Here is a 441115-nt window from a genome sequence, read left to right on the forward strand (position 1 = left end):
CGTCTCGACCAGCGTGGCCAGCGCCGGGAAGGTGGCGCCGCCCAGGCCCGGCAGTCCCGCGCCCCAGGCCGGGGCGCGGCATTCGCCGATCTTCAGCGTGGTCAGGCGAAGCATTCCGCCACCCCCTCCTGGAAGCCGACCCGCGGCCGATAGCCCAGATCCCGCCGCGCGGCCGAGATGTCCAGCGTCAGGCTGCTGCCCAGGGACGCCACGGCCTGCAAGGTCAGCCGCGGCTCGGCCCCGCCGCGCATCCGGGCCACGGCCTCGGAGGCACCGGCCAGCCAGCGCGCCAGCCCCTGCGGCAGCGGCATGCCGCGCAGGCGCAGCCCGGCGCGATGCGCGATGATCTCGGCCAGGTCGCAGAACCGGAAAGCCTCGCCCGAGGTGATGTTCCACACGCCCCCGCGCGGACCCGAGGCGGGCAGGATCATCCCCCGCGCCGCATCGTGCCGATGCGTCAGGTCGATCAGCGCCCGCCCGCCCCGGATCATCGGCAGCCGGCCGCGCCGCATCGCCTCGATCACCCGCGGCAGCAACGCCCGGTCGTGGCGGCCGTAGATGGCACGCGGGCGGATCGCCGTGCAGCCCATGGCCCCGGCATGGCCCAGCACCATCCGCTCGGCCATAAGCTTGCTTTCGGCATAGAGCGACAGCGGGCGCGCCGGCAGCGGCGCATCCTCGGCCACGTCCAGCCTGTCGGTGCCGTCGGCATAGATGCTGGGCGATGAGGCAAGGACGAAGCGCTTGACCCCTGCCCGCTCGGCCGCGTCCAGCAATCGCTGGGTCGCCAGCACGTTGTCGGCATGGAACTCGGCCCGCGTGCCCCAGGCCGAGCTGCGCGCGGCGCAATGGAACACCACGTCGATGCCGTCGAGCAGCGGGCCCAGATCGGCGCTGACCAGATCGGCGGCGCGAAAGCCGGGCAGCGCCGCGGGCTGGCGCGCGGTGGTGCTGACGTCCCAGCCATGCATCGCCAGCTGCTCGACCAAGGCACGGCCCAGGCAGCCGCTGGCCCCTGTCACCAGCGCGCGCATCAGAACCGCACCATCGTGCCGCCGAGCGAGATGCCGGCCGAGGTGCCCATCAGCAGCGCCGTATCCCCGCGCATCAGCCGCCCCGAGCGCACCGCATGATCCAGCGCCGTCGGGATCGAGGCCGCGATCTGGTTGCCGGCATGGGCAAAGATGTCGATCACCCGCTCGGGCGGCAGCCACAGATTGCGGGTCGCGTGCTGCAGGGCCTGGGCGCTGGCCTGGTGCGGGATGACGCAGGCGATGCCGTTCAGCCCCACCTCGGCCTTTTTCAGCAGCCTTTGCAGAAAGCGCGGCAGATAGCGCGAGGCGACCTTGAACGCCTTGCCCCCGTCCATGTGAAAGCGGTCCTGGCCCGGCGCGATGCCGCGGGCCGGATTGACCCGCGTGCCGCCCGCCGCCAGCACGCAGGCGTCATGGCCATGGGCATAGGTCTGGAAATCATGCGCCAGCACCGCGCCCTTGCCGCCCGCCTCGACCACCACGGCCGCGGCGCCGTCGCCAAAGATCGCGGCAGCCTCGGGCCGGTTCCAGTCCAGTCCGACCGAGGCGATGTCCGAGGAAAACACCAGCGCCCGCCGCACCCGGCCGCATTGGACATACATCGCCGCAAGGTCCAGCGCCTGCAGGAAGCTGAGGCAGGTCGCGTTCACGTCGAAGGCCGGAATGCCGGACCGGCCCAGCCCCAGCCGTTCCTGCACCAGCGTCGCGGTCGAGGGGATCGGCTGTTCCATCACCCCGCAGGCGCCCAGGATCATGTCCAGATCCTCGGGCTTGCAACCCGCCATCTCCATGGCGCGCCGCGCCGCCTCGGCGCCCATGAACGAGGTGGTTTCCTCGGGCATGGCGACATGGCGCGAGGCGATGCCGAAGCGCGCCTGGCATTCGCCCTGCGCCCATCCCATGCGGTCGTCGATATCGGTCGAAGGCAGGACCGTGGCGGGCAGGTAGCTGCCGGTCCCGGTGATTGTGAGATTGATCGGAGACATGTGAGGCACCATTATTGAACGATGTTCATTAACATTGACAATCGCCCCGATTCCTGTCAAGCATATTTTTGAACATAGTTCAGGAACACCATGGCCAGACCCAGACGATATGATCACGACGCCCTGCGGACCCGCACGATCGAGGCGGCGAAGCTGCTTTTGGAGGAAGGCGGGCCGGCGGCGCTGACCGCCCGCGCGCTGGCCAGTGCGGTCAAGACGACGCCCGGCACCATCTACAACCTCTTCGACAGCATGAGCGCGGTGCTGCAAGAGGTGAACCGGCAGGCGCTGGTCGATCTGGCGATCGCCGTGGATGCGGTGCGCGAGACCGAGCCGCGCGAACGCCTGCTGGCGCTGGCCGAGGTCTATGTGACCTTCATGCTGGATCGCCGCGCGGTCTGGCGGGCGCTGTTCGAGGGGCCGCGCATCTCGAACAATTTTCCCGACTGGTATCTGGCGCAGATCGACGGGCTGATCGGCCGCATCACCCAGCCGGTGGCGGCGCTGAAGCCCAAGGGCGACCCGCGCCTGCTGGCCGAGCAGCTGCTGCTGTCGGTGCATGGCATCGTCGCCCTGGCGGCCATCGACCGGCTGGACCTGATCACCAGGCAAAAGCCCATGGACCTGGCGCATGCCGCGGTCGAGCGCATGATCGCCGCCATCCGTGCCGGGGCCGAATGATGCCCCGGACGAGGTTGCAGAACCGGCCATGCGCGGGGCGCTGATCCTGGGCTCCGCCCGCTGCGGCTCGACGCTGGTGTCGCAGATCCTGAACGCGCATCCGGCCGTCCTGTCGGTTTCCGAGCTTTTCGCCGCCGCCGGGCATAACGCCTTTCGCCCGCGGCATCTGGACGGCGCGCGGTTCTGGGCGCATATGGCCCGGCCCTCGCGCGCCATGGCGCAGGTGGCGAACCCCGATGCCGCGCCCTCCGAGTTCCTTTACGGCCGCGTCCCGCACCCCGCGCATGACCCGTGGCATTGCCCGCCGATCCTGGCGGTCACGCTGCCGCATCTGAGCGAAAACCCCGATGCCCTGTTCGATGCGCTGGCCGGGCAGATGCGCGCGCGGGCCCCGGCCCCGCTGGCCGCGCATTACCGCGCGCTTTTCCAGGCGATGGCCCGGCAGATCGGCGGGCGCGAGATCTGGGTGGAACGGTCAGGCGGGTCGCTGGTGGCCGCGGCGACGCTGCGCGAGATGTTTCCCGATGCAGCGCTGGTGCTGCTGGCGCGCAACGGGCCGGACACGGTGCTGTCGATGCGCGACTATCCCGCCGCGCGGCTGGCGATCTGGTGCTGGCGCAGGCTCGGGCCGCTGGGCCTCGACCTGCTGCACCCGCGCCGGCATTTCGGGCGCGGCGCCCTCTGGCCGCTGGTCGCCGCGATCAGCGGGCCGTCCGGCGTCCGGCGCATCGTTGCCCGCCGTCCCGGCCTTGCCGAAACCGGGGCCTTCTGGTCGACCCTGACCATCCGCGGCCTGCAAGGGCTGCGCGGCGCCCGGCCGATGCTCCTGCGCCACGAGGATCTGTGCCGCGACCCCCGCACCTGGATCGAAAGGCTGGGCGCACATCTGCAGGCCGGCGCCCCCGCCGCATGGCTCGACCGGGCCGCCGCCATGCCGCAGCTGCGCCCGTCGCGCCTGGCCGCGCTTTCCCCCGCCGAGCGCGAGGCGCTGGAACGCGCCTGCGCCCCCGGCGAGGCGGCGCTTGCCGCCTTCTGCTCCGGCGCGGGTGCTGAAGCGGCTTCGCCCTCGTCCTAGCCGGGAAAGCCAAGGGCGGCCGCCTTTGCGGCGGCAAGAATGGTTCGCCGCCTGTGGGCGCCCGCCCGGCATATCGGCAAGGCCGGATGCTCGACCGGCCTAGGTTTGCGGCCCGTGCGGTGGCCGCCCCGTCACCTTCCGCCAATATTCATCGGCCCGCTTCTCGAAGGTCGCGGCGTCGCGGGCGTCGCTTTGGTAAAGCGTGCCGGGCGGGATCGGGGAATAGTCCTGCTCGACCCAGCCGCGCGGGTCGTCATGGGGCAGGACATAGCCGGTGTGGCCAAGCGCCTCGGCCCCCCTGTAATGCGCGTCGCGCAGGTGCAGCGGCACCGGGGCGGGCGGGGTCGAGGCGACCAGTTGCAGCGCCGCCATGATGCCGCGGCAGGCCGAGGCCGATTTCGGCGCCCGCGCCACATGCAGCGCGGCATGGGCCAGCACGATCTGCGCCTCGGGATAGCCGATCTTCTCGACCGCCTGCGCCGCGGCCACCGCCGTCTGCAGGGCGGTGTTGTCGGCCAGCCCGACATCCTCGGACGCATGGATCATGATGCGCCGGGCGATGAAGCGCGGATCCTCGCCGCCATGGATCAGCCGCGCCAGCCAGTAAAGCGTCGCGTCCGGGTCCGAGCCGCGCATCGACTTGATGAAGGCCGAGACCACGTCGTAATGCGCATCGCCCGAGCGGTCGTGGTTGATCGGCGCTGCCGCATAGGCTTCCTCGATCATCGCCTCCGTGACCGGCCCGTCATGGCCAAGCGCCAGGCTTTCCAGCGTGGTCAGCGCGCGCCGCGCATCGCCGCCCGAGCGGCCGGCGACCAGGCGGATCTGCTCGGGCGTCATCGCCACGCCGGGCAGGTGATCCAGCCCGCGCCGCACCACCTGTTCCATGTCCTCGATGGAGAGCGGCTCCAGCTTCAGGATGGTCGAGCGCGAGACCAGCGCCGGGGTCAGCACGTGATAGGGGTTGCCGGTGGTCGCGCCGATGAAATCGGCCGTGCCATCCTCGCAGATCGCCAGCAGGTCGTCGGTCTGGGTCGCGGAAAAGCGCTGCACCTCGTCGACGAAGATCAGCAGCGGGGTCATCCGCGCCTCGTCCGCCAGGCGGCGGATGTCGGCGACCCCGGCGCGGGTGGCGTTCAGCGGCCGGAAGCTCTTGCCCAGCATGGCACCCACCGCCCGCGCGATCGAGGTCTTGCCGATCCCCGGCGGCCCGTAGAGGATGACGCTGCCCAGCGCCCCGGCCGCGATGCGGCGGCGCAGGATCGAGCCGGGCGCGGTCAGCGCCTGCTGCCCGATGACCTCGTCCAGCGTGGCCGGGCGCAGCGCCGCCGCCAGCGGCAGCCGGCCCTGGCGCGGGGCGGCGTCGAAAAGATCGCTCATGCGGATTCCACCATGTGCGTGTTTTGTTCCGGGTAACAGGAAGGCCAAGCGCTGGCAATGAAGCTTGCCCCTCGCCCTGCGGCTTCGGCCGAGGCCACCCTGGACCCGGCCGCGGACGATCCCGAGGGGAAAGCCCATGGCCGCATGATCCGCAGACATCCTCGGCCCATTCCCGGCGCATGCGGGCCGAACGCCCGGAAAGCCTGTCAGGCCCGGCTCAGCTTTCCTCGGTCAGGGCGGCCACCGGATCGGCACCCTCCCTGCGCTGCTCGGCCCATATCTGCCGATGCTCGATGATCCGGCTCACCGTCAGGCGGCAGGCCTGGTCGGAGGCATGCAGCGGCCGCGCCGCCCGTATCTTCAACGAGGCCATCGCCCCGCCGGCCGGCAAGACCTGCCGCTTGTGGGCGGCGACAAAGCCGATGGGCCGGTTCTCAAGCAGGAATATCTCGAGCCAGGCGCCGTTATACGCATTCTCGAAGCCGATGACCGCGCGGTCGGCGCCAAGGGGATAGACTGCGATCGCATCCCCCTGACCCGTCTGCGCCGCTGTCGTCGCAGAGACCAGCGCATCCGCGATCTCATAACGCCCGAGCAGCCAGCGCATGACCAGTTCCGGCTCGGCCCGCAGGGCGGCGGGCAGATCCTCGGCCCTGCCCGACCGGAACGCGGGAAGCAGCGCGGTGTCGAGGCAACGCCATTGACCGGTCGCCTCGCAATGGAATGTCAGCAGAAAACGCATCGTCAGCATGCCCTTTGTTCTGTTTTCGCTGCCGGCGGGTCACGGGCAGGACTTAGGCACGGGGACCGGCGCCCGCAAGGGGGCGGCCGCGCCGTTGCGACATCCCGCCCGAAATCGGGTCGGACAGCGGCGGCGGATGCGGCACCCGGCGACGAACACGTCGGACAAGGCGGCCGACGATAGCGCGACGGGGGGACAAGCGGCTTTCCCCGTGATAGTCACGCCTTCCAAGGAGCAAGGCGGAATGCAGGACAGCACAGCGGAAAGCCCCGACCAGATCCCGGCGGTCATGGCCGCGCTGAAGGACGTGTGCGGAGAGGCGCTGCTGGCGCTTTACCTGCACGGATCGGCGGTGTCGGGCGGGCTTCGCCCGCAAAGCGACATCGACCTGCTCGCCATCGTCGCCCAGGGCCTGGCCGAGGATCGGCGGGCCAGGCTGCTGGCGGCCCTGCTGCGGATTTCCGCCCGCCATCCCGCCAGGCCCGGCGGGCCGCGTTGCATCGAGCTGCTGGTGGTCCGCGCCCCGGACCTTGCCCATGGCTTTCCGGCCAGGGCCGAGTTCCTCTATGGCGAATGGCTGCGGGGGGATTTCGAGGCGGGCGAAAGCCCCCTGCCCAGCCGCGATCCCGAATACACGCTGCTGCTGGCGCAGGCGCAACGGCAGGCCAGGCCGCTTTTCGGCCCGCCCGCAGCCGAAATGCTGCCCGAAATCCCCCTGGGCCATATCCGCCGGGCCATGCGCGATGCGCTGCCGGCGCTGCTGGCGGGACTGCCGGGGGACGGGCGCAACGTGCTGCTGACGCTGGCCCGCATGTGGCACACCGCCAGCACCGGGGCCTTCGTCGCCAAGGACGCGGCCGCGGCATGGGCGATGCCGCAGATCCCCGACCCGCAGGATGCCGCGGTGCTGGATCATGCCCGGCGGGCCTATCTGGGCGAGGCCGCGGAGGAATGCCGCCTTCGCGGCAACGAAGCGCGGCGGCTGGCGCAGCACCTGCGGGATCGCATCCTCGCATTGCTGTGATCGCCGGCGACCCGTCCCGCGGCCCCCGAGATGCGGCCTTGCCCGGTTTCGGGGTTGACCGGCGGCCTCGGCCGCGGAAATCCTGCGCGGGTGAACCAGTCGCCGCTTGCAGGAATCCCCATGACCAATTGCCGCCCCATCTTGCTGTCGGACGATCACGTCGCCCGCGTCGCCTCGGCCCAGGGGCCGCTGCACGATCCGCGCTGGCGCATGCTCGAGGATGCCGATCTGGACCTGCTGGCCGACCGGCTTACGCAGGACCGGCCGCGACCGATCCCGGTCTTTGCCTATGGCTCGCTGATCTGGAACCCCGGCTTTGCCGTCGGCGCCCGGCGCCGCGCCACCGCCATTGGCTGGCATCGCCGCTTCTCGATCTCGCTCGAGCATTTCCGCGGCACGCCCGAGCGGCCGGGGCTGATGCTGGCGCTGGCCTCGGGCGGCAGTTGCGAGGGGCTGGTCCTCGACATCGCCCAGGGGACCGAGGCGCAGTCGCTGCGCGCCATCCTGCGGCGCGAGCTTGTCGCCCATGAACTCTCGGCCAACGCCTGCTGGATCGAGGTCGAGACCGCCCGCGGCCGGGAAGAGGCGCTGACCTTCTATGCCGACCCGATCGGCACCCAGCTTGCCGAGCTGACGGTCGAGGATCAGGCGCGGCGGCTGGCCCGCGCATCGGGGGCCGCGGGATCGGGCGCGGAATACCTGCTGCGCACCGTCCGCGGGCTGGCGGAACACGGCATCCATGACGACTATATCTGGACGCTCCAGCAGCTCGTGGCCGAAGAGATCGAGGCCGGGGCGGATGGCGCGGACGAATGACCGCCGGGCGCTGGCGGCGAACCCGCGCGCGACGGGCGGCCGCGGTCAGCGCAGCAGCCGCCGCTGGAACGCCGGGTCCGGCAAGGCGCACATGTCCGCCCTGCCGAACAGGCGATAACGGTTGCGCGCAAAGCGCCGATAAAGCCAGTTGCGCAGCCCGCGCGGCAGGATCCGCAGCGGCGCGGCCAGCCTGCCGGGCCCGCCAAGCCGCCGCCCGGCATAGAGGACCGCATCGCAATCGGCATGGGCGATGCCGTCCTCGATGAAAAGCCAGCTTGCGGGGTCTTCTGCCTCCAGCCCGTAATGGCGCAGGAGCGCCGCGCCAAGCGGGGTCTGGACCGGGCATATCCGCACCCTGCCCGAACGGTCGAGCCGGTGGATCATCCGCGCGCCCCAGCTGCAAAGCGCGCATTCCGCATCCATCACGGCCAGGGGCGCGGAATCGTCGAAACGCGGCACCAAGGGATCGTCGCGAAAGGAATAGGGCGCGGTCATGCCGCCAGCATCGGCCAGGGACGGCGGCCGGGCAAGCCCCTTCGTGCCCGCCGGTCGTCCAGCCGCGGAGGGATGCCCAGGGGGCCGGACCATGGCCCTGCCGGCGGGCATGAAAAAACCCCGCGGCAAAGCGGGGTTCGTTCATCGATGGCGATGGCTTCAGGCGCCGCGGGCGATCCGCTCGATATCGCCGCGGGTCAGGCCGATATCGCTCAGTTCGCGGTCGGTCAGCCGGGCCAGTTCGCGGCGGGTGATGCGGGCGTTGTTCCAGGCGGCGATCATTGCGGTCGCGCGGGCAAAGACCTGGCCCAGGCCACCGGCAGCATGGTTATGGCTCATTTCGACAGCGGACATCTCGGCACCTTTTTCATCTTGCCCATCCAGCGGGCATGTTGCGGACAAGGCGGATATAGGCTGGGCAAATCGCGGAAAGTAGCCGTGATCCCGGCAAAGCCGCTATGCATTCTGCGCCGCAGCATGAGCACCCAGCGCAGGGCCATGACCCCTGCCGAAGGCGCGACCCCGCCGCAGCCCAAGCCGCAGCCGGATCGCGGGCGGCGCTACTGCGCCGCGCCCTTCAACCTGGCCGCGAAGAACGGCGCCAGCACCGAGATCGCCTCACCGACGTATTCCCGGCCGTCATAGAGATCCATGTGGTTGGCGCCCTCGACCACGTGGAAGGCCTTGTCGGCGCTGGCGGCGCGGTCGAAAAGATCCTCGCTCATCCATTTGCTGCCGGCCTTGCTGCCCGCCACGATCTGCATCGGCTGGGTCAGGTAGATGTCGGCCATGTGATAGGCGTCATAGGTGATGATCTGGTTCAGGCTGCGCAGGGTGGCGAAGCCCGGCGCGGTCGGGCATTGCGCGCGCGGGGTGTGATGGTATTCCCAGGCCTGGCGCAGTTCCTCGGTCGGCGCATCCGCTTCCTTCAGGGGCGCCAGCGGCATCGTGGCGCTGCCGCCCGCGGCGTCCGAGGTCCGGGCGTTCGAGCCCGCCTCGATCAGCGGCAGCGCGTCGCTGGATCGGACGTCGTTGTCCCAGCCGTTGCGGAACATCGCGCCGATATTGACCGCGCTGACCGTGCCGATCGCCTTGATGCGGCGGTCCTGGATCGCGGCATTGGCGGTATAGCCCGCGCCCGCGCAGATCCCCATCGCGCCGATCCGCGCCCGGTCCACATAGGGCAGCGTCACCAGGTAGTCGATGACGGCGCTGATGTCCTCGGTGCGGATATGCGGGTTTTCCAGCTGGCGCGAGGTGCCGCCGCTTTCGCCCTGGTAACTGGCGTCATAGGCGATGGTGATGAAGCCCCTCTCGGCCAGCCGGGCGGCATAAGTGCCCGCCGCCTGCTCCTTCACCCCGCCGCCGGGATGCGACACGACGATGGCAGGCCATGTCCTGGCCGCGTCGAAGCCTTGGGGAAAGTGGACGACCGCCGCCATGGTGATCGCCGGGTTGTTGCTGTTGGTGAAGCTGATCCTGGTCATTGTCCGGTTCCTTTCACGGTCGAGATCACCCTCGATTACGGCCTGGCCGATGTGGTGGCGGATCGCTTCGACGCAGGCGTCCGGCTGGGCGGCGAGATCGCCAGGGACATGATCGCGGTGCGGATCGGGCCGGACATTCCCATGGCCATCGTAGGGTCGCCCGACTACTTTCGCCAGCACGCGCCCCCGACCGCTGCGGCGCAGCTGGTGGACCACCGGGCGATCAACCTGCGGCTGCCGACCAGCGGCACGCTGAACGGCTGGCGGCGGCCGGGAAACCCGCGTCCGGGTCGAGGGCCCGCTGGTCCTGACCAGCATCGACCTGATCCGCGATGCGGCATTGGACGGCCACGGCCTGGCCTATCTGCCGCTGGACCAAGTTCGGCAGGATCTGGACGACGGCCGCCTGCGGCGCGTCCTGGCCCGGCTGACGCCCGACCTGCCGGGCTATCACCTGTATTATCCCCGCCGCCGCCATGCCTCGTCGGCCTTCACCCTGCTGGTCGAAACCCTGCGCTGGCGCGGGTGATGGCGTATCGACGCCCCGAAAGCCGCACGCCGGACGATCCGGGCCCATGCCGTTGCCACAGGCAGCAGGCCCGTCACGGCCCCTGATCCCCGGCCGCTTCGTTTAGCAGGCAATCGGCCACCTCCGGCGAGAAATACCGGCGGCGGCCTTCCAGAAGCAGCGCGTCCGGCGTCGCGGGATCGCGGCCGAAGGGCGCCATTCCATGCCGGGCCAGCACCCTTGCGCAGCCAATCCAGTCGCCCTCCGGCACGGGCCGGTTCAAGGATGCCCAGCCCAGGGTGCCGGACACATCGTCGCCGAACCCCTGCCCGGCCCGCCAGGACGCGCCATGCTGCAGAAGGAATTCGGCAAGGGCGCTATCGCCGCGGAAGACGGCGTGGTTCAGCGCGCTTGCGCCCCAATCCCCGCCGCGCGCCTCGATGGGCCAACCCAGCTCGACCATCAGCCGGACGGCATCGCGGGCGCCCTCGGCCGCCAGATCCGGCAAAAGCCGCAGCCGGGCCGGGTCCAGGCGGGCGACCAGTCCGGGGTCTTGCGACAGCATCCGCCGGGCCTTGGCCGCATCGGCGCTTGTGCAGGCGGCGATGAAGCGCTCTTCGGGCGACAGCGCGTCCGGCCGGCCCAGCAGGGACGCGACCTCGGGCAGGCCATAGCGCAGGGCCAGCGCGGCCGCATCGGTGCCATCCCCGGTCCGCGCGCCGGGATCGACGCCTGCCGCAAGCAGCACCCGGACATGCGCGGGCGAGCGGCGCCGGCGGATGGCATGGAACAGCAGGGCGCCGCCGCGCAGCTCGGGCGCGGCGCCGGCATGATCCAGCAACAGCCGAAGCCGCGCAATATCGTCGAAATCGAGACAGCGGAACAGCGCATTGGTGCCGGTGACGACCGCCCCCGCCGCCAGCAGCAGATCGGTGCAGCCGAGGCCCTCGAGCGAATGGTAAAGCGACTCGCCGTCATTCGGATCGGCGCCGGCCTCCAGCAGCAGGCGCGCAAGCTCGGCGTCGTGATTGCGCCCCACGGCGCCGTAAAGCGCGGAAAGCGGCACGCCGGCGTCCGGTTCCCGGACCGAGGCGGGCGGCCAGCGGCTGCCGACCCGCTGGTCGGGGTCGGCGCCGGCGGACAGAAGCTGCCCGACCACAGCGTGGATGCGCGGGCGGAATGCCGGCAGCTGCAACAGCCCCGAATGGGTCGCGGCGACCAGAGGCGGCAAGGACAGCGGCCCCGCCGGCCGATGCACCCAGCCCGCATCGGCAAGGATCGCGCGGCGCACCGCGGCGACATCCCCCGCGGCACAGGCGATGATCGGGAAATCCAGCGGCAGCCGGGGCTGGTCCTGCAGCAGCCGCACCGCCAGTTCCGGGCGCGCATTGCCGGTGCCGCCGGCAATATCCCCGGCATAGGCGAAGCGCGCGAAAGCCTCGGCAAGCACGCCGGGCTGCAAACCGCGCGGCCGCGCCGCCTCGACGAAGGCCTTCAGCGCCGCCCAGGACGCGAAGCCATGTTCCCGCGCGATGCAGGATTGCGCATCATGCAGCCGGCAGCCTGCCGCCGCGACCTGCGCGTCGCCGCGCCCCCTTGCCGCAGGCAAGCCGCGGCGCAGGCGGTCAAGCGCGCCGCCATCGCCCGCGCGGCAAAGCCGCAAAAGCTCCTTAGCCTGCCGTTTCAGTTGATCAAGATCGGGTCGTTCGGGAAGAACGCTCATGGAACCCTCAGTGCATCCGATGCCGACGACCCGCAATCCGGCAGCACAAAGGTTCGTTCGACGATCAGGCGTCGGGTCAAGTGGGCTCGGCCCTTTCCGCGGGTCTGGAAGCGGCTTGGACCGCTGGCCGCAGATTAGGTCGCGCAGGCGGGGCTGTCAAACGGCGGGAAATCCGCCGCACCCCCCTGCGACGGCGCGCGGACTGGCATCCCGCGGGAAATCGGGCTAGAGCGGAAGGCGTGCGGCAGGCAGCTTCCGGCCCCTGGACCCAAGGGCAAGGCCACCACCCGGATGCAAGGAAAGGGCGGCGGCCCGATCCGCAAGACTCCCGGAAAAACGGAAGGAGACCTCATGCGACATTCATCCCTGCGACTGGCCACCGCCCTGGCCGCATCGCTGCTTTGCGGCCTTGCCGCCCATGCCGAACAGGCGGCCCCGGCGCCGCAAGCCGATCCGGCCGCGGTCCGGCAGGACAGCCGGATCAGGACCGCCGCCCTGGCGCAAGGGCTTTACGAACTGGTGCATTCACCCCGCCAGGGCGCGCTGTTCGCGGCCTCGGCCGGCGGCTTCGGCGAGAATGCGGCGCCTTCGCGCATCCTGCGCCTCGACCCCGAGACCCTGGCCGTCCAGGCCGAGATCCCGCTGGACCGGAAGGGCTTCGGCCTTGCCATCGACGACGCGGCCGGTCGGCTTTACGTCGGCGCCGGGCTGGACGCCGCCGTCATCGTCATCGACACGGCCGCGAACAAGGTCGTCGGCACCATCCAGCTGGCCGAGAAGATCAAGGACGAAAAAGGTGAGGACGCCTATCCCCACCATTTCCGCGAACTGGCGCTGGACCCCGAGAGCCATCGCCTCTATGCGCCGGGCCTGCACCCCACGGGCTCCAGCCTCTATGTCGTCGATACCGAGGCGATGAAGGTGGAAAAGGTCGTGCCGGGCTTTGGCTACAACGCCACCGGCATCGCCATCGACCCCGCGGCGGGCCGGGTCCATGTCTCGAACCTGCAAGGCCAGCTCTTCGCCGTCGATACCGGGACGCTGGAGATCGTCAGCACGGTCGAGACCGGCGCGGACCAGTTGCTGAACCTGGCGCTGGACGCCGAGGGCGGGCGGCTTTTCGCCATCGACCAGGGCCATCCGCGTGTCACCAAATACCGCGCCGAGGCGCTTCCCGACTACCAGCCCAGGGGCGAGGGCAACCAGGTCTTCGTCTTCAGCACCAGGGACGGCAGCGAGATCAGGCGCATGGCCAGCGGCGAAGGACCGGTCGCCCTGCGCTTCGACGGCGAGCACCGGCGGCTTTACGTCACCAACCGGGCCGAGGGCAGCATCAGCGTCTTCGACACCGACAGCTACGACTTGCTGGAAAAGCTGGAGACGGGCGCGCATCCGAACAGCCTGGCCTTCGACGCCGGCCGCAACGCGCTGTTCGCGACGGTGAAATCCGCCGAGGGCGCGCCCAAGAACAGCGACGAGAGCGTGGCGCGCATCGACCTGTGACCGCCCGCGCGAAGGGCATCGGGGGCCGGATCATCCCGGCCCCTTTCCATTGGGGCCTGGCCGGCACGAGATCCTGGAACCTTGCGCGCAGGGTCAGCCTGCGCAGACCCCGCCGTCCCGAAGAACGCCTCGCGCGATGCGCGTCAGGCCGGCGGAGCCCGCAAGATCGCCAGGGCATTTTCCGACGGAAACCTTCGAAATCGACGCCAAAGAACCACAGTCCGGGAAAGGATGGGGCGCAGGATCGCCCCACCGTTCAGCGGGGATCTGCGTCGATGGCCGCCAGCACCGCATCCGCGCTTTTGCTGTTCACGGCCAGGCGCACATCGTAAAGAATCGCCAGCCGCAGCAGCGATTTCACGTCCACGTCATGGGGCAAGGCGGACAGCGGGTCGATGAAGAAGATCAGGTTCTTCAGCCGCCCTTCGGAAATCATCGCCCCCAGTTGCGCGTCGCCCCCCAGCGGGCCGCTGAGAAGCCGGGTCACATCAAGCCCCGTCGCCGCATGGATCCGCGCTCCGGTGGTGCCGGTGGCGACCAGCGACAGCGGCCGCAGCCGCAGCCGCAGCCGCAGCCGGTCGATCCGCTCTTCGACCCAGGCAATCAGGTCGTCCTTCTTGCCGTCATGCGCGACAAGGGCCAGGTCGGCGTGAATATCCATGCAGGCTCCGCAAGATAGCTGTTGTTAGCGCAATCATATTGGTTTGCCCGCCGCAAGTCGAGTTAATGATGGCAAGCACTTTCAGGGGCGAGCGGTGATGCAGATCTTCCTCGGCGACAGCCATGCCTATCCGGGATGCCGCGCGACATTGCCGGGCGATCTGCCCGCGGCCGGGACCGATGTCGTCATATGCCTTGCCGACGGGATCGAGGTGCCGGGCCGCCTGTCGCCTTGCCCCGAAGGATTCCGGCTGGAAATCGCCAGCCATCGCACCGCGGCAGGAACCTCCATCGCGCGCAAGTCCTGGCTGCTGGGGCGGGACGATGCCGGCTGGAAGATCAAGGCAAGGCTCGCGGACCCCGCATGATCGCCGCGCCGGCGCAGGGATGCGGGATCGGCGTGACGCCGGTCGCCGTCCAGCCCGGCCGGCGGCGACCGGGGGTAGTGGAGAGCCGTGGGCGATAAGGCCCGCGCCGAGGCCACCTCGCCGAGATCGTCCCGAAAATCGTGGCGCGGGCCGGGCCGCGTTGCGTGCTGGACGCGGGCTCGGCACGCTGGATCAGCGGGTCGCGCTGAAAACTCCCGCCGCGGCATCCGGCATCTGCCAGCCCGGTTCGTCCCGGCGGCGGAGAGCTTGTCGAAGGCCGGGCAAGCCGATCCGTGCCCGGCGGTGTCGAAATCCGCCTGGACAGGACGCCCGGAAAAGACCCTTCCCTGCCCGGCCCTTTCACCCTCGGCTGCGGCGGACCGGATGTCCTGCCGGCGCCGTCACCAGCCGCCCCTTGCGCCGGCAAGGGAGGGGCGGCTGGTCGTCTCTTGCTGAATGAGGCGCTCAGCTCAGGTGCTTGCCCTTGGTTTCCGGCGCCCACATGATCGACAGGACCAGGCCCAGCAGCGGGAAGCCCGCCATCATCGTCAGCGTGGCCGAGAAGCCGAAGGTCTGCATCAGCCAGGGCAGCAGGAAGGTCACGCCCGCCGCGGAAATGCGCGAGAAGGCGGCCGAGAAGCCGACGCCGGTGGCCCGGACATGGGTGTCGAAGATCTCGGGCGGATAGACATACTGGATGTCGTTGGCGGCCGGGGCCACGAACATGTAGATGCCGAACAGGCCCAGCACGATCCAGGCGGGCGCTTGCGGGAACAGGCCCAGGCCCAGCAGCGTCAGCAGGATGATGGCAAACGTCCAGATGACGAAGCCGCGCCGGCTCATCCAGTGCAGCAGAAGGATGCCGGCGAACGCGCCCGCGATCTGGATGGCGTTCAGCCACATGTCGACCGAGCCCGATTCCTCGACGCCCAGGGATTGCAGCACCGGCATCATGAAGGTGAAGATGCCGAAGAACGGGCCGACCTGGCAGAACCAGAAAAGGCCCGAATACAGCGACTGCCGCCAGGTCCGGGCGGTGAACAGCTCGCGCGGCGAGGCGTGTTCCGCGCCCAGCTCGATTTCGGGGATGTAGAACTCATTGCCGAAATGGCGGTCGACGACGGCGCGCGCCTCGGCCTTGCGGCCCCTGGCTTGCAGCCACATCGGGGTTTCCGGCAGGGTCATCCGCAAGACGAAGGTGATGATCGCCGGCACGGCGCTGGTCGCCAGCAGCATGCGCCAGTTGTCGCCCTGGTAAAGCGCGCCCACGATGAAGGCGAGGGTGAAGCCCACCTGCCAGCCGATCGAGAAGCTGCCCAGCAGCATCCCCCGCCCCCTGCGGCGCGAGAACTCGGCCAGCACCGACGAGCCGACCGCATATTCGACGCCGACGGCCAGGCCCAGCGCCAGCCGCAGCGCCACCAGTTGCCAGACGTCCTGGACGAACAGTTGCATCAGCGACAGCAGGATGAAGGCGGCAAGGTTCCAGCCGAACACCGGCCGGCGGCCGAAGCGGTCGGCCAGGTTGCCAAAAAACAGCCCGCCCACGAAGATGCCGATCAGCGCGCTCGATGCGATCAGGCCCTGGGCCAGCGCGGAAAGCTGCATCTCGTTTCCGGCCAGCGACAGGGCCGGGCCGACGATGCCCAGGACATAGCCGTCCAGCACCGCGCCGCCCAGAACGGCGGCGGCGGCCAGGATGTGAATGGTTTTCAGCGGCGCCTCGTCGACAGGCAGGCGCCCCTGGGCGTCCCGCACCGCCGGCCCGCCCGACAGTATTGCAATGGCCATCTATCCTCCTCGTTCCGTTCAAGCCCGAGGCTTCCGCTGAAGAGCGGCGGAACCTCGCAAATCCGCATGATCCATGGCTTGCCCACGATGTGGCTCCTCCGCAGGCCATGAAGGCGGTGGCTGGCGCATGGCTTGCCGGCGAATGCCTGGCACCTGGCCGCCAAGGCCATCCCGGCGCCGCTTTCGACGCGCGTCGCCGGCTGCATCACCATGGCGCACAGGCCGCCCAGCCAGGGTCTTTTCAGCGGATCGGGCGCGAAACCCGCAAGCAATCCAGCTCAAATTTGCCGCGGTTCTTTCGCATCCGTTCTGTCGGATTTGCGCGGTTCGGCGGCAAGCCTGCCGGCCGCCGATGGGCATGCCGCCTGCGCCGGATGGGACGCGCCACCCGATGGCCGGCCGCCTTATGCAAGAGCGTTACGCCTTTCGGTTCAACCGCCCATCCCGGCGCGAAAGGGGGCAGAGCGTCGGCCTTGGGGATCATGCCATCCGGGATGCGGGCGATGGCGTGGGGCGCGCTTGCCTGAAGCCCGTCGGGAAGGGTATCGCGCAAGCGCAGGCAACCCGCGCCGCCAAGGCGCCTTCGCGTGCCGTTGCCGCCAAGCGTTGCTCAATGCGCAAGTAGCGGCGCAGCCATCCTCTGTTGGCCTTGGAAGGCCCGAAAATGCGGGCCTGGTGTCGAAAGTCAAGCAATATGCAAGGCCATGGTTACCCGATCCCCCGGACCTCTGGGGGCGGCGCGGCCCTGCCATGACGTTGAGGTAGTAGATCTGGAAGCCATGAGGTGCGTCGCAGGGATGGTGGCCGCGCGGGACCAGAGTCACGTCGCCGTCCTTCACCGCCATCAACTCGTCAAGGGTGCCGTCGTCGGTATCCGCACGGTTATTCGGCGGCGCTGCTGGAGATTTCGTCGCTTCTGGGCATCCTTATCCTGCCTCGATCACCTTGATCCTCTTCGCCGTCTCGCCCGGCGACCGGCTGGAAAAAGCCATGCGCCGCAAAATGCAGGATGCGGCAGCCGCCGGAGGCCGCGCGGACCCCCGCCTCGCCGGCATCAGTGCCGCGCCGATCAGCGGCTGGCCTTCGCCATCCAGCAACCCGTCGAATGGGATCAGATGCGTCACCCCGTCCGGCCGCGGCCGTCGCCCCGTCGCCGATCCCCGCCGCCCCGGCGATTGCAGGAAGACCAACCGCCGGCAGCCGGGCGCTTGGCACGGCTGCCGGCGGGCGGGGAAACTCACGCAGATGCGGAGGTGGGCGCTGGCCCATGAGGCCGGCTGACCCGGTTCGGAGAACTCGCAATGGGGCGGAATGGAATAGGGCAATGCGGCTGTATTCTTTCGAAACGCATTGCGTGCGGACAAGGGGATACGCCTTCCCCGCTGCAAATACCTACACGATCGCCCCGGACAGCTCGACCGCAATCGCTGTGCTGCTACGCATAATCAGTTCCAATTCAATCTTGCTATGAACCATGTAATTGGGGTCGGGCGCTCCAATCATCGCAAGAATCTCTCGCCCCGCCGTGGCCCCCAATTTCTGCGCGGGGATGCGCACTGTGGTGAGCGCCGGTTCCATCTGCGCCGAGCCGGCAAAGTCGCCGATGCCGATCACCGACAAGGTGGTGGGAATGGCGATCCCCAGCCGCGCCGCCGCATAGATCGCCCCCTGCGCGATCACGTCATTGGCGCAAAGCAAGGCGCTCGGCCGGTCCTGTCCCGCCAGTAATTCCAGGCAAGCGGCCTTGGCCTGGGCGATGCTGTAGGGCACCTCGACCTGCCAGCGATCCTGCAACACGATGCCGGCATCGCGGAAAACAGCCGTCGCCGCCGTCTTGCGGTCACGTGCCCGGTCGTTGTCGAAGGTGGCGGGAAAGACCATGCCGATGCGGCGATGCCCCAGCGCGATCAAATGCTCGGCGGCCATCCGCCCCGCCTCGCGGTTGTCCACCCCGATGCAGGGCAGCGCCGAATCCGGCAGGTAGTTCCAGAGCGCCAGCAATGGCACGCGCTGTTCGGCGATCAGACGGAAGGTGCCGGCGCTGTGATCCAGCCCGACCACCGCCAGCGCATCGACGCGATGCTCCAGCAATTTGCGAACCAGCCGATATTCGGTCTCCAGATCGTAGCCATGCGAGGCCAGGAGCAGGGTGAAGCCCTGCTCGCTGACCGTGTCGTTAAAAGCCTGGACCACCTCGGCGAAGATGGTGTTGGCGACGGTCGGCACCACCAGACCGATGGTGGCGCTGCGCTTGCCATGCATGGCCTGCGCGGCGCGGTTGCGGATATAGCCGGATTTCTCGATCGCCAGTTCGACCTTCTTGCGCGTCGCCGGATGCACCAGATCCGGGTGATTCATCACCCGCGACACCGTCGCCGGTGAAACGCCTGCAAGATTGGCTACGAAAACAATATCTGGCTTAATCATCAGATTTTCCATATATATTTTTATGAATCATAAAATTTAATGAAAACAGTTGCAAGACTGTTTTCATGGCCTAGGGTCGAAAACCACGGCAAGAGGAGGCCGTGCCAGACCAACATTGCAGACAGGGCGAGCCCCGGTTTTTCCGGGCTGCTGACCTATTCACCTTCCCGGCGGGCGGACTGCCGGGAGCAGGAGCAAATGACAGGTATGAACATCTCGAACGATATTCTTTCGGTCGACGCGGCGATGGTGCGGGCGCGCAGCGCCCAGGCCGGATACGAGGCGGGGGGCAGCCAGAGCCGCTATGATCGGGCTGCCCTTGCCGTCGGCTGGGCCATCATGCAGCCCGAACGCAACCGGCAACTGGCGGAACTGGCGGTCCGCAGCACCGGGCTGGGCAATGTCGCCGACAAGATCGTCAAGAACCATCGCAAGACGCTGGGGCTTCTGCGCGACATCCGTGGCGTGGCCACGCATGGCATCCTGTCCGACGACCCCGAAACCGGCATCGCCGAGATAGCGCGGCCCATCGGCGTGATCGGCGCGGTGGTGCCCTCGACCAACCCGGCCGCGACGCCGGCGAACAACATCATCAACGCGCTGAAATGCGGCAATGCCATCGTTCTGTCGCCCTCGCCCAAGGGGGTGGCCTGCTGCGAGATGCTGCTGGGGTTCATCCATGCCGAGTTCGACCGCATCGGCGAGGACCGCGACCTGGTGCAGATGCTTCCAGGGCAAGGCAGCAAGGCCAAGACCCAGCGCCTGCTGGAGACCGCCGACCTGGTGGTCGTGACCGGCAGCCAGGACAACGTACGGCGCGCCTATGAAAGCGGCACCCCCGCCATCGGCGTCGGCGCCGGCAATGTGGCGGTGATCGTGGACGAGACCGCCGACCTGGCCGATGCGGCGGGCAAGATCGCCGCCTCCAAGACCTTCGACAACGCCACCTCCTGTTCGTCCGAAAATGCGCTGATCGTGGTCGATGCGGTCTATGACGCCTTCGCCGCTGCACTTGCGGCCGAAGGGGGCGCGGTCCTGCCGCCGTCCGAGGCGCCGGGTATCGTGGCCCGGCTCTGGCAGGACGGGCATATGAACCGCGAGATCATCGCCAAGGATGCCGAGGTGATGATCGACCGGCTGGGGCTGGCCGGCAGGGTGCCGGCCGGCACCCGGCTGATCGCGGTCGAGACCGAGGGCATCGGTCCCGACCATCCGCTGTCGGGCGAAAAGCTCAGCCGCATCGCCGCGCTTTACCGCGCCCGGGATTTCGAGCATGCGGCGGAACTGGCGCGCCGCATCCTGAGCCATCAGGGCGCCGGCCATTCGGTCGGGCTGCATTCGCGCGACGCGGATCGCCCGCTGGCGCTTGGCCGCGACCTGCCGGTCTGCCGGGTCATCGTCAACCAGGCGCATTGCTTCGCGACCGGCGGAGCCTTCGACAACGGCCTGCCCTTTTCGCTGTCGATGGGGTGCGGCAGCTGGGGCGGCAACTCCATCGACGCCAATTTGAACTGGCGCCATTTCATGCAGCGCACCCGCGTCGTGCGGCCAATTCCCCCGCGCGAGCCGGCGCTTGACGAGATCTTCGGCAGCTATTGGCAGGAGGCGGGGAAATGAGGCTGGATCCGCTGAACCCGCCGCAGGGCACCACCCGCGACTGGCTGGACCATCGCGCCGCCGACCAGGGCCGGACGATCAGCCATGTCTTTCCCGAGGACGGCTCGGTCCTGACCTGGCGCGAATTGCGCGACGAGGCCGCCCGCATCGCCGGGCATCTGGCCGGGCTGGGCCTGGAGCGCGGCGAAAGCGTCGCGCTGATGATGCCCAATGGCCGCAATGCGGTGCTGGGCCTTTACGGCGCGCTTTACGGCGGCTTTCGGGCCACCATGATCAACCTGATCGCCGGCGCCGATGCCATCGGCTATGTGCTGTCGCATTCCGGCGCCCGCGCCCTGCTGGTCGATCCCGGCCAGCGCGCGCTGCTGGAGCCGGCGCTCGCCGCCCATCCTGCCGCGCCTGTGGTGATCGAGGCGGGTGCCGGCTTCGACTGGCCCGCCGGCTGCGCGCCGGCCGAGCCGCATCCGCATGGCGCCGCGGACGATGCGCTGCTGATGTATACCTCGGGCACCACCGGCCGGCCCAAGGGCGTGGTGCACAGCCATGCCAGCCTGCTGGCCGGCGGCTGGACCACGGCGTTGGCGCATGAGCTGCGGCCCGAGGACCGGGCCTTGTGCGTGCTGCCCATCTATCACATCAACGGGCTTTGCGTGACCATCCTTGGCCCGCTGCTCTCGGGCGGCTCGGTGGTGGTCTGCGACCGCTTTTCGGCCAGCCGGTTCTGGGGCCTGTGCGACCGGCACGAGGCCAGCTGGTTCTCGGTCGTGCCGACGATCATCTCGCATCTGCTGCATGGCGAGGGCGAGCCGTCGCCCGCGGCCCGGGCGCGGCTGCGCTTCGGCCGCTCGGCCTCGGCGGCGCTGGCGCCCGAGGTGCAGTCGGGCTTCGAGCGCCGCTTCGGCATTCCCATCGTCGAAACCATGGGCCTGACCGAGACCGCGGCGCAGATCCTGTCGAACCCGCTGCCGCCGGGCCTGCGCAAGATCGGCTCGCCCGGCCGGGCGGTGGGCAACCAGGTGGCGATCCTGTCGCCCGACCTGCGCCCGCTGCCGCCGGGCATCGAGGGCGAGATCGCCGTGCGCGGCGCCAATGTCATGCGCGGCTATCTGGGCGACCCGGCCGCCACCGGCGCCGCGCTGACCCCGGACGGCTGGCTGCGCACCGGCGACCTGGGCCAGATGGACGAGGAAGGCTACGTCTTCGTCACCGGCCGCCTGAAGGAGCTGATCATCAAGGGCGGCGAGAACATCGCCCCGCGCGAGATCGACGAGGCGCTCTATACCCATCCCGACGTGATCGAGGCCGCGGCCTTCGCCCGCCAATGCGCCCGCTACGGCGAGCGGGTCGAGGCGGCCGTCACCCTGCGCCCCGGCTCGCCGCTTGGCGCGCCCGAGCTGATCTCGATCTGCGAGGAGCGGCTGGGGAAGTTCAAGTCGCCCGAGGTGATCCACCTGATGGCCGAGCTGCCCAAGGGCCCCTCGGGCAAGATCCAGCGCCTGAAGCTGGCGCAACTGACACAATAGCGCCCAAGGGGCAGGAAGGAGGCGTCGTTTCCCAAGAACACGGCCCGCCGCCAGGAGCCCGAAGACCCGCCGGAGGAGGGCGGAGCTTCAACAGAGGACCGCGCAACGAGCCGCAAACGGACGTGCCAACACATCCAGCATAATCCAGGGAGGAGACATGCTAAGGCTTACCCGATTCAGGACGACGGACCGCGTTCTGTTCGTCATCTGCCTGATGTATCTGGTCACCTATATCGACCGGGTGAACATCAGCACCGCCGCCCCCGCCATGCAGGCCGAGCTGGGCCTGTCGAATTTCGAGTTGGGGCTGGCGTTTTCCGCTTTCGCCTATCCCTATGCGCTGTTCCAGATCCTCGGCGGCCGGCTGGGCGACCGGCTGGGACCGCACAAGACCCTGATCATCTGCGGCACCGTCTGGTCGGCCGCAACCGTGATGATCGGCTTCGTCGAGGGCGCGGTCTCGCTCATCATCGCGCGCGTGCTTCTGGGCATGGGCGAAGGCTCGGCCTTCCCGACCGCCACGCGGGCGCTGTCGAACTGGATGCCGGCCGAGAAGCGCGGCTTCGCGCAGGGCATCACCCATGCCTTCGCCCGTTTCGGCAATGCGCTGACCCCGCCGCTGATCGCCTTCCTGGTCATCGCGCTGTCCTGGCGGCATGCCTTCGTCATCGTCGGCCTGATCAGCTTCCTGTGGGTGGCGCTGTGGTGGTGGTATTTCCGCGACGATCCCCGCAGCCACAAGGGCATCACGCCCGAGGAACTGGAGGCCCTGCCGGACCAGAGGATCGTGGGCGAGCGCAAGACCCTGCCCTGGGGCCGGCTGCTCAAGCGGATGCTGCCGGTGACGATCACCGATTTCTGCTATGGCTGGACGCTGTGGCTGTTCCTGAACTGGATCCCGTCCTATTTCCTGCACCAGCACGAACTGGACCTGAAGAAATCCGCCATCTTCGCGGCCGGCGTCTTCCTGGCCGGGGTCGTGGGCGACCTGGCGGGCGGCTGGCTCAGCGACGGCATCCTGCGCCGCACCGGCAATGTCGCCCTGGCGCGGATCAGCGTGATCATCCTGGGCTTCCTGGGCGCCTTCGCCTGCATGTTGCCGGTAATGTTCTCGACCGATCTGGTGACGGTGGCGATCAGCCTCAGCGCGGCCTTCTTCTTCGCCGAGCTGATCGTGGCGCCGATCTGGGCCACGCCGATGGATATCGCGCCGCAATACTCCGGTACTGCCAGCGGTTTCATGAACTTCGGCTTTGGCCTGGCCGGGATGATCTCGCCTATCGTCTTCGGGCTGATCATCGACCTGACCGGACGCTGGGATCTGCCCTTTGCCGCCTCGCTGGTCTTGCTTCTGCTGGGCGCGGGCATGGCACTGTTCATCCGGCCTGACCGTCCGTTTCTCGACGATCCAGCGAACGAGGACGCGAACGAAGACAAGGATCTGGACTGCGATCCACAGATCGCCGGCGCAGTATCGAAATGAAGAAGGGACCTGCCCTGCCGGGCAGGTCCGATCCCCCCGCCAAACCAAGCCAAGCCAAGCCAAGCCAAATGGCATGCGAAGGATCACCCGGAGCAGTTCGATCGATGCCAGGGCCGATGCGAAATGTCTTTCCTTGGGATCGGCATGTTCCCGGTCTGGGCCGACAGCGAATTATGCGCGCCGCCATTGGATAATATACTGAAAATGCAAGGAAAATAAAATGAGAATGACCACTGAGGAGTCTTTTGTGAAAGTTCTCCAGCTTCACGGGATCGAGCATGCGTTCGGGATCATCGGCTCTGCGATGATGCCTGTGTCGGACCTGTTTCCCAGGGCTGGGATCACGTTCTGGGACTGCGCGCACGAGACGAACGCCGGGATGATGGCGGACGGGTTCACCCGCTCGACCGGCCGGATGTCGATGGCGATCGCGCAGAACGGCCCCGGCGTGACCGGCTTCGTCACGCCGGTCAAGACCGCCTACTGGAACCACACCCCGCTGCTCTTGGTCACGCCGCAGGCGGCGAACCGCACCATCGGCCAGGGCGGCTTCCAGGAGATGGAGCAGATGCGCATCTTCGCCGATTGCGTCTGCTACCAGGAAGAGGTGCGCGACGCCTCGCGCATCCCCGAGGTCTTGAACCGGGTGATCATGCAGGCCTGGCGCAACTCGGCCCCGGCGCAGATCAACATCCCGCGCGACTTCTGGACCCAGGTCATCGACGTGGAGCTGCCGCAGGTGGTCGCCTTCGAGCGGCCCGCGGGCGGCGAGCAGGCGGTGGCCGAGGCGGCAAAGCTGCTGTCCGGGGCCGAGTTCCCGGTGATCCTGTCGGGCGCCGGCGTGGTGCTGTCGGGCGCGATCCCGGAGCTGGCCAGGCTGGCCGAGCGGCTGGATGCGCCGGTCTGCTCGAACTACCAGCACAACGACAGCTTCCCCGGCTCGCACCCGCTGGCCATGGGCCCCTTGGGCTACAACGGCTCGAAGGCGGCGATGGAGATCATCGCCAGGGCCGACGTGGTGCTGGCGCTGGGCACGCGCTTGAACCCGTTCTCGACCCTGCCGGGCTATGGCATCGACTACTGGCCGAAGGACGCCAGGATCATCCAGGTCGACATCAACGCCGACCGCATCGGGCTGACCAAGAAGGTCACGGTCGGCATCCAGGGCGACGCGGCCAAGGTGGCGCGCGGCATCCTGGCGCAGCTTGCCCCCACCGCCGGCGATGCCGGCCGGGCGGAACGCAAGGCGCTGGTGGCGCAGACCAGGTCCCGCTGGGCGCAGGAACTGTCGAGCCTGGACCACGAGGAGGACGATCCCGGCACCGAATGGAACGAGGACGCGCGCAGGCGCGACGCCGGGCTGATGAGCCCGCGCCAGGCCTGGCGGGCGATCATGCAGGCGGTGCCGAAAGAGGCGATCGTCAGCTCGGACATCGGCAACAACTGCGCCATCGGCAATGCCTACCCGAGCTTCGAGGCCGGGCGGAAATACCTGGCGCCGGGGCTGTTCGGGCCCTGCGGCTACGGCTTCCCGGCGATCCTGGGCGCCAAGATCGGCAATCCGGACGTGCCGGTGATCGGCTTTGCCGGCGATGGCGCCTTCGGCATCTCGATGAACGAGATGACCGCCTGCGGCCGCGAGGACTGGCCGGCGATCACCATGGTGATCTTCCGCAACTACCAGTGGGGGGCGGAAAAGCGCAACACCACGCTGTGGTACGACAACAACTTCGTCGGCACCGAGCTGGACCGCGACACCTCCTATGCGAAGATCGCCCAGGCCTGCGGGCTCGTCGGCGTGCAGGTGAAGAGCCAGGAGGAACTGACCGCGGCGCTGCACGATGCGGTCGAGCGGCAGATGAAGAACCGCGAGACCACCTTCATCGAGGTGCTGCTGAACCAGGAACTGGGCGAGCCCTTCCGCCGCGACGCGATGAAGAAGCCGGTGGTGGTCGCCGGCATCGACCCGGCCGACATGCGCCCCCAGCAGGGCGCGGCCTGAGGCGGGACGGCGGCGGAAGGCCGGGGCGTCCCCTGCCTTTCTCCGTTTCCCAAATACCCCGGGGGGCGCTTGCGCGGCCCCATCGAGGGGCCGCGCAAGCGCGAGGGGGGCAGAGCCCCCCTCGGCGCCCCGCCCCGCCCGCGGCCCCCATGACACCCCCCGGCGCGCAGCAACAAGCGCCCCGGCCCATCCCCGCATCCCGGTGAGGACGATGATTTCCACCATGATCCCTTCGCGCGGCCTGATCGAGGAAGCCTTTCCGGGCTTCGCCGTCTCGGCGCTGGTCGCGGCCACGGCGCAGTTCCTGTCGGATCATTACGGCGCCCCCGCCATGCTGATGGCGCTGCTTTTGGGCCTGGCGCTGAACTTCCTGGCCGAGGAGGGCACCCGCACCGCCCCCGGCATCGCCTTTACCGCGCGCACCGTGCTGCGGCTGGGGGTGGCGCTTCTGGGCGCGCGCATCTCGGCCGGCATGCTGGCGGCGCTGGGGCCGGGCGCCATCGCGCTGGTGGCGGCGGGCGTGGTGCTGACCATCCTGTTCGCCCTTGCCGCCAGCCGGCTGGCCGGCCGCGGCTGGCGCTTTGCGCTGCTGACCGGCGGCTCGGTGGCGATCTGCGGCGCCTCGGCGGCCATGGCCATCGCCGCCGTCCTGCCCCGGCACGAGAAATCCGAGCGCGACCTGGTCTTCACCGTGCTCTCCGTCACCGTGCTTTCGACCGTGGCCATGGTGCTCTACCCGATGCTGGCCGGGCTTTTCGGCTTCACCGCCCGCGATTCCGGCGTCTTCCTGGGCGGCACCATCCATGACGTCGCCCAGGTGGTCGGCGCCGGCTTCTCGATCGGCCCCGAGGCGGGCGAGACCGCGACCCTGGTCAAGCTGATCCGCGTCGCCATGCTGGCGCCGGTGGTGCTGTGCTTTTCCCTGGCGATCCGGGCGCGCGGGCTTTCGGACCGCCGGGGCGGCAAGGCGCCGCCGCTGCTGCCGGGCTTCGTCATCGGCTTTCTCGCGCTCGCCACGCTCAACAGCCTGGGGCTGGTGCCGCCGGCGGTCTCGGACTTCGCCGGGCAGCTGTCCCGCTGGGCATTGCTGATCGCCATCGCCGCGGTCGGCATCAAGACCTCGCTCGGCAAGATGCTCGAGGTCGGCGCCGGCGCCATCGGGCTGATCGTGGCCGAGACCGTGTTCCTGGGCGTCTTCGTCGTCGCCGGCCTGCATTTCCTGGGGTAAGAGATGAAACCGCTCGAGCGCATCCACCAGACCGCCAAGGCGCTGGACCGCCACATCATCCTGTCCGAGGGCGACGACCCGCGCGTGGCCGAGGCCGCCCGCCGGCTGCTGGCCGAGGGGCTGGCGCGCGTCACCCTGATGGGCGGGCCCGAGATCCCCGGCGCCCGCCGCATCGACCCGGCCGGCGCGCCCGACCTGGCGGAACTGGCCGACCATTGGCACCGCATGCGCGCGGCCAGGGGCATGACCGGCGAACGCGCGCTGGCCGAGATGCGCGACCCGATCCGCCAGGCGGCGATGCGGGTGCGGCTGGGCCAGGCCGACGGCACGCTGGGCGGCGCCGTCGCCACCACCGCCGACACCGTCCGCGCCGCATTGCAGATCATCGGCCGGGCCCCCGATGCCGGCATCGTGTCGAGCTTTTTCCTGATGCTGTCCTGCGGGCCGGGCGCGCCGATCAGGGGCGGCATGATCTTTGCCGATTGCGGGCTGGTGATCCAGCCCGACGCGCAGGAGCTCGCCGCCATCGCGCTTTCGGCCGCCGAAAGCTGCCGCCGGCTGCTGGCCGAGGAGCCGCGGGTGGCGCTGCTGTCCTTCTCGACCGCGGGCTCGGCCGACCACCCGAGCCTCGGCCGGCTGCGCGAGGCGCTGGCGCTGATCCGCGCCGCGGCCCCGGATCTCGAGGTGGATGGCGAGATGCAGTTCGACGCCGCGCTGGACGAGGCGATCCGGGCGAGGAAGGCGCCGGCCAGCCGGCTGTCGGGGCGGCCGAACGTCTTCGTCTTTCCCGACCTCGCCGCGGGCAATATCGGCTACAAGATCGCCGAGCGCCTGGGCGGCCTCACCGCCATCGGGCCCATCCTGCAGGGACTGGCAAAACCCGCAAACGACCTCTCGCGAGGATGCTCCGTCAAAGACATCGTCGACGCAGCAGCCGTAACAGCCGTCCAGACAGCAGAGGCAGGGCAATGTCGTTTTTCAGCCATGTAGGATAAGAAACCAAATGGGAGGTGGCCTGGTGAAGATCGGCGGATTGAAGGAGATTTTTGAGGGGGAGGCTCGGGTCGCCATCACTCCGTCCTCTGCGGGGCATCTGCGCAAGCTGGGGCATGACGTGCATGTCGAGACGGGCGCGGGGGTTCGTGCGGGGTTTTCGGATGCGGCCTACGAGGCGGCAGGCGTCACCGTGCATCCCGATGCCGCGGCGCTGGTCGGGGCGGTGGAGGTGGTGGTCAAGGTCCGGCCGCCGAGCGAGGCCGAGCTGCGGCAGATGCGGCGCGGGCAGACCCTGATCTCGCATTTCTACCCGGCGCAGAACCCCGACCTCCTGGAGCTGGCGCGCGAGCAGGGCGTCACCGCCATCGCCATGGACATGGTGCCGCGCATCTCGCGCGCGCAGAAGATGGATGCGCTGTCCTCGATGGCCAATATCGCCGGCTACCGGGCGGTGATCGAGGCGGCGAACAACTTCGGCCGCTTCTTCACCGGCCAGGTCACCGCGGCGGGCAAGGTGCCGCCGGCCAAGGTGCTGGTGGTGGGCGCCGGCGTCGCCGGGCTTGCCGCCATCGGCGCGGCGGTCAGCCTGGGCGCGCAGGTCCATGCCTTCGACGTGCGCCCCGAGGTGGCCGAGCAGATCGAATCGATGGGCGCGGAATTCGTCTACCTGGACTTCCAGGACCAGGTGCAGGACGGGGCCGCGACCGGCGGCTATGCCGCGCCCTCGAGCCCCGAGTTCCGGGAAAAGCAGCTCGAGAAGTTCCGCGAACTGGCGCCCGGGATGGACATCGTCATCACCACGGCGCTGATCCCCGGCCGCGATGCGCCCAAGCTCTGGACCCGCGACATGGTCGCGGCGATGAAGACCGGCTCGGTCATCGTCGACCTGGCGGCCGAGCGCGGCGGCAATTGCGAGCTGACCGTGCCGGACGAGCGCATCGTCACGGAAAACGGCGTGGTCATCATCGGCTATACCGACTTCCCGTCGAGGATGGGCGCGCAAGCCTCGGAGCTTTATGGCAACAACATCCGCCACATGCTCTCGGACCTGACGCCGGGCAAGGACGGCGTCATCGTGCAGAACATGGAGGACGACGTGATCCGCGGCGCCACCGTCGCCCATGACGGCGACGTGACCTGGCCGCCGCCGCCGCCCAGGGTCGCGGCCATCGCCGCCCAGAAGCCGCGCGAGAAGCCCAGGGAGCCGACCCCCGAGGAACGGCGCGCGCAGGAGATCGCCGCCTTCCGCGCCCAGACCCGCAGCCAGGTCACGCTGCTCGGCGCGGGCGCGGCGGCGATGCTGCTGGTGGGGCTGTTCGCGCCCGCGAGCTTCCTGTCGCATTTCATCGTCTTCGTGCTGGCGGTCTTCGTCGGCTTCCAGGTGATCTGGAACGTCAGCCATTCGCTGCACACGCCCCTGATGGCGATCACCAACGCGATCTCGTCGATCATCATCGTCGGCGCGCTTCTGCAGATCGGCTCGGGCGGCTGGCTGGTGGTGTTGCTGGCGGCGCTGTCGGTGCTGATGGCGGGCGTCAACATCTTCGGCGGCTTCCTGGTCACGCGCCGGATGCTCGCCATGTTCCAGAAGTCGTAAGGGGAGAGGGCGCATGGAATACGGATTCACCACCGCCGCCTATGTGGTCGCGGCCGTGCTGTTCATCCTGTCCCTGGGCGGGCTTTCCGGCCAGGAAAGCGCCAAGCGCGCGGTCTGGTACGGCATCGCGGCCATGGCGCTGGCGGTGGTCGCGACGCTGATCGGGCCGGGCTACGGCAACTGGGGGCTGACGCTGGTCATGCTGGCCATCGGCGGCGCCATCGGCTGGGTCGTGGCCAAGCGGGTGCAGATGACCGAGATGCCGCAGCTGGTCGCGGCCATGCACAGCCTGGTCGGCCTGGCCGCGGTGCTGATCGGCTTCAACGCCCAGTTCGAGCTCTCGCGGGTGCTGCGCGCCCGCGCCGCCGACGCGGCGGCCGAGTTCCACGGCTTCGCCGCGGTGCTGGCGCACAAGACCCCGGCCGAGATCGCCATGCTCAAGGTCGAGGTGGCGCTGGGGATCTTCATCGGCGCGGTGACCTTCACCGGCTCGATCGTGGCCTTCGGCAAGCTCGCCGGCAAGATCGACGGCAAGCCCCGGAAGCTGCCGGGCGGGCACATGCTGAACGCGGGGGCGGCGGCGCTGTCGCTCTTGTCGGTGATCCTTTACTGCACCGCCGGGGCGCCGGTGCTGTGGCTGGTGCTGATCACGCTTCTGGCCTTCTTCATCGGCTATCACCTGATCATGGGCATCGGCGGCGCCGACATGCCGGTGGTGGTGTCGATGCTGAACAGCTATTCCGGCTGGGCGGCGGCGGCGATCGGCTTCACCCTGGGCAACGACCTCCTGATCGTGGTCGGCGCGCTGGTCGGCTCGTCCGGTGCGATCCTGAGCTACATCATGTGCAAGGCGATGAACCGCAACTTCGTCAGCGTGATCCTGGGCGGCTTCGGCGGCGAGGCGGGCCCGGCGATGGAGATCGAGGGCGAGCAGGTGGCCATCGACGCCGACGGCGTGGCGGCGGCGCTGAACGAGGCGGACGAGATCGTCATCGTGCCGGGCTACGGCATGGCGGTGGCGCAGGCGCAGCAATCGGTCAGCGAGCTGACGCGCAAGCTGCGGGCGCGCGGCAAGAACGTGCGCTTTGCCATCCACCCGGTGGCGGGGCGCCTGCCGGGGCACATGAACGTGCTTCTGGCCGAGGCCAAGGTGCCCTACGACATCGTGCTGGAGATGGACGAGATCAACGAGGATTTCCCCTCGACCGACGTGGCGATCGTGATCGGCTCGAACGACATCGTGAACCCGGCGGCGCAGGAGGACCCGAACTCGCCGATCGCGGGCATGCCGGTGCTGGAGGTGTGGAAGGCCAAGCAGGTGTTCGTCTCCAAGCGCGGCCAGGGCACCGGCTATTCCGGCATCGAGAACCCGCTGTTCTACAAGGAAAACACCCGCATGTTCTACGGCGACGCCAAGAAGTCCATCGACCAGCTCCTGCCCATGATCGAGTGAGCGGGCGATCTCGCTGTTGGTGGCGGCGATGCAGCTCGATGCCCTCAGGCGTCTCCGATATATCCTAATAAACACAACGAGTTGCTGTTGTTATAGCTTTGCCGGTGGGCAATGCTTTCCCGAAATGAAGTTGCAAGGCGCGTCCTGGAGGAGGGCCTTGCGGACAGCCGGTTGCGCGCAAAGCGCACCAAGCCACGGAGGAAACCCATGTCCGATAGAACCGATTCCACCTCGATCCCGCAGGATGCCGAGGCCCCGAGCGGATCGCGGCGACGCTTTCTGAAAACGACGGGGCTGTCCGCGCTTGGCGCCATGCTGGGCATGGCCGTCCCGTTCGAGCGCAACCTGCCCGCGGGCTTCGTGCCCGCCGCCCTGGCCCAGGATACCGGCCTGGACCTGATGGCCGGCAAGCAGGGGCTCATCGTGCTGGGCGACCGGCCGCTGAACGCGGAGACCCCGGCGCATCTGCTGGACGACGACGTCACCCCCTATGAGCGGCTGTTCATCCGCATGAACGGCCTCGTGCCGCAGACGGCGCTGGACCAGGACGCCGAGGGCTGGGTGCTGACCGTGGACGGCGAGGTCGAGACCCCGCTGGAGCTGACCATCGACGATCTGAAGTCGCGCTTCGAGACCGTCACCCGCCGGCTGGTGATCGAATGCGGCGGCAACGGCCGGGCCTTCTTCCAGCCCGGAACCTCGGGCAACCAATGGACCGTCGGCGCGGTCGGCTGCCCGGAATGGACCGGCGTGCGGCTGGCTGACGTGCTGAAGGCGGCGGGCGTCAAGGAAAGCGCCGTCTATACCGGGCATTACGGCAACGACGTGCATCTGAGCGGCGACGAGGAGAAGGAGGTGATCTCGCGCGGGGTGCCGATCGAAAAGGCGCTGGAGGAGGACGCGGTCATCGCCTGGGCGATGAACGGCGAACCCTTGCCGGCGCTGCACGGCTTTCCGCTGCGGCTGGTGGTGCCGGGCTATCCGGCCTCGGCCTCGCAGAAATACCTCAACCGCATCTGGATCCGCGACAGGGAACATGACGGCGCCAAGATGACCGGCGATTCCTATCGCATCCCGGCCTATCCGGTCGCCCCCGGCACCGAGGTGCCCGAGGAGGACATGGTGGTGCTGACCGAGATGCCGGTGAAGTCCATCGTCACCTTCCCGCAGACCGGCGCCGAGGTGAAGGCGGGCGAGGCGGTCGAGGTCCGCGGCCATGCCTGGTGCGGCAAGGGCGACGTGGCCGCGGTGCATGTCTCGCTGGATTTCGGCCAGACCTGGCAGGAGGCCGGGCTGGAGCCGGCGCCGAACCGCTTTGCCTGGCAGCGCTGGCGCGCGACGCTGACCCTGCCGCAGCATGGCTATTACGAGGTCTGGGCGCGGGCCACCGACCAGGACGGCATCGGCCAGCCGCCGCTGTCGCCGGTCTGGAACCCGCGCGGCTATGCCAACAACATCCAGCACCGCATCGCGCTGGTCGCGGTCGGGTGAGGGGTGATGGCGATGCGCATTATTCTGACGACCGTGGCTGCGACCCTGGCCGTGCTGGTGCTTGGCGCCGGGCTGGCCGTGGCCGAGGCCAGGCTTGACCCGATGCAGGCGCTGGCGGGCCGGCCCGCCGGCGCGAACCCGCTCGACCCGATGACGGCGATCCGTGCCAAGGCGGATGCGGGCGAGGCGCGGGCGGGGAACGAGGAATTCGGCGGCCTGCCCGACGGCGCGGGCGCCGAGGAGACCTATTACCAATGCGTCGCCTGCCATTCGACCGAGATCATCAAGCAGCAGCGCGTCACCGACCACCGCTGGGACGAGCTGTGGCGCTGGATGGTCGAGGCGCAGGGCATGGTCGAGCCCGAACCGGAAACCAAGGCGCTGATCCTGGCCTATCTCAAGGCGAACTTCTCATCCGAGAGATAGGAAGAGGGGGGCGGACGCTTAAAGGCCGCTGCCATCGCCTGCAGGCTGATCAAAACGGCCAAGCTGAACGCCACAGTCGATCCCCAGGCCTAGGGTCAGGACAGGCTCTCGGGTCAGGTCCAGAAGATCATGGTCGCGAAGGCTAGGGCGGAGAGGGAGACCTTCGGGCAGCGGTCATAACGGGTGACGACCCGTCGCCCGTCCTCGAGTCTGCCGAAACGGGATCTCTCGATCCTGTTTCGGCGTCTGCAGCGTCGCTTATCGGGTTTGACGGACTTGCCGCCAGCCTCCCGGCCCGAGATGCAGGTGTCGCCAGAGCGTTTCCAGGCGGTGTGTAAGCCGGCATGGCCAACTGCCCCCGTAACGGGGGTGATCGGCTTCCCAAACAGCCCCCCCTTTACACTGATGGTCATGATGCCCCCGTGGTCATCGGGGGCACAGTGCGGGATGCTGGTTGTGGAGAGAGTTGCGAAGATCCGTCGGGCGGATTTCCAGGAGCAGAAGACGATCAAGCAGATCTGCCGGGAGTCTTCTTCGGGGCTGCGCTCGTGGGATCTACGACAACATGAAGACGGCGGTGGATACGATCTTCGTCGGCCGCGACCGCGCCTGCAATCGCGTTCGCCTGTTCCCTCGAACCACTGGCGTTCACAGGCTCACTCCGGCAGATGTGCGGGCACTATCTGGTCGAGCCGCCGTCCCTTGGGCTTGAACCAATGGCGCCTCAATGAACGGCCCTGCACCCCGGCCTCTGGCTGGGACTGCGCCTGCGTGGCGCCATCGGTTCGAGCCCGCTGGCGCAGGGACAGGTCGAGAACCAGGTCGGCGTTGTCCGGCGGCGGTTCTTCGTGCCTCGACCGAAGTCCAAGAGCTACGCCGAACTCAATGCCTGGCGCGAGGATCGCTGTGTTGCATGGGCCAGGTCGCATCCGCACCCGGAGCTTCGCGATCGCACGATCTGGGAGGTTCATTTGGGCCATCACGCTGCAGGAGGAATTCTTGTCGATCGAAACCGCCTTGCGCTCTTCAAGCCCGGTTTCGTCGGGCCGCGCTGTGAAGTCGCCGAGAACCACCATCTTCAGAGGCAGTTCAGCCTCTGCTTGCCGATCGCCGGCTCCGGGGACGAACTTGGCGTTGATTCGCTCCTTGGGAGCGACCGACACGCCCTTTAACCATTACACATCTCCTCGGAACCCATGCATGCGCATAACGATAGTTAACGCGCCAGCAAGTCGGCCTTGAGTTGCACGAAGCCCGACTTTCCTGTTGATCCGCACCCATCCGCTCGCATGGGCAGATCGAAGGAAACGCTACATATTGTCGTCATACTGAAGATAACTGCATGAATATACCACACATATGGCATACGATGGCATGCAGCCAGTTGCCCGCCCCTGCGCGCTTGCACCGCATCTTCCCATGGGCAGGACGCCTTCCGACGCTGCCGGCGATCATGTCGCCGACTCAGCTTCGATAGCGATGAACCGGATCACCTCGCCTGCTTCGTCAGGCGCAGGAAGTCCGACCCGCGGCAGCCGTAGCCCTCGCGCTTGCGCTCCTCGGCACGCACCAGCGCGAAGAGACAAGCCTCGGCATCCTCATGCTATCGGAACAGGAAGGCTCGAATCTTCCGGTCGTGGCCGCCGATATGGTCGTAATGCCCGGTCAGCGTGCCGGCCATGACCTCGCCGAACAGTCCGCCCCGCATGATCGAGGGCAGTCAGGAGGGATAGGTCGCGTGAGCCTCGTCGGCGTCGGGATGGGGTCGATCCCCATCTGCTCATGGAAGAAGGCGCGCATCGGCAGGGGCGGATTCGAGATAGCCAACGAGATCAGCTATCAGCGCGTCGTCGCGGTCGCAGCGCTGCTCCAGCAGGAGATGGCCGTGATTTCGGACATCGCTCGGGAGTGCTCGAACCAGCGTTTCAGCGCATCCGGCGGGCGCGGACGAATATGCACGGTCAACGCGAAACTCCCCAGCACCTGTTTGGGAAAGTCGCCCACCCGCATAAAATGCTGATGCATCCGAGAAGCACGCCCGCCATCCCGCGCCCCAGGCCCCCCGCTGCAAAGGGTCCATGCTGCGAAGGGCGCGGACGTTCGGGCGGACGGATCAAAGCCCCAGGCACCAGCGCATGACGGCCTTTTGCGCATGCAGCCGGTTCTCGGCCTCGTCGAAGATGACCGAGTTCGGGCCGTCCATCACCGCGCTCGTCGCCTCGTCGTCGCGATGCGCGGGCAGGCAATGCATGAACAGCGCATCGGGCTTGGCGCACGCCATCAGCGCCTCGTTCACCTGGTAGGGACGCAACTGGTTGTGCCGCCGCTCGCGCGCCGATTGCGGGTCGTGCATCGACACCCAGGTATCCGTCACCACCAGGTCGGCGCCCTCGACCGCCTTGGCCGGGTCGCGCTCGATCACCGCCTGCACGCCCTGGGCGCGGGCGAAGTCCAGCGCCTCGCGCTCGGGGTCCAGCGTCGGCGGGCCGGTAAAGGTGAAGTCATAGCCGAACTGGCCGGCGGCATGGATCAGCGAGCAGCAGACATTGTTGCCGTCGCCCGACCAGACCACTTTCCTGCCGGCGATGGGGCCGCGATGTTCCTCGAAGGTCATCACGTCGGCCATGATCTGGCAGGGATGGGTGCGGTTCGTCAGCCCGTTGATCACCGGGACGCTGGCATATTCCGCCATCTCCAGCAGCGTCGCCTCTTCGAAGGTGCGGATCATGATCAGGTCCACATAGCGCGACAGCACCCGCGCGGTGTCGGCGATGGTCTCGCCGTGGCCCAGCTGCATCTCGCTGCCGGAGAGGACCATGGTCTGCCCGCCCATCTGCCGCACGCCCAGGTCGAAGCTGACGCGGGTCCGGGTCGAGGGCTTTTCGAAGATCAGCGCCACCATGCGGTTCCTGAGCGGCAAATCGGCGTCGGGCGCACCCTTGGGCTGGCCGTTGCGCGCATCCTTCATCCGGCGCGCAGCGTCGATCATGCCGCGCAGGTCTGCCTTGTCGGTGGTATGGATGTCGAGGAAACTGTTCATTTGTGACTGTCTTTCGGATTGATCTGGCAAGCAAGCCGCTTTGCCTAGGGGAGGTCAAGGCCAAAGGCCCCGCGTCGTGGCGGAAATCGACCTCTCCTCATCGGTGCCGCGTCATGATGCGCGCCAGGGTTCCGTCTTCCGAAGGGCGCAGTTCCTCGCCGCGGAAGCCGGCCTTTTCATAGGCGCGGATCGCGCGCAGGTTGTCGGGCTCGGGGTCGATGACCAGGACCGGCGCCTCGGCCAGCAATGCATCGGACAGGGCGCGCAGCCAAAGCCCGCCGTGGCCGAACCCCTGGGGGCCGGAAAAGCAGTCGATCGCCAGCGCATCGCCGGGCAGGCCGGCGAAATGCGGCGCGCCCCAGTGATGCGCCGGGTAATACTGGGCATAGGCGATGGGCGCGCCGTCGCAAAGCGCGATGACCTGCCGCATCGCCGGCTCGTCCAGATCCTCAGCGATCCCGGCCAGCTCCGCCTCGGCCCCGCGCCACCAGCGCGCGACCTCGGGCTGGCGCAGCCAATCCGCCAGCATGGGCAGGTCGGCGCGCGTGACCGGCCGGAAGCCGAACCTATCCATCCAGCCTGCCGGCGGCCCGGTCCAGCCGGGCGACCGCCTCGGCGATCTCCGCATCGCTGATGGTCAGCGGCGGCAGCAGGCGCAGGGTGTTGTCGGCCGCGGCCACGGTCAGGATGCGCTCGGCATAGCCGGCATTGACCAGATCGCCCGGCGCGACCTTGCATTTCAGGCCCAGCATCAGCCCCTGGCCGCGCACCGTTTCGAAGACCTCGGGATGCGCCGCCACCAGCCCCTCCAGCTTCTGCCGGAAAAGCGCGGCCTTGCGGTTCACCTCGGCCAGGAATTCGGGCTGGGCGATGATCTCCATCACCTTGGCGCCCACCGCGCAGGCCAGGGGGTTGCCGCCATAGGTCGAGCCATGCGTGCCCGCCACCATGCCGGCAGCCGCCTTTTCGGTCGCGACCACCGCACCCAGCGGGAAGCCGCCGCCGATGCCCTTGGCGATCATCATGATGTCGGGGGTGATGCCGGCATATTCATGCGCGAACAGCTTGCCGGTGCGGCCCATGCCCGATTGCACCTCGTCCAGCACCAGCAGCGCGCCGGTCTGGTCGCAAAGCGCGCGGATCGCTGCCAGGTCGGCGTCGGGCAGCGGGCGGATGCCGCCCTCGCCCTGCACCGGCTCCAGCATGACGGCGGCGGTGCGGTCCGAGATGGCGGCCTTCAGCGCCTCCATGTCGCCCCAGGGCAATTGCCGGAAACCGGGCATCAGCGGGCCGAAGCCCTTGACCATCTTTTCCGACCCCGCCGCCGCGATGGCGCCGGTGGAGCGGCCGTGGAAAGCGCCCTCGAAGGTCAGGATCTCGTAGCGGTCGGGATCGCCCTGCTCGCTCCAATACTTGCGCACCATCTTGATCGCCAGTTCCGCGGCCTCGGTGCCGGAGTTGGTGATGAAGGCGGTGTCGGCAAAGGTATGCCCGACCAGCAGGTCGGCGAGCCTTTCCTGCTCGGGGATCTGGTAGAGGTTCGAGACATGCCAGATCCGGCCCGCCTGTTCGGTCAGCGCGGCGACCAGGTCGGGATTGGCATGGCCCAGCGCATTCACCGCGATGCCCGCGCCCAGGTCCAGGTATCGCGTCCCGTCCGTCGCGATGGCCCAGGAGCCCTCGCCCCGCTCGAAGGCGATGGGGGCACGGTTATAGGTCGGCAGGACATGCGAAATCATGGAGTTACCCTCTCTGGGAACGGCCGCGCGGCGGCACCATGGCTGACGGAAAGGCAGGCGGGATCGGACGTCGAAAGCGTCAACGTCGGGGACGGGCGATATGGGCGGTCCGAGCGATCATGCCCGTTCGCATAGCGCGGAAGCGGCCCCCGTGCAACGGGGATTTCAGGGCTTCATGCGATAGCCCGAGGCCAGCCAGCGCCAGGCGGTGAACAGCACCAGCGCCACGGCCAGCCCGCAGACCGCCAGCCCGCGCAGCACCGGCGCGTCGGAAACCCCGGCGATGCCGTAGCGCGCGCCGTCGATCAGGTAGAAGATCGGGTTCCAATGCGCCAGCGCCCGGAACGGCTGGGGCAGCGCCTCGACCGAATAGAAGGTGCCCGACAGGAACGACAGCGGCGTGACGATGAAATTGGTGATGACCGCCATCTGGTCGAATTTCTGCGCCACGATCGCGGCCAGCAGCCCCAGCCCGCCCATCAGCAGCGCGCCCAGCACCACGAAGGCCAGCGCCCAGAAGGGATGCGCCACCCCCTGCCCCAAGACCAGCGCCATGCCGGTGGCGATGGCGGCGGCGACGATCAGCGCCCGCGTCACCGCCCCGGTCAGGTAGCCTGCCAGGATCTCGCCCGCCGACAGGGGCGGCATCAGCGTATCGACGATATTGCCCTGCATCTTGGCCGAGATGATGCTGGAGGAGGTATTGGCGAAGGCGTTCTGGATCACCGTCATCATCAGGATGCCGGGCCCCAGGAAGGCCAGGTAGGGCAGGCCCATCACCTCGCCCCGGTTTTGCCCCAGCGCCAGCGCAAAGACGATCACGAACAGCGCCGAGGTCATCAGCGGCGCGAAGATGGTCTGCTGCCAGACGCTGAGGAAGCGCATGATCTCGCGCCGGCTGAGCGTGTATAGGCCCAGCCAGTTCACCCGGCCAAAGCGGCGCACGCCCATCTGGCGAAATCCGGGGCGGGACTGGATCGGCTGCATCGGGGCTCCTTGAATTTGCGGGCTCGGATGGGTAAATCTGGCTATCCCCGGATTTAAGGCCGGGTCTTGCGGAATTGAAGCCACTAGCACGAAGAGCGCCGGGACGCATCCCGGTGCAGGAAAGGCAAGCCATGTCCTGGACCGACGAGCGCGTCGAGACGTTGAAACGCATGTGGGCCGAAGGCCAGTCGGCCAGCCAGATCGCCAAGGAGCTGGGCGGCGTGACCCGCAACGCGGTGATCGGCAAGGTCCACCGCCTGGGCCTGTCGAATCGCGCCGAAGAGGGCGCGGACCCGGCGCCCGAACCCGTTGCCGCCAAGCCCGCCGTCGCGGCCGCCCCCGCGCCTGAACCCAGGCCCGCCGCGCCCGAGCCGGCACCGGCGCCCCAGCCCAAGCCCGCCGCGGCGGCCGCCCCCGCGCCCGAGCCGGCACCCGAACCCGCGCCGCAGCCGGCCAGCTTCAACCGCCGGCCCATCGTGCCGGCCGGCCAGCCGCTGCCGCCGCAACCCTCGGCCAACGAGATCAGCCCCGAGGCGCTGGCCTCGGTCCGCGAGGTCGAGAAGCGCGCCCGCAAGCTGACACTGATGGAGCTGACCGAGCGCACCTGCAAATGGCCGATCGGCGACCCGGCGACCGACAAGTTCTGGTTCTGCGGCCTGCCCTCGATGCCCGGCAAGCCCTATTGCGAGGCGCATGTCGGCGTGGCCTTCCAGCCGATGAGCTCGCGCCGCGACCGTCGTCGCTGAGGTGCCCGATTTCCCCCGGCTCGCCGCGCTGGCCGTCACGCTGGACGGCTGCGGCGACGCGGCCCGCGCGCTGCTGGTGCGCCGCCGCAACCCGCCCGACGCCGGGCTCTGGGGCTTTCCCGGCGGCCATGTCGAGCCAGGCGAGACCGCGCTTGACGCCGCCGTGCGCGAGCTGGCCGAGGAAACCGGCGTCACCGGCCGGCCGCGTGCCTATCTGGACAATATCGACGTGATCGAGCGCGGCGCGGATGGCGCGCTGCGCTTTCACTTCCTGCTGGCGGCGGTGCTGTGCGACCATGTCGCGGGCGAGCCGGTGGCGGCGGACGATGCGCTGGACGCGCGCTGGGTGGCGGTGGGCGACATCCTGGCCGGCCGCCTGCCGCTCAGCGCCAGCGTGCCCGATGTCATCCGCAAGGCGCTGGCCTACCGGGACGCCTCCTGCTGACCCCGCGCGGCCCGGCCCGCGGCGAAAACCGTGCGAACCGCTGGCCTTCGCCGCCGGTGCTGGATAAAGAAGCGCCAGTGAACAACAGGACCGGATCATGGCGCGGCATCTCATCACCTCGGCGATCCCTTACATCAACGGGATCAAGCACCTCGGCAATCTCGTCGGCTCGCAGCTTCCGGCGGATCTCTATGCCCGCTACCTGCGGGGCCGCGACCACGAGGTGATGTTCATCTGCGCCACCGACGAACACGGCACCCCGGCCGAACTTGCCGCCGCCAAGGCCGGCAAGCCCGTCGCCGTCTATTGCGCCGAGATGCACGAGATCCAGGCGGAAATCGCGCGCAACTTCGGCCTGTCCTTCGACCATTTCGGCCGCTCGTCCTCGGAACGCAACCACGTGCTGACCCAGCATTTCGCCGGCAAGCTGGACGAGAACGGCTATATCGCCGAGGTCGAGGAGCGGCAGGTCTATTCCATCGACGACGGCCGCTTCCTGCCCGACCGCTATATCGAGGGCACCTGCCCCAACTGCGGCTATGACAAGGCCCGCGGCGACCAGTGCGAGAACTGCACCAAGCAGCTGGACCCGACCGACCTGATCGAGCCGCGCTCGGCCATTTCCGGCTCGACCAACCTGGAGGTGCGGGCGACCAAGCACCTCTACCTGCGCCAGCGCGCGCTGAAGGACCAGATCGCGACCTGGATCGACAGCAAGACCGACTGGCCGATCCTGACCACCTCGATCGCCAAGAAATGGCTGAACGACGGCGACGGCCTGCAGGACCGCGGCATCACCCGCGACCTCGACTGGGGCATCCCGGTGAAAAAGGGCGACAAGCCCTGGCCGGGGATGGAGGGCAAGGTCTTCTACGTCTGGTTCGACGCGCCCATCGAATACATCGCCGCCACCGCCGAGGGCGCCGACAAGCGCGGCCAGCCCGACAGCGCCTGGCGCCGCTGGTGGCGCCTGGACGAGGGCGCCGGGGACGTGACCTATACCCAGTTCATGGGCAAGGACAACGTGCCCTTCCACACCCTGTCCTTCCCGGCCACGATCATCGGCTCGGGCGAGCCCTGGAAGCTGGTCGATTACATCAAAAGCTTCAACTACCTGACCTATGACGGCGGCCAGTTCAGCACCTCGCAGGGGCGCGGCGTGTTCATGGACCAGGCGCTGTCGATCCTGCCCGCCGACTACTGGCGCTGGTGGCTTCTGTCCCACGCCCCCGAATCGGGCGACAGCGAGTTCACCTGGGAGAATTTCCAGCAGTCGGTGAACAAGGATCTGGCCGACGTGCTGGGCAATTTCGTCAGCCGCATCACCAAGTTCTGCCGCTCGAAATTCGGCGAGACCATCCCCGAAGGCGGCAGCTACGGCCCCGAGGAAGAGGCGCTGGTCGAGGCGCTGACCGCCCGCGTCCGCGCCTATGAAGGCTTCATGGACCATGTCGAGGTCCGCAAGTCGGCGGCCGAGCTGCGGACGATCTGGGTTCTGGGCAACGAATACCTGCAATCGGCGGCGCCCTGGTCGACCTTCAAGACCGACCCCGACCGCGCGGCGATGCAGGTGCGGCTGGGGCTGAACCTGATCCGGCTTTACGCGGTGCTGTCGGCGCCCTTCATCCCCTTTGCGGCCGATGCGATGCTGGCGGCGATGCGGACCCAGGACCGCACCTGGCCGGACGATGTCCGCGCCGCGCTCGAGGCCCTGCCCGCCGGCCACGCCTTCACCGTGCCCGAGGTGCTGTTCGCCAAGATCAGCGACGAAAGCCGCGACGAATGGCAGGACCGCTTCAAGGGCATCCGCGGCTGAAATCACCCCGACAGCCTGCGACAAAATGCCGTAGGCTTGTTGCATTCATGCCACAAACCTTTCCACGGGCGGGCTGACGTCTTGTCCCGTGGTATGGCGGCTAGTTAATCGCCCGCAGTTACCCAGGTCATGGCGATCCCCCTTGCCCTCTCGGCCCAGGCAAAAAACCGTTCCTGTTGTCGAGAGGTGACGATGCCGTCCTATCAAACGAACTCCCCTGCCCGCGTGTGCGATAACCGCAACATTCGCGCGGCCTTGCCCCCGACTGGACGGCTCGCCGGCCTGCTGATTGGCCTGACCGCACTCACCGCCCCCGCAATCGCGGTGGCACAGGCAGAGACCGAGGAAGTTGTTCTGGACACCGTGGTCCTCGTGACTTCGGCCTCGTCGATCGCGACCTCGATCCAGGATGCCCCCGCCTCCATCACCGTCATCGACCAAAGCGACATCCAGGCCAAGGGCGCGCGCGATCTCAAGGACGTGCTGCGTACCGTTCCCGGCCTTAACCTGACCCGAGGCAACGACGGCAATTCCCAGGTGTCGTTCCGCGGCCTGTCCTCCAGCCGCACGCTGACCCTGATCGACGGCAAGCGCATCAGCAGCCGCAACACCTTTGCGCGTCATTATCAGGGCGACCTCCAAATCGTGCCGCTGGATGCGATCGAGCGCATCGAGGTGGTGCGCGGCCCCATGTCCACCCTTTATGGTTCGGACGCGATGGGCGGCGTTATCAATATCATCACGAAGAAGGCGACCGATACCTGGTCGGGCTCGCTGACCACCGATTTCGCTTTCGCGGACGAAAACAGCACCGCCGACAGCCGCTCGGTCACGGGCTTCATTTCGGGTCCGCTGGGCCAAAACCTCAACCTCTCGGCCTGGGGGAAGCTGGCGGAAATCGAAGCGCCGGACGAGCCTTATGGATATTCCGTAGGTCGCGACAACGTGCTTACTCCGCTTTATACTTCAAACGGAACCCGTACGAAAACACTTGGCGCACGGCTGACGTGGCTTCCGCAAGAAGGAGTGGAATGGGGCGCAGAAACCCAAGCTTCGGTTGACAACTACCTGGGCGATGCGGGAGCACATGACACCAACAAGGTAACCAAGAAAAGCATCGGCCTGACCAACGAATGGCAGCTGGGCCAAGGACATCTTTCCAGCTACCTTCGCTACGAAACATCGGGCAACGAGTCCTGGAACTCGACGAGCGGGTCGTGGAACGACGCTATTGATTATGACACGACCATCCTGGAAAGCCGCTATACCTCGCAGACCAGCCTGACTGGCCGGCAACTCGACTATACCATCGGCGGTCTGGTTGCACATGAAAAGCTGAGCGACCCGCAGACATCGGCTTCTTTGATCGAAGGCTCGGTCAATACTGCGGCGCTTTATGCCGAAGCCCGTCTGCAAGCGACCAACGCACTTAGCCTGACCACCGGCATGCGCGTGGACCATCACGAGCGCTTTGGCACCCATATCACGCCGCGCATCTATGCAAATTACGATTTTGGTAACGGGCTGATGCTGAAAGGTGGCTATTCACAGGCTTTCGTTGCCCCAGACCTCCGCAACCTGAATCCCAATTATGAAATGGGTTCGAACGGAAATGGCTGCAAACCCTATCGCGGGCCTTGCACGATCATCGGCAACCCCAACCTTCAGCCCGAAACCTCGGACAACTTCGAGATCGGGCTGAATTATCAGGGCGAGCGCAGCAGCTGGGAAATCACGGCCTTCTACAACGACGTGGAAGACATGATCAGCGCCCGCAGAATCCGCGCAGACGATCCCAATGATCCGACCGACAGAGCTCTGTTTCAGCGCGACAACTTCGACTACGGCAAGACCGCCGGGGTCGAGTTCGGCCTAGATTACGACATTACCAACGACCTGACCTGGATCACTTCGGGCACCTATATCGCCAAGTCCGAGTTCAAATATGGCGATTTCGACACGGCCTATCCAATGGCCACCACGCCTAAGTGGAACATCACCACGGGCCTGGCCTGGCAGGCGAACGACCGCCTCAATCTGTCGGGTGAAGTGACCTATGTCGGCAAGCAAGCTGGTTATGTCGTCGAGGAAGGTCTTGTGGTCGGCTCGGGCGAGCAGGCTTCGGTCCCGGCAGGCCAGAACAGCAAGGCCTATTATCTGGTCAACGTGGCTGCGGCCTATGACCTCAACGATATGGCCACGCTGAATGTCGGCATCGACAACCTGTTCAATGACCAACCCGAAACGGACGTGTCCTATCGCGAAAACGGACGTCTGTTCACGCTGGGCATCACCACTCGCTTCTGATCCGATAGACTGCACAAAAACCCAAGGCCGCCCCGGAAAGGGCGGCCTTTTCTTTCCGACGATATGGAACCTTGGGCCGTGGCAACGCATGATGCCTCTGCAACCCAGCCTAGCGGAGAGAAGCATGACCCATTGCATCCTGATCGGCGCCCCGGTGGACGAGGGGCAGCGGCGGCCCGGCTGCCTGATGGGCCCGGCCGCCTATCGCGTAGCGGGGCTGGCCTCGACGCTTGCCGAGCTGGGCCATACGGTCGAGGATCGCGGCGACCTTTTTCCCGCCGCCGGCCGCGGCCAGACCTGCGCCAATCCCGCCGTGCATCACCTGCCCGAGATCGTCGCCTGGACCGAGGCGCTGCGCGCCGCCGGCTGCGCCGCGATGGAAGAGGGGATGCCGATCTTCCTGGGCGGCGACCACGCGCTGGCCCTTGGCACGCTCGCCGGGGTGGCGGCCCATGCCCGCGCGGCGGGGAGGCCGCAATTCGTGCTGTGGCTGGACGCGCATAGCGATTTCCATACCATCGAGACCACGGGCTCGGGCAACCTGCACGGCACGCCGCTGGCCTATGCCTCGGGGCGGCCGGGATTCGAACCCTTCCCCGCCTTTCCCGCGCCGATCCCAGGCCGCAACATCTGCATGTTCGGCATCCGCAGCGTGGACGGCCCCGAGCTGGCCGCGCTGCGCGAGACCGAGATCGTCGTGAACGACATGCGCGTGCTGGACGAACGCGGCATCATTGCGCCCCTGCGCGAATTCCTGGACCGGGTCCGGGCCGAAAACGGCATGCTGCATGTCAGCCTGGACGTGGATTTCCTCGACCCCTCGATCGCGCCGGCCGTTGGCACCACCGTCCCCGGCGGCGCCACCTTCCGCGAGGCGCATCTGGTCTGCGAACTGCTGCACGAAAGCGGGCTGATGACCTCGCTCGACCTGGTCGAGTTGAACCCGTTCCTGGACGAGCGCGGCCGCACCGCCAAGCTGATGGTGGACCTGGTCGGCTCGCTGATGGGGCGCAAGGTCTTCGACCGGCCGACCCGCAGCTTCTGAGCCCGCAACCTGCGGCCCCCGCCGCGCCCCCGCCGCGACGGAGGCTTGCCAATCCCCCGCCCGCCCGCTAGCCAATTCCCCGGCGCGGGCGTGGCGGAATGGTAGACGCATGGGACTTAAACTCCCTGGGGCGCAAGCCTGTGCGGGTTCGAGTCCCGCCGCCCGCACCATATTCCCGCATATCCTTCCCCCCATGGTCCGGCAGCCTATAACCTGATCCGCACCACCAATCCCTTCCGGCCCCTGCCGGTGGCATATCCTTTGCCAGCACCAGCCGCCGCCTGGCCCTCGAAAAGGGGCAAGGAAAAGCGCACCGGTTCGCCTTTCCCTGCCGCCCGAAAGGCCCTTACCACCACGCTCGGGCCTGTCCGGGGGTGCCGCTTGCACCGCATGCCATCCCTACCCCGGCGGCCCTTTCGCGGCAAACGCCAACCGCGCGCGATTTTAAACAAATCGCCTTGGTTCCCCCGCCCGGCTCGGCTAGGTTCGCGCCGGAATCCGAACCCAGGAGAACATGATGGCACAGCGCCTCCACCTCGTTTTCGGTGGTGAACTTGTCGATCCCACCCGCACCGAGTTCCGCGACACCAGGGACATCCATATCGTCGGCATCTTCCCGGACTACGCCCAGGCCCATGCCGCCTGGAAGGCCGAGGCGCAACGCACCGTAGACAGCGCCCATACCCGCTATTTCATCGCCCACCTGCACCGGCTGCGCGACGAAGAGCGCGAGGTCAGCCCGACCGAGGAACTGGGCAGCTAGGCCCCCGCGAATCGCGATGCTTCCCGCCGATGCAACCGCGTCCCTGGCGCTTTGGCTGCACCTGCGCCGCCGCGCGGCGCTGGCCGGCGGCCCGGTCGAACTCCCCGAGGCCCCGCCGGGCGAGGGGCCGCTGGTCATGGTGCATCTGGCGGAACAGGCCGAAGAGCCGCCGCAGCCGGGCGCGCTGGTCAGGGCGCTGCTGGCCCGGCGGCCGGGGCTGCGCTTCGCCTTCCTCGGCGCGCCCTTGGCCCCGGACACCCTGCCTGCCGGGCTGCGCGCCGTGACCCTGCCCCGGCCGCAGGATCCGGCCGCGGTGCGCGAGGTGATCCGGGCGCTGCAGCCGCGGGCGCTGCTGGTCCTGGGCGACCAGCTTCCGGCCGCGCTGATCTCGGGCGCGGCCGAGCAGAACCTGCCGGTCATCCTGTGCGAGGCGCGGCTCGTGGCCCATGCCCGGCGCGGATCGTGGCGCGGCGCGGTCAATCGCGGGCTGATGGGCAAGATCGCCCGCATCCTCGCCCCCGACCCGACCGCCGCCGCCGCCGCCCGGCAATTGGGCGCCCCGCCCGGCCGGATCGAGCTGACCGGCCCGATCACCGAGACACGGCCGCCCTTGGCCGCCAACGAGGCAGAGCGGCGCGCACTGGCCCAGATCCTGGCCGGCCGCCACATCTGGCTGGCGGCCTGTCCCACGCTGCCCGAGGCGAAGGCGGCGCTGGCCGCGCACCAGGCCGCGCTGCACCACAACCACCGCGCCTTGCTGATCCTGGCCGGGCTGCCGGCCGAGACGATCCCCCAGGTCCGGGCCGAGGTCGAGGCGCTTGGCCTGGCCGCCGTGCTGCGCTCGGACGACGAAGACCCCTCGCCCGACGATCACGTGCTGATCGCCGAGGACACGCAGGAGATGGGCCTGTGGTATCGGCTGGCGCCGGTCTGCTTCATGGGCGGCACGCTTCTGCCCGGTCCGGGCCTGGCGCCGCGCCACCCGTTCGAGCCGGCGGCGCTTGGCTCGGCCATCATCCACGGCCCGCTTACCGAGGCGCATGGCCCGGAATGGACGCAGCTCGACGGGGCCTCGGCCGCGCGGCTGGTGACCGAGGCGGCCGGGCTGACGCGCGCGGTCGCAGATCTCTCGGCGCCGGATCAGGCGGCGATGCTGGCCGGCAACGCCTGGTCGGTCAGCACCGGCGGCGCCGCCGTCCTGGGCCGCATCGCCGATACCGTCCTCGAGGCCATGGAGAACCCGCAATGAGCCGCCGCGCCCCCGATTTCTGGTTCCGGCCGCCGGGGCTCAAGGCGCGGCTGCTGGCGCCGCTGGGCGCGCTTTACGCCGCGGCCACCGCCCGCCGCCTGGCGCGGGGGCCACGCACGCGGCCGGGGGTGCCGGTGATCTGCATCGGCAACCTGAACGCCGGCGGCACCGGCAAGACGCCCACCGCCATCATGCTGGCCCAGCTCTTGCAGGACCGCGGCGTTGCCGTGCATGTGGTCTCGCGCGGCTATGGCGGCAGCGAAAAGGGACCGCTGCGGGTCGAGGAATCGGGCCACAAGGCGGCCGAGGTCGGCGACGAGCCGCTGCTGATGGCCGCCTTCGCCCCGGTCTGGGTCGCGGACGACCGGCAGGCGGGCGCAAGGGCGGCGGTCGAGGCCGGGGCGCAGGCGATCCTGCTCGACGACGGCTTCCAGGACCCGGCGCTGGCCCATGACCTGGCGCTGGTGGTGGTCGATGCGGCCAAGGGCTTCGGCAACGGGCTTTGCCTGCCCGCGGGGCCGCTGCGCGAGCCGGTGGAACGCGGCCTCGCCCGCGCCGACCTGCTGCTTTCGATCGGCGAGGCCCCGGCCCAGGCGCAATTCGCCGCGGCCTGGGGGACGCATCTGTCCCTGCCGCACCTGACCGGCCGGCTTGCGCCCCTGCAGACCGGCATGGACTGGCAGGGCCAGCGCGTGCTGGCCTTTGCCGGCATCGGCCATCCCGAGAAATTCTTCGCCACCTTGCGCGACTTGGGCGCCGAGGTGGCCCGCGCCGAGGCGCTGGAGGACCACCAGCCCTTCACGCCGCAGCTGCTGACCCGGCTGGAAACCGAATCGCGGCTGATCGGCGCGCAGCTGGTAACGACGGAAAAGGACGCGGTGCGGCTGCCGCGCAGCTTCCGGCCCAAGGTGCTGGCCCTGCCGGTGCGGCTGCAACTGGACGACCCGGCGCCGCTTGCCGACCGGCTGGCCGCGCTGGGATTGTGAAAGGCCCCGAAACGGGTCAGGGGCCTTCCGCTTTCTCCGTTCTCCAAATACTCCCGCGGCCGCGCCGCCCGGAGATCGCTCAGCCTTTCTCGGCCAGCTTGGCGTCGATGATCTTCTTCAGCTCTTCCCAGGGCTGGTTCTGCACCTTTTCGCCGGCGATGATGAAGGTCGGCGTGCCCTCGACCTGGTCGGCGGTGGCATGGGTCTGGAAGGTGGTGACCAGGTCCGCGACCTTCTGCTTGTCGTTCCAGCAGGCATCCATCTGCTCGGTCGTCATCCCGGCCTTGGCGCCGATCTTGCGCAGGTTCGCCGCGATCTCGTCGCCCGATTTCGCGTTCAGCCAGTTCTTCTGGTCGTCGAAGATCAGGTCCGAGACGGCATAGTATTTCTCGTCCCCGCCGCAGCGGGCAAGGATGCCGGCCCAAAGCCCGACCGCATCGAAATAGACGTCGCGCTGGATGAAGCGCACCTTGCCGGTATCGACATATTCCGCCTTCAGCCTGGGCAGGTTCTCGTCATGAAAGACCGCGCAATGGCTGCAGGTGAAGCTGGCATATTCGATGATCGTGACCGGGGCGTCGGCCTGGCCCAGCGCGATGTCGGGCAGAACCTTGCCCTCGGGCGCCGGCTCGGCGGCATTCTCGGCGGGTTTCGCCTCTTGCGCCATCGCGGGCAGCGCGGAAAGGGTCAGCGCGGCCGTGGCGGCGGCGATCAGGGAGCGGCGAAGCAGCATCATGGATTGGCCTTTCGGTCGTTGGCGTCCCGGCGGGACAGGATGTTCAGCGCCAGCCGCCGCATGGCGGCGGACAGCGCGGGATTGTCGAAGCCCGAGGCGATGGCCTCGGCCTGGGCGAGGTCTTGCGGACCCGGCGCAGCCGCGCGGCGCGGCGCGGCAAGGAACGCGGCCTGCCCCTCGGCAAAGCCTTCCGCGCCTTGGGCATCGGCCCCTTCGGCAAAGCCGACGGGCGCGGTCTGGGTCAGCACGATGCGCGAGACGGCGTTGAAGCCGTAGCAGGCGTTCACCCGCGCGCGGATCTGTTCCAGCTGCATGCCGATCAGCGGCGCCTGCGCCCCCGGCACCAGCAGCGTCAGCGTGGCGCCCATGGACTTGCCATGGCTGATCCTGACCGGGCGGGTATGGGCGGCAAGCTCGGGGCCGACCACCTCGGGCCAATGGGTCAGCAGCCGGGTCGCGGCAAAGCCCCGGCCCTCGCCCACCACCTTGACCCGATGCGCGACCAGCTGGGCCGCGGCCTCGAAGCCGCGCATCCGGCGGCGGGGCTGGGTTTCGGGTTTCTTCTGGGCCATCGGGCGACCATATGGTTTATCTGGCGCGCAGTCTGGACCGCGGCGCGCCCGGATACCAGAGAGACGAGGCTGAAAATTGCGTGACCCCAGGGTGATCCCGACCGAGCTGCTGGCATGGTACGACCGCCACGCCCGCGTGCTGCCATGGCGCATGCCGCCAGGCGGCGGCGGGGCCGACCCCTATCGCGTCTGGCTGTCCGAGGTCATGCTGCAACAGACCACCGTCGCCGCGGTAAAGTCCTATTTCCAGCGGTTCACCAGCCTCTGGCCCACGGTCCACGACCTTGCCGCGGCCGAGGATGCGCAGGTCATGGCGGAATGGGCCGGGCTTGGCTATTACGCCCGCGCCCGCAACCTGGTCGCCTGCGCCCGCGCGGTCGCGGCCATGGGCGGATTCCCCGATACGCGCGAGGGGCTGGCGGCCCTGCCCGGCATCGGCGCCTATACTTCGGCCGCCATCGCCGCCATCGCCTTCGACCGCCCCGAGACGGTGGTGGACGGCAATGTCGAGCGCGTGGTCGCACGGCTTTTCGCGGTCGAAACCCCGCTGCCCGCCGCCAAGCCGGAACTGGTCGCGCTGGCCACCCGCCTGACCCCGCCCCGGCGGCCGGGCGATTTCGCCCAGGCCATGATGGACCTGGGCGCGACCATCTGCACGCCCCGCAGCCCGGCCTGCGGCATCTGCCCGATCATCCCCCATTGCGCGGCCCGCGCGCAGGGCATCGCCGCGGACCTGCCGCGCAAGGCGCCGAAGAAGGCCAAGCCCCTGCGCCGCGGCATCGTATGGATCGGCTTTGCCGAGGGCGCGGTCCTGGTCGAGACCCGGCCGGACAAGGGCCTGCTGGGCGGCACGCTGGCCTTTCCCTCGACGGGCTGGGACGGCTCGGACCTGCCGCCCCCGGCGCCCGCGGACTGGCAGGAGATCGGGCTCGTCCGCCATGTCTTCACCCATTTCGCGCTGGACCTGACGGTGATGTCCGCCCCCTTGACCGCGGCGCCGCAGCGCGGCAGTCTGGCACCGTTCAGCGAGTTCAGACCTTCCGCCCTGCCAGGGCTGATGCGCAAGGCCTGGGCGCTTGCCCGCCCCGAAACCGCAACCGGGTCTGCGACAACCGGTCGCCGTGGCAAGCCATGGCGAAACCCGCCACAGTCCCCCGCGTGACACGCATTTCTCCCGGCTGCTCAAGCCCCGTATCAAGACCGATTATTTCGTTGCCCCCATGCAAACCGCTTTTCGTTCCCGTCTGATCGACGCCCTGCCCTTCTGGCTTTCGCTGGGCATGGTTCCCCTTTTCCTCATCGCCGCATATTTCGGCGGCTGGTGGTTCCTGCTGATGCCGCTCTACGCCTGGTATCTGATGACCATGTTGGACGCGATCCTGGGCCTGAACGAGGAAAATCCCGACACCGAAACACCCGAGGCGCAGCTGTTCTGGTATCGCGCCATCACCGTGATCTGGTTCCCGATCCAGGCGGCGATGATCTTCGGCGCGATCTGGTATTCCGCCCGCAGCGGCCTGACCGGCTGGGAAAGGCTCGGCCTGTTCTTCGGCATCGGCGTGGCCTCGGGCACCATCGGCATCGTCTATTCCCATGAATTGCTGCACCAGAAGAACTGGCTGGAGCGCTGGATGGGCGACCTGCTTCTGGCCTCGACGCTTTATTCGCATTTCCGCACCGAGCACCTGCTGGTGCATCATTCCTGGGTGGCTACGCCGCGCGACGCGGTTTCGGCCCGCTACAACGAAGGGTTCTTCCGCTTCTTCCTGCGCGTGCTGGCCGAATGCCCGAAAAGCGCCTGGCAGGCCGAGGCGCGGTGGCTGACCCGTGCCGGCCGGTCGAAATTCGACCGCCGCAACCCGTTCTGGCGCTATGGCGCGCTGCAACTGGCGATGCTGGCCCTGGCGGCGGCGCTTGGCGGCTGGCAGGGGATCTTGCTGTTCCTCTGGCAGGCCTTCGTCGCCGTCTGGCAGCTGGAACTGACCAATTACGTCGAACATTACGGGCTGACCCGCAAGCATCTGGGCGAGGGCCGCTATGAACATGTGCTGCCGCGCCACAGCTGGAACAGCGCGCACACGGCGACGAACTGGCTGCTCATCAACCTGCAACGCCATTCCGACCATCACTACAAGCCCGACCGCCGCTTTCCGCTGCTGCAAAACTATAGCGAGGAAGAGGCGCCGCAATTGCCGATGGGCTATCCGGCCATGACCTTCCTGGCCATGGTCCCGCCCCTGTGGCGGCGGCGGATGAACCCCCGCGTCCGGGCCTGGCGGCGGCAATTCTATCCCGAGATCATCGATTGGCAGCCCTATAACCGCGGCAAGCTGCCGATGCCGCGCGGCGCGCTCTAGCGCCGCCGGCGCAGGCCGCCCCGCCGGTTCCGGCAAAGCTGAAAAGGCCCCGCCCGGCGGCATGCCGCAGGACGGGGCAAGGCGGTCCCGGCCGCACCAGAGCTTGCGGAGCCTCGGGACTTGGCGAAAGCGGAAAACTCAGTGGGCGCGGCCTTCCTCGGCCTCCATCTCGGCGCGGATCTGCTGGCGCAGGATGTCGATGGGCACCATCCGCCCCTCGCGCCGGAAATGCCAATAGGTCCAGCCGTTGCAACTGGGCGCCCCTTCCAGCGCCGCGCCGACCTGGTGGATCGAGCCCTTCACGTCATTGCCGATCAGGCTGCCATCGGCGCGCACCTTGGCCTTGTGGCGGTTGTTGAGCGAATAAAGCTCCTCGCCCGGCCGCAGCATCCCGCGCTCGACCACCTGGCCGAAGGGCACGCGCGGCTCGGCGCGCTTGGGCTTGATGGTGGCGATGGCCTCGCTGTCGAACTTGCGGATGCGGGCAAGGCGCTTTTCGGCCACCTCGCGATAGGCCTGCTCGCGCTCGATGCCGATGAAGTCGCGGCCCAGCATCTTGGCCACGGCGCCGGTGGTGCCGGTGCCGAAGAACGGGTCCAGCACCACGTCGCCGGGGTTCGTGGACCCGACCAGGATGCGGTGCAGCAGCGCCTCGGGCTTCTGGGTCGGATGCGCCTTGGCGCCCTCCGCGTCCTTCAGCCGCTCGCCGCCGGTGCAGATCGGCAGCACCCAGTCGGAACGCATCTGCACGCCCTCGTTCAGCGACTTCAGCGCCTCGTAGTTGAAGGTGTATTTCGCGCCCTCGGACTTGCTGGCCCAGATCATCGTCTCATGCGCATTGGTCAGCCGCTTGCCGCGGAAATTCGGCATCGGGTTGGCCTTGCGCCAGACCACGTCGTTCAGGATCCAGAAGCCCTGGTTCTGCAATTCGGCCCCGACGCGGAAGATGTTGTGATACGAGCCGATGACCCAGATCGCCCCGTCGGGCTTGAGGATACGCCGCGCCGCCGCCAGCCAGTCGCGGGTAAAGCGGTCATAGGCGGCGAAACCGGAAAACTGGTCCCAATGGTCGTCCACCGCATCGACGCGGGAATTGTCCGGCCGGTGCAGCTCGCCCTTCAGCTGCAGGTTATAGGGCGGGTCGGCAAAGATCAGGTCGACGCTGGCCTCGGGCAGCGCGTTCATGATCTCGATGCAATCGCCGGCGAGAATCTGGTTAAGCGGAAGCGTTCGCGCCGCAGCGCGGGATTTGGTGTCAAGCTTGGTCATCACTGCCTCGGGTTTCGGCTATTGGTTTGCCGATTTGCTGGGGCCGATAATGAGTCACAGCCGATTCGCCGTCAAATTCTTTTTCGAATCAACAGCTTGCAGTTTCTTCTTTACACAATATCTTGTGGACCGGGGCAAAGCTGCGCCTATGATATGGGGTCACGCCCAGATCTAGCAGCGCCTGGCGATGCGCCGGGGTCGGATAACCGGCATTCGCCTCCCAGCCGTATCCGGGATGCTGTTGCGCCAAATCCACCATGATGCGATCGCGCAACAGTTTGGCCAGGATCGAGGCCGCCGCGATCGACAGGCAACGCGCATCGCCGCCGACCACGGCCTGCCCCGGCAGGTCCAGCTCGCGCGGCAGCATGTTGCCGTCGACCAGCACCAGGCAGGGCCGCCGGCGCAGCCCGGCGATGGCCCGGCACATCGCCAGGTGCGAGGCGCGCAGGATGTTCAGCCGGTCGATCTCCTCGACGCTGGCATGGCCGACGGCCCAGTCGCAGCGCGCCATGATCAGCTCGGCCAGCACTTCGCGGCGCTTCGCCGTCAGCTTCTTGGAATCGTTGAGCCCCTCGGGAATGCAGGCGACATCCAGGATCACCGCCGCCGCCGTCACCGGCCCCGCCAGGGGTCCGCGCCCGACCTCGTCGACGCCGGCGACGAACCGCGCGCCCTCGCGCAGCGCGGCCTCCTCCAGGGCATAGTCGGGCAGGCTCATGCCTCGACGGTGACGGGGGCGATCGCGACCTCCTCCAGGTTCACCCCCCCGCCCTCGCGATCCACGACCAGAAAATCGGCCGGCCGGTCCAGCGGCGTCAGCACGCCGTGCCAGACCCCGGCGCGCAGATTCACCCCCATGCCCGCCGGCACCAGGAAGGCGATGGGCGCGCCCGGCCGCCCGCCCTCGTCCGGGGCGACGATCGACAGCCAGGGATCGGGCCCCAGCGGCACGAAGGCCTGCGAGCCCAAGGGATGCCGCTCCAGCAGCGCGCAGTCATAGGGCAGGCTCACCGGCTCGGACCGGAAGATCGAGATGATCGCCTCACCCCCGCCGCGCTCGACCGTGGCCAGCGCGTGATGGCGCTCGCAGCGACCGGCGTTGATCATCTTGCTGGGTGCCTCGCGCGGGGTCAGCAACTCGCCGAAAGGGGCGAACTCATCGGCCGTGATCGGCCTTGCCTTGATCGTCGTCATGTTTCTTTCGTGCCCAAATATCCCGGGGGTCCGGGGGCAGCGCCCCCGGCCCGAACTCTACAACCGCCCCATCCGCGGCAGGAAGATGGTCAGCAGGCCCATCAGCGGCAGATAGGAACAGACCTGATAGACGAATTCGATCCCCCTGGCATCGGCGATCACCCCCAGCACCGCCGCGGCGATCCCGCCCATGCCAAAGGCGAAGCCGAAGAAGATGCCGGCGATCATCCCGGTCCGCCCCGGCACCAGCTCCTGGGCAAAGACCACGATGGCCGGAAAGGCCGAGGCCAGGATCACCCCGATCACCACGGTCAGAAGCCCGGTCGCGACCAGCCCGACATGCGGCAGCACCAGGGTAAAGGGCAGGATGCCCAGGATCGAGAACCAGATCACCTTCAAGGGCCCGACCCGGTCGCCGACCAGCCCGCCCAGCATGACGCCCGCCGCCATCCCGCCCAGGAACAGGAACAGCATCACCTGCGCATGCTGGGTGCTGAGCCCGAATTTCTCGATCAGGAAGAAGGTGTAATAGCTGGAAATGCTGGCGGTATAGATGTTCTTGGTGAATGTCAGCAGCGCCAGCACCACGATGGCCAGCGCCACCCGCTGGCGGGTGAATGGCAGGGCCTCGGCGGGACGCGCCGAGGCGGCCTTGCGCCGCCCGTCGGCCCAAGTGCCGATCCGCCACAGGATCGCCGATCCCGCCATGGCCGCGATCGAGAAGATCGCGACCGAGGGCCGGCCCAGCGGCACCACGATGAAGGCCGCCAGCAGCGGCCCCAGCGCCGCCCCGAAATTGCCGCCCAGCTGGAACAGCGACTGCGCCGTGCCGAATCGCCCGCCCGAGGCGATGCGGGCCACGCGCGAGCTTTCGGGATGGAACACCGCCGAGCCGATGCCGATCAGCATCGCCCCCGACAGGAGCACCCAATATTCATGCGCCAGCGCCAGCAGCAGCACCCCGACGAAGGTCGAGCCCATGCCGACGGCCAGCGAACGCGGCATCGGGTTGCGGTCCGTGACCATGCCCACCACCGGCTGCAAAAGCGAGGCCGTGACCTGGAAGGCAAAGGTCATCATGCCGATCTGCCAATAGGACAGCGCGAATTCCTCGCGCAGCAGCGGATAGATCGCGGCCAGCATGGACTGCATGATGTCGTTGATCATGTGGCACAGGCTGATCGCGACCAGAACCGTCCAGGCCGTGGCGGAAACGCCCTGGCCGCGGAACATCGAAGCTTCCGACACGGCAACACCTCTTGAGAATCGCCCGATTTGTCCCGTCCGGCCGGCAAAATGTCAACCGTGGCAGGCGGAACACGGCCGGCCGGCGCGATTGTCCTTGACCCTCACGGGAATTTGCTCTCAAAAACTAAACCAATAAGTTTACTTAAGCCTCTGGTCGGGCGAGACATGTGGCACGGCCTTGTTGCAGCCTCGGTGCCGCGAACCGTTTGATCCAGACGTATCGAGTTCTGCCGCCCCCTCGACGCAAAGACATATTCCAGAGATGATTGAACTTCCCCGCCACCTTGCCCAGGCACTTTCGGCCGAACAACAAGAGCGCAAGCGTCGGAACATGACCTGGCAGGCCGTCCAGGAAGAGGTTCTGACCCGGATCCACGACGGCCATTGGCCCGAGGGCGAACTGATCCCGACCGAGGCCGAGCTGGCGACCGAATTCGGCTGCGCCCGCGCCACCGTGAACCGCGCCCTGCAGACCCTGGCGCAAAGCGGCGTCCTGGAGCGCCGGCGCAAGGTCGGCACCCGCGTGGCGCAGCACCCGCGCGTGCAGATGGTGCGCTTCCTGCTGCGGCGCGAGATCGAGGCGGCGGGCAAGGCTTATGGCTATGCGCTGCTGGACTACCAGGAATGCCCGCCCCCGGCCGATGTGGCGCAGGCCATGCTGCTGCGCACCGACGACAGCCTCTTGCGCATCAAGGCCCGGTTCAGCGCCGACGAGGCGCCCTATTGCTGCGAGGAACGCTGGATCAACAGCTACGCCACCCCCGGCCTGACCCGCGAGGCGCTGTTGCAGATGAGCCCCTGCGAATGGCTGCTGGGCCATGTGCCGATCAACCGCGCCAGCATGGCGATCGGGGCCACGCTGGCCGGCTCGGGCTTCGTGGCCGAGGCGCTGGGACTGGCGCCGGGCGATCCGGTCCTGGTCACCGAACGGATCGACTGGCTGAACAACATGCCGGTTTCGCTGACGCGGCGCTATTTCCCGCAACACCACCGCTTCGCCGCCACGATCTGAGCCGGGCGTTCAACCCGAGTTGACCGGCTCTTGCTTGCCTTGCGCGGCACATTTGGCCAAATGTGCCCGACAAAAGCAAAAGACCACAGGCAAACAGAACGGTTCCGAGCATGTTCCCGACCCGACCCCGCACGGGCCTTTTTCCGCATCTCGCGCTGGCCGCGGCCGCCCTTGTGCTGCCGCTTTCCGCCGGCTGGGCGCAGACGGCAGCGCCCGCCTCCGGCACCTCGGCGCAGGTCGCGGCGCCCAAGCCCAGGGCCCTGGCCTCGATCACACCGGCCGAGATCGAGGCGGCCGTCTATGACGGCACCGACCTGCCCGCGGGCCAATCCGCGCTGACCGCCAAGGTGCAGATCCTGCTGGACCGCGCCGGCATCTCGCCCGGCGTGGTGGACGGCTGGCGCGGCGGCATGAGCGAAAGCGCCATCATGGCCTTCCAGCGCCGCTCGGGCCTGCCGATGACGGGGCGCATGGATCACGCGGTCTGGGATCTGCTCCAGGGCTATGCCGCCGCGCCGCTGACCATGGCCTATACCATCACCGAAGAGGACGCGACCGGCCTGGTGGACCGCATCCCCTCGGATTATGCCGAAAAGGCGGCGATGAGTTCGCAGGGCTATACCAGCGTGCTGGAAAAGCTGGCCGAACGCTTCCACATGGACGAGAAGTTCCTGGCCAAGCTGAACCCCGGCGCCCGCTTCCAGCCCGGCGAGACGATCCATGCCACCGTGCCCGCCAAGCCGATCCGCGCCAGCGTCACCCGCATCATCGTGGACAAGGAAACCCGCCGCGTCGCCGCCTATGACGCCAAGGGCAACATGGTCGCGGACTACCCGGCCACCGTCGGCTCGGCCGACACGCCCTCGCCCCATGGCAACCACGTGGTCGATGCGGTGGCGCTGAACCCGACCTATACCTACAACCCGCACCGCAACTTCAAGCAGGGCGAGAACGACCGGGTGCTGATCATCCCGCCGGGGCCGAACGCGCCGGTCGGCAATGTCTGGATCGACCTGTCCGAGCCGACCTATGGCATCCACGGAACCGCGACCCCGTCGCAGCTGTTCCTGAACCAGTCGCATGGCTGCGTGCGGCTGACCAACTGGGACGCATGGGAGCTGGCGCATATGGTCAAGCCCAAGGTGACGACGGTCGAATTCCTGCCCCCCGGCGTGCGGATCGCCGATGTGACCGGGATCTCGCCCGTGGCGGCGGCGACGCAGACGGCGGCGGTCGCGGCCATCGCCAGCACCCGCCCGCCGGCCCGCGGCGACCGGCTGCCGCCGGCCGCACCCGCGGCAGTCGCCATCCCCGCCGCCGCGACCATGGCCGAGGCCGCCGCAGCGACCGCCGCCGCCGTGGTCACGCCCGAGCCGCTGGTCATCACCCCCGACATCCCGGCCTCGAACGAGCCGCTGGTCCCCGAGGCGGCCCCCGCCCTGCCCGTCCAGGAAGAGCCGGAATATCCCTCGGACGCGGTGCTGCCGGAAAACCTGCCCGGACAGGCGCCGGGCAGCGTGACGCTGTATCCCCAGGCCGGGCAGCCCTGAGGATGCGCTGGCTGGCGCCGATTCTGGTGGCGATGGCCGCGCTGCTGACCGCCCCCGCATCGGCGCAGGATGCCCCCGCGCCGCGTCCCGACCACCCCGCCGCCGACCGCCCCGCGCCCCGCCCCGAGGCGGAGGCAGAGCCCCAGGCGGAGGCAGAGGCAGAGGCAGCGCCCGAGCCGCCCGCCGAGGCCGCCCCGGATCCCGAAACCCCGGAGAAAGCCGAGGCCGAGCCCCCGCCCGCAGCCCCCGTCCCGACCGGCCCGCCGGTTCATGCGACCCTGCGCGAAAGCGACTTCGACTATTCCGCCTGCCTGCTGGAGCTGACGCTGCTGGGCGCCGATTACAGCGAGACGCCGCCGATCCTCGACCCCGATCAGCGCGATTGCGGCATCGACCGGCCGGTCTTGCTGCGCCAGCCCCTGCCGGGGATCGAGATTCCGGGCGGCGCGCCCATGCGCTGCGACCTGGCGCGGCACCTGGCGCATTGGCTGCGCGATTTCGTCCGCCCCGCCGCGGCGCTGCTGCCGGGCCAGCCGCGGCTGGTGGCGCTGGAGCCGGGCTCGACCTATCAATGCCGGGCGACCGTCGGGACCGCGGGCGAGAACCTGTCCGAACATGCCTTCGGCAACGCCTTCGACATCGCCGCCTTTCGTTTCGAGGACGGCTCCCGCATCGAGATCGGCCCGCGCCAGGACAACGGCGACTTGCAGGAGGCCTTCCAGCGCGCGGCGCGCGGCACCGCCTGCCTGCATTTCACCACCGTCCTCGGCCCCGGCGCCAATGCGGCGCATGACGACCACCTGCATCTGGACATCAAGGCCCGGCGCGGCGGCTTCCGGCTGTGCCAATAGGGCCTAGCGCCGGGCCCGGCCCAGCTCCAGATATTCGGGATCGAACCGCGCCAGCCGCGCCAGCCTTTGCCAATCGAGAATCTCGACCTCGGCGCCGTTCCAGCGGATCAGCCCGTCCGCGCGCAGGTCGCGCACGGCGCGGTTCACATGGATCGGCGTATAGCCGAGGATGTCGGCCAGTTCCTTTTGCAGCAGCGGCAGCACGAAGCGGTGGTCCTGCGCCGCGCCCACGCTGGCCAGCCGCGTGTAAAGCTCGCACAAAAGATGGGCCAGATGCGCGCTGGAGCGCAGCGAGGCCGCCGCGACCAGCCATTGCCGGTGGATCGCCGCGTCGATCGCGGTGGACATCCACAAGAGCCGGGTCAGATGCGGAAAGTTCTGGGTGATCTGCCGCAGCTCGGCGTGATCGACGAATTCGACCTCGGATTCCCCGACCGAGATCACGTCATGTTCCAGCCCGGCCAGCACGAAGGCGTGCAGGTCCACGAAATCCCCCGGAACGTGCAGGGCGGTGATCACCCGCTCGCCCGGACGGCCGACCAGCTCGTGCTGGCGGGCCGACATGCCGCGCAGCATCATGCAGCTGCGCGTGGCCATCCGCCCGCGCGGCACGATCACCTCGCCGGGGCGAAAACAGGCATGCTGGGTCGGAATCGCGCGCAGGCAGGCAATATCGCATTCGGAAAGCAGGTCTCGTCTTTGCAAATATCGGACGAAATATTCGGTGATGGCCATGACGCTCCTCGGCTCGACCGCAGGAGATTGTCAACGCGCCGCGGGCTGCGCAATGACCTCGGGACTCCGGTTAACATTCATCAATCATGCCATAAACCCGCCGGATTCATAGACTTCTTTCGCGTTCAGCCCGGTTTCGGCGCCGCAACGCCCAAAGCCTCGGCCAAAAGCGCGAAGCTTTGCGTCGCATCGGCACCTTGCCGGGTGAAGAAGGCGTCCAGGGCCGGGTAAAGCCGCACCGCCTCGTCCAGCCTGGGGTCCGAGCCCGGCGCATAAAGCCCGGCGCGGATCATCAGCTCGGATTCGGCATAGGTGCCCAGCGTCGCCCGCGCCCGCGCGATCAGCGCGTTCTCGGCCACACTTGCCGCCTGCGGCAGCGACCGCGAGACCGAGCGCAGCACGTCCACCGCCGGAAACCGCCCGCGCTCGGCGATGGCGCGGTCCAGCACGACATGGCCGTCCAGCACCCCGCGCAGGATGTCGGCCACCGGCTCTTCCATGTCGGAACCGGCGACCAGCACGCTGAAGATCGCGGTGATGTCGCCCGCCCCCTCGGGGCCCGGCCCGGAACGCTCGGCCAGCGACATGATCAGATGCGAGGTCGAGGGCGGAAAGCCGCGATAGCTGGGGCTTTCCCCCGCCGCCAGCGCGATTTCCCGATGCGCCTCGGCAAAGCGGGTGATCGAATCGGCCAGGAACAGCACATGCCGGCCCTGGTCGCGGAAATGCTCGGCCACCGTCATCGCCGCCCAGGCGCAGCGCCGCCGCATCAGCGGCGACTGGTCCGAGGTCGCCGCGACCACGACCGCGCGCGCCATCCCTTCCTTGCCCAGCGTCTCCTCGACGAATTCGCGCAGCTCGCGCCCGCGCTCGCCGACCAGCGCGATCACCACCACATCGGCCGAAACCCCCTTGGACAAGGCCGAAAGCAGCGTGGACTTGCCCACGCCCGAGCCCGCAAACAGCCCCATCCGCTGGCCGCGCACCAGGGGCAGCAGCGTGTCGAAGACCGCAAGCCCGGTATCCAGCCGCCCGCCCAGCCGGTTGCGCAGCGCGGCCGGCGGCGGGGCGGGACGAAAGCCGCGCTCCTCGCCGCCCGCGACCAGGGGGCGGCCGTCGAGCGGCCTGCCGAAAGGGTCGATGATTCGCCCGATCCAGGCATTCGCCGGCGCCAGCATGGGCGCAAAGACCAGTTCGACCCGCGTGCCAATCGACAGCCCGTCCATCGGCCCCTCGGGCAGGATCGCCGCCTGGTCGGAATGCAGCGCAATGACCTCGCCGCGCAGGTTTTCGCCGGAACGCATTGAAAAGACAACGCGATCACCTAGGGACGCGTGGCTGTTCAACCCGGCCGCCAGAATCACCCCTGCCTGGATCGCGCTGACCTGGCCGAAATGCCGGGTCAGGCGGACCCGCCGTATCCGCGTCGCGATAGATTGCATTTTATCCATTTCGTCCTCGCTTTTTCCGGCCGGCGCCCCTGCCTCGAAAGGGTTTCTAAACCAGTCGAGGTTAAGACCGGGTTTATCGGAACCTGAGGAGAAGCCTCGATGTTTGACCGTATCGACACCCTGCGGATGGCCAGTTCGCTGACGGCCCATGCCGCCGAACGGCAGAAGCTGATCGCCCGGAACGTCGCCAATGCCGACACGCCCGGCTTCCGGTCACGCGATCTTGCCGGCTTTGCCGAGACCTATCGCAGCCAGGGGGCCATGGGGATGCGCGCCTCGCGGCCGGGCCATCTGTCGGGGGCCGGCTGGGGCGCAGGCTCCGCGCGCGTCGCCGATGCCGGCGGCGAGCCCGCGCCCAACGGCAACTCCGTCTCGCTCGAGGACGAGATGTTTCGCAGCGCGGCCGCCAAGCGCCAGTTCGACCTGTCGCTGGCGGTGACCAAATCCTCGCTTTCGCTGGTCCGCACCAGCCTTGGCCGCCGCAGCTGAGGGGGGCGATCATGACCCAGCCGCTTTCCGCCACCGAACTGGCCGTGTCGGGGATGAAATCCCAGGCCGTGCGCCTGCGCCATATTTCGGAAAACATCGCCAATGCCGACACGCCCGGCTATCGCCGCAAGCTGGTGGCGTTCCAGGAACAGGTCGATTTCGGCCGTCCGACCGGCGCGGTCAGCGCGGGGCCGACCCGGCTGGACCGGCGCGAATTGCCGCGCGTCTACGACCCCGCGCATCCGATGGCCGACGACGAAGGCTATTACGCGGGCTCCAACGTGGACCTGATCGTCGAAATTGCCGACGCCAAAGAGGCCAGCCGCAGCTACGAGGCCAATCTGCGCGTCTTTGAACAATCCCGCCAGATGGGCAGTTCGCTGCTGGATCTGATCCGCCGCTAAGGGGCAATGCCATGATTTCACCGACAATCGCCGCAACCGCCTATGACCGCGCCCGCCATGCCGTCGCCCCGGCCGAGGGGCTGCCGCAGGGCGTGACCAGCGCCGCGGCGGATTTCGCCCGCGTGATGGAGCAGGTCGACCTGGCCGCCACCGGCGCCATGACCGGCAAGACCGAGACGCATGACCTGGTCCACAGCATCGCCCAGGCCGAGATCGCGCTCGAGACCGTGGTGGCCATCCGCGACAAGGTGGTCGAGGCCTACCAGGAAATCCTGCGCATGCCGGTCTGAGGGGCAATCATGGACGAGAACCTGATCTTCGACCTGACCCGGCAGGCGCTGTGGATCGCGGTGCGCATGTCGGCGCCGCTTCTGATCGTGGCCCTGGTCGCCGGCGTCGTGATCGGCCTGTTCCAGGCGCTGACCTCGGTGCAGGAGATGACGCTGACCTTCGTGCCCAAGATCGGCCTGATGCTGGTGGTGTTCTGGGTCAGCATGAGCTTTATGACCGCGACGCTGACCAGTTTCTTCACCGACCAGATCCTGCCGCAGATCGCGGGGTCATAGGCCATGGACAACGCGATCTATGCCGCCCTGACCCGGCAATCCGGCCTGATGCGCGAAATGCGCACCGTCGCCAACAACATCGCCAACGCCAATACCGCCGGCTTCCGGCGCGAGGGCGTGGTGTTCTCGGAATACATGGTGCCGCTGGACGGGCGCGGCGAAACCCTTGCCATGGCCAATGGCCGCGGCCGCATGGTCGATCTTGCCCCCGGCGGCATGACCCAGACCAACGGCCAGTTCGACCTGGCCATCGACGGCGAGGGCTTCCTGATGGTCCAGACCCCGCAGGGCAACCGCCTGACCCGCGCCGGCGCCTTCATGACCAATGCCGAAGGCGAGCTGGTCAACCCCGACGGCTACCCGCTGCTCGACGACGGCGAGGCCCCGATCGTGATCCCGGCCGGGGCCGGCAGCATCGGGATCGGCATCGACGGCACCATCTCGGCCGACGGCAACCCGATCGGCCGGATCGGCGTCTTCGCCAGCCCCGACCCGGCAAGGCTGCGCCATACGGCCGGCACGCTCTTCGACCCTGGCGGCGCGGTCGAACCGCTGGACCAGGCGGTGCTGCGCCAGGGCTTCCTGGAGGAATCCAACGTGGATCCGGTGCTGGAGGTCGCCCGCATGATCGAGGTCCAGCGCGCCTATCAGCTGGGCCAGAGCTTCCTTGACCAGGAAGACCAGCGCATCCGCCAGACCATCTCCTCGCTGACCCGGTGAAAGGACAAGCCATGAGGGCACTTCAAATCGCGGCATCGGGCATGAGCGCGCAACAGATGCGCGTCGATGTCATCTCGAACAACCTCGCGAACATGTCCACCACGGGCTACAACGCCCGGCGGGCAGAGTTCGCCGACCTGCAATACCAGCAGGCCACCCGGCCCGGCACGCTGACCGCCGCCACCGGCACCATGGTCCCGGCGGGCGTGCAGCTTGGCCTGGGCGTGCGCCCGGCCAGCGTGGCGGTCATGCTGGCGCAGGGCACCCCGGTCCAGACCAACGGCGACCTCGACATCGCCATCGACGGCAACGGCTACCTGGAGGTCACGATGCCGTCGGGCATCTCGGCCTATACCCGCGACGGCAGCCTGAAACGCTCGGCCGAGGGGCAGGTCGTCACCTCGGAAGGCTATCCGCTGGTTCCCGACATCACCATCCCCGAGGACGCCCGCAGCATCGCGATCAATGCCGACGGCCAGATCTTCGCCTATTTCGACGACCGGGTCGAGCCCGAGAACCTGGGCCAGATCACGCTGGCCAATTTCGTCAACGCCAAGGGGCTCGAGGCGATCGGCTCGAACATGTTCCTGGAAACCCCGGCCTCGGGCGCACCCCAGGTCGCCACGCCGGGGCAAGAGGGGCTGGGCACGATCCGCGCCGGCTTCCTCGAGGAAAGCTCGGTCGATCCGGTGCGCGAGATCGCCGAGCTGATCAAGGCGCAGCGCGGCTACGAGCTGAACTCCAAGGTGATCACCGCCGCGGACCAGATGCTCGGCACCACGGTGCAGGTGCGCTGATGCGCGGCCTCGTCCTTTTGCTGATGCTGCTGCCGCAAGGGGTGCTGGCCGGATCGGTGGTGGCCAACCGTACGCTGCCTGCCGGCACGGTGATCGCGGCCGGCGACGTCACGCTGGTCCCGGACCAGCAGGGCGGCATCGAGGATCTCGCGCCGGTCCTGGGCCAGCAGTTGCGCGTCATGGTCTACCAGGGCCGCCGCATCGACCCCTCGGCCCTGACCGCGCCAACCCTGGTCGGGCGCAACCAGATCGTCACCATCGCCTATGAAAAGGCCGCCCTGCGGATCGAGGCCGAGGGCCGCGCGCTTTCGGCCGGCAGCGCCGGGCAGGTCATCCGCGTCATGAACAACGCCTCGCGCGTGACCGTCTCGGGGCGCGTGGCCCCCGACGGGACGGTCATCGTCCGGCAAAACTGAAAGGCAGCCCATGCCCAAGCACATGTTCCCCCGCCCCGCCCCGCTGATCGGCGCCCTGGCCCTTGCCCTGTCGCTTTCCGCCTGCGGCCGGGTCACGCAGATCGGGCAGGTGCCCGACATGACCGCCCCCGAAAGCAGCGTCGAATTCCAGGCCATGACCTCGTCGGGCCATGGCGTGCAGGAACTGCCCTACAGGGCCGACAGCACGGCCTCGCTCTGGCGCGTGTCGCAGAATTCGCTGGTGGCGGACCGGCGTGCCTCGGACCGCGGCGACATCCTGACCGTGGTGATCGAGATCGACGACAGCGCCGAAATCCAGAACAGTTCGGGGCGCAGCCGCAGTTCGGCCGACAAGGTCGGCATCCCCTCGCTGGCGGGCCTGCCGCAGCGCATCGACCGCATCCTGCCCGAAGGCGCCAGCATGGAGGAACTGGCCGAGGCCAAGGCATCCTCGAGCTACAAGGGCAGTGGCAATATCTCGCGCCGCGACAAGCTGACCCTGCGCGTCGCGGCGACCGTGGTGGACCGGCTGGCCAACGGCGTGCTGCGCATCCAGGGCACGCAGGAGGTGCGGGTGAACTACGAGGTGCGCGAACTGACCGTCAGCGGCTTCGTGCGCCCCTCGGACATCGGGCGGCGCAACGAGATCGCCTATGACCGCATCGCGGGCGCGCGCATTTCCTATGGCGGCCGCGGCCAGATCAGCGATGTCCAGCAGCCGCGCTATGGCCAGCAGCTTGCCGACATCCTCCTGCCTTACTGAAAGGGGGTCGCGGTGAAAAAGCTCCTGCTTATCCTGGTCCCCCTGCTGGCCTTCTTGGGCGGCGCGGTCGGGGGCGACATGCTGGGCGGCTCGAAACCGGCCGAGCCTGCCCAGGGCTATGCCGCCACGGCGGCCGAGCCGGGCGTGGCGGAGACCGGCGATCCCGCCCCAGACCACGGCAGCGAGGACGGCGGCGGCGAGGGCGGCGGCGGCGAGGCGGCCGACACCGGGGCCAGCCTCGACTGGTTCGCCTTCCCCAACCAGTTCTTCGTGCCGATCCTGCGCAACGGCACGCCCTCGGCCATCATGATCCTGTCGCTGAGCGTCGAGATGCCCGCCTCGGCCCGCGCAGAGATCGAGGCGCAGGAACATCGGCTGCGGGACGCCTTGCTGAACGCGCTGATGATCGAGGCGAATACCGGCGGCTTCGACGGCAATTTCACCGCCGAACCGGCCATGCAACGCCTGCGCGCAGCCCTGCTTGCGGCAGGCCGGAAAGCCGCGGGGCCGAATGTCAGGCGCATCCTGATCGAGGACATCGGCCAGCAGATCCAGTAAGGCTCGGCAATCCGGGCCGGCAGCCATGGCCGAACCGTATCACGCGGGCGCCCAGCCGGCAGCCTGTTTTCGCCTCTTCTGGCCCCCCCTGCACTCGGGCAATGCCTTCCACCACGGCCGGGGCAATGCATTTTTCGGCCGCCAAGTGGTCCCGCAACGGCACGGGATCCGCCAAGCCGGGGCCGGAGAGCGGCTTCGGATAGCCGAGCGGCTCAGCGCTCGTCGCCGGCGGCGGCCGGGCCGGTGCCGGCGCCATTGGCCGGTGCGGCGGCCGTTCCGGCACCATTGGCCAGGGCCATGATCTGGGCATGGCTTCGCGCCAGCTCGCCGCGAAAGGCGTCCCGCACCGCCAGGCGAATCAGCCGACGGCAGATGCGCCGCTCGGCCGGGGGCAGCAGGCGGCCCTTGCGCAACCATTTCAGCAACATCAGCGCCATCAGCGGCGGAAAGAACAGCCGCCCCGCGACCCGGCGATAGACGAACCAGGCGTTGCGATGCAGGTAATACACCTTCCACAGCGGCCGGGGCATCGCCCCCGCCGTCTGCGTCGCGCAATCATGCTCGAACTCCAGGTCCGGGGCGAAAAGCAGCCGCCCGCCGGCCTGGGTCAGCCCCAGCGAATACAGAACGTCGTCGCCATAGATGAACAGCCGGCCATCGGGATAGCCGGCGCGGGCCACCCCGGCGCGGGACACGAAGAAGCCGACGAAGGAGGTGCCGTCCAGGGGCCGCGGCGCCTGCGCATCGTAGTCGCTGTCAGGAATGTGAAACGCCGCCCGGCCGCCCCCTGCCAGCACGCGCAGGAAAACCGGCAGGTCGCCGAAGGGGTTGACCCAGGGCCGGTTCATCTCGCAGATCCGGCCGCCGGGAAAGCGCACCGCCGCCGCCAGCGCCTCGGCGCCGGGCCAGCGGCCCTCGGCCAAGCCTTGCCGGAGCCGGACGATGGCGCCGGTCGCCGGGCGGGCGTCGTCGTCCATCAGCACCATCCAGTCGGGGTCCAGCCTGCGGCCGGTCTCGCGCATTCCGACCTCGAACCCCAGCGCACCGCCGCCGTTCTGCGGCATCTCGATGACGAGCAGCCGCGGGTCGTCCTGGCCGGCCAGCCATTCCCGCGTGCCGTCGGTCGAGCCGTTCTCGACCACCACGACGTGATCGAGCGGTTCGGCCAGCAGGCGGGTCAAGGTCTTTTCCAGATGCGCCAGCCGGTTGAAGGTGACGACGACCGCCGCGACGACCGGAGGGGAAGGATCAGGCTGGATCAAGACGGGCTCACGGGTTGGCTGGCGGAAGGGGCGCAGAACCGGGGCTTCTTAGCAAGAGACGCGGCGGGGATAAAGCAGCGGCCTGGGCGGCAGGCGGCCGATCCGCGGCAAGCCGCGCAACGATCCGAACGCCGCGGCAGGCGGCCTGCCCGGCAAGCTTTGCCCCGGACAGGCGCCGTCGGGATCGCGGGCCAGCTACTCCGCCTCGCCCAGCAGGCGCAACAGATAGCGGCCATAGGCATTCTTGGCGCATTGCCCGGCCCTGGCCCGCAGCTCATCGGCGGAAATCCAGCCGGCCTGGAAGGCGATCTCCTCGGGGCAGCCGGTCTGCAGGCCTTGGCGGTTTTCCAGCGTGCGCACAAAATTCCCCGCATCCAGCAGGCTGGCATGGGTGCCGGTATCCAGCCAGGCAAAACCGCGGCCCATCTTCTCGACGCTCAGCTGGCCGTCGTGCAGATAGCTTTCCAGAAGCGTGGTGATCTCCAGCTCGCCCCGGTCCGAGGGACGGACCTCGGCCGCGCGCCGCGGCGCCGTGCCGTCCAGGAAATAAAGCCCGGTGACGGCGAAATTCGACGGCGGCTGGGCCGGTTTCTCGACGATGGCGCGCGCCCGGCCCGCCTGGTCGAAATCGACCACGCCATAGCGCTCGGGGTCGGAAACCTGGTATCCGAAGACCGTGCCGCCCGTGTCCCGCCGGTCCGCCGCCTCCAGCAGCAAGGGCAGGCCGTGGCCGAAGAAGATATTGTCGCCCAGCACCATGGCCGAGGGCGCGCCTGCCAGGAAATCCTCGGCCAGAAGATAGGCCTGCGCCAGCCCGTCGGGCGAAGGCTGCACCAGGTAGTCGAAGCTGAGCCCCCATTGGCTGCCGTCGCCCAGCAGGCGGCGGAACTGGTCCTGGTCCTCGGGCGTGGTGATGATGGCGATCTCGCGGATGCCCGACAGCATCAGCACGGTGATCGGGTAATAGACCATCGGCTTGTCATAGATCGGCAGCAGCTGCTTGGACACGCCCATGGTGATCGGATAAAGCCGGGTGCCCGAGCCGCCGGCCAGGACGATGCCCTTGCGGCGGCTGGGTGGAGTCTGGGGTTGGGTCATGGTTTCAGCTCCTGCAAGACCTTGGCGAGACCGGCGCGCCAGTCGGGGCGACTGATGCCGAAATCCCGCTGAATGGCGGCGCAGTTCAGGCGCGAATTGGCCGGGCGCCGGGCGGGGGTGGGATAATCCGCCGTTGAAATGTCGCTGACGCGGCAGGACAGGCCCGCCTGCGCCATGATCTCGCGCGCAAAGCCGGCCCAGCTGGTGTCGGGACTGCCGGCGAAGTGATAGATCCCCCCGCGCGAGGCGTCGCCGCGCATCGCCCCCAGCATGGCCAGGCAGGCGGCCGCGATGTCGGCGGCCGGGGTCGGGCCGCCCTGCTGGTCGGCGACGACGCGCAATTCCTCGCGCTCGGCGCCCAGCCGCAACATGGTTTTGACGAAGTTCGCCCCATGGGCCGAAAAGACCCAGGAGGTGCGCAGCACCGCCCATTGCCCGCCGGCGGCGGCGATGCCCTGCTCTCCAGCCCGCTTGCTGGCGCCATAGACGCCCAGCGGGCCGGTCGGGTCGGTTTCGACCCAAGGCCGCTCGCCCGAGCCGTCGAAGACGTAATCGGTCGAGATATGCAGGAAGGGCAGGCCCAGTTCCGCTGCCGCCCGCGCCATGGCGGCCGGCGCATCGGCATTGACGGCGCGGGCCAGGTCGGGTTCGGATTCGGCGCGGTCCACGGCGGTATGGGCGGCCGCGTTCAGCACCGCCGCGCAGCCCGAGGCGCGGATCGCCGCGGCGCAGGCCGCGGGATCGGCCAGGTCGGCCCGATCGCGGCCCAGGAAGCGCGCGTCGGGCGCCAGCCGCGCAAGCTCGGTCGCGACCTGCCCGCTGCGGCCAAAGACCAGCAGGCCCTTCATGCCCTGCCGAGCCTTTCGCCGACACCCTGACGGGACAGAAGCGGCCGCCACCAGTCCTCGTTTTCCAGATACCATTCGACGGTGCGTGCCAGCCCCTCCTCGACCGTGACCGAGGGGCGCCAGCCCAGTTCCTCGCGGATGCGGGTCGGGTCGATGGCATAGCGCCGGTCGTGGCCCGGCCGGTCGGCGACGAAGGTGATCAGCCGGTCATGCGGCGCGGCATCCGGGCGCAGCCGGTCCATATGCGCGCAGATCGTGCGCACCAGGTCGATGTTCTTCGCCTCGTTCTCGCCGCCGATATTGTAGCTGCGGCCGATGACGCCCTTTTCCAAGACCAGCAGCAGCGCGTCGGCATGATCCTCGACGTAAAGCCAGTCGCGGATATTGCCACCGTCGCCGTAGACCGGGATCGGCCGGCCGTGCAGCGCGTTCAGGATCACCACCGGCACCAGCTTTTCCGGGAAGTGGAACGGCCCGTAATTGTTGGAACAATTGGTCAGCACCACCGGCAGGCCATAGGTCTCGTGCCAGGCGCGGACCAGGTGGTCCGAGGCGGCTTTCGAGGCCGAATAGGGGCTGCGCGGGTCATAGGGCGTGGCTTCGGTGAACTGCCCGGCCTCGCCCAGCGAGCCGAAGACCTCGTCGGTCGAGATATGGTGGAAACGGAAGCCCTCGGGCCGGCCCTGCGCGGTCCACCAGGCGCGCGCCGCCTCGAGCAGGTTGTAGGTGCCGGTCACGTTGGTCTCGATGAAGGCGCCCGGCCCGTCGATCGAGCGGTCCACATGGCTTTCGGCGGCCAGGTGCATGATGGCGTCGGGCCGGTGCGCGGCCAGGATGCGGTCCAGCGCGGCACGGTCGCGGATGTCGGCCCGTTCGAAGGCATAGAGCGGGCTGCCGGCAACCGAGGCCACGTTTTCGGGATTGGCGGCATAGGTCAGCGAATCGAGGTTCACCACCGAATGTCCCCGCGCCACCGCCAGCCGCACCACCGCCGAACCGATGAAGCCCGCGCCGCCGGTAACCAGAATCTTCATAATCTCGCCTCGTAATCAAAAGGCCCTTCATAGGTGAAAGGGCTGTCGAACTCGTTCAAAGACGGGGCGGCGGCGTCCTTGGCCGACAGGATCGGCCGGCCGGCGATGCCCCAGTCGATGCCGATACTGTCCCAGACCACCGATCCGTCGCAATCCGGCGCATAATAATCAGTACATTTATACAGGATTTCCGTGTCCGGCTCGCGGGTGACGAAGCCGTGCAGGAAGCCCGCCGGTATCCACAGCTGCCGGCCGTTTTCAAAGGACAGCTCGCAGCCGGTCCATTGGCCATAGGTCGGGCTGCCCTTGCGGATATCGACCGCCACGTCGAAAAGCCGCCCGCGCCCGCAGCGCACCAGCTTGCCCTGGGCATGGGGCGGAGCCTGGAAATGCAGCCCCCGCAAGGTGCCCGCCGCCGCCGACAGCGAGTGGTTGTCCTGCACGAATTCCGGCAGGTCCAGCCCCGCTTCGTGCAGGGTCTTGCGGCTCCAGCTTTCGCAAAAGAACCCGCGATCATCGCCGAACCGCCGCGGAACAAGGACCAGGACGCCCGGAAGCGAGGTCTTTTGGATCTGCATCTGTCTCTACCAGATTTGCCTTGCGCAGGATGCGTATGGAGGAACTCCCAAAGGCGCGCAAGCGGCGCGCTGGCGCCGAACCTATGCCTGCGGAGATTAAAATGCACGGGGAATTGCGCGTGACTTCGCAGGCCGGTTCGGCACCTTGTCGGGACAGGAACCAGACCCGCCACCAACGAAGCCCGCGATGCGATACCGTCACGTTGCCACCTATATCGGCCCCCAGGCCCCCTTCGTGACCAACATCACGAATCTGCGGAGTTTTTCCGGGCCGGACGGGCATGCGCTCTACAGCATCACCCATGTCGGCGGCGGCATCGCGGCCTATCGCGTCACCGCGGCCGACCTGCCGATCGAGATGATCGGCGCCCAGCCCCATGCCGCCTCGCTGGGCTACGGCGGCACCCCGGACGCCAGCATCGTCACGCTGAAGGACGGGCCGGTGCTGTTCGGCACCGGGCTGCGCGATGCGCTGGGCGCCGGCATCCGGCTGGACGACCAGGGCGGGTTTCGCGCCGAGGCGCCGCTGGCCGGGCCGGCCGGCCTGCCCGGCGACGTGATCCGGCTGGGCCAGTTCCAGACGACGCAGGGCGATTTCCTGTATTCGGCCCGCGACGGGCAGACCGCCTTCGACATCTGGCGGCAGGCCGCGGACGGCACCATCGCCCATGTCACCCAGGCGGCGCTGCCGCTCGGCTCGGGCGTGCAGGGGACCGAGATCGACGACATGCTGGTGGCCACCCTGGCCGACCGCAGCTTCCTCATCTCGGCCTCGGCCACGGGCAATTACGTCGCGGTGCAGATGATCCATGCCGACGGCTCGGTCGGCACGGCGCATATGCTGTGGTCCTGGCACGGCCTTGGCATGGACCAGCCCAGCCACCTGGCCACGGTCGCGGTCGGCGGCGTGACCTATCTGGTGGTCGCGGCGGCGCAAAGCTCGTCCCTGACCACCATGCGCCTGACCTACGAGGGCGAGCTTCTGCCGGCCGATCACGTCATCGACGAACGCAGCACCCGCTTTGCCGGCGCCACCGCGCTTGCGACCGCGACCCTGGACGGCCGCGCCTTCGTCTTCGTGGGCGGCGGCGACGACGGCCTCAGCGTCTTCACCGTCCTGCCCGAGGGGCGGCTGATGCATCTGGCCACGCTGGTCGATACCGACGACCGGGCGCTGGCCGATGTCTCGGCGCTTTCGGCGCTGGTGATCGAGGGCAAGATCGCGCTTTTCGCCTCGTCGCGGCGGGAAAGCGGCATCACGCAATTCGTCTTCGAGCCGGGCGGGATCGGCCTGACGCGGGTGGTCGGCGCAGGCTGGCAATCGGGAACCGAGGGCAACGACATGATGCAGGCCAGCGCCGAGACGCGCGGCCTGGACGGCGGCGCCGGCGACGACATCCTGATCGCCGGCGGCGGCCCGGTGCAGATGACCGGCGGCGCCGGCGCGGACATCTTCGTGGCGGCCGAGGTCAACGGCAAGATCACCATCACCGATTTCGAGCCGGGGGTGGATCGGCTGGACCTGTCCTTCCTGGGCATGGTCCGCAATGTCGGGCAGCTGGGGTTCCGGCCGGAAAGCTATGGAATCAGGATATTTTACGGAAATTCGGTTCTCTGGGTCATGACACGGGACAACACGATGCTGCAGGCGAGCGCCTTTGACAATTCGCTTTTCCCCATCGCGCACTACGCGGCCCCCGACATGCGCACGACGGTGGCCGGCACGGCGGGCAACGACACGCTGAACGCGAGCCACAACGGCTCGGACGTCTTCGGCCATGCCGGCAACGACCTGCTTCTGGGCGGACCGGGGGACGACAACCTCCAGGGCGGGGCGGGCAACGACACGCTGCGCGGCAATGGGAAGGATGACACGCTGGTCGGCCACGACGGCAATGACCAGCTGTTCGGCGGCGACGGAAACGACCTGCTCTACGGCGGAAGCGGCAACGACAACCTCGCCGCGGGGGCCGGCGCGGATGCGCTTTATGGCGACGCTGGCCATGACACGCTTGCCGGACATGACGGCAATGACCGGCTCTTCGGCGGCGACGGAAACGACCTGCTCCACGGTGGCAACGGCAATGACAACCTGGCCGGGGGCCCCGGCGCGGATGCGCTTTATGGCGAGGCCGGGCATGACACGCTGGCCGGATATGACGGCGATGACCGGCTCTTCGGCGGCGACGGAAACGACCTGCTTTATGGTGGAAACGGCAATGACAACCTGGCCGGGGGCCCCGGCGCGGATGCGCTTTATGGCGAGGCCGGGCATGACACGCTGGCCGGATATGACGGCGATGACCGGCTCTTCGGCGGCGACGGAAACAACCTGCTCTACGGCGGCAATGGCAATGACATGCTGCTAGGCGAAGATGGCGATGATCTGCTCCATGGAGACGGGGGGGACGATCTTCTGGAGGGCGGTTTGGGCAATGACACCCTTTTCGGCGGCGAGGGATATGACCTGCTGCGAGGAGGAGACGGCAATGACACGCTCAACGGCGGTGCCGGTCATGACACGCTTTACGGCGATGCCGGGGCGGACGTGCTTCATGGCGACGAAGGCCACGACCTGATCCATGGCGGCGACGGAGACGATACGCTGTTTGGCGGGGCGGACCATGACAGCCTGTTCGGCGATCTCGGCGACGACCTGCTCGACGGCGGCCCAGGCAACGACGACGTTTTCGGCGGCGAGGGCAACGACACCCTGATCGGCGGGGCCGGCCATGACAGTCTGTTCGGTGGGGCGGGCGACGACCTGCTTCAGGGCGGCGACGGCAGCGACACGCTTGCTGGCGGGGCGGGCTCCGACACGCTGGTCGGTGGGCTTGGGGCCGATGTGTTCGTGTTCTCGGCCGCCGAGGATCTGGACGGCAGCATCGATGTCATCCTGGATTTCCAGTCGAACGAGGACAGGATCGACCTTTCTGGCCTGTGGCTGACCTTCATCGGCACCGATGATTTTTCCGGTCTGGGGCAGGTTCGCGCCGACTGGTCGCAGGCGGGCGCGCATCGGCTGCTGGTCGACCTGGACGGTGATGGCACGGCCGAGTTGACGATCGCGCTGGGCGGGCTGGAGCAGTTGAACGCCTCGGACCTGCTTCTCTAGCGGTCGGGGGGCGCAGCGCATTGCCCCGTGATCGGCGCAGGGGCTGGAGCCTGCGGGTTCAGGCCTGGGCATGGCCGGATGCAGAGGCGCTGTCGGTGCCGGAGGGCGGGGGGACGGCGGCCGAGATACTCCCGATGCTCTGCCGTGCCGGCGGGCCTGGGGCCGATGGGTTCGTGCTCTCGGCGGGGCCGATGCCTGCGCGCCTGCCTGGTGCGCCTTCCGATCCGGCCCTGGGCGGCGAGGGCACGGCACAGGACATGGCGTGCGTCACGGCCCGGATCATGGAAGGCGGGGGGCCGGGGCGACGCCGCCCCCGCGCATCATCTTTCGAGGAGTTTCTGGTGGTTTCTCTCGAGCAGGGCGAGGCCGGCGAGCAGGAAGACCAGGGCGATGGCGACCACATAGGCCTGGCTGATATAGCTGGCCTCGTAGGTGGCGTAAAAGCCGCGGCGCATCAGCCCGGTGCAATGGATCAGCGGGTTGTACCACAGCAGGTCCTGCGCCCGGACCGGCATCATGTCGTAAAGGAAGATCACCCCCGAGATCAGGAACAGCGGCCGGGTCAGGATGTGCCAGATCCGCTCCCAGACCGGGAAGGCGTTCATCAGGTAGCAGTTCAGCGTCCCCACCCCGGTGCCCAGCAGCGCCACCAGCAGCAGCGCCTCGAAGACCCCGGCCATGTCCACCGGCCCCGGCAGCTGGTAGGCCAGGAAGATGCCGCCGATCACGATGGCGATCACCGCGACATGGGTCAGCGCGTTCAGCACCACCCGCGCCAGCAGCGCATCGAGGAAGGTCACGCTGGGATAGGCCAGGAAGGGCCGCGAGAAGCGGATCGAGGCGGCGGTCTTGTTGGCCAGGTCGGTGAACATGGCAAAGGGCAGGTAGCCGGTGGCATAGAACAGCGGGAAGTTCGAGCCCAGGCCCGGGCTGCGCAGCGCCATGCTGAACAGCACCGACAAAAGCGCCACGCCCAGCACCGGCTCGAGCACCGCCCAGACATAGCCGCCGGCCGAGCGGCCGTAGCTGGTGGCCATCTCGCGCAGCATCAGGGCCACCACGGTGCGCGGCATGCGAAAGCGCGGCCCGTTGCGCGACGGGCGCTGCGGCCGGCGGGTCGGGCCCGCATGGGCTGCGCCGGCATGGCTTTCGTCGGGTGGGCTTTCGCCGGCTGGGCTTTCGCCGGCACGGGCCTGGCCGGCACGGGTCTGGCCGGCTGGGCCTTGGGGGTGGCGGATTTCCGGGGCGGTATCGGACATGTGAACGCAAACACTGGTCTGGACGGGCGGCAATATGTAACAACTGCGCCCGAAAGGTAAACCAGCGAAAGCGCACCTGCCCGTGACCACCCCCTCCACACCGGCCGGCGGCAAGGCCGGCCAGCCAGCCGAGCCCGCCACCCGGCAGCCGGGCGCCGCCCTGCCGCGGCAGGCCGAGGCCGAGGCTGTCGCGCCCCGGCCGGCCGCGCCCGCATCGCAATCCGTATCCCAGGCCGCATCCCAGGCCGCAACCCAGCCTGCATCCCGGACCGCCGCCGAGGCGCCCGCCGCGGGCGCCCGGACCCAGCCTGGCCCGACCCCCCGCCCCTTCCAGGGCCAGCAGGGCCTGGGCACCCGGCCGCAAAAGCCGCAGGCCCCGGCGCGGGACACGGCCCAGGCCGCCCGCCCCGAGCCGCAGGCCCCAGAGGCCCGGCCAGGACAGCAGCCGCAGGCGGCAACGCCAGGAACGCAGGGGCAGCAGCCTTCCGCGCCGGCCGGTGCGCAGCCGGGGCAGCCGCAGAATCAGGCCCAGGATCGGCCGCAGGGCCGGCAGCAGCCGGGACAAGGCCGGCCGGCGGCGCAGGAATCGCCGCAGGATCGGCCGGCCGCGGCCGCCCCGGCCAAGCCCCAGGCACCGGCCAAGCCGCAGTCCCAGCCGCAGTCCCAGGCCAAGCCGCCGGCGCTGCGCCCGCAGGGCCAGCCGATCCCGGTCCGGCCCATGCCGCCGGCCCAGCCCGCCGCCCAGCCTGCCGCCCAGCCGCCCGCACCCCGGCCGGCGGCCCCCGTCCCCGCTCCGGCCCCCGCTCCGGCCCCCACCGCGGCCCAGTCGCTGCGCCCGCCCGCCCGCCTGGCCGAGCCGCAGCGCCGGCACTGGCTGATCCTGGGCTCGTTCCTGGCGCTGGTGGTGCTGCCGAGCCTCCTCTGGGCCGGCTATCTCTGGCTGCGCGCCGAGGACCAGTATGTCTCGACCGTCGGCTTCTCGGTGCGCAAGGAACAATCCACCCCCGCCATCGATCTCCTGGGCGGGCTGGCGCCGCTGGCCGGCGCCGGCGGCAGCGCCTCGGACACCGACATCCTCTACGAATACATCCGCAGCCAGGACATCGTCGAAAGGATCGACGCCCGGCTCGACCTGCGCGCCCGCTACGCGCGCGCCTGGCCGCATGACTTCGTCTTCGCCTTCGACCCCGAAGGCCATGTCGAGGACCTGACCGACTACTGGCAGCGCCAGGTCAAGGTGCTCTACGACAGCACCACCCAGCTCATCACGCTCAAGGTCAGCGCCTTCACCGCCCAGGACGCGCAGGAGATCGCCGCCGCGGTGTTCCAGGAAAGCTCGGACAAGATCAACGCGCTCTCGACCATCGCCCAGGACGACGCCACCCGCCTGGCCAAGGCCGAGCTGGACAAGGCCCGCGCCGAGCTGACCGAGACCCGCCAGGCGATGACCGCCTTCCGCATGCGCTCGCAGATCGTCGACCCCGAGGCCGACCTCGCCGGGCAGATGGGGGTGCTGAGCGGGCTGCAGGCGCAGCTGGCCGAGGCGCTGGTCGCCCACGACCTGCTTCTGGACAATGCCCAGCCCACCGACCACCGCGTCACCCAGTCCCAGCAGAAGATCGACGCGCTGCGCCGGCTGATCGAGGCCGAGCGAGCCAAGTTCGGCGCCGAGGGCCAGGGCCCGGCCGGCGAAAGCTATGCCCAGCTGATGGCGGAATACGAAAAGCTGGCCGTGGACCGCGAATTCGCCGAGGGCGCCTATCGCTCGGCCCGCATCGCCCATGAGACGGCGCTGGCCGAGGCGCAGCGCCAGGCCCGCTACCTGGCCGCCCATATCGAGCCCAAGGTGGCGCAAAGCGCGACCGAGCCGAACCGGCCCTGGCTCTGGGCGATGATCACCGGCATGCTGCTGGCCGGCTGGTCGATCCTGGTGCTGGTCTATTACAGCGTCCGCGACCGCCGCTAGCGCGATGATCCGGCTCGAGAACCTGACCAAGATCTACCGGCTCAAGGGCCGCGAGACGCTGGTGGCGGACAACCTGAACGCCGAGTTCCCGACCGGGGCCTCGGTGGCGCTGCTGGGCCGCAACGGCGCCGGCAAGTCGACGCTCTTGCGGATCATCGCCGGCACCGTGCTGCCCACCGCGGGCCGGGTGCTGTCGGACGGCACGATTTCCTGGCCGGTGGGGTTTTCGGGCAGTTTCCACCCCGAGCTGACCGGGGCGCAGAACGTGCGCTTCGTGGCGCGGATCTACGGCGTGGACACCGACGAGCTGGTCGATTACGTCGCCGATTTCGCCGAGCTGGGCCAGCATTACCACCAGCCCTTCGGCAGCTATTCCTCGGGGATGCGCTCGCGGCTGGCGATGGGCACCTCGATGGGCATCCATTTCGACACCTATCTGGTGGACGAGGTCACCAGCGTCGGCGACGCCAATTTCCGCGCCAAGTCCCAGCGCGTCTTCGCCGAGCGCATGGCCCGCTCCTCGGCCATCGTCGTCAGCCATTCCATGCCGATGATCCGCTCCATGTGCTCCATGGGCGCCGTCCTGCACAACGCAGGCCTCATCCTCTTCGAAAACATCGAGGACGCAATCAAAACGCACGAGGAAATCCTGAGACTCCCACAAGCAAGGTGAAAAGGGGGGGCCATCTCCGCCAAAGGGCGGAGGTGACGACAGGCACCCGGCGCGCTAGAGGGGGACCAAAGAAGGAGACCGCCATGGATACCAAGGCCCTGATCGCCGCCTATTACGACGCCTTCAACGCCGGCCGCACCGACGAGATGCTGGGCTATCTGCATGACGAGGTCGAGCATCACGTCAACGAGGGCGGCATCCGCCGCGGCAAGGCCGCCTTCGCCGCGTTCAACGCCCACATGACCCGCAGCTATCGCGAGGAACTGACCGACATGGTGATCTTCGCCAACGAGGCGGGCGACCGGGCGGCGGCGGAATTCGTGGTCAACGGCACCTATCTGGCGACCGACGAGGGCCTGCCCGAGGCGCAGGGCCAGACATACGTCCTGCCCGCCGGCGCCTTCTTCACCATCCGCGACGGCCGGATCGCGCGGGTGACGACCTATTACAACCTCGCCGACTGGACGCGCCAGGTTTCGGGGGAGGTTTCGGGGCAGGTCTCGGCGTGATCCGCACCGAATCCCTGACCGGAGAGGCGGTCGCCGCCGCGCTGGACGACCTGGCGCGGCTGCGCATCGCGGTGTTCCGCGACTGGCCCTATCTCTACGACGGCGACCTGGATTATGAACGCGACTACCTGCGCGCCTATCAGTCGCCCGGCGCGGTGGTGGTCGCGGCCTGGGACGGCGACCGCATGGTCGGCGCCGCGACCGGCGCGCCGATGGAGGACCATGCCGGCGATTTCGCCACCGCCTTCGCCAACCGGCCCGAGCGGCTGGACGAGATCTTCTATTGCGCCGAGTCGGTGCTGCTGCCCGAATATCGCGGCCATGGCCTGGGCCACGCCTTCTTCGACGGGCGCGAGGCGCAGGGCCGGGCGCTTGGCCGCCGCTACAGCGCCTTTTGCAGCGTGATCCGCCCCGAGGACCACCCACTGCGGCCCCAGGGCTATCGCCCGCTGGACGGGTTCTGGCTGAAGCGCGGCTATGCGCCCTTGCCGGGCGTGGTCGCCGGCTTCGAATGGAAGGACATCGGCGAGGCCGAACCCTCCCGCAAACCCCTGCAATTCTGGATGAAAACCCTGTGAGCCGGATCGTGAAAATCGCCGCCGCCGCCTATCCCTTCGACTGGCTGGCGGATCTGGACGCCTATCGCGCCAAGATCTCGGCCTGGGTCGAGCAGGCCGCCGATTGCGACCTGCTGGTCTTTCCCGAATATGGCGCGATGGAGCTGGCCTCGCTGGGCGGGCCGCTGGTCGCGGGCGACCTGGAAGCCTCGCTGCACGAGGTCGCCCGGCACGAGGCCGCGCGCGACGCGCTGCATGCGGACCTGGCGGCGCGGCATGGGGTGCATATCCTGGCCGCCTCGGGGCCCTGTTTCGACGGGCCGCGCCCGGTCAACCGTGCGGTGCTGTTCGGGCCGCGGGGGCGGATCGGCCATCAGGACAAGCAGGTCATGACCCGGTTCGAGCGCGAGGACTGGGACGTGGTCGGCGCCCCCGGCCTGCGGGTCTTTGACACCGAGGTCGGGCGGCTGGGCGTGCTGATCTGCTATGACAGCGAGTTTCCGCTGCTGGGCCGCGTGCTGGCCGAGGCGGGGGTCGAGGTGGTGCTGGTGCCCTCTTGCACGGACACGGTGGCGGGGTTCAACCGGGTCCGCATCGGCGCCATGGCCCGCGCGCTGGAAAGCCAATGCGTCGTGGTGCAGGCGCCGACCGTGGGCGATGTGGACTGGAACCCCGCCATCGACGAGAACCGCGGCGCCGCGGCGATCTATGCGCCCCCGGACGGGCTGTGGCCCGAAAGCGGTGTCCTGGCCGAGGGGCTGATGGACGTGCCCGGATGGGTCAAGGCCGAGGTGGACCTGGACCTCGTGGCCGAAAGCCGCCGCAACGGGCGGGTGCTGCCCTTCGCGCATTGGGGCGAGAGTGCAGCGATGCGGCTGGTGGATTAGAACGGGCCGCAACGCCCGCACCATTAACCGAATCTTGGCAGTTTCTGTTGGAGTATCCCCGGCGACACGGGGGTTCTCTGGCATGAACATGATCTATACGGAAGCGTATCGGACGGCGTTCGATGCTTATCTGCGCAAGGGCATTCCGATTCGGCTGACCCTGAAGCACAGGCTGGGCCGGCAGACCAATACGTCTGGCGCTGCCGGAACGACGATCGGGTGCGGACGACCCGTCGCGCGAACGACGGCCGGGTGTTTTCATGGGACGACCCGCCTGACACCGGCCATCCGGGCGAGGATTACAACTGCCGCTGCGAGGCCGTGCCCTATATGCCCGGCGAGACAGAGTTCGCGTCTCACGAGTTCACGTCCGGTTTCCCGCGCAGTTCCGTTCGGTAGGTAGACCTGGATTTCGTGTTCCACTACTATTTTGGCGGCGGCCGCGCCGTGACCCTCGATGAGATCGGGTATTTGCGCGGGATTGTCGAGCAGTATGCGTATCGCGATGGCGCAGAAGGGGCTTTTCCCAGACTTTCGGGGCAGATTGCTGATGCCGCCAGAAAGCAGGGAACCGGACCAGTTGCTTACGATTTCCGGTTTACTTACGATTTTGGTAGTGTCGCGTTTTCCCATGGCGACGGGACCGTCAAAGAATTGTTCATAGGATGGGCCGAGGATTATGGTGAGATCTTCCGTATTTCCGGCGACATCAGTTTCGAATTCACTGACGATTTCGTCGATCCGCTGGATATGAATTTCGAACCTGGGGGCACGCCCTATCACATCAGCGGAAGGTGGCGCACGAGTTTCTCGGCAGAAGTGCTCAAGGACCGCAAGCGCAGCATTTACTTTGATCCCAAGGAATCGCGATAATGCTGCGCAAGTTTGGCCGCCACCTGCTTTTGCTTCCGGTCTTTCTTTTCCTGCTGTGGGCGCTGGTCGCCGGTGTGCAATGGGTCAGACACGCGCCCAAAAGCGTGACGTTGCCAAATGGAATGATGTTCAAGCTGGAATACTACTTTCCCGGAGCGCCTATCGCATTGTTCGCAACCGATGGCAGAAAGATTCTGGCGCGCGAGATCGAGTTCGTTTGCTTCGACGATCGCTATGTCAGCATCACATCCTACAAACTCGGTGATTCTGGCATTTACGATGCCCAGACCAACGCCAAGGTTCGAGAGGAAGAACAGGACTCCGTGGAATATCTCCTGATGCACGCGCGCCGCAAAGCGTGCAACGGCTATTACACCGGCCTCCTTGGTGCTGTTTTTCTGCTCGATGGCCAGAAATACTCGTCGCTCCTGCCGCCCTGCGAATGGCGAAATCTCGACAATCCGGCGCTGAAGAACCGTGCCTGGTTCGACCGGCCCTGCGATGACAGATCATGGCGGGAGCCGCCCGCCTCATCCAACGCGAACAAGGCGAAGGCGGACGGCCGCCCCGAACCCTAGCCTATTCTGCCACGGCCGGCTCGGCCGGCACCGCCCCTTCGGGCGTCTCGGCGCCCTCGGGCACTGTCGCGCCCTCGGCGGGCACGGCCAGCCGGTTGTCTTCCCACTCGCCCGAGGCGACCTGGCCGGTGGCATAGCGCATCACGCCCGCGCCCTGGCGCTTGCCCATGACGAAATGGCCGGTATAGACGTCACCGTTGGCATAGGTCGCCACCCCTTCGCCGTCGATCTCGCCCTGCTTCCAGCTGCCTTCGTAGCGGAAGCCGTCCGGCGCGATCAGCCGGCCCTTGCCGTGGCGCAGCCCGTCCACGAACGAGCCGTCATAGGTGGTGCCGTCGGGATAGGTCGCCTGCCCCTGCCCGTGCCGCTGCCCGTCGCGCCAGGCACCGTTATAGACATAGCCGTCGGGATAGGTCATCCGGCCCTGCCCCTCGTTGCGGCCGCGCTTGAAGCCGCCCTCGTAGACCAGGCCGTTGGCGTATTTGGCGACGCCCTGCCCCTCGATCACGCCCGCGACCCATTCGCCGTCATAGCTGGCGCCGTCCGGATAGGTGATCAGGCCGCGGCCATGCGGCAGGTCGGCCATCAGCGCACCCTCATAGACTGAGCCGTCGGGATAGGTGATGCGGCCCAGCCCCTCCATCCGCCCCTCGACCCAGTCGCCGGTATAGACATAGCCGTCGGTGCCGGTGAAGGTGCCGACGCCCCAGCGCTTGTCGGCGCGGAAATCGCCCTCGTAGCGGTCGCCGTTGGCATAGGTGGCGACGCCCTTGCCCTCGCGCTTGCCATTGGCAAAGCGCCCCTCGTAGCCGTCGCCCGAGGGCTGGGTCAGCTTGCCCTGCCCGGCCATCTGCCCCGCCGACCAGCCGCCCTCGTAGACCAGCCCGTCCGGCATGGTCAGCTTGCCCTGGCCGGAACGCTGGTTCGCCCGCATCTCGCCTTCGTAGCTGGCGCCATCGGGATAGGTGATCTTGCCGAAGCCTTCCTTGACGCCCTGCTTCCAGTCGCCCTCGTAGCGATAGCCGTTGGGCTGGGTCAGCACGCCCTTGCCGTCATGCAGCGCGTTCAGGAAGCCGCCTTCGTAGACCGAGCCGTTGGCATAGCGCGCCACCCCCTGCCCGACGATCTGGCCGTCCTGCCAGTCGCCCTCGTAGCTGCCGCCGTCGGCATAGGTGATCTTGCCCTTGCCATGCGGCTTGCCGCCGGCGAAAGCGCCCTCGTAGACCGAGCCGTTGGGGAATTTCGCCACGCCCTGGCCCAGGATCTCGCCCTCGACCCAGTCGCCGGTATATTCATAGCCCGAGGGCAGCCTGTAGGTGCCGCGCCCGTGCTGCTTGCCGTTGCGGAAGGTGCCCTCGTAGACGCCGCCGTCGTCATATTGCTTGGTGATGACCGCTTGCGCGCCGGCCATGCTCGCGCCGGCCAGGATCACCGCGCAGGCGACAAGGGCTGCCTTCATGGGTGCTGCACTCCGCCTCGTTGCTGCTTTTGCCATCGGTTTATCGCAAGGGGCGCGCCGGCGCAAAGCCCGACTTTTCCTTTGCCGCGCCGTCGCCTATCAACGGGGGCAAGATCCGGTAAGGAAGCGCCATGACCGACACGTTCCGCATCACCCTTGGACAGCTGAACCCGACCGTGGGCGACCTGCCCGGCAATGCCGCCAAGGCGCGCGAGGCATGGGCCAGGGCGCGCGAGGCCGGCGCCAACCTGCTGGCCCTGCCCGAGATGTTCATCACCGGCTACCAGACCCAGGACCTGGTGCTGAAGCCCGGCTTCACGCAAGAGGCCATGGCGCATATCGTCGATCTGGCGCGGGATTGCGTCGACGGCCCCGCCATCGGCATCGGCGGCCCCTATGCCGAGGAGGACCGGCTCTACAACGCCTATTGGATCCTCAGGGGCGGCCGGGTGGCGGCGCGGGTGCTCAAGCACGAATTGCCGCACAAGCAGCTGTTCGACGAATGGCGGCTGTTCAACGTCGGCCCGATCTGCGGCCCCTATAGCCTGGACGGCCTGCGCATCGGCAGCCCGATCTGCGAGGACGCCTGGTGGCCCGAAGTGGCCGAGACCCTGGCCGAGACCGGGGCCGAGATGCTGCTGGTCCCGAACGGCAGCCCCTATCACCGCAACAAGCTGGACCTGCGCATGGGCCATATGGTCGCCCGCGTGGTCGAGACCGGGCTGCCGCTGATCTACCTGAACTCGGTCGGCGGGCAGGACGACCAGGTCTATGATGGTGGCAGCTTCGTGCTGAACCCCGGCGAGGACGGCGGCGCGGTCAAGGTCATGCAGCTGGCCCCCTTCGACGAGATGCTGGCCCATGTCGATTTCGCCCGCACGCCCGCCGGTTGGCGCGCGGTGCCCGGGCGCATGGACCACCAGCCCGACGAATGGGAACAGGATTATCGCGCCATGACGCTGGGCCTCAGCGACTACATGCGCAAGTCCGGTTTCCGCAAGGTGGTGCTGGGGCTGTCGGGCGGCATCGACTCGGCGCTGGTCGCCACCATCGCCGCCGACGCCATCGGCCCGGAAAACGTCCGCTGCGTCATGCTGCCCAGCGAATACACCTCGCAGGCCAGCCTGGACGATGCCGCCGATTGCGCGGCCCGGCTGGGCACGCGGCTGGACACGGTGCATATCGAGGGCGCCCGCGACGCGGTGGGCGACGCGCTGGCGCATCTGATGGCGGGCACACAGCCCGACGCGACCGAGGAAAACATCCAGTCCCGCCTGCGCGGCGTGATGCTGATGGCGCTGTCGAACAAGTTCGGCGAGCTGCTGCTGACCACCGGCAACAAGTCCGAGGTCGCGGTGGGCTATGCCACGATCTATGGCGACATGGCCGGCGGCTACAACCCGATCAAGGATCTCTACAAGACCCGCGTCTTTCAGACCTGCCGCTGGCGCAATGAAAACCACCGCGACTGGATGCTGGGCCGCACGGGCGAGGTGATCCCACCGCAGATCATCTCGAAGCCCCCCTCGGCCGAGCTGCGCCCGAACCAGAAGGACCAGGACAGCCTGCCGCCCTATGAGGTGCTGGACGCGATCCTGGAAGGGCTGGTCGAGAAGGACCTGGCGCTCAGGGATCTGGTCGCGCAGGGCTTCGAGCCCGAGACGGTCAAGAAGGTCGAGACCCTGCTTTATGGCAGCGAGTGGAAGCGTTACCAGGCCGCGCCGGGGCCGCGCATCTCGACCAAGGCCTTCTGGCTCGACCGCCGCTATCCGCTGGTGAACCGCTGGCGAGACCGGCTTTAGCGCGGCGCGACCGCCCTGCCCCAGCCGCCGAAACCGGGGGCTGGCGCCGCTGGCGCGCGATTAGCCGGGTCTTGCTGCAAGACGACGGTGAGGACGGCGCGATCTCGTTCGACGGCCATCCGGCGCCTCGGGCAAGGAATATGCGACGGCAGCGGCAAGGCACCGACCGAGCCGGCGGATCAGACCACCACCGCCATGCGCTGCTGCTGGCCGACGCCGAAGACGCGCTTGTAGCGCTCGATCTCGTCCTGCGGGCCGGTGGCCTTTTCGGGATTGTCGGACAGCTTGACGGTCGGGCGTCCCTCGGCCGCGACCGCCTTGCAGACCAGCGAGAACGGCGCCAGCCCGTCGCCCGGCACCAGCCCGCGGAAATCGTTGGTCAGAAGCGTGCCCCAGCCGAAGCTGATCTTGGCCCGGCCGTGGAAGCGTTGGAACAGATCCCGGATCTTGTCCACGTCCAGCCCGTCCGAAAAGATGATCAGCTTGTCGCGCGGATCCTCGCCGCGGTCCTGCCACCAGCGGATCGCGGTCTCGGCGCCCTCGGCCGGGTCGCCGCTGTCGACGCGGATGCCGGTCCAGCCGGCCAGCCAGTCCGGCGCATGGTCCAGGAACCCCTTGGTGCCATAGGTGTCGGGCAGGATGATGCGCAGCATCCCGTCATGCTCCTCGTGCCAGTCGGCCAGCACGCGATAGGGCGCCTGGCGCAATTCCGCGTCGCTGTCGGCCAGCGCGGCATAGACCATGGGCAGTTCATGGGCATTGGTGCCAATGGCCTCGATGTCGCGGCGCATGGCGATCAGGCAGTTCGAGGTGCCGATGAAACGCTGGTCGCCCAGGCCCTCGACCATGGCCTGCACGCACCAGTCCTGCCACAGGAAGCTGTGCCGCCGCCGCGTGCCGAAATCGGCGATGCGCAGGTCGGGGCCGAGCTTGCGCAATTCCTCGATCTTTTCCCAAAGCCGGGCCATGGCGCGGGCATAAAGCACCTGCAATTCGAACCGGCCCATGTCCTTGAGGACGGCGCGGCTTCGCAGTTCCATGATGATCGCCAGGGCCGGGATCTCCCACAGCATGACCTCGGGCCAGCGGCCCTCGAAGATCAGCTCGTACTGGCCGTCGCGCTTTTCCAGGTGATAGGCCGGCAGGCGCAGGTTCTCCAGGAACTCCATGAAATCGGGGCGGAACATCTGCCGCTTGCCGTAGAAGGTATTGCCGCGCAGCCAGGTGCTTTCGCCCCGCGTCAGCGTCAGGCCGCGCACATGGTCCAGCTGCTCGCGCAGCTCGCCCTCGTCGATCAGCTCGGCCAGGCGGATGCGGCTGGTGCGGTTGATCAGGCTGAAGGTGACTTGCGTGTCGGGCCGGTTGCGAAACACCGACTGGCACATCAGCAGCTTGTAGAAATCGTCGTCGATCAGCGAGCGCACGATCGGGTCGATCTTCCACTTGTGGTTATAGACGCGGGTGGCGATGTCGACGGTCGGGATCATCATGCCAGCACCACCCCCGCCTTGCGCATGTCCTCGCGCGCCGCCTCGCGCGAGCCGTTCAGGTCGATGGCGCGGGTGGCATCCTCGATCACGGTGGCGCGGAAACCCAGCTTGGCCGCGTCGATGGCCGACCAGGCGACGCAGAAGTCATGCGCCAGCCCGACGAAGGCCAGATCCTCCATGCCGCGGTCGCGCAGGTATCCGGCAAGGCCGGTGGGCGTGCGGTGGTCGTTCTCGTAGAAGGCCGAATAGCTGTCGATCTGCGGCCGGAACCCCTTGCGGATCACCAGGTCGGCGCAATCGGCGGCCAGCGCCGGGTGAAAGCCCGCGCCCTCGGTCCCGATCACGCAATGCGCAGGCCACAGCACCTGCGGGCCATAAGCCATGTCCACGACCGAAAAGGCCGCCGCGCCGGGATGGTTGTCGGCAAAGCTGGCATGGTCGTGGGGGTGCCAGTCCTGGGTCAGCACCACGGCGTCGAAATCGGCCATCAGGTCGTTGATCGGCGCCACGATCTCGTCCCCGCCGGCGACGGCCAGCCGGCCGCCGGGACAGAAATCCAGCTGCATGTCGATGACGATCAGGGCCTTTGCCATGGCGCCTCTCCTGTTATCCCAGGAAAATTGGTAGGCGCAGGCGGCGGGGGCGTCAATGCGGCAACTTGATTGCACCCCCGCGCGGCGCTATGGCCAGCCCATGCTGATCGTCGCCGCGCTTTACCATTTCACCCGCTTTCCCGACCCGCAGGCGCTGAAGCCGCCGCTGGCGAAATGCGCCTGCGCGAACGGGGTCAGGGGCACGCTGCTGCTGGCGCCCGAGGGGATCAACGGCACCATCGCCGGCACGCGCGAAGGCATCGACGCGGTTCTGGCCCATATCCGCGCCCTGCCCGGCTGCGCGGGCCTGGAATGGAAGGAAAGCACGGCCGAGGCCATGCCCTTCGGCCGCATGAAGGTGCGGCTGAAGCGCGAGATCGTCACCATGGGCCAGCCCGACGTGGACCCCACCGCCGCCGTCGGCCGCTATGTCGCGCCGCAGGACTGGAACGCGCTGATCAGCGCGCCGGACGTGGCGGTGATCGACACCCGCAACGACTACGAGGTCGAGATCGGCACCTTCGCCGGCGCCGTCGATCCGGGCACCCGCAGCTTTCGCGACTTTCCCGCCTGGTGGCGCGAGAATGCGCATCGCTTCCACAACAAGCGCATCGCCATGTTCTGCACCGGCGGCATCCGCTGCGAGAAATCCACCAATTTCCTGCTGGGCGAAGGCGTGCCCGAGGTCTTTCACCTGAAAGGCGGCATCCTGAAATACCTCGAGGAAGTGCCGGAACAGGACAGCCTGTGGCGCGGCGAATGCTTCGTCTTCGACAAGCGGGTCAGCCTGGGCCACGGGCTGCGGCAGGGCCGCCACGAGCTTTGCCATGCCTGCCGCCGGCCGCTCGCGCCCGAGGATCGCGCCCGCCCGGAATACGAGCCCGGCGTCTGCTGCCACCGCTGCGCGGGCGAATATACCGAGGCCGACCGCGCCCGTTTCCGGGAACGCCAGCGCCAGGCCGAGCGCGGCGAGTGCTTTGGCGACACCGTCGAAACGGAAAGCTGAAAAATAATCATTATCAGTGCGTTAGGGAATATCTCCGTTCCCGCATCACGCCCCATCACGCCGGCTTGAGCGCGAAGCCCCTGTATCGGCGGGCTTTTTCCCGCGCCCCGCATCCCTGCGGCTAACGGGCCGTCACTTGTCCGTGCCGCGACGCCGGCAAGCCTTCCAATCCGGGCGCCGGGTGGTAGGCAGGCGGTCCGAGTTAAATGGAGAACTCACCATGAAGAAAGTCGGATACGCAGCTTTGGTTTCGCTGGTCGCCGGTGGTGCCTATGCGGGTGGCTATGTCCCCCCCGTGGTCGAGCAGCCGGTCGCGGTGCCGCCGCCCGTGACGACCGTTTCGGACAGCGACTGGACGGGCTTCTATGCCGGTCTGCAATACGGCAAGGGCAGCGGCGATCTTGGCAATCGCGGCGCGCTGGCCGATTTCGGCGATTACGACGGCTATGGTCTGCATGCGGGCTATCAGCGCGACCTGGGCCGCTTCGTCCTGGGCGGCGAACTGGACTACAACAAGATCTCGCCCGACGAGAACTATGACGACGGCGACCTGACCCGGCTGCGGCTGCGCGCGGGCGCCGACATGGGCCGCTTCCTGCCCTATGTCACGCTGGGCGCGGCCAAGATCTCGGTCGACGATTTCTCGGAAACCGGGCTGACCTATGGCCTCGGCGCCGATTTCAAGGTCACCGAGCGCTTCACCGTCGGCGCGGAATACAGCCGCAGCGACTTCAAGGACGTGCTGGAAGACGAAACCGGCATCAGCGGCCGCGACCTGGACACCGACCTGGTGCAGCTGCGCGCCTCGTATCGGTTCTGATCCTGCCGCAAGAAGCAAGGCGCCCCCGCTTCGGGGGCGCCTTTCGTTTAGCCGGGCGGGTTATTTCACCTGCCCCAGCCGGCCCGCGGCGATGGCGGCCATGTTCAGGATGTCGTTCACCGTCGAGCCGGTCGAACAGATCTGGATCGGCAGCGGCACGCCGGTCAGGATCGGGCCGATCACCGTCGCCCCCGCCATTTCCTGCAGCAGCTTGACCGAGATCGAGGCCGAGTGCCGCGCCGGCACCACCAGCACGTTGGCCGGCCCCTTGAGCCGCGAGAACGGGTATTTCGCCGCCTGCGACGGGTTCAGCGCCACGTCCACGGTCATCTCGCCCTCATATTCGAAATCGACGCGGCGCGCGTCCAGCACCTCGGTCGCATGGGCCATCTTCACCGCCCGCTCGCTGATCGGATAGCCGAAGTTGGAAAACGACAGGAAGGCCACCCGCGGCTCCAGCCCCAGCCCGCGCGCGACATGGGCGCCGCGGGTGGCGATGTCGGCCAGATCCTCGGCCTCGGGCCATTCATGGACCAGCGTGTCGCCCATCAGGATGACGCGGCCATTGTGCAGGACCGCGGTGATGCCCACGGCGCCGTCGGCCGGGGTCACGTCGAAAACCGTGCCGATCTGGGCCAGCACATGCGCGTTCTTGCGCGTGGCCCCCGTCACCAGACCGTCGCCATGGCCATGCGCCAGCATCAGCGAGGCAAAGACATGGCGGTCGCGATTGGCCAGCTTGACCGCATCCTCGCGGTCATAGCCCTTGCGCTGCAGGCGGGCATAGAGCGTCTCGTGATATTGCTCCAGGTGGCGGGAATTGCCGGCATTGACCACGGCGACCTCGCGCGCGGCTTCGCCCAGGCCCGCCGCCTCCAGCTTTTCGCGCACGTCGCTTTCGCGCCCGACGACGATGGCCTGGCCCATGCCGCCGCGCTGCCAGGCCACGGCGGCGCGCAGCACGCGCAGGTCGTCCCCCTCGGCAAAGATCATCCGGGCCTGGGCCTGGCGGGCGCGGGCATGGATGCCTTGCAGGATGGCCGCGGTCGGGTCCATGCGCGCCTTGAGCGACTGGACATAGCCCTCCATGTCGATGATCGGGCGGCGGGCGACGCCGGTATCCATCCCCGCGCGCGCCACCGCCGGCGGCACGACATGGATCAGCCGCGGGTCGAAGGGCGTCGGGATGATGTAGTCGCGGCCGAATTGCAGCTTGCGGCCGTAAGCCACAGCAACCTCGTCCGGCACGTCCTCGCGCGCCAGTTCCGCCAGCGCGCGGGCGCAGGCGATCTTCATCTCGTCATTGATGGCGCGGGCATGGATGTCCAGCGCGCCGCGGAACAGATAGGGAAAGCCCAGGACGTTGTTGACCTGGTTCGGATAGTCCGAGCGGCCGGTGGCGACGATGGCGTCGGGGCGGACGGCATGGGCCTCTTCCGGGGTGATCTCGGGGTCCGGGTTGGCCATGGCGAAGATGACCGGGTTCTCGGCCATGCCCCGCACCATCTCCTGCGTCACCGCGCCCTTGGCCGAGACGCCCAGGAACACGTCGGCGCCCTTCATCGCCTCTTCCAGCGTGCGGGCCTCGGTCACGACGGCATGGGCGGATTTCCACTGGTTCATGCCCTCGGTGCGACCCTGCCAGATCACGCCCTTGGTGTCGCACATGATGCAGTTTTCATGCCGCGCGCCCATGGATTTCAGCAGCTCCAGGCAGGCGATGCCGGCGGCGCCGGCGCCGTTCAGCACGATGCGCACATCCTCGATCCGCTTGCCCGACAGCTCCAGCGCGTTGATCAGCCCCGCCGCGCAGATCACCGCCGTGCCGTGCTGGTCGTCATGGAAGACCGGAATGTCCATGACCTCTTTCAGCCGCTGCTCGATGATGAAGCATTCCGGCGCCTTGATGTCCTCGAGGTTGATGCCGCCGAAGGTCGGGCCCATCAGCCGGACCGCATCGATGATCGCCTCGGGGTCTTCGGTGTCCAGCTCGATGTCGATGGCGTTCACGTCGGCAAAGCGCTTGAACAGCACCGCCTTGCCCTCCATCACCGGCTTCGAGGCCAGCGCACCCAGGTTCCCCAGCCCCAGGATCGCCGTGCCGTTCGAGATCACCGCGACCATATTGCCCTTGACGGTATAGTCATAGGCGGTCTCGGGCCGTTCGGCGATGGCCTCGACCGGGACCGCCACGCCGGGGGAATAGGCCAGCGACAGGTCGCGCTGCGTCGCCATCGGGGTCGAGGCCACGATGTCGTATTTGCCCGGACGGGGTTCCAGGTGATAGGCCAGAGCCTCTTCCCGCGTGATGCGGGACTTGCGCGGGGTGTTGTCGTCGCTCATCCGGTGCCTCCTCCTCGTGACGTTCCGGCAGCAATAGCGCCAGCCCAAGCGGAACCGGAAGGGGTAAAATGCCCGGCGGCGCGGCTCAGGGTATCATGGCGGCCAGCACCGCGTCGCGATGGCCGTTCAGCGCCGTCGCCGCCGCGACGATGGCAAGCGTGGCGGCGACCAGGTCGTGGCGCGGATCCCAGCAGCCATGCCGCCGCGCCAGCCAGACCGTCGCCGGATAGCACAGCACCTGCGCCAGCGCCTGCCCGATCAGCAGCCCCGGCAGGCCGTAAAGCACCGCGCCCCCGGCGACCAGCGCGGAATAGATCGCCGCGCGGGTGGATTGCACGACGAAGAAGCCGCGCGAATCCCCCGCCGCCAGCGCCGCGGATTCATAGCTCAGCGGAATGACCTGCAGCATCTGGATGCAGGCGATGGCGACCAGGATGCCACCCGCCGCGGCATAGCGCGGGTCATAGAGCAGCTCGACCAGCGGCGGCCCGGCCCAGGCCAGAATCACCGCCACTGCCAGCAGCAAGGCCGTCAGCCCGGCGCGGGTGCGGGCCAGGATGCGGGTGTTCTCGGCGCTTTCGGCCGGCGGGTGCTGGCGATACATCGGGATGAACAGCCGCCCGGCAATGGAGGATCCCAGCATGGCCGGCACCGTCGCCAGGAACAGGCCGATATTGTAGATGCCCAGCTGGTTCAGCGTCAGCACCCGGCCCAGGATGATCCGGTCGCCCTGGAACAGCAAGAAGCCGCAGATGGTGCTGAAAAAGATCCACTTGCCGAATTTCATCACCTCGGCGCGGGCCTCGGGCTCCATCCGCAGCCGGTTGCGGTGTCCGGGCAGGAACAGCCGGAACATCAGCAGCTGGACCAGGGCGCCCAGCACATTGCCCCAGACCAGCGCCCAGACCGATTGCAGGACCAGCGCCGCGGCGATGGTCAGCAGGATGCCGATCAGCTGGTTGCCAAGCTCGATCACCGTCAGCCGGCCCAGTTGCAGGTGGCGCGCGGCGGTGTCGATCCGGGTGGGAAGGAAGCCGCCCACGATCATCGAGCAGGCCGCCGCCGGGAACACCCAGCCGAACAGCGGCGCGTCGTAGAACAGCGCCAGCGGCCAGGCCATGACCATGGCCGCGCCGAAGATCATGAAGCCGCGGATGATCTTGAGCGTCCAGATCGTGTCGAGGAAATCCGGCTCGTCCCCGCGCTTGCTTTGCATGATCGAGGGGCCGAATCCCATGTCGCTGAACATGGTCAGCCCGATCAGGAAGCTTGTCACCAGCGCCATCAGGCCGAAATCGTCGGGGCTGAGGATGCGGGTCAGGATCAGGTTCGAGCCGAGCCGCATGATCTGGCCCAGGCCGAAATTGGCCATGGACCATGCGCCGCTGCCCAGGGCCCGCGAGGCAAAGCTGCGACCCGGCGCGGCGGCGGCGGCCTCGCTTCCGCCCTCCTGCCCGCTCATCAGCCCATCCCGTCGGTCGGCATCGGCACGACGCCGGGCGAGGGCAGGCCGGGAACCTTGCCGATCATCCACAGGGCGACCAGCACGCCCAGCACCAGAACCACGACCATGTAGAGGTTGCGCAGCCGGCGCCGGCGCAGGTCGGCCGCCGTCTGGCGATAGGGCAGCGAGATCACCGGCCGGGTGCCGGTGGCGCGGGCGAATTGCTCGCTGCGCCGCAGCACCGGATTCAGCAGCTCCAGCGCAAAGGCCGCGACCAGCGCCAGCCCGACGCTGACCCCCGCCCCCATCACCGCGCTCTTCTTGCGGTTCGACATGGCGGGATATTCCGGCGGCAGGGCGCGCTCCAGCATCACGAAACGCTCGGTCTGGTCGTTTTCCATCAGCATCTGCTGGGTTTCGACCTGGGCCAGCTGGCGCGAGATCTCGTTGTAGCGGTCCTGCAGGCGGCGCTGCTGGCGTGTCATCGCCTCAAGCTCGCGGCTGACTTCGGGGGCGCGGGCGCGGGCGCGGCCGATCTCGGTGCGGCGCAGCGCGATCCCGGCCTTCTGCTCGTTCAGCTTGGTCAGCTGGGCCTGGATCAGCTCGGTCTGGCGGCGGATCACGTCGGGCCCGCCGCTGCCGGTGCCGCTGTTCAGCAGCTTCAGGTTCTCTTCCAGCCGCCGGATCTCGGGATGGTCGGGCGCCAGCGTCCGGCGCGCCTGCGCCAGTTCGATCTCGGCGGTGCGGATCTGCTGCACCAGCGAGGCCGGGGGCCGCATCTCGGCCGCAAGCCCCCCCGCCTCCAGCGACAGCCGTTCGCGCTGCAGGGTCATGATGTCGCGGTCCAGCGCCGTCTCGGTCTCGGTCAGCTGGGCAAGCTGGGTTTGCAGGAACTCCTGCGAGCTGGGCAGCGCATCCTCGTTGCGGGCGCTGAACTCGACCAGCTTGCGTTCCTGTTCGGAAAGCTGCTCGTTCAGGCGGCGTTCCTCGCTGCGCAGGTATTCCTGCGCCTCCAGGATGCGCACCTGGCGATTCTCGCGGTCGCGGTTGACGACGCTGTTGGCGAAGTCGTTGGCGATGGCGGCCGCGGTCGCCGGCGTCTCGGCCTGGGCGGTGATGACGATGGCGGCCAGGGACATGCGGGAATCGACCGAAACGCCGGGGGCGGCGATGCTTTCGATCCGGGTCGAGCTGCGCAGCGCCACCAGCTTTTCCGACTCGCTCAGCGGGGTGTCGGCGAAAAGCCCCAGCCGCTCGATCACCTCGCGCAGGTTGGCGCGCGCCATCAGGCGCTGTTCGATCAGCTGCACCCGGCGCGAGGCGGGCAGCGAGCTGTCGGTGCCCTGGTCGATGGCGGCCGGCATGTCCAGCTGGATCACCGCCGACGCCTCATAGACGCGGGGCGAGGAAACGATCATGTAGAACGAGGTCAGCACGCCCAGGACCACGATCGTCAGCACCAGCGGCAGCCGCCGCCAGAGCATCGAGATCAGATCCTGCAAGGATTGAATCGGTCCCAAATCTTGAACCCTGTCTTTCGTTGTTCAGTCTTCCGACTTGTTCAGGACCACGCCCATCACCGGCGGCATGCCGACCAGCAGCCTTTCGCATTCCGCCATGTCCGAGGCGGTGCCGCTGCGCCCGTCGGCGACCAGCAGCAGCGCATCGGCCAGCGGCAGGGCGGCCAGCGCCGCATCCTCGCCCAAAAGGGCGGCGGTGTCGATGACCGCGATCCGGGCGGGGTGGCTGTCGTGCAGCTGCCGCATGGCCTGGGCCAGCGCCTCGTCCTGCAATAGCTCGGCCGCGTCCGGCTCGGCCCGGTCGGGGGCCAGGACCGACAGGTTCGGCGCCTCGTCCACGCGCGAGACCAGCGCGCCCAGGCCGCCGCCGCCCTCGCGCAGCGCGGCCGAGACCGCCGTGCAGCCCGGGATGCCCAGCTGGCCGGCCACGCTGGGCTTGCCCAGGTCCAGGTCGATCAGCGTCACCTGCGTATGCGGCTGGCGGGCCAGCGCCAGGGCCAGGTTCACCGCGACGAAGGTGCCGCCCGCGCCCGGCGTCACCGGCACCACGGCAAGCCTGCTCCAGCCGCGGCTGCGCATCTCGCGCAGGATGCGGGTGCGCAGCAGCGAGAAACGCTGCGCGCTGATCTTGGCATGTTTCGCGTCCATGGCGGCCAAGGCCGCCTCGCGCCGGATGAACTTGCTCGAGACATGGCCCTGCGCCGCATCGGGCGCAGCCTGTCCAACCGGCGTCCTGTCCGGGTCGTTCCCTGTCGCGGGCGTCAAACCTGTTGCCCCTCTGCCTCTGGTGAAACGGCGCCGCCCACGGGGGCGGCGGCCTGCCGGTGACTTTCCCGGCAGCGGCATGGTAGCGTCGGCGCCATGAACGCGACAACCCAAAACCGGCCCGATCCCGACAATGCCCCGCATTTCCCGGTGTCGCGGTGCCGTTTCCCCCCGTTCCGGCCGGCGACCGGCGCCGGCGCGCGATTCTCAGCCGCCGATTGCCCTGCCGCTCGATTCGGCGGCGGCCCGTCCAAAGGCCCGGTGCCGGCCCGATGACGCCCTGCACCATCATCCTGCCCGCGCATGACGAGGCCGGCTATATCGACGCCTGCCTCGACCATGTGCTGGCCCAGGACCATGCCGGCCCGGTCGCGCTGGTCCTGGTCGCCAACGGTTGCCACGACGACACCGCCGCCCGCGCCCGCGCCCATGCGCCGGCCTTTGCCGCGCGCGGCTGGCGGCTGCGGGTCGAGGAACTGGCGCAGGGCGGCAAGATCGGCGCGCTGAACCACGGCGACGCCTGCGCCGGGCCGGGCGTGCGGCTGTATCTGGACGCCGACATTCGCATGGGACCGCGGCTTCTGTCGGGGATCATGCGGGTGCTGGACGTGCCCCGGCCGCGCTATGCCGGCGGGCGGCTGGTGGTGGCGCCCGCCCGCAGCGCGGTGTCGCGCGCCTATGCCCGGTTCTGGCAGAAACTGCCCTTCGTGGCCCAGGGCGTCACCGGCGCCGGGCTTTTCGCGGTCAACGAGGCCGGGCGCGCGCGCTGGGGGGCCTTTCCGCAGGTCATCTCGGACGACACCTTCGCCCGGCTGCAATTCGCGCAGGACGAGCGTTTCCTGGTGGACGAGCCCTATGAATGGCCGCTGGTCGAGGGGTTCGGGCCGCTGGTCCGGGTCCGGCGGCGCCAGGACGCGGGCGTGGCCGAGATCGCCCGGCTGTTCCCCGACCTGCCCCCGCGACAGGGCCATGTCCGCCCCGGCAGGGCGGAACTCGCCCGCCTTGCCGCCGCCGATCCGCCGGGCTTTGCCGCCTATGCCGCCGTCGCGCTGGCGGTGCGGCTGGGCCGCAACAGCCAGGAATGGGCGCGCGGCCGCTAATCGGCGCCGAATTCCTGCACCACCTGCCAGGCAAGCTCCTGCAGCACGGCCGCCTGCTCCTGGGGCACCTGGGGATAGGGGCCGCCGCCGCCTGGGATCCGGTTGGTCAGCCCGACCGGGCTTTTGCCGGTCAGGGTCGCGTAATTGATCATGGCTATGTAATAGCACCCGCCCTTCTCGGTCGGGTGGATGTCGTCGAGGAAAAAGTCGCGGATCGAGGTCGCGCCGGGAACCTTGCCCGCTTCGGCGGCGTCATGCAGCCGCACCATGCCCAGCCCCACCGGGACCAGCCGCATCGGCTCGGCCCCCTCGGGCAGGTCGCGGTTCACATGGTCGGCGATCGCCTGCCACTGCGGCAGATCCGCCATGATGCGGTCGCGCCAAGCCCTGGTCGAGCCCGGCTCGATGTAATCCCAGGTCTGGTAGAGATAGGGCTTGACCCTGGGGTTCGACTGCCGCGCCAGTTCCACCCATTTCGCGGCATAGCCAAGGCTGTCGTGGTATTCCATCGCCGGGGCCAGCGGCACGCGCTCGGTGATGACCAGCGCCTCGACGGCATGGCCGGGCAGCCATTTGCGCCCGTTCACCCCTTGCGCGTGATGCGCCTCCTTCCACTGCCATTCCAGCGGGGCGCCGTTGAGGATCTGCATTTCCACCGGCTCTTCCAGCAGGCCCTGCATCATGCCGGGCACCGTCGTGCCCATCAGGCTGTGGCCGATGTAGAAAGCCGAGACGCTTTCAATTAAAAATTGCAGGACACCCGCCATATCGACAACCCTCGATTGTGAAATGCTTTTGCCCAGCATCGCATCCCGGCATCGCGAATTCCACCCAATTCAACCGACAGTTGCCAATATAACGCTGCGACAACCAATACGCCGCACGACCAGCAAAACTCTCGGGTTTCACCTAATATGTTTACCCTAGGTAAAGGCGGTTCCTCCCGGCCGAGAACCTGCTGTAAAGCATTGTTTTCAAATGAACCTATACTTTTCGTCAGTGTCCAAATTCGTTCTAGTTTTATTCAAATGCCCGGCTATACTGCGAGGGTAGTGATGAGGGCGGGTTTTCAAATGCGGCACACCACGGATTTCGATATCGAGACAATCGACTCGGTCCTGCAAACGGTCGCAAAAGGAAACACCAATCAGCCCCTGGGCGCCCGATCCCTTTACTCCCGCTTTATCAAGCGTCCGCTGGACATCACCGCCGTCCTTCTGGCGGTGCCGATCATCGTGCCGGTGGTGCTGATCCTGGCGCTCGTCATCCTGTGGCACGGCGAGAAGCCCTTCTACACCCAGCTGCGGGTCGGCCGTTCCGGCCGCAGCTTCCGGCTGTGGAAGCTGCGCACCATGGTCGAGGATGCCGACCGGCGGCTGGAGGAACACCTGGCCGCCAATCCCGAGGCCAGGGCGGAATGGGATCTGACGCAGAAGCTGAAGAACGATCCGCGCATCACCTCGACCGGCCGCTTCCTGCGCAAGACCTCGCTGGACGAACTGCCGCAGCTGTGGAACGTGCTGCGCGGCGACATGAGCATCGTCGGCCCGCGGCCGATGATGATCGAACAGGCCCCGCTTTATCCGGGGGCGGATTACTATCACCTGCGGCCGGGCGTCACCGGGCTGTGGCAGATCTCGGATCGCAACGACAGCACCTTCGCCGCCCGCGCGACCTTCGACGCGCGCTATGCAGCCGATCTGAGCTTCAGCGGCGATGTCGCCATCATCGCCAAGACCGTGGGCGTGGTGCTGCGCTGCACCGGCTACTGAATGGTGCGGCCGCGTCCGGCCCCTATTTCGGCCTGCATCTCGTGCCGCTCGATACACCGGAAACGCCGCCAGGCGACGAAAAGGGTGGCGGCCGTCCCGCTGACGATATAGATCAGCAGCGCGGCCCAGAACGACAGATCGAAGGCAGCAAACCCGATCAGCGCGCTGGCCAAGGCAATTGCGACACCAAGGGTCAGGATGCCAGTCAGAGGCTTTCTCCTCAAATGTACAAATCCTCAGAACAATAGTGCCAAAGAAACCGGAAATCGCTAGACAAACTTTGGTGCGTCTTGCGGTAATACGGCATATCCGCCCATTGTTCAGCAAAAATAGGCGCCAACCAGCCGAAATCTCGGGGCGATAACGGGGCGCAAGGGCTTTTCTTCATGGATTAGGGACCGTCAGCTTGCGAATCGGTTATTTGATCAATACCTACCCTCGCCCCTCGCACAGCTTCATCCGGCGGGAAATCGCGGCGCTTGAGAACGAGGGGCTCGAAATCCACCGATTCGCCATGCGCGGCGACGGCGGCGCGCTCAGCGATCCCGCCGACCTTGCCGAACATGCCCGCACCGAGCGGGTGCTGGAGGCCGGGGCCGCGCGGCTTCTGGCCGATCTGGCCGGACGCGGCGCGGCAAGCCCCGCGCAATTCGCCGCCGCCCTGCGGCTGGCGCGGCGCCGGGCGCGGGCCGGCGAAGGCAGCCTTGCCCGGCAGCTGATCTACCTGGCCGAGGGCGCGCGGGTGGCAGGCCGGGCACGGGCGCTGGGGCTTGCGCATGTTCACGCGCATTTCGGCACCAATTCGGCCAGGGTCGCCGCCTATGCGCGCCTGCTGGGCGGTCCGCGCTTCAGCTTCACCGTCCACGGCCCCGAGGAATTCGACAATCCCCAGGCGCTGGACCTGGGCGGCAAGCTGGCGCTGGCCGAGTTCTGCGTTGCCGTCAGCAGCTATGGCCGCTCGCAGCTTTGCCGCTGGGCCGCGCCCGGCGACTGGGACAAGGTCCATGTCGTGCATTGCGGCCTGGACCTGGCCCGCTGGGCCGAACCGCAGACCCTGCCGGCAGGCCCCTTCCACATGGTCGCCGTCGGCCGCTTTGCCGAGCAGAAGGGCTTCGGCCTGCTGATCCGCGCCTTCGCCCTGGCCTGGCGCCGCAACCCCGCCTTGCGCCTGTCGCTGGTCGGCGACGGCGAGCTGCGCCCGCAGGTCGAATCCCTGATCGCCGCCGAGAGCATGGGCAAGGCGGTCCGCCTGCTCGGCTGGCAGGACGAGGCCGGCGTGCGCGCCGCCATGGATGCCGCCCATGCCCTGGTCACGCCCAGCTTCGCCGAGGGCCTGCCGGTGGTCATCATGGAGGCCATGGCCTGCGCCCGCCCGGTGATCGCCACCTATATCGCCGGCATCCCCGAGCTGGTCCGTCCGGGCCTGGAAGGCTGGCTCGTCCCCGCCGGCGACGCCGCGGCGCTGGCCGATACGATGCTGCAAGCCGCCGAGGCTGCGCCCAACGCCCTGGCAGCCATGGGCGCCCGCGCCCGCGCCCGCGTCATGGAACGCCACGACATCCGCGAATCCGCCCGGCGGCTGGCAGCGCTGTTCAGCCGCGCCACAGGCTGAGCGCCAGCCAGCAGCCCGCCGCCTGCCCCCAGCGCCCGCCGATCAGCCGCTCGCCCATACAGGCGCGGAATCGCCGGGGTCCGACCACCGCCGGCACCGCGCGGAAATCCAGCATTTGGCCGGTCAGCGGATATTGCGCCTTGAACATCGCCTCCTTGGCGCAAAAGGCCAGCAGGGCATCCCCGGCGCCCTGCAGGCGAAAGGGCATGACCGTCTCGGCCAGGCCCTGCGGGACGGAGCGGTTGCAGGGTTCCAGATCGACGCCCACGCTGGCCCCGCCCGGCGGGGCGGCGATGGCGATGCAGTAATCGCCGCTATGCGACAGGCTGGCGCGCAGGCCCGGCGGCAAGTCCGGCTGGCGATCCGGCCGCGCCGCGATCGGCCGGCCGGCGGGCAGGTCGTGCCCCGCCTCGCGGATCGCCGCCCGCAGCGCCATGCGGCCCAGGGCGAACTCGCGCCGCCGCTTGGGAACGGCGCGGGCGATGGCCTCGGCCTCCTGGGGCAAAAGCGGCGCGGGCTCGACCGCCAGCGGCAGGACCGCGCAGCCGTAGCCCGCAGGCAGCAGGCGCCGGGCCAGCGCGTCGAGCGCGGCGGTCCCGCTCACCGCCCGCCGCGCAACTGCGCCCGCAGCGCCCGGCGCCGGGCCATGGCATCCTCGGCCGCCAGCACAGGCTCGGGCACCACCGCTGCCGGCGCCGGCGCGGGTGCGGGCGCCACCGGGGCGGCGACCGTGCCGAGCGGCGCCAGCGAAGCGACATGCTTCAGGAAATCCGCCATGACCGGGAAGCGGAAGATGTCCGTCACCCCCAGCCGCGGCAGCGCCAGCCGGTCGCGCATGGTCCGGTGCAGCTGGATCGCCAGCAGCGAATGCCCGCCGAGCGCAAAGAAATTGTCGCGCGGGCCGATCTGCTCGACGCCCAGCACCTCGGACCACAGCGCCTGCACCGCCTGCGCCAGATCCTCGGTCGGGGCGGCGCTTGCGGCGACAGCCGCAGCGGCGGTGGCGGCCTCGATGGCCGCCGCCGGCGCCGCCCCCGCCGGAGCCTGTGCGACGGCCCCCGGCACCGGCAGATGCTTGCGGTCGATCTTGCGGTTCGGCGTCAGCGGCATCTTCTCAAGCCGCAGGATCCGCCCCGGCACCATATGCGCCGGCAAATGCGCAAGCAGAGCCTCGCGCAGCGCCTTTTCGCACAGTTCGGCCGCGCCGGTGACATAGGCCACCAGCCGCTTGTCGCCGGGCACGTCCTCGCGCACCAGCGCCACCGCCTCGCGCACGCCGGGCAGGCTGGCCAACTGCGCCTCGATCTCGCCCAGCTCGATGCGGAAGCCGCGCAGCTTCACCTGGTGGTCGGCCCGGCCGATATAGTCCAGCCCGCCATCCTCGCGCCAGCGCACCAGGTCGCCGGTGCGATAGATGCGCGCGCCCCAAGGCGCGGCGCGATCCGCCGGCACGAAGGGATCGGGGCGAAAGGCCGCGGCGGTCAGATCCTCGCGCCGCCAATAGCCGCGGGTCACGCCATGACCGCCGATCCACAGCTCGCCCTGAGCGCCGGGGGGCACCGGCACGCCGTCGCCGTCCAGCACATAGACCTGGGTATTGGCGATCGGCCCGCCCAGCGTCACCGCGCCGCCGTCGCTCAGGTCGGCCACCGTGGACCAGATCGTCGTCTCGGTCGGGCCATACATGTTCAGCACCCGCGCCCGCGTCGCCGCCTTGATCTCGGCCAGCAGCGAGGGCGACAGCGCCTCGCCGCCCACCATCACGCATGTCAGCCCGGCCATGGCCGCCGCCACCTGCGGGTCCGAAACCAGGATGCGCGCCATGCTGGGCGTGCATTGCAGATGCGTCACCTTCCAGCGCCGGATCTGCGCCGCGATCGAGAAATCGCCCTCTTCGGGTTCGGCGCCATGCGGGTTCACCTCGGCCCGCAGCCGCGCCAGCAGCGGAAAGCCGGCCATCACCTGCTCGGGCGCGATGCCATAGTCGATCAGGCAGGCGATCTCGCCCACGCCGATGGCCTTCAGCTGCTCGACCCGCGCGATCCCGTCCTCGAGGGAACCGAACAGGCCCGAATCCTCGAAATAGCGCAGGAAGGCGAATTCCAGGATGCCGTCCAGCTCTTCCTCGGAGAGCGAGCCGAGGTCGATGGCCATCGGGTTGGTCATGCCAGCCGGGCGACGGAAGGCCGGGAAGTCCCAGGCATATTGCTTGACCAGCGCCGCGGCGCTCTTCAGGTAGTTCTTCATCGGCTCGCGGGCGATCTCGCGCGCGGTCTCGCGATCCTCGGCCAGGCAGGTATGCAGCATCAGCGTGACGGTGAAGCGCGCCGGATCATGGCCGGCCTCGCGCAGCGCGGCGTGGTAATCCTTGATGCGGCTTTCCACCGTGTCGATGCTTTGCCCCAGCAGGTGGGTCAGCACGTTCATGCCCAGCCGCCCGGCCTCGATCCAGGTTTCCGGGTTGCCGGCAACGGTCAACCACAGCGGCAGTTCCCTTTGCACTGGGCGCGGCTGCGTCACCACGCCGAACATGCTGCCGTCCTTGCGCGGGAACTCGACCGCCTCGCCGCGCCACAGCCGGCGCAACTGCTCGACGCCCTGGGCCAGCGCCGCCTTGTTGTTCGGCGGCGCGTTTTCCGGGCGCAGCACGAAATCGTCCGGCTGCCAGCCCGAGGCGATGGCCAGCCCCGCCCGCCCCGAGGTCAGGTTGTCGATCACCGCCCATTCCTCGGCCACGCGGGCCGGGTGGTGCAGCGGCAGCACGCAGCTGCCGGCGCGCACCGAGATGTTCTTCGTCACCGCCGCCACCGCCGCGCCCGAAACCGCCGGGTTCGGATAGGGACCGCCGAAGGCGTGGAAATGCCGTTCCGGCGTATAGACCGCGACGAAACCGTTCTGGTCGGCAAAGCGCGCGCCCTCCAGCAGCAGCTGGTATTTCTTCGGCCCCGGCCCGTCGTCGTTGCCCCAATAGAACAGGCTGAAATCCATGCCGCCCGAAACCTCGCGCCGCGGCTGGGCGGGGACCGAGGACACCGCCAGCCGCGATTCCTCGCCCGCGATCACCAGCCGAAGGCCGCGCGCCAGCGACCAGAAGATCTCCAGCACCGAGATGTCGAAGGACAGGCTCGTGACTGCCAGCCAGGCATCGCCCGGCCGGTGCGGGATCACCGCGTCCATGCCGGCGAAGAAATTGGCGACGTTGCGATGCTCGACCATCACCCCCTTGGGCCGGCCGGTCGAGCCCGAGGTATAGATCAGATAGGCCAGGTTCTGCGGCCCGACGGCGCTGACCGGCGCCGCCACCAGCCCATGCGGCAGGTCGGTCGGGATGCCCACCACCTGCGCGCCATGCGCCGGCAGCCGGTCGGCCAGCCCGTCCTGCACCAGCACCACCCCGGCCCCGCTGTCCTGGATGTAAAGCTCGATGCGGTCGGCGGGATAGTCCGGGTCCAGGGGCACATAGGCGCCGCCCGCCTTCCAGATCGCCAGCGCACCGATCACCAGCTCGGGCGAGCGGCGGGCGAACAGCCCGACCGGCTGGTCCGGGCCCACGCCCATCGCCACCAGCTTCGCCGCCAGCGCATTCGCGGCGCGGTCAAGCTGGCCGCGGGTCAGGGTGCGATCCTCGAAGGCCAGCGCCACGGCATCCGGGTCGGCCGCGGCCGTCTCGGCGATCAGCCCGTGGATGCAGGCCAGCCGCACCTCGGCCTGGGTGGCGTTGCGGGCGACCAGCAGCGCCTCGCGCTCATCCGCGTCCATCAGGGGGATGTCGCGCAGCGTGGTGGAGCCGGGCAGCGCCAGGCCGCCGTCCAGCGCGCGGGCCAGCCGCTGCGCCTGCGCGGGCGTGACGCGGGCCGGATCATGGTCCAGCCAGGCGCCGGTTTCGGTCAGGGTCACGCACAGCGCCGCATCCCGGACCGGGCCGCGGGCATCCAGGCTGATCGCCAGGTCCGGCGTGGCCATGTCGCGCAGTTCGGGCGCGCGGTGCAGCAGGTCGGCCATGAAGAAGCCGCGCCTGGCCTGTTCGGCGATCTGCCCGGCCAGCGCCTGTCCCAGATCGGCCAGCGTGCGCTCGCCCGGCGCCTCGACCGCCAGGGGCTGCCAGTCGGCGACGATCCCGGCCGCCTCGGGCTGGGCCGCGGGCCGCAGCGCCAGGTCGAAGGCGGCCTGCCCCGCCAGCCGCGCCATCAGCGAGGCGGCCAGCGCGATCCGCTCGGGCCCCGCGCCGGGCATCAGCTGCACGCGCTGGCTGGAACCGGAGCCCTCGCCCGGCAGCACCGCCGGGTTCATCCGCGCCAGCCGCGCCCGCCAGAAGCCGTCATGCTTCGCCGCCTGCCCGGCCAGGTCGGTCAGCCGCGCGGCCTCCTCGCTGGAAAGCGGCGGGATCACCGTGCCCACCGGGGGCAAGTCGCCGGCAAAGCGCAGCCGCACCGCCGCGTCCGCCGCCGCGATCAGCGCCGAGGCGCCGTCATGGGACAGCACCGTGCCGGGCGGGGCCACGGCGGGCTCGATGCCCTCGAAACCCGCGACCAGCAGCACGCGGTCGGCCAGCCGGACCTTGGGCATGGCCAGCGGGTTCCAGTAGCCGCCATGGTCAAGGCCGCGCACCAAGGCGCCAATGCGCGCCGCGGCAGCCGTGAAGTCCAGCACCGCCGCCGCCTCGGGGCGCTTGTCGCGGCCGACATAGGTCCGCTGCGACAGATCCTGGCGCTGCCGCTGCGGGCCGGCGCCCTCGAGCTGCGCGACCACATCGGCAAAGCTTTCGGCCCCGCGGGCAAAGCAGCGCGCGTTCAGCGTCAGCGCGGTGTCGTCCTCGCGGATCTCGAACAGGCGCTGGGTCAGGATGTCGCCCTCGTCCACGCCGCCCTCGATCATGTGCCAGGTGACGCCGTGCTGCGGCTCGGCACCGATGATCGCCCAGACCGGGGCGTTCAGCCCCGCCAGCCGCGGCAGCGGCCCGTCGTGGAAGTTGATCGCGCCCAACCGGCCGCGCGCCAGCATCTCGGGGCGCAGGATCGACAGGTTGGCGACGCTGAACAGCCAGTCGGCCGCGGGCGCATCGGCGGGCAGCGGCGCGTCCTGGTCCTCGACCGCCAGCCCGGCGCCCTGCGCCCAGTCGCGCAGGTCGGGATTGCGCGTCACCACGGCATTGATGCGATGCCCGCGCGCCAGCAGCGTTTCGGCCGCGTGGCGCAGCAAGGATTCGTTACCCACCAGAATCGCGGAAAATTGCGTCATGGCTTACCCTTTTCAACATGAACGGGCTTTGGTTGCGGGCGAAAGGCGTGGCGCGTCAGCTGCGCCAGATGGCCCGGCGGCCCATCCGGCTTGCGCCCCGACATAAGGCAGCGCAGGCGGAACACCCCCGCGCCCCCCAGATGGGCGACCGTGGCCCAAAGCGCACCCAGCCGCCCATGATGTTTCTCGAAATAGCGCCGCCGCGAATCGTACCAGTAATCCGGCGCGCGCTTCCATTCCTTCATGCCGGTGCTGACCGATCCGATATGCAGCACCAGGCTTTCGACGACGTAATGCGTCTGCCAGCCCGCCCGCGCCGCGCGGCGGCACAGGTCGGTTTCCTCGTAGTAGAGAAAGAACCCCTCGTCGAAGAGCCCGATGCGGTCCAGCACCGCCATGCGGATCATCATCGAGGCCCCCGCCGACCAGTCCACCCGTCCCGAGACCTGGGGCTGGGGCAGCGAGACAACCTTGCGGCTGAGCAGGCGCGAGATCGGCCCGGTGCGGCTCATCGATTCGAACTCGCCCAAGGCCGAGGGAAAGCGAAAGGCGGTGCTGTGCGGCATGTCGTCGGTGCCGCGCAGCCGCGAGCAGGCGATCCCGACCCGCGGATGCACGCCCAGGTAATCGACCAGCGCCCGGATCGCGCCGGGCTGCGGGATGGCGTCCGAATTGAGCAGATAGACCAGGTCGGCGCGGCGCCCGTCCGGCAGGCCCTGGCGGATGCCATGGTTGTTGCCGGCGCCAAAGCCGCCGTTCCAGCCCGATTGCACCACCGCGACGCGATCCGAAGGCCAGCCGCGCGCCTGCACGCCCGCCTGCATCCGTTCAAACGAACCGTCCCCGGAATCGTTGTCCACGATGATCAACCCGCCGTCGATGCCCTGCATTTCGCGCAATGCGGCCTCGGCGGCCTGCAAGGACATCTCTGGCGTGCGCCAGTTCAGCACGATGACATGAACGCTGGGCGGGGCTGCATCGGGGTCCATGGTCACTCTGCCGCCTTGATCCTTGCCGGGGCGTCCGCATCGGCATCGCGCAGGATCTCGCGCAGGACCGAGGCAAGGCGGCGCACGTTCGGCTCCAGCACCATGGAATCGTGGTCGCCCGGCACCTCGATCACCCGCAGGTCGGGCATCCAGGGCGTCCAGCCGTTGTCCTCGACCACATAGTCGCGGCCGGAATTGATCCAGCGCCCGCCCGTCACCTTCCAGCGCTTGTCGAGCGGCGGGCGGAACATCGCCACCGGCCCGTCCCAGACCGAAAGCCGCATCCGGGGCAGCGCCGCCAGGAAGGCCGCCTCGATGGCCAGGTCGTGGAAGGCGCCGGTCGCCTCGGCGCCGACCTCGGCCTCGACCGCCTTGGCCTTGCTGCGGCGCTGGAATTCATAGGCGACGCGGTCGCGCAGCCATTTCCAGACGAAGCCCGCGCCCCCCTCGCACAATTCGCCCAGGCGGATCATCAGCCGGTCCTTGCGGCCGACCGGCTCGCGCAGCGGCAGGGGCGTGTCGAGCATGACCAGCATCGCCACCTCCTCGCCCGCCGCGCGCAACTGCCGCGCCATCTCATAGGCGGTCAGCCCGCCGCCCGAGAAGCCGCCGATCAGATAGGGGCCGGTCGGCTGCACCTGGCGCAGTTCCGCGATATAGTCGCGGGCGGCCTCGGCGAAATCCTCATGCGGCTTGTCGTCGCCCAGCAGGCCGCGCGCCTGGATGCCCCAGAAGCGGCGATCCGGCCCCAGCCGCTGCGCCAGCTGGCGCAGGTTCATGATATTGCCGAACATGCCGGCGACCATGAAGAAGGGCGTGCCCTCGCCCCGCCCGCCCATGTCGACCAGGAAACGGAACCGCGGCCGGGCCGCGACCGGCAATTCGCGCACGTTGTCGGGCGAGACCAGCTCGCGCGGGCCGGTGCGTTCCTCGACCAGCGCGGCCAGCTGCGCGATGGTCGGCGCCTCGAACAGGGTCGAGATCGGCAGGTCGACGCCGAACGCCTTGCGCAGCTGCCCGAACATGCGCACCGCGATCAGCGAATGCCCGCCCAGGTCGAAGAAGCTGTCCGCCGCGCCGACCTGGGCAATGCCCAGCAGCCCGGACCAGATCGCCGCCAGTTCCGCCTGGATGCCCGGCGCCGGGGCGACGAAATCGCTGTCGAGGTCGGGACGCTCGAACCCGCCCTCGGCGGGCGCGGCATCCTCGACCACCCCCGCCTCGGCGATCAGAGCCGGCAGGTCCAGCGACGAGACATAGACCTGAGAAAGCCCGGTCGAGATCGCCCGGCTCAGCATCGCAGGCCCGATGGCGGCCGGGATGCCCTGGCTGATGTTGTGCTGCAAGCGGCGCTCGGCCGGGGACAGGCTGCGCGGCGGCTGGCTGCGCGCGGGCGTGGCGGCGATGGCCGCCGCCAGCTTGCGCAGGGCAAAGCCGCGGATCTCGGCGACGACCGTGCCGTCCAGCGCGGCCAGGGTGATGTCGAATTGCGCCATGCCCTGCGCATCGGTGTTTTCGCCCGCATTGCGGATGCGGCTGACCACCTGCGCCGGCAAGGGCGCGTAAAGCCGGATCGCGCCATAGCCCATCGGCACCCACAGGTTCTCGGGCGTCCAGCCCTTGATCAGCTGCATGGCCCAGCCGGTCGCGATGTCCATCAGCGCCGGATGCGCCAGCCATTCCCCGGCCTCGGCGGCGTATTCGGGCGCAAGCGACAGCTCCGCCACGCCCTCGTCGCCGGTGACGCGGAAGCGGCGCAGCACCTGCCAGCGCGGGCCGAACGCCATCCGGCCTTCCTGCGCCGAAGGCAGCGCCGCGCCCTGCCCGTCCCGGTCCCATGGCCCGCCGCCGGCCAGCGGCTCGGGCGCCGGTTCCTGCAAGCCCGCGACCAGGGCCGAGACATTCGGCTCGCCCTGCGGATCGTCCAGGATATCGATGCGCATGGCATCGCCCTCGGGCGAAACGCGGGTGCTGACCAGCGCGGTGTCGGAAACCAGCACCGGGCGGCGGAATTCCAGGTCGCGGATCGCCAGCGGCAGGCTCAGCCCGCATTCCAGCGCCGCCTCGGCCACCAGTTCGATCCAGCCGGTGCCGGGCATCAGCGCCTGGCCCTGGGCGGTCTTGTGGCCGCCGATGATCCAGTCCTGCATCTTCAGCGCGGTGCGGAACTCGCGCCCGCCCGGCATGGGCAGGCTTTCGTCCAGCAGCGGCCGCCCTTGCGGCACCGCCACGGCCGAGGCCGTGTCCAGCCCCATCGCCCGCGCCGCCATGCCGGCATCGGCCCAGACGCCCCAGTTGACCGCGACAACCCGGCCCAGCGCCTGCGGTGCCGAGCGCGCCACCGCGTTCAGGTATTCGTTGGCGGCGACGTAATCCGCCTGCCCCGCCGGCGCGATCGCCGAGGAGGTCGAGGAGAACAGCACCGTCAGCTTCGCGGGATTGTCCGCCAGCGCCTCGATCAGCGCGCGGGTGCCCAGCAGCTTCGGCGCCAGCACGTCCCAGGCCTCGTCGTCGGTCTTGGCCGCGATCAGGCTGTCGCGGATCACGCCCGCGGCGTGCAGCACCACGTCCAGGCTGCCGAAGCGCGCCCGCGTCTCGGCCACGGCGCGGGCCATGTCCTCGGGGCTGGTCACGTCGGCGCGGATCGCCAGCACCTCGGCGCCCAGCGATTCCAGTTGCCGGACCGAGGCCATGACGGCGGGCGAATCCACGCGGCCGCGCGTGGTCAGCGCCAGTTTCGCGCCGCCGCGCTGCGCCAGTTCGCGCGCGATGGCCTGGCCGATGCCGCCGAAGCCGCCGGTGATCAGGCAGGCCGCGCCCTGCGGGATGGCGGCCATGCCGTCATCCTCCAGCGCCACCCGCTCCAGGCTTTGTTCGAACCGCCGCCCGTCGCGCCATGCGGCGACGGCAGCGCCCGAGGGGGCCAGCGCCTCTTCCAGCAGGTTGGCGGCCAGCGCGTCCAGGCCCTTCGCCGGCAGGCGGATGTCCACCAGGCGGGCGCGGATATTCGGCATCTCATGCGGCATGACGCGGATCGGCCCGGCGGCGGTGGCCTTTTCCGGCACCGGGGCGGGTTCGTCCGCGACGCGCAGCGCGTCGTTGCAGATGGCGATCAGGTCCAGCTTTGCATCCGGCAGCTCGGCGCCGATGGCCTGGGCCAGGTGCAGCAGGCCGAAGAAACCGCGCTCCAGCTGGCTGTTGAGCAGGCTGGAGCCGGGGCGGAACTTAGCCCCCTGCGTCACCGACCACAGGTGCAGGATGCGGTCGGGCACCATGTCCTGCCCGGCCAGCGCGGCCAGCAGCATCTCATAGCCCTCGCGATCGGATTCGACCGGCAGCAGGAAACGGCCGTCGCCGCCCGCAACCGTCTTGTCGGCGAAGGTATCGCCCACCTCGACCACGGCGACGCGCTGGCCGCGGGCGCGCAGCGCCTCGGTCAGGCGCGCGGCAAGGCCCAGCTCGTCGGCAAAGACCAGCCAGGTCCGCGCGCCCTGCGCCACCGGCCCCTGCAGCCCGATCTCGATATTCGGCGAGGCGAGTTTCCACGCCGGACGCCAGCCCCAATCGGCGGGCGCGTCGATCCGGGCCAGTTCCGAGGCCGCCTCGGCCGCGGCATGGGTGGCGCGTTCGATGAAATAGCGCTTGCGCTGGAAGGCATAGCCCGGCAGCGACAGGCGCCGGCGCCGCGCGCCGCCCCAGACCTGGTCCCAGTCGATCTGCCCGCCGCAGGCCCAGAACCGCGCCAGGGCGCCCATGAAATAGCTGTCGTCGCTGGTCGCATGGTCGCGGTGGCGCAGCGTGGAAATCACCTGGTTGGCGGCGACCGCCGGATGCGCCTTGGCCATGGCCTGCATGGCGCGGCCCGGCCCGACCTCGACGAACACCCGCCCCGGCACCTGCGCCAGATGGGCGATGCCATCGGCAAAGCGCACCGTGCCGCGCAGATGTGCGACCCAATAGTCGGGGCTGGTCGCCTCGGCCGCGGTCAAGGGCTGGCCCGAGCGGTTCGAGATGATCGGGATCTGCGGCGCATTCAGCGGGATCGAGGCGAGATAGGCGCGGAATTCGGCCAGGATCCCGTCGAGCAGCCGCGAATGCGCGGCGATGGAGATGGCGATGCGCTGGCATTCCACCTCGCGCGCTGCCATGCGCGCGGCAAAGCGGTCCAGCGCGGCATCGGGACCCGAGACCACCGACAGGCCCGGCCCGTTCACCGCCGCCAGGTCCAGCCCCAGCTCGGCCAGCTCGGCCGCGAAATCCTCGGGGGCCAGCGGCACCGACAGCATGCCGCCCGCCGGCACCCGGTCGAACAGCAGGCCGCGCAGGCGCACCAGGCCGATGCAATCCTCGAAGGACATGACCCCGGCAATGCAGGCGGCGGTATTCTCGCCCATGGAATGGCCGATCAGCGCGGCGGGGGTCACGCCCCAGCTGATCCACAGCTGCGCCAGCGCATATTCGGTGATCATCAGCAGCGGCAGTTGCAGCGAGGGCTGCAGGAGCCGCCGGTCCGCCTCGGCCTCGGCCTCGGCCCCCGGCTCGGGCAGCCACAGCGCGCGCAGGTCGGCGCCATGCGCGGCCACCATGTGGTCGAGGCCGCGGTCCATCCATTCGCGGAACACCGGCTCGGTTTCGTAAAGCCCGCGCGCCATGCCGGCATATTGCGCACCGCCGCCGGGCAGCATGAACACCGCCTCGGCCGGGTCGCCGGCTTGCTGGTGGTCGAAGACCAGCAGCGGGTCGGGATCGGCCAGAAGCCGCGCCGCCTCGGCCGCATCATGCGCGACCAGCACGCGCCGGCGGTCGAACTGCCGCCGCCCTTGGGTCAGGGTAAAGGACAGGTCGGCCATGTCCACGGCCGAGTTGGCCGCCAGCCAGCCCGCCAGCGCGGCCGAATTGGCGTCCAGCGCCGCCTTGCTGCGGCCCGAGACGGCGATGATGTGGAACGGCCAGTCGGATTCCCCCGACGCCTCGGCCAAGGGCGGCTCTTGCACGATCACATGCGCATTGGTGCCGCCGACACCCAGCGAGTTCACCCCGGCGCGGCGCGGCCCCGGCACCGGCCAGTCCGACAGCCGGTCGTTGACCTGGAACGGCCCGCCCTCGAAATCGATGGCGGGGTTCGGCGCCTCGTAGCCCAGGCTGGCCGGGATCTGCCCGTGATGCACCGCCAGGGCCGACTTGATCAGCCCGGCGCTGCCGGCGGCGGTGTCGAGATGGCCGATATTGGTCTTGACCGAGCCGATGCGGCACGGCCCCTGCCGCGTGCCGTCCGAAACCCGCGCATAGGCCTGGTTCAGCGCCGCGACCTCGATCGGGTCGCCCAGCGCGGTGCCGGTGCCGTGGCATTCGACATAGCCGATGCTGTCCGAGGAAACCCCGGCCATGACCAGCGCCTCGGCCACCGCCTGCGCCTGGCCCTCGACGCTGGGGGCCAGGTAGCCGGCCTTGGCCGCGCCGTCGTTGTTGATGGCCGAGCCCTTGATGACCGCCCAGATATGGTCGCCATCGGCCAGCGCGTCGCGCAGCCGGCGCAGCGTCACCACCGCCGCGCCGCTGCCGAAGACGGTCCCCTGCGCGCGATGGTCGAAGGCATGGCAATGGCCGTCGGGCGACAGGATCTCGTTTTCCTTGTAGAGATAGCCAAGGCCATGCGGCAGCTCGATGGTCACGCCGCCGGCCAGCGCCATGTCGCATTCGCCCGAGTTGAGCGACTGGCAGGCCATGTGGATCGCCACCAGCGAACTGGAACAGGCGGTCTGCACGCTGATGCTGGGCCCCTTGAGGTCGAAGACATGGCTGACGCGGGTGGACAGGAAATCCTTGTCGTTGCCGGTATGGCGCAGCAGGAAATGGCCCACGCCATCGACCAGGTCGCGGTTCGAGCAGACGTTCCAGTAGTAATAGCTGCCCATGCCGCAGCCGGCCCAGACGCCGATATTGCCGGCGAAACGCTCGGGCGGATGCGCCGCATCCTCCAGCGCGTGCCAGCAGGTTTCCAGGAACTTGCGGTGCTGCGGGTCCATGATCGCCGCTTCCTTGGGCGAAAGCCCGAAGAACTCGGCGTCGAACTCGTCGAACTGCTCCAGCACGGCGGCCGAGGGGACGTAGTTCGGGTCCGCCAGCCGCGCCCGCGACTCGCCCCGCGCGATCAACTCGGCCTCGGGGATGCGGCGGATCGCCTCGACGCCCCGGCACAGGTTGTCCCAGTATTCGGCGATCCCCGCGGCCCCCGGCAACTGGGCGGCCATGCCGATGATAGCGATATCACCGTCTTCGACGGCGGGTTTGTCAAAGGCCATGCGGTGCCTCATTGAACTCGTGGAATGCCCCTGTGGGCAGCAATGACTTAACAACTGGCGCGCGTATCCGGCATAGCGAATCCCGCGCTTCGGACCAACCTATAAAACCGTCCGCAGGCCTGCCTTTTTAGGCAGAATCCGCTGGGCCGCCGGCAGATCGGCCGACTCGGCCGCGCCCTGCCGCAGCCGGCGGGCATTGCCCAGCAGCGCCCCGGCGGTCAGCCAGGTCAGCGGCGTCAGGGTCGCATTCGGGATCAGGTCCAGCATGTTCATCGCCAGCATCAGCGAGATCGCGCCAAGCACCACCATCTCGGCCTTGCGCGGCGGATGCCGGCCGCCCGGCATCGCCCGCAGCAGCGCCAGGATCGGCGTCAGCAGCAGCAGGAACTGCGCCAGGTAGCCGAAGATGCCCCGCGCCCCGATCAGGATCACCCATTGCCCGTCCGGGACCGAGGTCAGCCGGCCGTTATAGGGATCGTAGAACAGCGACCGCCCCCAGCCGCCCCAGCCGAAGGCCGGCCGCTCCATCGCGCGCTCCAGCAGCTCCTCTTCGTTCATCAGCCGGAACTCGAGCGAGCGCCCCCGCTCGGGCGAGATGGACATGGCCAGGTTGACGATGCCCTGCAGCGGCATCCACGGGGTGGTGCGCAGCGTCGGATAAGAGACGGCGGCGGTGGCCACCAGCGCCGCCACCAGCACCATCGTGCGCGGCCGCGCAAAGGCCACCAGCGGCGCCGCCATCAGCGATTGCACCAGCGCCCCCGCCGATTTGCACAGAAAGACGATGCAGGCCAGGTAGACCGCAATCAGGATGTTGCGCCGCGTCGGCTCGTTGCGGGCAAAGGCGATGGCGGCCAGGAAGGCGGTCATCGTCATCAGCGCCACCCACAGCGGATGCTCCAGGAAGACGATGGGGCGATAGCCGCCATAGCGGATGGTCTGGACGAAATCGTGCTGGAAATAGCCATAGACCCAAACGTTGATCTGCGGGCTCATCCGCAGTTCGATCAGCATGGGAACGGTATAGCACAGGACGCCCAGCAGCAGGCTGCGCGCCCATAGCTGGGCGCCCCTGGCATTCCACAACAGCTTGTAGCCCAGGAAGAAGGGCAGCAGCAGCAGCGTCTGCACGATCAGGTCGGCCACGCCCTGGCTGATCGACATGGCCGGCCGATAGTTGACGCCGTCGATCAGCGGATCGGGATTGGTCAGCGCCGACAGGATGGGCGCGGCGAAGTTCATCGCCAGAAGCAGCATCACCCAGGGCCCCATGGGCGGCGGCGCGGGCTCGTTGCGGGCGCGCTCCTTGGTGACGAAATAGACCATGATGGCAGCGGCCAGCGCCGGGACCATGTGTTTGTTCAGGCCGGGAAAGGCGGGCACGTCGATCTCGACCAGCTGCGGCAGCAGCAGGTAGCCGGCAAAGATCGACCAGATCATCGCCTGCGCCCGCTCCATGCGCTGGAACAGCACCGCCACCACCACCGGCCAGGTCACCAGCACCATGAAGGCCAATATGGGCATGGCCCGACTCCCGTCCCCGCCTTGTCGACCGGCGGTGCGAAGGACGTTGCAATCCCCTCGCCGCCAACACATCCTGCCGTCGATTCCGGCCGGACCCGAGGGCTTATCATGCATTTCAGCTTTCCCGACGGCAATGCCGTCCGCGTCAATTGTCGGGATTCTTCCGCGCTGCTGGCCGCGGTGCGGCAGCGGCTGGCCGAGGGGCGCGGCTTCGCCATCGCCACGATCAACGTGGACCACCTGCAAAGGCTGGGCGAGGACGCCCGCTTTCGCAGCGCCTACGGCGCGCATGACCTGGTCTGCGCCGACGGCAACCCCATCGTCTGGCTGTCGCGCATCGCCGGCCGGCCGGTGGCGCTGGCGCCCGGCTCGGACCTGGTGCTGCCCCTGGCCGCCGAGGCGGCGCGGGCCGGCCTGCCGGTGGCGCTGATCGGCAGCAACGACGAATCGCTGGCGCTGGCCGCGCGCAGCATGCAGGCGGCGGTGCCGGGGCTGCGCGTCGCGCTGACCCATGCGCCGGGCTTTCCCTTCGACCCGACGGGCGAGGAAGCGGCCCAGATCATCGCCCGCATTCGCGCCTCGGGCGCCCGGCTGTGCTTCCTGGCGCTCGGCGCCCCGCGGCAAGAGCTTTTCGCCATCCGCGCCCGCGACGCGCTTGGCGATGTGGGCTTCGCCTCGATCGGGGCCGGGCTCGACTTCCTGTCGGGCCACCAGCGCCGGGCGCCGCAATGGGTGCGGCGGATCAAGCTGGAATGGCTGTGGCGGATGCTGTCCAACCCGCGCCGGCTGTTCCTGCGCTATGCCAAGGGCTTCGCCATCCTGCCCGGCCACCTGCGCCGGGCGCTGGCCATCCGCGGCGAAAACCGGAAATAGGCCCGGCCCCTCAGCCCGGCAGGACCAGCCATCCGGCCTGCGCGGCCGCCAGGCGCACCTGCGCGCCGGGCTGGGGCAATGCCACCCCCGGTTCGTTGAAACGGTCCAGCACCACCTCGCGTCCCGCGGCCCGTGCCCGCAGCCGCTGGACCGAGCCCAGGAACTCGACGCCGGTGATCTCGGCCGGGATGCCCTCGGCGGCGATGCGCAGGCTTTCCGGCCGCGCCGCCAGGGTGATGCGGCCGGCGGGCAAGGGACGGTCCAGCGCGATCTCGGCCCCCTCGACGCGGACGAGGCCGCGGGCCGGGTCCAGCACCTCGGCCTCGAAACGGTTCAGCGTGCCGACGAAGCCGGCCACGAAATCGGTCGCGGGCTGGTTGTAGATCTGCGCCGGCGTGCCGGTCTGGTCGGCGATGCCCTGGTGCATGACCACGATGCGGTCCGAGATCGACAGCGCCTCTTCCTGGTCATGGGTGACGAAGATGGTGGTGATGGCCAGCTGCTGCTGGATCTCGCGGATCTGGTTGCGCAGGCTGACGCGGATCTTGGCGTCCAGCGCCGACAGCGGCTCGTCGAGCAGCAGCACGCGCGGGCGCGGCGCCAGCGCGCGGGCCAGCGCGACGCGCTGCTGCTGGCCGCCCGAAAGCTGCCAGGGATAGCGCCCGCCCAGGTCCGGCAGGCCGATCAGCGCCAGCATCTCGGCCACGCGGCCGGCGCGTTCGGCGCGCGGCACGCCCGCGGTGCGCAGGCCGAAGCCCACGTTCTCGGCCACGGTCAGGTTCGGAAACAGCGCATAGGACTGGAACACCATGCCGATCTGGCGCTGGTTCGGGCGCAGGCGCGTCACGTCCCGCCCGTCGATCACCACCCGGCCCGCCGTCGGCGTCTCGAACCCCGCGACCATGCGCAGCACCGTGGTCTTGCCGCAGCCCGAGGGGCCCAGGAAGGACACGAACTCGCCCTTCTCGACGCCCAGGTCGAAGTCGTGGACCACCTTGGTCACACCGAAGGATTTCTGCAGGTGGTCGAGGGTCAGGAAGGTCATTTCGCTTGCATCCGTGTGCCGAACAGGCGGGAGATCAGCTGCATCACCCCCATGCAGCCCCAGGTGACGGCAAAGGCGATCACCGCCAGCGCCGCCGGCTCATAGGCGCGGTTCGCGCCCAGAAGCTGCATGTAGGGGCCGAAGGCGGGACGGTTCAGCAGCGCCGCCATGGTGAATTCGCCGATGACGATGGCGAAGGACAGGAAGGCGCCGGACATCACCGCGCCCAGCACGTTGGGCAGGATCAGCCGGCCGATGATCCGCGCCCAGCCGGCGCCCAGCGATTGCGCCGCCTCGGTCAGCGAGCGCACGTCCAGCGTGGAAAGCCCGGTATCGACGGCGCGATACATATAGGGCAGCGCCAGCGTGGCATAGCCGCAAAGCAGCAGCAGGTTGGTGCCCGACGCGGTGCCGGTCAGCGGCAGGATCGAGCTGGTGTTGTAGAGCCGGATATAGCCGAAGACCACGACGATGGCCGGAATGACCAGCGGCAGCAGGGTGATGAACTCGATCACCGGGCGCAGCCGCGGCAGGCGCAGCCGCACCCAATAGGCGGTCGGCACCACGATCAGCACCCCCAGCAGGATGGTCAGAGCCGCCATGGCCACCGAATAGCTGAAGGTGGCGCGGAAATTCGGGTCCGACAGCACCGAACGATAGGCGTCCAGCGAATATTCCCCGCGCCGCATCCGCAGCGAGAACTCGATGGTGCCGATCAGCGGCAGCAGGAAATACAGCCCGCCGACGATCAGCGCCGCCCAGGACCAGACCCGCCTCATCGCATCCACCGCTCGGCGCGGGCGCGCATGACGACATAGGCGAGGTTCGCCAGCCCGGTGACGACGATCATGCCGAAGGCCATGGCATAGCCCAGGTGCGGGTCTTGCAGCACGTCGCCGCGGATCTGCGCGAACAGCATGATCGGCACGATGGACAGCGACGAGCCGGTCAGCGCATAGGCCGTCGCCACCGCGCCGAAGCTGTTGGCAAAGAGCAGCGCGAAGGTGCCCAGAAGCGACGGGAACAGGATCGGCAGCGCCACCATGCGCCAGTATTGGAAGGTGCTGGCGCCCAAGACCTCGGCCGCCTCGCGCCATTCGCGCTTGAGCCCCTCCAGCGCCGGGGTGATGATCAGGATCATCAGCGGGATCTGGAAGAACAGATAGGTCAGCGTCAGGCCCCAGAACGACAGCAGGTTGAAGCCCATGGCATAGATGTTGATGCCGAACCATTGCCGCAGCAGCGTCGTGACCAGCCCCACCCGCCCCAGCGTGGCGATGAAGGCAAAGGCCAGCGGCACGCCGGCGAAATTCGAGGCGACGCCGGAAAAGGTCATCAGCGGCCCCTTGATCCAGCCCGGCACGCCCCCCATCACCACCGCCGCCGCCATGGCAAAGCCGATCAGGCAACCCAGCAGCGCCGAGGCCAGCGAGATCTTGATCGAGATGGCAAAGCTCGACACGATCCGCGGCGAGGCGAGCCCAGCCAGGTTGGCCAGCGTGAACTCGCCCTGCGGGTTCTGGAAGGCGCCGATGACGATGTTCATCGTCGGCAGCACCAGAAACAGCAGCGCGAAGGCGAAAAAGGGCAGGACGCCCAGCCAGTTCCAGCCGATCTGTCTCATTCCGCCTCGCCCGTTCGGGGCGGCCCCGCCGGTGCGGGCGGGGCCGCCGCGCCTTATTCCTGGACCGCCGCGCCGACGGTGGCGTCCCAGCCCTCGGTCACGACCTTCTTGTTGGCCTCCTGCTGCTCCAGCGTCGGGAAGATCGCCTTTTCATAGGCGTCCGCCGGGGGCAGCGCGTCCAGCAGCTCCTGCGGCACCTTGCCGCCCGCAACCAGGTCGTTGAAGCGGATCGGGTGGCAATAGCCTTTCAGCCAGCCCAGCTGGCCCTCGTCCGAATACAGGTATTCCATCCACAGCTTGGCCGCGTTCGGATGCGGCGCATAGGCCGAGATCGCCTGGACATAGACGCCCGCGACCACGCCGTCCTCGGGGATGACGACCTCGACCGGCGGGTTGCCGTTCAGGCTGTCGCGCCAGGACAGCAGGTTGTAGTCCCAGGCGGTGACGATCGGCGTCGCGCCCTGGGCGATGGTCGCCGACTTGCCGATGACGGGGACGAAATTGCCGGCCTTGTTCACCTCGGCCATCAGTTCCATGCCCTTCTGGCCCGAGGCCTCGCCCGGCTCGCCGCCATTCGCGATGCCGGCCGCCATGACCGAGATGATCGCCTGGGCCGAGGCGCGCGGATCGCCCGCCAGCGCAAAGGCGTTGGCGTATTCCGGCTTGGTCAGGTCTTTCCAGCTTTTCGGCGCCGCGTCGATCAGGTCGCTGTTCACGCCAAAGGCCATCACGCCGTAATAATCGCCATACCAATAGCCCTCGGCGTCCTTGGCATCGTCCGGGATCGTGTCCCAGGTCGCGACCTTGTAGGGCTGGATCAGCCCCTCGGCCTTGGCCTGCGGGCCGAAGGACAGGCCCACGTCGATCACGTCGGGCGCCTGCGGGCCCTTGTTGTCCTTGTTGGCGCGGATCGCCTCCAGCTCGTCGGCCGAGCCCGCGTCGGGGTTCAGCTCGTTGACCTGGATCTCGGGGTATTTCGCCTTGAAGCCCTCGATCACGCCGCCATAGTTGCACCAGTCATGCGGCAGGGCGATGGTGGTCAGCATGCCCTCGGCCTTGGCGGCCTCTTCCAGCGCCGCCAGATCCTGCGCCGAGGCGACACCCGCACCCGCCAGCAGGCTCAGCGCGGCCAGCCCCGCCGCGGTCGATTGAATGGTCATTGGTCAACTCCGTTCCAGAACACGCCCCATAGGCGGCTGGATGCCACCTAGCGGCCCCCCGTGACAGTCTTGCGACGGAACTCCCCTGTTGGCAAAGGTTTTTTCCAGCCTGCCCTAGCCGCCCGGTCAGGGCACCAGCGCCAGCCCCACCTTCATGGCCCGGCCGCCGATGCGATATTCGGCCTCGATCCGGTGGCCGGGCCGGGCGGGATGCAGGCCGCCCAGCGAGCCCAGCGAGATCACCGAGCCCGGCTTCAGCTCATAGCCGCCCTGCTGGACCAGCCACAGCACCACGTCCAGCGGATGGCCCAGCAGCATCTCGCCCGAGCCGGTCGCGACGCTCTTGCCGTCGAGCTTCAGGTTCACCGTCAGCGCCGCCAGGTCGGCGACCGGATCGCGCAGATCCGAGATCGGGATGCCGCGGCCCAGCACGCCGCGCCAGGGCGTCACGCCATAGGCCACCATCAGGGGCCCGGTCGGCACCACGTCCTTTTGCAGCGCCAGGTCGGGCAGCTCGACAAAGGGCCGCACGTCCCGAAGCGCGGCCGCCACCTCTTCGCGGGTGCGGGCCTGCATGATGGCGGAACTGCCCACGGTCACGACCAGGTCGGCCTCGAAGAACGGCTCGCGGCTGCCCGCAAGGCTCAGCCGCGCCCCGTCCGGCAGCAGCATGGGCGCAAACAGCGCGCCCGCCACCGGCTCGGTCACGCCGAAGCGTTCCTGCACCGGCTTAGAGGTGAAGCCGACCTTCACCCCCACCGGCGCGCCCAGCTCGGCCTCCAGCACGCTGCGGAAGCTGGCATAGGCGCAGGCCCCCTCCTCGAGCGTGCGCACCAGGGGGTCGGGCAGGCGCTGGCCGGCGATCCAGCCGCGCGCGGCATTCTGCATCAACGAGACATCCGGGCAGGCCGCGACGGCCACGCCCGCCAATGGCAGCATGATTGCGCCCAGAATCAACGATTTCATCGCCTCGCCCCAAAGACTGTTTTCCGCCAGACGATGCCGCAACAAAAGGCGGCTGTCACCGGGATTCTTGCGTCACCGGCGCAACTTGCCCGCATCCTGTTTGCATCGGCCCGCGCATCCCCTAGAAGAACGGGACCGCAGGCGACAAGGCTGGACATGAGCGACCAACCCACCCCGATGATGGCGCAGTATCTTGCGATCCGCGATGCAAACCCCGGCGCGCTGCTGTTCTATCGCATGGGCGATTTCTACGAGATGTTCTTCGAGGACGCGGTGGCCGCTGCCGCCGCGCTCGACATCGCGCTGACCAAGCGCGGCACGCATCTGGGCGAGCCGATCCCGATGTGCGGCGTGCCGGTCCATGCCGCTGAGTCCTACCTGCTGACGCTGATCCGCAAGGGCTTCCGCGTCGCCATCGCCGAGCAGATGGAAGACCCGGCCGAGGCCAGGAAGCGCGGCTCGAAATCCGTGGTCGCCCGCGACGTGGTCCGCCTGGTCACCCCCGGCACCCTGACCGAGGAATCGCTGCTCGAGGCGCGGCGGCACAATTTCCTGGCCAGCTTCGCCACGGTGCGCGAGGAATCGGCGCTGGCCTGGGTCGATATTTCCACCGGCGCCTTCCGCGTCATGCCCTGCCCGCCGGCGCGGCTGGCCCCCGAACTCGCCCGCCATGCCCCGCGCGAGTTGCTGGCCGCCGAGGGTTCGCGGCTGGACGAGACCGCCGCCGAGGCGGGCGCGGCGCTGACCGAACTGCCGGCGATGAGCTTTGACAGCGCCGCCGGCACGCGCCGGCTCTGCGCGCTGTTCCAGGTCGAGACGCTGGACGGGTTCGGCCAGTTTTCCCGCGCCGAACTGGCCGCCATGGGCGCCATCGCCGACTACCTGGAGCTGACGCAAAAGGGCCGGATGCCGCTGATCCGCCCGCCGGTGCGCGAGGCGCTTGGCGGCTCCATGCAGATCGACGCCGCAACCCGCCGCAACCTGGAACTGACCCAGGCGCTGTCGGGCGGGCGCGAGGGGTCGCTGCTGGCCGCCATCGACCGCACGGTGACGGCGGGGGGCGCGCGGCTCTTGGAACGCCGCATCAGCGCACCGTCGCGCGACCTGGGCGAAATCCACGCCCGCCAGGCCGCGGTCGCGCATCTGGTGGACGACCCGCGCCTGACCGCCGACCTGCGCGAGGCGCTGTCGCGCGCCCCCGACATGGACCGGGCGCTGTCGCGGCTGGCGCTGGAGCGGGGCGGGCCGCGCGACCTGGCCGCGATCCGCGCCGGGCTGACGCAGGGCGCGGCCATCGCCGCCATGCTGGGCTGCGACCAGATTGCCGTGCTGGCCGAGGCGGCGCGCGACCTGACCGGCCATGACGCGCTGATCGACCTGCTCGACGAGGCGCTGGTGGCCGAGCCGCCCCTGCTCGCCCGCGACGGTGGCTTCGTTGCGCCGGACTATGACGACGACCTGGACGAGACCCGCCGCCTGCGCGACGAAGGCCGCGGCGTCATCGCCCGGATGCAGGCCGATTACATCGCCGAGACCGGCGTCCAGAGCCTCAAGATCAAGCACAACAACGTGCTGGGCTATTTCATCGAGACCACCTCGACCCATGCCGAGCGGATGCTGGCCCCGCCGCTGAACGGGCGCTTCATCCACCGCCAGACCACCGCGAACCAGATCCGCTTCACCACGGTCGAGCTGTCCGAGCTGGAAACCCGCATCCTCAACGCCCGCGACCGCGCGCTGGAGATCGAGCGCGAGATCTTCGCCCGCCTGGCCCGCGCCGTGCTGGACCAGGCCGGCCCCGTGGGACAAGCGGCCCGCGCCATGGCCGAGATCGACCTGACCGCCGGTTTCGCCGACCTCGCCTCGGGCGAGGGCTGGGTGCGCCCCGAGGTCGACGCCAGCCGCGCCTTCGTGATCGAGGGCGGCCGGCATCCGGTGGTGGAGCGTGCGCTCAAGCGCAAGGGCGAGGCTTTCGTCGCCAACGACTGCGCCCTGACCGAGGGCGAAACCCCGGCGATCTGGCTGCTCACCGGGCCGAACATGGCCGGCAAATCGACCTTCCTGCGCCAGAACGCGCTGATCGCCATCCTGGCGCAGGCCGGCGGCTTCGTGCCCGCCCGCCGCGCCCATATCGGGCTGGTCAGCCAGCTCTTCAGCCGGGTCGGTGCGGCGGACGACCTGGCGCGCGGGCGGTCCACCTTCATGGTCGAGATGGTCGAGACCGCGGCGATCCTGAACCAGGCCGACGACCACGCGCTGGTGATCCTGGACGAGATCGGTCGCGGCACCGCGACCTGGGACGGGCTTTCCATCGCCTGGGCGGTGATGGAGCATCTGCACGCCACCAACCGCTGCCGCGCGCTCTTCGCCACGCATTACCACGAGATGACCAGCCTGTCGGCCCGCCTGCCCGGCGTCGAGAACGCCACCGTCGCCGTGCGCGAATGGGAGGGCGAGGTGATCTTCCTGCACGAGGTCAGGAAGGGCGCCGCCGACCGCTCCTATGGCGTGCAGGTGGCGCGGCTGGCGGGGCTGCCGCCCGCGGTGGTCGAGCGCGCCCGCGACATCCTGCACCAGCTGGAAAGCGGCGAACGGCAGGGCACCGGCAAGCCCGCCGCGCTGCTCGACGACCTGCCGCTGTTCCGCGCCGCCCCGGCCCCGGCGCCCGCGGCCAAGGCCAAGCCCTCGGCGGTCGAGGACCGCCTGCGCGGCCTCAACCCCGACATGATCAGCGCGCGCGAAGCGCTGGACCTGGTCTATGAGCTGCGCGGGATGCTGGAGGGCGAGGCGTAAACGGCGGGGGCCGGACCGGCGGGCCCGATCCGCTTCCTCGGATTTTCCCGACCGGGCCGGTGCCGGTCGCAAGGATCATGAAAATGCGCCCTATTTTCGCGTCTTCCGGCGCGAAAATCCGTGCGACGCTTACCGGCCGGTAACGATTGCCGGTCTAGAACGGGGGCGAGCATACAGAAAACAGCGGAAGCCAGAATGCAACTGACATTGCTGCCCCAGCCCGACGGGCTGACGATCCGCGTCGATGAAAAACGCCTCGACGCCGCCATTGCCACCGCCTTCAAGGACCGCGTGCGCGGCATGATCGCCGGCGGCGGCGCGCAGGTGACGCTGGACCTGCGCGGGGTCGAGTTCATGGACAGTTCCGGCCTTGGCGCGGTAATCGCGATCTACAAGGCCATGCCCGCGGGGCGAAAGCTGACGCTGACCGGGCTGACCCCGAATGTCGAGCGGGTGTTCCACCTGACGCGGATGGACACCGTGCTGACAATCCGCAAGTCCGCCGAGATCCCCGCCGCGCGCCCCGAAGGCCCCGAAAGATGAGCGTTTCGCCCGAACCGGCCGGAAAGCGGCTCCGCCAGCCCCCGCCACCCCGCCAGCCGATGTTCCACCGCATCTTCCGCGCCGATCCCGCCACGGTGCGCGCCGCGCTGCTGTTCCTGCGCGAAAGGTTCGACGGCAGCGCCGGGGACGAGGTCATCGCCAAGCTGGAACTGGCGTTGGCCGAGGTGCTGAACAACATCTGCGAACACGGCACCCGATACGAGGCGCTGCGCCTGGGCGGCCGGCCGCATGCGCCGCTGATCCACCTTTGCGTCGCGCGCCATGTCGGCGGCATCGCCTGCGCGGTGACGGATGACGGCCGGCCGCTGCCCTCCTCCTGCCTCGACATGCACGACCTGCCCTGGACCGGCCCGCCGCCCCAGGATGCCGAGGCGATCCTGCTGCTGCCCGAGGGCGGCTTCGGCTGGTTCCTGATCCAGGAACTGACCGCCTCGCTGTGCTATTTCCGCGAGGGGCGGCGAAACTTCCTGGCCTTCGTCGTTCCGGTGGCCGATCCGGGGCCGCAAGCCGCGCCCGCCCCCCGGACGCCTGACCTCAATTCAGGCCGAATTGCAGCGGATAGCGGCCGTCCTGGAATTCGCCGAACATCTCCGTCACCTCGGGATGTTCCAGCGGCTCGCCGGAATGATCCGGCACCAGGTTCTGCTCGGAGACATAGGCGACGTAATAGGTCGCCTCGGTTTCGGCATAAAGGTGATAGAATGGCTGGTTGCGCGAGGGGCGCGATTCCTCGGGGATGGATTCGTACCATTCCTCGGTGTTGGAAAATTCCGGGTCCACGTCGAACACCACGCCGCGGAACGGATGTTCGCGATGGCGCACTACCTGGCCCAGACTGTATTTCGCGCTCTTGGACGGAATCCGCATCTCACCGTTCCTGTTTGGCGCGGCTCTTACAACCACCGGGCGCCGCTGTCCACCTGTGGGGCCGCAAACCACCTGCCCGCCCTGGCGTTGACGCGAGGGCCGGGACATTCCGCATCGGGACGGGGCCGCAGCGCCGGGCCACAGGGCCCGCCCTATCGACGGCCACGCTCGCGCTGCGGCTTGGCCCCCACCGGCCAGGCCCGCGCTGCGGGCTGCGGGCTGCGGGCTGCGGGCTGCGGGCTGCGGGCTGCGGGCTGCGGGCTGCGGGCTGCGGGCTGCGGGCTGCGGGCTGCGGGCTGCGGGCTGCGGGCTGCGGGCTGCGGGCTGCGGGCTGCGGGCTGCGGGCTGCGAATGCCGCAGTTTCACCGGGCCGGCAAGGCCTCGCCCGGCTCCAGCGCCACGGTCGAGATCGACATCTTGGCCGAGCCTTCCTTCACCTGATCGGCATGGGCAAGATAGACCAGCACCTGGTTTTCCTCGTCATAGATCCGCTTGACCCGCAGCGACTTGAAGATCAGCGAGCGCGAGGCGCTGAACACGTCCTCGCCCTTCGGCCCCCGGCGGATGTCGCCGATCGTGACCGGGCCGGTCCGGCTGCATTCGATGGCCGAGTTCGACGGATCCTCGAACCAGTTGCCCTGGCTCAGCCGGTCGATCACCGAACGGTCGAAATAGGCCAGGTGGCAGGTCACGCCCTGCACCTGGGGATCGGCGATGGCCTCGACGATGATGTCGTTGCCGACCCAATCCACGCCGACCTTGCCGACCACCTCGGCCGAAACGGGCGCGGCCATCAGCGCCAGGGCGACAATCCATGTCTTCATCTCGTTCTCCGGGGCAGCGAAACCGGACCAAGCATGGCAAGCCCGCACCGCCGCCGCAAGCCCCGCTGCCCGCGGCACCCCCCAGGCATGGGCCCGGCACCGCGGGCGAATCGCGCCAGCCGCGGCGCCCCGGCAAAGCGCGGCGCGAAAGCCGCCCGTCCCCTGCCGGCAGGATCGCCATGCCGGCCCCCGAGAACCGGCCCGCCCAAGACCGGGGCTGCCCCGTGCCGGCCGCGCGGGATCCCTGGACACACGCCGCGCAAGGGTTCAAAGGCCGCGCACCGAAACGCCCACCCCGCCGGATAAAGGTTTCCCGCGCTCGACCGATGCATCTCCACCACCCGGCACGGCGGGCCATCCAGCCGGTCCGGGCCGCGCGGCTCGCCGGACAGCAGCTCCCGCCAGGACCGCAACCCGCGATGCGCCCGCGAACGGTCCGGCGGCGTCAGCCCGATGGCTTCGCCCGATCCGGCCGTCAGCCCCGCTTGAGCCGGCTTTCGATCAGCAGGTCGGCCTCGTCCAGGATCGGATGCGCGACCGAGACGATATGCGCATTCACCCGCTTCAGGTCGCGCAGGATGTCCAGGTGCAGCGAAGAGGTCTGCTGGCTCTCCGCCCGCCCCTCGCGCAGCCGCATCAGGTGGCGCTGCGCCGACATGCGCTCCAGTCGGCGGATCTCGACCTTCTCCTCCATCAGCTGCCGCGCCAGGTCGCGGTCGCGGGTCATGAAGACGGTCTGGGCCAGCCGCAGGTTCTCGATGGTCATCAGGAACAGCCCGTCGAGTTCGCGATAGCCCTCGTCGGAAAAGCGCAGGGCCAGCGCCGCCTTCTTGCGGATCTCGGGGCCGAGCCCCTTGTCGATGATGTCGCCGACATGTTCCAGGTTGATGACATAATCCAGGATGGTGATGGCTTGGCGCCGCTGATCCTCGCCCGCCTCGCGGCCCAGGCGGGAGAGAAAGCTCTTCACCTCCTGCTGCATGCGATCCACCCGCTCTTCCAGCACGGAAACCTCGGCCAGCGGCGCGTCGTCGCCGCGGTCGAAGGCGGTGTGGGCTTGCTGCAGCATCCGTTCGACCACATCGCCGATGGCCAGCGCCGCGCGGCTGGCGCGGGCCAGCGCCACCGCCGGCGTGTCCAGCGCCTGCCCGTCGAGCAGCTGCGCCTCGATCGGCGGCGGCGCCTCATCCTCGTGCAGGATCAGCCCGGTCAGCCGCGTGACCAGCCCCGAGAAGGGCCAGATCGCCGCGGCCAACACCAGGTTGAAGGCCAGATGCGCCTCGACCGCCAGCCCGGTTTCCGGCAGGGGCACGGCGGTCAGCACCTGCGCCGCCTGGCCCGCCAAGGGCAACGCGACAAGGCAACCGACGGCGCGCACGACCAGGTTGCCCAGGGCGACGCGGCGGGCGGCGATGCCCTGCCCGGCCGTGGCCAGCACTGGCGGGATCGCCCCGCCCAGGTTGGCGCCCAGCACCAGCACCACGGTCAGCGCCGGCTCCATCCCCAGCGACAGCACCAGCATCACCACCGCCAGCGAGGACGAGCAGATCACCGCCAGCCCCGCCGCGATGGCCAGCGCCACCGGCCAGGCATTGCCCAGCATGGCCAGGAAGGCCGCCATGGCCGCGGATTCGCGCAGGGGCTCGGTCGCATGGCCCAGCAGGCCCAGCGACAGCAGCATCAGCGCGATGCCGATCAGCGCGAGCCCGCCGCCCGACCAGCCGCGCCGGGACTGGCGGCGCATGGCATAGCCGGCCAGCAGCAGCACCGGCACCAGCGCCTCGATCCCCGAGGCGACGATCCAGGCGGTCAGCGCCGTGCCCAGGTTGGCGCCCAGCAGCACGATCTGGGCCATGCGCGGCCGGATCATGCCGCGATCCACGAATGAGGCCGTCATCAGCGCCGTCGCGGTCGAGCTTTGCAGCCCCAGCGTCGCCACCAGCCCCGAGGCAAAAGCCCGCAGCCCGGTGCGCGTGCCCCGCCCCAGCGCCATCTTGAGCCTGACGCCGAAGGCGCGAACCATCCCGTCGCGGACCAGGCCAAGCCCGAAAAGCAGCAGCGCCACGGCCCCGGCGAGCTGGAAGATGACGGAAAGGGACTGCACGGCGCCTCACCTCCTGACACGCCACGCATGGCGCATAGGGCTGATATTTGGCCCCTCGTGCCAAGGGGTCAATGGATGCGTGGGATTTGAGACATTTCCCGCCGGTGCCCTGGCAAGCCTGCCACAGGGCCGGGCTCAGGGGCCGGGCTCAGGGGGCCGGGATCGGCTCGCGCCCCGCCTCGGTCAGCAGATGCAGCCCGGTTTCGTCGAAGACGACCACGCTCAGCGGCCCGCCATAGGCCGCGCCGGTGTCGATGGCCAGGCGGTTGCCGAAATGCGTCACCTGCTTGACCGGGCTGTGGCCATGCACCACCAGCAGGCCGTGATCGCTGGCATCGTCCAGGAAACCCTTGCGGATCCAGACCAGGTCGTGCTCGGTCTGCCGGGCCAGGTCGACGCCGGGGCGGATGCCGGCATGGACGAACAGCGCCTGCGGGACCAGGTGCCACAGCGGCAGCGCATCCAGCCAGCGCAGATGCGCCTCGGGCACGGCGCGCAGCACCTCGGCATGGGTGCGGGCGGGGTCGCGGATCTCGACGCCGTAGGAGGCCAGCGTCTCGGCCGCGCCCAGCGAGGGATGCTCGAGCCAGTGCCGCCCCGAGGCCAGTCCGGGGTCGATCCATTCCGGCTGCCAGGCAAAGCGCGGCAGGAAACGGTCGTGGTTGCCCTTGAGGACGATCCAGGGCAGCCCCTCGGCCTGGCCGCGCATCAGGTAATCGACCACGCCGCGCGAATCCGGGCCGCGGTCCTGCAGGTCGCCGACATGGACCAGCCTGCCGCCGCCACCATGCGCGGCATCGTCGCGCGCGATCAACTCATGCGCCGCGCGCAGCAGGTCGAGATGGCCGTGAATGTCGCCGATGGCATAGGTCCGCATGCAAGCCCCGCAAATGAAAACCCCCGGAGCCTAGTCCGGGGGTTCGCAAGGTTCAAACCTCGAATTGCAGCGGCCGCACCTGCAGGAACTTGCCGGTGGCGCGCAGCGCCTCCAGCGCCTCGGGCTTCAGCGTCTCGTCGAGATAGAGGATGGCGATGGCATCGTCCCCGGTCTTGGTCCGGCCCAGGGTGAAATTGGCGATGTTCACGCCCAGGTCGCCCAGGGTCATGCCCAGTGCGCCGATGACCCCCGGCACGTCGCGGTTGCGGGTGTAAAGCATATGCTCGCCGATCTCGGCATCGACATTGATGCCGCGGATCTGGATGAAGCGCGGCTTGCCGTCGCTGAACACGGTGCCGGCGATGGACCGCTCGCGCGTGTCGGTGACGACGGTGGCCTTGATATAGCCGTCGAAGACGCCCGACTTGGCCTGGGTGGTGGTCGCCACCTGCACCCCGCGCTCGGCCGCCATGACCGGGGCCGAGACCATGTTCACGTCCGGGTTCGTGGCCTTCATCACCCCGGCGATCACCGCGGCGTTCAGCGCCTTGAGGTTCATCTCCGAGGCGACGCCGTCGTAAAGCACGTTGATCGCCTTGATCGGCTCGTCGGTCATCTGGCCGATGAAGGCGCCCAGGTGCCCGGCCAGCTTCAGCCAGGGCCCCATCACCGCCGCTTCCTCGGCCGTGACCGAGGGCATGTTCAGCGCATTCTGCACCGCGCCGGTCAGCAGGTAGTCCGACATCTGCTCGGCGACCTGCAGGGCGACATTCTCCTGCGCCTCGGTGGTCGAGGCGCCCAGGTGCGGCGTCACCACCACGTTCGGCAGGCCGAACAGCGGGCTCTCGGTCGCGGGCTCGGTGGCGAACACGTCCAGCGCGGCGCCGGCGACATGGCCCGATTTCAACAGCGCGGCCAGCGCCTCCTCGTCGATCAGCCCGCCGCGGGCGGCATTGACGATGCGCACGCCCTTCCTGGTCTTCTCCAGGTTCTCGCGCGACAGGATGTTGCGGGTCTTCTCGGTCAGCGGCACGTGCAGGGTGATGAAATCGGCACGGGCCAGCAGCTCGTCCAGCTCGACCTTCTTCACGCCCAGCTCCTTGGCCCGCTCCTCGGACAGGAAGGGGTCATAGGCCAGCACCTTCATCTTCAGCCCCAGCGCCCGGTCGATGACGATGGAGCCGATGTTCCCCGCGCCGATGACGCCCAGGATCTTGTTGAAGACCTCGACCCCCATGAAGCGGTTCTTCTCCCACTTGCCCTCATGGGTCGAGACGCTGGCCTCGGGCAATTGCCGCGCCACGGCGAACATCAGCGCGATGGCGTGCTCCGCCGTCGTCACCGAGTTGCCGAAGGGCGTGTTCATCACGATGACGCCCTTCTTCGAGGCCGCCGGAATATCGACATTGTCCACCCCGATCCCGGCGCGGCCGATCACCTTCAGGTTGGTGGCGTTCTCCAGCAGCTTCGCCGTCACCTTGGTGGCCGAGCGGATGGCCAGCCCGTCGTACTGGCCGATGATCTCGGCGAGCTTTTCCTTGTCCTTGCCGACATCCGGCAGGTAGTCCACGTCGACGCCGCGGTCGCGAAAGATCTGGACGGCGGTTTCCGAAAGCTTGTCCGAAACAAGAACCTTGGGCATTTCTCTATCCTCTGGATATGCGGGGGCCGGCAGCGCGCCGCAGGCGCTGCAACTCGGCTTCTTTCGTGTCCAAATATCCCGGGGTCCGGGGCAGCGCCCCGGTCCGGCAGCGCGCTCAGGCGACTTCCGCCTGCGCCTCGATCTCGGCCTCGAAGGCATGTTCGATCCAGGGCATCAGCGCCGCGACATCGGCGGTCTCGACGGTCGAGCCGCACCAGATCCGCAAGCCGGGGGGCGCGTCGCGATAGGCGCCGGCATCCAGCGCCACGCCTTCCTTCTCCAGCCGCTTGGCGACGGCCTTGGCGAAGGCGGCGCCGTCCCGGATCCGCGGATCGGTGAACTTCAGGCAGACCGAGGTGGTCGAGGCCGTGGCCGGATCCTCGGCCAGGTCGGCGATCCAATCCTTGCCGGCGATGAAGTCGCGCACGGCCTTCGCATTGGCCTCGGCGCGGGCGACCAGCGCCTTGCGGCCGCCAAGGGATTGCGCCCATTTCAGCGCCACCAGGTAATCCTCGACACACAGCATCGAGGGCGTGTTGATGGTCTCGCCCTTGAAGATGCCCTCGATCAGCTTGCCGCCCTTGGTCATGCGAAAGATCTTCGGCAGCGGCCAGGCGGGGGTATGGCTCTCCAGCCGCTCGACGGCGCGCGGGCTCAGGATCAGCACGCCATGCGCGCCCTCGCCGCCCAGCACCTTCTGCCAGCTGAAAGTCACCACGTCGAGCTTGTCGAAAGGCAGCTCCATCGCGAAGGCGGCCGAGGTGGCGTCGCAGATGGTCAGCCCGGCGCGGTCCGCGGGGATCGCATCGCCATTCGGCACCCGCACGCCCGAGGTGGTGCCGTTCCAGGTAAAGACCACGTCGTTGTCGAAATCGACCTCGGCGAAATCCACGATCTTGCCGTAATCGGCCTTGCGGACCACCGCATCCAGCTTGAGCTGCTTCACGACATCCGTGACCCAGCCCTCGCCGAAGCTTTCCCAGGCCAGCATCTCGACCTTGCGCGCGCCCAGCAGCGACCACAGCGCCATCTCGACGGCGCCGGTGTCCGAGGCGGGAACGATGCCGATGCGGTAATCCGCCGGCACGCCCAGCACGTCGCGGGTCAGGTCGATGGCCTCGGCCAGCTTGGCCTTGCCCACGGCGGCCCGATGCGAGCGGCCCAGCGGCGCGTCGGCAAGCATGTCCAGCGAGAAATTGGGGATCTTGGCGCAGGGGCCCGAGGAAAAGCGCGGATTGGCCGGCCGCGCGGCCGGAGCAGTCTTGCCCATGATGTTAGCCTTCCAGCTATGAAGCGCCGCGTTGGGGCGGCGTGTCCCGCTGATGGCCTTAGCGCCGCCGAAGGATTCCCGCAAGAAAAAATTGCAAGCCATGCATGCGACAGTTTTTCGGCATGAATCCGACTGATTGATCCGCCGCGGCGCATTGGCTAGTGCTGCCGGAAACAACCGCCAAGGGGGCCAGCATGTTCACCGTCACCATCCTTGCCGCGCCCAGCCGCGCGGACCTGTCCGCCGCGCTGGTCGACGACCTGCGCCGCGCCTGGGATGGCGGGCATGTCATCTGGCTGGCCCAGGGCACCGCCGCCGAATTTCCCCTCGCCGCCGAGCCGGCGGATTTCTGGCAGACATGGGAACGGCTGCAGGCCGAGGGCTTCGACCTGGCGATCCAGCCCACCCGCGGCCGGCGCAAGGCGGTGCTGCTGGCCGACATGGATTCGACCATGATCCAGCAGGAATGCATCGACGAGCTGGCCGATGTCGCCGGCGTGGGCGAGCGCGTCGCCGCCATCACCGCCCGCGCCATGAACGGAGAGCTGAACTTCCACGAGGCCCTGCTGGCCCGCGTCGGCCTGCTGGCCGGCCTGCGCGAATCGGCCATCGCCGAGGTGCTGGACAATCGCATCACCCTGGCCCCCGGCGGCCGGCAGCTGGTGGCGACGATGCACGCGCAGGGCGCCTATGCCGCGCTGGTCTCGGGCGGGTTCACCGATTTCACCGGCCCCGTCGCCCGCGCGCTCGGCTTCGACGAGCATCGCGCCAACACGCTCCTGGCCGAGGAAGGCGTGCTGACCGGCCATGTCGCCCTGCCGATCCTGGGCCGCGAGGCCAAGGTCGAGGCGCTGCGCGACATCACCGCCGCCCGCGGCCTGGCCCCCGCCGACGTGCTGGCGGTGGGCGACGGCGCCAACGACCTCGACATGCTCAAGCTGGCCGGCATGGGCGTCGCGCTGCACGCCAAACCCGTGGTCGCAGCCCAGGTGGGCTTGCGAATCAACCACGGCGACCTGACCGCGCTGCTCTATCTGCAAGGCTATGCGGCCGAGGAATTCGCCGCATAGGACCGTCGGCCGCCCGCATCACCCCGCGGCAAAAGCGCAGGGCGCGGACCCGCACGAACTTGCGATCATGACCCATCGGTGACAGAAGCAGGGGATGAATCCGCGCCTCAAAGCCCTGACCGTCCACCTGCTGACCGCGACCGGAGCGGTGCTGTCCATGCTTGCCCTGCTGGCCGCCGTCCGGGGCGAATGGTCGCAGATGTTCTTCTGGCTGGTCATCGCGTTGATCGTGGACGGCGTCGACGGCCCGCTGGCGCGGCGCTATCACGTCAAGACCAACTGGCCGACCTATGACGGCGTGTTGATGGACCTGATCATCGACTACCTGACCTATGTCTTCATCCCGGCCTATGCGCTGTTCATGTCGGGGCTTTTGCCGGGCTGGACCGGCTGGATCGCGATCATCGCCATCACCTATGGCAGCGTGATCTATTTCGCCGACACCCGGATGAAGACCCGCGACAATTCCTTTGCCGGCTTCCCCGCCTGCTGGAACATGGTGGTGCTGGTGCTGTTCGCGATCAAGCCGGATTTCTGGCTGACGCTGGCCATCGTCGTGGCGCTGGCGATCGCCATGTTCACCAATCTCAAGTTCATCCACCCGATGCGCACCGAACGCTGGCGCCTGGTCTCGCTGCCCGTGACCGTGGCCTGGGTGGGGTTCTCGGTCTGGGCGGTGCTGGTCGATTTCCACCCCGAAAGCTTTGCCCGCTGGGGGCTGCTGCTCAGCTCGCTGTGGCTGATGTTCGCGGGCCTCGCCCAGCAGCTGACCGAGCGGCGGGCTTGATCGCCGGCCGTTTTGCCGGGAAGCTGCGCCCAGGGATCAGCCCAAGGGGGACGGGGATGCTTGCGAAACTGATGCAGACGGCCGCGCTGGCGGCCATTCTGGCCACGCCGGCGCTGGCGGCGCCGGATTCGATCACGCTGGCCATGGTGCTGGAGCCGCCGAACCTGGACCCGACCGGGGGCACCGCCGCCGCCATCGACGAGGTGGTCTATGCCAATGTCTTCGAGGGCCTGACCCGCATCGCCCCCGACGGCAGCGTCAAGCCCGGCCTGGCCGAAAGCTGGGACAGCGCCGACGGCCAGACCTACACCTTCCGCCTGCGCCCCGGCGTGACCTTCCACGACGGCGCCACCTTCGACGCGCGGGACGTGGTCTTCTCGCTCGACCGCGCCCGCGCGCCCGACAGCACCAACGCCCAGAAAACCCTGTTCGAGGGCATCGAGACCGTCGAGGCCCTGGACCCGCTGACCGTCCGCGTCACGCTCAAGGCGCCGGACGGCGGCTTTCCGTTCAAGATGGCCTGGGGCGACGCGGTGATGGTGGACGAGGCCAGCGTGGCCGGGATCGCCACCAGGCCCGTCGGCACCGGCCCGTTCCGCTTCGGCGAATGGCGGCAGGGCGACCATATCCGGCTCGACGCCTTCGAGGGCTACTGGGGCGAAAAGCCGGCGCTGAAAGCCGCCACCTTCCGCTTCATCGCCGATCCCAGCGCCGCCTTCGCGGCGATGATGGCGGGCGACATCGACGCCTTCCCGATCTATCCCGCCCCGGAAACCCTGGCGCAGCTGCAGGCCGATCCACGCTTCAAGGTGCTGGTCGGCACCACCGAGGGCGAGACGATCCTGGCCATGAACCACAAGCACCCGGCGCTGGCCCAGGCCAAAATACGCGAGGCCATCGCCCATGCCGTCAACCGCCAGGAAATCATCGACGGCGCCATGTTCGGCTATGGCACGCCCATCGGCACGCATTTCGCGCCGCACCATCCCGATTACGTCGACCTGACCGCGAAATCGCGATACGACCCCGAACTGGCGAAAACGCTGCTGGCCGAGTCGGGCACCCAGATCCCGACCCTGCGCCTCGCCCTGCCGCCGACGCCCTATGCCCGCCGCGGCGGCGAGATCGTGGCGGCCGAATTGCGCGCCGTGGGCATCCAGACCCAGATCACCAACATGGAATGGGCGCAATGGCTGGAACAGGTGTTCAAGAACGCCGATTACGACCTGACCATCATCAGCCATGTCGAGCCGATGGACATCGGCATCTACGCCCGCAAGGATTATTACTTCAACTACCGGAACCCGGCCTTCGACGAGACCATGGCCCGGCTCGACGCCGCCACCGACCCGGCGGAACGCTCGGCGCTGCTGAAACAGGCGCAGGAGATCATCGCCGGCGACCATGCCAACGCCTTCCTGTTCCAGCTGGCAAAGACCGGCGTCGCCAAGGCGGAAATCGAGGGGCTGTGGGAAAACGCCCCGATGCCCGCAAACGACCTGACCCAGGTGCACTGGACGCAATAGGGGCGTCGAGTCCGGCTTCTTCGTTCCCCAAATACCCAAGGAACGCCGCCACCCGCGCGGCGTTTCAGTTCTTCAGCACCAGGCACCGCCCGCCCAGGCCCCGCAGCCGGTTGCAGAAGGCATGGGCCTCGGACTTCGAGGAATAGCCGATCTGCGCGGTGAAAAGCTTCCTCGGCCCGCCCGAGATCTTGCGATGCACATAGCTCACGCGCTTGCCGCCCAGGATCGGCCGCAGCTGCCGGTTCAGCCGCGCGACCTGCGCGCTGGCCCCCGACTGGCTGGGATGGGTGGCGACGATCACGCCCCAGGGCCAGGGATGGTCGGGGGTCTGGAACTCGCGCAGCTTGCGCGCGCTGGCCAGGTCGATGCAGGCCTGGCGAAAGGGCCGCTCCTTGTCCAGCCGCACGTCCAGCCGCTGGGGCGGATCGTCGCGCCAGATCCAGGCGGTCTGGCCGGTGATCGCCTGGACATAGTCCTGCGTCTCCCAGGGCAGGCCGCCCCCCTGCGAGACGAAGCGCGCGGCGCGGTTCTCGCCGCCGTTATAGGCGACGGCGGCCAGGCCGACATTGCCGAAGCTCGCCGTCAGCGTCGCCAGGTAGCGCGCCGAGGCCTCGATGGCCTTGGCCGGGTTGAAGGGATCGTCCAGCCCGACCATCTCGGCGGTGCCGGGCATGAATTGCGCGATGCCCATGGCGCCGACCGGGCTGATCGCGCCCGGCTCGAACAGGCTTTCCTTCCACAGCAGCCGGGCGAGGAAATGCGGGTCGAGCCCGTTCTTCCCCGCCGCCCGCTCGATGGCCGAGCAGACATCGGGCACATAGGCGGCGACCGAAATGCAATAGGTGCCGTCATCCGTGCAGCGCAACTGGTCCGGGGGCGGCGGCGGGCCATGGACCGCGTCCTCCACCGCCTGGACGGGGAGGACAAGGAAAGCGGCGGAAACGGCGGCGGCAAGGGCCAGAACCGGACGGCGCATGGTGAACCCGGATGGAGTGGTCGGATGTCCAATAGCAGGCAAGGCACGGCTTGGGAACCGTGCCTGCGCGCTTACTGGGCCTTCTTGCCCTTGCCCTTGCCGCCCTGCCCGTTGCCCTTCCCGGCGGGTTTTCCGGCTTCCGCCGCCCTGGCCGATTTGCGCGCGGCGCGGGCGGCCTCTTTCTCGGCCGCCTTGGCCGCCTGTTTCGCGGCCTTGCGCTCGGCCTTCTCGGCCTCCTTCACCCGCTTCTTCTCGGCCCTCTCGGCCTCCTTGATGCGCTTCCTCTCGGCCTTGTCGGGCAGCGGCCGCACCGGGCGCGGGGACTTGGACGGCGCGGCAGAAGCGGGGGCGGCGGGCTCGGCAGCCACATCCGCGGCGGGCTCGGCCTGTTCGGCTCGGCGGCGCTTTTCGGCGGCGGCGCGGCGCATCGCCTGGGCCAGCGCCTTGCGCACCGCCTCGTCCTGTTCGCTTTGCTTCATCGCGCGCAGGTCGCGCTGCAAGGCGGCCAGCGCGGCCTGATCCAGCAGGCGCAGCGCCGCGGTCTGGGTCTGCTCGGCAATCGCATCCAGGTCGCGCGAGGCGGAGGCGGTCGGATCGGCGGGCTTGGCCATGGGCTCTCTCCTTTCAGGCTGGGCGGATCAGGGCGGAATCTGCCACGCCCGGCCGGCGCTGGCCAGAAAAAGAACGCCCCGGCCGTGGACGGACCGGGGCGGGCATGGAGTCGGAACCGGAAGGCGCGGTTATTGCGCGGCCTGAGCCTCGGCGGTCTGCACCTCGCCCGCGGGCGCCAGGTAGCCGTTGGGCAATTCGACCAGCGGCCCTTCCAGCGCCAGGCTTTCGGCGCGGGTGCGGACCTTGACCGCGGTGCCGCTGGGGATCTCGTCGAACAGGTCCATGATGTCCTGGTTGAACAGCCGGATGCAGCCGGCCGAGGTCGCCTTGCCGATCGAGGATGGGTCCATCGTGCCATGGATGCGATACATGGTGTCGCGGCCGCCCTTGTAGAGATAGAGCGCGCGCGAGCCCAGCGGGTTGTCCACCCCGCCGCGCAGCCCGCCCTTGAGCGGGCCGTAAAGCTCGGGCTGGGTGCGGACCATGTTGGCGGTGGGCGTCCAGCTGGGCCAGGCATGCTTGCGGCCGATGGTTGCGCTGCCCTGGAAGTTCTTGCCCGCCTGGCCGACCGCGACGCCATAGCGCATGGCCTCGCCACTGCCCAGCACGTGATAAAGGAAGCGCGCATAGGGATCGACGACGATGGTGCCGGCGCCTTCGGGGCCGTTGTAGGGCACGCGCTGGCGGCGGTTGCGCTCGGTCAGATAGGCGGGGCGGACGGCGTTGATCTCGATCGGCTCGCCATTGGGGCCGGTATCGGTCCGCGCGCCATAGACGCCGTGGTCGGGCGGCGGTTGGGTCGGGGTCTCGGCGGCGGGCGCACAGGCGGCAAGGCCAAGGCCCACCACCAGCAAAAGCGGAACAAGGCGCATCGTTTTTCCCTTCATAGCGCACCGCGCCCAGGGGCGCGGCGGTGGCAGCTGTGAGATTGCGTCGAATGACGCGCCCGACCCGAGCAGAGGGCGGGCAAGAGTTGCAACCCCTTATCAGCCCTTCCGGTTCTGCGGCGTCAAGCCTTGGACCCGCCGGACATGCGCAATCGTTACCGAACTGTTGCCCAAACGCGCGATTTTCCGCGCCTGCCGGGCCCGATCCGCGGGATTCGGAACCGGCGCGGGGCCAGCGACGTTGGCTTGCCGATCGGCCAAGCGCCGCAAACCCGCAAGGAAAGGAAGCTTTTCATGACCCTGACCGCCTTGCTCATCACGCTCATCATCGGGGCGATCGCCGGCTGGCTGGCCGGGCTGATCGTCAAGGGCCATGGCGAGGGGCTGCTGATGAACATCGTCATCGGCATCCTGGGCGCCGTGATCGCCGGCTGGCTGTTCCCGATGCTCGGCCTGGGCATGAGCGCCTCGGCCCCCATCCTCGGCACGATCATCTTCGCCACCCTGGGCGCGGTGATCCTGCTGGTGGTGCTGCGCCTCGTCAAGCGGGCCTGACACCGCGCCGGACGGCAAGAAAGGGGGCCTTTGGAAGGCCCCCTTTTTCCATGCTTGCCGCGATTTTCAGGCGCGGGCGGGTTGCAGCGCCGGACGGCCGGCTGCCTTGGCGCCGCGCAGGTAGCGGGCATAGCCCAGATCCTCGGCCGCGATGTCGGGCTTGCGCCCCGAGATCAGGTCGGCGATCAGCCGCCCCGAGCCCGCCGACATGGTCCAGCCCAGCGTGCCGTGCCCGGTGTTGAGGTACAGGTTCGGGATCGGCGTCGCGCCGACGATGGGCGTGCCGTCCGGCGTCATCGGCCGCAGCCCGGTCCAGAACAGCGCCTTTTCCGCATCGCCCGCGCCGCCGAACAGCTCGCCCACCGATTTCGCCAGCGTTTCCTTGCGCCGCGGATTCAGGCTCAGGTCGTAGCCGGCGATCTCGGCCAGCCCGCCGACGCGGATGCGGTCGCCCAGGCGGGTGATCGCGACCTTGTAGGTCTCGTCCATCACCGTCGAAACCGGGGCGCGGCTTTCGTCCTGGATGTCGATGGTCAGCGAATAGCCCTTGAGCGGATAGACCGGCAGCTTCAGGCCCAGGTGCCGCACCATGCGCGGCGAATAGGAGCCCAGCGCCAGAACATAGCGATCCGCGGTCAGCCGGCCCTTGTCGGTGCGCACGGCGCTGATGCGGCCGCCCTCGGCCTCCAGCGCCTCGATGCCGACGCCCCAGCGGAAGGTCACGCCCGCCGCCACGGCCATCTCGGCCAGGCGGTTGGTAAAGAGGAAGCAGTCCCCGGTCTCGTCCCCCGGCAGGCGCAGCCCGCCGACGATCCGCTCGGCCGAACCGGCCAGCCCCGGCTCGGCGGCGACGCAGCCGTCGCGGTCCAGAACCTCGAAGGGCACGCCATCGGTGCGCAGCACCTCGATGTCCTTGCCGGCCGCATCCAGCTGCTGCTGCTTGCGGAAGATCTGCAAGGTGCCCTGCGTGCGCTCGTCATAGCGGATGCCGGTTTCGGCCCGCAGCTCGCCCAGGCAGTCGCGGCTGTATTCGGCCAGCCGCACCATGCGGCTCTTGTTGACGGCATAGGCCGAAGAGGTGCAGTTCCCCAGCATCCGCGCCATCCAGGAAACCCGCTGCCAGTCCAGCCTGGGCTGGATCACCAGCGGCGCATGGCGCTGGAACATCCATTTCAGCGCCTTCAGCGGCACGCCCGGCGCCGCCCAGGGCGAGGAATAGCCGGGCGAGATCTCGCCGGCATTGGCAAAGCTCGTCTCCAGCGCCGGCCCGTCCTGCCGGTCGATCACCGTCACCTCATGCCCGGCCTTGGCCAGATACCAGGCCGACGTGACGCCCAGGACACCGGCCCCAAGAACGATGATCTTCATAGTCGCGCACCCCCCAAAATCCGAGTCGAGGGCAAGGATAGCAGCCGGCGCGGAAATGAAATCCCGATTCCGGCGGAAAATAGGCTTCATGCATCACATAATCGTCGTATATACGGTATTTTCTCGAATATTCTTCGATCATATTGCGGATAGACGAAAGATCGCCGCGATACGGCAAGAATCGGCCGGCCGGATTGCGGCCCGGCGGGGCTCTGCCTAAGCTTGGCCGGATTGTCCCAGGTTTTTCGGATCATGCCAGCAACAGCCCGCAAGAGCCCCTTTGCCCCGTTCCGCCACCGCGACTTCCGACTGCTGTGGTCGGCGACGCTGATCTCGAACTTCGGCGGGTTGGTGCAGGCGGTGGGCGCGGCCTGGATGATGACGCAGCTGACCGATTCGGCGACGCTGATCGCGCTGGTGCAGGCGTCGAACACGTTGCCGATCATGCTGTTCGCGCTGCTTTCGGGGGCGCTGGCCGACATCTTCGACCGCCGCACGCTGCTGCTGGGGGCGCAGGTCTTCATGGCCGCGGTCTCGGTGCTGCTGGCGGTGCTGACCTGGCAGGGCTGGATGACGCCCTTGCTGCTCTTGTCGCTGACCTTCCTGATCGGAGTCGGGCAGGCGATCTACAACCCGCCCTGGCAGGCCAGCATGCAGGACCTGGTGCCGCGCGACGACCTGCCGGCGGCGGTGTCGCTGAACTCGGTGGGCTTCAACCTGATGCGTTCGGTCGGGCCGGCGGTGGGCGGGATCATCACCGCCGCCTTCGGCGCGGCGGCGGCATTCGCGGTCAATGCGGCAAGCTATATCCCGCTGCTCGGCGCGCTGATCCGCTGGCATCCGGTGACGCCGCCCCGCACCACCACGCCCGAGCCCTTTGTCGCCGCCGTGGGCGCGGGCCTGCGCTATGTGGCGCTGTCGCCGAACCTGATGCGGGTGCTGTCGCGCGGGGCGCTGTTCGGCTTTTCGGCCATCGTGGTCATGGCGCTGCTGCCGCTGGTGGCCAAGCAGAACCCCGCCGGGGGCTCGCTGCTGTTCGGGCTGCTGCTGGGCTGCTTCGGGCTGGGCGCGATCGCCGGCGCGCTGATCAACCCGCTGGTGCGCGAGCGGCTGGACAACGAGAACGTGGTCCGCGTCGCCTTTGCCGCCTTCGGCGCCTCGGCGCTGATGCTGGCGCTGACCGAAAGCACCTGGCTGCACGCGCTGGCCATGCTGCCCGCCGGGGCCAGCTGGGTGCTGGCGCTGTCGCTGTTCAACGTCACCGTGCAGCTTTCGACGCCGCGCTGGGTGGTGGCGCGCGCGCTGGCGCTTTACCAGACCGCGGTCTTCGGCGGCATGGCGGCGGGGGCCTGGATCTGGGGCTCGGTCGCCAACAATTACGACGTGAACACGGCGCTGATCGCCGCCTCGGTGCCGCTGTTCCTGGGCGCGGTGCTGGGCCATTGGCTGCGCATCCCCGAATTCGGCACGCTGGACCTGGACCCGGTGAACCGCTTTCGCGAGCCCGAGCTGGCGCTGGACCTGCGCGGCCGCTCGGGGCCGATCATGGTGATGATCGACTATGAGATCGACCAGCTCGACGTGCCCGAGTTCCTGCGGCTGATGGCCTTGCGCCGCAACATCCGCCGCCGCGACGGCGCGCGCAACTGGGCGCTGTTGCGCGACCTGGAACATCCCGAGCGCTGGACCGAAAGCTATCACATCGCCACCTGGGACGAATACGTGCGCCACAACCTGCGCCGCACCAAGGCCGATTTCGAGACCTACCAGGACTTGAACAAGCTGCATCGCGGGACCGAACCGCCCATGGTCCACCGCATGATCGAGCGCCACACCGTCAGCCTGGACGACGACGTGCCGCTGATCGGCAAGCTGGAAGTGCCCTGAGCGCAAAGGCCGCTTTACCGCGCCCCGGCGCCGCACTAGCGTTTCCCCATGCTGCGCTATGTGATCCGCCGCCTGATCTCGCTTGGCCTGAGCCTGCTTTTGGCCTCGGCGCTGATCTTTTCGGTGGTCGAGCTGGTGCCGGGCGATCCGGCCAGCTTCATGCTGGGCACCGGCGCCCAGCCCGAGACGGTGACGGCGCTGCGCCAGCAGATGGGCTTGGACCTGCCCTTGCCGCTGCGCTACCTGCATTGGCTGGGGGGCTTGCTGGCGGGCGACCTGGGCCACAGCTTCACCTACAAGACGCCGGTGGCGGGGATGATCCTCGACCGGATGCAGGTCTCGCTGCCGCTGGCGCTGATGGCGCTGGCGCTGGCGGTGCTGATCGCCCTGCCCATCGGCATGTTCGCCGCCGCAAGGCGCGGCCGGGCGGGCGACACCGGGGTCATGGCGGCGACGCAGGTCGGCATCGCGCTGCCGAATTTCTGGTTCGCCATGCTGCTGGTGCTGCTGTTCGCGGTGAAGCTGCGCTGGCTGCCCGCCGGCGGCTTTCCCGGCTGGGACCATCCCGCCGCGGCGCTGAAATCGCTGCTGCTGCCCGCCGTGGCGCTGGCCCTGCCGCAGGCGGCGATCCTGGCGCGCGTGCTGCGCTCGGCCCTGGTCGAGACGCTGGGGCAGGACTACATCCGCACCGCCCGCGCCAAGGGGCTCAGCGCCGGGCAGGCGCTGTCGCGCCACGCTCTGCGCAATGCGCTGATCCCGGTGCTGACCATCATGGGGATGCAGTTTTCCTTCCTGCTGGCGGGGGCGATCATCATCGAGAACGTGTTCTACCTGCCCGGCCTTGGCCGGCTGATCTTCCAGGCCATCACCCAGCGCGACCTGATCGTGGTGCAGGGCGCGGTGCTGGTGCTGGTGGCGGCGGTGATCCTGGTCACGTTCCTGGTGGACCTGTCCTATGCGCTGGTCGACCCGAGGCTGCGCAGATGAGGGCATCGCTGATCCTGGGCGCGCTGCTTTCCGGGCTGGCGCTGGTCGCGGCGCTGGTCTCGTTCCTGTGGACGCCGGCCGACGTGACGCAGCTTGCCATCGCGCAAAAGCTGCTGCCGCCCTCGGGCCAGCATTGGCTGGGCACCGACCATTTCGGCCGCGACATGCTGTCGATGATCATGGTCGGCGCACGCACCTCGATCGCGGTGGCGCTGGTCGCGGTGGGCATCGGCATGGGATTCGGCGTGCCGCTGGGCCTGCTCGCCGCAGCGCGGGGCGGCTGGATCGACGAGGTGGTCATGCGCGGCAACGACCTGGTCTTTGCCTTCCCCAGCCTGGTCATCGCCATCCTGATCACCGCGGCGCTGGGGCCCTCGGCGCTGAACGCGATCATCGCCATCGGCATCTTCAACATCCCGGTCTTTGCCCGCGTCACCCGCGGAGGCGCGCTGCCGATCTGGACGCTCGACTATATCCGCGCGGCGCAGGTGGCCGGCAAGGGCGCCAGCCGCATCAGCATCCAGCACATCCTGCCCAATATCGCCAACCTCTTGATCGTGCAGGGCACCATCCAGTTCAGCCTGGGGATTTTGGCCGAGGCGGGGCTGTCCTATGTCGGCCTTGGCGCGCAGCCGCCGACGCCCAGCTGGGGCCGGATGCTGGCCGAGGCGCAGACCATGGTGGCGCTGGCCCCGCATGTCGCCGTCATCCCCGGCCTGGCCATCGTCGTGACCGTGCTGGGGCTGAACCTGCTGGGCGACGGGCTGCGCGACGCGCTGGACCCCAGATTGCGCAGGTCGCCATGATCAGGACCGGCAGGCTGGCCGTCGGCATCGGCGGGCATGACATCCTGCGCGGCATCGACCTGGCGCTGCCGCCCGGCCGGATCACCGGGCTGGTCGGCGAAAGCGGCTCGGGCAAGTCCATGGCGGCGCTGGCGATCATGGGCCTGCTGCCCCAGGGCATGGCTGCCGACGGCCGGGTGGAGCTGGACGGCCAGAACCTGCTGGAGCTGCCCGAGCGCGAGCTGTGCCGCATCCGCGGCAAGCGCATCGGCATGATCTTCCAGGAACCGATGACGGCGCTGAACCCGCTGATGACCATCGGCGATCAGGTGGCCGAGGTGCTGCGCATCCACCAGGGCCTGGACCGCAAGACGGCGCAGGAGCGTGCCCGCGACCGGCTGGACCGCGTCGGCCTGGCCGCGCCGCGCTTTCCGCTGACGCTTTACCCGCACGAGCTGTCGGGCGGCCAGCGCCAGCGCGTCGCCATCGCCCTGGCCATCGCGCTGCGTCCCGACCTGCTGATCGCCGACGAGCCGACGACGGCGCTGGACGTGACCACGCAGGCCCGCATCCTCGACCTGCTCAAGGGGCTGGTCCGGGACGAGGGGATGGCGCTGCTGCTGATCACCCACGACCTTGCGGTGGTCGCGGGCATCGCCGACCAGGTGGCGGTCATGCAGCGCGGCACCATCGTCGAGGAAGGCCCGACCGAGCAGGTGTTCCGCCAGCGCCGCCACGCCTATACCCGCGCGCTCTTCGCCGCCTCGACCCACCAGCCGCGGCTGGTGCTGCCCCCGGCGCAGCCGCGGCCGCTGCTGCAGGTCGAGGGGGCGGTGCGCGAATACCCCCTGCCCCGCCGCGGCCTGGCCGCATCGCGCGAAACCCTGCGGGCGGTGGACGGGGTCGGCTTTCGCCTCGACGCCGGGGAATCGGTCGGGCTGGTCGGCGAATCCGGCTGCGGGAAATCGACGCTGACGCGGGCGATCCTGGGGCTCGACCCGCTGCAGGGCGGCCGCATCCTGCTGGACGGGCAAGAGGTGCGCGCCGGCCGCGCCATGGCCGCGGAGCTGCGCGCCAGGATGCAGGTGGTGTTCCAGGATCCCTTCGGCAGCTTCGATCCGCGCTGGCGGGTCGAGCGGCTGGTGGCCGAGCCCTTTCACCTGACCGGCCTGCCCCGCGACTGGCGCGAGCAGGTGGCCGAGGCGCTTTACGAGGTCGGCATTACCGGCGACGCCATGCGCCGGCACATCCACGAATTTTCCGGCGGCCAGCGCCAGCGCATCGCCATCGCCCGCGCGCTGATCATCAAGCCGCGGCTGATCGTGCTGGACGAGGCGGTCAGCGCGCTGGACGTGCGGGTGCGGGCGCAGGTGCTGGACCTGCTGGCGCGGCTGCGGGGCAGCCACGGGCTGGCCTATCTGTTCATCAGCCACGACCTGTCGGTGGTGCGCCAGATCACCGACCGGGTGCTGGTGATGGAAAAGGGCCGCATCGTCGAGGCCGGCCCCACCCACCAGGTGCTCGGGCAGCCGCAGCATCCCTATACGCAAAGCCTGCTGGCGGCGACGCCCCGCATCCCGGCGGCGTGGCAGGCTCACATTCCGGTCAACGGCCTTGCGCTTTCGCCACCCGCTCCATAACTGCTGCGGACTTGTTCTAAGCGAGACGGGACATGACACGCGAAGATCACGGCAAGGGCCCCGCCGCCGGCCGCAGGAATCGCCCGGCTTCCGCGGGAAAGCCCGCCTTCCGTTCCCTGATGGGCAGCGGCCTGCCGGCCATGCCCGAATCACCGATTCCCGACTTGGCCCGGCGCAACCGCACGCCCGATCCGCTGCAGCCGCGCCCGGCCATGGACGGCGCGGAAAGCCGGACCCCTGCCGGCGCGGGGGGAACGCTGCGGCAACCGCATTGAATCTGCATGAAAATCGGCGAAATTCCAGCCGCGGGGCCTGAATGACAACAGGCCCCGCGCAGCCGCAGGGCCTGTTGCTCCTCCCCTGTCATGGCGGCCAGCCTCCCCGCGTAGCCGCCCAGGTATCTCTTGCCGATCAGGCTTCGATCAACTCTGCCTGACGCACGATCACTTGTGCCTGACGGATGGACGCTATGTCAACCAGTCTACCTTTGTATACCGTCGCGCCGGCGCCGGTCCGCTTGGCTTCCTCCATCGCGGCCAGGATCTCGCGCGCCTCGGTCACGGCCTTTTCGCTGGGCGAGAAGACCTCGTTGGCCAGCGCCACCTGCTTGGGATGGATCGCCCATTTCCCGACCATGCCCAGCGTGGCCGAGCGGCGGGCCTGCGCCCGGAAGCCCTCGTCGTCGCTGAAATCGCCGAAGGGGCCGTCCACCGGCAGCACGCCATGGGTGCGGCAGGCGGCGACGATGGCGGTCTGCGCCCAGTGCCAGGGGTCGGACCAGTATTTCGCGCCCTCATGCAGCATGTAGTAGTTTTCCTGGGTGCCGCCGATGCCGGTGGTGGCCATGCCCATGCTGGCGGCGAAATCCGCCGCACCCAGGCTCATCGCCTGCAGGCGGGGCGAGGATGCCGCGATCTCCTCGACATGGGCGATGCCGGCGGCGGATTCGATGATGACCTCCAGGCCGATGCGCTTCTGCCGGCCCTTGGCCGCCTCGATCGCCGTCACCAGCGCGTCCACCGCATAGATGTCGGCGGCATTGCCGACCTTGGGGATCATGATCTGGTCCAGCCGCTCGCCGGCCTGCTCCAGCAGGTCGACCACGTCGCGATACCACCAGGGCGTGTCCAGCCCGTTGATCCTGACCGACAGGGTCTTGGTCCCCCAGTCGATGTCGCCGACGGCCTGGATCACGTTGCGGCGCGCCTGCTCCTTGTCGTCGGGGGCGACCGAATCCTCCAGGTCCAGGTTGATGACATCGGCGGCCGAGCCGGCCATCTTTTCGAACAGCGCCGCGCGCGAGCCGGGGCCGAAAAGCTGGCAGCGGTTCAGGCGGGCGGGCGCGGGGGGTTGCGTGCGGAAGGACATGGCTTGCCTTTCGGGTAAGGATGTTTCAAACGGCGCTGCGAAACTGATAGATAATTGCTGCGGCTGCATCAAGCTGATTTTGCACCTGCGAAAACCCCCGCATCTTGACGCCCTGCCGCTTTCGGCGCAGGACCGCGCTAGCAGGCCCTGGGACAGGAGAAACGACATGACCCGCACCGTCTATCTGAATGGCGACTATCTGCCGGAAGCCGAAGCCAAGGTGTCGATCTTCGACCGCGGCTTCGTGATGGGCGACGGCGTCTACGAAGTGACCAGCGTGCTGGGGGGCAAGCTGCTGGACTTTGCCGGCCACATGACGCGGCTGACCCGTTCGCTGGCCGAACTCGGCATGGGCAATCCGCTGGGCGACGACGAATGGCTGGCCGCGCATCGCCAGCTGGTGGCGCTGAACGAGGTGGTCGAGGGCATGGTCTACCTGCAAGTCACCCGCGGCAATCCCGGCGACCGCGACTTCGCCTATCCGCCCGAGGACACGCCGCAGACCGTGGTCATGTTCACCCAGTCCAAGCCCGGCCTTGCCGACAATCCGCAGGCCAAGACCGGCATCCGGGTGATCTCGATCCCCGACCTGCGCTGGCACCGGCGCGACATCAAGACGGTGCAGCTGCTCTATCCCTCGATGGCCAAGATGGAGGCCAAGCACCAGGGCGTCGACGACGCCTGGTTCACCGAGGACGGCTTCGTGACCGAGGGCACCTCGAACAACACCTATATCGTCAAGGACGGCCGGATCGTCACCCGCCCGCTGTCCAACGACATCCTGCACGGCATCACCCGCGCCTCGCTGCTGCGCTATGCGGCCGAGGCGCAGATGCAGATCGAGGAACGCCCCTTCACCATCGCCGAGGCGCAGGCGGCGGACGAAGCCTTCTTCACCTCGGCCTCGGCCTTCGTGATGCCGGTGGTCGAGATCGACGGCGTGGCGCTGGGCAGCGGCCGGCCCGGCCCGGTGGCGACCCGCCTGCGCGAGATCTACCTCGAGGAATCGCGCAAGTCCGCGATCTGACCCCCTGGGCGCAGATAGTCGAAAAGGCGCACGGGCCGGCCCCGCGCGCCTTCTCCATGACCCCTGCCCCCGATCAGGTCTCCGCGCCCTTGCGTCCAGGGTGATCGTGCCGACGTCGCGAACCAGGGTATCGCGCAGGATGGCCACGTCGTCGCCGTCCAGCACCACGCGCATATCGTCGCCGTCCTGCACCAGCACATATTCCTCGGCGCCGGCATAGTCCTCGGCCAGGCTGATGGCGATCGTGTCTTCGCCGGCATAGGCGATGTCGGCCGCACCGCCCGCATCGCTGCGCAGCACGATCAGGTCGGCGCCATCGCCGCCCTCGATCAGATCGCCCGCCCCGGCATGGATCGCATCGTCGCCCGTGCCGCCCAGCAGCGTGTCGGGCCGCTCGGGGTCCGAGGCGTCGGGCGACAAGATCAGGTCGTTACCATGCTCGCCATCGATGAAGACCGCGCCGCCGTGATCCTCGATCCGGGCGCGGCCCGCACCGCCGATGATCGCGTGATTGCCCGAGCCGCCGTCGAGGGCGCCCAGGTCATGGGCGCCGTAAAGATCGTCGTCGCTCCCCAGGTCGATCTCGTCATTCCCGGCGCCGGCCCGCCCGCCTGGCATTCTTCCGTGGAGAAATATCCCGCAGGGGGAGTCCGCCGCGCCGGCGGCGGACGGGGGACGCGAAGTCCCCCGCGGCCGCGCCGCTTGCGCCGCTCAATGCCCCAGGATCTGGCTCAGGAACAGCTTGGTGCGTTCGGACCGCGGGTTGTTGAAGAACTCCTTCGGCGTGTTCTGCTCGACGATCTGGCCCTGGTCCATGAAGATCACCCGATGCGCCACCGCCTGCGCAAAGCCCATCTCATGGGTCACGCAAAGCATGGTCATGCCGTCCTCGGCCAGTTCGATCATCGTGTCCAGAACCTCCTTGATCATCTCGGGGTCCAGCGCCGAGGTCGGCTCGTCGAACAGCATGATCCGCGGGCGCATGCACAGCGCGCGGGCGATGGCCACGCGCTGCTGCTGGCCGCCCGACAGCTGGCCGGGGTATTTATGCGCCTGCTCGGGGATCTTGACCTTGGTCAGGAAATGCATGGCCGTCTCCTCGGCCTCGCGCTTGGGGATCTTGCGCACCCAGATCGGCGCCAGCGTGCAGTTCTCCAGGATGGTCAGGTGCGGGAACAGGTTGAAATGCTGGAACACCATGCCGACCTCGGAGCGCACCTTGTCGATGTTCTTCAGGTCGTGGGTCAGCTCGGTCCCGTCCACGATGATCTTGCCGGACTGGTGTTCCTCCAGCCGGTTGATGCAGCGGATCAGCGTGGACTTGCCCGAACCCGAGGGCCCGGCGATGACGATGCGCTCGCCCTTGCCGACGACCAGGTCGATGTCGCGCAGCACGTGGAAGGTGCCATACCATTTGTTCAGCTTGACGATCTCGATCGCGGCTTCGTCGCTTGCGGCGGGGATCGCGGTGGTTCGGGTGGTCATATGCGCCTCCTCAGCGGTGGTCGCGCTTCAGCCGGCGTTCCAGATACATGGAATAGCGCGACATGCCGAAGCAGAGGATGAAGAAGATCGCGCCGACGAAGATATAGGGCTCCCAATAGGCACCCTTCCATTCGAAGCTTGCGCGGATGGTGTCGGCCATGGCCTTCAAGGGGTCGAACAGCCCGACGAAGACGACCAGCGTCGTGTCCTTGAACATGCCGATGAAGGTCGAGACGATGCCGGGAATGCTGATCTTCAGCGCTTGCGGCAGCACGATCAGCCGCTGCGCCTTCCAGTAGTCCAGCCCCAGCGCGTCGGCGGCCTCGTATTGGCCCTTGGGCAGGGCGGCCAGGCCGCCGCGGATCACCTCGGCCATATAGGCGGCGGCAAACAGCGTCACCATGATGATGACCCGCAGGATGATGTCGAAATTCGTCCCCGGCGGCAGGAAATAGTTCAGCAGCAGCGAGGCCACGAACAACAGCGTGATCAGCGGCACGCCGCGGATGAACTCGATGAACATCACCGCCAGCAGCTTGATCACCGGCAGGTCCGAGCGCCGCGCCAAGGCCAGGATCACCCCCAGCGGCAGAGAGAGCGCGATGCCGGCGACGCCGATGGTGATCGACAGCACGAAGCCGCCGAACTGGTCCGAGGACACCGGACGCAGCCGCAAGGGCAGCACCCCGGCCAGCGCCGAGGCCAGCGGGCCGGCCAAGAGCAGCCACCAGGCCGCCGTCGCCACCACCGCCAGCGCAAAGGCCAGCAGCCCGAACCGCGCCGCCAGCAGCCGCCAGACCACGAACCCCAGGCAGAAGCCCGCCAGCACCATCGCCTCGCTCCAGAGCGAGCCGCCCCAGAGCAGCCAGACGGCGATGAAGGGATAGGCCAGGCTCGCCAGCAGCGACCAGCGCGGGCGCGTCTCGATCAGCGCGGCCCAGAGCAGCATCAGCACCGCCATGCCCAGCAGCGCGCCCATGGGCGCCCCGAGCAGCGCGGCAAAGACGAAGGTCAGCGCCAGCGACAAGCCCAGCACCATGCGCCGCGCCCTGGTGCTTTCGGAAAACAAGACCGGCGCCAGCGCCAGGAACAGCAGGCCGAAGGCCAGCACCGGCCGCCAGTAAAGCGCCTGCGGATAGAAGCCGAACAGGAACTGGTTCCAGCGATGCTTGATCAGGGCGAAGCAGGCGCCCGTCGCGCCTTCCCCCCAGGTCTGGGCGATGATCTGGCGGCACTCGGCCATGCTGCCGGCGTTCCAGACCGAATGCGACAGCCACGGCCCCACGGTGCTGACCACCAGCCAGACGATGCCCAGCCCGACGAAGGTCAGCGCGATGTTCAGCGGCCCGGAAAACAGGTTCTCGCGCAGCCATTTGATCGCGCCGGTCTCGGCCAGGGGCGGCGGCTCGGGCGGCAGCATCGTCTCGCGCACATAGGCGACGGTTTCGGAATGCGTCTCGCTCATCTCACCGCTCCTTCAGCTTGACGCGGGCGTTGAAGATGTTCATCCCGGCCGAGATGATGAGGCTGAGCGCCAGGTAGATGCCCATCATCAGCACCATCGCCTCCATCTCGCGCCCGGTCTGGTTCAGCGTGGTGCCGCCCAGCGTGCCGCGCAGGTCCATGTAGCCGACGGCGATGGCCAGCGAGCTGTTCTTGGTCAGGTTCAGGTATTGCGAGATCAGCGGCGGCACGATCACCCGCAGCGCCTGCGGCAGCACCACCAGCGACATGGTCCGGCGCGGCCGCAGGCCCAGGGCAAAGGCCGCCTCGGTCTGGCCCTTGCTGACGGCCAGGATGCCGGCGCGCACGATCTCGGCGATGAAGGCGCCGGTATAAAGCGTCAGCGCCAGCCACAGCACCACCAGGGCGTTGTCCAGGTTGATGCCGTCGGCAAAGTTGAAGCCGCGCAGCACCGGCGGGATCAGATGCAGGCCGAAATACCAGGTCAGGAACAGCACCGGCAGCGCGAACATCGCCAGGCTGATCCACCAGGTCGTCGGCCGCTTGCCGGTCCGGTCCTGGATGCGCTGCGCCCGGCTCCGCAGCAGCCGGCGCCCGACGAAGGCGGCGGCGATGACCACGACGAAGGCGACGAAGGCCCAGCTGATCCCCTCGCGCCCCAGCGAGATGGTGCCGGGCGGGTTGGTCATGCCGATCGAGGGGATGGCGGTATAACGGTTGGTCGGCGCGATGGTGTCGAACAGGATCATGCTCGCGGCCGGGTTCTCGCCGCGATAGGCGTTGGGCGGCGGCATCACCTCGGTAAAGATCGCAAGGCAGACCAGGATCCACAAAAGCAGGGGAATGTTGCGGAAGACCTCGACATAGACCGTCATCAGCCGCGCGATCAGCCAGTTCGAGGACAGCCGCAGCACGCCCACGATCACGCCCAGGACCGTCGCCGCGATGCAGCCCAGCACCGAGACGAGCAGCGTGTTCAGCAGCCCGATCACGGTCGCGCGCAGATGGGTGTCGTCGGAATTGTATGGGATCAGCTGCTGCGGGATGTCGTATCCGGCGCGCCGGAACAGGAAATCGAAGCTGAGCGTCTTGCCCATGGCGGACAGGTTGCGCAGCGTGTTGTCGATCAGCCAACTCGCCGCCAGCATCACCAGGATGAAGACGATGGCTTGCAGGGTCAGCGAGCGATAGCGCCGATCATAGATCAGCATCGACAACCGGAACGGCGGATTGTCCGCCCCCGTATAAGCGACCATGTAGTAACCCCCTGTGACCGGCGGAAATGTCGGGCCTTTGGCCTCTGGCTTGCCGGTTTTCGTTCGGGGGCGCGCGGAGGGCACGCGCCCCCGCACGCCCTTGTTCAGATGCGATTACCGGAAGGGCATCGCATACATCAGACCGCCCTGGGTCCATTGCGCGTTCAACCCGCGCGCCAGCCCGATCGGGGTCTGTTCGCCGATGGTGGCGGCGAAGATCTCGCCGTAGTTGCCGCCGGCCTTGATGGCGCGCCTGGCCCATTCGGCGTCAAGCCCGATCATCGTGCCCAGCTCGTCGGTGGTGCCCAGCAGGCGCTGGACCTCGGGGTTGTTCGAGCTTTTCGCCAGCTCGTCGATATTGGCCGAGGTGACGCCGTATTCCTCGGCCGCGATCAGGGCGTAAAGCGTCCAGCGCGTGATGTCGCCCCAGTTGTTGTCGCCATGGCGCACCGCCGGGCCCAGCGGCTCTTTCGAGATGATCTCGGGCAGGATGATGTGGTTTTCCGGGTCCGCGAAGCTGGCGCGGGTCGCGGCCAGGCCCGAGGCGTCGGTCGTATAGGCATCGCAGGCGCCGGCCATGTATTGCTGTTCGCCCTCGGCGTTGCTGTCGATGTTGACCGGCTGATAGTCCATGTTGTTGGCCTTGAAGTAATCGGCCAGGTTCAGTTCGGTCGTGGTGCCGGTCTGGATGCAGATCGTGGCCCCGTTCAGCTCCTTGGCCGAGGAAACGCCCAGATCCTTGCGCACCATGAAGCCCTGGCCGTCGTAGTAGTTGACGCCGATGAAATCCAGCTTGAGGTCGGTGTCGCGCTGGAAGGTCCAGGTGGAGTTGCGGGCCAGAAGGTCCACCTCGCCCGAGGAAAGCGCCGTGAAGCGGGTCTGGCCGGTGGTCGGCACGTATTTCACCTTGGTCGCGTCGCCCAGCACCGCCGCGGCCACGGCCTTGCAGAAGGCGACGTCGAAGCCCGACCAGTTGCCGTTCGCGTCAGGGGCGGCAAAGCCGATCAGGCCGGTGTTCACGCCGCAGTTCAGCACGCCGCGGGCCTTGACCTCTTTCAGCGTGTCGCCCTCTGCGGCCAAAGCACCCGAGGCCGCCAGCGCGACCGCCGTCACAGAGCCGAAGAATACAGATTTCTTCATTGATTTCCCCACTGTTGTTCCGGGTCTCGCCCAGGAATGCGCCGTCTATAGGGCCGTTGGCGAGCCCGTTTGAGCAAGGGGCATTCGTTACCCCCATAAGCGGCATTGTGCCGATGGAGGCGGATGCGTCAAGAAAGAACCAAAACGCGCCCGTCAGCCGCGGCTGAGAAGCCAGAACCGCTCAGAATCGCGCATCGCGGCCAGCCGGCCGGCGGCCGCCTCGTCGGCCTCGTCGTCGCGGCCCCAGCGTTGTGCCTGAAATTCCTCGTCAATCCGGGACAGGGCATGGGCGGCCTCGGCGTCGATGCGGCCGCGTATCACCGCCAGCCCCAGGACCAGCGAGCCGGGCAAGGTCACCAGATCGTGCAAGGCCGTCAGGCCGAAGGGATCGAGGGCTGCGACCTCTGCGCGCAGTTTCAGCAGCGCGACCGGATCCTGCGGCACCGGGATCACGCCATGGGTGATGCGCAGCGGCGCGCGAAGCTCGGTCGCCGCCCAGTCGATCAGCGGATCCCAGCCCTCGGCCTGGGCGCGCACCAGCGCCTCGGGCGCATCGGCGCGATAGGACAGCAGGTCGGTGCCGCCATATTCGCCCAGCATCGCCGCCACCGCGTCGAATTGCGGCATGACCTTTTCGATGGCGGAATTGGCCGCGCGGGTCAGCGGCATGGCGTTGGGGTCGATCACATCCCGCACCGCCTGCCATTCCTCGGCCACGGCCAGCGCCAGCGCCTCGGTCGGCAGGCGCAGCGGCTGCTTGCCGGGCGTGCGCAGGGGACGTTCGTCCAGAAGCACGCTCCAGCCGCCGTCCACTTCCTTGTGGATCGCGACGGATGCCCAGAAACGGCGCGCCTTCCATTCACTCATCGGCCCACTCCAGCAGCGCGCGGGTCAGCGCGGGATAGTCGGGCGCGACCAGATGCGCACCGGCGGCATGCAGTTCCTCGGCCGGGCAAAAGCCCCAGCCGACGCCGTAGCCGGCAACCCCGGCCGCCCGCGCCATTTCCATGTCGAAGGTGGAATCGCCCACCATGACCGCGCGCCCCGCCACCACGCCGGTTTCCGACAGCGCGCTTTCCAGCATCGCCGGATGCGGCTTGGATGGATGGCCGTCGGCCGATTGCCGGGTGATGAAGCGCCGGGTCAGCCCATGCGCGTCCAGGATCGCCGCCAGCCCGCGCGCCGGCTTGCCGGTGGCGATGCCCAACAGCATTTCATCGCGCGCGGCCAGCGCGTCCAGGCAGTCCAGCGCGCCCGGATAAAGCGGCGGCAGCGCCCCCGCCGCGCGCGAGGCGATGAAGGATTCGCGATAGCCGGCCACGACGCGCTCGTGCAGGTCGGGACCGGCGCCGGGCAAGAGCCGCGCCACCGCAACCGGCAGCGACAGGCCGACGATGGAGAGGATGCGCGCCGGCTCCATCTCGGGCAGGCCCGCGCCCTGCATGGCGCGGTTCATCGCCTGGGTGATCTCAAGCTGGCTGTCGACCAGCGTGCCGTCGATGTCGAAGATGACCAGTTTCATGCTGTCTCGGCAAAGGGGTCTTCGGGCACGTCGTTTTCCGACCAGCCCAGCGTCTTCCAGGTGCGGCTCATGTGATCGGGCAAGGGCGCGGTCACGGTGATCAGCTTCTTGGTGATCGGATGCTCGAAGCGGATCATGCGCGCATGCAGGTGCAGCTTGCGGCTGATCTCTCCGCCCAGCTGGGCGCCCCAGCCGTCGCCCAGGTTCTCTTGCCCCGAGCCGCCGTATTTGCCGTCGCCGACGATGGGATGGCCGATCTCGGCCATATGGGCGCGCAGCTGGTGGGTGCGGCCGGTGACGGGCACCATGGCAACCCAACTGACGCGCCCGCCGAGCGCATCCAGCACGGCATAGTCGGTATGGGCGCGCTTGGCACCCTCGGTCGTGGCGACGGCCGAGGGGTGGACGGCCATCATCTTCTCGCCCTCGCCGCCCCGGCCGCGGCCGGGCGCCTTGACCAGCCCGTATTTGATCGAGCCCATGCGCGGATGCGGCACCCCGGCCACGGCGGCCCAGTAGATCTTGCGGGTCAGCCGGTGGCGGAACGCCTCGGAAAGCGCCCGCGCGATCCGGTCGGTGCGCGCCAGCAGCAGCACCCCCGACGTGTCCTTGTCCAGCCGATGCACCAGCTTGGGCCGGTCCTTGTAGCCGAACATCAGCGCCGCGGTCAGCCCGTCCACATGCCGGTCGCCCTGCCCCGAGCCACCCTGCGAGGGCAGGCCCGGCGGCTTGTTCAGGGCGATGATATGCTCGTCGCGCCACAAGACGCAGGACTGGATCATCTCGGCATCGGACTGCTTCACCGACGCTTTCGGCTGGGCGGGCGGCGGCGCGCCCTCGGGCAGCGGCGGCACGCGCACCTCCTGCCCGGCCTCGATGCGGGTATTGGCCTTGACCCGGCCGCCGTCGACGCGCAGCTGGCCGGTGCGGCACCATTTCTCGACCGCGCCTTGGGTCAGCTGCGGGAATCGCTTCTTCAGCCAGCGGTCGATGCGCTGCTCGCCCTCGTCCGCGCCGACGCGGATGGTCTGCACGCCGCTCATGCGAAAAGCCCCCGGCCGATGGCCAGCCCGACGATCACCGCCGCCAGCGACAGCAGGACCGAGCCCAGCACATAGCCAAGCGCGGTGGCGGCGGCGCCGCGTTCCCACAGCGTCATCGTGTCCAGCGCGAAGGCGGAGAAGGTGGTGAAGCCGCCCAGCACCCCGGTCAGCAGAAAGGGCGCCAGATGCTGCCCGCCCCGATGCGCCAGCAAGGCCGCCAGCAGCCCCATGGCCAGGCAGCCGGCGATGTTCACGCTCAGCGTGCCCAGCGGAAAGCCGGGGGTCAGCCGCCCGGCCAGGATATTGACCCCATAGCGCGCCGCGGAGCCCAGGGCCCCACCCAGCGCGACCTGAAGGAAAGTGTGTTTCATGCTTTGTCCTCTGCCCGCCGCTTCTGACGCAGCCCGGCGAACCATTCAACGCGCTTTTTCAGCTCGCGCTCGAATCCCCGCTCGACGGGCAGGTAGAAGACCGGGCGCTTCATGCCGTCGGGGAAATAGTTCTGGCCCGAAAAGGCGTCCTCGGCATCGTGGTCATAGGCATAGCCGGCGCCATAGCCCTGTTCCGACATCAGCCCGGTCGGCGCGTTCAGGATATGCTTGGGCGGCATCTGGCTGCCCGAGCGCCGCGCCAGGGCGCGCGACGCCTTGTAGGCGGCATAGCCGGCATTCGACTTGGGCGCCAGCGCCAGGTAGATCGTGGCCTGGGCCAGCGCCAGTTCGCCCTCGGGGCTGCCCAGCCGCTCGTAAAGCGCCCAGGCGTCCAGGCAATGGCGCTGCGCGGCCGGATCGGCCAAGCCGATGTCCTCGATCGCCATGCGGGTCAGGCGGCGGGCGAGATAGCGCGGATCCTCGCCCCCCTCCAGCATCCGCGACAGCCAGTAGAGTGCCGCGTCTGGGTCGCTGCCGCGCACCGATTTGTGCAGGGCCGAGATCAGGTTGTAATGCTCGTCGCCCGACTTGTCGTATTTCGCCGCGCGCCGCATCAGCCGCTGCGCCAGCGCCTCGGGGTCGAGCTTGCCCTTGACCTTCCAGGCCATCACCTGCTCGATCAGGTTCAGCACCGCGCGGCCGTCGCCGTCGGCCATCTCCAGGAGCCGGTCGCGGGCCTCGCCGGTCAGCGGCAGGGCGCGGCCCAGTTCCTGCTCGGCGCGCTGCGCCAGGCGCTCGAGGTCCGCCAGGCCCAGCCGCTCCAGCACGATGACCTGGGCGCGGGACAGAAGCGCAGCGTTCAGTTCGAAACTGGGGTTTTCGGTGGTGGCACCGACCAGGGTGATGGTGCCGTCCTCCATATGCGGCAGGAAGCTGTCCTGCTGCGCCTTGTTGAAGCGGTGGATCTCGTCGACGAAAAGCAGGGTGCCGCGGCCCTGGCTCCGGCGCAGGCGGGCGGCGTCGAACACCTTGCGCAGCTCCGGCACGCCGGAAAAGATCGCCGAGATCTGCACGAAGGCCAGGTCCGTCTCTTGCGCCAGAAGGCGGGCGATGGTGGTCTTGCCGACCCCCGGCGGGCCCCAGAGGATCAGCGAGGACAGGCTGCCGGCGCCCAGCATGGCGCCCAGCGGGCCGTCGGGGCCAAGAACCTTGTCCTGGCCGATGACATCGGACAGCCTGGCCGGGCGGATCCGGTCGGCCAGGGGACGCGCCACCGGGCGCGCAGCTTCGCCCGAGGCGGGCGCGGTGTCGAATAGGTCTGCCATGCGGGCGACATGTTACGCCGCCCGCATCACGCGCGAAAGGCCCTCCACCCTGCGCGCCGCATCAGTGCATCTTGGCCGCCAGGTTGATCGAGACGCATTGGAAATAGCCGTCGTCGATCCAGACCACCGGGCCCATGGCCTGCGCGTCCAGCCCGCAGGGCACCAGCCAGCGCGGCCAGGTCGAGGCGACCAGGCACACCAGACGCGAGGCGCCCAGTTCGCGCGCCGAATTGGTCATCTCCTGCACCAGGTTGAAATGCACCCGGCGGCGTTCGCGCTGCGGGATGGTGTGGTCGACGAACAGCCGGCTGGCTTCCCAGGTGCCCGGCTCGACCGGCGCCTGTTCGTCCAGCAGGTTCTGCGGGATCGAGCCGCCGAGCAGGTCAAGCTGAGCATCGCGGATCATGTAGGAATACATGCCGCAGCGCGCCGTGGTGGGGGTCAGGCGCACGCCGGCCAGAACCCGGCCGTTTTCGTGGATCGCCACCCAGCGGCTCATCGGCGTGTCGTACTGGTCGAACTCCATGTCGTCGGTCTGGGGCAGGTTCCAGCGTTTCTGGACGATGAAGCTTTGCTTGCGGGCGCGGAAGATGTTGGCGAACAGCTCGCCGTGGTTGTGGAGGTTGGCGAAGGAAAGTGTGGTGGTCTGCATGGTCTTCTCCTGGGGTTCTTGGTGGTGGTGGCCCCCAGGTGTAAACCGCAACGGCGGACGAACCGTATTACAGCAAGCGGTAATCCTTGGCCCGTTGCAGCGCCTCGGCCGTCGTGCGCGCCATGAGTCGTTCGCGTGCCGAGATGAGACGTGCCTTGAATGCGCTTTCCGTTATACCAAGCTTGGCAGCCGCCGCTGCATGACGATCCCCCTCTGCGATACACCGAAGGGCCTCTTGCTGAGCCTTCGTCAGGCTCTCCGGCGGCTCCGTGATTTCGTGAAGCCGTCGTAGCGTTGCCGAGATCACATCGATCTCGTCATCCGTGAATTCCCGCTTGTCATGGGCGAAGGCCGCGATGGTGCGCGACTTGATCGGCCCATGCGCCACGACCAGACCATAGTGCAGCCCGTGATCGGCCGCGTCCTGGAGAATCGAAAACGGGTCTGGAATGGGCAGCACGCTCCACCGGCAGGCGCCGGTGGTCGAGAAGCCCCAGGCGATGGTGGGGTCGCGCAGGGCATAGGCCCGTTCGGAATAGCGCTGGGCCCATTCCTTGTTATAGGTCTGGAACTGCATCAACGGTGCAGCGAAACGAATGTGCAGCCCGATGAAATAGCCCGCCGGAGCAAGCTTTTTCAGCTTGGCGAGTGCTGCATTGATTTCCGCGCGAGACGACATGACTTTTTGGACAGATTGCGTTTTCTTCGGGTTACAACGAAAAATGGCACGGTTCTCAGTGTATTCAAGCAATACCGTGCTTGCGAGCGACGTTTTTCGGAATGCCGTCGGGTCAGCCCGTCGGCACGGCAAGGCATAGCCGTCTTTGCCCTCCGGGCGCAAGCCGTCGCGCTTGCTGCAATTCCCGTGCGTTTCCTGATGGACGGTGCAACTTTCGCACGAAAATGAACGGATTCGTTCCCCTTAGCCGCCGATCACATGAATCGTGGACTGTTGCAAAAAGCCCGCAGCCATGGCGATGGCTGCGGGCGTCAATGATCGCTTAACCCTAAGAAAGAGTTAAATTTCTTACGATTCGTCGGCAGCCGATTCGGCTTCCAGGCGGGCACGGTCGGCCGCGCCCTTGGCGCTGGTGTCGCGCTCGACGAATTCGATGATCGCCATCGGGGCCATGTCGCCATAGCGGAAGCCGGCCTTCATGATGCGGACATAGCCGCCCTGGCGGTCCTTGTAGCGGGCGCCAAGCACGTCGAACAGTTTCGCGACATGGGCGTCCTGCTTCAGCTGGGCGGCGGCCTGCCGGCGGGCGTGCAGATCGCCGCGCTTGGCCAGGGTGATCAGCTTCTCGACGATGGGGCGCAGTTCCTTGGCCTTGGGCAGGGTGGTCTTGATCTGCTCATGCTCGATCAGCGAGCCGGCCATGTTGGCGAAAAGCGCCTTGCGGTGCTCGTGGGTGCGGTTCAGGCGGCGATAGCCGCGGGCGTGACGCATGATGATCTCCTATGACGTCTTTTTGCTTTGTCCGGCGGCCCATGCGTGCGGGCCGCTCTCCTTGGGGCGGATGCCCGGTCTTGCGGGGGGCGTCGCCGCCCCCGGAACTCAGAACTGGTCGTCGAAACGCTTGGCCAGATCCTCGATGTTTTCCGGCGGCCAGTCCACGACATCCATGCCGAGGTGCAGGCCCATGCCGGACAGCACTTCCTTGATCTCGTTCAGCGACTTGCGGCCGAAGTTCGGGGTGCGCAGCATCTCGGCCTCGGTCTTCTGGATCAGGTCGCCGATATAGACGATGTTGTCGTTCTTCAGGCAGTTCGCCGAACGCACCGACAGTTCCAGCTCGTCGACCTTCTTCAGCAGGCGCGGATCGAACTCCAGCCCGTCCTCGGCATCCGAGCGGGTGGCCGTTTCCGGCTCGTCGAAGTTGACGAAGACCGACAGCTGGTCCTGGATGATGCGGGCGGCATAGGCCACGGCGTCTTCCGGGGTCAGCGAACCGTCGGTCTCGACCTTCATGGTCAGCTTGTCATAGTCCAGCACCTGGCCCTCGCGGGTGGGCGTGACTTCGTAGCTGACGCGCTTGACCGGCGAGAAGATGGCGTCGATCGGGATCAGGCCGATGGGCGCGTCCTCGGGGCGGTTCTTGTCGGCAGCGACATAGCCCTTGCCATTGGCGACGGTCAGTTCCATGTGCAGCTCCGCCCCCTCGTCGAGGTGGCAGATGACATGGTCGCGGTTCAGGATGGTGATGCCGGCGGTTTCCTGGATGTCGCCCGCCTTGACCTCGCCCGGACCCTTGGCAGAAAGCGTCAGGCGCTTGGGCGCGTCGACGTCCATCTTCAGCGTCACGCCCTTGAGGTTCAGCACGACATCGGTCACGTCCTCGCGCACGCCGGGGACGGACGAGAATTCGTGCAGCACGTTGTCGATCTGCACCGAGGTGATGGCCGCGCCCTGCAGGGACGACAGCAGCACCCGGCGCAGCGCATTGCCCAGCGTCAGGCCGAAGCCACGCTCCAGCGGTTCCGCGACCACGGTGGCCACGCGGGACGAATCGGCGCCCGGCTTGATTTCAAGCTGGGTGGGCTTGATGAGTTCGGCCCAGTTCTTGTGGATCATGCGTTTGCCTCCATACCAGTTCCCGCCCCATGACCGTGGCCGGAAACGCCCGAGGTGAAATGCGTAAAGCGCGCCCCGCACGGGACAGCCCCGCGCAGGACGCGTCAAAATCCCAAAGGATCAGACCCGGCGGCGCTTCGGCGGGCGGCAGCCGTTATGCGCGAGCGGGGTCACGTCACGGATCGCCGTGATGTTGAAGCCGACCGCGGCCAGCGCGCGCAGCGCCGATTCGCGACCCGAGCCAGGGCCCTGCACTTCGACTTCCAGCGTGCGGACGCCGTGTTCCTGCGCCTTCTTGCCGGCGTCTTCGGCGGCCATCTGCGCGGCGTAGGGGGTCGATTTGCGCGAGCCCTTGAAGCCCATGGTGCCGGCCGACGACCACGAGATCGCATTGCCCTGCACGTCCGAGATCAGGATCTTGGTGTTGTTGAAGGACGAGTTCACATGCGCCACGCCGGTGGCGATGTTCTTGCGTTCCTTGCGCTTGATACGGGTTTTATCGCGTGCCATGTCCGTTCCCCCTTACTTCTTCTTGCCGGCGATGGGCTTCGCCGGGCCCTTGCGGGTGCGGGCATTGGTGTGGGTGCGCTGGCCGCGGACCGGCAGGCCGCGACGGTGGCGCAGGCCACGATAGGAACCCAGGTCCATCAGGCGCTTGATGTTCATCTGCGTCTCGCGGCGCAGGTCGCCTTCGACGGTATAGTTGGCGTCGATGTATTCGCGGATCTTCAGGACTTCGGCATCCGACAGCTCGTTCACGCGGCGGGTCGGGTCGATGCCGACGGCGGTGACGATCTCGTCGGCGAATTTCGAGCCGATCCCGTGGATATAGGTCAGGGCGATCGGGACGCGTTTCCCGGTCGGAATGTTGACGCCAGCAATACGAGCCACGCGTGTTTCCTTTTCCATGTTGCGGTTCCGTAGCGCCGGAACCTTTTTTCACAACCAAAGACCCGAAAGCCAAGCCTCCGGGCCTTGAAGCGACACCCAGGACATCCGGGTGATTCTCTTGCGAGATGCTGCGAAATAAGGGATTCGCCGTCCGAGGTCAAGCCTAGGACGGGATCTTGTCCATCACCTTGGCGACCTGGGCGGCCACCTCGTCGATCTCGGCCAGGCCGTCGACCGGGTTCAGGTTGCCCTTGACATAGTAATAGCCGATCAGTGGCGAGGTCTTCTTGTAATATTCCATCAGCCGGGTCTTGAGGCTTTCCTCGTTGTCGTCGGCCCGGCGGCGCAGGTCGGTCGAGCCGCAGACGTCGCATTTGCCCGGCTCCTTGGTCGGCTTGGTCACGTCGTGATAGACCTCGCCGCAATTGCCGCAGGTGAAGCGGCCCGAGATGCGCGAGACCAGCGCCGCATCGTCCACCCGCATCTCGATCACGGCATCGATGCGCTGGTCCATCTCGGCCATCAGCGCCTGCAGCGCGTCGGCCTGCGCCAGGGTGCGCGGGAAGCCGTCGAAGATGAAGCCCTTGCCGCCCTGCCCCAGCTTTTCGCGGATCAGGCCGATGACGATCTCGTCCGTCACCAGCTCGCCGCGGTCCATCACCTCGGCCACGCGCTTGCCCATCTCGGTGCCCGAGTTGCGGGCCTCGCGCAGCATGTCGCCGGTCGAGAGCTGGACGAGCCCGCGCTCCTCGATCAGCCGCCGGGCCTGGGTGCCTTTGCCTGCGCCGGGCGGGCCCAGCAGAATGATGTTGATCGCCATGTCGTCGTCCCTCTCCTACCCTTTTTGGTGGGTTTACCCCTTAACGGCGCGCCGGCGCCTTGCGCGGCTTGGCCGCCGCCCCGGCCTTGCCGCGCTTGCCGCGCAGTTGCGATTTCTCGATCAAACCTTCGTATTGATGGGCGAGCAAGTGGCTTTGCACCTGGTTGATCGTATCCATGACGACGCTGACCACGATCAGCACCGAAGTCCCGCCGAAATAGAACGGGATCGCCAGCTGGTCGCGGATGATCTCGGGCAGAAGGCAGACGAAGGCCAGGTAGGCCGAGCCGATCACCAGCACCCGCGTCACCACATAGGTCAGGTAATCCTCGGTGCGCTTGCCGGGCCGGATGCCGGGGATGAAGCCGCCCTGGTTCTTCAGGTTCTCGGCCACGTCCTCGGTCTTGAAGCTGACGTTGAAGGTGTAGAAATAGGTGAAGAACACGATCATCGCCGCGAAGAACAGCAGGTAGAGCGGCTGGCCGGGGCCGAAATAGGCCAGGATCGTGGACATGATCGGGCCGGTCTGGTTGCCCGAGAAGGTCGAGATCGTCACCGGCAGCAGCAGAAGCGAGCTGGCAAAGATCGCCGGGATCACCCCCGCCGGGTTCACCTTGATCGGCAGGTGCGACGATTGGCCGTCATAGACCTTCATCCCGACCTGGCGGCGCGGATACTGGATGTGGATCTTGCGCAGCGCGCGCTCCATGAACACCACGAAGGCGATCACCGCGGCGACCATGAGGATCACGCCCAGAATCACCGGGGTCGAGACGGCGCCCGAACGGCCCTGGGCCAGGAACTGCGCCAGGCTGCCGGGGATCTCGGCCACGATGCCGACGAAGATGATCAGCGAGATGCCGTTGCCGATGCCGCGGGCGGTGATCTGCTCGCCCAGCCACATCAGGAACATGGTGCCGCCGACCAGGGTGATGACCACCGAGGCGCGGAAGAACATCCCCGGCTCATGCGCCAGGTTGCCGTGTTCCAGGCTGACGGCCAGGCCCCAGGCCTGGAACAGCGCCAGCGCCACCGTGCCGTAGCGGGTATACTGGTTGATCTTCTTGCGGCCCTGCTCGCCCTCTTTCTTCAGTTGCTCCAGCGCCGGCACCATCGAGGCCAGCAGCTGCACGATGATCGAGGCCGAGATATAGGGCATGATGCCGAGCGCGAAGACGCCCATCCGCCCCAAGGCACCGCCGGTGAACATCGACAGGATGCCGCCGATGCCGGCCTGGGCCTGCTCCATGAAGTTGCGCAGCGCGGCGCCGTCGATGCCAGGCACCGGGATATAGGTGCCGAGACGATAGATGATGAGAAGTCCGAGCGTGAACCAGATCCTCTGGCGCAACTCGGTCGCCTTGCCGAGCGCGCCCCAGGAAAGGTTCGCGGCCATCTGTTCTGCGGCTGACGCCATGCTTGTGCCCCTTCGTGGCAGCGCCGCCGGATCGTTTCCCGATCCCGCGGCGCCTGGAAAACTTGACAGCTATCTATGGGGCGCGGGCGCGCCCTTCAACAACTTATTCGGCCGCGGCTGCTTCTTTGGCCGGGCGGGTGACGGTGATCTTGCCGCCGGCCTTCTCGATGGCCTCGACCGCGGCTTTCGACGCACCGGCCACGGTCAGGTTCAGCGCGGCCTTGATCTCGCCCTTGGCCAGCACCCGCACGCCGTCCAGCTTGCGGCGGATGACGCCGGCGGCGACCAGCGCGTCCTCGGTCACGTCGGTTTTCGCATCCAGCTTGCCCGCTTCGACGAAGGCCTGCAGCTGGCCCAGGTTCACCACCGCGAATTCCAGGCGATTCGGCTTGCTGAAGCCGCGCTTGGGCAGGCGGCGATACAGCGGCATCTGGCCGCCTTCATAGCCGTTCAGCGCCACGCCCGAACGCGAGGTCTGGCCCTTGATACCACGGCCGGCGGTCTTGCCCTTGCCCGAGCCGGGGCCGCGCGCCACGCGCTTTTTCTTGCGGTTGGCGCCGGGATTGTCGTGCAGTTCATGCAGTTTCATGTCGCTTCTCCTTGGCCGGAAACGCCCCATGAAGCGAAAGGGGGCGAACGCGGCGTTTCTTGCTTGTTCGAGTCGTGATCCCAAGGGAACACCGGCGGCTTCTATCGGCTGTTCACGGCTGGGTCAAGTTGGCATGGCCGAAGCGCCCGCGCCCCGCCGCGCCGGCAAGCCCATCGCCCGCTCAGCGCCGCGGCCAGCCCGTTGCGCGGACCTGGGCCGTCTCAGAACTCCACCCACAGCCCCAGCCTGACCGCGCGCTCGCCCGGTCCCGACAGCGGCTCGACCAGGCCCAATTCCAGCTTCGCAGGCCCGAACAGGTCGCGCACCGCCGAGACCGCGAGCTTGGCGGAAAAGCCGGTGTCCTCGCGATCCTCCAGCCGCAGCTGATGGATCAGCATCAGCGCCTCGGTCATGTGCCACCCCACCGTCACCTCGGCCTTGGTCGTCGCCTCGGCCGTCAGATAGCTCAGCGCGCTGGCACCCCGAGCGGCCAGCGCAGCCATTTCCTCTTCATCCCTGAGCGCGCCCGCCAGCTTGTGGCGCAGCTCGGCCGATACCCAGCCCCCGCCCCGAACGCGCCGCAGCAAGGGCAGGTCGTCAAAAACCCTGCCCCAACCCAGCGCGGCCTGGGCCACCGGCATCGGCTGGCCGCGACGTTCCACCGCACCCAGACCCAACGAGGCGGCCCAGCGGTCCGGCCCCCTGCCCCGGTCCAGCGCGCGCTGCAGCCAGACCAGGCTGCTGGTCTCGCCGGCGCTGGAGCGGCCCAGTTCGACCCCGACCGTCAGCCGCGGCCGACGCCCCAGTTCAGCATAAAGCCCGGCATAGCTGTGCCCGGCGGCGTCGCGTTCGCCCGACAGCGCCAGGAACACGCCATTCACCGCCCGCGGCCAGGGACTGGCCGAGGCCGCACCGGCCAGCAGCAGGACGGCAAGCGCAAGGCAGAGCAGCGGGCGCGGCACATCTGGCTCCTTTCCTGCGGGCGCGGTCCTGGCGGCAGCCTAGGGACAAGCCGTTAGCAAAGGGTTAACAGGCCAAGAAAAAACGCCCCGGAGCAGCTCCGGGGCGCTTTCGATGCAATGCCTGGGAAGGGCGTGGCGGGATCAGCCGCGCTCTTCCACGATGGTCACCAGATGCGGGATCTTGGCGACCATGCCGCGCACGGCCGGGGTATCTTCCAGCTCGCGGGTGCGGTTCATCTTGTTCAGGCCCAGGCCCTTCAGCGTCTCGCGCTGGACGGCCGGGCGGCGGATCGGCGAGCCGATCTGCTTCACGACGATGGTTTTAGCCATATGCCTGTCTCCTTACGCTTCGACGGCGGCTTCGGCCGGCTTGTCGTTGGACGGCAGGATCTCGGCCACCTTCTTGCCGCGGCGCTGCGCGACGTTGCGGGGCGAAGCTTCCTTCTTGAGACCGTCGATGGTGGCGCGAATCATGTTGTAGGGGTTCTGCGACCCCAGCGACTTGGCCACGACGTCCTGGACGCCCAGCATCTCGAACACGGCGCGCATCGGGCCGCCGGCGATGATGCCGGTCCCCGGAACCGCGGTCCGCATCACCACCCGGCCGGCGCCATGACGGCCCTCGATGTCGTGATGCAGCGTGCGGCCATCGCGCAGCGGCACGCGAACCAGCGAGCGCTTGGCCTGCTCGGTCGCCTTGCGGATCGCCTCGGGCACTTCCTTGGCCTTGCCCTTGCCGAAGCCGACGCGGCCACGCTGGTCGCCGACGACCACCAGAGCAGCGAAGCCGAAGCGCTTGCCGCCTTTGACGGTTTTCGACACGCGGTTGATCGCGACCAGACGGTCGGCGAATTCCGGGGTTTCCTCGCGCTCTTCGCGGCGACCCCGACGGTTTTCACGTTCTGCCATAAGGCATTCCTCATACGCTGGCGCGCGTTCCGCGCCGTTGAAGCCAATCCTGGTGGGCCGCCGACGGATCGGACGGCCCCCGGATCATCGGGGTGGCGCTGCCGCCACCCGCATTCGTCAGAACTTCAGGCCGCCTTCGCGGGCCGCATCGGCAAGCGCCTTGATCTTGCCGTGGAACAGGAAGCCGCCACGGTCGAAGATCACCTCTTCGACACCGGCCTTCTTCGCGCGTTCCGCAATGGCGGCGCCGATCTTGGCCGCGGCCTCGACGTTGTTCTTGCCGACCACGCCCAGATCCTTCTCGAGCGACGAGGCGGCGGCCAGAGTGACCCCCTTCACGTCGTCGATCACCTGGACGCTGATGTTCTTGGAAGAACGGTGGACGGAAAGCCGCGGACGGCCGTCCGAGATCTTCCGCAGTTTGTTCCGCACGCGCAGGCGGCGCTTCAGGAACAGCTCTCTCTTGTTCAGTGCCATTTCTCGCGCCCCTTACTTCTTCTTGCCTTCCTTGCGGAAGACGACCTCGCCCTTGTAGCGGATGCCCTTGCCCTTGTAGGGCTCGGGGCGGCGCCACTCGCGGATGTTCGCGGCGACCTGGCCGACCAGCTGCTGGTCGATGCCTTCCACCACGATCTCGGTCTGCTTCGGCGAGGTGATCGTCACACCGTCCGGCGTTTCGAAGTTCACGTCATGCGAATAGCCCAGAGCCAGCTTCAGGGTCTTGCCCTGCATGGTGGCGCGATAACCCACGCCCTGGATCTCGAGCTCTTTCTTGAAGCCTTCCGACACGCCGACGGTCAGGTTCTCGACCATCGAGCGGGTCATGCCCCACTGCTGGCGGGCGCGCTTCGAGGTGCCGCGCGGCGTCACCTTGACCGAACCTTCTTCCACCGACAGGGTCACGTCGTCGGTCGCGGTGAACGTGCGGGCGCCTTTCGGCCCCTTCACCTCGATCGTCTGGCCCTTGATTTCGGCCGTCACGCCCTTGGGGAGGGCGACCGGTTTCTTACCAATCCGAGACATCTCTGCCCTCCTTAGAACACGGTGCAGAGGACTTCGCCGCCAACATTGGCGTTGCGAGCCGCTGCGTCCGACATGACGCCTTTCGGCGTCGAGACGATGGAAACGCCCAGGCCGTTGCGGACCATCGGGATTTCCTTGGCGCCGGCGTAAACGCGGCGGCCGGGTTTCGACACGCGGGCCAGTTCGCGGATGACCGGAGTGCCTTCGTAGTACTTCAGGCTGATTTCCAGTTCCTTGTGACCGGCTTCGGTCGTGGTTTCTTCATAGCCGCGGATGTAGCCTTCGGCTTTCAGCACGTCCAGGACCCAGGCGCGCAGCTTGGAGGCCGGAGTGCGGACGGTCGATTTGCCGCGCATCTGCGCGTTGCGGATGCGGGTCAGCATATCGCCGAGAGGATCGTTCATCGACATATTGCCCCCTTACCAGCTGGATTTGACCATGCCGGGGATCTGGCCGAACGAGCCAAGCTCGCGCAGCATGATCCGCGACAGTTTCAGTTTACGGTAATACGCATGCGGACGGCCGGTCAGTTGGCACCGGTTGTGCAGACGCGTGGCCGAGGAGTTGCGCGGCAGTTCGGCCAGTTTCAGGCTGGCCTTGAAGCGCTCTTCCATCGGACGGGACTGATCGTGGACGATCTCGTTCAGCGCGGCGCGCTTGGCGGCGTATTTCTGAACCAGACGCTCGCGCTTCTTCTCGCGCTCGACCATGGATTTCTTTGCCATATCTTCTTCCCTCCGCGATCAGCCGTTGAAAGGCATGTTGAATGCCTTCAGCAGCGACTTCGCTTCCGCGTCGGTCCGCGCGGTGGTGCAGATGATGATGTCCATCCCCAGAACTTCGTCGACCTTGTCGAAGTTGATTTCCGGGAACACGATATGCTCCTTCAGGCCCATGGCGTAGTTGCCGCGGCCGTCGAAAGCCGTGCCCTTGACGCCGCGGAAGTCGCGGACGCGGGGCAGCGCGATGTTGACCAGGCGATCCAGGAATTCATACATCCGGTCGCCGCGCAGCGTGACCTTGCAGCCCAGCGGCATCTCTTCCCGGACGCGGAAGCCGGCGATCGACTTCTTGGCCTTGGTGATGACGGCTTTCTGGCCTGCGATCAGCGACAGTTCCTCGGCGCCCTGCTTGACCTTCTTGGTGTCCTTGACGGCCTCGCCGATGCCCATGTTCAGGACGATCTTGTCCAGGCGCGGGATCTGCATGTCGTTCTTGTAGCCGAACTCTTCCTTGAGCGCGGCGCGGATCTGGTCCTTGTAGAGCGACTTGAGGCGCGGGGTGTAATTGGCTTGGTCCAGCATCAGATCACGTCTCCCGTGGTCTTGGCGAAACGGACCTTCTTGCCGTCTTCCACGCGGAAGCCGACGCGGGTCGCTTTGCCGTTCTTGTCCAGCAGCGCCAGGTTCGACAGGTCGATCGGCATGGCCTTGGCCACGCGGCCGCCCTGGCTCGTCTGGGTCTGGCGCTGGTGACGGATCGCGATGTTGACGCCGTCAACGACCGCCTTGTTCTCTTTCGGGAACACCGCGGCGATCTCGCCCTGCTTGCCCTTGTCCTTGCCGGTCAGCACGACGACCTTGTCGCCCTTCTTGAGCTTCGCAGCCATCACAGCACCTCCGGCGCAAGCGAGATGATCTTCATGAAGTTCTTGGCCCGCAGCTCGCGCACGACCGGCCCGAAGATACGGGTGCCGACCGGTTCGCCCTGGTTGTTCAGGATGACGGCGGCGTTGCGGTCGAAGCGGATCGAGGTGCCGTCCTCGCGCTTCACTTCTTTCGCGGTGCGCACGACGACGGCCTTGCGGACGTCGCCCTTCTTCACGCGGCCGCGCGGAATGGCTTCCTTGACGGAGACGACGATGATGTCGCCCACCGACGCATAGCGACGGTGCGAACCACCCAGAACCTTGATGCACTGCACCCGGCGTGCGCCGGAGTTGTCAGCGACATCCAGATTGGTCTGCATCTGGATCATTTGGTTACTCCCGACCTTTGGGGACCGGCACGACCTTGATCATGGGCCGGCCCCAGGGTATCGATTAAACTGGGCCTCAGGCCGAAACCTCGGTGGCTTCGGTCAGCACGGTCCAGCGCTTGGTCTTCGAGATCGGCGCGCATTCGACGATGCGAACGATGTCACCCACCTTGAACTGGTTCTGCGCGTCATGCGCGCGGTATTTCTTGGACGAACGCACGGTCTTGTGCAGCAGCGGATGCTTGAAGCGACGCTCGACCAGAACGGTGACGGTCTGTTCGTTCTTGTCGCTGACGACCTTGCCTTGCAGGATGCGTTTGGGCATGGACCGGGCTCCTTAGTTCGACGCCGCGGCTTCAGCCGCTTTCTGGTTCAGAATGGTTTTCACACGGGCCACGTCGCGGCGGACGGAGCGCATGCGGGCGGTCGATTCGAGCTGGCCGGTGGCCTGCTGGAAGCGCAGGTTGAACGCTTCCTTCTTCAGCGCGAGCAGCTGTTCCTTCAGCTGGTCAGGCGTCTTGTCTTTCAGTTCCTGCGCTTTCATGCGCCTTTTCCTTTCAACATCACCGGCGAGCCCCTGCCATGCAGGGCCACCCTGATTCCGGTGGAGTTTCATGATGAAGGCCTGCCCATACAGGCTCGGCCGGATTTTGGCAACCCCGATTGTCCCGAGGAGGCCGGAAATGCAGCGCCCCGCCACTGTCGCGGCGGGGCGCAATCTGGAAGCGATGGCGAATTACCAGTCTTCGCGCGCGACGATGCGGGTCAGCACCGGCAGCTTCTGCGCGCCCAGGCGCAGCGCCTCGCGGGCGATGACGTCGTTCACCCCGTCGATCTCGAACATGATCCGGCCGGGATGGACGCGGGCGGCCCAGTAATCCACCGAACCCTTGCCTTTACCCATCCGCACTTCGGTCGGCTTCGAGGAAACCGGCACATCCGGGAAGATGCGGATCCAGACCCGGCCCTGACGCTTCATGTGGCGGGTGATCGCGCGGCGGGCCGCCTCGATCTGGCGCGCGGTGACGCGCTCGGGCTCGATGGCCTTCAGCGCATAGGAGCCGAAGTTCAGGTTGAACCCGCCCTTGGCCTCACCGTGGATGCGGCCCTTGTGCTGTTTGCGGAACTTGGTCCGTTTCGGTTGCAGCATTGCTTCTTCTCCTTAGCGCGCGTCGCGGTCGCGATCACGGCGCGGGCCGCGGGGCGACGGACCGTCCTGCGCTTCGGTCGCGCGGCGGTCGCGGGCCTGCGGATCATGCTCCATGATCTCGCCCTTGAAGATCCAGACCTTCACCCCGATGATCCCGTAGGGGGTCGAGGCTTCCGACAGCGCATAGTCGATGTCGGCGCGCAGCGTGTGCAGCGGCACCCGGCCTTCGCGATACCATTCGGTCCGGGCGATCTCGGCGCCGCCCAGGCGGCCCGACACGTTCACCCGGATGCCCAGGGCGCCCATGCGCATGGCGTTCTGCACCGCGCGCTTCATGGCGCGGCGGAACGACACCCGGCGCTCGAGCTGCTGGGCGATCGACTCGGCCACCAGCTGGGCGTCCAGCTCGGGCTTGCGGACCTCGACGATGTTGAGGTGCAGTTCCGAGGCGGTGTAGTTCGCCAGCTTCTTGCGCAGGGTCTCGATGTCGGCGCCTTTCTTGCCGATGATGACACCCGGACGCGCGGCATAGATCGTCACGCGGCATTTCTTGTGCGGACGCTCGATCACCACGCGGCTGACGCCGGCCTGCTTGGCTTCCTTGTGGATGAAGTCGCGGATCTTCAGGTCTTCCAGCAGCAGATTGCCGTAATCCTTGTCATCCGCATACCAGCGGCTGTCCCAGGTGCGGTTGACCTGGAGACGCATCCCGATGGGGTTTACCTTCTGACCCATTACGCGCGCTCCCCGGCTTCGATGGCCTCGACCTGACGGACCTTGATGGTGATTTCCGAAAACGGCTTCATGATCTTGCCGTAACGACCACGGGCGCGCGGACGGCCACGCTTCATGACCAGGTTCTTGCCGACCCAGGCCTCGGCGACGATCAGGTTGTCGACGTCGAGGTTATGGTTGTTCTCGGCGTTGGCGATGGCCGATTGCAGGCATTTCTTGACATCGCCGGCAATGCGCTTGGACGAGAAGGTCAGGTCGGCCAGGGCCTTGTCCACCTTCTTGCCGCGGATCATCGCCGCAACCAAGTTCAGCTTCTGCGGCGAGGTGCGAAGCATCTTGGTCTTCGCAAACGCCTCGTTCTCCGCCACGCGGCGCGGATTTTGTTCCTTACCCATGACGCTTACTTCCTTTTCGCTTTCTTGTCGGCGGCGTGACCGTAATAGGTCCGCGTCGGCGAGTATTCACCGAACTTCTGGCCGATCATCTCTTCGGTCACCGAGACCGGGATGTGCTTCTGGCCGTTGTAGACGCCAAAGGTCAGGCCGACGAATTGCGGCAGAATGGTCGAACGACGCGACCAGATCTTGATGACGTCCGACTTGCCGGACTCGCGGGCTTTCTCGGCCTTGCGAAGCACATAAGCATCGACAAAGGGGCCCTTCCAAACAGAACGTGCCATGGATTAACGCCCCTTCTTCGCGTGACGCGACCGCAGGATATACTTGTCGGTCGATTTGTTCGTGCGGGTGCGGTTGCCCTTGGTGCCCTTGCCCCAGGGAGTAACCGGGTGACGACCGCCCGAAGTCCGGCCTTCACCACCACCATGCGGGTGGTCGATCGGGTTCATGGCCACGCCGCGCACGCTCGGGCGGATGCCCAGGTGCCGGTTGCGGCCGGCCTTGCCGAGGTTCTGGTTCGAATGGTCGGCATTCGACACGGCGCCGATGGTGGCCATGCATTCCTGGCGCACCAGGCGCAGCTCGCCCGAGGACAGGCGGATCTGGGCATAGCCGCCGTCGCGGCCGACGAACTGGGCATAGGTGCCAGCCGAGCGGGCGATCTGGCCGCCCTTGCCGGGCTTCAGCTCGACGTTGTGGACGATGGTGCCGATCGGCATGCCGCTGAAGGGCATGGCGTTGCCCGGCTTCACGTCCACCTTGGCGCCGGCCACCACCTTGTCGCCGACAGCCAGACGCTGGGGCGCGATGATATAGGCCTGCTCGCCGTCTTCATATTTGATCAGCGCGATGAAGGCGGTGCGGTTCGGGTCGTATTCGATCCGCTCGACGGTCGCCGGGACATCGAACTTGGTGCGCTTGAAATCGACGATGCGATAGAGACGCTTCGCCCCGCCGCCCTTGCGGCGCATCGTGATCCGTCCGGTGTTGTTCCGGCCGCCGTTCTTGGTCAGCCCCTCCGTGAGGGACTTGACCGGGCGCCCTTTCCAAAGCTCCGAACGGTCGATCAGAACCAGCCCACGCTGGCCAGGCGTCGTCGGCTTATACGACTTGAGTGCCATGCTTTCTGTCTTCCGTTGCTTTGGACCAAAGCTAGGTCCGTTTCAGTCAAATGGCGACGGCCCCGCTGCCGGGGCCGTCGATTCGCAGGCTTCTATCAGAGGCCGGTCGAGACGTCGATGCTGTTGCCAGCTTCCAGCGTCACATAGGCCTTCTTCACGTCCGAGCGGACGCCGGGGCGGCCGCGGAAACGCTTGGTCTTGCCCTTGGTGATGGTCGTGTTCACGGCCTTCACCTTGACGTTGAACAGGGCCTCGACGGCCTGCTTGATCGCCGGCTTGGTCGATTCCTTGGCCACTTGGAAGACATAGGCGTTCGCATCGCCCACCAGAGTGGCCTTTTCGGTGATGACCGGCTTGACGATCACGTCGTAATGTTCGGGTTTCACGCTCATTTCAGGCGAGCCTCCAGAGCTTCGACACCGGCGCGCGTCAGCACGAGCGTGTCGCGACGCAGGATGTCATAGACGTTGGCACCCATCGAGGGCAGCACATCGACGCCTTCCAGGTTGCGGGCGGCGCGGGCGAAATTCTCGTTCACCTCGGCCCCGTCGATCACCAGGACGCGCTTCCAGCCGTTTTCCTTGACCGCCTTGGCGACGGCCGCGGTCTTGGCTTCCGCGATGTTCAGGCTCTCCACGACGACCAGCTCACCCGCGGCGGCCTTGGCCGACAGCGCGTGCTTCAGGCCAAGCGCGCGGACCTTCTTGGGCAGGTCGAAGGCGTGGCTGCGCGGGGTCGGGCCCTTGTAGACGCCGCCGTGACGGAAGATCGGCGCCTTGCGGGAACCGTGGCGGGCGCCGCCGGTGCCCTTCTGGCGATAGATCTTCTTGGTCGAGTAGCTGACATCCGACTTGCCCAGCACCGAATGGGTGCCCGCCTGCGCCTTCGCACGCTGCCAGCGCACGACGCGGTGCAGCAGGTCCGCACGCGGTTCAAGCCCGAAGATGTCATCGCTCAGGTCGATGTCCCCGGCCTTGCCGGCATCGAGCGTGATAACGTCGAGTTTCATCAGTTGTCTCCTTCGGGCGCAGCGGCCTCGGCAGGGGCGGCAGCCTCGGCCTGGGCAGCTTTCGAACGGGTCGCGGCCGGGAAAACGGTGTTTTCGGCCAGCGGCTTCTTCACGGCGTCCTTGATCGTGACCCAGCCGCCCTTGGAACCCGGAACCGAGCCCTTGACCATGATCAGGCCACGTTCGGCATCGGTCTTGACGACCTGGAGGTTCTGGGTGGTGACGCGCACGGCACCCAGGTGGCCGGCCATCTTCTTGCCCTTGAACACCTTGCCCGGATCCTGGCACTGGCCGGTCGAGCCGTGCGAGCGGTGGCTGATCGACACGCCGTGCGAGGCGCGCAGACCGCGGAAATTGTGCCGCTTCATCGCACCGGCAAAGCCCTTGCCGATCGAGGTGCCGGCGATGTCGACATACTGGCCCTCGAAGTAATGGTCGGCGACGATCTCCTCGCCCACCTCGACCAGGTTCTCGGGCGAGACGCGGAATTCCGCGATCTTGCGCTTGGGCGCGACATTCGCCTTGGCGAAATGGCCGCGCAGCGCGGCGGTCGTGCGCTTGGCTTTCGCCTCGCCCGCGCCGAGCTGCAGCGCCACGTAGCCGTCTTTCTCGGCGGTGCGCTGAGCGATGACCTGCACGTTGTCCACGTGCAGCACGGTGACGGGCACCTGACGCCCGTCCTCCAGGAACAGCCGGGTCATGCCCAGCTTCTTGGCGATAACACCAGTCCGCAGCATGATGGCCTCCTTAAACCTTGATCTCGACATCCACGCCGGCGGCGAGGTCGAGCTTCATCAGGGCGTCAACGGTCTGCGGGGTCGGGTCGACGATGTCCAGCAGGCGCTTGTGCGTGCGGATTTCCCACTGGTCGCGGGATTTCTTGTCGATGTGCGGACCGCGCAGAACGGTGAATTTCTCGATCTTGTTGGGCAGCGGAATCGGGCCGCGGACCTGCGCGCCGGTGCGCTTGGCGGTGTTGACGATTTCCTGCGTGCTGGCATCCAGGACGCGATAATCGAACGCCTTCAACCGGATGCGGATATTCTGGCTTTGCATTCTCATCCCTCTTGCGGGGAGTTCAAGTTGAGAGGCTGACGACACACCACGCACCGCCAGCGTCGAACCGTATAAACAAGAGCAGGCCGCCTTGCGTGGCGGCCCGGCCCTGACAAGCCGATTCTTGGAAAACCGGCGATGATTGCGGGGATTTATCCGGTTCACGACCTGCGGTCAAGCTATCTTCACGCCGAACTCTGCCCTCATTGCGCGGGCTATCAAGGCGCTCTTGATCTGTCTCGGCACACAACGTGGCCATGCCGGAGAGCGTCTGCTGGTCGAAGCCATGTCGCGGGCGGGCGTCGCCATCCTGGATCCAGGAAAAGAAACACTGATGCGGCAAATGGCGCTCTACGCCGGCGCTCGGCTCCTGATCTTCGCCGAGGGATCGGCGATGCATGGGCGCCAGCTGTTGGGACGCGTCGACCAGAAGATCCTTGTCCTTCGGCGGCGCCCACAATCCCGGATGGCTTGGGCACAGTTGGAGCCGAGGTGCCGTAAGCTGAAATACGCGCTGATCATCAAGGCCTTTGCTATGCCCCTCCCCCCTCAGGGCGTCCCCGTCCATCCCTACGGTATTGCCTTTTATAACAAGGATCCGCTGCTTAATACGCTGCGACGCAACGGCATCGACATTACGCCATATTGGGGCGAGGAAGCCTATCGGCAGGCCATGAAGGTGGATGCTCATGCATGGTATCGGGGCGTCATGAGGCGGAGAATCATTCACCGCAAGAAGACCCTAGCGCATATCAGGACAGCATTCGATACGGCGGGCATCCCTGTTCCCTCCTGGCGCTTTGCGGCACCTTCGGCAGGGCCCCTCCAAGCGCCCGGCGCGGCGTGCGCTGCTTCTTTCGTGCCCCAATATCCCGGGGTCCGGGGCAGAGCCCCGGCAGCCGCGCCCGGCAAGCACCCCCGCGGCCACCACCCCCGCGGCAAGGAAAAAGGCCGCCCCCTGCGGAGCGGCCCCTCATCGCGATATCCCTCGCGGGATCACCCGATGCTCATCACCCGATGCTCCCGGAAGGGCCGCGGCTGGAAGCCGCCGCCCCAAAGGATCACTTCAGGATCTTCGACACCACGCCGGCGCCGACCGTGCGGCCGCCCTCGCGGATGGCGAAGCGCAGCTTCTCCTCCATCGCGATCGGCGCGATCAGCTCCACCGTGAACTTCAGGTTGTCGCCCGGCATCACCATCTCGGTGCCCTCGGGAAGCTTCACCGTCCCGGTCACGTCCGTCGTGCGGAAGTAGAACTGCGGACGGTAGTTCGCGAAGAACGGCGTGTGACGGCCACCCTCTTCCTTGGTCAGGATATAGGCCTCGGCCTCGAACTCGGTATGCGGCGTCACCGAGCCGGGCTTGGCCAGAACCTGGCCGCGCTCCACCCCGTCGCGCTCCACCCCGCGCAGGAGCGCGCCGATGTTGTCGCCGGCTTCCCCGCGGTCCAGCAGCTTGCGGAACATCTCGACACCGGTGCAGGTCGTCTTCTTGGTCGGGCGGATGCCGACGATCTCAAGCTCGTCGCCCACGTTCACCGCGCCGCGCTCGACACGGCCCGTCACCACCGTGCCCCGGCCCGAGATCGAGAACACGTCCTCGATCGGCATCAGGAACGGCAGGTCCACCGCGCGCTCGGGCGTCGGGATGTATTCGTCCACGGCGGCGATCAGCGCGCGGATCGAATCCTCGCCGATCTCCTTGTCGCGGCCTTCCAGCGCCGCCAGCGCCGAGCCCTTGATGATCGGGATGTCGTCGCCGGGATAGTCGTAGGACGACAGCAGCTCGCGCACCTCCATCTCGACCAGCTCCAGCAGTTCCGCGTCGTCGACCTGGTCCACCTTGTTCAGGTACACCACCATGTAGGGGATGCCCACCTGGCGGCCCAGCAGGATGTGCTCGCGCGTCTGCGGCATCGGGCCGTCGGCCGCGTTCACCACCAGGATCGCGCCGTCCATCTGCGCCGCGCCCGTGATCATGTTCTTCACGTAGTCCGCGTGGCCGGGGCAGTCCACATGCGCGTAGTGCCGGTTGGCCGATTCGTATTCCACATGCGCGGTCGAGATCGTGATCCCCCGGGCACGCTCCTCAGGAGCCCCGTCGATCTGGTCGTAGGCCTTGAATTCACCGAAATACTTCGTGATCGCAGCCGTCAGCGTCGTCTTGCCGTGGTCAACGTGACCAATCGTCCCGATGTTGACGTGCGGTTTCGTCCGTTCAAACTTTGCCTTTGCCATGGGCATGGCTCCTTATGTTGACGGTGCGTGCAGCCACGCACCCTACGGGGTTGGTAGGGTGCGCGGTTTCCCACGCACCGCCGGGATTACGCGTATTTCTTCTGGATCTCGTCCGAGATGTTCTGCGGCACGGCCTCGTAATGGTCGAACTGCATCGTGAACACCGCGCGGCCCGAGGACATCGAACGCAGGTTGTTGATATAGCCGAACATGTTGGCCAGCGGCACCATCGCGTCGATGACATTGGCGTTGCCGCGGGTGTCCTGGCCGCGGACCATGCCGCGACGGCTGGTCAGGTCACCGATGATCGAGCCGGTATATTCCTCCGGCGTGACCACTTCGACGCGCATGATCGGCTCGAGCAGCTTGGCGCCCGCCTTCTTCAACCCCTCGCGCATGGCGGCGCGGGCGGCGATCTCGAAGGCCAGGACCGAGGAGTCGACGTCATGGAAGGCACCGTCGATCAGCGCCACCTTGAAATCGATCACCGGGAAGCCGGCCAGCGGACCCGAATCCATCACCGACTTGATGCCCTTCTCGACGCCCGGAATGTATTCCTTGGGCACGGCACCGCCGACGATCTTCGACTCGAACGAGTAGCCCTCGCCCGGCTCGGTGGGCGTGATGACCAGCTTGACGCGCGCGAACTGGCCGGTACCGCCCGTCTGTTTCTTGTGCGTGTAGTCGATCTCGGCTTCGCGCGAGATGGTCTCGCGATAGGCCACCTGCGGGGCGCCGATATTCGCCTCGACCTTGAACTCGCGCTTCATGCGGTCCACCAGGATGTCGAGGTGAAGTTCGCCCATGCCCTTCATGATGGTCTGGCCCGATTCCAGGTCGGTCTCGACGCGGAAGGACGGATCTTCGGCGGCCAGGCGCTGCAGGGCAAGGCCCATCTTTTCCTGGTCGGCCTTGGACTTCGGCTCGACGGCGATCTCGATCACCGGCTCGGGGAAGGTCATGGTTTCCAGGACCACCGGTTTCGCCGGGTCGCACAGCGTGTCGCCCGTGGTGGTTTCCTTCAGGCCCGCCAGGGCGATGATGTCGCCGGCGAAGGCTTCGTCGATCTCTTCGCGGTTGATGGCGTGCATGACCATCATCCGGCCGACGCGCTCGCGCTTGCCCTTGGTCGAGTTCAGCATCTGGTCACCCTTCTTCAGGGCGCCGGAATAGATCCGCGTGAAGGTCAGCGAGCCGACGAAGGGGTCGTTCATGATCTTGAACGCCAGCGCCGAGAACGGGTCCGAATCCGCGGCGTGACGGGCGATGTTGCGCTCTTCCGTCTCGTCGCCGGGGGCGAAGCCCATGTAGGCGGGAACGTCGGTCGGCGCCGGCAGGAAGTCCACCACCGCGTTCAGAAGCGGCTGCACGCCCTTGTTCTTGAAGGCCGAGCCGGCCATGACCGGGAAGAAGGACAGCGACAGCGTGCCCTTGCGGATCAGCTTGCGCAGCGTCGCCTCGTCGGGCTCGTTGCCTTCCAGGTAGGCTTCCATCGCCTCGTCGTCCTGTTCGACGGCGAGTTCGATCATCTTGCCGCGCCATTCCTCGGCGACGTCCTGCAGATCCTCGCGGATCGGCTGGCGAATCCAGGAGGCGCCCAGATCCTCGCCCCTCCAGACCCATTCTTCCATCTTGATCAGGTCGACGATGCCTTCCAGCTTGTCCTCGGCGCCGATCGGCAGGGCGATCGGGCAGGGGGTGCCGCCGGTGCGGTCCTTGATCATGGCGACGCATTTGAAGAAATCGGCGCCGATCTTGTCCATCTTGTTGACGAAGACGATCCGCGGAACCTTGTAGCGGTCGGCCTGGCGCCACACCGTCTCGGTCTGCGGCTCGACGCCGGCGTTGCCGTCCAGCAGGCAGATCGCGCCGTCGAGCACGGCCAGCGAACGCTCGACCTCGATGGTGAAGTCGACGTGGCCGGGGGTGTCGATGATGTTGAAGCGGCAACGCTCCTTGTCATCGGGGGTGAAGTCCGCATCCTCGTGGCGCTGCCAGAAGGTGGTGGTCGCCGCCGAGGTGATGGTGATGCCGCGCTCGGCTTCCTGCTCCATCCAGTCCATGGTGGACGCACCTTCGTGCGTCTCGCCCATCTTGTGGTTCTTGCCGGTATAGAACAGGATGCGCTCGGTCGTCGTGGTCTTGCCCGCGTCGATGTGGGCCATGATCCCGAAGTTCCGGTAGCGCTCCAGCGGATATTCGCGTGCCATAAAGGGCCTTCCTTCCGGTTACCAGCGGTAGTGGCTGAACGCCTTGTTGGCGTCGGCCATCTTGTGCGTGTCCTCACGCTTCTTGACGGCGGTGCCGCGGCCGTTCACCGCGTCGGCCAGCTCGCCCGCGAGGCGCTCTTCCATGGTGTGTTCGTTGCGCTTTTTCGAAGCGTCGATCAGCCAGCGGATCGCCAGGGCCTCGCGGCGCGAGGGGCGAACCTCGACCGGAACCTGGTAGGTGGCGCCGCCGACCCGGCGCGAACGCACCTCGACCGAGGGCTTCACGTTGTCGAGCGCCTCGTGGAAGACCTCGATGGGCTCGCGCTTGAGCTTGCCCTGGACGCGGTCGAGGGCGCTGTAGACGATGCGTTCGGCAACCGATTTCTTGCCGTCGATCATCAGGTTGTTCATGAATTTGGTCAGCACGCGATCGCCATACTTGGCGTCGGGCAGGACTTCGCGCTTCTCAGCGGCGTGACGACGAGACATATGCGGATCTCCTTACTTCGGACGCTTGGCGCCGTATTTCGAACGACGCTGGCGACGGTCTTTGACGCCCTGGGTATCCAGCACACCGCGCAGGATGTGATAGCGGACACCCGGAAGGTCTTTCACCCGGCCGCCGCGGATCAGCACGACGCTGTGTTCCTGCAGGTTGTGCTTTTCGCCCGGAATGTAGGAGATGACTTCGAAACCATTGGTCAGGCGGACCTTGGCCACCTTACGCATGGCCGAGTTCGGCTTTTTCGGCGTCGTGGTATAGACGCGCGTGCATACGCCCCGCTTCTGCGGGCAGGATTGCAGGTGCTGCGACTTCGAGCGCTGCACCTTGGGCTGCCGCGGTTTGCGGATCAGCTGTTGGATCGTCGGCATTCGGTTCCCCGTCTTGCTTTCGTCAATACTCGCAGCCACCGGCTGCGCCACTTCTCGACGGCGAATCACGCCCATCGTGAAACGCCACAACCCATCCTGTCCCCGAAACCGGGGAGGACGGGCTGAATTACCAGAGGATCGGGGCATTCGGCCCGGATCATGACCACAGAGGTTCTGGGCCCCGATCAGATTCCTGACGGGTGAAGGCGCGTATATGGGCAAACCGGGGGTGAGTCAACAACCCCGCCGCCGCTCTTCACCCCAGCCACAGGCGCCGCGCGCCCTCGTCCAGTCCGGGCAGGTCGATGCGGAAACGGTCGGCCAGCAAGGCGGGCATCACGGCCCCCTGCCCCTCGACCGGATAGCCCGCGCCGACCGCGCCGGAATCGTTGTCACGGTGCAGCATCCGCGCATACATCACCTTGCCGGGCATGGTCACGCCGGGCATGGACATCGCCACCTTCCAATGCGGGAAATGCAGCGCGCAGCGCCCGGCATCGGGCGGCAGGTAGATGGTCAGCGCCGCGCTGGCATTGTGGATCATCCGCAGTTCCGCGCCGATCCCCCCTGCCCCCGCGCGCAGGACCACGCCGCGGGAATAGTCGCAGGACAGCCGGCGCCTTTGCCGCCAAAGCGGCTGCATCGCCGCGAAATCGCGGCGGGCGTCGCGGATATAGTCCACCGCCACCGCATCGTCGTCGTCATGGCGGAAATGGCCGACGACATCGGCCCCCGGCTCGACATGGGGGGCGACGGCGGCCATGCAGGCCTCCACATGCCGCTCCATCGGCGGAACCAGGGCCAGCCGCGCCTGCGGCATGATCCCGGCCAGTTCGCGCAGCCGCGACAGCCAGGGCTCGGGCAGGTCCGGCCCCGTCATCAGCACCAGGGTGAAATCCGGGTCGGTCTGGGCCAGCCAGCCCGGCAGCGCGACATGCTCGAACCAGAACCAGCGCCGCGCCAGCCGCGCGGGGTCATAGAGGAACGCCCGCCGCTCATCCAGCGACTCGTGTGCGACCTGGAAGCCGCGCCCGCCGAGATAGGAAAACCGGCACAGGCCCAGCATCTGCACCCGCATCAACCCCTCCCCTGCAGCCGCCGCTCGCGCAGGATGGTATAGATGCCCGCCCCCACCACCAGCGCCGAGCCGGCCCAGGTCCACAGGTCCGGCCATTCGCCGAAGATCGCCAGCCCCAGCACCACCGCCCAGACCAGCGAGGTATAGCGGAAGGGCGCGACGACCGAGATCTCGCCCACCCGCATGGTGGCGACGGCGGTGATATAGCCCACGGTCAGGAACCCCGCGGCCATCGCCAGCAGCGCGAACTCGGCCAGGGTGGGGATGCGCCAGCTTTCCGTCCAGCCCAGCACGAAGCCCGACAGCATCACCGCCAGCGCCGCGTAAAAGGCGATGGCCGAAGAGCCGACCCCGACCGAGAAGGTCCGCGTCACCAGGTCGCGCAGCACGATCAGCAGCATCGCCGCCAGCGCCACCGCCGACCACAGGTCGAAAGCCCCCGTGCCCGGCCGCAGGATCAGCAGCACGCCCAGAAAGCCGATGCCGACCGCCAGCAGCCGCCGCCAGCCCAGCCTTTCGTGAAAGAACAGCGCCGCCGCCAGCGTCACCGCCAGCGGCAGCGCCTGCATGATCGCCGAGATGTCGGCCAGCGCCATGCGCCGCAGCGCCAGCAGGTAGAACACCGTCGAGATCACGTCGGCCACCGTGCGCAGCGCCAGCGGCCAGACGTCGCCGCGCGGCACCCGCAGCCGGACGCCGCCCTGCGCCCGCGCGATCAGCACCATGGTCAGCAGCACCATGGCGCCGCGGATGGCGATGGATTCGTAAAGCGGCAGGCTTTGCGTCACCGCCTTCATCAGCGCGTCATTGCAGATAAAGGCCGCCATGCTGAGCATCATCAGCGCCGAGCCGCGCAGGTTGTCGGCGGCACTGGCCGAAAAGACCTGCGGCTCGGCGGGCGGCCGACCCTTTCGACCCGATGAAAGAAACGGCGTGCGCATGGCGATTCCCGGCGGTTTTCCAATGCTTAGGAAAGCCGCAGAAAGAAAGCCATAGCCTGTCAAGCGCGCCCGCAGCCGGTCGGCGGTTCCGCGGCCTTTTGGCCACGAACCGCCCTGGCGCCCCGGCCGCGAGCTGCTGTCCGGCCCATGGGAAACCGCGATCAGGCGTTGCGCCTGTACCACTGCTTCTTCCAGCCCGATCGGAATATCAGATAGCCGACCAGAACCAGAACGCCGCCGATGCCGCCATTCCTCAGCGCCCAGGAGAAGTTGGAGGTCAAGGCCAGCAAGGCGTCCAGCAGCATGGCCACGCCGAAAACCACCGCAAGCCCGCCGATGATGATCGGCCACAGGCTGCGCCGCAGGTTGGCCCCGCAGCCGGCGCAAACCGTAAAACCTTCCTTAACCTCCGAGCCGCAATGCCCACACAGCTGCATGGATGTTCCTCCTCGACAATCGTTACCCTGGCGTTACCCCGGCCGGCCGAAGCCCGGAAACGCAAGGGGCATCGGCAGGACGGCGGGCCGTTCACCGCAAGAAGGCGCCCAGTCAACCTTCGGCGGATAATGCCCGTGCCATGCAATCCCAGATTGCCGAAACGGAGGCAAGCCCGCGCCAGCAAAAAGGCCCGGCATCGCTGCCGGGCCTTTCCAGTTTCATCCGCGGGCGATCACTCGTCGCCGCCGACCTCGGCCGGGGTGTCTTCCGGCGCGATCAGCGCGGCGGCGGCTTCCGCCTCGGCGCGGCGCGCCTCGATCACCTCGTGGTCGCGATCGGTGGCGATGCGGCGCACGCGGGCCGTGGCCCCGCCGGTGCCGGCCGGGATCAGCCGGCCGACGATCACGTTCTCCTTGAGCCCGACCAGCTTGTCGCGCTTGCCCTGCACGGCGGCCTCGGTCAGCACGCGGGTCGTCTCCTGGAACGAGGCGGCCGAGATGAAGCTGCGGGTCTGCAGCGACGCCTTGGTGATGCCCAGCAGCACCGGCTCGCCGGTGGCCGGACGGCCGCCCTTGGCTTCGATCTTGGCGTTCTCTTCCTCGAACTCGTCGCGGTCGACATGCTCGCCCTTCAGCAGCGTGGTGTCGCCGCTGTCGAGGATCTCGATCTTCTGCAGCATCTGGCGGACGATCACCTCGATGTGCTTGTCGTTGATCTTCACGCCTTGCAGCCGGTAGACGTCCTGCACCTCGTCGATCAGGTAATCGGCCAGAGCCTCGATCCCCATGATGCGCAGGATGTCATGCGGCGCCGGGTTGCCGTCCATGATGTAGTCGCCCTTCTGCACGAAGTCGCCTTCCTGCACCGGGATGTGCTTGCCTTTCGGCACCATGTATTCGACCGGCTCCAGCGTGTCGTCGGCGGGCTGGATGGCGATGCGGCGCTTGTTCTTGTAGTCCTTGCCGAAGCGCACATAGCCGTCCAGTTCGGCAATGATCGCGTGATCCTTGGGACGACGAGCCTCGAACAGTTCCGCCACGCGGGGCAGACCCCCGGTGATGTCCTTGGTCTTGGCGCCCTCGCGCGGGATACGCGCCACCACGTCGCCGGCGCGGATCTCCTGGCCCTCCTCGACCGACAGGATCGCCTCGACCGACATCGGATAGGTGACCGGGTTGCCCTGCTCGTTGCGCACCGGCTCGCCATCCTGGTCGACGATGATGATCTCGGGCTTCAGCTCGTTGCCCTTGGGGGCCGAACGCCAGTCCGTCACGATCTTCTGCGTCATGCCCGTCGCGTCGTCGGTCTCGTCGCGGACCGAAATGCCGCTGATGAGGTCGACATATTTCGCGATACCCGCCTTCTCGGCGATGATCGGCAAGGTATAGGGATCCCATTCGAACATCTTCTGGCCGCGCGCCACGGCATCGCCTTCGCGCACGAACAGTTTCGAGCCGTAGAACAGCTTGTGGCTGGCCAGCGTGTCGCCCGTCGCGCCCTTGATGTGCAGCTGCATGTTGCGGCTCATCACGATCAGCTCGCCATTGGCGTTTTCCAGCGTGCTTTCGTTCTCGAAAGCCACCGTGCCCTCTTGCGCCGCGGCGATGAAGGACTGCTGGCCGCCCTGGGCGATGCCGCCGATGTGGAAGGTCCGCATCGTCAGCTGCGTGCCCGGCTCGCCGATGGACTGGGCGGCAATGATGCCGACCGCCTCGCCGATGTTGACCAGCGTGCCGCGGGCCAGGTCGCGGCCATAGCACAGCGCGCAGACCCCGTCGTCCGATTCGCAGGTCAGGGCCGAGCGGATGCGCACGTTCTGCACGCCCGCCACCTCGATCTCGTCGGCCTTGCGCTCGTCGATCAGCTCGTTCTTGCGCACGATGACCACGTCCTCGCCCGGCACCAGCACGTCCTCGGCCGCGACGCGGCCCAGCACGCGCTCGGAAAGCGGGCTGACGACTTCGCCGTCGTTGACCGCGGCCGAGGCGGTGATCGCCCGCTCGGTGCCGCAATCATGCTCGCGGATGATGCAGTCCTGCGCCACGTCCACCAGGCGGCGGGTCAGGTAGCCCGAGTTCGCCGTCTTCAACGCGGTGTCCGACAGGCCCTTGCGCGCGCCGTGGGTCGAGTTGAAGTATTCAAGAACGGTCAGCCCTTCCTTGAAGTTCGAGATGATCGGCGTCTCGATGATCTCGCCGTTCGGCTTGGCCATCAGGCCGCGCATGCCGCCCAGCTGCTTCATCTGGCTGACCGAGCCCCGCGCGCCCGAATGCGCCATCATGTAGACCGAGTTCGGCTCCAGCTCGGCGCCGTTCTCGTCCTTCTTGGTGGCCGAGATGGTCTTCATCATGGCGTCGGTGACGCGGTCGTTGCATTTCGACCAGGCATCGACGACCTTGTTGTATTTCTCGCCCTGGGTGATCAGGCCGTCCAGGTATTGCTGCTCGAACTGCTTGACCTGGTCCTGCGTCTCCTCGACCAGCTCCCATTTCGTCGGCGGCACGACCATGTCGTCCTTGCCGAAGGAAATGCCGGCGCGGAACGCCTCGCGGAAGCCCAGGCCCATGATCTGGTCGCAGAAGATCACCGATTCCTTCTGGCCGCAGTAGCGGTAGACGGTGTCGATGACGTTTTGGATGTCCTTCTTGCGCAGCAGGCGGTTGACCAGCTCGAAGGGCGCCTTGGCGTTCTTGGGCAGCAGCGCGCCCAGGCGGATGCGGCCGGGCGTGGTTTCGAAGCGCTTGATGACCTCGTTGCCGTTCTCGTCGATCTGCGGCAGGCGGGCGGTGATGCGGGCATGCAGATGCACCGCGCCGGAGGCCAGCGCGTGTTCCACTTCCTCGAGGTTGGCAAAGACCATGCCCTCGCCCTTCATGCCCTCGCGCTCCATGGTCGTGTAGTAGAGACCAAGGACCATGTCCTGCGACGGCACGATGATCGGCGCGCCGTTGGCGGGCGACAGCACGTTGTTCGTGGACATCATCAGCACGCGCGCTTCCAGCTGCGCCTCAAGCGACAGCGGGACGTGGACGGCCATCTGGTCGCCGTCGAAGTCGGCGTTGAAGGCCGAGCAGACCAGCGGGTGCAGCTGGATCGCCTTGCCTTCGATCAGGATCGGCTCGAAGGCCTGGATGCCCAGGCGGTGCAGCGTCGGCGCGCGGTTCAGCAGCACCGGATGTTCGCGGATCACCTCGTCCAGGATGTCCCAGACCTCGGGACGCTCTTTCTCGACCAGCTTCTTGGCCTGCTTGACGGTGCTGGAAAGCCCCTTGGCCTCAAGCCGCGAATAGATGAACGGCTTGAACAGTTCCAAGGCCATCTTCTTCGGCAGGCCGCATTGGTGCAGCTTCAACTCCGGCCCGGTCACGATGACCGAACGGCCCGAGAAGTCGACCCGTTTCCCCAGAAGGTTCTGGCGGAACCGGCCCTGCTTGCCCTTCAGCATGTCCGACAGCGATTTCAGCGGGCGCTTGTTGTTGCCGGTGATGACGCGGCCGCGGCGGCCGTTGTCGAACAGCGCATCGACCGATTCCTGCAGCATCCGCTTTTCGTTGCGCACGATGATGTCGGGCGCACGCAGCTCGATCAGCCGCTTCAGGCGGTTGTTGCGGTTGATGACCCGGCGATACAGGTCGTTCAGGTCGGACGTGGCAAAGCGGCCGCCGTCCAGCGGCACCAGCGGACGCAGTTCCGGCGGGATGACCGGAATAACGGTCAGCACCATCCACTCGGGACGGTTGCCCGACTCGAGGAACGATTCCACGATCTTCAGACGCTTGATGATCTTCTTCGGCTTCAGTTCGCCCGTCGCTTCCTTCAGCTCCTCGCGCAGCTGTTCGGCGGTGGCGGCCAGGTCGATGTTGGCCAGCATCTCGCGGATCGCCTCGGCGCCGATATTGGCGGTGAAGGCGTCGGCGCCATACTGGTCCTGCGCGTCGAGGAATTCCTCTTCGGTCAGCAGCTGGCCATAGCTCAGGTCGGTCAGGCCCGGCTCGATGACGACGTAGTTCTCGAAATAGAGGATGCGCTCAAGGTCGCGCAGCGTCATGTCCAGCATCAGGCCGATGCGCGAGGGCAGCGACTTCAGGAACCAGATATGCGCGACCGGGGCGGCCAGCTCGATATGGCCCATGCGCTCGCGCCGGACCTTTTGCAGCGTCACCTCGACGCCGCATTTCTCGCAGACCAGGCCGCGATACTTCATGCGCTTGTATTTGCCGCAGAGGCATTCGTAGTCCTTGATCGGGCCAAAGATACGTGCGCAGAACAGACCGTCACGCTCGGGCTTGAACGTGCGGTAGTTGATGGTCTCGGGCTTCTTCACCTCGCCATAGGACCAGGCGAGGATTTCCTCGGGCGAGGCCAGCGAGATCTTGATTTCGTCGAACTGCCGCGGCGCAGCCAGCGGGTTCAGGGGATTGGTGGCAAGTTCCTGGTTCATTTCATGTCCTTTTCAGGCGCGGGGCAGGCGAAATCCATCATCCAAGCTCCATGAAGCCCATAGGCTCCGGTATGCGGAATGGTTTCGCGGGCGTTGTGGTGAGGCAGCCGACAATGTCTTGCGGCTGCCTGGAGCATCCTGTTCGCAGGCACGGCGTCGTTGTTCGAGTAATCGAATGTCGTTGCGACAAACTCATACCCTTTTTCTCGACGCGAGTTGCCATCTGCGATCCGTTCGATCTGCACCCCACAGCCCGCAAGGGCGATGAGGGAAGGCAGCATTCCGAAGCGACAGATGGCAATGCTCATGCCTTACTCGTCCTCCTCCGCATCCAGGAGTTCCATGTTGAGGCCCAGACCCCGGACCTCCTTGACCAGGACGTTGAACGATTCCGGCACGCCGGCCTCGAAATTGTCCTCGCCTTTGACGATGCTCTCATAGACCTTGGTCCGGCCGGCCACGTCGTCCGACTTGACCGTCAGCATCTCTTGCAGGGTATAGGCGGCGCCATAGGCTTCCAGCGCCCAGACCTCCATCTCGCCCAGACGCTGGCCGCCGAACTGCGCCTTGCCGCCCAGCGGTTGCTGCGTGACAAGCGAGTAAGGCCCGGTCGAACGCGCGTGCATCTTGTCGTCGACAAGGTGGTGCAGCTTCAGGACGTATTTCATCCCAACAGTGACCGGACGCGCGAACTGCTCGCCGGTGCGGCCGTCGAAGACGATGGACTGGCCCGAGGTGTCGAAGCCCGCACGGCGCAGCGCGTCGTTCACGTCCGCCTCTTTCGCGCCGTCGAAGACGGGCGTCGAGATCGGAACGCCGCCGCGCACCGCATCGGCATGCTCCAGCAGGGTCTCGTCATCCATGCCTTCGAAGGTCTCGGCATAGAAGTCGTCGCCATAGCCGTTCCGCATCGCCTGGCGCACCGGGCTCATGTCGCCGTTGCGGCGATAGTCCTGCAGCGCCTCGTCGATCTTGATGCCCAGGCCGCGCGACGCCCAACCCATGTGGGTTTCCAGGATCTGGCCCACGTTCATCCGCGAGGGCACGCCCAGCGGGTTCAGCACCAGGTCGACCGGGGTGCCGTCGGACAGGAAGGGCATGTCCTCGATCGGCACGACCTTGGAGACGACGCCCTTGTTGCCGTGACGGCCGGCCATCTTGTCGCCCGCCTGCAGCTTGCGCTTCACCGCGACGAAGACCTTGACCATCTTCATCACGCCCGGAGGCAGGTCGTCGCCCTGGCGCACCTTTTCGACCTTGTCGTCGAAACGGTTGTCCAGCGCCCGCTTCTGCGCGTCGAATTGCTGGTTCAGCGCCTCGACTTCCTTGGCGGTGTCCTCGTCGGCGACGGCAAGCTGCCACCACTGGCCGCGGCTCAGCTGGCCCAGCAGGTCGTCGTCCACCACGGCGCCGGCGCGGATGCCTTTCGGCCCCTTGACGACTTCCTTGCCCATGATCAGCGATTTCAGGCGCGCATAGATGTTGCGCTCCAGGATCGCCAGCTCGTCGTCGCGGTCGCGGGCCAGGCGCTCGACTTCCTCGCGCTCGATCTGCAGCGCGCGCTCGTCCTTGTCGACGCCGTGGCGGTTGAACACCCGGACCTCGACGATGGTGCCATAGGCCCCCGGCGGCAGGCGCAGCGAGGTGTCGCGCACGTCCGACGCCTTTTCGCCGAAGATGGCGCGGAGCAGTTTCTCCTCCGGCGTCATCGGGCTTTCGCCTTTCGGGGTGATCTTGCCGACCAGGATGTCGCCCGGACCCACTTCGGCGCCGATATAGACGATGCCGGCCTCGTCGAGGTTGCGCAGCGCCTCTTCACCGACGTTCGGGATGTCGCGGGTGATCTCTTCCGGGCCCAGCTTGGTGTCGCGCGCCGCAACCTCGTATTCGTCGATATGGATCGAGGTGAACACGTCGTCGCGGTGGATCCGCTCGGAGATCAGGATCGAGTCCTCGTAGTTGTAGCCGTTCCAGGGCATGAAGGCCACGACCACGTTGCGGCCGATCGCCAGTTCGCCCTGGTCGGTCGAGGGACCGTCGGCCACGACCTGGCCCTTGACCACCCTGTCGCCCACCTTGACCAGCGGGCGCTGGTTGATGGTCGAGGACTGGTTCGAACGCTTGAACTTGCGCAGGCGATAGATGTCCACGCCCGCATCGCCCGCGCCCAGGTCCTCGGTGGCGCGGATAACGATACGCTGCGCATCGACCTGGTCGATGATGCCGCCGCGACGGGCCATGATGGCCGCCCCGGAATCGCGCGCCACGGTCGCTTCCATGCCGGTGCCGACGAAGGGCGCCTCGGCCCGCAGCAGCGGAACCGCCTGGCGCTGCATGTTCGAGCCCATCAGCGCGCGGTTGGCGTCGTCGTTTTCAAGGAAGGGGATCAGCGCCGCGGCGACCGAAACCAGCTGTTTCGGCGACACGTCGATCAGGTCCACCGCCTCGACCGGGTTCAGCATGAAGTCGCCGGCCTGGCGGGTCGAGACCAGCTCCTGCACGAAGCGGCCTTCGCCGTCCAGCTCGGCATTGGCCTGGGCGATGGTGTGGCGCATCTCCTCGGTGGCGGACATGTAGATCACGTCATCCGTCACCTGGCCCTCGACCACCTTGCGATAGGGGGTCTCGATGAAGCCGTATTTGTTCACGCGGGCAAAGGTCGCGAGGCTGTTGATCAGGCCGATGTTCTGACCTTCCGGCGTCTCGATCGGGCACATCCGGCCGTAATGGGTCGGGTGGACGTCGCGCACCTCGAAGCCGGCGCGCTCGCGGGTCAGGCCGCCCGGCCCAAGCGCCGACAGGCGCCGCTTGTGGGTGACTTCCGACAGCGGGTTGGTCTGGTCCATGAACTGCGACAGCTGCGAGGAGCCAAAGAACTCGCGCACCGCGGCCGCGGCCGGCTTGGCGTTGATCAGGTCCTGCGGCATCACCGTGTCGATCTCGACGCCCGACATGCGCTCGCGGATCGCGCGTTCCATGCGCAGCAGGCCGATGCGATACTGGTTCTCCATCAGCTCGCCGACCGAGCGCACCCGGCGGTTGCCCAGGTGGTCGATGTCGTCGATCTCGCCCTTGCCGTCGCGCAGTTCCACCAGCCCGCGGATACAGGCGATGATGTCCTCCTTGCGCAGGGTGCGCTGCGTGTCCGGCGCATCCAGGTCAAGGCGCATGTTCATCTTGACCCGGCCCACGGCGGACAGGTCATAGCGCTCGCTGTCGAAGAACAGGCTGCCGAACAGCGCCGAGGCGGCCTCGACGGTCGGCGGCTCGCCGGGACGCATGACGCGATAGATGTCCATCAGCGCGCCTTCGCGGCTCATGTTCTTGTCGGCCGCCATGGTGTTGCGGATATAGGGGCCGACGTTGACATGGTCGATGTCGAGGACCGGGATCTCCTCGATGCCGTTGTCCAGCAGCACCTTGAGCAACCCGCCCGAAATCTCGCCGTCGCGGTCGTATTCGACGGTGATCTCGTCGCCGGCCTCGGCATAGATCAGGCCGGTCTGTTCGTTGATGATGTCCTTGGCGACGAAGCGGCCGATGATCTTTTCGAACGGCAGCAGCAGGTTCACGTCGCCCTGTTCGATCAGCTGCTTGACCAGCCGCGGCGTCACCTTGTCGCCGGCCTTGGTGATGACCTCGCCGCTCTCGGCGTTCACCAGGTCATAGGTCGGGCGGGTGCCGCGCACGCGCTCGGGGAAGAACTTCGTGACCCAGCCCGCGGCCTGCCCCTTGCCGGCGCGCTGCAGCTTGTAGTCCACGGTATTGTAGAAGGCATCCATGATGCCCTCCTGGTCCATGCCGAGCGCATAGAGCAGCGTCGTCACCGGCAGCTTCCGGCGGCGGTCGATGCGCGCGAAGACCAGGTCCTTGGCGTCGAATTCGAAGTCCAGCCACGAGCCGCGATAGGGAATGATGCGGCAGGCGAACAGCAGCTTGCCCGAGGAATGGGTCTTGCCGCGGTCATGGTCGAAGAACACGCCGGGCGAGCGGTGCATCTGCGACACCACGACGCGCTCGGTCCCGTTCACGATGAACGTCCCGTTCTGCGTCATGAGCGGCATGTCGCCCATGTAGACGTCCTGTTCCTTGATGTCCTTGACCGATTTGGCGCCGGTCGCCTCGTCGACATCGAACACGATCAGACGCAGCGTCACCTTCAGCGGCGCGGCATAGGTCATGTCGCGGCTCTGGCACTCGTCCACGTCGTATTTCGGCTTTTCTAGCTCGTATTTCACGAATTCCAGCGTCGCCGTCTCGTTGAAGTCCTTGATCGGGAACACCGACTGGAAGACGCCCTGGATGCCTTCGCCGTCCTGGTGGCCCTCGGCGTCGCCGGAGCGCAGGAACAGGTCATAGGAGGATTTCTGAACCTCGATCAGGTTCGGCATCTCCAGAACTTCGCGGATATTGCCATAGTAACGCCGGATGCGTTTCTGGCCGACATAAGCTTGCGCCATAGAGGGTCTTACCTTTCGTCTTTCGCTTGCAGCGGCCGTCGGGGCCCGACCGGCGCAAGGCGGCGAATGAGGGGCGGGGTTCCATTCGTGCCGCGCGTCCCACCGCGAGGCTCCCGAACCCCGAACATGCCCTGAAGGAAGGTCTGGCGGACAAACCGCCCTTCAAGACAGGTTCGGCAGGGTCCGGGAAAACCCCGGACCCTGCCCATTTCTTGCAGTCAATCGGCCGAAACGGCCAATTACTTCAGCTCGACCTTGGCGCCAGCCGCTTCGAGCTTCTTCTTCATTTCCTCGGCGTCGGCTTTCGAGGCACCCTCTTTCACCTTGCCGCCGGCTTCGACCAGATCCTTGGCTTCTTTCAGGCCCAGGCCGGTGATGCCGCGCACTTCCTTGATCACGTTGATCTTGTTGGCGCCGGCGTCCAGCAGGACGACGTCGAATTCGGTCTTTTCCTCAGCGGCTTCGGCGGGGGCGCCGGCAGCCGGACCGGCCATCATGACCGCGCCGCCAGCGGCGGGCTCGATGCCGTATTCGTCTTTCAGGATGTTTTTCAGTTCCTGGGCTTCCAGCAGGGTCAGGCCCACGATTTCTTCGGCGAGTTTCTTCAGATCAGCCATTTTTCCGTTCTTTCCATTAAGTGTTCCAACGTCGGGGTTTCAACCCCACGACGGAATGGGGATTGCCTCAGGCGGCCTCGCGCTCTTCCAGAGTCGAGAGGATGCCCGCGATGTTGCTGGCAGGTGCGCCGATCGCGCCCGCGATGTTGGAAGCAGGGGCACCGATGCAGGCCACGATCGAAGCGATAAGCTCCTCGCGCGACGGCATCTGGGCCACGGCTTTCACACCGGCAGGGTCAAGCGCCGTGTCGCCCATGGCACCGCCCAGGATCACGAACTTGTCGTTCCCCTTGGCGTATTTATCCGCGACCTTGGCGGCAGCCACCGGGTCTTCGGAAAAGGCGAGCACGGTCATACCCGTCAGATAGTCGGCGATGCTTGCGCAAGGCTTCCCATCCAGGGCGATCTTGGCGAGCCTGTTCTTGGCAACGCGAACGGACCCGCCGGCTTCGCGCATCTGCGCGCGCAGGTCCTGCATCTGGGCAACCGTCATTCCCTCGTAGCGGGCAACCACCACGACGCCAGAGGCTTCAAAGATCTGGCCGAGTTCTTCGACCACCTGTTCTTTTTGCGCTCTATCCACGGTTTCACTCCAAGTTGGGGGTTTCCCCCCGGCTCTCACTTTCCAGCCGCCCGAACAGCGACTGGAGGGTCCGTGACGGTCCCAAGATCACCCGGAGCGAGGCCCGGAAAATGGTCTTGATCCCATCTCAGGAAGGACGATTAAGCGGCCCGGATCAATGATCGCGTCCCGCACCCTCCGTCTCGGACAGGACGGGGCATCGCTGCCCCGCCATCCGCCGGCGCCCTGTTGAAGGAAGCCGGCGAAATTCCTGCCGCGTCACTGCGCGGCGGTCGAAGCCAGGTCCAGCGACACGCCCGGACCCATGGTCGAGCTGATCGAGACCTTCTTGACATAGGTGCCCTTGGCGCCCGAGGGCTTGGCCCGGTTCACCGCATCCACGAAGGCGCGGATGTTCTCGGCCAGCTTCTCGGCGTCGAACGAGGCCTTGCCGACGCCGGCATGGACCACGCCCGCCTTCTCGGCCTTGAACTGGACCTCGCCGCCCTTGGCAGCCTCGACGGCACCCTTCACGTCCATTGTCACCGTGCCGACCTTGGGGTTCGGCATCAGGTTGCGCGGGCCCAGGATCTTGCCCAGACGACCGACCAGCGGCATCATGTCCGGGGTGGCGATGCAGCGATCGAACTCGATCTTGCCCGACTGGATCGTCTCCATCAGGTCTTCCGCACCGACGATCTCGGCACCGGCGGCCTTCGCCTCGTCAGCCTTGGGGCCGCGGGCGAAGACGGCGACGCGCACGTCCTTGCCGGTGCCGTTGGGCAGGGTCACGACGCCGCGGACCATCTGGTCGGCATGGCGGGGATCGACGCCCAGGTTCATCGCGATCTCGACGGTCTCGTCGAATTTCGCGCTGGCGTTCTCCTTGACCAGCTTGACGGCTTCCTCGACCGCGAGGTTGGCCTTGCCGGCAAAGGCGGCACGGGCGGCGGCTTGTTTTTTCGACAGTTTAGCCATGGCTTAGCCTTTCACCTCGATGCCGATCGAACGCGCCGAGCCCAGGATGATCTGCATCGCGGCTTCCACGTCGTTCGCGGACAGATCCTTCATCTTGGCTTCGGCGATCTCGCGGACCTGCTTGACGGTCACGGTGCCGGCGACCTGGCGGCCGGGCTTTTCCGAACCCTTGGCCCGGTTGCGCTTGCCCTGCGGCTTCAGGCCGGCGGCCTTCTTCAGCAGGAACGAGGCCGGGGGCGTCTTGGTCTCGAAGGTAAAGGACTTGTCGGCGTAATAGGTGATCACGACCGGAACAGGCGAGCCCTGCTCCATCTCCTGCGTACGGGCGTTGAACGCCTTGCAGAATTCCATGATGTTGATGCCGCGCTGACCCAGGGCCGGGCCGACGGGCGGGGACGGGTTCGCCTGGCCCGCCTTGATTTGCAGCTTGAGGCTGCCGACAACTTTCTTGGCCATCTGGCCCTCTCCTTATCATCACGCCCCGAAAAGGGGCCGACTTAGCGGTGCGGCTGGGCCCCGAAGGGCCGGCGCCTCCCGCAGACGATCACGCGGTCTTGGAGACCTGCGTGAATTCCAACTCGACCGGGGTCGGGCGGCCGAAGATGGACACCGTGACCTTGATGCGGTTCGCGGCCTCGTCCACTTCCTCGACCATGCCCGAGAAGCCCTCGAAGGGCCCGTCGGTCACGTTCACCTTTTCGCCCACGTCGAACCGGATCAGGTTGCGCGGCGCCACCTCGGCCCCGCCCTCGCCGGTGCGATGCAGGATCGCGTTCACCTCGTCGTCGCGCATCGGCATCGGCTTGCCCTGCGCGCCCAGGAAGCCGGTGACGCGGTTGATCGAGTTCACCAGGTGATAGGTCTTGTCCGACAGCTCCATGCGCACCAGCACATAGCCGGGCATGAAGCGACGCTCGGACGTGACCTTCTTGCCGCGGCGGATCTCGATCACTTCCTCGGTCGGGACCAGCACCTCGTCGATCTCGTCCTCGAGGCCCTTCTCGACCACGGCCTGGCGAATCGCCTCGGCGACCTTCTTTTCAAAGTTCGACAGGACGCTGACCGAATACCAACGCTTTGCCATGTCTCGATCGACCCCTGTTTCCTTCCGGGCGAGCCAAGGCCAACCCATTGAATTCCTTGTCCGCCCCGGCCTATTCCTTGGCAATCGCCGCAGGCGCCGGCCAAATTGAAATCGGCGCGCACGACCGAATCGATGCACGCCGTATCACGGGCAGGTCGGGCGGACATAACGCCCCCTGCCCTTCAATGCAAGCCCTCAGCTGCCGACCAGGTTGATGACGACCGAAAGGCCGGTCTTGATCAGCAGGTCGACGAGGAAGAAGAAGATCGAGGCCAGCGTCGCCATGATGAAGACCATGATCGTGGTCGTCACCACCTCGCGGCGGGTGGGCCAGGTGATCTTGCCAAGCTCGGCGCGGACCTGGCTGATGAACTGGACGGGATTGGCCATGGGTTTTCCTTCGGTCTTGCAGCGGGTCAGATAGCCTGCGCCGGCCGGCATTTCAAGCGCCGATCTGAGCGGCGGCGATCACGGCTCCAGGAACTCGACCCCCGGCATGGCGTGCAGGGCGGCGATGTCCTGCGCATAGTTGCGGGCCGAGCGGGCATGGGTCTCGTCATCCAGCAGGCGCAGCCGGGCATGGCCCGAGGCGGGCTGGAACCGCTCGCGCGCACGTCGCGCCAGGGTGCACTGGTCGATGCCCTCGCCCGATGCGGCGCGGCGCAGCAGCCAGTCATAGCCGGCCTGGGTCAGGCTGACGTTGGCGGGCGGCGGGTCGGGCACCTCGGCGGCAAGGCCGGCGGGCAGCAGCCGTTCAAGCAGCCGCAGACGCAGCGCGGGATAATCCTCGTAGCGCCACAGCACGATGCGCGAGACGCCCTCGACCGCCGCCAGCCGCCCGACCAGCCCCGCCCAGGCCGAGCGGGCCGGATCGCGGTCGCCCAGATAGGCGGCGATGTCGATTTCTTTGCCGCCGGCGACCTGGAGCGCAAAGGCCGAGACGATGAAGGAGGCCGGATCGCGCAGCGACAGATACACAACCGCAGGCCCGCCGCCCGCCAGCGCGATGACATGCCGCAGCCGCTGTGCCGCGCGGGGATAGATCTCGCCGCGCCGGGAAAACAGCCGGCTGCGATGGGTCATGCCCAGGATGTTCTCTTCCGAGATCAGCAGATCGCGGCAGCCCTGCCGCATGTCCAGCAGCATCTGCCGGGCGGATTCCTGGTCCCGGCCGCCGATGCCCTGGGCCAGGACCGCGGACAGCGACAGCGGCTGGCCGCGCAGCATGGCCGGATCGACATAGGCCAGCCCGGCGCAAAGCAGCCGGTCGCGCACCTGGCGCAGGGAAAATTGCAGATGGGTCGAGGCGGTCTTGTGCGCCCCCAGATGTATGCTCAGCGCCATGGGATCTCGGCAGGGATCGGAAGGCACGCGGCATGACACGGAAGGCGGCTGGCAGGGGTTGGGGGACTCGAACCCACGACCCTCGGTTTTGGAGACCGATGCTCTACCAACTGAGCTAAACCCCTAAGCCGCGCGTCTGATTACGGCAGGTGAGGGCGCGGTTCAAGAGGGAAGATCACTCGGCCTCAAGAAACCCGCCCGACTGCCGCGCCCAGAGGCCGGCATAGATGCCCCCGCGCGCCAGCAGCGCCTCATGCGTGCCCTGCTCGACGATGCGGCCCTGCTCCATCACCACCAGCCGGTCCATGCGCGCGATGGTGGACAGCCTATGCGCGATGGCGATCACCGTCTTGCCCTGCATCAGCATGTCGAGCTGCGACTGGATCGCCGCCTCGACCTCGCTGTCCAGCGCCGAGGTCGCCTCGTCCAGCACCAGGATCGGCGCGTCCTTCAGCAGCACCCGCGCGATGGCGATGCGCTGGCGCTGGCCGCCCGACAGCTTGACCCCGCGCTCGCCCACATGCGCCTCCAGCCCGCGCCTGCTCTGCGAATCGGTCAGGGTGGCGATGAAATCCGCCTCGGCCAGTTCGGCCGCGCGCAGGATCTCGGCCACGGAGGCATCCGGGCGGCCATAGGCGATATTGTCGCGGATCGAGCGGTGCAGCAGCGAGGTGTCCTGCGTCACCACGCCGATGGCCGCGCGCAGGGATTCCTGCGTGACCTGCGCGATGTCCTGACCGTCGATCAGGATACGGCCCGACTCCAGGTCGTGAAACCGCAGCATCAGGTTCACCAGCGTCGACTTGCCCGCGCCCGAGCGCCCGACCAGCCCGATCCGCTCGCCCGGCGCGATGGTCAGGCTCAGGTCGTCCAGCACCGCGCCGCGGCCGGGCCGCGCCACCTCGCCATAGCGGAAGGTGACGCGGTCGAATTCGACCCGGCCCTCGGGCACCGCCAGCGGCCGGGCGCCGCGCACATCCGTCACCATGCGCGGCAAGGACAGCGAGCCGATGCCGTCGCGCACCGTGCCGATATTCTCGAAGAGCGTCGCGAATTCCCACATGATCCAATGCGACATGTTGCCCAGCCGCAGCGCCAGCGGGATCGCGACGGCCACCGCGCCCACGTCGATCTGGCCATGGGTCCACAGCCACAGCCCCAGCGCCGTGACGGCAAAGACCAGGCCCGAGTTCAGCGTCGACAGCAGGATGTTCTGGATCGAGGCCAGCCGCATCTGCCCATGCACGGTCTGCAAAAAGCCGTCCATGCTTTCGCGGACATAGGCCTCCTCGCGCGAGGAATGCGAGAACAGCTTGACCGTCGAGATATTGGTATAGCTGTCCACCACCCGGCCGGTCATCACCGCGCGGGCATCGGCCTGCGCCTCGCTGATGCGGCCGATGCGCGGGATCAGCCACCACAGCAAGAGCCCGTAAAACACGCCCCAGCCGACGAAGGGCAGCGCCAGCCAGCCGTCGGTCGAGGCCGCCAGCACCAGCGCGCCGATGAAATAGACGCAGACATAGGTCAGCACGTCCATGAACTTCATGGCGACTTCGCGCACGGCCAGCGCGGTCTGCATCAGCTTGGTGGCGATGCGGCCGGCGAACTCGTCCTGGAAATAGCTCATCGACTGGCGCAGCAGATAGCGATGCGCCTGCCAGCGGATGCGCTGCGGGAAATTCCCCATCAGCGTCTGGTGCATGACCAGCGAGAAAAGAACCTGCAGCAACGGCAGGCCGATCACCAGGATCGCGCCCATCAGGATCAGGCGATTGCCCTCGAGCGCCCAGAAATTCTCGCGGTCGGCCGCGGCCAGCCGGTTCACCAGCTCGCCCAGGTAGCCGAACAGCACCACCTCGGCCACGGCGATCAGGGCCGAGCAGGCGGCCATCGACAGCATGTAGCCCTCGGCCCCGCGCGAGAAATGCAGGATGAACCGCCACAGCCCCTGCGGCGGCATCCGCGGCGGATCGGCGGGATAGGGATCAAGCCGGCGCTCGAACCAGCTGAACATGACAGACCTCATTCGTATCGGGCCGGGCCCTTGCCCGGTTCGTTTCGTCGCACCGCCTCAGGCGGCCAGTTCCTCAAGCGCCGCGACATCGGCACGGGCCAGCGCGGCGGTGGCGCGGGCGATCCGCGCCACGGGCCAGTGCCACCATTGCAACGCCATGAGCCGGGCGATGGTGGCATCGTCAAAGCGCATCCGCATGACACGGGCCGGGTTGCCCGCGACCACGGCGTAATCCGGCACCACGCCGCCGACCACGGCGCCTGCGCCGATGATGACGCCGCTGCCGATCCGCGCGCCGGGCAGGATGATGGCGCCGTCGCCGATCCAGACGTCATGGCCGATCACCGTATCCGGCAGGCCGCTGATCTGGTCGATATAGTCGCCCACCCGCGCGTGATCGAAGATCGCAAAGGGATAGGTCGAGATCCCGGCCATCGGATGATTGGCCGAGGCGGTGACGATCCGCACCCGGTCGGCGATCTGGCAGAACCGCCCGATCACCAGCCGCTCGGGCGCACCGGCATAGGTATAGGGCGCAAGCCGCGCCGCCCAGTCCTGCGGCGGGTCGAAGCTGCTGGCATAGGTGAAATCGCCGATCTCGATATTCGGATGGTCGATCACCCGGTTCAGATGCACCAGCCCCCGGTTCAGGGTGCCGTCTGGAAAGCGCATGGGATGGGGCAAAGCCGCATCAAGGAAGTCAGCCGTCATGGGAATCCTCTTCAATCCGTCCGTGAAAGGTCAGATCTGCGAGTTGTCCATGACACCGTTCTCCCCTGTTGCGGCGGGCACCATAGCCGGATTTCGCCGCCGAGGCAACCGGGGGTGCGCCGCCTGCGGTTGGGGGCTCTGCCCCCGCCCCTGCGGGGCTCCCCCGGAGTATTTGGAAAACGGAGAAGGCGCATGCGGCGCGCGACCTGCGGTCACAGGTGCCGCGTCTCGGGCGCGGGATTCCACCAGGCGTCATGCGCCCCGTCGGCATAGAACACCGGCGCGGCGATCAGCTCGGCCTCGGGCACGTCGTCCAGGGCGCCGACGCAGACCTGGACGAAGCGACCGCCCATCTCTTCCAGGTTGCCCTCGGTCCACAGCCGCGTGCCGCAGCGGGCGCAGAACATGTGGTGCATGTCGACCCCGTCCTGCTGCCGGCGCGGGGTCTCGGCCAGCATGCCGGCGCCATGGGTGATGCGGAAGCGCTCCGGGTCGGGCAGGCGCATCTCCCAATAGCGCATCTTGCGGCAGAAGCTGCAATTGCAGCGCATGGTGCCCTGCGACAGCTCGCCCTCGGCCTCAAAGCCGACGGCGCCGCAGAAGCAGGATCCGCGATAGAGGGTCATGCCGGTTCTCCATGGTGGACGGCCTCGACATTGTTGCCGTCGGGGTCGAGGACGAAGGCGCCGTAATAGCCCGGATGATATTCCGGCCGCAGCCCCGGCGCGCCGTTGTCCTGCCCGCCCGCGGCCAGCGCGGCAGCATGGAAGGCGTCGACCGTGGCGCGGTCGGGCGCGGCAAAGGCGACATGGGTGCCCGGACCCGCGGGCCGGCCGCTGCCGATCCAGAAGAACGGCTTGCCCGCGCGGCCATAGCCCAGATGCGCGCCATGGCCGCCGGTCATCTCCTCGGTCACCTCCATCAGCAGCTCGATCCCCAGGGGCGCCAGCGCCCGGTCGTAGAAGGCGCGCGAGCGGGCAAGGTCCGAGACGGGAAATCCGATATGGTCGATCATGCGAAATCTCCTTTCCCGGCAAGGATCGCCCCGCCCTGCTGACAATTCGCGTCAGGAGAGCTTTTCGGCAAAGAAGTCCAGCGTCCGCTGCCAGGCAAGCTCCGCCGCCGCCTCGTCGTAGCGCGGCGTGGTGTCGTTGTGGAAACCGTGCTGGGTGCCGGGATAGAAGAAGGCCTGGTATTCCTTGCCCTGCTCCTTCAGCGCCGCCTCGTAGGCGGGCCAGCCCGCGTTCACGCGCTCGTCGTTCCCGGCATAATGCAGCATCAGCGGCGCCTGGATCTGCGCCACCTCCTCGGGCCGGGGCTGGCGGCCGTAGAAGGGCACCGAGGCGGCCAGTTCGGGATAGGCCACCGCCAGCGCGTTGCAGACCCCGCCGCCATAGCAGAAGCCGACCGCGCCCACCTTGCCGGTCGAATCGGCATGGTCGCGCAGGAATTCGTGGGCGGCGAAGAAATCCTCCATCAGCTTCACCGAGTCGAGGCGGGCCTGCATCTCGCGCCCCTGGTCGTCATTGCCGGGATAGCCGCCAAGCGGGCTCAGCCCGTCCGGCCCGAAGGCCAGGTAGCCCGCCTTGCCGAGCCGGCGCACGACATCCTCGATATAGGGGTTCAGCCCACGGTTTTCATGCACCACCAGCACGGCGGGAAGCTTGCCCTGCGCCCCGGCCGGCCGCGCCATCAGCCCGCTGATGCGGCCATTGCCCGCGGGGCTGTCATAGCTCGCGGTCTGGGTCGCGATGGCGGGATCGTCGGGCGGCACCTGCTGGGCCAGGGCGTAATCCGGCCGCAGCGCCTCGAAGATCGCGGCGGCGCTCATCCCGGCGGTGGCGAATTGCGCCGCCTGCACCATGAAATCCCGCTTGCTGATTCGGCCATGCACGTAGCCGTCGAAGATCTCGAGGATGCGGGGATGGAAATCGGAAGCCTTCCTGCGTTCGGTCATCGTCCTCTTCCTTTGCCTGCTGGCGCAAGGATAGCATGAAACCCCCTCTCCGCTCTTTTTCCCGCGCCGCTCTCCCGCCCGGCGCGGCCTGCGCTGCTTCTTTCGTGCCCCAATATCCCGGGGTCCGGGGCAGAGCCCCGGCAGCCGCGCCCGGCAAGCACCCCCGCGGCCACCACCCCCGCGGCAAGGAAAAAGGCCGCCCCCTGCGGAGCGGCCCCTCATCGCGATATCCCTCGCGGGATCACCCGATGCTCATCACCCGATGCTCCCGGAAGGGCCGCGGCTGGAAGCCGCCGCCCCAAAGGATCACTTCAGGATCTTCGACACCACGCCGGCGCCGACCGTGCGGCCGCCCTCGCGGATGGCGAAGCGCAGCTTCTCCTCCATCGCGATCGGCGCGATCAGCTCCACCGTGAACTTCAGGTTGTCGCCCGGCATCACCATCTCGGTGCCCTCGGGAAGCTTCACCGTCCCGGTCACGTCCGTCGTGCGGAAGTAGAACTGCGGACGGTAGTTCGCGAAGAACGGCGTGTGACGGCCACCCTCTTCCTTGGTCAGGATATAGGCCTCGGCCTCGAACTCGGTATGCGGCGTCACCGAGCCGGGCTTGGCCAGAACCTGGCCGCGCTCCACCCCGTCGCGCTCCACCCCGCGCAGGAGCGCGCCGATGTTGTCGCCGGCTTCCCCGCGGTCCAGCAGCTTGCGGAACATCTCGACACCGGTGCAGGTCGTCTTCTTGGTCGGGCGGATGCCGACGATCTCAAGCTCGTCGCCCACGTTCACCGCGCCGCGCTCGACACGGCCCGTCACCACCGTGCCCCGGCCCGAGATCGAGAACACGTCCTCGATCGGCATCAGGAACGGCAGGTCCACCGCGCGCTCGGGCGTCGGGATGTATTCGTCCACGGCGGCGATCAGCGCGCGGATCGAATCCTCGCCGATCTCCTTGTCGCGGCCTTCCAGCGCCGCCAGCGCCGAGCCCTTGATGATCGGGATGTCGTCGCCGGGATAGTCGTAGGACGACAGCAGCTCGCGCACCTCCATCTCGACCAGTTCCAGCAGTTCCGCGTCGTCGACCTGGTCCACCTTGTTCAGGTACACCACCATGTAGGGGATGCCCACCTGGCGGCCCAGCAGGATGTGCTCGCGCGTCTGCGGCATCGGGCCGTCGGCCGCGTTCACCACCAGGATCGCGCCGTCCATCTGCGCCGCGCCCGTGATCATGTTCTTCACGTAGTCCGCGTGGCCGGGGCAGTCCACATGCGCGTAGTGCCGGTTGGCCGATTCGTATTCCACATGCGCGGTCGAGATCGTGATCCCCCGGGCACGCTCCTCAGGAGCCCCGTCGATCTGGTCGTAGGCCTTGAATTCACCGAAATACTTCGTGATCGCAGCCGTCAGCGTCGTCTTGCCGTGGTCAACGTGACCAATCGTCCCGATGTTGACGTGCGGTTTCGTCCGTTCAAACTTTGCCTTTGCCATCATGGCCTCCTATCGGGGGGGCCACCCGCGCGACAGCCCCCGTCGTGAAACATCCGCCGCGACTTATAATCGTGCCGGGGAAAAATCAAGGGCGGCCGGGCCTTTGCCGCCGGGGCTGTGGCGGTGGAACCGGAACCCGGCGAATACGTTGGAATTGCGCAACAAGGCTGCCCGGCCCGCGGCCCCGCAGCGCTTTCGGAGGACCAAGATGAGCCTGATGAAATCCCTCGCCCGCGTCGCGGCCGGCGTCATGCTGGCCAAGGGGATCGGAACCATGATGAAGAACGCCCAGAACCGGCCGCAATCGGGCGGCGGGCGCAGCCCCGGCGGGCTGCTCGACGAGTTGTTCGGCAACAACACCGGCCAAGCCGGCGACCGCCGCAGCGGCGCGGGCGGGCTGGGCGACATGCTGGGCCAGGTGCTGGGCGGGCGCTCGGGCGGCGGCACGGCTTATGGCGGGCCGAACTCGCCCCGCCACAGCGGCACGGCCCAGGGCGGGCTGGGCGGTCTGCTCGACCAGCTGACCGGCGGTCGCGGCGGCTCGGGCACGGGTTCGGGCGGGCTTGGCGGCGTGCTGGGCGGCGCGGCGGCGGGCGGCCTGGGCGGGATGCTGGGCGACCTGCTGGGCGGTCGCGGCGCGCAGCCGCAGGGCCAGCAGCCGCAGGGCCAGGCCCCGCAAGGCAGGGGCGGCTTGGCGCAAAAGGACGCGCAGCCGCAGAACGACGCCAGTTTCGGCGAACTCTTCAACGAGGCGCTGGCCAGCGGTGACGAGCCCTCGACCGCGCCCACGCCGGAACAGAACGCGCTGGCCGGGCTGATGCTGAAGGCGATGATCCAGGCCGCGAAATCCGACGGCGAGATCGACGAGGCGGAAAAGGCCAAGCTGATGGCCGAGTTCGGCGAGCTGGACGACGAGGAACGCGCCTTCATCCGCGAACAGATCGCCGCCCCGGTCGATGCCGCCGCCCTGGCGCGCGAGGTGCCGCAGGGCTTCGGCCCGCAGGTCTACCTGATGTCACTGATGGCGATCGAGTTCGACAACCGCAAGGAGGCCGAATACCTGCACACGCTGGCGCAGGGCCTCGGCCTCGACAAGGAAACCGTGAACGGCATCCACCAGAAGGTCGGGGTGATCAACCTTTACGCCTGATCGAACAGGCCCAGCTGGCGCGGCGGCTCGTCTTGCCGCGCCTCTTCCAGCCCCGACAGCGTGATGCCCAAGAGCCGTACCCCATGCGGATCGGCAAAGACCGGGGCCAGCAATTCGCAGGCCATCTCCAGCATCTCGTCGCGGCTTTCGACCGGACGCGGCAGCGAGCGCGCGCGGGTGATCTGGCGGAAATCGCCGTATTTCACCTTCAGCGTCACCGTGCGGCCCCGGCGCGCGGCCGAGGCGGCATGGCGCCAGACCTTGTCGGCCAGCACCGCCAGCGCCTCATGCGCCGCCGCGATCTGGCGCAGATCCTCGAAATAGGTGTTCTCGGCGCCGATGCTCTTGCGGATGCGGTCGGGCTTGACCTCGCGCGTGTCGATGCCGCGGGCGATGTTCCAGTAATAGCTGCCCGACTTGCCGAAGCGCGCGGTCAGGAACTCCAGGCTCTGCCGGGCCAGGTCGGCGCCGGTCAGGATGCCATGCGCCTCCATCCGCGCCGCCGTGGCCGGGCCGATGCCGTGGAAGCGGCCGATGGGCAGGCCCTGCACGAATTGCGCCCCGGCCTCGGGCGGGATCACGAAAAGCCCGTCGGGCTTGCGCTGGTCCGAGGCCAGCTTGGCCAGGAACTTGTTGTAGCTGACCCCGGCCGAGGCTGTCAGCCCCGTCGCCGCGCGGATGCGCGCCCGGATTTCCTGCGCGATGCGGGTGGCGGTGCGGCCGTCCAGGTGATCGGTCAGGTCCAGATAGGCCTCGTCCAGCGACAGCGGCTCGACGAGCGGGGTGTATTCGGCAAAGATCGCGCGGACCTGCTGGCTGACGGCGCGATAGACGTCGAAGCGCGGCTTCACGAAGACCAGGTCGGGGCACAGCCGCATCGCCCGCATCGAGGGCATGGCCGAGCGCACGCCATAGCGCCGCGCCTCATAGCTGGCCGCGGCGACCACGCCGCGCTGGATGCCGCCCACGGCGACCGGCCTGCCGCGCAGCGCCGGGTCGTCGCGCTGCTCGACCGAGGCATAGAAGGCATCCATGTCCACATGCACGATGCGGCGGACGCGCTCCTCGGCCGGGCCGGTCACGGGATGATGCGGGCATCCCCCGCCGTCAATCCCTCGCCCATGCGGTCGAAGCGCATATGGGCGATGGCGCGGCCGCCGGACTGGGTGAAAAGCGTGCCGGCCTCGCGCCCGTCCGCCATCAGGATCGGCGTGCCGACGGGGGCCGCGCCCTCGATCCCGACCGTCACCAGCCCCTTGCGCAATTCGGTCTTGTGCTTCATCCGCGCCGTGACCTCTTGCCCGACATAGCAGCCCTTGCGGAAATCGACGCCATGCAGGCGCTCGAACCCGGCTTCCAGGATGAAGGTCTCGTTCGGGATCAGCTCGACCAGGGTTTCGGGAATGCAATGCGCGACCCGGATGGCGCCCCAGTCGGTGCCGTCGTCCCCCTCGGCGCCGTAAAGCCGCCAGCCGAGCGCCGGGTGCCGCGGGTCGGCGATCGCCCCCGCCGGCGCCGGCCCGGTGCCGCGGGCGACGGCCAGATCCATCGGCTCGATCGCAACCTTCGAGCGCAGCCGATACATCGACAGCCGCCGCGCCAGGTCGTCCGCCAGCCGCGCGTCCACGTCGATCAGCAGCCGCTCGCCCTCGGGCACGACCAGGAAATCGGCCAGATACTTGCCCTGCGGCGTCAGCAACGCCGCCCAGCACGGCACCGGGCCGACCTTGTTCGTCACCAGCCCTTGCAGGAACTCGACCCGGTCCTCGCCCGAAACCGCCAGAATGCGCCGCATCAATCCTCTCCGAATTGCAACCGGACCAGCGCGGCATAGGCGCCGCCCTGGGCCATAAGCTGGTCGTGACTGCCCTCTTCGACAACCCTGCCGGCCTCGACCACCACGATCTTGTCGGCTTGCCGCACGGTCGAAAGCCGGTGCGCGATGACCAGCGTGGTGCGCCCGGCCGAAAGCTCGTCCAGCGCCTGCTGCACCACCCGCTCGCTTTGCGCGTCCAGCGCAGAGGTCGCCTCGTCCAGCAGCAGGATCGGCGCATTGCGCAGCACGGCGCGGGCGATGGCCACGCGCTGGCGCTGTCCGCCCGACAGGGCCGAGCCGCGCGGGCCCGCAGGCGTGTCCAGCCCCATCGGCAGGGCGTCGGTGAAATCGGCGACATGGGCGGCGACGACGGCGCGGCGCAGCGCCTCGTCGTCCTGGTCGTGGCCCAGCAGGATGTTCTCGCGCAGCGTCTCGTCGAACAGCGCCGCATCCTGGCTGACGGTCGAGAACTGGTCGCGCAGCACGCCCAGCTCATAGTCGCGCAAGGCCACGCCACCCAGGGTGATCTGCCCCGATTCCGGGTCGACCAGCCGGGTCAGCAGGTTGAAGACCGTGGATTTCCCCGCCCCCGAAGGCCCGACCAGCGCGGTGGTCCGGCCCGCCTCGGCGGTAAAGCTCAGCCCGTTCAGCACCGGGTGGTTGGCATAGGCCAGCCGCACGTCCTGAAAGCGGATCGTGGTGTCGGGCGGCGGCTCGCGCCGCGAGCCCGAGGTGATGGTCGGCCGCAGGTCCAGCACGGCATAGATGCGCTCCAGGCTCGCGGCGGCGACCTGCCAGGTGCCGGTCAGCGCCCCCAGCCGGCGCAGCGGCTGGAAGGCCAGCGCCATGGCGGTAAAGAAGGACATGAAATCGCCCACCGTGCGCTCGCCCCGCGTCACCTCGGCACCGCCAAGCGCCAGCACGCCGATGAAGCCCAGGCCGGTGACGACATCGACCAGCGCCGGCACGGTGGCGCCGATGCCGGACATCTTGACCTCGGCCTGGCGGATGCGGGTGACGATCTGGGCAAAGCGGCCGGCCTGGTAATCCTCCATCCGGTTCAGCTTGACGGCGTTGATGCCGTGCAGCACCTCGTCCAGCCGGGTGGCGCGCTGGCTGGCGTTGACGCGGTTCTGCCGCATCTTGCGCCGGATATAGCGCTGCACCACCAGCGTCGGCAGGATCAGAAGCGGCGCGCCCACCAGCGCCGCCATGGTCCACCAGGGATCGACGGCCAGCGCCACCCCGAACAGCGACACCAGCGAGACCATGTCCCGCCCCGCGCCCGAGATGAAAGTGGTCCAGACCCCCTGCACCGCCATGGTGTCGCCCTGCACCCGCTCGATCAGCGCGCCGGGGGGGTTCTGCTGGAAGAAGCCGCCGTCCAAGGTCATGATATGGCGCAAAAGGTCGGTCTGCATCGAGGTCGAGACCGCCAGCGAGACCGAGGTCATCAGGCTGCGGTTGACGACGAAGGTGGTGGCGCGGATCAGGAACAGGCCAAAGATCGCGCCGCCGACCCACCAGATCGCATCGGTGTCGCCACCGACGAAGACCCGGTCGAACAGCGGCTTCAGCATCCAGCTGAGCATGCCCAGGGTCGAGCCCTCGATGACCAGAAACAGCAGCGCCAGCAGGATGCGGCCCCAGTAGGGCCGCAGATAGTCGCGCCACATGCGGGCGAACAGATTGGCCGTCCTGTGAAGTCTGTCCGCCATCGCATCCCCGGTCCTCGGTCAGGGCAAGGGATAAGGCGCAAGCGGCGCGGGGGCAAGCCGCCCGCGGCGCAGTGCCCCGGCGGGCCCTGCCGAAGGCCCCGCCCGGCCCTTTCCGTTTCCCAAATGCCCATATCCCGCCCGTGCCACCCGCCCCGGCCTCGCCGCCCCAGGCCCAGCCCTTCTTCGTTGTCCAAATACCCATGCCCCGCACCTCGCCCGCCCCCGGTTGACCCGGCGCGGGGCCCGTCCTACGGATGACGGATCATCAGAAAGGCATTTCCCATGAGCTTCGCCCAAGGCGCCGCCGTCCTTGCCATTCCCGGCCCCTCGCCCGCGCCCGACCGCGTGCTGCGCGCCATGCACCGCGCCTCGCCCGACATCTACGGCGAGGCGCTGGCGGCCGAGAACCGGGCGATGATCGCCGGGCTCAAGCGGCTGGCCGGGACCGCGGGCCATGTCGTGCCCTATATCGGCAACGGCCATGCCGGCTGGGAGGCGGCGAACGTCAACCTGCTCGACCGGGGCGAGCGGGCGCTGGCGCTGGTCTCGGGCCATTTCGGCCGCGGCTGGGCCGCCACGGCCCGCGCGCTGGGGATCGAGGTCGAGGAGCTGGACTTCGGCCTCGCGCCCCCCGACCCGCAGCGGCTGGCCGACCGGCTGGCGCAGGACCGCGAGGGGCGGATCCGGGCGGTGCTGGTCTGCCAGGTCGATACCGCCAGTTCCGCCCGCGCCGACATTCCCGCCCTGCGCGCGGCCATAGGCGGCCATCCCGCCTTCCTGGCCGTCGATGCCATCGCCTCGCTGGGCTGCGAGCCCTTGCGGATGGACGAATGGGGCGTGGACCTGCTGGTCTCGGCCAGCCAGAAGGGGCTGATGGTGCCGCCGGGGCTGGCCTTCGTCTGGTTCTCGGACCGGGTGAAGGCGCGCGGGCGCAGCGGCCTTGCCACGCCCTATTGGGACTGGACCCCGCGGGCCGAGGCCGAAGCGCTGTGGCAGTTCTGGGGCGGCACGCCGCCCGTCCAGCACATCTTCGGCATGAACGAGGCGCTGCGGATGCTTCTGGACGAGGAAACCCTGCCCGCCGCCTGGGCCCGGCACAAGGGGCTGGCGCGAGCGACATGGGCGGCACTGGAGCGCTGGGGCGCGGGCCATCCCGGCATCGGCGCGCTGATCGCCGATCCCGCCGGCCGCGCCCGCTCGGTCACTGCGGCCCGGCTGCCGCAGGCCGGCGCCCTGCGCGAATGGACCGCCGCCCGCGCGGGGGTGACGCTGGGCATCGGCCTGGGCGCCGCCGATCCCGACAACGCGCTGCGCATCGCCCATATGGGCCATGCCAATGCGCATCAGCTGCTGGGCGTGCTGGCGGTGGTCGAGGCCGGGATGACGGCGCTGGCGATCCCGCATGGCAAGGGCGCGCTCGAGGCGGCGGCGGCCGAGATCGCGCGGCTCGCCTGAGCCCTTGCGGCAGGGCGCCGCAGACCCAACCTTTCCGGGGCAAGGCACGAAAGGCGACAGATGCGCATCACCCCCCTGCCCGAGTTCCAGTCCGAGGCCCTGCTGCCCGGCCAGGATTTCGCCCCGATCGAGCGGCTGATCCGCGACGAGGCCCAGGAACACGGGCTGGAGCTGCATACCGGCCATGGCCGCTCGATCTGGTGCCAGGTCGAGATGGGCGAGTTCGGCGCCAAGCGGCGCGGCGACGGCGTGCTGGTCTTTGCCCGCGCCCATCGCGCCGAATGGCTGGGCGCGATGCAGCAGGCGATTTCCGAACATCTTGGCCAGCACCTGCCGGCGGCGGCGGCAGCGCTGCGCTGGCCCTCGGCCGCCGATGCCGGCAAGCCGCCCGGCAATTTCAGCCTGGCCGAGGTCGTCGGGGTCGAGCCGCTCTGCCCGGATTTCCTGCGCGTGCGGCTGGCCGCGCCCAACCTGCACCGGCTTGCCACCGAGGATTCGCTGCATTTCCGGCTGGTCCTGCCGCAACCCGGCGACGACGCGCCGGAATGGCCGCGTCTCGGCGCCAACGGCCAGATCCTCTGGCCCAGGGGCGACAAGGCGCTGCACCGCCCGGTTTATACCGTGCGCCGCATCGACGCCGATGCCGGCTGGCTGGAACTGGACGTTTTCGACCATCCCGGCGGGCGGGCGGCGCATTGGGCGCAAAGTGCCCGGCCGGGCGCGCGCATCGGCCTGCTCGGCCCCAGCGGCGGCGGCATCCCGCAGGCCGCGCAGCTGATGCTTGCCGGGGACGAGACCGCCTGGCCCGCCATGGCCCGCATCCTCGAATCGCGCGCCGGCAGCGCGCGGGGCCAGGTCTTCCTGCTCGGCGCCCGGCCCGGCTATCCGCTGCCCCGGCCCGCGGGCTTCCGCATATGCCACCTGCCCGGCGGGACCGCGGCGCTTTGCGCCCTGCTGCGCGACGAGCCGCCCTTGCCCGGCAGCTATCTGTGGGCGGCAGCGGAAAAATCCGAGATTGCCGCGCTTCGCGCCCTGCTGCTGGAAACGCTGGGCCACGACAGGGCGCAAAGCCACTTGGCCGCCTATTGGTCGGCATAAAGCGCGGCAGCCCGTCCGCGGAATAGTTGACAATTTTACCTTGGTGATCGATACGAAGCCCAAACCGCGGCCAGAGGGTCGGCGGCATGCCAGTTTGCATGTGCCGCGCCCAGCAAGATGCGGACGGATCGAATGCCGGAACTATAAGGATCGCCATGACCCAGAAGTCACTGCCGCGCCGTAGCGCGGGGACCGCCGTTGCTTTGACCTGCCTGCTGCTCGCCACGCCGATCGCGGCGCAGGAAGCCGCCACGGGCGGCCAGACCAGCCCGGCGCCCGAGGTCCAGACCCAGCCGGCCGCCCCCGCCGGCGAAACCGCAGCCCCGCAACCCCAAGTCCCGCAGCCCGCGACGCCGGAAGCGGCGGCCCCCGGCACGGCAGCACCCGGAGCGGCAAGCACGACCCCCGCCCCGGCGGCCGAGACGACCCCGCCCGCAACCCCCGCGCCCGCGGCAACCGCACCGGAAGCCGCCCCGCAGGAAACCACCGCGCCGGAAACGACCGCGCCGGAAACAACCGCACCGGCCCCCGCCGCCGATGCGCCCGCGGCGGCGCCCGAAACCGCGCCCGCCACCGCCCAAGCCCCGGCGGCCTCCGAAACCCCGGCGGCACCGGAAGCCCCCGCCCCCTCCGCGCCCGAAGCGGCCGAGCCCGGCGGCTCCAGCATCCTGCCGCAGGCGGTGCAGGACGCGCTGTCGCCGATGCTGAACCCGCCGGAACGCGACCCGAACCTGCCGCACGACCTGTCGCCGATGGGCATGTTCGTTGCCGCCGACTGGGTGGTGAAGGCGGTGATGATCGGCCTGGCCTTCGCCTCGGTCGTGACCTGGACGGTGCTGGTCGCCAAGGTGCTGGAACTGCTGGGGGCCATGCAGCGCGCCCAATCCGGCATCCGCCGGGTCGAAGCGGCGGCGAACCTGCCCTCGGCGCTGGCTTCGGCCGGCAACCGCCGCGACCCGGTCTCGCGCATGATCCGCGCCGCGGCCGCCGAATACGACCGCTCGGCCCCGGCGCTGGACCAGGCCGGCGACGCGGGCGTCAAGGAGCGCGTCGATTCGCATCTGGACCGGATCGAGGCCATCGCCGGCCGCCGCATGAGCCGGGGCACCGGCGTTCTGGCCACCATCGGCTCGACCGCGCCCTTCGTCGGCCTGTTCGGCACCGTCTGGGGCATCATGAACAGCTTCATCGGCATCTCGCAGGCGCAGACCACCAACCTTGCCGTCGTGGCGCCGGGCATCGCCGAGGCGCTGCTGGCCACCGCCATCGGCCTGATCGCGGCCATCCCGGCCGTGGTGATCTACAACGTCTTCGCCCGCGCCATCACCGGCTACCGCCTGCGGCTCGCCAATGCCGCGGCCGGGGTCAAGCGCCTGGTCAGCCGCGACCTCGACTTCCGCGGCACCGTCTCGCGCACGGAGGTCTGAGCCATGGCCGGCGGCATCCGCGAAACCCAAGGCGACGATCTGGTCGAGAACCACGAGATCAACGTCACGCCCTTCATCGACGTGATGCTGGTGCTGCTGATCATCTTCATGGTGGCGGCGCCGCTGGCGACGGTGGATGTGAACGTGGACCTGCCGGTCTCGAACGCGACCCCGGCGCAGCGCCCCGACCAGCCGGTCTATATCACCGTCAAGCCCGACCTGACGCTTGCCCTGGGCAACGAGGACGTGCCGGCCGGCGGGCTGGCCACGGCGCTGGCCGCCGCGACCCAGAACAACCGCGAGGAGCGCATCTTCCTGCGCGCCGACAGGAAGGTGTCCTATGGCGACCTGATGGGCGTCATGAACACCCTGCGAGAAACCGGCTATCTCAAGATCGCCCTGGTCGGGCTTGAAACCACCGGCGGGGGGGTGGCGCCCGCCGCCCAGCCCGCCGATGCCGAGCTTGATGCGCCCGCGGCAGCACCTGCCCCCGCGGCAGCACCCGCCGCAGCGCCGGCCCAGCAAACCGCCTCGACCCCGTCAAGCGGAGGAGCCCCCACGCCATGAGTTGGAAGCCTTCCCCGGCCCTGCGCGACAGCGCGCTATGGGGCACCGCCGCAGCGGTGGCCCTGGCCGCGCATATGGGCGGCGCGCTGTGGATCCTGCAACGCGCCGAAGCCGCCGCGCCCCCCGGCCTGCCCGACCCGGTCTATGTCGAGCTGGCACCGATGCCCGAGGCGGCCGCCCCGCCGGACGAGGCCGAGACCCCGGAAATGACCGAGGCCGAACCGGAACCCGAGCCCGAACCGGAGCCGGAGCCCGAACCGGAACTCGCCATGCCGCCGCTTCAGGAACTGGAACCGCTGGCGGACATGAACTCGCTGTTCCCGCCGCCGCCCGATGCGGTGGTGCTGCAGAAATCCGAACGCCCGCCCGAGCGTCCCGACCCCGAGCCGGAGCCGGAGCGGAAGGTCGTCGAAAAGCAGCCCGAGCCCAAGAAGCGCGAGAAAAAGGAAAAGGCCCCGGAAGAGCAGCCGGCCCGCCAGGCCACGACCAGGGTCCGGGCGCCGCAATCCGACCGCACCGCCGCACCCCAGGCGCAGGCCGGCACGCCCAGCCCGCGGCAGGTGGCCAGCTGGCAGTCCAAGGTGCAGGCCGCGGTGGCGCGCCACATGCAGCGCACCCGCTTCAACGGGCGCGGCGACACCATGACCGTGACCGTGCGCTTCAGCGTCGATCCCAGCGGCCGCGTGGCCGGGGCGTCGCTGGCAAGCTCGACCGGGGATGCCAGGATCGATTCTGCGCTGAACCGCCAGGCCTCGCGGATGCCGCGCCTGCCGGCGCCGCCCTCGGGCAAGACCACCGCGCTGGTGCTGCCGGTCAAGATCGTGCTGCGCTGATCCTTTTGCGGGTCGGCGCATCGGGCGCCGGATCCGGCACCGGGCGGGGGATCGGCTCGACCCCCAGAACCGGGGCCAGATCGCGCACCACCTGGGCCAGGGCCCGCGCATCCGCCCCGGCCTCGGCATTGCGGCGCCAGACCACGGCCAGATCGCGCGAGGGCGCCGGCTCGGTAAAGGGCACGATGCGCAGCCGGCCGTCGCGGTTCTCGTCCGCCAGGGCCAGCCGCGGGATCAGCGTCATGCCCATGCCGCTGGCCACCATCCGCATCAGCGTCGTCATCGAGGCCGCTTCCAGGTTCAGCTTGCGCCGCGGGCTGCGCAGCCCGCAGACCTCCAGCGCCTGGTCGCGCAGGCAATGGCCGTCGGCCAGCAGCAGCAGGCGGTCCGCCTCGATGCTTTCGGGCCGGGCCGGGCCGGACAGCAGCGTGGTGTCGCTGCCCGACAACGCGACCAGGAAGGCGTCGCGCAAGACCGTCTCGGCCTCGATCCCCGGCTCGTTGACCGGCAGGGCCATGATCCCGGCATCGAAACGGTGGCTCAGCACGCCCGAGACCACCTCATCCGTCGCGATCTCGTGCAATTCCAGGTTCAGCATCGGATGGCTGGCGCGCAACGCCGGCACCAGGTGCGGGATCAGATAGGGGGCGACCGTGGGAATGATCGCCAGCCGCAGCCGCCCCGACAAGGGCAGCCGTCCTGCCCGCGCCAGCGCCTCCAGCCGCTTGGCGGTGTCCATCAGTTCCTGCGCCACCGGCAACAGCCGCTCACCCAGCGCGGTCAGCCGCACCGGCCCCGCGCCGGCGCCGCGTTCAAACAGCGCCCCGCCCAGCCGCGCCTCGAGCTGGGCGATCTGGCTGGACAGCCCCGGCTGCGAGACATGCACCGTCTCGGCCGCGCGGCCGAAATGGCCCAGCCGGGCGACGGCAAGGAAATAGGTGATCTGGCGCAGGGTGAAGTTCATAACCAAGCGTTATCAAACCCGCGGGAAATCACAAGCGTTCTTTCCCGCCCGCCGGCGCGGCCCTGCGGATCAGCCCGGCAGGCGCTGGACCAGCAGCTTGTCGATGCGGCGATGGTCCATGTCCACCACCTCGATGCGCCAGCCCTGCCAATCCACGCGATCCCCCGCCTGCGGCAGCCGGCCGGCCAGGTCCAGCACCAGCCCGGCCACGGTGGAATAGTCGCGATCCTCGTCCAGCGAGACCGAAAGCCGGTCGGCGAATTCGTCGACCGGCATCCAGCCTGCGACCAGCAGGCTGCCGTCGTCGCGCTCGACCAGCTTCGGCTCGTCGTCGTCGAGGCCGGCGAACTCGCCGGTGATCGCCTCCAGCACGTCCATCGGCGTCACCACGCCCTCGAAATGGCCGTATTCGTCATAGACCAGCAGCATCTGCCCCGGCGCGGCGCGCAGGCGCGCGATGACCTCGGGCGCGTCCATGGTCTCGGGGATGATCGGGGCGGGCTGCATCACCTGGCGCAGGTCCACCGCCTCGGCGCGGCTTTGCGACATCAGGTCCACGCTGGCGATCACGCCGATCAGGTTGTTCGGGTCGCCGTCGCTGACCGGCAGGCGGGTGCGGCGGCCGTCGCGGAACTTGCGCGCCATCTCTTCCCAGCTGTCACCCACATCCACCGCCTCGATCTCGCGCCGGGGCGTCATCAGCCCGCGGGCGCTGCGGTCGGCGATGCGCATGACGCCGGCGATCATCTCGGTCTCGGCGCGGTGCATGACGCCCGCGGTCTCGGCTTCCGAGATCACCAGCTTGATCTCTTCGTCGCTGATGGTCTGCCGGTCCTCGCCCGATTGCCCCAGCGCGGCCAGGACCAGCTTGCCCGAACGGTCCAGCAGCCAGACCAGCGGCGCCGCCCCGCGCGAGATGGCCAGCATCAGGGGCGCCATCCGAACGGCGACGCGCTCGGGCGCCTTCAGCGCCAGCTGCTTGGGCACCAGTTCGCCCACGATCAGCGACAGGTAGGTGATGGCCACGACCACGCCGCCCATGCCCAGGGGCTGCGCCAGCGAGGGCGGCACCCCCCAGCCCGGCAGCGCCGCCGCCAGCCGCGCCCCCAGCGTCGCGCCGGAAAAGGCGCCCGACAGGATGCCGACCAGCGTGATGCCGATCTGGACCGAGGACAGGAACCGCCCCGGCTCCTCCCCCAGCGCCAGCGCGGTGGCGGCGGCCCGGTCGCCGCGTTCGGCCAGGACTTTCAGCCGCGCCGGCCGGGCCGAGACGATGGCCAGTTCAGACATGGCCAGAAGCCCGTTGAGCAGGGTCAGGACAAGGACGACAAGGACTTCGATCCACATCAAAGGGGCTCGCTCGGGTCAGGGGGATGCCGGGAAGCAGCGGGGCGCAGCAGGCCGCGCCTGTCGGAAGGGTCGTCGATCATGCGCTTGTCGGCGGCTGGCTCCGGCTGTGTCATGCCCCAATATATCGGCTGGCGCGGCCGTGACAATCACCCAGGCGGAAATTGCGCAGGACGCAACGTCACTCGCGCTTTTTTACGCGATTTTTTGCGTTTTTTTCTTTCGTTTCCTGCGGCATTATGGAAATTTTCCATCCCCGGCCATGGCACGACGGGATCGAACCACAGGATTCGAGGGGGCAGATGAAGGACAGAACCGGGGAAGTTACCGAGAAGATCGTCTTCGTCCTCCAGGGCGGCGGCGCGCTGGGGGCGTTCCAGGCCGGCGCATATGAGGCACTTTGCCGCGCCGGGCAGGAACCGGAATGGCTGGCGGGCATCTCGATCGGATCGATCAATGCCGCGCTCATCGCCGGCAACCGCCCCGGCCAGCGGCTGGAGGCGCTGCGCCGCTTCTGGGAAGAGGTGACGGGCGCGCCCTGGCTGCTGGGCTCGTGCTTCGAGGGCGGGCCGCTGCACGAACAGATGCGCGCCGTCTGCAACGAAAGCCGCGCCACCATGTCCACCATGCTGGGCGCGCCCGGCTTTTTCCGCCCGCGCATCCCGGACCTGTTTTCCTTCCTGCCCGGCCTGATGCGGCAGACCAGCTGGTATGACACCTCGCCCCTGCGCGATACGCTGCTGGCCCTGGTGGATTTCGACTATCTCAACGCCCAGGGCCCGCGCCTGTCCGTCGGCGCGGTGGATGTCGAGACCGGCAACTTCACCTGTTTCGACAGCCGCGAGACGCGGATCACCGTCGATCACGTCATGGCCTCGGGCGCGCTGCCGCCGGGCTTTCCCGCGGTCGAGATCGAGGGGCGGCACTACTGGGACGGCGGGCTGGTCTCGAACTCGCCGCTGCAATTCGTGCTGGCCAAGCCCTGCGACCGGCCGCTGTGCATCTACCAGGTGGACCTCTACCCGTCGCGCGACATCCTGCCCCGCACCATGGCCCAGGTCGAGCAGCGCGAGCGCGAGATCCGCTTTTCCAGCCGCACCCGGCTGAACACCGACGAATTCCGCATCCGCCATGCGCTGGCCAGCGCGGCGCGGCGGCTGCACGCGCGGCTGCCGGCCCCGTTCCGCGACGACCCGGACCTGGCCATGCTGATCGAATCCGGCCCGGCCCATCCGGTCAGCCTGATGCACCTGATCTATCGCCATGCCGATTACGAAAGCGCGTCCAAGGACTACGAATTCTCGCGCCTGTCTATGCTGGACCATTGGCGCGACGGGCTGCAGGACGCGGAACGCTCGCTTGCCGATCCGCGCTGGACCCAGCGGCAGGTGCCCGAGGACGGGCTGATGATCTTCGACCTCCACGACCCGCACCGGCAAGAGGCGAAGGCGGTCTGAGCCCCCGCCGCCATGCCGGCGCCCGGCGCGGGCCGGCTATTTGCGGAACAGATCCCGCAGCCCCGAGGGCTGGCTGCGCCAGAACTGCGGCGGCGCCGAGACGCTGGCGCCCAGCCTGGCCGCCGCATGCCAGGGCCAGCGCGGATCGTAAAGCACCGTGCGGGCCAGCGCGACCATGTCGGCATCGCCGGTGGCGACGATGGCCTCGGCCTGCTCGGGCTCGGTAATCAGGCCGACGGCGATGACCGGGATGCCGACCGCCTGCCTGACCGCCCGCGCCAGGGGCACCTGGTAGCCGGGACCGACGGGGATCTGCTGGCGCCGGTCCAGCCCGCCGCTGCTGACATGGATCGCCGCGCAGCCCCGCGCCTCGAGCGCCTGGGAAAAGGCGATGCTGCCCTGGATGTCCCAGCCGCCCTCGACCCAATCGGTGCCCGAGATGCGCACCGTGACCGGATAGCCCGCCGGCACCGCGTCCCGCACCGCCTCGAAGACCTCCAGCGGAAAGCGCATGCGGTTTTCCAGGCTGCCGCCATAGTCGTCCTCGCGCCGGTTCGACAGCGGCGACAGGAACTGGTGCAGCAGATAGCCATGCGCGGCATGGATCTGGATCGCGTCGATCCCCAGGCGCACGGCGCGGCGCGCGGCCTGGGCAAAGGCGTCGCGCACCCGCGCCAGCCCGGCGCGGTCCAGCGCCAGCGGCGGGTTCTCGCCCTCGGCAAAGGCCAGGTCCGAGGCCGAGACGGTCTGCCAGCCATGCGGCGCATCCGGCGCGATCTGCGCCCCGCCCTCCCAGGGCTTCGCGGTCGAGGCCTTGCGCCCGGCATGGGCCAGCTGGATGGCGATGGGCATGTCCGACCAGGCGCGCACGCCCTTCAGCACCCGATCCATCGCCGCCTCGGTCGCATCGTCCCACAGGCCGACGTCGGCATAAGAGATGCGGCCCTCGGGCAGGACGGCGGTGGCCTCGATGGTCAGGATGGCCGCGCCGGAATGCGACAGCGCGCCCAGATGGATCAGGTGCCAGTCGGTCATCCGCCCGTCCTCGGCCGAATACATGCACATGGGCGCGACGACGATCCGGTTGGCAAGGGTCCGGCCGCCGATGGCGATCGGCTCGAAAAGCTTGGGTTGGGGCATGAGGGGCATCCTTGCTGCTACCCGTCTCAGATAAACCGCAACCGCCCAGCCGCAAGCCCCGGCCCGCGCGCTTCTTTCGTGTGCAAATATCCGGGGGGAACGCCGGGCCGGCCCCATCGAGGGGCCGGCCCGGCGTGGGGGCAAAGCCCCCCTCCCGCTCAGAAGCTGTTGCGTTCGTGATAGGTGCGCAGGAAGCCCTGGATGCGCGGATCCTCGGGGTGGTGCAGGATGCGGCCGGGGCTGTCCACGCCGACAAGCTCGCCCTTTTCCATGAAGGCGACCTGGTCGGCGACATGGGCGGCAAAGCCCATCTCATGCGTGACCACCACCATGGTCATGCCCTCGCCGGCCAGCGTCTTCATCACGTTCAGCACCTCGCCCACCAGTTCGGGGTCGAGCGCCGAGGTCGGCTCGTCGAAAAGCATCAGCCGCGGCTCCATGGCAATGGCGCGGGCGATGGCGACGCGCTGCTGCTGGCCGCCCGACAGGCGCGCGGGGTGGTTGCCCATCTTGTCGGCCAGCCCGACCTTGGCCAGCGCCTCGGCGGCGCGGGCCTGGGCCTCGGCTTTCGACAGGCCGCGCACCCGGACCAGCCCCTCGGCCACGTTGCCCAGCGCCGTCATGTGCGGCCACAGGTTGAACTGCTGGAACACCATGCCGATCGAGCGCCGCATCTCGCGCAGCTTGCGCCCCGACATCTTTCGCCCCGGCGCCTCGTAGCCGATCAGCTGCCCGTCGATGCGGATCTCGCCCGAATCGTATTCCTCGAGGAAGTTGATGCAGCGCAGCAGCGTGGACTTGCCCGAGCCCGAGGGCCCGATCAGGCAGGTCACCTTGCCCGGCGGGATCGCCAGGTCCACGTCCTTCAGCGCATGGAAGGGGCCGTAATACTTGTTGACCTTGCGAATATCGACGGCAGAAGCCTGCATCGGCTCAGGTCCTTTCGATCAGGTGTTTGGTGATGCGCGCCTCGAACCGGCGGCCGACGCGCGAGATGGTCTCGACCAGCGCCCAGAAGAACAGCGCCAGCACCAGGTTCGCCTCGAGATAGCGGAAGGTCTCGGTGGACATGCGGCTGACCTGGTACATCAGCTCGGGCACGGTGATGATGGACAGGATCACCGTCTCCTTGGTCAGGATGATCGAGAAATTGACCAGCGCCGGCAGCGCCGAGACCAGGCCCAGCGGCAGCAGGACGCGGCGCACGATGGTCGGCTCGGCCATGCCGATGGCGCGGGCGGCCTCGATCTGGCCATGCGGCACGGCGCGAAAGCCCGAGCGGAAGATTTCGGCGAAATAGGGGCTGCCATAGATGGTCAGGCCCAGAAGCCCCGCCGGCAGCGCGTCCAGCCGCAGCCCGACCAGCGGCCCGCCGTAATACAGCACGAACAGCTGCACCAGAAAGGGCGTGCCGCGGATCACCTCGATATAGGCCTGGATGATCCAGCCCAGCCAGCGCGGCCCGTAGCGCTGCATCAGCGCGATCACCAGACCCAGCGCCATGCCGAAGATGGTGCCCAGGATCCAGCACAGCACGGTGACGCCGAAGCCCCTCAGCAGGGCGGGGCCGTATTGTTCAAGGATGCTCCATTCCATCAGACGGCCGTCCTGTGTTCAAGGTAACGTCCCAGCGCCGCAAGGCACAGGTTGATCGCCAGGTAGATGCAGGCGGCGGCGATATAGACCTCCAGCGGGCGGAAGGTGGTCGCGGCCTGCGCCTGGCTGGCGCGGGTCAGTTCCAGGATGCCGACGACCGAGACCAGCGAGCTGGCCTTGACCAGCAGGATCAGCTCGTTGACCAGCGCCGGCAGCGACAGGGTGAAGGCCTGCGGCAGGATCACCCGCATCCAGACGTCGCGCGGGGTCATGCCGATGGCCACGGCGGCCTCGGCCTGGCCCCTGGGCAGCGCCGCGATGGCGCCGCGCCAGATCTCCGAGATATAGGCGCTGGCGCAGATGCCGACGGTAACGACCGCCGCGAAGATCGCCGGCACGTCGATGCCGATCACCGGCAGCGTGTAGTAGAACACCAGCAGCTGCACCAGCAGCGGCACCCCGCGCAGGAAGCTGACCCAGATCCCGCCGAGGCCGCGCAGGACCGGATAGGGCGACAGCCGCGCCGCGCAGACCAGCGTGCCGATCACCAGCCCCAGCGCGATGCCGAGCCCCGAGATCAGCAGCGTATAGCGGGCCGCCCAGAACAGCGGCTCGAAACTTTGAAGAAAGACCGGGATCGAAAACATGCGCGCCTCGCCTTGGCCCTTGGGGGAACGGGCGGGACCAGGCCCCGCCCGCCAGCGACTTAGTTCGCGGGGACTTCGCGGGGCAGTTCGGTATAGCTGCCCAGCCATTTCTCCTGGATCGCCTTGACGCGGCCGTCATCGGTCATCTTCAGCAGCGCGTCGTTGATGGCCTTGGCAAAGCTTTCGCTGCCTTCCTCCTTGCGCAGCACCCAGGCGAAATAGGTCGGCTGGCCGAACTGGGCCGGCTCGAACAGCGCGAAGGTCTCGGGGCGGTTCTTCACCAGATAGGTCAGGTTCGGCAGCGAGCCCGCCACCGCGTCCAGACGGCCCGCGGCCAGGTCGGCATAGGCTTCGTCCGTGGTGCCGTATTCCTTGACGTTCACGCCGCCCAGGCTTTCGCCATAGGCTTGCAGCTGGCGGAACTGCGCGGTGCCCTGCTGGACGCCGACGGTCTTGCCCTTGATGTCCTCGGGCTTGGCCAGCTCGGTGTTCGAGGCGGCGCGGACCAGCGAGACGGTGGCATCGGCGATCGGCAGGGTGAAGGTATAGCGCTCCAGCCGCTCGGGGGTGATCGTGACCGGCGCGATCACGATGTCGAACTTGCCGACCTCGAGGCCCGGCAGCTCGGCGGTCCAGGGGATGTCCTGATAGACCGGCTCGACGCCGATTTCCTTGCTGACCTCGTCGAACAGGTCCTTGGTCATCCCCTCGTAGGTGCCGTTGTTCAGCATGTCGAAGGGGGCATAGTGCATGTCGGTCGCGGTGACGATCTTGCCGGCGGCCTTGATGTCGTCAAGCTGGTCGGCCGAGGCCGCCGAGCCGAGCGCAAGCGCGGAAAGCCCGAAGAGCGCGGCCTTGAGGCTGGTGTGGAAGGTCATGTCTGTCTCCTTGTTGGACGGTAGGGGGCGCGGCCCGGTGCGTTGCGGCGCCGCGCCTATGGATCAGAGAATGGCGGGCAGATTCAACCCGTGCTCCCGCGCGCAGTCCAGCGCGATCTGATAGCCAGCGTCGGCATGACGCATGACGCCGGTGGCCGGGTCGTTCCACAGCACGCGGGCCAGGCGCGCATCGGCGTCCTCGCTGCCGTCGCAGCAGATCACCATGCCGGAATGCTGCGAAAAGCCCATGCCCACGCCGCCGCCATGGTGCAGCGACACCCAGGTCGCCCCCGAGGCGGTGTTCAGCAGCGCATTCAGCAGCGGCCAGTCGGAAACCGCGTCCGAGCCGTCCTGCATCGCCTCGGTCTCGCGGTTGGGCGAGGCGACCGAGCCCGAGTCGAGATGGTCGCGGCCGATGACGATGGGCGCCTTCAGCTCGCCGTTGCGGACCATCTCGTTGAAGGCCAGGCCCAGCTTGTGGCGGATGCCGAGGCCGACCCAGCAGATCCGCGCCGGCAGGCCCTGGAAGCTGATGCGCTCGCGCGCCATGTCCAGCCAGTTGTGCAGATGCGGGTCGTCCACCAGTTCCTTGACCTTCTGGTCGGTCTTGTAGATGTCCTCGGGATCGCCCGACAGCGCCGCCCAGCGGAACGGGCCGATGCCCTTGCAGAACAGCGGCCGGATATAGGCCGGCACGAAGCCGGGGAAGGCGAAGGCGCGCTCGAAACCCTCTTCCAGCGCCATCTGGCGGATGTTGTTGCCGTAATCGACGGTCGGGATGCCCTGGTCGTGGAAGGCCACCATCGCCTCGACCTGCTTGCGCATGGATGCGCGGGCAGCGCGTTCGACGGCCTTGGGGTCGGTTTCCTGGCGCGCGCGCCATTCGGCCACGGTCCAGCCCAGCGGCAGGTAGCCATGAACCGGGTCATGCGCGCTGGTCTGGTCGGTCACGATGTCGGGGCGCACGCCGCGCTTGACCAGTTCCGGGAACACATCGGCGGCATTGCCGATCAGCGCCACGGATTTCGCCTCGCCGGCCTTGGTCCAGCGGTCGATCATCTCCAGCGCTTCATCGAGCGAGTGGGTCTTTTCGTCGACATAGCGGGTGCGCAGGCGGAAATCGGCGCGGGTCTCGTCGCATTCGACGGCCAGGCAGCAGGCCCCGGCCATGACGGCGGCCAGCGGCTGGGCGCCGCCCATGCCGCCAAGCCCGGCGGTCAGGATCCACTTGCCCTTGAGGTTGCCGCCGTAATGCTGGCGCCCGGCCTCGACGAAGGTCTCGTAGGTGCCCTGCACGATGCCCTGCGACCCGATATAGATCCAGGAACCTGCGGTCATCTGGCCATACATGGCCAGGCCCTTCTTATCCAGCTCGTTGAAATGGTCCCAGTTCGCCCAATGGGGAACAAGGTTCGAGTTGGCGATCAGCACGCGGGGCGCGTCCTTGTGGGTCTTGAACACGCCCACGGGCTTGCCGGACTGCACCAGCAGGGTCTCGTCGGTTTCCAGCTTGCGCAGCGCGTCGACGATCAGGTCGAAATCCTTCCAGGTGCGGGCGGCGCGGCCGATGCCGCCATAGACCACCAGCTCATGCGGGTTCTCGGCCACGTCGGGATGCAGGTTGTTCATCAGCATCCGCATCGGCGCCTCGGTCAGCCAGCTTTTCGCGGTGATCTCGGTTCCGGTGGGCGGGAAGATGTCGCGGGTGTTGTGACGGGGATTGTCCATGTCTCTCTCCGTTCAGGCCAGCATGTTGCCGGAAATGATGATGCGTTGGATTTCCGAGGAGCCCTCGTAGATGCGCATGATGCGCAGGTCGCGGGCGATCCTCTCGATGGGGAAGTCGCGGGTGTAGCCATAGCCGCCATGCAGCTGCAGCGCGGTGTCGGCGATCCGGCCCGCCGCCTCGCTGGCGGCAAGCTTGGCCATGCTGGAGGCCAGCGAGAAGCGCCCGCCGTGGTCATGGGCGTGCTGGCGCTGCCGCGCGGCGTCCTGCGACAGCAGCAGGGCCGAGCGATAGGCCACACCCATGTCGGCGATCATCCAGCGGATACCCTGCCGGTCGGAAAGCCGCTCACCGCCGATCATGCGGTCCTTGGCATAGGCGATGGCGGCGTCCATCGCCGCTTTCGCCAGCCCCAGGCATTGCGCGGCGACCTCGATGCGGCCGTTGTCCAGGACCTGCATGGCGGTGCGGAAGCCCCTGCCCTCCTCGCCCAAGAGCGCGCCCTCGGGCAGGTGGCAGTCGAGGTTCAGGGTGAACACATGCCCGCCCTTCAGCCCCATCGTGCGCTCGGCCGCGCCCGGCTCCAGCCCCGGCGTGCCCTTGGGCAGGATGAAGGCCGAGATGCCCCTATGCGCCTTCTCGGGATCGGTCACGGCATAGACGACGATGAAATCCGCCACGCCGCCGTTCGAGATGAAGCATTTCGTGCCCTTCAGGTGCCAGCCGCTCTCGGTCCGGCGGGCACGGGTCTTCATGTCGGCGGGGTCGGAACCGGCGGTGGGCTCGGTCAGGGCGAAGGCCCCCAGCGCCTCGCCCGCCGCGGCTTTCGGCAGCCATTCCTGTTTCTGCGCCTCCGTCCCGCCCAGCAGGATCGAATCGGTCGCCAGGTAATGCGCCGTCAGCGCCGAGGCGGTCGAGCCGCAGGCCCCCGCCACGATCGCCACCGCCCGCAAAAGCGCCGGGGCCGAAATGCCGCTGCCGCCATGTTCCTCGGGCAGGTTCGCGCCCATCATCCCGGCCTCGCCCAGCACGGCAAGCTGGTCGTGGACGAAAGCCGAGGTCTCGTCGGTTTCCGCCGCCTTGGGCGCGATCCGCTCGGCGCAGATGCGCTCCAGCACGTCGCAGAACAGCCGTTCCTCCTCGGCCAGCATGCGCCAGTCGTCGCTCATGCGGTCTCCTCCAATCCGAATGCGCGCAGGATGGCGGCGCGGTCGCCGCCAAGGCGCGGGGCCGAGGTCTCGGCCACGGGTTTCTCTGCATCGAAGCGCACCGGCTGGCCGACGGTCGGCGCCAGCCCCAGCACCGGATGCGGCAGGCGGCTGACCAGCCCGCGCGTCAGCGCATGCTCGTTGCCCGCCGCCTGGGCGATATCCCAGATCGGCGCGGCGGGCAGGCCGGCGTCGGCCAGCGCGGCGACGGCTTCCTCGGTGGTCAGCCGGCGCGACCAGCTCTCGATCAGGCGCTTGAGGTCCGGCTCATGCGCGGTGCGGCTTTCGTCGCTGGCAAAGCGCGGGTCGCCGGCGGCCTCGGGCGCGCCGATCAGCGTGGCGAGCGTGGCGAACTGGCGCGGGTTCAGGACCGCGATCACCACCTGCCCGTCCTGCGTCGCAAAGCAACCGAAGGGGGTGGACAGGGGATGGCGGTTGCCCACCCGCTGCGGCAACTGGCCGGCATAGAGATGCAGCGCATGGCTGGTGGTCAGCATGGAAAACAGCGCGTCATACATGGCCACGTCCAGCGTGGCGCCCTGCCCGGTGGCGTTGCGGTTGACCAGCGCCGCCATGACCGCCCAGCTGCCGAACAGGCCGGCGATCAGGTCGGCCATGCTTTCGCCGGTCTTCAGCGGCGCGCCGCCTTCCTCGCCGGTGCCGGCCATCAGACCGGACATGGCCTGCACCACCAGGTCATAGGCCGGCAGGTCGCGGAACGGCCCCTGCTGGCCGAAGCCCGAGATCGAGCAATAGACCAGCCGCGGATTTTCCGCCCGCAGCGCCTCGGCCCCCAGGCCCAGCCGGGCGGCGACGCCGGGGCGGAAGTTCTCGACCACCACGTCGACGCGCGCGGCGATGGCCTTGGCCAGCGCCAGGTCGGCAGGATCCTTCAGGTCCAGGACCAGGCTCTGCTTGCCGCGGTTGTTCAGCGTGAAAAGCGCGCTTTCGCCGTCCTTGAACGGGCCGATATGGCGGTAGTCGTCGCCGGCGGGAGGCTCCAGCTTGATGACCTCGGCCCCCAGGTCGGCCAGAAGCGCGGTGCAATAGGGCCCCGCCAGCACGCGGGACAGGTCCAGCACCCTGATGCCTTGCAGCGGCTTCATGCCCGCAACTCCGGCGCCAGCGCGGCAAGGCGCTCCAGGATCGCCTTCAGCGTCGCGCGCAGGGTTTCGGCCTTGGCCTCGTCATAGGCAAAGGGCGGGGCCTCGGTCTCCAGATGCGTCGCCTGCGCCAGTTCCATCTGGATCGCGTGAACGCCCTGCCCCGGCTGGCCGTAATGCCGCGTCGTCCAGCCGCCCTTGAAGCGCCCGTTCAGAACATGGGTCCGGCCCGTCGCGGCTGCGACCTCCTGCGTGGCGGCCTCGATGGCCGGCGCGCAGGAGCGCCCGCCGTTGGTGCCGATGTTGAAATCCGGCAGCACGCCGTCGAACAGGAACGGGATCACCGAGCGGATCGAGTGGCAGTCGTAAAGGATCGCCACCCCGTGACGCGCCCGCACCCGTTCGATCTCGGCGGCCAGCGCCGCGTGATAGGGGGCGTGGAAACGCGCCTTGCGCTCGGCGATATCCTCGGCTGCGGGTGCGGTTTCCCAGATCGGCTCGCCGTCGAAATCGGTCAGCGGCACCAGCCCGGTGGTGTTCTGGCCGGGATAGAGGCTCGCGTCGTCCGGCCCGCGATTGGCGTCGATGACATAGCGGTGGAAGGTCGCGCGCACCGTGGTCGCGCCGGGCAGAAGCCCGTCATAGAGCCGATGAATATGCCAGTCGGTATCGGCCAGCACCTGCCCGCGCGGGTTCAGCCGGGCGCGGATGTCGTCGGGCAGCCAGGTTCCGGTATGCGGCAGGCCCAGGATGACCGGGCTGTCGCCCTGCGCGACTTCGACGGGGTTCACGGCCGCACCTCGTCCAGCAGGCTGGCGGGGACGGCGCCGACCAGCACGCCCTCGCGCACCAGCCGGGCGGATTCGGCCAGGTCGGGGGCAAGGTAGCGGTCCTGTTCCAGCGCCGGCACCGTCTGGCGCAGCGCGGCGATCACCGCCTGCAACGGGGCCGAGGTCGCCAGCGGCGCGCGGAACTCGACGCCCGCGCTGGCGCAAAGCGCCTCGATGCCCAGGATCTGCGCCAGGTTCGCGTTCATCCGCTTCAGCCGCCGCGCGCCATGCGCGGCCATGGAGACGTGATCCTCCTGGTTGGCCGAGGTCGGGGTCGAATCGGTGCTGCACGGCGTCGCCAGGTGCTTGTTCTCGCTCATCAGCGCCGCACTGGTCACTTCCGCGATCATCAGCCCCGAGTTCAGCCCCGGATCGGGGGTCAGGAAGGGCGGCAGGTCATGGCTCAGCGCCGGATCGACCATCAGCGCGATGCGGCGCTGGGAAATGGCGCCGATCTCGGCAATCGCCAGCGCGATCTGGTCGGCGGCGAAGGCCACCGGCTCGGCATGGAAATTCCCGCCCGAGACGATACGGTCGGCCCCGACCAGCACCAGCGGGTTGTCGGTCGCGGCGTTCGATTCGATCTCCAGCGTGCGCGCGGCCTGCCACAGCAGGTCGATGCAGGCCCCCGTCACCTGCGGCTGGCAGCGGATGCAATAGGGATCCTGGACGCGGGTATCGCCGATCCGGTGGCTCTCGCGGATCTCGGACCCCTCCATCAGCGCCCGGATGGCGCGGGCGGCGGCGATCTGGCCGCGATGGCCGCGCAGGGTGTGGATCTCGTCCAGGAAGGGCGCGGTCGAGCCCATGATGGCATCGGTCGAAAGCGAAGACGTGACCAGCGCCGCGCGGGCACTGGCAAAAGCCTCGAAAAGCCCCGCCAAGGCGAAGGCGGTCGAGACCTGGGTGCCGTTGATCAGCGCCAGCCCCTCCTTGGCGGCCAGCACCACGGGCGAAAGCCCCGCGGCCGCCAGCGCCTCGGCCGAGGGCATCTCGCGGCCCTCATAAACTGCCCGGCCCTCGCCCAGCATGGCGGCGGCCATATGCGCCAAGGGCGCCAGGTCGCCCGAGGCGCCGACCGATCCCTGCGCCGGGATCACCGGCAACACGCCGCGCGCCAGCATGTCCTCGATGAGTTGGGTCACCTCGGGACGCACGCCCGAGGCGCCGCGGCCCAGCGACAGAAGCTTCAGCACCATGATCAGGCGCACGGTTTCCGGCTCGACCGACTCGCCCACGCCGCAGCAATGCGACAGGATCAGGTTGCGTTGCAGCGTGGCGGTATCCCGCGCCGCGATCTTGATCGAGGCGAGCTTGCCGAAGCCGGTGTTCACGCCATAGACCGGCGCCTCGCCATTGGCGGCGGCGGCGATGCGGGCGGCGGATTCGGCGATGCCGGGACGGGCGCTGTCGGCCAGGCGCACGGCCAGCCCCTTGCGCCAGACCTGCTCAAGCTCGGCTAGGGTGGTTTCACCGGGGGTAAGGATCAGTTCAGACAAGTTCGCCTCCGACGATGCGGGCATGAAGGGGGTTGAAGCCGATGCGATAGGTCAGCTCGGCCGGGTGGCGGATGTCCCAGACCGCCAGGTCGGCGCGCATGCCGGGTGCCAGCCGGCCGCGATCCGCCAGGCCCAGCGCGCGGGCGGCGTGGCGCGTGACGCCGGCCAGGCATTCGGCCGGGGTCATGCGAAACAGCGTCGCGCCCATGTTCATGGTCAGAAGCAGCGAGGTCAGCGGCGAGGTACCGGGGTTGCAATCCGTGGCCAGCGCGATCGGCACGCCGGCCTCGCGCAGGGCCTGCATGGGCGGATATTGCGACTCGCGCAGCGTATAGAAGGCGCCGGGCAGCAGCACCGCCACGGTGCCCGCGGCCGCCATGGCCTCGATCCCGTCCTGGCCCAGATATTCCAGGTGATCCGCCGACAGCGCCCCGTGCCGCGCCGCCATGGCCGCGCCGCCCAGGTCGGAAAGCTGCTCGGCATGCAGCTTGACCGGCAGGCCCAGCCCGGCCGCATGGTCGAAGATGCCGGCCATTTCCTCGCGCGTGAACGCGATGCCTTCGCAGAACCCGTCCACCGCGTCGATCAGCCCCTCGGCATGGCCGCGCCGCATCCCGGCGACCACCACATCGCGGATATAGCCCGCGCGGTCGTCCTTGTATTCCGGCGGCAAGGCATGGGCGGCCAGCCAGGTCGTGCGCACCGTCACGGGACGCGCCTGCCCGATGCGGCGGGCGACGCGCAGCATCTTCAGCTCGCTGTCCACATCCAGCCCGTAGCCCGACTTGATCTCCAGCGTGGTCACGCCCTCGGCCAGCAGCGTATCGACGCGCGGCAGGGCGGATGCCAGCAGCGCCTCCTCATCCGCCTCGCGGGTGGCGCGGACGCTCGACAGGATGCCGCCGCCGGCGCGGGCGATTTCCTCATACGAGGCGCCTTCCAGCCGCATCTCGAACTCGCGGGCGCGGTCGCCGCCAAAGACGATATGGGTGTGGCAGTCGATCAGCCCCGGCGTCACCAGCCGCCCGCCCAGGTCATGCCGCGTCGCATCGGCATAATGCGCGGGCAGATCCGATTCGGCGCCGATCCAAGCGATTCGCCCGGCCTCGATCACCAGCGCCCCCTGCTCGATCAGGCCGTAACCACCTGATTCTTCGTCCATCGTGACAAGCTGGGCGTGGTGGAGAAGCTGCATCGGATCGCATCCCGGATTGATTTCTCGGTCGTTCTATGTCTAAACTTATTTCATCTCTATGTCTAAACTTATTTTGGCACAAAGAAGGGCGACGGGATGACGGTTATCTGGGCGGAGCGGGCCTTGTTGCCCGATGGATGGGCAGAAAATGTCCGGGTGACGGTCGAACAGGACCGAATCGCGGCGGTGGAAAAGGACGCCGCCCCGCAGGGCCATCGCACGGGCCTGCTGCTGCCGGCGCTTGCCAACCTGCACAGCCACGCCTTCCAGCGCGCCATGGCCGGCCTCAGCGAAGCGAAGGGCCCCGAGCCGCGCGACACCTTCTGGACCTGGCGCCAGATCATGTATCGCTTCCTCGACCACCTGACGCCCGAGGATGTCGAGGCGATCGCCGCGCTGGTGCAGATGGAGATGCTGGAGGCCGGCTATGCCACCAATGTCGAGTTCCATTACCTGCACCACCGCCCCGGCGGCGCGCATTACGACAATATCGCCGAGATGGGCGAACGCATCGCCGCCGCCGCCGGGCGCACCGGCATCGGCCTGACGCTCTTGCCGGTGCATTACCAGTTCGGCGGCGTGGACCGCCGGCCGCTCGCCCCCGGCCAGAACCGTTTCGGCACCACGCCCGAGGAGTTCCAGCGCCTGCTGGACGGTTGCGAGGCCGCGCTGCGCGCCCTGCCCGCCGATTCGGGCATCGGCGTCGCCCCGCATTCGCTGCGCGCGGTCAGCCCCGAGGGCCTGCAAGCCTGCGTCGCGCTGCGCCCCGGCCGGCCGCTGCACATGCACCTGGCCGAGCAGCTGCCCGAGATCGAGGAAATCAGCGCCGCCTATGGCCGCCGCCCGGTCGAATGGCTGCTGGACAACCACCAGCCCGAGCGGCGCTGGACGCTGATCCACCTGACCCACATGACCGAGGACGAGACCCGCCGCCTGGCCGCCACCGGCGCCGTGGCGGGGCTGTGCCCGATCACCGAATCGTCCTTGGGCGACGGCATCTTCAACGGCACCATCTGGGCCGAGGCGCAGGGCCGCATCGGCTTCGGCTCGGACAGCAACATCCGCATCTCTCTGGTCGAGGAACTGCGGACGCTGGAATACAGCCAGCGCCTGCGCGACCGCGGCCGGGCGATCCTGGCCCAGCCGGAACGCTCGACCGGGCGGGTGATCTACGAGGCCGGGCTCGACGGCGGCGCCACGGCGGCGGGGCGCGAGACGGGGGCGATCCGGCCCGGCCTCTGGGCCGACCTGATCGCGGTCGGGCTGGACAATCCGGTCATGGCCGGGCGCAAGGGCGACCAGCTGCTCGACAGCCTGGTCTTTGCCGGCCATGACGGGCTGGTGCGCGACGTCTGGTCGGCGGGCCGCCATGTCGTGCGGGACGGCAGGCATATGGACCGCGACCGCATCATCGCCGATTATCTGGCAACCATAGCCCGGCTTCAGGATCGCATGTGACCGAAAGAAACGCCTCCAAGGCGCAAGCCATCACTAGCGAGGTGCGCCGCCGCATCGTGGACCGCGAATGGCGGCAGGGCGACCGCATCCCGGACGAGGCCGAACTGGCCGTCGAATTCGGCGTCGCCCGCGCCACGGTGAACAAGGCGCTGCAAATGCTGGCCGAAGAGGGGCTTCTGGACCGCAAGCGCCGCGCCGGCACCCATGTGACGGTGAACCCGGCGCGCAAGGCCACGCTGACCATCCCCATCGTGCGCGAGCAGATCGAGCAGGCGGGGATGGAATACAGCCACCGCGTCGTCGCGCAGCGCCGCAGCCCGCTGCCGGCCGATGTCGCCGCCCGCATGGCCCTGCCCGAGGGGCGCGAGCTGATCCACCTGCGCACCGTGCATTACGGCGACGACAAGCCCTTCCAGGCCGAGGACCGCTGGATCAACCCCGCCGCCGCGCCGGGGGCCGAGGCGGTGGACTTCCAGCGCATCACCGCCAACGAATGGCTGGTCAGGAACTTTCCCTGGCTGCATGCCGACATGGCCTTCTCGGCCGAGAACGCCAGCGCCCGCGACGCCCGGCTGCTGGAGACGCGGCAGGGCACCGCGCTTCTGATCCTGCAGCGCACCACCTTCAACGACCTGGGCGCCATCACCTCGGTCCGGGTGGCCTTTCATCCCGGCTATGCCATGATCGCAACGCACTAGCGGCCGCGCCGGCTTCACTTTGCGCGGCCCTTCGCCTAATAGGCTGGCAATCCCAAAAAGGAAAAGCCATGGCCAGCGCCAATCTCAACATCATGATCAAGGCCGCGCGCAAGGCGGGCCGCAGCCTCGTCAAGGACTTCCGCGAGGTCGAGAACCTCCAGGTCTCGGTCAAGGGCGCGGGCGATTTCGTCAGCCGCGCCGACCGCGAAGCCGAGCGCATCATCAAGGAAGAGCTGCGCACCGCCCGCCCGAACTACGGCTGGATCGGCGAGGAAACCGGCGAGGAAGCCGGCGAAGACCCGACCCGGCGCTGGATCGTCGACCCGCTGGACGGCACCACCAACTTCCTGCACGGCCTGCCGCATTGGGCGGTCTCGATCGCGCTGGAGCATAAGGGCGAGATCGTCGCATCCGTGGTCTTCGACGCCGCCAAGGACGAGCTGTTCACCGCCGAGCGCGGCGACGGCGCCTTCCTGAACGACCGCCGCATCCGCGTCTCGGGCCGCCGGCAGATGATCGAATCGATCTTTGCCACCGGCGTGCCCTTTGCCGGGCGCGGCACCCTGCCCGCGACGCTGCGCGACCTGTCGCGGCTGATGCCGCTGACCGCGGGCGTCCGGCGCTGGGGCGCGGCCTCGCTGGACCTCGCCTATGTCGCGGCCGGCCGCTACGAGGGCTATTGGGAACGTGGCATCAAGTCCTGGGACGTGGCCGCCGGCATCCTGCTGGTGAAAGAGGCCGGCGGCTTCGTCGAATCGATCCGGCCCGAGCAGAGCGCGATCGAATCGGGCTCGATCGTCGCCGCCAACCCGCAGCTTTTCGACGAGTTCGCAGGATTGGTGCGTCAGCGCGACTGAGCCCGGCTTGACCTTTGCCGCGTGCAAGGGCATGGGCGAAACTCAAGACTGGGATATCCGCAATGCCCAACAACCGCCAGACGGGGCCGCTGATGGCCCCGGCAGCCAGCCCGCCTGCCGTCCCGCCGCCGCTTGCCGTGCCGCGCGCCGAACGGCAGGGCGCGGCGATCCTGATGATCTGTGCCTCGGCGCTGATCTTTGCGGCGCAGGACGGCATCTCGCGCTATCTGGGCGCCACCTATTCGCCGATCTTCGTCATCATGCTGCGCTTCTGGTTCTTCGCGGCCTTCGTGATCCTGCTTTGCGCACGGGCACCGGGCGGACTGGGCCGCGCCGTCCGTTCAAAACGGCCCTGGACGCAGATATTCCGCGGCGTGCTGCTGGTGGCGGAGGTCGTGGTCACGGTCGAGGCTTTCGTGCGGCTGGGCCTGATCAACACCCATGCGATCTTTGCCTGCTACCCGTTGCTGATCTCGGCGCTGTCCGGGCCGGTCCTGGGCGAAAAGGTCGGCTGGCGCCGCTGGGCGGCGGTCGCCGTGGGCTTCGTCGGCATCCTGATCGTGCTGAAACCGGGCAGCGGCGTCTTCAGCGCCGATGCGGTGCTGCCCTTCGTCGGCGCGGCCATGTTCGCGGTCTATGGCCTGCTGACCCGGATGGTCGGGCGCGACGATCCGGCCATGGTCAGCTTTTTCTGGACCGGCATCGCCGGGGCCGTCGCCATCACCCTGGTCGGCATCTGGCATTGGGAGCCCATCGCCGGGCGCGACATCCCCTGGCTCCTGCTGCTCTGCTTTGCGGCGGTGGTGGCGCATTTCATGCTCATCAAGGCCTATGAGCTGGCCGAGGCCTCGGCCTTGCAGCCGTTCTCCTATACCCAGCTCGTCTGGGTCAGCCTCTTTGGCGTGGTGATCTTTGGCGAGACGCTGGCGCCGAACGTCGCCCTCGGCGGCCTCATCGTCGTCGGCGCCGGCCTGTTCACCTGGTGGCGCGCTCGCCAGCGCGAGCGGGCCGGGCAGCGCTAAGCGGGGCGGCGCTGGCCTCCTCGACCGGCGCCGGGCCCAGCACCTCGGCCAGCACGCCGCCCGCGGCATAGGCCGCCAGCCGGCGCGCCGGCATCGACGGCCGGGACGAGGCGACCAGCCGGATCGGCGGCGGCGCCGGCGCGGGCTTCATGCCGCCCCCGGTCAGATCCCATGTCGGCACCAGCGGCACCGGCTGGCCCTTGATGCGGGCGCGATAGACCGGCAGCGCCTCGGCCACGCGCATGACGTAGTTGCGCGTCTCGTCGAAGGGGATCATCTCGACCCAATCGACCGGGTCCACCTGCCCGCGCAGGTCGCCGAACTCGTCCAGCCAGCGGGCCGAGCGCCCCGGCCCGGCATTGTAGCCCGCCGCGACCAGCGCGATCGAGGGACCGAAGCGGTCGCGCAGCCCCGCCAGATAGGCAGCGCCCAGCCGGGCGTTATAAGCGGCGTCGCGGGTCAGCCGCCCCTGTTCGAAGGGCTCGCCGACCTTGCGCGCCATGGAACGCGCGGTGTCGGGCATGACCTGCATCAGCCCCAGCGCCCCGGCATGCGACGAGACGGTATGGTTGAACTCGCTTTCGCGCCGGGCGATGGCCATGACCAGCTCGGGCGGCAGGCCCAGCTCGCTGTTCTCAAGGCCCGTCAGCGGGAAATAGGCGGCCGGGTAGACCGCGCCCTTGGCGGCGGCGGCCTTGGCCAGGCGCAGCGCGTGCCAGGGCTGCCGCATCTCCAGCATCATCCGCGCCATGCGGCCGATGTCCTCGGGCGCGGCGGTTTCGGCCAGGTGCAGGAAGAAGCGCGCGCCCTGGTCGGGCTCGCCCGCCGCGACCAGCCAAGTGCCGGCCTGCCAGACCGGGTTAGTGCGCAGCGGGCTGCCGCGCCAGTCGGGCAGGCTGGCCTCGCTGCGCCCGGCGACGGCCAGCGCGGGCTGCATCGGCAGGCCCAGCCTTTCGGCGGCCAGCTGGCCATACCAGGCGGATTGGTATGCGGCGGCACGGGCATAGGCCGCACCGGCGCCGGCCTCGTCGCCCCCGGCCTCCAGCGCCCGGCCCTGCCAGTAATGCGCGCGCGACAGCGAGATCGGGCTCGCCACCGCCCGCTCGAGCGTGCGGAAATGCTGGAGCGCCCGGTCCGCCGCGCCGCCGCGCAGCGCGGCATAGCCCGCCAGCCACTCCAGGTCGGAAAAGGCATCGCTGCCCGGCGGCAGGAAATGCCCGGCGGCCAGCCTTTCGGCCAGGGTCCAGTCGCCCTGCCGCAGCGCAAGGCGCGCGTAATCGGCGCGCTTGCCGGCCCAGGCCGCGGGATCGCGCAGCGCCTCGGCGCTGGTCGAGCGCTCCAGCATCAGGTCGCGCGCCAGTTCGGGCATCTTGGCCCAGACCCGCCAGCGGAAACGGTCGAGCGCCAGGCCCGCATCGTCCCGCTGCGCCTCGGGCAGGGCCAGGATCAGCGCATCCACCCCGGCCTGCCCCGATTGCAGCGCCAGCCGGGCGCGGCCCAGGGCTTGCGCCGGGACCGAGGCCATGGGCAGCACCACCTGCGCCGCCTGCCATTCGCCCAGATCCAGAAGCCGCATCAGCCGCGCATCGTGCAGCCCGGCAACCTCGGCGCCATGGGCGGCCAGAAAGGCGTCGGCCTCGGGCTTGGTCAGCGCCTGCTCGGTCCAGAACCGCGCGATCTCGGCCCTGGCGGCCGCGGGGTCGGTCGCCTGCAGGGCCACGATCAGGGCCGTGGCACCGTTCAGCGTGTCGGGCCGGCGGGTGCCGAACCACGCGATCACCTCGGCCGGAGGCAGGTCGGGGCGCAGCACCGCGTCGCCGCGCTTCCAGAACAGCGCCATGCCGGGCCAATCCGCATGGCGGCGGGCAAAGTCGCGATATTCCGGCCAGCCGCCCTGCCCGGCCCGCAGCCGCTGCCAGGCAATCAGGTCGCGGGCGATGGGCCCCGAGGCTTCGGCCGCGGCCGCGGCGCTGGTCCAGTCGCGCATCGCCGCCGCCGCCAGGGCGCGGGACAGATGCCCGGCATCCTCGGCCCCGGCCGGCAGGGCGAAGCTCAGCGCAAGGGCCAGTGCCGGCCCCAGGATCCTGTCGCGGAAAGGATACATCATGGCCCCATTTCTGCGAGGTTCCGCCGCGCGGCGCAACTCACATCCTTGGCAATCCGCGCATCCGCATGTAAGCCGCCATCAGAGGCAAATTCAGGATACCCACATGTTCAGAGGCTCGCTGCCCGCGCTGGTCACGCCCTTCACCCCGGACGGGGAGCTGGATCTCCCCGCGCTGGAAAAGCTTGTCGAGTGGCATGTCGACCAGGGCAGCCACGGGCTGGTGCCCGTCGGCACCACCGGCGAAAGCCCGACGCTGAGCCATGAGGAACACCGCAAGGTGATCGAAGAGGTCGTGCGCATGGCGGCCGGCCGCATCCCGGTCATCGCCGGCGCCGGCTCGAACTCGACGCGCGAGGGGATCGGGCTGGTGCAGCACGCGCAGGCGGCGGGCGCCGATGCGGCACTGGTGGTGACGCCCTATTACAACAAGCCGACCCAGGCCGGGCTGGTCGCGCATTACACCGCGCTGCACGACGCAAGCGACCTGCCGATCATCATCTACAACATCCCCGGCCGTTCGGTCATCGACATGGCGCCCGAGACCATGGGCGAACTGGCCCGGCTGCCGCGCATCATCGGCGTCAAGGACGCGACCGGCAAGCTCGAGCGCGTCTCGATGCAGCGCGCGGCCTGCGGCAAGGATTTCGTCCAGCTTTCGGGCGAGGACGCGACGGCGCTGGGGTTCAACGCCCATGGCGGCGTCGGCTGCATCTCGGTCACGGCGAACGTGGCGCCCCGGCTCTGCGCCGCGTTCCAGGAAGCGACGCTGGCGGGCGACTACGCCCGCGCGCTGGACTACCAGGACAAGCTGATGCCGCTGCATGTGGCGATCTTCCTGGAGCCGGGGGTGGCGGGCGCGAAATACGCCATGTCGCGGCTGGGCCTTTGCAGCGACGCCGTGCGCCTGCCGCTGGTCGGGCTGACCGATGCGACCAAGGCCCGCGTCGACGCGGCGCTGGCCCACGCCGGGCTGATCTGAACCGCGCATCAGGCCGGAACGAGAGGGGGCGGGCTTTCCGCCCCTTTTTCACGGCCGGTCCGGCGGGACCGGCGCAGCCGGGGGCTTTGCGCCCCCGGACCCCCGCAGGATATTTAAGCACAAAAGAAGCGGCCGCACCGGCTTTCCCGCCCCCCCCGCTTCTTTCGTGGATAAATATCCTGGGGGAGCGCGGAACGCGCGGGGGCAAAGCCCCCCAGCAAGCGTACCGCCTGGCTAGTCCCCCGGCTGCCGGTCGACCAGGCTTTCCTTGTCCGGGTCGCAGAAGGTCGCCCAGTCCTTGCCGGGCGCCGGGCGGGGCAGGTCGTCGCGGCTCCAGCCCAGGTGCATATGCGCCTTGGCGATGAAATAGCCCGTGACCGGCGCGGTCAGGAACAGGAACAGCGTGATCAGCAACTCGTGCCAGGTCAGCACCCCGTGCCGCGCCGGGAACCAGATCAGCGAGGCGACCAGCACCGCCCCGACGCCCAGCGTCGCCGATTTCGTCGGCGCGTGTAGCCGGGTCATCGGGTCGGGCAGCTTGACCAGCCCGTAGGAGCCGACGAGGCCGAAGAACCCGCCCAGCACCAGCAGGACCGAGACGATGATTTCCGCGATCATGCCCATCCCCTATTCGATGATGTCGCCGCGCAGGACGAATTTCGCATAGGCCACGGTCGAGATGAAGCCGACCATGGCGAACATCAGCGAGGCCTCGAAATACATCGTCGTGCCCTTGTCGATGCCGAACAGCGTCAGGAGCGCGATCATGTTGATCGCCATGGTGTCCAGCGCCAGCACCCGGTCCGACAGGCCCGGCGCGAAGACCACGCGGTAGAGGCAGAACAGCAGCGCCAGCGAAAAGCAGCCATAGGCGAAGAGCAGCGCGTATCCGATCATTCGAAGATCTCCTTCAGCCGGGCCTCGTAGCGGGTCTTGATCTCGTCCAGAACCGCATCCGGGTTGGGGGCGTGCATGGCATGGACCAGCAGGGCGCGCCCGTCCTCGGACAGGTCGCAGCTGACCGTGCCGGGGGTCAGGGTGATGGTCGCGGCCAGCGCCGTGATCGCCTCGGGGTGGCGCAGCTCCAGCGGCACGGCGATCCAGGCCGGCCGAAGCGCGCGGCGCGGCATGAACAGCACGATCTGCGCCACGGTGAAATTCGCCTTGGCGATGTCCCACAGGACCATGGCCAGATAGGCGGGGATCCTGGAGGGCGCGCGATAGCCGTTCGTGCCGGGCCAATAGGGTGCGGTGATCAGCGGCACCACCACGCCGATCATCGCGGCAAAGACCAGCGAGCCCACGGCCCAGCGATTGACCAGGGCCATCCAGACCAGCGCCAGGGTGAAGGACAGCCAGGGATGCGGGAACAGCCGGCGGATCATTTCGTGCCCTCCTGCCCTTCCAGCACGGCCGAGACATAGGCGTCGGGGTCGTGAAGCTGCGCCGCCGTCGCCTCGGCCAGGCGCATGGCGGGGCCGGCGAATGCAGTCAGCGCGACGATGCCCGACAGGAGCAGCACCACCGAGGCCACTGCCAGCCAGTTCGCCGGCGCATCGCCGAGATCCTGGACCGGCTCGTCCGGCTCCAGCTTGGGGCCAGCCGCGGCTGCCGCAGGCGGAACGGGGGCCAAGCCAAGCTCGAAGCTTTTCCAGAACAGGATGGTGCCGGCCCGCGACAGGGCATAGATCGCGACCAGCGAGGTGATCAGGATGATCGCCCAGATCCAGACCATCGCCGGCGCCCCCCCGGTCGCCTGCATCACCAAGAGCTTGCCGACGAAGCCCGAGAAGGGCGGCATCCCCACCACGGCGATGGCGGCGACGAAATACAGCGCCGCGACGAGCCCGTTGCCCGGCATCACCCGGTCCAGCCGCAGCCACAGGTCGCCCCGGCGCGCGCCGATCATGTCCATGACCAGGAACAGCGCGCCGGCCGCCAGCGTCGAATGGACCAGGTAATAGACCGCGGCCGAGGTGCCCTGCGGCGTGAATTGCGCCACCGCGATCATCAGCGTGCCGATCGAGCCGATGGCGGCGAAGGCGGCCAGCCGGCCCAGGTGGCGGGTGCCGAGGATGCCGACCTGGCCGATGGCCAGGGTGAACAGCGCCGCGGGCAGCAGCAGGTCCGCCACCACGCTTTGCGTGACCGCATCCTGCGGAAAGACCAGGGTGAAGAAGCGGATGATGCCATAGACCCCCACCTTGGTCATGATGGCGAACAGCGCCGCCACCGGCCCCGGCGCATTGGCATAGGTCGAGGGCAGCCAGAAATGCAGCGGCACCAGCGCCGCCTTGATCGCAAAGACCAGCATCAAGAGCACCGCGCCGACGCGCAAGAGCGCCGTGTCCTCGGCCGGCATCGCCGCCACGCGCAGCGCCATGTCGGCCATGTTCAGCGTGCCGGTGACGGAATAGAGCACCCCCAGCGCCGCCAGGAACAGGGTCGAGCCGGCGAGGTTGTAGGCGATGTATTGCACGCCGGCGCGCAGCCGCATCTCGCCCCCGCCGTGGATCATCAGCCCGTAGCTGGCGATCAGCAGGATCTCGAAGAACACGAACAGGTTGAAGGCGTCGCCGGTCAGAAAGGCGCCGCAGACCCCCATCAGCTGGAACTGCCAGAGCGCATGGAAATGCCGGCCCTTGCGGTCCCAGCCCGAGCCCATGGCGTAAAGCTGCACCGCCAGCGCCAGAAGCGCGGTCAGAAGCAGCATCAGCGCCGCCAGCCGGTCCAGCATCAAGACGATGCCGAAGGGCGCGGCCCAGTTGCCCAGGCGATAGACCTGCACCTCTCCGCCCGCCGCCAGCAGGTTGAGGTAAAGCGCCACCCCGGCCAGCGCCGCGGTCGCGGCGACCGAGAACACCCGCTGCAGCAGCAGGTCGTGGCGCATCCACAGGATGATGAGCGGCCCGATGACCGCGGGCAGGACGACGGGGGCGATGATCAGGTGGCTCATGCGTCACCATCCCCGGACATGCGATCGGCAGAAAGGGAATCGGCCGGCAGGCGGTCGGCGCGCGGCATGTCCACGCGGTCGTCGCCCCCTTCCAGGAAGGCCCCCAGCGCCATCATCACCACCACCGCGGTCATGCCGAAGGAAATCACGATGGCGGTCAGCACCAGCGCCTGCGGCAGCGGGTCGGTATAGCTCGCCGCCCCGTCCCGCAGCACCGGCGGCGCGTTCACCACCAGCCGCCCGGTCGAGAACAGGAACAGGTTGATGGCATAGCTGAGCATGGTCATGCCCAGCACCACCGCAAAGCTGCGCCGGCGCAGGATCAGATAGACCCCCGCCGCGGTCAGCATGCCGATCGCGCTTGACAGCAGCAGTTCCATCAGCGCCGCGCCTCCTTGCTGGGGTCGATGTCCATCGGGTGCAGGTTCACCGTCTCGCCCGCCGTCCGCGCGATGCGCGACAGCGAGTTCAGCGCCAGCATCACCGCCCCCACCACGCACAGGAACACGCCCAGGTCGAAGCCCATGGCCGAGGCCAGCTCGAACTCCTCGAGCCCCGGCAGCTTCACATAGCCATAGGTCGAGGTCAGGAAAGGCAGCCCCGCGAACCAGGCGCCGATGCCGGTCAGCCCGGCGGCGATGACGCCGGCGCCGATCAGCGCGTGATAGTTGATCTTTTGCCGCTCCTGCGCCCAGGCAAAGCCCGAGGCCATGTATTGCGACACCAGCGCCACCGAAACCACCAGCCCGGCGACGAAGCCGCCGCCCGGCATGTTGTGGCCGCGCAGGAAGATATAAAGCCCCACCACCAGCGCGATGGGCAGGACCAGCCGCGTCACCACCACCAGCATCAGCGGATGGCGGTCGCCGGCGCGGCGGCTGTCATGGACCCAGTTGCGCAGCCGCCGGCCGCTGGCGCCGGCCAGCAGCGTCTCGGTCAGGGCGAATATGGTCAACGCGGCGATGCCCAGCACGGTGATCTCGCCGAAGGTATCGTAGCCGCGGAAGTCCACCAGGATCACGTTGACCACGTTGTCGCCGCCGCCCAGCTTGTAGCTGTTGGCCAGCATGTATTCCGAGATCGGGGAAAAGGCGAAGTCGCTGCGCATGATGACATAGGCCAGCGCGCCAAAGCCCAGCCCGGTCAGCGTGGCGATGAAGGCGTCCAGGCCGCGCTTGCGGTCGGGGCTTTCGATCACGGTGAACTTGGGCAGGAAGTTCAGCGCCAGCAGCAGCAGGACCACCGTCACCACCTCGACCGAGATCTGCGTCAGCGCCAGGTCCGGGGCCGACAGGTAGATGAAGCTGACCGAGACCATCAGCCCGATGATGCCGACCAGCACCAGCGCCAGGATGCGGCGGCGGTGAAAGGCGACCATGCAGCAGGTCGCCACCATCAGCAGCACCCAGCCGACCAGCGGCACCGGCTGGATGGGCAGCATCGGCCGCGTCGCGCCCTGCCAGCCCCCGGTCGAGAAGGCCCAGAGCCCGCAAAGCACCACGGTCAGCGAAAAGGCGGCAAAGGCCCGCGCCATGGACCCGTTCGTCAGCCGGTCGGTCAGGAAGCCCGCCGCGCAGGTGACTGCGCGGGTGATGGCGTCGAAGATCGCCTTGGCCTCGGGCCATGCCATTGCCGCGCGCAGGGCCAGCAGCCGGCGGTTCAGCGCCAGCAATGCCACCCCGCCCGCCAGCGCGACGGCCGACAGCATCAGCGCCGGAGTCACGCCATGCCACAGCGCCAGATGCGGATGCTGCGCCGTGCCGGTGACGGCGCTGGCCGAGGCCGCGACCAGCCAGCCGGCCATTGGGTCGGGAAACAGCCCGATCAGCACCACCAGCACCGCCAGCAGCGCCGGGGCGGACCACAGGCCGAAGCCCGGATCATGCGGGCGGTGCGGGTAATCCTGGCGCTCGGGGCCCAGGAACACCTGCCAGACGAAGCGCAGCGAATAGCAGACCGAGAACAGCGCCCCCAGCGTGGCCATCGCCGCGACCAGGCCCGGATGGCCCTGCCACGCGGCATGGGTGGCCTGTTCCAGCATCAGCTCCTTGGACAGGAAGCCGTTGAGCGGCGGGATGCCGGCCATGGACAGTGCCGCCACGGTGCCGATGACGAAGGTGATCGGCATCAGCCGGCGCAACCCGCCCAGCCGGGCGATGGAGCGGGTGCCGGCCTCGTGGTCGATGATGCCGGCGGTCATGAACAGCGCCGCCTTGAAGGTGGCGTGGTTGACGATATGGAACACGGCCGCCACCGCCGCCGCCTCGGTGCCGAAGCCCAGGAGCATGGTGATGAGGCCCAGGTGCGAGACGGTGGAAAAGGCCAGCAGCGATTTCAGGTCGTCGCGGAAGATGGCGATCCAGGCCGCCAGCACCATGGTCACAAGCCCGGTGGTGGCGACGATATAGAACCATTCCGGCGTGCCCGACAGCACCGGCCACAGCCGCGCCATCAGGAACAGCCCCGCCTTCACCATGGTCGCCGAATGCAGATAGGCCGAAACCGGCGTCGGCGCCGCCATCGCGTGCGGCAGCCAGAAATGGAACGGGAACTGCGCCGATTTGGTGAATGCCCCCAGCAGGATCAGCAGCAGCGCGGGCAGGTAATACGGGCTGGCCTGCACCGCGTCCCGCGCGGCCAGGATGTCGCTGATGTCGAAGCTGCCGGCGATATTGCCCAGGATCAGCATGCCCGCGATCATCGCCAGCCCGCCCATGCCGGTCACGGTCAGCGCCATGCGCGCGCCCTGCCGCCCCTCGGGCAGGTGCTTCCAATAGCCGATCAGCAGGAACGAGGACAGCGAGGTGAGTTCCCAGAACACCAGCAGCAGCAGGATGTTGTCGGACAGCACGATGCCCAGCATCGCGCCCTGGAACAGCATCAGATAGGTATAGAACACGCCCGCCGGGTCGCGTCTCGACAGGTAGTGGCGCGCATAGGCGATGATCAGCAGGCCGATCCCCAGGATCAGGATGCCGAACAGAAGCGCCAGCCCGTCGATGCGGAAATGCACGTTCAACCCCAGCGAGGGCAGCCAGGCGAAGCGCGCGGTGATCACCTCGCCGGCCATGATCGCGGGGATGTGCATGCCAAGCCCCAAAAGCGCGACCGCCGTGGCCGCCGCGCAGGCCACAGCCGCGACATCGCGGCCCGAGCGGATCAGCAATCCGGGCAGCAGCGCGCCGATGAACGGAAGCGCGGCGATCAGTGCTGGCGACATTGTCCCTCGTCCTTCTTCGTTCCCCCCTGTTCGCGAGGGGGGGCGGCGATGTCAAGCAAATGACAAAGCAACTAGGCGATGTTCGCCTTTCGTGCTAACCCTTGGCCAAAACAAGGGAACAGGCATGAAGATCATCGGCATAGACCCCGGCCTGCGCAACATGGGCTGGGGCGTGATCGCGGTCGAGGGGCCGCGCCTGCGGCACCTGGACAACGGCATCGTCCATTCCGAGGCCGGCGAGCTGGGACCGCGGCTTGCTACGCTTTACCGCGGGCTTTGCGCGGTGATCGCCCGCCACGCCCCCGATGCCGCCGCCGTCGAGCAGACCTTCGTCAACAAGGATGCGCTTGGCACGTTGAAGCTGGGCCAGGCGCGCGGCATCGCCATGCTCGCCCCCGCCGAGGCGGGGCTGGAAATCGGCGAATATGCCCCCAACGCGGTCAAGAAGGCCGTGGTCGGCGTCGGCCATGCCGCCAAGGAACAGATCCAGCACATGGTCCGCTTCATGCTGCCCGGCGTCGAATTCGCCGGGGCTGATGCCGCCGACGCTCTGGCTGTGGCAATTTGTCACGCCCATCACTTGCAGGGCCGCGCCCTGCGCATCAAGGCCAGCGCATGAGGGTCGGGCAATGATCGGACGTATCGCCGGGGTGATCCTGCACCGGGCGCAGGACCATGTGCTGATCGACGTGCGCGGCGTGGGCTATATCGTCCATGTCAGCGAACGCACCGCCGCCAGCCTGCCCGCCGCCGGACAGGCAACGGCGCTTTATACCGAATTGCTGGTGCGCGAGGATCTGTTGCAGCTTTTCGGCTTTCCGACGCTGCTGGAAAAGGAATGGCACCGGCTCCTGACCTCGGTGCAGGGGGTGGGGGCCAAGGTGGCGCTGGCGATCCTGGGCACGCTGGGGCCGGACGGGCTGTCGCGGGCGCTGGCGCTTGGCGATTGGTCGGCGCTGCGCAAGGCCCCCGGCGTCGGCCCGAAACTGGCGCAGCGCGTGGTGATGGAACTGAAGGACAAGGCCCCGGCGGTGATGGCGCTTGGCGGCGCGCTGACCGTCGATCCCGGCCCCCTGCCCGAGGTCGAGCTGGTCGAAACCGCCGCCCCCGCGCCCGCCCCCGCGCATTCGGCCCCATCCTCGGCGCAGGCGACGGCGGATGCGCTCTCGGCGCTCGGCAATCTGGGTTATGCTCCGTCCGAGGCCGCCTCGGCGGTGGCCGAGGCCGCGGCACGGGAACCCGCCGCGCCGACCGCCGCGTTGATCCGCGCGGCCCTGCGGCTGCTGGCGCCCAAGGAGTAAGGACGATGACCGGAAACCTGCGCACCTTCATCCTGATGGCCGCCCTGACGGCGCTGGTCATGGGCATGGGCTGGCTGATCGGCGGCCAGGGCGGCGCGGTGATCGCGCTGCTGGTCGCCGGGGCGGGCAATGTCTTCGCCTGGTGGAACAGCGACAAGATGGTGCTGCGCCAGCAGGGCGCGCATCCGGTCACGCGCCAGCAGGCGCCGGAACTGGTCGACATGGTGGCGGCGCTGGCGCAGCGGGCCGGCCTGCCCATGCCCAAGGTCTATGTGCTGGAAACCGAACAGCCCAATGCCTTCGCCACCGGCCGCAACCCGGAAAACGCCGCCGTCGCGGTGACGCAGGGCATCATGCGGGTTCTGAACCGCGACGAGCTGGCCGGGGTGATCGCGCATGAGCTGGCGCATATCAAGCATCGCGACACGCTGGTCATGACGGTGACGGCCACCATGGCCGGCGCCATCGCCATGCTGGGCAACATGCTGATGTTTTCCAGCATGTTCGGCGGGCGCGACGACAATCGCGGCGGCGGGCTGGCGGCGATCCTGGCGATGATCTTCGCGCCCCTGGCGGCGGCGCTGGTGCAGATGGCGATCTCGCGCACCCGCGAATACGAGGCCGACCGCATCGGCGCCGAGATCTGCGGCCGGCCGATGGCGCTGGCCGGCGCGCTGGCCAAGATCTCGCGCGCCGCAGGCCAGGTGGTGAACATCCCGGCCGAGCGCAACCCGGCCGCGGCCAGCCTGTTCATCGTGAACCCGCTGCATGCGCTGCGCATGGACCGGCTCTTCGCCACCCATCCCCCGACCGAGGAGCGCATCGCCCGGCTGCAAGCCATGGCCGCGGGCGCGGGCACCGGCCCCTGGGGCGCAAGATGAGCCAGCCCGACCCGATGCTGCGCCCCGAACCGCTGGAAAGCGACGGCGAGGACCGTGCGCTGCGCCCGCAGCGGCTCGAGGATTTCGTCGGCCAGGCCGAGGCGCGGGCGAACCTGCGCGTCTTCATCGAAAGCGCGCGGATGCGCGGCAAGGCCATGGACCACACGCTGTTCCACGGCCCCCCCGGCCTCGGCAAGACCACGCTGGCGCAGATCATGGCGCGCGAGCTGGGGGTGAACTTCAAGATGACCTCCGGCCCGGTGCTGGCGCGGGCGGGCGACCTGGCCGCGATCCTGACCAACCTGGAAGCCCGCGACGTGCTGTTCATCGACGAGATCCACCGCATGAACCCGGCGGTCGAGGAGATCCTCTATCCGGCGATGGAGGATTTCGAGCTGGACCTGGTGATCGGCGAAGGCCCGGCGGCGCGAACGGTGCGGATCGAGCTGCAACCCTTCACCCTGGTCGGGGCCACCACCCGGCTGGGCCTGCTGACCACGCCCCTGCGCGACCGCTTCGGCATCCCGACCCGGCTGCAATTCTACACCATCGAGGAACTGGACCTGATCGTGACCCGCGGCGCCCGGCTGATGGGCATCCCCTCGGAACCCGAGGGCACGCGCGAGATCGCCCGCCGCGCCCGCGGCACGCCCCGCATCGCCGGCCGGCTCTTGCGCCGGGTGGTGGACTTCGCGCTGGTCGAGGGCGACGGCAGGCTGACCCGCCAGATCGCCGATTCCGCCCTGACCCGGCTTGGCGTCGATCACCTGGGCCTCGACATGGCCGACCGGCGCTACCTGACGCTGATGGCCGAACATTACGGCGGCGGCCCGGTCGGGGTCGAGACGCTTTCGGCCGCGCTGTCGGAAAGCCGCGATTCCATCGAGGAGGTGATCGAGCCCTACCTGATGCAGCAGGGCTTGGTCGCCCGCACGCCGCGCGGCCGCATGCTGGCGCGGCTGGGCTGGCGCCACCTGGGCCTCGACGCCCCCCGCACGCAGGAGAGCCTGTTCGATGAATGACCTGGAAAGCCGCATCCGCGCCAGTTTCGACCGCCAGAGCATGATGCGCACCCTGGGCGCGCGGCTGGAAAGCGTCGGGCCCGGCCAGGTCGCCATCGCCGCGCCGATCCTGCCCGGCTCGCTGCAGCAGCATGGCGCGGGCCATGCCGGCCTCGCCTTCTCGATCGGCGATTCGGCGGCAGGCTATGCCGCGCTGACGCTGATGCCGGAGGAGGCCGAGGTGATGACGGTCGAGATGAAGATCAACCTGATGTCCCCCGCGACCGGGGACCGGCTGGTGGCCGAGGGAAGGGTGATCCGCCCCGGCCGCCGCATCCTGGTGGTCGCCGCCGATGTCTGGGCCGAAACCGGGGACAGGCGCAAGCATGTCGCCATGCTCCAGGGCACGATGATCCCGGTCTGAGAATGCCCCCTTGTCCAGCCTGGGCAATGTCGCAGCCGGGGGCTTTGCGCCCCCGGACCCCCGCAGGATATTTTTCCACGAAAGAACGGGCCAATCGTCCCCCGGCTTCTTTCGTGGACAAATATCCTGGGGGAGCGCGGAACGCGCGGGGGCAAAGCCCCCGGCAAGCTTCATCACCGGCATAATGGGCATTCCCCGGACCCTTACGGCCCCGGTGAGTGTTGGCCGACGGCCCCGGCGGCCGTTTGGCGCGAAGTGGCAGAGGTGCTTGCAGCGGTTTTTGGGGGTTGGTCGTTACATCGCAAAGGCCCTGCCGCGCCACGATGGAGTGCAAGGGACAGCGGAATTCTATCGGCGGCTACGCAGATCTCGGGGCTGATCCGCCTTCGCAGCGCACCGGCTTGGCCCTTGGGTGCCCCCTCCGCTGGCGACCTGCTACCGCCCTGAGGCACCAGCATCATCGGCTAAATCCGGTTCAGGCGGCAGCCTAGTCGCGGCGGGGATCGGAAAGCACCCGGTCCTCCTGGGCGATGAAATGCTCCATCATCACCCGCCACAGCCGTTCCGCCAGGTCGGGATCCAGCCCCTGGCGCAGGGCAAGCCGGCGGGCATTGGCGGCGACCTCCTCGACGCGGCTGTCGATGCGGGCGGGCAGGTTCTCGCGCAGCTTGATCCGCGCCGCCTCGTCGATCAGCGCCGAGCGTTCCGCCAGCAGCGCCACCAGCCGCGCATCCAGCGCGTCGATGCGCGCGCGCAGTTCGGGCATGGCAGAGTTCGGCGGCAGTTCGGGTTCGGGGCGGCTCATATCCCGTCCCATGCCCTGCCCCGCCGTCCGGTGCAAGCCCCGGCTGTGTCGAAATTGCCGCAGGCGATAGGCGGATTTCCGCCGAAGCGGGAACGCCTTGGTCCGAATCGACGTTTTGCCGTCAACTGGGGAAAGGAGCCGCCCCGCTTTGGAAAGGATACCGGATGAAACCAGCAAGCCTTGTCATCAACCTGGGTTTCGGCCTGGGCCTCGCGCTGGGCGCGGTCGCGCTTTTGCTGTTCTGACCCGCCGCATCTTTCCCGGCCCTCGCAGGCTCCGCCAATGAAAAAGCCCCCGGAGCCGATCCGGGGGCTTTCCTGTTTCCGACCGGGGCGTCAGCCCTGCGGCTGGGGCGCGGCGTCCGGCGCGGGCTTGGCGGCGCCCGCCCGCGGAATCGCGCTGACCGAGGGGATCGAGGAGCCGGGCGCATCGTCGTCGCCGCCCAGTGGCTCGCCCCGGATCACCCGGCCGATGTCCTCGCCGGTCAGGGTTTCGTATTCCAGGAGCCCCTTGGCCAGGCGCTCGAACTCTTCCTGCTTCTCGTTCAGGATGCGATAGGCCTCGCGATAGCCTTCCTCGATCAGGTCATGGACCTCCTGCTCGATCAGCTCCTTGGTCGCGGCCGAGACCGAGAAGCCGCCGGTATTGCCGGAATAGCCCTCATGCGCCTCGGCATAGTCGATGTTGCCGACCTTGTCGGACATGCCCCAGCGCATCACCATGGCGCGGGCCAGCGCGCTCGCCTGCTGGATGTCGCCGGCCGGGCCGTTCGACACCCCTTCCTCGCCGTATTTTATGATCTCGGCGGCCTTGCCGGCCATGGTCATGGCCAGCTTCTGCTTGGCCTCGTCCTTGTGATAGTTCAGCCGGTCCATTTCCGGCAGGCTGACCACCATGCCGAGCGCGCCGCCGCGCGGGATGATCGTCGCCTTGTAGACCGGGTCGCATTTCGGCAGCGACAGGCCGACGATGGCGTGGCCGGCCTCGTGATAGGCGGTCTTTTCCTTCTGCTCGGGGGTCAGGACCATGCTGCGGCGCTCGACGCCCAGCATGACCTTGTCCTTGGCGTTCTCGAAATCCTCCATGGTCACGAAACGGCGGCCGATGCGCGCGGCCATCAGCGCGGCCTCGTTGACTAGGTTCATCAGGTCGGCGCCGGAAAAGCCCGGCGTGCCGCGGGCGATGATGCGCAGGTCCACGTCGGGGCCGACCGGCACCTTGCGCGAATGCACGCCGAGAATCTTTTCGCGGCCCTTGATGTCGGGGTTCGGCACATAGATCTGGCGGTCGAAGCGGCCGGGGCGCAGAAGCGCCGGGTCCAGCACGTCCTTGCGGTTGGTGGCGGCGATGATGATGACGCCTTCGTTGGCGTCGAAGCCGTCCATCTCGACCAGCAGCTGGTTCAGGGTCTGTTCGCGCTCATCGTTGCCGCCGCCGATGCCGACGCCGCGGGCGCGGCCGACCGCATCGATCTCGTCGATGAAGACGATGCAGGGGGCGGATTTCTTGGCCTGCTCGAACATGTCGCGGACGCGGCTGGCGCCGACGCCGACGAACATCTCGACGAAATCCGAACCCGAGATGGTGAAGAAGGGCACGCCAGCCTCGCCGGCGATGGCGCGGGCCAGCAGCGTCTTACCCGTGCCGGGCGGGCCGACCAGCAGCGCGCCTTTCGGGATCTTGCCGCCGAGGCGCGAGAATTTCTGCGGGTTGCGCAGGAATTCGACGATCTCTTCCAGCTCTTCCTTGGCCTCGTCGATGCCGGCCACGTCGTCGAAGGTCACGCGGCCGTGCTTTTCGGTCAGGAGCTTGGCGCGCGACTTGCCGAAGCCCATGGCCCCGCCCTTGCCGCCGCCCTGCATGCGGTTCATGAAGAAGATCCAGACGCCGATCAGCAGGATGAAGGGCAGCCAGACGCCCAGGAGCGACATGAAGCCCGATTGCTGCTGGCGCTCGACCTTGACCTCGACGCCCTTGCCGATCAGCCGGTCCGCGATTTCTTCGCCCTGCGGCCGCACGGTGGCATATTGCTTGCCGTCCTTGGCGATGATGCCGACGTTTTCGCCGTCGATGGTGACGGCCGTGATCTCATCCTTTTCCACCCGCTGGATGAAATCGGAATAGCTGATCTGGCGGCTGTTCATCTGGGCCGATCCGTCGCTGAACAGGTTGAACAGGGCCAGGATCATCAGAAACAGCACCACCCAGAAGGCGATATTGCGCGCGTTGCCCAAAGGCATGTCCTCCGCGGGTAAACAGGCTTCCGCCTGAAAATAGGGATTCCGGCGTCAGGTTCAATGCGTATAGAGCAGCGCGCCGAATTCCTCCATCCCGCGCAGCGGCTTTGCGCCGCAATCCGGCACCGGCCGCAGCACGGGCGCCGCGATCAGCCGCCCGCCCGCCCAGATGCCGGGGCTGGAGGCCGCCTCGTCCCGGGTCAGGCCGGCGCCGCGCCAGTCCAGCCCCGGCAGCGGGTCATGGCCAAGCGCGCGCACCTGCTGGCCCGCGCGCAGGCCGTCCACGCGCCAGCGCCGGTCCCAGACCGCATCGGCACCTTCGGCGGCGGGGCTGCGGGCGGCGGCGGCCGGTTCGCGGACCAGCCACAGGAACCCGTCCCGCGGCTCGGCGATGACGCCCTCCAGCGTCAGGCGCGTGCCGGTTTCCAGCGCCGCCAGCGCGTGCAGCACCGCCTCGCGCCGGGAGGGATAGGCGGCACCAGAGACGAAGCGCAGCCCTGCGACAAGAAGCCGCCGCCGGATCTCCAGCGGCGCGGCGCGAAAGGGGTCGAGCGGCAATGCCAGCGAGCCGGCGCGGCTTTGCGCGCCTTGGGCCACCTGCGCGGCGAAGGCGCAAAGCGCATCGCGCGCCATGGCGAGATTCGCCGCCGATTGCGCCAGCTGCCGCATCGGCAGGTCCAGCGCGGCGATGGTCTTGCGCACCCGCACCCGCTCGAAGCCCTCGTTCTCGTTCGAGGGATCGTCGGCCCAGCCGAGCCCGCGCGCCGCAAGCCATTGCCGCAGTTCGGCGCGGCCGACGTCGAGCAGGGGGCGCAGCCAGGTCACGCCAAAAGCCTCGCGCGCAGGGGCCATGGCGGAAAGCCCGTCCACGCCAGCACCCCGGTTCAGACGCATCAGCACGGTCTCGGCCTGGTCGTCCAGCGTATGGCCCAGAAGCACGGCGGACAGGCCGTGCCGCCCGGCCCAATCGGCCAGAAGGCCCAGCCGCGCCTCGCGCGCGGCGGCCATCAGGTTGCCGCCGTCCCGGCGGGTCCAGCGCAGGGTTTCATGGGGAATGCCCAGGGCCGCGGCCGCCAGACCGGCCTCTTGCGCCTCGGCGGCCGAGCCGGGGCGCAGCCCGTGATCGACGGTCGCCGCCAGCAGGCGCGCGCGGCCCCAGCCATGGGCCAGGTGCAGCAAGGCGGTGGAATCGCCGCCCCCCGACAGGGCGATGCCCAACGCGGGGCGGGTGCCGGCCAGATGGTCCAGCGCGGCATGGACCCGCACCGCGACCGGCTCAGCCGTCATCCGCCATGTCCGCGGCGGCCTCGGGGTCCAGATCCTCGTCCAGCGGCTCGGCCGGCGCGTCGCAGCCGGTCTCGGCGATGCGCCGCTCGGCCTCGGCCGCCTGCGGGGCGGCGGGGAAGCGGGCGATGATTTCCTGAAGATAGAAGCAGCCTTCCTGCGGGCCGGCCTTGGCGGACATGGCCCGCGACAGGCCCAGAAGCGCATCCGCCGCCTGCGACCCGTTCGGGTTGGCGGCAAAGCTTTCCAGCCAGGCCACGCCCGCGCCTTCCAGGTCGCCGGCGGAATCCAGCGCCGCCCCGCGCAGGAACAGCGCCTCGGCGGTCAGCGGGCCGCCAGCATGGGTTTCGGCAATGGCCGCGAAGAGTTCCGCAGCACGGTGAAAGTCACCTTGACCGAGCACCTCCCGAGCCCGGTCGAAATCGGCCTTTTCCGCCGCGGTCGCGGCAGCCCCGGCCGAGGGGGTCTTGGGTTGCGCCAGCGCGCCCTGCTGGTCCGAGGACGGCAGGGGCGCCGATCCGCCCTGCTCGCCCAGCGTCGGCGTGGTCAGGCTGCCCAGGTCGCAGCCCTCCTCCATCTCGCACAGGCGGAACTCGATGTCGCCGATGCGGGTGGTGCCGTCCCGGACGATGCGGTCGATGCGGTTCTGCAATTGCTCGGTCTGGCCGGTCAGCTGCGCCAGCCGCGCCTCCATCGCGTTCATGCGGTCGATGGCGCTGTCGCCGCCCGCCGCCGCGAAACCGGCAGGCCCCGAGGCGACAAGCTGCGCGCGCAGGCTTTGCAGGTCGGACGAAAGCTGGGACAGCTCGGCCCGGATGTCGGCCAGGGTCCGCGCATCCTGCGCCGCCGCGGGCCAGGCCGCCAGCGCGAAACCGGCGGCCAGCAGCAGCCCCCTGAAACCCCGGGCCGCCATCACATGCCCGCCCCTGGGCTGACCACGGTCACGGCGCGGCGGTTCTTGGTAAAGCATTCCTCGGTCGAGCAGATCGCCAGCGGGCGCTCCTTGCCATAGCTGACGGTGCGCAGCCGGCCCGGCGCGATGCCTTGCGAAATCAGGTATTCCTGCACCGAATTGGCGCGCCGGGCACCCAGGGCGAGGTTGTATTCGCGGGTGCCCTGCTCATCGGCATGGCCCTCGATCACGGCCGAGAAGCCCTGGTTCTGGTTCAGCCAGCCGGCCTGGTTGGCCAGGGTCATCCGCGCCTCGGCGGTCAGGGTGGACTGGTCCAGCGGAAACAGGATGGTATCGCCGACGCTGGCCTTGAAATATTCGGCCGTGCCCGGCAGCGCGGTCGCGCCCACCCCGCCCAGGCCGCCCGCCCCGGCATAGGGATCCTGGACCTGCATGTCCTGTGCCGGCCGGGCGCAGGCCGCCAGCGCGAGAACGGCGCCGATCGCGGCAATTTTCATGAAAGTTTTCATAATCCTGTCCATCTTACGCGCTTCAGGGCAGCAGCGGGCCCCAATCGGGGTCCGAGGCTGCACCGTTGATCTTGACCGGGCGCATGTTGCGCCCCGTGATGTCCACCGAATGCAGGCGCGGCTGGCCGTCGCCGCCCGGCGTCACCCGCGTGAACATCACGACGCGCCCATTGGGGGCCCAAGTCGGGCCCTCGTCAAGGAACGATTCCGTCAGCATTTTCTCTTCCGAACCATCGGTGCGCATGACGCCGATGTGGAACTTGCCGCCCACCTGCCGGGTAAAGGCGATCATGTCGCCGCGCGGCGACCAGACCGGGGTGCCATAGCGCCCCTCGCCAAAGCTGATCCGCCTGGGCTCGCCGCCGTTCGCGCCCATGACATAAAGCTGCGGCGTCCCCGAGCGGTCGCTTTCGAAGACGATCTGCTTGCCGTCCGGGCTGTAGCTGGGCGAGGTCTCGATCGAGGGCGCATTGGTCAGCGCCCGCTGCGCCCCGGTCGCGGCATCCATCTGGTAGATGTCGGTATTGCCGCTTTTCTCCAGCGAATAGACGATCCAGCGCCCGTCGGGCGAAAAGCGGGGCGAAAAGCTCATCGTGCCCTGCTGGCTCGCGCCCAGCTGGCGCACGCCCAGCGAGTTCACGTCCATCATCATCGCCTGCGGGAAGCCGGTGGCATAGCTGGTGTAAAGCAGCCGCGAGCCGTCGGGCGAAAAGCGCGGCTTCAGCACCAGCGTGGCATCGTCGGTCAGCCATTTCACGTTGGCGCCGTCGTAATCCATGATGCCGATACGCTTGCGGCGCGCGTCCTTGGGGCCGGTTTCCTGCACGAAGGCGACGCGGCTGTCGAAATAGGGCCCCTCGCCCGTCAGCCGCGAATAGACTTGGTCGGCCGCCTTGTGCGCGGCCCGGCGCCAGTTGCCGGTCGCGGCGTCGAACTGCATGCCGTCGCCCAGCGGCTGGCCGGCGAAGACGTCGAACAGGCGGAACTTGACCACGACCTTGCCGCCCTCGACCTTGACCGATCCGGTGATCAGCGCCTGGGCGTTGATCGCCTTCCAGTCCTCGTAGGAGACCGGCGCGTCGAAGCTTTCGGGCCGCGCGATATGGGCGCTGGCCGGGATCTCGCGGAACAGGCCGGTGCCGGTCAGGTCGGCGGCGATCAGGTTCTGCACCTGTGCCAGGTATTCGCCCGCGCCGCCCTCGTCGTGGAAGCGGGCGATGGCGAAGGGCATCGGCTCGATCACGCCGTCGGTGATCTCGATCCGCAAGGGCCCGTCCTGCGCCAGGACCGGCGCGGCAAGCCCAAGACCCGCAAGGGCCATGACGGAGGTCAGCAGGAATTTACGCAACATGTTTCGCCCTCTGGAGGTCTTGGTTGCAGGATAGAGTGTCGCACCGAGAGATGCCATGCGGGATGCCATGTCACTTGACCCGCGCGCCGCCGCTGGCGTTGAAGTCGATGATGACGTCCTTCCAGCGGTTGTATTTTTCCGGCGGCAGCTTGTAGCCGCCCTTTTCGCACATCAGGATCGCCCGGCGCGCGGCCTCGTAGGCCTGTTTCGCCGCCGCATCCGAGCCGCCGTCATGGCCGATCATGCGCAGCGAGCCCTTTTCCACCGTCCCGTCCGGCGCCATCGAGAACTGCACCGAAACCGTGGTCCGGCTGGCCTCGGTCGACAGCGAGCCGCGGTTCCAGCATTGCTCGACCGCCACGCGGAAGCCGTCCTTCTCGCCCTGGCTCAGCGGCGGCCCGTTCGCGGCGGCGCCACCACCGCCCGAACCGCCCGAGCCCTGGTCCTGCATCGCCTCGGCCAGCGCGGCCTGCTTGGCGGCCTCGGCGGCCTTGCGCTCGGCCTCGGCTTGCTCGCGGGCCTTGGCTTCGGCGGCAGCCTTCTCGGCCGCCTTCTTCTCGGCTGCGGCGCGTTCGGCGGCGGCCTGTTCCTCGGCCTCCTTGCGGGCCTTGGCCTCGGCGGCCTTTCTCTCGGCCTCGGCCTTTTCAGCGGCAGCCTTTTCAGCCGCAGCTTTCTCGGCAGCGGCTTTCTCGGCTGCCGCTTTTTCGGCGGCGGCCTTCTCGGCGGCGGTGCGGCGATCGGCCTCGGCCTTGCGCTCGGCGGCGCGTTTTTCGGCGGCACGTTTTTCGGCGGCGGCTTCCTCGGCGGCAGCCTTATCGGCGGCGGCAAGGCGGCGGGCGCGGGCCTCGGCTTCCTCGGCCTTGCGGGCGGCTTCCGCATCGGCCTGGGCCTGGGCCTCGCGGCGCTCTTCCCTGGCGCGTTCCTCGGCGGCGCGGCGGGCGGCGGCCTCCTCGGCCTTGGCGGCGGCAGTGCGTTCGGCAGCCGCCTCGGCTTCCTGCCAGGCCAGCAATTCCTCGCGCTGGCGCGCGGCCTCGGCGGCGGCGCGGCGGGCCTGCACGGCCTCGGCCAGCCCTTCGGGACGGCCGCGAGGGCGCGAGGATTCGACCGGGGCCAGCGCCGAACGCTGCGGGATCGGCGCCGGCGATTGCGGCTGGGCGGGATTGCGCGCCGGATCGGGGCGGTCCGACGCCTGCGGCAGCGCTGCCAGGTCCACGGTGTTCTGCGGCTCGGCGGGGCGCGGCGCATCGGTCGCCACGGCGACAGGCCGGTTCGGGGTCTGGAAATCCGACAGGTCCGGCCGCGCCTCGGGCCGCGAGGGGGGCGTGGACAGCTCTGCCGCCTGCGCATCGGGGGCGGGCGGGCTGACCGCCTCGACCTCGCCCAGCCGGTTCTCGTCGGCGGGCGGACGCGGCTGCGCCGGGGTGGTCGCGGCGGCATCGGATACCGGGCCGCGCCCGGCGGCCGCGGCGGCCAGCGACTGGAACTCGGCCTCGGACATGGTCGCGACCTCGGCCATGCGCACGGCCTCCAGCGGCTGCGGCCGGAACAGCGCGCCGCCGACCAGCGCCGCGCCCAACAGCCCGGCATGGGCGACGCCCGAAACCCAGAAGCCGATGCGTTCCGCCCGGTCCATGGCTCAGCCGTCCGATCCCGCGTCCATGCGCGGCCCGCCCGCCTCGGTCACGAGGACGATATTGTTGAAGCCGGCCGCGTTCAGCGCCCCCATGACCTCCATGATCCGGGCATAGGGGATGGCGCCGTCGGCACGCAGGTAGATCTTGTCGCTCTGCCGCTCGGCGGCGACGGCGCGCAGCCGGGTGACAAGCTCGTTTTCGGGGACTTCGGTGGTCATGACCAGGATCGGCCCCTCGGGCGTGACCGAGACGCTCAGCGGCTCCTCGGGCTCGGCGGGCACGGCCTGGGCGGCGGTCTTGGGCAGTTCCAAGGGCACGCCCACGGTCAGAAGCGGCGCCGCCACCATGAAGATGATCAGCAGCACCAGCATCACGTCCACGAAGGGCGTGACGTTGATTTCCGCCATCGGCTGGCTGCGGGCGCGGCCCTTGCCGTTGCGGCCCCGCTTGACGATCCCCGCGCCCATCTTATTCGTCGTCCAGCTGGCGCGAGAGAATGGTCGAGAACTCGTCGGCGAAGGTCTCGTATCCCCCGGTGATGCGGTCGGCATCCGAGCTGAGCTTGTTGTAGAAGATCACCGCCGGAATCGCCGCAAGCAGGCCAAGCGCGGTCGCCACCAGCGCCTCGGCAATGCCCGGCGCCACCACCGCAAGCGAGGTGTTCTGCGAGATCGCGATCTCCTCGAACGCGGTCTTGATGCCCCAGACCGTGCCGAACAGGCCGATGAAGGGCGCGGTCGAGCCCACCGTGGCCAGGAAGGGCAGGCCGCGGGTCAGGCGGTCGTTCTCGCGGTTGATGGTGACGTTCATGGCGCGATCGATGCGCGCGGTGACGCCGGCGATCAGGTTGCCGTCGTCGCGATGGCTGCGGCGCCATTCGGCCATGCCTGCGGAAAAGATGCGCTCGGCCGGGCCCGAGGGCGTCTCGCCGATGCGGTCGTAGAGGTCGTCCAGCGGCTGGCCCGACCAGAAGGCGCGGTCGAAGCGGTCCGCCTCGCGCCGGGCGGCGTTGAAGGCGACGAACTTCTGGATGATGATCGCCCAGGCCCAGAACGAGGCCAGGATCAGGATCACCATGACGATCTGCACCGTCAGCGAGGCGCGCGCGAACAGCGCGATAAGCGAGAAATCGACCGGCTGCCCGGCTCCGGCGAGTTGTTCCATGAAATTCGGCCTGTCCTTTGGGCCGCTGGGATGCGGCTTCTGCTGGGCCGGAGTTAGCAGAACCGCCCAGCGGAGCAACCCCGCGGCGCGTCAATTCTGCGTCAATTGCCCGCGAGATCGGGCCTGCCGCCGCACCCCCGCCTGGCGGAGGGGCAAGGGCGGCGATTCGGCCGCGGCGCATCGGAATGCAGGGCAAGGACCGGCGCGCCGCCATTGCAGGAAGGGGTTGCGGCCCCGAATATCGGCCGCAGGCCAAGGGCGATAACCGGCCTGCATGGGTGAATCTCCCGCCAAGGCCCGGCCGATGACCGGAAACGCGATCCCCTTCATGCGCTCTTGATCGACCGTTCATGGCGGGTGCAAAAGCCGGGCGCGACCCCCATGCGAAAGGGGCGAGGGCTTGATAGGGTTGCGAAGCAATGGAACAGTTCCGGCCGGGGCGTCACGGCCGCGACCAAGGCCGGCAGAAGCGAGGAAGCTTGGGATGCAGCTGAACCAACCCCTTCAAGATGGCCCTGCATTCACGCAGGCTTATCGCGTTTACTATGCGGATACGGATGCCGGCGGCATCGTCTATCATTCCAGATACCTTGAATTTGCCGAGCGAAGCCGCTCCGAATTGCTGAGGCATGTCGGATACCCGCTCGTCAGCCCGGACGGAGAGCAGTTCGTGGCGCGAAATGCCGATATTGCCTGGCAAAGGCCGGCCTGTCTCGACGACCTGATCGTTTGCGCGACGTCGGTGATTTCCATCAGGGGCGCTGGCGTGCGCATCCGGCATGTCTTTCGCAGGGAAAGCCAGGTGCTGGCGCGGATCGAGATAGAATTGGTGCATATCAACAAGTCCATGAAACCGGCGAGAATACCGCCCGCGCTGATCGCGGCCTTCTTGCCCTATCTGGAACCCGGCGACCCGGCCTGACGCCCCCGGTCAAGGTCCGGCCGGCGGCCACCCCCTGCCGGAAACAGATAAGGGGTATTTATCTATTAATCACATCACTTCACAAAACTTGACCGGAGGGGAGCGATTCCCCTGCCCCTTTTCGCAGGTTCATTGCAAAGGAGAGGAACCATGCTGGAGGCGGTCTCGGAATACCGGGTCATCCTGGGGGTGATCGGCGCCGATTGCCACGCGGTCGGCAACAAGATCATCGCGGCGGTGCTGGGCCGAAACGGCATCGCGGTGGTGAACCTGGGCGTCATGGTCAGCCAGGACGAGTTCATCCAGGCCGCCATCGAGGAAAGGGCCGACGCCATCCTGGTCTCGTCGATCTATGGCCATGGCGAGATCGACTGCCAGGGCCCGCGCGCCCGCTGCGCGGAGCGCGGACTGGGCGAGATCCTGCTTTACGTCGGCGGCAACCTGGTGATCGGCAAGCGCGCCTTCGCCGAGGTCGAGCAGCGCTTCCTCGAGATGGGCTATGACCGGGTGTTTCCGCCGACCGTGCGGCTCGAGGACGTGGTGGACCTGCTCAAGACCGACATCCGCAGCCGCCACCCGCTGGCCTATGGCCACAACTCGGCCGCCTTCGGCATCACCAAACGCCTGTCCGCCTGACCAAGCCCATGACCGAAACTCGGGCTAGGCGCAGCCGGCATCGCTTTTGGCCGCCAACTCCTCCCTTATCGCCGCTGCGACGCAGTCGCGCACCCGCCTGACCCGCTGGAGAGCGCCGGACTGGCCATGGGTCAGCAGCCAGAGTTCGGACTCCGGGCGGAACACGCCCGGCAATGCCGGCACCAAACCGGCGCGGCGGGCGGCGAAGTGGGACAGCACCGCCCAGCCGGCGCCCTTGCGCACCGCCTCGAACTGGGCGGCAAAGGAGGCCAGCCGCAAGCACGGGCGAAGCCCCGAACAACGGCTCTCCAACCAGTTTGCCATGGCCAGATAGGCCAGATCCTCGGTCCAGCCGATGACCGGGTGCCGGTGCAGATCCTCGGGCCTCTCGGGGGCGCCGTGCCGCCGCACATGGTCCGGCGCGGCATAAAGCCCGAAGCGGATCGCACCCAGCCTTCTCAGGCGATAGTTGCCCTGGCCCTCGATCGCGCATTGCACGGCGGATCGGGCGGAATACGAGGCGGCGGCCGGGCGGCTGTTCGCGGCCCTGCAGGAGGGGCGTCTCCGGGCCGCGGAACCCCGGACCTATCGGCTGGCGCAAGCGCCCTGGCCCAGGCCGAGGTCGAGGCCCGCAGGACCACAGGATCCGTCGTCCTGATCCCGTGACGCAGGGCCGTCACCGCGGCAGACGCGCCGCCAGCCGCAGCGCATGCGAGGGATCGGTCGCCGCGGGCGGCATTACCGGGTCATAGGCGGCCCGGATCAGCGCCGCCAGCTCCGGCGAGGGCGTGACGTCGCGGGCAAAGCTCAGCATGGCCCGCACGGCGACGGTTTCGGCAAGCTGGCCCGGATGGGCCCCGGCCAGCCGTCCGCCCATGTTCACGAAACCGATGCAGGCGCGGATGGCGCCGTCGGCGTCAAAGCGGAACAGCCGATACTGGTCGGCATCGCTGCCCTGCAACCGCGCCGCCAGACCGGGCTGGCCGGTCAGCCGGTCGAGATCCGGCAGATCCCGCAATTCCTGCCAGCCGCGCAGGAAAAAGGTCATCATGTTCGCCCCCATCTCGGGGTCGGTCTCGGCGATGGGATGGCGGGCATGGGCCAGGACGGCGCGGGTGGCGTCGCGAAACACCGCCAGGCTTTCGTCGGCCAGGCCGAAGATGACCGGCGCCACCGGCCGGCCCCAGCGCGCGCAAAGATAGCGCCCGTCGCGGGTGAACAGGGCGGCTATGGTTTCGGGTGTCAGGGCATTCTGCGTCATGGCGCGACCTTAGCCCGCGCCAGGGGCGGAAGAAAGCGCCCCCGGCGCAAGGCGGGCGGGGCGGCCTGCATCGCGGTTTCGCGGCGTCAATGCAGCCCGGCAGCCTCGGCGACCAACGGGCGGCCGTTGCGCAGATGGCGCAGCGCCAGCCTGCGGCCCTGCCGGCCCGAGACGATCTCGCGCGCGGCGACCGGCGGGGCGACCGGCTCGCGCAGGGCGGGGAAAAGCGCAAACAGCTCTTCGCGGGCGCTGCGGCCGATGGCTTTCAGCGCCTGCGCGCCGGGGTAAAGCGATTCCGCCTCGGCCCCGTTGGCAAAGACGACCTCGTGCCGGTCGAAGGCGAAGTGGAAATATTCCACCGCCTCCAGATCCTGGGCGATGTCCACCCCGTCCAGCATCAGCAGCTGCTTGGCCGCGACCAGCACCTCGGCACAGCCGAACAGCCGCATCGCCACCCTGGAGCGCACCAGGATGCGATGCTGCGGCGAGACCAGCAGGTCAGCCGAGGGCACGCCCTGCCCCAGCGCCCCGGCGCGGATGCGGATCGGGCGCAGCTTGGGCGTGGCCGCCAGTTCCCGGCCCAGCCGGCGCGAGGCGATCCAGCGCAGCGGTTTCAGCCCGTTGTCCAGCGTCCGCACCAGGTCGCCGATGCGCAGGCTTTCCACCGGCCGCAGCCCCCCGGCGCATTCGATCAGCGTGCCGCGGGTGAAACAGACGATCTCGGCCTCGAAGATCTCGGCGCTGAAGCCGATGGTGGCGACGCCCGTGTCGCCCGACAAGCGGGTCACGCCCAAGATCTCGATCTTGGAGATGCGGGCATGGGCGCTCCAGGCAGCCGCCGTGTCCGTCGAGGGACGGACGAACAGATCGCCATTGCTCATCTGCATGAGGATGCCGTTCAGTTCCACCACGCTGGCACCGCCATCCTCATCATGCACGGTAACAGCAAAGCGAGCGCTGAGAAAGGTGTTGAGGGTGACGTCGCTTTGCGGGCTGCCATCCGGGTCGGTATAGGAAAACCGACTGGCAGGTTGCAGAAAACCCGACTGATAGCTGGTTCTGAAGCTTCTGTTGCTGCCTGAGCCGAAATAATCGCCGGTCAAGGCGAGGGGCGCGATTTCCTCGCGGCCCTCGGCCTCCCAGCCGATGATCGCATTGGCCTGGTCCTGGTTGATGTTGCTGGAGGGGGTGGGATCGAGCAGGGACCGGTTGCCGATCCACATGAGATTAACAGTTGTAACAGGCAATTCGCGCTCCTTTTGCGTTCGTTACCGGGTTCATCCGGTGCGCTGCGCCGGATGAAAACACTGGAGAAATCCTGCATCCGCCCCGCTTGATCGAAATCAAGCCTAAAGACAGATGCAGGCAAAATGGAGATAACGCGAAAATCGAACGCCTGACCAGATCGAAAAAGCGGCAGCAGCCAGGGGAACGCATTTTGCCCGGCCGGGCCGGCCGGCGATCATCGCCGCAAGGCGGCGTGCCGGCCGGCGGCAGGGGGGGGCAGGATCGCGCCATATTCGGTCAAGCCACACCGGGTCACGGCGAGGTCGCATAGCCCTTGGCCGCGGCCCGCGCCGCCAGCCGGTGTCGAGCCCGCAGATACGATGTAGCCCCTTGGCCTGCGGCCGCGCCTATTCCGCGGCGCGGCTGCGCGCCGCAGCCAGCATGGGCGCCAGGTAGCGGCCGGTATGGCTGGCCTCGACCTCGGCCACGGCCTCGGGCGTGCCGGTGGCGACGATGCGGCCGCCGCCGTCGCCGCCCTCGGGGCCGATGTCGATGATCCAGTCGGCGGTCTTGATGACGTCAAGGTTATGTTCGATCACCACCACCGTATTGCCCTGCTCGACCAGGGAATGCAGCACTTCCAGCAGCTTGCGCACATCCTCGAAATGCAGCCCCGTGGTCGGCTCGTCCAGGATATACAGTGTCTTGCCGGTGGCGCGGCGCGACAGTTCCTTGGACAGCTTGACCCGCTGCGCCTCGCCGCCCGACAGCGTCGTGGCCTGCTGGCCGACCTTGATGTAGCCCAGGCCCACCTCGACCAGCGCGTCCATCTTTTCGCGGATCGAGGGCACGGCCTTGAAGAATTCCTGCGCATCCTCGACCGTCATGTCCAGCACGTCGGCGATGGACTTGCCCTTGAAGGTCACTTCCAGCGTCTCGCGGTTGTAGCGCTTGCCCTTGCAGGTCTCGCAGGTGACATAGACGTCGGGCAGGAAATGCATCTCGATCTTGATGACGCCGTCGCCCTGGCAGGCCTCGCAGCGGCCGCCCTTGACGTTGAAGCTGAAGCGGCCGGGCTTGTAGCCGCGCGCCTTGGCCTCGGGCAGGCCGGCGAACCAGTCGCGGATCGGGGTGAAGGCGCCGGTATAGGTCGCCGGGTTCGACCGCGGCGTGCGCCCGATGGGGCGCTGGTCGATGTCGATCACCTTGTCCAGATGCTCGAGCCCCTTGATGGTCTCGCAGGGGGCCGGGGTCTGGCGCGCGCCGTTCAACCGCAGGCTGGCGGTCTTGAACAGGGTCTCGATGGTCAGGGTGGACTTGCCGCCGCCCGAGACGCCGGTGACGCAGACGAACTTGCCCAGGGGGAACTCGGCGGTGACGTTCTTGAGGTTGTTGCCGGTGGCGCCGACCACCTTGATCGCCTTGCCATTGCCCTTGCGGCGTTCCGACGGCACGGCGATCTCGCGCCCGCCGGACAGGTATTGCCCGGTCAGGCTGCAGGGATCGGCGGCGATCTCGGCCGGAGTTCCGCGGGCGACCACCTGGCCGCCATGCACCCCCGCGCCCGGCCCCATGTCGAAGACATAGTCGGCATGGCGGATCGCATCCTCGTCATGTTCGACCACCACCACCGAATTGCCCTGGTCGCGCAGCCCCTTGAGCGTCGAGAGCAGCCGATCGTTGTCGCGCTGGTGCAAGCCGATGCTGGGCTCGTCCAGCACGTAAAGCACCCCGGTCAGTCCCGAGCCGATCTGGCTGGCCAGGCGGATGCGCTGGCTTTCGCCGCCCGACAGCGTGCCGGCCGCGCGCGACAGCGTCAGGTAATCCAAGCCCACGTTCACCAGGAAGCCCAGCCTTTCGCGGATCTCCTTGAGGATGGCGGCGGCGATCTCGTTCTTCTGCTTCGTCAGGTGTTTGGGCGCCGCCTCGATCCAGGCCAGCGCCTCGCGGATCGACAGTTCGGTGACATTGCCGATATGGCTGCCGGCGATCCTGACCGCCAGCGCCTCGGGCTTCAGCCGATAGCCGTCGCAGGCGCCGCAGGGGCGGTTGTTCTGGTATTTCTCGAACTCCTCGCGCACCCAGGCGCTGTCGCTTTCGCGCAGCCGCCGCTCCATGTTGGGGATCACGCCCTCGAACTGGCGCGTCACCTCGTAGATGCGGCCGGCATCGTCGAAGCGGAACGGGATCTCGTCCTGCCCCGAGCCGCGCAGGAACATCTGGCGCACCGATTCCGGCAGATCCTTCCAGGGCGTCTTCTTGTCGAAGCCGTAATGCCGGGCCAGCGCGTTGACGGTCTGGGTCAGATAGGCCGATTTCGACTTGGCCCAGGGCGCGATGGCCCCCTGCGCCACCGACAGCGCCGAATCGGGCACGATCAGCCGCTCGTCGAAGAACAGCTCGACCCCCAGCCCGTCGCAGACCGGGCAGGCGCCGAAGGGCGCGTTGAAGGAAAACAGCCGCGGCTCGATCTCGGGGATGGTGAAGCCGCTGACCGGGCAAGCGAAATTCTCGGAGAAGGTGATGCGCTCGGGCTCGCCTTCGGACGGCGCGGTCTCCAGCACGGCGATGCCGTCGGCCAGGTCCAGCGCGGTGCGGAAACTGTCGGCCAGCCGCGTCTCCATGCCTTCGCGCACGACGATGCGGTCCACCACCACGTCGATATTGTGGCGAAACTTCTTGTCCAAGGTCGGCGGCTCGTCCAGCTCGTGGAACTGGCCGTTCACCTTGACGCGCTGGAAGCCCTGCTTGCGCAGTTCCAGGAATTCCTTGCGATATTCGCCCTTGCGGTCGCGGACGATGGGCGCCAGCAGATAGGCGCGCGTGCCCTCGGGCAGTTCCATCACCCGGTCCACCATGTCCTGGACCTGCTGCGCCTCGATCGGCAGGCCGGTCGCCGGGGAATAGGGCGTCCCGGCGCGGGCAAAGAGCAGCCGCAGGTAGTCGTAGATTTCCGTCACCGTGCCGACGGTCGAGCGCGGGTTCTTGCTGGTCGTCTTCTGCTCGATCGAGATCGCCGGCGACAGGCCCGAGATATGGTCCACGTCCGGCTTGCCCATCATGTCCAGGAACTGCCGGGCATAGGCCGACAGGCTTTCGACATAGCGCCGCTGCCCCTCGGCATAGATGGTGTCGAAGGCAAGGCTCGACTTGCCCGAACCCGACAGCCCGGTGATGACCACCAGCTGGTCGCGCGGAATGTCCATGTCCACGTTCTTCAGATTATGCTCGCGCGCGCCGCGAACCTCGATGAACTTCTGTTCCATCGCGCCAGTCCTGATCACGTCCTGATTCCGCCAAGCGCATGAGATAGGCATCCGCAGCGAAATGGCAACCCGAAACGGAACAACTCGGGAACATTTCCGCTTGCGATGCCCGCCGCCCTGCCCCACCATGCACCCGAGTCGCAAAACGGGAGGCAAACCATGACCCGACAGCACTACCAAGGCAGCTGCCAATGTGGCAGCATCGCCTATGAGGTGGATGCCGATCTGGACCAGACCTTCACCTGCAACTGCTCGCGCTGCCAGCGGCTGGGCTTCGTGCTGACCTTCGTGCCCAGGGCGGATTTCCGCCTGACCAGCGACGGGCCGGTGACGGAATACCTGTTCAACCGCAAGCAGATCCATCACCGCTTCTGCCCGACCTGCGGCGTCGAATCCTACGCCTTCGGCACGGGACCGGACGGGGCCGAGATGGTGGCGGTGAACGTGAACTGCCTCGCAGGGGTCAACCCGCGCGCACTGGCCAGCCAGGCGGTGGACGGCGCCAGCTACTAGCCGCCGGTATGGCTCATGAAGCGGCTGACCTGCCCGGCGACATGCCGGCGGGAATAGTCGAAGTCATGGCCCTTGGGCTTGCGGGCGATGGCCTCGCGGATGGCATCGCGCAGCGGGGCATCGTCCTGGCTGGCACGCAGCGGCGCGCGCAGGTCGGCGCGATCCTCCTGCCCCAGGCACATGAACAGCTCGCCCGTGCAGGTGATGCGGACACGATTGCAGCTTTCGCAGAAATTATGCGTCAGCGGCGTGATGAAGCCGATCTTCTGCCCGGTCTCCTCAAGGCGGACATAGCGCGCCGGCCCGCCGGTGCGCTCGGCCAGCGGCGTCAGCGTGAAGCGCTCGCCCAGGCGCGCGCGCAGGTCGGACAGCGCCCAATACTGGTCCAGCCGCTCTTCCTCGCCCATCTCGCCCATGGGCATGACCTCGATGAAGGTCAGGTCGTGGCCCTGGTCCGCGCACCAGTCGACCAGGCGAAACAACTCGTCCTCGTTGAAACCCTTCAGCGCGACGGTGTTGATCTTGACCCGCATGCCGGCCGCCTTCGCCGCCTCGATCCCCTGCAGCACCTGCGGCAATCTGCCCCAGCGGGTGATGCGGGCGAAACGGTCGGGATCGAGCGTATCCAACGAGACATTGACCCGCCGCACGCCGCAATCGGCCAGTTCGTCGGCGAATCGCGCCAGCTGGCTGCCGTTGGTGGTCAGCGTCAATTCGTCCAGCCCGCCATTCGGACCGGCGCCCAAGTGGCGCGACATGGCGCGGAAGAATTCCATGATATTGCGCCGCACCAGCGGCTCGCCGCCGGTGACGCGCAGCTTGCGCACGCCCAGGCCCACGAAGGCGGAACACAGCCGGTCCAGCTCTTCCAGCGTCAGCAGGTCGCGCTTGGGCAGGAACTGCATGTGCTCGGCCATGCAATAGGTGCAGCGGAAATCGCAACGGTCCGTCACCGACACCCGAAGGTAGGTGATCGGCCTGGCAAAGGGGTCTATCAGCGGGGCCTGGACATCCATGGCGCAAAGATAAGCACGGGCCGGCATCGGCACAAGCCGGCCGATCCGTTGATGGTCTCGTAACCATGAATGGAAGCTCGGCTGGACAGCAGGGGCCGGCCGGGTCTAGCCTCGCCCCGACCTGAAAAGGATGAAGGACAAGCGCATGCCGATGACCAAGCCGATCCTGCGCCTGCTGGGCGCGCTGGCGCTGCTGGCACTGGCCGCCTGCACCCCCGCAACGCAGACCACCCCCCGCACGCCCGGCACCACCGCCGGCAGCGACGGCGCGACGGCCGGCACCGGAACCGCGGCGGGCTCGGTGCTGACCGCGGCCGCCCGCCCCTCGCCCGCGGCGCGCACGGCGGCGCAATTCGACACCACCACCCGCGAGCAGAAGGCCGCCGCCGCCGCCCCGCCCGCCACGGGCGAGCGTCGGATCGGCACCACCATCGCCTCGCTGGGCGATCCCTCGCAGCCCGGCTTCTGGATCAAGACCCCGCTGGTGAAATCCGAAACCGACGGCCGCATCGTGAACCCGGCGAACGGCAAATCCGCCAAGGTGCGGCTGATCCCGCTGGACGGCCCGGCCAGCGGCGGCAGCCAGGTCTCGCTGCCGGCATTGCAACTGATCGGCGTCAGCCTGACCGACCTGCCCACGATCGAGGTCTATGGCAGCTGATCGCCGCCCGGCCGGTCCTGCACCGTCCCGCCGCGGTTTTCCGGCAGCCACCGCCCCGCCTCGCGCCGGGCAAAGGGCTTCAGCCGCGCGCCATGCGCGGCCAGCCAGTCGCGCACGCGGCCGGGATCGTGCTTGGACAGTTCGCGCAGCCACCAGCCGATGGCCTTTTGCACGAACCACTCCCGGTCGTCGGCCAGCCGGTCCAGCCAGGCCAGCACACGCTCGCGCCGCTCCAGGTCCTGCGGCTTGGGATTGCGGATATGCGTCCAGGGCAGCGTGCCGACCAGCGCGGCGCGGCGCACCCAGAAGCGGGGATGGTCCAGCCAGGCCTCGACCTCGTCCAGCCGCTCGGGCCGGGCCAGCAGCCGGCGCTCGCCCGCCTTCATGGCGTGATCGGCAATCGCCCAGCCGTCGAATTGCGGCACCCAGCCGGCAATCAGATCCCAGGCCGCGTCGTCGGGCCGGATCCGCGCCTGGGTCAGCAGCTTGGCCGCCGCGATGCGCGCCTCGTGCAGGTCGCTGTCCCAAAGCCGCCGCGCCAGATCGACCCGCCCCGGCACGTCCAGCCCCGCCCGCCAGCCGCGGGCAAGCGCATCGATCACCGGCACCGCCACGCCCAGATATTCGCGCGGCGCCTTGTGATAGGCCGCCATCTCGGCCGCCTTGCCGGGATCGCCCAGCGCCTTCAGCTCATCCAGCTCCCGCATTTCACCGTTTTCCAAGTACCCTGAATCCGGCCCATCACCGGGTTTGCCCAAGGAATAATCCCTGCCGCGGCGAAACAGAAGCGACGAAAAAGGGCGGCGCCAGAGAGAGACGCCGCCCAGTCGAATACGCCAAGAGGGAAAACCTGACGATGGCAAGGCAACGCCGCAGCCCGCCATCCGGTTCATCACGATTGCTCGATCCCGGCACGCGGCAGCTGCGGCTTGCGTTGGCCCGGCAAAAGCGCAAGCCTGCACCCGACCCGAACGGAAGGAGCCCGCCATGACCAGACATGCGACCGACCTGAAGATGTTGCTGAAAGACCCCTCGCTCTTGCAGACCCGCGCCTATGTCGTCGGCGAATGGATCGACGCCGATGACGGCAAGACCTTTCCGGTGGTGAACCCGGCGCGCGGCGACGTGATCGCCGAGGTGGCGGACCTGTCCCGCGCCGAGGTCGCCCGCGCCATCGCCGCCGCGGCCGAGGCGATGAAGGGCTGGGCCGCCCGCACCGCCAAGGAACGCGCCCAGATCATGCGCAAATGGTTCGACCTGATGATGGAAAACCAAGACGACCTGGGCAAGATCCTGACCGCCGAACAGGGCAAGCCCTTGCCCGAGGCCAAGGGCGAGATCGCCTATGGCGCCAGCTTCATCGAATGGTTCGGCGAAGAGGCCAAGCGCATCTACGGCGAAACCATCCCCGGCCACCAGCCTGACAAGCGCCTGACGGTGATCCGCCAGCCGATCGGCGTGGTCGGCTCGATCACGCCCTGGAACTTTCCCAATGCGATGATCACCCGCAAATGCGGCCCGGCCATCGCCGCCGGCTGCGGCTTCGTCGGCCGCCCCGCCGCCGAAACGCCGCTCTCGGCCCTGGCGCTCGCCGTGCTCGCGGAACGCGCCGGCCTGCCCAAGGGGCTGTTCAGCATCGTGACCTCGTCGCGCTCCTCCGACATCGGCAAGGAATTCTGCGAGAACCCGCTGATCCGCAAGCTGACCTTCACCGGCTCGACCGAGGTCGGCCGCATCCTGCTGCGCCAAGCCGCGGACCAGGTGCTGAAATGCTCGATGGAACTCGGCGGCAACGCGCCCTTCATCGTCTTCGACGACGCCGACCTGGATGCGGCGGTGGAAGGCGCCATGGCCTCGAAATTCCGCAACAACGGCCAGACCTGCGTCTGCGCCAATCGCATCTATGTGCAGGCCGGGGTCTATGACGAATTCGCCAGGCGGCTGGCGGTGGCGGTCGACAAGCTGCGCGTCGGCGACGGGCTAGAGGAAGGCGTCACCACCGGCCCGCTGATCAACCGGGATGCGGTCGAAAAGGTCCAGGAGCATATCCAGGACGCGGTCGAGGGTGGCGCCATCGTCGTCACCGGCGGCAAGCCGCGCGAGGGGCTGTTCTTCGACCCGACCGTCGTCACCGGCATCACCGACAGGATGAAGGTGGCAAGCGAGGAAACCTTCGGCCCGCTGGCGCCGCTGTTCCGCTTCGAGACCGAGCAAGAGGCGATCGAGCGCGCCAATGCCACCATCTTCGGCCTCGCCGCCTATTTCTATGCCCGCGACATCGGCCGCATCACCCGCGTGCAGGAGGCGCTGGAATACGGCATCGTCGGAGTGAACACCGGCATCATCTCGACCGAGGTGGCGCCCTTCGGCGGCGTCAAGCAATCCGGCCTCGGCCGCGAGGGCTCGCGCCACGGCATCGAGGATTACCTGGAGATGAAATACATCTGCCTGTCGATCTGACCGGCCAGAAAAAACCCCGGAGCCGAGCTCCGGGGTTTGCGGGATTCAGTGATCCTCGTCCTCGTCGTCATCCGCATCGGGCAGGTTGAAGAAGCTGTCCGCATCCAGGTTGTCGTCCCGCTCGGGCTTGTCGTCATCCTTGCTGAGGCTGAAATTCTCCAGCCCGGCGATCGAGCTGGGCAGGCGCGGCTCGTCCGACATGGCAAGCGAGGTCTCGGTCGAAAGCAGCTTGCGACGCTCGTCGTCGGTCATGGCGCCGCCCTCGGCCGCCTTGCGCTTGGCGGCCTTCTGCACGGCGGCGTCCAGCTCGGACTGCCGGCACAGCCCCAGCGCCACCGGGTCGATGGGCTGGATGTTCTGGATGTTCCAATGCGTCCGGTCGCGGATCGAGGCGATGGTCGGCTTGGTGGTGCCCACCAGCTTCGAGATCTGCGAATCACCCAGCTCGGGATGGAACTTGACCAGCCACAGGATCGCGGCGGGCCGGTCCTGGCGCTTGGAAAGCGGCGTATAGCGCGGGCCGCGGCGCTTCTCCTCGCCCTCGGCGGCGGGGTTGTGCTTGAGCTTCAGCCGGTGCAGCGGGTTCTTCTGGCCCTTCTCGATCTCGGAGGCGTCGAGCTGGTTCGAGGCGACCGGGTCGAAGCCCTTGACGCCGACCGCCACGTCGCCGTCGGCGATGCCCTGGACCTCAAGCTCGTGCATGCCGCAGAAATCGGCGATCTGCTTGAAGCTCAGCGTCGTGTTGTCGACCAGCCAGACGGCGGTGGCCTTGGCCATCAGCGGCTTGTTCATGACCTTCTCCTTAACAATATCTTTTCCGGCCGGGGAAAACGGCTTTCGGCGGGGTGCCATTCCATTTTCGGGGGATTGACAGGCTATATAGGGCCGGAAGGGGCCAAAATAAAGCCTGAAATTCGTGGCGCGCGGCAAGGACCGGCGCTAGGTTCCCCACCATGAAACCGGCCATCCTGATCGCCTTCCTCCTGCTCGCCCCCGCGGCCCTGGCCCAGGACATCGCGGGACGGTTCGACTATTACGTCCTGTCGCTCAGCTGGTCGCCCAGCTGGTGCCGCGCCGAGCGCGATGCCGAGCAATGCGCGAGCGGACGGAAGCTTGGCTTCGTCGTCCATGGCCTGTGGCCGCAATACGAACGCGGCTGGCCAGAATATTGCCGGACCGAGGCCCGCGACCCCCCGCGCCGCGAAACCCGCGCCATGGCGGATGTGATGGGAACGGGCGGCCTGGCCTGGCATCAATGGAAGAAGCACGGGCGCTGCTCGGGCCTGCCGGCGCGGGACTACTTCGCCCTGACCCGCGAGGCCGCCGCCCGGATCGCCCTGCCCGAAACCCTGCGCCGGCTCGACCGCGACGTCACCCTGCCCGCCCAGGTGATCGAAGACGCCTTCATCGAGGCCAATCCCGGCCTGGCGCGCGACGGCATCACCGTGACCTGCCGCGCCCGCGCCCTGCAAGAGATCCGCATCTGCCTGACCCGCGACCTGCAGCCCCGCGCCTGCGCCGAGGATGCCAGGCGGGATTGCCAGGGCAGCTTCCTGATGCCGGCGCCGCGCTGACGGAACGGCTACGATGCCTCCGGCGGGGATATTTAGACACGAAAGAAAAGCACACACCCCGCCCGCCGGAGCTGAAGGTCGGGGTGTGGCTTCTTCCGTGACGGCCATCGGCGTCCCCGCCTGTTCCGTGATTCCAAACTGGCAGAAAATCCTTGCGATTCGGTTAACGGCTTCTTTCGTGCTTCAAATATCCCCGCCGGAGGCACCGGGCCGTGCCAAAACCGCCGGAGCGGTCAATCCTCGACCGAAACCCGCAACAGGATCTTGCCGATATGGCCGCTGCCCTCCATGCGGCGATGCGCCTCGGCCGCCTCGGCGAGCGGGAAGGTGCTGTCGATCAGCGGGCGCACCGCCCCGGCCTCGACCAGCGGCCAGAGCCGTTCCTGCAACGCGCCTGCGATGCGGGCCTTGGCCAGGTCGGATTGCGGGCGCAGGGTCGAACCCGTCACGGACAGCCGCCGGGCCATGATCTGGGCGAAATTGATCTCGGCCTTGGGACCGGCAAGGAAGGCGATCATGGCCAGCCGGCCGTCATCCGCAAGGCACCGGACGTTGCGGGCGATATAGTCGCCCCCGACCATGTCGAGGATCAGATCGGCGCCGCCGGCCTTGCGCAGCACGGCGACGAAATCCTGCTCGCGATAGTTGATCGCGGTGGCGCCCAGCCTCTCGCAGGCCGCGCATTTCTCGGCCGAGCCCGCCGTCGCCCAGACCCGCGCGCCCAGCGCCCTGGCGATCTGGATCGCCATGGTGCCGATGCCCGAGGAGCCGCCATGGACCAGAAAGCGCTCGCCCGGCTGCAGGGCCCCGCGCATGACCACGTTGGACCAGACGGTGAAGGCGGTTTCCGGCAATGCGGCGGCCAGGCGCAGCGACAGGCCCTGCGGAATCGGCAGGGCGTGGTCTGCCGGGCAGGTCGCGTATTGCGCATAGCCGCCGCCCGGCAGCAGGGCGCAGACCCGGTCGCCCGGCCTCCAGCGCGTGACGCCTGGGCCGACGGCCGCCACCTCGCCGGCGCATTCCAGGCCCGGCAGGTCCGAGGCCCCCGGCGGCGGCGCATAGGAGCCGGCGCGTTGCAGCACGTCGGGACGGTTCACCCCCGCCCAGGCGACGCGGATCAGGATCTGGCCATGCCCGGCCACCGGAACCGGCCGCGTCACCGGCCGCAGCACCTCGGCCCCGCCGGGGGATGAAATCTCGATCGCCTGCATCACATCGGGAATCACCCGTCGCCTCCTTCCGTCCGGGCGCGCGGATTTGCGCGCAACGCTCCGGGCAGATTGCGATTTTCCGGCCGCCTGATCCAGCCCGTCGCAAGCCCGGCCAGGGTCGAGACGCCGGGCAGCCCGCCGACCCGTTCCTTGAGGCTTTCGAAGCGCATCACGCCCTCGATGCGGCGGTCCAGGAAGCGGCGCGTCTCCTCGGCCTCGGGCGAATCGTCGCCCAGCCAGTAAAGCACCGTCGCGCCATAGACCGCCGACAGCGTCGCGCGCTTGGAATACCAGTTCACGTCCTCGGAGCGGTCGCCAAGCCCGTCCCAGATCGCATCGGCCGTCTCCCAGACCAGCCGCGCGCCGAGCGCCGCGTGCTGCGGCAGGGCCAGGATCGCCGCCCCCGCCCGCGCAAGCTCGCGGTTGCTCAGCGACAGCCGCTGCATCACCGCCGCCGAGACGCGGTCGCGAAACCGTCCCTCGGGCGGATGCGCGGCCATCCAGTCGCGCAGCGCCTGGTCGCCCCGGCGGTGATAGGCGGCGGCAAGATCCGCGCCGCCGCGCGGCAGATGCACCCGCGCCAGCGCCGGGTTCATGCCGATGTCGCGCGCGCCCTCGGCGATGGCCTTTTCCCCCATGCCCTCGAAGACGACATGGGACAGGGCGGCCTCGATCAGCCGCTCGCGGTCATCCGTCATGGCACTCTCCTTTTTTCTTCCTGCAGCGCGGGTCCAGAAAATCTGGACAAAGCCGATTCGGCTTGCTAGAAGGCCGCGTCCTGCAAATCAGCTCAACTTTAACCTAGGAAGGTGGTGACAACCACATGCAGGTAAGTGTTCGCGACAACAACGTCGAACAGGCGCTTCGTGCTCTGAAGAAAAAACTTCAGCGCGAGGGGGTGTTCCGTGAAATGAAGCTCAAGCAGCATTTCGAGAAACCCTCGGTCAAGAAGGCCCGTGAAAAGGCCGAGGCCGTCCGCCGCGCCCGCAAGCTGGCGCGCAAGAAAGCGCAACGCGAAGGCGCGCTGTAAGACGAGCGACACGTTCGTTTCAGGAAAACCCCCGTGCCACGCACGGGGGTTTTTCATTCACGCCGGCACATTCACACCGGCAGCGCCGTGGTGAAGGCCACCGTGCGCAGCGAGAACGAGGAATGCATCTGCTGCACCCCCGGCAGCTTGGCCAGCCGCTGGCGGTGGATGCGGGCGAAATCGTCGGTGTCCTGGGCCACCACCTTCAGCAGGTAATCCGCCGAGCCGGCCATCAGGTGGCATTCCAGCACGTCGGGGATGGTGCGCACGGCGCGCTCGAAAGCCTCCAGCAACTCGTCGGCCTGGCCGGACAGCGTGATCTCGACGAAGACCGTGGTCGGGCGTTCGAGCTTGCGCGCGTCGAGCAGCGCGACATAGCCGCGGATCACCCCCGCCTCTTCCAGCCGCTGCACGCGGCGATGGCAAGCGCTGGGGGACAGCCCGACCTCGCCTGCCAGGTCGGCATTGGTCATGCGCCCGTCGCGTTGCAGGACGGAAAGAATGCGGCGATCCGTTGCGTCAAGCTCGATCATCGGGGCGATCCCTGTCTCGCGGCTGCCGGCCGGCGCCGGTTTCTTCGACCATAGCGCCGCCAGAGCCGGGATATAAGCGAAAATCGCCGCCATGGACGACAAGGCGCGACCCCAAAGGGGGGCCGCGCCATTGCCTTCCTGGGTCGCTTTCGCCTCAGGCGCGGCGGGCGCGCAGCTCGTCGCGGATCTCCATCAGCAGTTCCTCTTGCGTCGGGCCGGCGGGGGCGGCCTCTTCGGCCTCCTTCTTGCGGGTGGCGGCGCTTTGCACCCGGTTCACCGCCTTGACCAGCAGGAACACCGCCCAGGCGATGATCAGGAAATTGATGATCGCCGAGAGGAAGGCGCCATAGGCAAAGACCGAGGCGCCCGAATCGCGCGCCACCTGCAGGCTGGTGCCCGGCGGAACCTCGCCCTTCAGCACCAGGTAATGCCCGCTGAAATCCGTGCCGCCGGTCAACAGCCCGATGATCGGGTTGATCAGGTCGGCGACCAGCGAATTCACGATCGCCGTGAAGGCTGCGCCGATGATGATGCCGACGGCAAGGTCGATGACATTGCCGCGGGCGATGAATTCCTTGAACTCCTTGAACATGGGCTTACCTTTCCCAGCCTGTTGCGCGCGTTCCGGCAAAGGCTGCCACATCACGCTAACCCCTTGCAACATGAGACAGGACTCGACAGGAAACGACATGACGGCACTTTCCGAATTTCCGATCACCCGCCGCTGGCCGCCCCGGCGTCCCGACGTGATCCAGCTTTACACGCTGAACACCCCGAACGGCATCAAGACCTCGGTCATGCTGGAGGAATGCGGGCTGGACTATGACGCCCACCGCATCAGCATCGGCGACCCCGAGGACCAGTTCACCCCGGAATTCCTGTCGCTGAACCCCAACAACAAGATCCCGGCGATGATCGACCCGAACGGGCCGGACGGCCAGCCCATCGGGTTGTTCGAGACCGGCGCCATGCTGATCTATCTGGGCGACAAGACCGGGAAATTCCTGCCCGCCTCGGGGGCTGCGCGCTATCACACGATCCAGTGGCTGATGTGGCAGATGGGCGGGGTCGGGCCGATGTTCGGCCAGGTCGGCTATTTCCACCGCTACAAGGGCAGCGAGATCGAGGATCCCCGCCCGCGCACCCGCTATTACAACGAGGCGCGGCGGTTGCTGGGCGTGCTGGACAAGCAGCTTCAGGGGCGGGACTGGATCACCGGCGAATATTCCATCGCCGACATGGCCACCGGCCCCTGGCTGCGCACGGTGCGCGTGAACTACGAGGCCGAGGCCGAAACCGGCATGGACGGGTTCGCCAATGTGCGGGCCTATCTGGACCGCTTCCTTGCCCGCCCCGCCGTGCAGCGCGGCATCGAGGTCGGCGCCGCCTGACCGGCATCGCGGCAGGGCTTGCATCCGATGCGCAATTCATGGACCGTCCGGGAAACTTTCCCGGATGGTTGCATGCCTTTTATCGAGTATAACGGAAAACGTATCCTTTTCATCCACATCCCCAAGACCGGCGGCACGTCGATCGAGAACTGGATGCAGGGCGTCGCGCCGCTGCGCCTGTTCAGCCAGGGCATTCCCGCGGCGATGAAATGCACGCCGCAGCACCTGCGCATGCAGGACATCCGCGCGCTTCTGGGCGAGGGGTATTTCGACCATGCGCTGACGGTGGTGCGCAACCCCTACGACCGGGTCGCCAGCGAATACCGGATGCGGGCGCATCTGGCGAAAGAGAACTTCTTCAAGGGGTTGCCCGTCTTCTCGCTCTGGCTCGAGGACTGGCTGAACCGCCAGAAGCGCGAACCCTTCTGCCTGGACAACCACCTGCGCCCGCAATGGGAGTTCCTGGGCAGCGAGGTCGAGACCTTCCGCTTCGAGGACGGCTTGCAGGCCCCGGTCGCCCGCATGGCGGAATGGCTGGGCGTCGCCCCGCCCGAAAGCCTGACCCATGACCTGCGCCCCGACCCGCTGGAGATCGCCTGGGACCAGGTGGACCGGATCCGGGTGCGCGACCATTACGCCCGCGATTTCGAAACGCTGGGCTATTTCACCGACTGAACCGGGGCATCAGGCCGGGGCGCGGACCCCGGCCCCATGGCCCGCCCTAGCTGCGCAGCACGCCGCCGGTGGCCTTGCCGACCTTTTCGACGATCTTGGCGCTGACCGCCTCGATCTCGGCATCGGTCAGGGTCTTTTCCCGCGGCTGCAACCGCGCGGTGATGGCGATGGATTTCTTGCCGCCTTCCAGCCCGGTGAACTGGTCAAAGACCGTCACCCGCTCGATCAGCGCCTTGTCCGCGCCCGCCGCGGCATTGACCAGCGCCAGCGCCTCGACGCCGCCATCCACCACGAAGGCGAAGTCGCGCTCGACCGCCTGCAGGTCCGACAGCACCAGCGCCGGGCGCGAGGGCGTCCTGACCTTGGGCAGCGGCACGGCGGCGATGCGCAGGGTAAAGCCGACCGCCGCGCCCTTGATGCCGAAATGGCGCAGCACGCGGGGATGGATCTCGCCGAAGGTGGCCAGCGTATTCGGCCCCAGCGCAATGTTCCCCGCCCGGCCGGGATGCCACCAGCCGTCCAGCTTGCGGTTGATCTGGGCTTTCGCGGGGGCGCCGATGGCCTGCAACACCGCCTCGGCATCGGCCTTGGCGTCGTAGATGTCCACCTTGCGCCGCGAGGCATAGGGGTCGCGCGCCGCGTTCGCCCCGACCAGGATGCCCGACAGGTGCAGATCCTGCTCGCCCGGCTCGCCGCCCGAAAAGACCGGGCCGCATTCGAACAGCGCCAGGTCGGCAAAGCCGCGCGCCTGGTTGCGCGCCGCCGCCGCCAGCAGGCCCGGCAGCAGGTCGGGGCGCATATGCGTCATCTCGCTGCTGATCGGGTTCTCGATCCTGACCGCCTCGGAACCCCCGCCGAACAGCGCCGCGGCCTTATGGTCGATGAAGCTGTAGGTCACGCATTCGTTGTAGCCCAGCGAGGCCGCCATGCGCCGCGCCGCCTGTTCGCGGCGCTGCAAGGGGGTCAGCACCGGCTGCGGCACGCCCGCCTGCGGGCGCGGCAGCGGCTGGCCCTGCAGCTTGGTCAGGCTGGCGATGCGCGCCACCTCCTCGACCAGGTCGGCGCTGCCCTGCACGTCGGGTCGCCAGCTGGGCACGAAAGCCCGGTCGCCCTCCAGCCGGAAACCCAGCGCGGCCAGCGTCGCGCGCTGCTCGGCCTCGGGGATGTCCATGCCGACCAGGCTGCTGACCCGCGCCGGCTCCAGAAGGTAGCTGCGAGTCGTGTCGGGAACCGCGCCCGCCGTCACCACCTCGGAAGCCTCGCCGCCGCACAGCTCCAGGATCATCTGCGTCGCCAGTTCCAGCCCCGGCCGGGTAAAGGCCGGGTCCGCGCCACGTTCGAAGCGATAGCGGGCGTCGGAGCTGATCTTCAGCGCCCGGCCCGCCGTGGCGATGGCGATGGGATCCCAATAGGCGCTTTCCAGGAAGACGTTCACCGTTTCCTCGGAACAGCCGGTCTCCTCGCCGCCCATGATGCCGGCGATGCTTTCCGGGCCGGCCTCATCGGCGATGATCATGGTGCCGGGGGCGAAGGCATAGGTCTTGCCGTCCAGCGCCAGCAATTCCTCGCCCTCGGCCGAGGCGCGCACGGTCAGGTCGCCCCGCACCTTGTCGGCGTCAAAGACATGCAGCGGCCGGTTCAGGTCGAAGGTGAAGAAATTGGTGATGTCCACCAGCGTATTGATCGGCCGCAGCCCGATGGCGGTCAGTCGCTTTTGCAGCCAGTCCGGCGACGGCCCGTTTCTGACCCCGCGGATCAGCCGGCCGCTGAAGAACGGCGCCTTTTCCGCCATCTCGGGCGTGATCGTAACCTTGATGGGCGAGGCGAAGCTGCCCGGCACGGTCACGTCCCTGACCGGCTTCAGCCGGCCCAGCCCGCGCGCGGCAAGGTCGCGGGCGATGCCATGGACGCCCAGCGCGTCGGGGCGGTTCGGGGTGATCTTGATCTCGATCACCGGATCGACCGCCTCGGGACGGTTCGCGGCCAGCCAGTCGACGAACCTGTCGCCCACCTCGCCCGAGGGCAGTTCGATGATGCCGTCATGCTCCTCCGACAGTTCCAGCTCGCGTTCCGAGGCCATCATGCCATGGCTCTCGACGCCGCGGATCTTGCCGACGCCCAGGGTCACGTCGATGCCGGGGACGTAGTCGCCGGGCTTGGCCAGCACCACGGTAATGCCGGCGCGGGCGTTGGGGGCGCCGCAGACGATCTGCTTCTCGCCCTCGTCGGTCATGACGCGGCAGACCCGCAGCCGGTCGGCATCGGGATGCTGCTCGGCATGCAGAACCTTGGCCAGGGTAAAGGCCCCCAGCTTCGCCGCCGGATCGGCCACGCCCTCGACCTCGAGGCCAAGGTCGGTCAGCGCCTCGGTGATCTCATCGAGGCTGGCGGTGGTGTCGAGATGCTCCTTGAGCCAGGAGAGGGTGAATTTCATGAGCGCGGCTCCGTCACGTTTGCGCGTCCCTTAGCGCATGGCGCGGCGGATTGGTAGGGTGGTGCCACCCGGATGCGAAGGCCCGGCATCCGGCGGGGCTCGCCGCGAGATGGGCAAAATATCCCGCGCATCGGCCCGCCCTTGTTGCGACGCCCATCCGGCCTATATGTGAATTGCATTAACATGGACGGAGCCGATGGACACGCAAAGGGAACTGCTGATCGAACAGAGGGTCGCGAATGACGCGAAATCGCCGCTGGTGGCTTACCTGCTGGCGATCTTCCTTTGGGGTTTCGGCGCGCATCGCATGTATCTTGGCCGCTGGACCAGCGGCGTCGTCATGCTGCTGCTGTGGGGCCTGGGCTGGCTGTTGACGCCGGTGCTGATCGGCTGGCCGCTGGTCGGGCTGGTGTGCCTCTGGGCGCTGATCGACCTGTTCCTGATCCCCGGCATGATCCAGGACGACAAGGACGAGATGCGGCGGCGGTTGGGGTCGGGCTGGCGATAAAGGCTGCGGATCGAGGCGGCATGGCTTTCCGGCATGCCGACTATGCCAGCGGATCACTTCAGGAGTTCGATTTCCTTGTGAGTTATCCATGCGACGACCATCGCGGCCGCCCCGGCAAAAATCGACATGATCGAAATCACGCCGAAGAACACGATAAGTCCGTTCTTCACCGGGCCGCGCTTCTGGCCGAATAGCTGGACGGTCCCAGCCGGAACCAGGGAACCATTTGCCCAGACGCCGGCGATGTCCGCTTTCTTCACCCCTGTCACCAGGATCCCGAACACATGATGCGCCGGTATGTTCGGCACTTGAAAGAAAGACCCGTTTTTCTCCCAGGCGATCGTGACGATCGGATCCCGATAGATATTTGCGACAGGCTTGCGAAAGTTCAGGCTGACATCCTGTAAGAGATCACTCCCCGAATTTTCCAGAAGGAAATAGACGCCCCCGCCGCAATACTCCAGGTTGGAACAGTTGGCCTCACCAGGACGGTCATCGGCCTGCCAGACCAAAGCAGCCGGCGCATGATACAGTTGGCCGAGATGCTTTACGACAAGTTCCAAGCCCGCGGTGATCGGATAGCCGATGAAGGCACCCGCGATGGCAGCCACCACGTGACTGCGAAAGCTCACCGCGACAGCCCACCGCTCACGCTCGGCACATCCCCCGCCGCGAATCCGTAATGCCGCAGCCAGCGCAGATCGCTTTCAAAGAAGGCCCGCAAGTCGGGAATGCCGTATTTCAGCATGGCGATGCGGTCGATGCCCATGCCGAAGGCGAAGCCCTGCCATTCCTCGGGGTCGATGCCGCCGGCCGCCAGCACCTTGGGATGCACCATGCCCGAGCCCAGGATCTCGAGCCAGCTTTCCCCCTGGCCGATGGCCAGCTTGCCGCCTTCCCAGGAACAGCGGATGTCCACCTCGGCCGAAGGCTCGGTAAAGGGGAAATGCGAGGCGCGGAAGCGCAGCTCGACCTCGTCCACCTCGAAGAAGGCGCGGCAGAACTCCTCCAGCGTCCATTTCAGGTTCGCCATCGAGATGTCCTTGCCCAGCGCCAGCCCCTCGACCTGGTGGAACATCGGCGTATGGGTCTGGTCCATGTCCATGCGATAGACGCGGCCGGGGCAGATCACCCGGATCGGCGCGCCCGTCGCCTGCATGGCGCGGATCTGCACCGGCGAGGTATGGGTGCGCAGCACATGCGGCGGGCGCGGGTCGTCGGCAGAGCGCGCCATGAAGAAAGTGTCATGCTCCTGCCGGGCGGGATGCTCGGGCGGGATGTTCAGCGCGTCGAAGTTGAACCAGTCGCTTTCGATCTGCGGCCCCTCGGCCACGCGGAAGCCCATGTCGGCAAAGATCGCCGTGACCTCCTCGGTCACCTGGCTGATCGGGTGGATGGTGCCCTGCGGACGCGGCCGTCCGGGCAGGGTCACGTCCAGCCATTCCTGCTTCAGCCGCGCATCCAGCGCCGCATCCTCCAGCCCCTGCTTGCGGGCGCGCAGGGCGGCGTCGATCTCGTCCTTCAGGCGGTTCAGGGCGGCGCCGGTGGTCTGGCGCTCTTCGGGCGTCATCCGGCCCAGCTCCTTCATCATGCCGCTGATCTCGCCCTTCTTGCCAAGGGCGGCCAGGCGCACCTGCTCCAGCGCGTCGCTGTCGGCGGCGGTCGAGATGCGGTCGAGATAGGACTGGCGAAGGGTGGTCAGGTCGGACTGGTCGGACATGGGCAGGCTTTCCTTGCGGTTTGCCCGCGCCGATTAGCACGCGGACGCCGCAGGGAAAAGCCTCAGCGGGCGAAGGTTTCCGCCACCCGCTCGGCCGGGCGGCACAGCCGCACCCCGCCGGGGCCGCAGACGAAGGGACGCTCGACCAGCAGCGGGTTATCGACCATGGCGGCCAGGATGTCGGCGTCGCCGGCGTCCAGCAGGCCGCGGGCCTCGGCATCGGTGCCCTTGACGCGCAAGGCCTGGCGCGGCGTCACGTCGGCGGCGGCGAACAGGCCCAGAAGCTGGCCGCGGCTCCAGCCCGCGCGGGCATAGTCGACGATCTCGGGCTCATGCCCGGCGTCGCGGATCATCTGCAGGACCTTGCGCGAGGTCGAGCAGGTCGGCTTGTGATAGATGGTGATCATGGCGCGACTTTGGCCCGGCCCGCGCGGGCTTTCAAGAGCGTTCCGCGACCTGCAGCCAAAGCCCGCCATGCGGCCGCAGGGTCAGGATCATGCGCGGCTGCGGCTGGCGCTCGGTCAGCGCAAAGCGGAAGCGGGCGACCAGCGTGGCCAGGATGATCACCGCCTCCTGCATGGCGAAGCTGGCGCCGATGCAGATCCGGGGACCGGCGCCGAAGGGCAGGAAGGCATAGCGGTCGCGGGTCACGCCGGGCGCGAAGCGCTCGGGGTCGAAACGGTCGGGATCATCCCAAAGCAGGCGGTGGCGATGCAGCGCATAGATCGGCAGCATGACCGTGTCGCCCCGCCGCACCTCGCGCCCGCCCAGGACGTCGGCAGTGCGCGCGGTGCGCGACAGGAAGGCGGCGGGGGGATAAAGCCGCAGCGCCTCCTCGACCACCTGGCGGATATAGGTCAGGCGCGGCAGGTCGGCGGCGGTCGCGGCGCGACCGCCCAGCACCGCGACCGCCTCGATGGCGGCGCGGTGCTGGACCTCCGCATCGAAGGCCAGCAGGTAAAGCGCCCAGGCAAGGGCCAGCGCCGTGGTCTCGTGCCCCGCGACGATGAAGGTCAGCAGGTTGTCGCGCAGCTCGGGCGTGCTCATGCGGCGCCGGGTCTCGGGGTCCACCCCTGCCCGCAACAGGTCCAGCAGGTCCGGCACCGGATGCGGGCCGGACCGGGCGCGCAGCCGGATCGCCTGGTCGGCCAGGCGCTTCATCCGCCGCAGGTCATTGCCCGAGAACAACCGCCCCGGCCGCGGAATCCAGCCGGGCAGGCCAAGAACGTCGAATACCGAAACCCGCGCCGCGCCGGCGATATAGGCGTCGATCGCCCGATGCACCGCGTCGCGGTCGAACCCCTCGTCGCCGGAAAAGGTCACGTCCGAGATCACCTCGAAGGTCGCGGCGGCGGTCTCGGAAAAGATCTCGACCCGCCCCGACGCCGCCGCCAGCCGGCGCACGCAGGCCTCGGCGGCGGCGGTCATCACCGGGGCCAGCGCCTCGACATGGCGCTGGGAAAAGGCGGGTGCCGCGGCCAGGCGCTGCCAGCGCCAATGCGCGCCCTCGGCCACGAACAGCGAATTGCCGATGGCGGGCTCCAGGATCAGCCGGGTGACCAGCGATTTCGGATAATCCTCGACCCGGTCCTTCAGCACGCGGCGCAATGCCTCGGGGTCCATGACCATGTGCCAGCGCGCGCCCGTCCGCCCGGAAACCATGGGCTGGCGGGTGGCGATCTCGGGGATCAGCTCCAGCACGTTGCGCCGCGCGGCCAGGGCGCTGGCGATCACCCCGATCGGCTTGCGCTGCAAGGGCACGCGAACGGGATAGCGCGGGGAAGACAGATCCGGGGACATCAGCGCCGGCCTCCGCCGAAAAGGTCACGACCCCCGGCTTCTTTCGTGCCCAAATATCCTGGGGGAACGCCGGGCCGGCCCCATCGAGGGGCCGGCCCGGCGTGGGGGCAAAGCCCCCCTCGCCCCCCATGGTCCGGCCGCGAAAAAACCCGCGCCGGAAGCAGCGCGGGTTTCATCCGTTTCATCCTCTCGCCCCGACTCAGGCGGCGTCTTTCGCCTGCGCGACGACGGCCGCAAAGGCCTCGGGCTCGTGGACGGCCAAGTCGGCCAGGACCTTGCGGTCCACCTCGATGCCCGCTTTCGCCAGCGCGGCGATGAAGCGCGAATAGGTCATCTCGGCATCGACGGCGCGGACGGCGGCGTTGATGCGCTGGATCCACAGCGCGCGGAAGTTGCGCTTGCGGGTCTTGCGGTCGCGGGTCGCATACTGGTTGGCCTTGTCCACGGCCTGGGTCGCAGTGCGAAAATTCCGCGAACGGTTGCCGTAATAGCCTTTCGCCGCGTCCAGAACCTTTTTGTGGCGGGCGTGGGTGATCTTACCCGATTTGACTCGTGCCATGTCCGGTTCTCCTTAGCGGTTGTAGGGCATGTATTTCTTGACGATCTTCGCGTCCGCATCGGACAGGATCATGGTCCCGGTCACATCGCGGATGAATTTCGTCGAGCGCTTGATCATGCCGTGGCGCTTGCCGGCCGGGCCGGCCTTGACCTTGCCCGAGGCCGTCATCGAGAACCGCTTCTTGGCGGCCGCTTTCGTCTTCATCTTCGGCATTTTACTCTCCTTGCGGTCAGAGTGAACACGCGACTCGGCAATGCCATCGGCCGGCCGCGTGGGTGGAAGCGTGCGCTATAAGCGGGCACGCGCGGATTGGCAAGGGCTATTGGCCCTCGGCCTGCGCCTCGCCCTCGCCTGCATCCGGGGCGGCGGCATCGGCGGCGGGGGCTTCAGCAGCAGGCTCTTCGGCAGCAGGCTCTTCGGCGGCGGGTTCTTCCGCCGCAGGGGCCGCGGCCTCGGGCGCATCCGCTTCGGGCGCTTCGACCGCAGGGGTCTCGGCAGCGGGGGTCTCAACCGCCGGGGTCGCAGGCGCATCGGCGGCCGGGGTTTCCGCCGGCGCCTCCTCGGCCGGCGCCTCGGGCGCGGGGGCGGTCACCGGATCGGTGCCCGTCGTCACCTGCCCGTTCACCAGCCGCTGCCAGCTTTCCTGCAGGGACTGCACGCCGAAGGGCCGCTGGTCCAGCCACCCCCCGGCCAGAAGCATCGCAAGGCCCAGCACCAGCAGGATGGCGGCACCGCGTGGGGCCTGCGTGCGGGCCACCGACACGATGGCCATGAGGACCGAAAGAACGCAAAGCGCCACGCCGGCCAGCAGCAGGATGTCGATCATCGGATTACCTTTCCGTTGCGGATCTCTTTGAACCCGCGCCTTATTCTGGATCGGTACGATAGATCAAGCGCTCGTCGCATGGCGCGATGCGCAGGATGTTGGTGGTGCCGGGCACGTTGAAGGGCACGCCGGCCATGACGACGATCTGGTTCGTCTCGTCGGCAAAGCCGAAATCCCGCGCCGCCTTGGCCGCATTGACCACCGCCTGCTTGAAGCGTTCGAGCGAGGGGGTCTGCACGCAATGCGTGCCCCAGGTCAGGCACAGCCGGCGCAGCGTGTCCTGTTCCGAGGACATGGCGACGATCGGCACCCGCGGCCGCTCGCGCGCGGTCAGGCTGGCGGTGGTGCCCGACTGGGTGAAGGCGCAGATGCAGGAGATGTCGGTGGTCTCGGCGATCTCGCGCGCCGCGGCGACGATGGCATCGGCCACGGTCTGGCGCTTGGCGCTGCGCGAGCTTTCGATGATGTCGCGATAGGTCGGATCGCTTTCGACCGAGCGGGCGACGTTGTCCATGGTCGCAACCGCCTCGACCGGATAGGCCCCGGCGGCGCTTTCGGCCGAGAGCATCACCGCATCGGCGCCCTCGTAGATGGCGGTGGCCACGTCCGAGACCTCGGCGCGGGTCGGCATCGGGCTTTCGATCATCGATTCCAGCATCTGCGTGGCGACGATCACCGGCTTTGCCGCCGAGCGGCAGGCGCGCACCAGCCGCTTCTGGATCGGCGGCACGGAATGGACCGGCAGTTCGACCCCCAGGTCGCCCCGCGCCACCATGATCCCGTCCGAGACCTTGAGGATCTCGGAAAACGCGCGCACGGCGGCGGGCTTTTCGATCTTGGACAGGATGGCGGCGCGGCCCTTGGTCAGCTCGCGCGCCTCGATCACGTCCTCGGGGCGCTGCACGAAGCTCAGCGCCAGCCAGTCCACGCCCATCGCGCAGGCGAATTCCAGGTCGTCGCGGTCCTTGTCCGACAGCGCCGCCAGCGGCAGCACCACGTCGGGCACGTTCACGCCCTTGCGATTCGAGATCGCGCCCCCCGCCGTCACCGTGCAATCGGCGAAATCGGCGCCGCAGGCCTCGACCCGCAGGCGGATCTTGCCGTCGTTGACCAGAAGCTCGGCGCCGGGCTCCAGCGCGGCAAAGATCTCGGGATGCGGCAATTGGACGCGGCTGGCATCGCCCGGCGCGGGGTCCAGGTCGAAGCGGAAGGCCTGCCCGTCGGCCAGGTCGTGCGGGCCGTCGGCGAAGGTGCCGACGCGCAGCTTGGGCCCTTGCAGGTCGGCCAGCACGGCGATGGGGCGGCCTGATTCGGCCTCGACCCGGCGGATGATGTCATAGCGGGCGCGCTGTTCCTCATGCGTGCCGTGGCTCATGTTCAGGCGAAACACGTCCGCGCCGGCCTCGAAAAGGGCTCGGATGGTGGCGAAATCGCTGGATGCGGGGCCCAGGGTTGCCACGATCTTGACCTTGCGATGCCGTCTCATCCGTCTCTCCGTGCATGTTTGCGCTATCGTCGCCGCTGTTATGGCCTATCGGAGCGCTTGCGGCAACTGGTGCTTGGTCCGGCGATTGCCTAAACCTTGCAGCGGAAAGGCGACGGACGGATGACGGCACAGCCCTATTCAACGATCGGAGAGGACCGGCCCTCGCGCTGGCTGATCACCTGCGACCATGCGACGAACCGCGTGCCGGGCTGGATCGGCGGCGGCGAGCTGGGCATCGCGCCCGAGGACATGGCGCGCCACATCGCCTATGACGTGGGCGCGGCGGGGCTGACGCGCGCGCTGGCCGAGCGGCTGGACGCGCCGGCGATCCTGTCGGATTTCTCGCGGCTGGTGATCGACCCGAACCGGGGCGAGGACGACCCGACGCTGGTGATGCGCATCTATGACGGCACGGTGATTCCCGCCAACCGCCATATCGACGCGGCCGAGCGCGAAAGGCGGCTCGAGCGGCTCTACCGCCCCTATCACGAGGCCTATGCCCGGCTGGCGGCGATGCATCCGCGCCGGGCGATCTGCGCGATCCACAGCTTTACCCGGCAATTGCGCGGCCGGCCGCGCCGGCCCTGGGCGGTGGGGGTGCTTTATTCGCATCGCGACAAGCGGCTCGGCCCGGCGCTGGTGCGCGAATGCCGCGACCTGGGCTGGATCACCGGCGAGAACGAGCCCTATTCCGGCCATCTCGACGGCGATTCCATCGACCGCCATGCGCTGGCGCATGGCCGCCCGAACGTGCTGATCGAGGTCAGGAACGACCTGATCGCCGATGCGGCGGGCCAGCAGCTTTGGGCCGAGCGCCTGTCCGATGTGCTGGCAGGCTTCCTGGACCGGCGCGGCGTCTGAAACGGCTGGGCGCAGGCGGGGGATGACGGGCGGCCGCCTTGTCGATGGACAGGGCGATTTCAGGACAATGAAAAATGGCGGGGTTTGGTAGGCCCGGAGGGCGTCCAATAATTAATGGAACCCATTGATATTATTATCGCAAGTTGACCCATTGACCCACGAGAGCGGGACAGGAGTTTTCAATCGGTTAGGGCGCCCGCTGTCCCACGAAAACACCGCGCCGCCCCGCATCACCGGAGATGCCTTTAGGAGGGGGCAACACCACGATCCGCAAGCGCAAAGCCCCGACCTCTGCGGGGCTTTCCCTTGAGATCAATAATTCAAAGCCCGGCAAGCGACGGCTGGTCGACAAGCTGGATCTGAAGAAATGTGTCGTCCACGACGCTCGTTTTCACCCACACTGTCACAGGTTTCTCATGCCGTGTCTTACGCACATCGACCATCCAGCGGTCCAGGCCGAAATGGCGGATCCCCTTAACCTCGCTTCCCGGAATAACGATACCGATCTCATCGGCGATCAGCTGTTCAGGCGTTGCGCCGTAGGCCATAAGTCTGCAGTTCAATGGTCTTAAACCCATCGTCATTCCCCCTTGTCGTGCGCTGGCAGTCGGGCGCCAATACCCACCCGCAGCGCGGTTGCAATCCGTTTCAGTTCGGCCGAGCGGAGGTCGGGGTTGGGCATTGCAAGCGCCCTGCCCCAAGCCTTGACCAGCATCACCCCCTTCGGATGCGACGCGGCGGCGCGCGCGAGCGCCTCCTCCAGTTCGGGATCACCGCGCAGATCCACGGCCATGGTGTCGATGACGGCGCCATCAAGGCGCGCCACGGCCAGCGCCAGCGCCTCGTCGTCGGCGATCTGCTCCGACCAAGCGCCCCCGAATGACACGTTGCTGAGCTGCTGTTTCCTGTCCATTTCGTCCTCTTGCCAGATGAGAACATAAATAGAACATTAATGGCCCGATGAACATCCGCAGGATCTTGAGGAATGGGACCGTTCCGCACGCTATACATCGACATGAACAGCTTCTTCGCGAGCGTCGAGCAGCAGCTGAACCCCGCGATTCGCGGTCGGCCGGTGGCGATCACCGCCATGGAGAACGAGAAGGGGTGCTGCGTCGCGGCCAGCTATGAGGCCAAGGCTCACGGCGTAAAGACGGGCACCAGCGTGCCTGATGCGCGGCGGCTGTGCCCTGGCATCGTGTTCTTGCCCTCGCGCCACAGGCTCTACGTCCGGTTCAACCTGCGTGTCGCGGCGGTGCTGGACCGTTATGCCGAGCTGGAGCGCATCCGCTCGGTGGACGAATTCCAGATCGTTCTATCAGGTGATGCCACCGAATTGGATGGGGCCCGCGCACTGGTCGCGCGGCTCAAGGCCGCGGTGGCGGCCGAGGTCGGCGAATGCCTGCGGTTCTCGGCCGGGATCGGGCCGAATCACCTGCTGGCCAAAATCGCCGGGAAGCTTGAGAAACCGAACGGCTGCCAGCACCTCGGCCGGGACAACATGCCCGACCGCATCGCGCACCTCACCCTGGACGATCTGCCGGGCATCTCGCGCTCGATGCGCGCCCGGCTAGAGCGGGCCGGCGTGCGGGACGTCGTGTCGCTTTGCCGCCTCGATCCGCGCCACGCCCGCGCCATCTGGCGCAGCGTCGAGGGCGAGCGGTTCGTACGGGCGCTTCAGGGCGAACCGATCCCGCTGGTCAAGACGCGGCGCGGCGGGTTCGGCAACAGCAAGGTGTTGGCGCCCGAGTTCCGGGCGCCGGCCGAGGCCTATCTGGTTTCGCGCTGGCTGCTGGAAAAAGCATCGGCGCGGCTGCGGCGCGACGGGCGCGTCGCTGGCAGCTTCAGCCTGCACCTGTCACCGCTAGGCCGCTATCCGTGGGCGCGATCTATGCGCTGCGCCCCGACGCAAGACACTCTGGAATTCATGCGGATGAACCGGGCGCTCTGGCGCCGGGCATGGCCGGAGATCCGCGGCACGCAGCTGCTGAGCATCGGCGTGCATCTGGGCGACGTGGATCATCTGAACTCGCGCACCGGCGACCTCCTGTTGCCGGTCGCACCGGCCGAGCGAACCCTGGGCGAGCGCGCATCGGCGGCGGCGGACTTCATCAACCAGCGCTTCGGCCCCGGGACGATCCAGTTCGGGATCAACCGGCCGCATCCGGGGTTCTTTGAGCGGGGTTAAGCCACAATCCGCAGCGCACCGTCCGGCAGCGGCCGCTGCATATGGCGAACCTCGTCCCAAGGCAGGTTGAGCCATGCGTCCCATTCCTCGCACGTGCGCAGGATCACCGGCATGGCCTTGGGATGGACTGCCCCGACCTCGGCATTCGGCTCGGTGGTGAGGAAACCGAACAGGTCATCCTCGGTCTCACCGTCGCGGACCTTGCGGATGCTGACCCATCCATCAACGCAGATCCCGGCGAACATCATGGGACGGCCGTCGGCGCTTTCGAACCAGACTGGGCGTCCGTCCGGGCCCGGTTCGGCGAACCGCTTGACCGGGACAAGACACCGATGTTCGATGCCGAGCCAGCGGCGCCAATGGGGGCTGCCCACGTTGCGGATGTTGGTCACACCGGCGTCGCGTCCGGACTTGCTCAGGTATCGCGGCGGCGACGGCATGCCCCAGCGCGCCTTGACCAACTGAAGCCCGGCCCCACCCTTGCGCACGATAGGCAACGTCCGATCCGGGAACGCCTCATCGAACCACGGTTCGTTGCCGGTCAGGTTCTCGACCTCATAGTCATACACTCGGCGGAATTCGTCATAGCTCTCGGGCGGGACATACTGGTTGCACAAAGGGGGCGGCCTCCGAATCGTCAGTCCTACGATGGTAGCGTGCATGATCAGGTGCCTGAAACGCAAAAAAAGCCCCCGCCCCGGGCGAACCGGGACGGGGGCGTAAGCGCTATGCGGTGCGGCGGTCAATCCAAAGGCCAGCAGCCTGCATGGTGATCACCGCGGCGGCGGCCATTGCTGCCACCACCATGAGGATTAGGATCGGCACGGTCAGGCGGCGCCCGCTCGGCGCAGGGCGTCGGCCAGCTTGTCGACGGCCGCGCTGCTCGCCTCCTTGACCTTCTCGGCCGCGACCTGCTCCAGCTTGGCCTTGGCGAGATCGGTCAGCACCTCGGGCGCCGGCTGCAGATTGATGATCGCGTCGGGGACGCTTCTGCGAGCATAGGCGAGGATCAGGTCGAGGGCTGCCTTCCCGGTCAGCCTGCGCTCAAGCGCAAGCTGGGCGCCGGTGAAAAGGGCCCAATGGAGCGCCTCGCGGTGCTTCGCCTCGACCTCGATGCCCCATCGCTTGCTGGCCTGCCTCACGCCCCAGCCGATGATGGCGGTGATCGCGAGGCCGATCAGTTCGAGGAGATGCGGCGCGGCCGCGTTGATGATGGTCTGCATGATGATGATGCTCCTCAGTAGGTGGAAAGCTCGCGCGCGACCAGGTCGCGCAGGCGGTCGCCGACGGTGATCGGATCGTCCGGCGCCGACATGCCCGGCAGCACGGTGATGTCCCACTTGCTGCGCTGCACCACGCCGAGCGTGGGCTGCACCTCGGCATGCGACAGCGTGGACCAGCGCGAGACCGGGATGTCATAGGTCCGGCACAGCCGCGCAGTCTCGCGCGCGAGAGCCGAGACCTGCGCCGGCGTGATCGGCGCCTTGCCCCAGGCAAACGGCCGCTCTTGGGCCCCGGCCATGGCACAGATCGACAGCCCGATAGCGCCGCCGTTGGCGTTGAGGGTGTGCGAGCGCGAGGTGGTCGGATCGACCGGCCAGCGAATCTTGCCCTCGCCATCGATCAGCGCGTGATACGACCGCAGGTCCACGGCATTCGGGCTGTAGCCGCCCGCGGTCCAGTGCCAGTGGATGCGCGTGATCCCGGTCGGGTGCTGGAACGGCAGGCCGCGCTCCCGCTGCGCCTCGATGGCGGCGGCATAGGCAGCGCGGGTGCGCGGCCCGTCGATTCCGTCGATGGGTCCGGGCCAAAAGCCCAGGGCGGCGCAGCGCGCCTGCCGCGCGCGCACCGCGTTCATGACTGCTGTCATGTCGGTTTCTCCAATGCAAAAAGCCCCGCGCGAGGCGGGGCGACGTGGCGGGGTGTTCCGCGTTCATTCCCGGTTCGGTCTCGGTTCTGAACTGATCGGTTTAGATATGATCTGGGTTTGGTCCCGCGCGTTCTCCGGGCACCCCTTGCAGCCGACCGCGCTCCGCCGCAAAACGCCGCCATGAAAGCGACGCACGACGAATCCACCTTCACGCTGACCGGCGAGATCTGGTCGGCCACCTATCCCCTGGACGAGCTGCCGAAATGGCTGCGCTGGTATCGCAGCCGCAAGGCGCGGTTCCCCAAGGCGGGGGACAGCTACGACGCGACCATTGCCGCGCTGGAGGGGTTGGCGGCAGAGCTGGGTGTTACCGCTGACGAAGGTTGACCTCGCGCCTCACGGGTTCGGCCCGCGCTCCAGCCGAGATTCGATCTTGCGCAGACTATCGAGGATCAGCACCATGCGCTCGTCCTGCCGCGCAGCGGTCGTCTCCAATGCGCGGATGCGCGCCTCGTTGGCAGCCGACTGCGCCGTGACTGCCGTGATATCCGACGCCATATCTGCGGCCCGACCGGACAGGTTTCCCCAGGCGACTGCAACCGCAACCAGCATGCTGCCCGCCAGGAGAAGGTTGCCTGTACTGATCCTGTTATCGACTGACGGCACTATGCTCATCTCCTCGTCCTCATGTGATTGGCGCGCATCACACCAACGCCACCCCGGCCCGCTGTGCCGCGACCGCCTCAAGTGCATCCTCATCCCGGACCCCTCGGACGTAGGCTGCATAGTAGAGCCGCCCGGAAGTGGACTGTGCGGCTGTCCCGAACAACCTCGTCGGCGTCTGGTCGTCCGCAAAATTCACACCAGTGAAACTGGTATTTTCGGCCTGCCCGCCACCGTTGACCCTGCACCGAGCCGCCACATTCGCCACGTCGCGGCGGGCCGAAACAACCACGTCGGCATTCAGCGCCAGCGGTGCGCCCGTCAGTTCATAACCAGTTGAGATGTCCAGATTTACGGCGAGATTGCCGTCGACCCGCGATATTTGTAGGGCGAGGAAACTGTTAGAACTGATGCCATCCTGCGAGACGATCCCATAAGTCGATCCGCCACTGACACCGGTCAGGCGCAGGCCCGCAATGAAAGTAAAATCGTTGTGACGGATCGGGTTTGCAATCTCGAACCTCGCATCCAGGGGGATGTCGATCCAATACCTGTCGCCATCGCTCTGCCATGTGGGTATGCCTGTTGCCGCTACCCCCAAAACAGCGTCCCGACCCTGCCCCGAGCGATCCTTGATGCGCCGAACAGGTTGGCCCACATCGGTGACGGGCACCTCTCCATCCCGGTCCTGAAACAGGGAGGCGGCAACCCTCGCGTCGAATACGAAGGCGCGATCCGCCCCCGAAACGAAATCCTGCCGGGCTTTCGCAGCGCCCGTCGCCCAGCCCGTATTGCCGAAATCACCAGGCACGATGATGCCAAGTCCAGCCATTACAGAGTCTCCTCGATGATGATGAATTGATGCGAGCCGCGCCCGATGCAGCGCGCGGAGAACTCCTGTGCCGAAAAATCGGCGATCCACATGTTGAACAGGTCGGTCGCACCGGATGTATCGACGGCGCCGTGCGCATCGAAAACCGTTCCGTCATGGCCCGCGATGGCCAGAAACTTCGGACTGCCATCGACCCCGGAAACCTGATCGTAGAGACCGGGCGTGAGCGCGTTCGTGGTGCCGCCGATCATGCCCGAGCCGAGTTGCCGGATGCCGCCGGTCGGATCGGTGATCCAGCGCAAATCATTGGTCGTAGCAGGCAGGCCCGCATCCCAGTCCATGCGCAGCCGCGCTGTCATCGAGATGCGATGCTCATGCCCGCACCAATAGCCCCTCATCAGGCCCGCGTAATCCTCCATGATCGGCCAGATGGTCGATTTCAGGGTGCGGGCCTGACCATCGCTGGTCTCCCACGCGGACCAGTAGCCATAAAGGGCGGGGCTGTGCCCCACCACATTCAGGTGCCGCACCCGAGGGGCCATCTCGGCCAGACGAGCCGCCAGCCAATCGGCCTGTGATGCCAAAGGCACCGTGTGATGCGTCTCTATGGAGACAAATCCGACCTCGCGCCCGATGCTGATCGCCCATGCGCTGCGATTGACGTAATCCCTACCCTCTGGGTCGAACCCAAGGCTGAATATATCAACCATCATTCCCGGCGTCCCGTCGCCCCCCATGAGCGCGTTTCCGGTCCCTGCTGCGTTCCGGCCCTCGTGGTTGCCCAGTGTCGCCGCCACCGGCACCAGCGCGCCGTCGCGCCGCCAGTCGCGAGACAGGCCCGCCATGAACCCAAGCCAGCGCTCGCCCATGGCTTGGGTCCACAAGCCATCGTCGTTCACAAAATCGCCATTGAAGATGAGCAGATCGCATTCTTGCGCCGCGAAGATGCCGCCGAACTCGGCCAGCAGTGACCCGGAGTCATAGGTGGTGCGCTGATAATCCGATGCCACGCAAACCCGAACAGCGGCGCGCCGCGACGTGCGGACGCGATCCGTGAACGTCGCCCCCGGCCAGCGCAACTCATAGACCGTATCAGGGGCCAGACCGTCCATCAGCGCGGTGTGCAGGTGCAGGCCGTCAATCTCAGGCCAAGGACGGCGTCGATGGGACGCCACCTGCGTCCACGCCCCGGCACCGTCAACTCTGTATTCCAGCGCCACAGCATCCGCGCTGTCGCTCACCCAAGTCAGCAGCAGGTTTTGGCTGGGGTCGCGGTGAGGCTCGGCGAACGCGAACTGGACCGTCTGAGGTGGACCGTCGCCGCCCGGATCGAAGCCAATCGCCGCGAAACTACCATCGTCTCGCCAGCCGCCAGCGATATTGCCCTCGGCGTCGGTGATCGGCAGCACCCAGCCCGGCGCATCAACTGGCCGCATCAGCGCCTCTCCGATCTGCATGACCCCGGCGCGCGTAACGCCCGACAGGCCGACCTCGAAAGCGCGGTTGCCGTCATCGTCGTCAACTGACAGCGCCGCATCGCCAGCGCCGATGACCACATGCGGGATGCGATCAAGCTTGCCTTGCAGCGCCGCCGTGTCGGCCTTCTGATCCAGCGCCTCGTCCAGCCCGTCGAGCAGCGCGATCAGCCCCGGAATATCCCCCATGGCCGTGGTCACGGGTCGCAGGCTGCCCGGTGTTTCAGCACCCCCGACGACGGACACGCGATACTGGTAGTGGCGTCCGCTGACGATGGTATCGGCCGGCAGCGTCGCGGCAGCACCCGATCCGGGCAGGATATTATAGGTGATGTCGTTGATCGTGATCGTCGCGGGGCCGGTGTTCGTCGCCGCAGCCGTGAAGACAATCACTTGCCCCATGACCAGCGTGGTGAAGCCCAGCTGCGGGGCGATCGTCGCCGTGATTGCATCGCCCGTCCCGCCAATGCTAGTGAGCGGCACCGGGCCGAGGTGGCGAAGGGCGGAGAAGTCGGCCTTCGCATCCAGCAGCGCCTCGTTCGGCACCCGCATGAGCACCCCCCAGCGCGGGGCAGTCTCGAACAGCGGATCGTCAGAGGTCGCGTTGAAGCCACGCACGACCAGGTAATCGCCGTCGGGGTGGAAGGCGAGGCCCTTGGATCCGGGCAGCGCAGACTGACCCGTGCTAACCATCGCCGCGCGCGAGGTGAAGAACGCGCCGCTGTTGGCGAGGTCGGCCTTATCGTCCAACTCGTCCAGGATGTCCTGCAGCGCTGAGGGATCACCCGTCGTCTGCGCCAAGGTGATAAACAGATCGCGCAGGTCGCGCTTCCAAATTGCCCGGCGCGCCGTGGACCTGTCGCCCACCGGCAGGGGTCCAACACCACCCTGCCCGTCCCCTGTATAGCCCTCATGGTCGCGCAGCAGGCGATTGACGTCGTCGATGAAAGGCATGGCCCCTCCAATGCAAAAAGGCCCGCCAGAGCGAGCCTATAGGTCAGTGATTTTTGGTCAGTGTCAGGGGGTGGTGATGCTCGCCGGGCCAGCCGGCGTGCCCTCGACGCTGCTGACGTTGGCAGCGACGACCCAATAGTAATAGGTCGTCGCCGCGCTGATCGCGTCGTCCTGATATTCGCTGATCTGGCCCGAAGCGCCGCCCGTCGAGCCGATCATGGTCGCAGTGCCGAAATCATTCGTCCCGTTGCGATAGACCCGGATGCTGGCAAAGGCGCCGGTCGGGTTGCGCCACGACAGGTGGACATAGCCCGAGCCGTTCGATGGGATCAGCTCGGACGGCTGGCCCGGCGGCGTGGCATCAACCTGGATGGTGATGCTGCCAAGGTTCTCCCAGTCATCGACGCCCTCAAACAAGCCCGTCCAGCGGGCCCGCACAGCATAGATGGCGCGGTCACTGATTGCCGGCGAGGTTGCGATCATCCCGGACGAAACCATTCGCTGCCAGTAACCCGCCTCCGGAGAAACCATGCTGTATTCGGCCTGCACCACCAGATCGTCCCTGTCGGGGATCGGGACTGCGGCAACCTCGATCACCGCCTGCGCCGTCGTGCCGGTCGTGTTGATGATCCGTTGCGTCACTACCGCATCCAGTTCGGGCGGCGCGTCCAGTTCCGGGGTGGGCGGCGCGACGATCAATTCGCCCTCTTCCTCGGGGTCCCATGCTTCGGACGCGCGGTCCACCTTCGCCAGTTCGATACGGCATTCCAGATTGATCGGGTCAAACTGGTGGTTCAGCACCTCGTATTCCCCGACGATCTGCCGGCCGCTGCCATCCTCGGGCCGGTAGTCCAGCAGGATGGTATGGCGCTGGCCGGCGAAGCGCGGATAACGGGCCTTGAGGCCAGCCAGGTTGGTGACGACCTCGACCTTGGCGCGGTTGTCGTCGTGGATCTGCTTCTTCGCCAGTCGGCGCGCCTGCGACTGGTTCGGGCACATCTCCATGCGGTATTCGGCCGATACCTCGCCTTCCTCGGCCAGCCGATCCTCATCCCGCCACGGTTCCAACTCGGTGACGGTGAACTTCTGGTCCTCGGACAGGAAAAACGGCACCAGGACGTTATAGCCGTCGCGCTCGTTGATCGCCTCCTTGGTGACGATGGACGAAATGTCCTTGGCCGTCAGCGTGGTCGCCGGCGTGCCGAAACCGCCGCCGATCAGGCCGATCTTGCCGTCCTGCGTCTCATAGGCCCGGATGCCGCTGCTGGCATGCATGCGGTCCAGCACATCGACAGGGCCTTCGTCCAGCGTCCAGTAGCCCCAGAGCCGCAGGTTCGGCGCCGTGCCCCCGGCCTTCTGCGGGATCGGCAGGTCGGCCACATCGGCCATGGCCTCGACGCTGAGCCAGTCCACCTCGCCCGATGCCAGCCGGTAGCCGTCCGCATGGGTCAGGTAATGCGCGATGACCAGCGCCGCATTGTCGCCATAGGCCGAGGTATTGCTGCGCGGATCATGGATCGCCTGCCCCTCGATCACCCATTGCACCGCCGTGTTGTAGGATTTCGGAAAAATCTTCGCAAAATCCTCGGGTGCCGGCGCTTTCATGCGGACCAGGAAGGTGGCCTGACTCTGCAACCGGCGATTTGCGCCCCAGGTCGCCGGAAACGCATCCGACAGCGCCGGGTAATTGCCCCCCTGCCCCGATCCGTCACGAGTGGCGACCCACATGAACCCTGCCTTGTCCGTGCTGGTGACAGCGCCGCTGGATACCGTGACCGGTTCTCCATCAACCCAGAACTCGGCAAAGCTGTTGATCCTGCCGTGTCCAATGACGACCAGCTGATAGAGCATCCCGGATTTGGTATGGAAGAAAGCCCTGATGCCGCCCGTGAGGTTCTTGCCGACGTAGATCCGCCGCGCCGCTTCCGTCTGGTTGAGGACCGCCTGGATTTCCGAGACGGGGATGTTGATCTTCGGCTGCAACGCGCGAGATATGCCGATGGCAATGGCAGCCGCGCCGATCTGGCCTACCGCCATGCCAATGGCCGCTGCGCCGTAAAAGCCGAAGGAGGCAACCAAGGCATTGGCAAAGACCGCGTTGAATGCCCACGTGATGCCGGCGGCGATCGCACTGAAAATTGCCATTATTTCACCATCTGGATTTCAGCGACGCGGTATCCCGACCGCTCAAGGATGCGCTGCGCCGCACCACCGTTGCATGACATGGCGATCATCGCCGCGCCCCGACCTTGCGCCCATGTCTCGAAGGCCCGCAGCAAGCGCAGACCCGAGCGATCCTCGGCAAACCAGCCGAGTTCATAGGCCACCAGATCGCGGCTGATGAACGTGTCGCCAATGCGCCCGGCGATGAAGCCTCCGCCCGTGACCAGCACCACGCCGGCAGGATCGCAAATCAGCCCGGCCAGCGTCTCGCCGGCCTTGATGCGGTCCACCGGCAACCCGTTGACGGTCGCGGCCAGCTTCTCGATCAGGTCGATGACGCGGGGGATGTCATCCATCCCGGCGGGCCTGATCAACTCCCCGGCACCCATGTGATCGCCTTATCCTTGAGCGTCGGCAACAACTCCAGCCCGGTATCTCCGGGATAGCGGCGCTGCTGATCGGTATGCGTCCAGCGCCCATAGGGAGGTTTCCCCTGCTGCGACATGCGCCCGTAGCATTCCAGTTCGATGGTGCGGGCGTCTGCGCTGGACGTGCTGGTCATGTCCTTCATGCGGCCGACGAACACGCTCATCGGATCGCCGATCAGCCGCCCCCGGTGTTCGCCGTCGCGCTCGTCCGTCGCGAAAAGCTGATACAGCACCTGCACCCGGCGCCCGTTCACCTCGGCACCCTGATCGTCGCAGAGCGCGATCATCTCGGGCGAGGCGTTCGGGATCGTGAACCGCACCATGCCCGCCGACAGGCCATAGGTCAGTTCCATGGCGCTGATCTGGATCACGTCGCCCGTGCCCTGATATTCGACCCCGCCAGCGGTCAGCGGACCATAGCCGAGCCACCAGTTCTTGGGGTTGGTCTTGAAATCCATCTGGCACAGGATCGTGCAGCCGGTGACGCCGTTGCGCAGAACTTCGTCGGGAATGTCGTGGATGCTCATCAGAATGCCTCCACCAGCGACAGGGCCGAGGAACGGAAGCGCCCCGTCCCGAGGCCGATCTGGTCGCCGCTCTCCATCATCACCTTGAGCCGTAGCTGATCCACGATCACCACTGCCCCGGACGGCTGCGCCTCGCGGAGGTTCGGCATGATCGAAACGCGGATCGCGGTCTCGCTCTCCCCGATTGAGGTAGTGTTGACCACCTGGTGCAGGCGGTTACCCAGGCTGATGAAATGGCCCGGCCACAGTTGCGACAGGGCCGGCTTGTTGACGTCGATATAGCTGGCCCTGTGCGCAGCGGCAGCACGCAGGGTGAAGCCGTCGAACGGCTCGCCGAGGAAGCCGACATGATCGAAGGTATAGGCCGGAGCCATGTCGCAGCCGGTCAGCCGCCGGCCGTTCTCGTCGTTCGGCCGCCATTGCGTGCAGACCGGGACAACGCAGGTGGTGCCAGCCGCGCTCATCTGGGTGATGAACGACGAAAGGGCTAGGTGCGACTGCATGTCGTGGGCCAGCACCGTCATGTCCAGCCGCCAGAAGCCGTTGAGCGCCGGCTTTGCGAACGTCTCTCCGTCGATGTTGGTGAAGGGCTGGAAGCGCAGCCCCTCAAGCTTTGGCACCGAGGATTGCAGCTTGACCGGGAACGGGAACGAAACCTGCATCAGCGGCCACCCCTGAGATATTGCTGGTCCGACTGGCGCCGGTTATTCGAGGCGATGGCCTGCGAGACGGTCAGGATCACCTCGTCCTTGGTCACGTAATCGGCCGATACCACCGCGCCGGGCGCGTTGTTGTTGATGGTGATCTTGGGGGCGCTACCGCCCTGCCCGCCGCGCAGTGCGGCCTGTGCCTGGGACACGCTAAGGATGCGCCCGTTGACCGCGGGGACGAAGGGCTCCGGTCCCTTCTCGCCGACGACATAAGCTTTGCCGGCCATGACCGGGCCACCGGAAGCACGGAAGCCCGAGAACATGCCGCCAAAGAGATTGCCCAGCACGCTGGACCCACCACCAAACGGGTTGAACTGCCCGGCGAGCGCATTGCGGATACCAGATTTCAGGATGTCGCTGGCGATCTGCTTGAAAACCTGCGCCAAGCCTTCCCGCAGGCTTTCGCCAGCCACCAGCGCGCCTGCGAAGGCGTCGGCAATGCCGTCAACGGCCTGGTCGAATTGCTGCTGCGCAATCTCGGCCTTTTCCAGCTGATCGGTGAGGTATCCGACATGATCGGCATGCTCCATGATATTCTGGCGCAGCTTATCGTCGATGGGGAGGCCGGCTTTCTTCGCGGCATCCAGCAATTCCCACTGCGCACGCAGCTTGGCAGTCTCCTGCGCCGACTTGCCGACCAGCTCTATCTCCCGCTCCAGGTTTTCCAGATCGCGGCCAGCGTCCTCGAAGATATCGGTGACCGTCGTTCCCTTTTTGCCCTTTTCGCCGCCGGACTTCCGGCCGCCGCCGCCCGAGCGCGCGGAACGGCCTTCCTCGGCGCGACGGGCGTCTGCGGCGGCCTGTTCGATAGCAAGCTGCCTCGCCTGCTCCTCGGTGATAGCCGCCTGGGAGGTGGCGGCATCTTTCATGATTCGCGCTGTCCGATCCTCTATATCCCGCTGCTCCCGGCTGAGAGCATTGAGCCGACGCTGCTCGTCCAGAAATGCCTGGGTAGTTGCACCTTGCTTCTCAAGCGAGGTGTCGTCGCCACCAGTGCCCGGGCGCATCGCCACCGTGGCCGCGATGGTCGATGCAGTTCGGATCGCCGCCGCGCGCAGTTCGCCAAGGGCCTTGATGGCATTTGCGATATCACCGTGCAGGCCATTAAAGTCTGCGCGGGTGCTTCCGAGTTCCTCAATCGCATCGGCAGCCTCTTGGGCGGACTTCTCGCCCTTGTTCATTTCCGCGATGATGTCCCTGATTTCCTGCACAACCACGTCGCCGAGACCTTGAAGGTTGGCAACGTGATGCAGCTCATCCAGAAGCCCCTCTACAGATGCGGCTGCCGAGTCGATCTCGACCGCCACGCCATCGAACAGGAGGCCAGTGGTTAATGCGTCCGACACACCTGCCACGTCCCGCATCGCCGCCGCATATTGTTGTGCCGCGGCACCCAGGCCGGATGTATCAATGGCGGCGACGCTGCGCGCAAACTCATCAGCAGAGATTTTTCCTCGCTGATAAGCCTCTGCGAGATCACGCATCTGCTTGAGCAAAGGCAGGTCGCCTTTGTCAAAAGCCGCATAGAAATGGTCAACCTGCTGGATCATCCTGCCCAGCTCGCTGTCGTCGCCTTTGATCCAGGACCAAAACCCGCCAGTGCCCTTGATATCTTCGAGGCCCTTGCGGAACCGCTCGATGCGGGCCAACTGATCCTCGGTGCCGATGCCATCGGCAGCATCTGCGACCTCTTCCAGCGCCACGGCAGCATCTGGCGCGTAAAGCCCCAGGCTTTGCAACTCATCCCGCAGATCCCTGCTGCGCTGTTCCGCCTCTCGGGCACGATCCGAGTAAAGCAGGACACCGCCAGCGAGCAGACCGCCGATAACCATGCCCAGCGGCCCCGCCGCCGCGCTCAACCCACCGATTGCGGTGCCGACGCTGGCCATGGAGGTAGCCGCGCGCAGGGCAGCGCCGAACTTGATCAGCACCCCGGTTGCGGCGCCAAGCTTGGTGATCATGCCCCCGATAGAGCGGCCGAGCATACCGGCCGCAAGAACCGCGGCAAGCTTCAGGCCGGAATCGGCGACGGTATCGAAATTGTCGGCGATGACCGTAAGCGCCTCGGCGATCCGGCCCGACATCCCGACAGCATCGTCCCCGCGCCCGACATATTCCAGCAGGGCGTTGTTCAGGAGCATGAAGCCATCCTGGATCGTGGCGGGCATCTCACCAGCCTCGCGCCGGAGCTTTTCCATCTCCTTCGAGATGCCGAGCAGTTCGCGGCGCCCGATTTTCCCTTCCGACCCCAGCTTGCGCAGCTCCATGGTTGTGACACCCATGGAATCGGCGAGGGCCTGTGCGACACGTCCGCCGGAATCGATCACCGTATTCAGGTTGTCACCCTGGAGCGATCCGAGCGCCATCGCCTTGGAGAGCGCACTCATGACACGTTCGGCGGTCTGACCCTTGGCGCCGGACACAACCAGGGCGTTGTTCAGGCTTTCCACGAAGTCCAGTTGGCGATCCGTCGAAACGCCAAGTTCGGTCAGCGTGGTCGAGAATGCCAGGTATCCCTCGGCGGTCTGGCTGAGGTCGGAATAGGTGCGACGCGCCATCTCGCTGACGCGGCGCATGACCTCATTGCCTTTCTCCATGCTGCCCGCCGCCAGGTTCACCCGGCTGGTCAGGTCGGTCCACTGCCCCGTCATGCGGATCAGTTCCCGGCCACCAAGCGCCGCAGCAATGCCGGCGAACGGCGCGATCAGCGACTTGGCGGCCCGCGATCCGATACCATCCAGATTGCGCTGCATCGCAAGGAACCGCTTTTCGATGTCGCGGGCCTGACGGTTGGTGACGCCAACGGCCTTGCGCATTTCGCGCTCATAGCCTTTGATGTCTGCTGAAAGCTGAACGACCAACTTCTCTAGATCAGTAGCCATATTGGGGGACCAGTGCTTAAGGTTTTTACATTTTTGTCCGCAATTATAATCGCGTCACTTCCTGCCTTGTCTTGGGAGGTCGTGGAGGGCTGGCGGGATCCGATTAGCGGCCACAAATACACTGCTGCCAGCGAAACAAATTCCGAAGGATTTTCCATCCATATTTTTCGAGATACAGACGGGAAAGTTCGCGCCCTGTACTCTCTTCCAATCAGCACGTTTGATAGGATGCCGACAAACGGTAGAGTTCTTGCCATTCGGCCGGGAAACTTTGAACCATCGGAAATAGAAGCATCGGATTTGAATTCCGGCGTTCTTGAAAAGGCGAAGTCAAACGGGCAAAGCGTGAGAGCCACACTTTGGCACGGTCAAGACCCAGCCCCAACGCGCGGCACACTGCGCAATATGCTCGACAGCGACACTCTTTTTGCTCGCTTCTATACCGACACCGGCTCAACCGTCGACACAGAATGGAGCCTGAAAGGAGCGGCTGGAATTATTGGAAAAGCCGCTCAGTTTTCAACCACTGCATCGACAGACGATATAAACTGGTCAAATACCCAAGCAGACCTTCTGATTTCTGCAACCAATCGATGCAATGGTGATATAAAATGCATAAAAGAAACGGCTTCCTGCATGCATTTTATCACGGAAAGCCGCGACGTTGATAGTTTCAACCAGTGCGTTGGAAAGTTCGGGCGATAGCCCCAACTACCCCATCCTCTCAACAACCCCCTGCCACAGATCATCCTCATCCTGCTGCGACATGGGCTGATCATCGGCCGAGGTGTTGGCGGCGATCCAGCCCGCGATGGCGGCGCTGAATTCCCACCAGCTGCACCGCCTCACCTCCGACGGGCTCATGCCGGCGGCGAGACCGTTTCCGAAGACGTCCGCGAACCTGATTTTGCCGCGCGGGAGCGGTTCGCGGTCTTCTTCTTTCCCGCCCCGGGCTTTTTTGGCTCATCATCCGGTGCACCAGCCAGCGCCACGCCGAGGATCGCATAGGCCGTCTGGATGTTTTCGTTCAGTTGGCCCGGTCCAACATAGGCGCGGACCTTTTGCAGCGCCTCGACGGCTGGCATGCCCCCACCGATGAGACCCAGCCTGATAGGCTCGATGACGTAGCTGGCATTGGCATCCTTGGGCGGGGCGAACCCGGCCGTGCGGGCCAGGAGCGAGACCTCCAACGCCCATTGGATATACCAGGGGCCGGCATCGCATTTTTCCTGAAGCTCGGCCAGCTGCTCGATCTTCAGGGCGAACGGATAGGTTCCGTCCGCCCAGTCAAGCGTTAACTGCGCACTGCGGGACATCAGGCCGGCACCCGCTCGTATTCGACAGGTCCGTCCGACTGCATGCTGACGTTGGACGTGACCCGCTGGCCCTCAGGCGATCCGATCTCCAGGCTCTCGACGTGAAAGCGCCCGGTGTAGAGTTCCTTGCTGCCGTCGGGCCACTCGATCTCAACCTCGCATTCGATGCTGTCGGCGCTTGCCAGCGCGGCCTCCCACGTCGGGACGGATTGCCGGGCCATCACGCCCTGCCCCGAAATCGAGGCCGTCATCGAGACGGTGTCGCGCTCGACCCAATCGACGATGTCGTCTCCCCCCTCGCAATAGGGCGTGACGGTCTCTCCGAAGGTTTTGGAGCGATTGAACGACTTTTCGGTGAAGCCGCAGGGAGCGATGAACTCAGGCGGCTCTGCCCCATTCGACAGGCGGACGAACATCTTCTTCGAGCGCGTGGTGGTGGCTTTGACAGGCGTTACAGCCATGGTGGTCTCCATGAAATTGCCCGCCGGTCAGGGCAGGCGTTGATGAGAGGGGTCTGGGCGCTATAGCCCGCTGGCAACCTGGCGCGCGGCGTCGCGCACGGCCTTGCGAACCTCGCGCGCGGCAGGTTTCCTGTTCGCACGCCAGGAAACGTAGAAGAACGGCTGCGCATCCATCTTCTTCGTGCCGAACTCGACCCATGCCACATAATAGGCGTCATCTGGGCCGCGGGATTTGTCGCGCGAGCCGGCGAAAACCGTGATCGTCAGATCGCCGCCAACACCGGCACCCTTGAGCGTAGCCACAACCATGGAGCCTTTGGGCGCCTTCCCCCATGTCCAGCCGATGCTGTCACGCAGCGCGCCGGCTCGGCGACGGGCGTCGGGCTCTTTCAGCACCGGGACAAGGCTCTTCATCATGGCGACGATCTCGTCAGCCGCCTCGGCCATCTTCGTCTGGATTTGGTCCTTTGCGACCTTGGGGAGCCGGTCAAGCTTCCGCTGGAGCTTCGCCAGCCCCATGATCGTCGCGCCCCGTGCCATGGCCGCCTCCTGATTTCGGGTTGTCGATCCTGACCGCGGCCCCTTTGGCGAGGGCGGCATTGGCGCAGCGGCGCGTGACGCGCATCCGCATGCCGGCGTCATACCGGATCGAAACATTCGACTTCGGACACCACCGGAAGGTTTCGGTGAAGAGAACCCACATCACGAGCCATCCACCAATGCGCGGACGGTGACGATCCCATGCGCAACCTTCTCATCGGGATCGCCGATCACCGACCAGCTGGTGACATCGACCAGAACCAGCGCATAGGGGTCCGCCAATTCCAGGTCGGAATGCCTGATCGACTGCCGAACCGCGCCGCAGATCGTCTTGGCCGACATCTGCGATCCACCTTCCTGCGTCCAGATATCGATCTGCTGGAAGCATTCGGACCCGTCGACACAATCGGCGCTGTCGTCGATTTCCTGCGCGGGACCGAGGGTCAGGTAGGGATACGAGGCGCCGACAGGGGCGTTGTCGAATATCCGCTCCCCGAGATGCCCCGAGACGGCCGGGTCGGCCTTGAGATGCGCGATCAGCGCGATCTGGAGCGCGGCGCTGGCACTCACGGCGCCTTCCCTCCCTCGACGACGACGTAGACCCAGGCGGGATCGGTGATGCCGTCCACCTCGAGAATTGCGTAGACTGCGGCGCGGCGGGTATCCCGCATCTGCCAGTCGGTGGTAACCGAGCGCGCGGCCGCACAGGACCGAACGCGGATCTTGAATATCGGGCGCCCCTCAAGGCGTGCGGCCTCGACCACTTCCGAGCCGGTCGAATACAGAAACTGCGCGCGGCAGGAGTGGCGCTGTTCCCAGGTTGTCGAGGTGACGCCCCCGGGGCCGGAAACCTGCACAGGCACGTCGAAGGCCACGGCCTCTTTCAGCCTCGCCGTCTGCACCGCGGCCTTCACCATAGCAACCTCCTGCCGGAAAACCGGCGCCGCAACTGTTCCTCGGTCAGCGGATCGTCGTGGTCGTAGATCTGCTTGACCATGTGCAGGATGTTCATCCGGTCGGCCGGATCGAGTGGCGCGACAGCGGGACTGTCGGCGGGCAGATCGGCACCGGCGACCACTTCGAACCAGACCGGAAACGCCACATCCGCCAGGTCCGGCCGGGGCCAGTCGGAGTAGATGCCCAGGTATCCGCCCTGCGAACAGGGCACGAAGCGGTAGGCGGTCAAGGCCAACTCGACCTCCTGCATGGCCGGGTCCAGATAGAACACGCCGGCGATGCTGCGGATCGGATCGAGATCGATCGGTATGCGCGTGAACCAGCCCGCCGACCGGAACCGGAACACGGTCTGGGCGACGATGCGCCGCGCGAAGTCCTCGTAGCGCCGGGTCTCGCCGTCGATCAGATCGCGGATCATGTCGTCGTCATCGTCGAAATCGACCCGCAGCACCTTCTTGGCGGCGTCCAGGTCAATCGGCAGATCGGTTGACCGCGAGATCATGATCGGCATGCAGCGCCTCCATCAGCGGGGTTTTCGGATAGGCCGTCAGCGCGGAAACCGCACTGGCGTTGATGACCTCGACCCCGAGCAACGCGAGATCGGTTGCGGCGGCATCGATGATCCGCCGCCAGCGGGCCGTCGATTGCTCCGAGGGGTTGTTCATACCCTCATGCGCACCGTGCCAGTGCAGGCCGGCCTCGACCTGCATGTCGTAGCCGACCAGGACGATCCGCCGGGCGCCGAACTGAACCGCGAGGTTCAGCGCGTGAAACCCGCTGTTGCCGCCCCAACCGATGACACCCGGCCTGTCGGTCAGGATGCGGTCCACGGTCTGCTGCACCCGGATCGACCGGACGCCCCAGGGCTTGCGATCCACGGCGGGATCGGCGCCGAGCTTCAGGCCGGCAAACCCGGACGCACCGCTGTAGTGGCGCCACCACGCCAGGTCGCAGGCATAGAGCACATCCGCCCAGGGGCAGAGATGCCAGCTGTTGTTGATCGCGATTACGCGGGTTTGCCCTCGGAGGGCTGCGAGGCCTGCCCGCTCGTCTCCGGCGCTGGGTCCGCCGGCGACGATGATGCAGGTTTCGCCTTGCCAGCGCGGCCACCAGCCCGGCGCGTATCCTTGGCATCCGCCCCGGAAACCGGACCCGGTTCCGAGGCTGGAATAGGGTCGGCAGCATCAGCTTCGACCGGAACGGCCCGCCCCGCCTTCACCAGCTTCTCGGCGATATGATCATCGATATCGGCGACCTGTCCGCGCCGCAGCGCGCCGTAGGAGCCGACCATTCCGCGCAATGCCTGGATCTTCATCTCGTTCCCCTGTCATGAGCGGGGCGCCCGAAGGCGCCCCAAGGTTGTCGTGAAGGATCAGGCGCTGGAGACCGGCGCACCGCTGGAAACCACCGTCGAGTTGAACTCGCCGGTGATCAGCGCGGCCGGGCGCTTGATCGCAAGCGCGAGCCGCTCCTCGGCGCGAACCGTGATCATGTTCTTGATGAAGTTGTCACGATCCTCGCTGGAAGCGATGACCTCGGGGTCCATGCGGTCGTAGATCGTCGCCGCGGCCTTGAAGGCGCCGGTCAGGAACTCATCGAGATCCATGGACTGGGTCTGCACCACGGGATGGCCCCAGAGCTGCGGGCCGGCCAGCTGCATGACGTTGGCGAAGATATAGCGGAACTCGCCATCCTTGGTCAGTTCGATCTGCGCCCAGTTCGTCGGATGCAGCACGATGCCGTCGGCCGGATACTCGGCCAGCGACGCTTGCAGGAGCGCCAGGCGCAGCGTGTCGATCATCGTCTCGCCCGCGACCGCGAAGGCCGGGACGAAGGCGGTCGCGGCCGTGACAAGACCCTCCAGGTTCTGGCCGACGCCATCGCCCTTCAGCAGCTGCCCCTCTTCGGCCAGCATCAGGCCGTAGCGCAGTTCCGTATCGATCTCGGTCTGGAGCTGCTGCGCATCCTCCATCGCCTGGCGCGACACATGCACGAAATGCGCGATGGTGCGCACCAGCGCGCTTTCCTGCGCCCAGATATAGTCCGACTCGGGCTTCTGCGCGCCCTCGGTGACCGGGCGGGCATTGTTGGTCCGCGTGGTCTGGCGCGCATATTCGATGGCGTTCGATCCGGTGCGCCCCTGCGAAAGCAGGTTGCGGATCGTCATCTGCCGGCGCGGCAGGCCGACGATCTCGGTCTCGCGATCCGACCAGATCAGCCCGCCGCCGCCCGGACGAACCGAGGTGATCGCCTGCTCGACATCGAGCGCGATGCGGACGGTGCCCTTGCAGCCGGCCTGCGCAAAGGCGCGCATGTCGTCATGCCTGGCCGCGCGCTCACCGAAGCTCTGGACCTGATCGCGGTTGCCGCGACCGCGCTGCGAAAGCTGCTGTTCCAGATCGGTGTTGCGCGTCTCCAGCTGCTCCAGACGGTCGGTCAGCTTCTGCTGTGCGTCCGTCAGGATCTTCTGCTGGGTCAGCAGCTGGTCGGCCGAGTTTTTCAGCTCGCGGGTCAGCTCGCCGGAATCGCGCGACTGGCGCAGCGCATCCTCGGCGGTGCGCTTCACGTCGCCGCCGATGCGATCCAGTTCCTGGCGGACCTCGCGCATCAGTTGCTCGATATTGCCCGGGTTGGCCTCCGCGTGCACGGCGCCGAGCGCGGCCTGCGGACGCGCAGCCATCAGGGCCGCAAGGGAGACTTGCGGCATGAGTGCCTTGTTCATCGTCTGTTTCCTCAGATGGATTTCATGGATTTGAGGAGGTTCTGCACCTCCTCGATGACGGCAGCGTCCTGCGTGCCGGACGGGGCAGCGCCGGGCTTGCCCCCTTTGAGCTCGGCGAGGATTTCCCGCGCCGCGCCGCGCGACAGCCCGGCCCGGGCTGCCAGCAGATCGAATTTCTTCTCGGCCCGAACCCGGGCCTCGCCCTCCTGCCGCGCCGAGGCCGAGACCTCGTCGGCCGCCAGCAGGCTGTCGGCGAAACCCTGATCGACGGCGGACTGCCCGCCGATCCAGGTCTCGCGATCCAGCATCTGGCCGAGCTTCTTGCCGTCCAGCCCGGTGCGCGCGGCATAGATATCGACCGAGGCGGAATCGAAGGGCTCCAGCCAGTCGGCCACCTCGCGCAACGCATGCCGGTCGCCGGCCGCGACGACCCAGGTGTTGTGGATCATCAGGAAGCCGGCGCGGCCGATCAGCACCTCGTCGCCGGCCATGGCGATCACCGAGGCGGCGGAGGCGGCGAGACCGAGGATCTTGACCGTAACCTTGGCAGGATGCTCGCGCAGCGTGTTGTAGATCGCCAGGCCCTCGAAGAAATCCCCGCCCGGGCTGTTGACGTTGACCACGACATCGCGCTTGCCGATCTGGCGCAGCGCCGCGGCGACGCGCTTGGCGGTGACGCCCTCGCCCCACCAGTCCTGGCCGATCACGTCGAGGACGGAAATCGAGGCCTCGGCATCATCCTCGGCGGCGGCGCGCACGTCGGGGTTCCAGCGCTCGATCACCTTGGCGCCGATATCCGAGCGCACGCCCGGCTTTGCCCCGACCATGGCTGCCGGCAGATCACGAATGCTCATCGCCCTTGTCCTTTTCCGTTATGCCGAGGAAATTCAGCAGCGCCTGCCGCAGCTGGCCGGTCGGCTTGTCCTGGCCGAGCGTTTCCAGCGGCGCGAGGCTGGTCTGGGCGAGAAGCCGATCCGTGCCGTCCTTGCGCGGCAGGTTCAGCTTGGCGCGGCCCTCGCCCGGGGTCATGATCGCCGACTGCACCATCCGCGAGATGAAGTTGGCCTTGGCCGTCGAATCCATCTGCAAGAGCGCCTCGCGGTTGAACTCGGCATAGCGCCGGGGCGAGGAATGCGGCCGCAGCAACTGCTTGGCCACGCGAGCCTCGATCCGGCTGCAAATCGGGTTGATGCCCAGCACCAGCCAGGAAATCAGGATCTGCTCGACCCCGGAGCCCCACATGGTCTGGCCCTGCCCGGCATGGCCGATGACAATCGGCGGCACGCCCCACCAGCGGCAAATCTCCTCGATGTCGAACCGGCGGGTGTCGAGCATCTGCACGTCCTCGGGGTTCATCTGGGTCTGAAGGAACTGGGTGCCGCCTTCGAGAATGCCGATGGCGCCGGTCTTGCCCGACCCTTGCAGAGGCTCGATCAGGTTCTTGCGGGCCTGAGCGCGCTGATCCTTGGTCAGCTGCTGGTCGAAAAGGATGAAGCCCGACGGCATCATGCCGTTGGCGAAGACGCTGGAGGAAGCCTCCTGCGCCGCCATCGCGGCCCCCATGGTGTTCGCGCCGACGGCGATGGGCGACAGCCCGATGTCGCGATCCGAAATCGACTGCCCGAAGCCCTTGAGATGCAGCACCTTGTCGCGCGGCAGGTCCTCGGTCTTTCCCCGGTCGGTGACGCGATAGACCAGGCGTCCATCGGGCAGGCGCACCGGCCGGCAGTTGAGCCCGCCGGCCTGCAAAGGCTCCAGCGAGGTCAGCCTGCTGCCGATCAAACCCTTTTCGGCATAGGCGTTCCCGCTGGTCACCAGCCATGCGACCATCCCCTCCCAGAACTCCAGTGGCGTCTGGTCGGCATTGGGACTGCCGGTCAGCACGTCGGCGACCGGATCGTCATCGACGCGCACCCTGTCATCGTCGCCGCGCCGCTCGTAGACCCCCAGCGGCAGCGCCGAAATCGCCTGCGCGGTGACCCGGATGCAGGCCCAGACCGCCGACAGCTGCATGGCGCTGGTCATGGTCACGGTCTTGCCGGCATAGGATGAGCGGCCGAACAGCTGCGACCAGCCCGAGCCATCGCTCAGCCGCAGGCGGCGGTCCTTGGCGACCTCCTCCGCAACCGAGTGGTAGAGCTTGAACGGCGCCGCCAGCGCGCGAGTGAACAGGCCCATCAGCGCGCCACCAACACGGGATCGGACAGGAAATCGTCCAGATTGCCGGCGGGCTCGGGGTTGCCGTCCATCAGGATCGCGCCGGTGAACAGCGCAATCAGCGGATCGATCTTGGCGACGCCCGCCGCCTCTTTCGTCACATACACGTTGTTACCCCGCTGTTCGGCCTTGGCATTGCCGACGCACCAGGTCATCAGCTCCTGCCCGCCATGCTTCATCCGCCCATCGAACAGGCGGCGTTCGACGCCCTTGATCGCCCCGCTGAGCTTGTAGCCCTGCCCGACCGGGACGATGTGCTTGCCGAGCTCGAACCGTTCCTCTTCCAGCGCATCGACCAGAGCGGCGACGCCATGGGGATCGAGGCCGATGCCGGCCTGCTTCGGGAACAGCCCGGCATCGCGGATGCGGCAGCAGATTTCCACCGCCGCCTCGACCTGCTCGGCCGCCGTGTCCGTGATGCCGAGCTGCCCAAGCTGGGCAAGCTCTTCCAGTTTCGGCGCGATGCTCTTGCGCAGTTCCAGGACCGGGCGCAGGCACCATGCCCAGCACCAGACCAGCCAGTTCCGGCTCTTGCGGTGCCGGCCGATGGCCGAGAAACCGAACAGGTCGTCGGCGCCGCCGACATCGCCCGCGGCAACCATCACGTCGCACTCGTCCAGCATCCGCTCGAAGGTCAGGCCCGGGACCGCGTTCTTCGCCCAGTAGAGCGCCCCGGCCCAGCGATCCGCGTTGAGCCCCTGGCCGATCTCGACGTTCAGGTGCTGCGATGCGATCAGCGCCATCTGGTGCGGCCCGTCGATCTCGGCCTTCTCGATCTCGCCGGCGATATAGTCCTCGGTCACCGACCGATTGAGGTTCGGGTTGACCATCCCCCAGGTGCGGCGATCCCGCCAGCCGTCGTCCTTCGCCATTTCCGGCGGCAGTTCGTAAAGCACCGGCAGCATGGACCGGCGCATCTCGCCGTCCCGCACCTTGCGGGCGATGGTCAGTTCCGACTTCCACACCCCGGTCGGCGGCGCCTTCGACTGCGTCGTGATCTGCAACAGGAACCCGTCCGGCCGCTTGCCGAGCGAGCCCTTGATCTCGGCGAACACGTCTGCCGCCTTCGACATCTTCGAGAACTCGTGCGTCTCGTCGATCAGCGTGAACGTCGCCATCGCGCCGGTGACCACAGACGGATCGGCCGAGACGATCTGGATCTTCGACGGCACCACCTCGTCTAACTTGACGATCTCGTTGCTGTAGGCCTTCGGGTCGAACATCGCCGACAGGCTTTCATCCAGCCGGATCATGCCGGCGGCCTGGCTGAAGGCGCGCTTGGCGATCTTCTGACTGGGCGCGATCAGCATCATTTCGGCATGCGGCCGTTCGTTCATGATCGCGGCCACAAGGATGATGGCCGCGGCATAGGTGGTCTTGGCGTTGCCCTTGGGCACCAGCAGCAGGAATTCCCGGATCATCCGCACCTTGCGAACCGGGTCGTAGCTGCCGAACACGGCGCGGACGAAATCGAAGATCCAGTCGTCGCCCGCCTCGGCGAAGGTCGGGTTCCCGATCACGTCCGGCAGCCGCAGCCGCTTGAAGATCGCCAGGGCCTTTTCCGCCACCGCATCGAAGAGCGGCAGTTCCGGGATCAGCGGCCGGCGATTGACGATGCGCTCTTTCCAATCCGGCAGGGACGTGTCCCAGACCTCCGGCGTCGGCAGATCGTCAGTTCTCATAGCTTCCCGGCTTCAACAGGCTGCCCCATTCGGACTGGGTTTCGCCGGCTGCCAGCGCGTTGGCCCGCTTGCGGGAAATCTCGCCCTTCCCGACATAGCGCGAGGTCGGCCGCTCCTCTTCCCGCTCGGCCTCGTCCGCCTGCGTCATCTTCGCCGCCGCCAGCTTCTGGTCGTTCTTCATGATCAGGCGATCAAGCTCGCGCATCCCGGCGGTATTGCCGGCATTGGCGAGGTCCATCGCCAGTTCCAGCCGCCGCGCCTCCAGCCGGTCCCGCATCTGGTCCCGCACGGTCAGCTCGGCTCTAAAATACCGCTTCAGCGTCGCCAACGAGACACCGATAGCGTTCGCGACCCGCTGGTTGCTCCATCCCATCGCCAGCAACAGCTTGACTTTATTGCGATCTTTATCCGTGACCTCGAAGGGCGGGCGCCCCTTCTGACCCTTGCCCGGGCGAACGGGGTTGCCGAACAGGTCGAAAACTTCGCCCGACATGAAAAAAATCTCCGAATGAGGGGGGCGCGGGTCTAGCGGCGACTGGCGCCCTGACTTTCGACCCACCCCCCCCCTTCCGGGGTCCGAGGGGCCGATCTGCCCGGTTTTCGGGCATTTCGAGGTCGGCACGGCGATCCGCGCGGTCACGCGGTGGTCGGGCCTCCGCATCCTTGGCACCTCGGCCCCATCACCGCCGATCCGCACCACGGGCATGGCTTCGACGGTGCCTGCCCGTTGGCCGGCTGCCTAACCCCGGCCGACATCGCCGTTGGTGGCACTAGGATTGGTGGCACCTGCGCGCTCCTCTGCCTGCTTGTCCCGGTCGTGGCAGGTCTTGCAGAGGCATTGGACATTTGCCTGCGACCAGAACAACTCCGCGTCACCGCGATGCGGCACGATGTGGTCACCGACCAGCAGCGACGTGTCGGTCTCGATCACGCCGCACTTCCGGCAGGTGAACTGGTCGCGGATCAGCACGCTTTCGCGCAGCCGCTGCCAGCGGGCGGTCTTATACCAGCGCCGCCACGGCGCGATGACTGCCCGCTGCTGGTCGCGGTGCTGGAATGCACGGCTCAACCGCTGGCCCGCCTGATCGGCACCGGCGAAGCGCGAGGGCATCCGCCCCAACCTGCTCATGTCGATATCCTTGGGCCAGCCGTCCCGCCGCTACAGCTGGCCATGCGATGATCGCGCCTGTCGGCGGGCGCGCTCGGGTATGCCGGAAATGACAACGCCCGCTCGGGACATGATCCCTGCGGGCGCAATTCGTGATACTAGTGAATTCTGTCTCACAGAGTGGCGTAAGCGGTCAAGAAGTTTTTTTGACCTGATACCCGATCATACGGTCCAGCGCGTCCGACAGAGCCTCTGCGATGGCTTTGTAGGTGCGACCGTCCTTCTTCCACCCATGGCTGATCAGCACCTCGTCCAGCGTGCGGCCCTTGAGGCAGACCATGTCCACCAGCACGCGATCCATGATCGGGCCGCGCTGCGTCTCGCCCCGCTTGGACGGCCTGATGCGGCGCACGGGCAAGGCCGCGCTGATCCCGATGCGGTTGCGCAGGATCGTCAGTTCCTGGGCAATGTCGAGATGCCGATCCATCCAGCCCATGCTGTCGCCGCCCGCCCGCGACGCATCGAGGCGCGAAACCTTGGTGCCGTCGGCCGCCGCCATCTCGACCAGCATCGCATAGTGCCGGCCCATGGCAATCTGGCCATGGGTCAGCGGGCAAGGACGCTTGCGCCGCAGCGCCGAAGCGATCATCCGGTCGAAGACATCGGCGGCGCGCACGCTGGCCCGGTGACCGTAGCCCGTGGCCGCCGCCGCCCATTTGTCCAAGCCGTGCTCGTCAACCCCGTTCGGCACCATGGTGAACTGCGGCTCCACGACGAACGGGCCGCGTGCCGGCGCCGCGATGGTATCCGGGCCGCATTGATCGGGTATCGCGCTGGCGTCCCGGATGGCGGCAAGCCGGGCGGCTTCCTCGGCCCGCCAGGCTTCGCGCGCCTCCTGCGCAGCCTGCACAAGCAACCTTCCAGCCGCGATCCTCTCTGCTTTATTCATCATCTTGTGCATTCCTTCTGGCGATCAGCTATATCTTGTTTTCTTCGGGTCGGAGTTGGGCTTGACGGGCTTGAAATGTTCGGGTTTGGGCTTAAAAAATCGGCTATTTTGCCTTGCTTCGTTCGTTTGTTTTCAAAGGGTTAACCTTGTTTTTTGGGCCTGACGGGCTTGAAGGGCTTGAAAATCTAACCTTTACGCATGAGGCATTTCCCCCTTACCCCGCTGTTTCTCGCGCATGCGTGCATGTCGATTTTTCAGGCCCGTCAGGCCCGTCAGGCCCAAAAATCGTGGTTAAGCCGTTGATATTGCGCAAACGGCACCCCCTGACCCCCGAAGGATTTCAAGCCCACCGCCGCCGCCCGTCAGGCCCGTCAGGCCCAACAACGATGCGATGGCGCAAAGACGCGTGACGGGCCCGCAGGCCCGCCAGGTCGATTGAAGGTGAAGAATGGGGTGCGGGGTCATCGTGGCGAACCTCCCCAGGAGGATTGGGACGACGACGCCTCGGCCGAGCGCTTGCGGGAAAGGAACGTGTCATCGAGCCGAATGCCGCGATAGCCTGTGACGCCCGATTTCCCGGGCGCGAAGGTCTTGTTCGTGTCGGGATGCCGCCATGTGCCGGACTTGGCCTTGAGCTTGTTCGACACCGTGCGATTGCCCCAGCGCGTCTCGCCCCGCTCTTCGATCCAGAAGTTGAAGGCCTCGATCAGTTCCCGGGCGGTCATGAAATCGCCCTCGAGCCCGGTCACCACCGTGGCATCGCCGAGGAAGGTGCCAATCGGATCGCTTTCGGCCCGGTAGCCCTCGGTTGCGCTGGTGACCTCATCCGGTTCCTGAAGGCCGCCGTCGAGGAAGTCGATCAGCCCCTGAATGAGCCAGTTGAGGATACCGGACCGCTCCTGCCAGAGGATTTCGTCCAGTTCATCCTTCGGAATGCGCTTCTTCTCCGGGATCTGGACCGGGAAGTTCACCAGCATGACCCTGCGCCAGATACCGTCGTCTCCGCCGCGGATCTCGGGCAGGTGGTTGCCGGAAATGGTCAGCTTGAAGATCGGCCGGAAGATGATGAAGTCGCTGTAGAGCGCCCGGATCATCATCGGCTCGCCGCCGGTCAGGGCCTTGACCAGACCCTCTTGCAGGCGTTCGCCATCCTCCGGCTCCGACGTTCGCACGAAGCGGGCGGCGATCAGGGGCATCAGGTCCGGCTGCGAATCTGAACCGGATTTCTTGTTCTTTCCGGTCAGCGATTCGATGCGGGCAGAGGCTGAATAATCGCCGAATATCCTCGCCATCAGGTCGACCAGAACGGATTTTCCGTTGGCGCCGCCGCCATGGAAGAATGCGAGCTTCTGCACGGCCAGCCCGGTCATGGAGAGGCCGAACCATCGCTGCAGGAACCGGCGCATCTCGATATTCGGCTGTATCTGCTCAAGAAAGCTGTCGAAACGCGGGCATTTGGCGTCCGGATCATAGATCACCGGCATGATCTTCGTCAGCAGCTGCGCCCGGTCGTGCGGGATCAGTTCGACGCTGGACATGCCGGTCATGCCGGCTTCCGGATCGTTGGGGATGCGGGTGAAGCGCAGAACGCCCGACAGGGTGTTCACGTCGAGTGCGCCCTGATCCATATCATCGACCGCACGGGCCAGCATGACCCGAGCCTCGGCGATCATGTGCGCTATCCGGGTGGAGTTTCCGGCATCCTTCGCCCAGGTCAGCCGACGGGTCGTCAGATTTCGATAGGACTTCAAGGCAGCATCAAGAGCGCGCAATCGTGCTTCGATGGAGGCCAGTTCCTTCATCAGCGATTCGTCGGCCGCATAACCGGGTGCGTTCTCAATCTCGCGCCGCCGGACCTTGAGATCCCGATCCTCTTCGATCAGCTTCCGGTCCCGGTCATTAGGCTGGAGCCAATCGATTTCCTGCAGGATAAGTGTGGACACCTTATGCGCCTGCGCCCGGATCAGCGGCGACACATCGCGGCTGATCTCGTCGTCCTTCCGCCAGCGGCTCCCATCCCAGACGAACCAGCCGACCTGTGAAACGAACAGGATATCGTCGCCGAAATGGATGACGAAACGCCGGGCATTACCGAGATCGTTCAGCGGCTCGCGCGAGGCGCGGGAAACCGGATCTTCGGGCTCACCTTCGCCGCCGCCTTCATCTGGCGGGGGTGGCGGGGGAGCATAGTTATCCGGGTAGCCGTCATCATGGCCGTCAGGCTCCATCCCCTCGGGCAGATCGACCTCTTCGGCATTGCTCATCACGGCCCGGACCTGCCCGAGCGCGTCGTCATCATTGGTATCGGTCATTGCAGCCGCTCCCGATCGATCCGGGTGTCATCCACCGCCCGCAACCGCTCGATCTTCGCCCGGATCAGGTCAAGGAACGGGTCGGCCTCGTCGCTGCAGCTGACCACGATTTCTGCAATGAGGTCCGAAAGTGCGATGAACAGGCCTCGCGTTTCGGAAATCGACAGATCGTCGAGGCCCGCGATACCGCGAAACATCACCTCGAATCGGTTTACGGCGTTCACAATCTCCTGCTCGTCACTCATCTCGCTGTCCCATCAGGATGTCGTTGAGATCGCGGCCGTCGCCCGCGTGGACGATGTAGCCCCGCAGGCCCGGCCGCTTGATCTTGGCGCGCCGCAGCCCCGCGAGGAGCTTGGCGCGCGTCAGTTTCGGATCGCTGTCCCCGTCCTGGACGAAGATCAGCCGCTGAACCCAGACCGGCGGCAGCCAGGCCTCGGAATCGTCCATGTCGGGCAGGCCGGCATATTTCAGGCCGGGACCGCGCTGCATGCGCCCGGCCATGTTGCCCAGGTCAACGCCGCACCAATAGGCGCAGCGCCGGGGCATGGCCTCCGCGATCAGGGCGGAAAGGGTCGTCTCGACCCCCTCGGCCATGATCATGGTGTCGCAGTCCTGCGGCGTCAGGAACCGGATGACGGACCCCTTCTTCGAGCCCAGCACCTTCTTGCTGGGCAGCATCTCGCCCGGCTTGCGCGGATCGGGCAGCACCAGCTTGCCCTTGGGCTGATCCAGGTCGAGCCAGGTGCGATGCACTGCGGTGACCCGGTTGCCGGCATCGACAACCGCCGCGACCATGGCCGGCCCGACATGCACGGTCTGCCATTCCTGCGCCTTGCCCTCGACCGGGATCATGTAACGCGCCGCAGGATCGAAGCGCAGAACCTGCGGCAGATCGGGATAGAGCCCGGGAACGATGCCGCGCAGGGTCAGGTAGTCGCGCACCAGAGTGCCCTCGGCCAGGCCGGCGGCGAACCAGATATCCCGCGCGGCCCGGATCGAGTTCTCGCGCGCCCGCCGGGCGATATCGGCCTGCTTGCGCCGATTCTCTTCGGCCTTGCGCCGCCGCTCGGCGCGCTCGGCATCGGACAGGCCTTGAGCCGGCCCGCAGAGCCATTCCAGCGCGGCGCGGAAATCCAGCCCCAGCACATGCTGCACCAGCGCGATCTGGTCGCCCCGGGCGTGCGGGCCGCATTCCTTGCGGCAGGTGAACACCCCGTCCTTCAGGTTGACGCCGAAGCGATCCCGGCCACCGCATTGCGGGCACGGCCCGACCAGTTCGCCGCCGGTGCGCACCAGGCCGGATAGCTCCAGCCCCGCCACCACATCGGCGATGGGCATGGCCTTGGCTTCGTCGAGGCGGTGATCGTCCTGCGTCATGGCTTGGCGACCTCGCCGCAGTTAAGCCCTACCACCGCCCTGAAATAGCTGTCTATTGTTGGGCACCGGGATTGCAGCCCGGTGCCCATAACCACCCCACGACGCGAAGGAACCAGCGGGATGGCAAACAAACTGAGCGATGAGGAAATCGCCGAGATGGCGGACGATATCGACAACCTGTATGGACTGCACCATGGCCATAGGCGAACCACAGGAGCGCTGGAGACCGCTCTCCTGGCAGTCTTGGATACGCTCGATGACAAGTTCCCGGGCATGCGCGAAATCGTTGTCGCCGACATGCGCGAAGCGGCCGAGAAGCAGCGATCATTCATGCGCATGCAGCAGGAAACCAACCCGGCCTGCGACATCAGCGAGGACGACATCGAAGAGGAGCTGGATACGCTCGAAGAGCTGATATTCAAGCTTGAGAGGCGCATGATCACCGAATAGCCCCGTCCGCTTGCAACTGATCATCGAGCCGGTTTTTCATCCGGCGCAGCGAACTTGCGAGCAGCCGAACCTCGCTCTCCAAGGCATCGAGGCGGCGCCGGAGCATCGCGTTCTCACGGATGAGATGGCCCTCAAGAGGCGTGTGCGCCCCGTTCTCGCGGCTATTGCTTGGCGACATTGGGACCTCCATTCATCGCGGTTTTCTGGGAAACCCGCCGATATTTCGGCCGGGACAGCACGTTGCGGGCCAGCTTTTTCAGATCGTCATGGGTTGATGGCGGCGTCAGCGCCAGAAGGTCGGCAAGGAAGTCCCCGACACCCTCACGGGCGCCCGCGCGATACGCATTGCCATGTCGGTCCCGGTGTGTGCGCATCTCACACCTTCCCGGCACGCGGACCGACCGCGGCACACACCGCATCGATCCTCTTGGACAGCGCCGAAATCCGGTTGGTGATATCCTTGCGCAAGACCTCGAGCCCTTCGGCCATGGCGGCATCGATCGCCTCGACCTCGCCGCGGATCGCGTCGATCTCCTCGTTTCCGCCCGCGGGTCCAAACAGCTCCTCGCGCTTTTCCGCGACCCATCCCGCGCGAATGCCATTGCCCAGCTCGGACGCGAGGGTCGCGTCGGTCTGGCCGCCCCGATATCGCTGCGCCGAGACATCATACGCCTCTTCCAGCGCCATGATGATCAGGCGTTTCTGTTCGCGCGACGCCTCGGGCGGATCGCGCGTCTCGGCGTTGGTCTGGGACACCGTCAGCTCCTGCTTTTCCTGTTGTGCAAAGGCTCGCTTGTGGGCCGCGCAGGACGGGCAATGCAGCTTTCCGCTCCGAACGTCCCAGCCTTGCCCGGTCAGCTTCCTGTTGATCTGGCCAACATTCGGCTTTTGGGCTCCGTTGGACCGGCCGAGATAGTCGCAGGTCACGACCTCTTCCCGGCCGCAGTAGTCGCAGATCGCCCGGGCCCTGTTCGCGCCCTTTCCGGCAATGGCCTTGATCATGCCGCGCCTCGAGCCTTGTCCCAGGCCGCTGCCAGCTGGCGGCGGTCCCAGTCGTTCATCATCTTCCACGCCCGGTCATGCAGGCTGCCGTAGCATCCCGGCACCGAGACGCGGCAGGACAGGAACTGATCGGCCGTCTGGGTCAACCCCAGCAGGCGCGGGTTCTCGCGCGTCACGCCCGGCATCAGGTCGCGCATGATGCCGACGACCATGTCGAGACCGGACCGATCCGTGATCGGCGGCCGGGACAGCACGCCCAGGGCATGGATCATCGCCTGGTCGGCGAGCGAGAGGCGCAGCGGATCAGCCATGGATATCGGCCCTCCCAGCATCATCGGGCCAGGTCGTGCGCTCGACCGCCCGGATCAGCCGATCACCGGCGGCCGCCAGATCGGGAACATGGCGGCGCAACTCGGGCAGGCTATCGACGAAGCTGCGCATTTCGCGCGACAGGTCGTGATCCTCGCCGAACACTGCGACGACCGCGGATGCCGTCGCGAGGACATCATTCATGTTCACCGCACCGATGCGGGCCGCATAGGCCACCGCAAGCATGGACAGCCGCGCCCGGATCGCGGCAACCGACATGAGCCGCGCCGCAGTGTTGCTTTTCAGGTCCCGGGGGTGAGCGTGCATGGTCAAATCCTCTTGGCGCGTTGATCGGCGGGGCGACCCGAGGGAGGAGGATTGGCCGCCCCGCCTGACACGCCCTGACCCGCTGCCTCGATCCGGCGTGTGTTTTTGCCCTGCCGCCTCGGGGCGGCTCTCGGCCGGGCCAGCCGCAGGTTCCACGATCCCGGTCAATCCCGCCCGAGGCGGCCGGAATCGTGACGGGTGGACCAGGTGCTGCGCCCCGGCTTACTCCCCCGCCCCGGGCAACCTGAAAGCCCGAAACCCATCATCACCCCCACATGATCTCGGCGTAGCGGGGCAGCGTCTGCATGGCGAAATCCACGGCATCGCCGCAGGGACGATGCGTGCCCTCGCGCCAGTTGCAGCCGGTCTGCTTGGTCACGCCGAAATGCTGGCCGCAGGCCTCGGCGGTGGCGAAGCTGACGATCATCAGCATCGACCAGCGCCGCAGGAAATCGTCGGTATCGCGCTGCGCATGGACATGCGCCCGGCGACGCGCAGCAGCCGAGCGGCCGCGCCCCCCGACAGGGGGCGTGAAGGACATTTGCCGCGAAGGCAGGACAGATCGGGGACGATCAGGGACTTTGCAGATCAGGGACATGAGGATGCTCTTGGGGTTGTGCCGCCGTGGCGGCGGGTTGAGGGCTCGGCCAATTTTGATCGAACCACGCCATCGCGGCATTGAAGCGGCCGACCGTGATGTCCGCTCCTTTGCGCAGCGAAGTCAGCTTCTTGCTGTCTCCAAAAACTCGATGCGACACGGTCTTATCTTCCGAAAGTCCGGCAGCGATCTTGTATTCGTCCGCTCTAGCGATGAGTGTGTTAACGTCGATCATGAGGGATGGATGCGGTTTATTTACCGCTTTGTCAACGGTTTTCTAACCGCATGCACAATCCCGAAAGCAGCGGTAAGTTGACCGCATGTCGCAACTCGAAGAAATACTCGCCCGGATTGACCTTGCCCGCCCAATGCGTGACGGGAGGCCCATGTCTGACCAAGCCATCTCTAACGAGGCGACAGGTAAGCCACGCAGCGATCTGATACGAAACTGGCGAAGAGCCGTCGTTGCCGGAACCGCTGCCTCTGTCAGGCAAGAATCGCTGCGCTCTGTCGCCAACGTGCTCGGCGTCACCGAAGAATGGCTTGCCACTGGCCACGGCGAGCGGACGGCACTCACGGATCTAGAAAGACAAATCCTCAGGGAGCTTCGTCAAGTCCCGTCCGAGCGCCGCGCGCAAGCCGCTGAAGCGGCTCTCGCAACTGTTCGCTTGGCACAAGATTCATCCGACGCAACTCAGCAAGAACCTGGCGCTGCTGCGGCACGGCAAGCGAACGAACCTCGGTCATAAACTCGTCCTCCGTCATACCACCTCCGCACGATGCCATGTGAGAACATTAGGCGAACAACCGCCCATGCATCAACCCATCACATCTGCGCGAATAGCACATAGCCCAGTCACGCTCACCAACGTTGTGCGGTAATAATACCATTTTTATAATTGACGGCGGTTAATTTACCGCATAGCTTTACCTCCATCCGCAACCCTTGGATGGAGCGCCTGATGCAACTCCCCTCCCTCATTGTGACCCCGCGCGCGGTCTCCGATGCGCGCACCATCATCGCCAATGCCGAGTTGGCGGATGCGGCACCGGAAAGCCTGCGGCGCCTGGCCTACATGGTCGCCGCCAGCGCGCACGGCGTGATGCAGCGCCAGCGCCACCGCCCGGCCAACCTGCGCAGCGAGGGGTTCTGATGCAGGACGCGGGCGCCACCAAGACCATGTTCGTCGAGGGTCGAGATGGCCTGATCCTCGACCGGCATACGGGCCGCGAGATGGCGCGCGTGCCGGTCGACAAGATGAGCATCTCCGAGGCGCAGCGCATCTCGCGGGCGATACTCGCCGCCCTGAAAGCCGAATACGCACTCGATCCTCGGCCCTTCGGGCCGCATCTGAAGCGATAGCTTCGCCCTCTCCCTCCCGAATTCGTCCGGTCGCGACGCGCCTGTCCCGCCGGGCTTCACTGGCCCCCGGCTTCTGCTCGGGCCGGGGGCTTTTTTCTGCAATCCGGCCGGTTCGGCCAAAGTTTTTGAGGCCACCATGACCCTGATGGAGCCCATCAAGCCCGCCGCCACGGCCGGGATCACCTGCACCGTCGCGGATCTGCGCCGCGCGGTGAACGCGGCGGCCTTCGTGGTCGAACGGCGCAATACCGTCCCGGTCCTTGGGTGCCTGCGTATCGAGCCGCTGAACGACAAGCTGCGGATCGAAAGCACCAACCTCGATAGCTGGCTGATGGTGGACTGCCCGGCCACCTGCACCGAGGGCGAGCCCTTCGTGATCGACGCGCGCCTGCTGCTCGCGCTGCTGACCGGCGCTGAGCGCGACGACAGCGTCAGCATCACCATGGACGGGAATGTCGCGACGCTGCGGATCGGCCCGGCGGTTGCCCGCGTCCAGTTGCTTTGCCCGGCCTCGGATTGGCCGACGGCGCCCAGCACCAAGGGCATGTCGTGGGTCAGCATACCGGAAGCAGCGCTTGCCAAGATGATCGGCCGCGTGCGGTGGGCCATCTCGACCGAGGAGACGCGCTATTATCTGAACGGCATCTATATGCATGGTCGCGAGGGGCGTCTGGCGGCCACAGCGACGGATGGCCATCGGCTGGCGCTGTATCAGACCGATGCCGAATGGCCCCTGCCCGACCTGATCTTCCCCCGCTACTCGGTGGCAGCGCTGCGCAACCTGATGGCCGACGGCGGCAATCAGCCGCTGCGGATCGGCGGCTCGACCAGCCCGCTGCTGATGCAGATTTCCGGCGACGGCTGGACGCTGACGGTCAAATGCATCGACGGCGCCTATCCCGATTACACGCGGGTCATACCAAACCGCAGCACGATGCGCGGCTATGCCGTGATCAATCGCGCCTTGCTGCGGCGGTTCCCGAACACCAGGAGAATGCATCTCCTGCGGGACGCCCTGAAGTTCGACCTGGGCAAGCGCGTCGCCAGCCTGAACAGCGTCGGCCTCGGGATTGATGTCGAGATACCGATCGAAGCCGACGGGGATTTCGCCATCGGCTTCAACGAAGGCTATGTCCGCGAGATTGCGCAGATCTTCGACACCCTGCGCATCGAGGCCAGCACCGCGAGCGACGCCGCCCTGATTCTGACCGAAGACCCGGACCTGACGGTCGTCCTCATGCCGATGAGGACGTGAGCGATGGGACAGCAGCCCTCCTATGACGATTTCCTGCGCGCGAAAGCCGCCATCGCGCCGCGCTTCGGCGGCATGCAGGTGGATGAGGCAACCCTGAACCCCGCCCTGAAACCGCACACGCGCCGCATGGTGAGCTGGGGCCTGCAGGGCGGCCGGCGCGCATGGTTCGCGAGCTTCGGCCTGCACAAAACCGCGACGCAGCTGGAGACGATGCGCGTGCTGACCGAGACGACGGGCCGGCCGACGCTGATCACCGCCCCGCTCGGCGTTCGGCGCGAGTTCATGCGCGAGGCGCAGGAGCGGTTCCGGGGCAGCTATGCCCTGGACCTGAAATTCATCCGCGACAGTGATCAGGTCGACGGCCCGGGCATCTACCTCACCAATTACGAATCGGTGCGAGAGGGCAAGGTCCAGCCCGATCCGTTCATCGGCGTCAGCCTCGACGAGGCGGCGATCCTGCGCGGCTTCGGCGGCACCAAGACCTTCCGGGAGTTCATGGCGCTGTTCGCCGGCGACGACCGGCGCGACCAGTCGAACCGGATCAAGACCGCCGGCGTGCCCTATCGATTCGTCGCCACCGCGACGCCCAGCCCGAACGACTATATCGAGCTGCTGTCCTATGCCGGCTTCCTTGACGTGATGGATATCGGCCAGGCCAAGACCCGGTTCTTCAAGCGCAACTCGGAAAAGGCCGACAAACTCACCTTGCATCCCCATAAAGAGCGGGAATTTTGGCTCTGGGTCGCGTCCTGGGCGCTGTTCGTCACCCGGCCCAGCGATCTGGACCCGGCGTTTTCGGACGAGGGCTACGACCTGCCGCCGCTCGACGTGCGCTGGCACGAGCTGCCGGTCGATCACCTGGCCGGCGCCGCCATTGAGAAGAGCGGCCAAAAGCGCATGTTCAAGGACGCGACGGCCGATCTGTCCGCCGCGGCGCGCGAGAAGCGCGAGAGCCTGCCGGCGCGGGTCGAAAAGCTGATGGAGATCCGGGCCGAGGACCCGGCCGCGCACCGGATCATCTGGCACGATCTGGAGGCCGAGCGCGCCGCGCTGGAGAAGGCGATCCCTGCCGTGGCCTATGGGCATTGGCTGGAAACCAAGGACGGTGACCAATCGGCGCTGGCGCTCTACGAGCGGCATTATTCCTGCTACCAATATGCCGATGGCCGCGAGCGGAAGCTGTTTTGCGGCCCCGGCGAGAAGACGGTCCTGCTGTCACGGTGCGGCCGCGCCGCACTGGCCTGGCGCAAGTTCATCGACGGCTCCGGCGAAACCGGCGTCAACTGCGCTTTCTTCCGCAACGAGGGCGAGACCCTATCGTCCTCCCTCCTGCTCGAAGCCATGGCGATTGCTTGGCGCCGCTGGCCCGGCGAACGGCTCTATACCTATGTCAATGCCGATGCGGTGCAGTCCCCCAATCCGGGATACTGCTTCAAACAGGCCGGCTGGCGGTTCTGCGGCGTCACGGCAGGCGGCCTGCACATCCTCGAGGCTCTTCCAGGGGCGCCAGTCCCCGACGTCGAACCTCACCGGCAGTTGGCCACGGTCTACGGCTCGCAGGACCTCGACCAGCGCGAGGAGCTGATCGGCGATTTCGCCGACGGCCGGGTGCAGGAGATGGGCGCCAAGCCGGTGATGCTGGGCAGCGGGACCAACCTGCAGCGGCATTGCGCCTGGTCCGTGTTCCTCGGCATCGGCTTCAAATTCAATGACTTCATCCAGGCGGTCCACCGCCTGCGGCGCTTCGGCCAGACCGCCGACAGCGTGCGGCTGGACCTGATCTACACCGAGGCCGAGCGCGAGGTGCGCCGCAGCCTCGAGCGGAAATGGCGTCAGCACGAGGAGATGGTTCAGAAAATGATCGGCATCATCAAGGAATTCGGCCTGTCCGAGGTCGCGATGCAGCAGGCGCTGGTCCGCGCCCTGGGCGTCGAGCGGGTCGAGGCCTCGGGACCGGATTACCGCTGCGTCCACAACGATTGCGTGGCCGAGACCCGCAGCATGCCCGATGCGTCGGTGCAGCTGATCGTCACCTCGATCCCGTTCAGCACCCAATACGAATACAGCCCGAACTATGCGGATTTCGGCCATACCGACGACGATCCGCATTTCTGGCAGCAGATGGGGTTCCTGATCCCCGAGCTGCTGCGCGTGCTGGAGCCGGGCCGGATCTGCGCGATCCACGTCAAGGACCGGATCATCCCCGGGGGCATCAACGGCTTCGGTTTCCAGACCCTCTCGACCCTGCACATGGATTGCGTGCGCGAGTTCCAGCGCCATGGTTTTGCCTACCTCGGCATGAAGACCATCACGACCGATGTCGTGCGCGAGAACAACCAGACCTATCGCCTGGGCTGGTCGGAACAGTGCAAGGACGGCAGCCGCATGGGCTGCGGCGTCCCGGAATACCTGCTGATCTTCCGCCGGCCACCCAGCGACACCAGCAACGGCTATGCCGACAGGCCGGTCAAGAAGGCCAAGAAGGAATGGGACCCCGAGGCCAAGAACTGGAAGCACGAGCTGGGCTATAGCCGGGCGCGCTGGCAGATCGATGCGCACGGCTACATGCGGTCGAACGGCGACCGGACCCTGCTGCCCGAGGAACTGGAGGGGCTGGACGCGGACCAGGTCTACAAGGTCTGGAAGGCCTACAACCTGCAGCAGGTCTACGATTTCGAGCATCACGTCCGCATCGGCGAAGCCCTCGAAAAGAAGGGCCGGCTGCCGCCGACCTTCATGCTGCTGCCCCCCCACAGCGCGCATCCCGACGTCTGGACCGATGTCGCGCGCATGATGACCATCAACGCCGAGCAGGCGCGCAAGGGCAACGAAATGCACCTCTGCCCGCTGCAATACGACATCGTGGACCGGGCCATCGCCCAATACACAGAGCCGGGCGAATGGGTCTACGACCCGTTCGGCGGGCTCATGACCGTGCCCTTCCGGGCCGTGAAGCTCGGCCGCAAGGGCATCGGGGTCGAGCTGAACAAGGGCTACTGGCTCGACGGCTGCAAATACGTCGAGGCCGCCTCGCGCGAGGCCGGCATGCCCAGCCTCTTCGACCTCCTCGATGCCGATCAACCCGAAAACCAGAAGCTGCGGAGGACCGCATGAAAACCATCGAACAACTGACGGCCAGCGACACCGCCTGGTATTCCTCGAATGACACGGAGGTCTGGCACGGCGGCCCCTATGCCACTCGAGAGGAGGCCGAGGATGGCGCCAAGGCCGAGGAGCATGTATGGATCATGCGAGCCACTAAATGGCCCGTCCGGGTGTCGGAATTCTTCAGCCAGGGCTGTTTCTTCGAGGCAGCCGAGGAATCCCTCTATGACCAGTGCGACGAGGATGGATCGCCGATCCTGGATTTCACGCCCGCCATCAACCTCGACCTGCAATCCCGCGTCCGCGCCGCAATCGACGAATGGCAGGTCGCGCATCAGCTTTCCCCGATGCCCTGGCGGTTCAGCGGCAGCGATGAGCCCGAGATCGCGGCCTGGGCGAAAGCCGCGGAAGGCGGTGACGCATGACCAGCGACATCACGGAAGCCGAATTCATCGAGCGCTTCGTCAATCACATGGTGCTGATCGGTGGCACCGAGTTCGCTGACGGATCCTCGATTGAGAAATACGCCCGGGAGGTCGCGCCGACCTATTGGGCCGCGCCCGATCAGCGCGAGGACGGGCCGGAAGCCTGCGCCGAGGCGGATATCTCCTGCTGGGAGCATGAAGCATGACCAGCCCTATCGTATCCGTCGAGATCGGCCGCAGCACATGGCAGGGACCGGCCGAGGAGGCGCCTCGGCGGGCTGCGCCAGAGGTCCGTCTTGCATCGCGCGAGGAACTCCTGGCCGGCGAAATCCTCGCCGAGCTGACCCGCGCCCGCGCGAAATTCCCCGGCAAGAACGTCACCTTCGCCGCTCTGGTCGAGGAGGTCGGCGAACTGGCGACGGCCACGTTTGAGGAAAGCGCGGACCGGGTGCGCAAGGAGGCCGTGCAAGTCGCGGTCATGGCCATGCGCATGGTCCTGGACGGCGATCACAGCTTTGAACCGTGGCGGGCCGAGAAGGGTCTCGATCCGCTCGATCCCGAGTTGCGCGCGCTGTCGGAGGGCCGCGACCATGACTGACCGCTGGATCAAACAGCCCGGCGCCGGCCAGATGCGCGGGGAGGGCGAATGGGTCGAATACCTCGGCACCGATGACGAATGGGAATGGCTGCGCGGCACCGGGTTTCTGCCGACCGCCGAGGGGGAGAAGCCTGTTAATGGGGAGGTGGTCTGATGGCCACGAGACGCCGCTATTCGCCGACCGAATCGGCAACCCTGAAAGCCATCGCGCTGGTGCGAAAGGCCGGGCTGCGGATTGCGGCCGTCGAGTTCCCGCGCGACGGCATGGTTCGCGTTGTCACGACCGATGTAGACACGTCAGAAAATACGGCACAGGATGCGGGGAAACCTGAACCGTGGACCTGATGCGCCTGCCCTTTGTCACCGAAGAACGCTTGCCCTCTGGTGCCGTCCGCTACCGGTTTCGGCGCGGCAAGGTGAAGGTGACATTGAAAGGCGAGCCGGGCAGCAGGGAGTTCCTTGAGAATTATGCCAGCCTGCGTGACGGGGCGCCGGTTCCGAAAAGCACCGCGATCAAGGGATCGGTCGAATGGCTGGTCGGTCTCTACCTCAGGGACCTTGAGCAGCGCGTGGCGACAAATCTTGCCTCACCCCTGACGCTGAAGGGCCACCGACACCACTTGGCCCGGCTGGTGGAGGAATATGGCCAGAAAGACGCCGCGATGCCGCGCAGCGCGGTCATCAAGCTGCATGATAAGCTGATGGCCACACCTGGGGCGGCTGACAACCTGTTGAAAGCCATCTCGGCCCTCTACAAATGGGGCATCCAGCGCGAGCATGTTGACTGCGACAATCCCACCCGCGACGTGAAGCGGAACCGGGTCAAGACCGATGGGTTTGCGCCGTGGTCTGCTGACGATTTCGGGCAGTTTCTCGACTTTCACAAGCCAGGCTCGATGGCGCGGCGAACGCTCATACTCGCGATGTCCACCACAGCGCGCCGCGGTGACCTATGCCGGCTCGGGCGACAGAACGAATTCATCCGCGATGGCCGGGTTTGGCTGCGCTGGAAGCAAGCGAAAGCGCCGCATGGCACCGTGGAGATGCCCATGCCGGCAGGATTGGTCAGCGAACTGCGCGGCAGCGGGAATATGACCTATATCCTCAACGGCTACGGGGCGCCCTTCACGGCAGCCGGGCTCGGAAACAAGTTCCGCGACTGGGCTATAAATGCCGGCCTGCATGGCCGCAGCCTTCATGGGGTGCGCAAGGGGCTATCGGCAATTCTGACCTCGGGAGGGGCTACAAGCGGCGAAATCGACGTGCTGCTGGGCCATGAAATGGGAAGCTCCGAGACGCGAATCTACATCAGGGCGGCCGAGCGCGCGCTGCTTGCCGAACAGGTTGTGGACCGGCTGGAGAAGATCATTCCGGGAACGGGGAAGTGACCCACGGCAAGGCGGATACTGCCCCACGCGCGAAATTTCCGTTATATATCAATTCTATAAAATGTTCGTGGTAGGCCCGGAGGGACTCGAACCCCCAACCCAGGCGTTATGAGCGCCCTGCTCTGACCATTGAGCTACAGGCCCCGAACGGCGCCACCATTGATCGAGCAGGCCCGCCGCGTCAAGGCCGGGAACGTCGCATGGCGGGAAATCCGCGGCAGGCGGGCCGGCATCGGCTCTTGATCCCGCATCCCGCCTGTGGGCTGATGGCGCAGGAAGCCGCGGCCCGGCCGCGGCAGGAAACCAGAGGCCCGATCATGTCCAGAACCGCCCTGCTGCCCTCGCTTGCCCTTGCCCTGATTGCCGCCGCGCCCGCGCTGGCGGACGATCCCGCCAGCTGCGGCACCGTCCGCTTCTCGGACCCCGGCTGGACCGACATCACCGCGACCAACGGCGTCGCCACCGCGCTGCTGCAAGGGCTGGGCTATACGCCCGACCTGCGCACGCTGTCGGTCCCCGTCGGCTACGAGGCGCTGAAGAACGGCGATACCGACCTATTCCTGGGCAACTGGATGCCGGCGCAGCAGAAGTTCCGCGACGACCTCGACGCTTCGGGCCGGACCGAGGAGCTGGTACAGAACCTGACCGGCGCCAAGTTCACCCTGGCCGTCACCGCTGCGGCCGCGGACCTGGGCGTCCAGGATTTCGCCGATCTCGACGGCCACAAGGACGCCTTCCAGGGCAAGATCTATGGCATCGAGCCGGGCGCGCCGGCGAACCAGACCATCCAGGCCATGATCGAGGCGGACAAGTTCGGCCTGGGCGACTGGGAGCTGGTCGAATCGAGCGAACAGGGCATGCTGGCCCAGGTCCAGCGCAACGATGCCGCCGGCCAGCCCTCGGTCTTCCTGGCCTGGGCGCCGCATCCGATGAACGTCGCGCTGGACATCACCTACCTGTCGGGCGGCGACGAGGAATTCGGCCCCGATTACGGCGGCGCCACCGTCCACACGCTGGCCCGCAAGGAATGGGCCGCCGCCTGCCCCAATGCCGCCAGGCTCTTCGGCCAGCTGGTCTTTACCGTGGAGATGGAGAACCTGCTGATGGGCAAGATCCTGGACGAGGGCATGGACCCGACCCAGGCCGCCAAGGGCTGGATCGCCGAGAACCCGGATGCGGTGGCGGCATGGCTTGACGGCGTGACCACGCTGGATGGAAAACCCGGCGCGGAAGCAGTCATGGCATCGGTGAAGTAATTGCAACGACCCAATATCCTGATCGTGATGGCCGACCAGTTGTCGGGGGTGCTGTTCCCCGACGGCCCGGCCGAGTTCCTGCATGTGCCGCATCTGCGCCGGCTGGCCGCGCGCTCGACCCGCTATGCCAACGCCTATACCGGCAGCCCGCTTTGCGCGCCCGGCCGCGCCAGCTTCATGTCCGGGCAATTGCCGCGCCGCACGCGGGTCTATGACAATGCGGCCGAGTTCTGCTCGGACATCCCGACCTATGCCCATCACCTGCGCCGGGCGGGCTGGCAGACCTGCCTGTCGGGCAAGATGCATTTCGTCGGCCCCGACCAGCTGCACGGGTTCGAGGAACGGCTGACCACCGACATCTATCCGGCCGATTTCGGCTGGACCCCGGATTACCGCCGCCCCGGCGAGCGCATCGACTGGTGGTATCACAACCTGGGCTCTGTCACCGGCGCCGGCGTGGCCGAGATCACCAACCAATACGAATACGACGACGAGGTGGCCTATCACGCCACCCGCAAGCTCTACGACCTGGCGCGCGGCGGCGACGCGCGGCCCTGGTGCCTAACCGTCAGCTTCACCCATCCGCACGACCCCTTCGTCGCCCGGCGGAGGTATTGGGATCTCTACGAGGGCATCCCCGAGTTGGAGCCGCCCGAGGCGATCCCATATGACCGGATGGACCCGCATTCGCAGCGGCTGATGGATGCCTGCGACTGGCGGGGCCTTGAGGTGACGCCCGATCACATCCGCCGTGCAAGGCAGGGCTATTTCGCCAATATCTCGTATATCGACGACAAGCTGGGCGAGATCCTGGACGTGCTGGAGCGCACCCGGCGGGAGGCGATCGTGGTCTTCCTGTCGGACCATGGCGAGATGCTGGGCAGCCGCGGGCTGTGGTTCAAGATGAACTTCTTCGAGGGTGCGGCGCGGGTGCCGCTGATGATCGCGGCGCCGGGCATGGCGCCGGGGCGGGTGGACACGCCGGTCTCGACCATCGACGTGCTGCCGACGCTCTGCGAACTTGCCGGCATCTCGATGGCCGAGGTCGCGCCCTGGACCGACGGGCGGTCGCTGGCGCAGGGCGCCGGGGCGCGCGGGCCGGTAGCGATGGAATACGCGGCCGAGGGCAGCATCGCGCCGCTGGTCTGCCTGCGCGACGGCGACTGGAAATACATCGCCTGCGCGGCCGATCCCGAGATGCTGTTCGACCTGGCCGCGGACCCGGACGAGCGGGTGAACCGCGCCGCCGATCCGGCGGCGGCCGGGGTGCTGGCGCGGATGCGGGACATGGCCGGGGCGCGCTGGGACCTGGCCGCCTATGACGCCGAGGTGCGCGAAAGCCAGGCCCGGCGCCGGGTGGTCTACGAGGCGCTGCGCAACGGCGCCTATTTCCCCTGGGACCACCAGCCGCTGATGAAGGCATCCGAACGCTACATGCGCAACCACATGGACCTGAACGTGCTGGAGGAGGCCAAGCGCTTTCCGCGCGGCGAATAGGCGGGCGGCGGCGCCCGGCCGCTCCGTCGCGGCCGGGGGCTGTCTGCCCCCGGACCCCCGAGGATATTTGGCCACGAAAGAAGCAGGCGGGGATTTCGGCGGCCGCGACCCTGTGCCGCAGCAAGGAACCCGCGATGCGGGCGGGGCGTTGGCCCGCCATCAGCCAAGAGGGATTTCCGCCATGTCCGACCTGCTTGTCATCGCCTTCGACGACGAGGCGACCGGCTTCGAGCTGCGCACCGAACTGGTCAAGATGCAGAAGGAATATCTGATCGAGCTCGAGGATGCCGTGGTCGTCACCCGCCCCTCGGCCGAGGATATCCAGCTGCACCAGGCCGTGAACCTGACCGCGGCGGGCGCGCTTGGCGGCGGCTTCTGGGGCACGCTGGTCGGGCTGATCTTCCTCAACCCGCTGATCGGCGCCGCGGTCGGCGCGGGCGCGGGCGCCATCGCCGGCACGCTGTCCGACATCGGCATCAACGACGATTTCATGCGCGAGCTTGGCCAATCCGTCCCGCCCGGCGGCTCGGCCGTGTTCATCCTGGTGCGCAAGATGACCGCCGACAAGGTGCTGGCGCGGCTGGAAAGCTTCCACCTGAGGGGCCGGGTGCTGCAAAGCTCGCTGCCCGAGGCCGAGGAGGATCGCCTGCGCAAGGCCTTTGCCGGCGGCAAGCTGGGCACGGCACTCGGCATGCCGCATGTGGACCGGCCGGACCCTGGGGCCACGGCGGAGGGATCGGACCCCTCGCCCTCGGCCTGACGCTTGACGCAAGGGGCATGGGCGTGACAGGACGCCCCCATGCCCCACCGCACGGACACCCTTGACGACAACCCCGAGGCGCAGGTGACGCGCCGGCGCCGCGGCCTGCGCGTCGGGCGGCCGCTGCGCCGCCTGGTGCGGTGGCTCTGGTCCTGGACCAGTTGGATCGGCGCGCGGCTGCTGGCGCTGATGTTCGTGCTGGTCTTTCTGTTTTCCTTCATCAACCCGCCGACCACCTGGACCATCATCCAGGGCCAGCGCGAATTTCCCGGCCGGGCCACGCGCGAATGGGTCGGCCTGGACCAGGTCTCGGCGCATATGGTCCGCGCCGTGGTCGCGGCCGAGGACGCCAATTTCTGCAACCACTGGGGCTTCGACATGGTCGAGATCCGCCGGGTGATCGCCTCGGGCTCGTCGCGCGGCGCCTCGACCATCACCCAGCAGACGGCGAAGAACGTCTTCCTGTGGCAGGGGCGCAGCTGGCCGCGCAAGGTGATGGAGACGACCTATACCCCGATGATCGAGGCGCTGTGGTCCAAGCGCCGCATCGTCGAGGTCTACCTGAACATCGCCGAATTCGGCCGCGGCGTCTTTGGCATCAAGGCCGCCTCGGAGTATTATTTCAAGACCACGCCCGACAAGCTGAGCCTGCGGCAGGCGGCGGCGCTGGCCTCGATCCTGCCGGCGCCGCGCACGCGCAACCCGCAGACCGGCTCGGCCCGCACCCGTTCGATCGTCAGCGGCGCCGAGACGATCCGGGCGGATGGCCGCGATTCCTGCCTGGGGCTTGGGCGCTGATCCGCGCCCTGCCGCGCATCGCGGTTGAAACTGCGCGTCCCCAAGCGTATCAACCGGAAGCCCGAGAACGAACCGGTTTTTCCACCCATGAACACGCCCTCGCCCAGTTCCACGATTCGCCTTTACCATGTCGCCCTGTCGCCCTTTTGCCGCAAGGTCCGTCTGGTGCTGGCCGAAAAGCGCATCGAGGTCGAGCTGGTCGAGGACCGTTTCTGGGAGCCGGGCTCGGAAATCATGCGCCGCAACCCGGCGGGCAAGCTGCCGGTCCTGCGCATGGACGGCCGGCTTCTGGCCGAAAGCCAGGCGATCTGCGAATACCTGGACGAGATCCAGCCGCAGCCCTCGCTGATGCCGGCCTTGCCGGCCGAGCGCTACGAGGTGCGCCGGCTTTGCGCCTGGTTCGATGACAAGTTCAACGCCGAGGTGACGCGCCCGGTGATGAACGAGCGGGTCTGGAAGAAGGTGATGCGCCTGGGCTACCCGGATTCGCGCACGGTCAAGGCCGGGCTTTCGGCAATCCGCTATCACCTGGACTACATGAAGGGCCTGCTGGAACATCGGCGCTGGCTGGCGGGCGACGTGATGACGCTGGCCGATTTCACCGCCGCCGCGCATCTGTCCTGCCTCGACTATATCTCGGACGTGGACTGGACCCATTCGGCCGAGGTGCAGGAATGGTATGCCAAGATCAAGTCGCGGCCCGCCTTCCGCAGCCTTTTGGCCGACCACCTGCCGGGCGTCCACCCGGCGCCGCATTATGCGCTGCTCGACTTCTAGGCCGACCGACCCGGCGGAGATCCGTTCGCGGCTGGAACAGCAGGCACGGGCCGAGGGTTTCTCGGCCCTTGGCATTTGCGCCCCCGACGCCAACCCGCAGCTGCCCGAGCGGCTGGCCGCCTTCCTGGAGCAGGGCCGCCACGGCCAGATGGGCTGGATGGCCGAGCGGGCGCATTGGCGCGCCTCGCCGGGAAGCCTGTGGCCCGAGGCGCGTTCGGTCATCATGCTGGCCGAGCTCTACACGCCCGAGCATGATCCGATGGAGGTCATCGGCCACAAGGACCGCGGCGCGGTCAGCGTCTATGCCCAGGGCAAGGACTACCACGACCTGGTCAAGAAACGGCTCAAGCGCCTGGGCGGCTGGCTGGTCGGGCTGACCGGCTGCGAGATCAAGGTCTTTGTCGACACCGCCCCGGTGATGGAAAAGCCGCTGGCCCAGGCGGCGGGCCTGGGCTGGCAGGGCAAGCACACCAACCTGCTGTCGCGCGAGCTGGGCAGCTGGTTCTTCCTGGGCGCGATCTTCACCACGCTGGAGCTGCCCAGGGACGCGGCGGAACGCAGCCATTGCGGCTCGTGCCGGGCCTGCCTCGACGCCTGCCCGACCGGGGCCTTTCCGGCGCCCTACCAGCTGGATGCGCGGCGCTGCATCTCTTACCTGACCATCGAGCACAAGGGGCCGGTCGACCCCGAGCTGCGGCCGAGCCTGGGCAACCGCATCTATGGCTGCGACGATTGCCTGGCCGCCTGCCCCTGGAACAAGTTCGCGCAGGAAGCGACCGAGCTGCGCTATCACGGGCCCCATGGCGCGCCGGCGCTGGCGGAACTGGCGGCGCTGGACGATGCGGGTTTCCGCGAGCGTTTCTCGGGCAGCCCGATCAAGCGCATCGGGCGCGACCGCATGGTGCGCAACGTGCTTTACGCCATCGGCAATTCGGGGCTTGCACATCTGCGCCCGCTGGCCGAATCCTTGGCCGATGACCCCGACCCCGCGGTCGCCGATGCGGCACGCTGGGCATGCGAGCGATTGCCATGATCCATACGCCCCCAAGCCCGCTGCGCGGCATCCTGCTGAAATGCCTCAGCGTGCTGGTGTTCACCATCATGGCCTCGATCGTCAAGGCCACCGCCCAAGGGGGCCTGGGCGTGCCGCCGGGCCAGCAGGTGTTCTTCCGCTCGCTTTTCGCCATCCCGGTCATCCTGGTCTGGCTGGCCTTCCGGCACGAGCTGGGCGTGGGGCTGAAGACCTTTCGCCCGATGGGGCATTTCTATCGCGGCGTGATCGGCACTGCGGCCATGGGGCTGGGCTTCTGGGCGCTGGCCCTGCTGCCTTTCCCCGAGGTCACGGCCATCGGCTATGCCGCGCCGCTGCTGACGGTGATCTTCGCCGCCATGTTCCTGGGCGAGGACGTGCGGCTGTTCCGCCTGTCCATGGTGGTGCTGGGGCTGGTCGGCGTGGTCATCGTGCTGTCGCCGCGGCTGAGCTTCGGCGCCGCCATGGGCTACAGGGAAAGCCTGGGCGCCATGGTCACGCTGTCGGGCGCCGCCTGCACGGCGCTGGCGCAGATCTTCGTGCGCAAGCTGGTGCAGGAGGAACGCACCTCGGCCATCGTGTTCTGGTTCTCGGTCACGTCGACGCTGCTGGGGCTGCTGACGCTGCCCTTCGGCTGGGTCTGGCCCGATGCCGAGACCGCCGCGCTGCTGGTCACGATCGGGCTGCTGGGCGGGCTGGGGCAGATCCTGCTGACCTCGGCCTATCGCTATGCCGATGCCTCGCTGGTCGCACCCTTCGAATATGCCTCGATGCTGCTGGCGCTGCTGATCGGCTGGTTCATCTTCGACGAGGCGCCGACGCTGGTCATGCTGGCAGGCGCGGCGCTGGTCATCACCGCCGGCATCCTGATCATCTGGCGCGAGCGGCAGCTGGGGCTGGAACGCAACCGCCAGCGCAAGGCCATGACCCCGCAGGGCTAGTCACGGCTGGGCCGGGCCAGGCTAGGGCTGGCCGGCAAAGCCGAAGGCGACGTAGTCGCGCAGATAGGCCCTTTTCGCCGCGGCGCGCAGTTCCTGGTCGTTCAGGAAATCCGGGAAGGGCTCGGCCTTGGGCGGTTCGGCCGGCGCCCCGATGCCGGCGCTGGCGGCGAGCCAGGACAGCTCGCGCGGCAGGTCCGCCTCGCGCAGCACCATGTCGGGGGCGCCGAGACGGGCGAAACCGGCCAGCACCTCGGACTGGCTGGCCCAGCCGGGATAGGTCGGCAGCGTGGTCTGGCCGTTCAGGTTGCGGCGCAGCAGGTCCAGGAAGGCCGCGAACAGCTCGGCCTTGCGGCCCTGGTCCAGCGCCGCAAGCTCGGGATCGGGCGGCAGCGGCACGCGATGGATCCGCCGCAGCAGGTCGCGCAATTCGGCATTCCTGCCCTGGGTCAGCGATTCGAACGCCTTCCAGGCCCGCAGCAACGGATGGCGCAGCACGGTGAAACTGCGATGGCCGCCATGCTGGCGCTTCCATTGCCGCAGGCTGGCCTGGGTGAAATCGCCCGCGACCTCGCCCATCGCCCGCAGCCAGTCCGAGACCCGGCCGGTCGGCCCGCCCTTGACCGGCATGAAGATCAGCCCCCTGCCCGCCTCGGCCCCCAGGAACGAGGGCACGGCGGGACCGCGGCGCGGCTCGAAATTCGGGATGCGGCGCAGCATGAACGGGTCGAGGCGCGCCAGTTCCGCCTGCATCTCGTCGAAATTCTCGACCTTCTCGGACAGTTCGCGCGGGTTTTGCGGCACCTGGTCGCTGGCCGGCTCGACCCGCTCCAGGTCGGTGCGGCCCAGCCAGTGCAAAAGGCCGGTCATCACCTCGGCGTCGCGCAGATCCTCGTAGCCCAGCCAGAAGGCGGCCTGGCCGGTCACTTGCAGCCGGTGCATGACCTTCAGCTGGAACGCCTCGATCTCGCCCACCGCCTGCCGGAACTCGGCGCCGTCGAAGCGCACGGCGGCGGGGATCGGGGTCTCGGTCTCGTTCAGCTTCCACTGGTTCGTCGCCCGCGCCAGCGCGGTCGAGACATAGCTGTCCACCGGGTTGCGGGTCAGCACGATCTTGGCGCAGGACCGATCCTCGATGATGGCGTCCAAGACGCGCGGGTCGTGGTCGTGGAAATAGCGAAACCCCGGCAGGTGGTTCGGCTTGTCGAAGATCGCGGCCAGCAGCCGGTGGGGATCGGCCTCGCGCTCGGCCATGGTGATGCCCTTCAGCTCGTCCTTGTCGGGCCAGCCCATCATGTAGGGGTTGAAGGCCTCGCCAAAGCAGGTGACGCGCTTGACGGCGTTCAGCGTCGCCTCGAGCAGGTTCGAGCCGGTGCGCATCTCGGCGAAGATGACGAAGCTGCGAAAGGGCTGGGTCATGGCGCGGGGTTTCCTTGGCTGGTCGGCGGGGCGGGATCGGCCACCGGGAAATCCCCCATCAGCCGCGGATGCAGCCCGGCATTGCGCAGCCTTTGCAGGAACCGCCCCATGCCGGCGATGTCGCACATCCGGGGCAGGTCGGCGGCGGCGCGGGCATCGCCGCCCAGCCCTTGCAGGACGCCGCCCAGCACGGCCGCGGGCCGGGCGCAGACATCGCCCAGATCCCAGACCTGCGTGCGCGCCTTGAGCCAGACCGAGTTCAGCACCTCCATCTGCGCCAGTTCGGTGCGTTGCAGGATGGCAGCGACCCGGCGGATGTCGTCGAAGGGCATGTCGGAATGCAGCAGCGGCACGGCCCAGGCGCCGGTGACGACGAAGATGCGCGCATTGGGATCGGTGGCGAGGAACCAGTTCATTTCCTGCCCGTCGCGCGGGCTGAATTGCCAGGCCTGCATCCGCTGCGAGCTGCGGATCAGGTTGGCCAGGAAGCCGCGCTGGTCCAGGTCGCGCAGCCCGGCGCTGTCGGGCAGCGCCCCCGGCCCCAGCGGCTTGCGGCCGGCGAACTCGACGCCCTGCACGGCGAAGACATGGCCATGCACATCGGCGTCGATCCGCCCAGCCAGCCAGGATTCGAAACCGGGGAACAGGTCGGTGAAGCCCTGGAACAGAGCATAGGGCGCGGCGGTCTTGCCGTTCTCGCGATCCTTCAGCGGAAAGCGGCTTTGCATGTAAAGCCCCGGCCGGCCCAGCCGCCGGCGCGCCACCGCCTGCGCGATGATGCGTTCTACCCGCTCGGGCCGGGGCTCGGCGGCCGGGGGGACCGCGGCCTCGGCCGGCGGGAAATGCCGGTAAAGCCGATCCGCGCCCCGCCAGATCTTGCGCGCGACAAAGCAGCGCGATTGCTGCAAAAGCTCCAGGTGGTCGTCGTAAAAGATATAGGGCTTGCCCTGGTCGTCGAACCTGGCCAGCGTCAGCGAGCGGCTTTCGATGCTTCTGGAATGGCGGCGGGCGAGGGTCTGGAAATAGCTTTCGTCCGGGATCCAGACCCGGCTGAAATAGCGGTCGAACTCGGCCCGGCGCGGATCGGCCAGGATCGCGCCCAGCGTGGCCCGCGTCAGGCACCACCATTGCGAGCCCAGATGCGGCACCAGGCCTCGCGGGATGCGGCGCTTGTAGCCCAGCCGGCGCTGCAGCGCGACATAGCGGTCGAAAAGCTTGTGCCGGCGCCGCCAGGAAAAGGGGAAATGCAGGGTGAAGCGTTCCTCGTTCAGCCCGCCGACGGTCCAGCCGACATCCTCGGCCGTCACGCTTTCGATAAAGTCGCGTCCGGGATGCGACGCCAGATAGGCGCAAAGATCCGCCACCGGCCGCAAGGGCAGGCAGGCGCCCGAGACGACCAGCACATGCGTCACGTCCCCGAACCGCCCGAGCAGCAGGGATGCGGCGTCCTGCGTGGCGCGCACCAGGCTGAAGGTGCCCCATTCGCAGGGATGGCGCGGGCTGAACAGCACCTGCGGCAGGTCGGCCAGCCCGGCGCGCATGGGCCGGACCGCATCCTCGGCCGTCCGGGCATCGACATGGACCGCGACCGCCGCCCCGCCCTCGGCCCAGACCCGCGCCATGCGGGCGGCGATGGGCAGTTCCTCGTGGCACAGCATGACCACGCCCAGCCGCACCGGCGCGTCGCTCATGCCCAGTTCCCCTTGGAGATCAGGCCCAGATCCTCGAGCTGGCGCCAGTCCCGCAGCGCGCAGGACTGCTCGCACCAGAAATCCGGGTCGTCGCGCAGCCCGGCGTGATAGGCCAGGTATTCCTGGCTGTCGGCGTAATGCTGGCGCCGGCTCAGCTCTTCGGCGGATTTCTCGACGAAGCTGGACAGGAACTTGGCATGCAGCAGGCAACCCGAGGCCTTTTCGCCGCCGTCCTGGTCATAAACCAGGTTCAGCGAGCGCGGCAGCAGCATATGGGTCGAGCTGACATAGGCCTGGCCCCGCTGCCAGCGCACCAGCGGGATCTTGTTCAGCGCCGGGGCGTTTTCGGGATCGTCGGCAAAGAAGGCCCGCGCCCGCGGCCCGCCCTGGATCCACAGGTTGCCGTATTCGCCGTTCTTGCGGATGACGTAATTGGCCGGGTCGAACCAGCGCGCGATCTGGAACGGATCCTGCCCGGCGCGATAGGGCTCGGCGGCCAGCGAGCCCTGGGGATACATGTCCAGCAGCATGGCCGAGAAGGCGCGGATGTTGCTGGCGTCCAGCCAGTCGGTCAGCGCCTGCAGGGGCCGGGTGTCGTGATGGGGATAGACCAGGAATTCGTCGGGATCGACCGTCAGGCACCAATGCCCCGCGCCATGGCGGTGCAAGAGCCAGTTCATCCAGTCCATGCCGAAGCGCGCCGCCTTGTAGCTGGCATGGGTCAGCCAGACCGAGACGTCCTGCTGCTCGCCCAGGTATTCGCGCCCGCCATCCTGCGAGCCGTTGTCCACCACCAGGAAGTGCCGGATGCCCAACGCCCGGTAATAGTCCAGAAACCACGGCAGGCGCGGCGCCTCGTTGCGCATGGTCATGAACAGCAGGATGTCGCCCGGCGCGATTCGGGCGGTGCGGTCCCAGACCGGATGCAACTGCCGGCGACGGCGGATCGCGCGCCCCAGCAGCCATTGACGGCGGGCGCGGAGCCTCAGTTTACGCCGGATAATCCTGAACGGGCGCGGCACGGGAACTCTTTTTACCTTTTACTGCCCGTCACATAGACGCAACCTCCGAGAGGCGCAATGTTTCGCTCAACCCTGCGTGGAAATGCGCGAAATGCCCGTCCCAGGCCGGCACCGGCCAGGCCGGCCGCCGCAGCGGCGGGGCGGCCGCCAGCCGCGCGATCTCGGCCGCCCAGTCGGCGGGGGCGTCGGGCGACAGCCAGGTCGCGTAATCGCCCAGCATCTCGCGCGCCGCCGGCAAGGGCGTGGCCAGGACCGGGATGCCGCGCCCGGCCGCCTCGGTCAGCGGCAGGCCGAAGCCCTCGGCCCGGCTGGGCATCAGCAACCCATGGCTGCGGTTCAGCAGCGCCGCCACCGCGCCGTCGTCCAGGTCGGAAAGCTCCTGCACCGGCCCGCGCGGCGGCAGGCGGTCGAGCCGGGCAAAGACCGCGCGATTCTCCCAGCCGCGGCGGCCGATGACGAACAGCTGCGGCGGCTTCGGCCCGCGCTCCAGCAACTGCCAGGCGTCCAGGAGCAGCCCGTGGTTCTTGCGCGGCTCGATGGTGCCCAGGGTGATGAAGAAGGGGCGCGACAGGTCCAGGCCGGCCGGCAGGCCGGCCGGATCGGGCGCGGCCAGCCTGGTGCCGATGGGCGCGGCGACGACCGGCGCATGGCCCGGCAGCCCCAGCCGCTCGCGCCAGCGCAGCACATCGGCGCGGGTGGCCTGCGAAACGGTCAGGATCAGTTCTGCCTGCCCCAGCGCGGCGGCGAAGCGGTCGCGGAACTTCCCGGCCTGGCCGGCACGGGTGAATTCGGGATGGTCCAGCGGGATGGTGTCGTGGATCAGCACCGCCCGCGGCAGGGGGCGCAGGTTCGCCAGCAGCGCCGGTTGCAGGTTGGCATGGCCGACGTTGACGTAGACGCCCTGCCCCAGATGCGCCTGGGCGGCGCGGCCCAGGCCCCGCCCGTCGCGACCGGCCCGTGCCAGCGCCATGCCGCGCAAAGCCGCCTCGGCCCGCGCAGCCAGGGTGCGCCGCCCGCGCAGCCGGTCCAGCAGGTCGGGCGGCGGCAGGTCGTCCAGCGCCCCGCCCAGCCAGCGCAGGATCGCCGCCCCGGCCTGGGGCGGCAGCAGCAACTGCCCGCGCCGCACCCGGCACAGCAGCAGATGCGGGCGGTCTTGCAGATGGGCCAGCCATTCCGCCTCGACCCGGTCGATGCCCGTCGCCGGGCCACCGCCGAGCCGCGAGATCAGCCGCGAGACATCCAGCAGAACCGCCGGGTCAGGCCTCATATCCGCCGTTCTGGTGCCAGCGCCAGGCGTCGCCGATCATCTGCGGCAGGGTCGAGCGCGCCGGGTTCCAGCCCAGAACCGAGACCGCCTTCTCGCTGCCCGAGACCAGCTTGACGGCATCGCCGCCACGGCGCGACCCCTCGGTCAGCGGCACCGGGCGGTTGGTGACATGCCGGGAATGGTCGATCACCTCGCGCACCGAAAAACCGTTGCCGGTGCCCAGGCAGAAGACCTCGTGCCCGCCCTCGGCCACCTTGCCGTCCAGCAGGTGTTTCAGCCCCAGCACATGCGCGTCCACCAGGTCCATCACATGAACATAGTCGCGGATGCAGGTGCCGTCCGGGGTCGGATAATCCGTGCCGTGGATGGTCAGCGCCGCGCGCTTGCCGTCGATGGCGTCCAGGATCAGCGGGATCAGATGCGTCTCGGGCTGGTGGAACTCGCCCACCTCGGCATCCGGGTCGGCGCCGGCCACGTTGAAATAGCGGAAGATCACCGATTTCAGCCCGTCCGAGGCGCCGAAATCCTTCAGCATGTCCTCGATCGCGCGCTTGGAGGCGCCATAGGCGTTCAGCGGCGTCTGCGCGGTCGTCTCGTCCAGCACGACACCGTCATGGTCGCCATAGGTGGCGCAGGTCGAACTGAAGACGAAATTCCGCACCCCCGCCGCCAGCGTCGCCTCGATCAGGCTCAGCGAGGCGCTGACATTGCCGCGCCAATACTTGCCCGGCTCGCGCATCGCCTCGCCGACCTGGCTCAGCGCGGCGAAATGCATCACCGCGACGGGCTTGTGGCGGGCAAAGACCTCGTCCAGCCGGGCCCGGTCCAGCAGGTCGCCCTGCTCGAAGGGGCCGAATTTCACCGCCTGCCGCCAGCCGGTGCAGAGATTGTCATAGGTGACGGGCTCGAAGCCCGCCGCGCGCAATGCCTTGCAGGCGTGCGAGCCGATATAGCCCGCGCCGCCGGTCACCAGAACCTTGTTCGTCATGCCCGCTTATTCCGCCGCCTTGCGCATTGCCAGGACGTCGGAAAGATAGTCGGCAAATTCATCCCTCAGATCGTCGCGCGCCAGGCCGAAAGCCACGGTCGCCTGCAGGAAGCCCGCCTTCGAGCCGCAGTCGAAGCGCTGGCCGCGGAAGCGCAGGCCGAACACGTCGCGACCCTCGGCGATCTCGTCGGCGATGGCGTCGGTCAACTGGATCTCGCCGCCCGAGCCCTGCTTGAGCTTGTTGAGGTTGCTCAGCACCGAGGGCGCCAGGATGTAGCGGCCGATCACGGCCAGGTTCGAGGGCGGGTTGTCCTTGGGCTTCTCCACCATGCCGCGGGCGCGGACGATGGCGCCCATGTCCTCGGACACGTCCAGCACGCCGTAGGCCCTGGTCTTCTCGGCCGGAACCTCCATGGTGGCGACCATGCTGCCGCCGGTTTCCTGATAGGCCTCGATCATCTGTTGCAGGCAGGGCGGCTCGCCCATGATGACGTCGTCGGTCAGGATGACGGCAAAGGGCTCGTCGCCGACCAGGCGGCGGGCGCACCAGACGGCATGGCCCAGCCCCAGCGCCTTGTGCTGGCGGACATAGGCGATGGCGCCCGATTCCATGTTGGTCGAGCGCAGGATGTCCAGCAATTCGTTCTTGCCGGATTTCTTCAGGCTCGATTCGAGCTCATGGGCGTGGTCGAAGTAATCCTCGAGCGCGCCCTTGCCGCGCGAGGTGACAAAGATGAACTCCTCGATCCCTGCCGCCCGTGCCTCGTCGATGGCATATTGGATCAGCGGGCGATCCACCAAGGTCATGATCTCCTTGGGAATGCTCTTGGTGGCGGGAAGAAAGCGGGTGCCCAGTCCAGCCACGGGGAAGATGGCCTTGGTGACTTTGCGAGTCATGAATTCGGTCTCCTGATTTCTGCACCGACGCAGGGCATTTATCCCTTTTTGCGGGCGCCTGCGCAACAAGCGCCTGGCCGGCACAGTCGTTCCTTTAAAATGTTAAAGCGATTCAATTTTTGCGTTTTGCGGCGATTTTCCGCTGATCTCGCTCCGCCGTCCAGGCAAATTTCCTCGCTCGCGCAGAATGCGCGCATTCTTGCTCAGAAATATGACAGGCGGGTCTCTGGGCAGCGAGGCGCCCCAAACACCGCCCCATTGTTCCCACCAGCCGCCCGCGGCGCGGGTCCGCCGATGCGGCAGGAAACTGGGGGTCAGCAGCAGCAGTTCGGTGGGCCGCCCCTGGGCCACGGCTTGCGCCGCGCGGGCGCGCAAGGTGCGCGCCTGCCAGTGCCAGCCGGCCAGAAACAGCGGCTCGCCGCCCGACGCCCGGCGCGGCAGCGGCTGGAACGGCGGCGGCGGGGGCCGGTTCCAGACCGGCGGGGCGGGCGCCTGCCCCCGGCCCTGCGCCAGGCCGCGGTCCAGCGTCGCCAGGATCGGCGCGATGGCGAAAGGGTCGAGCCGGCCGGCCACCATATGCCGCAGGAGCCGCCGGCGCTGGCCTTCGCGCAGCCAGCCCGCATCGCCGCCGTGCCGCGCGGCGAAGATCGCGGCGGAACGGCCGATGGCGGTCAGATCGCGCGGCACCCCGGCCTCGCCCCGGACGGCGCCGGGGGCGGCGCCATGGATCACCTGCGCCGCCGGGACCACCGCCGTCAGCCCCTGCGGAAACCGCGCCGCCATGCGCAGGTTCACGTCGCTTTCGTCCAGGTAATAGGCGAAGGCCGGATCGAAGCCACCGATCTGCAGCAGCGCGTCGCGGCGAAAGCCGGAATTGGTGCCGATGGTGCTGACCGGGCAGCCGTTCTCGGGCGCAAGCAGCGCGGTTTCGGCGACATGCAGCGGCAGGGTGGCGCCCGAAGGCGTGATTCGCTCGGCCCGGACCTGCCAGCGCAGCCCGTCGGGCCCGCGGGTGAAGCCGGTGGCGGCGATGACGCGCGGATCGGCAAAGGGCGCGGCCAGCGCCCCGGCCCAGCCCGGCTCGGCCAGCGCGTCGTCGTCGATGAACAGCACCACCTCGCCCGCCGCCAGCGCCAGCCCCTCGTTGCGCGCGGCCGAGATATTGGCCTGGTCGAAGGCCAGCCGCTTGGCCGGCAGTTCCGGGCAGATGCCGACGGCGGCGGGATCGGCCACCAGCACCAGTTCGAAACCGGCATGGACCTGGCCGGCCAGCGAGGCCAGGCAGCGCGCCAGCGCCTGCGGCCGGTGGCGCGAGACGACGATGATGCTGATCGAAGGCAGCCCGCCTTCGGGCATCAGGCGATGCCCATGCGCTGCATCATCGCTTCCAGCTTGGGCACGTCCGAGGGGTTGTTCAGTTCCCAGAACTCGCGGCCCTTCGCCTCGACCTCGACGCAGAGGATGCGGCGGCCGCGTTCCAGGAAGCGCAGCTGCTCAAGCCCTTCCAGCACCTCCAGCCGGCCCTCGTCCCAGGTCGGGTATTCGGCCAGCGCCGCCGGGCGATAGGCATAGACGCCGACATGGTGAAAGACCGGCGTCGGCTCGCTGGGACCGAAATCCGCCGCGGCATAGGGAATCACTTCCTTGGAGAAATACAGCGCCCGCCGGTCATGGCCGAAGACGGCGGTGGTGCCGCCGACGCGCCCCGCCACCCGGTCGGCGATCAGGTCCGAGCGCATGGCCCCCGAACAGCGCAGGACCGGCGTGGCCACGTCGGCGCCGGGATCGGCGCGCAGCCCGGCGACCAGCTCCTCGACGAACCAGGAAGGCGTCAGCGGCGCGTCGCCTTGCAGGTTCACCACGATCTCGGGCGACACGCCCAGATTGGCCACCGCCTCGGCGCAGCGCTCGGTGCCGTTGCGGGCGGCGGTCGAGGTCATGGCGACCTCGGCCCCGAAACCCTCGGCATGGGCGCGGATGCGCTCGTCGTCGGTGGCGACGATCACGCGGTCGATGCCCTGGACGGCTCGCGCCGCCTCCCAGCTGCGGCGGATAAGCGACAGCCCCGCGCCGGTCGCGCCGCGCAGCTCGACCAGCGGCTTGCCGGGATAGCGGGTCGAGGCGTGGCGGGCGGGGATGACGATGACGACGGACATGGGCGTCAGTCCTTGACCAGCAGCACGCCGGGGGCGAAGGCGATGAAGAACGGGTTCTCGAACCCCGGCTTGCCATAGGCCAGCGGCGCGTGGTCATCGAATCGCACCACCTCGCCGCCCGCGCCGCGCAGCACCGCGTCGCCCGCGGCGGTGTCCCATTCCATCGTCCGGCCCAGGCGCGGGTAAAGATCGGCCTCGCCCGTCGCCACCAGGCAGAACTTCAGCGAGCTGCCGGCCGAGGTCATGTCGCGCACCCCGTAGCGGGCGATATAGTCGTCCGTCGCCGCGTCGCGATGCGATTTCGAGGCGACGACCATCAGCGCCCGGTTGTCGGGCGTCGAGTTGACGCCGATGGGCGTCAGCTCGCCCGGTTCTTCGCCAAAGGGACCCTTTTCCTCGACCGAGCCGCCCTGCGCGGTGGTATAGAACAGCCGTCCCTTGGCCGGGGCATAGACCACGCCCAGCCGCGGCACGCCGTTTTCCACATAGGCGATGTTGACGGTGAAATCGCCGCGACGCTGCACGAATTCCTTGGTGCCGTCCAGCGGATCGACGATCAGGAAGGTCGAAAGGCTCTGGCCATGGGTCGCCGCCTGTTCCTCGGTCACCAGCGCGATGTCGGGGAAGGCCGCGCGCAGCCCGGCCGAGATCAGCGCGTCGGCGGCCTCGTCGGCCTCGGTCACGGGCGAGGCGTCGGATTTGGCGCGCACATCGAAATCCTCGGCGCCATAGATCTTCATGATCTCGTCGCCGGCCCGCAGGGCAAGACGTCGCATTTCGGCAATCATTCGATCGAATTGCATGGTTTTTCCTTTCCGTCCCGAAGCATCGGGGATGCGGCGCCGATTGAACACGGCTGTCGGCTTCCTTATGATGCGGCGGACCGCGCAGGGCAAGCACCCCGCGAAAGCCATAACCGAAACCGCAGCCAGAGCCATCCAGACCATGTTCACCCAGCACCGCAGCCGCAACATGGTCGAGGCCGCTTTCACCACGCTGTCGCTGATCTATCACGTGACGGTCAACAACCTGCGCAAGGGCCAGCGCAACGCCGTGGTCGGGCTGATCATGACGGTGGTGCAGGCCATCAGCATGATCCTGGGCTTCTATCTGCTTTTCGCCATCATGGGCATGCGCCACGCGCCGATCCGGGGCGACTACATCGTCTATATCATGTCCGGGATCTTCATGTTCATGGCCCATTCGCAGGCCATGGGCGCGGTGGCCATGGCCGGCAACCCCAACAACCAGATGATGAAGCACGGGCCGATGAACACCGCGGTGATGATCTCGGCCGCGGCGCTCGCCTCGCTCTACAAGCAGACCTTCTCGGCCGTCGTGGTGCTGAGCGGCTATCACTACATGATCCAGCCGATCCAGATCGACAACCCGCTGGCCTGCTATGCCATGCTGGTGCTGGCCTGGTTCTCGGGCTGCTGCATCGGGCTGATCTTCCTGGCCCTGCGGCCCTGGTGGCCGCAGGCGGCGCAGGTGCTGACGCAGTTCTACCAGCGCATCAACATGGTGTTTTCCGGCAAGATGTTCGTGGCGAACCTGATGCCCAGCGCGATGCTGCAGATGTTTTCCTGGAACCCGCTGTTCCACCTGATCGACCAGACGCGCGGCTTCGCCTTCATCAACTATTCGCCGCGCAACTCGTCGCTGGACTATCCGCTCTATGCCACGCTGACGCTGCTGATGATCGGGCTGATGGCGGAATACGCGACGCGCAAGGCGGTCTCGATCAGCTGGGCGGCCGGCCGGTGACGGCGGCCCCCGCCCCCTCTCCTGCGCCCCCGCCCGCCGGGTCGCGCCCGCCGCCGCAGGGGCGCTTGCGACACGGGCGCGGGGCGCATGTTTTCTGCCCTCGGGTCTGCTTGCAGCCCGCCAGACCCCTTCCTATATAGGCCCATGAAGTTCGAAGGGTTCCCGAACCAGGCGCCCTTCGGTCAACCCAGGGATCGGGCTTCGGGGGCCGCTTGTGGACCCAAGGCCCAGAATATCGCCGCAAGAAAGGTTATTGCATGTCCAAAGTCATCGGCATCGACCTCGGAACCACCAACAGCTGCGTCGCCATCATGGATGGCAGCCAACCCAAGGTCATCGAGAATTCGGAAGGCGCGCGCACCACGCCCTCGATCGTCGCCTTCACCGACAGCGAGCGTCTGGTCGGCCAGCCCGCCAAGCGCCAGGCCGTCACCAACCCGTCGAACACGGTCTTTGCCGTCAAGCGCCTGATCGGCCGCCGCACCACCGACGCGGAAGTCGAGAAGGACAAGAAGCTGGTCCCCTATGCCATCGTGGACGGCGGCAATGGCGACGCCTGGGTCGAGGTGCGCGGCGACAAGTATTCGCCCAGCCAGATTTCCGCCTTCATCCTGCAAAAGATGAAGGAAACCGCCGAATCCTACCTGGGCGAGACCGTCACCCAGGCCGTCATCACCGTGCCCGCCTATTTCAACGACGCCCAGCGCCAGGCGACCAAGGACGCCGGCAAGATCGCGGGCCTCGAAGTGCTGCGCATCATCAACGAGCCGACCGCGGCCGCGCTGGCCTACGGCCTCGACAAGAAGGACAGCAAGACCATCGCGGTCTATGACCTCGGCGGCGGCACCTTCGACATCACCATCCTGGAAATCGACGACGGCCTGTTCGAGGTGAAATCCACCAACGGCGACACCTTCCTGGGTGGCGAGGACTTCGACATGCGCATCGTGAACTACCTCGCCGAGGAGTTCAAAAAGGAACATGGCGTCGACCTGACCAAGGACAAGATGGCGCTCCAGCGCCTGAAGGAAGCCGCCGAGAAGGCCAAGATCGAGCTGTCCAGCTCCAGCCAGACCGAGATCAACCAGCCGTTCATCTCGATGGACAAGGATTCGGGCACGCCGCTGCACATGGTCATGAAGCTGACCCGCGCCAAGCTGGAAAGCCTGGTCGGCGACCTGATCAAGCGCACGATGAAGCCGGTCCAGGACGCGCTGAAGGACGCCGGCATGTCCAAGGGCGACATCGACGAGATCGTGCTGGTCGGCGGCATGACCCGCATGCCCAAGGTGGTCGAGGAAGTGACCGCCTTCTTCGGCAAGGAACCGCACAAGGGCGTGAACCCCGACGAGGTGGTGGCGCTGGGTGCGGCCATCCAGGCCGGCGTGCTGCAGGGCGACGTCAAGGACGTGGTTCTGCTGGACGTGACGCCGCTGTCGCTGGGCATCGAGACGCTGGGCGGCGTGTTCACCCGGCTGATCGACCGCAACACCACCATCCCGACCAAGAAGTCGCAGATCTTCTCGACCGCCGAGGACAACCAGAACGCCGTGACCATCCGGGTCTTCCAGGGCGAGCGCGAGATGGCCGCGGACAACAAGCTGCTGGGCCAGTTCAACCTGGAAAACATCCCGCCGGCGCCGCGCGGCATGCCGCAGATCGAAGTGACCTTCGACATCGACGCCAACGGCATCGTCTCGGTTTCGGCCAAGGACAAGGGCACCGGCAAGGAGCAGAAGATCACCATCCAGGCCTCGGGCGGCCTGTCGGATGACGAGATCGACCGCATGGTCAAGGACGCCGAGGCCAATGCCGAGGCCGACAAGCAGCGCAAGGAGCTGGTCGAGGCCAAGAACCAGGCCGAAAGCCTGATCCACACCACCAGGAAGTCGCTGGAAGAGCATGGCGACAAGGTGGACGGCTCGACCGTCGAGGCGATCGAGTTGGCCGTGGGCGCGCTGGAAGAGGCCCTCAAGTCCGAGGATGCCGGCAAGATCAAGGGCGGCATCCAGAACCTGATGGACGCCTCGATGAAGCTGGGCGAGGCCATCTACAAGGCCAGCCAGGCCGAGGCGGGCGCCGGCGAGACCGAGCGCGACGCCGGCCCGCGCGACGTGGATGACGAGATCGTCGATGCCGACTTCGAGGATCTCGGCGAAGACAAGCGCAAGTAAGCGCGATGTGAGCCACCCGGCCGGCCCGATGCAGACCCGCACGGGCCGGTCATTTCTTGAAAGACCCCGGACGCGATGAACATGGCGAAACGTGATTATTACGAGGTGCTGGGCGTTCCTCGGGGCGCCTCGGCCGACGAGATCAAGAAGGCCTACCGCTCCAAGGCAAAGCAGCTGCACCCCGACCGCAACAAGGATTGCAAGCTGTCCGAGGCCGCGTTCAAGGAAGTGAACGAGGCTTACGATTGCCTTAAGGACGACCAGAAGAAGGCCGCCTACGACCGTTTCGGCCATGCCGCCTTCGAGAATGGCGGCGGCGGCTTCGGCCGCGGCAACGGCCAGGGCGATTTCGGCTCGGCCTTTGCCGACGTGTTCGAGGATCTGTTCGGCGACATGATGGGCCGCCGGGCCGGGGGCGGGGGGCGCTCGCGCGCCAGCCGCGGCCAGGATCTGCGCTACAATCTGCGCGTCTCGCTGGAGGAAGCCTTCAACGGCGTGCAAAAGACCATCACCGTGCCCGGTTCGGTCGCCTGCGGCGCCTGCAACGGCACCGGCGCCGAGGGCGCGGTCGAACCCGCCACCTGCCCCACCTGCTCGGGCATGGGCAAGGTCCGGGCGACGCAGGGTTTCTTCACCGTCGAGCGCACCTGTCCGACCTGCAACGGCCAGGGCCAGATCGTCAAGAATCCCTGTCAGGAATGCCGCGGCGCCGGCCGTGTCCAGAAAGAGCGCACACTTTCGGTGAACATCCCCGCCGGGGTCGAGACCGGCACCCGCATCCGCCTGGCCGGCGAGGGCGATGCCGGCATGCGCGGCGGTCCGGCGGGCGACCTCTATATCTTCATCGAGGTCAAGGAACACCCGATCTTCATGCGCGACGGCCGCATGCTGGCCTGCCAGGTTCCGGTCAGCATGGCCACCGCCGCCTTGGGCGGCGAGATCGAGGTGCCGACCATCGACGGCGGCCGCTCGCGCGTCAAGGTTCCGGCCGGGACGCAATCGGGCAAGCAGCTGCGGCTGCGCGGCAAGGGCATGCCGCCCCTGCGCCACGGGCCGGGGCTGAACGGCGAGCCCGGCGACATGCTGATCGAGCTGGCGGTCGAAACCCCGGTGAACCTGACCGCGCGCCAGAAGGAGCTTTTGCGCGAGTTCGAGGCGATCCACGCCGACAACAACCCGCAGACCCATGGATTTTTTCAGAAGATCAAGGGCTTCTGGGACGAGATGAAAGGGTGAACCGGCGTTAACCGCCCGTTCATCTTTCCATGCCAGTCTGGCGGCATGGAACCGAATCGCGCCTTTCACGAAGCTCCGCTTCCGCTTTTCGCCCCCGTGCCAGGATCCGCGGGGGACGAAGCGCCGCTCGCCGGGACTGCCCTCCCGGCGCGCGGCAACCGCCCGCCCAGCTATATCGCCGATCACCGCGCCCGGCTGCGCGACCGCTTCATGCAGGGCGGCGCGGCCGCGATGCCCGATTACGAGTTGCTGGAGCTGGTGCTGTTCCGCGCCATTCCGCGCCAGGACGTGAAGCCGCTGGCGCGCCGGCTGCTGGACCATTTCGGCGATTTCAACCGCGTGCTTTCGGCCCCGCCCGCCCGGCTGGCCGAGGTTGCGGGCGCAGGCCCCGCCGTGGTGCAGGAGCTGAAGATCGTCGAGGCCGCGGCGCAGCGGCTGGCGCGCTCGCGCGTCATGCACCGCCCGGTGCTGACCAGCTGGGACGCGCTTCTGGACTATTGCCACACCGCCATGGCGCATCGCGAGATCGAACAGTTCCGCGTGCTTTACCTCGACCGCAAGAACGTGCTGATCGCGGATGAGGAACAGGCCCGCGGCACCGTCGATCACGTCCCGGTCTATCCGCGCGAGATCATGCGCCGGGCGCTGGAACTGACCGCCAGCGCGCTGATCCTGGTGCACAACCACCCCTCGGGCGACCCGACGCCGTCGCAGGCCGACATCAGCATGACCGCCCGCATCGCCGCCGCGGCCGAGGTGATGGGAATCGCCGTCCACGATCACCTGATCATCGGACGCTCGCGCGAGCTGAGCTTTCGCAGCGAAGGACTGCTTTAGCGCAAACAGCCGAAAAGCCGGCGCTTCCCGCGCAACCAAAATCCCACACCTGCGTCGATTTGCGGCGCTGGCTCGCACCGGGGCCGCTGGACTGACGCGGATTTGATCGCTAGAACCGCCCGGCGAGGGCTGTGCGATAAACACGACCCGTTCCGTCGTATCGCCCCGATTACGGGGCATAAATGGAGATCAGAACCGTGTCCCACGCAGACGAACACGCAGGCGACCACGGCGCCACCCGGAGGGACTTCCTCTACTACGCGACGGCCGGTGCCGGCACCGTCGCAGCCGGAGCCGCCGCCTGGACCCTTGTCAACCAGATGAACCCCTCGGCCGATGTCCAGGCGCTCGCCTCGATCCAGGTCGATGTCAGCGGCGTCGAGACCGGCACCCAGCTGACGGTGAAATGGCTCGGCAAGCCCGTGTTCATCCGCCGCCGCACCGAGGAAGAGATCGAGGGCGGCCGCGCGGTCCAGCTGAACCAGCTGATCGACCAGAGCGCCCAGAACCCCAACAAGCCCGACGCGCCCGCCACCGACGAAAACCGCACGCTGGACGAGGCCGGCGAATGGCTGGTAATGATCGGCGTCTGCACCCATCTGGGCTGCGTGCCGATCGGCGACGGCGCCGGCGATTTCGGCGGCTGGTTCTGCCCGTGCCACGGCTCGCATTACGACCAGGCCGGACGTATCCGCAAGGGCCCCGCGCCCGAGAACATGTGGATCCCCGTTGCCGAATTCCTTGACGAAACCACCATCAAACTGGGCTGAGGAGGCGCACATGGCCGGTATTCCCCACGACCATTACGAGCCCAAGACGGGTTTCGAGCGCTGGCTGCATCGCCGCCTGCCCGTCGTCAGCCTGGTATACGACACGCTGATGATCCCCACCCCCAAGAACCTCAACTGGTGGTGGATCTGGGGCATCGTGCTGGCCTTCTGCCTGGTGCTGCAAATCGCCACAGGCATCGTGCTGGTGATGCATTACACGCCGCATGTCGACCTGGCCTTCGCATCGGTCGAGCATATCATGCGCGACGTGAACGGCGGCTACATGCTGCGCTACCTGCATGCGAACGGCGCCTCGCTGTTCTTCCTCGCCGTCTATATCCACATCTTCCGCGGCCTCTACTACGGCTCCTACAAGGCGCCGCGCGAAGTGACCTGGATCGTCGGCATGCTGATCTACCTGATGATGATGGGCACCGCCTTCATGGGCTACGTGCTGCCCTGGGGCCAGATGTCCTTCTGGGGCGCCACGGTGATCACCGGCCTCTTCGGCGCGATCCCCGGCATCGGCGAAGCGATCCAGACCTGGCTGCTGGGCGGCCCGGCGGTGGACAACCCGACGCTCAACCGCTTCTTCTCGCTGCATTACCTGCTGCCCTTCGTCATCGCGGCGCTGGTGGTGGTGCATATCTGGGCCTTCCACACCACCGGCAACAACAACCCGACCGGCGTCGAGGTCCGCCGCACCTCGAAGGAAGAGGCGAAGAAGGACACCCTGCCCTTCTGGCCCTATTTCGTGATCAAGGATCTGTTCGCGCTGGCCGTGATCCTGGTGGTGTTCTTCGCCATCGTCGGCTTCATGCCGAACTACCTGGGCCACCCCGACAACTACACCGAGGCGAACCCGCTGGTGACGCCGGCGCATATCGTGCCGGAATGGTATTTCCTGCCCTTCTACGCCATCCTGCGCGCCTTCACCGCCGACGTCTGGCTGGTGATGCTGGTCGAATGGCTGTCCTTCGGCATCATCGACGCCAAGTTCTTCGGCGTGATCGCGATGTTCGGCGCCATCCTGGTCATGGCGCTGGTGCCCTGGCTTGACACCTCGCGCGTGCGCTCGGGCCAGTATCGCCCGCTGTTCAAGTGGTGGTTCTGGCTGCTGGCGGTCGATTTCGTGGTCCTGACCTGGGTGGGCGCCATGCCGGCCGAGGGGATCTATCCCTATATCGCGCTGGCCGGGGCGGCCTATTGGTTCGCCTATTTCCTCATCATCCTGCCGCTGCTGGGCATCATCGAGAAGCCCGATCCCATGCCGCAGACCATCGAGGAAGACTTCAACGCCCATTACGGGCCCGAAACCCATCCTGCCGAGTAAGGAGAGGCAACAATGACCCTGAGAAACGCATCGCTCACGGCTGTTGCGGCCCTGACGGTTGCCCTGGCAGGCGGCGCCGTGGCGCAGGACGCAAGCACCGCGCCGGGCACGACGGCCCCCGCGGGCTCGAGCTACCAGACCAACGACACGGCCGCCCCGGCGGCCGAGCCGGCACCGGCGGCCGAAACCGCCGCGCCTGAAGCCGAAGCCGAAGCCGAAGCCACGGAAGAGGCCGCAGAGGAAGCACCCGCGGAAGAACCCGCCGCCGAGGAGCCTGCGGCGCAGGAAGCTCCGGCGGCAGCCGAGGAACCGGCCGCCGAGGCCGAGCCTGCTGCCGAGGAACCGGCGGCAACCGCAGAGGAAGCCCCGGCCGAGGCAGCCGAGGAGCCGGCTGCAGAAGAGCCTGCCGAGGCGGCGGAAGAAACCCCTGCCGAGGAACCGGCAGCCGAGGAAGCTCCGGCTGAAGGCGAAGCCGCCGAGGCCGAGCCTGCTGCCGAAGAGCCTGCGGCTGCGGAACCGGAAGCGGCCGCGGAAGAAGCCCCTGCCGAAGAGCCCGCCGCCGAGGAACCGGAAGCGGCCGCGGAGGAAGCCCCGGCCGAGGAGGCTGCCGCCGAGGAAGCCCCGGCCGAACACGCCGAGGAGGCCGCCGACAGCCATGCCGTCGCGCATATCGAGGACATCTCGTTCAGCTTCGAGGGGCCCTTCGGCACCTTCGACCAGCACCAGCTGCAGCGCGGCTTGCAGGTCTATACCGAGGTCTGCTCGGCCTGCCACGGCCTGCGCTATGTGCCGCTGCGGACGCTGGCCGACGAAGGCGGCCCGCAACTGCCCGAGGACCAGGTCCGCGCCTATGCCGCGAATTTCGACATCACCGATGCCGAGACCGGCGAGGATCGCCCGCGCGTTCCCACCGACCATTTCCCGACCGTGACCGGCGACGGCATGGGCCCGGACCTGTCGCTGATGGCCAAGGCGCGCGCCGGTTTCCACGGCCCCTATGGCACCGGCCTGTCGCAGCTGTTCAACGGCATCGGCGGCCCGGAATACATCCACGCGGTCCTGACCGGCTATGACGGCGAGGAAAAAGAAGAGGCGGGGACGGTGCTTTACCACAACGCCGCCTTCTCGGGGAACTGGATCCAGATGGCGCCGCCGCTCAGCGACGACCAGGTCACCTATGAGGACGGAACCCCGGCGACGGTCGATCAGATGGCCAGCGACGTGGCCGCCTTCCTGATGTGGACCGCAGAGCCGAAGATGATGGATCGCAAGCAGGTCGGCTTCGTCTCGGTGATCTTCCTGATCGTGCTGTCGGCCCTGCTCTACCTGACCAACAAGAAGCTGTGGCAGCCGATCAAGCATCCGCGCAAGCCGGAATGATCGCCCGCTCCTGATCCTGAAACGCGCCCCTCGGGGCGCGTTTTTCATGGCCCGGACGCGCTTTCGTCCCGGCCGATATGGACAAGCCGCCCGCGCGCCGTTCAGATGGGCCGGCGCGACACCGGCGAGGGGCGGGACATGACGATCTATAATCTCGGCTCGATCAACATCGACCATGTCTATCGCCTGCCCGCCCTGCCCCGTCCGGGCGAGACGCTGCACGCGCAATCCTATGCCCAGGGGCTGGGCGGCAAGGGGGCGAACCAGTCCGTCGCCGCCGCCCGCGCCGGCGCCGACGTCATCCACCTGGGCGCCATGGGCGCGGGCGACGACTGGGTGCCGCGGCGGCTTGCCGCAGCGGGGGTGCAGACCTCGGCCATCGCGCGGCTGCCAGGCCTCGCCACCGGCCATGCCATCATCCTGGTCGATGCGGCGGGCGAGAACTCGATCGTGCTGCATGGCGGCGCCAACCTGGCCCTGCCGGCCGAGCTGGCCCGCCCCGCCGGGCTGGGCCGGGACGACATCCTGCTGATGCAGAACGAAACCAACCTGCAGGCCGAAGCCGCCCTGCACGCCCGCCGGGCCGGGGCGCGGGTGATCTATTCCGCCGCCCCGTTCAGCATCGCCGCGCTGCGCGAGGTGCTGCCGCATGTCTCGATCCTGGCGGTGAATGAGATCGAGGCCCGCGACACCTTCGCCGCCCTTGGCGAAGACCTGCCGGTCGAGGGCCTGCTGATCACCCGCGGCGCCGAAGGGGCCGAGTTCCGCGACCTGCGCAGCGGCCAGGCCTGGCACCAGCCGGCCTTCGCGGTGCAGGCGGTGGACACGACCGGCGCCGGGGATTGCTTTACTGGCTGGTTCGCCGCCGGGCTGGCGCGGGGCGAGACCCCGCCCGATGCCCTGCGCCACGCCGCCGCAGCCGCCGCGCTGCAAGTCACCCGCAAGGGCGCGGGCGACGCCATGCCCGACCGCGCCGACGTCCTTGCCTTTCTGAAAGCGCAGCGCTGACCGCTTGCCCGCAGCCCCGCAGCCCCCTATCTGGAAACCCATGAGAATACCGTTCCTGAACCGCCCGGCCACCGTTGCCGTCCTGCGCCTGCAAGGCGCCATCGGGGTTGCCGGCCGCGGCGGCCCCGGCCTGTCCGACGCCGCCCTGGCGCCGCTGCTGGAGCGCGCCTTCAAGCGGCGCAAGCCCGCCGCCGTGGCGCTGGCCCTGAACTCGCCCGGCGGCTCGCCGGTGCAGTCCAGCCTGATCGGCGCCCGCATCCGCCGCCTTGCCGAGGAACGCGAGATTCCGGTGCATGCCTTCGTCGAGGACGTGGCCGCCTCGGGCGGCTACTGGCTGGCGACGGCGGCGGATTACATCTGGGCCGACGACAGTTCGGTGCTGGGCTCGATCGGGGTGATCTCCTCGGGCTTCGGCTTTGCCGAGCTGATCCAGCGCCACGGCATCGAGCGGCGCGTGCATACTGCCGGCCGCTCGAAGTCGATGCTGGACCCCTTCCGCCCCGAGACGCCCGAGGATGTCGCCCGGCTGAACCGCCTGCTGGGCCCGATCCACGACGCCTTCAAGCAGCAGGTGCTGGCCCGGCGCGGCAACCGCCTGCCGCAGGACAGCGACCTGTTCACCGGCGAGATCTGGACCGGCCGCGAGGCGGTCGAACTGGGGCTGGCGGACGGCATCGCCCATCTGGTGCCCAAGATGCGCGAGCTTTACGGCAAGGAGGTGCGCTTCCTGACCTATGGCCAGCGCGTGCCGCTGCTGCGCCGCTTCGGCCTTTCCGCCGATGACCTGATCGACGGGATCGAGGAACGCGCCGCCTTCGCACGCTTCGGGGCGGGGCGCGGATGATCAAGACCGTCATCCTGTGCCTGCTCATCATCATCGCGCTGGCGCTGGCCGCCGGTCCGGGGGTGCGCCGCGTGATCGCGCGGCTGCTGGGGATCGGGCGGAAATGACCGCGCTGGTGACCGGAGGCGCCCGCCGGCTGGGGCGGGCCATCACCCTGTATCTGGCCCGGCGCGGGCTGGACGTGGCGATCCATTACCAAAGCTCGGCCGCCGAGGCCGAGGCCACCGCCGCCGAGGCCCGCGCCCTGGGCGTGCGGGCCGAGGTCTTCGGCGCGGACCTGCTGGACCTGGACCAGAGCGAGGCGCTGGTCGACCGCGCCCATGCCGCGCTGGGGCCGCTGGCGCTGCTGGTGAACAATGCCTCGATCTTCGAATACGACAACATCGCCACGGCGACGCGCGACAGCTGGGACCGGCACATGGGCTCGAACCTGCGCGCGCCCTTCGTGCTGACGCAGGCCTTCGCCCGGCAGGCCCCCAGGGCCGACCGCAGCGGGGCCGAGCCGGTGGCGCGGGCGCTGGTGGTCAACATGATCGACCAGCGCGTGCTGAAGCCCACGCCCGAGTTCATGACCTATTCGCTGGCCAAGGCCGGGCTGTGGTGGCTGACGCGGACCTCGGCCCAGGCCCTGGCGCCCGAGATCCGCGTCAACGCCATCGGCCCCGGCCCGACCATGCAGGGCACCCGCCAATCCGACCGGCATTTCGCCAACCAGCGCGCCGCGACCATCCTGCAACGCGGCGCCGGGCCCGAGGATGTCTGCGCCGCCCTGGGCTACCTGATGGACGCGCCCTCGGTCACCGGACAGCTGATCTGCGTGGACGGCGGCCAGCACCTTGCCTGGCGCACTCCCGACGTGCTGGGCGTCGAATAAGGCGGAAAATCGCCTGTCCGCGGCAAGTTGTCCACTTTGCGGAAGGCGTTCACGCAATCTTCACGATTCTGCTAAGAAATTCAGTCGATTGCGGAGGAGAGAAAAAATATTCTCATAAATCAACCAGTTACAATACTGCCTAGAATTTGTGCAAAGTAACGAAACCCCAAGAAACGCTAATTGAACATGTGATACTCCCAAGCTCACCCACAGAGTTATCCACAGATTCCGTGGACAGGATTCAGCTTGAACTTTCCTGCCCGAACTTGCAGCCGAGCCCGAGAATCATTTTGTTAACAAGATGACCGATTCCACCCCAGAAACGCGCCCCTCCAAGACCGGCCATGCGCTGATCCAGGACTATCTGCGGACGCTCGACGGCTCGCCGGGGGTCTATCGCATGCTGGACCAGCAGGGGGCGGTGCTTTACGTCGGCAAGGCCCGAAACCTCCGGGCCAGGGTCTCGAACTATGCGCGCGGCACCGGGCATTCGGCACGGATCGCGCGGATGATCCGCGAGACCTGCTCGATGATGTTCCTGACCACGCGCACCGAGACCGAGGCGCTGCTCTTGGAGCAGAACCTCATCAAGCAGCTCAAGCCGCGCTACAACGTGCTCTTGCGCGACGACAAGAGCTTTCCGAACATCCTGGTCGCCAAGTCGCACCCCTTCGCCCAGATCAAGAAGCATCGCGGCGCCAAGGCGGAAAAGGGCGATTACTACGGCCCCTTCGCCAGCGCCGGGGCGGTGAACCGGACGCTGAACCAGCTGCAACGGGTGTTTTTGCTGCGGTCTTGCACCGACGCCACCTTTTCCAGCCGGACGCGGCCCTGCCTGCTTTACCAGATCAAGCGCTGCAGCGCGCCCTGCGTCGGCCGCATCGGGCTGGAGGAATACAACACCCTGGTCGCCGATGCCGAGCTGTTCCTGCAGGGCAAGACCACGCGCATCCAGGCCGACCTGGCGCGCGAGATGGCCGAAGCCGCCGAGGCGATGGAATACGAACGCGCCGCCGCGCTGCGCGACCGCATCAAGGCACTGACCGCCGTGCAATCGGTGCAGGCGATCAACCCGCGCGGCGTCCCCGAGGCCGACGTGATCGGCCTGCACATGGAGGGCGGGCAGGCCTGCGTGCAGGTCTTTTTCATCCGCGGCAACCAGAGTTGGGGCAACCGCGACTTCTACCCCAAGCTGAACGGCGTGGAATCGGCCGACGAGGTGATGCAGGCGTTCCTGGCGCAGTTCTACGACGGCAAGGTGCCGCCGCGGCTGATCCTGCTGTCGCATGGCATCGAGGATCCCGACCTGATGACCGATGCGCTGTCGGAAAAGGCCGGGCGCAAGGTCGTGCTGGGCGTGCCCCGGCGCGGCGAAAAGGCCGAGCTGGTGGAAAACGCCCTGCGCAACGCCCGCGAAAGCCTGGCGCGGCGCATGTCCGAAAGCGCCGCGCAGCAGCGGCTGCTGGAGGGGCTGGCCGAGGCGCTGGACCTGCCCGCGGTGCCGCAGCGCATCGAGGTCTATGACAACAGCCATATCCAGGGCACCAATGCCGTGGGCGGCATGGTCGTCGCCGGCCCCGAGGGCTGGATCAAGAGCCAGTATCGCAAGTTCAACATCAAGGGCACCGAGATCACGCCGGGCGACGATTTCGGCATGATGAAAGAGGTGCTGACCCGCCGCTTCTCGCGCCTGCTGAAAGAGGATCCCGACCGCCAGACCGACACCTGGCCCGATCTTTTGCTGATCGACGGCGGCGCCGGGCAGGTCTCGGCCGTGCATGAGATCATGGCCGAGATGGGGGTCGAGGACATCCCGATGGTCGGTGTCGCCAAGGGTGAGGACCGCGACCACGGCAAGGAAGAGTTCCACCGTCATGGCCAGCGCCCCTTCGCGCTGCGGATGAACGACCCGGTCTTGTATTTCATCCAGCGCCTGCGGGACGAGGCGCATCGCTGGGCCATTGGCACGCATCGCGCCAAGCGGGCCAAGGCGGTGATGGCGAACCCGCTGGACGAGGTCCCCGGCATCGGCGCGGCCCGCAAGCGCGCTCTGCTGCAGCATTTCGGCAGCGCCAAGGCGGTCAGCCGCGCCGGCCTGGCCGATCTGGTCGCGGTCGAGGGGATCAGCGAATCCATGGCGCAGAAAATCGTCGATCACTTCCACAAGGGCTGACAGGAGGAAGCCATGGAGGACAGCATCCGCGCATTCTTCGCCCGCTACGAACGGCTGTTCACGCAGGCGCTGGCCGGCGAGGCGGATATGGAGGAGGTCGCCGCGCTTTACGCGCCCGAGTTCATCGCCGCTTCTCCGGCGGGCGTCAGGGCGGGCCGGAACGACGACCAGCTAAGGCAGGCGATGGCCCAGGGCTATGCGCATTACCGCGCCATCGGCACCAAGGCGATGACGATCCGCGAGATCCGGCTTTCGCCGATGGACGCGCTGCATTGCCTGGCCCATGTCGGCTGGCGGGCCGTCTATGACCGGGGCGAGGCGCCCGATGTGACCATCGACTTCGAGGTGCATTACCTCGTGCAGATCCTCGACGGCACGCCCAGGGTATTCGGCTGGGTGACGGGCGACGAAAAGGCGCTGCTGAAGCAGCACGGCATCCTCTGATCAGCGGCAGCGCGCCGGGTTCACCCCCACCGCGTTGAGGCCCCAGTCGGTCATCTGCGCGACAAGCTGCTGGCCGGCCGCATCGAAGGCCGGGATCAGGTCGGCCGTCTTCGTCGTCGCCGCCTGGGCCGTGGCGGTGAAATGTCCGCGCGAGACGACGCGGGCGTCCATCTCGCGCACCATCTGTGCATCGACGGACAGCTTGATGACGGCCCCCTGCCCCGCGACCTCGGCGTTGAAGTCGTTGATCTCGGAGATCAGCGCGTAATCGCCCGCCGCGCCCAGCGGCGCGCGGCCGACATGGGTGAAGGCATCATAGACGGCAAAGCCGCGCACCAGCAGGGTTTGCAGCGTCACCGGCACAGTGTCGCCCCAGCGCGCATCGGGCAGGTATTGCGTCTGCAACTGGTTCGGCCGGATCATGATGCGATCGGTGTCCAGCGTGCCGCGCGCCTTGGGCGGCTCGATCACCAGCTCGGCCAGCCGGCCGCGGCCGCAGTTCCGCGGCACGTCCGAAGGCGGGCGCAGCTCGAACACGTCGCGGTCGGGCTCGCCCTCCAGCGCGCGCAAGGCGGCGCAGCCCGGCAGGGTCAGGGTCAGGACAAGCAAGGCGGCGGCAAGACGCATGGCGGACCTCTCAGCGGCGGAACTCGGGCGCGCGCGGCCCCGAGAAGATTTGCGAGGGGTTGCGCCGCAACGCCGAGACCAGCTCGTTCAGATTGCCCACCAGCCCGCGCAGATCGGCGGCCATGCGGGTGAATTGCGGCAGCCCCTCGCGGGTGAAAGCCTGCACCGGGGCGCGGGCGCTGTCCAGCATCCCGCGCAGGCTGGCAAAGGCGGTCTCGGCGCTGTCGGCGGCATTGCGCAGCCGCTCGGTGATCTCGGGCAGGTCGGCAACCACGCGGTCGATGGCCTCGTTCGCCTTGCCCAGCGTCACGCGCAGGTCGGCCACCACCGGCTCGACATTGCTGTTGATGACCCGGTCGGCGCCGTCGAAGGCCCGCTCGGCCGAAGCCAGCGTGCGGCTTCCGACCTCAAGGGCCGCGTCCAGGTTGTCGAGGCTCTGGTCCGCGCGCCCGGCCAGCCGGGTCAGATCGGATTGCAGCGTGGTGGCGGTCTGGTCCAGCCGCTGCGTCAGCGCCTTGAGGTCGCCCGCAACATAGGCGCGCACCTCGTCCAGCGTGGCGGTGCCCGAATCCAGCGCCGTGTCGACCTTGGCCGCGCTTTCGGTGAACTTGGCCAGCGCGGTGTCGGCATTGCCCAGCGTCGTCTCGGCCGCGGCGCTGAGCCCGTCCAGCCGCTCGCCGAAGGCCGAGATGTCGGATGCGGCCGAGGCGATGGAATCGGTCGCCGTGGTCACGTCGGCCAGCGCCTTGTCCAGGTTGGCGCTGGAGCGTTCCACATTGTCCAGGATGTTGCGCACCCGGTTCTGGTTCTCGTCGCCCAAAAGCCGGGTCAGCTGCTCGGCTACGGTGTTCAGCCGCGAAATCATCTCGGGGCCTTGGTCCGACAGCGTTTGCAGCGCCGAGCGGTTGGCGGCGATGACCGGGATCGAATCCGGGTCCACGTCGCGCAGCAGCGGCGAATCGGGGCGGCCCGAGGTGATCGCCACATTGGCGACGCCGGTGACGCCCTGGATCTCGATGGCGGCGCGGGAATCGGTGCGCACCGGCGTATCCTCGGCCACCTCGATGCGGACCCGGACCGCGCCGTTCACGCTTTGCGACAGCTGCATGTCCACCACCTTGCCGACGGAAAGCCCGGCGAAAAGCACCTCCGAGGATATGCCCAGGCCCGACACTTCCGGGAAATAGATGTCGTAATAAGCGAATTGCCGGTCCAGTTGCAGCTTGGCGAACCACATCAGGAACAGCAGCATCCCCAGGAAGCCGGCGATGGTGAAGGCTCCGATCAGGACGTAATTGGCCTTGGTTTCCATGGGCTTACTCCTTTGCGCGGCCGGTGGCCATGGCGGCGCGGGCGCGGGGCCCGTGGAAATATTCATGCACCCAGGGGTGATCGACCCGGAGCATTTCGGCCATGGTGCCGCTGACCAGCACCTTGTTTTCCGCCAGCACCGCGATGCGGTCGCAGCAGGCATGCAGCGTATCGAGGTCATGCGTGACCAGGAACACCGACAGGTCCAGCGCATCGCGCAGCTCGACGATCAGCCGGTCGAAGGCATCGGCGCCGATCGGGTCCAGCCCCGCCGTCGGCTCGTCCAGGAACAGGATCTCGGGGTCCAGCGCCAGCGCGCGCGCCAGCCCTGCGCGCTTTCTCATCCCGCCCGACAGGTCCGAGGGGTATTTGTCATTGGCGCTCCACGGCAGCCCGGCCATCGAGACCTTGAGTTCCGCCAGTCCACGCCGCGCCTCGGGCGCAAGCCCCGGCACGGCGCGCAGCGGCACCTCGACATTCTCGCGCACGGTCAGCGAGGAAAACAGCGCGCCGCCCTGGAACATCACGCCCCAGCGCCGCTCCAGCGCCTCGCGCGCGGGGCCGGCCAGCGCGCCCACGTCCTGGCCAAAGACCCGCACCGTGCCGGCGGTGGGGCGGTTCAGCCCGACGATGGTGCGCAGCAGCACCGATTTCCCGGTGCCCGAGCCGCCGACGACGCCCAGGATCTCGCCCTGCCGCAGGTCGAGGTCCAGCCCGTCATGCACCACATGGCGGCCGAACTGGGTGCGCAGGCCCCGGACCTCGATGATATTGCCGCTCACAGCCCCACCTCGGAGAAGAAGATCGAGAACAGCGCATCGGCGACGATCACCGCGAAGATGGCGTTGACCACGGCGCGCGAGGTCTCGGCGCCCAGCGATTCCGCGTCCTTGCCTACCTTCATCCCGGCATGGCAGCCGATGACGCCGATGATCAGCGCAAAGACCGGCGCCTTGGACAGGCCGACGATGACATGGTCCACGCTGGTATCCGCCAGCAGCCGATAGCGGAACATCGAGGGCGAGATGCCCAGCTCGATCCAGGACATCAGCGCGCCGCCGACCAGCCCGGCGATATTGGCGATCAGCCCCAGGATCGGCAGGGTGATGATCAAGGCCAGCACGCGCGGCAGGATCAGCACCATGTCCGGGTCCAGCCCCAGCGTGCGCATGGCGTCGATTTCCTCGTTCATCTTCATCGAGCCGATCGAGGCGGTCAGCGCCGAGGCGGTGCGGCCGGCGACGATGATCGCCGTCAGCAGAATGCCCAGCTCGCGCAGGATGGAAATGGCGATCAGGTCGATGACAAAGACCTCGGCCCCGAACTGGCGCAATTGCACCGCGCCCTGAAAGGCCAGCACGATGCCGATCAGGAAGGACATCAGCGCCACGATGGGCACGGCGCGCAAGCCCGTCTCCTGGCAGTGATACACCAGCGAGGTGAAACGGAAATCGCCCGGATGCCGGATGCCGCGCGCCAGGGCGGCCAGGAAGCGGCCCAGGTATTCCGCGATCTCGCGCAGGAACAGCAGCGCCGCGGCCATGCGCCGCCCGGTCTGTTCCAGCATCCGCCGCCAGCCGGCGGGGGCGGCGGTTTCGGCATCGGGCTGCGGCAGCGCCTGGCGCACGGTGTCGAGCAGCCGGGCCTGCGCCCCGGTCAGCCCGTCCAGCTGCGCGCCTTGGCGTTCGCGCCCGACCAGATACCAGGCGGCGGCGGTGTCGATGCGCGTCAGCCCCGACAGTTCCAGCCGATGCGCCGCGCCGGCCTCGGGCGGCAGCTGGCCCAGCGTCCAGACCGTGAACTCGCCCGCCAGCAGCAAGGCGCCGTCCGAAACCGCGGCGCTGAGCTTGGGATCTGCGGGAAGGCTGGCCATGACGGTCCCGTTCGCAAAGGGTGAGTGGGATTCATCCAGCGATTGCGCGGGTTTGTCAAATCCGCAGGACCGTTCCGGCCCAGGGCTGTGGCCGATCCGCCCTGGCCCAGACGACGCAGCCGCCGGAAAAGAAAAATTTAACCAAGGTTCCCAAATTGTGCATATTGACTAGAATACACGCTCTGGTTTAGTTGGGCGCATTCCGTTTTCTTCCCGCGGGCGGCGGTGCCGCACCGGGCGGGCCGGGGCGAAACGCGCTGCGGGCCGTGGGGTCCATAGGGCGTGGCCGGCCAGGAAAATCGCTTGCGGCATCGCCCGCGGCCCCTGCGGCCAGGGCCATGCCGGGGAAGGCTCCTCGGGATCCGGCTGAACGAGTGTCATTTTGACCATGATCCCGAGGACGGCCACCCCCTAGCCCTGCGCCAGGGCGCGCATCATCCTGACCGGCTCGGTCCGGGCCAGGCGCAGCACATGCGCCATATAGGGCTGTTGCAGATCCTCGGTCCGCAGTGCGGCATAAAGCCGGCGCAGCATGCCCTGGCGACCCAGCGGCAGCAGCGCCAGTTCGGGATTGCCGGCCTGGGCGCGCAGCACCCAGTCGGGCATCACCGCCACCCCGCGCCCCGAGGCGATCAGCATCAGCGCGATGGCGGTCTGCTCGACCTGGCGGACCTGGGCGGGCTCGACCCCGGCCGGGTCGAGGAATTGCGAAAACACGTCCAGCCGCGCCCGCTCCATCGGATAGGTGATCAGCGTCTCGCCCGCCAAATCGGCCGGCTCGGCATAGCCCTTGGCGGCCAGCGGATGGCTGGCGGCAACCACCATGGTCGGCGCATAATCGAAGAGCGGCTGGAAGGTGATGCCGGAAATCTCATCGGGATCGGACGAGATCACCATGTCCACCTGCCCCCGCTGCAAGGCGGGCAGCGCCTTCAGCGCCAGGCTGGAGCGGATGTCCAGATCGACCTCGGGCCAGGCACGGCGGAACTGGTCCAGCACCGGCAACAGCCAGTCGAAGCAATGGTGGCATTCCATCGCCATATGCAGCCGGCCGGCGCGGCCCAGTTCGACGGCGCGGAACTCGGCCTCGGCCGCGTCGATCAGCGGCAAGACCTGCTCGGCCGTGCGCAAGAGCCGCATCCCCGCCGCCGACAGCCGCAGGGGCTTGGTCTTGCGCAGGAACAGCTCGACCCCCGCCTGCTCTTCCAGCGCCTTGATCTGGTGCGACAACGCCGATTGCGTCAGGTTCAGCACCTCGGCGGCGCGGGCAAGGCCGCCCTGTTCATGAATGGCGCGCAGGCTGCGCAGGTGGCGAAGTTCAAGGTGCATCTTGACTGAAACTCATGACGATCTTGAGGATTATGAATTTGTCTCACGTCGCGCGGCATGTCACAAGACCTGCGACAAAAGGATGGCACCATGACGACACCCGCGATCAGCTTCGAGTTCTTCCCGCCCCGGAACCTGGACCAGTCGTTCCGGCTGTGGGAGACGGCGCGCGCGCTGGCGCCGCTGGGGCCGGATTTCGTCTCGGTCACTTATGGCGCGGGCGGCACCACCCGGCAATTGACGCATGAGGCGGTGACGGCGCTGGCCAGCCATTACGGGCTGAACGTCGCCGCGCACCTGACCTGCGTCGATGCCACGCGCGAGGAGACGCTGCAGATCGTCCAGGACTACGCCGCCGCCGGCGTGCATGAGATCGTGGCGCTGCGCGGCGACGCGCCGCAGGGGCAGGACCGCTTTACCCCCCACCCCGAGGGTTTCGCCAATTCGGTCGAGCTGATCGAGGCCATCGCCGCGCGCGGCGACATGACCATCCGCTGCGGCGCCTATCCCGAGCCGCATCCCGAAAGCCCCGACACCGCCGCCGACGTGGCCTGGCTCAAGCGCAAGGTCGATGCCGGCGCGACATCGGCGATGACGCAGTTCTTCTTTGACGCCGAGACCTATTTCCGCTTTCGCGACGCCTGCCGCGCGGCGGGGATCGAGGCGCCGATCATCCCCGGCATCCTGCCGATCCAAAGCTGGGCCGGCACCCGCCGCTTTGCCGAACGCTGCGGCACCTCGGTCCCGCAATGGGCCGAGGACGCCTTTGCCGCCGCCGGCAAGGAGGGCGAGGCGCAGCTGGCGCTGGATGTCTGCGTCAAGCTGTGCGAGCGGCTGGTCGAAGGCGGCGTGGACAAGCTGCATTTCTATACGCTGAACAAGCCCGAGCTGGTGCTGAAGGTCTGCGCCGCGCTGGGAATCGAGCCCAAGGGCGAATTTTCGCGCGTGGCCTGAACCGGCAGCGGCGCCCCCGCGGCATCAGCCATCCGGCCCCTGTCCCGCAGGCGTGGCGATTTCCGGCTGCGGCACAGTCGCCGGCCGGGCCGGCGCTTCGGGAAGCCGCGGCCTTGCCCTGACCAGCCGGCGATGCGGACGCGGCGGCGCGGCATCGGCCAGCGCCCCGGCCAGCAGCGCCGGGCCGGTATAGGGGTGCGGCACGGAAGGATGCAGCTTTTCGGACGGGTCCGCCCCGGCCAGGCGCGGCGCGCGCGCCAGGAAGGCCTTGCCCCAGTTGCGCCACGACCCGACCGAGGGCGCGGTCGCGTCGCAGTCGAAATGCCCGCGCCAGCCCTGGGGCAGCGGCAGGCCAAAGGCCTCGGCCCGCGACATCATCCAGACCAGCGGGATATTGGCCAGCGGCCGGGCATATTCCAGCCCGGACAGCTGGCCGCCCACATCCGGGTGGCAGCCGCGGAACCACATCTGCTCGATCCGGCCGGGGGCCGAGGCGCTGTCCCAGATCAGCGGCTGGAAGGCGGCCCGCGTCTCGTCCAGGGCCAGCGCCTGCACGCCATGCTCGACCTCGGCGCCCAGATGCGCGTCGTGAAAGCGAAAGCGCGGCTCGGTCAGCATCCACAGCAGCGGCAGCCGGATCCCCAGCGCCATCACCGTGTCGAAAACCCCGATCATGCGGATCGGCACGACCGGGTGGCAAAGCGCGGGGTCCAGCCGGCCGACCAGCCGGTCGCGGCCCTGGCGGTAAAGCTGCCAGGCCTGCTGCACGTTGCGGCGCGAGGCATGGGCATGGGTCAGCAGCCCCACGCGCCCGATCATGCCGGCAAGCGAGCGTGCGGCAAAGGCGCCGCGGGAATAGCCAAAGAAGAACAGCGGATTGCCCGGCCGCCATTCTCGGGCAAGCCAGGCATAGGCGTCGCAGATATGCCGTTCCAGCGCCGAGCCCATGGCCAGTTCCGGCAATGTGCGCCAGGCATCCCATTGCTGGCCGGGCGCATAATGCACCCCAAGCGGGGCCGGCAACGCCCCGCATTCGCCCGACAGCAAGGCATGGATGCGGGCGATGGACGACCTTCGCCCCTCGGTCAGCGAGGCGAAGGTGCCGTCCATCAGGACGACCTGGCATATCGGCGGGCGGGACGATTCCATGGTCCGACGCTAGCATGGAAACGCAAAGCGTCGATTAATCCCTATTCAAGCGCGTTCACGGTCAGGTGTGCCATCAGCCCGAACCCGTTGAAGCGGGTATTGGTGACGGTCGAATAGGCGCCCGCGCCGTGGAAGACGATATAGTCGCCCTCCTGGATATCGGCCGGCAGGGGCAGCTCGCCCGGCAGCCGGTCCACCGAATCGCAGGTCGGGCCGAAGATGACGCGCGGCATCGGCTCGTCCTCGCGCGCGGTGCCCTCGGGCGTCAGCACCTGCAGCCGGTCGAGGTTGCCGACGATGGGCAGTTCGAACAGCCCGCCATAGACGCCGTCGTTCAGGAAGACGTTCTGGCCGTCGCGCACCGCCTTGACGCGGGTGATCAGCGCGAAGGCATCGGCGCATAGTCCGCGCCCCGGCTCGCAGACCAGCTGCGGCGCGTCAGCGCCGAAGGCTTCGTCGGTCACGCGCCGGATCAGGCCGAAGATCGCGGTCAGGTCCGGCTCGACCCCGGTCACGCGATGCGAGGGGAAGCCGCCGCCCACGTTCAGCCGCCGCGCCCGGACGCCGGCCATGGCGCAGATCTCGGCCGCAGTGGTGATATAGCTTTCCCAGGCATGCGGATCGACGCATTGCGTGCCCGGATGGAAGGTCAGCGAGGGGATATAGCCGCGATCCGCCACCGCGCGCAGCAACTCCGCCGCCAGTTCCGGCGAGGCGCCGAACTTCGAGCCGAAGTCATAGGCCGCACCCAGCACCGGCAGCTTGAAACGGGGCGAGATCTCGCAGCCCTCGGGGGCCACGCGGGCGAAAAGCTTGTCCAGTTCCGACCGGCTGTCCACCGACCAGGACTTGATCCCGGCCTCGACGGCATGGGCGATCTCGGCCTGCGAGCGCACGGGGTTGTGGTAATGGCGCGCCGCATCGGGGGCCAGCCGGCCGATCAGGTCGATCTCATAGGGCGAGGCCACGTCGAAGCCCTTGATCCCGGCGGCGGAAAGCGTGCGGATCACCGCCTCGTCCGGGTTCGACTTGACCGCATAGGTGACGAGGCCGGGAAAGCCCTGCAGGAACCGCTGGGCGGTGGCGCGCAGGACCGAAGGGGCAAAGACCATGACCGGATTTTCCGGCGCCAGCCTGCGGATGATCTCGGCGGGATTGTTCCAGACGGTCTTGGGGCCGCGGCCCTCGGTCAGTCCCATCGGCATGTCCTTCCTGTGCGCGTGTGGGGGTGGAAACAAGTCTGCGCCCTATGGGTTCCGATTGCTGCAATGAAAAGGGTGGAAATGGGCCGCGGCTTCGTTAATATGCCGAAAGCTTCGGCAGATCGACAGGTGGGCGGGTGGACGAACTTGATCGCGGGATTCTGGCCCATCTGGCGCAGGATGCACGCATGTCCGTAGCGGTTCTGGCGCGGCGGCTCAAGGTGGCGCGCTCAACCGTGCAGGCGCGGCTGGAGCGGCTGGAAACATCGGGCGCCATCGCGGGTTACACGCTGCGGCTGGGCGATTCCGCGCGCGAGCATCGCATCCGCGCCACCTGCCTGCTGACCATCGAGCCGCGCGCCCAAGCGGCGATCCTGGCCCGGCTGCGCAGCCTGCCCGAGGTCGAGCGCATCCATACCACCAGCGGCCGCGTCGATCTTTTGCTGCAACTGGCCGCCATATCGACCAGCCAGCTTGACGATGTGCTGGACCAGATCGGCGGTTTGACCGGCGTCCGCTCCAGCGAGAGCCTGATTCACCTGTCCACCAAGCTGGATCGCGCCGCCTGATCGTGTCCCCTGCGCAACAATGTGACAATCGTGTCGCCATATTTGCGCTGGTCGATCTGCTCCAGCCCCGCGACCGGGCCGGGCGGGGCCGATTCCTCCCAGACCACCACGCCGCCCGGTGCGATCCAGCCGCCGGCCAGCGCCGATTCCAGCGCCCGCTCGCCCAGCCCCTGGCCATAGGGCGGGTCCAGGAAGACCAGCCCATAGGGCGCGCCGCGGTTCTCGCCCAGCCGGGTCGCGTCGCGGCGCCAGACATCGGTCGCGCCCATGGCGCGGGCCTTGTCGATATTGGCGCGCAAAAGCGCCCGCGCCGCCACGCCGTCATCGACGAAGGCCACGCGGGCGGCGCCGCGGGACAGCGCCTCGATCCCCAGCGCGCCGGTGCCGGCGAACAGGTCCAGCACCCGCGCGCCGGGGATCGGATTGCCATGCGTGCCGTTGATGAGCAGGTTGAAGATCGATTCGCGCACCCGGTCGGTGGTCGGGCGCAGATGCGCCGCCGGATCGCCCGCGCCGACCTCGGCCAGTTTCAGCCCGCGCAGGGTGCCGCCGACAATTCTCATGCCATCAGCGCCTTCAGCTCGGCCGCCTCGGCCACCGCCTCGGGCTCGGGCGAGCGGCCGGCCTCGATCAGCCGCTTGCCGATCATATAGGCGCGGGCATCGTTCAGCGCATCCACCGCGATCAGCCGGCCGCCCCTGAAATACCAGACCGAGCCGCCATTCGCCGCCGGCCGCGTCACCACCCGGTCGTAACCCAGGTTCAGCCCGGCGATCTGCAGTTTCGCGTCGAACTGGTCCGACCAGAACCAGGGCTTGGGCACATAGGGGGCATCGGCGCCCAGCATGTTCGCCGCCACCGCCTCGGCCATGTCGATGGCATTGCCGACGCTTTCCAGCCGCAGCCGGCCGTCCGAAGTAGGGAAACTGGCGCAATCCCCCGCCGCCCAGATCGCCGGGTCCGAGGTGCGGCCAAGCGCATCGGTGGCGATGCCGTTGTCGATGGCCAGCCCGGCGGCCTCGGCCAGCGCGGTTTCCGGCGCGATGCCGATGCCGCAGATCACCAGGTCGGCCGGCAGGCGGCGGCCGTCCGTCAGCTCGACCCCATCCGCGGCATCCGAGCCGGTGATGCGGGCGATGCCGGTGCCCTCGACGATCTCGACGCCATGGGCGCGGTGCAGGGCGCGGATCATCTCCGCGGTCTCGGGCGCGGCGACGCGGCCCAGGATGCGCGGCGCGGCCTCGACCAGCGTGACCGCCAGCCCCAGCTTGCGGGCCACGGCCGCGGCCTCCAGCCCGATATAGCCGCCGCCGATCACCACCAGACGACGCCCGGCGACCAGCGCCGGCTGGACGCCCGCGATGTCGGCCAGGTTCCTGACCACATGCACGCCCGGCAATTCGCCGCCCATCGCGGCCGGCAGGCGGCGCGGGGTCGCGCCCAGCGTCAGGGCAAGCTGGTCATAGGGATATTCGCCGCGCCCCGTCGCCACCATGCGGCGGTCGCGGTCGATGCGCGTGGCGCGCGCGCCCAGGTGCAGGGCAATGCCCTGTTCCTGCCACCAGTCCGGGGCGCGCAGCGTCAGCCGGTCCAGCCCCATCTCGCCCAAAAGGTAGGCCTTGGACAGCGGCGGGCGCTGATAGGGCGGCGCGGGCTCGTCGCCGATGACCACGATGCCGCCCCGATGCCCCAGCCCGCGCAGCTTCGCCGCCAGAGAGGCCGCCGCCTGCCCCGCGCCAAGGATCACGATGTTCATTCTTCGCCCTCGCTGGTTTGCCCGCGGCGCAGAGCCTATAGTCGCGCCCGGAACGATGCAATTGACGGAGGAACCGCGCATGTCCATCGCAAAAGGCGACAAGCTGCCCGAAGGCAAGCTGTTGAAACTGGGCGCCAACGGCCCCGAGGAAGTGGCCGCCGCCGACCTGGCCCAGGGCCTGGTGGCGATCTTCGCCGTGCCCGGCGCCTATACGCCGACCTGCACCAACGCCCATATGCCCAGCTTCGTGAAGAATGCCGGCAATTTCCGCGACAAGGGCGTCTCGCGCCTGGTCTGCATCACGGTGAACGACCCCTTCGTCGCCGGGAAATGGGCCGCGGATACCGGCGCGGCCGATGCCGGAATCGAGGTGCTGGCCGATGCCGACGGCAGCTTCACCAAGGCGCTGGGGCTGAACATCCAGGGTGCGGGCTGGATCAACGGCCGCTCGAAACGCTATGCCATGCTGGTCAACGACGGCACCATCGAAGAGCTTCAGGTCGAAGAGGCGCCCAGCGCCTGCTCGGTCTCGTCAGGCGAATCGCTGCTGGACCTGGTCTGAGGCTCCAGGCGGAACAGCGCCGTGAACTGCTGCGCGGCGCTGCGGTCGCCGCGCAGCGCCACCAGCCCGGCCGAGGCCAGCACCGCCGGCCCCGGCCCATAGACCGCGGCCGCCAGCGCATTGCCCGAACCCTCCAGCACGAAATCCGCCTCGGGCGCACGCACCGCCCGCACCTGCGGCGCACCTTGCGCGGAAAGCGCGACCTCGAATCCCTCCTTGCCCGAGACGAAGCCCGCGCGCAGCGGTGATCCGGCGGCAGCCGCCTGGTCCACCGTGGCCGCGATCGAGATCATCAGCGCGGAAATGCTGATGAATTTCCGCGGGTCGTGCCCCGGCATCAGCAGCGCCCAGCGGCACAGCTCGCGCAGCACCGGATGCAGCGCCCGGCCGGCATCGGTCAGCGCATAAAGCCCCAGCACGTCGTCATGCGCCACCACCCCCGCCTGCACCAGCTGGGTCAGGCGCTGGGTCAGCACGCTGGCCGTGACGCCCGGCAGCCCGGCGCGGATCATCTGGAAGCGCTTGGGCGCAAACATCAATTCGCGCACCACCAGAAGCGCCCAGCGGTCGCCGATGAAATTCAGCGCATGGGCGCCAAGGCACCCTTCTTCATAGCGCAGTCGCGAGATCTTGCCGGTATCAGTCATGTTTGGATATTAGCAGTTGCTTTTTCATACTTCAACTGCCAGCCTGCGACTCATTGGCGCATCTCGCGCCCGATGAGGAGGAAGAGAGATGACCTACTACTCCGGTTTCCTGCTGGCGGTTCCGACCGCGAACAAGCAGAAATACATCGACATGGCCAATGCGGCCTGGCCCATGTTCAAGCGCTATGGCGCGCTGCGCATGGTCGAGGCCTGGGGCGTGGACGTGCCCCACGGCAAGGTAAACGACTTCTACATGTCCACCCAGGCCAAGGACGACGAGACCGTGGTGTTCTCGTGGATCGAATGGCCCGACAAGGCGACCTCGGACGCGGCGCAGGAAAAGATGACCTCCGACCCCGAGATGCAGGCGCCGCCCGAGATGCCCTTCGACGGCATGCGCATGATGTGGGGCGGGTTCGAGCCCATCGTGGACGTGAAAGCCTGACGGAGGGAACCATGTATCACGGCAAACCCTGCTGGTTCGAGCTGTCCACCGCCAAGGGCGGGCTCGACGCGGCCGAGACCTTCTATGGCAAGGTCCTCGGCTGGACGACCGCCGATTCCGGGATGGAGGGCTTTACCTATCACCTCGCCAGCCACGGCGACGACATGGTCGCCGGGCTGATGGAGATGCCGGACGACTGCGCCGGCGTCCCGCCCTTCTGGATGATCTATTTCGACGTGGACGATGCCGATGCCACCGCGGCCAAGGTCAAGACCCTGGGCGGCAAGGTGTTTCGCGAGCCGGCCGACATTCCCGGCACCGGGCGCTTTGCCGTCCTCACCGACCCGCAGGGCGCGACTTTCGGCATCCTGCAACCGGCGCCGATGGACCCGCAGCCCCCGGTCGAATCCGGGGCCTGGAACCAAAGCAAGGAAGGCCACGGCAACTGGATCGAGCTGATGTCCACCGACCCCGGCGCGGGCTTCGACTTCTATGCCGAGCTGTTCGGCTGGACCAAGTCCACCGCCATGGACATGGGCGAGATGGGCACCTACCAGCTGTTTTCCTGGCAGGGCGGCGACATCGGCGGCATGATGGGCCTGGGCGAGGCGCCGGTGCCTTGCTGGCTGGCCTATTTCGGCGTGAACGGCGTCGATGCCGCCATCACCCGCATCCGCGAGGGCGGCGGCGAGGTTCTGCACGGCCCGATCGAGGTGCCCGGCTCGGCCTTCATCGCGGTGGCGCGCGACCCGCAGGGCGCGCATTTCGCCGTGGTCGGGCCCAAGGACGAAACGCCATGATCCGCGCATCCCTGATCGCGCTTGCCCTCTGGGCCGCACCCGCTGCGGCCCAGGAGGTGACGCCGGACAGCATCCCGCGCGGCCAGCAGGACTATCACGCCGCAGCCGCCGGGGCCTATCGGCTGGACCCGGCGCATTCGGCGGTGCAGGCCCGCGTGCCGCATATGGGCTTTTCGGTCAGCGTGTTCCGCTTTGGCGCCGTCTCGGGTCGGCTCGACTGGAACCCGGACGACCCGGCGCAAAGCCGGCTGGAAGCCGAGGTCGAGATCGCCTCGATCATGACCCCGGTCGCCGGCTTTGCCGAGATCCTGACCGGCCCGGACTATCTGGACGGCGCGGCGAACCCCACCGCGCGCTTCACCGCCGACAGTTTCGCGGCGGAAAGCCCGACCGAGGGCAAGGTTTCGGGCCAGCTGACGCTGCTGGGCCAGACCCGGCCCGCCACATTCGACGTGACCCTGATCGGCGCCGGCAAGGGCTATACCGGCGACGAATCCGGCAATCCGATCATCCGCGACCTGATCGGCATCCATGCCCGGACCCAGATCGACCCGCAGGCCCATGGCATGAACGAATTCTTCACCGATCCGATCACCATCGAAATCGACGCCGAGTTCGCCCGGCAGGAGTAAGCCATGACCTTCGTCATCACCACCTATGATTGGGTGCCGCCCTTTGCCGTGGGCTATGTCCGCGACCTGCGCATCCGCTGGGCCTGCGAGGAAGCCGGCCTGCCCTATCGGATCGAGACCACCAGCGTGCGCGAAAAGACCGCGCAGCATTTCGCCCGCCAGCCCTTTGGCCAGGTGCCGATCCTGCGCGACGGCGATCTGTCGCTGTTCGAAAGCGGCGCGATCCTGCTTTACCTGGGCGAGCGCGCCGAGGCGCTGATGCCGCGCGACGCCGCCGCGCGGGCCGAGACGCAGCAATGGCTGATCGCCGCGCTCAACACGCTGGAGCCCCCGGTGATGGCCATGGCGCTGGCGCGGATCTTCGACCAGGACGCGCGGGCCGAGGAACTGGCCCTGCCGCGCCTGCGCGAACGCCTGGCGCAGCTGGTGCCGGTGCTGGAGGGGCGGGATTTCATCGCCGCCGGCCGCTTCACCATCGCCGACATATTGCTGGCCGACGTGCTACGCCTCGTCGACAGCCTGGGCGAGCTTGCCGCCTATCCGGTGCTGGCGGCCTACATGAACCGCATCACCGCCCGCCCGGCCTTCCAGCGCGCCCATGCCGCACAAGTCGCGCATTTCGCGCAGGCCGCGTGATGCTGACGCTCTATGGCCACCCGCTGTCCTCCTATACGCAAAAGGTGCTGATCGCGCTTCACGAACTGGGGACGGATTTCGAGTTTCGCCACATCGACCTGGGTGACGAAAGCGACCGGGCGCTGATGCGCTCGGTCGAACCCATGGGCCGGATGCCGGCGCTGCGCGAGGGCGATCTGGTGCTGTCGCAAAGCTCGCTGATGATCGAATGGCTGGACCGGCATCATTCCGGGCCGCAGCGGCTCTTGGACCCAGACCCCGACGCCTCGCTGCCGGCGCGGCAATGGGATCGCTTCCTGGATTTCCAGGTCATGCAGATGATGCAGCAGATCGTCGATGCCCGCATCTTCATGGCCGAGGGGGCCGAGGAACGGGTCGCGCCCTTTGCCCGCGGCAAGCTGGACCTGGCCTATGCCGCGCTGGACCGCCAGCTTGACGGCCGCGACTGGATCGCCGGGGGCTTCGGCCTGGCCGATTGCGCGGCCTTTCCGGCACTGTTCTATGCCGGCGCCATCCATCCCTTTGCGGATCATCCGCGCCTGAGCGCGTATTTCGAACGGCTGGTGGCGCGACCCTCGGTCCAGCGGGTGATCGAGGGCGCGCGGCCCTATTACGGCTGGTTCCCGTTCAAGGACGGGATTGCAGCGCGGTTTCTCTAGCGCCTCTTGGCCTTTCGCCATGGTTTCGCTATCCCCTTGGGCAATTCAAGGGGTAAGCGACATGGCCATGGACAAGAATTTCGACGCCGGGACCGCCGAGGCGCGGATCGCGCGGGAATGGGCGGCAAGCAATGCCTTCGCCGCGGGCGCCAATGCGAAGCCGGGGGCGGAAAGCTTCTCGGTGGTGATCCCGCCCCCGAACGTGACCGGCAGCCTGCATATCGGCCACGCGCTGAACAACACCTTGCAGGACATCCTGGTGCGCTGGCACCGGATGCGCGGCTTCGACACGCTGTGGCAGCCCGGCCAGGACCATGCCGGCATCGCCACGCAGATGGTCGTGGAACGCCGCATGGCCGAGCGGCAGGAACCGAACCGCCGCGACATCGGGCGCGAGGCCTTCCTGCAGAAGGTCTGGGCCTGGAAGCAGGAATCCGGCCATACCATCATCGAGCAACTGAAGCGCCTGGGCGCATCCTGCGACTGGTCGCGCAACGCCTTCACCATGTCCGGCGCCCCCGGCGCGCCCGAGGGCGAGGAAGGCAATTTCCACGATGCCGTCATCAAGGTCTTCGTGGACATGCACGACAAGGGCCTGATCTATCGCGGCAAGCGGCTGGTCAACTGGGATCCGCATTTCGAGACGGCGATTTCCGACCTCGAGGTCGAGAACCGCGAGGTTCCCGGCCATATGTGGCATTTCAAGTATCCGCTGGCCGGCGGCGAGACCTATGAATACGTGGAACGCGACGCCGACGGCAACGTCACCCTGCGCGAGACCCGCGACTATATCTCCATCGCCACCACCCGGCCCGAGACCATGCTGGGCGACGGCGCGGTCGCGGTCCACCCGGACGATGCGCGCTATGCCCCCATCGTCGGCAAGCTTTGCGAGATCCCGGTCGGGCCCAAGGAACACCGCCGCCTGATCCCGATCATCACCGACGAATATCCCGACCCGGATTTCGGCTCGGGCGCGGTCAAGATCACCGGGGCGCATGACTTCAACGACTATGCCGTGGCCATGCGCGCGGGCATCCCGCTTTACGTGCTGATGGACGGCAAGGGGCGGATGCGCGACGACGGCCTCGGCTATGAGGAAAGCGCCGAGATCGCCACCCGCGCCGCGCGGGGCGAGGACGTGGGCGACGTCTCGAACGTGAACCTGGTGCCGGAGGAGCTGCGCGGCCTCGACCGCTACGAGGCGCGGGCCCGGGTGGTCGAGGCGATCACCGGCGAAGGGCTGGCCGTCACCTATCTGCACAAGTCCATCGACAAGGAAACCGGCGCCGAGCATCTGGAACGCCGCGCCCTGGTGGACAGCAAGCCGATCATGCAGCCCTTTGGCGACCGCTCGGGCGTGGTCATCGAGCCGATGCTGACCGACCAGTGGTTCGTGGACACCGCCAGGATCGTCGGCCCGGCGCTGGAGGCGGTGCGCTCGGGCCAGACCCGCATCCTGCCCGAGCAGCATGAAAAGGTCTATTTCCACTGGCTGGAGAACATCGAGCCCTGGACCATCAGCCGCCAGCTGTGGTGGGGCCACCAGATCCCGGTCTGGTACGGGCTCGACCTGCGGCTGGAGGGCCAGGTCGAGGACGACCATGACGGTGTCCTGGACGAGGTCGAAATCTTTGCCCTGCTGGAAGAGGGCCTGGTCCATCGCGACGAGATCCACCATGCCGCGTCGAGCCTTGCCGAGGTGGTCGAGAAGTTCCGCGATTCCATCGCCGAACTGCCGGTGCCGCTGGAGATGGCCCGCGTCATCGAGGTCGCGGGCCGCGAGGCCGCCATCGACGCCTTTGCCCAGGGGCTGGCCGATTACAACCTGACGCAGGATCCGACGAAGCTGGTCTATCCGGTCTGGCGCGACGCGGATGTGCTGGATACCTGGTTTTCCTCGGGGCTGTGGCCCATCGGCACGCTGGGCTGGCCCGAGGACACGGCCGAGCTGCGCCGCTATTTCCCGACCGACGTGCTGGTGACGGGCTTCGACATCATCTTCTTCTGGGTCGCCCGGATGATGATGATGCAGCTGGCCGTGGTCGGGCAGGTGCCGTTCCGCACCGTCTATGTCCACGGGCTGGTGCGCGACGAAAAGGGCGCCAAGATGTCGAAGTCGAAAGGCAACGTCATCGACCCGCTGACCCTGATCGACGAATACGGCGCCGACGCGCTGCGCTTTACCCTGACCAGCATGGCCGCCATGGGCCGCGACCCCAAGCTGGGGCCGAAGCATGTCGAGGCGAACCGCAATTTCGTCACCAAGATCTGGAACGCCACCCGCTTTGCCGAGATGAACGGCGTTCGCGGCGGCGGTGCGCGGCCCCAGCCCCGGCATGTGGTGAACCGCTGGATCATCGGCGAGGTCGCCCGCATCCGGCAGGCCACCGACGAGGCGCTGGCCGGCTTCCGCTTCAACGACGCGGCCTCGGGGCTTTACGCCTTCGTCTGGGGCAAGGTCTGCGACTGGTATGTCGAGTTCTCCAAGCCCCTGTTCGACGGCGAGTATCGCGAGGAAACACAGGCCACCATGGGCTGGGTGCTGGACCAGTGCTACACCCTGCTGCACCCGATCATGCCCTTCGTCACCGAGGAGCTGTGGTCCTTGACCGGGGATCGCCAGCGGATGCTGGTGCATGGCGACTGGCCCGCCTATGGCGCCGAGCTGATCGACGCCGAGGCCGACCGGCAGATGAACTGGGTGATCTCGCTGGTCGAGGCCATCCGCTCGGCCCGCGCCCAGATCGGCGTGCCGGCCGGCGCCCGCCCCGACCTGATCGTGACCGAGGCCGACGATGCGGCGCGGGCGGCGCTGGCCGCCAACGCCCCGCTGATCGAGCGGCTGGCGCGGGTGAACGCGCCGGTCGAGGGCGTCATGGGACCGGGCATGATCTCGGTCGCGGCGCTGGGGGCGAGCTTTGCCCTGCCGGTGGGCGCGATGATCGACGTCGGCGCCGAGACCGCGCGGCTGGAAAAGGCCGCCGCCAAGGCCGAGAAGGACGCCTCGGGCCTGCGCGGGCGGCTGGCCAATCCGCGCTTTGTCGAGAATGCCGAGCCGGAGGTGATCGAGGAGACGCGCGAGAAGCTCGCCGCGCTCGAGGACGACCTGGCCCGCATCCGCGCGGCGCTGGCGCAGCTGGCGGCGATGTAAGCCCCCGGCCCTTGCGCCGTGCCGGTGGCTCGGTCGCAGGGGTATTTGGGAAACGGAAAGGCGGGCGGGATGCGCTGGCTGGAACGGATTGCCGAACGGATGATGCTGAAGGCCAGGGCCGAGGGCAAGCTTTCGGGCCTGGAGGGCGAGGGCAAGCCCTTGCCGCAGCGGCATGAGCCCGAGACGGGCGAGGCCATCGGCTTTCGGATCATGGCCGAGGCCGGTGTCCTGCCCGAAGAGATCGTGCTGAAGAAGCGTATCGACGCCGAGCGCACGGCGCTGGCCGGGGTCCCGGAAGGGGCCGAGCGCGATGCGGCGCTGGCGCGAATCGCCGATCTGGAGATGCGCCGCGCCATCGCCATCGAGGCGCGGCGGCGGTTCATGAAGAGCTAAAGCGCGCGGCCGATGGCCCTGGCGATCATCGCCGGAACCTCGGGGGCAAGGCCGACGGGGGGCAGGAGGAGGCCTTGGAAGCCCGCCTGGGAGAGGGCCGCGGGCAGGTCGTCTGTGACGTGATCGGCCTGGGTGGCAAAGAGCGGCAGGCAGATCGCCTGCGCGGGCAGGCCGCGGGCGGCCTCGGCGATATGGGGCGCTTCCTCGATGAAGCCGCAGGTCGCGGCGGCGGCGTGCGGGGCGAGGCTTGCCGCGATCTGCCGTGCGGCCTCGGACGGCGCGCGCGAGCGGCCAGAGCCATGGGCAGCGACCAGCACATGGGTTTCGGCCAGCCGCCAGCCCTGCGCCTCGGCCGCCCCGGCGACCTGGGCGAGGCAGAGCGCGGGCAGGCCGGGATCGCTGCCGAAGGGCGGCAGGATGCGGGCCTGCGCCGCGCCGGCCAGCGCCAGCCGGCGGGGCAGTTCGCTGCGGGTGAACCAGCCCGTCGCCATGAACAGCGGATAGATCAGCGTCTCGTCATCCGCCCGGTCCAGCGCGCCGGGCATGGCCAGCGTCGCGCCCCGGACCTGCGCACCGGGGACATGGATGCGGGCGGCCAGCGCCTCGATGGCTTGTTGCTGCGGGGCGGGGTCGCCGGGCTGGCCATGGGCGACGATCAAAACCTGGGGCGGCACCCTATGCACGGAAGGCGGCGGCGAAGGGCTCGGGGATGGCGAATTCCTCCAGCGCGCGGGCGCGGGCCATGGCGGACATCTTGCGCGCGGTCTTTTCCACGATGCGCTGCAGTTCCTCGGCGTCGCGCCCCTCGGCGAAGGGGCCCATGTACCAGCGGATGAAGGTGAAGCAGGCCACGTCCTCCAGCGCCTGCACCGCGCCGTCGCGCTTGATGCCCTGCTTGGTCAGCATCTTTTCGGCCGCCGCGACATCTTCGTCGCCATAGCCGGCCTCGCGCATGATGCCGGCGATGCGGGCGGCGTGGCGGCGGCCCTGTTCGGTGCGCCAGGCCAGGTAGCCGGCGCGGTCCATCGGATAGGCGTCGCGCGGCAGTTGCCAGCGCTCGACATGCTGGCCGCGGCAGGCGATGCGCAGCGGTTCCGAGGCGTCGGGATAAAGCGCCTGCTGCTCGGCCGTCATGCGCTGGCCGTAGAGCAGCGCCTCGGGCTGGCCGTCGGGGCTGAGATGCGGATCGGCGGCATTGGCCTTGTCGATGGCGTCGAAAGCTTTCTGAAGGCGGGTCATGCGGTCCTCTTTTTGCGCCATCATGCCGCAGGAACGCGCGGCGTCAACGCGGATTGCCGTCCCGCGGGCGCAAGGCTAGGCTTCCGGCATGGAATGGGGCGAATTCGCATTGGCGCTGGCGGCCTTCCTGGGCTCGCATGTCATACCGGCGCGGCTGCGCGGGCCGCTGGTCGCGCGGCTGGGCAAGCGCGCCTATGTCGCCGGCTACAGCCTGCTGTCGCTGGCGCTGCTTTACTGGCTGATCCTGGCCGCGGGCCGGGCGCCCTTTGTCGAGATCTGGCCGCAGCAGCCCTGGATGCGCTGGCTGGTCAACCTGGTCATGCCGGTTGCGGTACTGGCGGCGACCCTGGGCGGCATGGCCGGGCTGATGGCCGGCTTTACCCTGTGGGGCGCGGTGCATCTGGTCGCGAACGGCGATTTGGCGCATGTCATCCTGTTCGGGCTGTTGCTGGCCTATGCGCTGTTCGGCCTGGCGATCAGTCTGCGGCGGGGCGCGTCGCTGCGCCTGACCTGGCCGCGCCTGGCCCTGGCAGCGCTGGCCTGGGCGGCGCTGCTTTACCTGCACCTGCCGGTGATCGGCGTCAGCCCCCTGCCCTGAGCTTGGGCCAGAAGCCCGGCGGGATGCGGTCGCGGCCCTCGAGCATCAGGTCGGCCAGCATCGCGGCAATGGCCGGCGCCATCGCCAGGCCGATCTTGAAGCCGCCATTGGCAACGTAATGGCCGGGCCGCCCCGGCCATGGCCCGACCAGCGGCGCCCGCGACCGGGCACGGGGCCGGATGCCGGCCCAGCGGTCGATCACCGGGGCATCCGCCAGCGCCGGGCACAGCACGCGGGCCTTGTCGATCACCGCCTCGAGCTGTTCGTCCGTCCGCCGCTCCAGCACGTCGCGTTCGGTGGTCGAGCCGATCGCCACCGTCCCGTCGGCATGGGGAATGACATGGATGCCGTCGGCAAAGACCTGCGGGGCATCGGCCATGTCCAGCGCCAGCAGGGCCGACTGGCCCTTGACGCCATTGCCGCCAAAGGGCGCCAGCCCCGCCGCCCCGGTCGCCCAGATCGCCGGGGCATCGGGGGCGGCCTGCCCCTCGACGATCTCGCCGCCCTGGGCGCGAATTGCGGCGGCCAGCGCCGCGCCGGCCCGGCGCGGGCTGATCCGGGCGGTCAGCCGGTCCACCAGCCACAGCCCCAAGGGCGAGACCGGGACCAGCGCCGCCTGCGGCCGTTCGGTCAGTTCCATCCCCGCCCATTGCGGCCAATGGGCGCGGGCGGCCCTGATCCGCTCGGCCATGCGCGCCTCGGCGCCTGGGGCCACGGGCTGGATGCGGCCGGTGCGGGCATAGCCGGGATCGACGCCGCCCGCGGCCCCGACCTCGGCCCACCAATCCGTAGCCGCGACCAGCGCGTCCAGCTGCACCTGCTTCTTGTCGTTCCAGTTCTCGGGCGCATGCGGCGCCAGCGCGCCCACATGCCCGCCCGAGGCGCCGGCGCCGATCCGATCCGCCTCGAACAGCCGCACCTTGCGGCCGCGCCGCGTCAGTTCCCAGGCGCAGGCCAGGCCGAAGATCCCGCCGCCCGCCACCGTGATTTCGCTTGCCATCCGGTCCCTTTCGCCGCATCTGCCGCTGCAAAGAGGAGTTAGCGCGAATGCAGCCGTCCGACCAGAGCAGCGCCGATCTGGACTGGCGCGAGGGCGCGATCCCCGTCTCGCGCCGCTTCGACGATCCCTATTTCAGCCTGAACGGCGGGCTCGACGAAACGCGCCACGTCTTCCTGGCCGGCAACGACCTGCCCCAGCGGCTGCGGCCGGGCTTTCACGTGGCCGAGCTGGGCTTCGGCACCGGGCTGAACCTGCTGGCGCTGGCCCAGGTCGCCACCGTGCCGATCCGCTTCACCAGCTTCGAGGCCTTCCCGATGAGCAGGGGCGAACTGGCCCGCGCCCATGCCGCCTTTCCCGAACTGGAGCCGCTGGCGCACCAGCTGCGCGACAATTGGCCGCAGCCGCGTTTCACCCTGGGCACCGTCGCGGCCGAGATCATCCGCGCCGATGCCCGCGACGCGCTGCCGCGCTGGCAGGGCCGCGCCGATGCCTGGTTCCTCGACGGCTTCTCGCCCGCGCGGAACCCCGAGCTTTGGGGCGAGGCGCTGATGGCCGAGGTGGCGGCCCATACCGCGCCGGGCGGCACCTTCGCCACCTATACCGCGGCGGGCCATGTGCGCCGGGCGCTGGCGGCGGCGGGCTTCGCGGTCAGCCGCGCCCCCGGCTTCGCCGGCAAGCGCCACATGAGCCGCGGCCAGCTCTAGCGCCGCACCCGCGGGATGCGCGAGGGGGCATAGCTCGGTGCATGCGGCGGCCGGCCATGGGTGCGCCGCCAGAAGCCCGGCCCGCCCCGGCGCAAAAAGACCGGCACCGCCAGCACGATCCCGGCCAGGAAACCGGCGGCATGGGCGACATAGGCCACGCCGTCGTCGACCATGCTGGCACTGGCCAAGAGCTGGATGCCGAACCAGGCCAGCAGCAGCACCCAGGCCGGGATGGTGAAGCGGCGGATGATGACGATGATGATGGCGATCACGTCGACGCGGGCGCGCGGGAACATCAGCAGGTATCCCCCCATCACCCCAGCGATGGCGCCCGAGGCGCCGACCATGGGAATGTCGCCCATCGGAACCGCGGCGATCTGCGCCCCCGCCGCGGCAAGCCCGCAGGCCAGGTAGAAGACCAGGAAGCCCAGCCCGCCCATCTGGTCCTCGAGGTTGTCGCCAAAGACCCACAGGAACAGCATGTTGCCGGCGAGATGCAGGATCCCGGCATGCAGGAACATATGCGTGGCCAGCCCCCAGAGCCATTCGCCATGGGCGATGGCGACCGGGTAAAGCGCCAGCCGGTGCCACAGCCCGACCTGCCCGCCCGCCCAGGGCATGGTGATCAGGAACATCGCCACGTTCAGCAGGATCAGCGCATGGGTGACATAGGGCGTGCGCGCCGAGGGGTTATGGTCGCGGATCGGGAACATGGCCACAGCCTGAAGCATCGCATGGGTGCGCGCAAGCGGGCCTGTTCGGATCGCCGGGCCGCGTATAGCATCACCTGCGAATCGCATCGAGGAGGGGCCGATGACCAGCCTGACCGACCGCAGGAACGCCGCCATCTCGCGCGGGGTGGGCATGACCACGCAGGTCTATGCCGAGCGCGCCGAGAATGCCGAGATCTGGGACAAGGACGGCAATCGCTATATCGACTTCGCCGCCGGCATCGCCGTGGTCAATACCGGCCACCGCCACCCGCGGGTGGTCGAGGCGGTGAAGGTGCAGCTCGACCGCTTCACCCATACCTGCCACCAGGTCGTGCCCTATGAAAACTACGTCGCCCTGGCCGAGCGGCTGAACGCGCTCGTCCCCGGCGAGGGGCCAAGGAAGACCGCCTTCTACACCACCGGCGCCGAGGCGGTCGAGAACGCGGTCAAGATCGCCCGCCACCACACCGGCCGCGCCGGCGTCATCGCCTTTGCCGGCGGCTTCCATGGCCGCACCTTCCTGGGCATGTCGCTGACCGGCAAGGTCCAGCCCTACAAGGCCGGGTTCGGACCGATGATGAACGACATCTGGCACCTGCCCTTCCCGAACCAACTGCACGGCGTCACGGCCGAGGACGCGCTGGCCGCGCTCGACCGGCTGTTCAAGGCCGACATCGACCCCTCGCGCGTCGCCGCCATCATCGTCGAGCCGGTGCAGGGCGAGGGCGGCTTCTACGAAGCGCCGCCGGGCTTCATCCAGCGCCTGCGCCAGATCTGCGACCAGTATTCCATCCTGCTCATCGCCGACGAGGTGCAGACCGGCTTCGCCCGCACCGGCAAGCTGTTCGCGATGGAACACCACGGCGTCGCCGCCGACCTGACCTGCATGGCCAAGGGGCTGGGCGGCGGGCTGCCGATCAGCGCCGTCACCGGCCGCGCCGACGTCATGGACAGCCCGGCGCCGGGCGGCCTGGGCGGCACCTATGCCGGCAACCCGCTGGCGGTCGCCGCCGCCCATGCCGTGCTGGACGTGATCGCGGACGAGGGGCTTTGCGACCGCGCCACCCGCCTCGGCCAGCGGCTCAAGCAGCGCCTGGCCGGGATCGCCGAGACTGTGCCCGAGATCGTGGACATCCGCGGCCCCGGCTTCATGAACGCGGTCGAGTTCAACATCGCCGGCACCGACAGGCCCAGCCCGGATTTCGCCAACCGCGTCCGGGAAGAGGCGCTGGCGCGCAAGCTGATCCTGCTGACCTGCGGTGTCCATGGCAATGTGATCCGCTTCCTCGCGCCGCTGACCATCCCCGACGCGGTCTTCGACGAGGCGCTGGACATCCTCGAGGCATCCATCCAGGCCGCCCGCGGCTGATTGCGCGCTTTCACCGTTTCGCAAATACTCCTGCGGCCGCGCCCAGGGGCAGCGTCGGCTGGGTATTTGGAAAACGGAAAGAACCGCCCCGCAAACCGCGGCGCGCCCGGTGCTTCTTCGTTGTCCAAATACCCATGCGGCAGCGCCAGCGGGCACTGCCGCATGGGTATTTGGACAACAGAGAAGATACGAAGGTTCGGCACCGGATCATGACGAGCCGGACCGGGGAGGCGTCGTACGCCTGTTTTCGTTTTTCGACTAGCCGACCAGAAGGCGGCGGGCGTTCAGGCCAGCGCCTTCGAGCCCATGGCCAGGAATTTCTGCCGCCGGTCGCGGATCAGCTCGACGGGCTTCCGGCCGGACAGCTCGCCCAGCATGGCCGCGATCGCCTCTCCCACCGCCGCGACCGCCTCGGCGGGTGCGCGCTGCGCACCGCCCATGGGTTCGGCGATGATGCGGTCGATTACCTCGAGCTTCTTCAGATCCTGCGCCGTCAGCTTCAGCGCATGCGCCGCCTCGCGCATCTTCTCGGCATCCTTCCACAGGATCGAGGCGCAGCCCTCGGGCGAGATCACCGAATAGATCGAATGTTCCAGCATGGCGATGCGGTTCGCCGTAGCAAAGGCCACCGCCCCGCCCGAGCCGCCCTCGCCGATGATGACCGAAACCAGCGGCACGCCGATCTGCAGGCATTTCTCGGTCGAGCGGGCGATGGCCTCGGACTGCCCGCGTTCCTCGGCGCCCTTGCCGGGATAGGCGCCGGGCGTGTCGACCAGCGTGATCACCGGCAGGCGGAAGCGGTCGGCGACATCCATCAGCCGGATCGCCTTGCGATAGCCCTCGGGGCGGGCCATGCCGAAATTGTGAAAGATGCGCGACTTGGTGTCGTTGCCCTTTTCATGGCCGATGACGACGCAGGGCTGGTCCTTGAACCGCGCCAGCCCGCCCATGACCGCGTGATCCTCGCCAAAGGCGCGGTCGCCGGTGAGCGGCGTGTATTCGGTGAAAAGCGCCTCGATGTAGTCGCGGCAATGCGGCCGTTCGGGGTGGCGGGCGACCTGCGTCTTGCGCCAGGGATCGAGCTGCCGGTAGAGGTCGCGCAGCATCTCCTCGGCCTTGCGGTCCAGGGCCGCCGCCTCCTTTTCCAGATCGACGCCCTCGCCCTTTCGGGCCAGCGCCCGCAGTTCCTCGGCCTTGCCTTCAAGATCGGCAAGGGGCTTTTCGAACTCCAGGTAAGTCATGCAGGGCTCCGCGCTGTCATCCGGTCGTCTGGTCCGCGCCCTATATGATCGCCGCAGGGCGGGATTGCAACGTCAGCCTTGCCACCGCGACAGCGCGTCCTCGTCCTCGGCTCGGGCATCGACCCAGGCGCCGGGGCCGTCCGGGCCGATCTCGCGCTTCCAGAAGGGGGCGCGGGATTTCAGCCAGTCCATCAGGTATTCCGCCGCCTCGAAGGCCGCCGCGCGGTGGCGGGCGGCGGTGGCGACCATCATGATCGGCTCGCCCACCGCCAGCCGGCCATGGCGGTGCAGGATGCGCCAGTCGTCCAGCGCAAAGCGCCGCGCTGCCTCTTGGCCATAGGCGGCCAGCGCCTTTTCGGTCATGCCGGGGTAATGCTCGATCTCCAGCGCGACCAGCCGGCCGCCTTCGTCACGCACAAGCCCGGTGAAGGTGACGACCGCGCCCGAGCCCGCGCCGAAGCCCGCCAGTTCGGCGGCAAGCTCGAAAGGCGCAGCCTGGACCCTGGCCGACATCTCAGCCCCCGGTCATCGGCGGGAAGAAGGCGACCTCGCGCACCCCCGCCAGGGGCGCGTCCAGGTCGGCCAGTTCCTGGTCGACGGCCACGCGCACCGCCGACAGGTCGGCCAGCGCCGTGGCATGCCATTCATCCATGGCGGCAAGCTGCGCCACCAGATCGCGCACGGTCGCGGCCTCGGTCTCGATCCGCTCGCGCGGCTGGCCGATGCGTTCGCGCAGCCAGGCGAAATACAGCACGTCAAGCGCCATGGTCATCCCTCAGGAAGGGCCGGGCCTTGGCGAAATAGTCCCAGCCGGTGATCGCGGTCAACACCGCGGCGATCCAGATCAGCGCCAGCCCGGCCTGGGTCGCCAGGTCCGACCAGTTGTCGGACCAGGGCAGGCTGGTCTCGCCCACCAGGGGCGGGTGGCCGGTTTCATAATAGTTCAGCCCGGTGCCCAGGAAAAGCACGGCGATGGCCACCATCTGCGCCGTGGTCTTCCACTTGGCAAGCTTGGTGACCTTGAGCAGCCGGGCCTTGTCGCCCAGGAATTCGCGCAGGCCCGAGACGAAGACCTCGCGGAACAGGATCACCGTCGCAGGCAGGATCAGCCAGGGATTCATGCCGGAATAGCCGGTGATGACCACCACGGCGATGATGACCATGGCCTTGTCGGCGATGGGGTCCATGGCGGCACCGAAGCGGCTTTCCTGGCCCCAGGCGCGGGCCAGGTAGCCGTCGAACCAGTCGGTCACGGCCGCGACCAGGAACAGCGCCAGCGCCGCGAAATCGGCGAACGGCCGGCTGAGGAAAAAGAACATCAGCGGCACCAGCGGCGCGGCCGCAAGTCGCAAAACGGTCAGGATATTGGGCAATGTCCAGCGCATGGGGGCAATCTAGGCTTTCGGCGCGGCGGGGGGAAGGGGGCCCGAGGCCATCAGTCGCATCCCGCTGTCAGGCCGGCTCGCCCTGCCCCGCCGCGCCGTGGTCATGGGTGCAAAGCGCATGGTTGCCCAGCACCTCGATCACCCGGCAGTCGGCGATGGTGCCGCAGGCGCATTGCGCCAGCATGCGCTGCAATTCGTCGCGCAACACCGTCAGCCGGGCGATGCGGGCATTGACCGCCGCAAGCTGGCGGCCGGCGATCTCGTCGGCGGCGGCGCAGGGGATGTCCGGCCGGTCCGACAAGCTCAGCAACTCGCGGATCGCCTCGAGCGGAAAGCCCAGGTCGCGGGCGTGGCGGATGAAGGCCAGCCGCTCTTGCACCTTCGGCGCGTAAAGCCGCTGGTTGCCCGCCGTCCGCTCGGGCTGGGGCAGCAGGCCGATCTGCTCGTAATAGCGGATCGTCGGCACCTTCACCCCGGTCGCCCGGCTGAGTTTTCCGATGGAGAGCATGAGAAACCCCTTGAAGCTCTAGTTGCTGGAGCACCTAGGTTCCCGAATCATCGAGGACAAGGGTCCGCGGTCTGCGCGGGCAGGAGATGAACGATGCGTGACGAAAATGCCGAACGGGTCGAATGGACGGTGACGGGCATGGACTGCGCCGCCTGCACCCGCAAGATCGCCGCGGCGGTCGAGCGGATGCCGGGGGTGGGCGAGGTCTCGGTCGGGCTGATGGCCGAGAAGCTGTCGCTGACGCTGCACCCGGACGGGACAAGCCGCGACCAGATCGAGGACACGGTTCGGCGCCTGGGCTTTGGCATCGCGCCGCGCGGGCAGGAGGCACCGCGCAAGAAGGCCTTCGTGCTGCCCGATGCCGCGCCTGCGGCGGCCGTGGCACCGGCAGCCGTCCCGGCCACGCATGGCCACGACCATGGCGCTGCCCGCGGCCAGAGATGGCATCGCACCGCCAAGGGCCGGCTGGTCGTCATGACCGGCGTGCTGCTGGCGGCGGCCTGGGCCTTCGAACTGCTGACCACGGCCGAATGGGGCTATTGGGCCTTCCTGCTGGCCTGCGTGATCGGCGTCGCCCCGGTGGCGCAGCGCGCCTTCGCGGCGCTGCGCATGGGCCAGCCCTTCACCATCGAAAGCCTGATGACCATCGCCGCCGTCGGCGCCCTCTTCATCGGTGCGGCCGAGGAGGCGGCGCTGGTCGTGTTCCTGTTCGCCCTGGGCGAGGTGCTGGAGGGCGTCGCCGCCGGCCGTGCGCGCGACGGCATCCGGGCGCTGGCCGATCTGGTGCCCAAGACCGCGCTGCTGGAGGTGAACGGCAAGACGCGGGAGGTTCCCGCCAACAGCCTGGAGATCGGCCAGGTCGTGCTGGTCCGTCCCGGCGACCGCATCCCCGCCGATGGCGCGATCGCCGAGGGCACGAGCGGCATCGACGACAGCCCGGTGACCGGCGAGAGCGTGCCGGTGACCAAGGGACCGGGGGACGGGGTTTTCGCCGGCTCGATCAATACCGAGGCGGCGCTGCGCGTGCGCGTCATGCGCGAGCCTGCGGACAACACCATCGCCCGCATCATCCGCCTGGTCGAGGAGGCCGAGGAAGCCCGCGCCCCCACCGAGCGCTTCATCGACCGCTTCAGCCGCTGGTACATGCCCGCCGTGGTGGCGGTCTCGGCGCTGGTGGTGCTGGTGCCGCCGCTGGCATTCGGCGCGGACTGGGGGAGCTGGATCTATCGCGGCCTGGCGCTGCTGCTGATCGGCTGCCCCTGCGCGCTGGTGATCTCGGTCCCGGCCTCGATCGCCTCCTCGCTCTCGGCCGGGGCGAAGCGCGGGCTGTTGATGAAGGGCGGCGCGGTGATCGAGGCCGCGGCCAAGGTCAACCAAGTCGCCTTCGACAAGACCGGCACGCTGACCCATGGCCGGCCGGTGGTCACCGACCTGGTGCCGGCCGCCGGCGTGGACGAGGCCGGGCTGCTGGCGGTGGCGGGCGGGGTCGAGGCCGGCTCCAGCCATCCGCTGGCGCAGGCCATCCTGGCGCGTGCCGCCGAGGCGGGCGTGGCCCCGCTGCCCGCGCGCGAGGCGCGGGCGCTGGTGGGCCGGGGGGTCGAGGCGGTCGTCGCGGACGAGCCCGCATGGGTCTCCTCGCCCCGCCATGCCGCCGAGCAGGGCGGAATCGAAGCCGATGCGATCCGCCGCGCCACCGCGCTGGAAAGCGAGGGCAAGACCGTGGTCGCGGTCTTTCGCGCGCGCCGCCCCCTGGGGTTGATCGCCATGCGCGACGAGCCGCGCGCCGATGCCGCCGAGGCGATGGCCCAGCTTCGCGCGCTGGATGTCGGCGCGGTCATGCTGACCGGCGACAACCCGCGCACCGCCGAGGCCATCGCGGGCGCCCTTGGCATGGACCATCGCGCCGGGATGCTGCCCGAAGGCAAGCTGGCCGCGATCCGCGAGATGGCCGCGCAGGGGGGCGTGATGATGATCGGCGACGGCATCAACGACGCCCCGGCGCTGAAGCAGGCGAGCGTCGGGGTGGCGATGGGCTCGGGCACCGACGTGGCGCTGGAGACGGCGGATGCGGCGATCCTGCGCGACCGGGTGGCGGACGTTCCGGCGCTGATCCGGCTGGCGCGGGCGACGATGGGCAACATCCGCCAGAACGTCGCCATCGCGCTGGGGCTGAAGGCGGTGTTCCTGGTGACCTCGGTCCTCGGCATCACCGGGCTGTGGATCGCCATCCTGGCCGACACCGGCGCGACCGTGCTGGTCACGCTCAATGCCCTGCGCCTGCTGGGCCACGACCCCGGCAAGGCGGGCTAGGGTCGATCCGCCAGGCGCGCTGCTTGTCAGGTCGGCCGCCTGGCGATCCCTCCAGGGTCGAAGGGCCGGCCCGGCGGGAAGGATCTGCCGCTTAGGCCGCGCGAACCTCCGGACATTTTGGGAATAGCGCCCGGCCACAAGCCTGATCAGGTCAAAGTTGCCCTTGCAGCATATGCGCCGCAAGATATGGCCGACAAAGGCAGAGAACCGTCCGTTCTTGAGAGCTTGAACAATAGTGACACAAGCGCACCCTTTAAAGAATATAAGATGATATTCCATATGCCGACATCGACACCTATCAAGATCGAATATCCGGGACGGTGTGAGCTAAAACGTGTCTTTGGGCGGAACAATCGCACCAGTGAACGGATCCGGATGAATTATCCGCTCCTTCCTCCAGGCATCAGTTTGAGGGCATCGCGTACGATCCAATACTACGGCCAATTTGATCAGCCGCGCATCAGCGAGATTGTTGCTGATCTGACGGCGAAGATTGGTGTCCCTCCGCTTCAGATCACCACGGTTAGGCAAAAGTATCGGCGGCAGTTTGCGAACGGCGTTCAAGTTCTCGATAGCGCTGATCAAGAGCATGAGTGCTATGAGTATATCGGCAAAGGACACGATGAGACCGGGATTAAAAACATTAATGAGAACGGCCGGCGCGATGTCGCCCCGATCATTGAATTTGGCACGGGTATTTCGGGCGATCGCGCTAAACGCATTCAGTTCGCCCTCTGGGATAATGAGCACGGCAAAGGCCAATCTTGATGCTTATTTTCAGCTCTTTGTCGATTATGCACGACGCTATCAGGAGGAAATCGGCGACACATCCTCGATCTGTGATTACCCTCATCCTGGAGGTGAACCTGTCATCTGCCCTCAATCCATCCGTGAGCCGCACCGATGTTTCGGTGCGGCCCATGTAATTATTGACTCCCCACAATACCCTAAGCCGGCATGCTGAATATCGCTGCGACACAATCAGGAGAAGGCCCATGAATTGGATTGGTAAAATCGATAGAGTTCTCTCAACCGCGTTCCTGATAAGGACGATTGTCGGTCTTATTGCCCTGCTCGCGCTGCTCCCCCCGCCATCGCCCTTGGTGACCACTTCGTAAATGAAGCCTCGAGGGAAATGATAATCGGCATCTTCAAGGAAATGAATGTGATCGAGTTCATTTTCGCCATGCGCGCGCCCACGATCCGCGCCCCTGAAACATCCAAGCCGATCATGGGGCTGACAAGCCTTTCCATCTAGATCTTGCCTGTAGCTGTTTTTGGCGGCGCCGCTATTTCTGCCATAAGCAACGCAAATCACTACGTTGCGATGCTTGACCTGGTTTCCGCTCCCGCAGCGATAGCCCTATCGATCGGCTGACTACCGGCATGTCCGACCTTAACGGCTACACTGGGAATTATATAATCACTTCTGGCGGGGCGAGTTATTCTGAGTGGGCGACCAGAATATACGATACTGGTATAGCTGCCGGATGTCAGATGATCTTGGAAGGCTGCCAAAGCCGATCTATCCACACTGGGGAATGGTGTTAGCGCATTTTTCTACCATTATCCTATTTACTTTATTCATGTCGCGCACGTTCGTGGCGCGGTAAAAAATCGTTCAAAGGGATAAAATCAAAAACTACACCCAAGAGGGCAAAAAATAAACCGCCGAGCTAAAAACAGGAGAAAACCTTGATCGGAAAAGGCGCCGCAACGGTAAGGATGAAAGCAGCTTCGCGATCGTATAGCCTGAAAGGCTCGTCAACTGCGATGGGAAAATTCCGCAATCTCTGCACTTAGAACCTGACACTTCAATGAAAGGCGGCCGTGGAATAAACCCACACCCACCTTTTTCGTTATCCAAATACAAGAATGGATATGGCTCCGGTGCCGCGTGAGACGCGCGGTTAGATCATTATATCAACGTCCTGATCCAGCTGGGTTAAAAGCTCCATCAGCCGATCCGCTTGTCGTTGACTACCCAGCCCGCCTGGCTGCGCAGCACTTCAACCGCTGCGGCTTTGCCACGATCTCATCTGGCTTGTGCCGCTTCTGTGCCGTTGCACCCCTCCTTTATGGCAAAAACATACTCCGAGGTGGACGCGTTGAAAGGGGAGCTTCCGGGATGAAAACAGTGCGTTCGGAGCCACAGTCTGCATCGTCATCCCATGGTTGGCTGATCGCTACGCGGCGGGCGGGGACTGGCGCGCTGGCATGGGGGATAGGAGAGAAGATCGACGTGACGTTCCGCCGTCATGTTGTTGCTCACGGCTATGCTTCCTACCTGAATTCCACCGAAATGCAGAAGATTGGAAAAGACCCGTTCCTCGTCGCCTAAGCCATTGGCAAGTCAGATTGCACTGTGGTCAAGAGAGAGCCACCCAAGCCGTCGAAGCAGCGTACCAATCGGAAAGTGCCCGATGTGGGCAATGTCTGTGGCGTTACTTGGCTGAATGATTTCGGGTTCTATCGAGGGGTCGATTTCAGAATCAGGCGATGTGCAGGGGAATATTTGCACCCGTTGCACCGAATCGAAAGCCCCGACTTTCGCCCAATTCCATGAGGCATCGCATAGTCTGGCGAGGAAATCTTCTCGGCCTCGCCAAGACCAGAAACGTGACCGGCCTTGATGATGGGATGAATGCGGGAAACCCCACAGAAAACCCTATAAAAACATAATTCTATGCGGATTTTCTGGTGGAGCCGAGGGGAATCGAACCCCTGACCTCATCATTGCGAACGATGCGCTCTACCAACTGAGCTACGGCCCCATGGGCGTGCTATCTCGCGCAAGCGCTGGGGCTTGTCAAGGGGCCGCAAGACCTGTTTCGAAGCTTTCTGCTCTGCCCCCTGCCGCGGGAAAACCCCGCCGAAACATCGGCGGGGCAGGACGCATCACTCTGCCGCCTCGGCATAATCCTCGACCGGGGGGCAGGTGCAGACCAGGTTGCGGTCGCCATAGGCATTGTCCACCCGCCCGACCGGAGGCCAGTACTTGTCCACCCGGAAGGCGCCCGGCGGGAAACAGCCCTGCTCGCGCGAATAGGCGCGGTCCCAGTCGGCGACCAGATCCTCGACCGTATGCGGCGCATGACGCAGGGGCGACGCCTCGGCACCGATCCGGCCCTCGGCGATCTCGGTGATCTCGTCGCGGATCGCCAGGAAGGCGGTGACCAGCCGGTCGATCTCGGCCTTGGTTTCCGATTCGGTCGGCTCGACCATCAGCGTGCCGGCGACCGGCCAGCTCATCGTCGGCGCGTGGAAACCGTTGTCGATCAGCCGCTTGGCGATGTCGTCCACGGTCACGCCATGCTCCTGGAAGGGGCGGGTGTCCAGGATGCATTCATGCGCCACCCGGCCGCGATTGCCCATGAACAGCACCGGATAGGCGCCGGCCAGGCGGCTGGCGACATAATTCGCGTTCAGGATCGCGACCCGCGTCGCCTGCGTCAGCCCGGCGCCGCCCATCATCAGGATATAGGCCCAGGAGATCAGCAGGATCGAGGCAGACCCCCAAGGCGCCGCCGAGACCGCGCCCGAACCCGTCCGCGGATCGGCGGGCAGGAAGGGCGCCAGATGCGCCTTGACCCCGATGGGCCCCATGCCGGGACCGCCGCCGCCATGCGGGATGGCAAAGGTCTTGTGCAGGTTCAGGTGGCTGACATCGCCGCCAATCTCGCCCGGCCGCACCAGCCCCACCAGCGCATTCATGTTGGCGCCGTCGATATAGACCTGGCCGCCATGGTCATGGGTGATGCGGCAGACCTCGCGCAGCGTGTCCTCGAAGACGCCATGCGTCGAGGGATAGGTGATCATCACCGCCGACAGCCGGTCGCCAGCCTTCGCCGCATGTGCGGCGAAATCCTCCAGGTCGATGTCGCCGTTCGGCGCCGATTTCACCACCACGACCTTCATCCCCGCCATCTGCGCGCTGGCCGGGTTGGTGCCATGGGCGCTGACCGGGATCAGGCAGATGTCGCGATCCTCGCCGCGCGACTTGTGATAGGCGGCGATGGTCAGCAGCCCGGCATATTCCCCCTGCGCGCCGCTGTTCGGCTGCAGGGAAAAGGCGTCATAGCCGGTGATCGCGCACAGCTTCTCGGTCAGGTCGGCAAAGACCTCGTGATAGCCGGCCGCCTGGTCCTCGGGGGCAAAGGGATGCAGCGCACCGAACTCGGGCCAGGTGATCGGCATCATCTCGGCAGCGGCGTTCAGCTTCATGGTGCAGGAACCCAGCGGGATCATCGCCCGATCCAGCGCCAGGTCGCGGTCGCTGAGCCTGCGCATATAGCGCATCATCTCGGATTCCGCCCGGTTCATGTGGAAGACCGGATGGGTCAGGTAGTCGCTTTCGCGGATCAGCGCCTCGGGGATCGCGGGCGTCGCGGCCGGCCGGGCCGGGTCGGTGATGCCGAAAGCGTCCAGCACCCACGCGATCACCCCCGCATCCGTGGTCTCGTCGACCGAGATCCCGACCCGGTCGCGCCCGACCTGGCGCAGGTTGATGCCGCGATGCCGGGCGGCGGCCAGGATCCCCGCCTGCCCCACGCCCACCCGCACGGTGATGGTGTCGAAGAACGCCTCGGGCTGGACCTCGGCCCCGGCGGCGCGCAGCGCCTCGGCCAGCGTCGCCGCGTTCAGATGCACCCGCTGGGCGATGGCGCGCAGGCCGACCGGCCCGTGGAACACGGCATAGAAGCTCGCCATCACCGCCAGCAGCGCCTGCGCGGTGCAGACGTTCGAGGTCGCCTTCTCGCGCCGGATATGCTGTTCGCGCGTCTGCAGCGACAGGCGATAGGCGCGGTTGCCCTTGGCGTCGATCGACACGCCGACGATCCGCCCCGGCATGGCGCGCTTCATCTCGTCGCGGCAGGCCATGAAGCCGGCATGCGGCCCGCCATAGCCCATGGGCACGCCGAAGCGCTGCGCCGAGCCGATGGCGATGTCGGCGCCCATCGCGCCCGGCTCCTTCAGCACGCAAAGCGCCAGCAGGTCGGTCGCCATGATCGCCACCGCGCCCGCGGCATGCAGCGCCGCGATCTCGGCGGTATAGTCCCGGACCTCGCCGAAAGTGCCGGGATACTGGAAGATCGCCCCGAACACGGCCGACGGATCGCATTCCGTGCCGCGGACGATCTCGATCCCCAGCGGCGCGGCGCGGGTCTCGATCACGGCAATGGTCTGGGGATGCAGGTTCTCGCTGACGAAGAACGCAGGTGCCTTGGACTTCGCCACGCGCTGCGCCATGGCCATGGCCTCGGCGGCGGCAGTGGCCTCGTCCAGCAGGCTGGCATTGGCCACCGGCAGCCCGGTCAGGTCGGCGACCATGGTCTGGAAGTTCAGCAGCGCCTCCAGCCGGCCCTGGGCGATCTCGGGCTGATAGGGGGTGTAGGCGGTATACCAGGCCGGGTTCTCCAGGATATTGCGCTGGATCGCGGGCGGCGTCACCGTGCCGTAATAGCCCTGCCCGATCAGGCTGGTCATGACCCGGTTCCTGGCCGCCACTTCGCGCATGCGCTGCAAAAGCGCCGCCTCGGACAGCGCCGGCCAGTCCAGGGCCTCGGCCTGCCGGATGCTGGCCGGCACGGTCTGGCCGATCAGCTCATCCAGCGTCTCGGCGCCCACGACCTTCAGCATCGCCGCCATCTCGGCCGGGGACGGCCCGATGTGGCGGCGATTGGCGAAATCGTCGGGATCATAGTCGGTCGGGGTCCATTTACCCATCACTGGCCTCGATGCATCAGTATATCCACGGGGACGGTCCCGGAGATCGCGCGGGCCCGAAACGCCCGCCTTTCTCCGTTCTCCAAATACTCTCGGGGGTCCGGGGGCAGACAGCCCCCGGCTTCCGCCGGGCCGCCAGGCCCGGCAATCTCAGCCGATCAGCGCCTGGTAGCCCGCCTCGTCCAGGAAACCGGACAGGTCGACCGAGGCCGGCTTGATGCGAAAGAACCAGGCCGCCATCGGGTCCTCGTTCACCGCGCCGGGCGCGTCGGGCAGCGCCTCGTTGACGGCGGTGATGACGCCCGCGACCGGTGCCACGATGTCCGAGGCCGCCTTGACCGATTCGATCACCACGATCTCCTCGCCCGCCTCGACCTCGCGGCCGACCTCGGGCAGTTCGACGAAGACGACGTCGCCCAGCTGCTCGCTGGCATGCGCCGTGATGCCGACGACGATCTCGTCGCCGTCCTGTTTCAACCATTCGTGGTCTTCGGTGTATTTCAACATGCCTGGCCTCTCAGCGCCTGTAGCTTGGTTGATGGAAGGGAAGCGGGGTGATCGTCACCGGCAGCCGCCGGCCGCGCAATTCGGCCCAGACGGTGGCGCCGGGGGCAAGCCGCGCGGGCAGGATCGCCATGGCGATCGGCCCGCCGACCGAGGGGCCGAAGCCGCCCGAGCAGACCTTGCCCAGCAGGGCGCCGCCCTCGGCCGCGTCGAAGATCCCGACCCCCTCGCGGATCGGCGCGCGGCCCTCGGGGCGCAGGCCCGTGCGGCTCTGGGCGGGGCCTCGGACCAGTTCCTCCAGCACGGCATCCGCGCCGGGAAAGCCGCCCGCGCGGGCGCCGCCGGCGCGCCGCGCCTTGGGGATCGACCAGCCGAGCCCCGCCTCGCCGGGCAGGGTCGAGCCGTCCATGTCATGGCCGTAAAGCGGCATCCCCGCCTCCAGCCGCAGGCTGTCGCGGGCGCCCAGCCCGATGGGCGCGACCTCGGGCTCGGCCAGCAGCGCCTCGGCCAGGGCGACCACCCGGTCCTCGGGCACGGAAATCTCGAACCCGTCCTCGCCGGTATAGCCCGAGCGGCTGACCCAGAGCGTCGCGCCCTGCCAGTCGAACTCGGCCACGTCCATGAAGCGCATCGCCGCCACGCCGGGAACCAGCCGCGCCAGCACCGCCTCGGCCTCCGGCCCCTGCAGCGCCAGCAACCCGCGATCCGTCACCGGCTCGACCGAAATCCCCCGCGCCTCCAGCTGGCGCAGATGGGCGATGTCCTGCTCGGCGCAGGCGGCGTTCACCACCAGCAGCAGGTGGTCGCCCTTGTTGGCGATCATCAGGTCGTCGAGGATGCCGCCCGCCTCATTGGTGAACAGCCCGTAGCGCTGCCGCCCCTGGGCCAGGCCTAGGATGTCGGCGGGCACCAGCGCCTCCAGCGCCTCGGCCGCGCCCGGCCCGCGCAGGATCACCTGGCCCATGTGGCTGACGTCGAACAGCCCGGCATGGGCGCGGGTATGCAGATGCTCGTTCAGCACGCCCATCGGATATTGCACCGGCATCTCCCAGCCGGCAAAGGGCACCATCTTCGCGCCGCGCGAAAGGTGCAGGTCGTATAGCGTCGTGCGCCGAAACTCGGCCATGGGCATCCCCCTTTTCTGCGGACGGACCTGTCCCGGCCGCTGCGATGCCCCCTCTGTCCCTACCCCGAAGCGGGGGCGCCTGAGATCGTTATCCCTTCGGCGGGCGGCTGATGCCGCCTCTCTCCAGAGCGTTCGGCGGAAAACGGTCCCTTTGCCTGAGAGATTCCTGGGGCGGTTGCTCCTTCGGCCCTGGCTTTTCGCCAATGTCTCCCGATTTCCGACTTTCGTCGTAGCCGGGCGGCAGGATTCTGGCAAGAGCCTTCTGCCGCCCGGTTTTTCAGACCGTGACGTTCAGCGCGCCCCCGTCCAGCAGGATGTTCTGACCGACCATGAACCGCGCCTGCTGGCTGCACAGGAAGGCGCAGGCGGCGCCGAAATCCTCGGGGCGGCCATAGCTGCGGGTCGGGATCGTCGCCTCGCGCCGGCGGCGGGCCTCGTCGAGGTCGATGCCCTCGGCCCTGGCCACGCCCGAATCGAGGCTGACGGCGCGGTCGGTGGCATGGATGCCGGGCAGCAGGTTGTTCACCACCACGCCATGCGGCGCCACCTGCCGCGACATGCCGGCGACAAAGCCGGTCAGCCCGGCGCGGGCGGTGTTCGACAGCCCCAGCACCGCGATGGGCGAGCGCACGGATTGCGAGGTGATGTTGACCACCCGGCCCCAGCCGCGCTCCATCATGCCCGGCACCAGCGCCTGCATCAGCGCGATGGCGGTCAGCATGTTGGCGTCGATGGCCTTGATGAAATCCTCGCGCGACCAGTCGGTCCAGGTGCCGGGCGGCGGGCCGCCGGCATTGTTGACCAGGATGTCGGCCTGACCGGCCAGGGCCTCCAGCACGGCGGCGCGGCCCTCTTCGGTGGTGATGTCGGCGGCGACCGGCGTGACCGAAACGCCATGTCGCGACGCGATGTCGCGCGCGGCCGCCTCCAGCGCCTCTGCGCCGCGGGCGTTGACGACCAGATCGACCCCGGCCTCGGCCAGGGCTTCGGCGCAGGCCCGGCCCAGCCCCTTCGACGCGGCGCAGACAAGCCCCTTCTTGCCCCTGATCCCCAGATCCATGGCTTCCCTCCTGTTCAGCTCGCCGCCAAGGAAGCGCGGGGCGCGCGGATTGTCCAGTTCAGAAGCAGAGGATCTCGGCCTCGGCCTCGGCGCGGCGGAAATTGGCGACGATGTCGTTGACGGCGATGCCCTGGCGAAAGATGCCGGCGCGCTCGCCCGGCGTCTGGCGCATGGCCAGCACCGTCTCGGCCTTGACGTAGTCGTCATAGGGCAGGATCTCGGCGATCTGGTCGATGGCGCAGCTGCACCGCTCCAGCATCTCGCGGGTCTGGCCGTTCGCCGCCATGCAGACGAAGACGTAATCGGCCCGCGCATTGGTCGGATAGTCGTTGATCGCCTGCGCCCAGGCCATTCCGGCCGAAAGCGTCAGGGCTGCCGTCAGGGTCGCCCGGATCATTTCAACACCATTTCGCTGTGATAGGCCGGCCGCCCGCCGGCCAGCGGGCCGGTCTCGGCCAGCATGCGCCGGATCGGCCGCTTCGGATCGTCCAGGGTGAAGCGCAGCTCCAGCGTGTCGAAGCCGGCCATGCGCCCGCGATTCTCGTCCTGCGCGAAGGGCGTGAAGACGGCGACGATCGCCTCGCCCTCGCGCCGGACCGCGCCGTCGCGAAACAACGCATCCTTCAGCCGGTTGCGGATATAGAACGGGCTGCCCCCGGTCAGCGCCGCCATGTCCCGCGCGATGGTTTCCAGAAAGAAGGTCAGCGCCGGATCGCCGCCCGAGGCCGGGAAGGGGCCGATCCTGCGCGTGATGCGCGGCGTCTGCTCGGTCAGCTCCAGCGCCGGCGGGCCGTCCGCGGCGTCCGGGGCGACGGCTGCCAGCGTGACGGTGCCCTCGCCCAGCGGTGCAAAGCCCCCAACCTCGGGGCCGGTCTGGCGCAGCGTCCAGACCAGCGGTCCCTGCGACAGATCCCAGGGCCCGCGCTCGGCAAAGACCAGGTCGCCCGCCTCGCCCGCCCGAAGCGGCGTGGCCAGCAGCGCGATCAGCGCCAGTCCTCGCAAGACGTTCATCCCGGTCCTTCCTTCCCTGTCAGCGACCCTGCCCCCGTCCGGGCCGCGGCGAAAGCCCGCCGCCGGCTGCCTGCTGCTTTGGTCTTAGGCCAGCATCCGCTGCAGCATGGCCTGCAGGTCCTCGGGGCGCACCGGCTTTTCCAGCAGGGGCACGCCCATCTTCTGGCAGGCGCCGCCCAGCTCCGGCCCCCGCCGGGCCGAGACGACGATGGCCGGCACCGCCTGCCCGGCCGCCTTGCGCAAGGCCGCGATGGCCTGCAGGCCGGTGTCGCCATTGTCGAGGTTGTAGTCGGCGATCACCACGTCCGGCGGCTCGTCACCCATCTGCGCCAGAGCCTCGGCGATGCCGCCCGAGACGCGGGCGACCATGCCCAGCCGGTCCTGCAGCACCAGTTGCAGGGCGCGGCGCATGGCGTCGTCGTTCTCGACCACCAGCGCCACCCGGCCGCGCAGATGCGGGCCCTGGCCGGCGCCCTCGGGCCGCGCGGCCTCGCCCCCCGGCGCGACCAGTGGCAGGCTGACGCGAAAGACGGTGCCGCGCCCCGGCTCGCTGTCCATGGCGATGGGATGGCCCAGCTTGGCGCAGGCGCGGCGCACGATGGACAGGCCCAGCCCCATGCCGGGCGCGCCGCCCTCGCGGCCGATGCGCTGGAACTCGTCGAAGACGCGGGCGCGGTCGGTGGCGGCGATGCCGATGCCGGTGTCGTAGATCTCGAGCCACGCCCGCTCGCCGCGCTTGCGCACGCCGACCAGCACGCCGCCACGGTCGGTATACTTGATCGCGTTGGAGACGAGGTTCTGCGCGATCCGCCGCAGAAAGGTCGGATCGCTTTCCACCACCGCCGAGGTCGGCGCAAAGCTGAGCCGCAGCTCCTTGGCCTCGGCCATGGGCGCATATTCGACGGCCAGGCGGCGGAACAGCTCGCCCAGGTCGACGGGCTTGCGCTGGAACTCGATGCGCTGGCTGTCCAGGCGGGAGATGTCCAGCACCGCGTGCATCAGCTCCTCGACCGATTCGAAGGCGCCGGAAAGCCGGCCGGTCAGCTCGCGCTGGAACTCGTCCAGCGGCGTGTCCTTCAGCGCCGACAGGAACAGCTTGGCGGCGGACAGCGGCTGCAACAAGTCGTGGCTCGCCGCGCGCAGGAACCGGGTCTTCGAGCGGTTCGCCTCTTCGGCCGAGGCGCGGGCGACGGCCAGCTCGCGGTTGCGTTCGGACAGGTCGGCCAGCGCCTGTTCCAGCTCGCGCGTGCGGGCCTGCACCTCCTGCTCCAGCGCCACGGCGGCCTGGAACATGGACCAGGCCGAGCCGCGGCTTTCCTCCAGCCGGTCGATGCGCTCGACCAGCACATCGGCGATGCGCGTCAGCTTCTCGACCCGCCGGGCGGGGGGATCCTCGTCGCGCAGGAACATGGCTCAGCCCGGCGCGGGCGGCATCAGGGCCATGCCGACGAAGGTCTGGTTCACATGCATGCCGCTGTGCTGCTCGCCATAGGTGTTGAAGCCGGCGACGCGATAGCGCGCCAGAAGCTCCGACATCTGCCCGTCCATGCCGGCGCGTTCCAGCGCCAGCCGCCGCAGCACGCAGTCGAAGCCCAGCACCATCAGCGGCGGGCGCGGCAGCGCGTCCAGCGCCTCGGCAAAGCCGCGGGTCATGTCCATGGCCCGGCCCAGCGTCAGGATGCTGCCCGCCTCGATCCCGGACAAAAGCTGCAGGCCGCCCTCGGGGGTGATGGCACGGATGGCGCGGACGTGATGGCGCTTGCCGGTGCGCAGCAGCAAGGGATGGCGGGCGAATTCGGTCGGGGTCAGCGCCTCGACCGGGATGCCGGCCAGCCGGGCATATTCCTGCGCCGCCGGCTCGTCGTTCAGCTCCAGGATGATGCGGTTGTGGCGGTCGGCGGCGGTGACGACCGCGCGCCGGTCGGTCGGGCTGAAATGCTGGAAGGAAACCTCGGCCGCCGCCAGGTCGGTCTCGACCAGCAGGAACAGCGCCGCGCCGGGATGGGCGGCGCCATCGACCATCTGGCAGGTCGGGCCGAAGCCCATGCCCTCGGCGCTTGAGCCGCCGACGATCGGCAGGCCGGGGATCGCCGCGTCCAGCGTCGCGGTCAGCACGTCCTCCTGCCGGGCCAGCGCATCGGCCAGCAGCACGCCGAAGCTGGAGCGGCGCAGGTCGGGGCGGAAATCGCCGTGAAAGCGGCGCAGCGTCGCCATCCATTCCGACACCGGCACCAGCGCCTGGTCGCGCAGCACGCAGACCCCGACCCGGAAGCTGGCCGAGGGGAACCCCAGCGCCGTCACCGTCTGCGCGCAATAGCCGCCGGGGCCGATCTCGCCGACCGAGGAACAGCCGACGATCCGGCAGCCCTGCCCCAGCGCCTCGCGCAGCGCGCCGCCCAGGGCGGGCAGCCCCTCGGCCGGCATGCCGAACAAAAGCACCAGCGCAGGGTCCAGCGGCGCCATGGCCGCGGCGATGCGCCGGGCGGTGTCGTCGCCGGCGGCCGGCACCGAGACGGCGACGGGCGCGGGCGGCGGCACGGCCGGCCGCGCCTCGGACCGCGCGCCGGGCCAGGGTTCGGGCGAGGCCGCGCTCATGCCGGTTCGAACAGCCTGACGCTATTGGCCAGCAGCACCGCCTGGGTGCGGCGGCGGGCGTTGATCTTGGACATGATCGCGGTGATGTGGGTCTTGACCGTCGCCTCGGCGATGGACAGCTCGTAGCTGATTTCCTTGTTCGCCTTGCCCTGGCAGATCAGCCGCAGGATCTTCATCTGCTGCGGCGTCAGCGTGGCGAAGCGGCGGGCCAGCTCGGCGCGGGCCGCGTCCTCGGCGCCGGCATGGTCGGGCTGGTAGCTGTCGGGCGTCACCCGCTCGCCCTCCCACATGCGGCGCAGGCTGTCCACCAGCGCCTCGCGGCCCAGCGACTTGCTGATATAGCCCTGCGCCCCCGCCGCCATCGCGGCCGAGATCATGGCGTTTTCCAGATCGGCCGAGATCATGGTGATCGGCACATCCGGGATCTGGCGGCGCAGCGTCACCAGCCCCTCGGCGCCCCTGGCATCGGGCAGGTTCAGGTCCAGGATCACCGCATCCGGCGCGCCCTGGTTGCGGATCTGTTCCAGCGCGGCGGCAAGGCTGCGGGCGGTGCGCACGTTCCTGAGCCCGAAGCTGATCTTCAGCGTCAGGGCCAGGGCGTCGCACATCAGCGGATGGTCGTCCACGATCAGGATCTCGCGGACGCGGTCGGCGGAAAGCCTTGGCGATGCGGCGCGGTCCTGCGACTGCATTTCGGCTGAGGCCATCGTTCTCCTCCCCAAGAAACGACAGGGGCCGGGGCCTTGGCGCTCCGGCCTTTATCCATCCATCTTAAGACCGCCGCCCGCCGGCGCAAGCCCGTTGGACGCCGGGGCGGGTTTCGGGCTACGACTTCGGTTGTATTGGCCGAAACCAAGGCACATGGCAATTTGACCGGGGCAAAGGGGGAAAATCACCATGCCGTTCAGCCGCAGAATCGCCCTGCTGGCGGGGGCCGCCGCCTTGGCCGGGCTGGCGCGGCCCGCCTTGGCCCAGACCCCCGCCATCCGCATCGGCACGCTGGAAAACGGCACCGTCACCTGGGAGATCGAGACGATCCGCAGGCGCGGCCTGGACACCGCCAACGGCTTTCGGCTGCAGCCGATGATCCTGGCCGGCAACCCCGCCACCCAGGTCGCCATGCAGGGGGCCGATGTCGATACCATCGTCTCGGACTGGCTGTGGGTGGCGCAGCAGCGGGCGCGCGGCACGGGCTTTCGCTTCCTGCCCTATTCCACCGCCGTGGGCGGCGTGATGGTGCCGGCGCAAAGCCCGGTGCGGGTGCTGGCCGACCTCAGGGGCAAGAAGATCGGCATCGCCGGCGGGCCGGTGGACAAGAGCTGGCTGATCCTGCGCGCCTGGTCGCGCGAGAAGCTGGGCGAGGATCTGGCCGACGTGACGCAGCAGGTCTTCGGCGCGCCGCCGATGATCCTGAACGCCGCCGAGACCGGCGAGGTCGATGCCGCGATCAACTTCTGGCATTTCCAGGCCCGGATGCAGGCGCGCGGCATGCGCGAGATCATCTCGGTCGAGACGGCGGCGGGCGACCTGGGCCTCGACCCCTCGACGCCGCTTCTGGGCTATGTGCTGCGCGACGACTGGATCGCGGCCAACCCGGCGCTGGCGGCGGGGCTGGCGCGCGCATCCCGCGCGGCCAAGGATCTGCTGGCCCAGGACGACGCCGCCTGGGACGAGCTGCGCCCGATCATGCAGGCCGGTGACGAGGCCGAGTTCCAGGCGCTGAAGGCCGGCTGGCGCGCCGGCATCCCCGCCCCCGGCCCGGTCGATGCCGCGAACGCGCAAAGGATGTTCGCCACCATGGCGGAACTGGGCGGCAACGAATTGACCGGCGGCCTTTCCGCCCTGCCCGAGGGCCTGTTCTGGTGGCCGGAGTAGCCCCGCCTTGACCGGAGCGCCGAAACCCCCTGCGTTGCGTCCGGGCCTGGTGCCGGGGGTGCTGTCGATCCTGGCCATGCTGCTGGTCTGGACCCTGGCCTCGCAGCTGACCGACCGGCCGCAGACCCTGCCCGCGCCCTGGGACGTCGCCGCGCGCATCATGCGCCTGGCCGCGACCGGAGAGCTGTGGTTCAACGCCGGGATGACGATGTTCCGCGTGGTCGCGAGCTTCGCGCTGGCCATGGCGGCGGGCATGGCGCTGGGGCTGTGGATGGGCCGCAGCCGCGGCGCCGACCAATGGCTGAACCCCGGCCTCATCATCCTGCTGAACGTGCCGGCGCTGGTGGTGATCGTGCTGTGCTATATCTGGATCGGGCTGAACGAGACCGCCGCCGTCCTGGCCGTCGCGCTGAACAAGATCCCGGTGGTCACGGTGATGATCCGCGAAGGCACGCGGGCGCTGCGCCCCGACCTGGACGACATGGCCCGCGCCTTTCGCATGCGGCCCTGGGCGCGGCTGCGCCATGTGGTGCTGCCGCAGCTGGCGCCGCATGTCGCCGCCTCGGCGCGGGCCGGGATCTCGCTGATCTGGAAGATCGTGCTGGTGGTCGAGTTCCTGGGTCGCTCGAACGGCGTCGGCTTCAAGATCCACCTGCTGTTTTCCAGCTTCGACGTGACCGGCGTGCTGGCCTGGGCGCTGGCCTTCGTCGCCGTCATGCTGGCCATCGACCTCATCCTGCTGCGGCCGTGGGAGAGCCGCGCCAACCGCTGGAGGCAGGATGCGGCTTGAGCTGGAGGCCAAGTCCTTCGGCCCGCGGCAGGTGCTGGGCCGGCTGGCGCTGTCGGTCGCGCGCGGCGAGCGGCTGGCGATCCTGGGCCCCTCGGGCATCGGCAAATCGACACTGCTGCGCATCCTGGCCGGGCTCGACGCGGACTATCGCGGCCGGCTGGAGGGCGCCGAGCGCCTTGCCGTGGTGTTCCAGGAGCCGGTGTTGCTGCCCTGGCGCGATGCGGTCGGCAACATCGCCATCCCGACCGGCTGCGACGCGGCCACGGCGCGGGACTGGCTGGCGCAGGTCGGGCTGGCGGGGCACGAGGCGAAGTTCCCGCGCCAGCTTTCGCTGGGCCAGCAGCGCCGGCTGGCGCTGGCCCGCGCCTTTGCCGCCGGGCCGGACATCCTGCTGATGGACGAGCCCTTCGCCTCGCTGGACGGGGACACGGCGGCGCGGATGCTGGCGCTGACCGATGCGCTGCTGGCCCGCACCGGCGCCGGGCTGGTGCTGGTCACGCATGACCCGGCCGAGGCAGCGGCGCTAGGCGCCCGCCCCCTGCATCTGGGCGGCGATCCGGCGCGGCTTCAGAAGGACTGATCCCAAACCCGGCCCTCGGTATCCTCGGCATGGACCGTCACCGGCCCCTCACCGGGCGCATGGGCAAAGCGGAATACCGGGTCTTCGGAAATCGAGATCCCGGCCTCCATGGTGAACAGCGGCGCCTCGCCCTGCCTGACCTCCAGCGTCTGGATGAACTCGGCCGGGATGGTCAGCAGCGTCACCTGGTCGCGTTGCAGGCCCGAGAAATTCGGGTGCCGGATCATCAGCGTGCCGACCTTTCTCCCGCCCTCCTCGGCCGCGCGAAAGCGCATCTCGCCCATGGTGGCGCGCACCTCGTCCATGCTTTTGCCGGCCGGGGCCGCGCAGCCGCCCGAGGCTTTCACGAAGCGGCCGGCCATGACCTTGCGCCCATCCGCCAGCGTGGCGATGGCGCGCAGGTCGGAATAATTGTCCACCCGCACCCGCACCTCGAAATCCAGCGGCATCAGCGCCTCGCCGAATGTGAACTCGGCCGCGACCGGCGCGGGATTGCCGTCCACCACCAGCGCCAGCGCCCGGATCGCCGGCGCGCCAGGCGGCTGGGTGATGCGCACCGGCACCAGCGCCGGGTTGTCGGCCCGCGGCGGCGCGTCGAGGTCGAAGACCGCCGGATCGACCGGCGGCTCCTCATCGGTGCCGATCACGGCAAGCCGCATGTCCTCCCACAGGGCCGAGGGCTGCATGGGATTGGCGACCTCGGCCGCCAGCGCCCCCGGCGCCAGCATCATCGCGGCAAGCAGGCAAGCCAGCCTCATCCCCGTTTCTCCCTTGTCATGCGGCGATAGACCAGCACGGTCGAATCGCTCGCCGCCTCGGCCTCGGCCGCCGCGCGCAACCGGGCGTGCAGGCTGGAGCGCGAACAGACCGGATCGGTCGCCCGCGCGTCGCCCGCCAGCGCCATCGCCTGGCAGCGGCAGCCGCCGAAGTCGATCTCGCGCCGCTCGCAGGAGGCGCAGGGCTCGGGCATCCAGCCGGTGCCGCGAAAGGCGTTGAAGGCCGCGCCGTCGTGCCAGATCCGGGCCAGCGGCACCGCGCGCACGTTCTCGAACGCCAGGCCCTTGATGGTCTGGGCGGCGTGGCAGGGCAGCACGGTGCCGTCGGGCGCCACGTTCAGCCCGGTCGAGCCCCAGCCGCCCATGCAGCTTTTCGGAAAGGCCGCCAGGTGGTCGGCGGGCACATAGTCGATGACCATGCGGCCTTGCAGGCGCAGGCGGGCGGCGTCCACCACCTCGCGCGCGCGGATCGCCTGGGCCTGGGTCGGCATCAGCGGCAGGCGGTTCAGCTCGGCCCAGCCGTGGAACTGCACCGTCGCCACCTCGATGCGGCGGCAGCCGAGCCGCTCGGCCAGGTCGATCATCTCGGGCAGGCGGTCCAGGTTCTGGCGATGCACCACCGCGTTCAGCGTCAGCGGAAAGCCGATGGCGCGGACCCATTCCGCCACCTGCATCTTGCGCGCGAAGCTGCCGCCATAGCCGCTGATCCAGTCGGCCATCTCGGCGTCGATGCCTTGCAGGGACAGCTGGACGTGATCGACCGCGCCGTCCAGCTCGCGCAGCCGCGACTCGGTCAGCCCGATGCCCGAGGTGATGAGGTTGACGTAAAGCCCGGCGTCGCGGGCCGCGGCGGCGATCTCGGCCAGGTCGCGGCGCGAGGCGGGCTCGCCGCCCGACAGATGCACCTGCAACACGCCCAGATCGGCGGCCTGGCGGAACACATCCGCCCATTCGGCCGCCTTCAGCTCGGCGCTGGCGCGGGTCAGCTCGACCGGGTTCGAGCAATAGGGGCAGGCCAGCGGGCAGCGATGCGTCAGTTCCGCCAGCATGGCCATGGGCAGGCCGACACGGACCGGGTTGCCGTCGATGTCGCGGGGGGCGGGATCGTCTCTCATGCCGCCTCCCCCTCCAGGAACACCATGCGCCGGTCGATCAGGCCGCGCAGGAACTCCTGCACGTCGCCTTCGATCTGCTCGGCCGGCGCGTCGTAGCGGGTGCAGAGCGTCTCGATCACCTCGGCCAGGCTGCGCCTGCCGTCCAGTTCCGACAGGATCGCATGGCCCACCGGGTCGAGCTGGATCACCCGCTCGGGCGCCAGCAGCACGCGGATGCCGCGCACGCGGTCGTCGTGAAGCCGCACCCCGCTCGGCAGATAGGGCACCGCGGCGCCGCTGATGCGATCCGCGCTCATGAGGCCCCCGCGGCCTCGGGGACCGGCTCGGGGATGGCCGCGTCCAGCAGCCCCTCGCCCGGACGCCAGGCGCCGGGGGGGATGTTGCCCTGCACATAGCCGTGCCACAGCGCATCGAGCTGCGCCCAAAGCACGTCGGTCTTGAAGACCAGCGCCGCCGCCGCCGCGTCCTGCCGTTCCAGCGTATCGGCACGGTCCAGCACGTAGTTCAGGCCGAACTCCACGTCCTTCGGCGCCTCGGCCAGCCGGTTGCGGAAATAGGCGAGGCTGGCGTCGTCGGCGAAATCGTAATGCTTCAGCAACCCCTCGATCCGCTCGGCGTGGATCCTGGGCGCGAACATCTCGGTCAGGCTGGCGGCCACGGCATCCAGCAGCGGCATGTCGCGCACGAAGCGGACATAGGCATCGACGGCAAAGCGGGTCGCCGGCATCACGCCCACGCCGCTGGCGACGTAATCGGGGTCGAGGCCGACGGCGCGGGCCAGCGCCAGCCAGCGCCGGATGCCGCCGCCCTGATCGACGCCGCCGTCGTGATCCTCGATGCGACTGCGCCAGATGCGGCGCAGCTGCGGGTCTTCGACGCGGGACAGGAAGGCCGCGTCCTTCATCGGGATGCGCGACTGGTATTGCCAGCGGTTGACGACCCAGGCCCGCACCTCGTCGGGCGTGCATTCCCCGCCGTGCAGGCGTTTGTGGAACGGGTGGCGGTCGTGATAGCGCTCGGCGCCGATGCGACGCAGGCGCTCGTGGAACTCGGCGCGGGTCTGGGCGCGGTGGTCGGCAAGTTTCATGGCGCGATCTCCATTCCGTCATGGCCGACCTGCCAGCCCGCCGCCTGCACCTGCGCACGCTCGGGGCTGGCCGGATCGACCAGCGGGTTCGAATTGTTCAGATGCACGTAGATGCGGGCACCCAGCGCCAGGTCGCGCAGCGCCTCCAGGCTGCCGCCGGGGCCCGAGACCGGCACATGGCCCATGCGCCGCCCGGTCTTGGCCCCAAGGCCCGCGCGCAGCATCTCGTCATCCGTCCACAGCGTGCCGTCGAAGAGCAGCGCATCCGCGCCGGCGATCCGGTCGCGCAGCCAGCCGGGGACCGAGGCGCAGCCGGGAATATAGAACACCCGCCGCCCGCCGGCGGCCAGTTCGACCCCCACGGTCTGCTCGCCCATCAGCTCGGTCTCGACCCGCTCGCCCTCCAGATAAAGCGGCACCTTGCCCGGCACGGCGAAAAGCCGCGCGACCAGGCCGGGCGCCAGGTCGAAGTCCTGCTCCAGCGCCACCGGGCGCCGGGCGACCAGCCGCGGGTCCAGCGCGGCCAGCATCGGGTTGGCGGCCAGCACGTCATGGATCGCGGGCGTGGCGAACAGGTCGAACCCCTGCCCCTCGCGCAGGGTCAGCAGACCGGCGACGTGGTCGATGTCGCCATTCGTCACCAGCACCGAGCGGATCGGTGAGCCGCGCAGCCCCCCAGGCCGCAGCGCCGGCGTCGCGGCCAGTTGCTGGCGCAGGTCGGGCGAGGCGTTGACCAGCGCCCAGTCCCGGCCATTCGCGGAAACGGCAATCCCGCTTTGGCTCATGGCGGGAATGCGTCCTGCGCGCGCGGCCTCGCAATTGCGGCAGCCACAGTTCCACTGCGGCACGCCGCCACCGGCGCCGCTGCCGAGAATCACGATACGCATGGGAAAGGCTCCGGCAGGCCCGGCCCCCGTCGGCCGGGGGCCGGGCCGGGGATATCGCCGGCGGGTTAGAACAGGACCGGCTCGTCCTCGGCCGGGGCATACATGTTGATTTCCATGCCGCAGGCGATTTCCCTCGGCGCGGGTTTGGTCCAGGCCATATAACCTCCTCCTCAAGACACCGCGGGAATGCGGCTGTTTCGATGCTAAGCCGACCGGGCCACCAGTCAACACGCCAAAGGTCGTAGATGGTCCCGGTCGCGGGCTTGTGTTAGCCTTGCGCCGCGAAAGGAAAGCGGATGTTCCATCTGGTCCTTGCCGCCTGCCTGGCGGCCCAGCCCGCCACCTGCCAGCCGCGCCTGCTGCCCGCCGGCGACGCCGCCACGCGCCAGGAATGCGAAGAGCGCGCCGCCCCCATCGCCCGCGACTGGCTGGCCCGGCATCCCGAACTGACGGGCGACGAGCCGCGCTGCGTCGAGACTGCCGAACTGCCCGCCCTGAGCGTGCAGGAGGTGGCGGCGGGCGTGCATGTGCATCAGGGCGCGATGGCGCAGATCTCAAGGCAGAACCGCGGGCGGATCGCCAACCTGTCCTTTGTCGTCGGCGATACCGTGGCGGTGATCGACGCCGGCGGCAGCCGCGCCGAGGCCGAGGCGCTTTACGCCACGATCCGCGGGATCACCGACAAGCCGGTCAGCCACCTGATCCTGACCCATATGCATCCCGACCACATCCTGGGTGCCGAGGTGTTTTCCGAGGCCGGCGCCACCATCGTCGCCGATGCCCGCCTGCCCGAGGCGGTGGCGCGGCGCGCGGAAAGCTGGATGCTGTCGACCCCGCGCCAGATCGGCGAGGATGCCTTTGCCGGCACGCGCATCGCCGGCGTGGACCAGACCGTCGCGGCGCCGCAGGTGCTGTCCTTGGGCGACCGGCAGCTGCGGCTGACGCCGGTGCCGCCGGCCCATACCGGCAGCGACATGACCGTGCTGGACGAGGAAACCGCCACGCTCTTCACCGGCGATCTGGTGTTTCTGGGCCTGACGCCCTCGCTCGACGGTTCGCTGGCCGGCTGGCTCGACTGGACCGGGCGCAAGCCCGACCCCGAGCCGGCGCTGATCGTGCCCGGCCATGGCCCGGTCGCGGAAAGCTGGGACGAGGCGGTGACGCCGACGCGGCAATACCTGACCGCGCTGCGCGACGCCACGCGCGAGGCGATCGGCGCCGGCCTGCCGCTGTCGCGGGCGATCCCGGCCATCGTCGCGGCGATGATGCCGGTATCCGAGGGCTGGGCCGATTTCCGCGACACCACGGCGCGCAATGCCGCCGCGGCCTATGCCGAGCTGGAATGGGAATAGATTGCCTCGCCCGCGCCCGGATGCCACAACTATGCCGAGCGCAGAAGGAGGAAGGCCATGGCACGTCCCGTCTGGCACGGTTTCATCGCGGCAGCCCTGGGCGGGCTTCTTATCGCGGGCGGCGCGCTGGCGCAGGACGACGCGCCCCTGCCCGAGCGGCGGCTGTCCCTGCAGGCCGATACCGACCTGCCCGGCGGCGACCTGGGCCCGATCTTCGACACCACGCTGCAAGCCTGCGTGCAGGCGTGCCTTGGCAACGACGACTGCCGCGCGCTGACCTATAACCAGCGCTCCCGCGCCTGCTTTCCCAAGGGCGGCGATGCGGGCGCGCCTTCGGCGTTCGCGGGCGCGATCTCGGGCCATGTCGCGACGGCTTCGGCCGAAACGCGGCTGCGCGCCGAATCGCGCGCCGCCGCCGCACCCTTCGTCAGCGCGCAGGACCGCGAGGCGGCCCGGACACAGGCGCGGCTGTTTCCCGCCATGCATCCGGCGCTGGGTCCGGGCGATGCTGGCGCCCAGGCCGCCGAGGCCGAACGGGCCGGCGACCTGGCCGGGGCGGCGCGGATCATGGCCTCGCTGGCGGCGCGCGACGACCGGGCCGAGGACTGGACCAACCTGGCGCGGCTGACGCTTTATGTCAGCGACCAGGACGACCGCGAGGCGTCGGCATCCATCGCCTCGATGGCGATCAACGGCTATCTGCGGGCGGGCGAGGATGCGGTGGCCGCCCGCGCGCTGTCCTGGCTGGCCATGGCGTGGGAACGGCTGGACCGCGGCCGCGACGCGCTGCCGGCGCTGCGGCTGGCGGCGCAGCTTTCGCCGGGCGACAATGCCATCGCCCAGGCGCTGGAGGAATCGCAGGCCCGCAACGGGCTGCGCGTCACCGACACCCAGGTCGAATCCGAAGGCCGGATGCCGCGGTTCTGCGCGGTGATGTCGCGCAGCCTGGCCGAGGGCACCGATTACGCGCAATTCCTGCGCCTGCCCGGCCGCGACCTGACCGTCGAGGCCGATGGCGACCGGCTGTGCGTGGCCGGGCTGACCCATGGGCAAGAGGTCGAGCTGACCCTGCGCGCCGGCCTGCCCTCGGCCGATGGCGAGACGCTGGCCCGCGACGTGACGCTGAAAGGCTATGTCCGCGACCGCGCGCCCTCGGTCCGCTTTCCCGGCCGCGCCTATGTGCTGCCCGCCTCGGGCGACCAGCGGCTGGCGATGGTCACGGTCAATGCCGAGATGATCGACCTGCGGCTCCTGCGGATTTCCGACCGCAACCTGATCCGCGCCATGGCCGAGGACATGTTCGCCAAGCCCCTGGACAGCTGGCAGGCCGATTATTTCGGCGACCGCATGGCGCGCGAGGTCTGGAAGGGCACGGCGCAGGTGGCACGGCCCATGGGGCAGGAGGTGCTGAACCAGGAACTGACCACCAGCCTTTCCATCCCGGCCGAGGCCGGCCCGCTGGAGCCCGGCATCTATATCGTCGAGGCCGGGATCCAGAACCAGGACATCTCGGATACCGGGCTGGCGACGCAATGGTTCGTGATCTCGGATTTCGGGATCTCGACCTTCTCGGGCGCGGACGGGCTGACCGTCGCGGTGCGCAGCCTGGCCGATACCGCCGCCAAGGCGGGGGCCGAGGTGGCGCTGGTCAGCCGCTCGAACGAGGTGCTGGCCAGGGCCGTGACCGACGACCAGGGCCTGGCGCATTTCGCGCCGGGGCTTGCCATGGGCCGCGACGGCGCGGCGCCGGCGCTGGTCACGGTGACGGAATGGCAGGGCGAGGGCGCCGAGCGCGCACCGCGCGACATGGCCTTCCTGTCGCTGTCGGACCCCGAGTTCGACCTGTCGGACCGCGGCGTCGAGGGCCAGCCCCCCGCGCCGCCCATCGACCTGTTCGTGACCACCGACCGCGGCGCCTATCGCGTGGGCGAGACGGTGAACGCCACCGTGCTGGCCCGCGATGCCGATGCCCGCGCGCTGGAAAACCTGCCGCTGACCGCGGTGATCCTGCGCCCCGACGGGGTCGAGGCCACCCGCATGCCCGCAAGGGACGCGGGCGCCGGCGGCAGCGTGGTCGCCTGGCAGATCCCCGGCAACGCCCCGCGCGGCACCTGGCGCCTGGAGCTGCGCGCCGAGGCCGACGGCCCGGCGCTGGCCACCGCGCGGATGCTGGTCGAGGATTTCCTGCCCGAACGCATCGACTTCACCCCGCGCCTGCCGGAAGGCCCGGCCCGCGCCGGCGCGACGCTGGAGCTGTCGCTTGACGCGCATTGGCTGTTCGGCGCCCCGGCCGCGAACCTGCCGGTCGAGGGGCAGTTGCGCCTGTCGCCGACCCGCAGCCTGAGCGGCTTCGACGGCTATGTCTTTGGCCGCCACGACGACGACAGCGCGCCGGTCACGGACAGCCTGCCCGCCGGCACAACCGATGCCCAGGGCCATTACCAGGCGCAGATCGACCTGCCGGAGGCCGCCCAGCTCGGCCCCCGTCCGGTCGAGGCCGAGGTGGTGCTGGACATCCGCGAAGGCGCCGGCCGCCCGGTCGAGCGCAGCGAGTCGCGCGTGGTCATGCCCGAGGCCCCGGTCGCGGGCATCCGCCCGCTGTTCGAGGGCGACACGGTATCCGAAAACAGCGAGGCGCGTTTCGCGCTGGTCGCGGTCGGCCCGGACCTGAAGCCGGCGGCCGAGCCGCTGCGCTGGGTGCTGAACCGCATCGACACCGATCACCAATGGTATTCGCTGGGCGGGCAATGGAACTGGGAGGTGATCACCAGCCGCACCCGCATCGCCGAAGGCGTGGCCGAGCCGGGCGAGGCCCCGGCCGAGATCGCCGCCCCGGTCGAATGGGGCCAATACGAGCTTGTGGCCGAGCCGGCATCGGGCCAGGGCGGGCAAAGCTCGGCGCAGTTCTATGCCGGCTGGGGCGCGGTCGCCAATGCGGGAACCGAGACGCCGGACCGGCTGCAGGTGGTGCTGGACAAGCCCGCCTATCGCAGCGGCGAGACGGCACGGGTCCGGGTCGAGGCGGCGAGCGACGGGCTGGGCCTGGTCTCGGTGCTGTCGAACCGGCTGGTCTCGATGCAGACCATGGCGCTGAAGGCGGGCGAGAACCAGATCGACCTGCCCGTGACCGACGATTGGGGCGCCGGGGTCTATGTCACCGTCAGCGCCATCCGCCCCCTGGGCGAGGCGCGGCCGGGCGACCGCCAGCCGGTGCGCGCCCTGGGCCTGGCCCATGCCGCCGTCGATCCCGGCGACCGCAAGCTGACGGCCAGCATCACAGCCCCGGCCGAAACCCGCCCGCGCGGCACCGTCCCGGTCACGCTGAAGGTCGAGGGCGCGGCGGGCGAGACGGTCCATGCCACCGTCGCCGCCGTCGACCAGGGTATCCTGAACCTCACCCGCTTCCAGCCGCCGGACCCGTCGCAGCATTACTTCGGCCAGCGCCGGCTGGGCGTGGCGCTGCGCGACCTTTACGGCCGGCTGATCCTGCCGACCGGGGCGCCGGACGGCGCGCTGCGCGAAGGGGGCGACGCCAGCCTTGCCGGCAATGCCGAGGCGCCGCCGCCGACCGAAAAGCTGATGAGCTGGTTTTCCGGCCCGGTGACGCTGGGCGCGGACGACACCGCCACCATCGAGGTGCCGGTGGGCGATTTCAACGGCGAGTTGCGGGTGATGGCCGTGGCCTGGTCGGAAAAGGGCGTGGGCCAGGCCGATGCCTCGGTGCTGGTGCGCGATCCGGTGGTGATGACCGTGACCGCCCCCGCCTTCCTTGCCCCGAACGACAGCGCCCGGCTGGGCCTGCGGCTGACCCATACCTCGGGGCCGGCCGGAGAGATGCGGCTGGCGCTGTCGCAGGTCGGCGGCGAGGGCGGGCTGACCTATTGGGTGGAGCCCCAGGTGCAGCTGGACGAAAAGGCCGAGGCGCAGGTGGACATCCCCGTCACCGCGACCGAGGCGCTTGGCACCGCCAACCTGCGGCTGGTGCTGACCACGCCCGATGGCGAGGAACTGACCAAGGACATCGCCGTCCCCGTCGCCCTGAACGAGGCCGACATCCAGCGCCAGGACCGGCTGGTCGTCGAGCCGGGGCAAAGCCTGGCCCTGCCCGCCAGCCTGACGCAGGGCCTGTTGCCCGGCGCCGAGGTGACGGCGGCGCTTGGCCCCTATGCCCGGCTGGACGTGGCCGGCGCGCTGATGCGGCTGGCGCGCTATCCCTATGGCTGCACCGAGCAGCTGGCCTCGGGCGCGATGCCGCTGATCTACCTGCCCGGCCTTGCCGCCGCCGAGGGGGTCGAGGGCGGCGATGCGGCCGAGCAGGTGGACAAGGCGATCACCCAGATCCTGACCCGGCAGGGCTCGAACGGCGGTTTCGGGCTGTGGTCGGCCGATTCGGGCGACCTGTGGCTGGAAGCCTATGTCACCGACTTCCTGTCGCGGGCGCGGGCGGCGGGGCACCAGGTACCCGAGACCGGCTTCCGCATGGCCATCGACAACCTGCGCAACCGCGCCAATTACGCCACCGAACCCGGCGCCGCCTCGGCCGAGGAAAACGCGGCGCTGGCCTATGCGCTGGCGGTGCTGGCGCGGGAGCGGGCAGCCACGGTGGGCGATTTGCGCTATTACGCCGATACCGCCGCCGGGTCGTTCTCGACGCCCATGGGCGCGGCCAGCCTGGGGGCGGCGCTGGCCTCATACGGCGACCAGGGGCGGGCGGACCGGATGTTTGCGCAGGCGCGCAACCTGCTGAACCTGGGCGCGCCCGAGCCCCATGCCTTCCGCGCCGATTACGGCACCCGGCTGCGCGACGCGACCGCCGTGCTGGCGCTGGCGGCCGAGGCGAGGACGCAGGCCGTCGATGCCACCGACCTGACCAGCCAGATCGCCGAGCGCATCGCGCAGGCCCAGCAGGACGGCCGCAGCCTGTCCACGCAGGAATCGGTCTGGACGGTGCTGGCGGCGCAGTCGCTGTTCGGCGCGGCCCCGCCCGCGACGCTGAACGGGGTGGCGCTGACCCAGCCGGTCGCCAGCCTGCCCGCCGATGCCAGCATCGCCAATACCGGCGAGGGCGCGCTGGAGGTAACGCTGACCGCGACCGGCAAGCCCTCGGGTCCGGTCGCGGCCGGGGGCAAGGGCTATGCCATCGCGCGGCGCTATTACAGCCTGCAGGGCGAGGCGCTGGACCCCGCGCAGCTGCCGCAGGGCACGCGCATGGTCGTGGTGCTGGAGATCGCGCCGCAATCCGAGGGCGGCGGCCGGCTGGTCGTCGCCGACCCGCTGCCCGCCGGGTGGGAGATCGACAACCCCAACCTGCTGCGCGCCGGCGACGTCTCGGCGCTGGACTGGCTGGAGGGCGAGACCGCGGCCGAGATGACCGAGTTCCGCGCCGACCGCTTTGCCGCGGCGCTGACCTGGACCTCGGCCGAAAGCTTCCGGCTGGCCTATATCGTCCGCGCGGTGACGCAGGGCGAGTTCCGCCACCCGGCCGCCAGCGTCGAGGACATGTATCGCCCCGAGTTCCGCGCCTGGTCGGACGGCGGCACCGTGACCGTCACGCCCTGAACCGTCGGCACCCCGGCCCCGAAGCGGCCGGGGTGTTTCGTCGCGGGCGCTTCACGAAAGCATTGCTTGCCCCGCAGCGCCGGGGCGGGCAATATCCCGCCATCGCGTAAGGAAGGGAGGACGCCTTGCCCGAGACCCGCCCGGCAACGCCCAGCGCAACCCGCCACGAAGATCGCGTGGTCCAGGCGTCGCAATCGCCCGGCGCCGTCACCCGGCTGGCGGCAAGCTGGCGCCGCTCGATGCTCAAGCACGGGCTGGACCCGACTCGCCCCCCCGACCCCCGCCGCCTGACCGAGCGCGAACTGTCCGAGCGGGTCGAGCGCATGGACCGCTTCATCGCCGTCGCCCGGCCGCAGCTGGACCAGCTGTTCCAGCTGGTCTGCCCGACCGGCTGCAACCTGCTGCTGACCGACGCGCAGGGCATCGTGCTGGAACACCGCGTGAGCCAGGGCGACGCCGCCACCTTCCGCGGCTGGGGGCTGTGGCGCGGCATGGACTGGTCCGAGGAGGTGCAGGGCACCAACGGCATCGGCACCTGCCTGGCCGAGGGGCGGCAGGTCACGATCCACCGCGACGAGCATTTCTATGCCCGCAACACCGGGCTGTCCTGCATGGACGCGCCGATCTGGGGCCCGGACGGGCGGCTGATCGCGGCGCTGGACATCAGCTCTGCCCGCGCCGACCATACCGAGCGGCTGAACGCGCTGATCGCGGCGCAGGTCGCGCATAGCGCGCGGGCGATCGAAGCCGCCTTCTTTCGCGTCTCGTTCCCCGGCGCGCGCATCGTCACCCCCGAGGCCGTGGGGACCGAGGACGGCACGCTCTTGCTCGCCGTGGACAAGGACGATCTGGCCATCGGCGCCAACCGCGCCGCCCGCCGCGCCTTCGGCCTTGAGAAAGAGGGGCAGTTGCGCCCGCGCCCGGCCTCGGACCTGCTGGGCCGGCAGGACGAGGCGACCGGCTTCGAGCGCGCCGAACGCGCCGCCGTGATTCGCGCCCTAGCCAGGGCCGAGGGCAATGTCTCGGCCGCCGCCCGCGCGCTGGGGGTGGGACGCGCCACGCTATACCGCCGCATGGCGCGGCTGGGCATCGACGAAAATCCCGGCAAACTGTCTCGCCCCTGAAACACATCGGCCCCGCGGCGCGAAACCCCGCGTTGACCCCAGGGGGCCTCAGGGCACAGGCTCTTGTGCAACCGGCTGGAGGAGCCGGGCTGACAGGAGGAACATCATGCCGAACGATCAGACGCATCCTTTCCGGGGCGTGAACGCGCTGCCCTTCGAGGAACGCTATGACAATTTCATCGGCGGCGAATGGGTGGCGCCCGTCTCGGGCAAGTATTTCACCAACACCACCCCGATCACCGGCGCCGAGATCGGCCAGATCGCGCGCTCGGAGGCCGGCGACATCGAACTGGCGCTGGACGCCGCCCATGCCGCCAAGGACAAATGGGGCGCGACCAGCCCGGCCGAGCGCGCCAACATCATGCTGAAGATCGCCGACCGGATGGAGCGGAACCTGGAGCTGCTGGCCACCGCCGAGACCTGGGACAACGGCAAGCCGATCCGCGAGACCATGGCCGCCGACCTGCCGCTGGCCATCGACCATTTCCGCTATTTCGCCGGCGTGCTGCGCGCGCAGGAAGGCTCGATCAGCCAGATCGACAACGACACCGTCGCCTATCACTTCCACGAGCCGCTGGGCGTGGTGGGCCAGATCATCCCCTGGAACTTCCCGCTGCTGATGGCCTGCTGGAAGCTGGCGCCCGCGATTGCCGCCGGCAATTGCGTGGTGCTGAAACCGGCCGAGCAGACCCCGGCCGGCATCATGGTCTGGGCCAACCTGATCGGCGACCTGCTGCCGCCGGGCGTGCTGAACATCGTCAACGGCTTCGGGCTCGAGGCCGGCAAGCCCCTGGCCTCCAGCAACCGCATCTCGAAGATCGCCTTCACCGGCGAGACGACGACCGGCCGCCTCATCATGCAATATGCCAGCGAGAACCTGATCCCGGTGACGCTGGAGCTGGGCGGCAAGTCGCCGAACATCTTCTTTGCCGACGTCGCGCGCGAGGATGACGATTTCTTCGACAAGGCGCTGGAAGGCTTTGCCATGTTCGCGCTGAACCAGGGCGAGGTCTGCACCTGCCCATCGCGCGTGCTGATCCAGGAATCGATCTATGACCGCTTCATGGAACGCGCCGTGCAGCGCGTGCAGGCGATCAAGCAGGGCGACCCGCGCGAAAGCGACACCATGATCGGCGCCCAGGCGTCGAGCGAGCAGAAGGAAAAGATCCTCAGCTATCTCGACATCGGCAGGAAGGAAGGCGCCGAGGTTCTGACCGGCGGCAAGGCGGCCGACCTGGGCGGCGAGCTGTCGGGCGGCTATTACATCGAGCCGACGATCTTCCGCGGCCACAACAAGATGCGCATCTTCCAGGAGGAAATCTTCGGCCCCGTGGTCTCGGTCACGACCTTCAAGGACGAGGCCGAGGCGCTGGAGATCGCCAACGACACGCTTTACGGCCTGGGCGCCGGGGTGTGGTCGCGCGACGCCAACACCTGCTACCGGATGGGCCGCGGCATCAAGGCCGGCCGGGTCTGGACCAACTGCTACCACGCCTATCCGGCCCATGCGGCCTTCGGCGGCTACAAGCAGTCGGGCATCGGGCGCGAGACGCACAAGATGATGCTGGACCACTATCAGCAGACCAAGAACATGCTGGTCAGCTATTCCCCCAAGAAGCTGGGCTTCTTCTGAGGGAATGGCCGGGCGCGAGTCACCCCGCGCCCGGCACACCCCTTTCCTTCCCCTCCCCTTTCCTCCCCCAAGAGCAACTGCAAGGAGTTCCCTCTCATGGCCAAGACCATGAAAGCCGCCGTCGTGCGCGCATTCGGCAAGCCGCTGACCATCGACGAGGTGCCGGTTCCCGAACCCGGACCCGGCATGATCCAGGTGAAGATCCAGGCATCCGGCGTCTGCCACACCGACCTGCACGCCGCCGAGGGCGACTGGCCGGTCAAGCCGAACCCGCCCTTCATTCCGGGGCACGAGGGCGTTGGCTTCGTCTCGGCCGTGGGCGCCGGGGTCAAGCACGTCAAGGAGGGCGACCGCGTCGGCGTGCCCTGGCTCTACACCGCCTGCGGCCATTGCCGCCATTGCCTGGGCGGCTGGGAGACGCTGTGCGAAAGCCAGCTCAACACCGGCTATTCGGTGAACGGCGGCTTTGCCGAATATGTCGTGGCCGATCCGAACTATGTCGGCCACCTGCCGAAGAACGTCGATTTCGTCGAGATCGCCCCGGTGCTTTGCGCGGGCGTCACGGTCTACAAGGGGCTGAAGGTCACCGATACCAAGCCCGGCGACTGGGTGGTGATCTCGGGCATCGGCGGGCTGGGCCACATGGCGGTGCAATATGCCAAGGCCATGGGGATGAACGTGGCCGCCGTGGACATCGACGACGAAAAGCTCGCGCTGGCTCGCAAGCTGGGCGCGACGGTGACGGTCAATGCCGCGACCGACCCCGACCCGGCCGCCGCGATCAAGCGCCAGACCGACGGCGGCGCACAGGGCGTGCTGGTCACCGCCGTGGGCCGCAAGGCGTTCGAGCAGGCCATCGGCATGGTCGCCCGCGGCGGCACCGTGGCGCTGAACGGCCTGCCGCCGGGCGACTTTCCGCTGGACATCTTCGGCATGGTGCTGAACGGCATCACCGTGCGCGGCTCGATCGTCGGCACCCGGCTGGACTTGCAGGAATCGCTGGATTTCGCCGGCGAGGGCAAGGTCAAGGCGACCGTGCATCGCGCCAAGCTCGAGGATATCAACGATATCTTCGGGCAGATGCACAAGGGCCAGATCGAGGGCCGCATGGTGCTGGACATGGCGGGCTGAACATGGAACCCGTCGCCAATCCCGAGGTGCTGGACCAGGTCGATGCCACCCCGGCCGCGCTGGCGCTTCTGGCCGAGATCGTCGCCGATCACGGGCCGGTGCTGTTCCACCAGTCCGGGGGCTGCTGCGACGGGTCTTCGCCCATGTGCTATCCGCAGGGCGATTTCCGCATCGGCCAGCATGACGTGAAGCTGGGCGAGATCGGCGGCATGCCGTTCTATATCTCGGCCAGCCAATACGAAACCTGGAAGCACACCCGCCTGGTCATCGACGTGGTGCCCGGCCGCGGCGGCATGTTCAGCCTGGACAACGGGCGCGAGCGGCGCTTCCTGGTGCGGTCCGAGATCTGCCGGCTCTGACCGCGGCGCGGGCGCACGGCCTCCCCCAAGCCGTCCGTGCGCCCGCCCTGCCCCCCTGCCGCTTGCGGCGAGGTCGGCAGCATGCAGGCACGCGCCCGCCCGTCCGGCGCCTGCGAATGTTCCATTCCTCCGGCCCAGGCCCGCCTTTTTCCGTCCCGGTCCCTGGGCGCTTGGCTGAAAGAAGGCGCGTTCGCGGCTGCGGAGGGGGCACCTTTCCGCAATGGCGGAAGGTGGCGCTTGCAGCAGCAAGAAAAACGCAAGAGCTTGAAAAGACTTGGAGGCGGGTACCGGAATCGAACCGGTCTTCACGGATTTGCAATCCTGCCCCGGTTGCTGAAAGCAAAGGCAATCCCTGTAAACGTATCTGCCTTGTTCACGGCCATGAATCAACGGCTTACGCTTTGACCGTAAACGGCCCGGCCGATGCAGCTGGCCGCAACCCTGTCTGTGATGGGGTGTCGGTATGAGCCACGAAGCGACGATCTGGGTGATCAGGGGCGCTACAATTGATGACGCGGGTGTCCCGCAGTTTTGCGGCTTGACCTCTGTGCAAAAGAAAACCGCCGGAGGAGCTGGCACTCCATCCGACGGCACTGTCAAAGGTCTTCTGTCCAAAGATTATGTTACAGCGCCTCGCCACGCAACCCCGTGGGGAGGTGCGGCATGAGCTGGAAGGTTGCGAATCTTTGCGCCGGGCGGCGCTTCGGCAGTCCGGTACGAAAGCAGATCATCATGTTTCTGGCCGACAAGGCCAGCGATGACGGGTCTGGCATCTGGTGTTCCAAGGGAACGATCCAGCGCCACACCGAGCTCGGCGAAACCACCGTCAAACGCACGATCAACGAGTTCCTGAACGAAGGCATCCTGATCGAGACCGGCCGCCGCGCCTGCAAGAACGGTTTCACCGTCGTCTATCGCATTTCCCTTGCCGCCGTCCGCACCCTGGAGGGCATTGCCGAACCCGATGATGAGACGGGGTCCACAGAGGACGGGGTCTTCCGTGAACCCGGAACGGGGTCCGCTGTGGACCCGGTACCCCGTCCACAGCGGACCCCAAACCATCCTGAAACCATCCATAAACCACCTTCGCGCGCGTGCGCGCGCGAGGCGGCGGCGGAATCTGTGGAGATATTGAAGGCCTATCCCGCCGACCGATGTCGCGACGAAACGGCCTGCCTGCATCACGTCGAGGCTGCGATGCAGGAGGTCGGGCATGAAAAGCTTCTCTCGGCTGTAAAGCGTTATGCGCTGGAGACCGCAGGCTATACGCGCTCAAAGGTCTGCTTCTCGGATAACTGGTTCAGGACGGGCCGCTGGCGCGATTACATCGAGGACGAGCCGGAACCGCCGCAGGTGCCCACTCCGGCGCATGCGGCAATAACTGCCGACTGGATCAAATCTCGTCATCCCCTGTGCCGGACCCTGAGCGTTGGACAAGTCCGCATAGCGCTGGACCTGGAGCTGGTTTCCCGCAGCGAAGTGCGCGCCGCAGGCTTCAGCGAGGGATTGCGTTATGTCTGATCGCTCAGGGAAGTCGATCTTCGCGCACAAGCAGACCTATTCGCGCAAGGGAAACAGCAAGAGCCGGTCCGTCAGCGAGATCTCGCATGAGGCAGAACGGCTGGCCGGGGCCTGCCCGCATGTCGGGAACCCGCAGCCGCCCTCCATCCTCGAAGGCATCCGGCCCTCGGAGGTGGTCGCCCTGATCGAACAGCGCATCGCCGAGCAGAACAAGCTGCTGCGTCAACTGCGCAAGGAGCAACCGGATCGCAAGGAGGCACTGCGGACCATCCGCTCGGACACGCATGTGATGATCGGCAGCGTGTTCAGCTTTCCCGATCCGGTCGAGGACATGGACCACGCTGAGTATCTGCGCTGGCGCAAAGACGTGATCGCCTTCGCCAAGGCCGATGCCGCGCGCAACGCGGCCGAGGTGCTGAGCATCGTCGAGCATCTCGATGAAGCCCACCCGCATGTGCATGTGCTGGCCGTGCCCCTATGTGCAGATGGCAATATGCGCATGGACGCCAAGCGCTGCCACGAGGGCCATCGCGAGCAGGCCCGGCACAAGGATCACGGCTGGTCCGGCTCGCCGTCTCGCAGCTACAAGCAGGCGATGCGCGGCTGGCAGGACCGCTATCATGCCGCGGTCGGCGCGAAGCATGGTCAGGCCCGGACGGGGCCGCGCCGCCGCCGTCTGGACCGCGCGGCGTGGAAGGCCGAACAAGAGCGGCTGAAGGCGCAGAAGGACGCAGAGATTGCCGTCGAACGTGCCGCAGAAGCCCGTCGCCTTGCCGATGAGGAAGAGCGCCGTCGCGACGCGGTCATGCAGGACACGGTCGCCAGCCGGCTTCAGGAGGCCGAGACGGTGCATGCCATCGCCACCGGCGGGCTGATCGCTGCCATCCGGCAGGTCGATCCCGACCCGGTGCTGATTGAGCGGCTGGAGACCCCCGGGCAGATGGGCAGCTGGACGAACCACGACGCGGATCGCAACCGCGAGATGTCCCTCGCGCTGGCGCCGGTGCTCAGCGACGGGTTGGAAGCCTTGCGCCGGCCACTGGCAGGACCGGGGTTGCTCGGAGGGCTCTCCGGCTTCCTGCGCGGCTTGGCCGGCTGGGTCAATCGCCTCGCCGATGCCAGTCCACGCTGGCTGACATGGCCGGAAACCGTGGCCTATGTGGCGCACGGTGCGAAGCAGGCGTTCGGCACGACTTACACGGCCTCGACCCTGGCGGAGGTGATCGAAGCCTCTCCGGCATGGCAATCCTTCACCGGCGAGGCGAGGGCGCGGCTGGACCAGGTGCGGGCGGTGCAAGCGCTGACGAATCCGCGCGACTCTCGACCAGACGCTTCATCGCAAAGGGGCATATGACAACATGCGCTTATGCCAATATGCCCATCCGGCAACCCAGAGCCGGCAATTGCGGCTGATACGATTTCTTGGTAATATCCGGTATCGACGCACAGGAGGCCCGCATGTCCCGCAACACTTCGGTTTCGCTTGGCGATCATTTCGTCAGCTTCATCGACGCGCAGGTGAAGGGCGGTCGCTATGGCTCGGCCAGCGACGTGGTGCGGGCGGGGCTGCGGCTTCTGGAGGAGCACGAGGCTAGGGTAAAGGCCCTCCAGGACGCCCTGATCGCCGGAGAGGACTCCGGCCGGGCGGAAGGCTTCGACCTCGAGCAGTTCATTGCTCGCAAGATGGCTGGTCGCAACGCATGAAGGCGCTGGCCTTCACCGTCGCGGCCACGGTCGATCTGGAGGAAGTCTGGGACTATACGGAACGCGAATGGGGCCTCACGCAAGCCCGGCGCTATGTGCAGGAGCTGCGCGACACCTGCCGCGCGTTGGCATCGGGTGAAAGGCGCGGCAGGAAAGTTGACGTTCGGCCGGGCTATCTGAAATGCCTGAGCGGATCGCATGCCATCTTCTTCCGGGATCTGGGCGATACGCTGGAGATCGTCCGCATCCTGCACGGCGCGCAGGATGCCGAGCGGCATTTGTAGCGGCGCAGGTGTCGATGAACGGATTGCAATATTGGCATATGCGCCTGTGGGCATGGAGGGCTTGGCGATGACCTATCGGCTCAGCGAATATCCGGTCCTGACCCGGCTCGCAGCCGGCAGGAGCAAGGCGACAAGTCTCGACGCCCGCGCTTGTCGCCGGCTTTACACGCTGGCGACGGCTGCTGACCTGCGTGCGATGGGGCCGGAAGAGCGCCGGTTCTACGACCGGCTGGCTTTGCTCGACTCCGGCGGGCCAATTGCAGCCCTTCAGGCGCATGTCCGGACCGCCGGCTTCCGCCGTATGCCTGACGAGCAGGCCTTTCTGGACGACCTATCCGGCGGCATTTGACCGAGGCAGAGGCGTGCCGCAACGCGGGATGGTCCACAGGCCAAGATGGGCAGCTTTTCGCGATTTCGCCAAATATTAGTGACTGACTATTATTTTGCGGTGCCCGGTGCAAAGCACCCCCCGCAAAATGTCGGACCAGGCGCTGCGCCCCGGTACCCAGCTTCCTTCGCCCAGGAAGAAGATCGCCCCCCAATACCGCCCAATGGGCGGCCATATCGCCTACAGATGAAGCGCCAGCAGATCCTGCCCGAACTGGTGCAGCGACATGACCTCGATGCCGTTCGGCAACGGGAAAGCCTCGTCCCCCGGATAGACCACGATCCGCCGCACAGGTTGGAGGTCTTCGCAGGCCGAGTGAAAGCCGCGCTCGACCTTCGGCGCAAGGTTGCGCTTGACCTCGACGGCCCAGACCGCGCCGCCGGGCAGCGTCAGCACCAGATCGACCTCGGCCCCCGCACCGCTGCGGTAGAACTGCGCTTGCGTCCCATCCGGCATCAGGGCATGGGCGGTCTCGATGATCAGACCTTCCCAACTGGCGCCCGCGACGGGGTGGCCGAGAACGTCGTCCAGCGTCGTCAGCCCCAGAAGGGCGTGCAGGATGCCGGTGTCGCGCACATAGATGCGGGGGGATTTCACCAGCCGCTTGCCGATATTCGCGTGCCAGGGCTCCAGGCGGCGCACCAGCATCAGGTCGACCAGCAGGTCGAGATAAGAGGCGACGGTCTTGGCATCGACCCCGAGCGCGCGGGCGAGCTCGGCGGCGTTCGACAGGCCGGATTGCCGATGCGCCAGCATGGTCCAGAAGCGGCGTAGCGTCTCGGCCGCGATGCGGGGGCCGAGTGCGGGAATGTCGCGCTCCAGATAGGTGCGGATGAAGTCGCGCCGCCAGCGCAGGCTGGCCTGATCGCCCTTGGCGAGGAAGCTGTCGGGAAAGCCGCCGCGCAGCCAGAGCCGGTCCAGGTCGGCGGCGGGAACCTCCAGCGCGTCGAGAGGGGCGAGTTCGGCATAGGCGATACGCCCGGCCAGCGTCTCGCCGGATTGCCGCAGCAGGTCGATGGAGGCCGACCCAAGCAGCAGGAACCGCCCCGTCCGCAGCCCCTTGCGCCGCCCCCGGTCGATCAGGCCGCGCAGGTTCTGGAACAGGTCCGGCACCCGCTGGACCTCATCGAGGATGACCAGCTTGTCCTCATGCGCCGACAGGTAGAGTTCGGGGTCCGAGAGTCTGGCCCGGTCGGCGCTGGATTCGAGATCGAGATAGAGCGAAGGCCGCTCTTCCCCCAACTCTTGTGCCAGCGTGGTCTTGCCCACCTGGCGCGGCCCCAGCAGGGCAACGGCGGGGCTGTCGTCCAGCAGGGACTTCACGGTGTCGGTGATGCGGCGCTCAATCAGCATCCTTGCAATTATGGAATTTTGTTCCCGATTTGCAAGGTTATTTTGAGAGCTGCTATTTCTATCCGCTGTCGGGCTGACTTCACTGTGTCCAGTTGTCGGAAGGCACACGGCATGTCTTCGGGCTTGTGCATGACAACCAACGGTGCAGAGCGAGCAAAGCCAGCCGGGTTGGAAATATGGGACTTCTGGTCGATGGCAGCTTGAAGGGTGCCACCCGATGGGCGGCCGCAAACCGCATTCCGCCCCAGCCTCGCGGGGGCGGTCAGCATGCGGTTTGCGCGCAGCCTGACCCCGGCCCGCTCGCATCACGACGGGCCGTAGGGACGGGGTCAGGCGAATTCGTTTTCCCAGCAGGCCATCATCCAGCGCTCATCGCTGTCGGGCACGTCGATGCCGTAGAATTCCAGTACTTGGGTCAGGTCGTAGATGCGCTCTTCCTGTTCCGGCTCGGCCAGCGTGGCCCACCAGTTGCGTGCCTTGACCTCATCCGGCTGGAAGATCGATGCAGGCAGTGCGCCTTTGAACGGTTGCGGGGGCATTATTTGTCTCCTGTCATCCATGGCCGGATCGCGTCCAGCGCCGCCGCCGACCCGGCGAGGCTGAAGCGGTGGCGCTTGCCGCCGAAGCCGATCTCGACCCATTCCGCCCGCCGGACGTTGTGGACGAAGAGGTTGGTCGCGCCCATCCCGGCCATGTCGAAATTGCTCAGCAGGATATCGCCGTCGGCAGCCACGAAATCCAGCTTCTCGCCATTCGAGAACCGGATGCTGACGCGATCACCTGCTTCGGCGCCGCGGCCGTCCAGCGTCACGCTGACGCGGCAGTTGTTGAAGTCGCAGGTGCCGTTGGCGTCGAGTTCGTTCATCTGATCGGTGCGGGTGATCCAGATCTCGTTGCCGCGCACCCGGCGCGGGCTGACCTCACCGGTCTCGTTGGTGAAGGTCCAGTATTCGGCGCCGCCCTCGACGGAGGCCTCGAAATACCAGCCGGCGGCGATGGCAGGGCTGGCGAGGCCGATCAGCGCGGCGGTAAACAGGTGTTTCATGCTTCCAGATCCTCCGGGGGAATGTCGATGCCGGCATCGGCCAGCGCCAGCGTGACCAACTGGCTCATGGTGATGTCGCGCCGCAGCGCCTCGATCCGCAGGGACCTGTGCGCCTCGGCGCTGAGGCAGATCGAGGTGCGCTTCGGCCCGGCGGTCGGCTTCCGCTTCGCGGCTCTCATCGATACCAGCCCTCCTGCATCCGGGGGATCACATAGCGCAGGAACAGGCCGACACCGCCGGCGAACAGCATGAAGGGCGACAGGAACAGGAAGGCGATCATTCCGTCGAACCAGGTCGTCGAGTAATCCGACGCCACCCAGGTGCCGAAAGCTATGCCGGCCAGGGCAAAGAATGCGGCCACGCCGAGCATGAAGGTCGATGCCTGGCGCCAGCTTTCGACCGAGCGGCCCCACACCCCGCGGATCGCCCCGCAGGCTGGGCAGGTGGAGGCTTCGGCGTGAATCTCGGTCATGCAATGCGGACATTGTTGGGGCATCGGTTGGTCCTGAAAATAAAGATGCAAACACGTCCGGCACGGAATAACCCAAAATGGGATATCGTTCAAGTACCACTATCCGAATTCCGGATTTATCTGGAGTTCAAGGATGGGCCGAACCCTGCGCAGCCCTGGTCATCTGGCCTTGATGGTTGCCCTCAAGCAGGCCCGCTTGGATGCAGGGCTGACGCAGACCGAGCTGGCAGAGCGCCTGAAGCGGCCGCAGTCCTTCGTGGCAAAATACGAGAATGGCGAGCGGCGGATCGAGGTTGTGGAACTGGTCGAGATTGCGACAGCGATGGGATCAGACCCTCGCGATATCGTTCAGATCGTGCGAGATGCTGAGGGGCGTTGAGGCCCGTGAACTGGAACTGCGGGAATGTTTTTTGGGGATATCCATGAAAATCGCTGCCATGATTGCGTGGACCGTGGGGATGCTGGGCGTCTTGGCCGCTGCTTCCACCCCCGCCATCGGGCTGGAGGACGTCCGGGAAAATACCGCGAACATGCCTAGGCGTGCCGCTATGGGCGATATTGATTCGATGTGTGGTGGGCGCCTCACGGCATCGCATCTGCGTATCTCGTGAGCGCCACCGTTCGTCCATAACGAAGCGACCTGCGAGGGTGACTGTTGCAAACGAGCGAGAGCGGACTGATAATAGCGTAAAGAGCGGCGAATCCGTCGACAATACATAATATGGCGATCCTGCAGGATATTGGGATGCTGGGCAAGATCGTGTTTGGTCTTCGGATTATGAAACGCGGTGGATTTCGATTTCTCGGTATCGTAATTCTCCACCTTGTCCATTCGGATCGCCCGAATCCTAAGAAAGCACTGGTTTGCGGGTTGGAGCAGCTCTGCCCAAAACGCTGATAATACTCGTTGCTCGAATCATTGCCAGTCAATAGTCTGCGGCTGGAGGAATGAAGATTTTGAAATACTATGCGCATACGGGTATTCGTAAGGATCGAAGCGATTGGCAATTGCTGGCCGACCATCTCGAAAATACGGCTGCTCTGGCTGCCGAGCGAGCTGCACCCCTCGGGTTGCGGGCGGCGGCGTATATGGCTGGCCTTTTCCATGACTTTGGCAAATATGATCCCGCCTTTGATCGCATCCTGTCCGGCGAAAAATTGCGTGTGGATCATTCGACCGCTGGGGCTGCCCTGCTACATGCCCGGACGCCTGCCGGTTTGCGACCAATTTCTGAAGTGATCGGCTATGCCATCCTGGGCCATCACGCCGGGTTGCCTGATCGCCATGGCGCCGACAGCAGTATGGAGCGCCGGCTTGAGACCTTCCGCGACCCGATCGCGCCGGAAATCTCGGCCGCGACCAGCCCAGATTTTGGCCCGGTCGCCAGGGAACTGGCTAAGCTGATGCGCCCGGCATCTTGCGGCTTCGACCTGTCGGTCGCGGCGCGCATGGTGTTTTCCTGTCTGGTTGACGCGGATTTCCGTGACACCGAGGCATTCTATGCCGGACTGAACGGTACGCGGCCGGATCGCGACTGGCCGGCCCTGGCCGATCTGTTGCCGGAATGGAGAGACGCCTTCGATGCGCATATGGCGGGATTTCGCCAGAATGGCCGCATCAACCGCCTGCGCGCCGAGATCCTGATCCATGTCCAGCAGGCTGCGGCGATGACGCCGGGGCTTTTCACGCTGACCGTGCCCACCGGCGGCGGCAAGACGCTGGCTTCACTGGGCTTTGCACTGGACCACGCGGCACGTTATGGGCATCGCAGGGTTATCTTCGCGATCCCCTATACCTCGATCATCGACCAGACCGCGGCCATTTTCCGCGGCCTTTTCGGCGATGCGGTGTTGGAGCATCATTCGGCCATCGACGACGAAAGGACCGACCCGGAGCGCAAGGACAAGCTGCGCCTTGCCATGGAGGACTGGGCCGCGCCTCTGGTCGTCACGACCAATGTGCAGTTCTTCGAAAGCCTTTTCGCGGCGCGTCCTTCGCGCTGCCGCAAGTTGCACAATATCGCCGGTTCGGTGATCGTGCTGGACGAGGCGCAGGCCCTGCCGCGCAAGCTGCTGATGCCCGCGCTGCGGATGATCGACACGCTCTGCGCGCATTACGGCTGTTCGGTGGTGCTTTGCACGGCGACGCAACCTGCGTTCGACAGCCGCCAGCTGAAGCAGGGCGGCTTGCCGCTGGAGGGCCGTGAACTGGCGCCCGATCCGGTGCGGCTCGCCCGCGAATTGCGCCGCGCCCGCATCGTGCAGGGCGGCGAGATGGACGACAACGCCCTCATTGAGGCATTGCGCGATACGCCGCAAGGGATGGTCATCGTCAACAGCCGTGCCCATGCATTGGAACTGTTCAATGCGGCCAAGGCCGAGGAACTCGAGGGGCTGGTCCATCTGACCACGCGGCAATATCCTGTGCATCGGCGGGCTATTCTGGAGGACATCCGTGCGCGCCTGAAATCCGATGCGCCCTGCCGCCTGATCGCGACCAGCCTGATCGAGGCAGGCGTGGATCTGTCGTTTCCCAAGGGCTGGCGGGCCGAGGCGGGGCTGGATAGCTGCGTACAGGCCGCAGGCAGGGTGTCCCGAAACGGCGAATGGCCGGTCGAGGACAGCACGCTGACAGTTTTCTCGGCCCCGGGTCGTCCGATGCCAAATGAGGTTCGAAATGAGAATGGCGGTGCGAAATTAGTCCACGTTAGCGGCGGCATGGTGCTGCTGCGGGCGGCGTAAAAGTCGTCCACCTTTTCCCTTTCTGCGGCTGCAGGGAGGATGGGAGGATCTACAGCGTGGAACTCTATCTCAAGGTTCGTCAGGCCTGTGCTGCTGGTATGAGCCAGCGTCAGGCGGCGACGACATTCAACATATCGCGCGACACGGTCGCAAAGATGATGACGTTCTCGGTTCCTCCGGGCTACCGGCGGACGGCCGAGGTCAGGCGCCCGAAGCTCGATCCGTTCATCCCGATCATCGAGGGTTGGCTGGAGGCGGACCGGACCATGCCGCGCAAGCAGCGGCATACGGCGAAGCGTGTGTTTGACCGTCTGCGCGAAGAATGCGGTTTCACCGGCGGCTACACGATCATCAAGGATTATATCCGGGAACGTGAGCGGCGGGGCCAGGAGGTGTTCGTGCCGCTGGCGCATCCCCCAGGACACGCGCAGGCCGACTTCGGCGAGGCAATGGTTCGGATCGGAGGTGTCGAACAGAAGGCGCATTTCTTCGTGCTGGACTTGCCGCATAGCGACGCCTGCTACGTCCGTGCCTATCCGGCGGCGGTTGCCGAGGCCTGGGTGGACGGTCATGTCCATGCCTTTGCCTTTTTTGGGGCGGTTCCGCAGTCGATCGTCTACGACAATGACCGCTGCCTGGTGGCGAAGATCCTGCCGGATGGCACCCGCAAGCGGGCGGCGCTGTTCAGCGGGTTTCTGTCGCATTACCTGATCCGGGATCGCTATGGCCGCCCTGGCAAGGGGAACGACAAAGGCAATGTCGAAGGCCTGGTGGGCTATTGCCGCCGCAACTTCATGGTGCCGATGCCTGAGTTCGCCAGTTGGGAAGAATTCAACCTCTGGCTGGAGGAGCGCTGCAAGCGGCGTCAGCACGATGTCCTTCGCGGCGAGAGCGAAACGATCGGCGAGCGACTGCAGCGCGATCTCGCCGCGATGCGCCCGCTCCCGGCGGCGCCCTTTGATGCCTGCGATCAGGCGACCGGCCGCGTGTCGTCGCAATCGCTGGTGCGCTACAAGACCAACGATTACTCGGTGCCCGTCGCCTACGGCCATCAGGATGTCTGGATCCGGGGCTATATCCATGAGGTGGTGATCGGCTGCCGGGGCGAAGTGATCGCCCGCCATCCCCGGTGCTGGGATCGCGACGAGATCGTCTTCGACCCGCTCCATTACCTTCCGCTGATCGAGCAGAAGATCAATGCGTTGGATCAGGCGGCACCATTGCAGGACTGGGACCTGCCAGAGGAGTTCGCCACCCTGCGCCGGCTGATGGAGGCACGGATGAACCGGCACGGCCGACGCGAATATGTCCAGGTCCTGCGGCTTCTGGAAACCTTCGATCTGGCCGATCTGCATGCGGCCGTGAGGCAGGCGCTGCAGATGGGGGCGATCGGCTTCGATGCGGTGAAGCATCTCTTGTTGTGCCGGGTGGAGCGCCGGCCACCCCGGCTGGATCTGGACTGCTATCCCTACCTGCCCAGGGCAACGGTCGAGAAGACCGAGGCCCGCTCCTACATGCGGCTGCTGTCTGTCAATGCGGAGGGCGTGGCATGAGCGACGCCCCGGAAATCCTGCTTGCCCATCACCTCAAGGCGCTGAAACTGCCGACCTTCCTGCGAGAACACCAGAAACTGGCCCGGCAATGTGCGGCGGAAGGCGTGGACCATGTCCGATATCTCGCCCGGCTCGTCGAACTGGAACTGATCGACCGGGAACGGCGGATGGTCGAGCGGCGCATCAAGGCCGCCAGGTTCCCGGCCGTCAAAAGCCTGGACAGCTTCGACTTCACGGCCATCCCGAAGCTCAACAAGATGCAGGTGCTGGAACTGGCCCGGTGCGAATGGATCGAGCGGCGCGAGAACATTATTGCTCTCGGCCCCAGTGGCACGGGCAAGACGCACATCTCGCTCGGCCTTGGTCTGGCCGCCTGCCAGAAGGGCCTGTCCGTCGGCTTCACCACCGCCGCGGCCCTGGTCAGCGAGATGATGGAGGCCCGCGACGAGCGCCGCCTGCTGCGCTTCCAGAAGCAGATGGCAGGATACAAGCTGCTCATCATCGATGAACTCGGCTTCGTGCCGCTGTCGAAGACCGGCGCCGAGCTGCTGTTCGAACTGATCTCGCAACGCTACGAGCGCGGATCGACCCTGATCACCAGCAATCTGCCTTTTGACGAATGGACCGAGACATTCGGCTCCGAACGCCTCACCGGCGCGCTTCTCGACAGGCTGACCCACCACGTCAGCATTCTCGAAATGAATGGCCAGAGCTATCGTCTCGCCCAAAGCCGCGCCCGAAAGGCCGGCTGACCCCTTTCAAAAAATACCAACGGCACAAGCACGGAACTCTGGTCGGGCTACGCCCTCCCGACGTTCCGTGCTTGTGCCGCTAACTGGCAGACTTTTGCGCCGCCGCGTGGCCGGGTTTTACTCCGCCGTTGACATCCTCTCCGCCTGCGCCCTGGCTGCGACCATCATATATTGGTTGTAAGTCCTGACTCTAAGCGATCAATTTTCAGGAGACCTTTTGGGTTTGGTGGATAACCATTCAGAATAGAGAGTGCGCTCGTCGCTTGTTAGCGTCGCCTCGATCTGGCAGCGCAGTTCTAAGTACCGGCGGTACTCTGCCATATCCTGAAACCTAGGAACCACATACATTGCTGGGCAGGGGAAGGGCGCAAAGCCATGATATTCTGGATCGTTGTCGCGGGCCCATTCCCATCCCGCGTCCTTGTAAAAGTCCGTATGCGTCGCGACTGTTTCCAGGATATCATTCTTGGTTAGCTCCGGATATGGATCGATTTCATAGTAACGCCGATATTCCCTATCAGATAATAATGCCTTGATGACATCGCGAAGCTCCTCCGGCGACAGGCAAGTATTCATACCATAGAGCTTGCCATCTGGTCGTTGGCAGAGGTCCCAGACAGTTTTCTGAAGGGCGTACACCTCATCCAGAATGGTAACATAGTCGAGAGACGGACTGCGCCCAGTCAGCAGATGAGCGGCGGCGATGCCAGTGTGATCAGCCAGCCGCTGAAGGGCGGGAGCGGGGACGTTCTGCACGCGTCCGCGTTCGTAGTTGTTGTAATTGCGGCCTGTTACCTTCATCAAATCGCCCATCTGGTCTTGAGTCAGTCCCAGGTTCAGCCGCACTTTTTTCAGCAGGTGGCCCAAAGGACGCGATGGCGGTTGCCATGGATGAACACCATGAGGGTCACCCACGGACAGATACGAATCATCCGGAGCCTCGTCGTCGTCGCAAAAATCAAAAGTTGAGCTCTCATCCTGTTTCATTGCGATCCGTTTCGGGCGTTTCGATGCAAAAAGGGAAAGATCTTTCCGGAAACTTAGCAAATATTTACAATATGTTGACTGGTCAGTCTGGCTATGGCTTCCATCCTACCAGAAAGGAGAATAGCCATGTCGAAAATTTTTGACCTGGGGCACACCCCCGAGGAATGGTCGGCCAAGCTTCGTCCACGCGGCGTTGAACTCTCACCGCGGACCCTGCGCTCGAAGGCGCGGGCGCATGGGCAGTACTTTGCAATCGGTCGCGCCATCTTCATCACTCCAGACCAGATGGACGAAATCCTGCTGCGCGAAGCAAAGCAACTCGCAGGTGCGGGCGATCCGCCCTCCGCTCCGCGCCCAAGTGTGCGATGAAAGGTATAAGCCGTGGAGGGGCTACATGTCAGCCTTACCGTCTCACTTCACCCAGATGATTGGCCTGATCCGTGCCGAGGATCTGGCCGAGGAATGGGGCTATGCCGGCGCGAATAGTGCCTTTCGCAATTTCTGCGCAAAGCTCGGCCTGCGGCATGTTCCAGGCCGTCCCGGATGGTTCGATCCCAAGCATGTTCGTCAGCGCCTCGATGCGGCCCAAGGTATGGATATCCTGACGCCGTCGCGGGGCTCAGATGGTGCCGCGTCGCTGGTGGCGCAACGGAGGGCGCGCAATGCTTCGATCTAACCGGCCGAAGGGCGTTCATTGCGTTCGGCGCGTCACCAAGGCGGGCGCGAAGTTTCATTTCTATGCTTGGCGCGGTGGGCCCAAGTTCTGGGAGGACAGCGCCCGCTTTCCGAGTGATCCGGCTTTCTTCGTGGCATTCGCCGAGGCAACCGCCCGCCCCAAGCCGGCGCATTACATGACCGAGCAAATGGTCGATGACTTTCTGTCGAGCGCAGAGATGCCCAAGGGCGAGCGCACCCGGCAGGATTATCGCCTCTGGGCGCTACGCTTCGCGGCGGCGTTCAAGGACGACCCTGCCGCGATGTTCGAGGAACCCGAGGCGCGCGGCGAGGTCAATGAATGGCGCAAGCAATGGGCGCATTCGCCGCGCCAGTACGACTATGCCGGAACCGTGGTGACGCGGATCCTCAATTGGGCCTGGAAGGACGCCGGCAAGATCCGGATGCACTACTGCGGCGACTTTCGGAAGGTCTATGAGGTGGATCGTTCGGAAATCGTGTGGACTCCGGCGCAGCGTGAAGCTGTTTGCGCCATCGCGCCGGAGTGGGTGCAGCGCATCCTTACTGCCGGCTGTGAAACCGGGCTGCGGCCGGCCGACCTGGTGCGCCTGCATCGCAACCAGATCGAGAAGACGCCGCAGGGGCGCCGCATCCGCATCAGGACGAACAAGCGCAAGCGCACCGCCACAATCCCCGTCACTCCGGCCATGGCCGCGTTGATCGACGCCACGCCGGCCGACCGCATGTTGATCCTGATCAGTGATCGCGGGCGGGCCATGACTGGGCGCCACGCCTCGGACAGCCTGCGCTACTGGCGGAACAAGGCGGGGCTGACACCCGAGGTTCTGGGGTATGATTTGCGGCTCCAGGATACGCGTGGGACCGCTGCTACACGTCTGCTGAATGCGGGGCTTGAACTGGCGCATATCGCCTCGCACATGGGCTGGTCGGTGCGTTACGCGGCAGCCGTAATCGAGCATTACGCTCGCGTCTCGCCGGATGAATCGGATGGCATTCTGGTCAAGCTTGCCCAAGCGAAAGGGGGCGCAAAGTGAACGAAACTGTAAACGCTACTGTAAACGCTGGAATGAGGGGAAAGCCCGATATGGCACAAGCTCTTGAAAATACTTGGAGGCGGGTACCGGAATCGAACCGGTCTTCACGGATTTGCAATCCGCTGCGTAACCTCTCCGCCAACCCGCCGGAGCCTTGCGTTTGCTAGGGTTTCCAAGGCGCGGGGTCAAGGGGGTTATTGCTGCGGCCGCCGCTTTCCCCCTTCGCCTGCGACCGGGTGACGGCCGGGATCAGCGATAGACATGGTCCCGGCGGAAGGGATAGGCGGATTGCGCCCCAGGCAGGTCCGGCGTCGCCAGCGCCGGGTCGGGATGGATCAGCAGGATCTGGTAAAGCGCCACCCAGCCCTGCTCGAAGGCCAGCGCGCAGCCTGCCAGATACAGCCGGTAGGCCTGCAACACCTCGGCCGCGCGATCGGGCGGCATCGAGCGCGCCAGCACTTGCTCGGCCTCGGGCAACTGCGCCTCCAGCGCGTCGGACCAGGCCCAGAGCGTGCGGGCGTAATGCGGGCGCAGGTTCTCGGTATCGACCATCTCCAGCCCGGATTGCGACAGGCTGCGGATGGCCTGGCTGACATGGACCAGCTCGCCGCCGGGAAAGATGTATTTCTCGATGAAATCGCCCAGGCCGCCGCCCACCATCGCGTCGTCCAAGCCCGAGGCGGCGATGCCGTGGTTCAGCGCCAGCCCGCCCGGCCGCAGCAGCCGGCGCAGCGTGTCGCAATAGGTGCCCATCCGGGCGCGGCCGACATGTTCGAACATGCCCACCGACGCCATCTTGTCGAAGGGCTGGTCGGGCACGAGGTCGCGATAGTCGCACAGCCGGATGCGCACCCGGTCGCCCAGGCCCTCCTCGGCGATGATCCGGCTGACATGGTCGAACTGGTTCTGCGACAGGGTGATGCCGGTGGCATCGACGCCGTAATGGCGCGCGGCATGCAGCAAGAGCCCGCCCCAGCCGGCGCCGATGTCGACGAAGCGCTCGCCGGGGCGCAGGTCCAGCTTGCGGCAGATCAGGTCCAGCTTGGCCTCTTGCGCCTGCGCCAGCGTCATCTGCGGCTCGGCGAAATAGGCGCAGGAATAGACCCGCCGCGGGTCGAGCCAGAGCGCATAGAACTCGTCCGAGACATCGTAATGCGCGCGGATCTGCCTTGCATCGCGGTCGCGGCTGTGGCGCAGCAGCGAATGCACGTGATAGAGCAGCCGCTGCCAGGGCTTGGGCTGGATCGGCTGGCCGTCGCTGGGCACCAGCGCCGCCACGATCCGCATCAGGTCGCGCATCGAGCCCTCGATCCGGGCGCGGCCGCGGACGATCTCGTCCCCCAGCCGGCCCAGCCGGGCCGAGGCCAGCGGCGCCAGCGCGCCCATGTCCTTGAAGGCGATGGTCACGCGCGCATCGGGCGGGCCCAGTTGCCGCCCCGAGGGCAGGCGGACCGCCAGCGGCACCGAGAGCTGTTGCAGTTTCCGTTCGATCAGAGCTTCCAGAGCCGGCATGATCACCTCACGCTTGGGCTGGCCGCGGTTCGGGGGATGCGTGGTTGCGAGGCGCGGCAGCTTGTTCCTGACGACTGTCCCGGACCTGGCTGCCGGGGCAACTCCGGTTGCCATACTAGCGCCGATTCGCCGAAAATGGCCAGAGGCAGGGTAAAGGGTCTGCCGCAGGTTGATCGCGCAGGGCCTTGGCCGGGCAAAGCTTTGGCCCGAAAAGCCGCCCGAAAAGCCGAAAGCGGCCCTAAGGCCGCTTTTCGCTGTTCCCGAAGGAAGATTTTGGAGCGGGCGATGAGATTCGAACTCACGACCCTAACCTTGGCAAGGTTATGCTCTACCCCTGAGCTACGCCCGCGCTCCGTCCCGATGGCGCTTCGCCTTCGGTGAGGCGTCATTTATGGGAGCGCGCCGGGGGGTGCAAGGGGAAAAATCGCGCCGCCGGGAAAATTTTCGCCGACGCGGCCCGGCGGGGAAAATTGCGCCCGGCTGCGGCCTTGGCGGGCTTGACCGCGCCGCCGGCTTGCCGAAACCTGCCGGCCAGACAGGGGGTGCCGATGAAACCGTCCGACCAGCTTTCCGAATATGTCCGCCGCGCCCTGGCACAGGGCGGCGAGCGCGAGGGCATCGCCCAGGCGCTGGCCCATGCCGGCTGGTCCGCGCCCGAGATCGACGAGGCGCTGGGGGGCTGGGAAACCGCGCCGGGCCTGCCGCCGGTGCCGCGGCCCCGCCCCTATGCCTCGGCGCAGGAGGCGCTGCTTTACGGCCTGCTGTTCCTGTCGCTGGGCATGATCGGCTGGCATGTCTGCGAATTGGGCATGGTGCTGATCGAGCGGCTGATCCCCGACCCGGCCGACAGCCGCTATTACGGACCGGGCAGCTCGACGCGCTGGTCCATCGCCTCGCTGATCGCCTTCGTGCCGCTGTTCGTGTTCCTCAACCGCAAGGTGTCGCGGATGAGCCTGGGCGACGGCGGCCGACGGCGGTCGCTGGTGCGCAAGTGGTTCGCCTCGGTGACTTTGCTGGTGGTGGCGCTGGTGTTCCTGGCGGACGGGATCTATGTCATCTACACGCTGCTCAACGGCGAGCTGACGGCGCGTTTCGCCGCCAAGGCGGCGCTGGTCGCCGGGGTCGCGGGACTGGTCTTTGCCTATTACCGGGACGAGCTGAATGATTAAGGGCTGGGCCACCATCGCCATCGCGCTGCTGGCCGCGGCGGCGGTCGTCGCCGGGCTGGCGCTGACCGGCGGCCCCGGCCATGCCCGCAAGGAGCGCCGCGACCGCGAGCGGGAAAGCGACCTGGCCAACCTGGCCCGGCTGGTGGTCTGCCTGGCGCGCGAGAACGGCGACCGCCTGCCCGAGACGCTGGCGACCACGCCGCAATGCGACTGGCAGGTGCGGCTGGCCGATCCCTTTACCGGCGCGCCCTATCGCTACGAGGTCACGGGGCCGCGCAGCTATCGGCTCTGCGCCGGGTTCGAACTGCCGCGGCCCCCGCGGTCCGGTCCTTGGGATCGCGATGCGGCGGGTTGCAGCACGCGCAGCTTCATCCCGACCGGGTCGCAGCGGCCGGGGGCCGAGGCGACGATTCCCTATCGCGACTAGGCCAGCGGCTTTTCCATATAGATGCGGTGCAGCCCGGCTTCGATCACCCGGCGGGTCTCGGCATAGCCGAGCCGGGCATAGATCGCCTGATTCTCGACCATGGCCACATGGGTGTAAAGCCGCAGCCGGGGCAGGCCAGCCGCGCAGGCACGGGTTTCGGCGAAATCCATCAGCCGCCGGCCAAGCCCCAGCCCCTGCGCGGCGGGCGAGACGGCGACATTCTCGACCAGCAGCGCATCGGGCTGAGGGATCAGCACGATCAGGCCCAGCATCGCGCCATCCCGTTCCAGCAGATGCGTCTGCCCGGCCGCGATGCGCGCGGCATGGTCGTCCAGCATCGGTCCCGGCTTGCGGCCGATGCGGGCGGTGTAATGCGCATAGGCGCTGTTCACCACTTCCTCGACCACGGCCAGGTCGCCGGCCGTGGCAAGGCGTATCACGTCGCTGTCCATCCCGTCCCCTCCTGTCCGGCGCAGGTTGCGCCGGGGGAAAGGGGCCGGCAAGGGCATGTCAGCCCGGCAGGTCCGACAGCGGGCGCGACAGGTTCTCGGGCGCCATCGCCGCGGCCAGGAAAAGCGGCAGGCCCCGGGCCAGCGCGGCAAAATCCTCGGGCGGAGTCAGGGTCGGGTCGGCCTCGACCAGTAGCTCCAGCCCGCGGGCCTCGCCATCGCCGCGGATGGTGATGTTGAACCCGTCGCCCGGCCCGTTCGACAGCACGTGCCGCGTCGTCTCGCAGCCGGCGAATCGCGCCTCGTCAAAGGGCAGCACGTTGATCAGCGGCGAGAAGAAGAAGCGGCTGCGCGGCTCCATGCCGTAATCCTCGGCGATCTGCTCGATGCGGTAGCGGCCATGGCGGCGCAGCTGGCGCAGCCGCCCGCCGAGCCGGGCCAGCGCCTCGCCCAGCGGCTCGCCCGGATGCAGCGTCACGTCCAGCGGCAGGATGTTCACCACCAGCGCCGGGACCGAGACGGCGACGCTGCCCATGCGGCTCATGTAGGGCAGCCAGACCGGCATCGCGATCCGGCCGCGATCGTCGCACAGATGCGCGGCCGAGCCGTCGCGCAGATGCAAGGCCGCCCAGGCCGCGCAGATCACGGTCAGCAGGTCCGGCCAGCCCATGCCCGCCGCCTGCGCCTGCCGCATCAGCGCCGGGCGCAGGGCGGCAAGGTCGTGGGCGGCGCAAAGCGCCTCGGCCGGATAGTCCTCGGACCCCTTGCGCAGCACGCGCGGGCGGGGTTCGGCCGCCAGCACCCCGGCCCAATGGCGCGCGTCGGCGGCATGGCGCGGGCTGGCGCGATAGTCGGTTTCCTCGTTCAGATAGGCGGCCAGCGGGCGCAGCGGCTGGCCGGGATCGGCGCCCTCGGCCAGCGCGGCGTAAAGCTGGGCGCAGCGGCGTTCGACCAGGCCCATGGCATAGCCGTCCAGCGCGATGTGATGGCCGCGGTTGAACCACAGGTAATGCCCCTCGGCCAGCCGGACCAGCCATTGCGCCGCGATGGGCTGCTCCAGCAGGTCCAGCGCCGCATCGACATCCGCCTGCATCAGCGCAAAGGCATGTGCGCGCGCATCCGTGCGGTCCGACAGGTCGATGCGGCGCAGCGCGGGCCGCTCAGCGGGATCGACCCGCTGCACCGGCCGGCCGTCGGCGCCAAGGCCGAAGCGCAGCGCCATGATGTCGGTTTCGGCGATGGTGGCCTTTATGGCGCGGGCCAGCGCCTCGGGATCGGCAAGGCCGCGCAATTCGATGGCATGGGCGACGGTCGAGACGGCCTCGCCGGGATGGAACCGGAACTCTTCCCAGAAATCCAGCTGGGCCAGCGTCAGGGGCAGCCACAACCCCTCGGCTTGATGATGCGTCATGAAATCCTTGTCCCTGTCGCAGGGTCTGGCATTCTGAACGAGAGAGGGCTGGCTTGGTTGCATCCGGCAAGGGACGCGGCTGGCTTGCTTCGAGAGAGAAAGCGGGATAAAAATACTCAACTATTGCCATCCGTCAAGGTGCCGCAAGCGCCTTGGGCGGCTCATTGCCGTAAAAGCAGGTATCCGCATGATTGAATTCAGCCCTTGGCCGCAAGACCTCGCCCGACGCTATCGCGAGGCCGGTTACTGGATCGACCAGCCGCTGACGCATATCCTGGACGCGCAGCTGGCCGCCAACCCCGAGGCCGAGGCGCTGGTCTGCGGTTCGCGCCGCTTCAGCTATGGCGACCTGGACCGGCTGTCGCGCAACCTGGCCGCGCGCCTGGCGCGGCAGGGGCTGGGCCATGGCGATACGGCGGTGGTGCAGTTGCCCAACGTGGCCGAGTTCTTCATCGCCTTCTTCGCGCTGTTGCGAATCGGGGTGGCGCCGGTGAACGCGCTCTACAGCCATCGCCGGCTGGAGCTGACCGAATATGTCCGCCAGATCGCGCCGCGGGTGGTCATCGCCGCGCGCGACCACGAACTGTTCCGCGACGACGCCTTTGCCGACGCGCTGCGCGCCGGCGGCGTCGCGCATCTGCTGCTTCTGGGCGAGGACGATCCCGCCCGCAGCCTGGCCCATTGGCTGACACCGGACGGCGACCTGCCCGAGGGCGCCGGGCCGACGCCTGCCGACCAGGTCGCCTTCTTCCAGCTGTCGGGCGGCAGCACCGGCACGCCCAAGCTGATCCCGCGCACGCATAACGATTACGACTACAGCATCCGCGCCAGCGTCCAGATCAGCGGCGTGACCTCGGCCACGCGCTTCCTGTGCGCCCTGCCGGCGGGGCACAACTTCACCATGAGTTCGCCCGGCACGCTGGGGGTGTTCCATGCCGGCGGCACCGTGGTCATGGCCCCCAGCCCCGAGCCCCTGGGCTGTTTCCAGATCGTCGCGCGCGAGCGGATCACCATGGCGCCGCTGGTGCCGCCCGCCGTGGCCCTGTGGCTGCGCGCAGTCGAAGAAGATCCCGCCCGCCGCGCCATGCTGGACAGCCTGGAGCTGATGCTGGTCGGCGGCGCCAGCTTTGCCGAGGCGACCGCGCGGCGCGTGCCGGAACTGCTGGGCTGCCGCTTGCAACAGGTCTTCGGCATGGCCGAGGGGCTGGTGAACTATACCCGGCTGGACGATCCCCCCGAGGTGGTCTTCACCACCCAGGGCCGGCCGATCAGCCCCGACGACGAGGTGCGCATCATCGACGAGGACGGCAACGACGTTCCCGACAGCACGCCCGGCGCGCTGGCGACGCGCGGCCCCTATACCTTCCGCGGCTATTACCGCAGCCCGGAACACAATGCGAAAGCCTTCGACGCCGAGGGGTTCTATTACTCGGGCGACGTGGTGGTGCGGCAGGGCGGCAACCTGCGCGTCGTGGGCCGCATCAAGGACCAGATCAACCGGGGCGGCGAAAAGATCGCCGCCGAGGAGATCGAGAACCTGCTGGTGCGCCATCCCGACATCACCCATGCCGCGCTGGTCGCCGCGCCGGACGCCCATCTGGGCGAGAAAAGCTGCGCCTTCCTGGTGCTGCGCGAGGGGGCGGGCAAGCTTTCGCCGCCGGCGCTGCGCCGGCACCTGCTGGAACTGGGCGTGGCCGAATACAAGCTGCCCGACCGCTTCCGCTTCGTGCCCGAACTGCCCTTGACGGCGGTGGGCAAGATCGACAAGCGCCGCCTGCGCGACAGCCTCGTGGCCGAAACCGCCGCCTGAAAGGACGAATGATGGATATTGCCGAAAAGACCGATCTCAGCCCCGAATGGCTGGCCGCCCGCGTGCGGAAGATGATCGAGGACGATTGCGAGATCGAGCCCGCCGAGAACCTCGTCCTCTACGGGCTCGACTCGATCGCGGTGATGACCTTTTCGTCCGAGCTGAAGCAGATGGGCGTCGAGGCCAGTTTCGAGGAACTGGCCCGCGAGCCGACGCTGGACAATTGGTGGGCGCTGATCGCGTCCCGGATCTAGGCGCGCAGCGTCGCGCCGCCGTCGACGTAAAGGTCGGCCATGGTGACATGGCCCGCCTGGTCGGACAACATGAACATCACCGCGCCGGCGATGTCCTCGGGCGTCGCCAGCTTCTTCAGCGGGATGCCGGTGCGATAGGCGTCCAGGCTGCCCTCGATCACCGCGCGCTCGCCGGCGCCGCCGTCCTCGGTCCACATGCCGGTCTGCATCGGCGTCAGGGTCGAGCCGGGGGCGACGATGTTGCAGCGCACGCCCTGCGCGGCAAGCTCCAGCCCCAGGCAGCGCACCAGCATGGTCGCCGCCGCCTTGGAGGCGGCATAGGCGCCCATGTTCAGCCGCGGAATCCCCGCCGCGTTCGAACTGACCGCGACGATGGCGCCGCCTGCGTTCCGCACCATGGCGCGGCCGAAAGCGCGGGTGACGTTGAAGGTGCCGCGGGCGTTGACGCCGATCACCCGCTCCCATTCCTCGGGCGCGAGGTCCAGCAGCGGCCCGATGGCCAGCACGCCGGCCGTATGGACGCCAAGGCCCAGCGGGCCATGCATCGCCTCGACCTCGGCCACCAGCGCCTCGACGGCATCGCCGTCGCGCACGTCCAGCACCCGGTTCTCGGCCCCCGCGACGGGGTTGCCGGCCAGCGCGGATTCGGTGTCGGTGGCGACGACCCTGGCCCCCGCCTCCAGCAGCGCGGCGACCACGGCGCGGCCGATGCCGCCCGCCGCGCCGGTGACGATGGCGGTCCGGTCGCGGAATCCGGTCAGGCGCATGATTTCATCTCCTGCCCGCCAAGCGCCGCCAGCGCCTGCCGGGTGGACAGGGCCACGCCGCAGGTGGCGGCGATCCAGCCCATGGCCATGTCCTGCTTCTCGCGCGAGAAATCGGCCTGCGCATCGGCCACGGCAAAGGCCTCGATGTCGCGCTGGAACGCCTCGACGGCAGTGGCGAGGCAGCCGATATGGGCATAGACGCCGCAGATCATCAGCTGGTCGCGGCCGCGCGCCCGCATCAGATGCTCGAGGTTCGAGCGCTGGAAGGCGCTGTAGCGATGCTTCAGCAGCACGATGTCGCCCGTCGCCGGGGCCAGCTCGGGCAGGATCTCCTCGTGCTCGGGGATGGCGCTCATCCCCGGCCCCCACAGGTCGGCCTGAAGCCCGCGATCCGGGCGGAACTGGTCGCCCTTCTGCGCGGTGTAAAAGACCGGAACGCCCGCCGCCCGCGCCGCGCCGATCAGCCGCGCGATGTTGCCGACCACCGGCGCCAGGGGCGCGCCCTCGGGATAGATGCGGCAGAAATAGCGCTGCATGTCGTGGACCAGCAGCGCCAGCCGGTCGCGGCGGGGCTGCCAGGGGCCCCGCGCCTTGGGCAGCTCAGCCTCGGTCGGGGGGACATAGGGGGCGATGCCGGGCAGGGCCATCAGGTCTCTCCGTTGCAGGGCACGCCCTGCAGGGCCGCATCCTGCGGCAAGCCAAGGGCGGCCAGAAGCGCGCCGAACTTGGCGCCGGTCTCGGCGGTCTCGGCCATCGGGTCCGAGCCGGGGACGATCCCCGCGCCCGCGTATAGCCGCGCCCGCCGGCCGCTGATCTCGGCGCAGCGGATGGCGACATGCCAGGCGCCGTCCCCGCTTGCGTCGCACCAGCCGACCGCGCCGGCATAGAAATCCCGCGCCACGGGTTCAAGGGCCTTGATGAAGCCGGCCGCCCGCGCCATCGGCACGCCGCAGACCGCCGGCGTCGGATGCAGCGCCGAGGCCAGCACGACCGAGGGCGTGTCCTCGTCCTTCAGCCGCCCCTCGATCCGGGTGCCCAGGTGCCACATGCTGCGGGTCGAGGTGATGCAGGTGCCCTCGGGGCAGCCCAGCTCGCGGCAATAGGGGGCCAGGATGTCCAGGATCGACTCGACCACCAGCGCATGTTCGCGGTGGTCCTTGGCCGAGCCGGACAGGGCCTGGGCGGCGGCGCGGTCGGCGGCCGCATCGGCCAGCCGCCGGGCCGAGCCCGCCAGCGGATGCGAGGCGATGCGCCGGCCGCGCTTCTCGACCAGCAGCTCGGGCGTGGCGCCGCAAAGCGCGCGGCCCTGCGGATGCTCGGGCCCGGCGGGCAGCGCCACGCGAAAAGCGGTCACGCTGCGGTCGGCATGCAGCCGCGCCATCAGCGCCTCGACCGGGATCGGCGCGGTGGATTCGACCAGCAGCGTGCGGGCCAGCACGATCTTTTCCAGCGCGTCGCGGCTGCCGGCCTCCTCGGCCATGATGCCAAGCGCGCGGGCGACGGCGCCGGCATAGTCCCGCGCGGCAGGCTCGGCCGTCAGGCGCCAGTCCGGCAGCGGCAGGCCCTGCGGCGCGGCGCCGCCGGACGCGGGCGCATCGCTGCGCCGGCATTGCCACAGGCAATCCCCGGCCTCGCGGTCAAAGGGCAAGGCGCCGCCGATCATCTCGTCCGGCGCCGCCCCGGCAAGGGCCGCGGCCACGCGCGTCTCCAGCGTCGCGGCACTGCCGGCGGCGATCCGCCGCGCGGGGCCGCGCCCCAGGATGCGCCTCGAAGGGCCGTCGAAACCGAAAAGAACCGGATCAGGCACGGGCGACGCCGTCTTGCTGGGCGCCTCGGAAAGGCGGATGTTCATCATGCATCTCGTTTCAAAGGAATTTCGTCCCCGATCCCGGCGGCGGCCAGCGGCTTTGGGACTGGCGCTGGCTGTGCAGACATGGATGATGCTGCGATCGTATCCGGGGCAGAACTCTCCTGCGCAGGGTTTGGCAACTGATGTCTCGGGTGGCGAACCGCCGCAATCCCCAAGGGGCACGGCCGGTCGGGCGGCGGTCTGGAAATCCCGCCCTTCAGCTTCCCGCCGGCAATCTGTCAAAGCGGGTCCAGAAAGGCAAGTAAAAAGATCAGGATTAGCGCCGGCCGGCGAATTGTCGCAACCCCGGCCCCGGCGGGAACCGGAACCGGGCGCCGGGGCCGCGGGTTCGGGGGGCGTGGCAATGCGGAAAGGACCAGGACATGAACGGCCAGGACGAGCCGGCAGCAAGCCCCGATTTCGACCTGGCCAGGGCGCGGGTCTGCGCTATCGTGAACATGGGCTCGGGGCGCGAGGCGGGCGACGACATCGCGGGCAAGCTGCGCGCGGCCTTGCAGGGCCGGGTGGCCGAGCTTCGGTTCCGCGGCACCGGCAAGGGTGCCGACCTGCCCGCCATGGCGCGCGAGGCGGTGGCCGAGGGGTTCGACCTGATCGTCGCCGCCGGCGGCGACGGCACCCAGGCGGCCGTGGCCGGCGCGGTCGCCGGCACCCCGGCGGCGATGGCGGTGATCCCCGGCGGCACCTTCAACTATTTCGCCCGCGACCTCGGCTCGGGCGAGACGGTCGAGGCGGCGCTGGCGATCTTCGACGCCCCCCGCATCCGCCGCGTCCATGTCGGCGAGATGAACGGCATGATCTTCCTGAACAATGTCAGCTTCGGCGCCTATCCCGAGATCCTGCGGCGCCGCGAAAGCATCTATCGGCGCTGGGGCCGGTCGCGGCTGGCGGCCTATTGGTCGGCGGTGGCGGCGCTGTGGACGCTGCGCCGCCCGCTGCACCTGACCGTGCGCGCAAACGGCGAAGAGCGGCGCTTCACCACCGCCCTGGCCTTCGTGGCGAAAAGCGCCTACCAGCTCGACACCTTCGGGCTGGAAGGGGCCGATTGCGTGCGCCAGGGCCAGATGGCGCTGCTGCTGGCGCGGGCGAAGCGGCCGGGGCCGCTGGTGCGCTCGGCGCTGCGGCTGGCCCTGGGCAAGACGGCGCGCTATGCCGATTTCGACCTGATCTGCGCCGATGAATTCGAGCTGGAGACCGTGCCGCGCCATGAATATGTCGCCCATGACGGCGAAAAGACCTGGATGGATTCGCCCTTTCGCATCCGCGTGCGCCGGGGCGCGCTGAAGGTGCTGGTCCCGGCCGATAGCGGCGGGCGGGATGCTGGATGACGCGCATCCTGCATCTCTCGGACCTGCATTTCGGGCTGGAGCGCAAGCCGCTGGTCGAGCCGCTGATCGACCGCATCAACGCCGCCCGCGCCGATCTGGTGGTGGTGACGGGCGACCTGACCCATCGCGGCCGCTCGGCGCAATTCGCGCAGGCCGCGGCCTTCCTGCGCCGGATCGAGGCGCCGCTGCTGGCGGTGCCCGGCAACCACGACATCCCGCTCTACAAGCTGGCGGACCGGATGATGCGCCCCTGGCGCCGCTGGCGGCGCGCCATCGCCCAGAACCTCGAGCCCGTGGGCCATGTCGGCAACCTGCGGGTGCAGGGCATCAACAGCGTGGACCCGATGTCCTGGCAGCGCGGCATCGTCACGCCCGCGCAGGTGGCGCGGGTGATCGCCGGGCTGGACCCCGCCTGCATCAACATCGTCGCGCTGCACCACCCGATGCAGCAGCGCCCGCAGGTGGACAAGGCGCTGATGCAGGGCGCCGCCCCGGCGCTGGCCGGCTTCCAGGCCGAGGGCGTGCAGCTGGTCCTGACCGGCCACCTGCACCTGTGGTCGATCGGCGCCTTCCTGGGCGAACGGGGGCGGCCGATCCTGCAAGTCCAGGCCGGCACCGCGCTGTGCGACCGGCCCGGCGACCGGCAGAACGAATTCGCCGTGCTGGAGTTCGCCGGCCCCGACCTGCTGGTCGAGCGCCACGTCGCGCCCATGACCGAGCCCGGCTTCCGACCGCCCGAACAGCTGCGCTTCACCCGCCGCGAGGGGCTCTGGCGCCCGGCCTGATCTTCTTCGTTGCATAAATACCCTGGGGGAGCGCCTCCCGGACCCCATCGAGGGGTCCGGGAGGCGCGGGGGCAAAGCCCCCGGCCCCGCTCAACCCTTGGGCTCGACGCGGAAGACGGTGCCCCAGGGATCGCGCGACGCCGCCGCTTCCAGCGCCCGCAGCCGGTCGGGATCGGCGGCCAGCACCACCTCGGCCAGCCCGGCCGAACCGGGGCTGCGCAACCCCGCGCCGCGGCTGTTCCAGACATTGCCTGCCAGATGATGATGATAGCCGCCGGTGGCAAAGAAGCTCGCGCCGAAACGATGCGCCATCCGCTCCATGCCCAGGCGGTTCATGCAGAAATCCTCGGCCGCGGCCACGTCGCCCACCTGCAGGTGGACATGGCCCACCACACTTCCCTCCGGCGCGCCGGTCCAGACGCCCGCGTCCGCCGCCAGCAGGTCCGCCATGTCCAGCGCCAGCGTGTCCATCCGCACCTCGGCCCCGTCATGCTGCCAGGCGCTGCGGGGACGGTCGGCATAGACCTCGATGCCGTTGCCCTCGGGGTCGCGCAGATAGAGCGCCTCGCTGACCAGGTGGTCCGAGGCCCCGTCGAGCCCGATCCCGCGCCCGGCGACAAAGCGCAGCCAGCGCCCCAGCGCCGCGCGGTCGGGCAGAAGGAAGGCGGTATGGAACAGCCCCGCCTCTTGCGGCTGCGGGCGGGCGGCCCGGTCGCGGCGCAACTCCAGCAGCGGCTTGTCGCCCGCGCCCAGCACCAGCTCTTCGCCGCTGCCGGAAATCCGCTCCAGCCCGATCACCGAGCGGTAGAAATCCCCGACCCGGTCGAGGTCGTTGACGATCAGGGCCACCCGGCCGATCTGGATGGGGGCGTCACTCGTGGCCATCATGCTCTCCTTATATCCTGTTGCGCCCAAGATAGGGGCGATGCGCATGGCACGAAATGGCGCCAATCGGGGAATACTGCCGCCGCAACGGCGACAATGGCCACGGATTGCCTTCGCCCGCGCCCCGGCGCATGATGCGGGGCCCTTTCGCCAGCCGGAACCCGATGAAGCCCCGCACCACCAAGACCCAACCCGCCAAGCCCCAGCCCGCCAAGACCCGATCCGCCAAGACCCCACCCCGACCGCAGCCTGACGCCGCGCCGCTGGCCGCCGATCCGGCGCGGATGGAGATCTTCCTGGTCGCCACCCCCGGCCTTGAAGAGCCGCTGGCGGCGGAAGCCCGCGCGCTCGGCTGGGACGCGCAGGCCCAGCCCGGCGGCGTCACGTTCACCGGCGGCTGGGCGGATGTCTGGCGGGTGAACCTGGAAATCCGCGGCGCGACCCGCGTCCTCGCGCGCATCGGCGCCTTTCGCGCCCTGCATCCGGCGCAGCTCGACAAGCGCGCGCGCCGCTTTCCCTGGGCCGACTGGTTGCGCCCGGACGTGCCCATCCGGATCGAGGCCAGCAGCCGCAAGTCCCGCATCTATCACGCCGGCGCCATCACCCAGCGCATCGAGGCCGCGATCCGCGACAGCCTGGGCGCCCCCGTGGCCGAGGACGCGCCGGTCACGCTGAAGATCCGCATCGAGGATGACCTTTGCACCATCAGCCTGGACACATCGGGCGAATCGCTGCACCGGCGCGGCCACAAGCAGGCGGTGGGCAAGGCGCCGATGCGCGAGACCATGGCGGCGATGTTCCTGCGCCAATGCGGCTTCGACGGGGCCGAGCCGGTGCTGGACCCGATGTGCGGCTCGGGCACCTTCGTCATCGAGGCGGCCGAGATCGCGGCGGGCCTCAGCCCCGGACGGATGCGGCCTTTCGCCTTCGAACGGCTGCCAAGCTTCGACGCGCAGGCATGGCAGGCGATGCGCAACGCCCCTGCCCCGCCCGCGCCGGCCGAGCCCCGCTACCACGGCAGCGACCGCGACCCCGGCGCGATCCGCATGAGCCGCGAAAACGCCGCCCGCGCCGGGCTGGACGGCTGGACCAGCTTCGAAAACCGCGCCATCGGCGATCTCCTCCGCCCCGAAGGCCCGCCGGGCCTGGTCATGGTCAACCCGCCCTATGGCGCGCGCATCGGCAACAAGGGTCCGCTTTTCGGCCTGCATGCGACGCTGGGCGAGGTGCTGCGCGAACGCTTCCGCGGCTGGCGCGTCGGCCTTGTCACCAGCGAGGCGCCGTTGGCCCGCGCCACCGGCCTGCCCTTTCGCGAACCGGGCCCCTACGTCGCCCATGGCGGGCTGAAGATCCGGCTGTGGCAGACCGGGCCGCTGTAACGGGAACCCAGGCCGCCGCCGCGCATTGATACGGTTGGTCGCAGGGACGGGTTCCCGGCGGATGATATGCTGTCCCGGAACCGCGCAGGAGAATCGCATGGATATTCGTTTCGACAACCAGATCGCCCTTGTCACCGGCGCCGGTTCCGGGCTGGGCGAGGCGATCGCGCTGGAACTGGCCGCCTCGGGCGCCACGGTGGTGGCGGCCGACCTGCATG

General features: G+C 67.9%; 444 protein-coding genes, 6 tRNA genes, 5 pseudogenes and 1 riboswitch (2 of these 456 running past the window's edge). Of the genes and pseudogenes, 178 read left to right on the top strand and 277 right to left on the bottom strand.

The features are described from left to right. The 3 genes in view from E3U25_RS15840 to E3U25_RS15850 are tightly spaced (each overlapping or abutting the next) and all read right to left on the bottom strand, a layout consistent with a single transcriptional unit that may run on beyond the window. On the bottom strand, window positions 1-114 hold the 5' end (the start) of the coding sequence (locus E3U25_RS15840; protein ID WP_116222216.1) for an MBL fold metallo-hydrolase. It extends 669 nt beyond the left edge of the window; the window shows 114 of its 783 coding nt (coding positions 1-114); it begins with the start codon at window positions 112-114; its stop codon lies off the left edge, out of view. Beyond that, a complete protein-coding gene (locus E3U25_RS15845; RefSeq protein ID WP_116222215.1) occupies window positions 102-1034 on the bottom strand; it encodes an NAD-dependent epimerase/dehydratase family protein in 933 nt (310 codons plus the stop codon). Before E3U25_RS15845 ends, E3U25_RS15840 begins: the two co-directional genes overlap by 13 nt. After that, on the bottom strand, window positions 1034-2020 hold the full coding sequence (locus E3U25_RS15850; protein WP_116222214.1) for a 3-oxoacyl-[acyl-carrier-protein] synthase III C-terminal domain-containing protein: 987 nt from the start codon (window positions 2018-2020) through the stop codon (window positions 1034-1036). The genes E3U25_RS15845 and E3U25_RS15850 overlap by 1 nt, the downstream gene beginning before the upstream one ends. A gap of 90 nt (window positions 2021-2110) precedes the next feature. Here E3U25_RS15850 and E3U25_RS15855 point away from each other — a divergent pair, with 90 nt between their 5' ends. Next, the gene (locus tag E3U25_RS15855; RefSeq protein ID WP_072462031.1) at window positions 2111-2701 is read left to right on the top strand and encodes a TetR/AcrR family transcriptional regulator; all 591 of its coding nucleotides are present in this window, start codon (window positions 2111-2113) and stop codon (window positions 2699-2701) included. 28 nt (window positions 2702-2729) lie between these two features. After that, window positions 2730-3776 (top strand): sulfotransferase, encoded by a 1047-nt coding sequence (locus E3U25_RS15860; RefSeq protein WP_116222213.1) that lies wholly within the window; start codon window positions 2730-2732, stop codon window positions 3774-3776. 99 nt (window positions 3777-3875) lie between these two features. Here the strand turns inward: E3U25_RS15860 and E3U25_RS15865 are convergent, their stop codons facing one another. Beyond that, on the bottom strand, window positions 3876-5156 hold the full coding sequence (locus tag E3U25_RS15865) for a replication-associated recombination protein A (RefSeq protein WP_116222212.1): 1281 nt from the start codon (window positions 5154-5156) through the stop codon (window positions 3876-3878). 217 nt (window positions 5157-5373) lie between these two features. Then, the gene (locus E3U25_RS15870) at window positions 5374-5907 is read right to left on the bottom strand and encodes a hypothetical protein (protein ID WP_140847825.1); all 534 of its coding nucleotides are present in this window, start codon (window positions 5905-5907) and stop codon (window positions 5374-5376) included. 235 nt (window positions 5908-6142) lie between these two features. On the opposite strand from E3U25_RS15870, the gene E3U25_RS15875 reads away from it, so the two are divergent. Further along, entirely contained in the window at window positions 6143-6922 is a 780-nt protein-coding gene (locus E3U25_RS15875; RefSeq protein ID WP_116222210.1) for an aminoglycoside adenylyltransferase domain-containing protein, read from the top strand. Between the two features lie 120 nt (window positions 6923-7042). Continuing rightward, window positions 7043-7738, top strand: a complete 696-nt coding sequence (locus E3U25_RS15880; protein ID WP_036758126.1) for a gamma-glutamylcyclotransferase — start codon at window positions 7043-7045, stop codon at window positions 7736-7738. Window positions 7739-7783: 45 nt separating this feature from the next. Here the strand turns inward: E3U25_RS15880 and E3U25_RS15885 are convergent, their stop codons facing one another. From E3U25_RS15885 to E3U25_RS15895, 3 genes are all read right to left on the bottom strand, one after another. Next, window positions 7784-8233 (bottom strand): thiol-disulfide oxidoreductase DCC family protein, encoded by a 450-nt coding sequence (locus tag E3U25_RS15885; protein WP_036758128.1) that lies wholly within the window; start codon window positions 8231-8233, stop codon window positions 7784-7786. Between the two features lie 159 nt (window positions 8234-8392). After that, window positions 8393-8587: a DUF1127 domain-containing protein gene (locus E3U25_RS15890; protein ID WP_072462037.1), complete on the bottom strand. Its 195-nt coding sequence runs from the start codon at window positions 8585-8587 to the stop codon at window positions 8393-8395. Window positions 8588-8793: 206 nt separating this feature from the next. Continuing rightward, on the bottom strand, window positions 8794-9720 hold the full coding sequence (locus E3U25_RS15895) for an alpha/beta hydrolase (RefSeq protein WP_116222209.1): 927 nt from the start codon (window positions 9718-9720) through the stop codon (window positions 8794-8796). Between the two features lie 325 nt (window positions 9721-10045). On the opposite strand from E3U25_RS15895, the gene E3U25_RS15900 reads away from it, so the two are divergent. After that, window positions 10046-10249, top strand: a complete 204-nt coding sequence (locus tag E3U25_RS15900) for a LysR substrate-binding domain-containing protein (protein WP_276330423.1) — start codon at window positions 10046-10048, stop codon at window positions 10247-10249. 73 nt (window positions 10250-10322) lie between these two features. On the opposite strand, the gene E3U25_RS15905 is transcribed toward E3U25_RS15900, so the two are convergent. After that, window positions 10323-11951, bottom strand: coding sequence for an ankyrin repeat domain-containing protein (locus E3U25_RS15905; protein WP_116222208.1), 1629 nt, complete (start codon window positions 11949-11951; stop codon window positions 10323-10325). A 351-nt stretch (window positions 11952-12302) separates the two neighbouring features. On the opposite strand from E3U25_RS15905, the gene E3U25_RS15910 reads away from it, so the two are divergent. Beyond that, complete coding sequence (locus tag E3U25_RS15910) at window positions 12303-13454, top strand: YncE family protein (RefSeq protein WP_116222207.1); 1152 nt, start codon at window positions 12303-12305, stop codon at window positions 13452-13454. Window positions 13455-13710: 256 nt separating this feature from the next. Here E3U25_RS15910 and E3U25_RS15915 read toward each other — a convergent pair whose 3' ends face one another. Next, entirely contained in the window at window positions 13711-14115 is a 405-nt protein-coding gene (locus E3U25_RS15915; protein WP_116222206.1) for a methylglyoxal synthase, read from the bottom strand. A 97-nt stretch (window positions 14116-14212) separates the two neighbouring features. Between E3U25_RS15915 and E3U25_RS15920 the strand changes: the two genes are divergently transcribed. Next, the gene (locus tag E3U25_RS15920; RefSeq protein ID WP_036758138.1) at window positions 14213-14482 is read left to right on the top strand and encodes a hypothetical protein; all 270 of its coding nucleotides are present in this window, start codon (window positions 14213-14215) and stop codon (window positions 14480-14482) included. A 465-nt stretch (window positions 14483-14947) separates the two neighbouring features. Here E3U25_RS15920 and E3U25_RS15925 read toward each other — a convergent pair whose 3' ends face one another. The 4 genes and pseudogenes from E3U25_RS15925 to E3U25_RS15940 all read right to left on the bottom strand — a co-directional run bounded on the left by E3U25_RS15925 (window position 14948) and on the right by E3U25_RS15940 (window position 18712). Then, window positions 14948-16273 (bottom strand): MFS transporter, encoded by a 1326-nt coding sequence (locus E3U25_RS15925; protein ID WP_116222205.1) that lies wholly within the window; start codon window positions 16271-16273, stop codon window positions 14948-14950. Between the two features lie 725 nt (window positions 16274-16998). After that, window positions 16999-17154 (bottom strand): annotated as a pseudogene (locus tag E3U25_RS15930) (5-deoxy-glucuronate isomerase); the annotation flags it as partial. A gap of 45 nt (window positions 17155-17199) precedes the next feature. Further along, entirely contained in the window at window positions 17200-17397 is a 198-nt protein-coding gene (locus E3U25_RS15935; protein ID WP_140847829.1) for a hypothetical protein, read from the bottom strand. A 268-nt stretch (window positions 17398-17665) separates the two neighbouring features. Further along, window positions 17666-18712 (bottom strand): LacI family DNA-binding transcriptional regulator, encoded by a 1047-nt coding sequence (locus E3U25_RS15940; protein ID WP_244295201.1) that lies wholly within the window; start codon window positions 18710-18712, stop codon window positions 17666-17668. 195 nt (window positions 18713-18907) lie between these two features. Between E3U25_RS15940 and sauS the strand changes: the two genes are divergently transcribed. The 11 genes and pseudogenes from sauS to E3U25_RS16000 all read left to right on the top strand — a co-directional run. Then, window positions 18908-20317 (top strand): acylating sulfoacetaldehyde dehydrogenase, encoded by a 1410-nt coding sequence (sauS, locus tag E3U25_RS15945; protein WP_116222203.1) that lies wholly within the window; start codon window positions 18908-18910, stop codon window positions 20315-20317. Further along, a complete protein-coding gene (locus E3U25_RS15950) occupies window positions 20314-21840 on the top strand; it encodes an AMP-binding protein (RefSeq protein WP_116222202.1) in 1527 nt (508 codons plus the stop codon). The genes sauS and E3U25_RS15950 overlap by 4 nt, the downstream gene beginning before the upstream one ends. 157 nt (window positions 21841-21997) lie before the next feature. Next, window positions 21998-23323 carry an MFS transporter gene (locus E3U25_RS15955; protein WP_036758144.1) on the top strand — a complete coding sequence of 442 codons (1326 nt, stop codon included), beginning with the start codon at window positions 21998-22000 and terminating at the stop codon, window positions 23321-23323. Between the two features lie 220 nt (window positions 23324-23543). Next, window positions 23544-25325 (top strand): sulfoacetaldehyde acetyltransferase, encoded by a 1782-nt coding sequence (gene xsc, locus E3U25_RS15960; protein WP_116220455.1) that lies wholly within the window; start codon window positions 23544-23546, stop codon window positions 25323-25325. A 211-nt stretch (window positions 25326-25536) separates the two neighbouring features. Then, window positions 25537-26553 (top strand): YeiH family protein, encoded by a 1017-nt coding sequence (locus tag E3U25_RS15965; RefSeq protein ID WP_072462047.1) that lies wholly within the window; start codon window positions 25537-25539, stop codon window positions 26551-26553. A 3-nt stretch (window positions 26554-26556) separates the two neighbouring features. Continuing rightward, the gene (locus tag E3U25_RS15970; protein ID WP_116222201.1) at window positions 26557-27543 is read left to right on the top strand and encodes a phosphate acetyltransferase; all 987 of its coding nucleotides are present in this window, start codon (window positions 26557-26559) and stop codon (window positions 27541-27543) included. Between the two features lie 28 nt (window positions 27544-27571). Continuing rightward, window positions 27572-29146 (top strand): Re/Si-specific NAD(P)(+) transhydrogenase subunit alpha, encoded by a 1575-nt coding sequence (locus tag E3U25_RS15975; RefSeq protein ID WP_116220910.1) that lies wholly within the window; start codon window positions 27572-27574, stop codon window positions 29144-29146. A 13-nt stretch (window positions 29147-29159) separates the two neighbouring features. Next, entirely contained in the window at window positions 29160-30599 is a 1440-nt protein-coding gene (locus tag E3U25_RS15980; protein WP_116220911.1) for an NAD(P)(+) transhydrogenase (Re/Si-specific) subunit beta, read from the top strand. A gap of 207 nt (window positions 30600-30806) precedes the next feature. Further along, the gene (locus tag E3U25_RS15985) at window positions 30807-32090 is read left to right on the top strand and encodes a sulfite oxidase (protein WP_116222200.1); all 1284 of its coding nucleotides are present in this window, start codon (window positions 30807-30809) and stop codon (window positions 32088-32090) included. Window positions 32091-32102: 12 nt separating this feature from the next. Beyond that, window positions 32103-32516 carry a cytochrome C-552 gene (locus tag E3U25_RS15990; protein ID WP_116222450.1) on the top strand — a complete coding sequence of 138 codons (414 nt, stop codon included), beginning with the start codon at window positions 32103-32105 and terminating at the stop codon, window positions 32514-32516. Between the two features lie 541 nt (window positions 32517-33057). Next, window positions 33058-33505: pseudogene (locus E3U25_RS16000) on the top strand (hypothetical protein); the annotation flags it as partial. Between the two features lie 33 nt (window positions 33506-33538). Here E3U25_RS16000 and E3U25_RS16005 read toward each other — a convergent pair. Beyond that, window positions 33539-33679 (bottom strand): annotated as a pseudogene (locus tag E3U25_RS16005) (type VI secretion system contractile sheath small subunit); the annotation flags it as partial. A gap of 575 nt (window positions 33680-34254) precedes the next feature. Here E3U25_RS16005 and E3U25_RS16010 point away from each other — a divergent pair. Beyond that, the gene (locus E3U25_RS16010; RefSeq protein WP_116222197.1) at window positions 34255-34536 is read left to right on the top strand and encodes a hypothetical protein; all 282 of its coding nucleotides are present in this window, start codon (window positions 34255-34257) and stop codon (window positions 34534-34536) included. A 93-nt stretch (window positions 34537-34629) separates the two neighbouring features. Here the strand turns inward: E3U25_RS16010 and argF are convergent, their stop codons facing one another. From argF to E3U25_RS16030, 4 genes are all read right to left on the bottom strand, one after another. Then, window positions 34630-35556: an ornithine carbamoyltransferase gene (argF, locus tag E3U25_RS16015; RefSeq protein WP_036760744.1), complete on the bottom strand. Its 927-nt coding sequence runs from the start codon at window positions 35554-35556 to the stop codon at window positions 34630-34632. 97 nt (window positions 35557-35653) lie between these two features. Continuing rightward, the gene (locus E3U25_RS16020; protein ID WP_166435541.1) at window positions 35654-36130 is read right to left on the bottom strand and encodes a GNAT family N-acetyltransferase; all 477 of its coding nucleotides are present in this window, start codon (window positions 36128-36130) and stop codon (window positions 35654-35656) included. Then, window positions 36123-37295, bottom strand: a complete 1173-nt coding sequence (locus E3U25_RS16025) for an aspartate aminotransferase family protein (protein ID WP_116222195.1) — start codon at window positions 37293-37295, stop codon at window positions 36123-36125. The genes E3U25_RS16020 and E3U25_RS16025 overlap by 8 nt, the downstream gene beginning before the upstream one ends. Before the next feature lie 165 nt (window positions 37296-37460). After that, the gene (locus E3U25_RS16030) at window positions 37461-38282 is read right to left on the bottom strand and encodes an ABC transporter permease (RefSeq protein WP_072463669.1); all 822 of its coding nucleotides are present in this window, start codon (window positions 38280-38282) and stop codon (window positions 37461-37463) included. Between the two features lie 131 nt (window positions 38283-38413). Here E3U25_RS16030 and E3U25_RS16035 point away from each other — a divergent pair, with 131 nt between their 5' ends. The 9 genes from E3U25_RS16035 (at window position 38414) to lpxK (ending at window position 47639) form a co-directional block, all read left to right on the top strand. Further along, window positions 38414-39028, top strand: a complete 615-nt coding sequence (locus E3U25_RS16035) for a GcrA family cell cycle regulator (protein WP_036760750.1) — start codon at window positions 38414-38416, stop codon at window positions 39026-39028. 1 nt (window position 39029) lies between these two features. Next, complete coding sequence (locus E3U25_RS16040; RefSeq protein WP_116222194.1) at window positions 39030-39473, top strand: NUDIX hydrolase; 444 nt, start codon at window positions 39030-39032, stop codon at window positions 39471-39473. Window positions 39474-39570: 97 nt separating this feature from the next. Further along, window positions 39571-41289, top strand: a complete 1719-nt coding sequence (gene metG / locus E3U25_RS16045) for a methionine--tRNA ligase (RefSeq protein ID WP_116222193.1) — start codon at window positions 39571-39573, stop codon at window positions 41287-41289. Window positions 41290-41418: 129 nt separating this feature from the next. Beyond that, entirely contained in the window at window positions 41419-43596 is a 2178-nt protein-coding gene (locus E3U25_RS16050) for a TonB-dependent receptor domain-containing protein (protein WP_244295199.1), read from the top strand. Between the two features lie 124 nt (window positions 43597-43720). Beyond that, complete coding sequence (gene rocF / locus E3U25_RS16055; protein WP_036760757.1) at window positions 43721-44641, top strand: arginase; 921 nt, start codon at window positions 43721-43723, stop codon at window positions 44639-44641. Window positions 44642-44725: 84 nt separating this feature from the next. Then, a tRNA-Leu gene (locus E3U25_RS16060) sits at window positions 44726-44811 on the top strand. A 347-nt stretch (window positions 44812-45158) separates the two neighbouring features. Continuing rightward, window positions 45159-45404 (top strand): DUF4170 domain-containing protein, encoded by a 246-nt coding sequence (locus E3U25_RS16065; RefSeq protein ID WP_036760816.1) that lies wholly within the window; start codon window positions 45159-45161, stop codon window positions 45402-45404. A gap of 16 nt (window positions 45405-45420) precedes the next feature. Then, window positions 45421-46653, top strand: coding sequence for a 3-deoxy-D-manno-octulosonic acid transferase (locus E3U25_RS16070; RefSeq protein ID WP_116222191.1), 1233 nt, complete (start codon window positions 45421-45423; stop codon window positions 46651-46653). After that, window positions 46650-47639: a tetraacyldisaccharide 4'-kinase gene (lpxK, locus tag E3U25_RS16075; protein ID WP_116222190.1), complete on the top strand. Its 990-nt coding sequence runs from the start codon at window positions 46650-46652 to the stop codon at window positions 47637-47639. Before E3U25_RS16070 ends, lpxK begins: the two co-directional genes overlap by 4 nt. A 79-nt stretch (window positions 47640-47718) precedes the next feature. Here the strand turns inward: lpxK and E3U25_RS16080 are convergent, their stop codons facing one another. Together E3U25_RS16080 and E3U25_RS16085 are read right to left on the bottom strand one after the other, a co-directional pair. Next, a complete protein-coding gene (locus E3U25_RS16080; protein ID WP_116222189.1) occupies window positions 47719-48375 on the bottom strand; it encodes a DsbA family protein in 657 nt (218 codons plus the stop codon). Further along, the gene (locus tag E3U25_RS16085) at window positions 48372-48947 is read right to left on the bottom strand and encodes a DUF721 domain-containing protein (protein ID WP_244295197.1); all 576 of its coding nucleotides are present in this window, start codon (window positions 48945-48947) and stop codon (window positions 48372-48374) included. Before E3U25_RS16085 ends, E3U25_RS16080 begins: the two co-directional genes overlap by 4 nt. A gap of 151 nt (window positions 48948-49098) precedes the next feature. On the opposite strand from E3U25_RS16085, the gene E3U25_RS16090 reads away from it, so the two are divergent. Together E3U25_RS16090 and E3U25_RS16095 are read left to right on the top strand one after the other, a co-directional pair. Further along, window positions 49099-50109, top strand: coding sequence for an A/G-specific adenine glycosylase (locus E3U25_RS16090; RefSeq protein ID WP_116222448.1), 1011 nt, complete (start codon window positions 49099-49101; stop codon window positions 50107-50109). A 58-nt stretch (window positions 50110-50167) separates the two neighbouring features. Continuing rightward, a complete protein-coding gene (locus tag E3U25_RS16095) occupies window positions 50168-51304 on the top strand; it encodes an alkane 1-monooxygenase (protein ID WP_116222188.1) in 1137 nt (378 codons plus the stop codon). Window positions 51305-51442: 138 nt separating this feature from the next. Here E3U25_RS16095 and E3U25_RS16100 read toward each other — a convergent pair whose 3' ends face one another. The 4 genes from E3U25_RS16100 to E3U25_RS16115 all read right to left on the bottom strand — a co-directional run bounded on the left by E3U25_RS16100 (window position 51443) and on the right by E3U25_RS16115 (window position 55003). Next, complete coding sequence (locus E3U25_RS16100) at window positions 51443-52573, bottom strand: site-specific DNA-methyltransferase (RefSeq protein WP_072463664.1); 1131 nt, start codon at window positions 52571-52573, stop codon at window positions 51443-51445. Window positions 52574-52661: 88 nt separating this feature from the next. Then, window positions 52662-53294: a ribonuclease HII gene (locus tag E3U25_RS16105; RefSeq protein WP_072463663.1), complete on the bottom strand. Its 633-nt coding sequence runs from the start codon at window positions 53292-53294 to the stop codon at window positions 52662-52664. After that, the gene (locus E3U25_RS16110; RefSeq protein WP_036760810.1) at window positions 53291-53770 is read right to left on the bottom strand and encodes an ureidoglycolate lyase; all 480 of its coding nucleotides are present in this window, start codon (window positions 53768-53770) and stop codon (window positions 53291-53293) included. Before E3U25_RS16110 ends, E3U25_RS16105 begins: the two co-directional genes overlap by 4 nt. A 57-nt stretch (window positions 53771-53827) precedes the next feature. Beyond that, on the bottom strand, window positions 53828-55003 hold the full coding sequence (locus E3U25_RS16115; protein WP_072463661.1) for an MFS transporter: 1176 nt from the start codon (window positions 55001-55003) through the stop codon (window positions 53828-53830). A gap of 277 nt (window positions 55004-55280) precedes the next feature. On the opposite strand from E3U25_RS16115, the gene E3U25_RS16120 reads away from it, so the two are divergent. From E3U25_RS16120 to E3U25_RS16130, 3 genes are all read left to right on the top strand, one after another. Continuing rightward, window positions 55281-56030 carry a GntR family transcriptional regulator gene (locus E3U25_RS16120; protein ID WP_072463660.1) on the top strand — a complete coding sequence of 250 codons (750 nt, stop codon included), beginning with the start codon at window positions 55281-55283 and terminating at the stop codon, window positions 56028-56030. Window positions 56031-56140: 110 nt separating this feature from the next. Further along, window positions 56141-57580 (top strand): L,D-transpeptidase family protein, encoded by a 1440-nt coding sequence (locus E3U25_RS16125; RefSeq protein WP_116222187.1) that lies wholly within the window; start codon window positions 56141-56143, stop codon window positions 57578-57580. A 2-nt stretch (window positions 57581-57582) separates the two neighbouring features. Then, entirely contained in the window at window positions 57583-58431 is an 849-nt protein-coding gene (locus E3U25_RS16130) for an extensin family protein (protein ID WP_116222186.1), read from the top strand. Window positions 58432-58434: 3 nt separating this feature from the next. Here the strand turns inward: E3U25_RS16130 and E3U25_RS16135 are convergent, their stop codons facing one another. Both E3U25_RS16135 and E3U25_RS16140 read right to left on the bottom strand, forming a co-directional pair. Further along, window positions 58435-59166 (bottom strand): Crp/Fnr family transcriptional regulator, encoded by a 732-nt coding sequence (locus tag E3U25_RS16135; protein ID WP_072463657.1) that lies wholly within the window; start codon window positions 59164-59166, stop codon window positions 58435-58437. Window positions 59167-59291: 125 nt separating this feature from the next. Then, a complete protein-coding gene (locus E3U25_RS16140; protein ID WP_116222447.1) occupies window positions 59292-60608 on the bottom strand; it encodes a FliI/YscN family ATPase in 1317 nt (438 codons plus the stop codon). A 108-nt stretch (window positions 60609-60716) separates the two neighbouring features. Between E3U25_RS16140 and E3U25_RS16145 the strand changes: the two genes are divergently transcribed. From E3U25_RS16145 to E3U25_RS16185, 9 genes are read left to right on the top strand one after another with little or no spacing between them, the layout of a single operon-like run. After that, on the top strand, window positions 60717-61106 hold the full coding sequence (locus E3U25_RS16145) for a FlgB family protein (protein ID WP_114535753.1): 390 nt from the start codon (window positions 60717-60719) through the stop codon (window positions 61104-61106). A gap of 11 nt (window positions 61107-61117) precedes the next feature. Beyond that, entirely contained in the window at window positions 61118-61510 is a 393-nt protein-coding gene (gene flgC / locus E3U25_RS16150) for a flagellar basal body rod protein FlgC (protein WP_036760486.1), read from the top strand. A gap of 11 nt (window positions 61511-61521) precedes the next feature. After that, window positions 61522-61800: a flagellar hook-basal body complex protein FliE gene (fliE, locus tag E3U25_RS16155; protein ID WP_116222185.1), complete on the top strand. Its 279-nt coding sequence runs from the start codon at window positions 61522-61524 to the stop codon at window positions 61798-61800. 9 nt (window positions 61801-61809) lie between these two features. Next, window positions 61810-62076, top strand: a complete 267-nt coding sequence (locus E3U25_RS16160; RefSeq protein WP_036760481.1) for a flagellar biosynthetic protein FliQ — start codon at window positions 61810-61812, stop codon at window positions 62074-62076. 3 nt (window positions 62077-62079) lie between these two features. Continuing rightward, a complete protein-coding gene (locus E3U25_RS16165; protein ID WP_114535752.1) occupies window positions 62080-62796 on the top strand; it encodes a flagellar hook-basal body complex protein in 717 nt (238 codons plus the stop codon). Between the two features lie 11 nt (window positions 62797-62807). After that, complete coding sequence (flgG, locus tag E3U25_RS16170) at window positions 62808-63593, top strand: flagellar basal-body rod protein FlgG (protein ID WP_072463651.1); 786 nt, start codon at window positions 62808-62810, stop codon at window positions 63591-63593. Beyond that, window positions 63593-64009: a flagellar basal body P-ring formation chaperone FlgA gene (flgA, locus tag E3U25_RS16175; RefSeq protein WP_036760474.1), complete on the top strand. Its 417-nt coding sequence runs from the start codon at window positions 63593-63595 to the stop codon at window positions 64007-64009. The genes flgG and flgA overlap by 1 nt, the downstream gene beginning before the upstream one ends. Before the next feature lie 10 nt (window positions 64010-64019). After that, on the top strand, window positions 64020-64772 hold the full coding sequence (gene flgH / locus E3U25_RS16180; protein WP_072463650.1) for a flagellar basal body L-ring protein FlgH: 753 nt from the start codon (window positions 64020-64022) through the stop codon (window positions 64770-64772). Between the two features lie 12 nt (window positions 64773-64784). Further along, window positions 64785-65330 (top strand): hypothetical protein, encoded by a 546-nt coding sequence (locus E3U25_RS16185; RefSeq protein ID WP_116222184.1) that lies wholly within the window; start codon window positions 64785-64787, stop codon window positions 65328-65330. A 212-nt stretch (window positions 65331-65542) separates the two neighbouring features. On the opposite strand, the gene E3U25_RS16190 is transcribed toward E3U25_RS16185, so the two are convergent. From E3U25_RS16190 to rfbC, 5 genes are all read right to left on the bottom strand, one after another. Beyond that, window positions 65543-66592 (bottom strand): glycosyltransferase, encoded by a 1050-nt coding sequence (locus E3U25_RS16190; protein ID WP_244295195.1) that lies wholly within the window; start codon window positions 66590-66592, stop codon window positions 65543-65545. Between the two features lie 195 nt (window positions 66593-66787). Beyond that, window positions 66788-67690, bottom strand: coding sequence for a glucose-1-phosphate thymidylyltransferase RfbA (gene rfbA / locus E3U25_RS16195; RefSeq protein ID WP_116222183.1), 903 nt, complete (start codon window positions 67688-67690; stop codon window positions 66788-66790). Next, a complete protein-coding gene (gene rfbD / locus E3U25_RS16200) occupies window positions 67687-68538 on the bottom strand; it encodes a dTDP-4-dehydrorhamnose reductase (protein ID WP_116222182.1) in 852 nt (283 codons plus the stop codon). Before rfbD ends, rfbA begins: the two co-directional genes overlap by 4 nt. Continuing rightward, window positions 68535-69572, bottom strand: coding sequence for a dTDP-glucose 4,6-dehydratase (gene rfbB / locus E3U25_RS16205; RefSeq protein ID WP_116222181.1), 1038 nt, complete (start codon window positions 69570-69572; stop codon window positions 68535-68537). The genes rfbD and rfbB overlap by 4 nt, the downstream gene beginning before the upstream one ends. Further along, on the bottom strand, window positions 69569-70150 hold the full coding sequence (gene rfbC, locus E3U25_RS16210) for a dTDP-4-dehydrorhamnose 3,5-epimerase (protein WP_072463644.1): 582 nt from the start codon (window positions 70148-70150) through the stop codon (window positions 69569-69571). The genes rfbB and rfbC overlap by 4 nt, the downstream gene beginning before the upstream one ends. A gap of 187 nt (window positions 70151-70337) precedes the next feature. Between rfbC and E3U25_RS16215 the strand changes: the two genes are divergently transcribed. Then, a complete protein-coding gene (locus E3U25_RS16215) occupies window positions 70338-73265 on the top strand; it encodes a calcium-binding protein (protein ID WP_281029315.1) in 2928 nt (975 codons plus the stop codon). Window positions 73266-73585: 320 nt separating this feature from the next. Here the strand turns inward: E3U25_RS16215 and E3U25_RS16220 are convergent, their stop codons facing one another. Beyond that, window positions 73586-74338, bottom strand: a complete 753-nt coding sequence (locus E3U25_RS16220; RefSeq protein ID WP_036759960.1) for an ABC transporter permease — start codon at window positions 74336-74338, stop codon at window positions 73586-73588. Between the two features lie 268 nt (window positions 74339-74606). On the opposite strand from E3U25_RS16220, the gene E3U25_RS16225 reads away from it, so the two are divergent. The 8 genes from E3U25_RS16225 (at window position 74607) to E3U25_RS16260 (ending at window position 80567) form a co-directional block, all read left to right on the top strand. Continuing rightward, window positions 74607-76490 carry a capsule biosynthesis protein gene (locus E3U25_RS16225; RefSeq protein WP_244295250.1) on the top strand — a complete coding sequence of 628 codons (1884 nt, stop codon included), beginning with the start codon at window positions 74607-74609 and terminating at the stop codon, window positions 76488-76490. A gap of 4 nt (window positions 76491-76494) precedes the next feature. Beyond that, window positions 76495-77163 carry an ABC transporter ATP-binding protein gene (locus tag E3U25_RS16230; RefSeq protein ID WP_036753211.1) on the top strand — a complete coding sequence of 223 codons (669 nt, stop codon included), beginning with the start codon at window positions 76495-76497 and terminating at the stop codon, window positions 77161-77163. Window positions 77164-77246: 83 nt separating this feature from the next. Continuing rightward, on the top strand, window positions 77247-77672 hold the full coding sequence (locus tag E3U25_RS16235) for a ketosteroid isomerase-related protein (protein ID WP_072462355.1): 426 nt from the start codon (window positions 77247-77249) through the stop codon (window positions 77670-77672). Then, on the top strand, window positions 77669-78250 hold the full coding sequence (locus E3U25_RS16240; RefSeq protein WP_072462356.1) for a GNAT family N-acetyltransferase: 582 nt from the start codon (window positions 77669-77671) through the stop codon (window positions 78248-78250). The genes E3U25_RS16235 and E3U25_RS16240 overlap by 4 nt, the downstream gene beginning before the upstream one ends. Before the next feature lie 8 nt (window positions 78251-78258). Further along, window positions 78259-79116 carry a carbon-nitrogen hydrolase family protein gene (locus tag E3U25_RS16245; protein WP_072462400.1) on the top strand — a complete coding sequence of 286 codons (858 nt, stop codon included), beginning with the start codon at window positions 78259-78261 and terminating at the stop codon, window positions 79114-79116. Between the two features lie 54 nt (window positions 79117-79170). Further along, the gene (locus E3U25_RS16250; RefSeq protein WP_116222179.1) at window positions 79171-79515 is read left to right on the top strand and encodes a phage minor head protein; all 345 of its coding nucleotides are present in this window, start codon (window positions 79171-79173) and stop codon (window positions 79513-79515) included. 15 nt (window positions 79516-79530) lie between these two features. Beyond that, on the top strand, window positions 79531-79989 hold the full coding sequence (locus E3U25_RS16255; RefSeq protein WP_116222178.1) for a hypothetical protein: 459 nt from the start codon (window positions 79531-79533) through the stop codon (window positions 79987-79989). Further along, window positions 79989-80567, top strand: coding sequence for a hypothetical protein (locus E3U25_RS16260; protein ID WP_116222177.1), 579 nt, complete (start codon window positions 79989-79991; stop codon window positions 80565-80567). The genes E3U25_RS16255 and E3U25_RS16260 overlap by 1 nt, the downstream gene beginning before the upstream one ends. A 1-nt stretch (window position 80568) precedes the next feature. Here the strand turns inward: E3U25_RS16260 and E3U25_RS16265 are convergent, their stop codons facing one another. Next, window positions 80569-82026 carry an MORN repeat-containing protein gene (locus E3U25_RS16265; protein ID WP_116222176.1) on the bottom strand — a complete coding sequence of 486 codons (1458 nt, stop codon included), beginning with the start codon at window positions 82024-82026 and terminating at the stop codon, window positions 80569-80571. Window positions 82027-82157: 131 nt separating this feature from the next. On the opposite strand from E3U25_RS16265, the gene E3U25_RS16270 reads away from it, so the two are divergent. Further along, window positions 82158-83828 (top strand): NAD+ synthase, encoded by a 1671-nt coding sequence (locus E3U25_RS16270; RefSeq protein ID WP_116222175.1) that lies wholly within the window; start codon window positions 82158-82160, stop codon window positions 83826-83828. 179 nt (window positions 83829-84007) lie between these two features. Here E3U25_RS16270 and pncB read toward each other — a convergent pair whose 3' ends face one another. Together pncB and pncA are read right to left on the bottom strand one after the other, a co-directional pair. Then, on the bottom strand, window positions 84008-85318 hold the full coding sequence (gene pncB, locus E3U25_RS16275) for a nicotinate phosphoribosyltransferase (RefSeq protein ID WP_181180902.1): 1311 nt from the start codon (window positions 85316-85318) through the stop codon (window positions 84008-84010). Continuing rightward, window positions 85315-85911 (bottom strand): bifunctional nicotinamidase/pyrazinamidase, encoded by a 597-nt coding sequence (pncA, locus tag E3U25_RS16280; protein WP_116222174.1) that lies wholly within the window; start codon window positions 85909-85911, stop codon window positions 85315-85317. The genes pncB and pncA overlap by 4 nt, the downstream gene beginning before the upstream one ends. A 100-nt stretch (window positions 85912-86011) precedes the next feature. Between pncA and trhO the strand changes: the two genes are divergently transcribed. Both trhO and E3U25_RS16290 read left to right on the top strand, forming a co-directional pair. After that, window positions 86012-86917: an oxygen-dependent tRNA uridine(34) hydroxylase TrhO gene (trhO, locus tag E3U25_RS16285; protein WP_072462402.1), complete on the top strand. Its 906-nt coding sequence runs from the start codon at window positions 86012-86014 to the stop codon at window positions 86915-86917. A 220-nt stretch (window positions 86918-87137) separates the two neighbouring features. Beyond that, window positions 87138-87737, top strand: coding sequence for an outer membrane protein (locus E3U25_RS16290; protein WP_036760122.1), 600 nt, complete (start codon window positions 87138-87140; stop codon window positions 87735-87737). Between the two features lie 60 nt (window positions 87738-87797). On the opposite strand, the gene E3U25_RS16295 is transcribed toward E3U25_RS16290, so the two are convergent. The 4 genes from E3U25_RS16295 to E3U25_RS16310 all read right to left on the bottom strand — a co-directional run bounded on the left by E3U25_RS16295 (window position 87798) and on the right by E3U25_RS16310 (window position 93809). Further along, a complete protein-coding gene (locus tag E3U25_RS16295) occupies window positions 87798-90080 on the bottom strand; it encodes an NADP-dependent malic enzyme (protein WP_036760120.1) in 2283 nt (760 codons plus the stop codon). A gap of 85 nt (window positions 90081-90165) precedes the next feature. Next, a complete protein-coding gene (locus tag E3U25_RS16300) occupies window positions 90166-91542 on the bottom strand; it encodes an oligosaccharide flippase family protein (protein WP_036760118.1) in 1377 nt (458 codons plus the stop codon). Then, entirely contained in the window at window positions 91542-93044 is a 1503-nt protein-coding gene (locus E3U25_RS16305) for a GumC family protein (RefSeq protein ID WP_244295193.1), read from the bottom strand. The genes E3U25_RS16300 and E3U25_RS16305 overlap by 1 nt, the downstream gene beginning before the upstream one ends. A gap of 24 nt (window positions 93045-93068) precedes the next feature. Then, window positions 93069-93809: a P-loop NTPase family protein gene (locus tag E3U25_RS16310; RefSeq protein ID WP_036760114.1), complete on the bottom strand. Its 741-nt coding sequence runs from the start codon at window positions 93807-93809 to the stop codon at window positions 93069-93071. Between the two features lie 272 nt (window positions 93810-94081). Here E3U25_RS16310 and E3U25_RS16315 point away from each other — a divergent pair, with 272 nt between their 5' ends. Next, window positions 94082-94909 carry a glycosyltransferase gene (locus E3U25_RS16315; protein WP_116222173.1) on the top strand — a complete coding sequence of 276 codons (828 nt, stop codon included), beginning with the start codon at window positions 94082-94084 and terminating at the stop codon, window positions 94907-94909. Here the strand turns inward: E3U25_RS16315 and E3U25_RS16320 are convergent. Next, window positions 94906-95676 carry a hypothetical protein gene (locus E3U25_RS16320; protein ID WP_116222172.1) on the bottom strand — a complete coding sequence of 257 codons (771 nt, stop codon included), beginning with the start codon at window positions 95674-95676 and terminating at the stop codon, window positions 94906-94908. The genes E3U25_RS16315 and E3U25_RS16320 overlap by 4 nt on opposite strands. Before the next feature lie 306 nt (window positions 95677-95982). Here E3U25_RS16320 and E3U25_RS16325 point away from each other — a divergent pair, with 306 nt between their 5' ends. Next, on the top strand, window positions 95983-96681 hold the full coding sequence (locus E3U25_RS16325) for a sugar transferase (RefSeq protein ID WP_116222171.1): 699 nt from the start codon (window positions 95983-95985) through the stop codon (window positions 96679-96681). Here the strand turns inward: E3U25_RS16325 and E3U25_RS16330 are convergent. After that, the gene (locus tag E3U25_RS16330; protein ID WP_240540192.1) at window positions 96675-96854 is read right to left on the bottom strand and encodes a hypothetical protein; all 180 of its coding nucleotides are present in this window, start codon (window positions 96852-96854) and stop codon (window positions 96675-96677) included. The two genes, E3U25_RS16325 and E3U25_RS16330, sit on opposite strands and share 7 nt — an antisense overlap. A gap of 233 nt (window positions 96855-97087) precedes the next feature. On the opposite strand from E3U25_RS16330, the gene E3U25_RS16335 reads away from it, so the two are divergent. Continuing rightward, window positions 97088-98293, top strand: a complete 1206-nt coding sequence (locus tag E3U25_RS16335; protein WP_116222170.1) for a glycosyltransferase — start codon at window positions 97088-97090, stop codon at window positions 98291-98293. Here E3U25_RS16335 and E3U25_RS16340 read toward each other — a convergent pair. From E3U25_RS16340 to E3U25_RS16360, 5 genes are all read right to left on the bottom strand, one after another. Then, window positions 98274-98897 (bottom strand): 4'-phosphopantetheinyl transferase family protein, encoded by a 624-nt coding sequence (locus tag E3U25_RS16340; RefSeq protein ID WP_116222169.1) that lies wholly within the window; start codon window positions 98895-98897, stop codon window positions 98274-98276. The genes E3U25_RS16335 and E3U25_RS16340 overlap by 20 nt on opposite strands. Then, on the bottom strand, window positions 98894-103531 hold the full coding sequence (locus E3U25_RS16345; protein WP_116222168.1) for a MupA/Atu3671 family FMN-dependent luciferase-like monooxygenase: 4638 nt from the start codon (window positions 103529-103531) through the stop codon (window positions 98894-98896). The genes E3U25_RS16340 and E3U25_RS16345 overlap by 4 nt, the downstream gene beginning before the upstream one ends. Continuing rightward, the gene (locus E3U25_RS16350; protein ID WP_116222167.1) at window positions 103528-104520 is read right to left on the bottom strand and encodes a glycosyltransferase family 2 protein; all 993 of its coding nucleotides are present in this window, start codon (window positions 104518-104520) and stop codon (window positions 103528-103530) included. The genes E3U25_RS16345 and E3U25_RS16350 overlap by 4 nt, the downstream gene beginning before the upstream one ends. 2 nt (window positions 104521-104522) lie before the next feature. Further along, entirely contained in the window at window positions 104523-110822 is a 6300-nt protein-coding gene (locus tag E3U25_RS16355; protein ID WP_116222166.1) for a type I polyketide synthase, read from the bottom strand. A 99-nt stretch (window positions 110823-110921) separates the two neighbouring features. Further along, window positions 110922-112346, bottom strand: coding sequence for a hypothetical protein (locus tag E3U25_RS16360; RefSeq protein ID WP_116222165.1), 1425 nt, complete (start codon window positions 112344-112346; stop codon window positions 110922-110924). Between the two features lie 108 nt (window positions 112347-112454). Between E3U25_RS16360 and E3U25_RS16365 the strand changes: the two genes are divergently transcribed. Then, on the top strand, window positions 112455-113219 hold the full coding sequence (locus E3U25_RS16365; RefSeq protein WP_116222164.1) for a WecB/TagA/CpsF family glycosyltransferase: 765 nt from the start codon (window positions 112455-112457) through the stop codon (window positions 113217-113219). A gap of 10 nt (window positions 113220-113229) precedes the next feature. Here E3U25_RS16365 and E3U25_RS16370 read toward each other — a convergent pair whose 3' ends face one another. From E3U25_RS16370 to E3U25_RS16390, 5 genes are all read right to left on the bottom strand, one after another. Further along, complete coding sequence (locus E3U25_RS16370) at window positions 113230-114264, bottom strand: ABC transporter ATP-binding protein (RefSeq protein WP_116222163.1); 1035 nt, start codon at window positions 114262-114264, stop codon at window positions 113230-113232. After that, window positions 114261-115043: an ABC transporter permease gene (locus E3U25_RS16375; protein WP_072462372.1), complete on the bottom strand. Its 783-nt coding sequence runs from the start codon at window positions 115041-115043 to the stop codon at window positions 114261-114263. Before E3U25_RS16375 ends, E3U25_RS16370 begins: the two co-directional genes overlap by 4 nt. After that, window positions 115040-115888 (bottom strand): ABC transporter permease, encoded by an 849-nt coding sequence (locus E3U25_RS16380; protein WP_116222162.1) that lies wholly within the window; start codon window positions 115886-115888, stop codon window positions 115040-115042. The genes E3U25_RS16375 and E3U25_RS16380 overlap by 4 nt, the downstream gene beginning before the upstream one ends. 53 nt (window positions 115889-115941) lie before the next feature. Further along, window positions 115942-117048 (bottom strand): ABC transporter substrate-binding protein, encoded by a 1107-nt coding sequence (locus E3U25_RS16385; RefSeq protein WP_116222161.1) that lies wholly within the window; start codon window positions 117046-117048, stop codon window positions 115942-115944. A 126-nt stretch (window positions 117049-117174) separates the two neighbouring features. Next, entirely contained in the window at window positions 117175-118014 is an 840-nt protein-coding gene (locus tag E3U25_RS16390; RefSeq protein ID WP_116222160.1) for a 2-keto-4-pentenoate hydratase, read from the bottom strand. A 156-nt stretch (window positions 118015-118170) separates the two neighbouring features. On the opposite strand from E3U25_RS16390, the gene mutS reads away from it, so the two are divergent. The 3 genes and pseudogenes from mutS to E3U25_RS16405 all read left to right on the top strand — a co-directional run. Continuing rightward, window positions 118171-120807 (top strand): DNA mismatch repair protein MutS, encoded by a 2637-nt coding sequence (gene mutS, locus E3U25_RS16395; RefSeq protein WP_116222159.1) that lies wholly within the window; start codon window positions 118171-118173, stop codon window positions 120805-120807. A 195-nt stretch (window positions 120808-121002) separates the two neighbouring features. Beyond that, a complete protein-coding gene (locus tag E3U25_RS16400; RefSeq protein WP_036754272.1) occupies window positions 121003-121350 on the top strand; it encodes an STAS domain-containing protein in 348 nt (115 codons plus the stop codon). A 59-nt stretch (window positions 121351-121409) separates the two neighbouring features. Next, a pseudogene (locus E3U25_RS16405) lies at window positions 121410-121829 on the top strand (ATP-binding protein); the annotation flags it as partial. A gap of 76 nt (window positions 121830-121905) precedes the next feature. Here the strand turns inward: E3U25_RS16405 and hspQ are convergent. From hspQ to E3U25_RS16435, 6 genes are all read right to left on the bottom strand, one after another. Next, complete coding sequence (hspQ, locus tag E3U25_RS16410; RefSeq protein ID WP_072462378.1) at window positions 121906-122238, bottom strand: heat shock protein HspQ; 333 nt, start codon at window positions 122236-122238, stop codon at window positions 121906-121908. Between the two features lie 362 nt (window positions 122239-122600). Then, window positions 122601-123062, bottom strand: a complete 462-nt coding sequence (locus tag E3U25_RS16415) for a CreA family protein (protein WP_116222158.1) — start codon at window positions 123060-123062, stop codon at window positions 122601-122603. A gap of 475 nt (window positions 123063-123537) precedes the next feature. Then, a complete protein-coding gene (locus tag E3U25_RS16420) occupies window positions 123538-125166 on the bottom strand; it encodes a Na/Pi cotransporter family protein (protein WP_072462380.1) in 1629 nt (542 codons plus the stop codon). Between the two features lie 148 nt (window positions 125167-125314). Beyond that, entirely contained in the window at window positions 125315-126043 is a 729-nt protein-coding gene (locus E3U25_RS16425) for a metallophosphoesterase (protein WP_036754262.1), read from the bottom strand. Window positions 126044-126095: 52 nt separating this feature from the next. After that, window positions 126096-127685: a phosphoglycerate dehydrogenase gene (gene serA / locus E3U25_RS16430; protein ID WP_114535276.1), complete on the bottom strand. Its 1590-nt coding sequence runs from the start codon at window positions 127683-127685 to the stop codon at window positions 126096-126098. A 115-nt stretch (window positions 127686-127800) separates the two neighbouring features. Then, window positions 127801-128955, bottom strand: a complete 1155-nt coding sequence (locus tag E3U25_RS16435) for a phosphoserine transaminase (RefSeq protein ID WP_072462382.1) — start codon at window positions 128953-128955, stop codon at window positions 127801-127803. Between the two features lie 194 nt (window positions 128956-129149). Here E3U25_RS16435 and serB point away from each other — a divergent pair, with 194 nt between their 5' ends. From serB to E3U25_RS16450, 3 genes are all read left to right on the top strand, one after another. Beyond that, window positions 129150-130025, top strand: a complete 876-nt coding sequence (serB, locus tag E3U25_RS16440; protein ID WP_116222443.1) for a phosphoserine phosphatase SerB — start codon at window positions 129150-129152, stop codon at window positions 130023-130025. Between the two features lie 94 nt (window positions 130026-130119). Continuing rightward, entirely contained in the window at window positions 130120-130812 is a 693-nt protein-coding gene (locus tag E3U25_RS16445; RefSeq protein WP_036754257.1) for a CDP-alcohol phosphatidyltransferase family protein, read from the top strand. Window positions 130813-130868: 56 nt separating this feature from the next. Then, window positions 130869-132338 (top strand): ABC transporter substrate-binding protein, encoded by a 1470-nt coding sequence (locus tag E3U25_RS16450; RefSeq protein WP_116222157.1) that lies wholly within the window; start codon window positions 130869-130871, stop codon window positions 132336-132338. Window positions 132339-132402: 64 nt separating this feature from the next. Here the strand turns inward: E3U25_RS16450 and E3U25_RS16455 are convergent, their stop codons facing one another. The 3 genes from E3U25_RS16455 to E3U25_RS16465 all read right to left on the bottom strand — a co-directional run bounded on the left by E3U25_RS16455 (window position 132403) and on the right by E3U25_RS16465 (window position 134798). Next, window positions 132403-133314 carry a lytic transglycosylase domain-containing protein gene (locus E3U25_RS16455; protein WP_114535277.1) on the bottom strand — a complete coding sequence of 304 codons (912 nt, stop codon included), beginning with the start codon at window positions 133312-133314 and terminating at the stop codon, window positions 132403-132405. A 71-nt stretch (window positions 133315-133385) separates the two neighbouring features. Beyond that, window positions 133386-133925: a hypothetical protein gene (locus E3U25_RS16460; RefSeq protein ID WP_036754248.1), complete on the bottom strand. Its 540-nt coding sequence runs from the start codon at window positions 133923-133925 to the stop codon at window positions 133386-133388. A 129-nt stretch (window positions 133926-134054) separates the two neighbouring features. Beyond that, window positions 134055-134798, bottom strand: a complete 744-nt coding sequence (locus E3U25_RS16465; RefSeq protein ID WP_072462386.1) for a L,D-transpeptidase — start codon at window positions 134796-134798, stop codon at window positions 134055-134057. Window positions 134799-135107: 309 nt separating this feature from the next. On the opposite strand from E3U25_RS16465, the gene E3U25_RS16470 reads away from it, so the two are divergent. Further along, entirely contained in the window at window positions 135108-135368 is a 261-nt protein-coding gene (locus E3U25_RS16470) for a GlsB/YeaQ/YmgE family stress response membrane protein (RefSeq protein WP_024844092.1), read from the top strand. Window positions 135369-135434: 66 nt separating this feature from the next. On the opposite strand, the gene E3U25_RS16475 is transcribed toward E3U25_RS16470, so the two are convergent. After that, on the bottom strand, window positions 135435-136736 hold the full coding sequence (locus E3U25_RS16475) for a D-amino acid dehydrogenase (protein WP_116222156.1): 1302 nt from the start codon (window positions 136734-136736) through the stop codon (window positions 135435-135437). Window positions 136737-136988: 252 nt separating this feature from the next. Between E3U25_RS16475 and E3U25_RS16480 the strand changes: the two genes are divergently transcribed. From E3U25_RS16480 to E3U25_RS16495, 4 genes are read left to right on the top strand one after another with little or no spacing between them, the layout of a single operon-like run. Beyond that, window positions 136989-138623: an MFS transporter gene (locus E3U25_RS16480; RefSeq protein ID WP_114535292.1), complete on the top strand. Its 1635-nt coding sequence runs from the start codon at window positions 136989-136991 to the stop codon at window positions 138621-138623. Between the two features lie 48 nt (window positions 138624-138671). Beyond that, window positions 138672-139610, top strand: a complete 939-nt coding sequence (locus tag E3U25_RS16485; RefSeq protein WP_116222155.1) for an ABC transporter permease — start codon at window positions 138672-138674, stop codon at window positions 139608-139610. Next, window positions 139607-140416, top strand: coding sequence for an ABC transporter permease (locus E3U25_RS16490; RefSeq protein WP_116222154.1), 810 nt, complete (start codon window positions 139607-139609; stop codon window positions 140414-140416). Before E3U25_RS16485 ends, E3U25_RS16490 begins: the two co-directional genes overlap by 4 nt. Further along, window positions 140413-142035, top strand: coding sequence for an ABC transporter ATP-binding protein (locus E3U25_RS16495; RefSeq protein WP_116222153.1), 1623 nt, complete (start codon window positions 140413-140415; stop codon window positions 142033-142035). Before E3U25_RS16490 ends, E3U25_RS16495 begins: the two co-directional genes overlap by 4 nt. A gap of 411 nt (window positions 142036-142446) precedes the next feature. On the opposite strand, the gene E3U25_RS16500 is transcribed toward E3U25_RS16495, so the two are convergent. Next, window positions 142447-143403, bottom strand: a complete 957-nt coding sequence (locus E3U25_RS16500; RefSeq protein WP_036754223.1) for an L-malyl-CoA/beta-methylmalyl-CoA lyase — start codon at window positions 143401-143403, stop codon at window positions 142447-142449. A gap of 166 nt (window positions 143404-143569) precedes the next feature. Here E3U25_RS16500 and E3U25_RS16505 point away from each other — a divergent pair, with 166 nt between their 5' ends. Then, complete coding sequence (locus E3U25_RS16505) at window positions 143570-144430, top strand: D-amino-acid transaminase (protein ID WP_116222151.1); 861 nt, start codon at window positions 143570-143572, stop codon at window positions 144428-144430. Window positions 144431-145141: 711 nt separating this feature from the next. On the opposite strand, the gene E3U25_RS16510 is transcribed toward E3U25_RS16505, so the two are convergent. From E3U25_RS16510 to tuf (E3U25_RS16825), 64 genes are all read right to left on the bottom strand, one after another. After that, on the bottom strand, window positions 145142-145915 hold the full coding sequence (locus E3U25_RS16510; RefSeq protein ID WP_036754218.1) for an amino acid ABC transporter ATP-binding protein: 774 nt from the start codon (window positions 145913-145915) through the stop codon (window positions 145142-145144). A 10-nt stretch (window positions 145916-145925) separates the two neighbouring features. Next, the gene (locus tag E3U25_RS16515) at window positions 145926-147380 is read right to left on the bottom strand and encodes an amino acid ABC transporter permease (RefSeq protein ID WP_116222150.1); all 1455 of its coding nucleotides are present in this window, start codon (window positions 147378-147380) and stop codon (window positions 145926-145928) included. Window position 147381: 1 nt separating this feature from the next. Next, window positions 147382-148635 carry an amino acid ABC transporter permease gene (locus E3U25_RS16520; protein WP_072462391.1) on the bottom strand — a complete coding sequence of 418 codons (1254 nt, stop codon included), beginning with the start codon at window positions 148633-148635 and terminating at the stop codon, window positions 147382-147384. Window positions 148636-148749: 114 nt separating this feature from the next. Continuing rightward, window positions 148750-149775, bottom strand: coding sequence for an amino acid ABC transporter substrate-binding protein (locus E3U25_RS16525; protein ID WP_116222149.1), 1026 nt, complete (start codon window positions 149773-149775; stop codon window positions 148750-148752). 153 nt (window positions 149776-149928) lie between these two features. Continuing rightward, entirely contained in the window at window positions 149929-150642 is a 714-nt protein-coding gene (locus E3U25_RS16530; RefSeq protein WP_116222148.1) for an ATP12 family chaperone protein, read from the bottom strand. Further along, complete coding sequence (locus E3U25_RS16535; protein ID WP_116222147.1) at window positions 150635-151297, bottom strand: HAD-IA family hydrolase; 663 nt, start codon at window positions 151295-151297, stop codon at window positions 150635-150637. The genes E3U25_RS16530 and E3U25_RS16535 overlap by 8 nt, the downstream gene beginning before the upstream one ends. Continuing rightward, window positions 151294-152340 carry an RluA family pseudouridine synthase gene (locus tag E3U25_RS16540; protein ID WP_114535283.1) on the bottom strand — a complete coding sequence of 349 codons (1047 nt, stop codon included), beginning with the start codon at window positions 152338-152340 and terminating at the stop codon, window positions 151294-151296. The genes E3U25_RS16535 and E3U25_RS16540 overlap by 4 nt, the downstream gene beginning before the upstream one ends. After that, window positions 152337-152711 (bottom strand): fluoride efflux transporter CrcB, encoded by a 375-nt coding sequence (crcB, locus tag E3U25_RS16545; protein WP_116222146.1) that lies wholly within the window; start codon window positions 152709-152711, stop codon window positions 152337-152339. Before crcB ends, E3U25_RS16540 begins: the two co-directional genes overlap by 4 nt. Continuing rightward, a complete protein-coding gene (locus E3U25_RS16550) occupies window positions 152708-154036 on the bottom strand; it encodes a replication-associated recombination protein A (RefSeq protein WP_116222145.1) in 1329 nt (442 codons plus the stop codon). Before E3U25_RS16550 ends, crcB begins: the two co-directional genes overlap by 4 nt. 61 nt (window positions 154037-154097) lie before the next feature. Beyond that, the gene (locus E3U25_RS16555; RefSeq protein WP_036754195.1) at window positions 154098-154688 is read right to left on the bottom strand and encodes an acyl-homoserine-lactone synthase; all 591 of its coding nucleotides are present in this window, start codon (window positions 154686-154688) and stop codon (window positions 154098-154100) included. A 67-nt stretch (window positions 154689-154755) separates the two neighbouring features. Beyond that, window positions 154756-155367 carry an autoinducer binding domain-containing protein gene (locus E3U25_RS16560; RefSeq protein ID WP_011747126.1) on the bottom strand — a complete coding sequence of 204 codons (612 nt, stop codon included), beginning with the start codon at window positions 155365-155367 and terminating at the stop codon, window positions 154756-154758. A 348-nt stretch (window positions 155368-155715) separates the two neighbouring features. Further along, window positions 155716-156138 carry a 50S ribosomal protein L17 gene (gene rplQ, locus E3U25_RS16565; protein WP_072462395.1) on the bottom strand — a complete coding sequence of 141 codons (423 nt, stop codon included), beginning with the start codon at window positions 156136-156138 and terminating at the stop codon, window positions 155716-155718. Between the two features lie 108 nt (window positions 156139-156246). Further along, entirely contained in the window at window positions 156247-157263 is a 1017-nt protein-coding gene (locus E3U25_RS16570; RefSeq protein WP_036754191.1) for a DNA-directed RNA polymerase subunit alpha, read from the bottom strand. 120 nt (window positions 157264-157383) lie between these two features. Further along, entirely contained in the window at window positions 157384-157773 is a 390-nt protein-coding gene (rpsK, locus tag E3U25_RS16575; RefSeq protein ID WP_116222144.1) for a 30S ribosomal protein S11, read from the bottom strand. Between the two features lie 12 nt (window positions 157774-157785). Beyond that, entirely contained in the window at window positions 157786-158154 is a 369-nt protein-coding gene (rpsM, locus tag E3U25_RS16580) for a 30S ribosomal protein S13 (protein WP_036754304.1), read from the bottom strand. Between the two features lie 163 nt (window positions 158155-158317). Further along, the gene (locus E3U25_RS16585) at window positions 158318-158974 is read right to left on the bottom strand and encodes an adenylate kinase (protein ID WP_036754188.1); all 657 of its coding nucleotides are present in this window, start codon (window positions 158972-158974) and stop codon (window positions 158318-158320) included. 40 nt (window positions 158975-159014) lie between these two features. Continuing rightward, a complete protein-coding gene (secY, locus tag E3U25_RS16590) occupies window positions 159015-160391 on the bottom strand; it encodes a preprotein translocase subunit SecY (RefSeq protein WP_072462396.1) in 1377 nt (458 codons plus the stop codon). 103 nt (window positions 160392-160494) lie between these two features. Continuing rightward, window positions 160495-160980 (bottom strand): 50S ribosomal protein L15, encoded by a 486-nt coding sequence (gene rplO, locus E3U25_RS16595; protein ID WP_072462397.1) that lies wholly within the window; start codon window positions 160978-160980, stop codon window positions 160495-160497. A gap of 221 nt (window positions 160981-161201) precedes the next feature. Next, window positions 161202-161942, bottom strand: coding sequence for a hypothetical protein (locus E3U25_RS16600; protein WP_116222143.1), 741 nt, complete (start codon window positions 161940-161942; stop codon window positions 161202-161204). Between the two features lie 141 nt (window positions 161943-162083). Continuing rightward, a complete protein-coding gene (gene rpmD, locus E3U25_RS16605) occupies window positions 162084-162272 on the bottom strand; it encodes a 50S ribosomal protein L30 (protein WP_036754182.1) in 189 nt (62 codons plus the stop codon). 12 nt (window positions 162273-162284) lie between these two features. After that, the gene (gene rpsE / locus E3U25_RS16610; RefSeq protein ID WP_036754180.1) at window positions 162285-162851 is read right to left on the bottom strand and encodes a 30S ribosomal protein S5; all 567 of its coding nucleotides are present in this window, start codon (window positions 162849-162851) and stop codon (window positions 162285-162287) included. Window positions 162852-162968: 117 nt separating this feature from the next. After that, window positions 162969-163328 (bottom strand): 50S ribosomal protein L18, encoded by a 360-nt coding sequence (gene rplR / locus E3U25_RS16615; protein WP_036754177.1) that lies wholly within the window; start codon window positions 163326-163328, stop codon window positions 162969-162971. Between the two features lie 12 nt (window positions 163329-163340). Continuing rightward, the gene (gene rplF / locus E3U25_RS16620) at window positions 163341-163874 is read right to left on the bottom strand and encodes a 50S ribosomal protein L6 (protein WP_036754174.1); all 534 of its coding nucleotides are present in this window, start codon (window positions 163872-163874) and stop codon (window positions 163341-163343) included. An 11-nt stretch (window positions 163875-163885) separates the two neighbouring features. Beyond that, entirely contained in the window at window positions 163886-164284 is a 399-nt protein-coding gene (rpsH, locus tag E3U25_RS16625; protein WP_114535287.1) for a 30S ribosomal protein S8, read from the bottom strand. Window positions 164285-164293: 9 nt separating this feature from the next. Beyond that, window positions 164294-164599, bottom strand: a complete 306-nt coding sequence (gene rpsN, locus E3U25_RS16630; protein ID WP_024844062.1) for a 30S ribosomal protein S14 — start codon at window positions 164597-164599, stop codon at window positions 164294-164296. An 18-nt stretch (window positions 164600-164617) separates the two neighbouring features. Further along, complete coding sequence (rplE, locus tag E3U25_RS16635; protein ID WP_036754171.1) at window positions 164618-165178, bottom strand: 50S ribosomal protein L5; 561 nt, start codon at window positions 165176-165178, stop codon at window positions 164618-164620. Next, window positions 165178-165483, bottom strand: a complete 306-nt coding sequence (gene rplX, locus E3U25_RS16640; protein ID WP_036754169.1) for a 50S ribosomal protein L24 — start codon at window positions 165481-165483, stop codon at window positions 165178-165180. The genes rplE and rplX overlap by 1 nt, the downstream gene beginning before the upstream one ends. After that, window positions 165483-165851: a 50S ribosomal protein L14 gene (rplN, locus tag E3U25_RS16645; RefSeq protein WP_010400243.1), complete on the bottom strand. Its 369-nt coding sequence runs from the start codon at window positions 165849-165851 to the stop codon at window positions 165483-165485. The genes rplX and rplN overlap by 1 nt, the downstream gene beginning before the upstream one ends. 76 nt (window positions 165852-165927) lie before the next feature. Further along, window positions 165928-166176: a 30S ribosomal protein S17 gene (rpsQ, locus tag E3U25_RS16650; RefSeq protein ID WP_036754166.1), complete on the bottom strand. Its 249-nt coding sequence runs from the start codon at window positions 166174-166176 to the stop codon at window positions 165928-165930. A gap of 12 nt (window positions 166177-166188) precedes the next feature. Further along, on the bottom strand, window positions 166189-166395 hold the full coding sequence (gene rpmC, locus E3U25_RS16655) for a 50S ribosomal protein L29 (RefSeq protein WP_036754163.1): 207 nt from the start codon (window positions 166393-166395) through the stop codon (window positions 166189-166191). Between the two features lie 192 nt (window positions 166396-166587). Further along, complete coding sequence (rplP, locus tag E3U25_RS16660; protein ID WP_036754161.1) at window positions 166588-167001, bottom strand: 50S ribosomal protein L16; 414 nt, start codon at window positions 166999-167001, stop codon at window positions 166588-166590. A 12-nt stretch (window positions 167002-167013) separates the two neighbouring features. Continuing rightward, on the bottom strand, window positions 167014-167736 hold the full coding sequence (gene rpsC, locus E3U25_RS16665; RefSeq protein ID WP_036754157.1) for a 30S ribosomal protein S3: 723 nt from the start codon (window positions 167734-167736) through the stop codon (window positions 167014-167016). Then, window positions 167736-168131, bottom strand: a complete 396-nt coding sequence (rplV, locus tag E3U25_RS16670; RefSeq protein WP_024844055.1) for a 50S ribosomal protein L22 — start codon at window positions 168129-168131, stop codon at window positions 167736-167738. The genes rpsC and rplV overlap by 1 nt, the downstream gene beginning before the upstream one ends. Window positions 168132-168136: 5 nt before the next feature. Beyond that, a complete protein-coding gene (gene rpsS, locus E3U25_RS16675; RefSeq protein ID WP_010400236.1) occupies window positions 168137-168415 on the bottom strand; it encodes a 30S ribosomal protein S19 in 279 nt (92 codons plus the stop codon). A 3-nt stretch (window positions 168416-168418) separates the two neighbouring features. Then, complete coding sequence (gene rplB, locus E3U25_RS16680) at window positions 168419-169255, bottom strand: 50S ribosomal protein L2 (RefSeq protein WP_036754154.1); 837 nt, start codon at window positions 169253-169255, stop codon at window positions 168419-168421. 95 nt (window positions 169256-169350) lie between these two features. After that, window positions 169351-169647, bottom strand: a complete 297-nt coding sequence (locus E3U25_RS16685; RefSeq protein ID WP_024844053.1) for a 50S ribosomal protein L23 — start codon at window positions 169645-169647, stop codon at window positions 169351-169353. After that, on the bottom strand, window positions 169644-170264 hold the full coding sequence (rplD, locus tag E3U25_RS16690) for a 50S ribosomal protein L4 (protein WP_036754151.1): 621 nt from the start codon (window positions 170262-170264) through the stop codon (window positions 169644-169646). The genes E3U25_RS16685 and rplD overlap by 4 nt, the downstream gene beginning before the upstream one ends. After that, window positions 170264-171001 carry a 50S ribosomal protein L3 gene (rplC, locus tag E3U25_RS16695; protein WP_116222142.1) on the bottom strand — a complete coding sequence of 246 codons (738 nt, stop codon included), beginning with the start codon at window positions 170999-171001 and terminating at the stop codon, window positions 170264-170266. The genes rplD and rplC overlap by 1 nt, the downstream gene beginning before the upstream one ends. Window positions 171002-171011: 10 nt before the next feature. After that, window positions 171012-171320, bottom strand: a complete 309-nt coding sequence (gene rpsJ / locus E3U25_RS16700; RefSeq protein WP_010400227.1) for a 30S ribosomal protein S10 — start codon at window positions 171318-171320, stop codon at window positions 171012-171014. Between the two features lie 22 nt (window positions 171321-171342). After that, window positions 171343-172011: a hypothetical protein gene (locus E3U25_RS16705; protein ID WP_166435539.1), complete on the bottom strand. Its 669-nt coding sequence runs from the start codon at window positions 172009-172011 to the stop codon at window positions 171343-171345. A 370-nt stretch (window positions 172012-172381) separates the two neighbouring features. Beyond that, window positions 172382-173557, bottom strand: a complete 1176-nt coding sequence (gene tuf / locus E3U25_RS16710; protein ID WP_036754146.1) for an elongation factor Tu — start codon at window positions 173555-173557, stop codon at window positions 172382-172384. 86 nt (window positions 173558-173643) lie between these two features. Beyond that, a complete protein-coding gene (gene fusA / locus E3U25_RS16715) occupies window positions 173644-175767 on the bottom strand; it encodes an elongation factor G (RefSeq protein WP_072464173.1) in 2124 nt (707 codons plus the stop codon). An 18-nt stretch (window positions 175768-175785) separates the two neighbouring features. Further along, window positions 175786-176256: a 30S ribosomal protein S7 gene (rpsG, locus tag E3U25_RS16720; RefSeq protein WP_036754140.1), complete on the bottom strand. Its 471-nt coding sequence runs from the start codon at window positions 176254-176256 to the stop codon at window positions 175786-175788. A gap of 12 nt (window positions 176257-176268) precedes the next feature. Further along, complete coding sequence (gene rpsL / locus E3U25_RS16725) at window positions 176269-176640, bottom strand: 30S ribosomal protein S12 (RefSeq protein ID WP_010399029.1); 372 nt, start codon at window positions 176638-176640, stop codon at window positions 176269-176271. Between the two features lie 256 nt (window positions 176641-176896). After that, window positions 176897-177718 carry a putative rhamnosyl transferase gene (locus E3U25_RS16730; protein WP_116222140.1) on the bottom strand — a complete coding sequence of 274 codons (822 nt, stop codon included), beginning with the start codon at window positions 177716-177718 and terminating at the stop codon, window positions 176897-176899. After that, window positions 177718-178659: a DMT family transporter gene (locus E3U25_RS16735; protein WP_116222139.1), complete on the bottom strand. Its 942-nt coding sequence runs from the start codon at window positions 178657-178659 to the stop codon at window positions 177718-177720. Before E3U25_RS16735 ends, E3U25_RS16730 begins: the two co-directional genes overlap by 1 nt. Window positions 178660-178820: 161 nt before the next feature. Further along, window positions 178821-179096, bottom strand: a complete 276-nt coding sequence (locus E3U25_RS16740) for a hypothetical protein (RefSeq protein ID WP_114536197.1) — start codon at window positions 179094-179096, stop codon at window positions 178821-178823. Window positions 179097-179329: 233 nt separating this feature from the next. Further along, on the bottom strand, window positions 179330-183538 hold the full coding sequence (gene rpoC, locus E3U25_RS16745; protein WP_116222138.1) for a DNA-directed RNA polymerase subunit beta': 4209 nt from the start codon (window positions 183536-183538) through the stop codon (window positions 179330-179332). After that, window positions 183535-183846 (bottom strand): hypothetical protein, encoded by a 312-nt coding sequence (locus E3U25_RS16750; RefSeq protein WP_139294139.1) that lies wholly within the window; start codon window positions 183844-183846, stop codon window positions 183535-183537. The genes rpoC and E3U25_RS16750 overlap by 4 nt, the downstream gene beginning before the upstream one ends. A gap of 3 nt (window positions 183847-183849) precedes the next feature. Continuing rightward, a complete protein-coding gene (rpoB, locus tag E3U25_RS16755) occupies window positions 183850-187998 on the bottom strand; it encodes a DNA-directed RNA polymerase subunit beta (RefSeq protein ID WP_116222137.1) in 4149 nt (1382 codons plus the stop codon). 239 nt (window positions 187999-188237) lie between these two features. Further along, window positions 188238-188615, bottom strand: coding sequence for a 50S ribosomal protein L7/L12 (rplL, locus tag E3U25_RS16760; protein ID WP_036754120.1), 378 nt, complete (start codon window positions 188613-188615; stop codon window positions 188238-188240). A gap of 67 nt (window positions 188616-188682) precedes the next feature. Next, the gene (rplJ, locus tag E3U25_RS16765) at window positions 188683-189198 is read right to left on the bottom strand and encodes a 50S ribosomal protein L10 (RefSeq protein ID WP_036754117.1); all 516 of its coding nucleotides are present in this window, start codon (window positions 189196-189198) and stop codon (window positions 188683-188685) included. Between the two features lie 258 nt (window positions 189199-189456). Next, complete coding sequence (rplA, locus tag E3U25_RS16770; RefSeq protein ID WP_036754114.1) at window positions 189457-190155, bottom strand: 50S ribosomal protein L1; 699 nt, start codon at window positions 190153-190155, stop codon at window positions 189457-189459. Window positions 190156-190158: 3 nt separating this feature from the next. Further along, window positions 190159-190611 (bottom strand): 50S ribosomal protein L11, encoded by a 453-nt coding sequence (rplK, locus tag E3U25_RS16775; RefSeq protein ID WP_036754111.1) that lies wholly within the window; start codon window positions 190609-190611, stop codon window positions 190159-190161. 88 nt (window positions 190612-190699) lie between these two features. Further along, the gene (gene nusG / locus E3U25_RS16780; protein ID WP_036754109.1) at window positions 190700-191239 is read right to left on the bottom strand and encodes a transcription termination/antitermination protein NusG; all 540 of its coding nucleotides are present in this window, start codon (window positions 191237-191239) and stop codon (window positions 190700-190702) included. A 195-nt stretch (window positions 191240-191434) separates the two neighbouring features. After that, window positions 191435-191629, bottom strand: coding sequence for a preprotein translocase subunit SecE (secE, locus tag E3U25_RS16785; RefSeq protein ID WP_024845742.1), 195 nt, complete (start codon window positions 191627-191629; stop codon window positions 191435-191437). A gap of 78 nt (window positions 191630-191707) precedes the next feature. After that, window positions 191708-192583 carry a hypothetical protein gene (locus E3U25_RS16790; protein WP_116222136.1) on the bottom strand — a complete coding sequence of 292 codons (876 nt, stop codon included), beginning with the start codon at window positions 192581-192583 and terminating at the stop codon, window positions 191708-191710. A 49-nt stretch (window positions 192584-192632) separates the two neighbouring features. After that, window positions 192633-192708: transfer RNA gene (locus E3U25_RS16795), tRNA-Trp, on the bottom strand. A 50-nt stretch (window positions 192709-192758) separates the two neighbouring features. Continuing rightward, window positions 192759-194600 carry an ABC transporter ATP-binding protein gene (locus tag E3U25_RS16800; RefSeq protein ID WP_116222135.1) on the bottom strand — a complete coding sequence of 614 codons (1842 nt, stop codon included), beginning with the start codon at window positions 194598-194600 and terminating at the stop codon, window positions 192759-192761. Between the two features lie 57 nt (window positions 194601-194657). Continuing rightward, complete coding sequence (locus E3U25_RS16805; protein ID WP_072464179.1) at window positions 194658-195311, bottom strand: CatB-related O-acetyltransferase; 654 nt, start codon at window positions 195309-195311, stop codon at window positions 194658-194660. 212 nt (window positions 195312-195523) lie between these two features. Next, complete coding sequence (locus E3U25_RS16810) at window positions 195524-195937, bottom strand: GFA family protein (protein WP_116222134.1); 414 nt, start codon at window positions 195935-195937, stop codon at window positions 195524-195526. Then, window positions 195934-196326, bottom strand: a complete 393-nt coding sequence (locus E3U25_RS16815; protein ID WP_116222133.1) for a VOC family protein — start codon at window positions 196324-196326, stop codon at window positions 195934-195936. Before E3U25_RS16815 ends, E3U25_RS16810 begins: the two co-directional genes overlap by 4 nt. Window positions 196327-196377: 51 nt before the next feature. After that, window positions 196378-197268, bottom strand: coding sequence for a YghX family hydrolase (gene yghX, locus E3U25_RS16820; protein WP_116222132.1), 891 nt, complete (start codon window positions 197266-197268; stop codon window positions 196378-196380). A gap of 306 nt (window positions 197269-197574) precedes the next feature. After that, the gene (tuf, locus tag E3U25_RS16825) at window positions 197575-198750 is read right to left on the bottom strand and encodes an elongation factor Tu (RefSeq protein WP_036754146.1); all 1176 of its coding nucleotides are present in this window, start codon (window positions 198748-198750) and stop codon (window positions 197575-197577) included. Between the two features lie 208 nt (window positions 198751-198958). Between tuf (E3U25_RS16825) and E3U25_RS16830 the strand changes: the two genes are divergently transcribed. Next, window positions 198959-199900: a DUF533 domain-containing protein gene (locus tag E3U25_RS16830; protein WP_116222131.1), complete on the top strand. Its 942-nt coding sequence runs from the start codon at window positions 198959-198961 to the stop codon at window positions 199898-199900. On the opposite strand, the gene dinB is transcribed toward E3U25_RS16830, so the two are convergent. The 3 genes from dinB to E3U25_RS16845 are packed head-to-tail and all read right to left on the bottom strand — an operon-like array spanning window position 199891 to window position 203434. Then, window positions 199891-200982, bottom strand: coding sequence for a DNA polymerase IV (gene dinB / locus E3U25_RS16835; protein ID WP_036761287.1), 1092 nt, complete (start codon window positions 200980-200982; stop codon window positions 199891-199893). The genes E3U25_RS16830 and dinB overlap by 10 nt on opposite strands. Further along, a complete protein-coding gene (gene ygfZ / locus E3U25_RS16840; protein WP_116222130.1) occupies window positions 200979-201695 on the bottom strand; it encodes a CAF17-like 4Fe-4S cluster assembly/insertion protein YgfZ in 717 nt (238 codons plus the stop codon). The genes dinB and ygfZ overlap by 4 nt, the downstream gene beginning before the upstream one ends. Continuing rightward, window positions 201695-203434: an ABC transporter ATP-binding protein gene (locus E3U25_RS16845; RefSeq protein ID WP_072461597.1), complete on the bottom strand. Its 1740-nt coding sequence runs from the start codon at window positions 203432-203434 to the stop codon at window positions 201695-201697. Before E3U25_RS16845 ends, ygfZ begins: the two co-directional genes overlap by 1 nt. A 282-nt stretch (window positions 203435-203716) precedes the next feature. On the opposite strand from E3U25_RS16845, the gene E3U25_RS16850 reads away from it, so the two are divergent. From E3U25_RS16850 to E3U25_RS16870, 5 genes are all read left to right on the top strand, one after another. Further along, window positions 203717-204889 (top strand): pyridoxal-phosphate-dependent aminotransferase family protein, encoded by a 1173-nt coding sequence (locus tag E3U25_RS16850; protein ID WP_116222129.1) that lies wholly within the window; start codon window positions 203717-203719, stop codon window positions 204887-204889. Between the two features lie 60 nt (window positions 204890-204949). Beyond that, the gene (locus E3U25_RS16855; protein WP_116222128.1) at window positions 204950-205987 is read left to right on the top strand and encodes a siderophore-interacting protein; all 1038 of its coding nucleotides are present in this window, start codon (window positions 204950-204952) and stop codon (window positions 205985-205987) included. Window positions 205988-206142: 155 nt separating this feature from the next. Next, window positions 206143-207414 (top strand): tonB-system energizer ExbB, encoded by a 1272-nt coding sequence (exbB, locus tag E3U25_RS16860; protein WP_116222127.1) that lies wholly within the window; start codon window positions 206143-206145, stop codon window positions 207412-207414. A 3-nt stretch (window positions 207415-207417) separates the two neighbouring features. Next, on the top strand, window positions 207418-207981 hold the full coding sequence (gene exbD / locus E3U25_RS16865) for a TonB system transport protein ExbD (protein ID WP_116222126.1): 564 nt from the start codon (window positions 207418-207420) through the stop codon (window positions 207979-207981). Beyond that, window positions 207978-208814: an energy transducer TonB family protein gene (locus tag E3U25_RS16870; protein WP_036752170.1), complete on the top strand. Its 837-nt coding sequence runs from the start codon at window positions 207978-207980 to the stop codon at window positions 208812-208814. Before exbD ends, E3U25_RS16870 begins: the two co-directional genes overlap by 4 nt. Here the strand turns inward: E3U25_RS16870 and E3U25_RS16875 are convergent. Together E3U25_RS16875 and E3U25_RS16880 are read right to left on the bottom strand one after the other, a co-directional pair. Further along, window positions 208795-209778: a hydrogen peroxide-inducible genes activator gene (locus tag E3U25_RS16875; RefSeq protein ID WP_116222125.1), complete on the bottom strand. Its 984-nt coding sequence runs from the start codon at window positions 209776-209778 to the stop codon at window positions 208795-208797. The two genes, E3U25_RS16870 and E3U25_RS16875, sit on opposite strands and share 20 nt — an antisense overlap. A 69-nt stretch (window positions 209779-209847) precedes the next feature. Beyond that, a complete protein-coding gene (locus E3U25_RS16880) occupies window positions 209848-211125 on the bottom strand; it encodes a hemolysin family protein (protein ID WP_036752176.1) in 1278 nt (425 codons plus the stop codon). Between the two features lie 302 nt (window positions 211126-211427). On the opposite strand from E3U25_RS16880, the gene E3U25_RS16885 reads away from it, so the two are divergent. Beyond that, window positions 211428-212582, top strand: coding sequence for a DUF3734 domain-containing protein (locus tag E3U25_RS16885; RefSeq protein WP_116222124.1), 1155 nt, complete (start codon window positions 211428-211430; stop codon window positions 212580-212582). Window positions 212583-212618: 36 nt separating this feature from the next. On the opposite strand, the gene E3U25_RS16890 is transcribed toward E3U25_RS16885, so the two are convergent. The 11 genes from E3U25_RS16890 to hutI form a co-directional block, all read right to left on the bottom strand. Next, entirely contained in the window at window positions 212619-213722 is a 1104-nt protein-coding gene (locus E3U25_RS16890; RefSeq protein ID WP_116222123.1) for an NADH:flavin oxidoreductase/NADH oxidase, read from the bottom strand. Window positions 213723-213880: 158 nt separating this feature from the next. After that, a complete protein-coding gene (locus E3U25_RS16895; protein WP_036752185.1) occupies window positions 213881-214651 on the bottom strand; it encodes an amino acid ABC transporter ATP-binding protein in 771 nt (256 codons plus the stop codon). A gap of 4 nt (window positions 214652-214655) precedes the next feature. Next, entirely contained in the window at window positions 214656-215318 is a 663-nt protein-coding gene (locus tag E3U25_RS16900; RefSeq protein WP_036752188.1) for an amino acid ABC transporter permease, read from the bottom strand. After that, window positions 215318-215965 (bottom strand): amino acid ABC transporter permease, encoded by a 648-nt coding sequence (locus E3U25_RS16905; RefSeq protein ID WP_072461605.1) that lies wholly within the window; start codon window positions 215963-215965, stop codon window positions 215318-215320. The genes E3U25_RS16900 and E3U25_RS16905 overlap by 1 nt, the downstream gene beginning before the upstream one ends. A gap of 59 nt (window positions 215966-216024) precedes the next feature. Next, a complete protein-coding gene (locus tag E3U25_RS16910; protein ID WP_036752194.1) occupies window positions 216025-216843 on the bottom strand; it encodes a transporter substrate-binding domain-containing protein in 819 nt (272 codons plus the stop codon). 63 nt (window positions 216844-216906) lie between these two features. Beyond that, a complete protein-coding gene (gene hutU / locus E3U25_RS16915) occupies window positions 216907-218571 on the bottom strand; it encodes a urocanate hydratase (RefSeq protein WP_072461606.1) in 1665 nt (554 codons plus the stop codon). Between the two features lie 12 nt (window positions 218572-218583). Continuing rightward, entirely contained in the window at window positions 218584-219738 is a 1155-nt protein-coding gene (locus E3U25_RS16920; RefSeq protein ID WP_116222122.1) for an acyl-CoA dehydrogenase family protein, read from the bottom strand. Continuing rightward, window positions 219735-220883 (bottom strand): CaiB/BaiF CoA transferase family protein, encoded by a 1149-nt coding sequence (locus E3U25_RS16925; protein WP_116222121.1) that lies wholly within the window; start codon window positions 220881-220883, stop codon window positions 219735-219737. Before E3U25_RS16925 ends, E3U25_RS16920 begins: the two co-directional genes overlap by 4 nt. Beyond that, the gene (gene hutG, locus E3U25_RS16930; RefSeq protein WP_116222120.1) at window positions 220880-221671 is read right to left on the bottom strand and encodes an N-formylglutamate deformylase; all 792 of its coding nucleotides are present in this window, start codon (window positions 221669-221671) and stop codon (window positions 220880-220882) included. Before hutG ends, E3U25_RS16925 begins: the two co-directional genes overlap by 4 nt. Beyond that, the gene (gene hutH / locus E3U25_RS16935; protein ID WP_116222119.1) at window positions 221668-223209 is read right to left on the bottom strand and encodes a histidine ammonia-lyase; all 1542 of its coding nucleotides are present in this window, start codon (window positions 223207-223209) and stop codon (window positions 221668-221670) included. The genes hutG and hutH overlap by 4 nt, the downstream gene beginning before the upstream one ends. Further along, window positions 223202-224404: an imidazolonepropionase gene (hutI, locus tag E3U25_RS16940; RefSeq protein WP_116222118.1), complete on the bottom strand. Its 1203-nt coding sequence runs from the start codon at window positions 224402-224404 to the stop codon at window positions 223202-223204. Before hutI ends, hutH begins: the two co-directional genes overlap by 8 nt. 96 nt (window positions 224405-224500) lie before the next feature. Here hutI and E3U25_RS16945 point away from each other — a divergent pair, with 96 nt between their 5' ends. The 4 genes from E3U25_RS16945 (at window position 224501) to E3U25_RS16960 (ending at window position 228439) form a co-directional block, all read left to right on the top strand. Further along, window positions 224501-225862, top strand: coding sequence for a formimidoylglutamate deiminase (locus E3U25_RS16945; protein ID WP_116222117.1), 1362 nt, complete (start codon window positions 224501-224503; stop codon window positions 225860-225862). After that, window positions 225859-226560, top strand: coding sequence for a histidine utilization transcriptional repressor HutC (locus E3U25_RS16950; RefSeq protein ID WP_036752217.1), 702 nt, complete (start codon window positions 225859-225861; stop codon window positions 226558-226560). Before E3U25_RS16945 ends, E3U25_RS16950 begins: the two co-directional genes overlap by 4 nt. Window positions 226561-226628: 68 nt before the next feature. Continuing rightward, window positions 226629-227417 carry an inositol monophosphatase family protein gene (locus tag E3U25_RS16955; RefSeq protein ID WP_036752221.1) on the top strand — a complete coding sequence of 263 codons (789 nt, stop codon included), beginning with the start codon at window positions 226629-226631 and terminating at the stop codon, window positions 227415-227417. A 62-nt stretch (window positions 227418-227479) separates the two neighbouring features. After that, entirely contained in the window at window positions 227480-228439 is a 960-nt protein-coding gene (locus tag E3U25_RS16960; RefSeq protein WP_116222116.1) for a DMT family transporter, read from the top strand. On the opposite strand, the gene E3U25_RS16965 is transcribed toward E3U25_RS16960, so the two are convergent. After that, a complete protein-coding gene (locus E3U25_RS16965) occupies window positions 228393-230546 on the bottom strand; it encodes a lytic transglycosylase domain-containing protein (RefSeq protein WP_244295190.1) in 2154 nt (717 codons plus the stop codon). The two genes, E3U25_RS16960 and E3U25_RS16965, sit on opposite strands and share 47 nt — an antisense overlap. A gap of 103 nt (window positions 230547-230649) precedes the next feature. Here E3U25_RS16965 and dapA point away from each other — a divergent pair, with 103 nt between their 5' ends. Beyond that, the gene (gene dapA, locus E3U25_RS16970; RefSeq protein WP_072461614.1) at window positions 230650-231525 is read left to right on the top strand and encodes a 4-hydroxy-tetrahydrodipicolinate synthase; all 876 of its coding nucleotides are present in this window, start codon (window positions 230650-230652) and stop codon (window positions 231523-231525) included. Window positions 231526-231759: 234 nt separating this feature from the next. Here the strand turns inward: dapA and E3U25_RS16975 are convergent, their stop codons facing one another. Genes E3U25_RS16975 through E3U25_RS17000 form a run of 6 tightly spaced genes read right to left on the bottom strand, consistent with a single transcriptional unit; the run spans window position 231760 to window position 237701 of the window. After that, window positions 231760-232143, bottom strand: a complete 384-nt coding sequence (locus tag E3U25_RS16975) for a Na+/H+ antiporter subunit G (RefSeq protein WP_036752398.1) — start codon at window positions 232141-232143, stop codon at window positions 231760-231762. Window positions 232144-232152: 9 nt separating this feature from the next. Continuing rightward, window positions 232153-232422, bottom strand: a complete 270-nt coding sequence (locus E3U25_RS16980) for a K+/H+ antiporter subunit F (protein ID WP_072461615.1) — start codon at window positions 232420-232422, stop codon at window positions 232153-232155. Further along, window positions 232419-232910 (bottom strand): Na+/H+ antiporter subunit E, encoded by a 492-nt coding sequence (locus E3U25_RS16985; RefSeq protein WP_116222115.1) that lies wholly within the window; start codon window positions 232908-232910, stop codon window positions 232419-232421. Before E3U25_RS16985 ends, E3U25_RS16980 begins: the two co-directional genes overlap by 4 nt. Continuing rightward, entirely contained in the window at window positions 232907-234481 is a 1575-nt protein-coding gene (locus E3U25_RS16990) for a monovalent cation/H+ antiporter subunit D (protein ID WP_072461617.1), read from the bottom strand. The genes E3U25_RS16985 and E3U25_RS16990 overlap by 4 nt, the downstream gene beginning before the upstream one ends. After that, complete coding sequence (locus tag E3U25_RS16995; protein ID WP_036752235.1) at window positions 234478-234861, bottom strand: Na+/H+ antiporter subunit C; 384 nt, start codon at window positions 234859-234861, stop codon at window positions 234478-234480. The genes E3U25_RS16990 and E3U25_RS16995 overlap by 4 nt, the downstream gene beginning before the upstream one ends. Continuing rightward, a complete protein-coding gene (locus E3U25_RS17000; protein WP_116222114.1) occupies window positions 234861-237701 on the bottom strand; it encodes a monovalent cation/H+ antiporter subunit A in 2841 nt (946 codons plus the stop codon). The genes E3U25_RS16995 and E3U25_RS17000 overlap by 1 nt, the downstream gene beginning before the upstream one ends. A gap of 124 nt (window positions 237702-237825) precedes the next feature. On the opposite strand from E3U25_RS17000, the gene ruvC reads away from it, so the two are divergent. The 5 genes from ruvC to E3U25_RS17025 are packed head-to-tail and all read left to right on the top strand — an operon-like array spanning window position 237826 to window position 241308. Beyond that, window positions 237826-238320 carry a crossover junction endodeoxyribonuclease RuvC gene (ruvC, locus tag E3U25_RS17005; protein ID WP_116222113.1) on the top strand — a complete coding sequence of 165 codons (495 nt, stop codon included), beginning with the start codon at window positions 237826-237828 and terminating at the stop codon, window positions 238318-238320. Between the two features lie 10 nt (window positions 238321-238330). After that, entirely contained in the window at window positions 238331-239002 is a 672-nt protein-coding gene (ruvA, locus tag E3U25_RS17010) for a Holliday junction branch migration protein RuvA (protein WP_116222112.1), read from the top strand. Window positions 239003-239007: 5 nt separating this feature from the next. Continuing rightward, the gene (gene htpX / locus E3U25_RS17015; RefSeq protein WP_072461620.1) at window positions 239008-239883 is read left to right on the top strand and encodes a zinc metalloprotease HtpX; all 876 of its coding nucleotides are present in this window, start codon (window positions 239008-239010) and stop codon (window positions 239881-239883) included. Beyond that, entirely contained in the window at window positions 239880-240905 is a 1026-nt protein-coding gene (ruvB, locus tag E3U25_RS17020; RefSeq protein ID WP_036752249.1) for a Holliday junction branch migration DNA helicase RuvB, read from the top strand. Before htpX ends, ruvB begins: the two co-directional genes overlap by 4 nt. Continuing rightward, a complete protein-coding gene (locus E3U25_RS17025) occupies window positions 240898-241308 on the top strand; it encodes a PaaI family thioesterase (RefSeq protein ID WP_072461621.1) in 411 nt (136 codons plus the stop codon). The genes ruvB and E3U25_RS17025 overlap by 8 nt, the downstream gene beginning before the upstream one ends. A 487-nt stretch (window positions 241309-241795) precedes the next feature. Here E3U25_RS17025 and E3U25_RS17030 read toward each other — a convergent pair whose 3' ends face one another. The 9 genes from E3U25_RS17030 to tolQ form a co-directional block, all read right to left on the bottom strand. Further along, the gene (locus tag E3U25_RS17030) at window positions 241796-242113 is read right to left on the bottom strand and encodes a chorismate mutase (protein ID WP_036752255.1); all 318 of its coding nucleotides are present in this window, start codon (window positions 242111-242113) and stop codon (window positions 241796-241798) included. A 335-nt stretch (window positions 242114-242448) separates the two neighbouring features. Beyond that, window positions 242449-244347 (bottom strand): ATP-dependent zinc metalloprotease FtsH, encoded by a 1899-nt coding sequence (gene ftsH, locus E3U25_RS17035; RefSeq protein ID WP_036752405.1) that lies wholly within the window; start codon window positions 244345-244347, stop codon window positions 242449-242451. A 60-nt stretch (window positions 244348-244407) separates the two neighbouring features. Beyond that, window positions 244408-245637 carry a tRNA lysidine(34) synthetase TilS gene (gene tilS / locus E3U25_RS17040; RefSeq protein ID WP_116222111.1) on the bottom strand — a complete coding sequence of 410 codons (1230 nt, stop codon included), beginning with the start codon at window positions 245635-245637 and terminating at the stop codon, window positions 244408-244410. After that, on the bottom strand, window positions 245627-246547 hold the full coding sequence (locus E3U25_RS17045) for a tetratricopeptide repeat protein (RefSeq protein ID WP_116222110.1): 921 nt from the start codon (window positions 246545-246547) through the stop codon (window positions 245627-245629). Before E3U25_RS17045 ends, tilS begins: the two co-directional genes overlap by 11 nt. Continuing rightward, the gene (gene pal / locus E3U25_RS17050) at window positions 246547-247056 is read right to left on the bottom strand and encodes a peptidoglycan-associated lipoprotein Pal (RefSeq protein ID WP_166435538.1); all 510 of its coding nucleotides are present in this window, start codon (window positions 247054-247056) and stop codon (window positions 246547-246549) included. Before pal ends, E3U25_RS17045 begins: the two co-directional genes overlap by 1 nt. A 22-nt stretch (window positions 247057-247078) precedes the next feature. Continuing rightward, window positions 247079-248389: a Tol-Pal system beta propeller repeat protein TolB gene (tolB, locus tag E3U25_RS17055; RefSeq protein WP_370362679.1), complete on the bottom strand. Its 1311-nt coding sequence runs from the start codon at window positions 248387-248389 to the stop codon at window positions 247079-247081. A gap of 88 nt (window positions 248390-248477) precedes the next feature. Further along, complete coding sequence (gene tolA, locus E3U25_RS17060; protein ID WP_116222109.1) at window positions 248478-250040, bottom strand: cell envelope integrity protein TolA; 1563 nt, start codon at window positions 250038-250040, stop codon at window positions 248478-248480. 3 nt (window positions 250041-250043) lie between these two features. Next, window positions 250044-250508 carry an ExbD/TolR family protein gene (locus E3U25_RS17065; RefSeq protein WP_036752272.1) on the bottom strand — a complete coding sequence of 155 codons (465 nt, stop codon included), beginning with the start codon at window positions 250506-250508 and terminating at the stop codon, window positions 250044-250046. A 1-nt stretch (window position 250509) separates the two neighbouring features. After that, window positions 250510-251205 carry a protein TolQ gene (tolQ, locus tag E3U25_RS17070; RefSeq protein WP_036752275.1) on the bottom strand — a complete coding sequence of 232 codons (696 nt, stop codon included), beginning with the start codon at window positions 251203-251205 and terminating at the stop codon, window positions 250510-250512. A gap of 484 nt (window positions 251206-251689) precedes the next feature. On the opposite strand from tolQ, the gene E3U25_RS17075 reads away from it, so the two are divergent. Both E3U25_RS17075 and glmS read left to right on the top strand, forming a co-directional pair. Continuing rightward, on the top strand, window positions 251690-252127 hold the full coding sequence (locus E3U25_RS17075; protein ID WP_116222108.1) for a YbgC/FadM family acyl-CoA thioesterase: 438 nt from the start codon (window positions 251690-251692) through the stop codon (window positions 252125-252127). A gap of 150 nt (window positions 252128-252277) precedes the next feature. Beyond that, window positions 252278-252763, top strand: a complete 486-nt coding sequence (glmS, locus tag E3U25_RS17080; RefSeq protein ID WP_116222107.1) for a methylaspartate mutase subunit S — start codon at window positions 252278-252280, stop codon at window positions 252761-252763. A gap of 24 nt (window positions 252764-252787) precedes the next feature. Here glmS and E3U25_RS17085 read toward each other — a convergent pair whose 3' ends face one another. From E3U25_RS17085 to uvrA, 4 genes are all read right to left on the bottom strand, one after another. Next, window positions 252788-253261 carry a LysR substrate-binding domain-containing protein gene (locus E3U25_RS17085; RefSeq protein ID WP_116222106.1) on the bottom strand — a complete coding sequence of 158 codons (474 nt, stop codon included), beginning with the start codon at window positions 253259-253261 and terminating at the stop codon, window positions 252788-252790. 178 nt (window positions 253262-253439) lie between these two features. Further along, window positions 253440-254024 (bottom strand): hypothetical protein, encoded by a 585-nt coding sequence (locus E3U25_RS17090; RefSeq protein ID WP_116222105.1) that lies wholly within the window; start codon window positions 254022-254024, stop codon window positions 253440-253442. Window positions 254025-254110: 86 nt separating this feature from the next. Beyond that, on the bottom strand, window positions 254111-255271 hold the full coding sequence (locus E3U25_RS17095) for a Hint domain-containing protein (protein WP_244295187.1): 1161 nt from the start codon (window positions 255269-255271) through the stop codon (window positions 254111-254113). Between the two features lie 387 nt (window positions 255272-255658). Next, the gene (gene uvrA, locus E3U25_RS17100) at window positions 255659-258517 is read right to left on the bottom strand and encodes an excinuclease ABC subunit UvrA (RefSeq protein WP_116222104.1); all 2859 of its coding nucleotides are present in this window, start codon (window positions 258515-258517) and stop codon (window positions 255659-255661) included. A gap of 159 nt (window positions 258518-258676) precedes the next feature. On the opposite strand from uvrA, the gene E3U25_RS17105 reads away from it, so the two are divergent. Further along, window positions 258677-259030, top strand: a complete 354-nt coding sequence (locus E3U25_RS17105; RefSeq protein ID WP_036752283.1) for a GFA family protein — start codon at window positions 258677-258679, stop codon at window positions 259028-259030. Here the strand turns inward: E3U25_RS17105 and moaA are convergent. After that, the gene (moaA, locus tag E3U25_RS17110; RefSeq protein WP_072461633.1) at window positions 259027-260073 is read right to left on the bottom strand and encodes a GTP 3',8-cyclase MoaA; all 1047 of its coding nucleotides are present in this window, start codon (window positions 260071-260073) and stop codon (window positions 259027-259029) included. The genes E3U25_RS17105 and moaA overlap by 4 nt on opposite strands. A gap of 124 nt (window positions 260074-260197) precedes the next feature. Between moaA and E3U25_RS17115 the strand changes: the two genes are divergently transcribed. Beyond that, entirely contained in the window at window positions 260198-260707 is a 510-nt protein-coding gene (locus E3U25_RS17115; protein ID WP_116222439.1) for a hypothetical protein, read from the top strand. Here E3U25_RS17115 and E3U25_RS17120 read toward each other — a convergent pair. Further along, a complete protein-coding gene (locus tag E3U25_RS17120; RefSeq protein ID WP_116222102.1) occupies window positions 260695-261414 on the bottom strand; it encodes a DNA alkylation repair protein in 720 nt (239 codons plus the stop codon). The two genes, E3U25_RS17115 and E3U25_RS17120, sit on opposite strands and share 13 nt — an antisense overlap. 280 nt (window positions 261415-261694) lie before the next feature. Between E3U25_RS17120 and E3U25_RS17125 the strand changes: the two genes are divergently transcribed. After that, entirely contained in the window at window positions 261695-263167 is a 1473-nt protein-coding gene (locus tag E3U25_RS17125; protein ID WP_116222101.1) for an NAD-dependent succinate-semialdehyde dehydrogenase, read from the top strand. Between the two features lie 45 nt (window positions 263168-263212). Here the strand turns inward: E3U25_RS17125 and E3U25_RS17130 are convergent, their stop codons facing one another. Further along, a complete protein-coding gene (locus tag E3U25_RS17130; RefSeq protein WP_036752291.1) occupies window positions 263213-263959 on the bottom strand; it encodes a DUF1013 domain-containing protein in 747 nt (248 codons plus the stop codon). Between the two features lie 161 nt (window positions 263960-264120). On the opposite strand from E3U25_RS17130, the gene E3U25_RS17135 reads away from it, so the two are divergent. Further along, complete coding sequence (locus E3U25_RS17135; RefSeq protein ID WP_116222100.1) at window positions 264121-264741, top strand: ribonuclease T2 family protein; 621 nt, start codon at window positions 264121-264123, stop codon at window positions 264739-264741. Between the two features lie 233 nt (window positions 264742-264974). Here E3U25_RS17135 and E3U25_RS17140 read toward each other — a convergent pair whose 3' ends face one another. Continuing rightward, window positions 264975-265952 (bottom strand): NAD(P)H-quinone oxidoreductase, encoded by a 978-nt coding sequence (locus E3U25_RS17140; protein WP_116222099.1) that lies wholly within the window; start codon window positions 265950-265952, stop codon window positions 264975-264977. 11 nt (window positions 265953-265963) lie between these two features. Then, window positions 265964-266650 (bottom strand): COQ9 family protein, encoded by a 687-nt coding sequence (locus tag E3U25_RS17145; RefSeq protein ID WP_116222098.1) that lies wholly within the window; start codon window positions 266648-266650, stop codon window positions 265964-265966. A 125-nt stretch (window positions 266651-266775) separates the two neighbouring features. Between E3U25_RS17145 and rpsU the strand changes: the two genes are divergently transcribed. Beyond that, the gene (gene rpsU / locus E3U25_RS17150; RefSeq protein WP_011748553.1) at window positions 266776-266982 is read left to right on the top strand and encodes a 30S ribosomal protein S21; all 207 of its coding nucleotides are present in this window, start codon (window positions 266776-266778) and stop codon (window positions 266980-266982) included. A 71-nt stretch (window positions 266983-267053) separates the two neighbouring features. Here the strand turns inward: rpsU and E3U25_RS17155 are convergent, their stop codons facing one another. Continuing rightward, on the bottom strand, window positions 267054-267512 hold the full coding sequence (locus tag E3U25_RS17155) for an Lrp/AsnC family transcriptional regulator (RefSeq protein WP_175562323.1): 459 nt from the start codon (window positions 267510-267512) through the stop codon (window positions 267054-267056). Between the two features lie 157 nt (window positions 267513-267669). After that, the gene (gene mscL, locus E3U25_RS17160; protein ID WP_036752300.1) at window positions 267670-268107 is read right to left on the bottom strand and encodes a large conductance mechanosensitive channel protein MscL; all 438 of its coding nucleotides are present in this window, start codon (window positions 268105-268107) and stop codon (window positions 267670-267672) included. Between the two features lie 97 nt (window positions 268108-268204). Here mscL and E3U25_RS17165 point away from each other — a divergent pair, with 97 nt between their 5' ends. Both E3U25_RS17165 and E3U25_RS17170 read left to right on the top strand, forming a co-directional pair. Then, window positions 268205-268906 (top strand): glutathione S-transferase C-terminal domain-containing protein, encoded by a 702-nt coding sequence (locus E3U25_RS17165; RefSeq protein WP_036752303.1) that lies wholly within the window; start codon window positions 268205-268207, stop codon window positions 268904-268906. Between the two features lie 72 nt (window positions 268907-268978). Then, window positions 268979-269581: a sulfotransferase family 2 domain-containing protein gene (locus E3U25_RS17170; protein ID WP_166435537.1), complete on the top strand. Its 603-nt coding sequence runs from the start codon at window positions 268979-268981 to the stop codon at window positions 269579-269581. 46 nt (window positions 269582-269627) lie between these two features. On the opposite strand, the gene pheT is transcribed toward E3U25_RS17170, so the two are convergent. Beyond that, window positions 269628-272015: a phenylalanine--tRNA ligase subunit beta gene (gene pheT / locus E3U25_RS17175; RefSeq protein ID WP_116222096.1), complete on the bottom strand. Its 2388-nt coding sequence runs from the start codon at window positions 272013-272015 to the stop codon at window positions 269628-269630. A gap of 196 nt (window positions 272016-272211) precedes the next feature. Between pheT and E3U25_RS17180 the strand changes: the two genes are divergently transcribed. Next, entirely contained in the window at window positions 272212-272523 is a 312-nt protein-coding gene (locus E3U25_RS17180) for a TM2 domain-containing protein (RefSeq protein WP_116222095.1), read from the top strand. Window positions 272524-272576: 53 nt separating this feature from the next. Here E3U25_RS17180 and E3U25_RS17185 read toward each other — a convergent pair whose 3' ends face one another. From E3U25_RS17185 to pyk, 8 genes are all read right to left on the bottom strand, one after another. Continuing rightward, window positions 272577-273134, bottom strand: coding sequence for a hypothetical protein (locus E3U25_RS17185; protein WP_181180861.1), 558 nt, complete (start codon window positions 273132-273134; stop codon window positions 272577-272579). A gap of 17 nt (window positions 273135-273151) precedes the next feature. Further along, window positions 273152-274243: a phenylalanine--tRNA ligase subunit alpha gene (gene pheS, locus E3U25_RS17190; RefSeq protein ID WP_072461640.1), complete on the bottom strand. Its 1092-nt coding sequence runs from the start codon at window positions 274241-274243 to the stop codon at window positions 273152-273154. Between the two features lie 62 nt (window positions 274244-274305). Beyond that, window positions 274306-274650 carry an arsenate reductase family protein gene (locus E3U25_RS17195; RefSeq protein WP_116222093.1) on the bottom strand — a complete coding sequence of 115 codons (345 nt, stop codon included), beginning with the start codon at window positions 274648-274650 and terminating at the stop codon, window positions 274306-274308. Window positions 274651-274681: 31 nt separating this feature from the next. Next, window positions 274682-276043 (bottom strand): cytochrome P450, encoded by a 1362-nt coding sequence (locus E3U25_RS17200; RefSeq protein ID WP_116222092.1) that lies wholly within the window; start codon window positions 276041-276043, stop codon window positions 274682-274684. A gap of 199 nt (window positions 276044-276242) precedes the next feature. Further along, a complete protein-coding gene (gene rplT / locus E3U25_RS17205; RefSeq protein WP_116222091.1) occupies window positions 276243-276602 on the bottom strand; it encodes a 50S ribosomal protein L20 in 360 nt (119 codons plus the stop codon). Between the two features lie 12 nt (window positions 276603-276614). After that, window positions 276615-276815, bottom strand: coding sequence for a 50S ribosomal protein L35 (gene rpmI, locus E3U25_RS17210; RefSeq protein ID WP_017998717.1), 201 nt, complete (start codon window positions 276813-276815; stop codon window positions 276615-276617). A gap of 106 nt (window positions 276816-276921) precedes the next feature. After that, complete coding sequence (locus E3U25_RS17215) at window positions 276922-277428, bottom strand: hypothetical protein (RefSeq protein ID WP_116222090.1); 507 nt, start codon at window positions 277426-277428, stop codon at window positions 276922-276924. Window positions 277429-277468: 40 nt separating this feature from the next. Next, window positions 277469-278914 carry a pyruvate kinase gene (pyk, locus tag E3U25_RS17220; protein WP_036752328.1) on the bottom strand — a complete coding sequence of 482 codons (1446 nt, stop codon included), beginning with the start codon at window positions 278912-278914 and terminating at the stop codon, window positions 277469-277471. 120 nt (window positions 278915-279034) lie between these two features. On the opposite strand from pyk, the gene E3U25_RS17225 reads away from it, so the two are divergent. Next, window positions 279035-279775: an N-formylglutamate amidohydrolase gene (locus E3U25_RS17225; RefSeq protein WP_116222089.1), complete on the top strand. Its 741-nt coding sequence runs from the start codon at window positions 279035-279037 to the stop codon at window positions 279773-279775. Window positions 279776-280095: 320 nt separating this feature from the next. On the opposite strand, the gene E3U25_RS17230 is transcribed toward E3U25_RS17225, so the two are convergent. Together E3U25_RS17230 and E3U25_RS17235 are read right to left on the bottom strand one after the other, a co-directional pair. Further along, a complete protein-coding gene (locus E3U25_RS17230; protein WP_116222088.1) occupies window positions 280096-280323 on the bottom strand; it encodes a hypothetical protein in 228 nt (75 codons plus the stop codon). A gap of 32 nt (window positions 280324-280355) precedes the next feature. Further along, window positions 280356-280688, bottom strand: a complete 333-nt coding sequence (locus E3U25_RS17235; protein ID WP_116222087.1) for a hypothetical protein — start codon at window positions 280686-280688, stop codon at window positions 280356-280358. Window positions 280689-280760: 72 nt separating this feature from the next. Between E3U25_RS17235 and E3U25_RS17240 the strand changes: the two genes are divergently transcribed. Next, window positions 280761-281963, top strand: coding sequence for a DNA polymerase Y family protein (locus tag E3U25_RS17240; protein WP_116222086.1), 1203 nt, complete (start codon window positions 280761-280763; stop codon window positions 281961-281963). On the opposite strand, the gene E3U25_RS17245 is transcribed toward E3U25_RS17240, so the two are convergent. From E3U25_RS17245 to E3U25_RS17255, 3 genes are all read right to left on the bottom strand, one after another. Then, the gene (locus E3U25_RS17245; RefSeq protein WP_116222085.1) at window positions 281960-282625 is read right to left on the bottom strand and encodes an SOS response-associated peptidase family protein; all 666 of its coding nucleotides are present in this window, start codon (window positions 282623-282625) and stop codon (window positions 281960-281962) included. The two genes, E3U25_RS17240 and E3U25_RS17245, sit on opposite strands and share 4 nt — an antisense overlap. A gap of 165 nt (window positions 282626-282790) precedes the next feature. After that, window positions 282791-283186 (bottom strand): hypothetical protein, encoded by a 396-nt coding sequence (locus E3U25_RS17250; protein ID WP_116222084.1) that lies wholly within the window; start codon window positions 283184-283186, stop codon window positions 282791-282793. A 14-nt stretch (window positions 283187-283200) separates the two neighbouring features. After that, window positions 283201-283833 carry a peptidoglycan recognition protein family protein gene (locus E3U25_RS17255; RefSeq protein WP_244295183.1) on the bottom strand — a complete coding sequence of 211 codons (633 nt, stop codon included), beginning with the start codon at window positions 283831-283833 and terminating at the stop codon, window positions 283201-283203. A 180-nt stretch (window positions 283834-284013) separates the two neighbouring features. On the opposite strand from E3U25_RS17255, the gene E3U25_RS17260 reads away from it, so the two are divergent. Further along, window positions 284014-284220 carry a hypothetical protein gene (locus tag E3U25_RS17260; protein WP_116222082.1) on the top strand — a complete coding sequence of 69 codons (207 nt, stop codon included), beginning with the start codon at window positions 284014-284016 and terminating at the stop codon, window positions 284218-284220. Between the two features lie 9 nt (window positions 284221-284229). Here the strand turns inward: E3U25_RS17260 and E3U25_RS17265 are convergent, their stop codons facing one another. The 8 genes from E3U25_RS17265 to E3U25_RS17300 form a co-directional block, all read right to left on the bottom strand. Further along, window positions 284230-284508 carry a hypothetical protein gene (locus tag E3U25_RS17265; protein WP_116222081.1) on the bottom strand — a complete coding sequence of 93 codons (279 nt, stop codon included), beginning with the start codon at window positions 284506-284508 and terminating at the stop codon, window positions 284230-284232. A gap of 28 nt (window positions 284509-284536) precedes the next feature. After that, window positions 284537-285328, bottom strand: coding sequence for a hypothetical protein (locus E3U25_RS17270; RefSeq protein WP_116222080.1), 792 nt, complete (start codon window positions 285326-285328; stop codon window positions 284537-284539). After that, window positions 285328-287757, bottom strand: coding sequence for a metallophosphoesterase (locus E3U25_RS17275; RefSeq protein ID WP_116222079.1), 2430 nt, complete (start codon window positions 287755-287757; stop codon window positions 285328-285330). The genes E3U25_RS17270 and E3U25_RS17275 overlap by 1 nt, the downstream gene beginning before the upstream one ends. A gap of 63 nt (window positions 287758-287820) precedes the next feature. Then, window positions 287821-289902, bottom strand: a complete 2082-nt coding sequence (locus E3U25_RS17280; protein ID WP_116222078.1) for a phage tail protein — start codon at window positions 289900-289902, stop codon at window positions 287821-287823. After that, window positions 289902-290276 carry a hypothetical protein gene (locus E3U25_RS17285; RefSeq protein ID WP_116222077.1) on the bottom strand — a complete coding sequence of 125 codons (375 nt, stop codon included), beginning with the start codon at window positions 290274-290276 and terminating at the stop codon, window positions 289902-289904. Before E3U25_RS17285 ends, E3U25_RS17280 begins: the two co-directional genes overlap by 1 nt. A 14-nt stretch (window positions 290277-290290) precedes the next feature. Next, window positions 290291-290875, bottom strand: a complete 585-nt coding sequence (locus E3U25_RS17290) for a YqhG/Tai3 family protein (RefSeq protein ID WP_116222076.1) — start codon at window positions 290873-290875, stop codon at window positions 290291-290293. Continuing rightward, the gene (locus tag E3U25_RS17295) at window positions 290875-291537 is read right to left on the bottom strand and encodes a hypothetical protein (protein WP_116222075.1); all 663 of its coding nucleotides are present in this window, start codon (window positions 291535-291537) and stop codon (window positions 290875-290877) included. Before E3U25_RS17295 ends, E3U25_RS17290 begins: the two co-directional genes overlap by 1 nt. Further along, entirely contained in the window at window positions 291537-294467 is a 2931-nt protein-coding gene (locus E3U25_RS17300; protein ID WP_116222074.1) for a tape measure protein, read from the bottom strand. The genes E3U25_RS17295 and E3U25_RS17300 overlap by 1 nt, the downstream gene beginning before the upstream one ends. A 12-nt stretch (window positions 294468-294479) precedes the next feature. Between E3U25_RS17300 and E3U25_RS17305 the strand changes: the two genes are divergently transcribed. Next, complete coding sequence (locus E3U25_RS17305; protein ID WP_281029316.1) at window positions 294480-295172, top strand: hypothetical protein; 693 nt, start codon at window positions 294480-294482, stop codon at window positions 295170-295172. 155 nt (window positions 295173-295327) lie between these two features. Here E3U25_RS17305 and E3U25_RS17310 read toward each other — a convergent pair whose 3' ends face one another. The 18 genes from E3U25_RS17310 to E3U25_RS17395 form a co-directional block, all read right to left on the bottom strand. Continuing rightward, window positions 295328-295783, bottom strand: coding sequence for a gene transfer agent family protein (locus E3U25_RS17310; protein ID WP_116222073.1), 456 nt, complete (start codon window positions 295781-295783; stop codon window positions 295328-295330). Beyond that, a complete protein-coding gene (locus E3U25_RS17315; RefSeq protein WP_041529800.1) occupies window positions 295783-296256 on the bottom strand; it encodes a phage tail protein in 474 nt (157 codons plus the stop codon). The genes E3U25_RS17310 and E3U25_RS17315 overlap by 1 nt, the downstream gene beginning before the upstream one ends. Window positions 296257-296304: 48 nt before the next feature. Beyond that, window positions 296305-296784, bottom strand: coding sequence for an HK97-gp10 family putative phage morphogenesis protein (locus E3U25_RS17320; RefSeq protein ID WP_244295181.1), 480 nt, complete (start codon window positions 296782-296784; stop codon window positions 296305-296307). Window positions 296785-296946: 162 nt separating this feature from the next. Further along, the gene (locus E3U25_RS17325; RefSeq protein WP_166435536.1) at window positions 296947-297354 is read right to left on the bottom strand and encodes a DUF3168 domain-containing protein; all 408 of its coding nucleotides are present in this window, start codon (window positions 297352-297354) and stop codon (window positions 296947-296949) included. Beyond that, window positions 297351-297701 carry a phage head completion protein gene (locus tag E3U25_RS17330; protein ID WP_244295179.1) on the bottom strand — a complete coding sequence of 117 codons (351 nt, stop codon included), beginning with the start codon at window positions 297699-297701 and terminating at the stop codon, window positions 297351-297353. The genes E3U25_RS17325 and E3U25_RS17330 overlap by 4 nt, the downstream gene beginning before the upstream one ends. After that, window positions 297695-298252, bottom strand: a complete 558-nt coding sequence (locus tag E3U25_RS17335) for a hypothetical protein (RefSeq protein WP_244295177.1) — start codon at window positions 298250-298252, stop codon at window positions 297695-297697. Before E3U25_RS17335 ends, E3U25_RS17330 begins: the two co-directional genes overlap by 7 nt. Beyond that, window positions 298212-298706 carry a hypothetical protein gene (locus tag E3U25_RS17340; protein WP_116222071.1) on the bottom strand — a complete coding sequence of 165 codons (495 nt, stop codon included), beginning with the start codon at window positions 298704-298706 and terminating at the stop codon, window positions 298212-298214. Before E3U25_RS17340 ends, E3U25_RS17335 begins: the two co-directional genes overlap by 41 nt. Before the next feature lie 41 nt (window positions 298707-298747). Continuing rightward, complete coding sequence (locus tag E3U25_RS17345; protein WP_116222070.1) at window positions 298748-299056, bottom strand: hypothetical protein; 309 nt, start codon at window positions 299054-299056, stop codon at window positions 298748-298750. A 57-nt stretch (window positions 299057-299113) separates the two neighbouring features. Beyond that, the gene (locus E3U25_RS17350; protein WP_116222069.1) at window positions 299114-300463 is read right to left on the bottom strand and encodes a phage major capsid protein; all 1350 of its coding nucleotides are present in this window, start codon (window positions 300461-300463) and stop codon (window positions 299114-299116) included. A gap of 11 nt (window positions 300464-300474) precedes the next feature. After that, window positions 300475-301317: a head maturation protease, ClpP-related gene (locus E3U25_RS17355; RefSeq protein WP_116222068.1), complete on the bottom strand. Its 843-nt coding sequence runs from the start codon at window positions 301315-301317 to the stop codon at window positions 300475-300477. Further along, window positions 301304-302641 (bottom strand): phage portal protein, encoded by a 1338-nt coding sequence (locus E3U25_RS17360; RefSeq protein WP_116222067.1) that lies wholly within the window; start codon window positions 302639-302641, stop codon window positions 301304-301306. The genes E3U25_RS17355 and E3U25_RS17360 overlap by 14 nt, the downstream gene beginning before the upstream one ends. Further along, complete coding sequence (locus tag E3U25_RS17365; RefSeq protein WP_116222066.1) at window positions 302641-304362, bottom strand: terminase large subunit; 1722 nt, start codon at window positions 304360-304362, stop codon at window positions 302641-302643. The genes E3U25_RS17360 and E3U25_RS17365 overlap by 1 nt, the downstream gene beginning before the upstream one ends. Then, on the bottom strand, window positions 304352-304855 hold the full coding sequence (locus E3U25_RS17370; RefSeq protein WP_116222065.1) for a helix-turn-helix domain-containing protein: 504 nt from the start codon (window positions 304853-304855) through the stop codon (window positions 304352-304354). The genes E3U25_RS17365 and E3U25_RS17370 overlap by 11 nt, the downstream gene beginning before the upstream one ends. A gap of 246 nt (window positions 304856-305101) precedes the next feature. Next, the gene (locus E3U25_RS17375; protein ID WP_116222064.1) at window positions 305102-305491 is read right to left on the bottom strand and encodes an HNH endonuclease; all 390 of its coding nucleotides are present in this window, start codon (window positions 305489-305491) and stop codon (window positions 305102-305104) included. Window positions 305492-305663: 172 nt separating this feature from the next. Continuing rightward, window positions 305664-306431 (bottom strand): hypothetical protein, encoded by a 768-nt coding sequence (locus E3U25_RS17380; RefSeq protein WP_244295176.1) that lies wholly within the window; start codon window positions 306429-306431, stop codon window positions 305664-305666. Between the two features lie 449 nt (window positions 306432-306880). After that, on the bottom strand, window positions 306881-308731 hold the full coding sequence (locus E3U25_RS17385; protein WP_116222063.1) for a DNA primase family protein: 1851 nt from the start codon (window positions 308729-308731) through the stop codon (window positions 306881-306883). After that, a complete protein-coding gene (locus tag E3U25_RS17390; protein WP_116222062.1) occupies window positions 308728-308976 on the bottom strand; it encodes a hypothetical protein in 249 nt (82 codons plus the stop codon). Before E3U25_RS17390 ends, E3U25_RS17385 begins: the two co-directional genes overlap by 4 nt. Then, window positions 308969-310111: a DUF7146 domain-containing protein gene (locus tag E3U25_RS17395; RefSeq protein ID WP_116222061.1), complete on the bottom strand. Its 1143-nt coding sequence runs from the start codon at window positions 310109-310111 to the stop codon at window positions 308969-308971. Before E3U25_RS17395 ends, E3U25_RS17390 begins: the two co-directional genes overlap by 8 nt. Window positions 310112-310231: 120 nt before the next feature. Here E3U25_RS17395 and E3U25_RS17400 point away from each other — a divergent pair, with 120 nt between their 5' ends. Then, on the top strand, window positions 310232-310561 hold the full coding sequence (locus tag E3U25_RS17400) for a hypothetical protein (RefSeq protein ID WP_116222060.1): 330 nt from the start codon (window positions 310232-310234) through the stop codon (window positions 310559-310561). On the opposite strand, the gene E3U25_RS17405 is transcribed toward E3U25_RS17400, so the two are convergent. The 7 genes from E3U25_RS17405 to E3U25_RS17435 all read right to left on the bottom strand — a co-directional run bounded on the left by E3U25_RS17405 (window position 310551) and on the right by E3U25_RS17435 (window position 313562). After that, window positions 310551-310739 (bottom strand): hypothetical protein, encoded by a 189-nt coding sequence (locus E3U25_RS17405; RefSeq protein ID WP_147304515.1) that lies wholly within the window; start codon window positions 310737-310739, stop codon window positions 310551-310553. The genes E3U25_RS17400 and E3U25_RS17405 overlap by 11 nt on opposite strands. A gap of 197 nt (window positions 310740-310936) precedes the next feature. After that, window positions 310937-311563 (bottom strand): hypothetical protein, encoded by a 627-nt coding sequence (locus E3U25_RS17410; protein ID WP_116222058.1) that lies wholly within the window; start codon window positions 311561-311563, stop codon window positions 310937-310939. Further along, the gene (locus E3U25_RS17415; RefSeq protein WP_166435535.1) at window positions 311560-311874 is read right to left on the bottom strand and encodes a hypothetical protein; all 315 of its coding nucleotides are present in this window, start codon (window positions 311872-311874) and stop codon (window positions 311560-311562) included. Before E3U25_RS17415 ends, E3U25_RS17410 begins: the two co-directional genes overlap by 4 nt. Further along, window positions 311867-312199: a hypothetical protein gene (locus E3U25_RS17420; RefSeq protein ID WP_147304514.1), complete on the bottom strand. Its 333-nt coding sequence runs from the start codon at window positions 312197-312199 to the stop codon at window positions 311867-311869. Before E3U25_RS17420 ends, E3U25_RS17415 begins: the two co-directional genes overlap by 8 nt. A gap of 265 nt (window positions 312200-312464) precedes the next feature. Continuing rightward, window positions 312465-312740 carry a hypothetical protein gene (locus E3U25_RS17425; RefSeq protein WP_116222056.1) on the bottom strand — a complete coding sequence of 92 codons (276 nt, stop codon included), beginning with the start codon at window positions 312738-312740 and terminating at the stop codon, window positions 312465-312467. Window positions 312741-312771: 31 nt separating this feature from the next. Next, window positions 312772-313032, bottom strand: coding sequence for a hypothetical protein (locus tag E3U25_RS17430; RefSeq protein ID WP_147304513.1), 261 nt, complete (start codon window positions 313030-313032; stop codon window positions 312772-312774). 362 nt (window positions 313033-313394) lie between these two features. Continuing rightward, window positions 313395-313562 carry a hypothetical protein gene (locus E3U25_RS17435; RefSeq protein WP_166435534.1) on the bottom strand — a complete coding sequence of 56 codons (168 nt, stop codon included), beginning with the start codon at window positions 313560-313562 and terminating at the stop codon, window positions 313395-313397. A 197-nt stretch (window positions 313563-313759) separates the two neighbouring features. Here E3U25_RS17435 and E3U25_RS17440 point away from each other — a divergent pair, with 197 nt between their 5' ends. The 10 genes from E3U25_RS17440 (at window position 313760) to E3U25_RS17485 (ending at window position 320931) form a co-directional block, all read left to right on the top strand. After that, window positions 313760-313951, top strand: coding sequence for a hypothetical protein (locus tag E3U25_RS17440; RefSeq protein WP_147304512.1), 192 nt, complete (start codon window positions 313760-313762; stop codon window positions 313949-313951). Continuing rightward, the gene (locus tag E3U25_RS17445) at window positions 313951-314160 is read left to right on the top strand and encodes a hypothetical protein (protein WP_116222054.1); all 210 of its coding nucleotides are present in this window, start codon (window positions 313951-313953) and stop codon (window positions 314158-314160) included. The genes E3U25_RS17440 and E3U25_RS17445 overlap by 1 nt, the downstream gene beginning before the upstream one ends. Window positions 314161-314296: 136 nt before the next feature. Continuing rightward, window positions 314297-315415 carry a DNA polymerase III subunit beta gene (locus E3U25_RS17450; RefSeq protein ID WP_116222053.1) on the top strand — a complete coding sequence of 373 codons (1119 nt, stop codon included), beginning with the start codon at window positions 314297-314299 and terminating at the stop codon, window positions 315413-315415. A gap of 3 nt (window positions 315416-315418) precedes the next feature. Continuing rightward, window positions 315419-318529: a DNA methyltransferase gene (locus E3U25_RS17455; RefSeq protein ID WP_244295174.1), complete on the top strand. Its 3111-nt coding sequence runs from the start codon at window positions 315419-315421 to the stop codon at window positions 318527-318529. Next, window positions 318526-318945, top strand: a complete 420-nt coding sequence (locus tag E3U25_RS17460; RefSeq protein WP_116222052.1) for a hypothetical protein — start codon at window positions 318526-318528, stop codon at window positions 318943-318945. Before E3U25_RS17455 ends, E3U25_RS17460 begins: the two co-directional genes overlap by 4 nt. Then, window positions 318942-319151: a hypothetical protein gene (locus E3U25_RS17465; protein WP_116222051.1), complete on the top strand. Its 210-nt coding sequence runs from the start codon at window positions 318942-318944 to the stop codon at window positions 319149-319151. Before E3U25_RS17460 ends, E3U25_RS17465 begins: the two co-directional genes overlap by 4 nt. Continuing rightward, window positions 319148-319543, top strand: coding sequence for a hypothetical protein (locus tag E3U25_RS17470; RefSeq protein WP_116222050.1), 396 nt, complete (start codon window positions 319148-319150; stop codon window positions 319541-319543). The genes E3U25_RS17465 and E3U25_RS17470 overlap by 4 nt, the downstream gene beginning before the upstream one ends. Then, entirely contained in the window at window positions 319536-319697 is a 162-nt protein-coding gene (locus E3U25_RS17475; RefSeq protein WP_166435533.1) for a hypothetical protein, read from the top strand. Before E3U25_RS17470 ends, E3U25_RS17475 begins: the two co-directional genes overlap by 8 nt. Next, window positions 319697-319888, top strand: coding sequence for a hypothetical protein (locus tag E3U25_RS17480; protein ID WP_147304511.1), 192 nt, complete (start codon window positions 319697-319699; stop codon window positions 319886-319888). The genes E3U25_RS17475 and E3U25_RS17480 overlap by 1 nt, the downstream gene beginning before the upstream one ends. After that, window positions 319888-320931: a tyrosine-type recombinase/integrase gene (locus E3U25_RS17485; protein ID WP_338117757.1), complete on the top strand. Its 1044-nt coding sequence runs from the start codon at window positions 319888-319890 to the stop codon at window positions 320929-320931. Before E3U25_RS17480 ends, E3U25_RS17485 begins: the two co-directional genes overlap by 1 nt. Before the next feature lie 68 nt (window positions 320932-320999). Here the strand turns inward: E3U25_RS17485 and E3U25_RS17490 are convergent. Beyond that, window positions 321000-321075 (bottom strand) — tRNA-Ile (locus E3U25_RS17490). Window positions 321076-321248: 173 nt separating this feature from the next. Between E3U25_RS17490 and choX the strand changes: the two genes are divergently transcribed. From choX to E3U25_RS17525, 7 genes are all read left to right on the top strand, one after another. Continuing rightward, a complete protein-coding gene (gene choX, locus E3U25_RS17495) occupies window positions 321249-322187 on the top strand; it encodes a choline ABC transporter substrate-binding protein (protein WP_116222433.1) in 939 nt (312 codons plus the stop codon). Then, the gene (betC, locus tag E3U25_RS17500) at window positions 322188-323684 is read left to right on the top strand and encodes a choline-sulfatase (protein WP_116222048.1); all 1497 of its coding nucleotides are present in this window, start codon (window positions 322188-322190) and stop codon (window positions 323682-323684) included. Between the two features lie 181 nt (window positions 323685-323865). Next, window positions 323866-324444, top strand: coding sequence for a DUF1269 domain-containing protein (locus tag E3U25_RS17505; RefSeq protein ID WP_072461645.1), 579 nt, complete (start codon window positions 323866-323868; stop codon window positions 324442-324444). A 39-nt stretch (window positions 324445-324483) separates the two neighbouring features. Continuing rightward, a complete protein-coding gene (mtgA, locus tag E3U25_RS17510; RefSeq protein WP_072461646.1) occupies window positions 324484-325242 on the top strand; it encodes a monofunctional biosynthetic peptidoglycan transglycosylase in 759 nt (252 codons plus the stop codon). An 87-nt stretch (window positions 325243-325329) separates the two neighbouring features. After that, window positions 325330-326019, top strand: a complete 690-nt coding sequence (gene fzlA / locus E3U25_RS17515; protein WP_036752368.1) for an FtsZ-binding protein FzlA — start codon at window positions 325330-325332, stop codon at window positions 326017-326019. Continuing rightward, entirely contained in the window at window positions 326000-327052 is a 1053-nt protein-coding gene (gene queG, locus E3U25_RS17520; protein ID WP_052095774.1) for a tRNA epoxyqueuosine(34) reductase QueG, read from the top strand. The genes fzlA and queG overlap by 20 nt, the downstream gene beginning before the upstream one ends. Beyond that, window positions 327049-327990 (top strand): DMT family transporter, encoded by a 942-nt coding sequence (locus E3U25_RS17525; protein ID WP_036752370.1) that lies wholly within the window; start codon window positions 327049-327051, stop codon window positions 327988-327990. Before queG ends, E3U25_RS17525 begins: the two co-directional genes overlap by 4 nt. 21 nt (window positions 327991-328011) lie before the next feature. Here E3U25_RS17525 and E3U25_RS17530 read toward each other — a convergent pair whose 3' ends face one another. The 9 genes from E3U25_RS17530 to cysQ all read right to left on the bottom strand — a co-directional run bounded on the left by E3U25_RS17530 (window position 328012) and on the right by cysQ (window position 338230). Continuing rightward, complete coding sequence (locus tag E3U25_RS17530; protein ID WP_116222047.1) at window positions 328012-329406, bottom strand: hypothetical protein; 1395 nt, start codon at window positions 329404-329406, stop codon at window positions 328012-328014. Continuing rightward, window positions 329403-331097, bottom strand: coding sequence for a DUF5927 domain-containing protein (locus E3U25_RS17535; RefSeq protein ID WP_181180862.1), 1695 nt, complete (start codon window positions 331095-331097; stop codon window positions 329403-329405). The genes E3U25_RS17530 and E3U25_RS17535 overlap by 4 nt, the downstream gene beginning before the upstream one ends. Further along, complete coding sequence (locus E3U25_RS17540) at window positions 331094-332119, bottom strand: glycosyltransferase family 2 protein (RefSeq protein WP_083539053.1); 1026 nt, start codon at window positions 332117-332119, stop codon at window positions 331094-331096. The genes E3U25_RS17535 and E3U25_RS17540 overlap by 4 nt, the downstream gene beginning before the upstream one ends. A 28-nt stretch (window positions 332120-332147) precedes the next feature. Continuing rightward, window positions 332148-333386 (bottom strand): glycosyltransferase family 4 protein, encoded by a 1239-nt coding sequence (locus E3U25_RS17545; protein ID WP_116222046.1) that lies wholly within the window; start codon window positions 333384-333386, stop codon window positions 332148-332150. Then, window positions 333376-334374, bottom strand: a complete 999-nt coding sequence (gene galE, locus E3U25_RS17550) for a UDP-glucose 4-epimerase GalE (RefSeq protein WP_116222045.1) — start codon at window positions 334372-334374, stop codon at window positions 333376-333378. The genes E3U25_RS17545 and galE overlap by 11 nt, the downstream gene beginning before the upstream one ends. Window positions 334375-334380: 6 nt before the next feature. Next, entirely contained in the window at window positions 334381-335271 is an 891-nt protein-coding gene (locus E3U25_RS17555; protein WP_036752388.1) for a UTP--glucose-1-phosphate uridylyltransferase, read from the bottom strand. Between the two features lie 102 nt (window positions 335272-335373). Continuing rightward, entirely contained in the window at window positions 335374-336627 is a 1254-nt protein-coding gene (locus E3U25_RS17560; protein ID WP_116222044.1) for a glycosyltransferase family 2 protein, read from the bottom strand. Further along, complete coding sequence (locus E3U25_RS17565) at window positions 336627-337427, bottom strand: 3-deoxy-manno-octulosonate cytidylyltransferase (protein ID WP_116222043.1); 801 nt, start codon at window positions 337425-337427, stop codon at window positions 336627-336629. Before E3U25_RS17565 ends, E3U25_RS17560 begins: the two co-directional genes overlap by 1 nt. 5 nt (window positions 337428-337432) lie before the next feature. Further along, window positions 337433-338230, bottom strand: coding sequence for a 3'(2'),5'-bisphosphate nucleotidase CysQ (gene cysQ / locus E3U25_RS17570; protein WP_116222042.1), 798 nt, complete (start codon window positions 338228-338230; stop codon window positions 337433-337435). 70 nt (window positions 338231-338300) lie between these two features. On the opposite strand from cysQ, the gene E3U25_RS17575 reads away from it, so the two are divergent. The 12 genes and pseudogenes from E3U25_RS17575 to E3U25_RS17630 all read left to right on the top strand — a co-directional run bounded on the left by E3U25_RS17575 (window position 338301) and on the right by E3U25_RS17630 (window position 352267). Next, entirely contained in the window at window positions 338301-339194 is an 894-nt protein-coding gene (locus tag E3U25_RS17575; RefSeq protein WP_281029317.1) for an ABC transporter permease, read from the top strand. A gap of 257 nt (window positions 339195-339451) precedes the next feature. Next, window positions 339452-341368, top strand: coding sequence for a molecular chaperone DnaK (dnaK, locus tag E3U25_RS17580; RefSeq protein ID WP_036759063.1), 1917 nt, complete (start codon window positions 339452-339454; stop codon window positions 341366-341368). Between the two features lie 81 nt (window positions 341369-341449). Further along, window positions 341450-342604 carry a molecular chaperone DnaJ gene (gene dnaJ, locus E3U25_RS17585; RefSeq protein ID WP_036759083.1) on the top strand — a complete coding sequence of 385 codons (1155 nt, stop codon included), beginning with the start codon at window positions 341450-341452 and terminating at the stop codon, window positions 342602-342604. A 45-nt stretch (window positions 342605-342649) separates the two neighbouring features. Continuing rightward, the gene (gene radC, locus E3U25_RS17590) at window positions 342650-343441 is read left to right on the top strand and encodes a RadC family protein (protein WP_072461654.1); all 792 of its coding nucleotides are present in this window, start codon (window positions 342650-342652) and stop codon (window positions 343439-343441) included. A gap of 197 nt (window positions 343442-343638) precedes the next feature. Beyond that, complete coding sequence (gene petA / locus E3U25_RS17595) at window positions 343639-344211, top strand: ubiquinol-cytochrome c reductase iron-sulfur subunit (protein WP_208021296.1); 573 nt, start codon at window positions 343639-343641, stop codon at window positions 344209-344211. A gap of 10 nt (window positions 344212-344221) precedes the next feature. Next, window positions 344222-345544, top strand: coding sequence for a cytochrome b (petB, locus tag E3U25_RS17600; RefSeq protein ID WP_114535821.1), 1323 nt, complete (start codon window positions 344222-344224; stop codon window positions 345542-345544). Window positions 345545-346210: 666 nt separating this feature from the next. Beyond that, window positions 346211-346924 (top strand): annotated as a pseudogene (locus E3U25_RS17605) (cytochrome c1); the annotation flags it as partial. A 138-nt stretch (window positions 346925-347062) separates the two neighbouring features. Further along, window positions 347063-347932, top strand: a complete 870-nt coding sequence (locus tag E3U25_RS17610; protein ID WP_116222431.1) for a ribokinase — start codon at window positions 347063-347065, stop codon at window positions 347930-347932. 40 nt (window positions 347933-347972) lie between these two features. Then, window positions 347973-348776, top strand: a complete 804-nt coding sequence (locus E3U25_RS17615; protein WP_072461656.1) for a S49 family peptidase — start codon at window positions 347973-347975, stop codon at window positions 348774-348776. 103 nt (window positions 348777-348879) lie between these two features. After that, window positions 348880-349650 (top strand): SDR family oxidoreductase, encoded by a 771-nt coding sequence (locus E3U25_RS17620; protein WP_036759049.1) that lies wholly within the window; start codon window positions 348880-348882, stop codon window positions 349648-349650. 301 nt (window positions 349651-349951) lie between these two features. Continuing rightward, complete coding sequence (gene uvrC / locus E3U25_RS17625) at window positions 349952-351823, top strand: excinuclease ABC subunit UvrC (protein WP_116222041.1); 1872 nt, start codon at window positions 349952-349954, stop codon at window positions 351821-351823. 12 nt (window positions 351824-351835) lie between these two features. Next, entirely contained in the window at window positions 351836-352267 is a 432-nt protein-coding gene (locus E3U25_RS17630) for a DUF4440 domain-containing protein (RefSeq protein ID WP_116222040.1), read from the top strand. On the opposite strand, the gene E3U25_RS17635 is transcribed toward E3U25_RS17630, so the two are convergent. The 5 genes from E3U25_RS17635 to E3U25_RS17655 all read right to left on the bottom strand — a co-directional run bounded on the left by E3U25_RS17635 (window position 352268) and on the right by E3U25_RS17655 (window position 357407). Continuing rightward, window positions 352268-352894 carry an ABC-type transport auxiliary lipoprotein family protein gene (locus tag E3U25_RS17635; RefSeq protein ID WP_116222039.1) on the bottom strand — a complete coding sequence of 209 codons (627 nt, stop codon included), beginning with the start codon at window positions 352892-352894 and terminating at the stop codon, window positions 352268-352270. A gap of 10 nt (window positions 352895-352904) precedes the next feature. Further along, a complete protein-coding gene (locus E3U25_RS17640; protein ID WP_116222038.1) occupies window positions 352905-354206 on the bottom strand; it encodes an MlaD family protein in 1302 nt (433 codons plus the stop codon). A gap of 4 nt (window positions 354207-354210) precedes the next feature. Then, window positions 354211-354987, bottom strand: a complete 777-nt coding sequence (locus E3U25_RS17645) for an ABC transporter ATP-binding protein (protein ID WP_036759037.1) — start codon at window positions 354985-354987, stop codon at window positions 354211-354213. Beyond that, window positions 354984-356078 (bottom strand): MlaE family ABC transporter permease, encoded by a 1095-nt coding sequence (locus tag E3U25_RS17650; protein WP_072461660.1) that lies wholly within the window; start codon window positions 356076-356078, stop codon window positions 354984-354986. The genes E3U25_RS17645 and E3U25_RS17650 overlap by 4 nt, the downstream gene beginning before the upstream one ends. A 411-nt stretch (window positions 356079-356489) precedes the next feature. Further along, window positions 356490-357407: a LysR family transcriptional regulator gene (locus E3U25_RS17655; protein WP_072461661.1), complete on the bottom strand. Its 918-nt coding sequence runs from the start codon at window positions 357405-357407 to the stop codon at window positions 356490-356492. Window positions 357408-357497: 90 nt separating this feature from the next. Here E3U25_RS17655 and metF point away from each other — a divergent pair, with 90 nt between their 5' ends. Continuing rightward, window positions 357498-358361, top strand: a complete 864-nt coding sequence (gene metF / locus E3U25_RS17660; protein ID WP_072461662.1) for a methylenetetrahydrofolate reductase [NAD(P)H] — start codon at window positions 357498-357500, stop codon at window positions 358359-358361. Between the two features lie 24 nt (window positions 358362-358385). Here metF and E3U25_RS17665 read toward each other — a convergent pair whose 3' ends face one another. Together E3U25_RS17665 and E3U25_RS17670 are read right to left on the bottom strand one after the other, a co-directional pair. Further along, window positions 358386-359471 carry a DUF2235 domain-containing protein gene (locus tag E3U25_RS17665; protein WP_244295169.1) on the bottom strand — a complete coding sequence of 362 codons (1086 nt, stop codon included), beginning with the start codon at window positions 359469-359471 and terminating at the stop codon, window positions 358386-358388. Window positions 359472-359551: 80 nt separating this feature from the next. Beyond that, complete coding sequence (locus E3U25_RS17670; RefSeq protein ID WP_072461690.1) at window positions 359552-360709, bottom strand: type III PLP-dependent enzyme; 1158 nt, start codon at window positions 360707-360709, stop codon at window positions 359552-359554. 140 nt (window positions 360710-360849) lie between these two features. Between E3U25_RS17670 and E3U25_RS17675 the strand changes: the two genes are divergently transcribed. Next, window positions 360850-361281 (top strand): Lrp/AsnC family transcriptional regulator, encoded by a 432-nt coding sequence (locus tag E3U25_RS17675; RefSeq protein ID WP_024843560.1) that lies wholly within the window; start codon window positions 360850-360852, stop codon window positions 361279-361281. Here E3U25_RS17675 and rsmD read toward each other — a convergent pair. Together rsmD and E3U25_RS17685 are read right to left on the bottom strand one after the other, a co-directional pair. Beyond that, a complete protein-coding gene (gene rsmD / locus E3U25_RS17680) occupies window positions 361248-361844 on the bottom strand; it encodes a 16S rRNA (guanine(966)-N(2))-methyltransferase RsmD (protein WP_116222036.1) in 597 nt (198 codons plus the stop codon). The genes E3U25_RS17675 and rsmD overlap by 34 nt on opposite strands. Next, entirely contained in the window at window positions 361841-363037 is a 1197-nt protein-coding gene (locus tag E3U25_RS17685) for an NAD(P)/FAD-dependent oxidoreductase (protein ID WP_116222035.1), read from the bottom strand. Before E3U25_RS17685 ends, rsmD begins: the two co-directional genes overlap by 4 nt. Before the next feature lie 79 nt (window positions 363038-363116). Between E3U25_RS17685 and E3U25_RS17690 the strand changes: the two genes are divergently transcribed. Continuing rightward, on the top strand, window positions 363117-363599 hold the full coding sequence (locus E3U25_RS17690) for a peroxiredoxin family protein (protein WP_072461665.1): 483 nt from the start codon (window positions 363117-363119) through the stop codon (window positions 363597-363599). Here E3U25_RS17690 and E3U25_RS17695 read toward each other — a convergent pair. After that, window positions 363533-364246: a winged helix-turn-helix transcriptional regulator gene (locus tag E3U25_RS17695; protein ID WP_036759025.1), complete on the bottom strand. Its 714-nt coding sequence runs from the start codon at window positions 364244-364246 to the stop codon at window positions 363533-363535. The genes E3U25_RS17690 and E3U25_RS17695 overlap by 67 nt on opposite strands. Before the next feature lie 88 nt (window positions 364247-364334). On the opposite strand from E3U25_RS17695, the gene E3U25_RS17700 reads away from it, so the two are divergent. The 7 genes from E3U25_RS17700 (at window position 364335) to E3U25_RS17730 (ending at window position 370965) form a co-directional block, all read left to right on the top strand. Next, entirely contained in the window at window positions 364335-364691 is a 357-nt protein-coding gene (locus tag E3U25_RS17700) for a DUF1428 domain-containing protein (RefSeq protein WP_116222034.1), read from the top strand. An 11-nt stretch (window positions 364692-364702) separates the two neighbouring features. Next, a complete protein-coding gene (locus E3U25_RS17705; RefSeq protein WP_116222033.1) occupies window positions 364703-365491 on the top strand; it encodes a VOC family protein in 789 nt (262 codons plus the stop codon). Beyond that, on the top strand, window positions 365488-366123 hold the full coding sequence (locus E3U25_RS17710) for a YceI family protein (RefSeq protein ID WP_116222032.1): 636 nt from the start codon (window positions 365488-365490) through the stop codon (window positions 366121-366123). The genes E3U25_RS17705 and E3U25_RS17710 overlap by 4 nt, the downstream gene beginning before the upstream one ends. Window positions 366124-366126: 3 nt before the next feature. Next, window positions 366127-366759, top strand: coding sequence for a glutathione S-transferase family protein (locus E3U25_RS17715; protein ID WP_116222031.1), 633 nt, complete (start codon window positions 366127-366129; stop codon window positions 366757-366759). Further along, window positions 366759-367418 carry a glutathione S-transferase family protein gene (locus tag E3U25_RS17720; protein WP_208861602.1) on the top strand — a complete coding sequence of 220 codons (660 nt, stop codon included), beginning with the start codon at window positions 366759-366761 and terminating at the stop codon, window positions 367416-367418. Before E3U25_RS17715 ends, E3U25_RS17720 begins: the two co-directional genes overlap by 1 nt. A 61-nt stretch (window positions 367419-367479) precedes the next feature. Beyond that, entirely contained in the window at window positions 367480-370572 is a 3093-nt protein-coding gene (locus E3U25_RS17725) for a valine--tRNA ligase (RefSeq protein WP_116222029.1), read from the top strand. Between the two features lie 69 nt (window positions 370573-370641). Continuing rightward, complete coding sequence (locus E3U25_RS17730) at window positions 370642-370965, top strand: DnaJ family domain-containing protein (protein WP_036759010.1); 324 nt, start codon at window positions 370642-370644, stop codon at window positions 370963-370965. On the opposite strand, the gene E3U25_RS17735 is transcribed toward E3U25_RS17730, so the two are convergent. Then, window positions 370962-371639: a sirohydrochlorin chelatase gene (locus tag E3U25_RS17735; RefSeq protein WP_052096171.1), complete on the bottom strand. Its 678-nt coding sequence runs from the start codon at window positions 371637-371639 to the stop codon at window positions 370962-370964. The genes E3U25_RS17730 and E3U25_RS17735 overlap by 4 nt on opposite strands. A 1-nt stretch (window position 371640) precedes the next feature. Beyond that, window positions 371641-372204, bottom strand: coding sequence for a DUF4202 domain-containing protein (locus tag E3U25_RS17740; protein WP_036759070.1), 564 nt, complete (start codon window positions 372202-372204; stop codon window positions 371641-371643). Between the two features lie 88 nt (window positions 372205-372292). On the opposite strand from E3U25_RS17740, the gene E3U25_RS17745 reads away from it, so the two are divergent. After that, complete coding sequence (locus E3U25_RS17745) at window positions 372293-372802, top strand: NnrU family protein (RefSeq protein WP_036759006.1); 510 nt, start codon at window positions 372293-372295, stop codon at window positions 372800-372802. Here E3U25_RS17745 and E3U25_RS17750 read toward each other — a convergent pair. Then, the gene (locus tag E3U25_RS17750) at window positions 372786-373802 is read right to left on the bottom strand and encodes an NAD(P)/FAD-dependent oxidoreductase (protein ID WP_116222028.1); all 1017 of its coding nucleotides are present in this window, start codon (window positions 373800-373802) and stop codon (window positions 372786-372788) included. The genes E3U25_RS17745 and E3U25_RS17750 overlap by 17 nt on opposite strands. Before the next feature lie 47 nt (window positions 373803-373849). On the opposite strand from E3U25_RS17750, the gene mnmC2 reads away from it, so the two are divergent. Then, window positions 373850-374506 carry a tRNA (5-methylaminomethyl-2-thiouridine)(34)-methyltransferase MnmC2 gene (mnmC2, locus tag E3U25_RS17755; protein WP_116222027.1) on the top strand — a complete coding sequence of 219 codons (657 nt, stop codon included), beginning with the start codon at window positions 373850-373852 and terminating at the stop codon, window positions 374504-374506. Here the strand turns inward: mnmC2 and E3U25_RS17760 are convergent. Further along, window positions 374503-375219, bottom strand: coding sequence for a rhomboid family intramembrane serine protease (locus E3U25_RS17760; protein ID WP_166435532.1), 717 nt, complete (start codon window positions 375217-375219; stop codon window positions 374503-374505). The two genes, mnmC2 and E3U25_RS17760, sit on opposite strands and share 4 nt — an antisense overlap. Before the next feature lie 100 nt (window positions 375220-375319). Here E3U25_RS17760 and E3U25_RS17765 point away from each other — a divergent pair, with 100 nt between their 5' ends. Beyond that, window positions 375320-376588 carry a 4-aminobutyrate--2-oxoglutarate transaminase gene (locus E3U25_RS17765; protein ID WP_116222025.1) on the top strand — a complete coding sequence of 423 codons (1269 nt, stop codon included), beginning with the start codon at window positions 375320-375322 and terminating at the stop codon, window positions 376586-376588. A 284-nt stretch (window positions 376589-376872) separates the two neighbouring features. On the opposite strand, the gene E3U25_RS17770 is transcribed toward E3U25_RS17765, so the two are convergent. The 5 genes from E3U25_RS17770 to E3U25_RS17790 form a co-directional block, all read right to left on the bottom strand. Beyond that, the gene (locus E3U25_RS17770) at window positions 376873-377829 is read right to left on the bottom strand and encodes an acetyl-CoA carboxylase carboxyltransferase subunit alpha (RefSeq protein WP_116222024.1); all 957 of its coding nucleotides are present in this window, start codon (window positions 377827-377829) and stop codon (window positions 376873-376875) included. A 72-nt stretch (window positions 377830-377901) separates the two neighbouring features. Continuing rightward, window positions 377902-378342 (bottom strand): molybdenum cofactor biosynthesis protein MoaE, encoded by a 441-nt coding sequence (locus E3U25_RS17775; RefSeq protein WP_072461677.1) that lies wholly within the window; start codon window positions 378340-378342, stop codon window positions 377902-377904. 1 nt (window position 378343) lies between these two features. Beyond that, entirely contained in the window at window positions 378344-378595 is a 252-nt protein-coding gene (gene moaD, locus E3U25_RS17780; RefSeq protein ID WP_036759065.1) for a molybdopterin converting factor subunit 1, read from the bottom strand. Further along, window positions 378585-379214, bottom strand: coding sequence for a CDP-diacylglycerol--glycerol-3-phosphate 3-phosphatidyltransferase (pgsA, locus tag E3U25_RS17785; RefSeq protein ID WP_036758991.1), 630 nt, complete (start codon window positions 379212-379214; stop codon window positions 378585-378587). The genes moaD and pgsA overlap by 11 nt, the downstream gene beginning before the upstream one ends. 67 nt (window positions 379215-379281) lie before the next feature. Then, on the bottom strand, window positions 379282-379722 hold the full coding sequence (locus tag E3U25_RS17790) for a MerR family transcriptional regulator (RefSeq protein ID WP_116222023.1): 441 nt from the start codon (window positions 379720-379722) through the stop codon (window positions 379282-379284). Window positions 379723-379815: 93 nt separating this feature from the next. Here E3U25_RS17790 and E3U25_RS17795 point away from each other — a divergent pair, with 93 nt between their 5' ends. From E3U25_RS17795 to E3U25_RS17805, 3 genes are all read left to right on the top strand, one after another. After that, window positions 379816-382032, top strand: a complete 2217-nt coding sequence (locus E3U25_RS17795; protein ID WP_116222022.1) for a heavy metal translocating P-type ATPase — start codon at window positions 379816-379818, stop codon at window positions 382030-382032. Between the two features lie 279 nt (window positions 382033-382311). After that, the gene (locus E3U25_RS17800) at window positions 382312-382800 is read left to right on the top strand and encodes a hypothetical protein (RefSeq protein WP_208861601.1); all 489 of its coding nucleotides are present in this window, start codon (window positions 382312-382314) and stop codon (window positions 382798-382800) included. A 1360-nt stretch (window positions 382801-384160) separates the two neighbouring features. Then, window positions 384161-384373: a hypothetical protein gene (locus E3U25_RS17805; RefSeq protein ID WP_140848908.1), complete on the top strand. Its 213-nt coding sequence runs from the start codon at window positions 384161-384163 to the stop codon at window positions 384371-384373. Window positions 384374-384730: 357 nt separating this feature from the next. Here E3U25_RS17805 and E3U25_RS17810 read toward each other — a convergent pair. The 10 genes from E3U25_RS17810 to E3U25_RS17855 all read right to left on the bottom strand — a co-directional run bounded on the left by E3U25_RS17810 (window position 384731) and on the right by E3U25_RS17855 (window position 394762). Further along, window positions 384731-384806: transfer RNA gene (locus E3U25_RS17810), tRNA-Ala, on the bottom strand. A gap of 124 nt (window positions 384807-384930) precedes the next feature. Further along, the gene (gene gcvP, locus E3U25_RS17815; RefSeq protein WP_116222020.1) at window positions 384931-387759 is read right to left on the bottom strand and encodes an aminomethyl-transferring glycine dehydrogenase; all 2829 of its coding nucleotides are present in this window, start codon (window positions 387757-387759) and stop codon (window positions 384931-384933) included. A 150-nt stretch (window positions 387760-387909) separates the two neighbouring features. After that, entirely contained in the window at window positions 387910-388266 is a 357-nt protein-coding gene (gene gcvH / locus E3U25_RS17820) for a glycine cleavage system protein GcvH (RefSeq protein ID WP_081750479.1), read from the bottom strand. Window positions 388267-388276: 10 nt separating this feature from the next. After that, window positions 388277-389389, bottom strand: a complete 1113-nt coding sequence (gene gcvT / locus E3U25_RS17825; protein WP_116222019.1) for a glycine cleavage system aminomethyltransferase GcvT — start codon at window positions 389387-389389, stop codon at window positions 388277-388279. Window positions 389390-389522: 133 nt separating this feature from the next. Next, a riboswitch (glycine riboswitch) is annotated at window positions 389523-389612 on the bottom strand. 54 nt (window positions 389613-389666) lie between these two features. Then, a complete protein-coding gene (locus tag E3U25_RS17830; RefSeq protein ID WP_116222018.1) occupies window positions 389667-390449 on the bottom strand; it encodes an SDR family oxidoreductase in 783 nt (260 codons plus the stop codon). A gap of 58 nt (window positions 390450-390507) precedes the next feature. Beyond that, window positions 390508-390846 (bottom strand): hypothetical protein, encoded by a 339-nt coding sequence (locus tag E3U25_RS17835; RefSeq protein WP_036757127.1) that lies wholly within the window; start codon window positions 390844-390846, stop codon window positions 390508-390510. Next, window positions 390843-391460 (bottom strand): hypothetical protein, encoded by a 618-nt coding sequence (locus E3U25_RS17840; RefSeq protein WP_116222017.1) that lies wholly within the window; start codon window positions 391458-391460, stop codon window positions 390843-390845. Before E3U25_RS17840 ends, E3U25_RS17835 begins: the two co-directional genes overlap by 4 nt. A gap of 84 nt (window positions 391461-391544) precedes the next feature. Next, window positions 391545-392870 carry an ATP-binding response regulator gene (locus tag E3U25_RS17845; RefSeq protein ID WP_116222016.1) on the bottom strand — a complete coding sequence of 442 codons (1326 nt, stop codon included), beginning with the start codon at window positions 392868-392870 and terminating at the stop codon, window positions 391545-391547. Window positions 392871-392873: 3 nt separating this feature from the next. After that, window positions 392874-394055, bottom strand: a complete 1182-nt coding sequence (locus E3U25_RS17850; RefSeq protein ID WP_116222015.1) for an FIST N-terminal domain-containing protein — start codon at window positions 394053-394055, stop codon at window positions 392874-392876. Then, entirely contained in the window at window positions 394052-394762 is a 711-nt protein-coding gene (locus tag E3U25_RS17855; protein ID WP_036757120.1) for a response regulator transcription factor, read from the bottom strand. Before E3U25_RS17855 ends, E3U25_RS17850 begins: the two co-directional genes overlap by 4 nt. Before the next feature lie 190 nt (window positions 394763-394952). On the opposite strand from E3U25_RS17855, the gene E3U25_RS17860 reads away from it, so the two are divergent. From E3U25_RS17860 to E3U25_RS17870, 3 genes are read left to right on the top strand one after another with little or no spacing between them, the layout of a single operon-like run. After that, complete coding sequence (locus tag E3U25_RS17860; protein WP_116222014.1) at window positions 394953-395930, top strand: ABC transporter substrate-binding protein; 978 nt, start codon at window positions 394953-394955, stop codon at window positions 395928-395930. A 7-nt stretch (window positions 395931-395937) separates the two neighbouring features. Next, window positions 395938-396720 carry an ABC transporter permease gene (locus E3U25_RS17865; protein ID WP_114535793.1) on the top strand — a complete coding sequence of 261 codons (783 nt, stop codon included), beginning with the start codon at window positions 395938-395940 and terminating at the stop codon, window positions 396718-396720. After that, complete coding sequence (locus tag E3U25_RS17870; RefSeq protein WP_116222013.1) at window positions 396710-397300, top strand: ATP-binding cassette domain-containing protein; 591 nt, start codon at window positions 396710-396712, stop codon at window positions 397298-397300. Before E3U25_RS17865 ends, E3U25_RS17870 begins: the two co-directional genes overlap by 11 nt. On the opposite strand, the gene E3U25_RS17875 is transcribed toward E3U25_RS17870, so the two are convergent. The 6 genes from E3U25_RS17875 to pqqA all read right to left on the bottom strand — a co-directional run bounded on the left by E3U25_RS17875 (window position 397288) and on the right by pqqA (window position 401323). Further along, window positions 397288-398058: a quinoprotein dehydrogenase-associated SoxYZ-like carrier gene (locus tag E3U25_RS17875; protein ID WP_116222012.1), complete on the bottom strand. Its 771-nt coding sequence runs from the start codon at window positions 398056-398058 to the stop codon at window positions 397288-397290. The two genes, E3U25_RS17870 and E3U25_RS17875, sit on opposite strands and share 13 nt — an antisense overlap. Then, window positions 398055-399191 carry a pyrroloquinoline quinone biosynthesis protein PqqE gene (gene pqqE, locus E3U25_RS17880; protein ID WP_052096009.1) on the bottom strand — a complete coding sequence of 379 codons (1137 nt, stop codon included), beginning with the start codon at window positions 399189-399191 and terminating at the stop codon, window positions 398055-398057. The genes E3U25_RS17875 and pqqE overlap by 4 nt, the downstream gene beginning before the upstream one ends. Continuing rightward, complete coding sequence (gene pqqD, locus E3U25_RS17885; protein WP_116222011.1) at window positions 399188-399487, bottom strand: pyrroloquinoline quinone biosynthesis peptide chaperone PqqD; 300 nt, start codon at window positions 399485-399487, stop codon at window positions 399188-399190. The genes pqqE and pqqD overlap by 4 nt, the downstream gene beginning before the upstream one ends. After that, on the bottom strand, window positions 399484-400278 hold the full coding sequence (gene pqqC / locus E3U25_RS17890; protein ID WP_116222010.1) for a pyrroloquinoline-quinone synthase PqqC: 795 nt from the start codon (window positions 400276-400278) through the stop codon (window positions 399484-399486). The genes pqqD and pqqC overlap by 4 nt, the downstream gene beginning before the upstream one ends. Next, a complete protein-coding gene (gene pqqB, locus E3U25_RS17895) occupies window positions 400275-401165 on the bottom strand; it encodes a pyrroloquinoline quinone biosynthesis protein PqqB (RefSeq protein ID WP_116222009.1) in 891 nt (296 codons plus the stop codon). Before pqqB ends, pqqC begins: the two co-directional genes overlap by 4 nt. A 65-nt stretch (window positions 401166-401230) precedes the next feature. Further along, window positions 401231-401323, bottom strand: a complete 93-nt coding sequence (pqqA, locus tag E3U25_RS17900; RefSeq protein WP_036757082.1) for a pyrroloquinoline quinone precursor peptide PqqA — start codon at window positions 401321-401323, stop codon at window positions 401231-401233. A 138-nt stretch (window positions 401324-401461) separates the two neighbouring features. Here pqqA and E3U25_RS17905 point away from each other — a divergent pair, with 138 nt between their 5' ends. The 11 genes from E3U25_RS17905 to E3U25_RS17955 all read left to right on the top strand — a co-directional run bounded on the left by E3U25_RS17905 (window position 401462) and on the right by E3U25_RS17955 (window position 416181). Then, complete coding sequence (locus E3U25_RS17905; protein ID WP_116222008.1) at window positions 401462-402517, top strand: quinoprotein relay system zinc metallohydrolase 2; 1056 nt, start codon at window positions 401462-401464, stop codon at window positions 402515-402517. Window positions 402518-402574: 57 nt separating this feature from the next. Beyond that, window positions 402575-408076: an alpha-2-macroglobulin family protein gene (locus E3U25_RS17910; RefSeq protein WP_116222007.1), complete on the top strand. Its 5502-nt coding sequence runs from the start codon at window positions 402575-402577 to the stop codon at window positions 408074-408076. A gap of 125 nt (window positions 408077-408201) precedes the next feature. Beyond that, window positions 408202-409200 (top strand): helix-turn-helix domain-containing protein, encoded by a 999-nt coding sequence (locus tag E3U25_RS17915; RefSeq protein WP_036757076.1) that lies wholly within the window; start codon window positions 408202-408204, stop codon window positions 409198-409200. Between the two features lie 106 nt (window positions 409201-409306). Beyond that, window positions 409307-410833 (top strand): aldehyde dehydrogenase, encoded by a 1527-nt coding sequence (gene adh, locus E3U25_RS17920; protein ID WP_072461760.1) that lies wholly within the window; start codon window positions 409307-409309, stop codon window positions 410831-410833. A 96-nt stretch (window positions 410834-410929) separates the two neighbouring features. Further along, window positions 410930-411964, top strand: a complete 1035-nt coding sequence (gene adhP / locus E3U25_RS17925; protein WP_036757073.1) for an alcohol dehydrogenase AdhP — start codon at window positions 410930-410932, stop codon at window positions 411962-411964. Between the two features lie 2 nt (window positions 411965-411966). After that, the gene (locus tag E3U25_RS17930; protein ID WP_116222006.1) at window positions 411967-412323 is read left to right on the top strand and encodes a DUF779 domain-containing protein; all 357 of its coding nucleotides are present in this window, start codon (window positions 411967-411969) and stop codon (window positions 412321-412323) included. A gap of 663 nt (window positions 412324-412986) precedes the next feature. Continuing rightward, window positions 412987-413844 (top strand): hypothetical protein, encoded by an 858-nt coding sequence (locus E3U25_RS17935; RefSeq protein WP_116222005.1) that lies wholly within the window; start codon window positions 412987-412989, stop codon window positions 413842-413844. Between the two features lie 172 nt (window positions 413845-414016). Beyond that, window positions 414017-415198 carry a plasmid recombination protein gene (locus E3U25_RS17940; protein WP_255469711.1) on the top strand — a complete coding sequence of 394 codons (1182 nt, stop codon included), beginning with the start codon at window positions 414017-414019 and terminating at the stop codon, window positions 415196-415198. Between the two features lie 104 nt (window positions 415199-415302). Continuing rightward, window positions 415303-415548, top strand: a complete 246-nt coding sequence (locus E3U25_RS17945) for a type II toxin-antitoxin system ParD family antitoxin (protein ID WP_116222003.1) — start codon at window positions 415303-415305, stop codon at window positions 415546-415548. Next, on the top strand, window positions 415545-415832 hold the full coding sequence (locus E3U25_RS17950; protein WP_116222002.1) for a type II toxin-antitoxin system RelE/ParE family toxin: 288 nt from the start codon (window positions 415545-415547) through the stop codon (window positions 415830-415832). Before E3U25_RS17945 ends, E3U25_RS17950 begins: the two co-directional genes overlap by 4 nt. A gap of 67 nt (window positions 415833-415899) precedes the next feature. Next, the gene (locus tag E3U25_RS17955; RefSeq protein WP_140847660.1) at window positions 415900-416181 is read left to right on the top strand and encodes a hypothetical protein; all 282 of its coding nucleotides are present in this window, start codon (window positions 415900-415902) and stop codon (window positions 416179-416181) included. 219 nt (window positions 416182-416400) lie between these two features. On the opposite strand, the gene E3U25_RS17960 is transcribed toward E3U25_RS17955, so the two are convergent. The 5 genes from E3U25_RS17960 to E3U25_RS17980 form a co-directional block, all read right to left on the bottom strand. Further along, complete coding sequence (locus E3U25_RS17960; RefSeq protein ID WP_116222000.1) at window positions 416401-417573, bottom strand: ATP-binding protein; 1173 nt, start codon at window positions 417571-417573, stop codon at window positions 416401-416403. A gap of 329 nt (window positions 417574-417902) precedes the next feature. Further along, a complete protein-coding gene (locus E3U25_RS17965) occupies window positions 417903-418112 on the bottom strand; it encodes a hypothetical protein (RefSeq protein ID WP_116221999.1) in 210 nt (69 codons plus the stop codon). Continuing rightward, complete coding sequence (locus tag E3U25_RS17970) at window positions 418112-418618, bottom strand: DUF1176 domain-containing protein (protein WP_116221998.1); 507 nt, start codon at window positions 418616-418618, stop codon at window positions 418112-418114. Before E3U25_RS17970 ends, E3U25_RS17965 begins: the two co-directional genes overlap by 1 nt. After that, the gene (locus tag E3U25_RS17975) at window positions 418615-418797 is read right to left on the bottom strand and encodes a hypothetical protein (protein ID WP_116221997.1); all 183 of its coding nucleotides are present in this window, start codon (window positions 418795-418797) and stop codon (window positions 418615-418617) included. The genes E3U25_RS17970 and E3U25_RS17975 overlap by 4 nt, the downstream gene beginning before the upstream one ends. Further along, entirely contained in the window at window positions 418794-419090 is a 297-nt protein-coding gene (locus E3U25_RS17980) for a zinc ribbon domain-containing protein (protein WP_244295167.1), read from the bottom strand. The genes E3U25_RS17975 and E3U25_RS17980 overlap by 4 nt, the downstream gene beginning before the upstream one ends. Before the next feature lie 133 nt (window positions 419091-419223). On the opposite strand from E3U25_RS17980, the gene E3U25_RS17985 reads away from it, so the two are divergent. From E3U25_RS17985 to istB, 6 genes are all read left to right on the top strand, one after another. Further along, complete coding sequence (locus tag E3U25_RS17985; protein ID WP_116221996.1) at window positions 419224-419469, top strand: helix-turn-helix domain-containing protein; 246 nt, start codon at window positions 419224-419226, stop codon at window positions 419467-419469. Window positions 419470-419512: 43 nt separating this feature from the next. Next, window positions 419513-419701 carry a hypothetical protein gene (locus E3U25_RS17990; protein WP_140847657.1) on the top strand — a complete coding sequence of 63 codons (189 nt, stop codon included), beginning with the start codon at window positions 419513-419515 and terminating at the stop codon, window positions 419699-419701. A 134-nt stretch (window positions 419702-419835) separates the two neighbouring features. Next, window positions 419836-419988 carry a hypothetical protein gene (locus E3U25_RS17995; RefSeq protein ID WP_166435531.1) on the top strand — a complete coding sequence of 51 codons (153 nt, stop codon included), beginning with the start codon at window positions 419836-419838 and terminating at the stop codon, window positions 419986-419988. Between the two features lie 50 nt (window positions 419989-420038). Beyond that, window positions 420039-421832 carry a CRISPR-associated helicase Cas3' gene (cas3, locus tag E3U25_RS18000; protein ID WP_116221994.1) on the top strand — a complete coding sequence of 598 codons (1794 nt, stop codon included), beginning with the start codon at window positions 420039-420041 and terminating at the stop codon, window positions 421830-421832. 56 nt (window positions 421833-421888) lie between these two features. After that, complete coding sequence (gene istA / locus E3U25_RS18005; protein ID WP_116220988.1) at window positions 421889-423385, top strand: IS21-like element ISPve1 family transposase; 1497 nt, start codon at window positions 421889-421891, stop codon at window positions 423383-423385. Next, entirely contained in the window at window positions 423382-424137 is a 756-nt protein-coding gene (gene istB / locus E3U25_RS18010; protein WP_116220987.1) for an IS21-like element ISPve1 family helper ATPase IstB, read from the top strand. The genes istA and istB overlap by 4 nt, the downstream gene beginning before the upstream one ends. A 198-nt stretch (window positions 424138-424335) precedes the next feature. On the opposite strand, the gene E3U25_RS18015 is transcribed toward istB, so the two are convergent. Further along, on the bottom strand, window positions 424336-425124 hold the full coding sequence (locus E3U25_RS18015) for a helix-turn-helix domain-containing protein (RefSeq protein ID WP_116221993.1): 789 nt from the start codon (window positions 425122-425124) through the stop codon (window positions 424336-424338). Window positions 425125-425250: 126 nt separating this feature from the next. Between E3U25_RS18015 and E3U25_RS18020 the strand changes: the two genes are divergently transcribed. Genes E3U25_RS18020 through E3U25_RS18030 form a run of 3 tightly spaced genes read left to right on the top strand, consistent with a single transcriptional unit; the run spans window position 425251 to window position 426854 of the window. Continuing rightward, window positions 425251-425493: a hypothetical protein gene (locus E3U25_RS18020; RefSeq protein WP_244295165.1), complete on the top strand. Its 243-nt coding sequence runs from the start codon at window positions 425251-425253 to the stop codon at window positions 425491-425493. 25 nt (window positions 425494-425518) lie between these two features. Continuing rightward, the gene (locus E3U25_RS18025) at window positions 425519-425800 is read left to right on the top strand and encodes a hypothetical protein (protein ID WP_140847632.1); all 282 of its coding nucleotides are present in this window, start codon (window positions 425519-425521) and stop codon (window positions 425798-425800) included. Beyond that, the gene (locus E3U25_RS18030) at window positions 425787-426854 is read left to right on the top strand and encodes a tyrosine-type recombinase/integrase (RefSeq protein WP_244295163.1); all 1068 of its coding nucleotides are present in this window, start codon (window positions 425787-425789) and stop codon (window positions 426852-426854) included. Before E3U25_RS18025 ends, E3U25_RS18030 begins: the two co-directional genes overlap by 14 nt. A 74-nt stretch (window positions 426855-426928) precedes the next feature. Here the strand turns inward: E3U25_RS18030 and E3U25_RS18035 are convergent. From E3U25_RS18035 to E3U25_RS18045, 3 genes are all read right to left on the bottom strand, one after another. Beyond that, window positions 426929-427002, bottom strand: a tRNA-Cys gene (locus E3U25_RS18035). A 101-nt stretch (window positions 427003-427103) separates the two neighbouring features. Then, on the bottom strand, window positions 427104-428366 hold the full coding sequence (locus E3U25_RS18040) for a class I SAM-dependent methyltransferase (protein WP_116222428.1): 1263 nt from the start codon (window positions 428364-428366) through the stop codon (window positions 427104-427106). A gap of 274 nt (window positions 428367-428640) precedes the next feature. Further along, window positions 428641-428715: transfer RNA gene (locus tag E3U25_RS18045), tRNA-Gly, on the bottom strand. Window positions 428716-428914: 199 nt separating this feature from the next. Here E3U25_RS18045 and E3U25_RS18050 point away from each other — a divergent pair. Next, window positions 428915-429535, top strand: a complete 621-nt coding sequence (locus E3U25_RS18050) for a DUF5671 domain-containing protein (RefSeq protein WP_116221990.1) — start codon at window positions 428915-428917, stop codon at window positions 429533-429535. Next, window positions 429528-429962 carry a hypothetical protein gene (locus E3U25_RS18055; RefSeq protein ID WP_116221989.1) on the top strand — a complete coding sequence of 145 codons (435 nt, stop codon included), beginning with the start codon at window positions 429528-429530 and terminating at the stop codon, window positions 429960-429962. Before E3U25_RS18050 ends, E3U25_RS18055 begins: the two co-directional genes overlap by 8 nt. Here E3U25_RS18055 and E3U25_RS18060 read toward each other — a convergent pair. Continuing rightward, window positions 429959-430414, bottom strand: coding sequence for a GNAT family N-acetyltransferase (locus tag E3U25_RS18060; RefSeq protein WP_116221988.1), 456 nt, complete (start codon window positions 430412-430414; stop codon window positions 429959-429961). The genes E3U25_RS18055 and E3U25_RS18060 overlap by 4 nt on opposite strands. Window positions 430415-430472: 58 nt before the next feature. Beyond that, window positions 430473-431822 (bottom strand): condensation domain-containing protein, encoded by a 1350-nt coding sequence (locus E3U25_RS18065; protein ID WP_116221987.1) that lies wholly within the window; start codon window positions 431820-431822, stop codon window positions 430473-430475. A 187-nt stretch (window positions 431823-432009) separates the two neighbouring features. Here E3U25_RS18065 and E3U25_RS18070 point away from each other — a divergent pair, with 187 nt between their 5' ends. Further along, complete coding sequence (locus E3U25_RS18070; RefSeq protein ID WP_116221986.1) at window positions 432010-433632, top strand: (2,3-dihydroxybenzoyl)adenylate synthase; 1623 nt, start codon at window positions 432010-432012, stop codon at window positions 433630-433632. 11 nt (window positions 433633-433643) lie between these two features. Further along, complete coding sequence (locus E3U25_RS18075) at window positions 433644-433886, top strand: phosphopantetheine-binding protein (RefSeq protein ID WP_244274028.1); 243 nt, start codon at window positions 433644-433646, stop codon at window positions 433884-433886. Here the strand turns inward: E3U25_RS18075 and E3U25_RS18080 are convergent. Genes E3U25_RS18080 through E3U25_RS18090 form a run of 3 tightly spaced genes read right to left on the bottom strand, consistent with a single transcriptional unit; the run spans window position 433883 to window position 436505 of the window. Next, window positions 433883-434653, bottom strand: coding sequence for an SDR family oxidoreductase (locus E3U25_RS18080; protein ID WP_072461732.1), 771 nt, complete (start codon window positions 434651-434653; stop codon window positions 433883-433885). The genes E3U25_RS18075 and E3U25_RS18080 overlap by 4 nt on opposite strands. Continuing rightward, window positions 434644-435300: an isochorismatase family protein gene (locus tag E3U25_RS18085; protein WP_116221985.1), complete on the bottom strand. Its 657-nt coding sequence runs from the start codon at window positions 435298-435300 to the stop codon at window positions 434644-434646. Before E3U25_RS18085 ends, E3U25_RS18080 begins: the two co-directional genes overlap by 10 nt. Beyond that, on the bottom strand, window positions 435300-436505 hold the full coding sequence (locus E3U25_RS18090; protein WP_116222427.1) for an isochorismate synthase: 1206 nt from the start codon (window positions 436503-436505) through the stop codon (window positions 435300-435302). The genes E3U25_RS18085 and E3U25_RS18090 overlap by 1 nt, the downstream gene beginning before the upstream one ends. A gap of 380 nt (window positions 436506-436885) precedes the next feature. On the opposite strand from E3U25_RS18090, the gene E3U25_RS18095 reads away from it, so the two are divergent. Both E3U25_RS18095 and E3U25_RS18100 read left to right on the top strand, forming a co-directional pair. Continuing rightward, entirely contained in the window at window positions 436886-437848 is a 963-nt protein-coding gene (locus E3U25_RS18095; protein ID WP_116221984.1) for a diacylglycerol/lipid kinase family protein, read from the top strand. After that, on the top strand, window positions 437845-438633 hold the full coding sequence (locus E3U25_RS18100) for a metallophosphoesterase family protein (RefSeq protein ID WP_116221983.1): 789 nt from the start codon (window positions 437845-437847) through the stop codon (window positions 438631-438633). Before E3U25_RS18095 ends, E3U25_RS18100 begins: the two co-directional genes overlap by 4 nt. 90 nt (window positions 438634-438723) lie before the next feature. On the opposite strand, the gene E3U25_RS18105 is transcribed toward E3U25_RS18100, so the two are convergent. Beyond that, entirely contained in the window at window positions 438724-439518 is a 795-nt protein-coding gene (locus E3U25_RS18105; RefSeq protein ID WP_116222426.1) for a VOC family protein, read from the bottom strand. 164 nt (window positions 439519-439682) lie between these two features. On the opposite strand from E3U25_RS18105, the gene E3U25_RS18110 reads away from it, so the two are divergent. Both E3U25_RS18110 and E3U25_RS18115 read left to right on the top strand, forming a co-directional pair. Then, window positions 439683-440897, top strand: a complete 1215-nt coding sequence (locus tag E3U25_RS18110) for a THUMP domain-containing class I SAM-dependent RNA methyltransferase (RefSeq protein WP_116222425.1) — start codon at window positions 439683-439685, stop codon at window positions 440895-440897. A gap of 97 nt (window positions 440898-440994) precedes the next feature. Continuing rightward, on the top strand, window positions 440995-441115 hold the 5' end (the start) of the coding sequence (locus tag E3U25_RS18115) for an SDR family NAD(P)-dependent oxidoreductase (protein WP_116221982.1). 629 nt of this gene lie beyond the right edge of the window; 121 of the gene's 750 nt are visible here — the first part of the coding sequence; its start codon is at window positions 440995-440997; its stop codon lies beyond the right edge, outside the window.

The sequence above is a fragment of the Paracoccus versutus genome (assembly GCF_029909795.1).
Classification (GTDB): domain Bacteria; phylum Pseudomonadota; class Alphaproteobacteria; order Rhodobacterales; family Rhodobacteraceae; genus Paracoccus; species Paracoccus versutus.

What these genes read in the sequence shown, in the direction of transcription:
- E3U25_RS15845 (WP_116222215.1), bottom strand. Translation starts at nt 1,034, where the DNA reads ATGCGCGCGCTGGTGACAGGGGCCAGCGGCTGCCTGGGCCGTGCCTTG.
- E3U25_RS15850 (WP_116222214.1), bottom strand. Translation starts at nt 2,020, where the DNA reads ATGTCTCCGATCAATCTCACAATCACCGGGACCGGCAGCTACCTGCCC.
- E3U25_RS15855 (WP_072462031.1), top strand. Translation starts at nt 2,111, where the DNA reads ATGGCCAGACCCAGACGATATGATCACGACGCCCTGCGGACCCGCACG.
- E3U25_RS15860 (WP_116222213.1), top strand. Translation starts at nt 2,730, where the DNA reads ATGCGCGGGGCGCTGATCCTGGGCTCCGCCCGCTGCGGCTCGACGCTG.
- E3U25_RS15865 (WP_116222212.1), bottom strand. Translation starts at nt 5,156, where the DNA reads ATGAGCGATCTTTTCGACGCCGCCCCGCGCCAGGGCCGGCTGCCGCTG.
- E3U25_RS15870 (WP_140847825.1), bottom strand. Translation starts at nt 5,907, where the DNA reads ATGCTGACGATGCGTTTTCTGCTGACATTCCATTGCGAGGCGACCGGT.
- E3U25_RS15875 (WP_116222210.1), top strand. Translation starts at nt 6,143, where the DNA reads ATGCAGGACAGCACAGCGGAAAGCCCCGACCAGATCCCGGCGGTCATG.
- E3U25_RS15880 (WP_036758126.1), top strand. Translation starts at nt 7,043, where the DNA reads ATGACCAATTGCCGCCCCATCTTGCTGTCGGACGATCACGTCGCCCGC.
- E3U25_RS15885 (WP_036758128.1), bottom strand. Translation starts at nt 8,233, where the DNA reads ATGACCGCGCCCTATTCCTTTCGCGACGATCCCTTGGTGCCGCGTTTC.
- E3U25_RS15890 (WP_072462037.1), bottom strand. Translation starts at nt 8,587, where the DNA reads ATGTCCGCTGTCGAAATGAGCCATAACCATGCTGCCGGTGGCCTGGGC.
- E3U25_RS15895 (WP_116222209.1), bottom strand. Translation starts at nt 9,720, where the DNA reads ATGACCAGGATCAGCTTCACCAACAGCAACAACCCGGCGATCACCATG.
- E3U25_RS15905 (WP_116222208.1), bottom strand. Translation starts at nt 11,951, where the DNA reads ATGAGCGTTCTTCCCGAACGACCCGATCTTGATCAACTGAAACGGCAG.
- E3U25_RS15910 (WP_116222207.1), top strand. Translation starts at nt 12,303, where the DNA reads ATGCGACATTCATCCCTGCGACTGGCCACCGCCCTGGCCGCATCGCTG.
- E3U25_RS15915 (WP_116222206.1), bottom strand. Translation starts at nt 14,115, where the DNA reads ATGGATATTCACGCCGACCTGGCCCTTGTCGCGCATGACGGCAAGAAG.
- E3U25_RS15920 (WP_036758138.1), top strand. Translation starts at nt 14,213, where the DNA reads ATGCAGATCTTCCTCGGCGACAGCCATGCCTATCCGGGATGCCGCGCG.
- E3U25_RS15925 (WP_116222205.1), bottom strand. Translation starts at nt 16,273, where the DNA reads ATGGCCATTGCAATACTGTCGGGCGGGCCGGCGGTGCGGGACGCCCAG.
- E3U25_RS15940 (WP_244295201.1), bottom strand. Translation starts at nt 18,712, where the DNA reads ATGGAAAATCTGATGATTAAGCCAGATATTGTTTTCGTAGCCAATCTT.
- sauS (WP_116222203.1), top strand. Translation starts at nt 18,908, where the DNA reads ATGAACATCTCGAACGATATTCTTTCGGTCGACGCGGCGATGGTGCGG.
- E3U25_RS15950 (WP_116222202.1), top strand. Translation starts at nt 20,314, where the DNA reads ATGAGGCTGGATCCGCTGAACCCGCCGCAGGGCACCACCCGCGACTGG.
- E3U25_RS15955 (WP_036758144.1), top strand. Translation starts at nt 21,998, where the DNA reads ATGCTAAGGCTTACCCGATTCAGGACGACGGACCGCGTTCTGTTCGTC.
- xsc (WP_116220455.1), top strand. Translation starts at nt 23,544, where the DNA reads ATGAGAATGACCACTGAGGAGTCTTTTGTGAAAGTTCTCCAGCTTCAC.
- E3U25_RS15965 (WP_072462047.1), top strand. Translation starts at nt 25,537, where the DNA reads ATGATTTCCACCATGATCCCTTCGCGCGGCCTGATCGAGGAAGCCTTT.
- E3U25_RS15970 (WP_116222201.1), top strand. Translation starts at nt 26,557, where the DNA reads ATGAAACCGCTCGAGCGCATCCACCAGACCGCCAAGGCGCTGGACCGC.
- E3U25_RS15980 (WP_116220911.1), top strand. Translation starts at nt 29,160, where the DNA reads ATGGAATACGGATTCACCACCGCCGCCTATGTGGTCGCGGCCGTGCTG.
- E3U25_RS15985 (WP_116222200.1), top strand. Translation starts at nt 30,807, where the DNA reads ATGTCCGATAGAACCGATTCCACCTCGATCCCGCAGGATGCCGAGGCC.
- E3U25_RS15990 (WP_116222450.1), top strand. Translation starts at nt 32,103, where the DNA reads ATGCGCATTATTCTGACGACCGTGGCTGCGACCCTGGCCGTGCTGGTG.
- argF (WP_036760744.1), bottom strand. Translation starts at nt 35,556, where the DNA reads ATGAACAGTTTCCTCGACATCCATACCACCGACAAGGCAGACCTGCGC.
- E3U25_RS16020 (WP_166435541.1), bottom strand. Translation starts at nt 36,130, where the DNA reads ATGGATAGGTTCGGCTTCCGGCCGGTCACGCGCGCCGACCTGCCCATG.
- E3U25_RS16025 (WP_116222195.1), bottom strand. Translation starts at nt 37,295, where the DNA reads ATGATTTCGCATGTCCTGCCGACCTATAACCGTGCCCCCATCGCCTTC.
- E3U25_RS16030 (WP_072463669.1), bottom strand. Translation starts at nt 38,282, where the DNA reads ATGCAGCCGATCCAGTCCCGCCCCGGATTTCGCCAGATGGGCGTGCGC.
- E3U25_RS16035 (WP_036760750.1), top strand. Translation starts at nt 38,414, where the DNA reads ATGTCCTGGACCGACGAGCGCGTCGAGACGTTGAAACGCATGTGGGCC.
- metG (WP_116222193.1), top strand. Translation starts at nt 39,571, where the DNA reads ATGGCGCGGCATCTCATCACCTCGGCGATCCCTTACATCAACGGGATC.
- E3U25_RS16050 (WP_244295199.1), top strand. Translation starts at nt 41,419, where the DNA reads ATGGCGATCCCCCTTGCCCTCTCGGCCCAGGCAAAAAACCGTTCCTGT.
- rocF (WP_036760757.1), top strand. Translation starts at nt 43,721, where the DNA reads ATGACCCATTGCATCCTGATCGGCGCCCCGGTGGACGAGGGGCAGCGG.
- E3U25_RS16065 (WP_036760816.1), top strand. Translation starts at nt 45,159, where the DNA reads ATGGCACAGCGCCTCCACCTCGTTTTCGGTGGTGAACTTGTCGATCCC.
- E3U25_RS16070 (WP_116222191.1), top strand. Translation starts at nt 45,421, where the DNA reads ATGCTTCCCGCCGATGCAACCGCGTCCCTGGCGCTTTGGCTGCACCTG.
- lpxK (WP_116222190.1), top strand. Translation starts at nt 46,650, where the DNA reads ATGAGCCGCCGCGCCCCCGATTTCTGGTTCCGGCCGCCGGGGCTCAAG.
- E3U25_RS16080 (WP_116222189.1), bottom strand. Translation starts at nt 48,375, where the DNA reads ATGATGCTGCTTCGCCGCTCCCTGATCGCCGCCGCCACGGCCGCGCTG.
- E3U25_RS16085 (WP_244295197.1), bottom strand. Translation starts at nt 48,947, where the DNA reads ATGGCCCAGAAGAAACCCGAAACCCAGCCCCGCCGCCGGATGCGCGGC.
- E3U25_RS16090 (WP_116222448.1), top strand. Translation starts at nt 49,099, where the DNA reads ATGCCGCCAGGCGGCGGCGGGGCCGACCCCTATCGCGTCTGGCTGTCC.
- E3U25_RS16095 (WP_116222188.1), top strand. Translation starts at nt 50,168, where the DNA reads ATGCAAACCGCTTTTCGTTCCCGTCTGATCGACGCCCTGCCCTTCTGG.
- E3U25_RS16100 (WP_072463664.1), bottom strand. Translation starts at nt 52,573, where the DNA reads ATGACCAAGCTTGACACCAAATCCCGCGCTGCGGCGCGAACGCTTCCG.
- E3U25_RS16105 (WP_072463663.1), bottom strand. Translation starts at nt 53,294, where the DNA reads ATGAGCCTGCCCGACTATGCCCTGGAGGAGGCCGCGCTGCGCGAGGGC.
- E3U25_RS16110 (WP_036760810.1), bottom strand. Translation starts at nt 53,770, where the DNA reads ATGACGACGATCAAGGCAAGGCCGATCACGGCCGATGAGTTCGCCCCT.
- E3U25_RS16115 (WP_072463661.1), bottom strand. Translation starts at nt 55,003, where the DNA reads ATGTTCCGCGGCCAGGGCGTTTCCGCCACGGCCTGGACGGTTCTGGTC.
- E3U25_RS16120 (WP_072463660.1), top strand. Translation starts at nt 55,281, where the DNA reads ATGATTGAACTTCCCCGCCACCTTGCCCAGGCACTTTCGGCCGAACAA.
- E3U25_RS16125 (WP_116222187.1), top strand. Translation starts at nt 56,141, where the DNA reads ATGTTCCCGACCCGACCCCGCACGGGCCTTTTTCCGCATCTCGCGCTG.
- E3U25_RS16130 (WP_116222186.1), top strand. Translation starts at nt 57,583, where the DNA reads ATGCGCTGGCTGGCGCCGATTCTGGTGGCGATGGCCGCGCTGCTGACC.
- E3U25_RS16135 (WP_072463657.1), bottom strand. Translation starts at nt 59,166, where the DNA reads ATGGCCATCACCGAATATTTCGTCCGATATTTGCAAAGACGAGACCTG.
- E3U25_RS16140 (WP_116222447.1), bottom strand. Translation starts at nt 60,608, where the DNA reads ATGCAATCTATCGCGACGCGGATACGGCGGGTCCGCCTGACCCGGCAT.
- E3U25_RS16145 (WP_114535753.1), top strand. Translation starts at nt 60,717, where the DNA reads ATGTTTGACCGTATCGACACCCTGCGGATGGCCAGTTCGCTGACGGCC.
- flgC (WP_036760486.1), top strand. Translation starts at nt 61,118, where the DNA reads ATGACCCAGCCGCTTTCCGCCACCGAACTGGCCGTGTCGGGGATGAAA.
- fliE (WP_116222185.1), top strand. Translation starts at nt 61,522, where the DNA reads ATGATTTCACCGACAATCGCCGCAACCGCCTATGACCGCGCCCGCCAT.
- E3U25_RS16160 (WP_036760481.1), top strand. Translation starts at nt 61,810, where the DNA reads ATGGACGAGAACCTGATCTTCGACCTGACCCGGCAGGCGCTGTGGATC.
- E3U25_RS16165 (WP_114535752.1), top strand. Translation starts at nt 62,080, where the DNA reads ATGGACAACGCGATCTATGCCGCCCTGACCCGGCAATCCGGCCTGATG.
- flgG (WP_072463651.1), top strand. Translation starts at nt 62,808, where the DNA reads ATGAGGGCACTTCAAATCGCGGCATCGGGCATGAGCGCGCAACAGATG.
- flgA (WP_036760474.1), top strand. Translation starts at nt 63,593, where the DNA reads ATGCGCGGCCTCGTCCTTTTGCTGATGCTGCTGCCGCAAGGGGTGCTG.
- flgH (WP_072463650.1), top strand. Translation starts at nt 64,020, where the DNA reads ATGCCCAAGCACATGTTCCCCCGCCCCGCCCCGCTGATCGGCGCCCTG.
- rfbA (WP_116222183.1), bottom strand. Translation starts at nt 67,690, where the DNA reads ATGACCCAACCCCAGACTCCACCCAGCCGCCGCAAGGGCATCGTCCTG.
- rfbD (WP_116222182.1), bottom strand. Translation starts at nt 68,538, where the DNA reads ATGAAGGGCCTGCTGGTCTTTGGCCGCAGCGGGCAGGTCGCGACCGAG.
- rfbB (WP_116222181.1), bottom strand. Translation starts at nt 69,572, where the DNA reads ATGAAGATTCTGGTTACCGGCGGCGCGGGCTTCATCGGTTCGGCGGTG.
- rfbC (WP_072463644.1), bottom strand. Translation starts at nt 70,150, where the DNA reads ATGCAGATCCAAAAGACCTCGCTTCCGGGCGTCCTGGTCCTTGTTCCG.
- E3U25_RS16215 (WP_281029315.1), top strand. Translation starts at nt 70,338, where the DNA reads ATGCGATACCGTCACGTTGCCACCTATATCGGCCCCCAGGCCCCCTTC.
- E3U25_RS16220 (WP_036759960.1), bottom strand. Translation starts at nt 74,338, where the DNA reads ATGCCGCGCACCGTGGTGGCCCTGATGCTGCGCGAGATGGCCACCAGC.
- E3U25_RS16230 (WP_036753211.1), top strand. Translation starts at nt 76,495, where the DNA reads ATGATCCGGCTCGAGAACCTGACCAAGATCTACCGGCTCAAGGGCCGC.
- E3U25_RS16235 (WP_072462355.1), top strand. Translation starts at nt 77,247, where the DNA reads ATGGATACCAAGGCCCTGATCGCCGCCTATTACGACGCCTTCAACGCC.
- E3U25_RS16260 (WP_116222177.1), top strand. Translation starts at nt 79,989, where the DNA reads ATGCTGCGCAAGTTTGGCCGCCACCTGCTTTTGCTTCCGGTCTTTCTT.
- E3U25_RS16265 (WP_116222176.1), bottom strand. Translation starts at nt 82,026, where the DNA reads ATGAAGGCAGCCCTTGTCGCCTGCGCGGTGATCCTGGCCGGCGCGAGC.
- E3U25_RS16270 (WP_116222175.1), top strand. Translation starts at nt 82,158, where the DNA reads ATGACCGACACGTTCCGCATCACCCTTGGACAGCTGAACCCGACCGTG.
- pncB (WP_181180902.1), bottom strand. Translation starts at nt 85,318, where the DNA reads ATGATGATCCCGACCGTCGACATCGCCACCCGCGTCTATAACCACAAG.
- pncA (WP_116222174.1), bottom strand. Translation starts at nt 85,911, where the DNA reads ATGGCAAAGGCCCTGATCGTCATCGACATGCAGCTGGATTTCTGTCCC.
- trhO (WP_072462402.1), top strand. Translation starts at nt 86,012, where the DNA reads ATGCTGATCGTCGCCGCGCTTTACCATTTCACCCGCTTTCCCGACCCG.
- E3U25_RS16290 (WP_036760122.1), top strand. Translation starts at nt 87,138, where the DNA reads ATGAAGAAAGTCGGATACGCAGCTTTGGTTTCGCTGGTCGCCGGTGGT.
- E3U25_RS16295 (WP_036760120.1), bottom strand. Translation starts at nt 90,080, where the DNA reads ATGAGCGACGACAACACCCCGCGCAAGTCCCGCATCACGCGGGAAGAG.
- E3U25_RS16300 (WP_036760118.1), bottom strand. Translation starts at nt 91,542, where the DNA reads ATGAGCGGGCAGGAGGGCGGAAGCGAGGCCGCCGCCGCCGCGCCGGGT.
- E3U25_RS16315 (WP_116222173.1), top strand. Translation starts at nt 94,082, where the DNA reads ATGACGCCCTGCACCATCATCCTGCCCGCGCATGACGAGGCCGGCTAT.
- E3U25_RS16320 (WP_116222172.1), bottom strand. Translation starts at nt 95,676, where the DNA reads ATGGCGGGTGTCCTGCAATTTTTAATTGAAAGCGTCTCGGCTTTCTAC.
- E3U25_RS16325 (WP_116222171.1), top strand. Translation starts at nt 95,983, where the DNA reads ATGCGGCACACCACGGATTTCGATATCGAGACAATCGACTCGGTCCTG.
- E3U25_RS16345 (WP_116222168.1), bottom strand. Translation starts at nt 103,531, where the DNA reads ATGACGCAATTTTCCGCGATTCTGGTGGGTAACGAATCCTTGCTGCGC.
- E3U25_RS16350 (WP_116222167.1), bottom strand. Translation starts at nt 104,520, where the DNA reads ATGGACCCCGATGCAGCCCCGCCCAGCGTTCATGTCATCGTGCTGAAC.
- E3U25_RS16355 (WP_116222166.1), bottom strand. Translation starts at nt 110,822, where the DNA reads ATGGCCTTTGACAAACCCGCCGTCGAAGACGGTGATATCGCTATCATC.
- E3U25_RS16360 (WP_116222165.1), bottom strand. Translation starts at nt 112,346, where the DNA reads ATGCCCATATTGGCCTTCATGGTGCTGGTGACCTGGCCGGTGGTGGTG.
- E3U25_RS16365 (WP_116222164.1), top strand. Translation starts at nt 112,455, where the DNA reads ATGCATTTCAGCTTTCCCGACGGCAATGCCGTCCGCGTCAATTGTCGG.
- E3U25_RS16370 (WP_116222163.1), bottom strand. Translation starts at nt 114,264, where the DNA reads ATGACCTTCCTGACCCTCGACCACCTGCAGAAATCCTTCGGTGTGACC.
- E3U25_RS16375 (WP_072462372.1), bottom strand. Translation starts at nt 115,043, where the DNA reads ATGAGGCGGGTCTGGTCCTGGGCGGCGCTGATCGTCGGCGGGCTGTAT.
- E3U25_RS16380 (WP_116222162.1), bottom strand. Translation starts at nt 115,888, where the DNA reads ATGAGACAGATCGGCTGGAACTGGCTGGGCGTCCTGCCCTTTTTCGCC.
- E3U25_RS16385 (WP_116222161.1), bottom strand. Translation starts at nt 117,048, where the DNA reads ATGACCATTCAATCGACCGCGGCGGGGCTGGCCGCGCTGAGCCTGCTG.
- E3U25_RS16390 (WP_116222160.1), bottom strand. Translation starts at nt 118,014, where the DNA reads ATGAAATCGTTGATTCTGGGCGCAATCATGCTGCCATTGGCGGGCGTG.
- mutS (WP_116222159.1), top strand. Translation starts at nt 118,171, where the DNA reads ATGAGCGACCAACCCACCCCGATGATGGCGCAGTATCTTGCGATCCGC.
- E3U25_RS16400 (WP_036754272.1), top strand. Translation starts at nt 121,003, where the DNA reads ATGCAACTGACATTGCTGCCCCAGCCCGACGGGCTGACGATCCGCGTC.
- hspQ (WP_072462378.1), bottom strand. Translation starts at nt 122,238, where the DNA reads ATGCGGATTCCGTCCAAGAGCGCGAAATACAGTCTGGGCCAGGTAGTG.
- E3U25_RS16415 (WP_116222158.1), bottom strand. Translation starts at nt 123,062, where the DNA reads ATGAAGACATGGATTGTCGCCCTGGCGCTGATGGCCGCGCCCGTTTCG.
- E3U25_RS16425 (WP_036754262.1), bottom strand. Translation starts at nt 126,043, where the DNA reads ATGCGGACCTATGCCATCGGCGACATTCACGGCCATCTCGACCTGCTG.
- serA (WP_114535276.1), bottom strand. Translation starts at nt 127,685, where the DNA reads ATGCCCAAGGTTCTTGTTTCGGACAAGCTTTCGGAAACCGCCGTCCAG.
- E3U25_RS16435 (WP_072462382.1), bottom strand. Translation starts at nt 128,955, where the DNA reads ATGGGCAAGACTGCTCCGGCCGCGCGGCCGGCCAATCCGCGCTTTTCC.
- serB (WP_116222443.1), top strand. Translation starts at nt 129,150, where the DNA reads ATGTTCACCGTCACCATCCTTGCCGCGCCCAGCCGCGCGGACCTGTCC.
- E3U25_RS16445 (WP_036754257.1), top strand. Translation starts at nt 130,120, where the DNA reads ATGAATCCGCGCCTCAAAGCCCTGACCGTCCACCTGCTGACCGCGACC.
- E3U25_RS16450 (WP_116222157.1), top strand. Translation starts at nt 130,869, where the DNA reads ATGCTTGCGAAACTGATGCAGACGGCCGCGCTGGCGGCCATTCTGGCC.
- E3U25_RS16455 (WP_114535277.1), bottom strand. Translation starts at nt 133,314, where the DNA reads ATGCGCCGTCCGGTTCTGGCCCTTGCCGCCGCCGTTTCCGCCGCTTTC.
- E3U25_RS16460 (WP_036754248.1), bottom strand. Translation starts at nt 133,925, where the DNA reads ATGGCCAAGCCCGCCGATCCGACCGCCTCCGCCTCGCGCGACCTGGAT.
- E3U25_RS16465 (WP_072462386.1), bottom strand. Translation starts at nt 134,798, where the DNA reads ATGCGCCTTGTTCCGCTTTTGCTGGTGGTGGGCCTTGGCCTTGCCGCC.
- E3U25_RS16470 (WP_024844092.1), top strand. Translation starts at nt 135,108, where the DNA reads ATGACCCTGACCGCCTTGCTCATCACGCTCATCATCGGGGCGATCGCC.
- E3U25_RS16475 (WP_116222156.1), bottom strand. Translation starts at nt 136,736, where the DNA reads ATGAAGATCATCGTTCTTGGGGCCGGTGTCCTGGGCGTCACGTCGGCC.
- E3U25_RS16480 (WP_114535292.1), top strand. Translation starts at nt 136,989, where the DNA reads ATGCCAGCAACAGCCCGCAAGAGCCCCTTTGCCCCGTTCCGCCACCGC.
- E3U25_RS16485 (WP_116222155.1), top strand. Translation starts at nt 138,672, where the DNA reads ATGCTGCGCTATGTGATCCGCCGCCTGATCTCGCTTGGCCTGAGCCTG.
- E3U25_RS16490 (WP_116222154.1), top strand. Translation starts at nt 139,607, where the DNA reads ATGAGGGCATCGCTGATCCTGGGCGCGCTGCTTTCCGGGCTGGCGCTG.
- E3U25_RS16495 (WP_116222153.1), top strand. Translation starts at nt 140,413, where the DNA reads ATGATCAGGACCGGCAGGCTGGCCGTCGGCATCGGCGGGCATGACATC.
- E3U25_RS16500 (WP_036754223.1), bottom strand. Translation starts at nt 143,403, where the DNA reads ATGTCCTTCCGCACGCAACCCCCCGCGCCCGCCCGCCTGAACCGCTGC.
- E3U25_RS16505 (WP_116222151.1), top strand. Translation starts at nt 143,570, where the DNA reads ATGACCCGCACCGTCTATCTGAATGGCGACTATCTGCCGGAAGCCGAA.
- E3U25_RS16510 (WP_036754218.1), bottom strand. Translation starts at nt 145,915, where the DNA reads ATGACCACCCGAACCACCGCGATCCCCGCCGCAAGCGACGAAGCCGCG.
- E3U25_RS16515 (WP_116222150.1), bottom strand. Translation starts at nt 147,380, where the DNA reads ATGAGCGAGACGCATTCCGAAACCGTCGCCTATGTGCGCGAGACGATG.
- E3U25_RS16520 (WP_072462391.1), bottom strand. Translation starts at nt 148,635, where the DNA reads ATGGTCGCTTATACGGGGGCGGACAATCCGCCGTTCCGGTTGTCGATG.
- E3U25_RS16525 (WP_116222149.1), bottom strand. Translation starts at nt 149,775, where the DNA reads ATGAAGAAATCTGTATTCTTCGGCTCTGTGACGGCGGTCGCGCTGGCG.
- E3U25_RS16530 (WP_116222148.1), bottom strand. Translation starts at nt 150,642, where the DNA reads ATGAGTGAATGGAAGGCGCGCCGTTTCTGGGCATCCGTCGCGATCCAC.
- E3U25_RS16535 (WP_116222147.1), bottom strand. Translation starts at nt 151,297, where the DNA reads ATGAAACTGGTCATCTTCGACATCGACGGCACGCTGGTCGACAGCCAG.
- E3U25_RS16540 (WP_114535283.1), bottom strand. Translation starts at nt 152,340, where the DNA reads ATGAGCGGCGTGCAGACCATCCGCGTCGGCGCGGACGAGGGCGAGCAG.
- crcB (WP_116222146.1), bottom strand. Translation starts at nt 152,711, where the DNA reads ATGAAACACACTTTCCTTCAGGTCGCGCTGGGTGGGGCCCTGGGCTCC.
- E3U25_RS16550 (WP_116222145.1), bottom strand. Translation starts at nt 154,036, where the DNA reads ATGGCAGACCTATTCGACACCGCGCCCGCCTCGGGCGAAGCTGCGCGC.
- E3U25_RS16555 (WP_036754195.1), bottom strand. Translation starts at nt 154,688, where the DNA reads ATGCAGACCACCACACTTTCCTTCGCCAACCTCCACAACCACGGCGAG.
- E3U25_RS16560 (WP_011747126.1), bottom strand. Translation starts at nt 155,367, where the DNA reads ATGTCGTCTCGCGCGGAAATCAATGCAGCACTCGCCAAGCTGAAAAAG.
- rplQ (WP_072462395.1), bottom strand. Translation starts at nt 156,138, where the DNA reads ATGCGTCACGCCCGCGGCTATCGCCGCCTGAACCGCACCCACGAGCAC.
- E3U25_RS16570 (WP_036754191.1), bottom strand. Translation starts at nt 157,263, where the DNA reads ATGATCCACAAGAACTGGGCCGAACTCATCAAGCCCACCCAGCTTGAA.
- rpsK (WP_116222144.1), bottom strand. Translation starts at nt 157,773, where the DNA reads ATGGCACGCGATAAAACCCGTATCAAGCGCAAGGAACGCAAGAACATC.
- E3U25_RS16585 (WP_036754188.1), bottom strand. Translation starts at nt 158,974, where the DNA reads ATGGCGATCAACATCATTCTGCTGGGCCCGCCCGGCGCAGGCAAAGGC.
- secY (WP_072462396.1), bottom strand. Translation starts at nt 160,391, where the DNA reads ATGGCGTCAGCCGCAGAACAGATGGCCGCGAACCTTTCCTGGGGCGCG.
- rplO (WP_072462397.1), bottom strand. Translation starts at nt 160,980, where the DNA reads ATGAAACTGCATGAACTGCACGACAATCCCGGCGCCAACCGCAAGAAA.
- rpmD (WP_036754182.1), bottom strand. Translation starts at nt 162,272, where the DNA reads ATGGCTAAAACCATCGTCGTGAAGCAGATCGGCTCGCCGATCCGCCGC.
- rpsE (WP_036754180.1), bottom strand. Translation starts at nt 162,851, where the DNA reads ATGGCAGAACGTGAAAACCGTCGGGGTCGCCGCGAAGAGCGCGAGGAA.
- rplR (WP_036754177.1), bottom strand. Translation starts at nt 163,328, where the DNA reads ATGGCACTGAACAAGAGAGAGCTGTTCCTGAAGCGCCGCCTGCGCGTG.
- rplF (WP_036754174.1), bottom strand. Translation starts at nt 163,874, where the DNA reads ATGTCTCGGATTGGTAAGAAACCGGTCGCCCTCCCCAAGGGCGTGACG.
- rpsH (WP_114535287.1), bottom strand. Translation starts at nt 164,284, where the DNA reads ATGTCGATGAACGATCCTCTCGGCGATATGCTGACCCGCATCCGCAAC.
- rpsN (WP_024844062.1), bottom strand. Translation starts at nt 164,599, where the DNA reads ATGGCAAAGAAATCCATGGTCGAGCGCGAGAAGAAGCGCGAGCGTCTG.
- rplE (WP_036754171.1), bottom strand. Translation starts at nt 165,178, where the DNA reads ATGCTGGACCAAGCCAATTACACCCCGCGCCTCAAGTCGCTCTACAAG.
- rplX (WP_036754169.1), bottom strand. Translation starts at nt 165,483, where the DNA reads ATGGCTGCGAAGCTCAAGAAGGGCGACAAGGTCGTCGTGCTGACCGGC.
- rplN (WP_010400243.1), bottom strand. Translation starts at nt 165,851, where the DNA reads ATGATCCAGATGCAGACCAATCTGGATGTCGCTGACAACTCCGGCGCA.
- rpsQ (WP_036754166.1), bottom strand. Translation starts at nt 166,176, where the DNA reads ATGCCCAAACGCATCCTGCAAGGCAAGGTCGTCAGCGACAAGAACGAA.
- rpmC (WP_036754163.1), bottom strand. Translation starts at nt 166,395, where the DNA reads ATGAAAGCGCAGGAACTGAAAGACAAGACGCCTGACCAGCTGAAGGAA.
- rplP (WP_036754161.1), bottom strand. Translation starts at nt 167,001, where the DNA reads ATGCTGCAACCGAAACGGACCAAGTTCCGCAAACAGCACAAGGGCCGC.
- rpsC (WP_036754157.1), bottom strand. Translation starts at nt 167,736, where the DNA reads ATGGGTCAGAAGGTAAACCCCATCGGGATGCGTCTCCAGGTCAACCGC.
- rplV (WP_024844055.1), bottom strand. Translation starts at nt 168,131, where the DNA reads ATGGGTAAGGAACAAAATCCGCGCCGCGTGGCGGAGAACGAGGCGTTT.
- rpsS (WP_010400236.1), bottom strand. Translation starts at nt 168,415, where the DNA reads ATGGCACGTTCTGTTTGGAAGGGCCCCTTTGTCGATGCTTATGTGCTT.
- rplB (WP_036754154.1), bottom strand. Translation starts at nt 169,255, where the DNA reads ATGGCACTCAAGTCGTATAAGCCGACGACGCCTGGCCAGCGTGGGCTG.
- E3U25_RS16685 (WP_024844053.1), bottom strand. Translation starts at nt 169,647, where the DNA reads ATGAGCGTGAAACCCGAACATTACGACGTGATCGTCAAGCCGGTCATC.
- rplD (WP_036754151.1), bottom strand. Translation starts at nt 170,264, where the DNA reads ATGAAACTCGACGTTATCACGCTCGATGCCGGCAAGGCCGGGGACATC.
- rplC (WP_116222142.1), bottom strand. Translation starts at nt 171,001, where the DNA reads ATGCTGCGGACTGGTGTTATCGCCAAGAAGCTGGGCATGACCCGGCTG.
- rpsJ (WP_010400227.1), bottom strand. Translation starts at nt 171,320, where the DNA reads ATGCAAAGCCAGAATATCCGCATCCGGTTGAAGGCGTTCGATTATCGC.
- E3U25_RS16705 (WP_166435539.1), bottom strand. Translation starts at nt 172,011, where the DNA reads ATGAGCATCCACCTTCATGGCCTGCCGATAGGCTTCCTCGCCCCAATA.
- tuf (WP_036754146.1), bottom strand. Translation starts at nt 173,557, where the DNA reads ATGGCAAAGGCAAAGTTTGAACGGACGAAACCGCACGTCAACATCGGG.
- fusA (WP_072464173.1), bottom strand. Translation starts at nt 175,767, where the DNA reads ATGGCACGCGAATATCCGCTGGAGCGCTACCGGAACTTCGGGATCATG.
- rpsG (WP_036754140.1), bottom strand. Translation starts at nt 176,256, where the DNA reads ATGTCTCGTCGTCACGCCGCTGAGAAGCGCGAAGTCCTGCCCGACGCC.
- rpsL (WP_010399029.1), bottom strand. Translation starts at nt 176,640, where the DNA reads ATGCCGACGATCCAACAGCTGATCCGCAAACCGCGGCAGCCCAAGGTG.
- E3U25_RS16730 (WP_116222140.1), bottom strand. Translation starts at nt 177,718, where the DNA reads ATGCGGGTGCAGATGCTGGGCCTGTGCCGGTTTTCCTATCTCGGCGGG.
- E3U25_RS16735 (WP_116222139.1), bottom strand. Translation starts at nt 178,659, where the DNA reads ATGCGCACGCCGTTTCTTTCATCGGGTCGAAAGGGTCGGCCGCCCGCC.
- E3U25_RS16740 (WP_114536197.1), bottom strand. Translation starts at nt 179,096, where the DNA reads ATGCAGCTGTGTGGGCATTGCGGCTCGGAGGTTAAGGAAGGTTTTACG.
- rpoC (WP_116222138.1), bottom strand. Translation starts at nt 183,538, where the DNA reads ATGAACCAGGAACTTGCCACCAATCCCCTGAACCCGCTGGCTGCGCCG.
- E3U25_RS16750 (WP_139294139.1), bottom strand. Translation starts at nt 183,846, where the DNA reads ATGAGCATTGCCATCTGTCGCTTCGGAATGCTGCCTTCCCTCATCGCC.
- rpoB (WP_116222137.1), bottom strand. Translation starts at nt 187,998, where the DNA reads ATGGCGCAAGCTTATGTCGGCCAGAAACGCATCCGGCGTTACTATGGC.
- rplL (WP_036754120.1), bottom strand. Translation starts at nt 188,615, where the DNA reads ATGGCTGATCTGAAGAAACTCGCCGAAGAAATCGTGGGCCTGACCCTG.
- rplA (WP_036754114.1), bottom strand. Translation starts at nt 190,155, where the DNA reads ATGGCTAAACTGTCGAAAAAACAAGCCGCCGCCCGTGCCGCCTTTGCC.
- rplK (WP_036754111.1), bottom strand. Translation starts at nt 190,611, where the DNA reads ATGGCCAAGAAAGTTGTCGGCAGCCTCAAGCTGCAAATCAAGGCGGGC.
- nusG (WP_036754109.1), bottom strand. Translation starts at nt 191,239, where the DNA reads ATGGCAAAGCGTTGGTATTCGGTCAGCGTCCTGTCGAACTTTGAAAAG.
- secE (WP_024845742.1), bottom strand. Translation starts at nt 191,629, where the DNA reads ATGGCCAATCCCGTCCAGTTCATCAGCCAGGTCCGCGCCGAGCTTGGC.
- E3U25_RS16790 (WP_116222136.1), bottom strand. Translation starts at nt 192,583, where the DNA reads ATGGCGCTGAGCATACATCTGGGGGCGCACAAGACCGCCTCGACCCAT.
- E3U25_RS16800 (WP_116222135.1), bottom strand. Translation starts at nt 194,600, where the DNA reads ATGTTCAGCTGGTTCGAGCGCCGGCTTGATCCCTATCCCGCCGATCCG.
- E3U25_RS16805 (WP_072464179.1), bottom strand. Translation starts at nt 195,311, where the DNA reads ATGACGGCTGACTTCCTTGATGCGGCTTTGCCCCATCCCATGCGCTTT.
- E3U25_RS16810 (WP_116222134.1), bottom strand. Translation starts at nt 195,937, where the DNA reads ATGACCCTCTATCGCGGATCCTGCTTCTGCGGCGCCGTCGGCTTTGAG.
- E3U25_RS16815 (WP_116222133.1), bottom strand. Translation starts at nt 196,326, where the DNA reads ATGATCGACCATATCGGATTTCCCGTCTCGGACCTTGCCCGCTCGCGC.
- yghX (WP_116222132.1), bottom strand. Translation starts at nt 197,268, where the DNA reads ATGACCGAACGCAGGAAGGCTTCCGATTTCCATCCCCGCATCCTCGAG.
- tuf (WP_036754146.1), bottom strand. Translation starts at nt 198,750, where the DNA reads ATGGCAAAGGCAAAGTTTGAACGGACGAAACCGCACGTCAACATCGGG.
- E3U25_RS16830 (WP_116222131.1), top strand. Translation starts at nt 198,959, where the DNA reads ATGAGCCTGATGAAATCCCTCGCCCGCGTCGCGGCCGGCGTCATGCTG.
- ygfZ (WP_116222130.1), bottom strand. Translation starts at nt 201,695, where the DNA reads ATGCGGCGCATTCTGGCGGTTTCGGGCGAGGACCGGGTCGAGTTCCTG.
- E3U25_RS16845 (WP_072461597.1), bottom strand. Translation starts at nt 203,434, where the DNA reads ATGGCGGACAGACTTCACAGGACGGCCAATCTGTTCGCCCGCATGTGG.
- E3U25_RS16850 (WP_116222129.1), top strand. Translation starts at nt 203,717, where the DNA reads ATGAGCTTCGCCCAAGGCGCCGCCGTCCTTGCCATTCCCGGCCCCTCG.
- E3U25_RS16855 (WP_116222128.1), top strand. Translation starts at nt 204,950, where the DNA reads ATGCGCATCACCCCCCTGCCCGAGTTCCAGTCCGAGGCCCTGCTGCCC.
- exbB (WP_116222127.1), top strand. Translation starts at nt 206,143, where the DNA reads ATGACCCAGAAGTCACTGCCGCGCCGTAGCGCGGGGACCGCCGTTGCT.
- exbD (WP_116222126.1), top strand. Translation starts at nt 207,418, where the DNA reads ATGGCCGGCGGCATCCGCGAAACCCAAGGCGACGATCTGGTCGAGAAC.
- E3U25_RS16870 (WP_036752170.1), top strand. Translation starts at nt 207,978, where the DNA reads ATGAGTTGGAAGCCTTCCCCGGCCCTGCGCGACAGCGCGCTATGGGGC.
- E3U25_RS16875 (WP_116222125.1), bottom strand. Translation starts at nt 209,778, where the DNA reads ATGAACTTCACCCTGCGCCAGATCACCTATTTCCTTGCCGTCGCCCGG.
- E3U25_RS16880 (WP_036752176.1), bottom strand. Translation starts at nt 211,125, where the DNA reads ATGTGGATCGAAGTCCTTGTCGTCCTTGTCCTGACCCTGCTCAACGGG.
- E3U25_RS16885 (WP_116222124.1), top strand. Translation starts at nt 211,428, where the DNA reads ATGAAGGACAGAACCGGGGAAGTTACCGAGAAGATCGTCTTCGTCCTC.
- E3U25_RS16890 (WP_116222123.1), bottom strand. Translation starts at nt 213,722, where the DNA reads ATGCCCCAACCCAAGCTTTTCGAGCCGATCGCCATCGGCGGCCGGACC.
- E3U25_RS16895 (WP_036752185.1), bottom strand. Translation starts at nt 214,651, where the DNA reads ATGCAGGCTTCTGCCGTCGATATTCGCAAGGTCAACAAGTATTACGGC.
- E3U25_RS16900 (WP_036752188.1), bottom strand. Translation starts at nt 215,318, where the DNA reads ATGGAATGGAGCATCCTTGAACAATACGGCCCCGCCCTGCTGAGGGGC.
- E3U25_RS16905 (WP_072461605.1), bottom strand. Translation starts at nt 215,965, where the DNA reads ATGTTTTCGATCCCGGTCTTTCTTCAAAGTTTCGAGCCGCTGTTCTGG.
- E3U25_RS16910 (WP_036752194.1), bottom strand. Translation starts at nt 216,843, where the DNA reads ATGACCTTCCACACCAGCCTCAAGGCCGCGCTCTTCGGGCTTTCCGCG.
- hutU (WP_072461606.1), bottom strand. Translation starts at nt 218,571, where the DNA reads ATGGACAATCCCCGTCACAACACCCGCGACATCTTCCCGCCCACCGGA.
- E3U25_RS16920 (WP_116222122.1), bottom strand. Translation starts at nt 219,738, where the DNA reads ATGAGCGACGACTGGCGCATGCTGGCCGAGGAGGAACGGCTGTTCTGC.
- E3U25_RS16925 (WP_116222121.1), bottom strand. Translation starts at nt 220,883, where the DNA reads ATGAAGCCGCTGCAAGGCATCAGGGTGCTGGACCTGTCCCGCGTGCTG.
- hutI (WP_116222118.1), bottom strand. Translation starts at nt 224,404, where the DNA reads ATGCAGCTTCTCCACCACGCCCAGCTTGTCACGATGGACGAAGAATCA.
- E3U25_RS16945 (WP_116222117.1), top strand. Translation starts at nt 224,501, where the DNA reads ATGACGGTTATCTGGGCGGAGCGGGCCTTGTTGCCCGATGGATGGGCA.
- E3U25_RS16955 (WP_036752221.1), top strand. Translation starts at nt 226,629, where the DNA reads ATGGCCAGCGCCAATCTCAACATCATGATCAAGGCCGCGCGCAAGGCG.
- E3U25_RS16960 (WP_116222116.1), top strand. Translation starts at nt 227,480, where the DNA reads ATGCCCAACAACCGCCAGACGGGGCCGCTGATGGCCCCGGCAGCCAGC.
- E3U25_RS16965 (WP_244295190.1), bottom strand. Translation starts at nt 230,546, where the DNA reads ATGATGTATCCTTTCCGCGACAGGATCCTGGGGCCGGCACTGGCCCTT.
- dapA (WP_072461614.1), top strand. Translation starts at nt 230,650, where the DNA reads ATGTTCAGAGGCTCGCTGCCCGCGCTGGTCACGCCCTTCACCCCGGAC.
- E3U25_RS16975 (WP_036752398.1), bottom strand. Translation starts at nt 232,143, where the DNA reads ATGATCGCGGAAATCATCGTCTCGGTCCTGCTGGTGCTGGGCGGGTTC.
- E3U25_RS16980 (WP_072461615.1), bottom strand. Translation starts at nt 232,422, where the DNA reads ATGATCGGATACGCGCTGCTCTTCGCCTATGGCTGCTTTTCGCTGGCG.
- E3U25_RS16985 (WP_116222115.1), bottom strand. Translation starts at nt 232,910, where the DNA reads ATGATCCGCCGGCTGTTCCCGCATCCCTGGCTGTCCTTCACCCTGGCG.
- E3U25_RS16990 (WP_072461617.1), bottom strand. Translation starts at nt 234,481, where the DNA reads ATGAGCCACCTGATCATCGCCCCCGTCGTCCTGCCCGCGGTCATCGGG.
- E3U25_RS16995 (WP_036752235.1), bottom strand. Translation starts at nt 234,861, where the DNA reads ATGGAACTGCTGCTGTCAAGCGCGATCGGCATGCTGACCGCGGCGGGG.
- E3U25_RS17000 (WP_116222114.1), bottom strand. Translation starts at nt 237,701, where the DNA reads ATGTCGCCAGCACTGATCGCCGCGCTTCCGTTCATCGGCGCGCTGCTG.
- ruvC (WP_116222113.1), top strand. Translation starts at nt 237,826, where the DNA reads ATGAAGATCATCGGCATAGACCCCGGCCTGCGCAACATGGGCTGGGGC.
- ruvA (WP_116222112.1), top strand. Translation starts at nt 238,331, where the DNA reads ATGATCGGACGTATCGCCGGGGTGATCCTGCACCGGGCGCAGGACCAT.
- htpX (WP_072461620.1), top strand. Translation starts at nt 239,008, where the DNA reads ATGACCGGAAACCTGCGCACCTTCATCCTGATGGCCGCCCTGACGGCG.
- ruvB (WP_036752249.1), top strand. Translation starts at nt 239,880, where the DNA reads ATGAGCCAGCCCGACCCGATGCTGCGCCCCGAACCGCTGGAAAGCGAC.
- E3U25_RS17025 (WP_072461621.1), top strand. Translation starts at nt 240,898, where the DNA reads ATGAATGACCTGGAAAGCCGCATCCGCGCCAGTTTCGACCGCCAGAGC.
- E3U25_RS17030 (WP_036752255.1), bottom strand. Translation starts at nt 242,113, where the DNA reads ATGAGCCGCCCCGAACCCGAACTGCCGCCGAACTCTGCCATGCCCGAA.
- tilS (WP_116222111.1), bottom strand. Translation starts at nt 245,637, where the DNA reads ATGACGGCTGAGCCGGTCGCGGTGCGGGTCCATGCCGCGCTGGACCAT.
- E3U25_RS17045 (WP_116222110.1), bottom strand. Translation starts at nt 246,547, where the DNA reads ATGGCGGCCCGGGGTTTCAGGGGGCTGCTGCTGGCCGCCGGTTTCGCG.
- pal (WP_166435538.1), bottom strand. Translation starts at nt 247,056, where the DNA reads ATGAAAACTTTCATGAAAATTGCCGCGATCGGCGCCGTTCTCGCGCTG.
- tolA (WP_116222109.1), bottom strand. Translation starts at nt 250,040, where the DNA reads ATGGACCGGGCGGAACGCATCGGCTTCTGGGTTTCGGGCGTCGCCCAT.
- E3U25_RS17065 (WP_036752272.1), bottom strand. Translation starts at nt 250,508, where the DNA reads ATGGGCGCGGGGATCGTCAAGCGGGGCCGCAACGGCAAGGGCCGCGCC.
- tolQ (WP_036752275.1), bottom strand. Translation starts at nt 251,205, where the DNA reads ATGGAACAACTCGCCGGAGCCGGGCAGCCGGTCGATTTCTCGCTTATC.
- E3U25_RS17075 (WP_116222108.1), top strand. Translation starts at nt 251,690, where the DNA reads ATGCAGCTGAACCAACCCCTTCAAGATGGCCCTGCATTCACGCAGGCT.
- glmS (WP_116222107.1), top strand. Translation starts at nt 252,278, where the DNA reads ATGCTGGAGGCGGTCTCGGAATACCGGGTCATCCTGGGGGTGATCGGC.
- E3U25_RS17090 (WP_116222105.1), bottom strand. Translation starts at nt 254,024, where the DNA reads ATGACGCAGAATGCCCTGACACCCGAAACCATAGCCGCCCTGTTCACC.
- uvrA (WP_116222104.1), bottom strand. Translation starts at nt 258,517, where the DNA reads ATGGAACAGAAGTTCATCGAGGTTCGCGGCGCGCGCGAGCATAATCTG.
- E3U25_RS17105 (WP_036752283.1), top strand. Translation starts at nt 258,677, where the DNA reads ATGACCCGACAGCACTACCAAGGCAGCTGCCAATGTGGCAGCATCGCC.
- moaA (WP_072461633.1), bottom strand. Translation starts at nt 260,073, where the DNA reads ATGCCGGCCCGTGCTTATCTTTGCGCCATGGATGTCCAGGCCCCGCTG.
- E3U25_RS17115 (WP_116222439.1), top strand. Translation starts at nt 260,198, where the DNA reads ATGACCAAGCCGATCCTGCGCCTGCTGGGCGCGCTGGCGCTGCTGGCA.
- E3U25_RS17120 (WP_116222102.1), bottom strand. Translation starts at nt 261,414, where the DNA reads ATGCGGGAGCTGGATGAGCTGAAGGCGCTGGGCGATCCCGGCAAGGCG.
- E3U25_RS17125 (WP_116222101.1), top strand. Translation starts at nt 261,695, where the DNA reads ATGACCAGACATGCGACCGACCTGAAGATGTTGCTGAAAGACCCCTCG.
- E3U25_RS17130 (WP_036752291.1), bottom strand. Translation starts at nt 263,959, where the DNA reads ATGAACAAGCCGCTGATGGCCAAGGCCACCGCCGTCTGGCTGGTCGAC.
- E3U25_RS17135 (WP_116222100.1), top strand. Translation starts at nt 264,121, where the DNA reads ATGAAACCGGCCATCCTGATCGCCTTCCTCCTGCTCGCCCCCGCGGCC.
- E3U25_RS17140 (WP_116222099.1), bottom strand. Translation starts at nt 265,952, where the DNA reads ATGCAGGCGATCGAGATTTCATCCCCCGGCGGGGCCGAGGTGCTGCGG.
- E3U25_RS17145 (WP_116222098.1), bottom strand. Translation starts at nt 266,650, where the DNA reads ATGACGGATGACCGCGAGCGGCTGATCGAGGCCGCCCTGTCCCATGTC.
- rpsU (WP_011748553.1), top strand. Translation starts at nt 266,776, where the DNA reads ATGCAGGTAAGTGTTCGCGACAACAACGTCGAACAGGCGCTTCGTGCT.
- mscL (WP_036752300.1), bottom strand. Translation starts at nt 268,107, where the DNA reads ATGTTCAAGGAGTTCAAGGAATTCATCGCCCGCGGCAATGTCATCGAC.
- E3U25_RS17165 (WP_036752303.1), top strand. Translation starts at nt 268,205, where the DNA reads ATGACGGCACTTTCCGAATTTCCGATCACCCGCCGCTGGCCGCCCCGG.
- E3U25_RS17170 (WP_166435537.1), top strand. Translation starts at nt 268,979, where the DNA reads ATGCCTTTTATCGAGTATAACGGAAAACGTATCCTTTTCATCCACATC.
- pheT (WP_116222096.1), bottom strand. Translation starts at nt 272,015, where the DNA reads ATGAAATTCACCCTCTCCTGGCTCAAGGAGCATCTCGACACCACCGCC.
- E3U25_RS17180 (WP_116222095.1), top strand. Translation starts at nt 272,212, where the DNA reads ATGGACACGCAAAGGGAACTGCTGATCGAACAGAGGGTCGCGAATGAC.
- pheS (WP_072461640.1), bottom strand. Translation starts at nt 274,243, where the DNA reads ATGTCCGACCAGTCCGACCTGACCACCCTTCGCCAGTCCTATCTCGAC.
- E3U25_RS17195 (WP_116222093.1), bottom strand. Translation starts at nt 274,650, where the DNA reads ATGATCACCATCTATCACAAGCCGACCTGCTCGACCTCGCGCAAGGTC.
- E3U25_RS17200 (WP_116222092.1), bottom strand. Translation starts at nt 276,043, where the DNA reads ATGTCCCCGGATCTGTCTTCCCCGCGCTATCCCGTTCGCGTGCCCTTG.
- rplT (WP_116222091.1), bottom strand. Translation starts at nt 276,602, where the DNA reads ATGGCACGAGTCAAATCGGGTAAGATCACCCACGCCCGCCACAAAAAG.
- rpmI (WP_017998717.1), bottom strand. Translation starts at nt 276,815, where the DNA reads ATGCCGAAGATGAAGACGAAAGCGGCCGCCAAGAAGCGGTTCTCGATG.
- E3U25_RS17215 (WP_116222090.1), bottom strand. Translation starts at nt 277,428, where the DNA reads ATGATCGACATCCTGCTGCTGGCCGGCGTGGCGCTTTGCGTTCTTTCG.
- pyk (WP_036752328.1), bottom strand. Translation starts at nt 278,914, where the DNA reads ATGAGACGGCATCGCAAGGTCAAGATCGTGGCAACCCTGGGCCCCGCA.
- E3U25_RS17225 (WP_116222089.1), top strand. Translation starts at nt 279,035, where the DNA reads ATGACGGCACAGCCCTATTCAACGATCGGAGAGGACCGGCCCTCGCGC.
- E3U25_RS17230 (WP_116222088.1), bottom strand. Translation starts at nt 280,323, where the DNA reads ATGGCCTACGGCGCAACGCCTGAACAGCTGATCGCCGATGAGATCGGT.
- E3U25_RS17235 (WP_116222087.1), bottom strand. Translation starts at nt 280,688, where the DNA reads ATGGACAGGAAACAGCAGCTCAGCAACGTGTCATTCGGGGGCGCTTGG.
- E3U25_RS17240 (WP_116222086.1), top strand. Translation starts at nt 280,761, where the DNA reads ATGGGACCGTTCCGCACGCTATACATCGACATGAACAGCTTCTTCGCG.
- E3U25_RS17245 (WP_116222085.1), bottom strand. Translation starts at nt 282,625, where the DNA reads ATGCACGCTACCATCGTAGGACTGACGATTCGGAGGCCGCCCCCTTTG.
- E3U25_RS17250 (WP_116222084.1), bottom strand. Translation starts at nt 283,186, where the DNA reads ATGCAGACCATCATCAACGCGGCCGCGCCGCATCTCCTCGAACTGATC.
- E3U25_RS17255 (WP_244295183.1), bottom strand. Translation starts at nt 283,833, where the DNA reads ATGACAGCAGTCATGAACGCGGTGCGCGCGCGGCAGGCGCGCTGCGCC.
- E3U25_RS17260 (WP_116222082.1), top strand. Translation starts at nt 284,014, where the DNA reads ATGAAAGCGACGCACGACGAATCCACCTTCACGCTGACCGGCGAGATC.
- E3U25_RS17265 (WP_116222081.1), bottom strand. Translation starts at nt 284,508, where the DNA reads ATGAGCATAGTGCCGTCAGTCGATAACAGGATCAGTACAGGCAACCTT.
- E3U25_RS17270 (WP_116222080.1), bottom strand. Translation starts at nt 285,328, where the DNA reads ATGGCTGGACTTGGCATCATCGTGCCTGGTGATTTCGGCAATACGGGC.
- E3U25_RS17275 (WP_116222079.1), bottom strand. Translation starts at nt 287,757, where the DNA reads ATGCCTTTCATCGACGACGTCAATCGCCTGCTGCGCGACCATGAGGGC.
- E3U25_RS17280 (WP_116222078.1), bottom strand. Translation starts at nt 289,902, where the DNA reads ATGGCAATTTTCAGTGCGATCGCCGCCGGCATCACGTGGGCATTCAAC.
- E3U25_RS17285 (WP_116222077.1), bottom strand. Translation starts at nt 290,276, where the DNA reads ATGGATGACATCCCCCGCGTCATCGACCTGATCGAGAAGCTGGCCGCG.
- E3U25_RS17290 (WP_116222076.1), bottom strand. Translation starts at nt 290,875, where the DNA reads ATGAGCATCCACGACATTCCCGACGAAGTTCTGCGCAACGGCGTCACC.
- E3U25_RS17295 (WP_116222075.1), bottom strand. Translation starts at nt 291,537, where the DNA reads ATGCAGGTTTCGTTCCCGTTCCCGGTCAAGCTGCAATCCTCGGTGCCA.
- E3U25_RS17300 (WP_116222074.1), bottom strand. Translation starts at nt 294,467, where the DNA reads ATGGCTACTGATCTAGAGAAGTTGGTCGTTCAGCTTTCAGCAGACATC.
- E3U25_RS17310 (WP_116222073.1), bottom strand. Translation starts at nt 295,783, where the DNA reads ATGTCCCGCAGTGCGCAGTTAACGCTTGACTGGGCGGACGGAACCTAT.
- E3U25_RS17315 (WP_041529800.1), bottom strand. Translation starts at nt 296,256, where the DNA reads ATGGAGACCACCATGGCTGTAACGCCTGTCAAAGCCACCACCACGCGC.
- E3U25_RS17320 (WP_244295181.1), bottom strand. Translation starts at nt 296,784, where the DNA reads ATGGCACGGGGCGCGACGATCATGGGGCTGGCGAAGCTCCAGCGGAAG.
- E3U25_RS17330 (WP_244295179.1), bottom strand. Translation starts at nt 297,701, where the DNA reads ATGGTGAAGGCCGCGGTGCAGACGGCGAGGCTGAAAGAGGCCGTGGCC.
- E3U25_RS17335 (WP_244295177.1), bottom strand. Translation starts at nt 298,252, where the DNA reads ATGCCGATCATGATCTCGCGGTCAACCGATCTGCCGATTGACCTGGAC.
- E3U25_RS17345 (WP_116222070.1), bottom strand. Translation starts at nt 299,056, where the DNA reads ATGAAGATCCAGGCATTGCGCGGAATGGTCGGCTCCTACGGCGCGCTG.
- E3U25_RS17350 (WP_116222069.1), bottom strand. Translation starts at nt 300,463, where the DNA reads ATGAACAAGGCACTCATGCCGCAAGTCTCCCTTGCGGCCCTGATGGCT.
- E3U25_RS17355 (WP_116222068.1), bottom strand. Translation starts at nt 301,317, where the DNA reads ATGAGCATTCGTGATCTGCCGGCAGCCATGGTCGGGGCAAAGCCGGGC.
- E3U25_RS17360 (WP_116222067.1), bottom strand. Translation starts at nt 302,641, where the DNA reads ATGGGCCTGTTCACTCGCGCGCTGGCGGCGCCGTTCAAGCTCTACCAC.
- E3U25_RS17365 (WP_116222066.1), bottom strand. Translation starts at nt 304,362, where the DNA reads ATGAGAACTGACGATCTGCCGACGCCGGAGGTCTGGGACACGTCCCTG.
- E3U25_RS17370 (WP_116222065.1), bottom strand. Translation starts at nt 304,855, where the DNA reads ATGTCGGGCGAAGTTTTCGACCTGTTCGGCAACCCCGTTCGCCCGGGC.
- E3U25_RS17375 (WP_116222064.1), bottom strand. Translation starts at nt 305,491, where the DNA reads ATGAGCAGGTTGGGGCGGATGCCCTCGCGCTTCGCCGGTGCCGATCAG.
- E3U25_RS17380 (WP_244295176.1), bottom strand. Translation starts at nt 306,431, where the DNA reads ATGCACAAGATGATGAATAAAGCAGAGAGGATCGCGGCTGGAAGGTTG.
- E3U25_RS17385 (WP_116222063.1), bottom strand. Translation starts at nt 308,731, where the DNA reads ATGACCGATACCAATGATGACGACGCGCTCGGGCAGGTCCGGGCCGTG.
- E3U25_RS17390 (WP_116222062.1), bottom strand. Translation starts at nt 308,976, where the DNA reads ATGAGTGACGAGCAGGAGATTGTGAACGCCGTAAACCGATTCGAGGTG.
- E3U25_RS17395 (WP_116222061.1), bottom strand. Translation starts at nt 310,111, where the DNA reads ATGACGCAGGACGATCACCGCCTCGACGAAGCCAAGGCCATGCCCATC.
- E3U25_RS17400 (WP_116222060.1), top strand. Translation starts at nt 310,232, where the DNA reads ATGGCAAACAAACTGAGCGATGAGGAAATCGCCGAGATGGCGGACGAT.
- E3U25_RS17405 (WP_147304515.1), bottom strand. Translation starts at nt 310,739, where the DNA reads ATGTCGCCAAGCAATAGCCGCGAGAACGGGGCGCACACGCCTCTTGAG.
- E3U25_RS17410 (WP_116222058.1), bottom strand. Translation starts at nt 311,563, where the DNA reads ATGATCAAGGCCATTGCCGGAAAGGGCGCGAACAGGGCCCGGGCGATC.
- E3U25_RS17415 (WP_166435535.1), bottom strand. Translation starts at nt 311,874, where the DNA reads ATGGCTGATCCGCTGCGCCTCTCGCTCGCCGACCAGGCGATGATCCAT.
- E3U25_RS17420 (WP_147304514.1), bottom strand. Translation starts at nt 312,199, where the DNA reads ATGCACGCTCACCCCCGGGACCTGAAAAGCAACACTGCGGCGCGGCTC.
- E3U25_RS17425 (WP_116222056.1), bottom strand. Translation starts at nt 312,740, where the DNA reads ATGTCCTTCACGCCCCCTGTCGGGGGGCGCGGCCGCTCGGCTGCTGCG.
- E3U25_RS17430 (WP_147304513.1), bottom strand. Translation starts at nt 313,032, where the DNA reads ATGATCGACGTTAACACACTCATCGCTAGAGCGGACGAATACAAGATC.
- E3U25_RS17435 (WP_166435534.1), bottom strand. Translation starts at nt 313,562, where the DNA reads ATGACGGAGGACGAGTTTATGACCGAGGTTCGTTCGCTTGCCGTGCCG.
- E3U25_RS17440 (WP_147304512.1), top strand. Translation starts at nt 313,760, where the DNA reads ATGCAACTCCCCTCCCTCATTGTGACCCCGCGCGCGGTCTCCGATGCG.
- E3U25_RS17445 (WP_116222054.1), top strand. Translation starts at nt 313,951, where the DNA reads ATGCAGGACGCGGGCGCCACCAAGACCATGTTCGTCGAGGGTCGAGAT.
- E3U25_RS17450 (WP_116222053.1), top strand. Translation starts at nt 314,297, where the DNA reads ATGACCCTGATGGAGCCCATCAAGCCCGCCGCCACGGCCGGGATCACC.
- E3U25_RS17455 (WP_244295174.1), top strand. Translation starts at nt 315,419, where the DNA reads ATGGGACAGCAGCCCTCCTATGACGATTTCCTGCGCGCGAAAGCCGCC.
- E3U25_RS17460 (WP_116222052.1), top strand. Translation starts at nt 318,526, where the DNA reads ATGAAAACCATCGAACAACTGACGGCCAGCGACACCGCCTGGTATTCC.
- E3U25_RS17465 (WP_116222051.1), top strand. Translation starts at nt 318,942, where the DNA reads ATGACCAGCGACATCACGGAAGCCGAATTCATCGAGCGCTTCGTCAAT.
- E3U25_RS17470 (WP_116222050.1), top strand. Translation starts at nt 319,148, where the DNA reads ATGACCAGCCCTATCGTATCCGTCGAGATCGGCCGCAGCACATGGCAG.
- E3U25_RS17475 (WP_166435533.1), top strand. Translation starts at nt 319,536, where the DNA reads ATGACTGACCGCTGGATCAAACAGCCCGGCGCCGGCCAGATGCGCGGG.
- E3U25_RS17480 (WP_147304511.1), top strand. Translation starts at nt 319,697, where the DNA reads ATGGCCACGAGACGCCGCTATTCGCCGACCGAATCGGCAACCCTGAAA.
- E3U25_RS17485 (WP_338117757.1), top strand. Translation starts at nt 319,888, where the DNA reads ATGCGCCTGCCCTTTGTCACCGAAGAACGCTTGCCCTCTGGTGCCGTC.
- choX (WP_116222433.1), top strand. Translation starts at nt 321,249, where the DNA reads ATGTCCAGAACCGCCCTGCTGCCCTCGCTTGCCCTTGCCCTGATTGCC.
- E3U25_RS17505 (WP_072461645.1), top strand. Translation starts at nt 323,866, where the DNA reads ATGTCCGACCTGCTTGTCATCGCCTTCGACGACGAGGCGACCGGCTTC.
- mtgA (WP_072461646.1), top strand. Translation starts at nt 324,484, where the DNA reads ATGCCCCACCGCACGGACACCCTTGACGACAACCCCGAGGCGCAGGTG.
- fzlA (WP_036752368.1), top strand. Translation starts at nt 325,330, where the DNA reads ATGAACACGCCCTCGCCCAGTTCCACGATTCGCCTTTACCATGTCGCC.
- queG (WP_052095774.1), top strand. Translation starts at nt 326,000, where the DNA reads ATGCGCTGCTCGACTTCTAGGCCGACCGACCCGGCGGAGATCCGTTCG.
- E3U25_RS17525 (WP_036752370.1), top strand. Translation starts at nt 327,049, where the DNA reads ATGATCCATACGCCCCCAAGCCCGCTGCGCGGCATCCTGCTGAAATGC.
- E3U25_RS17530 (WP_116222047.1), bottom strand. Translation starts at nt 329,406, where the DNA reads ATGACCCAGCCCTTTCGCAGCTTCGTCATCTTCGCCGAGATGCGCACC.
- E3U25_RS17535 (WP_181180862.1), bottom strand. Translation starts at nt 331,097, where the DNA reads ATGAGCGACGCGCCGGTGCGGCTGGGCGTGGTCATGCTGTGCCACGAG.
- E3U25_RS17545 (WP_116222046.1), bottom strand. Translation starts at nt 333,386, where the DNA reads ATGAGGCCTGACCCGGCGGTTCTGCTGGATGTCTCGCGGCTGATCTCG.
- galE (WP_116222045.1), bottom strand. Translation starts at nt 334,374, where the DNA reads ATGACGAACAAGGTTCTGGTGACCGGCGGCGCGGGCTATATCGGCTCG.
- E3U25_RS17555 (WP_036752388.1), bottom strand. Translation starts at nt 335,271, where the DNA reads ATGACTCGCAAAGTCACCAAGGCCATCTTCCCCGTGGCTGGACTGGGC.
- E3U25_RS17560 (WP_116222044.1), bottom strand. Translation starts at nt 336,627, where the DNA reads ATGCCCGAAGGCGGGCTGCCTTCGATCAGCATCATCGTCGTCTCGCGC.
- E3U25_RS17565 (WP_116222043.1), bottom strand. Translation starts at nt 337,427, where the DNA reads ATGTCCGTCGTCATCGTCATCCCCGCCCGCCACGCCTCGACCCGCTAT.
- cysQ (WP_116222042.1), bottom strand. Translation starts at nt 338,230, where the DNA reads ATGCAATTCGATCGAATGATTGCCGAAATGCGACGTCTTGCCCTGCGG.
- E3U25_RS17575 (WP_281029317.1), top strand. Translation starts at nt 338,301, where the DNA reads ATGCGGCGGACCGCGCAGGGCAAGCACCCCGCGAAAGCCATAACCGAA.
- dnaK (WP_036759063.1), top strand. Translation starts at nt 339,452, where the DNA reads ATGTCCAAAGTCATCGGCATCGACCTCGGAACCACCAACAGCTGCGTC.
- dnaJ (WP_036759083.1), top strand. Translation starts at nt 341,450, where the DNA reads ATGGCGAAACGTGATTATTACGAGGTGCTGGGCGTTCCTCGGGGCGCC.
- radC (WP_072461654.1), top strand. Translation starts at nt 342,650, where the DNA reads ATGGAACCGAATCGCGCCTTTCACGAAGCTCCGCTTCCGCTTTTCGCC.
- petB (WP_114535821.1), top strand. Translation starts at nt 344,222, where the DNA reads ATGGCCGGTATTCCCCACGACCATTACGAGCCCAAGACGGGTTTCGAG.
- E3U25_RS17610 (WP_116222431.1), top strand. Translation starts at nt 347,063, where the DNA reads ATGACGATCTATAATCTCGGCTCGATCAACATCGACCATGTCTATCGC.
- E3U25_RS17615 (WP_072461656.1), top strand. Translation starts at nt 347,973, where the DNA reads ATGAGAATACCGTTCCTGAACCGCCCGGCCACCGTTGCCGTCCTGCGC.
- E3U25_RS17620 (WP_036759049.1), top strand. Translation starts at nt 348,880, where the DNA reads ATGACCGCGCTGGTGACCGGAGGCGCCCGCCGGCTGGGGCGGGCCATC.
- uvrC (WP_116222041.1), top strand. Translation starts at nt 349,952, where the DNA reads ATGACCGATTCCACCCCAGAAACGCGCCCCTCCAAGACCGGCCATGCG.
- E3U25_RS17630 (WP_116222040.1), top strand. Translation starts at nt 351,836, where the DNA reads ATGGAGGACAGCATCCGCGCATTCTTCGCCCGCTACGAACGGCTGTTC.
- E3U25_RS17635 (WP_116222039.1), bottom strand. Translation starts at nt 352,894, where the DNA reads ATGCGTCTTGCCGCCGCCTTGCTTGTCCTGACCCTGACCCTGCCGGGC.
- E3U25_RS17640 (WP_116222038.1), bottom strand. Translation starts at nt 354,206, where the DNA reads ATGGAAACCAAGGCCAATTACGTCCTGATCGGAGCCTTCACCATCGCC.
- E3U25_RS17650 (WP_072461660.1), bottom strand. Translation starts at nt 356,078, where the DNA reads ATGGCCAGCCTTCCCGCAGATCCCAAGCTCAGCGCCGCGGTTTCGGAC.
- E3U25_RS17655 (WP_072461661.1), bottom strand. Translation starts at nt 357,407, where the DNA reads ATGCACCTTGAACTTCGCCACCTGCGCAGCCTGCGCGCCATTCATGAA.
- metF (WP_072461662.1), top strand. Translation starts at nt 357,498, where the DNA reads ATGACGACACCCGCGATCAGCTTCGAGTTCTTCCCGCCCCGGAACCTG.
- E3U25_RS17665 (WP_244295169.1), bottom strand. Translation starts at nt 359,471, where the DNA reads ATGGACGGCACCTTCGCCTCGCTGACCGAGGGGCGAAGGTCGTCCATC.
- E3U25_RS17670 (WP_072461690.1), bottom strand. Translation starts at nt 360,709, where the DNA reads ATGGGACTGACCGAGGGCCGCGGCCCCAAGACCGTCTGGAACAATCCC.
- rsmD (WP_116222036.1), bottom strand. Translation starts at nt 361,844, where the DNA reads ATGAGAATTGTCGGCGGCACCCTGCGCGGGCTGAAACTGGCCGAGGTC.
- E3U25_RS17685 (WP_116222035.1), bottom strand. Translation starts at nt 363,037, where the DNA reads ATGAACATCGTGATCCTTGGCGCGGGGCAGGCGGCGGCCTCTCTGGCG.
- E3U25_RS17690 (WP_072461665.1), top strand. Translation starts at nt 363,117, where the DNA reads ATGTCCATCGCAAAAGGCGACAAGCTGCCCGAAGGCAAGCTGTTGAAA.
- E3U25_RS17695 (WP_036759025.1), bottom strand. Translation starts at nt 364,246, where the DNA reads ATGACTGATACCGGCAAGATCTCGCGACTGCGCTATGAAGAAGGGTGC.
- E3U25_RS17700 (WP_116222034.1), top strand. Translation starts at nt 364,335, where the DNA reads ATGACCTACTACTCCGGTTTCCTGCTGGCGGTTCCGACCGCGAACAAG.
- E3U25_RS17705 (WP_116222033.1), top strand. Translation starts at nt 364,703, where the DNA reads ATGTATCACGGCAAACCCTGCTGGTTCGAGCTGTCCACCGCCAAGGGC.
- E3U25_RS17710 (WP_116222032.1), top strand. Translation starts at nt 365,488, where the DNA reads ATGATCCGCGCATCCCTGATCGCGCTTGCCCTCTGGGCCGCACCCGCT.
- E3U25_RS17715 (WP_116222031.1), top strand. Translation starts at nt 366,127, where the DNA reads ATGACCTTCGTCATCACCACCTATGATTGGGTGCCGCCCTTTGCCGTG.
- E3U25_RS17720 (WP_208861602.1), top strand. Translation starts at nt 366,759, where the DNA reads ATGCTGACGCTCTATGGCCACCCGCTGTCCTCCTATACGCAAAAGGTG.
- E3U25_RS17725 (WP_116222029.1), top strand. Translation starts at nt 367,480, where the DNA reads ATGGCCATGGACAAGAATTTCGACGCCGGGACCGCCGAGGCGCGGATC.
- E3U25_RS17730 (WP_036759010.1), top strand. Translation starts at nt 370,642, where the DNA reads ATGCGCTGGCTGGAACGGATTGCCGAACGGATGATGCTGAAGGCCAGG.
- E3U25_RS17740 (WP_036759070.1), bottom strand. Translation starts at nt 372,204, where the DNA reads ATGACCCGCCTTCAGAAAGCTTTCGACGCCATCGACAAGGCCAATGCC.
- E3U25_RS17745 (WP_036759006.1), top strand. Translation starts at nt 372,293, where the DNA reads ATGGAATGGGGCGAATTCGCATTGGCGCTGGCGGCCTTCCTGGGCTCG.
- E3U25_RS17750 (WP_116222028.1), bottom strand. Translation starts at nt 373,802, where the DNA reads ATGGCAAGCGAAATCACGGTGGCGGGCGGCGGGATCTTCGGCCTGGCC.
- mnmC2 (WP_116222027.1), top strand. Translation starts at nt 373,850, where the DNA reads ATGCAGCCGTCCGACCAGAGCAGCGCCGATCTGGACTGGCGCGAGGGC.
- E3U25_RS17760 (WP_166435532.1), bottom strand. Translation starts at nt 375,219, where the DNA reads ATGTTCCCGATCCGCGACCATAACCCCTCGGCGCGCACGCCCTATGTC.
- E3U25_RS17765 (WP_116222025.1), top strand. Translation starts at nt 375,320, where the DNA reads ATGACCAGCCTGACCGACCGCAGGAACGCCGCCATCTCGCGCGGGGTG.
- E3U25_RS17770 (WP_116222024.1), bottom strand. Translation starts at nt 377,829, where the DNA reads ATGACTTACCTGGAGTTCGAAAAGCCCCTTGCCGATCTTGAAGGCAAG.
- E3U25_RS17775 (WP_072461677.1), bottom strand. Translation starts at nt 378,342, where the DNA reads ATGTCGGCCAGGGTCCAGGCTGCGCCTTTCGAGCTTGCCGCCGAACTG.
- moaD (WP_036759065.1), bottom strand. Translation starts at nt 378,595, where the DNA reads ATGGCGCTTGACGTGCTGTATTTCGCCTGGCTGCGCGAACGCATCGGC.
- pgsA (WP_036758991.1), bottom strand. Translation starts at nt 379,214, where the DNA reads ATGCGCTGGACATTGCCCAATATCCTGACCGTTTTGCGACTTGCGGCC.
- E3U25_RS17790 (WP_116222023.1), bottom strand. Translation starts at nt 379,722, where the DNA reads ATGCTCTCCATCGGAAAACTCAGCCGGGCGACCGGGGTGAAGGTGCCG.
- E3U25_RS17795 (WP_116222022.1), top strand. Translation starts at nt 379,816, where the DNA reads ATGCGTGACGAAAATGCCGAACGGGTCGAATGGACGGTGACGGGCATG.
- E3U25_RS17800 (WP_208861601.1), top strand. Translation starts at nt 382,312, where the DNA reads ATGCCGACATCGACACCTATCAAGATCGAATATCCGGGACGGTGTGAG.
- E3U25_RS17805 (WP_140848908.1), top strand. Translation starts at nt 384,161, where the DNA reads ATGAAAACAGTGCGTTCGGAGCCACAGTCTGCATCGTCATCCCATGGT.
- gcvP (WP_116222020.1), bottom strand. Translation starts at nt 387,759, where the DNA reads ATGGGTAAATGGACCCCGACCGACTATGATCCCGACGATTTCGCCAAT.
- gcvH (WP_081750479.1), bottom strand. Translation starts at nt 388,266, where the DNA reads ATGTTGAAATACACCGAAGACCACGAATGGTTGAAACAGGACGGCGAC.
- gcvT (WP_116222019.1), bottom strand. Translation starts at nt 389,389, where the DNA reads ATGGCCGAGTTTCGGCGCACGACGCTATACGACCTGCACCTTTCGCGC.
- E3U25_RS17830 (WP_116222018.1), bottom strand. Translation starts at nt 390,449, where the DNA reads ATGGATCTGGGGATCAGGGGCAAGAAGGGGCTTGTCTGCGCCGCGTCG.
- E3U25_RS17835 (WP_036757127.1), bottom strand. Translation starts at nt 390,846, where the DNA reads ATGATCCGGGCGACCCTGACGGCAGCCCTGACGCTTTCGGCCGGAATG.
- E3U25_RS17840 (WP_116222017.1), bottom strand. Translation starts at nt 391,460, where the DNA reads ATGAACGTCTTGCGAGGACTGGCGCTGATCGCGCTGCTGGCCACGCCG.
- E3U25_RS17845 (WP_116222016.1), bottom strand. Translation starts at nt 392,870, where the DNA reads ATGTTCCTGCGCGACGAGGATCCCCCCGCCCGGCGGGTCGAGAAGCTG.
- E3U25_RS17850 (WP_116222015.1), bottom strand. Translation starts at nt 394,055, where the DNA reads ATGAGCGCGGCCTCGCCCGAACCCTGGCCCGGCGCGCGGTCCGAGGCG.
- E3U25_RS17855 (WP_036757120.1), bottom strand. Translation starts at nt 394,762, where the DNA reads ATGGCCTCAGCCGAAATGCAGTCGCAGGACCGCGCCGCATCGCCAAGG.
- E3U25_RS17860 (WP_116222014.1), top strand. Translation starts at nt 394,953, where the DNA reads ATGCCGTTCAGCCGCAGAATCGCCCTGCTGGCGGGGGCCGCCGCCTTG.
- E3U25_RS17870 (WP_116222013.1), top strand. Translation starts at nt 396,710, where the DNA reads ATGCGGCTTGAGCTGGAGGCCAAGTCCTTCGGCCCGCGGCAGGTGCTG.
- E3U25_RS17875 (WP_116222012.1), bottom strand. Translation starts at nt 398,058, where the DNA reads ATGAGGCTGGCTTGCCTGCTTGCCGCGATGATGCTGGCGCCGGGGGCG.
- pqqE (WP_052096009.1), bottom strand. Translation starts at nt 399,191, where the DNA reads ATGAGAGACGATCCCGCCCCCCGCGACATCGACGGCAACCCGGTCCGT.
- pqqD (WP_116222011.1), bottom strand. Translation starts at nt 399,487, where the DNA reads ATGAGCGCGGATCGCATCAGCGGCGCCGCGGTGCCCTATCTGCCGAGC.
- pqqC (WP_116222010.1), bottom strand. Translation starts at nt 400,278, where the DNA reads ATGAAACTTGCCGACCACCGCGCCCAGACCCGCGCCGAGTTCCACGAG.
- pqqB (WP_116222009.1), bottom strand. Translation starts at nt 401,165, where the DNA reads ATGCGTATCGTGATTCTCGGCAGCGGCGCCGGTGGCGGCGTGCCGCAG.
- pqqA (WP_036757082.1), bottom strand. Translation starts at nt 401,323, where the DNA reads ATGGCCTGGACCAAACCCGCGCCGAGGGAAATCGCCTGCGGCATGGAA.
- E3U25_RS17905 (WP_116222008.1), top strand. Translation starts at nt 401,462, where the DNA reads ATGTTCCATCTGGTCCTTGCCGCCTGCCTGGCGGCCCAGCCCGCCACC.
- E3U25_RS17910 (WP_116222007.1), top strand. Translation starts at nt 402,575, where the DNA reads ATGGCACGTCCCGTCTGGCACGGTTTCATCGCGGCAGCCCTGGGCGGG.
- adh (WP_072461760.1), top strand. Translation starts at nt 409,307, where the DNA reads ATGCCGAACGATCAGACGCATCCTTTCCGGGGCGTGAACGCGCTGCCC.
- adhP (WP_036757073.1), top strand. Translation starts at nt 410,930, where the DNA reads ATGGCCAAGACCATGAAAGCCGCCGTCGTGCGCGCATTCGGCAAGCCG.
- E3U25_RS17930 (WP_116222006.1), top strand. Translation starts at nt 411,967, where the DNA reads ATGGAACCCGTCGCCAATCCCGAGGTGCTGGACCAGGTCGATGCCACC.
- E3U25_RS17935 (WP_116222005.1), top strand. Translation starts at nt 412,987, where the DNA reads ATGAGCTGGAAGGTTGCGAATCTTTGCGCCGGGCGGCGCTTCGGCAGT.
- E3U25_RS17945 (WP_116222003.1), top strand. Translation starts at nt 415,303, where the DNA reads ATGTCCCGCAACACTTCGGTTTCGCTTGGCGATCATTTCGTCAGCTTC.
- E3U25_RS17950 (WP_116222002.1), top strand. Translation starts at nt 415,545, where the DNA reads ATGAAGGCGCTGGCCTTCACCGTCGCGGCCACGGTCGATCTGGAGGAA.
- E3U25_RS17955 (WP_140847660.1), top strand. Translation starts at nt 415,900, where the DNA reads ATGACCTATCGGCTCAGCGAATATCCGGTCCTGACCCGGCTCGCAGCC.
- E3U25_RS17960 (WP_116222000.1), bottom strand. Translation starts at nt 417,573, where the DNA reads ATGCTGATTGAGCGCCGCATCACCGACACCGTGAAGTCCCTGCTGGAC.
- E3U25_RS17965 (WP_116221999.1), bottom strand. Translation starts at nt 418,112, where the DNA reads ATGCCCCCGCAACCGTTCAAAGGCGCACTGCCTGCATCGATCTTCCAG.
- E3U25_RS17970 (WP_116221998.1), bottom strand. Translation starts at nt 418,618, where the DNA reads ATGAAACACCTGTTTACCGCCGCGCTGATCGGCCTCGCCAGCCCTGCC.
- E3U25_RS17975 (WP_116221997.1), bottom strand. Translation starts at nt 418,797, where the DNA reads ATGAGAGCCGCGAAGCGGAAGCCGACCGCCGGGCCGAAGCGCACCTCG.
- E3U25_RS17980 (WP_244295167.1), bottom strand. Translation starts at nt 419,090, where the DNA reads ATGACCGAGATTCACGCCGAAGCCTCCACCTGCCCAGCCTGCGGGGCG.
- E3U25_RS17985 (WP_116221996.1), top strand. Translation starts at nt 419,224, where the DNA reads ATGGGCCGAACCCTGCGCAGCCCTGGTCATCTGGCCTTGATGGTTGCC.
- E3U25_RS17990 (WP_140847657.1), top strand. Translation starts at nt 419,513, where the DNA reads ATGAAAATCGCTGCCATGATTGCGTGGACCGTGGGGATGCTGGGCGTC.
- E3U25_RS17995 (WP_166435531.1), top strand. Translation starts at nt 419,836, where the DNA reads ATGCTGGGCAAGATCGTGTTTGGTCTTCGGATTATGAAACGCGGTGGA.
- cas3 (WP_116221994.1), top strand. Translation starts at nt 420,039, where the DNA reads ATGAAGATTTTGAAATACTATGCGCATACGGGTATTCGTAAGGATCGA.
- istB (WP_116220987.1), top strand. Translation starts at nt 423,382, where the DNA reads ATGAGCGACGCCCCGGAAATCCTGCTTGCCCATCACCTCAAGGCGCTG.
- E3U25_RS18015 (WP_116221993.1), bottom strand. Translation starts at nt 425,124, where the DNA reads ATGAAACAGGATGAGAGCTCAACTTTTGATTTTTGCGACGACGACGAG.
- E3U25_RS18020 (WP_244295165.1), top strand. Translation starts at nt 425,251, where the DNA reads ATGTCGAAAATTTTTGACCTGGGGCACACCCCCGAGGAATGGTCGGCC.
- E3U25_RS18025 (WP_140847632.1), top strand. Translation starts at nt 425,519, where the DNA reads ATGTCAGCCTTACCGTCTCACTTCACCCAGATGATTGGCCTGATCCGT.
- E3U25_RS18030 (WP_244295163.1), top strand. Translation starts at nt 425,787, where the DNA reads ATGCTTCGATCTAACCGGCCGAAGGGCGTTCATTGCGTTCGGCGCGTC.
- E3U25_RS18040 (WP_116222428.1), bottom strand. Translation starts at nt 428,366, where the DNA reads ATGCCGGCTCTGGAAGCTCTGATCGAACGGAAACTGCAACAGCTCTCG.
- E3U25_RS18050 (WP_116221990.1), top strand. Translation starts at nt 428,915, where the DNA reads ATGAAACCGTCCGACCAGCTTTCCGAATATGTCCGCCGCGCCCTGGCA.
- E3U25_RS18055 (WP_116221989.1), top strand. Translation starts at nt 429,528, where the DNA reads ATGATTAAGGGCTGGGCCACCATCGCCATCGCGCTGCTGGCCGCGGCG.
- E3U25_RS18060 (WP_116221988.1), bottom strand. Translation starts at nt 430,414, where the DNA reads ATGGACAGCGACGTGATACGCCTTGCCACGGCCGGCGACCTGGCCGTG.
- E3U25_RS18065 (WP_116221987.1), bottom strand. Translation starts at nt 431,822, where the DNA reads ATGACGCATCATCAAGCCGAGGGGTTGTGGCTGCCCCTGACGCTGGCC.
- E3U25_RS18070 (WP_116221986.1), top strand. Translation starts at nt 432,010, where the DNA reads ATGATTGAATTCAGCCCTTGGCCGCAAGACCTCGCCCGACGCTATCGC.
- E3U25_RS18075 (WP_244274028.1), top strand. Translation starts at nt 433,644, where the DNA reads ATGGATATTGCCGAAAAGACCGATCTCAGCCCCGAATGGCTGGCCGCC.
- E3U25_RS18080 (WP_072461732.1), bottom strand. Translation starts at nt 434,653, where the DNA reads ATGCGCCTGACCGGATTCCGCGACCGGACCGCCATCGTCACCGGCGCG.
- E3U25_RS18085 (WP_116221985.1), bottom strand. Translation starts at nt 435,300, where the DNA reads ATGGCCCTGCCCGGCATCGCCCCCTATGTCCCCCCGACCGAGGCTGAG.
- E3U25_RS18090 (WP_116222427.1), bottom strand. Translation starts at nt 436,505, where the DNA reads ATGAACATCCGCCTTTCCGAGGCGCCCAGCAAGACGGCGTCGCCCGTG.
- E3U25_RS18095 (WP_116221984.1), top strand. Translation starts at nt 436,886, where the DNA reads ATGAACGGCCAGGACGAGCCGGCAGCAAGCCCCGATTTCGACCTGGCC.
- E3U25_RS18100 (WP_116221983.1), top strand. Translation starts at nt 437,845, where the DNA reads ATGACGCGCATCCTGCATCTCTCGGACCTGCATTTCGGGCTGGAGCGC.
- E3U25_RS18105 (WP_116222426.1), bottom strand. Translation starts at nt 439,518, where the DNA reads ATGGCCACGAGTGACGCCCCCATCCAGATCGGCCGGGTGGCCCTGATC.
- E3U25_RS18110 (WP_116222425.1), top strand. Translation starts at nt 439,683, where the DNA reads ATGAAGCCCCGCACCACCAAGACCCAACCCGCCAAGCCCCAGCCCGCC.